Source organism: Nocardioides ungokensis (assembly GCF_013466985.1).
In the GTDB taxonomy this organism is placed as follows: domain Bacteria; phylum Actinomycetota; class Actinomycetes; order Propionibacteriales; family Nocardioidaceae; genus Nocardioides; species Nocardioides ungokensis.
Genome location: NZ_CP059164.1, coordinates 871574 through 1319107, shown reverse-complemented (window position 1 = coordinate 1319107; position 447534 = coordinate 871574). Strand labels below are relative to the sequence as shown.

The following is a 447534-nucleotide window of genomic DNA, read 5'->3' as shown; positions in this document are numbered from 1 at the left end:
CGGCGGTCCTCGGTGAACTTCACCGTGCGGCCCAGGGTGCGGGCCGCCAGCGGCACCAGCAGCTCCTCGGGCCACGGGTGGTTGATCTTCACCCCGAAGCCGCCGCCGACGTCGGGGGTGATCACGTCGACCTGGCCGAGGTCGAGCCCGAGCTTCACCGCGACGGCGGCGCGGACGCCGGTCGAGGTCTGGGTCGAGGTCCACACCTGCATCCGGTTGATGTCGGCGTCCCAGCGCGCGACCGTGCCGCGCCCCTCCATCGGCATGCAGGCGCTGCGCTCGATGGTCAGGTCGAGCTCGAGGCGGTGCGGGGCCTTCTCGATGGCGGTCGGGGCGTCGCCGACGTTCTGCTCGAGACGGGCTCCCACGTTGCCGGGCACGTCGTCGTGGACGAGGTGCGTGGCGGCGCGGGCGTTGTCGATGCCGACCACCGCCGGCAGGAAGTCGTAGGACACCTTGATCCGGCCGACCGCGTCCTCCGCGACGTAGCGGTCGTCGGCCACGACGAAGGCGATCGCCTCGCCGACGTGGTTCACCTCGTCCTTGGCCAGGGCGTACTGCGTGCGACCGTGGCTCAGGGCGGGGTGCGGGATGAGGAGCGGCAGCGGCTCGGCCATCGGGCCGGCCAGGTCGTCGTAGGTCCACACGGCGTGCACGCCCTCGAGGTCGAGCACCTCGTCGACGTCGATGTCGAGGATCCGGGCGTGGGCGTGCGGCGAGCGCAGCACGGCGGCGTGCAGCACGTCCTGACCCGCTGCCACGTCGTCGACGTAGCGGCCCAGGCCGCGCAGGAACCGCTGGTCCTCCACCCGCTGCACGGGCGTGCCCATCAGCTTGGTGGTCATGCGCGCTCCTCGACGCTGGCCGCCTGCTGGATGGCGGCGGCGCGCTCGACCGCCTTCACGATGTTCTGGTAGCCGGTGCAGCGGCACAGGTTGCCGGCGATCATGTCGCGGCACTCGTCGTGGGTGGGCCGCGGGTTCTCCCGCAGGCCGGCGGTGATCGTGGTCAGGAAGCCGGGCGTGCAGAAGCCGCACTGCAGGCCGTGGCACTCGGCGAAGGCCTGCTGCACCGGGCCGAGCGAGCCGTCCGGCTCGGTGAGCCCCTCGACCGTGGTGATCTCGGCGTCCACCGCCGACACCGCGAACATCAGGCAGGACCGCATCGGCCGGCCGTCGACGAGGACCGTGCAGGCACCGCACACCCCGTGTTCGCACCCGACGTGCGTGCCGGTGAGGGCCAGGTCGTGGCGCAGCGCGTCCGACAGCAGGCGCCGCGCGGGCACCTGCACGTCGTGGGCGACGCCGTTCACGGTGAGGCGGACGTCGTGCAGCTCCTCGGTCATGCGGGGTTCTCCTTCGAGCTCGTCGCGGCCATGGCGGCCCGCACGACCCGCTCGGTCAGCACGCGGACCAGCTGGGCACGGTAGGCCGCGGTCGCGTGGATGTCGTCGGCCGGTTCGAGGTGCGCGAGGGCCGCCTCGCCCAGCTCCCCCAGCGGGACGCCGCTGAGGTCGACGACGGTGGGGACGTCGGCCACGGACACGTAGCCGACCCGGACGGAGTCGCCGTCGACGACCGCGCCCCCGCCGCACAGGGCGTAGTCGCCGTGCCGGCGGGCGATCTCCTCGAAGGCCACCCCCGCGCCCGGCGCGAGCGCCGGGAAGAAGGCGGACGTCGCGATCTCGTCGTGGGCGAGCGACGTCTCGAGCGGGCCGACGTAGAGGTCGTCGGCTGCGATCGTGCGGGTGCCCCGGACCGAGGCCACCTCGACCGAGCCGCCGACCAGGCTCAGCACGACGGGCATCTCCGCGGCCGCGTCCGCGTGCACGATCGAGCCGACGGTCGTGCCGCGGTTGCGGATGGTCGCGTGCGCGACGTGGGCCAGCGCCTCGGAGACCAGCGGCTGGACCCGGCGTACGTCGGCCGAGGCGAGCACGTCGGCGTGCCGGGCGAGCGCCCCGATGCGCACGCCCGACGCGTCGACGGTGATGTCGGCCAGGCCCGGGAGCCCGTTGATGTCGACGAGCATCGCGGGAGCCGCGAGCCGCATCGACAGCAACGGGACCAGGCTCTGGCCTCCTGCCAGCACCTTGGCGTTCGGCTCGCCGGCCAGGGCCTCGAGGGCCTCGGGCAGCGACCCCGGGCGGCGGTAGTCGAACGGTGCGGGCTTCACAGCGCGTGCGTGACCTCGTCGGCACCCCGGTGCGTGGGACCGGTGTGGTGGCCACGGTTCACGAGGTGGAAGTAGACGATGACGAGGATCGTGCCGAGCGCGATGCCACCGAGCTGGAAGTTGTCGGAGAACGTCAGGCTCACGCCGCCGATGCCGGCGATCAGGCCGGCGGCGAGGCCGACCATGTTGACGGGGTCACCGAAGTCGACCCGGTTCTCCACCCAGATCTTGGCACCCACGAGACCGATCATCCCGTAGAGGACCACGGTGATGCCGCCGAGGACGCCGCCCGGCGTCGCGTTGACGACGGCACCGAACTTCGGGCACAGGCCCAGCAGGATCGCGACCGCAGCGGCCACGTAGTAGGCCGCCGTGGAGTAGACCTTGGTGGCACCCATGACGCCGATGTTCTCGGCGTACGTCGTGGTCGGCGAGCCGCCGAAGGCGCTGGCGAGCGCGGTGGCGAAGCCGTCGGCACCGATCGCGCGGCCCATGTACGGGTCGAGGTCGTCGCCGGTCATCTCGGCCACCGCCTTGACGTGACCGGTGTTCTCCGCGATCAGGGCGATGACGCCCGGAAGCACCAGCAGGATGAAGGTGAGCGAGAAGCTCGGGCCGTGCACGACCGAGACGCCGTCCTGCAGCGTGCCGCTCGGGAAGCCGATCCAGTCGGCCTTGCCGACGCCGCTCCACGCCCACAGGCGGTCGTGCTCCGTCGCCTTGTCGCCGAGCGCGGGAACGACCGAGTTGATGGTGCCGAAGACCTTGTCGAACACCCACGACATCACGAAGCCGAAGATCAGGGCCAGGAAGACCGCGATCCGCGACCAGAAGCCCGGGAAGAGCACCGCCGCGCAGACCATGAACGTCGCGGTCAGCAGCGCGATCCACTGGTCCTGGGGCCAGTAGATGCCCGCGACGACCGGGGCGAGGTTGAAGCCGATCAGCATGACCACGGCCCCGGTCACGGCCGGGGGCAGGATCTTGTGGATCAGGCCGGCGCCGGCGAAGTGGACGAGCACGCCCACGAGGAGGAGCACGATGCCGGCGATCATGATCGCGCCGGTCACGTCAGCCGAGTCGCCACCCTGGTTGCGGATGGCCGCGACGCTCGCCACGAAGGACGCGCTGGTGCCGAGGTAGCTGGGGACCCGGTTGCTGCAGATCAGCAGGAACAGGATGGTGCAGATTCCCGAGAACATGATCGCCAGGTTGGGGTCCAGGCCCATGACCAGCGGGAACACGAACGTGGCGCCGAACATGGCGACCACGTGCTGGGCGCCGAGGCCCGCAGTGCGGCCCCAGCTGAGTCGCTGTCGCGGCCCGACGGGTTCCCCCGGGGCCGGATCGACCACATCCCACTTGAACATCGACGACATGGGCATTCCTCTCACTTGGATGGCCCCGAGGCTCCACAAACTAGTGATCTACATGACACACCCACGACGGCGACAAATGCCGAAGGAACACCGCTCCCGCTGGCACCTGTTGTGGGCGCGCCACCGCCGCGTGGGAACCGTTACCGGGGCGTGATCAGCCCGCGATCTCCAGGACACGCAGGGCGACCGCGACGTCGAGCCGCAGGTGCGGGTCGGACGACAACGGACCGAGCAGCCGCTCCAGCTTGGAGACCCGGTAGCGCATCGTGTTGTAGTGGAAGAACTGCAGCCGCGCGGCCTCCGCGACGTTGAAGTTCGTGTCCAGCAGCACCTGCAGCGTCTCCCGCAGGTCGGCCGCCTCGGCTGTGGTCTCCGCCAGCGGCCCGAGCACGTCGCGGGTGAAGGCGCGCAGCTCCGCGGTGTCGGGCACCAGGGCGATCAGCCGGTGCAGGCCGAGCTGGTCGAAGAACGTCGTGGAGCCTCCACCGGACACCCGCCGGCCGACCTCGACCGCCCGGCGTGCCTGGGCGTAGGCCTCGGGCAGCTCCTCGAGGGAGTGCGCGACGCGGCTCACCCCGACCGAGAACGGCCGACGGCCGCCGCCCTTGTCGCCGGTCACCGCGGTGACCGCGCGGCGTACGACGCCGTGGCCCGCGACGGGATCCTCGTCGGCACCGTCGGCGAGGGGCAGCAGGGTGACGACCTCGGAGGTGAAGTCCACGCACGGGGCGGCGGGGTCGATGCCCCGGGCGACCTGGCGCCAGGCCGCCGAGAAACGCTCCTGCCACTGGCGGCGCTGGCTGCGCGTGGCCGCCGGCTCGTCCGCGCCGGGCGGGTCGATCTCCGCGGCCACCACGACGACCGGGCGTCGCAGGTCCCAGCCGAAGGTGTCGGCATGCTCGGCGACGTACTCCTCGTCGGCGGTGCGGCGCAGCAGCAGGTCGCGCAGGAAGTCGCCCTGGTACTTGTTCTCGACCGCGGTCACGGCCTCCTCGCGCGTGATCAGCAGGGCGGCCACCGCGGCGGCCCGCTCCAGGGCGTGCACGTCGTCGGAGGAGATCGGCCCGTCGGCCCGCAGGCAGACCAGCCGGGCCAGGTCGACACCGCCGGCGGCGACCCGCAGCCCGCGGGCCTCACCCCCGCCCACCGGGGCGGTCTGCCCGATGCGCTCGGTCCGGAGCCGGCCGGTCGGGTCCATCAGGCCGTGCGTGCGCAGCACCTCGCGCTGCTCGGGCATGAGCGCGGCGGCGCGCTCACGCCCGTCGGTGGAGCTGAAGAGCACGCCGACGCCGAGCACCCGCGCCACCTCCGCGGCGATCCCGTCGAGGTTGCCGCCCTCCAGCACGATCTGGGTCAGGCCCGTGTGCAGCGCGTCGACCCGCGCCAGCGCGGCCGCGGCCTCTCCGTGGTCACCGGTTATCAACGTTTGCACTCCTCTGGCGGGATCGTTGGCACAACCTCACATCGGCAAACCGTAACGGGGGCCGCTAGCGTCGAGAACCGTGAGCCCCTCCCTCCCGGTCAGCGCCCCGCTCCGGGTCCGGGAACGGTTGCGCGCCGCACCCGACGGTGCCCGCGCCGTGGTCCACCGCGGCCGCCACGCGCTCTACCTCGACCTCGACGGCTGGTGCCTCGGCGTCGTCGGCCGCGGTGCCGCCCGGGTCCCGTGCGCACTCGGCCTCGGCACCGACGACCTCGCCGGGCTCGAGACGGCCTCCGCCCGCGTCGAGGCCGGCGTCCTGCACCTCGACGGGCGGCCCCTGGCCGTGGGCCGCATCGTGGACGCCCAGGTCCCGCAGCTCGACCTGCGCCGACCCCGTCCGCGTCCGGTGGAGGTCGACGCGGTCCCGGCCGCGGTCCGCGAGTTCGTCGCCTCGGTCGGGCTGCACCGCAGCCCCGCGCGTCAGCTCGACCCCGCCGATGCAGCCCGGCTGGTCGGCCGCGGCGACGGCCTGACCCCGCTGGGAGACGACGTGCTCTGCGGCTGGCTCGCCCTGCACCGGGCGGCTGGTCGCGCCACGCAGGTCCTCGACGCTGCCGTCCGCTCGCTGCTCCCCCGGACCACGCTGCTCTCGGCCACGCTCCTCGACTGCGCGCTGCACGGCGAGGTGCTGCCCGAGTACGCCGCGTTCGTCGCCGCGATCGGCACCCCCCATGAACCCGACCAGGCCGCGGCGCTCGCCGCGGTCGGGCACACCTCGGGCGCCGGACTGTTGTACGGCGCCCTCCTGGCTCGGGCAGAGCTCGACCACACGAACGGAGTCGCTGCATGACCGACCTGACCCACGTCGAGCTGCGCGCCGGCGCCTACGCCGACTCGGTGACCCTGCTGCAGGTGAGCCGCACCGTGCAGGGCATCGAGGGCGTGGCCGCGGCGCAGGTGGCCATGGCCACCGCGCTGAACATCGAGGTGCTGACCCAGATGGGCTTCGAGGTGCCGGCGGACGCCGACGCCAACGCGATGGTCGTCGCCCTGCGCCTCGACGACGAGTCGGCGCTCGAGCGTGCGCTCGCCGGGGTCGACGAGGCGCTGCGCGACGCCGGCCGGCGCGACGCAGGCCCGGCCGAGACGGCTCCGCCGCGCACCACGGCGACCGCGCTGCGCGGCAGCAGCGACGGGATCGCGCTGGTCTCGGTGCCGGGTGCGAGCGCCCTGGTCGAGGCGATGGACGCCCTCGACGCCGGTCGCGACGTGATGATCTTCAGCGACAACGTGCCCCTGGAGCAGGAGCTGGCGCTCAAGCGCACGGCCGCCGGCCGGGGCCTGCTGGTGATGGGGCCGGACTGCGGGACCGCCGTCGTCGGCGGGCTCGGCCTCGGGTTCGCCAACACCGTGGCCCCCGGACCCGTCGGCATCGTCGCGGCCTCGGGCACCGGGTGCCAGCAGCTGCTCGCGCTCCTGGACCACGCGGGCGTGGGCGTCGGCTCCGCGCTCGGCGTCGGTGGGCGCGACCTCTCCGCCGACGTGCGTGGCCTCTCGACCCGCGAGGCGATGCGGCGCCTCGACGCCGACCCGGCCGTCGAGCTCTTGGTCGTGGTGTCCAAGCCGCCGGCCGAGGACGTCGCCGCCGAGATCCGCGAGTACGCCGCCACGCTCGACACCCCGGTCGAGTTCGCCCTGCTCGGGGCCGGTCAGGCCGACCTGACCACCGCCGCCGAGCGGGTCCTGCAGCGGCTGGGGCGCGGCGTACCGACCTGGCCGGTGGCGGGCGAGGCGGCCCGCGCCACGACGGGCACCGGGCTGCGCGGCCTCTTCGTGGGCGGCACTCTGTGCGACGAGGCGATGCTGATCGCGGCGGCGTCGCTGGGCCCGGTGCACAGCAACATCCCGCTCTCCCCCCCGACCCTCGCGCTGGGCCCGGACCTGGCGGCCCCCGCCGACGGTGCCGGCCACACGATGGTCGACTTCGGCGACGACGCGCTCACCGCGGGCCGCGCGCACCCGATGATCGACCCGACCCTGCGGCTCGAGCACCTCGCCCGGGTCGCCGCCGACGAGCGCACCGCGGTCGTGCTCCTCGACGTCGTCCTGGGCCACGGCTCCGAGACAGACCCGGCCGCCGCGCTGGCGCCCGCGATCGCCGCCGTGCGGCAACCGGTCGTGGTCGCGGTCGTCGGCACCGACGCCGATCCCCAGGGGCTCCGCCGCCAGGTGACCGCGCTCGTCGACGCCGGCGCCGAGGTGCACCTGTCCAACGCCGCCGCCACCCGGCGCGCGATCGACCTCCTCCCCGACACCCGAGAGGGCCACTGATGACGACCCCCACCCACGTCGTGTCCGCCGGCGCCGACCTGTTCGCCGACGCCGTGGCCGAGCAGGCCGTCGCCGTCACCCGGGTCGACTGGCGCCCGCCGATGCCCGGCACCGAGGCCGACCTCGCGGTCGTGGCCGCCGACCCCCTGCGCCGGGACGCGAACCAGCGGGCCCTGGCGGCCATGCTCGGCGTGACCGCCCACCTGGTCGACGTGGCCCCGGCGTCGGAGCTGCTCGGCCTGGAGCCGGGCCAGTTCCTGCACGCGGGCCCGCCGATCGCCTGGGAGCGCGCCTCGGGCCCGCTGCGCGGCGCGCTGATGGGCGGCGCGGCGCTGGAGGGGCTCGTCGAGGACCCCGAGGACGCGGTCGCCCTGTTCGAGAAGGGCTCCGACGTCTCGCTCGAGCCGTGCCACCACCGCGGCACCGTGGGCCCGATGGCCGGCGTGGTGACCCCGAGCATGTGGATGTTCGTGCTGGAGGACCTCGCCACGGGAGCCCGCACCCACTGCTCGCTCAACGAGGGGCTCGGCAAGGTGCTCCGCTACGGCGCGTACGGGCCGGAGGTGCTGACCCGGCTGCGCTGGATGCGCGAGGTGCTCGGCCCGCTGCTCCAGCGCGCGGTTCGCTCGACGGTCGACTCCACGGGGCCCGTCGACGTCACCGGCATCCTCACCCAGATGCTCCAGATGGGCGACGAGGCCCACAACCGCAACCGCGCCGGCACGCTGATGCTGCTGCGCGACCTGGCCCCGGCGATGGTGGCCAGCGGTGCGGATGCCTCCGACGTGGCCGAGTCCCTGCGCTTCATCGGCGGCAACGACCACTTCTTCCTCAACCTCGCCATGCCCGCCTGCAAGCTCGCGCTCGACGCGGCCCGCGGGATCGACGGCTCGACCATGGTGGTCGCCATGGCGCGCAACGGCACGGACTTCGGCATCCAGGTCGCGGGGACGGGCGACGAGTGGTTCACCGGCCCGGCGCAGCTCGCCGACGGCCTCTTCCTCGGCGACTACGGACCCGACGACGCCAACCCCGACATCGGCGACTCCGCCATCACCGAGACCGCCGGCATCGGAGGCTTCGCGATGGCGACGGCGCCCGCGATCGTGCGGCTGGTGGGTGGCTCGGTGCCGGACGCCCTGGCGACCACGCGGCGGATGCACGAGATCACGCTGGGCGAGAACCCCCGCTGGACGGTGCCGGTCCTGGAGTTCCAGGGCGTCCCGAGCGGCATCGACGTCACCCGCGTCTGCCGGACCGGCATCCTGCCCCAGATCAACACCGGCATGGCCGGTAGGCAGGCAGGCGTCGGCCAGGTGGGAGCCGGGCTGGTCACCCCGCCCGCCGAGATCTTCCCGAAGGCGCTGGCCTCGCTCGCCGAGCGCAGTCGGTCGCGCCGCTGAAGGATGAGCACGGGTACTCACCCACCTGAGTAGCCAAACCCTGCACCCGGGGGGCGGCGAACCGCGTTAATGGCCCCATGACGCGCTTCGCCGATCCCTCTGTGTGCCCCGACTGCGGCACACCGCTGCCTGCGGACCCGCTCGCGTGCCCGCACTGCGCCCTGCCGTTGCAGGGACCCCTGGCCGTGTCGCTCTTCCGGACGCTCTCCCTGGCCGACCGGTTGCTCGCCGAACTCCGGGCATCGGCGGACGTCCCGGCACCGGTGGCTCCGGCGCGGGTCACTTCCCCGGCAGCGGCCGAACCGTACCCCCGCCCGACCGGGTGGTCGGACGAACCGCGGCGTACCGGCGTGCGGGGCGCCTCGGTCGCCTCGATCCTGCTCGGGCTCGGGGCGCTATGCCTGCTCGTGGCGGCGGTGATCTTCCTCGCGGTGGCCTGGTCCTGGCTCGGCGTCGGGGGGCGGACGGTGGTCCTGGTGGCGCTGACGATCACGGCCGCGACCCTGGGGACCTGGCTGTCCCGGCGCGGTCTGCGACTGGCGGCGGAGTCACTCACGCTCGTCTCGCTCGGGCTCCTGGCCCTCGACGCCCTCGGCGCCGAGAACGCCGGCTGGCTGGGGCAGCTGTCCACCGCGGGGACGGTGAGCCTCGTGGGCGCCACGCTCCTGGCCGGGGCCCTCGCCCTGCTGCTCGTGTCCCGTCTCGTCACGCCGCAGGTCGTCTCCGTGATCGGGCTCTGGACCCTGGTGGCCGGCGTGTCCGGCCAGACCGCGCACGACCAGGTCGTCCTGGTGCTCGGGGTCCTCGCGTTCGCCTGCCTCGCCGAGGTGGGTCGCCTGCGCGGGGTCACCGCGCTCCCCTGGCTCGCGCTCGTGGGAGCCGGGACCTGGTGGGCGGCGCTGCTGCTGGTCGCCCTGAGCGATGCGGCCGACCATGCGACCGTCCGCGCCATGTGGGCGCAGGGACACGGCGTCGGGCTGCTGGCCGCCTCGGCGCTGCTGCTGCTCCCCATCCCCTTCTCGGCCGCGAGGTCGCGCGTCCGCCGGGCCTGCGCCGCTGCAGCGGCCACCCTTGCGACGGTGGCGCTCGCGCTGCCCGGGATGGACGACGGGGCCACGACGGTCGCCTGGGTGTCGTTGGTCCTCCTGCTGCTCTGGTCCGGCGCGGCCCTGGTCCTGGGCGAGCGCTGGAAGGCGGTCGCCCTGGCGCCGATGGCCCTGAGCGCGGTTCCCGTGACGGTCATCGCGGCCTACCTGCTGGTCGAGGCAGCGGCGAACACCCTCGCGGTGGGTGACCCGTTCACCCGCACAGCCGGGGTGCGGCTGCCCTCCCTGTCGCTCGACGCCGAGCCCGCGTTGTCGGTTCCCTGCGTCGTCGGGCTGCTGGTGGCCGCGGCGGTCGCGACCTCCGTCGCAACCTCCGTGACGACCTCGGCCGGACGTCGCGTCGTCGTGCCGGGCGCCGCGTCGGTGGTCGCGCTGGCCGCGATCGCGACGCTGGCGCTGCACACCGTGCCGCTGTGGACGGTCACCGCGGCGACGAGCCTGGTCGCCGCGGCGCTGGTTGCGGACGCGGTACGACGCACCGACCGGGCGGGCTCGGTCGAGGCGGCCGGCGGCGGGCTGGTCGCGATCCTCGCGATCGCCTTCGCACTCCCGAGCGCCTTGCTGTGCACCGTCGCCACGGCCGTGCTCGTGCTCGCGGCCGCGGCCGTCGCGGTGACGGGGCGCTTCCTCGACGCCCGCGTCGCCGCCTGGACGGTCCTCCCCGCCGCCACGGCCGGGCTGATCTGGTCGGGGGCCGAGGTCGCGGCGGTCGACACGGCGTACCGAGCGGCCCCGATCCTGATCGTGGTGGGGCTGATGGCGATCCTCCGTCCCCGGATCGAGGTCGAGGTGTCAGCAGCGGTTGCCAGCCTGGTCGCCTCCGCGGCGGCGGTGCCCGCCGCGACCGACCCGACCTGGTCGCTGTCCCTCCACCTGACCCTGGCCGGGGCCCTGGTCACCGCGAGCGCGCTGGTCACACCGTCGCGGGCGGTCCCTCGGCTGGCTCGGCGGAGCGTTGCTGGCCGCCGCCACCTGGGTCCGGCTCGCCGAGATCGGTGTCCACGCGCGCGGAGGCCTACACCCTGCCGAGCGCCGTGGCGCTGCTCCTGGTCGGGCTGCACCGCCTCCGGCACGACCCGGACGCCGCCACGATGACGGCCCTCGCGCCGGGCCTCGTGCTGGCGACCGTCCCGTCGCTGCTGTGGGTGGTCGCCGGCGACGCGGTCAGCCTGCGCGCTGCCCTGCTCGGCCTGGGCTGCCTGGCCCTGGTCCTGGTCGGGGCCCGGTTGCGCTGGAACGCGCCGCTGCTCGTCGGCTCGTCGGTCGGCGCACTGCTGGTCCTCCGCGAGCTCGCGCCGTACGCCGGCACACGCCGCAGTGGGTGCTCATCGGGTTCGCCGGGACGGTGCTGACCCTGGTCGGCATCACCTGGGAGAACCGGATGCTCGAGCTCCGCCACGCCGCGGCGTACCTCGGTCGGCTCCGCTAGGGCGGGCTAACCCTTCAAGGACGGCCGCCAGAACGCCCGCTTGATGTCGACGTTCCCGCTCGGGCGCGGGGCGTGCCCTCCTCGAGGTAGCACTGGCGCGCCTCGTCCTGGTGGCTCGGCGGCAACGAGCCGTCGGCGCGCACGACGCGCCACCACGGCACCGGGCCGCCGTAGGACGCCATGATCGACCCGACCTGGCGCGGTCCGCCGCCACCGAGCCGGGCGCCGACCACCTCCGCGATGGCGCCGTACGTCGTGACCCGGCCGCGCGGGACGCGCTCGACGCAGGTCAGCACCATCTCGGCGTACTCCTCGGGGTCGATGTGGCCCATCAGTCGCCGGCCCCGCGGCCCAGGGCAGCCGTGGCCACGACCGTGGCCACCAGCGCAACCGCGAGCCCGACCACCCACACGTCGGGCGTCTCGGCCCGGTCGCGCAGGACCAGCGCGGGCAGCAGCACCGCGGGGGCCAGCAGGAACGCCGCCCCGGCGCGCCGCAGCCACAGCAACAGCGTGGGGACGTCGACCCCCAGCCCGTCGGGGCCGTAGGCCGCCAGCAGGGCCGCCACGTGGGAGGCGAGCAGGGCGGCCGCGGCCGGGAGAGCCCACGCGCTGAGCCGGTCGCCGAGGGCCGCACCCCAGAACAGGACCACGACACCCGGCGCGGCGATGCCGCCCGCGGACTCGGGCCACCGGGCGTGGAGGGCCGCGAGCACGGCGACCAGGACCACCAGCCACCCCAGGGCGCCGCGCCGGCGGGAGCGGCCGCGAACAGCGCCAGCACCGGCCCCAGGACGACGGTCGCGCGCAGGGCCCACTGGCCGCGCGTCCACTCCTGGATCATCGGGCCCGCACCTGCGGCAGCTGGGCCCAGCGGGCCAGCCGGTGGAGGACCTCGTCGAGGGTGCCCGGCCCGCGCCAGGCGACCACCGGGCAGCCGATCGTCGCCAGCCGCGCCAGCGCCTCGCGTCGCTCGATGCGGCGCATCCGCCAGGCCAGGTCGGCGATCCGCGGGTCGGTGCCCTCGACCACGGCGGGGACGACGTCGGTCGGGAGCGTGTCCACGACCAGCACCGGCAGGCCCGCTTGACCAGCGACGCCGTCATCGTGCCCACGACGTCCGAGAGCATCGGGAGAGCACGATCACGACAGTGCCGGCCGTCACGCCGAGCTGGACCTGGTCGCCCGCAGGTCCCGCGGGGTGCCGACCTGCATCGTCGCCAGCCGGGCCTGGATGAGCCGGAGATGGCGCGCACCGGTGCCGTAGCGCACCGTCTCTCCCCCGGTCCCCACCACGCGCAGGGAGACCCGGTCGCCACGCCGGACGTGGTGCTCGGCGATCGCGGCGGCGGCACGCACGGCCACGTCGAGGCTGCTCGAGGCCCCGTCCACGCCCCCCGACCGACCGTGGTCGGCGAGCGCGTCGACCACGACCAGCACGGCGGTGTCCTCCTCGCCGCGGGTGCTGACGACGTGCAGCGCGTCGGTGCGCAGCGAGACCCGCCAGTGGATGCGGCGCAGCCGGTCCCCGGGGTGGAACGGCCGGATCGAGGCGAACTCGGTGCCGTCGCCCGGCCGCCGGGAGCGGTGGGCGCCCACGACGCCGAGGGGCTGGGGCGCCTCGGCGCGCGAGTCGAACGGCGCCCGGACCGGCAGCACCTGCAGCTGGCTGCCCACCATGCTGACCGGACCCAGCGGTAGCCCGCCCAGCGGCCGGTCAGTGCGACGTTCTCCTCACCCAGCAGACGACGACCCCAGCGGCGCGGGCTCGCCTCCACGACGGGAGGCTCGCCGTCCGGCTCGAGCAGGCACCCCATCCGGCCGGCCGCCGGGTGCAGGGCGACGTGGCGGACGGGCGAGGAGAGACGGGTGACGTGCTCGACGTCGGACAGGTCGTCGACGACAGCGGACCCGGGTCCCCTGCCCCTCGTGGAGGACCACGTGGTCGACCTCGGTCTCGACGACCGGGCTCGTGTTCGGTCGGTGCAGCAGGCCCATCGCCGCGAGCAGCAGCAGCGGGGCGGTCAGCACCACCACCACGGGAGCGCCGAAGAGCACCGCCGCCGCCCACGCCCAGGGCCCCCAGGGCCGTGGCCCGGGTCATGGCGGCCGTCGCCCGCCAGGTCGTCATCGGCGTTCCACGGCTCGAGGGTCGAGGGGGTCGCCACGGTGCGCAGCACCTCGTCGACGACCCGTCGGCCGCTGACCTCGGTCATCCAGAGCTCGGGGCGCACGGTGATCCGGTGCGCGAGCACCGGACGGGCCACCGCCTTGACGTCCTCGGGGATCACGTAGTCCGCCCCCGGACCACCGCGAACGCCCGCGCGGTCAGCACGAGCGCGAGCGAGCCGCGGGGGGGACGACCCGGTCAGCACATCGGCGTGGGCGCGGGTCGCCGCCCGCCAGCTCGACGCAGTAGCGGCCGACGCTGGGATCGACCTGGACCGTCTCGGTCGCCGCCTGCATCTCCAGGAGCCCCGCGGCGTCGGTCACCTGGGCGAGCACGACTTCCTCGCGCTGCCGCTCGAGGCGCCGGGCGATCACGTCGTACTCCTCCGCGGAGGACGGGTAGCCGAAGCTGACCCGCATCAGGAAGCGGTCCAGCTGTGCCTCCGGCAGCGGGTAGGTGCCTTCGTACTCGATCGGGTTCGCGGTCGCCAGCACGTGGAACGGCTCCGGCAGCGGGAACGTCTCCCCCTCGACGGTCACCTGGTGCTCCTGCATCGCCTCGAGCAGGGCGGACTGCGTCTTGGGCGGGGTCCGGTTGATCTCGTCGGCCAGCAGCAGGCCGGTGAACACCGGGCCCCTGCGGAACTCGAACTCGCCGCGGCGCTGGTCGTAGAGGAAGGAGCCCGTCAGGTCGGCCGGCAGCAGGTCCGGGGTGAACTGGGCGCGCCGGAAGTCCAGTCCGAGGGCCTGCGCGAAGGACCGTGCCGCGAGGGTCTTGCCGAGCCCCGGGAAGTCCTCGAGCAGGACGTGGCCCTTCGACAGGATCGCGGCCAGCACCAGGGTCAGCGCGTCGCGCTTCCCCACGACCCCACGCTCGACCTCGTCCAGCACGGTCCCGGCCAGCCGGGACGCCTCGGCGACTCGCTCGTTCCTCACCGTTCCTCGATCCTCCTCAGGTAGTCGTCGATCTCGTCCAGGCTCAACCGCCGCGGCGGACCCGCGAGCTCGTCCGCGAGCTGCTGGTCGGAGAGCCGGACGAGCCGGTCGCGCAGCGTCCCGTCAGGGGTGCGCGCGGTCTGCATGCTCTCGATCAGCCGGACGTACGCCGCGAGCCGGGCGTCGGACCCGGGCGGCACGATGGACGGGGCCGGCGGCGGTGCCCACGGGGTGCTCGCATGGTCGAGGCTGTCGCGCAGCAGGCCGGCGCCGGCGACGCAGACCGCCACGAGCAGGGCCAGGCGCAGCGCGTCCGGCGCGAAGTCGGCCAGCGTGAGCCCGATCTCGAGGACGGCGTACACCCCCAGGGCGAGCCCGGCGCGCCGACGCCAGCGCACCTCGTCGTTCATCGCGGAGCCCCCGACCCGTGCCGCGAGAGCTGGGCGTGGATGGCGTCGAGCGCCTCGAGCGCCGCCGACCGGTGTGACTCGTCGAGCGGGTGGTCGGAGAACCGGGCCTCCCGGTAGAGCCCCGCGAGCCGGGTCACCGCCGCCGAGTCGGCGTCGACCAGGTCGAGCACCCGCAGCGTGAACTCCGCCGAGGTCTCCCACTCGTCGCGGACCACGCCGGTCCCGGCGGCCTGCTCCTCGAAGCGGTGCCAGCACTCGACGATGCCGTTGCGCGGGGTGCCCTCCAGCAGCAGCACGCGCTGCTGCGCGGAGTCGCGGACGATCGCCTCGGTGACCCGGCGTGGGGTCTCGACGACGTCGAAGGCGATCTCGGGCGGGGGCGGGGGCGGGCGCTGCCGCTCCACCCAGCGCTGCCACAGCTCCCGGGCGAGCAGCATCGCGCCCGCGATCAGGCCCGCCACCACGACCACGGCGAAGATCGCGGCGAGGGCGGTGAGCAGTCCACCGATGACCTCCGCGGCGTGGCTCTGCTGCTCGTGCCGCGGCGTCGGCGTGGCCGTCGGGGACGCCGACGGACTGGGGGGGACGCTGTGGGTCACCGAGGCGCGGTGCGGGTGCGGACCGTCGCCCGCAAGGACGTCACTTGGGCCGATCGAGGCCGCCCAGGTGACCAGCACGGTCACCAGCAGCACCGTGCCCACGACCGCGGCCACGGCGACCCTCGATGCACGACCGGCCCCCATGGGCAGGAACCTACCGGGGGCAGGGCCCCGGTTCGATCACGCTGAGGTCACGGCAGGGACGAGAACCGCTCGGTGCCCGGAACCAGCCGCAGGCCGGTGAGACCGGAGTGGCTGCGCGCGAAGGCCAGCTCGTGCTGCAGGTCCCCCACCCCGTTGGAACCGGCGAGGGGCGCGATCGCGACGGTGGAGAGCACCCCCAGCGCGCGGCCGTGGGCGTCGAGGAGGCCGCTGCCGGAGTCTCCGGGGATCCCGGGCGTGGCCGTGTAGACCTCCCAGGTCCAGCCGCGACCGCCCCCGCCGAGCGACGCGCCGGTCTTCGGGGACAGCGCCGTCGTGGGGCGCAGGCTCGACTGTCCCCACGAGTGCACCTGCGTCCCTGCGGGGGCGCCGGCCCTGGAGACCCCGGCCGGCCCACCCCAGAACGGGACCGACGGGTTGACCTTGCCGACGTCCGAGGGGTCGACCCTCACCAGGGCCAGGTCGTTCTAGGCGCACGCGTCGGGCGCGGTCGTGCCGGCGCGGTGCATGGCGATCCACGAGCTGTAGACCAGCGTGCCGTGCCCGACGGTGGTGCCGCCGGTCGCGGCCGTCGCGCCCTGGGCGAACCTGACGCGCGTGCCGAGCGGGTGCGACGCCGTCCGGCAGCCGTCGGTGTCGGTCTGCGCGCCCCGGCCGGCGCAGTGCGCGGCGTACCCGACGAACACGGCGCCGGTGCCGTCCGTGTAGACGAAGTTGCCGGTGCACTGGGCGCCGGCGGTGAACATCTGCACGCCGGGCGTGATCGTCGCCCTCCCGGGCGGCGCCCACCGGGACAGGTCACCGGCCTGGGCGGGGGCCGCCAGGGCGGCGAGGACGAGCGTGAGGAGGGTGGCGATCAGGGCCGAGATCCGCAGGGTTCGCATGACGGCCCCAACGAGCAACTGCCCCGTCCGGCTACGCGGACGGGGCAGTCACCTTGTCGGTCTGAGGTTCACCCGAGAGAAACCTCGGACGCTCCCTCGCTGGTCGAGGTCAGCGGCTCCTCCCGGTCAGAGGACGGGTGAGAACGGCTCGGTGCCGTTGACCAGCTGGAGGCCGGAGATGCCCGAGTTCTGCTGGGCGAACGCGAGCTCCTTGGCGAGGTCGCCGATGTTGTTCGACGCCGGCAGCGGAGCCAGGCCGAGCGTGGAGAGGACGCCGATCGCCTTGCCGTCGGCGCTCATGAAGCCCGATCCGGAGTCGCCGGGGATGCCCGGGGTGATCGTGTACAGCGGGTGCGACCAGCCACCGTCGGCCGCGTCGTCGCCGAGGCTCACGCCGGTGTGGGGCGAGAGCGCGGAGACACCGCCGCGCAGGCTGGAGTTGCCGTAGGTGTAGACGCGGTCGCCCGCGGCGGTGCCGTCGGTGTCGATGCCGGTCGGTCCACCCCAGAACGGGACGGACGGGTTGACCTTGCCGACGTCGGCGGCGTCGACCTTCACCAGGGCGAGGTCGTTGTACGCACAGGTGTTGGCGTCGGTGGTGCCGAGCTTGTGCTCGGTGATCCACGACGAGTAGACCAGCGTGCCGTGGCCCACGATCGTGCCCTCCGAGGCGAGGTTGCCGTCATTGGTGAAGTCGACCTTGGTGCCGAGCGGCAGGGAGTCGGTCTTGCAGCCGTCGGTGTCCGGGACGAGCCGGTGCCAGCGCAGTGGGCGGCGTACCCGACGTACACGTTGGCCGACGCGTCGGTGTAGACGAAGTTGGCGGTGCACTGCGCACCGTCGGTGTACATCATCGTCCCCGGGTGGATCTGCGCCGTGTCGGCTGGCGCCCAGGCGGTGGCGCCAACCGCGGTGGCGGGTGCGGCGGTGGCGAGCGCGGTGCCGAGGACGGCGCTGCTGATCGCGGCCAGCGCGCCGGCGCCCCAGCGGACGGTCGGGGACAGTGCGAGCTTCATCGGGTGGTTCCCTCCCTGCATCGAGCGCCGGCCGGCCCGGCATTGACTGTGACGGGATCAACGAGGAACCACCTGACCGGGTTACGACCGACTAGTCAATTGGTACTAGTCCAAGTGGGGTAAGCCGCCGGGACGCACACCGGCCCCGCACCGACGGGGGTCGGGGCGGGGCCGGGTTGCGGGTTGCTCAGTAGGACGGCTGGCTGGGGTCGACCTGGTTCACCCAGGCCACCACGCCGCCGCCGACGTGCACGGAGTCGGCGTACCCCGCTCCCTTGAGCACCGCGAGCGCCTCGGCGGAGCGGACGCCGCTCTTGCAGTGCAGCACGATCTGCTTGTCGCTGGGCAGCTCGCCGAGCGCGTTGCCATTGAGGAACTCGCCCTTCGGGATCAGGACGGAGCCCGGGATCCGGTTGATCTCGTACTCGTTGGGCTCGCGGACGTCGACCAGCACGAAGTCGCGCTCGCCGTTCTCGCGCTCCTTGAGCATGTGCTCGAGCTGGGTGACCGAGATCGTCGAGCCGGCGGCGGCGTCGGCGGCGTCCTCGGAGATCGCGCCGCAGAAGCTTTCGTAGTCGATGAGCTCGGTGACGGTGGGGTTCTCGCCGCAGAGCGCGCAGTTCGGGTCCTTGCGGACCTTGAGCTTGCGGTACTCCATCTCGAGGGCGTCGTAGATCATCAGCTTGCCCACCAACGGCTCCCCGATCCCGGTGAGCAGCTTGATCGCCTCGTTGACCTGGATCGAGCCGATGCTCGCGCACAGCACGCCCAGCACGCCGCCCTCGGCGCAGGAGGGGACCATGCCCGGCGGGGGCGGCTCGGGGTAGAGGCAGCGGTAGCACGGCGCCTCGGCGCTCTCGCCCGACTCGAGCTCCGCGTGCGGCCAGAAGACCGACGCCTGGCCGTCGAAGCGGTAGATCGATCCCCACACGTAGGGGATCTTCAGGAAGTACGCCGCGTCGTTGAACCATGTAGCGGGTCGCGAAGTTGTCCGTGCCGTCGACGATCAGGTCGTAGCCCTCGAAGATGCCCAGCACGTTGTCGTTGTCGAGGCGCTCGTTGTGCACCACCACGTTGACGTACGGGTTGGCCTCCTTGATGGAGTCCCGCGCCGACTCGGCCTTGGGGCGACCGACGTCGGACTGGCCGTGGATGATCTGGCGCTGCAGGTTGGACTCGTCGACCTCGTCGAACTCCGCGATGCCGATGGTGCCGACCCCGGCGGCGGCCAGGTAGAGCAGCGCCGGGCTGCCGAGGCCGCCGGCACCGATCACGAGCACCTTGGCGTTCTTCAGCCGCTTCTGTCCGGTCATCCCGACGTCGGGGATGATCAGGTGCCGGCTGTAGCGGCGCACCTCGTCGATGGTCAGCTCGTCGGCCGGCTCCACGAGTGGGGGAAAGGGCACAGCACGCTCCTCGTAGGTCGTCGGTGGTCTCTCGGTCGCTGCCGGGCACAACATCCGGGAGGCCTTCCATGTTCCCCGCGCGCCCGCCTCGCGCGCCGCGCGTCCCGTCATCCGGACGGAGGTGACCAGCGGGTAGGCTGCGACTTCGCCGGGTGCGAACGCACTGGAGTCGAGGCCGAGGAGCATGAGTTGAGCGCTGGTCAGTACGACACCGCGGCCCCCCGTCCGAGGGGTGGCCGGATGCCGCGCCGCGAGCGCCGGGCACAACTGCTGGAGTCCGCACTCGAGGTGTTCGTCGCGCAGGGCTACCACGCCGCCGCCATGGACGACATCGCCGACCGCGCGGGAGTCTCCAAGCCGGTGCTCTACCAGCACTTCCCCGGCAAGCTCGACCTCTACCTGGCGCTCCTCGACGCCTCGTGCGACCAGATCATCGACGGTTGCCGCGAGGCCCTGGCGTCCACCCAGGACAACAAGCAGCGCGTGGCCGCCACGATGGACGCCTTCTTCGAGTACGTCGCCGGCGACACCGGCGCCTTCCGGCTCGTCTTCGAGTCCGACCTGACCAACGAGCCGGCCGTGCGCGAGCAGGTCGAGCGGGTCACCAGCGAGTGCGCGACCATGATCGCCCACGTCATTCACGACGACACCGGCCTGCCCGACACCGCGTCCCGGCTGCTGGCCGTGTCGCTGGTGGGAATGGCCCAGGTCAGCGCCCGGTTCTGGCTCTCGGAGGCCGGCGGGATAACGAAGGCCGACGCTGCGGCCCTGGTGGCGGGGCTGGCCTGGCGCGGCATCCGCGGCTATCCGCTCACCGACGAGCACTGAAACACCCCGAACCCCTGACTGAGGAGGACCCGTGGAGGTCAAGATCGGCGTCCAGCACGCCCCCCGTGAGCTTGTCGTCGAGACCGACGACACGGCCGAGAGCGTCGAGAAGGTCGTCGCCGAGGCGGTCGCCTCGGACGGCGTCCTGACCCTCACCGACAGCAAGCACCGCAAGATCATGGTGCCCGCGTCGAAGCTCGCCTACGTCGAGATCGGCGGCGGGGTCGCGGGTCAGGTCGGCTTCCGCAGCTGACCCTTACGGAGGAGGATGGTCGACATGGACGTCTCGACCATCCTCTTCTACCTGATCGTCGGCACCATCGTGGGCCTGCTCGGCAAGTTCTTCGCGCCGGGCGACAAGGACAACATCCCGTTCTGGCTGACCATCGTGTGCGGCATCGGCGGAATGCTCCTCGGCGATGTCATCTACCGCGCCTTCGGCGGCAACGGCTCCGCCGGCCTCGACTGGACGCAGGGCATCGTCACCGTGCTGACCGCGATGGTGCTCGTCATGATCGCCTCCGGCCTCACCGGCCGTCGGCGCGCCTGACCTCCCGCGGACCCAGCCTCAGGAGGCAAGCCCGAGCTCGGCCATGCGCTCCGCGTGCCGCTCGGTCAGGCGGGTGAACATCCGTCCGATCGCGGCCAGGTCGAGCCCCGGACGGTCGACGCCACCGGCCAGCAGCGCCGAGAGCGCGTCCCGCTCGGCGGCCACCCGCTGCGCCTGGGTGAGCGCCTCCCCCATCAGCCGGCGTCCCCACAGGGCCAGGCGGCCACCGAGGCGCGGGTCGGCCGCGATCGCGGCCCGCACCCGGTCGATGACGAAGCGGGAGTGCCCGCTGTCCTCCAGGGACGCCAGGATCAGGTCGCGGGTGCCGGTGTCGAGGTACGCCGCGATCTCGCGGTAGAAGTCGTTGGCCAGGCCGTCGCCGACGAAGGCCTTGATCAGGCCTTCGTACCAGTCCGACGGGGCCGTGTGCTCGTGGAAGAGGTCGATCGCGGCGCGGAACGGCGCCATCGCCGCGAACGGGTCGGCGCCGAGCTCGGTCATCCGGTCGAGCAGCGGGCCGACGTGGCCGAACTCCGCCGTCGCCATCGCCCCGATGGCCACCTTGTCCTCGAGGCTGGGGGCCAGCCTCCCGTCCTCGGAGAGCCGCTCGAAGGCCGAGATCTCGCCGTACGCGATCGCACCCAGCAGGTCGACGACCGCCTCGCGGTAGGCAGGGTCCTGGAAGGCCAGCGGACCGTCGATGTCCGCGCCTGGCGCGACACCGGTCCCGGGAACGGCCGCGGTCGTGTCGCCGGGCGATTCAGTCATGGCCGCACCCTACCGATACAGTGAGCGTGATCGAGTGCCGCGCCCGCCCCGTGCGGAGGCGGCCCACGACCGGCGAGACGGACCCGCTCCGACGCCCGATTCGATGCCAGGCCAGACCGATGACACGGCGCCGATGAAGTCGGCCGCGAGCGGCCGCCCCGCCTGCATGTGCGCGGCTGACGCTGTCTGAGCCCCGCCCCCACTGGGCGCAGGTCCGATGAGTCCGCCGCATCCGACCGACTCCATCGGCCTCGCCCGAGGCTGACTCACGAAAGCGACAGACCACTGACCACGTTCCGAGAGCTCGGGGTACTCCCCGAGATTTGTGACGCGCTCGAGCGCGCCGGCATCACCACCCCCTTCGCCATCCAGGAGATGACGCTCTCCGTCGCCCTGCTGGGCACCGACCTGATCGGCCAGGCCCGCACCGGCACCGGCAAGACGCTGGCCTTCGGCATCCCGGTGCTGCAGCGCAGCGTCGCCCCCAAGGACCCCGACTACTCCGAGCTGCCCCAGGGCAAGCCGCAGGCCCTCATCGTGGCACCGACCCGCGAGCTGGCACTGCAGGTCTCCAGCGACCTGGCCCTCGCCAGCAAGGACCGCGGCCTGCGCGTCCTGACCGTGTACGGCGGGGTCGGCTACGACACCCAGCTGGACACGCTCCAGGCCGGCGTGGACATCGTCGTCGGCACCCCCGGCCGCCTGATCGACCTGGCCAACCGCAAGGCACTGGACATCTCCCACGTGCACGCGCTGGTCCTCGACGAGGCCGACGAGATGCTGGACCTGGGCTTCCTGCCCGACGTCGAGCGGATCCTGAAGATGACGCCCGAGACCCGGCAGACGATGCTGTTCTCGGCGACCATGCCGGCCGCGATCGTCGCGCTCGCCCGCACCCACATGCGGCACCCGATGAACATCCGCGCCGAGTCGTCGTACGACACCACGATGGTGCCGGCCACCGCGCAGTTCATCTACCAGGCGCACGACCTCGACAAGCCGGAGATCATCGGCCGGGTGCTCCAGGCCGAGGACGCCGGCAAGATCATCGTCTTCACCCGCACCAAGCGCCAGTCGCAGCGGGTGGCCGACGACCTCGCCGAGCGCGGCTTCTCGGCCAGCCCGTTGCACGGCGACATGGCCCAGGTGGCGCGGGAGAAGGCGCTCACGAAGTTCCGTGAGGACAAGATCCGCGTCCTCGTCGCGACCGACGTCGCGGCCCGCGGCATCGACGTCGCCGGCGTCTCCCACGTCATCAACTACACGTGCCCCGAGGACGACAAGACCTACGTGCACCGGATCGGCCGCACCGGCCGGGCCGGCGCCACCGGCACCGCGATCACGTTCGTCGACTGGGCGGACCTGCACCGCTGGAAGATGATCAACAAGGCTCTCGACCTGCCGTTCGACGAGCCGACCGAGACATACTCCACCTCCGAGCACCTCTTCCACGACCAGGGCATCGCGCCGGGCACCAAGGGCCGCATCGTCGACCCCGCCCCGGCGCCCCCGAGGTCCGAGCGCTCCGACCGGCCCGAGCGTGGCGGCGACCGCCCCGCGCGCAGCCGCAACCGCAACCGCAGCCGGACCCGCAGCCGCAGCGGCGAGCCCGTCACCGCGGACGCAGCGGGCTCGGCCCCGGAGGCCCCGGCCGCCGGCGCCGGCCCGTCCTCGGACGAGTCCTCGGGCGAGGGTCAGCAGCGCTCCCGCAACCGCCGTCGCCGTCGCCGCTCCTCGGGCGACTCCTCCAGCGACTCCTCTGCGGCGGCACCGGCCGAGCAGGCCTGACAGCGGCAGTCTGACACCGGTCTGTCCTGGCGCCGGCCCGTCGTGAGTCCACGACGGGTCGGCGTTCAGACGACGACGACGGTGGTGCCGAGTGGGGCGAACTTCCACAGCGCGATGGCGTCGGTACGCCGTTGACGGATGCAGCCGTGCGACTGGGGCGTCCCGAGCTGGGACACCGACTGCACGAGGTGGCCGTCGTCGATCGGGATGTCGTGGAAGCCGATCGCGGCGTTCTCGCCGTGGGTGAAGCGCACGAAGTACTTCATCGTCCCGGAGTCGTTGATCCCCCACGCCTGCTCCGAGCGTGAGTAGACCTCGTAGGTCCCGGCGTGCAGGTTGTCGGACCGGCTGCCCGAGACCAGGTAGGTCCGCTTGACCTCGTCGTCGGCCGACACCAGCCAGACCCGCTGGCGCCCCTCGCTGAAGACGACACGGCGCCCCGTGCCCGATCGCGCCGGGAGGGCGGTGTCGAGGGTGTTGCGGTCGCGGTACTCCAGCGCGTCCGCGCTGCCCTCACCGCGGACGGGGGTGCGGTCGCGATGCTGGGCGGACCGGTGGGGCTGCGCGGCCTGCGAGGGCGACCTCGACCCGCCCGTGGTGGCCCCCTCCCCCGCGTGTGCGGACGACGAGACCGGCTCGATCGCGGCAGGTGCCCGGTGCCCGGGCTCCGCCGAGGAGGGCAGCACCCCGGCGCCGCCGAGCACGGCGACCACGGTGACCGCCACCGACGACCCCAGCGTCGCGATCCGCCCGTAGCGGGGACGAATGCTCTGCTCGTGGTGTCGGCTCACGGCTCAACCCTTCTTCGGCTTCGGGGTGGACTTCCTGGCCGGCTTCGGTCTCGGACGTCGAGCCCGGACCACGAGGTTGGCCGCGACCTCCCGGTAGGCCTGGGCGCCCTTGTTGGAGCGGCTGGTCGCCAGGATCGACCGGCCGGCGGCCGGGGCCTCGGCGAACTTGATGGTCTTGGGGATCGGCGGCTCCACGACCTCGAGGTCGTAGGTGTCGGAGATCGTCTCCAGCACCGTGCGCGCGTGGTTGGTGCGGCCGTCGTACAGCGTCGGCAGCACGCCCCACACCTCGAGCTTGCGGTTGGTGAAGCGGCGGACGTCATGCACCGTGTCGAGCAGCTGCCCGACGCCGCGGTGCGAGAGCGTCTCGCACTGCAACGGGATGAGGACGCCGTTGGCCGCGGTCAGCGCCGCCACGGTGAGCACCCCGAGCGAGGGCGGGCAGTCCAGGAGCACCCAGTCGTAGTGCTCGTCGCCGAGGTCCTCCTCGAGGGCCTCGATGGCGGACTTGATCACATGCTCACGGCCGGTGCGGGTGAGCAGGTCGGCCTCGGCGCGCGCCAGCTCGATGGTGGCCGGCAACAGGTCGACGCCGTCCTCGGTCTCGATGATCACCTCGGTCGGGTCGAGGCCCTTGGTCAGCACGTGGTGGACCGAGAGGTCGAGGTCCTCGGGATCGATCCCGAGGGAGAACGTCAGGCAGGCCTGGGGATCGAGGTCGACCAGCAGGACGCGGTGGCCGAGCTCGGCGAGGGCCGCGCCCAACGAGGCGACCGTGGTCGTCTTGGCGACGCCACCCTTCTGGTTGGCGATCGCGAGTGTCGTGGTCATCGGTCCATATCATGCCTGACCCGCTTGCCTGAATCGCGGCGACACCTGTTTGCTTGCCGCCATGTCTGAAATCGGTTCCACCCCGGGCACCGCCCTCGTCACCGGTCCGACGGCCGGCATCGGGCACTCAGTCGCCGTCCAGCTCGCCCAGCGCGGCCACGACCTGGTGCTCGTGGCCCGCGACGAGGAGCGGCTCGCGACTCTCGCCGCCGAGCTCCGCGACACGTACGGCGTGCAGGTCGAGGTGCTGCCCGCCGACCTGACCGACCGCGCCGCGCTGGCCCGGGTGGAGGCCCGGGTGGCCGACCCCGACCGGCCGGTGGACCTGCTGGTCAACAACGCCGGCTTCTCCCTCAAGGGCCGCTTCCTCGACAACCCCGTCGACGCCGAGAACGCCATGCTCGACGTGCTGGTGACGGCCGTGATGCGCCTGAGCCACGCCGCCCTGGGCGCGATGGCGCAGCGCGGCCACGGCGGGATCATCAACGTCTCCAGCGTCGCGGCGTTCCTGCCGCGAGGCAGCTACAGCGCCGCGAAGGCCTGGGTGAACAGCTTCGGCGAGTGGGCCGCCACCGAGTACCGGCCGCGCGGCGTGACCGTGACGACGCTGTGTCCCGGGTTCACCCGGACCGAGTTCCACGAGCGGATGGGCGTCGCCCGCGACTCCGCGCCCTCCTTCCTCTGGCTCGACCCCGACGACCTCGTGAGGCAGGCTCTCGAGGACTTCGACAAGGGGCGGACGTTCTCCATCCCCAGCGCCCGTTACAAGGCGATCGCCACGGCCGCGCGCCTGGTTCCCAACGGGCTGCTGCAGCGGTTCCAGACGCTTGGGCGGAAGTAGGGCCCGCTGCAGGTCAGCGGGGCCGGTGGCCGGTGAACTGCACCACCTGCTGGAAGGTCGGCCGGTTCTGCCAGTCGATCCGGCGTACCCCCACGACGCCACCCGCGACCGACACGATGTCGTCGCGCGACTTGTCGTAGGTCAGGTCGTCGACCGAGGAGACGTTCTCCGTCGCCAGGGCCGCCCGCACCGCGGCGTGCAAGGACCGGCGCAGGGCCGCGCGGCAGTGCTCGAGCGACCCGCAGTAGCTGCGCGAGTAGGCGCCGCGCACCGGTCGGCCGAGGACGCTGCGCAGGTCCTTGTCGAGGTAGCCGTACCAGGAGATCCCGTTGAAGGCCGAGCCGATGTGCTCGCGAGGGTGGTCGTCGAGGGGCTCGGGCAGCAGGTCCACGTCGCGCCCGAGCCCGTGCCGCATGGCGTCGCGGGGCAGCGCGAACCCGCAGTCGGGCGAGCACGACGCCCCGATGTCGTCGGGGTTCCACCAGGTGTCGAACAGGTCGATGGCGGCCTGGTGGTCGTAGGCCCCCGTCCGCTGCCGGTCGACCCGATGAGCGCCGTCGGCGACCCACTGGCGCATCAGCCGGACGGCGGCCGCGTCCTGCGGGTCGCTCGGCCGCCCGACGACGTCGAGCACCTTCGGCAGCACGTAGGCGCCCCGGAGGTCCACCGTGCCCGCGTCGATCATGGCGCCGACCAGGTCGGGTCGGGTCACGGGCCGGCCGGACCGCAGCAGGCCCTTGATCCGGTCGCTGAGCGTGAGGCTGCGGTAGACCGAGCCGTCGCCCCAGACCTGGCTGGAGGAGGCGAAGCCGGGCGCCAGCTTGTTGTTCCAGTTGGCGAGGTAGCCCTGGCCGGGGTTCACGACGTGCGGGTGCGCGCCGAACGGCTCGAAGCCGCGCCAGTCGTACCTCGGGCTCCCCCACCGCGGCAGGTCCAGGTCGGTGCCCGGAGCGCGGCGCGGCAGCCGCGCGGAGCTGTAGTAGCCGATGTCGCGGTCGTCGGCGTAGTACCAGTTGAAGGTGTACTGGATGTCGGAGGCCGCCCGCATGAAGTCGTGGGCGTCGCGGATCCGCGACGGGTCGTTGAGGTGGACGAACCCCAGCACCGAGTCGGCCTCGTGCATGTACGTCGACCGCTCCCGCACCACCGCCACCGGCCGCCCCTTGACCGTCGTCCGCAGCCGGACGATCCCGTGGTCCGTGCGCAGCACCAGGAACTTGATCTGCTCGGGCGTGGCCTGCGCGGCCAGCGTCGGGAAGGCGGTCTCGGTGTGCTCGTAGTCGACCATCGGCGTGCAGCGCCCACCGGCGGCGACGTACGCCGTGGAGTCGACGGTCGGCTTGCTGCCGTCGGTGTTGCACAGCGGCTGTACGACGGTGTCGGTGATGTCGGTGTACGGCGAGGTGGCCGACCAGGCGTAGTCGAGGCCACGACCGAGCTCCACGACGAAGTTGGTGCCGGCGAAGGACACCCCGCGGGCCGCGGTGTGCGGGCCGCTCAGCTCCTCCTCCATCAGCAGCTGGGGGGCGTAGTAGCCGGTCTGCGGTCCGAAGACCGCGGTGGGGTGCCCGTGCGCCGAGTGCTTCGCGTCCACCATGAGCGCGTTGCTCATGCCGACGAGCTCACCCTGCATCGCCCGCTGGAGGCTGCCCTGGATCTGCTGGGCCTCGAGCGCCGGGTCGACGCCGTAGCGGGCTGCCGTGGTGCTCGCCTGCCCGGCGGCCGAGCCGTCGCCCTTCGGATCGGTGGTGCTGGCGTTGCCCTGGTTGCCGGCCGCGCCCTGTGGAGGCGGTGAGAGAGATCCGTCGGGGTTGACGATCGCGCCGGTGCCCAGCTGGGTCGCGGTCGGGTGGAGGTCGGGCATGGCGACGCCCGGCCGGCCCGGGTGGACGCGGTTGCCCGACCCGCCGTACGGCGCCCGCACCGGCGAGGTGACCGGCGCCTCCGGGTCGTTCTTCTCCCTCAGGTCCTGGTAGATCCGGCGGCCGGCACGCTTGCCGTGGTCCTGCTGGAGCTGCTGGAGCCAGATGGCGTTGGTGTACTGCCCTCCCCCGCCGGTGCCGAAGATGCCGCCGACCAGCGAGGCGATCGAGACGATGTCAGCGCGGGTGTACGGCGCCGGCGGCCGCTGCAGCGCGGCGTACTCCACCGGGCAGTGCTCGCCGTACCCCATCCCGAGCGAGCCGGGCAGCGGCACGCTCGCGGTGCTGGCCGGACACAGCACGTCCTGCTCTGCGTTCATTCCGTCGATGTAGGCGTCGAAGGCGCCCACGAGCCGGGCCGCCTCGGGCGAGCGGTGGGCGAGGGCGTCGATCTGGCGGTTGATCTGCTTCGGCGTGTACGGCGCGACCGCGAGCTGCGCGGCGTCCTGGGCGACGTCGGCGTCGGTGGGGCCGACGAACTCGGCCATGGTCGCGGCGCCCGTGTGGCGCAGCACGTCGGTGAGGAACATGCGGGTCTCGATGACGGCGACCCCGGCCCCGTAGGCGACGTCGGCGTCGGTCCTGCCGGTGATGTGCGGGACGCCGTCGGTGTCCCACCTGATCGTCACGCCCGGACGCGGCTTCTCGGTGCGGACCACGTCCGACGGGTCGACACCGAGGGAGGCGTCCTTGAAGTAGTCGGGCAGCCGGGCGGAGGTGAGCGTGCCCGGGTCGGCGGTGTTCAGCGCGTCGTACTTCTCGAGCTGGTCGGCGAAGTTGGCCGGCTGGTCGGGGGTCGCGGTGGTGAAGAACGACTGTGGCGACGCGAGGCCGCCGAGCAGCGAGGACGGGTCGTCGGCCGCACGACCGGGCCCGAGCGCGGCCAGCTGCTCGCCGTCGACGTTGCCCGACGAGCCGGGTGGCAGGACGTTGAGCACCGAGCCGTACCGGTGCCGCGGGTCCGCACCCGCGGCACCCGGTCCGGACGTGGCGGCGGAGGTCGACGGCACGGCGAGCGCCGCGGCGGCGAGGGCGGAGCAGAGGAGGACCCAGAACCAGCGCATGGGGTCTGGTTCGCCGGGTGGAGCCGATTTCCTTCCCCGTCCGGGAAGGAAATCCGCGGCCGGGGTCGAAGAAGCCGTCATGGCAGCTCTGCGAACCCGGACCCGGCAGGTCGCGACGGCCCTCGCGACGGCCCTCGCGGCGGCCCTCGCGGTCACGGTCACCCTCGCCCTCCCCGTCGTCGTCGGTGGCGCGTCCGCCGCGGCGCCGACCGCCGCGGCAACCGGCGCGCCCGCCGTGCCGATCCCGCAGGACCCCGGGGCCGACAGCGTGAAGCAGTTCCTGGGCTCGCCCCGCCCCGCCCACCCCATCCGGGCGCACTTCGCACCGCGCCACCCGTTCATGGCGGCCAACGGGCGCAGCAACCTGCACGACGACGCCTACCAGTCCGACGCCGGGGTCACCCCCGGGCCGCTCGGGCGCTCCCCCGAGGTCACCTCCACCCTGTTCGGCCAGGAGTGCGCCTCGGTCACCTTCGACTCGCACGGCCGGCTGCTCACCGTCTGCGTCGGTCTCGCCACCGTCGACCTGCGGCTGATCGACCCCCGGACTCTGGACACGCTCGCTGACTACCCCCTTCCGCCCCGGTCGGCCTCGTCGGCCTCGGGCCCCTTCACCGCGTTCGGTGGCGGCGGCTATTTCTACCTCGACCAGCGGGACCGGGTCGTGGTGCCGACCTCCGACGGCCACATCCGGGTGATCGCCGAGACCGGCACCGCCGACGCTCCGACGCTGACGCTGCACCGGGACTACGACGTCTCCGCGGACGTCGGCAGCTCGGTCATCCTCTCGGCGCTGCCGGACTGGTCAGGCCGGATCTGGTACGTCACCGGCTCCGGCGTGGTGGGCACCGTCGACCCCGGCACCGGCCGGTCGAGGGCCCACCGGCTACCGAAGGGCGAGCACATCGGCAACTCGATGGCAGTCGACGAGACCGGCGGGGTGTTCGTCGTCTCGGACCGGGCGCTCTACCGCTTCGACGCGACCCGGGCCGGGGCGCCTGGGGTGACCTGGCGGCGTGCCTACGACGCGGGGACTCGCCAGAAGCCCGGCCAGAGCCAGACCGGGTCGGGCACCACCCCCACGATCGTGCGCCGCCACGGCCACCACTTCGTCGCGATCACCGACAACGCCGATCCGCGGATGCACGTGCTGGTGTTCCGCGCCGGCCGCCGTGGTCCCGGCGCCGAGCCGGTCTGCCGGGTGCCCGTCTTCCGCCCGGGTCACGGCGCCACCGACAACTCCCTCGTGGCCTACCGGGGGTCCCTGATCGTGGAGAACAACTACGGCTACACCGGCCCGGAGCAGAACCCGCCGTCCGGCGACCCGGCCCGCAACACACCCACCACCGTCCCCGGTGTCACGCGTGTCGCGGTGGACTACGCACACGGCGGCTGCCACCGGGCCTGGACCAACCATCGCGTCCGCGTCCCGACCAGCGTGAGCAAGGTGTCGGCGGCGACCGGCCTGCTCTACGTCTACGAGCACCCGGCGGCCGACCAGGTGCGCTACCCCTCCGGTGAGCCCGCCACCGGTCCGGAGGACCCGTGGTACCTCACCGCGCTCGACGCCCGGAGCGGTCGGCGCGTGTGGTCCGCCCTCACCGGGGTCGGGCTCGGCTACAACAACAACTACGCCCCGATCACCTTCGGACCCGACGGGACGGCGTACGTCGGGGTCCTCGGCGGCCTGCTCTCCGTCCGCGACACCCACTGAAACCTGACACCTCGTCACCTTTTGCGCCGGGGCTCGTTGCACGGGGGTGCCCACCATCTCCAGCACCCCCGCCCGGGAGGCGACCGACGAGGAGCTGGCCGCCCGGGCGCGGGCGGGCGACGAGGAGGCCGTGGAGCTGCTGCTCCTGCGCCACCGCGGGCTGGTACGCGCCCAGGCCCGCGTCCACTTCCTGGTCGGCGCCGACCAGGACGACCTCGCCCAGGAGGCGATGATCGGCCTCTACCTGGCCGTCCGCTCGTACGACGCGGGGCGCGGCACGAGCTTCCGGACCTTCGCGGAGCTGTGCGTGTCCCGGCAGGTCGTGTCCGCGATCCGGAGCGCGACCCGGCGCAAGCACGGCCCGCTCAACGACTACGTCTCCCTCCACCGACCGGTCGGCACCGGCGACGAGGGCGAGCGCACCCTCGCGGAGGTGCTCCCCGCGCCGGCCTGGGCCGACCCCGCCGAGCAGGTCGCCGGCGCCGAGGGCGTCACGGCCCTGCGCGCGCACGTGGATCGCACGCTGTCCGCGCTCGAGGTGGAGGTGCTCCGGCTGCACGAGGACGGCGTGGGCTACCGCGACATCGCCCGGCAGCTCCAGCGCGGGGCGAAGTCGGTCGACAACGCGCTGCAGCGCATCCGGCGCAAGGTGGCCGACCATCTCGTCGAGCGCGAGCTCGAGATCGCCTGACCCGCTCAGCCCTCGCCGGCGATGAACGCACGGACGGCGTCGGCGACGAGCTGGACCGCGATCGCCGAGAGCAGCAGCCCCGCGATGCGGGTGACCAGGAGGACCCCGCTCTCGCGGATGAGCCGCAGGATCGGGAGCGAGAACCGCATCGCGGCCCACAGGCAGAGGTGCACGAGCACCACGCCGAGCGCCACGGCCCCGAAGTCCGGGAAGTCGTGCACGTCGCGCGAGAAGAGCATCGTCGCCACGATCGCGCCCGGGCCGGCCAGGAGCGGCGTGCCCAGCGGCACGAGGGCGACGTTGGTGCCGACCGCGGCGGTCGGCTCCTGCTCGTTGCCGGTCAGCAGCTCCAGGGCGAGCAGGAGCAGCAGGCCACCCGCGCACTGCAGCGCGGGCAGCGAGATGTGCAGGTAGCTGAGGATCTGCTGGCCGAAGAACGCGAACACCGCGATCACACCGAACGACACCGCCACGGCCTGCCAGGCCGCCTTGCGGGCGGTGTGCGCCGAGCGGCCGGCGGTGAGCGAGAGGAAGATCGGGACGGTGCCGACCGGGTCCATGATCACGAACAGCGTGACGAAGACCTCGGTCAGCAGCACCCCGTTGACCAGGGCGCTCACGCCCCCACCACCTCGGGGGTGCTCCGGCCGGACCGGGCCGCGGCCAGCCGGGCCAGGTCGACGAGCCGGGCGAACTCCTCCGGTGCGGTGGTGTTGCAGCCGAGCTCGTGGTCGACCTTGCCGCTGCCGTGGTGGTCGCTCGAACCGGTGACGACGAGGTCGAGGTTACGGGCGATGCCGCGCAGCCGCTCGCGAGCGCTGGCGTCGTGGTCTTGGTGGTCGACCTCGAGCCCGGAGAGCCCGGCCTCGGTCAGCTCCGCCAGGGTGGCCTCGCTCGGCTCCTGCCGGCCGTGCCGTCCCCACGGATGGGCGATCACGCTCACCCCGCCGGCGTCCCCCACGATGCGCAGCATCTTCTCCAGCGGGGCCGCGTAGCGGTTGGCGTACGCCGGCCGGCCGGCGCTCAGGAAGCGCCGGAAGGCCTCGGTCCGGTCCGCCACCACGCCGAGGTCGACCAAGGCGTCGGCCACGTGCGGGCGCCCGGTCGCGACCGCGTCACCGGCGACCCGGCGTACGTCGTCCTCGTCGATGTCGACACCGAGCTCGCGCAGCCGCGCCAGCATCGCCGGCAGCCGGGAGCTCCGTCCCTCCAGGATGCGCTCGAGCTCGGCGAGCAGCGGCGGGTGCGTCGGGTCGGGCAGGTAGGCCAGCAGGTGCACCCCGCGGCCGTCGTGCCGGGTGCTGATCTCCATCCCGCGGACCAGGCCGACGCCGGTCTCCTCCGCGGTCCGGGCCGCCTCGGCCCACCCCTCCGCGGTGTCGTGGTCGGTCAGGGCGACGACGTCCAGCCCCGCCGCGGCCGCGGCGCGCACCAACTCCGCCGGGCTCTGCGTCCCGTCGCTGGCCCGCGAGTGGGTGTGGAGGTCGATGCGCACCAGAGAACTCTAGGACCGCTGTCGGCCACCGCGGGAAACGGCGGGACGTGTGACGCGCCACCTCGGGAGGTGTCGTCGGGCGAGGGATTCGTCCTCGGGTGCCAGACTCGGGCCATGACGGCCGGTTGGGGTCGGGTGGAGCGGCCCGACGCGGAGATCTGGTACTACGACACCGCTGACGACAAGCCGATCATCATCCTCCTGCACGGTCTGGCCGGGTACGCGCGCGAGTGGGGCGCCACGATCGAGGAGCTGCGCGCGGACTGGTGCGTCGTCTCGGTCGAGCAGCGTGGCCACGGCAGCAGCACCCGGCGCCCGGACGACGTCTCCCGGCGGGCGTACGTCGACGACGTGCTGGCCGTCCTCGACGACCTGGACGTGGACCGGGTGCCGGTCGTGGGCCAGTCGATGGGCGCCCACACCGCGATGCTCCTCGCCGCCTGGGCCCCGGACCGGGTGGACCGGCTGGTGATGGTGGAGGGCGGCCTGGGCGGCGACGCCCCGGCGATGACGGGCACGATCGGCGACTGGCTCGCCTCGTGGCCGGCGCCCTTCGCCGACCGGGAGGAGTTCCTGTCCTTCTTCCGGACCACCCGGATGGTCGCCGAGGCCTGGGCCGACGGGCTCGAGGAGCGGCCCGACGGGCTGTGGCCCCAGTGGGACGCCGCGACCCTGACCGACGCGATCGCCCACGTGCACGAGCGCGAGTTCCTCGAGGAGTGGTCGATGGTGCGTGCGCCCACCCTGCTGGTGCACGGCGAGCACGGATCGGTGCCCGACCGGCAGGTCGAGAGCATGTGCGCCCTGCGTCCGGACACCGAGGTCGCCACGGTCGCGGGCACGGGGCACGACGTACACCTCGAGGCGCCGGAGGCGTGGCTGCGGCTGCTGACCCGCTTCCTCGCGCCTGCGACCTGACTCACCCCGGCGGCCTCACCACAGCGGCGTGGGCCCGCCGTAGGAGACCTCCAGCAACGGCGCCCCCAGGCCCGACACGTCGCGCAGCATCCAGTCGTCCCGCAGCAGCAGGACCGCTGAGGCCGGGCGGAGCACGATCCACAGCCATCTCCCCTGCGCCTCGCCGGCCAGGACCGAGCGGTCGAGCTCGCCGCCGAGCGCACTGGTGGACACCGGCCAGAGGGCCACGTCCTGGCTCTCGACGCGGACCTTCACCGTCGGCGGGCCGATGCCGACCTCGTCGCCCGGGTCGTCGTGAGGGGTTCCCGCACACCGCGCCCCGAGGCCGACACCGGCCTCCTCGGCCACCACGACCACGTCGACCGGTCCGTCGAGCTCGCTGGTGCCCGACGAACAGGTCAGGGTGGCGCGGGTCCGCCCCGGCTCGTCCCCCACGGCTGCGAAGTCGGTGACGCTCCAGCCGGGGCTCATCGGCCAGGGCAGGTAGGTCGGGAACCCGGCCGAGCCGACCAGGTGCGCGGCGAACGCGTCGTACGTCGCGTACGGCGGCCTCAGCAGCGGCTCGATCGGTCCGTGCTCGGGGCACGACCAGCCGCCCGAATCGAGCCGGGCGACCGGGGCGGCACAGCGGGGGCAGCCGGCCAGGAGCGACATGCGACCACGGTGTTACCGCTTCCGCGCCGCGTCAAGGGCAGTGCGTCACCGGGAGTCCGGCGCGTCGGCAGGAGTCAGGAGTTCCAGCGCAGCACCACCGGCGACTCGCGCTCGTGGCCGAGCACCGAGACCGTCGCGGTGTCGAGTCGGAAGAGGCGGCCGTCGGTCACCGGCAGGTCGAGCCAGCGCGCGGTCAGCGCCCGCAGCGCGTGCCCGTGGCCGAAGAGCAGGGCCGGCCCGCCGGCGGCGCGCACCCGCTCGACGACCCGGTCGAGGCGGTCGGAGACCTCCGCGGCGCTCTCCCCGCCGGGGCACGGCGCGGACCAGACGGTCCAGCCCGGCACGGTGCGCCGGATCTCCTCGGTGGTGATGCCCTCGTACTCGCCGTAGGTCCACTCGACGAGGTCGTCGTCGACGTCGGCGTCCGGGAAGCCGGCCAGGTCAGCGGTCCGGCGGGCGCGCTGGCGCGGGCTGGTCAGGACGAGCGCGAAGTCCGGCCCGTCCAGCCGGTCCCGCAGGCCGTGCGCGACCTGCTCGCCGTCCGGCAGCAGGGGCAGGTCCGTGGTCGAGGTGTGCCGCCCCGACCGGCTCCACTCGGTCTCCCCGTGCCTGACCAGCCACACCTCGGCGTCGTCGTTCATGGCGCGAGTCTGGCACCTGCGCGGCGGCCGCGTGGCGGCATCGCCCGTGGCGGTGGGGTCCGTGCCACGATCGGCGCATGACCACCTCGCGGGCGAGGGCCGCCGCCGCCGCCGCATTCCTGACCCAGGGGCTGGTGTTCATCAGCCTCACCACCCGGCTGCCGGACTTCTCCGACCGCTGGCACATCTCCGAGCTCGAGCTGTCCCTGCTGCTGCTGATGATGGTGCTGCTGGCGGGCGTCGGGTCGGTGGTGGCCGAGACCCTCGCCAAGGCCAGGTCGAGCGCGACCGTGCTGCGCCTCGGGCTGGCCCTGGTGACCGTCGCCCTCCCGGTCATCACGACCGCACCCGCCGCCTGGGTGTTCGTCGCCGCTCTCGCGGTGTACGGCGTGGGGCTGGGCGTCGTCGATGCCTCGACCAACATGCAGGCGGTGGCGCTCGAGCACGTCTACGGCCGGCCGATCCTGCCGTCCTTCCACGGCGCCTGGACCCTCGGCGGGATCATCGGGGCCGCCATCACGCTGGCCACCGCCCACCTCCCGCTGTCGGCGACCGCGGTCCTCGCGGTGGTGCCGCTGGTCGTGCTCTTCGCGCCGTTCCTGCCACGCGACCACGGTGAAGGTGCGGCCGTGGCCGCGGTGGCGGTGCCGTGGCGGCCGATCCTGCTCGTGGGGCTGGGGATGGTGCTCTTCTACATGGTCGACACAGCCGCGGCCACCTGGGGCCCGACGTACCTCGACAACACCTTCCCCACGCCGTCCGGGCTGGTCGCCCTGGCGACCTTCCCCTACCTCGTCGCCAGCGGCGCGCTCCGGCTCGCCGGCGACGGCCTGGTCGCTCGGCACGGCGCGGTGCGGGTGCTGCGGGTGGGTGCCCTGGTCGCCTCCGCGGCCCTCGCAGTGGTGGTGTTCGCCCCGACCTGGCAGGTCGCCGTCGCCGGCTTCACGCTGCTGGGCGCCGGCGTCGCGGTGATCGCCCCGCTCAGCTTCTCCGCTGCCGCGCGGATCGCCGGCGGGGAGGGCCTCGACCCGGCCGCGCGCCAGGCCCGGGTCGACGCGGTGATCGCCCGCTTCAACCAGTTCAACTACGTCGGCGCGCTGCTGGGAGCCGTGCTGACCGGGCTGGTCGGCTCCGGCTCCCTGCGCGTCGGCTTCGCGGTGCCGATGGTGCTGATCCTCGGCATCATCCCGCTGGCGCGGGCCTTCGCCCCGCCGGCCGGCGGGAGCGGCCTCAGTGGACCCCGGCCATCAGGCGTCGAATCGGCTTCGTGAACGCCGCGAGCACCAGGCCGACGGCCACCGAGATCAGGCCGAGGACGCCGAAGTACGCCGCCTCGTGGTCGGCCGAGTAGAACTTGCCGAGGTAGCCGGCGAGGACGGACCCGAGCGCGACCGAGAGGAAGAACAGCGACACCATCTGGGTCCGGAACGCCTCCGGCGCCAGCTTGGTGGCCAGCGAGAGCCCCACCGGCGAGAGCAGCAGCTCCGCGATCGTGAAGACGAGCAGGATGCCGATCAGGCCGAGCAGCGGGGCGCTGTGGGCGCCACCGCCCGCCATCGGGATGAACAGCAGGAACGCGACGCCCATGATCGCCGTGCCGAGGGCGAACTTCATGGGGGTCGACGGCTGCCTCGGGCCCAGCCTCGTCCAGAGCGCGGCGAAGACGCCGGCGAGCACGATGATGAAGACCGGGTTGACCGACTGCACCCAGGAGACGGGCATCTCCCAGCCGAAGAGGTCGCGGTTCAGGCGGGTGTCGGAGTAGATCGTGACCACGGTGAACTGCTGCTGGTAGAGCGACCAGAACGCCGTGCTGGCCAGGAACATCGGCACGAACGCCCACACGCGGCCGCGCTCGACCGCGCTGACCTTCTTGCTGGTGATGATCCGCAGGAAGAGCGCCACGGCGCCGACGACGGTGGCCCAGATGACCCAGGTGGCGAGGTTCTCGGCGGTGACGAAACCGGCGAGGACGAGCGCGACGATGGCGGCGGCGGCGACCACGGCGAGGGCGACGAACTTGCCGCGCTCGGAGGCCGGGAGCGGGTTGTGGACCTCGTGGGCCGCCTCGGGCAGCTGCTTGCGGCCGATCGTGTACTGCACGAGGCCGAGGAACATGCCGAGGGCCGCGGCCGCGAAGCCGACGTGGAAGCCGACCTCCTGCTGGAGCAGCCCGGTGAGCAGCGGGCCGAAGAGCGCACCGAGGTTGATGCCGAGGTAGAACAGCGAGAAGCCGGCGTCGCGGCGCTCGTCGCCCTCGGCGTACAGGGTGCCGACCAGCGCGGTGGCGTTGGCCTTGAGGCCTCCGGAACCGATGCCGACCATGAGCAGGCCGGCGATCACACCCGTGTAGCCCGGCAGCACGCTCAGCGCGATGTGGCCGACCATGATCAGGCAGGCGCTGTAGAACAGCGTCCGCTCCGAGCCGAGGACCCGGTCGGCCAGCCAGGCGCCCGGGATGGTGGACAGGTAGACCAGCCCGCCGTACGCACCGATCACCGCGCTCGCGGTGCCCTCGTCCATCCCGAGGCCACCCTGGGAGGCGGTGTAGTAGAGGTACAGCAGGACGATGCCCTGCATGCCGTAGAAGCTGAAGCGCTCCCACATCTCGACGCCGAAGAGGTTGGCGAGGACACGGGGCTGCCCGAAGAAGCCCCGGTCCGCCGCCTGCTCGGTGGCCTGCCGCGGAGTGGTCTGTGTCTGGTCGGTCACCGGCGGGACGATGCCAAATGCACGCCGCGCCCGCAAAATCAATGCCCCGTTCGGGGGATGTTCGCTAGTCCTTCTGGTCGGTGGCGGGTCCGGACCAGTTCTTGTCCGGCTGCGGCACCGGCCGGCCGGGCTGCTCGCCACCACGCTCGTCGAGGTAGCTGTCCTTGGGCACCATCACCTTGCGGCGGAAGATGCACACCACCTTGCCGTCCTGGTTGTAGCCGATCGTCTCCACGTGGACGACGCCCCGGTCGTCCTTCGACTTCGACTCCCACTTGTCGAGCACGGTGGTCTCGCCGTACAGGGTGTCGCCGTGGAAGGTCGGCGCCACGTGCCGCAGCGACTCGATCTCCAGGTTGGCGATCGCCTTGCCGGAGATGTCGGGCACGCTCATGCCGAGCAGGATCGAGTAGACGTAGTTGCCGACCACGACGTTCTTGCCGAACTGGGTCGTCTCCTCGGCGTAGTTGGTGTCGAGGTGGAGCGGGTGGTGGTTCATCGTGAGCAGGCAGAACATGTGGTCGTCGAACTCGGTGACCGTCTTGCCCGGCCAGTGCTTGTACGTCGCACCGACCTCGAACTCCTCGTAGCTCCGACCGAACTGCATGCTCACTCCTGATCCTCGATAGGCCTTCGTGGCCATCCTGTCGGAAGGCCCGGGCCGAGAGGGTTACTCGTGGGAAACCTCACGTGCCTCGGACTCGGCGGTCAGTAGATGGGCCATGCTCGACCGCATGGGGACTCTCGAGACCGAACGACCTGCTGACTACCTGGCCCGGTTGGCGGCCTCCGACCTCGGACGCGCTTACAAGGCGCTCGTCGTCGACGAGATGGACGTCGCGGCCGGTCACCACGTCCTCGACCTCGGCTGCGGTCCGGGTGCGGACCTCGCCGCGTTCGCGGCGGCGGTGGGGCCCGAGGGGCGCGTCATGGGGCTCGACTCGGATCCCGACGCGGTCCGGGAGGCCGAGCACCTGGCGACCGCTTGGCCGCAGGTGACGGTCGAGCACGGGGACGTCCACTCCCTCCGCCTCCCCGACCATTCGGTGCACCGCGTGCACACCGACCGGGTCCTCCAGCACGTCGAGGACCCCGACGTGGCGGTCGGCGAGGTCGCCCGGGTCCTCGCGCCGTCCGGGCTCGCCTGCTTCGCCGAACCCGACTGGGACACGCTCGTGATCGACCACCCGAGGCCGCGATCGCCGCGGCCTACCGCAGCTTCGTCACCGACGAGGTGGTGCGCAACGCCCGGATCGGCCGTCGGCTGCCGGCCCTGTGCGAGCGCCACGGGCTGCGTGTCGGGCGGGTCATCCCGATCACGGCCGTCTTCCGCGACGTGACCGAGGCTGATCGGGTCCTCGGCTTCGAGCGCGTCACCGGGCGCGCGGTCGCTGCGGGCTACCTGGACGCCCGGCAGGCGGCAAGGTGGCTCGCGCACCTCCGCACCGGGCCGTTCTTCGCGTCAGTGACCCTCTTCGTGACGATCGCCGCTGCACGACGCCGTGGTGGTCCTGAGTAGCGAGCGTTTCGAAGGAGAGTGTCGAGACCACCGCCGTCGGCGGCTCACGGCACGTGGCTGGTTGCGGTGATGGCAGCTACAGGAAGCGGTACGCCGTGGGTCGCTGCTGCCTCCCGGCTCACCGGTGCGCCGGTGGTCGACGTGCGCCGGAGGTTGAGGTGCGAGCGTCAGCGCTCGTCCTGAGTAGCGAGCGCAGCGAGCGTGTCGAAGGGAGCGTGTCGAGGACGGCGCCGTCGGCGGCTCACGGCTCGTGGGTGGTTGCGGTGATGGCAGCTATGAGGCGCAGTACGCGGTGGGTCGCGACCGCTTCCGGCTTTCCGGTGCGCCGGTGGTTGAGGTGCGAGCATCAGCGAGCCTCGAAGCCCCAGCAGCCGAGGCAGGACGACAACCCAGAACGCCGGCCCGCGGAAGTTTTACCTTCGTTCATCCCCAGAACCCCCGCACCGGCCCGGTTTCGGCGCCTGACTGTCGGTGGTCGATGCGATCATGGACACATGTTCGAAACCGATGCAGCAGGAGAACCCGTCGAGGTCGCCGACCTCGACGCCCCGGCCTGCTCGAGGTGCTCGAGCAGCGCAAGCTGGACGCCCGAGCCGCCGAACGCGGCAAGCTGCGCATCGCCGCGCAGTGGTGCGTGGTCCACCCCGCCACCGCCGACACCGGGATCGCGACGTGGGGCGGCGCCTCACTCCTGGACGAGGACGAGTCCCTCGGCGGCGACGGCACCCCGGCGGTCTCCGCGTTCGCCCCCGAACCCTGGCCGCCGTGCTCGGGGTGGCCACTCAGACCGGGATGAAGCTGATCGCCGACGCCCTCGACCTCCAGCACCGGCTCCCCGCATCTGGCGCTGGTCGAATCGCTCGGGGTGAGCCGTACAAGGCCCGGCACGTCGCCCAGGCCACCCACCGCCTCTCCCGCGACGCCGCCGCCTACGTCGACGAACAGCTCGCCCCCAGGCTCGCCTCCTGCAGCTGGAAGGCGATCGAGACCGCCGTCGCCCACGCCATCGCGAAGGCACCACCCCGAGCTGCTCGAGGAGCGGGAGAAGCAGGGCCGGCAGTCCTGGCACGTGACGCTGCGCCACCCGCCCCAGCGAGTACGCCGGCACCTCCTGGCTCGACATCACCGGCGACACCCTCGACCTGACCGCCTTCCACGACCTCGTCTGCGACCACGCCACCGCCTGAAGGCACTCGGCGACACCGACGAGCTGGAGGTCCGCAAGGCCAAGGCCCTCGGCGTGATCGCCTCCCACCAGGCCCAGCTCGACCTCACCACGCTCATCGACCCCGACGGCGACGAGAGGCCAGCGGTGTCGGAAGGGCCGCGGACACCGAAGACCCCTTGGGTTCGAAGGGTCGTTGCACCACTCGTCGTGAGGAGTGGTGTGGTGACCGTCGATCGTGCGACCCGTCAGGTGTTCTGGGAGGCGATCCGGTCGGGGTCGTGGGTGAGTGATGCGGCCGGTGCCGCGGGCGTGTCTCGCGGCACCGGGCAACGGATGTTCCGCCACTTTGGCGGGGTGATGGAGCCCTGCAGCCGCCCCAGCGGGCGTTTCTTGTCGCCAGCCGAGCGTGAGGAGATCGCGATCCTGCACGCCCAGCAGCACGGCGTGCGCGAGATCGCGCGCCGGATCGGACGCCCACACTCCACGGTGAGCCGGGAGCTGGCCCGCAACCGCAACGTCGACGGCACATACCGGGCCGGGACCGCACAAGCCCGGGCCGAGCGCCGCGCCCGGCGACCCAAGCCGGGCAAGCTCGCCACGCACCCGCGACTGCGGGCCTACGTCGGGGAGAAACTGACCACCCTGCAGTGGTCGCCAGAACAGATCAGTCACGCTCTACGGGTGGAGTTCCCCGACGACCCGGACATGCGCTGCTGCCCCGAAACGATCTACCGCTCCCTGTTCGTCCAGGGCCGCGGCGAGCTGCGCCGGGAACTGGCCGCGCACCTGCGCACCGGCCGCGACCAGCGCAAGCCCCAACGACGCCCCGAACATCGCAAGGGCCGGCTGGTCGACCCGATCCCCATCAGCCAGCGCCCCGCCGAGGCCAACGACCGGGCCGTGCCCGGGCACTGGGAGGGCGACCTGATCCTGGGCCGGTCAGGCGGCTCGGCGATCGGCACCCTGGTCGAACGCTCCACCCGGTTCGTGCTGCTGGTCCACCTGCCCGGCCGGCGTACCGCCGTGGACTTCAAGGACGCCCTGGTCCCGGTCATCGCGACCCTGCCCGAGCAGCTGCGCCGATCCCTGACCTGGGACCAGGGCAAGGAGATGGCCCTGCACAAGCAGATCGCCCTCGAGGCCGACATCCCGATCTACTTCTGCGACCCACGCAGCCCCTGGCAACGCGGCAGCAACGAGAACACCAACGGCCTGCTGCGCCAGTACTTCCCCAAGGACGTCAGCCTGCGCCAGTTCACCCCCACCGACCTCGACGAAGTCGCCCGCAAGCTCAACAGCCGACCCCGCAAGACCCTCGACTGGGCCACCCCCGCCCAACGCCTCGAGGAACTACTCTGCGGGCATCAGATCAGCCGTGGTGCAACGACCGGCTGAAACCGCCCCCGGTTCTACCTCCACCTGAACCTGGCCGACCTCGCCACCCACGGCTGCGGCACCCGGGGGGACCTGAGCGCGGGCACGGTCGAGCGGCTCGGCGCCGCCACTCTCACCCTGATCAAGGAGTGGGTCGGCCACTCCCAGGTCACCGTCCAGCCGGTCCTCGATCTGGGCAGGACCGACGCGGTCGACGGGCACGAGCCTCCCGCGTGGATGCGCGAGCTGGTCATCCTCCGCGACGGGCACTGCGTGTTCCCCTGGTGCCACCACGACGCCCGAACCGCCGACCTCGACCACATCGAGCCGTACATCCCGATGGACGAGGGTGGGCCACCCGGCCAAACGCGGCCCGAGAATCTCGCCCCGTTGTGCCGGCGACATCACCGCGCCAAGACCAGCCGACGATGGCGCTACCGACGCCGACCCGACAGCACCTATCAGTGGCACGGACCCCACGGCCGCAGCTACCTGGTCACACCCCACGGCACCATCCAGATCACCAGCAACTGAACGACCAGGACCCGGCAGTCCCATGGACTGCCGGGCCACTGGCACGCTCGTCGAGCCTCCTGAGGCTCAGGAGCCTCCGCCGCCGGCCTTGCGCCGGTGCATCTTCGGAGCGCCGCCGACGACTTCGGAGCCGTGGGCCTTCTCCTTGGTCGGTCCGTCGTGCGGCACGCCCTGGTCGTTCGACTTCTTGCGGTCCAGGGCCTCCCTCATCTTGGCCTTGAGATCGTCGTTCGCGCCGTTCGATTCGGGCATGTTCTCCTCCTCGGTTCCGTGCCACCACCCTTGCATCCCGGGACAACTCGCGTCGACAGCATTGTGCGAGGATGAGCCGGTCCATGACGGTCGTCAGAGAGGCAGGCACGTGGCTGACCGGCTGGTGCTGCACATCGGTTTGATGAAGTCCGGCACGACGTTCATCCAGCAGCGATGCAACGTGAACCGCGAGACGCTCGCCCAGCAGGGCATCCTCTTCCCCGGGCCCACCTGGGGAAGGCACGCGCGTGCGGTCTCGGACCTGATCGGCAGCAAGCACGCGCAGGAGGGCGCCTGGGCGAGCCTGCGCGACGAGATCAACGCGCACCCGGGGACCGCGATCGTCTCGATGGAGTACCTCGGCCCCATCCGGGCCCCCCGGATCGCGCAGCTCGTCGGCGACTTCCCCGACACCGACCTGCGCATCGTCGTCACCGTCCGCGACCTCGGCCGCACGGTTCCCGCGATGTGGCAGGAGACCGTCAAGAACCGCGGGACGTGGACCTGGGCGGAGTACCTCCAGGCCATCGAGCACGGCGGTGAGGCCGGCAAGCGCTTCTGGCGCCAGCAGTCCGCCGGCCAGATCGTCAACCGCTGGGCGGAAGGGGTCGGCGCCGACCACGTCACGGTCATCACCGTCCCGCCCCCGGGCGCCCCGTCGGAGCTGCTGTGGCAGCGCTTCTGCCAGGTCGCCGGCATCGCCCCGGCCGACTGGACGGAGGCCCCCCGCGCCAACGAGTCGCTCGGCGCACCCTCGGCGCTGCTGATGCGCCGCCTCAACGTCGAGCTCGCCGACCTCGGCCTCCAGGCCTACAAGCGGCGGGTGAAGGCCCTCGGCAAGCACGTGCTGGTCCACCGGCGCCGCGACGAGGACTCCATCGGCTTCACGGTCCCCCGCTGGCTGCGCCGCAAGGCGACGAGGATGAACAAGGCGATCGCGGAGAGCGGCGTCGAGGTCGTCGGCGACCTGACCGAGCTCGAACCGGTCGACACCCGTGGCGTCGACCCCGAGAGCATCCGCCCCGAGCAGGAGCTCGAGGCGGCCGTCGCGGCCCTGTCCACCGTGCTGCGCGACGGGAAGCCCAACTGGGCCCAGAAGGCAGTACGCAAGGCGAAGGCCCGGACCGGGGCCTGAGCCCCGGTCCGGGCCAACGGCCCGGTACGCCGTACGGCGTGACCGATCTGCCTACAGCTTGTAGTCCTCGAGCAGGCGCCGGCCGATGATCATCTTCTGGATGTCCGAGGTGCCCTCACCGATGAGCATGAAGGCCGCCTCGCGGTAGAGGCGCTCGATCTCGTACTCCTTGGAGTAGCCGTAGCCGCCGTGGATGCGGAACGAGTCCTCGACGACCTCGTTGCAGTACTCCGCGGCCAGCATCTTGGCCATGCCCGCCTCGACGTCGTTGCGCTCACCACGGTCCTTCATGCGCGCGGCACGGACCATCATCGCGTGGGCGGTCTCGACCTTGGTCGCCATCTCGGCGAGACGGAACAGGATCGCCTGGTGCTGGGAGATGGGCTTGCCGAAGGTCTCACGCTGCTGGGAGTAGGCGATGCCCAGCTCGAAGGCCCGGTTAGCGATGCCGCAGGCACGGGCGGCCACGTTGACGCGCCCGACCTCGACGCCGTCCATCATCTGGTAGAAGCCCTTGCCCGGCTCCCCACCCAGGATCTGGTCGGCCGAGATCCGGTGGCCCTCGAAGACCGCCTCGGTGGTGTCGACCCCCTTGTAGCCCATCTTGTCGATCTTGCCGGGGATGGTGAGCCCCTGGGCCGTCTCGCCGAAGCCGGGCTCCTTCTCCACCAGGAACGTCGTCATGTTCCGGTAGACCGAGTCCGCCCCCTCGTCGGTCTTGACCAGGGTCGCCACCAGCGTCGAGGTGCCACCGTTCGTCAGCCACATCTTCTGGCCGGTGATCTCGTAGCCCTCATCGGAGCGCGTCGCCTTGGTCTTGATCGCCGACACGTCCGAGCCCAGGCCGGGCTCCGACATCGAGAAGGCACCGCGCACCTCGCCCGTGGCCATCCGGGGCAGGTACTTCCGCTTCTGCTCCTCGGTGCCGTGCTGCATCAGCATGTAGGCCACGATGAAGTGGGTGTTGATGACGCCGGAGACGCTCATCCACCCACGCGCGATCTCCTCGACGCACAACGCGTACGTGAGCAGCGACTCCCCCAGGCCGTCGTACTCCTCAGGGATCATCAGCCCGAAGATGCCGAGCTCCTTGAGGCCCTCCACGATCTGCGTGGGGTACTCGTCGGCGTGCTCCAGCTCCGTCGCGACGGGAAGGATCTCCTTCTCGACGAAGCTGCGCACCGCCTTCAGGATCTCGGTCTGGTCCTCGGACAGCCCCTCGGTTTCACACAGTCGACCCACGGTCGCTCCTTCTCAGGTCACCCGGTTCCCTCGATCGAACCGGGACGATCAGTCGGTCTCCCAGGCGGGGCCGCGGTAGGAGAACGACGGGGCCACGGGACGTCCGTTGACGGTGCGGATCGGACGCGAGCGGTTGTCCCAGATGAACTTCCAGTTGCGCATGTACTGGCCGAGCACGCCGAAGCTGCGAATCTGGAAGATCTCGTCGTCCCCGCGAAGGCCGGCGTCCTGGTAGTTGCTGGAGCCGGTGACCACCAGGCTGGTGGAGCGATCCTTCCCGTAGTTGCCCGAGATGATCAGCTCCTTCTGGTGCGTGTAGAGGTCGACCTCGCCGTCGTCGTTGGTGTCGTAGCCGTTGGTGTGGGCGGGCACGTAGCCGCGCTTGGTGCGCACGCCCAGCGCCTGCCGGACCGAGGCCCCGCCCTTGCCGTACATGACCTTGACGTCGCACCCGGCGGCGTAGAGGTTGCGCAGCTTCTGGGCGATGTAGGTGCCGCGGCGGTCGCTCCACGCGTGCATCGACACGCGGATCACCGTGTGGTGGTAGGCGTTGCCGGTGCCGTCGTTGGCGCCCTGGCAGTGCACCGGGTTCAGGATCGAGATGATCGGGTCGTTCTTCGGCCCGAAGTTCGGGTACGGCGTGGCCTCCAGGACGAACTTGGAGCCGACCTTCCGCACGAACCAGGCCGGGTGTGCGGGCTTGTCCTTGCGCATCTGGTCGAACAGCTGGTTGAAAGCGGTGAACAGCTTGGGCGCGTTGTTCTTGACGAACACGTCGTTGTACTGGTTCTTCACCGCGTTCGTGGTGAAGTTCACCGATCCGGTCATCACCACGTTGCGGGCCTTGCCCGTGTGGGAGAACAGGAAGAACTTGATGTGGTTGTTCTCGCCGGTCGAGCGGCAGCCGTGGCTGCACTCGTAGGAGAAGTTCTTCCGCCAGCGGTTCTTGCCCAGCGCGGCGTGCAGCATCTTCTGCGCGCCCGTGACCTGGTGGTCGTTGAGCAGGATCTGCACCTGGACGCCGCGCTTGTGCGCGTTGATCAGGGCCTGCGCGACCGGCTTGCGGTCGAACGAGAAGAGGGAGATCCGGATGAGGGACCCCTTGTGCGCGTGGTTGATGGCCGACGTGATGGTCCGCTCGACGCGGAACTCCTTGTCAGGCGTCGACCGGGGGATGTTGAACGTCGCCCCTGCGTTGGGCTGGTAGGTCCCGGCGTACGCCGGCGCCATTCCCGCCCCGAGAACAAGAATCATCAGGACACCCATGGCCCTGCCCAGCAGTCTCAACGTCCCCAACCTCTCAACATGCGGATCCACGGCCTGCGCACGCTAACACGCAGTCTCGAGCCGCCCTGGAGACTCGCTATCTCGTGGGACAGACTCTTGCGCTCACGCGTGAGGGACCTCACGTCGGAGACCAGGTTGGCGATGGTGACGGTGGCGGCGTCGAGCAGCTCGGCGTCAGTGACGTCGGACGGATGGCGCAGGCCGTTCAGGTCGGCGGGCTCCAGCAGAGCGAGGTCGCCCACCACGTCGAAGCCCCCGTCGCGAAGCATGGCCATGGCCTCCTCCCCACGCCGGCAGAACCTCTCCAGGCTCTTGTCGTCCGGGCGGAACCGCTCGCGCGAGTCCGGCATGACGTCGCCCTCGCCGAGGTAGCCACGGATCCAGTTGCCGCGATCGGCCGCCGTGCTGAACTCGGTCAGGTGTCGATTGACACGCCTCAGCAGCTCGACCTCGACCAGGCCCAACGATCGGTTGACCTTCTCCTCGGACACCTCGAGGCCCTCGGCTCCCAGCCCCAGCACGGAGAGGAAGCGCAGCCACAGGTCGCGCGGGTTCGCTCCCCCGGAGGCCATGGGCAGGACGTGGACCCGCTCGTGAGGAACCACCGCCCCCCAGCGGGCGAGGATGTCGGCGAGGTCGAAGCTGCCCCAGCCCCACTCGTCCGTGGGGTCGTAGTCCTCCCGCGGCGGGTACGAGTCGATGCCGAGCTGGCCGCCGTTCTTCACCCATTCCTGCCACCGCGACACACCCAGCCCGACCATGGCCCGGGCCGTCACGATCACGTGGAACTCCGCGTCGGGGAACGAGGCGACGGCGCGCTGGATGTGCTCGGGCGCGGCGCTGGCGAAGAACTCGTGGCTGATCACCACGTCGCCCTGCCAGTCGCTCGCCTCGTCCACCAGGTCCTGCCAGGCCGTCTCGACGTCGCCGTCCCGCCGCAGGAGCTTGGGGTCCTCGCGCAGGTCCAGGGACGCCAGCAGGTGGCGCCGGCGGTGGCGACCGGGGAGCAGGACGCCGCGCTGGATGAGCTCCTGCTTGTTGTCCCAGAGGCAGCCCTGCAGGTAGGTCGTGCCCGTCTTGGGCAACCCGACGTGCAGGAAAACCCTCGCGGTCATCGAGGGCCGGGCACCGGCGGGTCGTTGACGCTGTCGCGGTAGTGCTGCAGCAGCTCCGCGACCCGTGCCTCGTCGCGGTCGGCCAGGGGCACGAGCAGCTCCATCACCACGTCGGTGAGCTCGGCCAGGCGCAGGTTCAGCTGGCGGCACTCCTGGACCTCGGCCTCCAGCTCCTCGATCCGGCTCTCCAGGCCGCCGCGGTCGCGGACCCGGCGCGCGATCGTCCTCAGGGATTCCACGTGATCACCAATCTGCAGATGGTCGGTGCCGACGACGAGTCGGGCGCGTCGCCGCCCTCGTCGTCGGCCAGGTCATGACGCTCCAGCACCCGTCCCCCGAGGTCGGCGACCTGGGCGAGCAGGTCATCGACGTCGAGGACCTTGACGCCGCGCTCGCCCTCGCCCGGCGTCCGCGCGATCTGGACCTGGAGGTAGAGGCGCCCCGAGCGGCCGGCCACCATGCGGGCGAGCCGGAGCAGGTGCGCCCGGCCGGTCGCGTCGGTGGCGTCGGCCACGTGGCGGGCGAGCACCACGCGCGGCCCGGGCTGGCGCGCCAGCAGGGCCCCCGTCACCATCACCGAGCGGAGCTCGGTGAGGTTGGCCCACATGAAGGAGGCGGGCAGGCCCTGGCGTTCGGCACGCTTGGCGGGACGCTTGAAGGCGCGGGCGATGAAGTCCAGGCCCCAGGCCTCGACCCCCTGCCGCGCCAGCCACATCACGTCGCGGCCGTAGCCACAACCGACGTCGACGGCGGTGCGCATCTCCGGCTCGCGAGCGCGGACCCAGCGCACGAACGAGCTCGGGCCCTGCGGCCCCTCCTGCGGGCCGGGGCCATAGAACTTGCCCCAGACGTGCTCCTGGCCCACGCGGGTGCCGCGGAACCAGCCGTTGAGGCGACGCACGGTCGACTGCGGCGTCTCGAACTTGTACGCCGGTCCGGCACCCGCCAGGTGGGTCCGTACATCGCCTCGAGCAGGTGCTCGGGGACGGCCGGCGTGGGGAAGGTGCGGCCCTCGAGGGTGGCCCGGCTGCGCGGGCGCACCCACTCCGCCTCGAACGGGTGCCCGACCTCGCCCATCAGGTAGAGCATCCCGTCGCGCAGGAAGCCGCCGAAGACATCCAGGCCGCGCCGGGTGCCGTCGGACTCCTCCACGAGCACCTTGAAGGCGATCCCGCTGTAGCGGGTGACCGCGAAGCCCTGCTCGACCAGGGCGCGCTGGAGGTGGAAGGACTCGAGCATGACGTCGACCGGGTGGTCGTGGGCGCTCACGTAGCCGAGGTCGGCGTCGGAGTCGTGGCCGATGAGGGCACCGTCGCGCACCGCGCCCAGCAGCGTGCCGTAGGCGATGAACGGCTCGACGCCGGCCTTCTCGAGGGCCGCGAGCACGGCCTCCATGGAGTCCAGCAGCGGCTTGACGTGCTCGGCGCTGCGGCTCTCGAAGAGGCGCATCAGGCGCAGGCTCTTGTCGAGGCCGAGCGGATTGCCCTGGGCGTCCTCGATCCGGATCCGCTCCTCGCCGGTGCCGAGGTGCACCTCGGCGGAGAAGAGCTCCTCCTCGCTCACGTGGTCGACCAGCGAGAGTGTGGTCACCCCGTCGAGGAAGCGGCGCAGCGCGTCGGGCCAGGGGTACTTGCGCTCCTCCCCCGCCGCACGCGTGTCGCGCTGCAGCCAGAAGGAGCCGATGCGTCGGCCGTCGAACAGGATGTCGACGGCCCGGTCCTGCTCGGTCCGCACGAAGATCCCACCATCGGTCACCCGAGCGGACCGGAGCATGTCCGTCCCAGTGTCACCGCGTCCCATGGGCGGCGAGCCTACCCGTCCCACGCGTTCGCCTGACGCAGCAGGCGGGTGCCGTCGGCGACGAGGTCGTCGAGCCCCTCGGGGCGACTGCCCTCCGCGACGCCGACCGTGCTCGCTGCGTCGTCCCACACCGCCCGCGCCGCGCGCAGCACCTGCTCGTGCGGAGGCGTGGTGATGGGGGTCGAGTAGCCGGTCAGGTCACCCGGCACCGGCAGGTCGTCCAGGGAACCGTGCAGGCGGTGACCGCCACGGGTGAGGAGGTCGCGGATCTCCGCGTTGCGGGTCCGGGCGTACGTCGCGGCCTTCTGGTCCAGCTGCGGCCGGGTCTCCTCGGCACGCAGCGGGACCAGCACCCGGGACGCCAGGGGGCGCATGCCCTTGCGGTAGCGCCGCGGGGCGACGTCCTGCAGGTGGACGTTGGCGCGCCGCAGGTAGTCACACGACGCGTAGCCGAGCGACTCGTTGTCGCGGACCTCGTCGAGACTGACGTCCGGGCCCGAGATGCCCGCCGCGGCGCAGAACCGGTGCCACAGCTCCTCACGGGGCGCACCCGACGGCGGGACGGTGACGACCTCGACCGACGACACCCCGGGCACGCTGCTCCAGCGCGACAGGATCGTCTCGATGTCCTGCGCGCGGTGGAAGGTCCTGAAGGCCCTGGTGTTCCTGCCCGAGCCCATGCGCGACGGCTGGACGTGGCGCAGGTAGTCCTCCCACCCGTCGGTACCGAAGTTGCGGGTGTAGGTCTGCCACTGGGCCGGGAGCACGCGGAACTGGTCGCGGACGGTGAGCACGACCCGGACGTCCAGCCCGGCGAAGGGCTCCACCAGGCGGGGCACCTGCTCCTCGCCGGCGAAGCTCAGGAACTCCATGGAGAAGATCGCCGTGGCATCCCCCGCGTGCACCTGCTCCGCGAGCTGGCCCCAACGGCGGCGGTTGCGCCGGGGCTGCCTGGGCAGCTTGAGCATGTCGCGCACGGCGCGGGCCTGGACGCCGAACCCGCCGGGGAACACGACCCCGGCCTCCGCCAGGTCCGCCTTGTTGCTGCCGAGCACCGACTGGATGAAGCTGGTCCCGGTCTTCATGGTGCCGATGTGCAGGACGACGCGGCGGTCCATCACGCTCCCAGTCTCGGAGCCCACGCGCATGACCCCGGCGGGGCCCGCTCCTCGGGGCATCTCGTTGTCGCCGGTCGTTCCCTCGACGCCGGGCTCTCCAAAATAGCCGGGTCGGCAGGCAAAGGCGACTCAAGTGGTGACGAAACACCACAAGTCACATTAGCATCAGGGGCACCACTGATTCGCGGAGCGACACGCCGCGCGTCGGAGCCCCGGTTCCGGTGCCTTCGTCGCTCCACAACGAAGGGCAAGCTCCGTGACGAACCGCACCCCCGTGTCCGGGAAGAGCCACACACGACGTCCGCGACGGAAGGCCCTCGTCACCGGCGCTGCCGCCCTGGCCCTGCTGGCCGCCCCGCTCTCCCTCGCCGGCGCCTCCCAGGCCGCCGGTGACGGCGCGAACGCCCTGAAGGAGCAGCCGCCCGGTGCCACGGCGTTCCGGCTCAGCTCGTTCAACCTGCTCGGCGCCGGCCACACCGCCCCCGGCGGCGACCGCAAGGGCTGGGCCTCGGGCTCGACCCGCATGAAGTGGGCCACCCAGATCATCGACCAGAACAGCATCGACGTGGTCGGCTTCCAGGAGATGCAGCAGCCGCAGTTCGACAAGTTCAAGGAGATCGACGGCTCGACGTTCGGGATCTTCCCGGGCGACAAGCTGACCACGGCCGCGATGGCCAACTCCATCGCCTGGCGCAAGGACCAGTTCACCCTGCTGCGCTCCGAGACCATCCAGATCCCTACTTCGACGGCAACCTGATCCGGATGCCCTACGTGCTCCTCCAGAACAAGGCGACCGGGCAGCAGGCGTGGTTCTTCAACTCCCACAACCCGGCCGACGCGCACGGTCCGGCGCAGAAGTGGCGGGACCAGGCGGTGAAGAAGGAGATCGACCTGGTCAACGGGCTGCGCGAGCAGTACCCCGACACCCCCGTCGTCGTCACCGGCGACATGAACGACCGGGAGCCGTTCTTCTGCCCCGTGGTCGCCAACACCGACCTCGAGTCGGCCAACGGCGGCACGTCCGACGCCGACGGGTGCACGCTCACCACGCCGTCCCACGTCGACTGGGTGATGGGCACCTCGGACGTGAACTTCACCGGCTACACCGACCTCCGCGACGCGCTGGTCCAGAAGACAACCGACCACTTCGTGATCATGGGCGACGCGAACATCCCCCCGCCGTCGGTCCAGCAGTCGCCGATCACGCGCGTCCTCCAGCTCTCCGTCGAGGGCCTGCGGCCGAGCGCGATCCGCAAGGCCGGCGTCGCCGGGACGCCCACGATCCACCGGCTGATGAGCGAGGGGGCCTCCACGCTCAACGCCCGCACCGAGGTCGAGCGCACCACCACCCTGCCCAACACCATCGGCATGCTCACCGGGCGACGGGTCAACGCGACCCAGGGCGGCCACGGCGTCACCGCCGACCGCGACACCGGCAGCACGGTCCAGGCCGCCGCGGGCCACTACGTCTCCAGCGTGTTCGACATCGTCCACAACTTCGGCCGCAGCACCGCCCTCCTCTCCAGCCAGCCGCGGATGGCGCTCGTCGACCGCAGCTGGGACGACACCAACGGCGGCACGGACCCGTACGGCGTCGACGACGGCCGCGACAAGATCAACCAGTTCGTCGCCACGACCGACGACCGGGACCTCGTCGACCGGCTGACCACGATGCTCGCCAAGTCGCCCAAGACGTTCACCTACGCCCAGCTGACCATGCTCGACGACGCCGGGCGGGCCAGCGGCTACGCGAGCCCGGCGTACCGGACGACGCTCACCCAGGTCGACGCGATGCTCGGCCGGGTCATGAGCACGATCGCGGCGTCGCCCACCCTGGACGGCCACACGCTGGTGATCCTCACCGCCGGCGCGGGGGGCCGCGGGACCAGCAACGTCGACCGCACCGTGCGCGGCAACTACACGGTCCCCCTGATCGCCTGGGGACCCGACGTGGTCGCCGGCGCCGACCTCTACGACCTCAACCCCGCCTTCCAGGACCCTGGGAAGCTCCAGCCGGGCTACGGCGCCACCCAGCCGATCCGCAACGGCATGACCGCCAACCTGGTCACCGCCGCGTTGCGCCTCCCCCATCCCCGGCAGCACCATGAACGCCGACCAGAGCTTCAACCTCTTCGTCGGGCCCGACCCGACTCAGTGACGGGGGCGCGACCAGCCACCGTGACAATGGAGGCGTGAGCACGAGCGACGGCACCTCCCCCTGCTGCGTCCCTGCGGGGACCGGGTCGGGGCAGGTGCCGGCCCCGGCGCCGCCCGCTCGGGCGACGTCGTACCGGGGTCAGGTCAGGATCGAGGGCGGTGAGTTCGTCCTCGGCGACGCGTTCGCCGAGGGCTACCGGGCCGACGGCGAGTCGCCGGTGCACCGGGTGCGCCTGAGCACCTTCCACGTCGACACCACGACCGTCACGAACGCCGCGTTCGCGGCCTTCGTCAAGGCCACCGGCCACGTCACCACGGCCGAGCGCGAGGGCAGCTCGGCGGTCTTCCACCTCGACTACGCCGGCGACGGCGCCGACGTCCTCGGGCAGCCCGCCGCGACGCCGTGGTGGCTGGCGGTGCGCGGCGCGGACTGGCGCCACCCCGAGGGCGCCGCCTCGGACGTGACCCGCCGCCAGAACCATCCCGTCGTCCACGTCTCCCACGACGACGCCGTCGCCTATGCCTCCTGGGCGGGCAAACGGCTGCCCACCGAGGCCGAGTGGGAGGCGGCGGCCCGCGGCGGGCTGGAGGGGAGCCGCTACCCGTGGGGCGACGAGCTCCTCCCCCGCGGCCGGTGGATGTGCAACATCTTCCAGGGGCAGTTCCCGGTCGAGAACACCTGCGAGGACGGCTGGTCGTCCACGGCACCGGTCAAGACGTTCGCGCCCAACGGTTACGGCCTCCACCAGATGGCCGGCAACGTCTGGGAGTGGTGCGCCGACTGGTTCGACCCCGCGGCCTACGCCACCCGCTCCTCGGTCGACCCCACCGGACCGGAGACCGGGGCCGCCCGGGTGATGCGCGGCGGCTCGTACCTGTGCCACGACTCCTACTGCAACCGCTACCGGGTGGCCGCCCGGTCGTCGTCACCGCCCGACTCGACGGCCTCCAACCTCGGGTTCCGGTGCGCCAACTAGACTTTTCGAGACCATCCCCCGTATCGCCAAGGAGTTCTTCGCATGCCCTTTCGGGGATCCCGTGAGCCGCGCTGGCTCGCCGCCGCGGCGATGGTCACGGTGGCCGGCCTGACTGCTGCCGGATGCAGCGGGGGCTCAGGCCAGGACCACTCCCCGAGCACCGAGCGGCACGTGGTCCCCTCGGGGCCCGCGCCGGTCCCCGGGCCCGGCAACCAGGAGCAGGTCCTCCCGGGCAGCCCGCTCGCCGCGAAGCCCTTCACCCGGCCGAGCACCAAGCCCAACCTGCTGATGATCACGGTGGACGACGCAGCGCAGAAGGACATGCGCTTCCTCCCCCACGTGCAGCACCTGATGGCCGACGAGGGCACCACCCTCACCAACGGCCTGGCGCCGACGCCGATCTGCGTGCCGGCTCGGGCCTCGCTGGTGTCGGGCCAGTACTCCCACAACCACGGCGCGGTGACGATCAACGGCACCGGCGGCGGCTTCAAGGCGTTCAAGGACGACGACACCCTGCCCGTCTGGTTGCAGCGCGCCGGCTACGACACCATGTTCATCGGCAAGTACCTCAACGGGTACGGCGAGGACGGGTCGCAGACCTACGTCCCGCCCGGCTGGAGCGACTGGCGCGCCACGGTCGACCCCTCGACGTACAACTTCGTCCGGCCGACGGTCAACGACAACGGCACCGACCGGACCTACCACGAGTACTCCAGCGACCTGTTCAGCGACCTGACGGTCGACATGCTGACCAACCCCGAGCGGCAGCAGAAGCCGTGGTACCTGTGGGTCAACTACGTCGCCCCGCACACCGGCGGCCCGGACGCCCCCGACGACCCCGACGTCGTCCACCCCGAGGACAAGTCGCCGATCAAGACGACGACGCCCGCGCCGCGCGACAACAACACCTTCGACTGGCTGAACCTGCCGCGCACCGCGGACATGTTCGAGAAGGACGTCTCCGACAAGGCCCTGATCCGCGCCGTGCGCGAGCCGGTCCCCGGCTACCGCCGGCAGGAGATGAAGGAGGCCCGGCAGCAGCGGATCGAGGCGCTGCAGTCCGTGGATCGTGCGGTCGCCCGGACCGTGCGGACGCTGCGGCAGACCGGCCAGCTCGACAACACCTACATCGTCTTCACGTCGGACAACGGCTACGTGCTCGGCGAGCACAACCTCAACGGCAAGCTCTGGTACTTCCGCGAGATCGTCGGCATCCCCATGTACGTCCGGGGGCCCGGCATCGCGAAGGGCGTCACGAGCAAGACCCCGGTCACCAACGCGGACTGGGCGCCCACGCTGGCCGCGCTGGCCGGCGCCCACCCGAAGACGCGCGTCGTCGACGGCACCAACGTGCTGCCGTGGCTGCGCACCGGCGCCTCCCGACGCGTGGTCCCGATCGAGGGCTACCCGGTCCAGGGCGGCACCACGCCGCTCTACACCGGTGTCGTGGTCGGGCCGTGGACCTACGTGCAGAACAAGGCCGGCCGTGCGGAGCTCTACGACCGCACGGTCGACCCCTGGCAGCTGAACAACCTGCGCAAGGACCCCCGCTACCGCCCCCAGCTCAAGGAGCTCAGGAAGCTGACCCGGAAGTACGCCGACTGCGCCGGAACCCAGTGCCCGTCGGACTTCTACCGCTGAGCGGATCCTGCTAGCGCTGAGCGGATCCCGCTAGCGCTGGGCGGCGGTCGTCTCGGCGGGGATCGTCGCGTCCGCCCACACGAAGTGGTGGTCGGTGGTCCGGCGGACCAGCGGGCCGTCGTCGCTGTGGAAGTTCCCGAAGGTCACCGGGGTGTTGCCCATGATCCAGTCGACGTTGGTGACCGGCGGCAGCGCGCACGAGGTGCCCGTGGAGCCGCCGTTCGCGGCGTGCATGTCGGTCTGCGTCGTCATCGGGCAGAAGTACGGCGCGCGATCGTTCATGTCACCGGTGAAGATCACCGGCGTCCCGTCGGCGCCGAGCGTGCGCGCGAGCTGGACCTCCAGCGCGGTCGCCCGGTTGCGGTACTGCTGGGCAGGACCGTAGGCGTCGGCAGGGTTGTGGGTGTTGAAGAACCAGACCGTGCGCTGTGACTCGATGTTGCGCAGCAGCACGTAGGGCATGGCGACGAGCCGGCCGTGGAAGTACGGGATCTTCATGGTCCTGGCCTCGACGAGCTCCCACGCGTCGGAGCGCCACACGATCGAGTTGGCCAGGGAGCCCGGGCCGAGCGCCGGACCCGGGTAGACGCCCCAGCCGGGGGCCACCTGGCGGAAGACGTTGTACTGCGGTCCCTGGAACTCCTGCAGCCCGGCGACGCTGACGCCGGTGCCCTGCAGGAGCTGGACCGCCCAGCGCATCCGGGTCACGCCGGGGGCCCAGCCCTTGCGCTCGCCCGGCGCCGTGTGGGACGCGCCCAGCACGTTGAAGGTGCTCACCCGGAAGCTCGTGGGGAGCGACGCCTCGACCTTCTTCTTCTTGGGCTTGGTCACCTTGATCCGCTCGATGACCTGGTCCCGCTGCACGACCTGCTGCGGCGCCGGCCGCGAGGCTCGCGCTCGCTCACGGTGCCGCGCCTGCGTCACCGTGGGGCTCGCCGTGGGGGTCGAGCTGTTGCTCCCCAACGCGTCGACGAGCTCAGGACCGGTGCCCGGGTCGGCCGAGGCGTCGCTCGCCGGGTCGAGATGACCCCAGGCCAGGAACACCCCGGAGACCACCAGCAGCACCGCGGCGAGGGCCACGGTCCCCACGACCGACGGCTCGAGCCGCCTCCTGGGGCGCTCGGGCGGCCGGGGCCGCTGCAGGTGGCGGGGCATGAAGGCACCTCCGGTGCACGCTGGTCGGGATCGGGCCTCATGCTAACCGACCTCCTCGGCGATGCTGCGAGCGATGGAGAAGGGCCGACCGGTAGCGTCGGGCCCGTGAGCACGACCCCGACCCGCGTGTACGCAGCCCGACTTGTCGGGCTGCCGATCTTCGACCCCCAGGGCGACCAGGTCGGCAAGGTCCGGGACCTCGTGGTGGCCCTGCGGTCGGAGGTCAACCAGCCGCGGGTGCTCGGGGTGGTGGCCGAGGTGTTCGGTCGGCGCCGGATCTTCGTGCCGATGACGCGGGTCACCAACATCGACAGCGGTCAGGTCTACACCACGGGCCTGCTCAACATGCGCCGCTTCGAGCAGCGTTCGACCGAGACCTTGGTGATCGGGCAGCTGCTCGACCGCACGGTCACGATCCGTGAGACCGGCGTGACCGGAACGGTCTACGACGTGGCGATGGAGCAGGCGCGCAACCGCGACTGGGTGCTGTCCCGGGTGGCGGTGCAGGAGCCGGCCAAGGGCCTGCGCCGACGCGGCCAGACCCACGTCGTCGAGTGGCGAGACGTCGAGGGGCTCATCGGTCGGGAGGAGAAGCAGGGCGCGACGCACCTCATCGCGGCCCTCAACGAGATGCGGCCGGCCGACGCGGCCAACATGATCCACGAGCTGCCGGTGGAGCGTCGTGCTGCCGTCGTCGCCGCCCTCGACGACGAGCGGCTCGCCGACGTCCTCGAAGAGCTTCCCGACGAGGACCAGGTCGAGATCCTCGAGCACCTCGACTCCGAGCGCGCGGCCGACATCCTCGAGGAGATGTCCCCCGACGACGCCGCCGACCTGATCGCCGACCTGCCGCCGGACACGGCGGCCCAGCTCCTCGAGCTGATGGCGCCGGACGAGGCCGAGGACGTGCGCCGCCTGATGTCGTACGCCGAGCACACGGCCGGCGCGATGATGACCCGGAGCCGGTGATCCTCGGCCCGGACGCGACGATCGCCGACGCCCTCGCGCACGTGCGCAACCCCGACCTGCCGGTCTCGCTGGCGGCGATGGTCTTCGTGTGCCGCCAGCCGCTCGAGCCGCCGACGGGCAGGTTCCTCGGCGTCGCCCACATCCAGCGGCTGCTGCGCGAGCCGCCCTCCACGCTGGTCGCGGGTGCGCTCGACAACTCCATGGACCCGCTGCGCCCGGCCGCGTCGATCGAGCAGGTGGCGGCCCACCTCGCGACGTACAACCTCGTCGCAGCTCCGGTCGTCGACGACAACGGGCGGCTGCTCGGCGCGGTCACCGTCGACGACCTGCTCGACCACATGCTCCCGGAGAACTGGCGCGACCAGGCCCTGCGGCCCGGTGACGCCCGTCCGGGGGTGAAGTCGTGAGCGAGTCCCGCGCGCCCCGCTACCGCCTCGACACCCCCAAGGAGACGCGCCGACCCCTGGTGCGGCGGCCGACGTACGACTCCGACGCCTTCGGCGTCTTCGCCGAGCAGTTCGCCCGCTTCATGGGGACGGCCCGGTTCCTGATCTACATGACGGCCTTCGTGCTGATCTGGATCGGCTGGAACCTCCTGGCACCGCAGGACCTGCGCTTCGACGACTACCCCTTCATCTTCCTGACGCTGATGCTCAGCCTGCAGGCGTCGTACGCCGCTCCCCTGATCCTGCTCGCGCAGAACCGGCAGGAGACGCGCGACAAGGTCATCGCCGAGCAGGACCGCCAGGCCAACGCGCGGGCCCACGCCGACATGGAGTTCCTGGCGCGCGAGGTGGCGTCGCTGCGCATGTCGGTCGGCGAGGTCGCGACCCGCGACTTCCTGCGCTCCGAGCTCCGCTCGCTGATGAGCGACCTCGAGGAGCTCAACCGAGCCGGCGAGGACGAGGTGGAGCCGAGCGCCTAGCGCCACACCCCACCGCCTAGGATTGGGGATCATGAGCACGCCGAGCCTCGAGCAGGTCAACGCCGCGCTGGCGACCGTCAACGACCCGGAGATCAAGCGACCCATCACCGACCTCGGGATGGTCGACTCCGTCGAGATCGACGACGCGGGTGTCGTGCACCTGACCGTGCTGCTGACCGTGGCGGGCTGTCCACTCAAGGACACGATCAACCGCGACGTGACCGCCGCGGTGACCAAGGTCGCGGGCGTGACCGGCGTCGACCTCGAGCTCGGGGTGATGAGCGCCGAGCAACGCGCCGGCCTGCAGGAGGTCCTGCGGGACGGCCACGCCCAGCGCGAGATCCCCTTCGCGCAGCCCGGCTCCCTGACCAAGGTCTACGCGATCGCCAGCGGCAAGGGCGGCGTCGGCAAGTCCTCGGTCACGGTCAACCTCGCGCTCGCCATGGCCAAGCAGGGCTTCAAGGTCGGCGTCGTCGACGCTGACATCTACGGCCACTCGGTGCCGGCGATGCTGGGCGTCGCGGACTCCCGGCCCACCCAGGTCGAGGACCTGATCATGCCGGTGCCCACACCGAGCGGCGTCTCGGTCATCTCGATCGGGATGCTCAAGCCGCGCCGCGACCAGGTCGTGGCCTGGCGTGGCCCCATGCTGGACCGCGCGCTGGTCCAGATGCTCGCCGACGTCTACTGGGGCGACCTCGACATCCTCCTGCTCGACCTTCCGCCGGGCACCGGCGACGTGGCGATCTCCCTCGGGCAGCACCTGCCCGGCGCCGAGGTCGTGGTCGTGACCACGCCCCAGGAGGCCGCCGCCGAGGTGGCCGAGCGCGCGGGAACGATGGCCTCGATGATGCACCAGCGGGTCGCCGGCGTGGTGGAGAACATGAGCTACCTGGCCTGTCCCCACTGCGTCGAGGTGGGGGACCCCGAGCACCGGATCGAGATCTTCGGCAGCGGCGGCGGCGACCGGGTCGCGGCCACCCTGTCCGAGCGGTTCGGCTACTCCGTGCCCGTCCTGGGCAGGGTCCCGCTCGACACCTCGCTGCGCGAGGGCGGCGACGCCGGCAAGCCGATCGTCGACTCCGACCCCACCGCGCCCGCGGCCACCGTCCTGGTCGAGATCGCAGGGCAGCTCTCGGGTCGCGGCCGCGGCCTGGCCGGCATGCAGCTCGGCCTCACCCCGACCAGTAAGTTCTGAGCCGTGTTCGGGGTCGGCCTGCCCGAGATGGCAGTCATCGCGTTCGTCGCGGTGCTGGTGTTCGGCCCGGACAAGCTCCCCGAGTTCGCCCGCCAGGCCGGGCAGATGGTGCGCAAGGCGCGCGGCTTCGCCAACGCCGCCCGTGACGAGCTGCGATCCGAGCTCGGGCCGGAGTACGCCGATCTCGAGCTCCGCGACCTCGACCCCCGCACGATCGTCCGCAAGCACATCGCCGAGGCGATGGAGGAGGCCGACCGCGAGGAGGCCCTGCCCCGTCGCCGCGGCCTGCGCCCGCTCGAGGACGGCGAGCTCCCGCCGTACGACGCCGACGCGACCTGATCGAGGCTGAGCCTCAGTCCCGGCTCTGGACGGCAACGAGGGCGCTGAACGCGACCAGCTCGAGCCGCCCCGCCCCCACCCGGACCTCGACGAAGTCGGCGCCGACCCGGCGCAGGAGCGCCTCGTGACGGGTGCCGTCCTCCAGGTGCAGGACGCACCGCTCCCCCGCCTCGGCGAGCCGGCGCAATGCCGAGCCCACCCCGAGCCTCGCGACCGGTGACCAGGCGACCTCCGGCACCGAACGTTCGGAGGAGCCGAGCACGCGCAGGACGCAGGGGGTCCTGACCACCCAGTCCTGGGCCGGCCCGCGCACCAGGCACCAGTCCGTCCCGACCCGTTCGAGCACCCCGCCGACCGGACCGGTCGCCCGCAGGTCGAGCACGACCTCGCACCCCACCGAGGCCATCAACCGGCTGGCCAGCGAGACGTGCGTGTACTCCGCGCGGCTGCGGTCGGCCAGCTCGACACCGCGGTCGGCGTCGTACATCGCCTCGGCCTGCTGCTCGAGGTCGTCCAGGAGCGCGAAGAGCTCCTCCTCCCAGGTCATGCGCCGACCTTGCCACAGCGCGACGTCGCATCGACACCCGATCGTTACAGGATCGGAGCCGCGATGATGCCCTCGCGTCCCTAGATTCACAGGAGGGGGCCCGACCACGTTGCCGCAGTCGACGGCGGCAAGCACACATCTCGGACGACAGAGGTGCGATGCCATGACGTTTCAGGGCTCCCGATCCACCCCGGCGGCTGCCGCGCGCAGCCGCCGTCGAACCGAGGGCCGCGCCTCGATCCCCGCAGGCCCCGGCGACGCCTCGTCGCCGCAGGTGGCGAATCTTCCGCCACGTCAGACACGAGGGAGAGGTACATGTTCATGCATCGAAAGCGGTTGATCGCCAGCACAGCGGCGGTGGCGCTGGCAGCCGCCCTCGCCGCCTGCGGCGGCGGCGGAAGCAGCAGCAGCTCGAACCAGACCGCCAAGGCCGGCGGCACCCTGCAGTACTACATCTACCAGCCCTACGACCACACCGACCCGCAGCGCAGCTACCTCGGTGTCCTCATGACGAACTTCAGCCGGACGGTCTACCGCTCGCTGGTCGCCTTCCCGATCTCGACCGACCCCAAGCAGAGCTTCACCCCGGTTCCGGACCTGGCCACGGACACCGGCACCTCGTCCGACGGCGCCAAGGTCTGGAAGTTCACGCTCAAGGACGGCATCAAGTGGCAGGACGGCAAGCCGATCACCTGCGAGGACTTCAAGTACGGCGCCTCACGGATCTTTGCCACCGACGTCATCACCGGCGGCCCGACCTACTTCTTGAGCTACCTGGACATCCCCACCGACACGAAGACCGGCCTGCCGGCCTACGACGGTCCCTACAAGGGCGACGGACAGAAGTACTTCGACAAGGCGGTCACCTGCGACGGCAACACCATCACCTACCACTTCAAGGTGCCGTGGCCGGACTTCCCTCTTGCGATCGCCTCACTGCACATGGCGGATCCGTACCGCCAGGACAAGGACCAGGGCGCGAAGTCGAACTACATGATCTTCTCCAACGGCCCGTACATGATCAAGGGCAGCGACATGTGGGACAAGAACTCGGGTGCCGTCTTCGTCCGCAACCCCAACTACGACCCGAAGACCGACTCCACCGACATCCGCAAGGCGCTGCCGGACGAGATCGACTTCTCGATCGGCCAGACCCCGGAGACGATCTACGACCGCCTGATCGCCGACAGCGGCCAGGACCAGTTCGCCGTGACATCGTCACGCGTGCCGCCGGCGTACTACACCCAGGTCACCGGCCCGGTCGCCGACCGCTCGGACCTCGTGAAGTCGCCGTACGTCGACTACCTGGCACCGAACTTCCCCAACATGCCCGACCTCAAGGTGCGCGAGGCGCTCAACGTCGCGACCAACAAGCAGGCGTGGATCGACGCCGGTGGCGGCTCCAAGGCCTACGCCCCCGCCTATTCGGTCATCGCCTCGAACTTGCCCGGCTACCAGCCGAACCCGGCGTTCCAGGGTCCTCAGCAGGGCGACCCCGCCGCGGCGAAGAAGCTGCTCGAGCAGGCCGGTGTGAAGATCCCCTACCCGATCACCTTCACCTACGAAACGAGCGACACCTTTGACAAGCAGGCGGCGGCGCTGAAGGACTCGTGGGACAAGGCCGGCTTCGACGTGACCCTGGACGGGCTGGGCTCCACCTACTTCGACATCATCGAGAAGCCGGTCAAGACCACCGACGTGATGTGGACCGACTGGGGCGCCGACTGGCCGTCGGCCATCACGGTCACTCCGCAGCTGTTCGACAGCCGCATCGTGACCAAGAGCTCCACCGGTTCGAACTACGGCTCGTACAAGAGCGACAAGTTCGACGCCCTGATCGACCAGGCGCGGAACTCCACCAACCTGGACGAGCAGACCAAGGCGCTGCAGCAGTCCGACCTCGTGCTGGGCAAGGACGTCGCCTACATCCCGTTGGAGCAGCAGAACTTCTACTGGGTCTACGGGTCGAAGGTGGTCGACTTCATGACGACGCCGGCGTCGAACGGCAACCCGGACCTCGGTCCGATCGCCGTCGCGCAGTGATCACTCGCTAGTCCGTACGCCCACGTCGGGCGGCCGCCATCGCGGCCGCCCGACACTCATTTCTCATGCCCTGATCCGCGCACCGTCCCGCTGTGGACGAAGCGTTGACCTCGAAGGTAAAGACGCGTTCACTGAAGCAAACGAACGCAAACCAAAGGTTCTCGGGCATGATCACTTCCACCACCGCCGCACCCTCGCGATGCCTGGCCGTGTGGCTCGCCTCGTCCGGGACCCTCGGAGTGCTTGCCTGGCTCCTGCTTCCCGACCTGGTCGCGGCGCGCGGCGCGGTCACCACGACGGCCCTGGCCGGCCAGTCCTTCGAGCAGCTGATGGAGTGGTGGTGCGCGCTCATCGCCACGGTCGGCGGCGCGTGGCTGTGGGCGGTGACGACGCTGGTGAGCATCCAAGCGGCCCGCGGACGAGCCCATCGACCGATCCGGGGCGTGCCCGCTCCCCTGCGCCGCGCGGTGCTCGCGGCGTGCGGGGTGGCGCTCGTGGCCGGGGTCGGCGCACCGGCCCTCGCCGCCCCGGGACAGCAGCACGCCGATCAGACAGCGGTGACCACTGCCGCGCGGGTCCGGGGTCTCCCCCTCCCCGACCGGGCCACGGGCGGCCTCGCCGGCGCCGAGCGGGTGGGCCGCCCGGATGGGCCGGCTCCGGTGGTCGCACCGGTCACGCCCGTTGTCGTGGTGCGCGCCGGAGACACGTTGTGGGACCTCGCCACCCGCACGCTGCCCGGTTCCGCCCCGGCGAACGAGGTCGCCGAGGCCGCGCGCCGCATCTACGCGCTCAACCGCGCGCAGATCGGTCCGGACCCCGACCTGATCCGCCCCGGCCAGCGCCTGCGACTTCCCCGACCCTGACCCCCGTCCCTGACCCCCGTCCCTGACCATCCGTTGCCCAGTCCGTCCGAGAGGAGCCCCCATGTCCCACCAGAAGGTCGTCCCGCTCCGGGTGCCGGTGCCCGTCGAGAGCATCCAGGGGACGCTCGCGCTCGACCTCCAGCCACGCCACGACCCGCCCGACACCGGGTGGGGCTCCGGCCGGCCCGCCGGGGACGTCATCCCCATCGACCAGGGGGTGCGACGCCAGATCGACCAGTGGTCCCGCCGCTACGCCCAGGCCGTGGTGGAGATCGTCGGCGGGGACCGGCCGGTGTCACAGCTCTTGCGCTGGTCCAGCCGGGACGTGTACGCCGACCTGCAGCGCCGCGCGCTCCTCGTCGCCCGTGCCGGCCACCACCTGCCCGGCCAGGGTCGCGTGCAGCCGGTCCGCCCCCAGGTCCAGAACGTGCGGTCCTGCTTCCTCTCCCGGCAGGTGGTCGAGGTCAGCGTGCACGTCCGCTACGGCCGACGCTCCCGAGCCCTGGCCACCCGCTTCGAGCTGCGAGCCGGACGCTGGCAGTGCACCGCCCTGGAGTTTGCCTGAGCAGGAGCGCGCGAGGAACGAGCGCGGTCCGTGGGCTCAGGCAGGTTGAGCAAGCGACGCGACTGAGGAACGAAGTCGCGCGAGCGCGTCGAAACCCGGTGAGACAAGGCAGGGCGGCGACCACGGAGGTCGCCGCCCTGCCTGAGCTGCGGAGGTTTCGAGGCTCAGGCGCCAGAGCGCCTTCGCACCTCAACCACCAAAGGTCACGAGATCCGCGCGGTCAGGCCGTCGGCCCGCCCGGACGGCCGTGGCACATCTTGAACTTCTTGCCCGAGCCACAGGGGCACTTGTCGTTGCGGCCGACACCGGCGAACTCGTCCTCCGCCTGCGTGGCCGCGGCGCGGACCTCCGCGTCACCGGCCTCACTGGGGGCGGAGTAGGCGAGCGCGGTGGGCTGCTGGGGACGGTCGAGGCCCTTGGCGTGGATGTGCGGGACCTCGTGGCCGGCGCCGGGGAGCGGCTGCCGCATGGGCTCGGCGACCTCCTCGGCCTCCTCGACCTCGGGCTCCGCCTCGACCTGGACCTCGAGGTTGAACAGGAAGCCGACCGACTCCTCCTTGATGCCGTCCATCATGGCGGCGAACATGTCGAAGCCCTCGCGCTGGTACTCGACCAGCGGGTCGCGCTGCGAGTAGGCCCGCAGGTAGATGCCCTCGCGGAGGTAGTCCATCTCGTAGAGGTGCTCGCGCCACTTGCGGTCGAGCACCGAGAGGACGACGCGCCGCTCGAGCTCGCGCATGATCTCCTCGCCCACCTCGAGCTCGCGGCGGTCGTAGGCCTCGTGGGCGTCCTGCTTGAGGACGTCGATGAGATCCTCGACCTCGAGGTTGGCCCGGCCACCTGCCTGCTTCTCCAGCACCTCCGGGTCCACGGAGACGGGGTAGATCTGGCGCAGCGCGGTCCACAGCGCCTCGAGGTCCCACTCCTCCGCGAACTCCTGGGTCGCACCGTTGACGTAACCGGTGACGACGTCGTCGACGAAGGTGCGGATCTGCTCCTGGAGGTCGGCGCCCTCGAGGACCTGCCGGCGCTCGGCGTAGATCACCTTGCGCTGTCGGTCCATGACGTCGTCGTACTTCAGGACGTTCTTGCGGGACTCGAAGTTCTGCGACTCGACCTGGCCCTGGGCGTTGGCGATCGCGTTCGTGACCCGCTTGTTCTCGATCGGCACGTCGTCGGGGATCTTGAGGACCTGCAGCACCCCGGTCGACCCAGTCGGACTTGAAGAGCCGCATCAGCTCGTCCTGGAGCGACAGGTAGAACCGGGACTCGCCCGGGTCACCCTGACGACCGGACCGGCCTCGCAGCTGGTTGTCGATGCGGCGCGACTCGTGGCGCTCGGTGCCGATGACGCACAGGCCACCCAGCGCCTTGACCTCGTCGTGCTCCGCGGCGACCCGGGCCTTGATCTGCTCGACCATGCCGGGCCAGGCGGCTTCGTACTCCTCGGAGGTCTCCACCGGGTCGAGGCCCTGCTTGCGCAGCTCCTCGTCGGCGAGGAAGTCGATCGAGCCACCGAGCATGATGTCGGTACCACGACCGGCCATGTTGGTGGCCACGGTGACGGCGCCCTTGTGGCCGGCGAGCGCCACGATCTTGGCCTCGTTCGCGTGTGCCTTGGCGTTCAGCACGCTGTGCGGGATGCCGCGCTTGCGCAGCAGCTGGGCGAGGTGCTCGGACTTCTCGACCGAGACCGTGCCGACGAGGACGGGCTGGCCCTTGCCGTGGCGCTCGGCGATGTCGTCGGCGACGGCGTCGTACTTCGCCTCCTCGGTCCGGTAGACGAGGTCGGGCTGGTCGATGCGCTGCATCGGCTTGTTGGTCGGGATCGGGACCACGCCGAGCTTGTAGATCTTGTCGAACTCAGAGGCCTCGGTCATGGCCGTACCGGTCATGCCGGAGAGCTTCTCGTAGAGGCGGAAGTAGTTCTGCAGGGTGACGGTCGCGAGGGTCTGGTACTCCTCGCGGACGGTCACGCCCTCCTTGGCCTCGATCGCCTGGTGCAGGCCGTCGTTGTAGCGACGCCCCGCGAGCATGCGGCCGGTGTGCTCGTCGACGATGAGCACCTCGCCGTCCATGACGACGTACTCCTTGTCGTTGCGGAACAGCTCCTTGGCCTTGATGGAGTTGTTGAGGAACGAGATGAGCGGGGTGTTGGCCGACTCGTAGAGGTTCTCGATGCCGAGGTGGTCCTCGACCTTGGTGATGCCCGGCTCGAGCACCGAGATCGTGCGCTTCTTCTCGTCGACCTCGTAGTCGACGTCCTTGACCAGCGTGCGCGCGATCGCCGCGAACTCGCCGTACCAGCGGACCTCGTCCTGGGTCGGGCCGCTGATGATCAGCGGGGTGCGTGCCTCGTCGATCAGGATCGAGTCGACCTCGTCGACGACGGCGAAGTGGTGGCCGCGCTGGACGCACTCCTCGATCGAGCCCGCCATGTTGTCGCGCAGGTAGTCGAAGCCGAGCTCGTTGTTGGTGCCGTAGGTGATGTCGCAGTTGTACGCCGTGCGCCGCTCGTCGGGGCGCATCTCCGGCAGGATCACCCCCACCTCGAGACCGAGGTAGTGGTGGATGCGGCCCATCATCTCGGACTGGTACTTCGCCAGGTAGTCGTTGACCGTGACGACGTGGACGCCCTTGCCGGCCAGCGCGTTGAGGTACGACGGCAGGGTGGCGACCAGGGTCTTGCCCTCACCGGTCTTCATCTCGGCGATGTTGCCGAGGTGCAGGGCGGCGGCACCCATGATCTGGACGTCGAAGGGGCGCATGCCCGTGACGCGCTTGGCAGCCTCACGGACGGTGGCGAACGCCTCCGGCATCAGGTCGTCGAGGGACTCGCCGTTCTCCAGGCGCTGCCTGAACTCCGCGGTCATCCCCTGGAGCTCGGCGTCGGACATCGCGACGAAGTCGTCCTCGATGGCATTGACGGCCTGCGCGACGGCCTCGAGCTGGCGCAGGATCTTCCCCTCGCCGATGCGGAGGATCTTGTCAAGAATGGCAGGCACGACGGCGTTACTCCTGATCAGTTGAGTGCTGCGCCACTCTACCCAGCGCACCGAGCGGACCCTAACCGAACGAGCACCGGAATTTCACGTGAATCCCCATTGACGCCAATATCATTTCGGCGTTCACTGGGACTGACATGAAAACCACGCGCAGCTACACGATGACGAGCCGGGCCCGGTCGGTCGAGGAGACCCGGTCCCGGATCCTCACCGCGGTCGTCGACCTGCACACCGAGAAGCTCGCCGGCGACATCGGGCTCGAGGACGTGGCGCAGCGGGCGGGGGTCAGCGTGCAGACCGTGCTGCGCCACTTCGGCAGCCGCGCCGGCCTGGTCGACGCGGCGTTCGAGCACGCGGCCCGGATGGTGCGCGACGAGCGCCGCTCCCCCGTCGGCGACGTCGCCGAGGCCGTCCGCGTCGTCGTCGCCCACTACGAGGAACGCGGCGACGGCGTGCTGCTGCGGCTCGCCCAGGAGGACCACGAGCCGCTGATGCGGCGCATCACCGATCACGGGCGGGGCCTGCACCGAGCCTGGGTCGAGGAGGTCTTCGCGCCGTACGTCGACCAGGCACCCGACCCCGAGGCGCTGGTCGACCTGCTGGTCGTCGCCACCGACGTCTACACGTGGAAGCTGCTGCGCCGCGATCGCGGCCTGGGCCGCGACCTCACCGAGCAGCGGATGGGCGACCTCGTCGCGGCCCTGCTCCCCCGCCACACCGACTGACCCGGGAGCCACCCATGTCCGACCTCCTCTTCGTCACCTGGCACGGGGGCGGCAACGTCCCGCCCGCGCTGGGCATCGCCCGCGAGCTCACGACCCGCGGCCACCGGGTCCGCTTCCTGGGGCACGAGGCCAACCGGGCCGCGGTCCTGGCGGCCGGGTTCGACTTCGAGCCGTACCGGACCGCTCGACCGTTCTCCTCGCTGGCGCCCGGGTCCCCACTGGCCCAGATGGCGATGTTCGCCGACCGCGGGATGGGGCGGGACCTGACCGACTCGCTGCGACGGGAGCCGGCCGACCTCGTGGTGGTCGACTGCCTGCTGTTCGGAGCGATGGAGGCGCTGCGCGTCGGCCGGACGCCGTACGTCGTGCTGGAGCACCTGTACGACGCCTACCTGCGCGGCCCGTGGCTCCGCGGACCTCTCGGGGTCGGCATGCGAGTGCGACGGCTGCGACCCACTCGCTCCCTCGCGGGCGCCGCGGCGACCCTGGTCGCGACCCTGCCCGAGCTGGATGAGGGCAGTCGCAGCGGCCACGCCCCAACCCTCGACTTCATCGGCCCCGTCGTGCCGCCGCTCCAGGAGACCGCGGCAGCCCCGGAGCCGACCGTCCTCATCAGTCTCAGCACCTACGCGTTCCCCGGCATGTCCGGGCGCCTGCAGGCGCTGCTGGACGCCGCCGGCGACCTCGACGCGCGGGTCGTCGCCACCACCGGACCGGCGATCGACCCAGCCGAGCTGCGGCCGGCGGCCAACACGGAGATCCACCGCTTCGTCCCGCACGCCGAGGTGATGCCGGCCGCGACGCTCGTGGTGGGGCACGGCGGCCACGGCACCACCATGCAGGCCCTCGCGCACGACCTGCCCGTGGTCGTCATGCCGCAGCACCCGTTCCTGGACCAGCCGATGGTCGGCGCCACCGTCGCCGGCGCCGGGGCGGGGGCGGTCGTCAGCCGATCGGCCAAGCCGTCCGAGCTGGCGCCGGTGCTCGCCGCGCTGCTCGCCGACGGGCCCCATCGCGACGCCGCGGCACGGCTCGGGGCCGCGATCCGGGCGCTGCCGGGTGCGACGAACGGAGCGGACCGGCTCGAGGAGGTGCTCAGACGAGAGCGGCGAGCGCCGGCGCCAGGTCGCCCCGCGGCTCCACGGTGACCGGCTCCGGCAGGACCAGCCAGTCGGCGAGCTGACGCAGCTCGGCTGCCAGCTCCTCGGCGGTCTCGGGCGGCGCGCCGGGCTCGGCGTACGCAGCCTGGACCCGCAGGCGACCGGCCTGCCGGTCGGCCTTGAGGTCGACCCGGCCCACGATCCGGTCGCCGAGCAGGAAGGGCAGCACGTAGTAGCCGTGCACCCGCTTGTGGGCGGGCACGTAGATCTCGATCCGGTAGCGGAAGTCGAAGAGCCGCTCGGTGCGCTCCCGCTCCCAGACCAGCGGGTCGAACGGGCTCAGCAGGGCCCGGGCGTGGGTCCGCCGGGGGCGACGGGCGTCGCGATGCAGGTAGGCCGGCCGCTTCCAGCCGTCGATCGTGACCGGCAGCAGCTCGCCCTCCTCCACCAGCTCGGCGATGGCCGGTCCGGCGTCCTTGGCGTCCATCCGGTAGTAGTCGCGCAGGCACTGCGCCGTGGCGACCCCGTGCGACCTGGCCGCCCGCCGCACCAGCTCGCGGTTGGCCTCGGCCGGCGACGGCGTCTCCCTGGCCAGGACGTGCGCGGGGAGCACCCGCTCGGGCAGGTCGTAGAGGACCTCGAACTGGCTGTTGCGACCGGCGATGGCGAGGTCGCCCACCGTGTAGAGGTAGTCGAGCATGCGGCGGGTGCTGGACCAGTTCCACCCCCAGTGCTCCTTGGTGCGGGGCAGCCCGTCGTCGAGGTTCCGAGCGGTGGAGGCGCCACGGGCGCGCACCTCGTCGATGAGGTTCTTCTCGAGCTCCGGGTCCTCCTCGACGATCCCCCACTTGCCGCGCTTGGCGCGGTGGGCCTCCATCCGGTGACGCATCAGCGGCCACAGCTCGACCGGCATGAACGCCTGCACGTGGGCCCAGTACTCCACGACCCGGCGCGGCCGGCGCTCCGCGGCGCGGCGCAGCAGGTCCACGTCGTAGGGACCCATCCGGGAGTAGAGCGGCATGTAGTGCGCGCGCTGGAGGACGTTGACGGAGTCGACCTGGAGCACTCCGGTGCGCTCGAGCGTGCGCTGGAACGTGCGCATCGTGGGGACGGCGTGACGGGTGTCGAGGAAGCCCTGGGCGGCCAGGGCGATGCGGCGAGCCTGCGCGGTGCTCAGCGACTGCATGGCGGGAGGCTATGCCACGCCACCGACAGCCCCGTCGCTCGAGCGCGGTCCTGGAGTGCGTGCCGGCGTCAGGGAAGGTCCAGCAGCTTCTCTCGGACGGCGTACATGACCGCCTCCATGCGCGAGTGCAGCTGGAGCTTCTCCAGGATGTTGCGCACGTGGTTCTTGACGGTGTTCTCGCTGATGTAGAGCTGCTTGGCGATCTCGCGGTTGTTCAGCCCCTTGGCCACCAGGCGCAGCACCTCGAGCTCGCGCTCGGTCAGGCGCAGGCCGGGGACGTGCTCGCGCTCGGGCCGCGACATCTGCTTGAACTCGTCGATGAGCTTGACCGCCATCGAGGGGCTGATCAGCGACTGGCCGTCGGCCACGACGCGGACCGCCTGGGCGACCTCCTCGATCGAGGAGTCCTTGAGCAGGTAGCCGGAGGCCCCGCTCTTGACCGCCTCGTAGAGGTCGGCCTCCTCGTCGGAGACCGTGAGCATGATGATCTTGGCCGACGGCACGGCGTCCTTGATGGCCAGGCAGGCCTCGATCCCGGAGCGCTTGGGCATCCGGATGTCGAGGAGGATGACGTCGGGAGCGGCGCTCGCCGCCAGGCTCTCGCCCTCGATGCCGTCGCCCGCCTCGCCGACGACCTCGATGCCCGGTTCCACCGCGAGCAACATGGTCAAGCCGCGTCGGAACAGCTCCTGGTCATCAACGACGAGGACCCGGATCGGCTCGGGGTCTGCCTCGATCTCGTGCTCGGCCACACGCGCATCATGGCACGTGTGAGGGGTTGGTGGGACCCGTCGGTGCCAGAGAACGTCGAGACGGGGTGGCCCGCAAGGGCCACCCCGTCTCGTTCGGGCCCGTCCCCGGGCCGGATTCCGGTGTCAGTCCTGGGCGCCGAGGTCCAGGGAGATCACTCCGTAGTCGTAGCCACGGCGGCGGTAGACGACCGCCGGACGGTCGTTCTCCTTGTCGACGAACAGGTAGAAGTCGTGGCCCACGAGCTCCATCTCGTAGAGGGCCTGGTCGAGGGTCATGGGGCTGGCCGCATGGGTCTTCTCCCGCACCACGAGCGGACCGTCGCCGGTCACCGCGATGGGCCCGACCCGACGCTCGGTCACGGACTCGTCCTCCTCGGTGGCCATGCCCTCGAGCGGGCTGTCGGCGAGCGCCTGGCCGACCGACAACGGAGCGTGGCGGCCGCGGTGCACCCGGCGCCGATCGGCGGCGCGGCGCATCTGCGCGGCCATCTTGTCGAGGGCGAGGTCCAGGGCTGCCATCTTGTCCTCGGCGGCTGCCTCGGCCCGGATCACTGGTCCCTTCGAGAACGCGGTGAGCTCGAGTCGTACGGCGCGGTCGTGCTGGCGCGGGTTGCGCTCACACTCGACCTCCACCTGGACCCGCATGATGCGGTGGTCGTGCTTCTCGAGTCGCGTCAGCTTCTCGGCGACGTGACTCCGGAACCGATCCGACAGCTCGCAGTGCCGACCCGTGACCACAACTTCCATGTGAACCTCCCGTTACTTGGTTGGTTTCTTCAGACCCCGCTCGCGCCCTGCCCGGGGCAGGCCGAGGCACGGGTCCGGAAGGACCCGCTGCTCGGGGTGGAAGGAGTCCGTCCGGCCGACCTGGTCTTCGACCCCACAATCGCCTGCTGAGGGGTTCGCAGCTTCTCTGCCACTACTGCCCTTCTCCCACCGACCGTCGTGTCTGACGACGGGGACGGGGCAGGACTTACGACTAAGCCGCACCGTGATCGGCTTCCCCCCGCGGGCGAGCCCGTGGGAGACAGCCTTACGTGGACCGTTTCGCCTGCGACTGGCATCGGCTTGTCCTCGTGACGCCCCGGACCGGGGCGTCCTGAAGACGCAACCACGGACCCGGACGGACTCCATGCAAAGACGCTAATGGGTATGACGGCTGGGCGAAACCCTGAGCCCCGAAGATTCGCTGTGTCCTGCGCGACCACCCGGTGGGAGCCGTCTGCGGGTCGCCGCCACGGCCGCCACGGCAGTCACCCGCAGCCCCACCGCCTCCAGTGCTCGCTGGGCCTCGCGCGCCGTCGCCCCCGTCGTCAGCACGTCGTCACACACCACGACCGACGCGACGGCCCGGCCCGCCGCCAACCGGCGCAGGCCGGCCGAGGGGCAGCACATGGAGCCCGCGAGGTTCGCGGCCCGGGCCTGCGCGTCGAGACCGGCCTGGTCGACCACGCCCGGACGGGTGCGCAGCAACCGGTGGACGCAGACGTCGTGGCCCGCCGTCGCCAGCAGCCGTCCCGCACAGCTGGTGAGGGCGTACGTCGGGTCGTAGCCGCGCGCGCGGACGCTGGCGGGCCGGGACGGGACCGGCACCAGGACCACCGGACCGGGCGGGCGCTCCTGCACGAGGGCGGACGCCGCCGCGCGGGCCAGCAGCAGGGCGAGCGGGTCGCGCAGGGCGAGCAGCCGGTGCTCCTTGTGACCGACCACCATCGCCCTGACCACGCCGGCGTACTCCCCGGCGGCCCAGGGTGTCACCAGGCCCGGCGGAACGGGGCTCGGCCACGCGACCCGGGCGGCGGGAGGCAGCCGGTCGGCGCAGCCGCGACAGAGCACCCGGCCGGGCCGGTCGCAGCCGACGCAGCGCCCGCCGAGCAGGAGGTCGGCCAGGGCGTCCAGGAGACCGTCGGGCACGCGCCGATGCCACCAGAGTGCGGCGCGCTGCTCAAGGGGCCGGGCGTGCCCTGTGGACGACGCCGCTCCGGGCTCAGCCCACGTAGCCCAGCGAGGTGACGCCCGGATCGAGCGGGGCGATGCCGCGTTCGGGGCTGGAGAGGTCGATCAGGCTGGACCGCGTCACCGCGTAGAGGCTCTCCGACGCGACCGGCGAGGCCGCCAGGGACAGCACCCGCCCCTGCAACGTCGTCGACAGGCTGTCCAGGCCGGGCGGCGACCCGTCGACCGCGATGGTCCGCACCTGCGAGAGGTCCCCGGTGAGCACGTGCAGGGCCGCGATCGTGGTGGGCGTGTGCCAGCCGATGTCGCGGATGCGGAGCCGGCCCCCGCCCTCCCAGGAGATCCGCTGGGCGCTGCTGGCGCCCAGCACCGCTCCCTGGTCGTCGTGGCGGATCCGGCTGACCATCAGGGCGTCCCCGGCGGGGTGGTGGACCACGGCGACGAACCGTGACCCGTCGCGCGAGACCAGGAAGCCGCGCACCGACGTGCCGGTCACCCGCGGCACCGTCACCGACGTGGGGTGACCGTCCTCGACGTACGACACGCGGGCCCCTCCCGGCGCGCGGTCCACCAGCCAGAGCCGGTCGGCGAAGTCCCAGGCCGGCCGCAACACGTCCGTCGCGCCGGTCATGACCTGTCGTACGTCGCTGGCCGGCCCGCGGACCGGCGCCGTCAGGACCACCCGGCCGTCGTCGGTGACCGCTGCCACCTGGGTGGCGTCGAGGTTGACGCCGACCGAGCGCACCCCGAAGCGCTCCGCCCCCAGCGGCCCGGCCACGGGGTCGAGCTCACCCGACGGGCCGGAGGACAGCAGGCCGCGACGCAGGCCGTAGAGGAGCGAGCTCGACTGGGCTCCGGTGGGGTCGAAGGCCGCGCCCTGGTCCACGCTGACCTCCGTCACCCCGCCGGGCAGCTGGATCTGCTGGCCGCCGATCGAGATCCGCACCGCCTGGATGGAGGGCTCCTGGCGCAGGGTCCAGGTGAACTGCGCCAGCATCAGCTGCATGGCCTGCGTCGTCTGCGGGCCGACGTCGCCCTTCAGTGCGATGTCCGCGACGCCGTTCCCCGAGACGGTCACGGAGACGCCGTAGTCGAGGCCGGGCGGGATGAAGCTCCGCGACACCCGCGCCAGGCTCGGCGGCGGGCCACGCAGCAGGCCCTCGACCAGCGCCGTCGGGAGCTGGTCGCCGAGGGGCACGAAGACCGGCTCGGGGACGAGGATCTGCGCGGTCGGGTCGAAGAAGTACAACGACACCTCGCGGAACCGCTGCTCGAACCACGTCTCCGGCACGATCAGCGCGTTGGGCGCCACGGCGATCCGCTCCTCGCCGTTCTCCTTGGTCATCGGGAACCGGAGGACCTGCTCGGACCTCGGGAGGGGACCACGCCAGGCGCCGCGCGAGTCCAGCTGGTGGGCGCCGCTGAGGGTGACCGCCACCGAGGATCCGTGGCCGGCCCGCGGCGGCGAGGCGTCGGAGTAGGTGATGGTCCGGCGCTCGGGGTTCCACGACGCCTGGGCGTCCTTGGCGAGGAACTGCTTGGCCACGTTGGTCTGGATCGGTGTCGCCGTCATCGCATCGAGGAACCCCTTGACGATGTCGGGGGCCGACGCACCCGCCTGGGGTGGCCGGGGGTCGATGGAGATCCCAGGCTGCTCGTTGACGGCACCGCCCGACTTCGTCTCCACGACCGGGCCGCTCTCGGGCATCCGGACACAGCCGGAGACGGCCAGGGCCAGGGCCACGAGCAGGCCCACGAGCTGCCCCGGGCCGACGGGTCCGCGACGGCGCCTCACGCGACGGGCTCCTCGGCGTCGACGGGCACGAGCGGCAGCGGGCTCTGGCGCAGCGGCACACCGGCGCGCCGCGGCAGCGTCAGGCGGAACTGGGCGCCCCGGCCGGGGCGGCCCCAGGCCTGGAGCCACCCGCCGTGCAGGTGGGTGTCCTCGAGCGAGATCGACAGCCCCAGCCCGGTGCCGCCACTGGTCCGGGCGCGCGCCGGGTCGGCCCGCCAGAACCGGTTGAAGACCATGGCCGCCTCGCCCGGCGCCAGGCCGACGCCGTGGTCGCGGACGGCGATCGCCGCGGAGTGCTCGTCGCCACCCACGTGGATCACGATCTCCGCGTCCCGGCCACCACCGGGCTCGGTGTGGTCGATGGCGTTGGTGACCAGGTTGCGGACGATCCGCTCGACGCGGCGTACGTCGGCCTCGGCCAGGCAGGGGTGTGCCGGGGCGTCCACCACGACCTCCACGCCGCGCTGCACCGCGAGGGCCCGGGTCATGTCGACGACCCGGTGCGCCACGTCGACGAGGTTGACGTCCTCGGCGTCGAGGACGGCGGCGCCCGCGTCGAAGCGGCTGATCTCCAGCAGGTCCACGAGCAGCATCTCGAAGCGGTCCAGCTCGCTCTGCAGGAGCTCGGCGGCGCGGGAGGTGGCGGGGTCGAAGTCGTGGCGGGCGTCGTGCAGGACGTCGCTGGCCATGCGCACCGTCGTCAGCGGCGTGCGCAGCTCGTGGGAGACGTCGGAGACGAAGCGGCGCTGCACCCGGCTGAGCTCCTCGAGCTGGCGGATCTGGCGCTGCAGGTTGCTCGCCATCTGGTTGAACGACGTCGCGAGCCGGGCGAGGTCGTCCTCGCCGAAGACCTGCAGCCGTTCCTGGAGCTGCCCGGCCGCGAGCCGCTCGGCCACCCGGCGGGCCATCCGGATCGGGGTCACGACCTGACGGGTGACCAGCCAGGTCATGCCGGCCACCAGCACCAGCAGCAGGACCGCGGCGGTCAGCAGGGCGCGGGTGACCAGCGCGAGCGTCTCCTGCTCCTCGTCGAGCGGGAAGAGGTAGTACAGCGTGTAGGTCCCCCCGTCCGAGGGCAGCTTGATCTGGGAGCCCACGACGATGCCGGGGTGCGTGTGGGTGCTGCCGTTCTCGTCGGTGGTGCGGATCTGCGTATAGGTCCACGCGGTGGGGGCCGGCTTGTCGAAGTGCTGCTCGAGCGAGACCGGCACGCTCGAGGTGTCCAGGCCCAGCGTGGACTCCGCACCGCCGTCGGCGATCCGGCCGCCCTCGCCGACGGGGCCGGCGAGCACGACGCTGAAGCCGCGGGTGGCACCGCGCTGGATGATCGGCTCGATGAGGTCACGCTGCTGCGAGGCGGAGTCGATGTCGGTGCCGGGAGCCGCGGCGAGGCGGGCTCGGGCGTCGGTGGTCTCGTTGTTGGCCTCGGCCACGACCGCGCCCACGCGATGGTCGAGGAGGCCCTCCCTGGTCTGCTGCAGCAGGAACCAGCCCACGATGCTGACCACGACCGCCGAGAGCACGACGGTGCTCGCGACGACGCGTGCCTGGATCGACCGGCGCCAGAAGGTGAGACCCCGCCGGAGGCCTGCCGGGAGGCCCCGCTGCGCCATGGCACCGGAAGACACGGCTCAGGCGTTTCCGGCCTTGTACCCCACGCCACGCACGGTCACGACGATCTCGGGGTTCTCCGGGTCGTGCTCGACCTTCGACCTCAGGCGCTGCACGTGCACGTTGACCAGCCGGGTGTCGGCCGCGTGCCGGTAGCCCCAGACCTGCTCCAGGAGGACCTCGCGGGTGAACACCTGCCACGGCTTGCGCGCGAGGCAGACCAGCAGGTCGAACTCGAGCGGGGTCAGGCTGATCGGGGCCCCGCCGCGGGTGACCGAGTGACCGGCGACGTCGATGGACAGGTCGCCGATGCTCAGCGACTCCTGGGCCGGCGGGTCGTAACGACGCACCCGGGCCCGGATGCGGGCCACGAGCTCCTTCGGCTTGAACGGCTTGACGACGTAGTCGTCGGCCCCGGACTCCAGCCCCACCACCACGTCGACGGTGTCGCCCTTGGCGGTCAGCATCACGATCGGCACCCCGGACTCGGCGCGGATCTCCTTGCACACGTCGATGCCGTCCTTGCCCGGCAGCATCAGGTCCAGCAGCACCAGATCGGGCTTGTAGTCGCGGAACTCGTCCATGGCGTGGTCGCCACGGGTGCACATCCGGCTGTCGAAGCCCTCCTGGCGCAGCACGATCGTGAGCATCTCCGCGAGGGAGGCGTCGTCGTCCACGACCAGGATCCGCCCCTTCCAGGCGTTGTCCGGCGTCGTGCCAGCGAGCTGGGTCATGTCCCAATCTTGCCAGCCGCACGGGGGCGAACCCCGCAAACCCCCGAACACGACACAACAAGGCCGCCCGGGGGTCTCCTCGGGCGGCCTCGTCGAGCTCCCGGAGCGTGCTCCGGGAGGGGTGGATCAGTAGCGGTACTCGTCGGACTTGTAGGGCCCGGCCACGTCGACGCCGAGGTACGAGGCCTGGTCGTCGGTGAGCGTCGTGAGCTTCACACCGAGCGAGTCGAGGTGGAGGCGGGCGACCTCCTCGTCGAGGTGCTTGGGCAGCACGTAGACGCCGACGGGGTACTCCTCCGGCTTGGTGAAGAGCTCCACCTGCGCCAGCACCTGGTTGGTGAAGGAGTTCGACATGACGAACGACGGGTGGCCGGTGGCGTTGCCGAGGTTCATCAGGCGGCCCTCGGACAGCACGATGATCGAGGTGCCGGTCGGGAAGGTCCAGACGTCGACCTGCGGCTTGACGGTCTTGCGGACCACGCCCTCGTAGGTCTCGAGGCCGGCCATGTCGATCTCGTTGTCGAAGTGACCGATGTTGCCGAGGATCGCCTGGTGCTTCATCCGGGACATCTGGTCGACGGTGACGACGTCCTTGTTGCCCGTGGCGGTGATGATGATGTCCGCCACGCCGAGCACGTCGTCGAGGGTGGCGACCTGGTAGCCGTCCATGGCGGCCTGCAGCGCGCAGATCGGGTCGATCTCGGTGACGATGACGCGAGCACCCTGGCCGCGCAGCGACTCCGCGCAGCCCTTGCCGACGTCGCCGTACCCGCAGACGACCGCGACCTTGCCGCCGATCAGGACGTCGGTGGCGCGGTTGATGCCGTCGATGAGCGAGTGGCGGCAGCCGTACTTGTTGTCGAACTTCGACTTGGTGACCGAGTCGTTGACGTTGATGGCGGGGAAGAGGAGCGACCCCTCCTTCATCATGTCGTAGAGCCGGTGGACACCGGTGGTGGTCTCCTCGGTCACGCCCTTGATCTCGTTGGCGATCTTGGTCCAGCGCTCGCCGCTCTCGGCGAGCGAGGCCTGAAGGACCTCGAAGACGATCCGCTGCTCGTGGCTCTTCGCGGAGGCCGGGTCGGGCGCCTTGCCGGTCTTCTCGGCCTCGACGCCGAGGTGGACGAGCATGGTCGCGTCACCGCCGTCGTCGAGGATCATGTTGGCGAACTGGCCGGCGGGCCACTGCAGGATCTGCTGGGTGCACCACCAGTACTCCTCCAGGCTCTCGCCCTTCCAGGCGAAGACCGGGACGCCGGCGGGCGCCTCGGGGGTGCCGTTCGGACCGACCGCAACGGCCGCGGCCGCGTGGTCCTGGGTGGAGAAGATGTTGCAGGACGCCCAGCGCACCTCGGCACCGAGCGCGACGAGCGTCTCGATGAGGACGGCGGTCTGGATCGTCATGTGCAGCGAGCCGGCGATGCGGGCACCGGCCAGCGGCTTGGAGTCGCCGTAACGGGCGCGCATGGCCATCAGGCCCGGCATCTCGTGCTCGGCGAGCTGGATCTCGGTGCGGCCGTAGTCGGCCAGGCTGAGGTCGGCGACCTTGTAGTCCATCAATTGCCCCCTGCTCTGAGGTCTCGTGGCTGTGGTTCGAGATTAGAACGAGCCGTCGCCGGACGCAGAATCCTCGACGACTCCGGCAGGGGGCCGGTCCGGTCCGGCTGCGGTCAGTGGGCGGCGGGGGCGGGTGGCTCGGGTCGCTCGGCGGGCACGTAGTCGCTGCGGTAGATGTCCGGCTCGAGGTAGATCACCTGGGCGGTCGGCTCGGCCGCCCGTACCGCCCGCTCGGCCCGGTCGATCGCGTCGGCCACCTGCTCGGAGGTGGCCCCGGTCGCCACCCCGATCTTGGCCGCGACCAGCAGCTCCTCCGGCCCCAGGTGCAGGGTCTTCATGTGGATGATCCGCTCGACGCCGGCGGTGCCCTCGAGGGCGTCCGCGATGCGGCGCTGGGCCGGGACGCTGGCCGACTCCCCCAGCAGCAGGCTCTTGGTCTCGAGACCGAGGACGACGGCGACGCAGACCAGCAGCAGGCCGATCAGCGCCGTGCCGACGACGTCGAAGTAGAGGTTCTCCGTGACCAGGGACAGCACGACGGCGATGAACGCGAACGCGAGGCCGATCAGCGCGGCGAAGTCCTCGAGCAGGATCACCGGCAGCTCGGGCTGCTTGGCCCGGCGGATGAACTGCGGGAACGTCGCGCTCCCCTTGATCTTGCTCGTCTCGAGGATGGCGGTGCGGAACGACAGGCCCTCCAGCACGATCGCGACCGCCAGGACGAGCGGCGGCACCCACCACCAGCGACTGTCGAGGATCGAGTCGGCCGGGTGGCCGTGGGCAGCGTGGATCTCGTGGTACTTGTGGTAGGCCTCGTAGAGCGCGAACAGCCCACCCACGCTGAAGAGCACGATCGAGACGATGAACGAGTAGATGTAGCGCTCGCGCCCGTAGCCGAACGGGTGCTCCGGGGTGGCGTCCTTCTGGGCCTTCTTGCCCCCGAGGAGCAGCAGCACCTGGTTGCCGGAGTCGGCCACGGAGTGGATCGCCTCCGCCAGCATCGAGCTGACCCCGGTCAGGAAGAACGCGACGAACTTCGTCACCGCGATCCCCAGATTGGCCGCCAGCGCCGCCACGACGGCCTTGGTCCCACCCTCTGCAGACATGCGCGGAAGGTTATCTGGTCAGCAGGCGTCGCCGAGCGCCACGACCTCCGGAGCGCGACCGGCGACGACCTCGGCGCTCACCGCAGTGAGGCCGACGGCGTGGCGGACCCGGTGCTCGGCGGAGCCGAAGGGGTCGACGACGAGGTCGAGCCGTCGGGCCAACGGGCTCCACGCGAGCAGCAGCGCCAGTCCGACCGCGGCGAGGGTTGTCACCACCAGGGCGAGCCCGGCGTGGTTCGCGGTCCACTCCTGGTAGCCCAGGTAGGTCGCCGACAGGATGAAGAACCCGTGGGACAGGTAGACGCCGAGGGTCCAGGTGCCCATCCGGCTGAACCAGCCACTGACGCGCGGCACCACCGCGAGGAAGGCCAGCGCGGTCACCCCACCCACGACCAGCAGCGCGCTGCGGGTGAGGAAGGCGCGGGTGTCGGAGACGTCGAGCTCGCCGTACGTCGAGCGGTAGTAGAGCCACTCGGTGTTGGCCCAGGTGTCGGTCCAGACACTGAGCACGAAGACCGCGACCAGCACGGCCCCGCCGGCGATCCGGGCCGGCCGGCGACGGAGCAGCTCGAGGCGCTCGGGCGTGGCCTTCAGGCCCAGCACGAAGAACGGCAGCAGCCCGAGCACCCGGGCGAGGTCGAGGGTGTCGCCCGCCCTCATCCCGGCGGCCAGGCTGATCACGACCGCCACCACGACACCGCCGGGCATCGGCCTGAAGACCGGCGTCAGCAGCCGCCACAGGAACAGCGCGGCGAGGTACCACATCGGCCAGTGCGGGTCGGCGAAGAGGCCGTCGAGCGCCTCGCCACCGACGTAGATGCGGAAGAGCGCGAGGAGCAGCTCGAAGACCAGGTAGGGCACGAGGACGCCCTTGAACAGCCCCCACAGGCGCGAGCGGGTCCAGGTGAAGGACCGCGACAGGTAGCCGGTGACGAAGACGAACGCCGGCACGTGCCAGGCGTAGAGGAAGTCGTACAGGTGGTCGTCCAGCGTGTTGTACGGCAGCAGCGTCCACGCGTGACCCACCACGACCAGGGTCACCAACGCCATCTTGGCGTTGTCGAACCACGGGTCACGGAGCGAGGCGGGCCGGCTGGGCATCCGCTCAACCTAGCGAGCGGCGCCCACGCTCAGCACATCGTCAGTCGTCCACCAGGCCGAGCCGGAGGTACTCCGCGGCATAGGTCCCGCTGAGCAGCAGCGAGGCGTAGCGGGCCACCTCGGTGGCCGCCTCCGTGGTCACCGTCTCCACCCGTACGCCGCGATCCGCGGCGGCTGCCTGCAGCCGGCCGCGCAGCTCGCGCACGACCGGGTCCTCGGCCCCGTCGTCGAGCACCAGCAGCATCGGACGCAGCTCCCCGCCCCCGTCGGCCACCGGGTCGTCGAAGACGTCGCGGGCCCGGGTCGCCTCGATCACCGGCAGCAGGTGCTCGGCGTCACCGGCGAGCGCGGTGCGCCCGCTGGCGCGGCGGATCGACTCGGCGACCCGGCGGGCGGCCCGCGCCGCCAGCACGGAGCCTCCCCAGACCAGCGGCGTCGAGTCGGCGAGGGCGATCGCCAGCATCTTGGCCGGGTTGACGGCGAGATCGCGGTGCGGCGAGCAGGCGATCGCCACGGAGTCCAGGGCCTCGGCGACCACCTCGGCGTCCGCCCGCGGACCCAGGCCGACCCGGTCGAGGTACTCCAGCATCACCACGGCCGTGGCGAGCTGGTCGCGGGTGACGGTCGGCAGCAGGGTCACCCACCGGCCGACGGCGTGGTCGGCGACCAGCGAGCCCGGCGGGCACGCGACGACGACCTGGCACCCCCGGCGGACGGCCTCGGCGACCGCGGAGGCGGTGCCGGGGTCGGCGCCGTCCGGCGCGAGCACGACCACCAGGTCCAGGCTCCCGGCCCACCCGGGCAGCATCGTGCCGGGCCAGGCCACGAACGGCACCGGGCACCACGGCTCGAGCACCGCACGCAGCAGCCGCGAGTCCGGGCCGGCGGCGATCACCGCGCGCGGCCGCGCCTGGTCCTGGCTGCGGGCGACTGCCTCGGCCGCAGCGGCCGAGGCGTCGATCGACTCCCGGCGCACCCGGGCGCCGGCCTCGGCCAACGGCCTCAGCACGGCGTCCTGCGCCGCCAACACCGACTCGTCGTCAAGACGGGACTCGTCGAACCAGGTGGACATCGCCGCCTCCAGGGGGCTCAGGCCGGCTTACGGGCCTCGTCGACGAGCAGCACGGGGATGTCGTCGCGCACCGGGTAGGCCAGGCCGCAGCCGGTGCACACGAGCTCCTCCCCCGTCGGCTCGAGCGAGGCACGGCACTGGGGGCAGACGATGATGGCCAGCAGGGCGGGGTCGATGTTCACGGGCGTTCTCTCCTGATGATCGCGAGGACGGCGTCGCGGACCTCCACCATGGTGGAGGCGTCGCGACCTTCTGCGTTGAGCCGGAGCAGGGGTTCGGTGTTGGACGGGCGGACGTTGAACCACCAGTCGTCGTGGGAGACGGTCAGCCCGTCCAGGCGGTCCAGGGTGACCCCGTCCCGGCCGCCGTAGGTCGCCTCGATCTCGGCCACGACGGCCGCCGGGTCGCTCACCGTCGAGTTGATCTCGCCGCTGACGACGTAGCGCTCGTGGTCGGCGAGCAGCTCCGACAGCGTCCGGTCGGACTCGGCGAGCGCGGCGAGGGCGTGGAGGGCGGCGAGCATCCCCGAGTCGGCGCGCCAGAAGTCGCGGAAGTAGAAGTGGCCGCTGTGCTCGCCGCCGAAGATGGCGTCGGTCTCGGCCATCGTGGCCTTGATGAAGGAGTGCCCCACCCGGGTGCGGACCGGAGTCCCGCCGAGCTCGGTCACGGTCTCGGGGACCGCGCGGCTGGTGATCAGGTTGTGGATCACCGTCGCGCCCGGCTCCTTGGCCAGCTCCCGCGAGGCGATCAGCGCGGTGAGCGTGGACGGGGAGACGGCCTCGCCGCGCTCGTCGACGAGGAAGCACCGGTCCGCGTCCCCGTCGAAGGCCAGGCCGATGTCCGCACCCTCGGCGACGACCCGCTTCTGCAGGTCGACCAGGGTGTCGGGGTCGATCGGGTTGGCCTCGTGGTTGGGGAAGGTGCCGTCCAGCTCGAAGTACATCGGCACGACCTCGATGCGGTCCCCGCCCAGGCGGCCGAACACCGCCGGCGCGGTGTGCCCGGCCATGCCGTTGCCCGCGTCGACGACCACCTTGAGCCGGCGGCCGGTGACCGGCGACAGGGCGAGCAGGTGCGCGGCGTACGCCTCGAGGACGTCGTGATTGCTGATCGTGCCCTGGCGAGCCGCCACGGCCCGACCGCCGGCGGCGACCGCGTCGCGGATCTCGGCCAGGCCGGTCTCCATGCCGACCGGAGTCGCACCGGCGCGGCACATCTTGATGCCGTTGTACTGCGCCGGGTTGTGGCTGGCGGTGAACATCACACCCGGGTGCCCGAGGTGGCCGGACGCGAAGTAGAGCTGGTCGGTCGAGGCCAGGCCGATGAGGATGACGTCGGCCCCGGCCTCGGTGGCTCCGTCGGCGAACGCACCCGCCATGCCCGGCGAGCTCGGCCGCATGTCGTGGCCGATGACGACGGTGTCGGCGCCGAGGACCTGCACGAACGCACGGCCGGTGGCACGCGCCAGCTCCTCGTCGATCTGGTCGGGCACCACACCGCGCACGTCGTAGGCCTTGAAGACGGCAGCGAGGTTGGTGGGATCCAGCGTTCCGGGCATGGCCGGAGCCTAACGGTCTCCCGGGGCCAGCCGTGTCAGTCGGTGCTCAGCATGCGCAGGTGCCCGCGTCGTCCGCGCTCACGACCGGTCTCCTCAGCCGGGCTGGGCCGCATCGGCTGCGGCGCCGGCCGGGCCGCCTCGCGCACGGCGTCGGCGAGCGCGAGGAGGTCGTCGCTGGAGGGCCCCTGGGCCGCCGGGTCCGGGGCGAGGCGCAGGACCTCCCAGCCCCGCGGTGCCGAGAGCCGCTCGCTGTGCACGTCGCACAGGTCGTAGGCGTGCGGCTCGGCGTACGTCGCGAGGGGTCCGAGGACCGCCGTCTGGTCGGCGTAGACGTAGGTCAGCGTGTTGACCGCGGTGCGGCCACAGGCGGTACGCGAACAGCGGCGGACAGGACTCACGGCGCAGACGCTACCTGCCGTCAGGTCGCGCCCCCATTAGGCTCGCGGCGTGGAAGACGCCAGCTCTCGCACCACCGCCGTACGCCGGCGACGGGACCGTCGCGGACGCGGCATGCGGGGCCCCGCCGTGGTGCCCCGCGACCCCGGTCGCCCGGAGCTGCGGACCGCCCGGGAGCGCTTCGACGACCTCGCCCTGAGCATCGTGACGGAGATCGACGAACGCTGGCAGGACCGCCTCGGGCTGGTGGAGTACGCCGTCGAGGACGCACCGCAGATCCCCGACGACTGGGACTCGGGGACGGTGCCGCTCTCGTCCCTGGTGCGCGGCACCGGCGGTGACCCGACCCGCCTCGTGCTGTTCCGGCGCCCGATCGAGCACCGCTGCGAGACACGCACCGACCTCGAGGCGATGGTGCTCACCGTCGTCGTCGAGCAGGTCGCAGAGCTGCTCGGCATCGAGGCCGAGCAGGTCGACCCCCGCTACGAGGGCGACGCGGACTGAGGCACTAGGAGAGTCCTGGACGGACGTCCGGGACCAGGCCGCTCATCAGCGACTCCGTCAGCGGCACCACGGCGGCTCCGGCACCCGAGACGATCACGGCCCCGCTGACGCTGGTGCCCTCGGGCACCACCGTGACCAGCGTCGCCCGCGGGGGCACGGGCACGACCGTGCCGCGCCCGGGCCGCAGGTCGGCACGGGTGTGGGCCAGCTCCTCGCCGGTGGCCGAGCGCGCCACCACGGTGGCAGCCCCGACGGCCTGGGCGCCCGCGAGGAGGACCTTCTTGGCGCCCGCCGGGACGATCACCGACGCTCCGGATCGGATCTGCGGGCCTGCCACGGCGTGCGACAGGTCCCCGCCGGCGAAGGTGCGCAGGGTCGCGGTCAGCGGCTGCTCGGAGGTGACCTCCACCCCGACCACGCCCTTGTCGATGGCGGACTGGAGCGCCGCCGAGAGCGCGAGCCGGGCCACGCCCTGGGGCGGCACCCGCACCTCGCCGATGCCCTCGGGCGCGAAGACCGAGTCCTCGCTGACGAAGCGCACGGTGGCCCGCACCTCGCTGTCGGCGTCGTTGGCCAGCGTGAGCAGCCGTCCGCCGGGCCCGGCTCCGAGGCCGAGCAGGAAGTTGTCGGTCGACGGCGCCTGCTGGGCCGGCAGCCAGTCCTGGCTGGCCTGGCCGCGGCCGAGCTCGTCGGAACTGTCCAGCACCGTGGCGGCCAGCCGGCCGCGGGAGGTGACCACGTGGAGCGCCAGCTCGCCGCGGCGGGGCGAGACCTGGCCCAGGTCGAGCCGGATGCTGCTGTGGCCGGGCACGGACACCCCGCGCAGGCGCGGGACGTCGATCTGTCCGGTGCCGGCCGAGACGGTGATGTCGGCAACTGCCGGACCGGCGTCGGGGTTGACCAGCTCGAGGACGGAGTCGTGGCGCGCTCCCGCGCCGACTCCGGTGAACCATTGGTCGGGCGAGGGTGCCGGGCAGGCCACGGCCGCCAGCTGGCTCGCGCCGCCGGAGCGGGCTCCGACCAGGCCGGGGGCCAGCTCGTCCTGACCGGTGACCACGAACGGCCCGGTGCCCGGACGGACGGTGGTCACCGTCCCCTCGGAGAGCGAGGCCTTCGTCGACGTCGACCCCGCGGTCACGTCGACCTTGCCCTTGGCTCCCTTGCTCGTCGTCGAGAGGTAGCCCGCCGGCGATGCCGGCATCGCGGAGGGGCACACGATCGAGGCGCTGGTCAGGGTGGTCCGGGTCGGCGGGCTGCTGAGGTCCGGGGAGTCCCCCGGTCGCACCAGCAGCAGCGACCCGATGGTCAGCAGGGGCAGCACCACCGCGAGCACGGTGGTGGTGTCGAGGCGGACGCGGCGCCTCACGGAGCGGCGTCCGGACGTCGGGTGGCTCACCGGCGACGCCTCCGTTCACTGGTAGGCACGCAGAGGACGGCCACGACCACGATCGCCACGGCCTGGAGGACGAGGAGGCCGATCCGCAGCCACGAGCGCGGGCCGTCGACAGCCGTCGGGTCGGGTTGCCGGGCGACCTTCCAGGCCCGGGTGGAGCGGTCCTCGGCACTGGCCTGCACCAGGCCGCCCGTGGCGTCGAGGGCCGAGGCCACGTTGCCGTCGGCCGGCGAGGGCAGCACGACGTACTCGATGCCCCGGCTGGCCAGCAGGTCGACGACCTCCGGGTGGGTCGTGAGGCCAGGGCCCGCACCGCCCGCGTGAAGCCGGGGTCCTCGGCCGAGAGGTCGATGATCTCGTCCTCGCCGAGGGTCACCCCGTCGCCGCGCCGGACCGTGTAGGTGAGGCCGTGGTCGACGTCGCCGCGGACCACCAGGATCCCGTGGGCGTCACCGGTCATGGAGCTCTGCACCATGTAGGCCGGGATGCCCTCGCCGGCGGTCTCGTCGAGCCGGTCGTGGCCGCCGACCACGAACCAGCCGAGACCCACCAGCGGCACCACGCCCGCGACGACGACCAGCACCGCCCCGATCCCGCGCCGCCACAGGGGGGCGGAGTCCGTGGAGTTCTCGACGACGGCCTGTGCTCCGAGCGAGGCCGCCACGACGAACGTGCCCTGCAGGACCACCACCAGGGAGCCGAGCGCGGCGTGGGTGGAGGTCGTGGCCAGGTCGAGGGTGATGGTGCCGACGACGGCGGCGGTCACCGCCGCGACCGCGGCGACGATCCAGCAGACGATCACCGGCACCCGGGTCGAGCGCGGGATCAGCGCGAGCACGGCGAGCACCGCGAGGACGATGCCGAGCCAGGCGGGGGCACCCAGGTCGCCCACCCGCCCGGTGACCAGGTCGAGGGCGTCGACCATCGCGACCGGGAGCCGACCGGCCTCGAGCAGCATGGCCTCACCGGCCCCGTGCTGGAGGGCGGGCAGCCACCACGGCAGAAGCAGGACGGGCACCGCGCCCAGCGCGGTCGCCGGCGGCCCCCAGGCGGAGCGGTCGCGCACGGCGCCGCGGACGACGACGGCGGCCGCGGCCGTGACGACCAGGCCGAGCAGGAGGGCGAAGAACCACAGGCCCGGCGCGAAGGCAGATCCGAGCGCCAGCAGCAGCGCGCAGCGCCAGGCGGCGCGCCAGCGGCGGTCCGCCTCGGGGTCGGCGAAGCCCAGCGCGGCGTGGGCCAGCCACGGCAGCAGGGCGGCGACGACGACGGTGCCGAAGCGCCCGTCACCCCACGCGCCGCTCACGACCGGCACGAGCGCGTAGGTGGCGGCCCCCCACAGCAGCAGCCAGCGCGGTGCGCCCACCGGCGAGGCGAGCCGGCCGACCACGCGCAGGAAGCGCCAGGCACCCCACAGGCCGAGCGGCACGACGAGGACGAAGATCGCGGTCACCACGGCCGACGGGCTGCCCCCGAACAGCGTGGCGAGGGCGGCGAAGGGCAGGACGTACGCCGGGGCCGGGACCGCCGTGCCCTGGCCGAGCGGATGCCACGACTCGGTCCACAGGCGCCACCAGTCGCCTGCAGCCTGCGGCACGGGTGAGAGCCCGCCGCCGGCGAGGGAGCCGAACGCCGACCGGGCGCCCACCAGGGCGAGCAGCACGAACAGCGCGACCGACAGGGCCACCGGGCTGGTGAGGAAGCGGGCCACTACGCCGGTGTCCTCGCCCAGCATGTCCTCGTCGTCGTGGGCGGGCCGGCGAGCGGCCGCGGCCGCGGGCTGCGCCTCGGCCTTGGCCGCGCGGCGGCGTTCCGCGACGTCCTGGGCCTGGTTGGTCGCCGCGGCCAGCAGGTCGCCGACGAAGTCCAGGCCGTGCCGGTAGGGCAGCCAGGTCGGGGCGAGCAGGGGGCGGACGTCGGCAGGAGCCACGACCTGGCGGCCCTGCCGGGAGCGCCGGGCCGCGAGGATCTCGCGGGGGCTGGAGTACAGCGACACCAGGGCGGCGAGCTCGTCGAGCGCCTCGCCGACGGAGCGGACCAGCAGGAAGCCGATCATCCGCAGGATGGTGCCGAACCCGAGCCGCACGAGCTGGAACGGCAGCGCGCGGGTGCGGGAGTTGGCCAGCAGCGTGTAGAGGGCGGCGCGGCGCTCCTGGTAGTGCGTGTGCCGCCCGGTCAGCGGGGTGCGCCGTACCCCTCGGTGCGCCGCCTCCGCGTGGAAGACCACGGCCTGCGGGACGATGAGGGTCCGGTGGCCGGCGGTCGCGGCGCGCCAGCCGAAGTCGATGTCGTTGCCGAAGATGGGCAGCTGCTGGTCGAAACCGCCGAGCTTCTCCAGCACCCGACGGCGGACCAGCATCCCGGCGGTGTTGACCGCCAGCACGGTGCGGACCTGGTCGTGCTGCCCCTGGTCGTACTCACCACGCTCGAGTCCGGTCTCGCGCCGGCCGGTGCCGGAGATGGTGACGCCCAGCTCGAGCAGCCGCTTCAGCGAGGGCCACTCGCGCAGCTTGGGGCCGAGCACGTCGGCCTCGGGGTCCGCCTCGGCCGCTGCCAGCAGCGCGGCCAGGGCGTCGGGCTCGGGGTTGGCGTCGTCGTGGAGGATCCACACCCACTCGCAGTCGGTGCCGGACGTGGCCAGCCGATCGAGCCCCAGCGCCACCGCGGCGGGGAAGGAGGTGGACCCGGGCGAGCGGAGCACCTCGTCGAACGCCTCTTCGAGCAGGGCGGCGCTGCCGTCCTTGCTGCCGGTGTCGATCGCGACCACGCGATCGACGGGAGAGACCTGACTCTGGAGTCCGGAGATCACCGACGGGAGCCAGCGCTCTCCATCGTGGCTGACCAGCAGCGCGGCGACCGTCGTATGCACGACCAAGAACCCTAACGGGCCGGTCCCCGACCTCCGACCGGGCGGGTCGGACCCCCGCCCTCGCGTGTGTGCCCCGTCACCGGGGCACACAACTACGCGACGGGGTTCGCCCGACTCAGACTGCGCGCTTCTTCAGCTTGCGGCGCTCTCGTTCGGAGAGACCGCCCCAGATGCCGAAGCGCTCGTCGTTCATCAGTGCGGACTCGAGACACTCGTCCCGCACCTCACACGTCAGGCAGACCTTCTTGGCCTCCCTGGTTGATCCTCCCTTTTCGGGGAAGAACGCCTCGGGGTCCGTCTGTGCGCACAACGCACGGTCCTGCCACCCGCTTCTTCGGCGTCCCCGTCGAGGAGAAAGAGTTCTCTCACGGCACTCGCCCTTTCGACCCGGTACTGCCTTGTCCCACTGGCCCCCCGCACCCCCGATCCCCTATCGGAAGAAACCGGATTCTTCTACGAAGAACACTGTGGGAATTACATGCCTGTCGTACACCACAAGTCAAGCGCGGATCTGCTATAGAGCAGAACCACCCGGATGTGCTCCGCAGGAACCACCCGAACGGGCTATTGCGTGGGGGACGTACCCCTCGTGGGGAAAGATAGGCACCATGCGCAACATCACGGTCCTCTCCGGGGGCATGGGCGGAGCCCGCTTCCTGCAGGGGCTCCTCCACGGCATCGGTTCCGGCACCCTCCCGGGGGTCTCCCCCGACGCCTGGGTCACGGTGGTCGCGAACACCGCCGACGACCTCTGGGTGCACGGCCTCAAGGTCTGCCCCGACCTCGACACGGTGATGTACACCCTCGGCGACGGCATCGACCCCGAGCGCGGCTGGGGTCGTCGCGACGAGACCTGGAGCGTGCGCACCGAGCTCGCGGAGTACGGCGTCGAGCCGACCTGGTTCGGCCTCGGCGACCGGGACGTCGCGACCCACCTGGTCCGGACCCAGATGCTCGACGCCGGCTACCCGCTCTCGCAGGTGACCGAGGCACTGTGCCGTCGCTGGCTCGACCCGGTCTGGGGTGCCGGCGTCCGCCTCCTCCCCATGACCGACGACCGGGTCGAGACCCACGTGGCCATCGCCGACCCCGACTCCCCCAGCGGCCGTCGGGTCGTGCACTTCCAGGAGTACTGGGTCCGCCTCCGGGCCCAGGTGCCGGCGGAGACGGTCGTCGTCGTGGGCCTCGAGGAGTCCACGCCAGGCCCCGGCGTCATCGACGCCATCACCGACGCCGACCTCGTGGTGCTGCCGCCGTCGAACCCTGTGGTCTCCGTCGGCACGATCCTCGGCGTGCCGCGCGTCCGCGAGGCCGTCGCCGCGACACGGGCCCCGGTCGTGGGCCTCTCCCCCATCGTCGGCGGGACCCACGTGCGCGGGATGGCCGAGCAGATGCTGACCTCGATCGGGGTCGAGGTGAGCGCGGCCGGCGTCGGACTCCACTACGGCGCCCGCAGCGACGGCGGCGTCCTCGACGGGTGGCTGGTCGACGAGCGCGACGCCGACCAGGTGCCGCGGCTCACCGGGGCCGGGCTCGCCTGCCGCGCCGTCCCGCTGATGATGACCGACCCCGACGCCACGGCCGCGATGGCCGCCGCGGCCGTGCAGCTCGTGGCCGGATGACCACCGACCCGGTCGCTCCCGCGACGGCAGCGCCGCCCGAGGGCGCCATCAACGTCCTGGCCCCCTCCGGGGTGCCCGAGGTGCGCGCCGGTGACGACCTCGCGGCCCTGCTGCTGCCCCTGGTCGAGCTGGAGGACGGCGACGTCGTGGTGGTGACCAGCAAGGTGGTCAGCAAGGCCGAGGGGCGGGTCCGCCCCGGCACCCGGGAGGAGGCCCTCCCCGGCGAGACCGTCCGCGTGGTCGCGCGGCGCGGACCGACCGCGATCGTGCGCACTCGGCACGGGCTGACCATGGCGGCCGCCGGCATCGACGCCTCCAACGTCGAGAGCGGCACGGTGGTGCTGCTGCCGGAGGACCCCGACGCGTCCGCGCGCGCGCTGCGCTCCGACATCCGTCGGCGCACCGGCCGCAACGTGGCCGTGGTCGTCACCGACACCGCGGGCCGGGCGTGGCGCGAGGGCCAGACCGACATCGCGGTCGGCGCCGCGGGCCTGCTGGTCCTCGAGGAGTTCGCCGGGCGCGTGGACGCTCACGGCAACCCCCTGGCGGTGACCGCCCCCGCGGTCGCCGACGAGATCGCCGGCATGAGCGAGCTGGCGCAGGGCAAGCTCGGCGGCCGTCCCTTCGCCGTCGTCCGCGGGCGTGCCGACCTGGTGCTGCCGCCCGGCGAGGACGGTCCCGGCGCCGTCGCGCTGGTCCGTGCCGAGGGCGCCGACATGTTCGGCTACGGCGCCCGCGAGGCGGTGGTCCGCGCCCTCGCCGGGGACCCGGACGACCGCGCGCCGTTCGGGACAGCCGCCCCGGCGGCCGAGCTGGTGGCCGCGCTGCACACGGTGCTCGGCCCGGGCGCCTCGGTCACCGATGACGCCGGCGAGCTCGTCGTCGGCACCGATCCGACCACGTTCACGGTGGTCGCTGCTGTCGCCTTCGCCCACGGCTGGCGGGCAGTGACCGCCCCCGACGGTCCCGAAACCTCCGGTCGCGTCGGATTGCGACCGGTCAGTCCGTAGACTCTGCCGTCGACCGACGTCCAACCAGCACACGCACCGAACGAGGAACCCGACCCGTGGCCAAGAAGCCCGCCAAGTCCGACCGCCAAGCGGTCATCGACGAGATCCGCAAGAAGCAGAAGGGCAGCGAGCGCAATCGCGGCCTGGCCATCGTCGGGGTCTGCGCCCTCATCGCCGTGCTGATCGTCGGAGCCGCAGCGTTCAAGCCGATCAAGGACTGGTGGGACGCCCGCCAGTACAACGGCAAGGACCTCGCCTCGATCGGCGCCCCGGCCTCGGTCTGCGGCAAGGTGACGACCCAGCCCGCGACCGGCAACCAGCAGCACGTCCCCACCGGCACCCCGGTCGACTACTCGACCGCCCCGCCGGCGTTCGGCAAGCACTGGAACGAGGCGGGCGTGGCTCCCGCCCCGATGTCGCGCAAGTTCTACGCCCCCGAGGACCGGCCGCCGCTCGAGGCGCTCGTGCACAACCTCGAGCACGGCTACACGATCCTCTGGTACGACAGCACCATCGCCAACGACAGCGGCGCGGTGACCCAGATGCACGCCATCGCCGACAAGCTCTCCAGCACCACCAACTTCCGCGACAAGTTCATCGCCGCGCCCTGGACGTCGAAGGACGAGGGCGGCAAGAAGTTCCCCTCCGGCCAGCACGTGGCGTTCACGCACTGGTCGGCCGGCGGCACGGGCGGCACGGACCCGAAGAAGCAGGTCGGCGTGTTCCAGTACTGCACGGACGTCTCCGGAGCGGCCCTGAACAGCTTCATGCTGAAGTACCCCTACACCGACTCCCCCGAGCCCAGCGCGATGTGAGCTCCGGCCGGGCCGGCCAGCACCGTCAGGTGAGGTCGGCCCGGTCGGACTCCTTCAGCGCGGCCACGACCTGCTTGACCTCCTGGGCGCGCGCCCGTGTGGTCACCAGCAGCGCGTCAGGCGTGTCGACGACGACCACGTCGTCGAGCCCGACCACCGCCACGACCCGGCCCGACCGCGGCACCACGAGGCCGCTGGCGTCGACGGTCCTCACCAGCGCGCTGTCGCCGAGCACCGTCGTCCCGTCCCCTGTGCGGTCCAGCAGGGCGGCCAGGGAGTCGAAGTCGCCGATGTCGTCCCACCCGAACGACACGGGTACGACGACCACGCGGCCCGCCTCCGCGGCCGGCTCGGCGATGGCGTGGTCGAGCGCGATGCGCGGGAGCGTCGGCCAGAGCTCCTCGAGCCGCTCGGGCTCGGCGGCGATGCTGCGCAGCGCGGCGGCGAACTCCGGTTGCCACGTCGCGAGCAGGTCCAGCAGCACTCCCGGCCGGACCACGAACATGCCCGCGTTCCACCGGTACGAGCCGTCGGCCAGGTAGCCCGCAGCCACCTCCGCGGAGGGCTTCTCCACGAACGCACGCACGGCCCGGACCCCCGGGGACCCCGGCAGGTCGTCGCCCATCGCGATGTACCCGAAGGCCGGGGAGGCGAAGGTCGGCTCGATGCCGAGCGTGACCAGCCAGCCGTCCCGGGCGGCCTCGACCGCGACCCGCACCGCCGCACCGAAGGCCTCGGGGTCGGTGATCACGTGGTCGGCCGCGAACGAGCCCATCACGGCGTCCGGGTCCTCGCGCTCGAGCAGGGCGGCGGCGAGGCCGATGGCGGCCATGGAGTCGCGGGGCGAGGGCTCGGCCATCACCGCGTCCGGCCCGAGGGCGGGCAGCTGCTCGGCGACGGCGCTGCGGTGCACCCGCCCGGTCACGACCAGGAACCGCTCCTCGGCGAGCGGCGCGAGCCGCGCCCAGGTCTCCTGCAGCAGCGACATGCCGCTGCCGGTCAGGTCGTGCAGGAACTTGGGGGCGTGGGAGCGCGAGAGCGGCCAGAGCCGGGTGCCGGCACCTCCCGCGGGGATCACGGCCCAGAAGTTGTCGATGGTCCCGTTGGCTGGCATGGGCGCAGCATAGGTGGCCTCCTAGGGTGGTCCGGTGACCACCTTCACCGACCTGCTCACCGGCCTCCTCCGCGCAGACCCGGGACGTCCGCTCGTCACGTGGTACGACCACGCGAGCGGGGAACGCGTCGAGCTGTCCGTGACGACGTACGCGAACTGGGTGGCCAAGGCAGCCTCGCTGCTCAGCGAGGAGCACGACCTCGAGCGCGGCCAGCGGTTGCACGTCGACCTGCCCACGCACTGGCTGGGACCGGTGTTCCTCGGGGCGGCCTGGACCGTGGGGCTCGTGGTCTCCGGCGACGACCCCGACGCGGTGGTGTGCGGTCCGGACGGCCTTGCGACGTGGGGCGGACGGGCCACGGAGCTGCCGGTGCTCGCCTGCTCGCTGCTGCCGATGGGGGTCCGGTTCGCCGACCCGCTCCCCGCGGGCGTCCACGACGTCGGGATCGAGGTCTGGTCCCAGCCGGACGCCTTCACCGCCTGGGACCCGCCCGGTCCCGACGACCTCGCCCTGCCCGGCGTCACCCACGCCGAGCTGTGGCGAACGGCCGCCGCCGGGAGTCTCCTCACCGACGGCGGCCGTCTCCTCACGGAGGCGAACCCGGCTTCCCCACCGGGGATCGCCTCCTTTGCGGAGCCGCTCGCACGCGGCGGCTCCGTAGTCCTGGTGTCCCACGCCGACCCGGGACGTCTCGACGCGACGTACGACGCCGAGCGCGCCACGGCCCGTCAGCCGGCCAGGTCGTAGGCCTCCATCCCCTCACCGAGGAACCGGCGCTGGCCGAAGCCGGTCGGCGTCCCCGGGATGAGCCAGAGGTAGCCGTTGCTCTTCGCCCGCACGATCAGGTCCGGGTGGCCGCTGCCGGTCTCGTCGCTGATCCCGACGACCCAGTCGTAGGGCGAGAGGTCCAGCTTCAACGGCGTCGGGCTGGTCAGCCCGCCCGGTCCGTTGCCCGGGAAGAGCGTGAGCTGGTTGCCCTGGCGGAACATGCTGTCCGGCGCGCCGTCACCGTCCCAGCGTCCGACCGCGACCTGGGTCCCGGCGTCGATCGGGGCATGGGCCACGTAGCTGGGCTTCAGCCCGTTCAACCCGTTGCCCGGGTAGATCCGGACGGAGCCGCCCGCCGGCTGTCCCATCAGGTCGGGCCAGCCGTCGCCGGTCATGTCGCCCACGGCGGCCAGCAGCTTCACGTCGCCGAAGCCGGTGCGATCGGGACCGCGGCCCCGAAGTGACCCTTGCCGTCGCCGGGCCGCAGGTTCAGCGCGCCGGTGCTCTTGTTGCGCACGATGATGTCTCCGTCACCGTCGCGGTCCCAGTCCCGGCGTTGAACACCAGGTCCGCGGCCGAGAGGTTGATCCCGGTCGGGATCGGGCTCCCGGTCTCGAAGGTGCCCGCGTTCGGCAGTACCTGGAGCCGTCCGCCGACGGTGGCGACGAGGTCCGGCGCGTTGTTGCCGGCCACGTTGGCCGCGGTCACGGCGGTGGCGGCCGTGACCCGCGTGACCTGGCCCACGGGGTGTCCGTAGGTCCCACCGGCCAGACCGGGCCGGATCACCCCGGGAGCGCCCTTCTCGGTCGCGAACAGGTCGGGTCGGCCGTCGCCGGTGAAGTCGCCGTAGCCGGTGATCGAGGAGTAGCGGCCCCACGCGCCGGGCAGCTGCACCGGCTTGCCGAGCGCGCGGGTCCCCGTGCCCGGCACCCGCCACAGGTGCCCGGAGGCGTCGCGGGCGACGAGGTCGTTGTTGCCGTCGCCGTTGACGTCGCCCGCCCCGGCCAGCAGCGTGTACGCGCCCCAGCCGTTCGAGATCGCGATCCGGCTGAAGCCGCCGGTCCCGGTGCCACGCAGGAGCTCCAGGCGCCCGTCGGACTCGCGGCGGGCGACCAGGTCGTTGCGGCCGTCGCCGTTCAGGTCGCCGACGGCCGTGACCAGGTCACGTCCCGCCAGCGCGCTCGTCTCCTTGACTGCGCTGCCGAAGCCGCCGGCCCCGTTGCCGGGGTAGACGCGGGAGGTGCCGTCGGCGCCCCGGACGACGAGGTCCGCCTTGTTGTCGCCGGTGAGGTCCGGGGAGGCGACCACGAGGTCGGCGTCCGGGACGGACACGTCGACCGGGTCCTGGAAGCCGGTAAGGCCACCGGTCGGGATGACGAAGCCCTGCCCGTCGCTGGCGCGGCGCACGATCAGGTCGGGGTTGGGCGTCGAGGCCAGGTCGGACTCGAGCTCACGACCCGCCCACCCGCGCTGCGCGGCCGCGGCCAGGGTCCTGATCTGCGGGATCTTGGCGTAGAGGTAGCGGCCCGGGCACGCGGTCGAGGCGGCGTCGCGGTGGCCGTTGATGGCCTGGAAGTACCGGGAGCCGACCCACTGCTTGGTCGAGGACGCGTCGACGCCGTGCAGGGACAGCTTCCACGCGAAGAGCGCGCCGTAGGCCTGCACCATGGCGTCGGAGGGCTGGTGGATGTCGTAGTTGCCGATGGCCGACATCGCGAAGGCGTAGTCGTTGTAGTTGAGCGTGTGCGCACCGACCACCGGACGGTCGATGCCTCCGTAGCGGCCCTCCCAGATCCGGCCGAACCGGTCGACGAGGTAGTTGTAGCCGATGTCGCTCCAGCCGCGGGACTGCGTGTGGTACGCGTAGATGCTCCGGATGATGCCCGGCACCTCGGCCCGCGTGTAGTCGTTGGCGTTCACCGTGTGGTGCACGAAGCCGGCGTGCACGACGCCGTAGTGCAGGGAGCTGGGGTCTCGCATCTTCTCGTCTGCGCCCCACTGGGCGCGGGAGTAGATCACCGGCTTGGGCGTGTAGACGGCGGCCTGGAGGTCCATCGCGCCGGCGGTCCCGTCGGCCGGGGCCGCGGCCGCCTGGGCCGGGGTCTCCGGCTCGGTGGAGCCGTCCATGGTGCCGGTGTCGAACGCCGGCGACTCCTTGGCGGTGGCCGTGGCCCGGCCCGGGTCGACGACCGCCATCTTCATGTCGGCGGGCACGCCTCCGCGGTCGGTGAGCGCGCGCACCTGGACCTGGTCGACGTCGCCGACGAGCAGCGCGTCGGTGCCGGGGCGGGCGTGGCGGGCCTCGGCGGTGCCCGGGTCGGGCCCGTGCTCGGCGTCGTAGGCGAGCTTCATCCAGTCCGACCAGGTGTCGCCGGTACGGGTGCGGACCTGGAAGTGGATCTGGTCCTCGGGAACCTGGACGCCGTGCTCCCAGGTCACGCCCACGGCGCCGTAGCCGACGACGGCCTCGGGCCGGCTGGTCAGCTCGGTGCTGCCCGGCTCGGCACCGACGCGGGTGCGGGCCTGGAGGTCCGCGGTGCTGACGCGGGCGCCGGGCGGGGCGGTCAGGGAGTACTCCGTGACCTTGGGGTCGACCGTCTGGGTCGGCACGACGGACTGGCGGGCCGAGGCCCGGGTGTACGCCGAGAACGCAGCGGTCGCGGTGGTCCCGCGGCCGCCGGAGCCCGGAGCACCGGACGGCGCCTCGCGCACCACGTCGAGGCTGACGACGCTGGCGGCGGGGGTCAGGGCGGCGAGCACCACGGCCAGGGCCAGGATCTGCTGGCAGGCGGTGATGAATCGGGTCTTGCTCGGGGGCATCGGCGGCAACTTTCGTGCGGGGGAAGAATCACACGTTGCGCAACTTTCACATGAGTCACACCGGCCCCGGAAGAGAATCCGAGTAACTACAACGTTGTAATTTCCACTCGACACGCCGCGAAATCCGAGATTTGTCAAGTCGAGGATGCCTCACCCGCCCGTTCCGTGCGCGCCGACACGCGGAAACGCCCGCGAACCGCTCGTGCGGCTCGCGGGCGTCTGCCTGGTCCAGACCTCGGGTCGGGTCAGATGTCGGCGCCGAGGTCGTCGTCCATGTCCTCGGTGTCGTCCTCGTCCGGCTCGTTCTCGGTGTTGTCGTCGTCGTACTTCAGGTAGCGGATGCCCTCGTCGACGTCGCCGTCGAAGCCGACCCGCCCCTTCTCCAGCACGATCACCCGGTCGCACATCTTGCGCACCGAGCCCGCCGCGTGGCTGACGTAGAGGAGGGTGCGGCCGCTGGTGCGGATCTCCTCCATCTTCTCCATGCACTTGCGCTTGAAGGGCCGGTCCCCCACCGCGAGCACCTCGTCGGCGAGGAAGATGTCGGAGTCGACGTGGATGGCGACCGAGAACCCCAGTCGCGCGAACATGCCCGAGGAGTAGTTGCCGACCGGGGCGTCGAGGTGCCGGCCGATGTCGGCGAAGTCGACGATCTCGTCGAACTTGCGCCGCGTCTCCGCCTCGCTCATGCCGAGGATCGCGGCGTTGAGGTAGACGTTCTCCCGCCCGGTCAGCTGTGGGTGGAAGCCCGCCCCGGTGGCGATCAGGCCGGCGATCCGGCCCCGGGTCAGCACGGTGCCGCCGTCGGGCCGCATGATCCCGTTGATCAGCTTGAGCATGGTGCTCTTGCCCGAGCCGTTGAGCCCCATCAGGCCGATCGACTCGCCCTGCTCGATGGTGAAGGAGACGTCGTCGAGGGCCTTGAAGTCGTCGCTGACGTCGTGACCCTTCACCATGGCCACGGTCATCTGCTTGAAGGTGCGGTGGTAGCGGAGGGTGAACGTCTTGCTGACGTTCTCCGCCACGATCGACGCGGTCACTGGAGACGCTCCGGGATGCGGTTCTGCAGGCGGGTGAAGACCATCTGGCCGATCAGCAGCAGCACGAAGCACGCAACGACGGCGAGGGCGCCGAGCTGGAACAGGTTCGGCGGCAGGTTGGTCCTCGCCATCTCCGCCGGGTGCTGGGTCGTCCCGATCCAGAAGGCCCGCTGCATGAGCAGGACGGCGTCCGCGATCGGGTTGGACAGGTACGCCGTCGTGTGGCCACCGAAGCGCTCGTCGACCAGGCTGTAGGGGTAGATCATCGGCACGCCGAAGCGCACGAAGTGGGTCAGGATGCCCACCGCGCTGCCGAAGTCGCGGAAGAACACGTTGGCCGCGGCGAACAGCAGCGCCAGGGCGGTGCCGAGCAGCATGATGATGCCCAGCGCCAGCAGCACTGCGAGAACGCCGCCGGGGTCCGGCATCCAGCCGTAGAACAGGCAGGCGATCACCAGGATCACCAGCTGCGGGCCGACGTGGTAGAGCGACACCAGCATCGACGCGACCGGGAACATCTCCCGTGGCATCGCCATCTTCTTCACCAGCGCCTTGTTGCGCACGATGGATCTCGTGCCGGCCGCGAAGGTCTCGGTGAAGAAGTGCACCACGATGAGACCGGCGAAGATGTGGACCGCGAAGTTCTCGACGTTCTTGTGCAGGTTGAGGATGTACCCCATCACGAACCAGTAGAGGAAGAACTGGCTCAGCGGGTTGATGTAGGACCACATCAACCCCAGGAAGGAGCCCTGGTAGCGGGCACTGATCTCCCGTCGGACCAGCAGCTTCAGCAGGTAGCGCCTGCGGAAGACCTCCAGCAGTCCCTGGTTCGCCGACGGAGGTGTCAGCTCGCCCGGGGCGACGTGGACCGCGCTCACGGTCTCGCTCATCGACCGTCCTCCGCGACCCCACCCGTGTCGCCGCCCGTCCAGGGGCGGAAGGTCTCGTCCCAGGCCTCGGGCGAGGTGATCTCGGCCAGCTTGGCGCGGTACTCCTCCGCCAGCCGCGGCCACTCGCGGCGGAACCGCTCGTGGATCTCGATCGTCTTGCGCGTGAGCTCGCGGAACTTCTCCGGGTCGCGCTGGTAGAGCGCGGCCGAGGCGCCGTCGTTCATGGAGACGACCGCTGAGTCGTAGCGCGCGAGGCGGTACCACTTGGCGTCCATCGCCTTGATCTCCGCCTCCGGGTACTCCCGGGACAGCTCACGGGCGGCCTTGAGCTGCCTGAGCGGCGCGAGCCCGGCGGTCACCAGGGTGGCGAACCGGCCCGGGATCTCGGAACCGTCCCGACCCTTGCGCGGCGGCTTGCGGCGGCGCACCGGCGCGAACGCGTCGGGGTCGGCCTCGAGGCGGGCGTCGGTGAACTGCTTGCGCTGCGCGTTGACCTCCGCGAGCTTCGTCGGCAGGTCGCGGTGGAGCTGCTCCGGACCGGCCAGCACGTCCTCGAGCGCCTGGTGCCGGATCTCGACGGTGGAGTACTGCATCGAGACCAGGTGCTTGATCTGGTGGTTCAGGCTCTCCCGGATCATCCGTCCGCCCTTGGGGTACGGCGAGTGCAGCAGCGCCGCGACGAAGCGGTTGCGCTGGTGGAAGTAGGCCTGCCAGTCCAGCGCGTCGTTCTTGTCGGTCCACGGGATGTGCCAGACCGCGGCGCCCGGGAAGGTCACCGTCGGGTAGCCGGCCTCCTTGGCGCGCAGGCCGAACTCCGAGTCGTCCCACTTCAGGAACAACGGCAGCGACAGGCCGATCTCGGCGAGGACCTCGCGCGGGATCAGGCACATGAACCAGCCGTTGAAGTCGACGTCGATGCGCTGGTGCAGCCAGCGGGCGGACCGCAGGTTGCGGGCGGAGAAGTCCCAGTCGTTGAACACTCCGGGCGCGGACTGCCACCAGAAGCGCCACGGCTGGACGATCTCGCCGAAGCTGTGCAGGCGCGAGCGCGCGTACAGGCTGAACATGTGGCCGCCGACGATGAGCTTGCGTCGGGCCAGGTCACCGAAGGTGATCGCACGGATCACGCCCTCGGGCTCGCAGACGACGTCGTCGTCCATCATCATCGCGTAGGTCGCGGTGCCCTTGCGGACCGACTCGAGCTGGCCGCGGGCGTAGCCGCCCGAGCCGCCGAGGTTGCCCTGCTCGATCATCCGCAGGGTCGAGCCGAGCAGGCCCTCCGCCTTGGCGAAGTCGGGCGAGTCGACGACCTTCTGGGTGCCCTGCTCCATGACGAGGACGGTGTCGAGGTAGGGCCGCAGCACCTCGTCCTCGCCGAGCTGGCTGAGCAGCTTGGCGCAGAAGTCGGGCCGGTTCATGGTGGTGATCGCGATGTCGACGGTGCCGTGCTGCACCCGGTCCTCGGGGACCTCGGCGCTCCACTCGGCGGACTCGACCAGGACGTCCTCGTCACCGGCGGTGACGTCGTACCAGTACCAGCCGCCGTCGACGAACGGCTTGAGCGAGAGGTCGAACACGAACGTGCCGTCGACCGACTGGCCGGTCGTGGCACCGTCGACGCGCTGCGAGCGTCCGTTGGCCATCGACTTGTAGACGGTGAGCGCGGCGCCGCGGCCCACCAGCTTCACCGTGAGGGTGATCTCGGACACGATGGTCCAGCGCCGCCAGTAGCTGGCGGGGAACGCGTTGAAGTACGTGCCGAACGAGAGCCGCTCCCCCGCCGGGACCCGCATGCAGGTGCGCGACTCGATCTGGTCGGGGTGGATCCTGGTGCCGCTGGAGATGTTCTGCCGCATGGAGGCGGCGTTCATCTCCCGCGCGTTGCGGTTGGTGCCGATCTCGTACTTGTCGGCGTCCAGGACCGCCGGGTCGGGGTCGACGTAGAGCGCGAGGACGTCGTCGTCGCGGTCGAGGGGCAGGATCTGCCGCTGCAGCAGCCGTCGTTCGGTGGTCATTCGTCGATGCCTCCGCTGTGGAGGGCCGCACCCTCGGTGAAGTGCGGCCTCAGCTTGTTGTCGAACATGGACAGGGCCGACCCGATGGCCATGTGCATGTCGAGGTACTTGTAGGTCCCGAGGCGGCCGCCGAACAGCACCATCGGCTCCTTCTTCGCGAGCTCGCGGTACTTCAGGAGCTTCTCCCGGTCCTCGGCGGTGTTGATCGGGTAGTAGGGCTCGTCGTCGTCCTCGGCGAAGCGCGAGTACTCGTGGACGATCACCGTCTTGCCCGTGATGTAGGTGCGCTCCGGGTGGAAGTGCTTGAACTCGTGGATCCGCGTCCAGGGCACGTCCTGGTCGTTGTAGTTCATCACCGCGCAGCCCTGGAAGTCGTCCACGTGCTTGACCTCGGCCTCGAGGTCGACGGTACGCCACGAGAGCCGACCCTCACAGTTCCCGAAGTACTCGTCGACCGGACCGGTGTAGACGATCGGCACCTTGCCCTTGAACTCCTGCGCGACGTCGAAGAAGTCCATCTCGAGGCGGACCTCGATGTTCGGGTGGTCGGCCATCTTGGTCAGCCAGGCGGTGTAGCCGTCGACCGGGAGGCCTTCGTACTTGTCGTTGAACCACCGGTTGTCGAAGTTGTAGCGGACCGGGAGGCGCGTGATGATGTCGGCGCTCAGCTTGGTGGGGTCGGTCTGCCACTGCTTGGCGGTGTAGCCCTTGATGAACGCCTCGTAGAGCGGGCGGCCGATCAGGGAGATCGCCTTCTCCTCGAAGTTCGACGCCTCCGCGGTGTCGAACTCGGCGGCCTGCTCGGCGATCAGCGCTCGCGCCTCGTCGGGGTGTGGCTCTTGCCGAAGAAGGAGTTGATCAGCGCCAGGTCATCGGCAGCGAGTAGACCTGGCCGTCGTACTGGCCGAACACCCGGTGCTGGTAGTTGGTGAACGAGGTGAAGCGGTTGACGTACTCCCAGACCTTCTCGTTGGAGGTGTGGAAGAGGTGCGCGCCGTAGACGTGCATCTCGATCCCGGTCTCGGCGTCCGCCTCGCTGTAGGCGTTGCCGCCCAGGTGGTGGCGGCGCTCGAGCACGAGGACACGCAGGCCCAGCTCGGTGGCGCACCGCTCCGCGATGGTCAGGCCGAAGAAGCCGGACCCGACGACGACGAGGTCAGGCTGGTGGTCGGAAGGCACGAAGCAAACTCCTGAAGTCGGAAGGCGGCCGTCATCCTATCGCTGCGAAGACCCGGGACCCGGCTGCCTGCGCATGCCCCGCGCCGACCCGATGGCCCGGATCACATTGCCCGCCTCGGCTCGACCACCACGCACCGGGCTGAGCCCGACGACTGCGGCGGCGATGGCGTACGGCTTGAGGCGCACCAGCGCGTTCTCGCCGTACCGGAAGTGGACGACGAAGAGGTTACGGAACATGTAGAAGCCCTTCCAACCCGCGAGGTCGTGCTGCTGGTCGAAGTCGAGCTGGCGGACCAGCACGGCGTCCCGGATCCCCCAGATCCGGAAGCCGGCCCGACGGGCCCGGACGGCGAAGTCCACGTCGTCGTAGAAGATGAAGAACGACGCGTCCGGGAGCCCGACCGCGTCCACCACCTCGCGGCGGAACATGAACCCCTCGAAGGCGATGTTGTGCAGCTCGACGCGCTCCGGCATCGCGGACCGGTCGGGGTACGTCGTGTCGACGGTGGCGCGCTTGGGCCGGATCGCCAGCGGGTTGCGCAGGTCGAAGTCGACCGCGGCCTTCTCCACCAGCCGGCCCGCCACGTCCTCGCGCACGGCCGCGACGCACGCCTCGTCCTGGGCGAGCAGCACCGCGAGGCACTCGGGGGTGGGGACGACGTCGTCGTCCATCAGCCAGATCCGGTCGTGCCCGGCCTCGTAGGCCTTCTTGACCCCGAGGTGGAAGCCGCCGGCCCCGCCGAGGTTGTCCTCGGCGTGGGTGACCCGCAGCGGGAGGTCATCGCGGTGGAGCACCTCGCGGGTGTGGTCGGTGCTGGCGTTGTCGACGACGTAGACCGCGTCCGGCGGCCGGGTCTGGGCGGCGAGGCCGTCGAGCATCCGGACGAGCAGGTCGGCCCGGTTGTAGGTGACGATCACCACAGCCACGGACTCGGGGCTTCCCGAGCCGGCGAGGGGCGAGCCGGGTCGAACGGTCATCGCAGGAACCTCTCGTGCCCGGTGAAGTCCCCGCGCAGGCCGGCGACCATGGCGGTCGCGCTGAGCCGCAGGCGAGCGACCGAGCGCCGGGTGATCGTGTAGAACCACAGCGTCTTGGCGACGAACGCGAGCGCATGGGGCCAGCCGCGGTACTCGCGCAGGTTGAGCAGGTTGTTGCGGGCCATGCAGTAGTGCTTGAGGTCGCTGGGGCTGTGGTTGTAGGTGGTGCGACCGAACATCATCGGCGTGCCAAGCTCTCCCACGCTGGGGTGGTGCACCCGGGCACCGACCACGGTCGCCACCCGGCCGCCGGCCCGCTCGGCGCGCAGGCGGTACTCGTGGTCGTCGCCCCAGATGAAGAACTCCGCACGCGGCAGACCGATCCGCTCGACCAGCTCGCGGGTGACGAGCACGCCGTTGAACGGGATCACGACGTCGCGGATCACGCCGTCGGTGGCCGCGGCCGTCACGTCCGACATCCGGTGGACGACCCGCGTGCCGCCCGGGAGGCGGATGGGGAACACCAGCCGGTCCGGGTCGGCCTCGTCCACGACGACCGGGCCCCAGAAGTCGAAGTCCGCACGCCGGGCCAGCAGGGTCTCCAGGCAGTCGGCGTCGGGCAGGCCGTCGTCGTCCATGAGCCAGGCGAGGTCGGCCCCCCGCTCCATCGCCCAGGCGAGACCGTCGTGGAAGCCGCCCGCACCGCCCTGGTTGTGGGTGAGCGTGCGTCCGAGCACGGGCGTGGCCCGTGTCGGACCCGCCTTCTCGAGCTCCGCCAGCCACGCCCCGGTGCCGTCGGTGGAGGCGTTGTCGACGACCAGGACCTCGCTCAGCCCGGGCACCTCGTGCAGCCGCTCGACGAGCCGCTGGAGCAGCTCGAGGCGATTGAACGTGACCACCACGGCGGCGACCCTGGGCGCACTCGTCGTCGGATCGGTCACGGCTCACACCCTAGGACGAGCACCTCGGCCGGACGGAAATGGGGAGGCGTTCGCCCCGGCTCAGCAGGCGTTGTCGAGGTCGTCGGCCTGGTTGGCGGCGTAGCCGCTGCTCAGCGAGCCGACCGAGCCTCCGGTGACCACCCCGTCGCCGCTGCCCGCCTTCTTGTGCGGGGCGGCCGGCTTGGGGGCGGTGCCCTCGGCGCGGTCGATGGCCTGGGTGACCTTCTTCTTGATCAGCGGGATGTCGGGATCGGCGGTGTTGATCATCGGCGGCACCAGCGAGAGCGTGGCGACCTTCTGGCTCTTCGCCTTCAGGGCCAGCGACATGAAGCGCGGGACCTCGCTCGCCGGGATGTCGGTGGAGATCATCGCCGAGCTCGCCTTGGCGATCTGCTCGAAGTGGGTCACGGCGACCTGCGGGCTGATCTGCTGCAGCATGGCGTTCATGACGCACTTCTGGCGCGCCATGCGGGAGTAGTCGTCGGAGCCGTCACGGGCACGGGCGAACCAGAGCGTGTCGTGGCCGTCGAGCTTGCGCACGCCGGGCTGGATGTAGCCCGTGACGTCGTCACCGAGGCCGCCGACCGGGATCGGCGCGCGGACGTTCAGGGTGACGCCCCGACGGCGTCCACCAGGTCCTTGAACCCCTCGAGGTTCACCATCGCCCAGTAGTTGATCTTCAGGCCGGTGATGCCCTCGATGCCCATGATGGTGGCGTCGATGCCGGGGTTCTTGGAGTGCGGGAAGAGGTCGGTGTGGTCACCGGCCCAGGTGCTGACGCCGTTCAGGTAGTCCACGTCGAAGCCGTGCGGGAACTGCTTGCGCATCACCGAGCCCTTGACGAACGGGAAGTTCGACATGTTGCGCGGCAGCGAGATCAGCACGGTGCGACCGGTGTCGGCGTCGATGCTCGCGACGGTCATCGAGTCCGGGCGCAAGCCCCAGCGGCCGGCGCCGGAGTCGCCACCGATCAGCAGCACGTTGTAGCGGCCGTCGTGGGCGCCGGTGGCGGCGCCGTTGCTGAACATGCTGAGCATGAAGTCGCGCTGCACGCCGACGATGTGGGCGCCGAAGAGCAGGCTCCCCGCCACCGAGAGGCACAGGAACCCGTTGACGCCCACGGCCGCGCGCCGGTGGTTCATGGCCAGAGTCAGCGGCTGACCGATCCGCCACGCGTCGACGAAGAGCGCGGCCCAGGCGATCGCGCCGAGCATCAGGCCGATGCGGAGGAGGCCGAGCAGCGACGGGTTGACCGCCATCTTGAAGGCCACCTGGTGCCACACCAGGCTCACGACCACCGTGAGCAGGAAGCCGACGACGAGGACGGCCCACACGCGCAGCGCGATGCGGCCGATCCTGCGGTTGCCGGCCACGAGCTGCGCGGAGCCGGGGAGGACGAGGGTCATGACCATGAGTGCCATGGCGCGCCGGAACCGGACCCGGGCCGCGCGCTCGTCGGTGCTGAAGCGGGCGGCTCTCTGGCGGTCGAGCAACCCGGGGGAAGATGCGGGTGGCATCGAGTGCCTCTCTGCTGGTGCTGCTGGGGAAGTGGTGGTGCTTCCTGCCAGTATCACCAGTCACACGGGTCACAGCCCGGTACGACGCGCCGGGGCCTCCGTCACGGCGTGGAGGCACGTCCCTTCTCGATCTCCTGGCGCTTCGACAGCCGGTGGGCGCGACGGATCTCGGCCTCGCGCATCCGGCGCACCTCGTCGGCCGTCTCGGGCTGCAGCCCGGGCACCGGGCGGGCGCGCCCGTTGGGGTCGACCGCCACGAAGACGAAGTACGCCGAGGCGACGTGCAGCGCGTGCGCGTCCGGGTCGTTCCACGGCTGGGTCTCGACCCGCACCCCGATCTCCATCGAGGAGCGGCCGGCCCAGTTGACCTGGGCGAAGGTGCGCACGATGTCGCCCACGTGCACCGGCTCGAGGAACGCCATCTCGTCCATCGCGGCGGTGACGGCGGGGCCGCCGCTGTGCCGTTGGGCGACCGCCCCCGCGGTGGAGTCGGCGAGCTTCATGATCTCGCCACCGTGGACGTTGCCGAGCAGGTTCGCCTCCCGGCCCGAGGTGATGATCGCGAGCGACACCCGCGCGTAGGAGGGCGGGAGCGCGCCGTGGGATCCGGTGGACATGCCCGCACGCTAGCGCTCCTTGGGCAGCGCCTCCTCGAGCGACCGGCGCAGCCGGTTCCACTGCCGGCTCCACCCCTGGACGGGCACGAGCGACTTCTCGAGCACCTCCAGCTGCTGGTCGAGCGCGGCGAGCTCGGCCTGCATGGCCTGGATGCTCAGCCGCTTCGCGTGCACCTCGTTGACCACGACGTCGAGCTCCGCGGTGATCGACGGCACCTGCTCCGCGAGCCGTCGCATCGAGGTGAGCATCCGGGTCACCGTGTCGGGCACGGGCGCGGGCAGGGCGCCGAGGGCGCCGCTGCCGGCGGAGGCCATCGCGTCGACGACGGCGCGGGTGCTGTCGACGAACGCGTCCACGGCCGAGTGGACCATCCCCTGCGGCGTCCGGCGCGTCACCCGGTCACCCCGCCTTCGCGAGGTGGAGCAGGGCGTCGATCTCGGCCCCGAACGCGTCGAGCAGCTCCTCGGGGTGCCCGATGGTGTCGAGGTCGACCTTGAACCCCACGTGCACGTGCCCGTCGTAGGTGAAGATGCAGGTGCCCAGGGTCTGGTTGCCCGACTCCGGCGCCCACCCCAGCATCGAGGTGATCCGCGACCCGGCGAGGTAGCGCGGTCCCTGCGGACCGGGCACGTTGGTGGTGACCCCGCTGGCCTTGTTGGCGAAGAAGTCCACCAGGTAGCGCTCGACGTCCTTGCCGGTGCGCCCGATCCCCCGGATCAGGCCGAAGGTGAGCATCGCCTCCGGGGAGTCCTTGATCGCGTCCATGCGCCGCTTCGTCTCCGCGAGCCGGGCGAACGGCGTGTCGAGCCCGGATGGCAGGGAGAAGAGCACCAGCGCGAAGCGGTTGCCCAGCTCGCGGGGCAGCGGCTCGTCCAGCGGGCGCACGTTGACCGGCACCATCGTCGGGACGTCCAGGGCGACCCCGTCGTGGGTGCGGAGGTAGGAGGAGACGGCGCCGGCCAGCGCCGCGACCAGCACGTCGTTGACGGTCGTCCCGGTCCGGTGGCCGGCGGCGATGACGTCGCGGAGCGGGATCGGGGGCGCCCAGACCGCCCGCTTGCGCACCCCGGCGGTCCCGGCGACGGCCGTGGCCGGGTTGCGGGTGAAGGTCAGCTTGGTGGCGATGCCCGTCGTCTGCCGCGTCAACGTGAAGGCGTCCTCGGCGAACGACGGCGAGAGGACGTGCGGCAGGTCCAGCAACGCGGAGCGGGCCGTGCCGGCCGCCGACCCGACCAGGTGGGCGGCCGCACCGAGGGGACCCGCGTGGCGGGACTCCCCCAGGTCGTCCTCAGCCGGTACGCCGTCCGGCTCGGCGTCGGTCATCGACAGCAGCACGCGGGTCAGCGCGATCCCGTCAGCCATGGAGTGGTGGAGTCGCGAGTACAGCGCCGAGCCGCCGTCGTACCCGTCGATGAGGTGCATCTCCCACAGCGGGCGGTCGCGCGGGAGCGGCGTGCTGATGAAGCCGTTCACGTGGTCCTGCAGCGCGCCGTCGCCGCCGGGCGGGGGAAGTGTGAACTGCCGCACGTGGGCGCCGGGGTCGAAGTCGGGCACGTCCTCCCAGTGCGGCATCGCCAGCGGCATGCGGGACGACACCGGCCGCTGCGAGAAGACCGGGAAGCGGTCGAGCACACGGGTGCGCAGCACCTCGAGGAACCGCTCCCGGTCGATGGGGTCGGCGCAGGTCATCAGGCTCTCGATCACCATCAGGTTGTTGGCCCGGTCCATGTTCAGCCAGATGGTGTCCACCGGGTCGATCGGTCTGCGCACGGTCCCTCCGTCTAGCCGGACGCGTGGTCCTGGGTCTCGTCCTCGTGCCGCTCCTCCCGCGCCTCCCGGTGCGCACGCAGGGCCTCGGCACTCATGTACTTGTTCAAGCCGGCCCACAGCCGCGCACGGTCGGCGCTGCTCCGGGTCGTGGCGGTCTCCTTGGCCTCCTGCTGCGCCCGCAGGCGCTCCAGGTCGCTCATCGTCTCTCCTCGTACGGTCGATTCCTCCCCACGCCCACCGTCCCGCCCGCGGCCGTCCACCCCACAGGGCCTTTGGGCCCACCCCGCGGTTACGTCCGCCCCGGGCGGCGTCCGGACGGTGGGCGGACGCTGGTGCGGTGGAGCGACTGACGCCGCTGGCCGACGCCTTCCTCGAGGCCGAGGACGCGGACGAGAACGCGTCGCTCGCGATCGGCTCGCTGGCGGTGTTCGAGGGGCCGGCGCCGTCGTTCGACGAGGTCGTCGAGGCCATCGGGGGGCGGCTGCCACTGATCCCGCGCTACCGGCAGAAGCTGCGACCGGTGCCGCTGAGCCTCGCCGCGCCGGCCTGGGTCGACGACCCGGACTTCGACATCCACCACCACCTGACCGAGGTGGCGGTGCCCGCGCCCGGAGGCCGCGAGGAGGTCGCGGAGCTGGTGAGCCGGCTGATGTCGACCCGGATGGACCGGGACCACCCGCTCTGGGACTACTCGTTCTGGACGGGGCTGCCCGAGGGCCGGTGGGCCCTGCTGTCGAAGGTCCACCACAGCGTGGTCGACGGGGTCTCCGGCACCGACCTCTACCAGCTCCTGCTCGACCCATCACCGACGCAGCGTCCCGCCGTCCCCGACACGTGGCAGCCCGAGCCCGAGGAGCCGATGGCCAGCTACACCGTCGAGGCGCTGCGCGAGCTGGCCTCCTCTCCCCTGCACCTCACCGGCGCGCTGGCCCGCGCCGCGCGCAGACCCCTGCGGCTGGTCCGGACGACGACCCGCAACGCCGCCGGCCTGCTGACGCTGTCGTCGGCGCTGCGACCGGTGCACGGCACCTCGCTCGCGGGCCCGCTGGAGGGCGGTCGTCGCTACACGTGGACCACGGTGCCCTTCGAGGACCTGCGCGCGGTGCGTACGGCGTACGGCGCCACCATCAACGACGTGGCGCTGGCCGCCGTCACGGGCGGGTTCCGCCGCCTGCTGCTGGCCCGCGGGGAGCCGACCGACGCCCACGCCCGCGCTCGCTGGTGCCGGTCTCGACCCGCAAGCCGGGCGAGGAGTCGATCCCGGACAACCGCGTGACCCTGATGCTGCCCTTCCTCCCCGTCGACGTCGCCGACCCGGTCGAGCGCCTGGCGTGCATCCAGCGACGGATCCGGGAGCTGCGGGGCCGGCACGAGCCGGAGGCCGGCGAGGAGATCACGACCGTGGCCGAGCTCGGGCCGTTCCCGTCGGTGGCCTGGGGCCTGCGTCTGGGGTGGCGACTGCCGCAGCACGCGATCACCACCGTCACGACCAACGTGCCCGGGCCCCGGCAGCCGCTCTACGGCCTGGGGCGCGAGCTCGTCGAGCTGCTGCCCTACGTGCCGATCGCCAACCGGGTGCGGATCGGGGTCGCGATGTTCTCCTACCGCGACGTCCTCACCTTCGGCATCACCGGCGACTTCGAGACGACAGCCGACCTGGACGTGCTGGCGACCGGCATCGCCGACTCCCTCGCAGAGCTGCTCGCTCGCGCAGCGTGAGCCGCGTGACAGCCGGACTCGGAGGCGCACGGTACCGTCCTCCGCATGGCTGAACGACCCCGCGGCAAGGGTGGCCCCGACGACGGCAGTCCCGGCTACAACTGGCTCTACGGCGGCAAGGGAACCCCGCCGCCGGACGACGCCGACGCCACCCGCGCCGTGCCCCGCCAGCCGCGCCCCGACGAGACCCGCGTCATGTCCACGGTCCCGCGCCCGGGACAGCCCCCGCGGCCCCCGGCCTCGCCACCGCGGGCACCGGCGCCCGCCAAAGGCCCCTCGCGACCGTCGCGACGGCCCCGGTTCCGCGCCCGCTGGCTGCTGATCCTGCTCCTGCTGTGGATCGTCTGGCTCGTCGCCGTGCCCTTCTTCGCCTGGTCGAAGGTCGACAAGGTCGCGTACGAGCCGAGCGGCGCCCGGCCCGCCGACCAACCCGGCACGACCTACCTGATGGTCGGCAGCGACTCGCGCGCGAACCTCTCGCCCGCGGAGCGCAAGGCGCTCCACACCGGCAACGCGTCGGGCCAGCGCACGGACACGATCATGCTGATGCACACCGGCAGCGGCCCGAACCTGCTGATGTCGATCCCGCGTGACTCGCTGGTCGACATCCCGGGTCACGGCAACACCAAGATCAACGCGGCCTACGCGTACGGGTACGCCGACGGCGGTGAGGACGGCGGCGCCCAGCTGCTCACGAAGACCATCGAGCAGAACACCGGCATCAAGATCGACGACTACGTCGAGATCGGCCTCGGCGGTGTCGTGGACATCGTGGACGCCGTCGGCGGGGTCCAGATCTGCCCGACCACCGACATGAAGGACCCGCTGGCGGGCCTCGACGTCAAGAAGGGCTGCCAGCAGGCCGACGGCCCGACGGCCCTCGCGTACGCCCGGTCGCGGCACACGTCGAACCTCGGCGACCTCGACCGCGCCAAGCACCAGCGCGAGGTCGTCTCCGCGGTCGGGCACGAGGTGATGTCGCCGTGGACGTTCATCAACCCGGTCCGGTACTGGAAGGTCGTGATGGCGATGCCGGACTCGTTCGCGTTCGGCGAGGGCGCGAGCCCGGTGCGTGCGGCCATGTGGGCATCGGCGATGACCCACGTGAACGGCGACAGCGGCCTCACCTGTGGGGTCCCGATCTCCGACCTGGCGGTGCACTGGGACCCGCAGCGGTCGAAGCAGATGTTCGACTACATCAAGCAGGACAAGACCGACGAGATCCCGAAGAGCCTGTGCACGCCGAGCGGCCTGCCGAAGAGCGTGACGGGCGGATGACCTACACGACCATCCGCTGGTCGGTCGACCCGGACGGCGTCGCCACGCTCACGCTGGACCGGCCCGACGCGCTCAACGCGTTCGACCTGACGATGGCGCGCGAGCTCGAGCGGTGCTTCCTCACCGATGCGCGCGACGACGCCGTGCGGGCCGTGGTGGTGACCGGGGCGGGGCGCGCGTTCTGCGCGGGCATGGACCTCTCGGCCGAGGGCAACGTGTTCGGGCTGGACGAGTCGGTGCGCCCGACCCCCGAGGAGCTGCGGGCGCACCTCACCGAGCCGCCCTACCAGGACGGTGTGCGGGACACCGGCGGTCGGGTGACGCTGGCGATCCACGCACTGCCCAAGCCCGTGATCGCCGCCATCAACGGCCCGGCCGTCGGGATCGGGGCCACCATGACGCTGGCCATGGACCTGCGGCTGGCCTCGACGCGCGCACGGGTCGGCTTCGTCTTCGGGCGGCTCGGCATCGTCCCGGAGGCCGCGTCGAGCTGGTTCCTGCCGCGCATCGTCGGGATCCAGCAGGCGCTGGAGTGGGTCTACTCCGCGGAGATCCTGGACGCGGAGGCCGCCCTCACCGGGCGCCTGGTGCGCTCGGTGCACGAGCCCGACGACTTGCTGCCGGCGGCGTACGCCCTGGCCCGCTCGTTCGTCGTGGACCGCTCCCCCGTCGCCCTCGGGCTGGCCAAGCGGCTGCTCTACCGGAACTCCGCCGTGGCCGACCCGCTGGAGGCGCACCTGTCGGACTCGCTGGCGATGTACTACACCTCGATCGGCGACGGCAAGGAAGGCGTGTCGGCGTTCCTCGAGAAGAGGAGGCCCGACTTCTCCGGGCGCGCCTCCGAGTTGCCCACGATCTGGTGAGGAATCCACCCGCCGCCGGTCAGGCGGCGGGCACCTGCTCCTCGAGGCGCTTGCGCAGGCGCTCGAGCAGCCGGGTCAGCAGGCGCGAGACCTGCATCTGGGTCACCCCGACCTCGGCGCCGATCTCGGCCTGCGTGCAGCCGCCGAAGAACCGCATCTCCAGGATCCGGCGCTCCCGGCGGGTGAGCCCGCGCATCACGCTCTTGAGCGCCACCCGTGCCTCGGCGCTCGCGAACGCGGGGTCCATGCCGCCGAGCCGGTCGCCGGGACCGCTCTCGCCCTCGGCGACGGGCGTGTCCAGCGACACCGGCGCGAAGCATCCGTTGGCGGCCAGGGAGTCGAGGACCAGCTCCAGGTCCACGCCGAGGTGCTCGGCGACCTCGCTGGGGCGGGGCGAGCGGCCCAGCTTCTGGTAGAGCTCGCCCTCGGCCGCGGTGATCTTGGTCTGGAGCTCCTGCACCGACCGCGGCGGCCGGATGGTCCACCCGAAGTCGCGGAAGTAGCGTCGGATCTCGCCGCGAATGGTGGGCACCGCGAAACTCAGGAAGTCGGTCCCGTGGGAGGGGTCGAACCCCTGCGCGGCCTTCACCAGGCCCAGGTTGGCCACCTGGTCCAGGTCGTCACCGGCGATCCCCCTGCCGTGGTAGCGGCGAGCGATCTCGCCGGCGACCTGCATGTTGATCCGGATGACCTCGTCGAGCAGCGCCGAGCGCTCCTCCGGCGAGTCGGCCCGGAACGCCTCGTCGAGAAGTCGGGCGGTCTCGCTGCGCCGGGTGTTGCGGGCGCTGGAGGTCGTGGTTGCCGAGGGCTCCGTGACCCCGGCTGGGCCACTCGTGTCGGTCGAAGTCGCGACGTGCACCATCAGGCAACACCTCCATTGGAGTGTCTGACGTGGCACGTTGGCTCGACCACTGCCCCGATCGTGGCACGCCGCTGACGGCCCCACAACACCCGCCGGGGTGAGGGAGCGCAGCCCCCCACGACATCGGGACCACCTCGTTGTACCCAGCCGGCGCGCGCCTAACCCTGCGATTCCCGGGATTCTTCAGGACCTCTGGGGGATACCGCCGCCCTGGACGCGGTAGATCACCGCACCGGCCACCTCCGCGAGCCGCACGTTGGCGTCGTTCGACATCTTCCGCAACGACTGGAACGCCTCGTCGGCACTGCACCCGCGCTGGGCCATCAGGATGCCCTTGGCCTGGTCGATGGTCGCCCGCGAGGTCAGGGCCTCGCGCAGCTGGTCGATCTCCTCGGCCATCGCCTCGAGGTCACGGGCAGCGATCAGGAGGGAGGCGACGACCTCGTCGCCCGTCGCGTCCTCGCCGCCCGCCGAGGGGGCTGCTGCGTCCCGTTGCGCCTCGAGCGCCCGCAGCGCCGCGGGGCGCAGGCCCGTCACGTCGTCGACGCGCAGCAGGATGCCGACGACGTCGTCGCCGTCGTGGACGGGGGAACCGACGGCCATCCAGTGGCGGGGCAGGTAGACCGGTGGCTCCCCCTGGTCGAGCACGTCGTACCGCTGGACGCCGAGGTGGTCGGGCCGACGGGTGCGCAGGACACGCTCGAAGCAGGCCGCCAGCACGGGCTGGCCGTTGACCTCGGGGTTGTCGGGGAACGCCTCGAACAGGTTGACCGAGACGAGCTGGTCCTCCGAGCGCTCGGTCACCCGGAGGTACGCCGGGTTGGCGGCGCGGATCACGTAGTCGCTGTCGAGGAGCACCGCGGGCGAGGTCAGCGCCCGGAACGCGTCGCCGCCGGCGAGCATGCGGCTGCGGTCGCTCACTCGGGGAGTCTCCGCGTGGCGATGAGCCGCTCGGCCACCACGTGCAGCTTGAGGTTGCGGTCCTGGGAGTAGCGGCGCATCACCGCGAAGGCCTGGTCGGCGTCGATCGCGAAGCGCTCCATCAAGATCCCCTGTGCCTGCCCGATCAGGCGGCGTGCGTCGATGGCACGCCACAGGTTGTCGTTGACCCGGGCCGAGGACAGGGCGACCGCGGCGTGCCGGGCGAAGATGTGCGCCACGTCGCGGTCCTCCTCGCTGAAGTGTCCCGGCCGCGTGTCGTACAGGTTCAGGCTCCCGATGGTCGTCGAGCTGGTGTACAGCCGGATGCCGAGCATGCTGCGCACCCCGTTGGCCGCCACGGCCTCCGCCCACTTGGGCCAGCGCTCATCGGTGCGGGTGTCCTCGACGAGGACGCTGTGGGCGGGGCTCGAGAGCACGTCGAGATCGGGTCCCTCGCCGAACTCGAGCTGGACGAGGTCCAGCTCGGCGACGATCGGGTCCGTCGCGGCGACCGTCTCCACCTGGCTGCGCTTGTGAACGAAGATGACGCCGGCGTACGCGCAGACGACCGCCTTCATGGCGTACTCCAGCACCCGGTCGACCGTCTCGTCGAGGGTCGGCTCGTCGTGCAGGGACAGCGCCATCGAGGCGAAGTCCTCGGCGTCCCGGCTCGTCACGAGACCCCGTCGGTCGACGACACTGCAGTGAGAAGCACGTTGCGACTATACGCACGGGCAGACGTTGGCCGGGCCAGGAGGCGATGCCGTCTCGCTGGGGACGACTCCGTTCCGGGCCCGTGGCAGTCCGGTACCCGCGGCGATCCGGGTCATGCCCCGAGATCGCAGGATCGTCACAGCGTGCGCGCGAACAGGTCGCGGAGGGCCGCGAAGTGCCGCTCCGTCGCGGCCTCGTCGTACACCGAGGTGTCGGACATGGTGTAGCCGTGCCGGGCGCCGGCGTAGACCTCGTTGGTGTGGGCGAGCCCGGCACTCACCAGCGCGTCGCCGAGCGCCGCGATCGCCTCCGGGGGCATGGAGCGATCGCCGTCCGCGTGCCCGTAGACGAACTCCGCACGGGCGCCGGCGAGACCCAGGTGCGGGCTCGAGGGGTCGTCGGTGACGAGGCCTCCCCCGTGGAACCCGCCCACGGCTGCGACGAGGTCGGGGAACAGCCCGGCGGCCCGGGTCGCGAGGCGGGCACCCATGCAGTAGCCGGTGACCCCGATCGGGCTCCGTGCGTGCTCGAGGAGGGCGGAGACCCAGCGACGGGCGTCCGCGTCGGACCTCTCCGGGGTGAGCGCCGCGACACGGTCCGCCACGCCGCCGGCGAAGAACTTCTCGCGGTTGCCCGGCACCGTCAGGTCCTCGGTCGGCGCGAGGTCGGCGGCGCGGCCGTCACGGTGGAAGACGTTCGGCGCGAGGACGACGTAGCCCCACGAGGCGATGCGGTCCGCCATCTCCTCGATGCGCGGGCGCAAGCCGATCGCGTCGATGTAGAACAGCACACCCGGGTGCTCGGCACCGTCCCCGGGGCGGGTCAGGTAGGCCTCCGCGGGGCCGTCGGCGGTCTGGATCTCGATGATCTGTCCCATGGCCGCGACGTTACCGAGGTCGCTCCCGCCGGCCCGGACTGCGCCCGGCACACCTGATCTGGACCGGCACCGCGGATCTGGGGAGTGCCGAACGGATCTTCCGCGCGACAGGGCTCCCGTGTGCACAATGATCGGCGCGGGTCCGCCGGGGATCGCGCCGGGAGGGTCATACATGCAGCAATTCACCGATGAGCTGCCCCTCCTCGACGCCCTCCGACTCGCCGTGGTGGCGACCGACGAGGACGGGACCATCACGTTCGTCAACGAAGCAGCCACCCGGTCCTACGCCGTGGACACCGACCAGCTGGTCGGGCGCAACGTCCGGGACCTCCTCGCGGCCGACCCGGCCGGGGAGCAGCGCCTCCGGCTGGCGCACGAGGCTGCCCAGCTCGGCAGCTGGCACTGGGACATGGCCACGGGGATCACCGTCTGGGACGAGCAGCTCGAGGCCATCTACGGGATGGCTCCGGGCGGTTTCGACGGCACCTTCGCCGCCTGGGAGGCGACGGTGCACCCCGACGACCACGACCAGGTGATGGCCGTCGTCCAGGACGCGGTCGACGCGCGCTCGTCGTACGTCCTGCGCAACCGCATGTTCTGGCCGGACGGCACGATGCGGTGGATCGAGGCGCACGGCAAGGTCACCACCGACGAGGACGGCAACCCCACCGGCACGATCGGCTGCGTGCGCGACATCACCGACCGGGTGCTGGTCCAGGAGCGCGCCCTGCTGCTGCAGGAGGTCACCGCCGACTTCGTCCGGGCCTCGACGCTCGACCAGGTCGAGGCGGTCCTCGCCGCCGGGCTGAAGCGGGTGGGTGAGATCTTCCACGAGGGCGTCCGGCTCCGGGTGCCCGACGACGTCTCGGCGATCACCAGGGGCGAGACGTTCGTGGTGCACGCCGACCGCCAGCTCTCCGCCGAGGACACGCAGCTGCTCGACACCCTGGCCTCCCAGGCGGCGATCACCGCCCAGCGCGCGCTGCTGCAGCAGCGGACGGCAGACATCGCGGAGCAGCTGCAGTCGAGCCTGGCGGCGAGCCCACTGCCCTACCTGGAGAGGTTCGAGCTCGCCGTGCACTACGCGCCCGGCGGCGACGAGCTCGAGCACGTGGGCGGCGACTGGTACGACGCCGTCCGCACCCCCACCGGCACGCTGGCCCTCGTCATCGGCGACGTGATGGGTCGAGGTGTCCGGGCCGCGACCACGATGATCCGGGTCCGCGCCGGGATCCGTGGCCTGCTCACGGTCGACCCCGCCCCCCGGGCGGTGCTCGCGGCGGCCGACGAGCTCATGGCCCGCGACGCCCCCGACCAGTTCGTCACCGCAGCCGCGGTGCTCGTCGAGCCCGACACCGGGACGCTGACGCTCTGCAACGCCGGTCACATGCCGGTCCTCGTGGTGCATCCCGACGGGAGCACCGAGGCCCTCGGGGCCGGCTCGAGCGTGCCGCTGGGCCTCGTCGGCCGGCAGGAGCGGGCCGTGGCCACGGGCCACCTCGAGCCGGGAGCGCTGCTGGTGCTGGTCACCGACGGCGTGGTCGAGTCGCGCGCCCACGACCTCGACCGGGGCATCGCACGGCTGCGCGAGCGGGCCTCCCAGCTGCGGGACCGGCCGCTGCACGAGCTCGTCGACGGCCTGGCCGAGCTGGCCGACCCGTCCCTGCGCGACGACGTCACCGTCGTCGCGGCCCGGCTCAGGTGAGCTCGGTCAGAGCTCGGACTGCACCCCGGAGAGCAGCTGGCGGGCCATCACGATCCGCTGCACCTGATTGGTGCCCTCGTAGATCTGGGTGATCTTGGCGTCGCGCATCATCCGCTCGACCGGGTACTCGCGGGTGTAGCCGTAGCCACCGAGGACCTGGACGGCGTTGGTGGTGACCTCCATCGCGACGTCGGAGGCGAAGCACTTGGCGGCGGCGCCGAAGAACGTGAGGTCCGCATCGCCGCGCTCCGAGCGGCCGGCCGCGGCGTAGGTCATCTGGCGGGCGGCCTCGACCTTCATCCCCATGTCGGCCAGCAGGAACTGCAGGCCCTGGAAGTCGGCGATCGGCTTGCCGAACTGCTGGCGCTCCTTCGCGTAGCCGAGCGCGTAGTCGAGCGCGCCCTGCGCGACGCCGACGGCCTGGGCGGCGATCGTCACCCGGGTGTGGTCGAGGGTCTTCATCGCGGTCTCGAAGCCGGTGCCCTCCGCACCGATCATCCGGTCGGCGGGGATCCGCACGTTGTCGAGGTAGACCTCGCGGGTCGGGCTGCCCTTGATGCCGAGCTTCTTCTCCGGCGCACCGAAGGAGACGCCCTCGTCGGACTTCTCGACCACGAACGCCGAGATGCCCTTGGCCCGCTTCTCCGCGTCGGTCACCGCCATCACGGTGTAGAACTCCGAGACGCCGGCGTTGGTGATCCACCGCTTGACGCCGTTGAGCACCAGTGGTCGCCGTCGCGGACGGCCCGGGTCTTCATGCCCACCGCGTCGGAGCCGGCATCGGGCTCGGAGAGGCAGTAGGAGAAGCCGCCCTCCCCCGCCGCCAGCTTGCCGAGGTACTTCTTCTTCAGCTCTTCCGAGCCGGAGATCTGCACCGGCAGGCTCCCCAGCTTGTTCACCGCCGGGATCAGGCTGCTGCTCACGCAGGCCCGGGCGACCTCCTCGATCACGATCACGGTCGCCAGCGCGTCGGCGCCCGCCCCGCCGTACTCCTCGGGGACGTGGGGGGCGTGGAAGTCGGCCGCCCGGAGGGCGTCGGCCGCCTCCTGGGGGTAGCGGGCGTTCTCGTCCACGTCGGCGGCGTACGGCGCGACCTTGGCGTCGCAGACGGCACGCACGGCCTCGCGGATGGCCTGGTGCTCCTCCGAGAGGGCGTACATCGAGAAGTCGGAGCTCATGCCCCGGATCCTACTTCTGGGTAACCGGAGGCGGGCAGCCGCCCGGGGTGAAATGCAGCACGCCCGGCCGGTGCGCGAGGCACCGGCCGGGCGTGACAGCCGTGGTCAGGCCGGGGTCACCTGGTGACCTTGATGGTGACCGGGACCTTGTTGGCCGCGGTGAAGCCGTCGCCGGCGTACTTCACGGAGACCTTGTCCTTGCCGACCGGCAGCTTGACGAGCTTCAGGACCGCGCGGCCGTCGGTCAGGGTGCCGGTGCCGACGGTCTTGGTGCCCAGCTTGGCGACCACCTTGCCGGTCGGGACCGGGGTGCCGGCGTTGTTGCTGGCGAGGGTCGTGACCACCTTGGCGGCGGAGCCCTTCTTGATCGACGCCGGGGCCTTGGCCGTCATGGTCGTCGTGTTCTTGTCGATGCGGATGCTCGACATCTTCGTCGGTGCAGCCGAGGTGCACGTGACGGGAACGCCGAGCGGGCCGCTGTCCGTGGTCGGCATGAACGTGAAGGCCGTCGGCAGCGTGATGTCGTAGGTGCCGGCCTTCGGCAGCGAGAACACCTGGTTGACGCCGAGGGTGCTTGCCACGAGCGAGCCGGCATCCGTGCCCGGGGTGAAGCTGGTGAAGGTGAGCGGCGCGGGCGCCGTGCTCGTGCCGACGAGCATGCCGAAGTCGTCGATCGTGCCGCCCGTCACGTGGAAGCTCTGGAGGATGGCGGCAGTTTCGGCCGGGATGCCGACCGTGGTGGTGGCCTGGAGCAGGCCGGCGGGGATCATGGTGCCGGCGTTCGCGCTCCCGGGCAGCAGCGGCACCTCGACGTGCACCGGGAGCTGCGCCGGGTTGCCTGCGACGTCGCAGGTGTAGGTGCCGTCGGCGACGATCGCCGCGTTCGCGGCGGTGGATGCGGCACCGACCAGGGCGCCGGCGGCGATCGCGGTGGCGACGCCCGAGACGGCGATACGCCGCGTCATGCGAGAAACGTTCATCAAAGGTGCTCCCTCAAGCATCTTGTGTGGTGCTACCTCCCAGTAGCAAAGACGAGCAACGCTAACCGTTCGGGTGGCCCGTCGTGCGCCGAACACTCAAAGTCGTCACGTAGTTTTGAGGCGTGGCTGACTGGCAGGACACCGAGTGGATCCGCTTCATGCTCGACGAGTGCGACACGTGGGCGGTGGTGGGGCTTTCCGGCGACCCGAGCCGCACGGCGTACGAGATCGCGCAGCTGCTCCAGCGGCGCGGCAAGCGGATCGTGCCGATCCATCCGTCGGCGCCGACGGTCCTCGGCGAGCAGGGGTACGCCGCCCTCGCGGACGTGCCGTTCCCGATCGACGTCGTCGACGTGTTCCGCCGCTCCGAGGCCGCGGGCGAGTTCGCCGACCAGGCGGTCGCGGTAGGCGCCCGCGCGGTGTGGTTCCAGCTCGGCGTCGTCGACGAGGAGGCGTTCGTCCGGACGACCGAGGCCGGGGTCCCGATGGTCATGGACACCTGTCCGGCCATGTGGAGATGAGCCGCCCGGGCGGTGACCTCCCCGTGCCACCCGGTCCCGGGATCCCCGAGGGCCTGACGATCCCGGCCGGCGAGCTCCTCGAGCGCTTCTCGCGCTCCCCCGGTCCAGGAGGTCAGTCGGTCAACACCAGCGACAGCCGGGTCGAGCTGGTGCTCGACGTGGCCGGCTCGGCCGCCCTCACCGAGGGGCAGCGGCGACGGGCCCTCGGCAGGCTGGCGGGGCAGCTCGTCGACGGCACGGTCGTGGTGGTCGCCTCCGAGCACCGCTCCCAGCACCGCAACCGGGTCGCGGCCCGCGAGCGGCTGGCGGACCTGCTCCGGACGGCGCTCGCGCCGCCACCGCCGCCGCGTCGGGCCACGAAGCCGACCAAGGGTTCCCAGCGACGCCGGCTCGACGCCAAGCGCCAGCGCGGCCAGACCAAGGCCCTGCGCGGCCGGGTGCGCGGCGACTGAGCAGCGCGACCGAGCAGCGTGACTGAGCAGTGCGACTGATCGGGCAGGAGACCGCTGGGTCAGAAGCCGAGCTTGCGGGTCGGCTCGCCGCGGACGGCCTTCCCCTTCTCCTGCGCGGTGGCCTTCAGGTCGGCCTGGAAGTCGACCATCCGCTGCTGCAGGGCCGGGTCCGCGATGCCGAGGATGCGGGCGGCGAGGAGGCCGGCGTTGCGGGCGTTGCCGATCGCCACGGTGGCCACCGGCACGCCCGCGGGCATCTGCACGATCGAGAGCAGGGAGTCCATGCCGTCGAGGTACTTCAGCGGCACCGGGACCCCGATCACCGGCAACGGCGTCACGGCCGCGAGCATCCCCGGCAGGTGGGCGGCACCACCGGCGCCGGCGATGACGACCGAGAGCCCGCGGCCGGCGGCCTCCTTGCCGTAGGCGAGCATCTCCTCGGGCATCCGGTGCGCGGAGACGACGTCGGCCTCCCAGGCCACGCCGAGCTCGGTCAGCGCCTCGCCGGCCGCCTTCATCACCGGCCAGTCGGAGTCGGACCCCATGACGATGCCGACGCGGGGGCTCCCGCCCGGCTCGACCACCGAAGCACTCACCGGATCACTCACTCTCGTTGCCGAGGTCCCCGCGGAACCACGCGGCGGCGTGCCGCGCGCGCTCCAGGCAGTCCTCGAGATCGTCGCCGTAGGCGTTGACGTGGCCGACCTTGCGGCCGGGGCGCAGCTGCTTGCCGTAGAGGTGCACGCGCAGGTGCGGGTCACGGGCCAGCGCGTGCGGGTAGCCGTCGTACAGGCGCCCCACCTCCGGGTGGTCGCCACCGAGGATGTTGACCATCACCGTCCATCGGGCGCGGGCCGCCGGGGCGCCGAGGGGCAGGTCCATCACCGCGCGCAGGTGGTTCTCGAACTGCGAGGTGACCGCGCCGTCCTGGGTCCAGTGCCCGGTGTTGTGCGGGCGCATCGCCAGCTCGTTGACCAGCACCCGGCCGTCAGTGGTCTCGAACATCTCCACCGCCAGGATGCCGGTCACGCCGAGCGCACCGGCGATGCGCAGGGCGATCTCCTGGGCGCGGCCGGCGAGGTCGGGGTCCAGGTCGGGGGCCGGCGCGACGACCTCGCGGCAGATGCCGTCGACCTGCGTCGACTCCACGACGGGGTACGCCGCCGCCTGGCCGCTCGGGGAGCGTGCGACGAGCACGGAGAGCTCGCGGCGGTAGTCGACCAGTTCCTCGGCGAGCAGGCGTACCTCCGCCTCCTCGGCGGCCCGGAACGCCTCCTCGCAGTCGGCGACCGACCGCACGAACCAGACGCCCTTGCCGTCGTACCCGCCCCGAGTGGTCTTCAGCACGCACGGGAACCCGAACGCCTCGACGTCGGCGAGGGACCCGACGACGTCGTTGCGTGGGCACGGCACGTCGAGCTCGGCGAGCCGCGCGCGCATCACGCCCTTGTCCTGCGCGTGGACGAGCGCCGCCGGCCCGGGACGGACGGCGATGCCGGCGTCCTCGAGCGCGTGCAGGTGCTCGGTCGGCACGTGCTCGTGGTCGAAGGTGACCACCGGGCAGCCCTCGGTGACCTCGAGCAGCGTCTCGAGGTCGCGGTAGTCGCCGACGAGGTGGTCGGGGATCACCTGGGCTGCGGACACGCCCTCGCCCTCGGCGAGCAGGCGCAACGGCAACCCGAGGGCGATGGCGGGCTGCGCCATCATCCGGGCGAGCTGTCCGCCGCCGATGACGGCCAGGGTGGGAGCGGGCTCGGACACGGGGTCAGCGTAGTGAAGGAGGGCGCACCCTCGATCAGCGCATCGTGTCCCTGGTCTCGAAGCGCAGGCCCTGGCCGCGGATGGTGGTGATCAGCCGGGGCTGCCTGCTGTCGTCGCCGAGCTTGCGGCGCACCCAGCCGAGGTGGACGTCGATGGTCTTCGAGGACGTCCAGAAGGTCGTGTTCCAGACCTCCCGCATCAGCTCGTCGCGGGTGACGATCTGGCCGGCCCGCCTGATCAGCGCATGCACCAGGTCGAACTCCTTGCGGGACAGCATGATCTCCTCGACCCCGCGCCAGGTCCGCCGGCTGTCGGGGTCGAGTCGCACGTCCTGCACCTCGAACACGAGGGACACCGTAGGAACCAGTCGCCCCGTTGGAGGCGAAATCGCGCAATTGGCCCCGAGCGCGCTGGACCGGTCCGGACCGGTCGCGCGCGGTCAGTGGCGGCGGACCGCCACCGGCTCCACGATGCCGAAGCCGCGCACCGGCCGCGCCGGGAGCCGCCTGGTCTCGAACTGGTCGTCGGGCAGCAGCGCCGCCGTGGCTGCGTCGATGATGATCCGGTTGCGCCGCGCGACCGCCGTGAGCCGCGCCGCCAGGTTGACCGGCGGGCCGAAGACGTCGCCCAACCGCATCACGACCGACCCGCTGGCCAGCCCGACCCGGACGTCGGGCATCCGGGAGTCGCGGCCGATGACGTTGATGATGCCCTCGGCGGTGTCGTAGGCCCGGATCGGGTCGTCGTTCACGAAGAGCACGGCGTCGCCGATGCTCTTGATGACCCGGCCCCGCTGCGAGGCGACCACGTCAGCGCACCGCGACTCGAACAGCTCCACCAGGTCTCCGATGCGAGCCTCGGTGAGCTGGTTGGACAACGCGGTGAAGCTCACGATGTCGGCGAAGCCCACCGTGATCTGGGTGGTGTGGAGGTCCTCCTCGTTGGCGCCGAGCGCCTCCACCCGCGCCACGGCCGCGGCCAGGTGCCGGCGCCAGGCGTAGAGCATCAGCTGCTCGAACGGCGCGTTGAACTCCTCCACGATCCGCATCGCGGAGCCGACCCGGCTGCCGGTGGCCTGGTCGCCGGCCTCGAGCTCCTCGACCCGCTGCACCAGGGAGGCGACCTCCCAGTCGGCCAGCCTCGCCATGGTCTGCCCGACGGCCCTGGTCAGGTTCACGGCGAGGTCGAAGTCGATCAGGCCCGACTCGACGACGTCGACCAGCGTCGAGACGGCCTTGGCGTCGGACTGGGTGAACGCGGTCTCGGTGCCGTGCTCGGGGAAGCCGAGGGCACGCCACAGGCGGCGCGCCTCCTCGATGGACACGCCGGTCTCCGCCGACACCCCCAGGGCGTCGAAGACGGGCTCCTCACCCAGGATGGCCCGCTCGAGGCGGTCCCGGGGAGCCCCGGAGTCAGCTTCCGTCATGCCCGGAGTGGTCGAGCTCGTTGAGCAGCTGGTTGAGCCGGCGCTGGGTGTCCTCGACGTGCGGGATGTCGGGCAGGCGGACCGATCCGTGGGTGCTGGCGTCGCTGATGATCAGCGTGCCGCAGCCGAGCATCCGGTCGACGATCCCGAGCTCGCTGGCCACGTCGCTGATCCGCGTCAGCGGGATGTCGTGGCCGCGTCGGGTGAGGACCCCCGTGCGCGTGATCAGGCGCCGGTTGGTGAAGGTGTACGACGCCGTCGCCCAGACCAGGACGGGCCGGACGACGTACGAGACGACACCGAGGGCGACGAGGACCCACGCGACCAGGGTGACGACGGGCTGGTCGACCAGCACCTGGACGGCGACGCCGAGCGCGAGCAGGACGACCAGCGCGAGGACCGGCAGCAGGAGTGCCTTGGGATGAGTGCGGGTGCTGATGACGACGGACTCGCCGTCGTTGAGCAGCTTCTGCGAGATGGCCACCACCGGATCATGTCACTGTTCGGGTCCGGGTTGACCGAACGCACGTGCACGACGTCGCCGGCCCCGACGGCGACCTCGCCCGCCGGTCCGGCGACCGTGAGCCGGCCCCCCGCATCGACTCCGGTGGCCCGGCCGGCCAGGTGGCCGCCACCCGGCAGCTCGACCCTGACCTCGCGCCCCACCGTCACGCAGGCTCGCTGGTAGGCCGCATGCAGCGCGCTCGCGCCGCCGGCCCGCCAGGCGTCGTACTCCTCGCGCAGCGCGCCGAGGACCCACAGCAGGACCTCGGTCCGGTCGGGCGCCGCCCCGGCCGCGATCGCGAGCGAGGTGGCGGTCTCGATCGGGAGCTCCTCGACGGTGGTGCTGACGTTGATGCCCACGCCCACGATCGCCGCCGGACCGGACGGCGTGTCCACCCGCTCGACCAGGATGCCGCAGACCTTCGCGTCGTCGAGGAGCACGTCGTTGGGCCACTTCAGCCCGGCGCGGAAGCCGGCCTCGCGCAGCGCGGGGACACGGCGTACCCGGTCATCAGCGGCAGCCAGGGCCACTCGTCGGCCCCGACCTGCGGACGCAGCAGCATCGAGAACGTCAGCGCGGCCCGGTCCGGGGTCTCCCAGCTGCGGTCGAGCCGGCCCCGGCCCGACGTCTGGTGCTCGGCCACCACCACCAGACCCTCGCCGGCACCCGCCCGGGCGCGCTCGGCGACCAGCGCGTTGGTCGAGGGAGCCGCGGCGACGACCTCCACCGCGAGACCGGGCGGACCGGCCGCGAGCCGGTCCTTGTCGAGGGGCGGGCGCGCGGGCAGGTCTCCGGTCATGGGCACTACATTGGCCCACGCAGCCGATCAGGTCGACCAGGAGGCCACCAGAGTGAGTGCACAGCCGGGCGAGGGCACCGACGTCCCCGACGACATCGACATCCACACCACGGCGGGCAAGCTCGCCGACCTCGACCGCCGGCTCGACGAGGCGGTGCACGCCGGCTCGGCCAAGGCGGTCGAGAAGCAGCACGCCAAGGGCCGCAAGACGGCGCGCGAGCGGATCGAGCTGCTCTTCGACGAGGGCTCGTTCGTCGAGCTCGACGAGCTGGCCCGGCACCGCTCCACGGCCTTCGGCCTGGAGAAGAAGCGGCCCTACGGCGACGGCGTCATCACCGGCTACGGCACCATCGACGGCCGCCAGGTGTGCGTGTTCTCCCAGGACTTCACCGTCTTCGGCGGCTCGCTGGGCGAGGTCTACGGCGAGAAGATCACCAAGGTCATGGACCTCGCCATCAAGACCGGCTGCCCGATCATCGGCATCAACGAGGGCGCCGGCGCCCGCATCCAGGAGGGCGTGGTCTCGCTCGGCCTCTACGGCGAGATCTTCCGCCGCAACGTGCACGCCTCCGGCGTGATCCCGCAGATCAGCCTGATCATGGGCTCCTGCGCCGGCGGGCACGTCTACTCCCCCGCCGTCACCGACTTCACCGTCATGGTCGACGGCACCTCCAACATGTTCATCACCGGGCCCGACGTGATCAAGACCGTCACCGGCGAGGACGTCTCGATGGAGGAGCTCGGCGGCGCGCGCACCCACAACACCAAGTCCGGCAACGCCCACTACATGGGCTCGGACGAGGAAGACGCGCTCGACTACGTCAAGGCGCTGCTGTCGTTCCTCCCGCAGAACAACCTCGACGAGCCCCCGTCGTACCCGGAAAGTGAGCTGGGCTCCGGCGTCCTCGAATTTTCCGACCTCGACCGGACCCTGGACGCGCTGATCCCGGACTCCCCGAACCAGCCCTACGACATGCACGAGGTGATCGGCGCCGTCGTGGACGACGAGGAGTTCCTCGAGGTCCAGTCGATGTTCGCCCCCAACATCGTGGTCGGCTTCGGCCGGGTCGAGGGCCGCCCGGTGGGTGTGGTCGCCAACCAGCCGATGCAGTTCGCCGGCACCCTCGACATCGACGCCTCGGAGAAGGCCGCCCGCTTCGTCCGCACCTGCGACGCTTTCAACATCCCCGTGCTGACCTTCGTCGACGTGCCCGGCTTCCTGCCCGGCACCGACCAGGAGTGGAACGGCATCATCCGCCGCGGCGCCAAGCTGATCTACGCCTACGCCGAGGCCACCGTCCCGCTGATCACCGTCATCACCCGCAAGGCCTACGGCGGCGCCTACGACGTCATGGGCTCCAAGCACCTCGGCGCCGACATCAACCTGGCCTGGCCCACCGCGCAGATCGCCGTGATGGGCGCCCAGGGCGCGGTGAACATCCTCTACCGCAACGAGCTCAAGCACGCCGAGGACCCCGAGGCCAAGCGCGCGGAGCTGATCACGGAGTACGAGGACACCCTCGCCAACCCCTACGTCGCCGCCGAGCGGGGCTACGTCGACGCCGTCATCTCACCCCACGAGACCCGGGTCGAGGTCGTCCGCGCCCTGCGCCTGCTGCGCTCCAAGCGGGAGACCCTGCCCGCCAAGAAGCACGGGAACATCCCGCTGTGAGCGGGGGCGCGGAGCGTCCCCCGAGCAGCGGGACCTCGCCGAGTCGGCGCGGGTCGACCGGAGGAGCGGAGCGGGGGATGTCGACGTGCGCCGACTCGGCGCACGTCGAGAAGACGGCGAGACGGAAGGCGACGGTGACCACAGATGCCTGAGGACAGTTCCCCACCGGAGTCGGCGGCGCCGCTCCTGCGCATCGTCAGCCCGAACGCCACGCCCGAGGAGGTCGCCGCCCTGGTCGCGGTCCTGACCTCTCTGGGCGGCGGGTCGGCACCGACCCCCCGCCGTACCCCCGAGTGGCAGGCGTCCCACCGCAGGCTGCGGGAGCCCCACCGGCCCGGTCCGGGCGCCTGGCGCGCCAGCAGCCTGCCCCGCTGACGCCTGGGTGGACCGCCCTGCGGGTCAGGCGACCTCGGCCAGCCGGTAGCCGACGCCGGAGACGGCCTCGACGTAGCGAGGCGCCTCCTCGTCGTCGCCCAGCTTGCGGCTCAGGCTGGCGACGTGCTCGTCGACCGACCGCTTGTCGTCCTCGTTGACGAAGTACGAGGTGACGTACTCCTGGCCGCGCATCGCCAGCACCAGGTCGGCCTTGCTGCGCACCCGGCGACCGGTCGCGAGCAGCGAGGCGAGCAGGTCGAACTCGGCGGGGCTGAGCTCCACCTCGGCCCCGTCGACGGTGACGTCCCGGCTCTCGGCGTTCAGGGCGAGCCCGTTGAAGCGCAGCCACGGACCGTCGACGCGCGCCGATCCGGTGGCGGGCGCGACGGCGACGTGCTGCGGCGCCGGCCGCGGCCCGGGCACGGGCTCGGAGCCGGTGTCGGCAACGGACGGGGCTGCGTGCTGCGGCCGCAGCGGCGTCGGCTCCACGGGCGGGTGGGCGGGCGCCGGCCGGGCGGACGGCACCGCGGTGGCCGGTTGCTGCAGCGGGGTCGGCTCGACGGGGAGCTGCAGCGGCGTCGGCTCCACCGGCAGCTGCACCGGAGGCGGGGTGACGTCGCGACCCGGAGGCGCCTCGTTGCGGGCGCGCGGACGTCGCAGCATTGAGTCGGCGCGGGCCCGCAGCTCGCGCGGGCGGAAGGGCTTGACCAGGTAGTCGTCGGCACCGGCCTCGAAGCCCTGGACCACGTCGATCTCGTCGGCGAGCGCGGTGATCATGATCAGGTAGGTGCTGCTGAACTCGCGCAGCCGCTTGGCGACGGCGAACCCGTCCATGCCGGGCATGTTCACGTCCAGGGTCGTGATGAGCGGGTTGTGGGCCCGCACCGCCTCGACGCCCGCGGGGCCGTTCGAGGTGACGACCGTCCGGAAGCCCGACTGCGTCAGCACGATGTCGATCAGGTCGCGCACGTCGGGGTCGTCCTCGATGATCACGGCGACCCATTCATCCCCAGACATGGGCGGCATGCTAACGCGTCGAGGCGTGCTGCAGGCGCGATTGGCCACGCGTCGCCCCGCGGACAAGACCAGCAGGCGGCCTAGGCTCGCCGCATGAGCAACGAGCGCCTCGTCGACACGATCTCGGAGACCTTCGTCGAGGAGTACGCCGCCCTCGACCCGATCACGGCGACCTACGTCGGCATCACGGGCCACGACGACCGGCTCACCGACCTCTCCCCCGACGGCTTCGCCGCCCGCGAGTCGCTGGCCCGCAGCGCACTGACCGCCGCGACCGCCGCCACGCCGTCCGACGAGCGTGAGGCCGTCGCCCGGGACGCTTTCCTCGAGCGGATGGGCCTCGAGGTCGACCGGGTGGATGCCGGCCTCAACCGGGCCGACTTCTCGGTCATCAGCAGCGGCCTGCACGAGATCCGTCAGGTCTTCGACCTGATGCCGACCGAGGGCGAGGAGGCGTGGGCGGCCATCGACGCGCGGCTCGCGGCCGTCCCCGGCTCGGTCCAGGACTACCGCGTGACCCTGGCGGAGGAGGCCGCCCGGGGCAACGTCGCCGCCGCCCGTCAGTACGCCGAGGTCGCCGACCAGGTCCGCAACTGGACCGGCCAGGCCGGCGAGGGCGGCGACTTCTTCGCCGGCCTCGTGGCGCGGAGCGGCGTCGACGGCACGCTGCGCAGCCAGCTGGACCGGCACGCGGCGGACGCCTCGCGAGCCTTCGCCGACTTCGGCCTCTTCCTCGAGGACGAGATGGACCCCCGCGGTCGCGACCGGGAGGCCGTCGGCCGGGACCACTACGCCCTGGCCTCCCGCTACTTCCTGGGCGCCGAGGTGGACCTCGAGCAGACCTACCTGTGGGGGTGGGAGGAGCTCAAGCGGCTCGCCGACGACATGGAGGCCACCGCCGACCGGATCAAGCCCGGTGCCGGCGTCGCCGAGGCGGTGGCGTTCCTCGACGCCGACCCGGCCCGCACCGTGCACGGACGGGAGGCGTTCCGCGCGTGGATGCAGGAGCTCGCCGACCGCACCATCGACGAGCTCGCCGGGGTCCACTTCGACATCCCGGAGCCGATCCGACGGATCGAGTGCCGTCTGGCGCCGACCAACGACGGCGGCATCTACTACACCGGGCCGTCGGAGGACTTCAGCCGCCCGGGCCGGATGTGGTGGTCGGTGCCCGACGGCATCGACGACTTCTTCCCGTGGCGTGAGGTCACCACGGTGTTCCACGAGGGGGTCCCGGGCCACCACCTGCAGGTTGCGCAGACGGCCTACCGCAAGGACCTCCTCAACCGCTGGCAGCGCCTGATGTGCTGGGTGAGCGGTCACGGCGAGGGCTGGGCGCTGTACGCCGAGCGGCTGATGGACGACCTCGGCCACCTGGCCGACCCGGCCGACCGGCTCGGGATGCTCGACGGCCAGAGCTTCCGGGCCGCCCGGGTGATCGTCGACATCGGGATGCACCTGGAGCTGCGGATCCCCGCGGACAACCCGTTCGGCTTCCACCCGGGCGAGACCTGGACCCCGGCGCTCGGCCGCGAGTTCATGGGCCAGCACTGCCAGATGGATCCGGCGTTCATCGACTTCGAGGTCAAGCGCTACCTCGGCTGGCCGGGCCAGGCCCCGTCGTACAAGGTCGGCGAGCGGATCTGGTTGGAGGCCCGCGACGAGGCGCGAGCGCGGCAGGGGGCGGCCTTCGACCTCAAGGCGTTCCACCGTGCCGCGCTCGACCTCGGATCGCTCGGGCTCGACCCGCTGCGCGCCGCGCTGGGCCGGATCTGAACCGGGTCGTCAGGCCCGCGACCGCCCGGGGGCGAAGAGCGCGGCGACCACCGCCACCGCGACCGCGGCGGCCCCGGTGAGCAGCGCGGGGCCGATCGCCCCGTCGTACCCGGTCGGCGTCAGCTGGCCACCGTTGCCCAGGAAGACCGCGGTGAGCAGCGCGATCCCGAGCGCGACGCCGAACTCGCGGACCGTCGAGTTGGCCGAGCTGGCGACCGCGAAGTCGGACTCCGGCAGCCCGTCGAGCACGGCCGTCGCCGAGGGCGCGAAGGTCAGGCCCATGCCGACGCCGGCCATCAGCAGCGGCGGCACGAACGACGAGTAGCCGGAGCCGTTCTCGGTCAGGGCGGCGAACCAGACCAGCGAGGCGGTCTGCAGGACCAGCCCGGTCACCAGGAGCGAGCGCAGGCCGGTGCGGCCGGCGACGGCCCCGGCGATCGGGGCGACGACCATCGGCGCCGCGGTCCAGGGCAGCGTGCGCAGGCCGGCCTCGAGCGGGCTGTAGCCCTGCACGATCTGGAGGTACTGCGCCAGCAGGAAGACCGTGCCGAACATGCCGATGGTGAAGGTCAGCCCGATCACGTTGGCCACCGAGAAGCCGCGCGAGGTGAAGAGCCGCAGCGGCAGCACCGCGTGGGCACGGCCCCGCGACCAGAGCAGGTACGCCGGGACGAGCACCGCGGCGGCGACCAGGCTGCCGAGGACCCCGGCCGAGCTCCAGCCGTCGTCGTTGCCGTGAACGATCCCCCAGATGCCGAGGAAGACCGCGCCGCCGAGCAGGCCGGCGCCGACGAGGTCCAGCCGCTGCCAGGTGCCGCGCGACTCGCGCACCGCGAGCAGCATCAGCGGGACCGCGACGACGGCCACCGGCACGTTGAGCCAGAAGATCGCCTGCCAGCTGACGCCCTCGACGACGGCACCACCGATGACCGGTCCGAGGGCCACGCCCAGGCCGGACACGCCGCCCCAGATGCCGATCGCCACCGCCCGCATCTGCGGTGGGACCGCGGCGGCCAGCAGGGTCAGCGACAGCGGCATGATCGCGGCCGCGCCCAGCCCCTGGACGGCCCGCGCCGCGATCAGCGCCTCCGAGGTGGTGCTCAGCGCGGAGGCGATGGAGGCCAGGGTGAAGACGGTGACGCCGATCAGCATCATCCGCCGGCGACCGATCCGGTCCCCCAGCGTGGCGGCGGTGAGCATGAAGGTCGCGAAGCTCAGCGTGTAGGCGTTCATGAACCAGGACAGCTGGCCGACCGACGACCCGAGGTCGGTCCGGATCACCGGCAGCGCGCTGGTCATCACGAGGTTGTCGAGCGTCGCCATGAACATCGGCAGGGAGGTCGCGACGATCGCGATCCAGAGCGGGACCCGCCGCGTCGCGGCGGAGGTGGTGGCCCGGTCGCCGGCGACGGCGTCGGCGGGGCGGACGACCGGGACCGGGGTCTCGAGAGCGGACATGAGGAGCTCCTGCGGGAAGAAGGCATTGAATGATTACTTACGTCTCACGACCATAAGTAATCAAGTGATAACCTGTCAAGCATGTCCCCGCGAACCGCCCCCACCGCCTCCCGGATGAGCGCCGAGGACCGCCGCCAGCTGGTGCTGGACGCCGCCACCCGCGCCTTCGCCCGCAGCGGCTACGCCGGCACCAGCACCGACGCGGTCGCCAAGGAGGCCGGCGTCTCCCAGCCCTACGTGGTGCGGATCTTCGGCACCAAGCTCGACCTGTTCCTCGAGGTGTTCACCCATGCCACCGGGCGGATCGCGGCCGCCTTCCAGCGGGTGCTCGCCGAGCGGCCGTTCGACCCCGACGACGACGCGGACTGGGCGCGCCTCGGCGACGCCTACACCGAGCTGCTGGCCGACCGCGACTTCCTGCTCGTGATGATGCACGGCTTCACCGCCGGCGGGACCGCGGAGATCGGCGCCGCCGCGCGGGCCGGGATGGCCGGGATCTTCGACGTCATCCGCAGCACCGGCTGCGGCGACGAGCGCGCCCGGGAGTTCATCGCCCAGGGCATGCTGCTCAACGTCATGATCGCGATGCAGGCGCCCGAGCACGCGCAGGAGTCCGCCTCGCTCACCGCCCTGATCACCTGCGCGTTCGGCGACACCCTGCCGGCTGTCGCTGCCGCCTCGACCGCCCGGCAGTCCGGCTAGACCCGTGTCCTAGGGTTCCCGCATGCCGGCCCTGGTCCTCGCCTCCGCCTCTCCCGCCCGCCTCGCCACCCTGCGCAGCGCGGGCCTGGAGCCCCTGGTCATCGTCTCCGGCGTCGACGAGTCCCAGCTCGACGGGCTCCCGCCGGCCGAGCTCGCGCTCCAGCTGGCCGAGCTCAAGTGCGCGACGGTCGCCGTCCGCGACGACCTGCCCGCGCCCGCCCTGGTGCTCGGGTGCGACTCGGTGCTCGAGCTCGACGGCGAGGCGCTCGGCAAGCCCGCCGACGCGGCCGAGGCGGAGCGACGCTGGCGGGCGATGCGCGGCCGCTCAGGGGTGCTGCACACCGGTCACTGCCTGCGGGAGACCTCCGGGCACCGGGTCGCCGCTGCGACGGCCTCCACGACCGTGCACTTCGCCGACGTGACCGACGAGGAGATCGCGGCGTACGTCGCCACCGGCGAGCCGCTGCACGTCGCCGGCGCGTTCACCGTGGACGGCCTCGGCGGCGCCTTCGTGACCGGGATCGAGGGCGACCACCACAACGTGGTGGGCGTCAGCCTGCCGCTGGTCAGGGACCTGGTCGCCGAGCTGGGCCACACGTGGACGAGTCTGTGGGCTCGCTGACCGGTTCGACGACCGGCGGCTGGTAAGGCTCGCTCCCGTGGAGCTGGAGCGCGAGGTGCGGCAGGTGCACCGGCCGGCGGAACACGAAGGTCCGGAACAGGTAGAACCGGGCCACGAGGCCCATGAACAGGCCGATCACGTTCGCGGAGATGTTGTCTGAGTAGGGGTCGTCGAGGCCGAGCATGTTGCGGCTGATCCACAGGCAGCCGATCGGCAGGCTCATGGTCGCCAGGTTGATGGCCACGAAGGCGGCCCGCCCCCCGTCCGCATGGCGGGGCGGGCGGTCCCGGAACGCCCAGTTGCGGCTGCCGCGGTAGCTGACGACCATGCCGACCGTGTTGGCCAGGACGTAGGCGAGGATGACGTGGTCGGCCAGCGGCGCCCGGTGCCCGGTGGTGAAGCCGTGGACCAGGAAGTTGAAGAGGATGAGGGCCACCAGCGTGGCCACTCCCCCGACTGCGAGGAACCGGCCCGCTTCAGCGAAGAGTCGCTGCCACCGGCTACCCATGGACCCAAGGCTAACCAATGGCCCTCCCCATACACCGCAGGTGGCCGCCCCCATGTCGCGGGGTCGTGACCCGAGAGTCACTCGACGGGGAGCCCCAGGCCGCGGGCGATGAGCATCCGCTGCACCTCGCTGGTGCCCTCGCCGATCTCGAGCACCTTGGCATCGCGGTAGAACCGCGCCACGGGGTACTCCTCCATGAAGCCGTAGCCGCCGAAGACCTGGGTGGCGATCCGGGTCGCGGTGACCGCGGACTCGGTGGTGTAGAGCTTGGCGACCGCCGCGGCCTGCTTGAACTCCTTCATCGAGCCGCCGGTGCCACGGTCCATCGCGTCCTTCATGGCCGCCGCGCGGTAGGTCAGCAGGCGGCTGGCGTGGAGCATGACCTCGAGGTCGGAGATCTGGAAGGCCAGACCCTGCTTGCGGCCGATCGGGCCGCCGAACGTCTGGCGCTCGCCGGCGTACTGCAGGCTCATGTCGAGGCAGGCCTGGATGCAGCCGACCGCCAGCGCCGCGATGGCGACGCGACCGTCGTCGAGGGTCGCCAGGAACTGCGCGTAGCCGCGGCCGCGCTCGCCGAGCAGGTTGGCCTCCGGGACGCGGACGTCCTCGAAGCTGAGCGGGTGGGTGTCGGAGGCGTGCCAGCCGAGCTTGTCGTACGCCTTCTCGGCCGTGAAGCCGGGCGTGCCGCTGGGGACGATGATCGTCGAGATCTCGGGGGTGCCGTTCTCGCGCGTGCCGGTGCGGGCGGTGACGGTGACGACACTGGTGATCTCGGAGCCGGAGTTGGTGATGAACTGCTTGGAGCCGTTGACGACCCACTCGCCGTTGTCGAGCTCGGCCTTCGTGCGGGTCGCACCCGCGTCGGACCCGGCGCCGGGCTCGGTCAGGCCGAAGCCGGCCAGCCGGTCTCCAGCGACCAGGTCGGGCAGCCAGGCGGCCTTCTGCTCCTCGGTGCGTAGGTGAGGATCGGGTTGATGCCGAGGCCGACCGCCGCCTCGAGCGTGATGCCCATGGACTGGTCGACGCGGCCGATCTCCTCGATCGCCACGCACAGGCTGGTGAAGTCGCCGTCCTCGCCCATGCCGCGTACTCCTCCGGCGCGGTGAGGCCGAACAGCCCGAGCTTGCCCATCTTCTGCACCACGTCGACCGGAAGTGGTGGTCGCGGTCCACTGCGCCGCGTGCGGCGCGATCTCGGCCTCCGCGAACTCGCGACGCTGCGGCGGAACTCCTCGTGCTCACGGCTCAGCTCGTACGTCATGCCGCCATGCTAGCCCGCGAGGTTAGCGATTGTTAACCACCGGCGTCACGAGGTGTAGGGCACCCGCTGCCAGCTCAGCACCGGCCGGCCCGGGGCGCCGACCGTCACCCGCAGGTAATCGGTGTTGTTCGACGAGCCGTCCACGGTCACCCGCGTCAAGTTGTCCGCGGCGCCGCGCACGCCGTACGTGCCGAGCCAGGGCGAGCCGGTCGCCAACGGGCGGTCGGTGTTGTAGACGTGGCTGTCGCCGTCGAGCAGGTAGACCTGCCCGGCGAACCGCGAGGCCTCGTCGACCAGGGCCTGCACCCACGGCTTGAAGGCACTGATGTCGTTGTCGGTCGGGGTGTAGGTCGGGTCGAACATGTCGGCCTGCTGCATGACCACGACACCGCGGTCGTGGCGCTCGCGCGCGGTGGCGAACGCCGCGTGCAGCTCGTCGATGTCCGCGGCGGTCCGGTCCTGCACGGCCTGCCGCTGCTCGGGGGTCGGCTCGGTGTGGCCGAGGCCGGTCCAGGGCTGGAGGCCGTTGTTGCTCCCGGTCACGTTGGCGGCCACGAAGGTGACGCCGGCACGGCGGTAGGTGACGTTCTCCGGGAAGCCGCGGCCGGCCTGCGAGGCGACCGGGAAGATGCTCTGGCCCAGGGTGCGGCCGGGGTGGTCGAAGAAGACCCTGCGGACCATGGCGAGCCGCTCCAGCGGGTCGTAGGCGCCGTTGTTGGCGCGGTGGCAGTCGGTCCACTCGTTGTCGCCCGGCGTGTAGACCAGCGGGTCCTCGAAGGTGTCGAAGTCGCCGCGGATCATCCGGAAGTAGTCGTCGCTGCACACCGACGACCCGTTCTTGATGTCGCCGAGGTGGACGACCGAGCTGACGGCCGGGTCGCGATTGATCTGCTGGATCCAGCCCGGGAAGGCGGCGATCTGGGCGTCGCCGTACGGCACGTCGCCGATCACCGCGAAGGTGTAGCCCGCGTCGGACGCGTCCCGGTGCGGGGCCCGGGCCTCCGCCGGGGCGGCGGACCCACCGGCGACGGCGGACGCGAGGGCGGTCAGGACGGTGATGGCGCGGACGCGGCGCATGGTGCTCCTCCGAGGGCGGACGACTGGTGCTCGCACCCTTGCCGGTCGGGGTGAATGGCGGATGATCGAGGTGTGAACTTCGCGGCACGGCCCCTGACGCCGCAGACCTGGCCGGACCTGGAGGCGCTGTTCGGACTGCCCGGAGGTTCCATCGTGCGCGGCTGCTGGTGCATGTACTACCGACGCACCGGCAAGGTCTCGGTCAGTGCCGCCGCCGGTGAGGGCAACAAGGAACAGCTGTGCAGCCTGGTCGACGCCGGGGTGGTGCCGGGCCTGGTGGGGTACGTCGACGACCGGCCGGCGGGGTGGATCAGCCTCGGGCCACGCGAGGACTACCTCAAGCTGCGCCGCTCCCCCGTCATGAAGCCGGTCGACGACGCGGAGGTCTGGTCGGTCGTCTGCACCTACGTCGCGAAGGAGCTCCGCGGCCGGGGCCTCCAGCACCGGCTGCTCGCGGCCGGCCTGGACTTCGCACGGGAGCACGGCGTACGCCTCGTCGAGGCCTATCCCGTCGACAAGCCCGTGCGAAGCCACGACGACTTCATGTTCTTCGGGTCCCGCAGCCTCTACGAGCGGGCCGGCTTCACCGAGGTGGTGCGCCGCTCCCCCACGCGCGTCGTGATGCGGAAGGTGCTGCGACCGCGTGGGAGCGGCAACCGTGACTGACACCTCAACGACGGCGGGCCGGGTCGGGCGATACCCTGCGCAGCGGAGTCCCCATCCCCAGAGCAGGAGTGCCAGGTGCCGAAGGTCAATCCGCTGCAGAAGGTCCTGATCGCCAACCGTGGCGAGATCGCGGTGCGGGTGATCCGCGCGTGCAAGGACGCAGGGATCGGGTCCGTGGCCGTCTACGCCGACCCGGACCGGGACGCCCTGTTCGTACGGCTGGCCGACGAGGCCTACTCCCTGGACGGCGCGACGCCGGCGGAGTCCTACCTCGACATCGCCAAGATCATCGCGGTGGCCGAGAGGGCCGGTGCCGACTCGGTGCACCCCGGCTACGGCTTCCTGGCCGAGAACGCCGACTTCGCCCAGGCGGTCATCGACGCCGGGCTGACCTGGATCGGCCCCCCGCCCGCCGCGATCGAGGCCCTGGGCGACAAGGCCAAGGCCAAGCACATCGCGGACAAGGCCAACGCCCCCCTCGCGCCGGGCACCAAGGACCCCGTGGCGGACGCCGACGAGGTCGTCGAGTTCGCCGAGGCCAACGGGCTGCCGGTCGCGATCAAGGCCGTCTTCGGTGGCGGCGGCCGCGGCCTGAAGGTCGCCCGCACCCTGGAGGAGATCCCCGACGCCTACGAGTCCGCGGTCCGCGAGGCCGTCACGGCGTTCGGGCGCGGCGAGTGCCTGGTGGAGAAGTTCCTCGACAAGCCCCGCCACGTCGAGACCCAGTGCCTGGCCGACCAGCACGGCAACGTCGTGGTCGTCTCCACCCGCGACTGCTCCCTGCAGCGCCGCAACCAGAAGCTGGTCGAGGAGGCGCCCGCCCCGTTCCTGACCGACGACCAGCTCGGCGAGCTCTACGAGTCCTCCAAGCGGATCCTGCGCGAGGCCGGCTACTACGGCGCCGGCACGTGTGAGTTCCTGGTCGCCCAGGACGGCACCATCTCCTTCCTCGAGGTCAACACCCGCCTCCAGGTCGAGCACTGCGTTCCGAGGAGGTCACCGGCATCGACCTGGTGCGCGAGATGTTCCGCATCGCCGCCGGCGAGGAGCTCGGCTACGACGACCCCGAGATCCGCGGCCACTCCATCGAGTTCCGCATCAACGCCGAGGACGGCGGCCGCAACTTCATGCCCGCGCCCGGCACCCTCTCGGCCTGGTCCCCGCCCAGCGGCCCCGGCGTCCGCCTCGACGGCGGCTACGAGAACGGCCAGACCATCCCCGGCTCGTTCGACTCCCTGATCGCCAAGCTCATCGTCACCGGCCGCGACCGCACCCAGGCCCTCGAACGCTCCCGCCGCGCGCTGGACGAGTTCGTCGTCGACGGCATGCCGACGGTCATCCCCTTCCACCGCGCGGTCGTCTCCGACCCGGCCTACGTCGGCGCATCCAACCCCACCGGCGAGGGTGAGTTCACCGTCTACACCCAGTGGATCGAGACCGAGTTCGACAACCAGATCCAGCCCTACGACGGCCACACCGCCGAGGCCGACGAGGAGGCCGGCGAGCGGCAGAAGGTCGTCGTCGAGGTCGGCGGCAAGCGCCTCGAGGTCGTCCTCCCCGCCGGACTGGGTGGACTCGGAGGCGGGCTCGCCGCCGGCGGCGCCGGAGCAGGGAAGAAGCCCAAGCGGTCCGGCGGCAAGAAGGCCGGCGCCGCTGTCTCCGGAGACGCGGTGGCCAGCCCCATGCAGGGCACCATCGTCAAGGTCGTCGTCGAGGAGGGCCAGGAGGTCGCCGAGGGCGACACCGTGGTCGTCATCGAGGCCATGAAGATGGAGCAGCCCCTCAAGGCCCACAAGCCCGGCACCGTCACCGGCCTCCAGGTCGAGGCCGGCGCCACCGTCACCAACGGCGCCGTGATCTGCGAGATCAAGGACTGACAGCGCCGTAGTCTCGGGATCATGGAAGGCGCCGCGCTCCGCGAGCCGGCCCAGCGGGTCAGCCCGAGGGCGCGGCTCATGTGGCTGCTGGGCGCCGTCGTGCAGGGCGCCTGGCTGCTGGTCCTGGTGGCCCTGGGCGGATGGCTGTGGCACTGGTTCCCCCTGCCCTGGTGGGTCTTCGCCGCGCTTGCCGCCGTCGTCGCGGCGTACGTCGTGGTGATGCCGACCTGGCGCTACCGCACGCACCGCTGGGAGGTGACCGACACCGCGGTCTACACCCAGACGGGCTGGTGGTCCCGCGAGCGCCGGATCGCGCCGATGTCGAGGATCCAGACCGTCGACCACGCCGAGGGCGCGGTCGCGCGGCTCTTCGGGCTGGCCAGCGTCACGGTCACGACGGCGTCGTCGGCGGGGGCCCTCGAGATCTCGGGACTCGACCGCGACCGCGCGCGGCGGCTCGTGGACGAGCTGACCCTCAAGGCCGACGCGGTGGCCGGCGACGCGACGTGATCGCCCGATGAGCGAGCTGGCGCACGACGAGCAGTGGCAGCGCCTCGACGCCCGGATGCTGCTGGTCCACCCCATCCGTGAGGTCCTCCGCTTCCTGCCCTTCGTCATCGGGCTGCTCTTCGCCGGCACCGCCACGGGGAACGGCGACCTGCCGTGGCAGTTGCTGGGGGTCGGGGTGCCGGTGACGCTGGGCGTGCTGCGCTACGTCACGACGAGCTTCCGGATCGCCGAGGGCCGCATCGAGCTGCGCCGCGGACTGCTCAACCGGCACCTGCTCTCCACGCCGCTGGACCGGGTCCGCACCGTCGACCTGACCTCCTCCGCGATCCACCGGGTCCTCGGGCTGGCGACCGTGCGTGTGGGCACGGCGTCGGCGTCCCAGGAGGACCGGCTCGACCTCGACGCCCTGCAGGTCGGACGCGCGAGGCGGCTGCGCGAGGAGCTGCTGCACGTGGCCCCCTCGGCCGACGACCCGACCGACGACCAGATCGGCGACTCGACCGACGACCGGGACGTCGTCACGCCGGACCGCGCCGAGGTCGTCCTCGCTCTCGACCCGGCCTGGGTCCGGTTCGCCCCGCTCACGAGCTCCGGCCTGGTGATCGCCGCAGGCGTGCTCGGCGCCACCAGCCAGCTGATGAACACCCTCGGTCTCTGGGACCGGATCGGCACGGGCGAGATCGTGCGGGGCACCTCCGGGCTGTCGTGGTGGACCGTCGTGCCGGTCGGCATCGTGGCGCTCGTGGTGCTCGTGTCGCTGCTCTCGGTGGGTGGCTACCTCGTCGCCAACTGGGGATTCGCGCTGCGGCACGTGGGCGGCGCCTGGCACCTGACGCGCGGCCTGCTCACCACCCGGGAGACGAGCCTCGACGACGAGCGGGTCGCCGGGGTCAGCGTCTGCGAGCCGCTGGGACTGCGCGCCGCCGGAGGCGGCCGGGTCGCCGCGATCGTCACCGGCCTGGACCGCCGGCAGCAGGGCAGCGCCGTCCTGGTCCCGCCCGCTCCGCGTGAGGTGGTGCTGAGGGTCGCCCGCGACGTGCTCGGCAGCGCCGGCCCCGTGGACGCCCCGCTGACGGGACACGGCCCCCGGGCCCGGCGTCGCCGCTTCACCCGCGCCCTCGCACCGGCGGCAGCCGTCCTGCTGGCGGCGCTCCTGCTCGTGACCGTGGCCGGAGCACCGACCTGGCTGGTGCCGGTGGCTGCCCTGGGCCTGCCGGTCGGGCTGCTGCTCGCGATCGACCGCACGCGCGGCCTCGGCCACGCGCTGGTCGACGGCCACCTGGTCAGCCGGTCGGGCAGCCTCGACCGCCACCGGCACGCGCTGGACACCGGGCACGTCATCGGGTGGACGTTCCGCTCCACCTGGCCACAGCGACGTGCAGGCCTGACCACGCTGGCCGCCACCACGGCGGGCGGGAAGCAGAAGGTGTCGGTGCTCGACGTACCCGCGGACGAGGCGACCCGGCTCGCCGCGGACGCCGTACCGGGACTCGTCGAGCAGTTCACCGTGTGTCTCGCAGATCGCACGCCCGCGACGCGGGGCAGCCGACGCCGATAGCCTCGACGCCATGTTCTCCAAGGTGCTCGTGGCCAACCGCGGCGAGATCGCGATCCGGGCCTTCCGCGCTGCGTTCGAGGTCGGCGCCCGGACGGTCGCGGTCTTCCCCTACGAGGACCGGTGGTCCGAGCACCGGCTCAAGGCCGACGAGGCCTACGAGATCGGTGAGCGCGGTCACCCCGTGCGGGCCTACCTCGACCCCGACGCCATCGTCGCCGTCGCCCAACGGGCCGGCGCGGACGCGGTCTACCCGGGCTACGGCTTCCTCTCGGAGAACCCCGCGCTCGCCGAGGCGTGCGCCAACGCCGGCATCACGTTCATCGGGCCCACCGCCGAGGTGCTCACGCTGACGGGCAACAAGGCCCGCGCGATCGCTGCGGCCAAGGCCGCCGGTCCCGACGCTGGCCTCGTGGACCCCTCGACCGACGTCGACGCGCTGGTGGAGGCCGCCGCCACCCAGGACGGAGGGCTGCCGTACCCGCTCTTCGTCAAGGCCGTGGCCGGTGGCGGCGGCCGCGGCATGCGCAGGGTCGACGAGCCCGGGGACCTGCGCGAGGCCGTCGAGACCTGCATGCGCGAGGCGGAGGGCGCGTTCGGCGACCCGACCGTCTTCATCGAGCAGGCGGTCGTGGACCCGCGGCACATCGAGGTGCAGATCCTCGCCGACGCCGAGGGCAACGTGATCCACCTCTTCGAGCGGGACTGCTCGGTGCAGCGACGCCACCAGAAGGTCGTCGAGATCGCGCCGGCGCCAAACCTCGACCCGGAGCTGCGGGACCGGATCTGCGCCGACGCGGTGCGCTTCGCCACGGAGATCGGCTACCGCAACGCCGGCACCGTGGAGTTCCTGCTCGACCCCGAGGGCAACTACGTCTTCATCGAGATGAACCCCCGCATCCAGGTCGAGCACACGGTGACCGAGGAGGTCACCGACGTCGACCTCGTGCAGTCCCAGCTGCGCATCGCCTCCGGTGAGACGCTCGCCGACCTCGGCCTCGCGCAGGACGACATCGTGCTGCGCGGCGCGGCGCTGCAGTGCCGGGTGACCACCGAGGACCCGGCCAACAACTTCCGGCCCGACACCGGCAAGATCACCACCTACCGCTCCCCCGGCGGATCCGGGGTCCGGGTCGACGGCGGCACCGTCTACACCGGCGCCGAGGTCTCCGCCCACTTCGACTCGATGCTGGCGAAGCTCACCTGCCGAGGCCGCACCTTCGAGAAGGCCGTCGAGAAGGCCCGGCGCGCGGTGGCGGAGTTCCGCATCCGCGGCGTCTCCACCAACATCGCCTTCCTCCAGGCCGTGCTCGAGGACCCCGACTTCGCCGGCGGCCGTGTCACCACCTCGTTCATCGAGACCCACCCGCAGCTGCTCGCGGCGCGGGGCAAGGGCGACCGCGGCAGCAAGCTGCTGACCTACCTCGCCGACATCACCGTCAACCAGCCGCACGGCCCCGCGCCGGTCAGCATCGACCCGGTCACCAAGCTTCCCGACGTCAACCTGGAGGTGCCCGCCCCCGACGGCTCGCGCCAGCTGCTCCTGGAGGTCGGCCCGGAGGAGTTCGCGCGGCGCCTGCGCGAGCAGACCCGGGTGGCGGTCACCGACACGACGTTCCGCGACGCGCACCAGTCCCTGCTGGCCACCCGGGTCCGCACCCGCGACCTGCTGGCGGTCGCCGGCCACGTCGCACACACCACGCCGGAGCTGTGGTCGCTGGAGGCCTGGGGCGGCGCGACGTACGACGTGGCGCTGCGCTTCCTGGCCGAGGACCCGTGGGAGCGGCTGGCCAAGCTGCGCCAGGCGGTCCCCAACGTCTGCCTGCAGATGCTGCTGCGCGGCCGCAACACGGTCGGCTACACGCCGTACCCCACCGAGGTCACCGACGCCTTCGTCGAGGAGGCGGCGGCCACCGGCATCGACGTCTTCCGGATCTTCGACGCGCTCAACGACGTGGAGCAGATGCGGCCGGCCATCCAGGCGGTCCGGAGCACCGGGACGGCGGTCGCCGAGGTCGCGCTGTGCTACACCGGCGACCTGTCGAACCCGGACGAGCGGCTCTACACGCTCGACTACTACCTCGGACTCGCCGAGCGGATCGTCGACGCGGGCGCCCACGTCCTCGCGATCAAGGACATGGCCGGGCTGCTGCGGGCCCCCGCCGCGCGCACCCTGGTGAGCGCGCTGCGCGACCGGTTCGACCTGCCCGTGCACCTGCACACCCACGACACCCCCGGTGGCCAGCTCGGCACCCTGCTCGCGGCCATCGACGCCGGGGTCGACGCCGTCGACGCGGCGACCGCCTCGATGGCGGGCACCACGTCGCAGCCGCCGCTGTCCGCGCTGGTCTCCGCCACCGACCACAGCGACCGGGAGACCGGGCTGTCGCTCGAGGCCGTCTGCGCGTTGGAGCCCTACTGGGAGGCGACCCGGCGCGTCTACGCGCCCTTCGAGTCCGGGCTGCCGTCGCCGACCGGGCGGGTCTACACCCACGAGATCCCCGGCGGTCAGCTGTCCAACCTGCGCCAGCAGGCGATCGCGCTGGGCCTCGGTGAGAAGTTCGAGCAGATCGAGGACATGTACGCCGCGGCGAACGACATCCTCGGCAACATCGTCAAGGTCACCCCGTCCTCGAAGGTCGTCGGCGACCTGGCCCTGCACCTGGTCGCGGTCGGAGCCGACCCCGAGGAGTTCGCGGAGGACCCGGCGAAGTTCGACATCCCCGACTCGGTCATCGGCTTCCTGAACGGCGAGCTGGGCGACCCGCCCGGCGGCTGGCCGGAGCCGTTCCGCACCAAGGCGCTCGCGGGCCGCAGCTGGAAGGCGCCGGCCGAGAAGCTGACCGAGGAGCAGGCCGAGGGGCTGCGGACGGCGACCCGCCGCACCCTCAACGAGCTGCTCTTCGCCGGCCCGACCCGGGAGTTCACCGAGTCGCGCGAGACCTACGGCGACCTGTCGGTCCTCCCGACGCTGGACTACCTCTACGGCCTGCGCCAGGGCGAGGAACACGAGGTCGAGATCGACGAGGGCAAGACCCTGATCCTGGGGGTCCAGGCGATCAGCGACCCGGACGAGCGCGGCTTCCGCACCGTGATGGCCACGATCAACGGCCAGCTGCGGCCGATCAGCGTGCGCGACCGCAACGTCGCCGCCGAGGTCGCCGCCGCCGAGAAGGCCGACACCTCCAAGCCGGGTCACGTCGCCGCACCCTTCCAGGGCGTGGTCACCCTCGTGGTGGCCGAGGGCGACGAGGTCGCCGCGGGGGACACGGTCGCGACGATCGAGGCGATGAAGATGGAGGCCTCGATCACCGCGCCGGTCGCCGGCACCGTGCAGCGCCTCGCCCTCGGCGGCACCCAGGCCGTCGACGGCGGTGACCTGGTGCTGGTGCTGGGCTGACGGCAGCGCTGCCGAACGCTGGCGCCATCGGGTCACCCGGGGCAGACTGAGGTCTTTCTCGGGGTTCCACGGTGGGCGGGAGCACCCCTATGGCAGTCACGCAGCACATCACCCTGACCGAGTCCGAGCTCGACGAGATCAGGCGCGCGAACGAGAGCGGGAAGACCCCGGTCGTGTTCGTCCACGGGCTCTGGCTGCTCGACAGCAGCTGGGATCGCTGGGCAGAGTTCTTCGAAGAGGCGGGGTTCGCGGCCGTCACCCCGGGCTGGCCGGACGATCCCGGCACCGTGGCAGAGGCACGCGAGCATCCCGAGCAGTTCGCCGGCAAGGGCGTGGGCGACGTCGCGGCCTACCAGCAGGCCGTCATCGAGAGACTCACGGTCAAACCTGTCGTCATCGGCCACTCGTTCGGCGGGCTGCTCGTGCAGATCCTGGCCGGTCGCGGCCTGTCAGCGGCCACGGTCGCGATCGATCCCGCCCCCTTGCGCGGCGTGCTGCCCCTGCCCCCGGCAGCCCTCAAGTCCTCCGCCGCCGTCCTCGGGAACCCGGCCAACAGGCGCAAGGCCGTCACGTTGACCTTCGACCAGTTCCGCTTCGGCTTCGCCAACGCCGTCAGCGAGGAGGAGGCCCACGAGCTCTACGACACCTTCCACGTCGCCGGCTCCGGGGTCCCTGTCTTCCAGGCCGCGTTCGCCAACATCAACCCGGGAACCGAGCTCAAGGCGGACAAGAAGAACCCCGACCGCGGTCCGATGCTGATCATCTCCGGCGAGAAGGACCACCAGGTGCCGCACGCCATCGCCAACGCCACCTTCAAGAAGCAGCGCAAGAACGCGGAGAACGTCACCGAGTTCAAGGAGATCGAGAACCGGGGACACTCGCTCACCATCGACAGCGGCTGGCGGGAGGTCGCCCAGGTCTCGCTCGACTTCGTCTCGCGCTTCGCCAAGTAGGGACTGACGTTCGCCGGCCGAGTCTGCTAGCGCTCCAGGTCGGCGGCCATCAGCGAGTCGTCGGCGCGCTGCGTGGGGGCTGGGGCGCGGCCGGATCGCTGGGCGACCCCGAACGTCACCCAGGTGGACCGCAGGCCCAGCACCGCGCGGAAGGTGTCACCGGAGACGGCGACCTTCTTCTTGCTGCCCACCAGCGTCATCGACCAGATCCGGCCGCCCCAGTCGCCGTTGCCGTCCCGCTTCGTCACCACGATGCGGGTGAGGTCGCCGAGCGCCGGCCAGGCGTTCTCGATGGTGGTGTCGGGGACCGTCACCTTCCAGGAGTGGACCGGGTTGCCGGACCACCCGTCGTAGGGGTCCTTGCGGGCGGGGAGGTAGGTCACCGACCCGGCGGAGGTCCAGCCTCCCGAGCTGGCCCCGAACTGCGTGAAGGCCGGGTCGCCGTTCGCGAGCAGGACCTGCTGGCGGGTGGCGTCGACCGCGTCGTTGGAGGCGGGGTGCTCGGCGTCGTACCCGCCGTAGACCTGGCAGGACGACGTGTCGCAGATCTGGTAGTCCGACCCGAGCGGGTGGTCGCGCTCGTAGGCCGCGTAGGTGCGGGCCGCGACGGCCTGGGCACGGACGGCCTCGGGGCTCCACAGCGCCGGCATCTCCAGGGGCACGACCCCCTTGACGTAGCTCTCCATCGAGACGTCGTTGACGGTGCTCCGGGCCGTCGAGCCGGCCGAGGTCGCGACCGCACGGAGGCGGCCCCGGTAGGCGCGGTTGCCGCTCGGGGTGACGAGGGTGACCGGCTTGGCGTGCGCCGAGAACTCCCCCTCCCCCTTCAGCGTCGTGAAGGGGTGCCAGCTGCCCTCGAGGTAGCCCACCCGCCCCCCACCGTCGGCGGTCGGCACGATCCGCCAGCGGGTGGCGCCGTTGTCGGGGAGCTCGGTCTTCTCGCCGGAGGCGCGGTCGCGCAGCACCAGGCCCTTGCGCGCGAGCACCACCAGGTCGTCGGTGGTGTCGCCGGTGATGAGCACGTCGACCCGGCCCTTGGTGGTGCCCCAGCTCGTGCCGCGGTAGTAGAAGTCCGCGATCTGCTTGTACGTCAGGCCCTGCCGGGCCGCGCCCTCGGCGCCGTACTGCGACATCCCGTGGCCGTGCCCGAACCCGTGGCCTCGGATCGTGATGGTGGCCTGGTGCGGCACGTCCCAGCTGTTCCCGGCGGCGTGCGCGGGGCCGGCGGTGGTGGCCACCAGGGTCGCGGCGAGGAGGATGCCGGCGCGGGCCGTGCGCCGTCGAGTGGTGTTCATTGTCAGGGTCCCCCGGGGCTGCTGTGACTACAGGGATGGGTGTGAAGCACTCATCGCACCATGAGTCACAGCAGCCCCGCAATTCACATGGATGAACTACAGATCTGTAGTTCCTGCGGCCACTCGTCCCGCCGGCTCCGGCCAACCGGCACTACAGGCACACGGGCCCGGGCCGCATCGTGGACCACATGGCCAACAACACCGGCGCCGCCGCGGGCAGTGGCGCGATCTACGGACTCGGCATCTTCGGCGCCTGGGTGTGGTTCTGGCAGCAGGCCGACACCTTCTGGCAGTACGTCCTGGTGTTCTTCGAGGGCATCTTCTGGCCGGCGCTGATGGTCTACCAGGCGTTCCAGGCGCTCAACTGACCTTTCAGTCCGCAGCGACTGAACCTTCCCCGGGCTGTCGGTGGTCGGCACTAGCGTTCCTCTCGAGGGGTCGAACGTTTCTCGGAAGGTGCTGACGATGGACCCTGACCTCGATCTCGGAGCGGTGGACGACCACGACCTGCTGGCCCGTGGGGTGGCCGACGGGGCGGGGTGGCGGAGGCGCGAGCGTCGGCCCCGGCGCTGGGCCCGGCTGGTGGAGTTCCACCGACGGCGCGACGCGGACCACCGGGCGCGGGAGGCGGTCTCACCGCACTTCACCCTGACCCCGCGTCAGGAGACCGTCGTCGAGGTGTCGGCGCTGTGGGGGCTCGGCGAGGGGCGGGTGAGGCACGAGCTGAACGTCGCACTGTTCCTGTCCTCGCACTTCACCCGGGTGTGGGACCTGTGCCTGTCGGGACAGCTGGACACCTACCGCGCCTCGGTCATCGCAGACAACGTCCGGCACGCAGTGAGCGACCCGGTCCAGCTCTTCAAGCTCGCGGCGCGCATCTCGGCGTTCCTGGAGCGGCACCTCAGCGACGCCCACGGCCTGCCCGGAGTGCCTGCCGTGGTGGCGTGCACGCCCAAGCAGCTGCGCAACAAGCTGACCTACGAGATCAACCGGGTCCGCGCCGCAGACGCCGCGGAGCGACACCGCAAGGCACACGCCGGGCGACGGACGCGGGCGAGCGACCTCGAGGACGGCATGGCCCACCTCGGCATCACCTCGACGGTCGACCAGGTGCGGCTGGCCGACCACCGGCTGACCCTGGCCGCCAGGGACCTGCGCCGCCAAGGCGACGGGCGGACGATCGAGCAGCTCAAGTCCGACCTCGCGATGGACCTTCTCGTGGGGCGCGAGGAAGGGGTGCCCACCCCGTCGTACGCGCGCCCGATCATCAACCTGACCGTGCCGGTCCAGACGGTCATGGGGATCGCCGACGAGCCGGGTGAGCTCTCGGGCGGCACCATCGTGCCCGCCGGGCTCGCCCGGGCGATCGCGTCGCAGCCGGATGCCACCTGGCACCGGATGCTGACCGATCCGGCGGGACGGATGGTCGAGCTGTCGACCACGTCGTACAAGCCGACGCCGCCGATCTGGCGGCACGTGGTGGCGGAGTGGGGCTCGTGCTTCGAACCGGCCTGCAGCGCGCCGGCCACCGGAGTGGAGCTCGACCACCGGATCCCCTGGCCCGAGCGCGAGACGTCCACCAGCCAGCTGTGACCCGGCTGCAAGCGCGGCCACAAGGCCAAGCACGCCCCAGGGTTCGGGGTCGAGACCGACGACTCGGGCTCCTTCCGCCTGGTGACGGGTGCTGGCTTCCGCCACCACATCGACCCGCCGGGACACCCGGCAAGCAGCCACTGGCCCGAGGTGCCGGAGATTCAGTTCTCGGCGACTGAACTGCTCGGCGCCCTCGCAGAGCTCCGGGATCGACGCGATCGTGACCGCGCGGAGGCCCGGGAGCTCGAGTGGGAGCACGGGACGCTGCTGGAGCAGCTCAGGGTCTGAGCAAGCCCGGCAAGCCGAGCAGTGTGTCCGGGCGGAAGCACGGTCTCAGACGGCCTCGAGGACGAAGAAGAGAAAGCACATGAACGACCTGCCTGGCTCCAGGCCGGGGGGAAGCACCTCTGGTGGGGTGTCGGGCGCCGGCGGTGGCTCGCTGACGGTGGCGATGCGGAACCCCGCGGCAGCGAAGGCATCCGTCATGGCGTGCAGTGGCCGGTGCCAGAAGGTCAGCCACGTCACGTCTCCGTCGAACGTGTAGTCCTCGGAGTACTCGGTCACCGCGAAGTAGTCGGCCTCGGGGTACACGATCGCGTAGGCGGAGGGGTGGTTGACCGAGACCATCAGTCGACCGCCCGGCTTCAGCACCCGCCGCAGCTCCGAGAGTGGGCCGCCCCAGTCCTCGAAGTAGTGCAGGACGAGGGATGCCACGACGTCATCGAACTCGGCGTCGGGGAACGGCAGGGGGCCACCGAGGTCCGCGACGCGCAGGTCGGCGTCCGCACCGAGCCTCTGGCGGGCCAGGTCGACCATGGCTGCGCTCACGTCGACGCCGGTGACGACGGCACCCTTCGCGCGAAGCATGGCCGACAGCGGACCGGATCCGCACCCCGCGTCGAGCACCCGGCGGCCGGAGACGTCGCCGGCGAGGCGGAGCATCGCGGGTCGCTCGTAGTACGCGTTGAAGAGGTTGGACTCGTTCTCCGCGGAGTAGGCGTCCGCGAAGCTGTCGTAGTCGTTGGCGGTCATCGTGACCTCGCAGGCAGCACGGGTTCGTTCCTACCCGAGGCCACACTGGACCGACGAGCCGCCACGCGGTTCGTGCGCCAGGATCGCGTGATCGTCCCGCCCGTTGCCGTCACTGGCCGAGGACGCAGAACTCGTTGCCCTCGGGGTCCGCCAGCACCACCCACGGCCGATCCCCCTGGCCGATGTCCACCCGCCGCGCACCGTGAGCGACCAGACGAGCCACCTCGGCGGCCTGGTCATCGGGCCGGAAGTCGAGGTGCAGTCGGCTCTTGGCCTTCTTCTCCTCATCGAGCCGGACGAAGTCCAGGCCCGGCGTGCGATCGGGCTCCGGCCGGATCTCGAACTCGTCAGCGGACGAGTGGACGACGACCCAGCCGAGCGCGTCGGCCCACCACTGTCCCAGGCTCACTGGATCCGACGAGTGGACGATCACCTGTTCCCATTCCAAGGCCACCGGGCGAACCTAGACACACCAAGGCCTCAGGACCAGTCATTTTCGCTTGCCGGTCACGCGCTTCGGCTGGGGGTCCTCACAGCCGCCGGACCCGCAGGACGCAGGTCCGCATGGGGAGGACGAACTCGCCCTCGGCGGTCTCCGGCCTGCTCCCGAGGAAGGCCCTGACCCGGCGGAGCCGGGTCAGCCGTTCCCGTTCCGGCATGACCAGCATCCCCGCCCTGGTGGCGAGCGTTGCCACGAGAGAGTCGGCCGTGCGCCGTTGCCCGTGCGGGAACTCCCTCTGCTCCGGTGAACCGAACCGAGCGGCCGCAGCAGCCGTGGGAAGGTGTGCGGTCGCCGTCTCGGCGCGCCACCCGGCTGGCGTGTCACGCGGACCGATGGCCTCGCTCCCGCTGACTCGCGCGAGAGCGGCGACCCAGTCGACCCGATCGTCCATCACGTTCCACAGACCGGAGAGGGTGCCGCCGGGCACCAGGACCCTCGCGATCTCGGGCCCCGCGACATCCATGTCGAACCAGTGCATGGCATTGCCGGCCACCACGGCGTCGACGCACGCGTCCGGCAGCGGTATCGCCTCGGCGCTGCCCGACAGGGCGCGGACCCCCGGAAGCGATCCGCGCAGCTCGGCCAGCATCGCAGCGTCCGGCTCGACCGCCGTGGCCTCGGCGCCCACCGCGACCAGGGTGGCGGTGAGCTTGCCGGTCCCGGCGCCGAGGTCGAGCACCCGCGGACCTGGCGCTGGTTCCAGGGCCCACGCAACTGCGGCTCGTGCGTAGTCAGGGCGATGCTCCGCGTACGCGACCGCAGCCGTGCCGAACGAAGAGGCGTGTCGAGGCCGGTCACCCTGTTCCACGCCTGCAACCTATCGTCGTGGACACGCACCCGGCCCCGACGACCGATGAGTCTCGGGGCGCTGCTCGGTCCGTATGCCACACCCGTCCACAGCGATCGATCCAGGAGGAACAGTGAAGCTTCTCCTCACGTCCGGGGGCGTCACGAACCCCACCATCCGCGAGGCGCTGGTCGATCTGCTCGGCAAGCCGATCGGCGACTCCACCGCACTGTGCATCCCCACCGCCCAGTACGGGCATCCCTGGGTCGGCCCCGGCGAGAAGGTCTGGCAGTTCATCAGCGGTAACTCCGAGAACCCGATGGTCGACCTGGGCTGGAAGTCGGTGGGCGTGCTGGAGCTGACTGCACTGCCCAGCATCGACGAAGAGCGCTGGGTGCCGCTGGTGAAGGAGACGGACGTCTTGCTGGTGGCCGGCGGCGACGTCCTCTATCTCTGCCACTGGATGCGGGAGTCCGGACTCGCGGACCTGCTACCGACGCTGAGCGAGATGGTGTGGGTGGGGCTCAGCGCCGGCAGCATGGTGATGACCCCCGAGGTCGGGGAGGACTTCATCCAATGGAGACCCGCGACCGGTGATGACAGCACGCTGGGCATCGTCGACTTCTCGATCTGTCCGCACCTGGCCCCGGACGGCCTTCCGGGCAACTCCATGGCCGAGGCTGAGCAATGGGCGGCCGGCATCTCCGGCCCGGCGTACGCCATCGACGACCAGACGGCGATCACGGTGGTCGATGGCACCGTCGAGATCGTGTCGGAGGGCCTCTGGAAGCGGTTGTCCTGACGCCGAGGTTCATCCGGGCGCGTGTCGGGCCAGCTCCAGGTTCGACTGGTGGATGCCGGACAGCCAGTCCTGGTCCAGACGCGCGTCGACCGCTTCCCCTCCACGCCGCAGCGCGTCGAGGTAGGCGAGATCGGAGGCGAGGCGGGCCGCCACCTCGGGACCCTCGGCAACGGCGCCGTGGCCGGGGACGAGGACATCGACCTGCCGGGCGACCTCGCCCAGCCGGTCGAGTGCCGTCTGGTACGCGCTCACCTGACCGGGGCGGCCCGGGTCGAGGAGCGGGATCAGGACGTCGGAGAGCATGTCGCCGGCGACCAGCACACCTCGGTCCGCGAGGAGGACCGCGGCGTGGCCGACGGCGTGCGCCTCGTGCTCGACGATCTCGCCGGGCACCGGTCCGCCGCCGACCGGCAGCGGGGTGGTGCGCGCGACCAGCTCGAGAGGGATCCCCGTCGCGCTCTGGGCCGCCATCTCCTGCGCGCGCTCTCGGGCTTCACCGGCAGCACGGGCGCCCGCGGCCGTGGCGTAGCGCGGCACGTCGCCGAACCGGGAGTGCCACAGCAGGTGGTCCCAGTGGGGATGGGTGGAGAACCCGGCAACCACCGGGATGTCGAGCCGGTCCACGTCATCGGCGAGCTGGTCCAGGTCGGCACCGTCGATGCCGGGATCAACCAGGATCAGCCCCGCATCCCCGCGCACCACGACGGCATTGCTCCAGACCCACTCGCTCTGCCGGACCCACACGCCGTCCGCCACCTGCTTCAGCATCGGTTCACCCTGTCAGGTGTCTCCGCCCTGCGCGAGGGACATCCGGGCCCGGGCGGCGCACTGGAGGCGGCGGACCCGAACGGCTCCACAGCCGGGCTCGCCGGTCGGAGGCGGGTCATGGGCGATGGAGAGCGACTTCGCAGGCTGCACGACGCCTACGTGTGGGAGGTCAACGCGGCGGTCGGCGACGGTCGCTCCGACCTCGTCCGGAGCTCGTGGACCAGTTCCTCGACGAGGCGTTGACGCTGTTGACGGATGGTGAGGCGACGACGTGTGGGAGGCCGGACTGTGCGGTGTGCGACAGGTCCCGGCCGGTGACCACCGTGCTTCGTCGGCGCAGGTGGTCTCGTCGTGGACGTGGCCCCGCTGCGCGTTGAGCGCGTCAGAGGGTTGTGCCAGGCCGGGCCGGTCAGACGAGCTCGCCGCGCTTCCTGCTCAGGTAGGCGCGCTCGGCGGAGTTCTGGGTGGAGTCGATCGCGGCGTCGTACGCCTCCTTCGCCTCGGCGCTCCGGCCGAGCCTGCGGAGCAGGTCGGCCCGGACTGCGTGCCACGCGTGGTAGCCCGTCAGGGGCAGCCGGTCGACCAGAGCGAGACCGACCGCGGGACCGTCCAGCTCCGCGACCGCCACCGCCCGGTTGAGGGCGACGATGGGCGACGGGTCGAGCCGGGTCAGCTGGTCGTAGAGCGCGACCACCTGCGCCCAGTCCGTGTCGGCCGCGGTCGGGGCGTCGGTGTGCACGGCGTTGATCGCGGCGAGGATCTGGTAGCGGCCGGGGCGGTTGATCGCGAGGCACTGGCGGACCAGGTCGTGGCCCTCGGCGACCAGCACGCGGTCCCAGCCGGTGCGGTCCTGCTCGTCGAGCCGGACCAGCTGCCCGTTCCGCACCCGGGCGTCGCGCCGGGCCTCGATGAGCACCTCGAGCCCGAGCAGGCCGGTCACTTCCGGCTCCTCGGGCAGCAGCTGCCGCAGGATGCGGGTCAACCGGATGGCCTCGCCCGTGAGCTCGGCGCGGATCGGGTCGCCGTCGCCGGTGGCGAGGTAGCCCTCGTTGAAGACGAGGAAGAGCACCGCCAGCACCCCGCCCAGCCGCTCCGGGAGGTCGGCGGCCTCGGGCACCCGGTAGGGCACCTTGGCCGCCGCGATCTTCTTCTTCGCCCGGGTGATCCGCTGACCCATGGTCGTCTCCGGCACGAGGAACGCCTGGGCGATCTCGGCCACGGTCAGCCCGCCGAGCAGCCGGAGGGTCAGCGCGACCCGCGCCTCGGGCGCGAGCGCCGGGTGGCAGCAGGTGAAGATCAGCCGCAACCGGTCGTCCTCGACCGGCCCGGTGGGCTCGTGGGGTGTGTCGTCGTAGGTCATCAGGGCCGCCTGGTGCTTGGCGTCGCGCTTCTGCTCGCGGCGGATCCGGTCGATCGCGCGGTTGCTCGCGGTGGTGGTGAGCCAGCCGCCGGGGTTGGGAGGCACCCCGGACTCCGGCCACTTCTCCAGGGCTGCGACGAGCGCCTCGCCCGCCGCCTCCTCGGCGATGTCGATGTCACCGAATCGGCGGACGAGCGAGGCGATCAGGCGGCCGTACTCCTCGCGGAAGACCCGCTCGACGGCCGCCGTCCCGTCCTCCATCGCTCTGCTCTGCCGTAGTCGGGGCGCCCGGTCGGGCCGGCTCAGGCCAGGCCTTCGAAGGGACGGACCTCGACCTTGCCCCGGCACGCCTTCGACCCCTCGGCCGCGAGCCTGAGCGCCACGTCGAGGTCGGGGGCGTCGATGACCCAGAAGCCCCCGATGACCTCCTTGGACTCGAGGTAGGGACCGTCGGTCATCACCGGCGTCTCACCGCGACCGTCCACGACGGTCGCCGTCGATGCCGATTGGAGCCCACCGGCGAAGACCCAGTAGCCGTCGGCGCGGAGCTTGTCGTTGAAGGCGCCGGTCGCGGCGAACGCCGCCTCCATCTCCTCCTTGGAGCCGTAGCTGCCGAACTCCTCCATCTCGGCGGGTCCGTGCACGCTCAGCAGGTAGTGCGTCATCACGCTTCTCCTCTGTTCCGGGCGGTCGCTGCGACCGCCTCCTACCCCCACCACGAACGACGATGCACAGATACGACACCCCAGTCACGACACCCAGTCTCACTCGACGCGGTCGATGCTGAACAGCGTCGACCTCATGCCGAACTTGCTGCGGAACTTCTCGCCCGAGACGGTGCCGTCGAAGCCGCCCGAGCTGACCAGCCGCACGGTCTCCACCCGGCCGTCGCGGCTGTCGTCGCGGTCGTTGCCGTCGCGGGTCTCGATGCCGATGGAGGTGAGGTTCTCGAGGTTGAACGCCTTCTCGATGTCGGCGTCGGTCAGCGTGACCGTCCAGCCGTAGTAGTCCTTCGACGTCCCCTCGTACGGGTCCTGCTGCGCCGGCAGGTAGGGGAACTGGCCGGCCACCGTCCACCCGCCGTTGCTGGCCGAGAACTGCGCGAAGGCCGTCGCGCCCTGGTAGGTCACGATCCTCCGGGCCGTGGCCGCCACGGCGTCGTCGGAGCTGGCCGCCTCGCCGGTGTAGCCGCCGTAGGCCTGGCAGGCCGCGGTGTCACAGAGGTCGTAGGCGGTGTTGCTGGTGTGCTCCCGCTCGTAGGCCGCGTAGGTCCGCGACGCCACGGCCTGCGCGCGCAGCGCCTGCTGCGGCCAGGAGGCGTACATCTCGCTGGGCACCACGCCGCGCACGTAGCTCTCCATCGGCACCACGTTGACGGTCACCCGGGTGTCCTTGTGGAACGTCGAGCGCAGCGCCCCGCGGTAGGCGACCGGCCCGTCGGGCGTGCGCAGCGTGAGCGGGCGGCTGCCGGCGGAGAGCTGGACATCACCGCGCACGGTGCGCCCGGAGTGCCAGCCCGAGGTCCGGTAGGAGATCTGGGTGCGGGAGCCGGAGGGCAGGATCCGCCACCGCGAGGCCCGTGGGACGTCGGGCTTCCAGGACCTGCCCGAGGCCAGCGCGCGCACGGTCAGACCGCGGGCGGCATCGACCACCAGGTCCCGGTCGTCGTCGGCGCTGATCAGCACCTTGACCTGGCCGCCCGTCTCGCCCAGCGCGGTGCCGGGGTAGTAGAACGACACGATCTGCTTGAAGGTCAGCCCTTGGCGCGCGGCGCCGTACGCGCCGTACTGCGACATGCCCTTGCCGTGGCCGTAGCCATCGCCCGTGATGGTGATGGTGGCCGGGGTCGGCACGGTGTACGGCGTGTCGGCCGATGCGGGCGAGGAGCCCACGAGTGTGGCGGCGACGGTGGCGGCCAGGGCCAGGACGGTGCTGCTGCGCTTCATCGGTCTCCCCCGAGATCTCCCCCGGCGCGGTCGCCGGGCCCCGATCCGACCACGGCGGAACCCGGGGCCGCAACCAGGACGCGCTGTCGGGGGCCGGTCAGACCCGGTGCAGCCTGCGCGCCGCCTCGGCGATGGACCCGCTCATCGACGGGTAGACGGTGAAGGCCTGCGCGAGCTGGTCGGCGGTCAGCGACTCCGCCACCGCGATCGACACCGGGTGGATGAGCTCGCTGGCCCGCGGGCCGACCACCACGCCCCCGACGACGATGCCGGTGCCGGGGCGGCAGAAGAGCTTCACGAAGCCGTCGTGCACGCCCTGCATCTTGGCGCGCGGATTGCCCGACAGCGGGAGCATCACGACTTCCGCCTGCATCTCGCCGTTGTCGACCGACTTCTGGGACCAGCCGACGGTGGCGATCTCAGGCGCGGTGAAGACGTTGGAGGAGACCTTCTTCAGGTCCAGCGGGTGCACGGTGTCACCGAGGAAGTGCCACATCGCGATCCGGCCCTGCATCGCCGCCACCGAGGCGAGCATCAGGACGCCGGTGCAGTCGCCGGCGGCGTACACGCCTCGGGCGGAGGTGCGCGAGACCCGATCGACCTCGATGAAGCCACCGTCGTCGAGTACGACGCCCGCCTCCTGCAGGCCCATGTCGTCGGTGTTGGGCACCGACCCGAGCGCGAGGATGCAGTGCGAACCCTCGACGGTCCGGCCGTCGGTCAGCGTCACGGTCACGGTGTCGCCGGACCGGGTCACCGACTCCATGCGCGACTTCGACAGCACGTTCATGCCGCGCCGGGTCAGGACCTCCTCGAGCACCGCGGCGGCGTCGGCGTCCTCGCCGGGCAGCACCCGGTCGCGCGAGGAGACCAGCGTGACCGGGATCCCGAGGTTCAGGTAGGCGCTGGCGAACTCCGCGCCGGTCACCCGGAGCCGACCACGATCAGCTCGGACGGCTTCTCGGTGAGGTCGTAGACCTGCTCCCAGGTCAGGATCCGCTCGCCGTCGGGCTGCGCGGTCGGCAGGGTGCGGGGCGCGGCGCCGGTCGCGAGCAGCACCGCGTCGGCCTCGAGCACCTGCTCGCCGCCGTCGGTCCCGGTGACCACCACCCGGCCCGTGCCGTCGAGCCGGCCGCGGCCCTGCACGATCTTGACGCCGTCGCGGATGAGCCGGCGGGCGATGTCGCTGGACTGGTCCGAGGCGAGCTGCTTGACGCGGGCGTTGACGCGCTCCAGGTCGACCCGGATCGTCGTCGCGGCGTCGCCCTCCAGGTCCTGGAAGTTCACCCCGAGCTCAGCCGCACCGGCCAGCTCGCTCATCACCTCGGCCGTCGCGATCAGCGTCTTGCTCGGCACGCAGTCGGTCAGGACCGCCGAGCCGCCGATGCCGTCGGTGTCGACGACGGTGACGTCGGCCCCGAGCTGGGCGGCCACGTGCGCCGCCTCGTAGCCGCCCGGGCCACCGCCGATGATGACGACGTGGTCAGTCATGCAGCCATTCCTCTCGTGTCACCGGGTCTCGACACGTCGGACCCGCGGCTTCGTTCCTCAGCCGCGCCGACTGCTCGACCTGGCCGAGCCCACGCCGCGCGCTCGTTCCTCGCGCACGGCTGCTCGTCTCAGAAGTTGATCATGTGGCCGGCGATGCCGTGGACGGCCTCCTTGACGGCCTCCGACAGCGTCGGGTGGGCGAAGATGTTGCGGGCCACCTCGTCCGCGGTCAGGTCCCACTGCTGGGCCAGGGTCAGCGCCGGCAGCTGCTCGGTGACGTCCGGGCCGATCATGTGGGCGCCGAGGAACTCGTTGTGCTCCGCGTCGGCCACGATCTTGACGAAGCCGACCGCCTCGCCGAGGCCCTGGGCCTTGCCGTTGGCCGAGAACGGGAACGTCGCGGTCTTGACGTCGTACCCCTTCTCCTTCGCCTGCTCCTCGGAGTAGCCGAACGAGCCGATCTGCGGCTGGCAGTAGGTCGCCCGCGGGATCATGTCGAAGTTGATCTCCTGCGTCTCCGCGCCCGCGATGGTCTCGGCGGCGACGATGCCCATCGCCTCGGCGGCGTGGGCGAGCATCATCTTCCCCGTCACGTCGCCGATCGCGTAGACGTTCTCGACGTTGGTGCGACCGCGGCCGTCGACCTTGATCGCGCCACGCTCGGTGACCTCGACGCCGGCCGCGTCCAGGCCGTAGCCCTCGACCCGCGGGGCGAACCCGAAGGCCGCCAGCATCTTGTCGGCCTCGAGGACCTGCGAGTCGCCACCGCCGGCGGGGCTGACGGTCACCTTGACGCCCGAGCCGGTGTCCTCGACCGAGTCGACCTTGGTCGAGAGCAGGACCTTCACGCCGAGCTTCTTGTAGTGCTTGAGCAGCTCCTTGGACACGTCGGCGTCCTCGGTGGGCACCATGCGGTCGAGGAACTCCACGATCGTCACGTCGACGCCGAAGTTCTTCATCACGTAGGCGAACTCGACACCGATCGCACCGGAGCCGCCGATGATCACGGAGCCGGGGAGGTTCTCGTCGAGGATCTGCTCCTCGTAGGTCACGACGTTCTTGCTGGCGCTCATGCCGGGCAGCATGCGGACCTTCGCACCGGCAGCGATGATCAGGTTGTCGCAGGTGTACGACGTGGTGCTGCCGTCCTTGCCCTTGACGTCGACCGACTTGGGGCCGGTCAGGGTGCCCCACCCGTCGATCTCGGTGATCTTGTTCTTCTTCATCAGGAAGTGGACGCCCTTGACGATCCCGGCGGACACCTGGCGGCTGCGCTTGTGCGTCGGGCCGAAGGCCATGGTGGCGTCGCCCTCGATGCCGAACTTGTCCTTCTCGTGCGTCAGCACGTGGGCCAGCTCGGCGTTGCGGAGCAGCGCCTTGGAGGGGATGCAGCCGACGTTGAGGCAGACTCCGCCCCAGTACTTGTCCTCGATGACGGCCACGGACTGGCCGAGCTGGGCTGCGCGAATGGCCGCCACGTAACCACCGGGGCCGGCACCAAGGACGAGAACGTTGAAGTGGGTCACGGCGGCCAGCCTATGAGTTGGTCCCGCGCGCGACCAAGGCAGGGACTAATCTGCCGTTCGTGACGCTGTACGCCGCCTACGGGACGAACCTCGATCCCGCCCGCATGGGCGAGCGCTGCCCACACTCCCCGATGCGCACCACCGGCTGGCTCGAGGGCTGGCGGCTCACCTTCGGCGGTGAGGAGCACGGCTGGGACGGCGCCCTGTCCACGATCGTCCAGGATCCCTTCGACCAGGTCTTCGTGGCGGTCTACGACGTGACCCGCGAGGACGAGTCGGCGCTGGACGGCTGGGAGGCCGCCGACCTGGGGCTCTACCGCAAGACGAAGGTCCGGGTCTCCACGATGACCGGTGAGATCGTGGTCTGGACCTACGTCCTCGACGCCTACGAGGGCGGGCTGCCCTCCGCGTCGTACCTCGGAGTGCTGGCCGACGCCGCCGAGGCCGCCGACGCCCCGGCCGACTACGTCGCGGCGCTGCGCCGGCGTCCCTGCCGGTCGACGGGTCTCTGACCCGCAGCGAGGTGCGGGTCAGTCGCCCTCGGTGACGCTCACCAGGCCGCTCTCGTAGGCGAAGATCACCGCCTGGACCCGGTCCCGGACGTCGAGCTTCGTGAACAGGTGGCCCACGTGGGTCTTCACGGTGGCCTCGCCGACGACGAGCCGATCGGCGATCTCCGCGTTGGTGAGCCCCCGGGCGAGCAGCTGGAGCGTCTCGGTCTCGCGCTGGGTCAGGCCACGCAGGAGCACCCGTGACGCCCGGTTCCTGCCCCCGCGGCGGACCGCCGCGGCGATCACGTTCCGGGTCACGGACGGGTCGAGCAGCGCGTCTCCCCGGGCGACCACCCGGACCGCTTCCACCAGCTTGTCGGGGGGAGCGTCCTTGAGCAGGAAGCCACTGGCGCCCGCGCGCAGCGCGTCCGCGACGTAGTCGTCGGTGCCGAAGGTCGTCAGCACCAGCACGCGCACCCTGCTGTCGTGCGCGGCCACGATCCGTGAGGTGGCGGAGATCCCGTCGAGGACGGGCATCCGGACGTCCATGAGCACCACGTCCGGCAGCAGCCGGCGGGCTTGGTCGACCGCCTCGGCACCATTCGACGCCCCACCCACCACCTCGAACCCGTCGGTGGCCTCGAGGAGCTTCGCGAAGCCCGCGCGCACCAGCGCCTGGTCGTCACACACGAGCACGCGCAGCGGCATCGCCGGCACCTTCCCCTCGGGGCAGGGTCACGTGGACACCGAAGCCGCCCCCGGCCCGCGGGCCGGCCTCGAAGCTCCCTCCGAAGAGCGCGACACGCTCACGCATGCCCAGCAGCCCGAAGCCCCGCGCGTCACCGCTGGGCACGGCTCGGCCGTCGTCGGTGACGACGATGTCGATCGCGTCGGGGAGATAGCGCAGCACGACCGCGGCTCGGGCGTCTCGCGAGTGTCGAAGACTGTTGGTGAGGGCCTCCTGGATGACCCGGTAGGCCGACAGGTCCACGCCCGGAGGCAGCTTCCGGACCTCGCCCTCCACGACGAGCTCGGCCGGGAGACCGGCCGATGTCATCCCTTCCAGCAGTCGCGGCACGTCCCCGAGCCCGGGCTGAGGACCGAGGGCGTTGTCGGTGCGCATCACGACCAGGAGACGACGTACGTCGGACAGGGCGTCGCGAGCGCACCCGCGATGTTGGCCAGCGCCTCGCGGGTCGACTCGGGGGCGTCAGCAGGAAGCGCAGCGCGCTCACCTTCGGCCTGCACGACGATCACGCCCAGCGCGTGGCCCACCACGTCGTGGAGCTCCCGGGCGATCCGGGTCCGCTCCTCCTCCACGGCCCGGTCCGCGTCGTCGCGGCTGAGCTCCTGACGACGCCGGAGCGCCAGCCCCGCGGCCCACGGGGTGAGGACCATGAGCACGAGGTAGAACAGGAAGTTCCCGACCGAGTTCCAGAACCCTTCGTAGCCCTCGAGTGCAGTGACCAGGACTCCGTACGCCGCTCCCGCACCGAGCACGGACCACGCGCCGACGCGTCCCGCGTGCCGGGCCGCGGAGTACATCGCCAGCATGACGACCGCGATGTCCCACCCGCGGCTGTCGGTCAGGGTGACGCTGACACCGGCGAGCAACGCCAGCACCGTCACTGCGGCGGCGGTCGGCCGCACCCGACGGAACGCGAAGCAGAGGGAGACGAGGACGAGCGCCAGGGACTCGACCCAACGCTGCTCGACGGAGAGCCCCAGGGGCGGCGTCAGCCAGACCTCCGCCAGGGCGAGGAGCATGAAGCCGAGGCTCAGCAGCAGGTCGTTGCGGGTGGGAAGCACTCCCATGCCCGCAGGCTAGACCCGCGGCAGCCGCTCGGGACTCCCCTCACAGGTGGATTCCGAGACCCCCTCTGTCCACCACCGGTCTGAGCCCGAGGTTCATCCCACGGCTCGACGACATCGGCCCCGCCCGCTCCTACGTTGCCGACACGGCCACCAGCCGGGTGGCCCGGATCAGGGAGAGGGCCATGAAGACACGCGCCATCACGATCGGACTTGGGGTTGCCACGCTGGGCACAGGGCTGGGTTTCAGCAGCCTCCTCGCCGGTTCCCCCATCGCCGCGACGACCATCGACCACGGGACCGACTCCTCTCCCGCGGCCCAGACCATGATCCTTGCCTTCCCCTGGCAGGGCGGCCACCAGCAGTTCATCGACACGGGTAGCAAGGGCCAGGGACCGGGCGATCTCTTCCTCGGCACCGACCTGCCGATCCTCGACAACGCGACGGGTGAGCGCATCGGCAGCGGCGACGGAGTGGAGATGATCGTGTCCGCCCGCCACGGCGGCACGGTGAGCAGTCAGTCCACGCTCCGCCTGGCAGGTGGGCACATCGACCTCGACGGGAGCATCCGGCACACCGACAGCCCCAACGCCGCCACCGTGACGGTGGCACCGGCCGCTACGTCGGTGTCGGCGGCCAGCTCACGCTGCTGCGCTCGGACAGCAAGCGCAAGGTCGAGGTGATGAGGCTCGAGCTGGTGCGCTGAGGCAGCGCCGCCCGGACCGGCTCAGTCGCCGGGCTGGGCCGTGTGGCAGACGGCTTCCACGTTGTTGCCGTCCGGGTCGCGCACGAAGGCGCCGTAGTAGTGCTCGTGGTACTCCGGCCAGAGCCGTGGCTCGTGCAGGACCTCGGCCCCCAGCGAGGTGGCTGCCTCGAAGAACGCCCGCACGGTCGCGGCGTCGGGAGCGGCGAAGGCGATGTGGACCTCGCGGTTGGGACCCGAGGCCGGGCCCTCGGCAGGCTGCTCGCTGATCCAGAACGCCGGTCCGGCGGTGCCGTAGCCGATGGCCACCCCGAAGTCCATGAGCCGGGAGTGGCCGAGCGTGCCGAGCACCGAGTCGTAGAACGCTGCCGAGCGGGCGAGGTCGGAGCAGTTGATGCCGAAGTGATCGATCATGCGCCGCATCCTGCCCGCGGGCACCGACAACCGGCCACGGCCATTCGGTCCGCAGTTTCTGACCGGTCCGCGCTCGGCACTAGAGTCGCCCACCGTGACCGACACCACGACCGAGCAGACCCCGCAGCAAGAGGCCAAGGCGGCCGCCGACCGTCTCGCCGAGCTCACCGGCGTCCCCCACCACGACGTCGCCCTGGTCCTGGGCTCCGGCTGGCTTCCGGCCGTCGACGCGCTGGGCGAGGCCACCGCCGAGATCGACACCACCGACCTGCCCGGCTTCTCGGCCGCAGCGGTCGCGGGGCACTCCGGGAAGATCCGCTCGGTCCGCGCCGGCGACAGGAACCTCCTGGTCTTCCTCAGCCGCACCCACTACTACGAGGGCAAGGGCGTGCGCGCGGTCGTCCACGGCGTCCGCACCGCAGCCGCGGCCGGCTGCCGCACGATCGTGCTGACCAACGGCTGCGGCGGGCTCAAGGAGACCTGGACGCCCGGCACCCCGGTCCTGATCAGCGACCACATCAACCTCACCGGCAGGAGCCCGATCGAGGGCGCCAACTTCGTCGACCTCACCGACCTCTACTCCAGCCGGCTGCGCACGCTGTGCCGCGAGGTCGACCCGTCCCTCGACGAGGGGGTCTACGTCCAGTTCCCCGGCCCTCACTACGAGACGCCTGCCGAGATCGGCATGGTCCGCGCCATCGGCGGCCACCTCGCGGGCATGAGCACCACGCTCGAGGCCATCGCCGCCCGTGAGGCCGGCATGGAGGTCCTCGGCATCAGCCTGGTCACCAACCTGGCCGCCGGGATCAGCGGCGAGCCGCTCAACCACGCAGAGGTCCTCGAGGCCGGACGCGCCGCGGCCTCGCGCATGGGCGACCTGCTCGGCCGGATCGTGCCGAGGATCTGATGCGCGTCCTGGTCACCGGCGCAGCCGGCAGCATCGGTCGGGTCCTCACCCCCGGCCTCGTCGACCGCGGCCACGAGGTCGTCGGCCTGGACCGGGTGCCCGCCCCGGACGGCAACGACGGTCCCTGGCACCTCGTGGACGCCGCAGACCCCGACGCGGTCGCCGCGGTCTTCGCCGAGGAGCGGCTCGACGCCGTGGTCCACCTCGCCGGGTACCCCGGCGAGGGCAGCCTGCCGGACTCGCTGACCTCCCACGTGGTCACGACCGCGGCGCTGCTCGACGCCATGGTCGAGCACGACGTGCGCCGCCTGGTCTACGCCTCCTCCAACCACGCGGTCGGGCGCACCCCGCGCCCGACCTGCTGACCACGACCACCCGTCCGCGGCCCGACACGTTCTACGGCGTCGGCAAGGTAGCGGCCGAGGCCGTGATGAGCCTGTACGCCGACCGCTACGGCCTCGACGCCGTGGCCTGCCGGATCGGCTCCTTCCTCCCTGAGCCGGAAACCGTCCGCCACCTGAGCACGTGGCTCTCGCACGACGACTGCGTGCGAATGGTCGAGGCGTCACTTACGACCCCGGCGCCCGGCTTCGCCGCGCTCTACGGCATCTCCGCCAACACCCGTGGCTGGTGGGACCTCGAGGCCGGCCGGGCCCTGGGCTACGACCCGCAGGACGACGCGGAGGAGTTCGCCGACCGCATCGACCGACGCGATGCCGACGACGCCGAGGCCGCCCACGTCGGCGGGCCGTTCGCCACCGAGGAGTTCTACCGCTCGGCGCTCGACCGGGCCTGACGCCGTCCCCTCCCCGGGGCCGTGGCGGTCCCGCTAGGTCATCCACGACGGACGACGACGTGCCCGCGGGCGGGTGCCGAGGATGGACGGGTCGTCCATCGGAGGAGCACGTCATGGGAGTGTGGAAGAGCCGCAAGTCGCCCGAGGAGCCTGACCTGGGCCTGATGCCCCGGTTCACGAGGTCGGGCATGGTGGAGGTGCCGCGGCACAAGATCCCCGACCAGGAGATGCTGCCGCAGACGGCGTACCAGATCGTGCTCGACGAGGTCATGCTCGACGGGAACGCGCGCTTCAACCTCGCGACCTTCGTGACCACCTGGATGGACGACGAGGCGGACCGCCTCTACGCGGCGACCTTCGCCAAGAACATGATCGACAAGGACGAGTACCCGCAGACCGCGGAGATCGAGTCCCGCTGCGTGCGCATGCTCGGTGACCTGTGGCACGCGCCGCACGCGGCCGACAGCGTTGGCACGTCGACGACCGGCAGCTCCGAGGGCTGCATGCTCGGCGGGCTCGCGCTCAAGCGCCGCTGGCAGACCGCCCGCCGCGCCGCCGGGCTGCCCGCCGACAAGCCCAACATCGTGATGGGCGGCAACGTCCAGGTGGTCTGGGAGAAGTTCGCCAACTACTGGGAGGTGGAGCCGCGCTACGTCCCGCTGGAGGGCGACGTCTTCCACCTGACCGCCGACCGCCTGCTCGACCACGTGGACGAGAACACCATCGGCGTCGTCGCCGTCCTCGGGTCGACCATGGACGGCACCTACGAGCCGGTGCAGGAGATCTGCGCGGCCCTCGACCGCTACCAGGCGGACTCCGGTGTCAACGTGCCCGTGCACGTGGACGCCGCGTCGGGCGGCTTCATCGCCCCGTTCCTGCAACCGGACCTGCTCTGGGACTTCCGTCTCGAGCGGGTGGTCTCCATCCAGACCTCGGGCCACAAGTTCGGCCTGGTCTACCCCGGGATCGGGTGGGTGCTCTGGCGCGACGCGACGTACCTGCCCGAGGACCTGGTCTTCCACGTGAACTACCTCGGTGGCGACATGCCCACCTTCGCCCTGAACTTCTCCCGCCCCGGTGCCCAGGTCGTGCTGCAGTACTTCCAGTTCCTGCGCCTGGGGCGGGAGGGCTTCCGGCTGGTCCAGCAGACCTGCCAGGACGTGGCCCACCACATCGCCGACACGCTGCGGGCGATGCCGGAGTTCCACGTCATCTCCGACGGGAGCGACCTGCCCGTGGTGACCTTCTCGATGGGCAACGGGGTCACGAAGTACGACGTCTACGACGTCTCCCGCAAGCTGCGCGAGCGCGGCTGGCTGGTCCCGGCGTACACGATGCCGCCCAAGCGCGAGGACCTCGCCGTGCTGAGGATCGTGGTGCGCAACGGCTTCAGCCACGACATGGCCGAGCTCTTCCTCGCCGACCTGCGGACGGCCGTCGACTACCTCGACGACCTCGCCTCGCCGATGCCCCGCGAGGAGCACCCCGACGGCTTCCACCACTGACTCCCGATGACCTTCGACGACGTGGCACGCGCCGTCGGACGAGCGTTCGAGCTCACGGCCATGGCCGTGCTCACGATCGCCTTCGTGATCGCGGTCGTCAGCGCCGTGAGCACCTGGCGAGCCTCCCGGGACAACCAGCTCGCTGCCCGCGCCCTGCGCCAGAACTTCGGCGGCGGCCTGCTGATCGCCGTGGAGATCCTGGTCGCGGCGGACCTGGTGAGCACGGTGGCGGTGGACCCCACGCTCGAGAACGTCGGGGTCCTCGGCCTGATCGTGCTGATCCGGACCTTCCTCAGCTTCTCCCTCGAGACCGAGATCGAGGGAACCTTCCCCTGGCGGCGCCGCGTCCGGCCCGACTGAGCCGCTGCCCCCGGAGCAGGAGCAGCGCGCCGACCAGGAAGCACAGGGCGCCCAGCGCGGTCGTCGTGTTCGCCAGCCGGGCGTCCAGCGCCTCCGACGTCGACGGGACGACGTACGCCGCCGCAGCCGAGACCCCGAACGCCACACAGCCGGCCAGGTTCACCGCGGCGATGCGGCCGTCGTCGGTGCGTGGTGGACGGCGTCGCCAGGAGCCGGCCGCCACGGCGTACGCCAGGAACCCCGAGACCAGGAAGCACGCGGACCCCAACGCGTCCGGCCGCCACACGACCTGGTTGTAGTCGGCGGAGTCCGTGGCCGTGCTGAGGGCCCGGAAGGTGGTGGCGTTGAAGAAGACGGTGCCGACCAGCTGCCAGCTGTTGCTCCACCAGACGGTGGCGCGCGGCTGGTGGACCGGCAGCCACTGGAGGGTCGCCGCCGAGGTGAACAGCAGCGACCCCACGAAGAAGACCCCGGCGTCCGCCTGCTGCCCGACCAGCTCCACGAAGCCCGGGAACGGGGCGACGAGGAAGCAGGTCGAGCCGGCCGCGAAGAGAGCCGCCACCCAGGTCGTGGAAGGCCTCACCTGCGGGTCAGGCCCGGTTGGCCTTCATCTCGCGGCCGTGCACGGTGATCGCCCAGATCACCAGGATGTCGACCGCGATCATGATCAGCGACCAGATCGGGTACGCCGCCAGGAACGCGATGTTGACCACCGAGCTCGCCAGGCACACGAGGACGCCGACGATCCGCGCCCACATCTGTCCGGCCAGCAGCCCGGCTCCCGCACCCGCCACGAGGATGCCGAGGATCAGGTGCACCCAGCCCCAGGTGGTGTAGTCGACGTGCACCGTGAGCCCGTTCTTGCCCACCAGGTAGTACTCGTCCTGGAAGAGCGCCACGAGCCCCTGGATGGCGTGGAAGATGCCGAGCATCAGCATCATGGTGGCCGCGAACAGGATCCAGCCCATCCAGCCGGTCTGCTCCGGCTCGGCGGGCACCCCGTTCCAGCTCTGCGTCGCCGGCTGCGCCTTGTGCGTGGACGCACCCGTGCTCGTTTCTGCCATGAGGAGCTCCTCTTTCGCTCGATGTGAGGACTCCAGCGTCGTCCTGGTTCCGGGCTGGTTGCCTCATCCCCCGCGGGTGATCGCCGGTGCCAGGGCTGCCCCCGCCCTTGAAAAGACTGCTTCGTCGCGTTGACTCGGGGCATGACACTTCAGCAGCGCACCCTCGGGACCACCTCCCCGCTCACCGTCTCCACCCTGGGCCTCGGCTGCATGGGCATGTCCGAGTTCTACGGGACCGGTGACGAGCAGCAGGGCATCGAGACCATCAACCGCGCCCTCGACCTGGGCGTGACGTTCCTCGACACCGCCGACATGTACGGCCCCTTCACCAACGAGCAGCTCGTCGGCAAGGCGATCGCCGGCCGCCGCGACGAGGTCCAGCTCGCGACCAAGTTCGGCAACGAGCGGCGGCCCGACGGGAGCCGGGTCGGCATCAACGGCCGGCCGGAGTACGTGCGCTCCGCCTGCGACGCCTCCCTGCAGCGTCTCGGCGTCGACCACATCGACCTCTACTACCAGCACCGGGTCGACCGGAGCGTGCCGATCGAGGAGACCGTCGGTGCCATGGCCGAGCTCGTCGAGGCGGGCAAGGTCCGCCACCTCGGGCTCTCCGAGGCCTCCGCCGCCAACATCCGCAAGGCGCACGCGACCCACCCGATCACCGCGCTGCAGACGGAGTACTCGCTGTTCACCCGGGACCTCGAGGACGAGATCCTCCCGGTCCTGCGCGAGCTCGGCATCGGCCTGGTTCCCTACTCCCCGCTGGGCCGCGGCATCCTCACCGGCGCGATCACCGACGCGGGGACCCTCGAGGACAACGACTCGCGGCGCTCGCCGTACTTCCCCCGTTTCTCGGGAGACAACCTCGACGCCAACCTGGCGCTGGTCGCCGAGATCCGCGGGATCGCCGAGCAGAAGGGCTGCACGCCCGGCCAGCTGGCGCTGGCGTGGGTGCTCGCCCAGGGGGACGACGTGGCCCCGTTCCCCGGGACCAAGCGGGTGAAGTACCTCGAGGAGAACGTCGGGGCCGCCTCGGTCGATCTGGACGAGGACGACCTGGTGGCCCTGGAGAAGGCGGTCCCCCGCGGCGCCGTCGCGGGCGACCGCTATGGCGACATGAGCTCGATCGACGCCTGACGCGGGTCGTGGCAGGGTGACCCAGGACCCTACGAGGGAGGTCGCAGTGGGCGAGACACGCCAGGAGCAGGACGAGGCCACGCAGTCCGAGGTGGAGGAGATCGAGGCCGAGCGCGAACGCCGGCTGGCTCCGGAGAACCGGCCGGAGAACGCCGAGATCGACAACACCGACGCGGAGCTGCCGACCGTCAAGGAGTTCGAGGAGCTCAACGCCGACGACGACCCTGAAGGCAGCGCCGGCAGTGCCGACCCGAGCGAGGTCTTCCGCGAGATGAAGCCCTCGGAGGAGGAGGTCGCCGAGATCGAGGAGGAGCGCAAGCGCCGCCTCGACCCCGACAACCGGCCCGAGAACGCCGAGGTTGACAACACCGGAGACACTGGCAGCCACGGCGATGCGGGGCCCGAAGTCGCTGACGACGAGCCGTGACCACCTGGCAGCTCACGATCGACTGCGCCGACCCGAGCGTGATGGTGAGGTTCTGGGGCCCCGCGCTCGGGTACGTCGTCCAGCCGCCGCCCGAGGGCCACGCGACCTGGAACGACTGGTATCTCTCCGTCGGGGTCCCTCCCGACGAGCTTGACCTCGACGGCGACGGGTCCGACCGGCTCATGGACCCGGACGGTCACGGGCCGACGATCTGGTTCCAGCCGGTGCCGGAGCCGAAGGCCGTCAAGAACCGCCTGCACCTCGACCTCTACCCGGGCGGCCGCGACCGGTCCCGGCCGATGGAGGAGCGCCGGGCCCTGGTCGACGAGGCGGTCAACCGGCTCCTCGAGGCCGGAGCGAGCATCTTCCACCGCTACCCCGAGGACTTCGACGGCACCGACGTCGAGGGCTACTTCAGGACCCTGCGTGACCCGGAGGGCAACGAGTTCTGCGTGTCGTGAGCACACCCGGGGCCGGGCAGGTGGCTCATCCCCGGCTCTGGGTGCGCTCACAGGAAAGCCGCAGGCACGGCTCCTACCAATGGACGCATGAGTCCCGACCGCACCGTCGCCTACGTGCTGCCCGTCTACGACGAGGCCGAGAACGTCGCCGCCTTCCACCGGGCCCTGGCGGCTGCCACCGACGAGCGCCCCGACCTCCGGTTCGAGTTCGTGTACGTCGACGACGGGAGCGGTGACGACTCCCTGGACCGGCTGCTGGAGCTGCGCCACGACGACCCACGGGTGACCGTGCTGGCGCTCTCGCGCAACTTCGGCCACCAGGTGGCGGTGACCGCCGGGCTCGACGCCGCCACGGGGGCGGACGCGGTGATCGTCATGGACACCGACCTCCAGGACCCGCCCGGCGTCAGCCTCGAGCTGATCCGGGTCTGGGAGAAGGGCGTCGACGTGGTCTACGCCCAGCGCCGGACCCGGCAGGACGGCCCGTTCAAGCGCGCCACGGCGTACCTCTTCTACTGGCTCCTGGCCCGGCTCGCCTCGATCGACATCCCGCGCAACGTGGGCGACTTCCGGCTGATGGACGCCCGGGTCGTCGCCGAGGTGGTCCGCTACCGGGAGCACGACCGGTTCCTGCGCGGGATCGTGGCGAACGTGGGCTTCCGCCAGGAGGCGGTGCTCTTCGACCGCGACGCCCGGCACGCGGGCACCACCGGCTACCCGCTGCGCAAGATGCTGGCCTTCGCGACCAGCGGCATCCTCGGCTTCTCGACGCTGCCCCTGCGGCTGATCTCGCGGCTGGGCCTGGCGATCTCGGCGGCGAGCGTGGCGGCCGCCTGCTACGTGCTGTGGGTCCGCCTCTTCGTCCCCGGCCAGGCGGTGCCGGGTGGGCCTTCCTCGGCGTCGGGATGTTCCTGCTGGGCGGGTTGCAGCTGACCATGATGGGCGTGATCGGCGGCTACCTCGGCCGGGTCTACGTCGAGTCGCAGGACCGCCCGCTCTACTCGCTGGCGCTCACCGCGCGCGGGGGGCTGCCCGGGGACCCGTCCTGAGCGGGCGCACGGCGACGCGCTTCGCCACGGTCGGGGTCGTCAACACCGCGCTGGACCTGACGCTCTTCTGGCTGCTGCACCGGTCGCTGGGGGTGGTCGCCGCCAACGTCGTCTCGACCAGCGCCGGCATGGCCCTCAGCTTCGTCGCCAACGGCCGCTTCACGTTCGGGGACCGGCTGTCCTGGCGGGCGGGAGCGCTCTTCGTGGCCACCACGGATCGACCATGTGGGTGCTCCAGCCGCTGGTGATCGAGCTGCTGCTGTCGCTGTGGGGCGACGACCGGTCGGCCCTGGTGCTGGTGGCGAAGGTGTCGGCGATCGGTCTCGGTCGTCGCGAACTACGCGGCGTACCGCTTCGTGGTGTGGCCCCCTAGGAGCGCCCGGCCGCCTTCAGGTCGCGACGCAGCTCCTTCGGCAGCGCGAAGATGAGCGACTCCTCGGCGCTGTGCACGGCCTGGGCGTCGGGGTAGCCGCGCTCGGCCAGGAACGCCAGGACCCCCTCCACCAGCTCCTCGGGGACGCTGGCGCCGGAGGTGACGCTCACGGTGCTGACCCCTTCGAGCCAGGCCTCGTCGATCTCGCTCGCGTCGTCGACGCGGTACGACGTCCGAGCGCCGGCCTCGAGGGCGACCTCGACCAGGCGGACCGAGTTGGAGGAGTTGCCGGAGCCGACGACGATCACCAGGTCGGCCTCGCGGGCGATCTCCTTGACCGCGAGCTGGCGGTTCTGGGTGGCGTAGCAGATGTCGTCGCTCGGCGGGTCGAGCAGCAGCGGGAAGCGCTCGCGGATCGCGGCGACGGTCTCGAGGGTCTCGTCGACCGACAGGGTCGTCTGGGAGAGCCAGGAGACCCGGGCGGGGTCGCGGACGACGATGCCGGGCACGTCCTCGGGACCCTGCACCAGCTGGATGTGGTCGGGCGCCTCGCCGGCGGTGCCCTCGACCTCCTCGTGCCCCGCGTGGCCGATCAGCAGGATGTCGTAGTCCTCGTTGGCGAACCGCTTCGCCTCGTGGTGGACCTTGGTCACCAGCGGACAGGTGGCATCGATCGTCTTGAGCGAGCGCTCCTCGGCCTGGCGGTGCACCTCCGGCGAGACGCCGTGGGCCGAGAACACCACGGTCTCCCCTCGGGGACCTCGGCCAGCTCCTCGACGAAGATCGCGCCACGCGACTCGAGGTCCGACACGACGTGCTTGTTGTGCACGATCTGCTTGCGCACGTAGACCGGCGCCCCGTAGAGGTCGAGCGCCTTCTCGACCGTGACCACGGCCCGGTCGACGCCCGCGCAGTAGCCGCGGGGGGCCGCCAGCAGCACGGCGCGCTCCGCGTCGTCCGGGGACAGGATCGGCGGGTTGCCCAGGTCGGTGGTCATGGGCCCGAGTCTACGGATCGCCGCTCGTGAGCTCACGTCGGCGCCGGGCTCCCCGTCCGTGCCAGGAATGCTCCCGTGACGGCGGTGAAGTCAGCCGGGGCGTCGAGCCACGGGAAGTGGCCGGCACCGGGCTGGACGACCAGCTCGCCCCGAGGGAAGCACGCCGCGAGCTCGGCAGCACCACTGGGCGGTGTGTTGACGTCGACCTCGCCCGCCAGCACCAGGGTCGCGGTCCCCTCCAGCCCCGCCAGCGCGACCCGGGTCGCCTCCGGGTCGAAGGCCCGGCGGAGCCGAAGACGGCGGCGGCCCGGTCGTTCCTCTGGTGCTCCCCCGCCGCATGGTGTGCGCGCGCGACCGCGTCCCAACGGCCGTAGAAGAACGGGGCGATCGCCGCCCAGTCGTCGTCTGCCCCGGCGCCGGACGTGACCCGCTCCAGCGCCGAGAACGCCGCCGGGAACCACGTCTCGCGAGCACGCAGCCGTGCGACCGCACGCCTGGTGCTGCCGGGTACGTCGACCCCGGCTGCCGCGAGGCCCGGCGCGACCAGGAGCAGTTGGCGCAGCCGCTCCGGGTGTCGCGCGGCGTACAGGACGGCGAGGTTGGCTCCCCCGGAGTGCGCCAGCAGGTCGAGCCGGTCCACTCCCAGGTGCCTGCGCAGCGCCTCGACGTCGTCGACGAGCCGGTCGCAGCGCCAGCTCGTGGGGTCCTGAGGCTCGGCCGACCGTCCGGTGCCGCGCAGGTCGAGCAGGACGAGGCGGCGACGCCCGGACAGACCTCCCAGGTCTCCCAGGTAGGCCGAGTCCTGCATCGGGCCTCCGGGCAGGCAGATCACGGGCTCGCCGGAGCCCACCACCCGGTAGCCGAGCCGGGTGCCGTCCGGTGCCGCGAACGCGTGCCTCTCGCCCAGGGGAGTGCTCGACATCTACGCCTGCCCGAGCTCGAACGAGACCAGCACGAGGCCGTCGTCCGCGCCGAGGAGACGACCCCCGGCCGCGGCCATCTCCGCGGCCGTGCGGGCCAGCTCCTCGTACGCCGAAGCCGCCTGGGGCAAGCTCTCGGCACCATCCGCCGCGTGCCGGAACGTCAGGGCCTCCCGGGTGCGGAGCAGGACTCCGTCACGGACCGCGTGCGCCCGCAGCCCACCTCTGTGAGCCACGAGGTCGAGGTTGGGCCCGACGTGCGCCCTGGCCACGCCCCACAGCCGGTGGGCAGGCCGGTCGGTGTCACCTGGCGCACCGCCTCCGCCACGTCGGTCGCCGGCACGGCCGGGCCGCTGACCTGCTCCAGCGACCGTCCCGTCCACGCGAGCACCGGTGTCAGCGGCGCCGACCCGGAGTCGAACACGGCCAGCCCCGGCACCGGGACCTCGTCGACCGCCCGAAGTCGCCAGGGTCCCGGACGCACGAAGCGCTCCGGGGCGGTCGCCGCGAGCCCGACGGTGCCGCGGCCGCGCTCGCGTCGCGACGCCCGGGCCGCCACCAGTTGCCCGCCCCGCAGCGGTTCCGCCAGCCACCAGCCCGCGTGGTGCGCGTCGGTCAGCTCGGCCGCCAGGTCGGTGAGGACGTCGACCACCTCGGGCAGGCTGACGACGTGGTCGAGCTGCCACCGGTGCTGGGCGATGTGGTGGGATCCCGTCCACGGCGATGGCGGCCGCGGGTGGGATCCGGGGTGAGTTGTCGAAGTCATGAGCGAGCCTCCCGATGCAGGACCACCACCGACCGGCGGGTGAGCGACAGCAGCTGCTGACGCGCCGGCGCCGCGGCGACGACCCTCCACGGAGTCAGGGCCGGCGGGGTTCCCCGGAGCCGAGGTCCAGCGCCAGCGGGCGCGAGTCTCGCACACGACCTGCTGGGGGCGCTCGCCCTTTTCGGCGCGGGCCCGCTGCCTCGAAGGACGTGCCCGTCGAGGCGCGTCGGCGGGACCCTCTAGGGTCACCGCCATGGCCCTGGAGACCTCCGCCCAGTCGCCGGCACCGGTCCGGCAGATCGCGAACGCGATCGCGGGCTGGGTCGACCGGCTGGGCGCGGTGTGGGTCGAGGGGCAGATCGCGCAGGTCAGCAGGCGTCCGGGGTCAACACCGTCTTCATGACCCTGCGCGACGCCGTCGCCGACATCTCGGTGCCGGTGACCTGCTCGCGCACCCTCTTCGACGGGCTGAAACCCCCCGCTCGTCGAGGGCCGCGAGCGTCGTCGTGCACGCCAAGCCCTCCTACTACGCCAACCGGGGCACGCTCTCTCTCTACGCGCGCGAGATCCGGATGTCGGGCTCGGCGAGCTGCTCGCCCGCCTCGAGCGGCGTCGCCAGCTGCTCGCTGCCGAGGGCCTCTTCGCGGCCGAGCTCAAGCGCCCGCTGCCGTTCCTGCCTGGCAAGATCGGGCTGGTCACGGCGCCCAACTCGGCTGCCGAGCGCGACGTCCTCGAGAACGCCCGCCGCCGCTGGCCCGCGGTCGCCTTCGAGGTGGCCTATGCCGCGATGCGGGCAGCGCGCCGCCACCGAGGTGATGGAGGCGCTCGACCGCCTCGACCGGGCGGCCGACGTCGACGTCATCGTGATCGCCCGCGGCGGCGGCTCGGTGGAGGACCTGCTGCCGTTCTCCGATGAGGCGCTGATCCGGGCCGTGCACCGGGCCCGCACCCCCGTCGTGTCCGCGATCGGCCACGAGCCGGACTCCCCGCTGCTCGACCTGGTCGCCGACGTGCGCGCCTCCACCCCCACCGACGCCGCCAAGCTGGTCGTGCCCGACGTTGCCGAGGAGCTGCTGCTGGTGGCGGTCGCCCGCGACCGGATGCGCGCGTCGCTCGCGGGCTGGCTGGCCCGTGAGCAGGCGGGGCTCGACGCGCTGCGGTCGCGCCCGGCCCTCGCCGACCCACGCAGCCTGCTCGACGCTCGCTCCGACGAGGTGCTCCAGCTCCGCGACCGCGCCCGCCGGACGCTCGGGCACGTCCTGGACCGCGCCGCCGACGACATCGACCACCGTCGTGCCCGAGCCCGCGCACTGTCCCCGCTCGCAACGCTGCAGCGTGGCTACTCCGTGCTGCAGGACGCCGACGGCCATGTCGTCACCTCCGTCGAGGCCGTCGCCCCCGACAGTCCGATCAGTGTCCGGGTGGCCGACGGCCGCATCCACGCCACCACCACCGGCATCGACCCCGATCCCATCGGCGAGCCCGCCGACACCACCGAGGAGTCCCATGGCTGACGAGAAGCTCTCCTACGAGGCCGCCCGCGAGGAGCTCGTCGAGGTGGTGCGCCGGCTCGAGCAGGGCGGCACCACCCTCGAGGAGTCCCTGGCGCTGTGGGAGCGCGGGGAGAAGCTGGCTCGCACCTGCCAGGAGTGGCTGGACGGCGCCCGCAAGAGGCTGGACGCCGCCCTGGAGGAGGACGACTGACCGGCCGGAAGCCGGCTCAGCGGCGCGGCGCGGTGGTGAGCTCGCCGGCGAGGGCCTTCAGGTCCTCGGTGCTCGCCGAGCCGTAGACCAGGACGACGTCGCGCCCCAGCTCGGTCGCGTAGGCGTGGTCACCGCCCGAGTCGGAGTAGGACCGCCAGGTCGACGCGACGGGGCTGTCGATGTGGACCTTCGGTCCTTCGCTGGCGTTCTCGTCGACGTAGGTCTTGAGCAGCTCGTCGACCGGGGCGTCCTCCTGCCGGAGGCCCGCGAAGCGCCCGTCCGCGGTCAGCATGCCCATCCCCCACGCGGGCCGGTCCCCCGGCGTCATGTGGATCGAGTCCGCGAACCACCCCGACGGCAGCGTCGGCGGGTAGACGACCTTGAAGCCGCTCTGCTGGGCGGCGTCCACCGCGGACAGGTAGTCGACGCGGGTCGGCTTGATGTCGGGGTTGTCGCGGTTCAGGGCCCGGAACCCGACGAACCCGAGGATCAGGAGCAGCGTGATCAGCAGCGCCCCGACCAGGCCGCCGGTCGACCGCTGGTAGCGCCCCGGGCTGTTGGGGGATCCGCTCTGGGGCACCTCGCTCACGGGTCCATCCTCACAGGTGCCGTAGATTCCCCCCGTGCCGCCCCTCGCCGACTTCGCGGTCGACCTGGTGCCGGTCCTCGCTCTGCTCGCCCTGCTCGTCACGGCCTACCGGCACCCCTCGGGCCGGACCGAGGCGGCGGTCGGGCTGGCCGCCGCGACGGTCACCGTCGCCTCCGGCCTCGTGAGCCGCGGCGAGGTCGAGGCCGCGTTGCGCAACCTGGCGCCGGTGGTCGCCTTCCTCGCCACCATCCTCGTGGTCGCCGACGTGTGCTCCCGCGCGGGCCTGTTCACCGCCGCGGGCCGGCCTGGTGCGCGACGTCAGCCTCGGCCGGCCGGTGAGGCTGCTCGGTGGTGTCTTCGTGCTGGCCGCCGCCGTCACGGCGGTGCTCAGCCTCGACGCGACCGTCGTGCTGCTCACTCCGGTGGTGATCGGCGGGGCCGTGGCCATGGGCACCTCCTCGCGCCCCGGCTCGTACGCCTGCCTGCGGATGGCGAACTCCGCATCGCTGCTGCTGCCGGTCTCCAACCTGACCAACCTGCTCGCGATGCCGCACCTCGACCTGACCTTCGGCGGCTTCGCCGTGGTGATGGCGCCGGTGCTGGCGGTCGTCCTGGTGGTCGAGTACGTCGTGCTGCGACTGCTCTTCCGCGGCGACCTGGCCGAGAGCGACCGGCCGGCGCCGGCACCCCTGGCACCGGCCGTGCCCAGGGTCCCGCTGCTGGCGGTGATCGTGATGCTGGTCGGGTTCGCCGCGCTGTCGCCCTTCGGTGTCGAGCCGTTCTGGGTGTCCGGAGCCGTGGCTGTGGTGCTGGTCGGCTGGGCGCGGCGCCGCCGCTTCCTCACCGTGCGCGACGCGGTGCACGCCGCACACCCGTCCTTCGCCGTCTTCGTGCTCTGCCTCGGGGTCGTGGTCGCGGCCCTGTCCGCCGGGTTCCTGGGCGATGCCGTGGCCGATGTCCTGCCGGACAACACGTCGTACGCCTCGCTGCTGCTGATCGCCGTCGTGGCCACCGTGCTGGCGAACCTGCTGACCAACCTGTCGGCCACCCTGCTGGTGGTGCCGCTGCTGGCGCCGCTCGGGACCGCGGCGATCCTGGCGGCGCTGCTGGGGCTCAACATCGGTTCGGGCCTGAGCTACACCGGGTCCCTGGCCAACCTGCTGTGGCGCCGCAGCCTCGCCCGCCACGGCGAGCCGCCGGGCATGGGCGACTTCCACCGGGTCTCCCTGGTCGCCACTCCCCTGGCCCTGGTGGCCGCGGTGACGGCGCTCTCCCTGGTGACCTGAACCGGCAGATACGGCACTTTCAGTATCAATCCGACCGCATCTGCGACATGATCTGGGCGTGACCACGTACCGAGTTGCGGAAGCCGCCGCCCTCCTCGGCGTCAGCGACGACACGATCCGTCGCGCTGGGTGGAGGCCGGCCGGGTGGCGTCGCGGACCGTCGAGGGCCGCACCGTCATCCCGGCGCCGACCTCGCCGGCCTCGCCGAGTCCCTGGCTGACCACCCGACCGGGAACGGACCCGGGCCTCGGCGGTGAGCGCGCGCAACCGGCTCACCGGCATCGTCACCAAGGTCACCAAGGACAAGGTCATGGCCCAGGTGGAGCTGATCTGCGGCCCCTACCGGATGGTCTCGCTGATGTCCTCCGAGGCCGCCGACGAGCTCGGCCTCGAGCCGGGCGTCACCGCCATCGCCTCCGTCAAGTCCACCAACGTCGTCGTGGAGCGCCCGTGAAGAAGTGCCTGCCCGTCCTCCTGTCCGTGCTCGGCCTGGTGCTGCCGCTGTCCGCCTGCGGGGGCGGCGACGACTCGCAGGCCGGGTCCGACAAGACCCTCACGGTGCTGGCCGCTGCCTCCCTCACCGAGACCTTCACCGACCTCGCCTCGCAGTTCGAGAAGGAACACCCCGGCGTCGACGTGAAGCTGGCCTTCGACTCCTCCGCCACGCTCGCCAGCAGGCGGTGGACGGAGCACCAGCCGACGTGCTCGCCACCGCCGACACCGCGACGATGGACAGCGCGAAGTCCGCGCAGGCGCAGGGGGCGCAGGACTTCGCGACCAACACGATGGTGCTGGTGACCCCGAAGGACAACCCCGCGGGCATCAAGACCTTTGCCGACATCGACAGGAGCGGGGTCGCCTACGTCGCCTGCGTCGACACCGCACCCTGTGGCAAGGTCGCCGCCGCGCTGATGAGCGACAACAAGGTCAGCTCCAGGCCGGCCAGCCTGGAAGTCGACGTGAAGTCCGTCCTCGCCAAGGTGACCAGCGACGAGGCCGACGCGGGCTTCGTCTACACCACCGACGCCGTGGCCGCGGGCGACCAGGTCGACACCGTCGAGATCCCGCACGCCGCCGACGAGATCACGACGTACCCCATCGCGCCGCTGACCCAGTCCGAGAACCCCGACCTCGCCCGGCAGTTCGTCGACCTGGTGCTCTCCGACCAGGGCCAGCAGGTGCTGCGGGACGCCGGCTTCGGGAAGCCGTGACGACCCGGGCCGACGCGCGCCGCGCTCGCGCGAGCACGTTGGGCCGGCCACCCCTGGTGCTGGTGGTCCCGGGAGGCATCGCCGCCGCGCTGCTCGTCCTCCCCCTGGTGTCGCTGGTGCTCGACACCCCCTGGGGCGGCTTCCTCGACCAGCTGCGCACGCAGGCGGTCCGCGACGCGCTGCGCATCACCGCGCTGGCCTCGGCCGTGACTGTCGTGGCCTGCCTGCTGCTCGGCACCCCGCTCGCCTGGCTCCTGGCGCGGGTCGACTTCCGCGGCCGGGCGCTGCTGCGCGCCGCCGTCGCGGTCCCGCTGGTCCTGCCGCCCGTGGTCGCCGGCGTCGCCCTCGTGAGCGCGCTGGGCCGCAACGGCCTGCTCGGGTCGGTGCTGCGTGACACCACCGGGGTGACCCTCCCCTACACCACGACCGCGGTGGTCATCGCGCACACGTTCGTCTCGATGCCGTTCTACGTGCTCAGCGTCGAGGGCGCCCTCCGCGCTTCCGGGGAGCGGTACGACGTGGTGGCCGCGACCCTGGGCGCCGACCGGTGGACCACCTTCCGCCGGGTCACCCTGCCCCTGGCGATGCCCGGAGTCCTGGCCGGGTCGGTGCTCGCCTGGGCGCGGTCCCTGGGCGAGTTCGGCGCCACCATCACCTTCGCCGGCAACTACCCCGGCACCACCCAGACCATGCCGTCGCTGATCTACCAGACCCTGCAGGCCGACCCGGAGGTCGCCCGGACCCTGAGCATGATCCTGCTCGTGGCCTCGGTCGCCATCCTCGCCGCCCTGCGCAACCGATGGCTGACGGCGCCGTGAGCACGGCGAGCACCGCCGGACTGACCGCCCACATCCTCGTGCCCGACCGCCTGGACGCGCACCTCGTCGCCGCGCCGGGCGAGGTGATGGCGGTCATCGGCCCCAACGGGGCCGGCAAGACCACGCTGCTGCGCGCGCTCGCCGGGCTGGTGCCGATGGCAGGCTCGCTCACCGTCGCTGGCAGGTCCTGGACCGACCCGCCGGTGCTGGTGCGCGACCGCAACGTCGGCCTGGTCTTCCAGGACCAGTCGCTCTTCCCGCACCTGAGCGCGCTCGACAACGTGGCGTTCGGACTGCGCGCCCGCGGCGTCCCGCGCGCCGGCGCCGAGGCGACGGCCCGGTCTTGGCTGGCCAGGTTCGGGATCGCGGAGCTGGCCGCACGGAGACCCCGCGAGCTGTCGGGCGGGCAGGCGCAACGGGTCGCCATCGCCCGCGCGCTGGCCCCCGACCCCGCCCTGCTGCTGCTCGACGAACCCTTCGGCGGCCTCGACGTCGGCGTCGCAACCACCCTGCGCGTCGAGCTGGCCCGCCACCTCGCGTCGTACGCCGGGATCGCGCTGCTGGTCACCCACGACGCCCTCGACGCGCTCACCCTCGCCGACCGGGTGCTGGTGCTCGACGAGGGCCGGGTCGCCCAGACGGGCAGCCCCCAGGAGGTGGCCGCCCGTCCGCGGACCGACCACGTGGCACGGCTGGTGGGCCTCAACGTGATCCGCGAGGACGACGTCTTCCGCTCCTTCAGCCCCAGCGCGGTCACGGTCTCGCTGGGACAGCCGGAGGGCTCGGCCCGGCACCGGTGGCGCGGCACGGTGGTGAGCGCGGCGCCGCACGGCGACGCCGTACGCATCCTGGTGGCCGCGGACCGCGAGCTGATCGCGGACGTCACCCCCGCCGCCACCGCCGAGCTCGGACTCGTGCCGGGACGTGAAGTCTGGCTGTCGGTGAAGGAAACTGCCGTTCGGACCTACGCACGGGCCCCGGGGTGACCGTTACCATCGCGCCATGACCCCGCTGAGCGTCGCCCCTGAGTCACCCGACCGCAACCTCGCCCTGGAGCTGGTGCGTGTCACCGAGGCCGCGGCCATGGCCGCCGGACGGTGGGTCGGCCGCGGCGACAAGAACGGCGCGGACGGGGTCGCCGTCAACGCGATGCGCGTGATGATCTCCACCATCGGCATGCGCGGCACCGTCGTGATCGGCGAGGGCGAGAAGGACAACGCGCCGATGCTCTTCAACGGCGAGGAGGTCGGCGACGGCACCGGACCCGAGTGCGACGTCGCGGTCGACCCGATCGACGGCACCACGCTGACCGCCAAGGGGATGACCAACGCCGTCTCGGTGCTCGCCGTGTCGCCGCGCGGCTCGATGTACGACCCCTCCGCGGTGTTCTACATGGAGAAGCTGGTGGCCGGCCCCGAGGCCGCCGACGTCGTCGACATCCGCTACCCCGTGGCCGAGAACATCCACCAGGTGGCCAAGGCCAAGGGGTCGCGCCCCGAGGACGTGACCGTCGTGCTGCTCGACCGGCCGCGCCACGCCGCGCTCGTCGACGAGATCCGCGCGACCGGCGCGATGATCAAGTTCATCACCGACGGCGACGTGGCCGGCGCGATCATGGCCGCCCGGCCCGAGACCGGCATCGACCTGCTGCTCGGCATCGGCGGCACCCCCGAGGGCATCATCACCGCCTGCGCCATGAAGGCGCTCGGCGGCGTCATCCAGGGCCGGCTGTGGCCGCAGGACGACGACGAGCGGCAGAAGGCGCTCGACGCCGGCCACGACCTCGACCCCGACCACGTCCTGCACACCGACGACCTGGTGACCGGTGACGACTGCTTCTTCGTCGCCACGGGGATCACCGACGGTGAGCTGATGCGTGGCGTCCGCTACCGCGCCGGCGGCGCCACGACCCACTCGCTGGTGATGCGCTCGCGCAGCGGCACGATCCGCTCGATCACCTCGGAGCACAAGCTGCAGAAGCTACGCGCTTTCTCCGCGATCGACTTCGAGGGCTGAGTGCTCCGCGTGGCGGCGCAGCGCGCCGACCACGTGGTCCATCACCCGCGGGTCGACGGCCATGCCGACGTGTGACGTGGTGACCTCGACGGGCACCGCCAGCGGGTCCACGCAGGCACGCCAGTCGACGATGCCGTCGCGCCGGGAGTAGATCGCGGTGAACGAGACGCCGTCCGGGACCGGCTGGCGGCTCTCCTCGAAGCTCTGCCGGGCGCAGGACCCGGCCACGCACTCCTCGGCCATCAGCCCGGGCACCCCGGCCCTGCTCAGCCGGACCAGCAGCTCGACGCTCGCGGTCAGGGAGGAGTGATGCGCCGCCGGGGCCAGCATGGGGCTGCCCATCGTGACGATGCCCGAGACCAGGTCGGGACGGCGTACGGCGAGCCCCCGCGCCAGCATCCCGCCCAGGCTGTGCCGACGATCTGCACCCGGGAGCCGCGCCGCAGCGCGATCGACTCCAGGCGGGTCTCCAGCTGCGCGGCGGCGTTCAGGGTGCAGCCGATGTTGGCGTGGATGTGGGAGCGGTAGGTCCGCAGGCCGTGCCGCCGCAGGGTGCGCGCCATGAAGGCGAGGGAGCCGTCGCCGGCGAGGAAGCCCGGCACCAGGATCACCGGGTCGCCGGTGCGGGCCGCGGCACGGGCCGAGTAGGGGGTGCCGGCCCGGACGCGCCGATCGGCCACCGTCCGGGCGGCGAGGCGACCGGCCTCCGAGAGCAGGCTGCCCTCCCGCAGCACCGCAGCGGCCCGAGGTCGTTCGAAGCCCTCGGGTCGCAGGAAGGAGGCCAGCGTGGAACCGGTCACAAGCACCGACGGTACGGCCAAAGGTCCCGAATGTCGCCGGTCGTTGCCCAATTGTGGCCCAGATGGGGGATCGGGTACCGAGATTGTGCGGTGATCTTCATTGAGCGGTGATGTTGACTGTGGCCATGTCGTCCAGCACGCACCCGAAACCCGACGTCGTGGTGTCCGGGGAGCTGTTCGCCCCGGTCTCCCCCGGCATCGAGCTGTGCTACCAGACCTTCGGCGACCCCGACGACGAGCCGCTGCTCCTGGTGATGGGGCTCGGCGGCCCCATGATCTGGTGGGACCCCGACCTGTGCCGGATGCTGGCGGCGAGCGGGTTCTACGTCATCCGCTACGACAACCGCGACACCGGGCGCTCCAGCCGGGCTCCGGGCCGGGTCAAGCGGTCGACCCTCGTCCGGGCCTTCGCGGGCGGCCGGGTGCGCGTGCCGTACCGCATGGCCGACCTCGCCGGTGACGCCTTCGGCCTCCTCGACCACCTCGGCATCGAGTCCGCCCACGTCGTCGGCGTCTCGATGGGCGGCATGATCGTGCAGACGATGGCGATCTCCCGGCCCGCGCGGGTCCGCTCGCTGACCAGCATCATGTCGACGACCGGCAAGCGCACCGTGGGCTGGCAGCACCCCGCCGTGATGCCCGCCATGATCGCCTCGCGCGGCGTCGGGCGCGAGGCGTACGTCAAGGCCAGCACCACCATGTGGCGCCTGATCGGCTCCCCGGCCTACCCCCAGACGCGCGAGGAGGTCGAGCGGGAGGCCGTGGAGACCTACGACCGCGGGGTGAGCGCGTCCGGGGTGATGCGCCAGATGCTGGCGATCCTGACCCAGCCCAACCGCAGCCAGGCGCTGCGCAGCCTGCGGGTCCCGGCCCTGGTGGTCCACGGCCTGGCGGACAAGATGGTGCACGTGTCCGGTGGCCGGGCCACCGCCGCCGCTATCCCCGGCGCCGAGCTGCTGCTGATCGACGGCATGGGCCACGACCTCCCCCGGGAGCTGTACGAGACCTTCACGCTGGCGATCCGGCGGACCGCCGACCGCACCCCCCGTTGAGCTGGGCCGTCTTCGGATGTGAGTCGGGCATGAATCGGGCCCCGCTCCCCCTGACCGGAGGAACGAGGCCCGACTCGAGGCCGAACGAGGCCCAACTCAACGGATGTCAGTCGCTGAGGCGCTCACCCGTGTCGGTGTCGAACACGTGCACGTTGCGCGGGTCCGTCGTCACGTGGATGGTCTCGCCCTTGCGCACCGAGTCGCGGGCGCTGACCCGGACGATGATGTTGTTGGGCGTGCCCTCCACACCGCTCGTGCCGTAGACGAACGCGTCCGCGCCGAGCTCCTCGACGACGGTCACCCGCACGGGGAGGCCGCCGTCGTTCTCGCCGACCATCCGCCAGGCCTCGGGCCGGACGCCGACGGTGATGTTGCCCCGCATCTTCCTCGAGGCGGTCGGGTCGACCGGGACGAGGTAGTCGCCGATCTTGGCCTGGCCGTCGACCGCGGTGGCCTCGAGCAGGTTCATCTGCGGGGAGCCGATGAAGCCGGCGACGAACAGGTTGACCGGCTTGTCGTAGAGGTTCAGCGGGGTGTCGACCTGCTGCAGCTCGCCGAGCTTCATCACCGCGACCCGGTCGCCCATCGTCATCGCCTCGACCTGGTCGTGGGTGACGTAGACGGTGGTGACGCCGAGGTCTGACTGGAGCTTGGCGATGTCGGTGCGGGTCTGCACGCGCATCTTGGCGTCGAGGTTCGACAGCGGCTCGTCCATGCAGAAGACCTGCGGGTTGCGCACGATCGCGCGGCCCATCGCCACGCGCTGCCGCTGGCCACCCGACAGCGCCTTGGGCTTGCGCTCGAGGTACTCCGTCAGGCCGAGGATCTGGGCGGCCTCCTCGACCCGCTTCTGCCGCTCGTCGGCGGGCACCTTGGCCATCTTCAGGGCGAACGCCATGTTCTCGGCCACGCTCATGTGCGGGTAGAGCGCGTAGTTCTGGAAGACCATCGCGATGTCGCGGTCCTTGGGTGCGGTGTGCGTGACCTCGCGGTCGCCGATGTAGATCTTGCCGGCGTTGACCTCCTCCAGGCCCGCGAGCATGCGCAGGGACGTGGACTTGCCGCAGCCGGAGGGTCCCACGAGGACCATGAACTCTCCGTCGCGGATCTCGAGGTCGAGACCCGGCACCGCGGGGACATCGGCCCCGGGATACCAGCGCTGGGCGTTCTCGAAGGTGACTGTTGCCATGGTTGAGCTCCTTCACCGGCAGGTACGTGCCGGACGATCCGTAGTGAAGTGACGGCCGTCACCCTAGCGGCCGCCTCTCCCGTCCGGGACGGCGGTCGAAGCCGGATCGCAACCCTCCACCAGTGGACAAAGGCCCTACCCTCGGACTAGGAGTGACGTAGACCACATACAGGGAGGGCGTATGAAGCATCCGCCGAACACCGGGAGGAGGTCGCGACGGCACCGCCGCCGGGGCCTCGCCGCAGCAGCATGCCTGGTCACGATCTCGGGCCTCCTAGCCGCCTGTTCCAGCAGTGGCTCGGGCAAGACCCAGCTCGTCTGGTACATCAACCCGGACTCCGGCGGCCAGGCCAAGGTCGCCGCCAACTGCAGCACCGACCAGTACACGATCACCACCCAAGTGCTCCCGCAGGACGCCAACGAGCAGCGCATCCAGCTGGCCCGACGGCTAGCCGCGCAGGACTCGGGCATCGACATCATGAGCATCGACCCCCCGTTCACCGCGGAGTTCTCGAACGCCGGCTTCCTGGCTCCACTTCCGCAGAGCCTGCAGGACAAGCTGAGCCAGCAGTCGTTCAAGAGCGCGACGGACGCGGCGACGTGGGACGGCAAGATGGTGGTGGCGCCGTTCTGGTCCAACACCCAGGTGCTCTGGTACCGGAAGTCCTTCGTGCAGAAGGCCGGCATCGACATGAGCAAGCCGGTCACCTGGGACCAGATCATCAACGCCGCGGCGGCAAACGGCGGCAAGGTCGCCGTCCAGTCCAACAAGTACGAGGGCTACGTCGTGTGGATCAACGCGTTGATCTCCGGCGCCGGGGGTGAGATAGCGACCGACACCACCAAGGGCCTCGACATGAAGCTCGAGATCAACTCCCCGGCAGGCGAGAAGGCCGCGGCGGTCATCGAGAAGCTCGCCCACTCCTCCGCCGCGCCCGCGGACATGTCGGTCGCCCAGGAGGGCCAGGCAGGCACCACCTTCGCCACCCCGCAGGGCTCGTTCATGGTCAACTGGACCTACATCTACAACAACTACGAGGCGACCGACCCGGGCTTCAACAAGGACATCGGCTACACGCGCTACCCGGAGACCGTCCAGGGCGAGCCCTCGCGACCGCCGTACGGCGGGATCGGGCTCGGCGTGAGCGCCTACTCCAACCACGTGGACCAGGCCATGAAGGCCGTCGAGTGCCTCACCAGCCCCGAGAACCAGGAGGTCAACGCCGAGATCACCGGCAACATGCCCGCCAGCCAGGCCGGCTATGAGGCCAACGGCAATGCCCTCCAGAAGATCTACCCCGCACCCCTGCTGAAGCTCTTCCAGCAGAGCCTCGACGAGGCAGCGCCCCGCACCAGGACGCCGTACTGGAGCGATATCTCCGGCGGCCTCCAGTCCACGTGGCACCCACCGTCGGGTGTGAGCTCGTCGACACCGGCCACATCACAGACGTTCATCGACAACGTCCTCCACGGAAGGAGCCTGCTGTGACCACCTCGACGGCGACCGTCGCCACGCCCAAGGCAGGCGGGCACACGGGCCGCAAGCCGATGAGCGACCGAAGCTCGGCCGAGAACCGACTGGGCCAGAAGCTCGTCGCTCCTGCAGTCATCGTGATGCTGCTGGTGACCGCCTGGCCGATGCTCCAGGCGCTCTACCTCTCGATGTTCCGGTACCGGCTGACCACGCCGAACGACAAGGAGTTCATCTGGTTCAGCAACTACGGCACGGTGCTGGGTGACAGCCTGTTCTGGAAGGACACCGTCAACACGGTGATCATCATGGTGGTGACCGTGGCTGTGGAGCTGGTCATCGGGTTCGCCTTCGCCATGGTGATGCACCGCATCGTCTTCGCCCGCGGGGCGATCAGGACCTCGATCCTGATCCCCTACGGCATCATCACGGTGGTCTCGGCGTACTCCTGGCAGTTCGCGTTCAGCATCAACAACGGGTACGTCAACTCGTGGTTCTCGTGGCTGCCGTGGGTCTCGGCGGACACCAACTGGTTCGGCTCCCACTGGCCGGCGATGTTCGCGATCATGGTCTCCGAGATCTGGAAGACGACCCCGTTCATGTCGCTCCTGCTCCTCGCCGGTCTCGCGCAGATCTCCGAGGACATGATCGAGGCGGCCCGGGTCGACGGCGCCACCTGGTGGCAGCGCCTGTGGAAGGTGGTCCTGCCGAACATGCGGGCCGCGATCATGGTGGCCGTGCTGTTCCGGGCGCTCGACGCCTTCCGGATCTTCGACAACATCTTCGTGATGACGCGGGGCGCGCAGGACACCGAGTCCTCCTCGTTCCTGACCTACCGGCAGGTCATCAACCAGTTCCAGCTCGGCCTCGGTTCGGCACTCTCGGTGCTGCTGTTCCTGACCGTGCTCCTGCTGGCCTGGCTGATCGTCAAGCTGTTCCGGGTCGACCTGGCCCAGGCGAGGGGTGAGTCCTGATGAACGAGCGTCGGAACAAGATCGCCACCTGGGTGGGCTTCATCATCATCCTGGTCTGGTGCCTGCTCCCGGTGGTGTGGATCATGTCGCTGTCCTTCAAGGGTCCTGGCGAGACTGCCGCCGGCAGTCCGCACTTCCTGCCACAGCACTGGACCATCCAGAACTACCGCGACGTGCTCGGCTTCGGGAGCGTCACCCCGGGCCAGGAGAACACCAACAACGACTTCCTCGCCGCCCTGCGCAACTCCTTCGGGATCGCGGCGATCTCCACCTTCCTGTCGGTGATCTTCGCGACACTGGCCGCCTACGCGATCGCCCGCCTGGACTTCAGGGGCAAGCGATTCGTGCTCTCGCTTGCGCTGGCGATCGCGATGTTCCCGGTGGTGGCGCTGGTCGGGCCGCTGTTCGACCTGTGGCGGACGCTGCACCTGTTCAACACCTGGCCGGGGCTGATCATCCCCTACATGTCGTTCACGCTGCCGCTGGCGATCTGGACGCTCTCGGCCTTCTTCCGCGAGATCCCGTGGGAGATGGAGCAGGCAGCACAGGTGGACGGGGCGACCTCTTGGCAGGCGTTCCGGAAGGTGATCGTGCCGCTGGCCGCGCCCGGAGTGTTCACGGCCGCGATCCTGACCTTCTTCTTCGCGTGGAACGAGTTCGTGCTGGCACTCTCGCTGACGTCCACGACCGCCTCCCGGACGGTGCCTGCGCAGCTGTCGTTCTTCGTGGGACCCGACCCGTTCAACCCGCCGTACGGGCTGCTGGCCACCGCCTCGGTCGTCGTCACTATTCCCATCATCATCATCGTCCTGCTGTTCCAGCGAAAGATCGTCGCCGGCCTCACGTCCGGCGCAGTGAAGGGTTGAGGTCATGGCTGTCATCGACATGCAGAACATCGTCAAGAAGTACGGCGACGGCTTTCCCGCCGTGAACAACGTCAGCATCGACGTGAAGGACGGGGAGTTCATGATCCTCGTCGGGCCGTCCGGCTGTGGGAAGTCCACGCTGCTCCGGATGATCGTCGGACTCGAGGACATCACCTCGGGCGAGATGCTCATCGACGGCAAGCGCGTCAACGACCTGGCCCCACGCGACCGCAACCTCGCGATGGTGTTCCAGAACTACGCGCTCTACCCCCACCTGACCGTCTACGAGAACATCGCGTTCCCGCTGCGGCTGGCCAAGGTGCCCGACAAGGAGGTCGATGAGAAGGTCCGCGCGGCCAGCAAGACGCTGGAGCTGGACGAGCACCTCGAGCGCAAGCCGGGCAACCTGTCGGGCGGCCAGCGCCAGCGGGTGGCCATGGGCCGGGCGATCGTGCGCGACGCTGACGCGTTCCTCTTCGACGAGCCGCTCTCCAACCTCGACGCGAAGCTCCGCGGTCAGATGCGCACCGAGATCGCCCGACTGCAGAAGCGGCTCGGCATCACCACGGTCTACGTCACCCACGACCAGACCGAGGCGATGACGCTGGGCGACCGCGTCGCGGTGCTCAAGAGGGGCCTGCTGCAGCAGCTGGCCACGCCGCGGGAGCTCTACGAGAACCCTGGCAACCTCTTCGTCGCGGGCTTCATCGGCTCCCCTCCGATGAACTTCATGCCGGTGACGGTCGAGGGCACCACGGCCAAGCTGCCCTTCGGCGACGTGCAGATCCCGGCCGACAAGGCCGAGAACGCCGCCGGCCGTGGCCTGCTCATGGCCGGCATCCGCCCGGAGCACTTCGAGGACGCCTCGGTGATGACCGGGGACCGCGGCGGCGACACCTTCCGCGCCAGGGTCGACGTGGTCGAGTGGCTGGGCAACGAGGCCTACGCCTACATCCCGTTCGAGGCCCCGCCGGAGGTCCAGAAGCAGCTCCAGCAGCTGGAACGGGACCTCGACGGCGAGTCGCTGCGGACCCAGCTGGTGGTCTCGCTCGACGGGGCGAGCCGGATCAAGGAGGGCGACGAGGCGGAGATCTGGATCAACGCCGCCAAGATGCACCTCTTCGACCCGGCGACGGGTGAGAACCTCACCATCGACCGCGAGCACGCCGGGCGGGTCCCCGACATCGCGGAGGAGACCGCAGCCGTCTGAGCCACACCCTGCCCGGCGCGAGCCCCCACGGCTCGCGCCGGGCATCGGGCGGACCGCGGCCGTGAGTGTCCCGGTGCTGGACTAATCTGGCGTTCCGTGAGCAACGATCCGCAGTTCCGCTACTCCGACCTCCTCCCGACCGGAACGGACGACACGCCGTACCGCCTGGTCACGACCGAAGGCGTCTCGACCGTCGAGGTCGACGGGCAGACCTTCCTGAAGGTCGCGCCGGAGGCGATCCAGCGGCTGACCGCCGAGGCGATGCACGACATCGCCCACTACCTGCGGCCCGCCCACCTCGCGCAGCTCCGCAGGATCATCGACGACCCGGAGTCGTCGGGCAACGACCGCTTCGTGGCGCTGGACCTGCTCAAGAACGTCAACATCTCCGCCGGCGGCGTGCTGCCGATGTGCCAGGACACCGGCACCGCGATCGTAATGGGGAAGAAGTCCGAGGGGGTCATCACCGGCATCGACGACGGCGAGGCGATCTCGCGCGGGGTCTACGACGCCTACACCAAGCTGAACCTGCGCTACTCCCAGCTGGCGCCGCTGACGACGTACGACGAGAAGAACACCGGCACCAACCTGCCGGCGCAGATCGAGATCTACTCCACGCCGTCGAAGGACGGCAAGCCGGAGTACAAGTTCCTCTTCATGGCCAAGGGCGGCGGCTCGGCCAACAAGTCGTTCCTGTTCCAGGAGACCAAGGCCATCCTCAACCCGACGCGGATGCTGAGCTTCCTCGACGAGAAGATCCGCTCGCTCGGCACGGCCGCCTGCCCGCCGTACCACCTGGCGGTCGTCATCGGCGGCACCTCGGCGGAGTTCGCGCTCAAGACGGCCAAGTACGCGTCGGCGCACTACCTGGACAACCTGCCGACCGAGGGATCGATGTCGGCCCACGGCTTCCGTGACCTCGAGCTCGAGGAGGAGGTCTTCAAGCTGACCCAGTCCTTCGGGATCGGCGCGCAGTTCGGGGGTAAGTACTTCTGCCACGACGTGCGCGTGGTCCGCCTCCCCCGCCACGGCGCCTCGTGCCCGGTCGCGATCGCGGTCTCGTGCTCCGCCGACCGGCAGGCGCTCGGCAAGATCACGCCCGAGGGCATCTTCCTCGAGCAGCTCGAGACCGACCCGGCGAAGTACCTGCCCGACACCACCGACGAGCACCTCGACGACGACGTGGTGAAGATCGACCTGAACCGGCCGATGTCGGAGATCCTGTCGACGCTGTCGTCGTACTCCGTCAAGACGCGGCTCTCGCTCACCGGCCCGCTCGTCGTCGCCCGCGACATCGCGCACGCGAAGATCAAGGAGCGCCTCGACGCGGGTGAGGAGATGCCGCAGTACCTGAAGGACCACGCGGTCTACTACGCCGGCCCGGCCAAGACGCCGGAGGGCTACGCGTCCGGCTCCTTCGGCCCGACGACCGCGGGACGGATGGACTCCTACGTCGAGCAGTTCCAGGCCGCCGGCGGGTCGATGGTGATGCTGGCCAAGGGCAACCGCTCCAAGGTCGTCACCGAGGCCTGCCAGCCACGGCGGCTTCTACCTCGGCTCGATCGGCGGCCCCGCCGCCCGCCTCGCCCAGGACTGCATCAAGTCGGTGTCGGTGCTGGAGTACGAGGAGCTCGGCATGGAGGCGGTCTGGAAGATCGAGGTCGAGGACTTCCCCGCCTTCATCGTCGTCGACGACAAGGGCAACGACTTCTTCACCGACCCCTCCGGCGCCGTCACCGTCCCCATCTCCGGCCTTCGGGTCCGCTCCGCGGAGTAGCCCGGGGGAACGCTCGGCTGCCAACGTCATGCGAATCGTGGCCTCTGGGCCACGATTCGCATGACGTCCCGGACGGTTCAGGCCGCTTCACGGCGGTACCGGCCAGGGCCAGTCCCCGCTCGATCTGCGCGAAGAACTCGTCGGGGCACAGCCGAAGTCCCAGGAGGGGCAGTCGGAGAACCGTGTCGCCGGCGAGGGAGATCGAGTTCTGCCGCAAGGCGTCACCGACGACGTTCTCCGCCCAGGCGTGGTGGATCCCGTCGATCTCCACGACGAGCTTCCAGTGGTGCCAGTACAGGTCGAGGAAGTACCGGTTCTTCGCGTCTCGCCGGAGGACCTGACGGTCAGGGGGCGGCAGCCCACGACGTCTCAGCTCCGCGACGACATCCAGCTCGCCCAGGGAACGGGCACCATCGAGCAGGTCGTTGACCAACGCGTGCAGGAGCCCGCGCCTCTTGTCCCGCCTGATCCGCAGCAGCTCCTGCCCGATTGCCTGCGGGGTGGCGAGTCCCTGCTGGACCGCCATGCTCAGCACGAGCGCCGCCTGCCTGTCCGAGCGAGCCCAGAGCGCAGCCCGAACGGCGGCCACGGCCGGCTTCGTGCGCGGGACACCACCGAGCACCATGTCGTCCTTGCTCCACCGTCTCGTCTGCCGGATGTCGTAGAGCGTGGTGCGTCGGACTCGGGCCCCACGCGGCACCGAGACCCGGATGCGATCCACGGTGAAGCGCTTGAGGCCGCCGGCAGCCAGCGCCGCGGCTCCGTCCAGGCAGGCACTCGGCCCGCCCTGGAAGACGGCAGCCCACCAGTGCCCGTGATCCTCGAGCGGGCCGCAGTGCACGCACACGCTCTGGTCACCCACGGTCTGCCATCGTCGGGCGCGGACGTTCGCCACGACCTGCCACCGGGTCACGCCGGCGGCATACAGCTGTCGGCGCGACACGACACCGCCCTGCTCGGCGGCGAGCTCACTGACCGTCTGCAGCGGTTCGACGGTGTCTCCTGCCATGCGGGCAGCGTGCCGCCACTGCGGATCCCGCGAGCCGACTCCACTGGTGGCTGTGGAGGAGGCGTTCGGGGTGGTTGCCTGTGGACGTTCGACGGGCGCGACCTCCTGCCAACGTCATGCGAATCGTGGCCCCTGGGCCGCGATTCGCATGACGTTGCCCCCGGACCCGAGGATGGGCGCATGGAGTCCACGCAGTACGTCGAGATCGCGCGCGCCGAGTCCGAGCGCGGGGAGCTCGTGCTGCGCGAGCGCCGCGGTGACGGCGCACCGAGCGTGCTCGAGCTCCGGGCCAACGGGGTCTTCGTCATGGACACCCTCGAGACCAGCACCGAGCGCGCGCTCGCCTCGGCCGCTCTCGAGCTGGTGGACGACCCGGCGGCCGTGGTGGTGGCGGGGCTGGGCCTCGGCTACACGATGCACGAGGTGCTGGCCGACTCCCGGGTCCAGAAGTGCGCGGTCGTCGAGATCGAGCAGGCGCTGGTCGACTGGATGCGCGGCGGCACGATCCCGCACGGCCCGGCGCTGCTGGCCGACGAGCGGGTGTCCGTGGTCGTGGCCGACGTGGCCGTCGCGCTGGCCGAGGCGCGGCCCGCGTCGTACGACCTGCTGCTGCTCGACGTCGACAACGGCCCCGGCTACCTCGTCCACACCGAGAACGCCGACCTCTACCGCGCGCCGTTCCTCGCCGGGGCCCGCGAGGCCCTGCGGCCGGGGGGCGTGCTGGTGGTCTGGTCCGCCAACCCGGCGCCCGAGCTCGAGGACGCACTGCGCGAGGTCTTCGACGAGGCCGAGGCGCGCCCGTACGACGTGCTGCTGCAGGACCGCGACGAGCAGTACTGGCTCTACGTCGCCCGGGTGCCTCCGTCGGCGTGAGCGACCGGCGCTGAGGGCGGGACCGGGTCGGCCGGCCGCATCGAGGCGCGGTCCTCGTGGTCGCGGTTCCGGACCGCCTGGCGTATCTGCTCGAGGTTGTTGCGCAGCAGGTCCGAGACCAGCTCGTCGGTCCGCGGGTCGCTGAGCATCTCGACGATGACCCGGAGCACCGTCTCAGAGATCTCGGAGACCGCGGTGTCGTAGCCGGGCAGGCGGGAGACGAGCCGGACGTTCGGGTCGGCCCGCACCTTCTCGGCGACCATCGTCTTCAGCTCGTCGTGGTTCTCCAGCAGCGCATCGGAGATGTTCTTCGTGTAGTGACCGGTGCGGATGACCGCCGAGACCTCGTCCAGCACGATGATCGTCAGCGGCCGCTTGAGCAGCTCGAGCAGCCGCACCGCCAGCAGGCTCGCTTGATGGACCACCCAGGGCCGCCGCATCCCCAGCCTCACCAGCACCGCGCCGATGACCGCGGCCAGCAGCGAGCCACCGATCAGCACGGTGACGATGAGCAGCAACAGCCCGGGCGTGCTCAGATTGTCGTGCCACGGCATGGGCGCATCGTACGGACCAGCGGTGCTCCAGCGGTCGGCCGGACCCGTGGAGGGACTCGGCACGAGCAGTACTGACCGCACTTCGGACGGGTACGTTCAGATGCGTGAGCACTCCTGACGACAGCAGCCACGACGAGGGTGGATACCGCATCGAGCACGACTCGATGGGCGAGGTGCGGGTGCCGAAGGACGCGCTGTGGCGGGCGCAGACCCAGCGGGCGGTGGAGAACTTCCCGATCAGCGGGATGACGCTCGAGTCGCGGCACATCGCCGCGCTGGCGCTGGTCAAGGCGTGCGCGGCCCGGGTCAACAGTGAGCTGGGGGTCCTCGACGAGGAGCGGGCGGAGGCGATCGTGCGGGCTGCCGAGCAGGTGCGCACCGGCGACCTCGACGCGCACTTCCCCCTCGACGTCTTCCAGACGGGCTCCGGCACCAGCTCCAACATGAACATGAACGAGGTGCTCGCCAGCCTGGCCGGGCGCGCCGGGGTCGACGTGCACCCCAACGACCACGTCAACGCCAGCCAGTCGAGCAACGACACCTTCCCGACCTCGATCCACGTGGCGGCCACGCTCGCGGTGGTCGAGGACCTGCTGCCCGCCCTGGCGCGGCTCGAGCGGAGCCTGGCCGCGAAGGCCGAGGAGTTCGCCGGCCTGGTGAAGTCCGGGCGCACCCACCTGATGGACGCCACCCCGGTGATGCTCGGGCAGGAGCTCGGCGGCTACGCCGCGACGATGAGGTACGCCGCCGAGCGGCTGGACGGCGTGCTCCCCCGGGTCCGCGAGCTGCCCCTCGGCGGGACCGCCGTGGGCACCGGCATCAACACCCCGCGCGGGTTCTCCGCCAGGGTCATCGAGGTGCTGGCCGAGACGACCGGCCAGGAGTTCACCGAGGCGCGCGACCACTTCGAGGCGCAGGGCACCCGCGACTCCCTCGTCGAGCTCAGCGGGGTCCTGCGGACCATCGCGGTCGGCCTGACCAAGATCTGCAACGACCTGCGCTGGATGTCCTCGGGCCCCACGACCGGGCTGGCCGAGATCCACCTGCCCGACCTCCAGCCGGGGTCGAGCATCATGCCCGGCAAGGTCAACCCGGTCCTGCCCGAGGCGACCCTGATGGTCTGCACCCAGGTCATCGGCAACGACACCGCCGTGACCGTCGCCGGCGCGAGCGGCAGCTTCGAGCTCAACGTCGCCATGCCGGTCATCGCCCGCAACGTGCTGGAGTCGATCCGGCTGCTCTCCACCTCCTCGACCCTGCTCGCCGAGCGGTGCGTCGACGGGATCACCGCCGACGCCGAGCGGATGCGGCAGTACGCCGCGTCCTCGCCGTCGGTGGTGACCCCGCTCAACAAGTACGTCGGCTACGAGAACGCCGCGAAGATCGCCAAGCAGGCGCTGGCCGACGGGGAGACGATCCGCGAGACGGTGCTGAAGCTCGGGTTCGTGGAGCGCGGCGAGATCACGGAGGAGCAGCTCGACGAGGCGCTGGACCTCGACAGCATGACCCACCCGTGATCTCGCGCGCGGACCTCAGGAACGCGTCAGCTTCCGGCTGGTGAGGACCCAGGTCGAGGTGTTGCCCACCAGGTCCCGGCCGTTCGACTTCACGAGCAGCTGGCCCTTCGCCAGGTGCCGCAGCGGGCTCGACCAGGTGCCGGTCGCGGTCGGCGTCACCGCGGCGGCGCGTGCCTGCCGCCACGCAGCCTTCTTGCTCGCGGCCTTCACCCAGGTCCCGGTGGCCGGCCGGTAGCCGTACCAGCGCGTCCCCCGCTTCTCGACCGCCTTCACCCGGACGCCGGCCACACCGGTCTCGGCGTCCGTCGCACTGCCCTTGAGGGTGCGCGAGGACCGGACCGACCTGGCGTACCGCGGGGCCTTCAGGGTGACGGTGGGCGCCACGCTGTCGAGCGTCACGGTCACCACCGAGGCGTCGTACGTCGCGCTGTTGCCGGCCTCGTCGGTCAGCTCGACCTTCGGGGTGTAGCTGCCGGCCGCGGTGTACACGTGCTCAGCCGCGGTGCCGGTCGCCCACGTCGCGGCGGCGCTGCCGTCGCCCCAGTCGACGGTGCGCTTGATGTCGGCGGCCGCACTGAAGTCGCCGTCGGAGATGGCCTCCTGGGTGAGCGCGACGGTGGAGTACGACGCCCAGGCGCTGCCCGGACCGGCGGTGAAGGCCCCCGTGGGCGGGGCGGTGTCACCCGTGACGGCTGCCCCGAGCGGCAGGACCACCGAGTTGCCGACGGCGTCGGTGAGCGTCACGGTCGGGTGCCACAACCCGGTGAGCGGGTAGGTGTGGCCGATCTGGGTCCCGCCCGAGGGCCAGGTCTCCGCCGGCGTGCCGTCCTTCCAGTCCACGACCCGCGTGATGTTGCTGGCCGGGCTCGCGTCGTCGGACAGCGCCGTCTGGGTGACCGTCACGTTCCGTCCCACCTGCGCCAGGCCGAAGGAGCCCGTCGGCGCGGTCAGGTCCGGCATGACCTTGTCCACCGAGCTGCTCTGGCCGCGGCGGTTGTTGTTGTACGGCGTCACGGTGATGCGCACCGTCCTGCCTGCAGTGCTCACGACGGTGGCCTGCCACGACGTGTCGGTCACCGTGTCACTGTCCAGGACCGAGCCGGTCTGGTCGGTGGCCTTGACGCGGTACGACGTGGCGCCGGTGCCGGCGTTCCATGACGCCGGCAGCAGGTAGGCGGTCGCCGGCTTGGTGACCGCACCGACGGCGAGCTTGCTGACCTTGCCCGGGCGCGCCGGTGGCTTCGCCTCGGCGGAGGGGCCACTGAAGGCGGCCACCGCGGTCAGGATGAGCGCCGCCGACAGGGCGACGCGGCGCGACTGTGCGCGCAGGACGGACGTGGACATGTTCCCCCCAGGGTCATCGATCACGATTCGAGGACCCCGAGCGTCCTGTCAGTGACCGTACGGACCACGGAGCAGCCGTGTGCGTCCTTTGGGGGTTGATGGCTCGTCTGACCGAGATTCGGTACGCCCGGCGGCCTGCCGCCACCCGAACGTGCCACTTGGGATGACCCGTGCGGGCCATGTCGGGAGGTCGGACGGAGGAGGAGCTGCAGACCGGGCCGGCGCGGAGGACCGCCGGCTCAGTACCAGTTGTGGCTCTCCTTGAAGGCCAGCGCGCCGCAGGGCGAGCCGTAGCTGTCGCGGATGTAGCCGAGGCCCCACTTGATCTGGGTGGCGGGGTTCGTCTCCCAGTCCGGCCCGGCGGAGGCCATCTTGGAGCCGGGCAGCGCCTGCGGGATGCCGTACGCGGACGAGGTCGGGTTGTCGGCGTCGACGCGCCAGCCGCTCTCACCGATCCAGAGGCTGTCGAGGCAGCTGAACTGGTCGGAGGAGAACCCGAACTGCGGCAGGAGGGCCCGCGCGATGTCGCGGGGGTCCTGGCTCGCGATGTTCTCGTGACGGGTGATCGCCGGGCTCTCACCGGTGGAGAGGGCGGCCTGCTTGACCGGGTCGGTGGCCTGCCGGCGGTCCGCCGATCGCGAGGTGACCTCGCGGCTGCGGTCCGCGACCTGGCTGGCGGTCAGCGGCTTCGGGGTGGGCGTCACCGTCTTGCCGAGGTCCGCGGCAGCGTTGGTCACGCTGGACGGGGTCGACAGCATGCCGCCGGAGACGGCGACACCGGTGGCGGCAACGGCCACCGAGGAGAAGACGATGCCGTTGCGCAGCGCCTTCTTGGGTGCTTCCTTGACGATCGTGGTCGACGGGGCCTGGCGGTGTTTCGGGACGTACTTCTCACGCTTCGGCACAGGGGATCTCACGGGGGTAGACAACTCGGGGGCGACCCTCTGCGACCGAGCCCTCACGCTGTTTCCCACGCAAGGTCACGAGAAGATCACGAGCCACCTTGCACGACGGGCTACGTGAGGGCAAACCGAACGGCCCAAATTGGGGGGACTTTTGGGGGAAACGTGGTCCAGATCTCGTCACATAAGCCACATGAGTCACACAAACCTCAAAAACCACAGTGGCCCCGCATCAAATCGATGCGGGGCCACCAATTCGTGCCAGCCCGGACGGGCTAGTCCGAACGCGCAGGTCTACAGCGTGACGTGCTCCAGCATCTCGGTCACCAGGGCCGCGATCGGCGACCGCTCGGACCGGGTCAGCGTGACGTGGGCGAAGAGCGGGTGACCCTTGAGCTTCTCGATCACGGCCACCACGCCGTCGTGGCGGCCCACCCGCAGGTTGTCGCGCTGCGCGACGTCGTGGGTGAGCACCACCTTGGAGTTGGCCCCGATCCGCGAGAGCACGGTGAGCAGCACGTTGCGCTCCAGCGACTGGGCCTCGTCGACGATCACGAACGCGTCGTGCAGCGAGCGCCCGCGGATGTGGGTGAGCGGGAGCACCTCGAGCATCCCGCGGTCCAGGATCTCGTCGATGACCTCCTTGGACGTCATCGCACCCAGGGTGTCGAAGACGGCCTGTCCCCAGGGGACATCTTCTCCGACTCCGAGCCGGGCAGGTAGCCGAGCTCCTGGCCGCCGACGGCGAACAGCGGGCGGAAGACGACGACCTTCTTGTGCTGGCGCCGCTCCATCACCGCCTCGAGGCCCGCACACAGGGCCATGGCGCTCTTGCCGGTGCCGGCGCGGCCGCCCAGCGACACGATGCCGACCTCGGGGTCGAGGAGCATCTCGAGGGCGATCCGCTGCTCTGCGGAGCGACCGTGGATGCCGAACGCCTCGCGGTCCCCGCGCACCAGGTGCACCTGCTTGTCCGGGCCCACACGGCCCAGGGCCGTGCCCCGCTCGGAGAGCAGCACCAGCCCCTGGTGGCAGGGCAGGTCGCGCGCCTCCGCCAGGTCGAGCGTGCCGTCGTCGTACAGCTCGTCCAGCTCGGAGGCCGCCACGTCGAGCTCGGCCATCCCGGAGTAGCCGGTGTCGGAGTCGGAGATCGCCTCGGCGCGGTACTCCTCGGCGTCGAGCCCGACCGCCGAGGCCTTGATCCGCAGGGGGAGGTCCTTGGAGACCAGGGTGACGTCGTGTCCCTCGTTGGCGAGGTTGCGGGCGACGGCCAGGATCCGGGTGTCGTTGTCGCCCAGGCGGAAGCCCGAGGGCAGCGACAGCGGATCGGTGTGGTTGAGCTCGACCCGGATCGTGCCGCCCTCGTCCCCCACCGGGACCGGCTCGTCGAGCCGGCCGTGGACGACCCGCAGCTCGTCGAGCATCCGCAGGGCGGTGCGCGCGAAGAACCCCAGCTCGGGGTGGTGCCGCTTGCCCTCCAGCTCGGTGATCACGACCACCGGGAGGACGACCTCGTGCTCGGCGAACCTGCGCAGGGCCCCGGGGTCTGCCAGGAGGACGCTGGTGTCGAGCACGTAGGTGCGGACGGACGGTGCGCTGGAGGTGGCGCGCTGGGTGTTCTGGTTCTTCTTGGCCTGCGACGGCACGATGTCACCCCTCACGGGACGGCGCGCGCACTCCTCGCCCCGGCCCTAGTTCACGCTGGTGGACCGAGGGACCCGAAGGCCGGAGTGCCGGCCTCCGATCGCACGACAGGGGTCTTCCTGTCCTGCGGTGCAGTCGTGAACGCTCACGAGCGGGCCTCCCGATACGGAGAGCTTCCCCACTCCCCGATATGCCGAACGTACGCCTCGTACCCACTCGAGCACGACGACACGCCCGAACGCGCGGGTGAACTCGACGTTGCGGTCCGATGACGCCTGGCGGCCCCGGTCGGGCCTGCGGCCAGGGCGCCGCTAGGAGCCGTAGCGCCGGTCCCGCTGGGCGTAGGCACGGATGGCGCGCAGGAAGTCCACGCGCCGGAAGTCGGGCCAGTAGGCCTCGCAGAAGTAGAACTCGCTGTGGGTGCTCTGCCACAGCAGGAAGCCGCCGAGCCGCTGCTCCCCGGAGGTGCGGATCACCAGGTCGGGGTCGGGCTGGCCCTTGGTGTAGAGGTGCTCGGCGATGTGGTCGACGTCGATGACCTCGGCCAGCTCCTCGAGCGTCATGCCCTTGCCGGCCTGCTCGTGCAGCAGCGAGCGGACCGCGTCGGCGATCTCCCGGCGGCCGCCGTACCCCACGGCGACGTTGACCAGGATCCCCTCGACGTCCCGGGTCGCCTCCTCGGCGGCCTTGAGCCGCTCGGCGGTCGAGGCGGGCAGCAGGTCGAGCGCGCCGACCGGGTGCAGCCGCCAGCGCTGCTCGTCGGCCAGGGAGGCCACTGCCTCCTCGATGATCTGGAGCAGCGGCTGCAGCTCGGCGGCCGGCCGGTTCAGGTTGTCGGTCGAGAGCAGCCACAGGGTGACGTGCTCGATCCCTGCCTCCTCGCACCAGCCGAGCAGCGGCTCGATGTTCGCAGCCCCGGCCCGGTGGCCGTGCGCGGTGTCCGCCCCCACGGCCTTGGCCCAGCGGCGGTTCCCGTCCAGCATGACCCCCACGTGCTTGGGGAGCCGGTCACTGGGCATTCGGCGCAGCATTCGTGCCTCGTACGCCGGGTACAGCACCCTCCTGAGCCCACGCTTCCAGTCCGCCACGCCTCGATGCTACCGGCGCCGAGGCCCCCCGGTGTGCGGCCGTCGCTCACCCATGTGGGGGAGGCATCCCCCGTTCTTCACCCCCCGACCCGCTACGGTCGGACCATGAGCAACACGATGAGCGGGGCTATCCGGCACGGTCTGGACAACCTCGGCGAGACCCTCGAGGAGGTGAAGCCGAGGCTGCGAGGCTGGCTGCACCTGGGCATCGCTCCGCTCACGCTCGCCGCCGGCATCGTGCTGATCGCGCTCTCGCCGGACGACAAGTCGCGGATCGGGTCGATCGCCTTCATCGGCACGGCGTTGATCCTGTTCACGGTCTCCGCGATCTACCACACCGGCACCTGGTCGCCGCGGGTCTGGGCGTTCCTGCGCCGCTTCGACCACGCCAACATCTTCCTGCTCATCGCCGGCTCCTACACGCCGTTCAGCCTGCTGCTGCTCGAGGGCGAGGAGCGGGTGTGGCTGCTCTCCACGGTGTGGGTGGGCGCCGTCCTGGGCGTGCTGTTCCGGGTTTTCTGGACCGACGCCCCGCGCTGGCTCTACGTGCCGATCTACATCGCCATGGGCTGGGCAGCGATCTTCTTCATCCCCTCGTTCCTCGACGGCGCCACCAAGCTCGGCGTCGGCGTCGGCATCGCGATCTTCACGATGATCTGCGTCGGCGGCGCGCTCTACACGATGGGTGGGGTCGTCTACGGCTTCAAGCGGCCCAACCCCTGGCCGCGCTGGTTCGGCTTCCACGAGGTGTTCCACAGCTTCACGATCCTGGCGTTCGTCGCCCACTACGTCGGCGTCTCGCTGGCGGTCTACTCCCTGCGCTCCTGACTGGCCTGCGCTGACCGCAGCCCGCCTACCGGCGGGCCTAGCGCTTGGGGATGGTGGTCCCCCGGCCGTGCAGCATCGTGATCATCTGACCGAGCTGCTGCTCCGCCTTCTCGGTGCGCGTGAACGAGGTGAGGGTCAGCAGCGGCTTGAACCGCTGCCGCGCGATCGCCTTCGGGTAGGTGAACTCCTTCAACCCGTCCGCCCCGTGGATCCGGCCGAACCCGGAGTCGCCGATGCCGCCGAAGGGCAGGCTGGGGATCGCCGCGAACGTGATGACGCCGTTGATGGCGGTCATGCCCGACCGGATCCGCGCCGCGATCTCCATGCCGCGCTCCTTGGCGAACACCGTCGACCCGAGGCCGTAGCGGGTCGCGTTGGTCCGCGCGATCGCCTCCTCCATGTCCCGCACCTTCGCGACCGTGACCGTCGGGCCGAAGGTCTCCTCCTGGACCGCCAGCGAGTCCTCCGGCACGTCGACGAGGATCGTCGGCTGCACGAAGCGCTCCCCCACCGCGTCCACCCCGCCGAGGACGGCGTGGCCGCCCCGGTCGAGCGCGTCCTGGATGTGGCTGCGGATGACGCCGAGCTGCTTGGGCATCGTGATCGGCCCGATCTGGGCGCCTGAGGTCGCGTCCGCACGCAGCCCCCGGGCCTTGTCGAGCAGGGCGGCGAGGAAGTCGTCGTACACGCGCTCGTGGACGTAGACGCGTTCCACGCCGGTGCAGGTCTGTCCGGCGTTGGCGCAGGCGCCCCACAGGGTGGCGTCCGCGGCGGCGTCGACGTCGGCGTCCGCGTCGACAATGACGGCGTCCTTGCCGCCCGCCTCGATGACGACCGGCGTCAGCGTCTCGGCGCAGGCGGCCATCACCCTCTTGCCGGTGGCGGTGGAGCCGGTGAAGGCGACCTTGTCGACGCCTGCCCGGCACAGCGCCGCGCCGGTCTCCCCGAACCCGGTGACGACCTGGAGCACGGGGTGCCCGACGGTCTCGAGGAAGGTCTGGGCCAGCCACTCGCCCACGCCCGGGGTGTACTCGCTCGGCTTGAAGACCACGGCGTTGCCGGCCGCCAGGGCGTAGCCGATCGAGCCCATCGGCGTGAAGACCGGGTAGTTCCAGGGGCCGATCACGCCGATCACGCCGAGCGGGAGGTACTCCACCGTGGCCGCCTGGTTGGACATCACCAGGCCGGAGGACACCCGGCGGCGCTTGAGCACCTTGCCGGCGTGCCCGGCGGCCCAGGCGAGGTGGTCGATCGCGAGCGCGGCCTCGAGCGTCGCGTCGCCGTGCGGCTTGCCGGTCTCGCGGTGCATCAGGTCGGCCAGCTGGGCGACCCGACGGGTGATCACGCCCTTCCACGCCGAGAGGTGCCGGTCGCGCTCGTCGTACGACAGGGCCGACCACCAGGCGCCGGCCTCGCGCGCCCGCGCCACGGCCGCCCGGACCTCCTCCTCCGAGTGCACCGGGTGGGTGCCGACGACGTCGCCGGTGGTGGGGTCGAGCGACTCGAAGGTGGTGACACGGTTCTCGGTCTGGGTCATCGCGACATCCTGATCTCGTCGGCCGCCTTCTCGGCGAGCATGATGGTGGGGGCGTTGGTGTTGCCGCGCGGCACCGCCGGCATCACGGAGGCGTCGACGACCCGCAGGCCGTCCACGCCCCGGACCCGGAGCGAGGCGTCGACGACGGCGTCCTCCCCCGAGCCCATCGCACAGGTGGCGACCGGGTGGTAGAGCGTCTGGGCCCAGGTCCGGACGTGCTCGACGAGCTGCTCGTCCGACGGGTTGTCGGGCAGGTTCCACGGCCGGTCGAGGTAGCGGCTGACCGCGCCCTGCGTGCACATCTCCCACGTACGCCGCGCACCCGCCAGCAGCGCGTCGAGATCGGTCTGGTCCTCGAGGTAGGCCGCGTCGATGGCGGGGTGCCAGGTCGGGTCGGCGGACCGGAGCCGCACCGAGCCGCGGCTGGCGACCGACACCAGCGTGGGTGCGGCGGTGAACATCCGGCTGGTCGGCTCGTGGAGGCCGTTGTCGTAGAAGCCGGACGGGGCCGCGTGGATCTGGATGTCGGGGGCGGCGAGCCCGTCCCGGCTGGAGAAGAACGCACCGGACTCACCCACGTTCGATGCGAGCGGCCCGGTGCCGCGAGCCTTCCAGCGGGCGAAGTTGCGCAGGTTGTTGAGCTGGGCCAGGTCGGTGATGCCGCGGGTGTACCAGAGCAGCGGCACGACCGGGTGGTCCTGGAGGTTGGCGCCCACTCCCGGCACGTCGGCCCTGGTCTCGATCCCGACCTCGGCGAGGTGGTTGCCCGGACCGATGCCCGAGAGCATCAGCAGCTGGGGGCTGTTGATCGCACCGCCGCAGAGCAGCACCTCGCGGGTGGCACGCACCGTGTGCTCGGCGCCGGCCTGCCGGAACGTGAGCCCGGTGGCCCGCTCCCCCTCGAGCTCGACCCGGCAGGCGAGCGCCCCGGTGGCCACGGTGAGGTTGGCCCGGTCCCGGGCAGGCTTGAGGTAGGCCTCGTTGGTCGACCAGCGGCGCCCGCCCTTGCAGGTCACCTGGTAGAGGCCGGCCCCCTCCTGCTCGGCTCCGTTGAAGTCGTCGGTCGGCTTCAGCCCGGCGCTGACCGCGCTGTCGACGAAGGCGTGGCTGAGGTCGTGGGTGTAGCGCCGGTCCTCGACGTGCAGCGGACCGCCCTGGCCGTGGAACGGGCCGCCGAGCCGGGCGTTGTCCTCGGCCTTCCTGAAGTAGGGCAGGCAGTCGTCGTAGCTCCAGCCGGCCGCGCCGTACTGGTCGCGCCAGGAGTCGTAGTCGGCGCGGTTGCCCCGGATGTAGATCATCGCGTTCATCGAGGAGCAGCCGCCGAGGGCCTTCATCCGCGGCCAGTAGGCGCGGCGGTTGTGCAGCTGCTTCTGCTCGGTGGTCGTGTAGTTCCAGTCCCAGCGGGTCTTGAACAGGCTCGGGAACGCCGCCGGGATCATCACCTCGTCGGCGTCGGCCTCGCCGCCGGCCTCGAGCAGCAGCACCCTCGTCCGGGGTCCTCGCTCAGCCGGGCCGCGAGCACCGCACCCGCGCTCCCGGCACCGACGATCACGTAGTCGTAGCTCTCCGCAGGCATGTGACGTCCTTCACTCGAGGGTGATGCCGAACGTACCGCCCGGTAGCCCCCGGTCAAAGGGTCTTGTGTCAGGCCGGGAGCTCGTCGGGGTCGGTGACCGGGCGCTCGCAGACCTGGCCACGACATACGTACGCCGCGGGGCGGCCGTCCACGTCGGTGCGGCCGGAGAGCAGCGGGATGTCCTCGCGCGGCCCGTCGGCCACGACCACCACCGCCCCGGGGACCCCGCGGGCGCGGCGCTCGAGCGCGTCACGATCGGCGCCGGCCGGGCCGACCACCGCGATCTCGAGGGGCCCGTCGAGCATCGCCTCGGCCGCGGCGAGCGACCACCCGGCGAAGCGCGGCGCCCGCTCAGCAAGAACGGCCACCGTCGCAACCGCCTCCTCCGCGGCCTGACGGTGCCGCCCGGACCCGGTCAGGGCGGCGTACTCCACCAGGGCGTGGACGGTCGCCGACAGCCCCGACGGGCTGGCGTTGTCTGACGGGTCCCTGGGCCGGGCGACCAGCGCCTCCGCATCGTCGGCGGTGTCGAAGAAGCCGCCGTCGTCGGCGCGGAACCGCGCCAGCGCGTCGTCGAGCAGGACGCGCGCACGCTCCAGCCACACGGCGTCGCCGGTCGCCTGGAGCAGCGCGAGGTAGCCGGACGCGACGCAGCCGAGGTCCTCCAGGACCGCTGCGTGCCGCCCTGCGGTCCCGTCGCGCGAGACACGCAGCAGCCGGCCGTCCACGGTGTGCACACGGGCGATGAGCTCACCGGCCGCGACCGCCGCGTCGACGTACGACTGCTCCTCGAGGAGCAGGCCGGCTGCGCACAGGCCCGAGATGGCCAACCCGTTCCACGCCGCGACCACCTTGTCGTCGCGCGCGGGCCGGACCCTGGACCCGCGCGCCGCGAGCAGCGTCGAGCGGACGTCGGCGAGGCGCTGCGCACCGGGCCCCTCGGGTTCGAGCAGGAGCTGCAGGGTCGAGGCGCCGTGCTCGAACGTGCCACCCGGCGTCACCTCGAAGGCCTGCGCCGCCCACGCCCCGTCGTCGGGGCCGAGCACCTCGACGAGCTGCTCGGGCGTCCAGGCGTAGAACCTGCCCTCCACACCCTCGCTGTCCGCGTCCAGCGCCGAGGCGAAGCCGCCCTCGTCGGTACGGAGCTCACGCAGCAAGAAGTCGGCGGTCTCGCGAGCGACCCGTTCCCCGAGCGGACCGCCCCACCGCGCGTACACACCCAGCAGCTGGGCGTTGTCGTAGAGCATCTTCTCGAAGTGCGGGACCACCCAGTGCCGGTCGACCGAGTAGCGCGCGAAGCCGCCGCCCAGCTGGTCGTACATCCCCCCGCGGGCCATCGCCTCGCAGGTCGCGTCCAGCATCGCCAGGGCGCGCTCGTCGTCGGTCCGCGCGGCGTGCCGGAGCAGGAACTCCAGCACCATCGACGGTGGGAACTTGGGGGCGTCGCCGAAGCCTCCCTCGCGACCGTCGAACTCCTGCGCGAGGGTCGCGACCGCGGCGTCCAGCACGTCCGCACCGAGCTGGCCCGAGGTGGCCGCCACCTGCTGGTTGAGGTGCTCGCGCAGGTTGGCGGCGACGCGGCGTACGTCGTCGCCGCGGGTCTGCCAGGCGTCCACCAGTGCCTGGAGCAGCTGACCGAACGACGGCTGCCCGTGGCGCGGCTGGTCGGGGAAGTAGGTGCCGGCGAAGAACGGGCTGCCGTCGTGGTCGAGGACGCAGGTCATCGGCCACCCGCCGTGGCCGGTCATCGCGGTGGTGGCCTGCATGTAGACCGCGTCGACGTCCGGCCGCTCCTCGCGGTCGACCTTGATGCTCACGAAGTGCTCGTTGAGGTAGGCCGCGGTGGCCTCGTCCTCGAAGGACTCGTGCGCCATCACGTGGCACCAGTGGCAGGCGGCGTACCCCACCGAGAGGAGCACGGGCACGTTGCGGCGCCGGGCTTCGTCGAACGCGTCGGTGCCCCACTCCCACCAGTCGACCGGGTTGTCGGCGTGCTGGAGCAGGTACGGCGAGGTCGCGTCACGCAGGCGGTTCACCCCTGCCACCCTGCCACCCACCACTGGTCACGCATCGGGCGGACCTGTCTCCACCTCGAGGCGGTAGCCGTGGGTGCGCAGGGTGGTGATCGTCGGCAACCTCGCCGGCGGGTCACGGCGCTCCGCCGCCACGGCCAGCCGGCGGCGCAGCGCCGCCACGTGGACGTCCAGGGTCTTGGTCGACCCGGTCCAGTTGCGGTCCCAGACGTCGTCCATCAGCGCTTCACGCGTCACCGCGCGGCCGGCGTCGGCGGCCAGGCGTGCCAGCAGGTCGAACTCCTTCGGCCGCAGCGGGACCTCCTCGCCACCGACGAGGCAACGGCGGGCAGCGGGGTCGAGGCTCAGGTCGCCGCTCGTGAAGGCCTCGGAGACCAACGCGCCCGCGGCGGCGCGACGCAGGTGGGCGCGGATGCGCGCCAGCAGCTCGGTCATCCGGAACGGCTTGGTGAGGTAGTCGTCGGCCCCCGACTCCAGACCCTCGATCACGTCCATCTCCTCCCGGCGCGCGGTCAGGACGACCACCACGCACAGGGGCTGCTGCCTGCTGAGCAACCGGCAGACGTCGATGCCGTCGATGTCGGGGAGTCCCAGGTCGAGCAGCACCAGCTCGAAGGCGTGGCCGCGGGCGGCAGTCAGCGCGCCGCGGCCGTCGCGGCACCAGGTGACGCGGTACCCGTTGGCCTCGAGCGCGGAGACCAGCAGCGCACCGATCTTCTCCTCGTCCTCGACGACCAGCAGCTCGGCCACGCCCTGAGCCTAGATGGATCGCAGCAGGGTCCGAGCCTGCCGCCTGGTCAGGTCGATCACGAGAACGGCGGTGACGCCCACCGCCAGAACCGTGCACGCGACCAAGAAGGTGAGGTATCCCCAGGGTGCAGCGAGCGACGAGGGCGGCGGGTCGAAGACGCCGGTCAGCACCTTCACGAGCAGGTACGACAAGCCCCACCCCGTGGCGAGCCCGCACCCGACCCCGACGAGCAGGACGAAGGCCGGCTCGGCCGCGCCGAACCGACGGACCTGGCGTCGGCTCGCGCCCAGGGCGGTGGCCACCGCTGTCGCCTGTCGTCGCTCGGCCATCCCCAGCCCGATCACGAGGCCACCCGCGGCCGCGGCGATCACCAGGGCGAAGGCCAGCTCGAGGCGCGTGAGGCTCGAGAGGTCGACCGAGGTCAGGCTCGACCCCACGAGCCCCCGTGCGTCATTGATGGTCCCGATGCTGCCGGAGGTTCCGACGACGCGCCGCACCGCGTCGGCCACCGAGGGCACGTTGGTCCCGCCGGTGTTCACGAGGAACGTCCCCACGGCGTCGCTGCCCGTCTGCCTGGCGACGTACGACGCGTTGGCGACGAGGAAGCTGTCCTTGGGTGCGGTCGGGAACTCGTTGACGATCCCGACGTAGTGGAACGTCACGGACTGGTAGGTGTGCGTCCTCGCGTCCTGGAGCCGGAGCCGTATCAAGTCACCCGGGTTGAGCTGGAAGTCGTTCACCGTCTCCGCACTGACGAGCACCGCATCTGGTCGCGACGCCAGCCGGGCCATCGACTGGGCCGCGGAGGCCCCCTGGAAGTAGGCGTCCTGGAGCGTCGTGGCGCGGCCCAGGGTGCCGGGGTCGATCCCGTAGAGGTCCTGAAGGTCGTTGCCGACGTAGGCGAACCGGTGCTGCAACGGCTCGACGGCCTTGACCCCGCGGACACTCGCCAGCCTCGAGGCGTACGCCGGGCCGGTGCCGGATCCCTGGGACTCCGTGACGGTGACGTCCGCGCCGTTGGTGAGCTGTGCGTCGACCTCGGCCTGCTGGCGGTAGGTGGTGTTGAAGGTGGCGGTGGAGACGGCGAACGCGATCGCGAGCGCGAGCAGGACGGCCGACTGCGACACGAGGCTGCGCTGCCGCATCAGCATGGAGGCGACCGTTCGTGCCAGCGGTCCCACCACCGGCCGGGCCGCGAGGGCGACGAGCCCCCGACCGCGCACCAAAAGGGTGTCGGCGACCCGCCAGCAGAGCAGGCCACACCCGATCCAGGCGAGGCCGGGGCGAGGAACGCCCAGTAGCTGACCGAGATCGTCGGCACACCCTCCGGCGCCAGCACGAGCGTGTACTTGTTGCGGCCCGAGGCCCAGAAGATCGCCAGGCCGACGGCGATCAGGGCGAGGTCCAGCCCGAACCGCAGCCAGACCGGCCTGCTGTCCCGCCCCTCTCGCGCCGCCTGGCCCGCCGCAACCGCCCGCAGGTCACGGATCGCCGGTACGGCGACCACCAGCCCCGCGATGACCAGGCCGGTGACTGCGGCCGCCACGTCCCACGGCCACGACGAGGCGGCACCGGTCGCCGCCGCGGCGGCCAGCCCGATCACAGCCCCGGCCACGCCCACCACCGCGGCCTCGACGAGGACCAGCCGGATCAGCTGGGCCGGCGTGCTCCCCCGTGCACGCAGGAGCGCCTGCTCCCTGCGGCGCCGTGGGGCGCCGGCCCGGGTGACAGCGGCGGTCAACGCCATTGCCAGCAGCGCGCCGGGAGCGCCGAGGAAGAGGAACAGGATTCGCGAGTAGCTCGCGTCCTCGCGAGCAGCGTCCAGGGAGGCGCCGAGGTTGTTCCCGACCACGGCTGCACCGCTGGTGCGCACCCCCAGGTTGTTGGCCGCGCCGGTCTCGGCGACGAAGGCCGAGGAGGGGTCACTCGGCAGCCCGGAATGGTCGCGCGCCGCGTGGATCTGCGTCGACACCTGGTCCGGGCGCGTGCGGGCGAGTGCGGCGTACTCGCTGCGGAAGCGGCCGGCCGGCAGCAGCACCACGTTGTCGGGCGGCGCGACCGGCTGTGACTGGCTCGGTGCGCCCACCATCTGGAAGAGCGAGTCGGCCTGTGGCAGCTCGACCACGCCCGCCACGGTGACCCTGTACGGAGGCAGGCCCACCCGTCTGATCTGGACTCGGTCGCCGGGGGCCACGTGGAGATTCGCAGCTGTCTGCTGGGCGACCAGGACGCCGTGCGCGCTGCCTGTCAGGAGCCGCAGCGCGAGCGGGAAGCTGTCGGCGTACCCCGCGGGCAGTCCCAGGACCTTCGCGGCGCCGGTGTCCTGGGTGGTGCCTCCAGCGGTGGCCCGCAGGCCGGAAGAGTCGGCGAAGCCCACCGGCAGTGCGGCAACGGTGCCCGGGGCCGCCCTGACGGCCCTCAGCACCGCGGCGGCGTTGCGGTGCGGGGCGACCTGCACCTGCCAGTCGACGGCGACCTGAGCGGCCGCGCGCTTCGTCATGGTGGCCTCCGAGGTGACCAGGAAACCGCCGAGTCCGGCAACGAGAGCGACCGCGATCGCGATACCGCCGGCGGCCGCCAGTAGGCGCAGGGGGCTCCTGCGCACAAGTCCGCGAACCCAGAGCAGGATCATGACGTCCCCACCAGCTCTCCGTCGCGCATCCGCCAGGTCTCCTTCATCCGGCTCGCCACCTCCGTGTCGTGCGTCGAAAGCACCAGCCCGGCGCCGAGGTGGTCGGCCGCCTCCAGCAGGACGTCGATCACTCGTTCACCCGAGGCGCGGTCCAGCTGGCCGGTGGGCTCGTCGGCAAAGATCAGCTGCGGTCCGGTGGTGACGACCCGGGCCACCGCCACCCGCTGCGACTGGCCCCCGGAGAGCTCATCGGGGACCTTGTCCGCCAACGATGCGATGCCGAGCCGGTCGAGGGACTCGATCGCCTGCGCCATCGCCTCCTCGTGGACAACCCCCTGCAGGATCAACGGGAAAGCCACGTTCTCGGCCGCCGACAGCGACGGGATGAGGCTGAGGCCCTGGAAGACCATGCCGGCGCGGGTGGGATCCTGGAACGGACCCGACTCCCAGGCCGGCCAGGTGACCGATCCCGACGTGGGGGCGTCGAGACCCGCCATCATCTGGAGCAGGGTGGACTTGCCGGAGCCGGACGGCCCCACCAGCGCGACCCGGCTGCATGCGCCGACCGAGCACGAGACGGAGTGCACGGCGACCACGGCCAGGCTGCCGCGCCCGAAGGTGCGGCCGGCGTCGTCACAGACGACGAGGGTGTCACTCATGCCACGAGCCGGCCGTCCTCGAGCTGCAGGACCCGATCCGCGGCACGGCGTACGGCGCGACTGTGGCTGGCGACCAGGATGGCGCAACCGGCCTCGGCACGCGTCCGGATCAGCTCAAGCAGCCGCGCTTCGGTCGCCTCGTCGAGCTCCCCGGTCGGTTCGTCCGCCAGCAGGACTCCCGGCCCGTTGACCAGGGCGACGGCCAGCGACGCGCGGGCCAGCTCTCCCCCCGAGAGCTGCTGCGGCCACGCCTTCGCGCGGTCGGCTATCCCGAGGTCCTCGAGCAGCTCGTCGACGCGGCCCTTGCCGCCGCCGATCCGGCGGACCAGGCGGAGGTTGTCCCTCAGTGTCAGGTGGGGCATCAGGTTCCCGGACTGGGCCATGGTGCCGATGTGTCGGGCCCGCAGGGCCGAGCGGGCCGCCTCGCTCCGCCCGCTCATCCGGCTGCCGTCAACCCAGACGGTTCCCCCCGAAGGCTCGTCGGTGCCGGCGAGGCAGGCCAGCAGTGTCGACTTCCCGGACCCGGACGGACCTGACACGACCACGACCTCCCCGGACGTGACCTCCAGGGAGACACCCTGCACGGCCAGCGTCTCCTCGTCCCCCGCCCGGTAGAAGCGGTAGATGTTGTCCGCTCGCAGTGACACGGTCCGAGTCACCTCCACTGCAGGGAGTCGCTGACGATCTGCCAGGGGTCGACGTTGTCCGCGTTGACGGGACCCGTGAGGGTGAGGATCGCCTCCTGGCCGGAGTGCCAGAACTCGAAGCGCTCCGCCACATCGCGAACGACCTTGTCCGTCACCGGGTTGGGGGCCGAGTCGAGCTGGTAGGTGATGTGGACGGCAGATCCGTGCTTCCGACTGACCATCGTCACAGCTCCGCCCGAGAAGCTGGGCACCGAGCGCTTCAGCGCGGGCACGTCCTGGCTCCGGGCACTGGCGACAGTGGGAGCACCTGCGCGCTTCCGGACCTCGATGCTGATGCTGTTGTACTTGTCGGTGAACGTCGTGACGCCGCGGGACGACGACCTCGCCCAGCCCTCGGGCACCGAGTAGTGCACCCGGGAGCCGGGGGCGGTGTGGTCGACGAAGACTGCGTTGTCGGGGATGTCGCCCGGCGGGTTGAACTCGGTGGCGTGCGGAGCCGACGGGGTGGCGGACCGCGAGGGCGACCGGTCCGCGTGGGGCGACGCCGGGCGAGACGTGCTCGTGCCGGGACCCGGCGCACTGCTCGTCGACGGGCTCGAGCTGCAGCCCGCGACGAGTGCGGCCAGGGAGACGATCGCGGCTCCAAGTGCGGTGGCGTTGCGCATGCGAGCCACCGTAGGAACCGCGGTGCCAGCCGGCGGCCAGCGTCAGGCAAGCGTTCGGCAAGAACACTCGGCGAGCCCCCTGTGTCGGTGAGAGGGTGACGATGTGCGGCGCCGGATCCTGACCGTGGCCCTGTCGGCGGTGGTGCTGGCGGTGCTCATCCTCGGCCTGCCGCTGGCCTATGCCATCCAGCGCAGCGCCGTGAGCGAGGAGCGTGGGGAGCTCGAGCGCGCCGCCCTCCGGGCCGCTGTCACGGTCTCCCCCAGCTACCGCACCGGCGACCCGGTCGAGCTGCCGCGGGCCTCGCAGCCGATCCGGGTCGGCCTCTACAGCCTGACCGGACGACGAGTGTCGGGCAGCGGCCCGGCGTCGCTGGAACCGGACGTGCTGGCCGCGTCGGCAACGGGAGGGGTGGCCGACGGCAGCACCGACGGCCTGCTGATCGAGGCGGTCCCGGTCAGCGTCGGTGAGCGCGTCATCGGCATCGTGCGCGCGTCATCGAGCCGGTCGACGGTCCGCTCGACCGTGGCCGAGGAGCTGCTCGCACTCGGGGCGCTCATCGTGGCGGCACTGCTCCTCGCGGGAGGGTTCGCCGCTTGGCAGGCGCGCCGCCTGGCCGGACCGCTGCGGTCGCTGGCCGATGCCGCGTCCGAGCTGGGTGCCGGCGACTTCTCGGTGAGGCCGCCCGCGAGCGGAGTGCCCGAGATCGACCGGACCGGCGACGCCCTGGCCGCCACGGCCACACGGTTGTCAGAGCAGATCGAAACGTGAGCGGGCGTTCGCTGCCCACGCCTCGCACCAGCTGCGACGCCGCTCACCCGTCTCCGGCTGGAGCTCGAGGCCGGGCTGACCGGGACCGAGGCCGGGCTGGGCAGCTGCCCGGGACGCGCTCGAGACGGCAGACCACCTGTCCCAGACGATCGATGACGTCTTGGCGCTGGCTCGGGAGCCACACGGCCCGGCGACCGACTTCGACGTCGAGCAGCTGCTCGCCGATTGCGCCACGCAATGGCGTGGCACCTTCGCAACGGCGGATCGGCCGCTGCGAGTGGTCGTCGACAACCGCCGCCGGCATCGGCGTCCCGGGTCGCCGTACGCCAGGTGCTCCAGGTCCTCATCGACAACGCCTACCGGCACGGGGAGGGAACCGTGACCCTGACAGCGCGCGAGAGCGGCGGTGCCGTGGCCATCGACGTGGCCGACCGCGGCTCGGCGGAGGTGGTCTGGCCGGCTCGGATGCGGCCGCGGGCCAGCTCGGTCTGGTGATGGCGCGGACCCTTGCGGCCTCCCAGACGGTCGACTCCTGCTTTCGAGCGATTCGTCGGGAACCCGTTTCACGTTCCTGGTCCCCGCGGCCGAGCCGGATCCGGGTGAACACTGACCGACGGTGTGACACGGCTCACAGACAGGAGGGCGGTCAGGTCGTTGTCAGGACTCGCCGCCAGCATGGTGGCATGACCACTACGACTGTCACGACCACGGGCCGGCGGATGCTCAACAAGGTCCCCGAGGTCACCGTCTACTTCTGGATCATCAAGATCCTGTGCACGACGGTGGGCGAGAGCTTCGCCGACTACATCAACGAGACCCTGGGCTTCGGCCTGACCAACACCACGGTCGTCTTCTCCGTGGCCCTGGTCATCGCGCTCGTCGCGCAGTTCCGGCTCAACCGCTACGTGCCGGGCATCTACTGGCTATCGGTCGTCCTGATCAGCGTCGTGGGCACCCTGCTCACCGACAACCTCACCGACGGCCACAACGTGCCGCTGTGGATCAGCTCCACCGTGTTCGCGGTCCTGCTCGCCGCGGTCTTCGGCATCTGGTACGCCCGCGAGCGGACCCTGTCGATCCACACCATCGTCACCACCCCCCGCGAGAGCTTCTACTGGCTGACCGTGCTCGTCACGTCGCCCTCGGCACCGCCGTCGGCGACTGGACCCTCGAGCTGACCGGCTGGTCCCCGGGCGCGTCGGTGCTGCTGCCGCTGGGCCTGATCCTGGCCGTCCTCACCGCCTGGAAGCTGGGCGCCGGACCGGTGCTGTCCTTCTGGCTGGCCTACATCCTGACCCGGCCGCTGGGCGCCAACATCGGCGACTACCTCGCCTCCGACAAGAGCGAGGGCGGGCTCGGGCTGGGCACCTTCGGGACCAGCATCCTCTTCCTCGGCACGATCCTCGCCGTCGTGGTCTTCCTGACCGTGACCGACAAGGACCGCAACCGAGGCCATCCACCCGGCCCAGGACTGACCGGGTCCGGGACGCCGAGAAGGAGACCGCCATGCCGGAGGAGCGCCCCCTGCGCATCCTGGTCGTGACCGACCACGCCGAGCCCACGCCCGAGCTGCGCGAGGCCATCCGGCACCGGCGGAGACCGGGGACGTCCAGTTCCGCCTCACCGTCCTCAACCCCGCCCCGCCGAGGTGCACCTGCTGCACCCGGAGCGGCACGACAGGGCCGCGGAGGCCGAGCAGACCCTGCGAGCGGCGCTGCCGCAGCTCGAGCAGGCTGCCGGCGGGCCGGTGGTCGGCTCCGTGTCGGTGCGGCACGACCCGATGGACGCCATCGAGGAGACCATCTACAACGAGCCCGTCGACGAGATCATGCTCGCGATCCCCGGGCACCACGTCTCCACCTGGCTCCACCAGGACCTGCCGCACCGGCTCAAGCACTTCAACCTCCCGGTGACGGTCGTCCGGCCCGACCCGGCCGGCTGACCCGGTCGGGACGCCTTCACGTTCGCTTCACGCGACCTGACTAGCGTCCCGACCGGGCACCGGCCACCCGGCCTCGCCCAGGAAGAGGCGCGAACCACCAGGAGGGCACGTGCACACCCTGATCACGGAGTCGGTCGGTCAGCTCCCCTTCGACCGGTCGTGGTTCCTCGACGTGAACTCCTTCGCGCGCGCCACGACGTGGCTGCACACCCCGGCGCGCGACTACGCCAAGTACGGCGTGGTGCTCTTCGCCGCGCTGCTCCTGTGGAGCTGGTGGGCGGCACGGGCCGTCGCGACCTCACCGCGGTCGCGGCCGCCCTGTGGGCGCCGGTCGGCACCCTCGTCGCGGTCGGGCTCAACCAGCCCCTGGGCCGCGCGGTGGGCGAGGCGCGCCCGTACGACGTGCTCCCCCACGTGGAGGTGCTGGTCTCGCGGACCGCCGACTTCTCTTTCCCCAGCGACCATGCGGTGATGTCGGGCGCGGTGGCCGCGGGCGTGCTCCTGGCGAACCGGCGGCTCGGCCTCGTGGCCGTCGTCGCCGCCGTCGCCATGTGCTTCACACGGGTCTACGTCGGGGCGCACTTCCCCGGCGACGTGATGGCGGGCGTACTGCTCGGCGCCGCCGTCACGCTCGCGGGATGGCTGCTGCTCCGCCGGGTCCTGGTCAGGCTGGTCGAGGCCCTGACCCGGACCCCGTTGCGGTTCCTGGTCAGCGCAGGCCCAGCCGCTTCGCGCAGCTCGGCCACGCGCCCCAGCCCTGATGGCGCTTGATCCGCTCCCCCACGACGATCTGCTCGCTCTTCGTGGCCCTGCTGGGCAGGGTGGCGAGCTTGCGCCCGCCGTAGCCGGCCCAGGTGCTGCGGCTGATCTGCAGGCCGCCGTAGTAGCCGTTGCCGGTGTTGATGTGCCAGCGACCGCTGGACTCGCACTGGGCCAGGCGGTCCCAGGTGCGGGTGCTGGCCGCATGGGCCGGCGCGTCCACGGCGGCCACGGTGGTCAGTGCGGCCAGGGCGGCCACGGCGGTCGAGATGAGCATGCGAAAGCGCATGAGAGTCCTCCACACGCCTTCGGGGTTAGCTGTCGGGTTCGGGCTGAGGTGTGCCCGGCCATCGGTGATGGCTTCACCCCGAGGGCCGCTGTCGCGACCCGGTGACACGGGTGGGTTCCCCGCTCCTGCCCTCGGTGCTCAAGGGGCCTCCGGCCGGGCAGGACTCGGCGTGACCGGGAGGCAGCCCCGGTTCACGGGACATGCCACCGTAGGCAGCGATCCGGCCGTCGCCAACCCCTCACCCCCCAGATGGGGGACACGGCCGTGCGAGGGACGGGACCCGCGCAGACCGGTGTCGGTTAGCCTCGAACGGTGAAGGTTCTCCGCCACGCCACCCTCGCCACCGCCGTCGTCGCCAGCGTCCTGACGGCTGGTTGCGCCTCGCACTCCTCCGGCCAGAGCTCGGCCCAGTCCTCCGGGCGGACCACCGGCGCCATCGCGACGGCGGCCCACACCGAGAGCGCGCACCGGGCCACCACGCCGAAGGTCACCAAGCTGCTGGTCGTGGTCGAGGAGAACCACTCGCTCTCCCAGATGAAGGCCGGAATGCCCTACACCTTCGGCCTGGCGAAGAAGTACGGCTACGCCACCCGCTACCGCGCCATCACGCATCCGTCCGAGCCCAACTACATCGCCATCGCCAGCGGCAAGACCTACGGCATCCAGGACGACGCCGACCCGTCGGCACACCGGCTCGGCGGCACGTCGGTCTTCGGGCAGGCGCTCGCCCGCGGCCGCACCGCGGCGGCGTACCTGCAGAGCATGCCCGGCAAGTGCGCCACCACCCCCAGCGGTGACTACGCCGTCAAGCACAACCCGTGGGCCTACTTCGTCAAGGAGCGCCGCGGCTGCCGCGCCCACGACCTGCCGATGACCCGCTTCGCGCCGGCCGTGACCGCGGGATCGCTGCCGCGCGTCGGCATGGTGATCCCCGACCTGCAGCACGACGCCCACGACGGCACGCTGAAGAAGGCCGACACGTGGTTCAAGTCCGTGATGACCAAGGTCTTCGCCGGCCCCGACTGGACGTCGGGCCACCTCGCGGTGGTGCTGACGGCCGACGAGGACGACCGGGCCCACGGCAACCGGGTCCTGACCGTCGTCATCCACCGCAGCCAGCAGCACCACGTCGTGGACACGAGGCTCAACCACTACTCGCTGACCCGGCTCTACGAGGACGTGGCGCACCTGCCCTACCTCAACGGCGCGCGCACCGCCAGGTCGATGTCGAAGGCCTTCGGGCTGCCCGTCGGCTGACCGGCCCCGGAGAGGGGCCTAGGAGGCGAAGACCTCCCGGAGCCGCGCCTCCTGCTCGGGCGTCAGGGGGGTCTCGAACGGCGTCTGGCCGGCGCCCTCGAACGCGTCCCCCACCGCGTCTGCCGCGCTGCCCGCCGACAGCACGAACAGGGCCGAGGTGCCCGGCCGGACGCCGGCCCGCACGGTCCGGACGAAGTCGTCCCCGAGCCCCACGCCCTCGAGCGCGTCGCTCGTCGCCCCGCCGGTCGAGTCGCCGGTCGATGCGTCTGCCGCCCCGCCGTCCGCGAGGGGCACCAGGAAGACCAGCCCCAGCAGCAGCCCCCAGAACGACGGCACCAGGGCGCCGCCGAGGTTCGTCGAGGGCGCCTGCCGCGTCCGTGGCCGAGGAGACCTGGGCGGCCAACCGGCCAGCCCCGCACCCAGGACCCGCACGACACCGCGCCGTTCGAGGTCCACCAGCGACCGGGCGGCCCGTTCGGCCCCGCGCGGCTCGTCGAAGAACCAGACCGTCATGGTCACCGCGCCCGCGGCCCGCTCCAGGACGGCCGCCACGGCACCCGCACGCGTGGCTTCGTCCGCGCGGCCGGCACCCGGCCTGCGGACCTCGCGCCAGGCGTGCCGGGCGAGGGCGACGACCGTCCGAGCGCTCAGCTGCTGTGGTGCGTCCTCCCCCTCGGGCGTCTCGCCCCGGGCCTCGACGACACTGGCCCACGCCCGGTTCACCGTGGTGCCGCCGATGAGGACCCTGGCCAGGAAGTAGGACCAGAGCATCACGGTGGCCGCGCTGCCCAGGGCGCCGTACAGCTGTGAGGCGCTGCTGATCTGGTGGGCCAGGAACAGCGCCGCCACCAGGTGCAGCCCCTCGGCCCCGACCCCGATGAGCAGGGCGCCCGGGATCAGCTCGGCGACCGACACGTGTGCCGGTCTGGGCAGCGCCGCCAGGATGATCCAGCCGAGCAGCGCGTAGGCGACCACGAGCAGGATCGCGACGACGAGCCCCACGGTGTAGCTGATGGTGCGCAGCCAGTTCGCGGCCAGCACCAGGGCCAGGGCCGAGCCCAGGAACCCGATGACCAGCCCCGCCGCCCGGGGCGGGTGGCGCAGCTTCACGACCGGCAGCTGCCAGGCGAGCAGGGTGGCCACCCACAGGGTCCGCGCCAACGTCAGCGAGGTCCTGAACAGTGCGATGAGCCCGGTGACCACCAGCCACCATCGCGCCTCGTGCGCCTGCGCAGTGGCGGTCGCGATCGTGGTCGCGGTGGTGCCGCCGAGGCCGATGTCGGCCGTGGCCCCGCGGGCCGACCCCGGCTCGGCGAAGCCCAGGAGGCCGACCAGGACCAGGCAGGCGGGCAGAAGCCACAGGAACAGCCGGAAGGCGAGCGCACCGGCCAGCAGGGGGCCGCCCGCGATCCGGTCGTGACCCGCCGCGGTGAGCAGGAAGCGAACGGCGGGGTACCGACGCCCCGCCCGGTCGAGGCGCTCCATCGCGTCGTCTCGCCGTCCCCTGGCCCACTCGGCGAGCGCCTCGGTCCGTCGACGCCGGGGCGGGGCGGCGTCGCGGTCGACCTGCACCGCCCCATCGTCTCCGCGGGTCCGGGGGGCCACCTCACTCGCGCCGGGTGAGAGCGGCACCCCGCGACAGTCAGGGCTCGTTCGTGGGGTGCGGCTCCGGCCCCTCGTCCGCGAGCTCGGCCTCCTGCCGGGCGGCACGCCCGTGGTGCCACACGATGACCCCGGCCACGACGAAGGCCAGCAGCAGCGCCCCACCGACCGCGCCGAGGCTCGACTCGACCCGCTGGTAGGACTTGCCCGCCACGAAGCCCAGGATGCAGATCGCCGTGCCCCAGGCGATCCCGCCCAGCGCGTTGTAGAACAGGAACCGCCGGTAAGGCATGTGGCTCATCCCGCACAGTCCCGGTGTGACGGCGCGCAGCAGCGCGGTGAACCGGCCCGCGACGACGGTCACGCCGCCCTTCTCGCGCAGCCGCTTGCGGGCGACCTCGAGCCGCGCCCGGTGTCGCCGCAGCGGCCGCGACTCGAGCATGCGCGGGCCGGCCAGCCGTCCGACCTCGTAGCCGACGCTGTCCCCCACGATCGCCGCGACGATCACGACGGCGAGCAGCGCCGGGAAGGAGAGGTGGCCGGCGGAGGCCAGGGCGCCCCCGAAGAGCACCGCTGTCTCGCCCGGCAGCACGAACCCGACGAAGAGCGCCGCCTCCGAGAACACGAGGGCCCCGATGATGGCGAGGGCCAGCGGCGCCGGGACAGACGTCAGCAGGCCGGTCACGTGTCCGATCAGGTTGCCCATGGTGCTCCCGACGCTACGAGGACCGGATGAAAGGCGCATGAAGGGCGCGCGCCCGGGAGCCGGGGGCCCGCTCCTAGGCTCTGCCCATGACGACCGCGCGCACCGTGCCCGTGACCACCGAGATGGACGGGGACGAGCTGGACGCCGAGGACGCATGGCGGCTGGTCCGCAGGTTCGGCCTGCGCCGGGTCGTCGCCGGGGCGTTCGTGCGGTTCCGCTACGGCGACGGGTTCACCAACAGCCGGGCGCTGGCGCTGCAGGCGTCGCTCGCGGTGGTGCCGTTCCTGCTCGCCCTGACCGGGCTGGCGGCCAACCTCGACCAGGAGCGACCCGCCCGCGTGGTGGCCGAGACGATCCAGAAGGTCTCCCCCGGGCAGGACGGTGGCGACGCGCTCGCCAACGCTGTCGACGGACCCCGGGACGGCGAGGAGGCCGGGGACCTCGCACTCGGCTTCGGCCTGGCCTTCGCGCTGCTCTCGATGACCACCGCGATGGCCCAGGTCGAGCGGGGGTCGAACCGGATCTACGGCATCCGCCGGGACCGGCCCGCACTCGCGAAGTACGGCCGCGCCGCGGTGCTGACGGCCGTGCTCGCCGGCCCGGTCGGCGTGGGCTTCCTGATGCTGGTGGCCGGCGGTTCGTTCGGGAAGGCGATGGTGACCAGCTACGGCTGGTCCGACGGCACGCTGGAAGCCTGGCAGGTGCTGCGCTGGCCGGTGGGCGTGGTGCTGCTGGTCTTCGCCATCGCCGTGCTGCTCGACCACGCACCGCGGCGGCGCCAGCCCGCCCTGAGCTGGCTCGCGCTCGGGGCCGCGGTCGCGGTGCTGCTCACCCTGCTCGCCACCGGGGCGCTCGCGGCCTACGTGCACGTCAGCTCCTCCTTCGGCAGCACCTACGGCCCGCTCGCCGGATTCGTCGCACTGCTGCTCTGGTCGCTGCTCTCGGCGATGGCCTTCTTCTACGGCGTCGCTGTGTGCGCGCAGCTGGAGGCGCTGCGGGCCGGCGACCACAGCCCGGCGTACGACGACCCGGGGCGACCGCACGGGCACGTCGTCAGCGGCTGACCGACCTCAGTCGTCGAACCTGAGCACCTCCTCGACGGGGCGCCTCGGGGTCCGCGGGAGGTCGTCGCGGGTCATCTCCTGCCAGCCCAGCCGCACCAGCAGCTGTGGCCACGCCGTGCCACCGAGCACGTCGCGCAGCTCCTCCCTCGTCTCGGGCACCTCGGCCACCTGGCTGAGCGGCAGCAGCGAGAGACCCTCCCGGACGGTCGCCAGCCACAGCGCGCTGAGGGTCTCCCCGCACCGCAGCCAGGACAGGGCGTCGTCCTCGACCGTGCACAACGCGACCAGGCCGTCCACGAACTCCGTCGGCTCGCCCCGCGGGTCCGGCAGCTCGCCGGACTGGTAGCGCGACGGCATCGCGGGCCGGTTGGGGTTGATCTCCGGGATGCTGCTCGGCGGGATCCCCTCCGGCCCCTCCACGGCGACCCAGCGTGCCGCCTCGGCGGCGTACTCCTCGTCGCCGCGCTGGATCTCGTCGGCCCGGCGCAGGATCCGGTCCACGCGCTGACGGGCGCCGGGGTCGACCAGCGGGATGACGAGCGCTCCCCAGTCCGCGGCCCGCTCGGCGAGCCGGTCCAGGCGCTCGACCGGCAGCGGCCACGAGGTGAACCTGCGGCGGTCGGTGCTGCGGATCTGCAGCGCGTGGAGCTGCTCCTCGGCCGCAGGGACAATGCGCCCCGGGACGAGGTCGAGCGTGGCCAGCAGGACCGGGTCGTCGGCGTCGGGGCAGCGTTGCACGGACACCTGCCACCCCATCCCCTCGGCGGCCACCTGCGCGTGGTGCAGCGCGGCACCACAGCTGAGCACCAGGGTGCGTCCGTCGGGGTCGGCGTGCGGCAGCACGCGGTCTCGGTCGGCGTAGAGGCGCAGGCGCGTCCCCTCGGCGCGCCAGAGCCACGGCTGGGTGTTGTGCACGCTCGGAGCACGGCAGGCGAGCTCGACGATCTCGCGGAACGGGACGGAGGTCTGAGCAGGCCTCGGCGCGGCTGCTGACCCTCTCATCGTCGTCCTCCTCGAGTGCTCGTCCACAGGCCTTCCGTGATCCGCCTCCAGCAGCCTCGCGGCCGGGGGTCCGCAGGGTGCAGGGCACTTGGTCCCGGGGCCCGTGACGAACGGACGTTTCCGGGGTCGGGCGACGCAGTAGCGTGACGGCATGGACGCCGATCAGTGGGACGCGAGGTACGCCGCCACCGACCTGGTCTGGTCGGTGACGCCCAACCAGTTCGTCGCCGCGGAGGTCGCCGACCTGGCTCCGGGCAGCGCCGTGGACCTGGCCGCCGGTGAGGGCCGCAACGCCATCTGGCTCGCCTCGCGGGGCTGGGACGTCGTCGCGGTCGACTACTCGAGCGTCGGGCTGGCCAAGGGTCGACGGCTCGCCGAGGACCAGCAGCTGCCGGGCTCGGTCTCGTGGGTGTGCGCCGACGCCACGACGTGGGAGTCGGCGCCGGTGCACGACCTGGTGGTGATCGCCTACCTGCAGCTGCCGGCCGACGAGCGCCGAGCGGCGGTACGCCGCGGCTTCGCCGCCCTGCGACCCGGCGGCACCCTCCTGGTGGTCGCGCACGACACGACCAACCTGGCCGAGGGCACCGGAGGTCCCCAGGACCCTCGGTGCTCATGACGGCCGACGACGTGCTGGGCGACCTGACCGGCGAGGACCTCGAGGTGGTGCGGGCGGGGCGGGTGGCCCGTACCGTCGACGACGGCCACGGCGAGGAGCCCGCGCGCACCGCGTGGGACTGCCTGGTGCGCGTCGTACGCACCGCCTGACCTGCGTCAGGAGGACTGGCGGCCGTGGTTCTCCGGCTGCTCGCCTCGCTGTCCACCGGGGTGTCCGCCGGGGCCGGCGCATCACTCTGTGCCTGACCTTGGGCAGGGCCCTCGACGGGCCGGCCGGGACGGGCCGCGTCGGGGTCGTCGTACACGCCGGCGTCCTGGGCGGCCTGGGCCTTCTTCAGCTGCCGGACCAGGCTCCAGCCGAGCAGGGCGACCGCGACACCGAGGCCGATGAAGATCGCGAAGGCCGTCCAGCCCGCCTTGACGTCCTCGGGCTGGGGAGGCTCGTCGACGAGGTGCATGACGAGGGGCAGGACCTGGCCCGTGATGAGCGCGTGGAACGGCATGGGAGCAGTCTCTCAGGAGGGGGTCGGGAGGCCTGCGAAGAGGTCGTCCTCCGGGGTGCTGGTCGAGACGTGACTCACCACCAGCTCGTAGTCCTCGGTGGGCCAGACCTTCTCCTGGAGCTCGCGCGGGATGGCGAACCAGAAGCCGTCGGGGTCGATCTGGGTCGCGTGGGCGAGCAGCGCCTGGTCGCGGACCCCGAAGTAGTCCCCGCACGGCACCCGGGTGGTGATCCGGGCGTCCCACTCCGGCTCGGGCTTCCACTCCTTGAGTCGCTCCTCCCACGGTGACTCCAGGCCGTGCGCGAGCATCGCGTCGTGCAGCGCCTGCATCCGCGGCCGGTTGAAGGAGTGGTGGTAGTAGAGCTTCAGCGGCTGCCAGGGCTCCCCCAGGTCGGGGTAGCGCTCGGGGTCGCCGGCCGCCTCGAACGCCGCCACCGAGACCTTGTGGCACATGACGTGGTCGGGGTGCGGGTAGCCGCCGCGCTCGTCGTAGGTCGTCATGACGTGCGGCCGGAACTCGCGGATCAGGCGCACCAGCGGCGCGGCGGCCTCCTCGAGCGGCACGAGCGCGAAGCACCCCTCGGGCAGCGGCGGCTTCGGGTCGCCCTCGGGCCAGCCCGAGTCGACGAAGCCGAGCCAGTCCTGGCGGATGCCGAGGATGTCGCGGGCGCGGTCCATCTCCTCGCGGCGGACCTCGGTGATGTTCTCGAGGATGTCGGGGCGGTCCATCTTGGGGTTGAGGATCGAGCCCCGCTCGCCACCGGTGCAGGTGGCGACGTGCACGTCGACGCCCTCGTCGACGTACTTCGCCGTCGACGCCGCGCCCTTGCTCGACTCGTCGTCGGGGTGCGCGTGGACGTGCATCAGGCGGAGGCCGGCGCGAGGACCGGTGCGGAGGGCGTGCGGCATGGGTCTCATCGTAGGACGGCGACCGCGGCCCCCTCCGCGTCGGCTCCCCCGGGGGTGCGAGCATGAGGGCGTGACCACGCACGACGCGCTCGCCGACCGCTACGGCGCGCCCGCGCCCTGGCGACGTCGGGCCGTGATCGCGGCCAGCGTCGCCGTCTCCCTGGCGTTCCTGGGGTGGCTGACCTGGACCATCTGGGAGAGCTCCACGCCGGCTGTCGACTCCGACATCGTGGGCTACTCGATCGAAGGGCAGCACGCAGCGACGGCCCGGGTCGACGTGCGGCTCAAGGACGACACGGTTCGGGCCCAGTGCCTGCTTCGGGCCTACGCCGAGGACCACTCCGTGGTCGGCGAGCTGTCCTTCACCCCGGTGTACGGCGCGCAGCAGCCGCTCGAGGAGACCGTGCGCACCGAGCGCCGGGCGACGTCGGTGGAGCTCGTCGGCTGCACCGCCCCGGGTGAGCCGCGACCGCGCTGACCTGCGTCGGGAGCGCTTGGACTGTAGACTCGAATCTTCTGGCTGTCCCGCTGGGGTCCAGGCACCGGCCCCGGCGTCGTCCGAGGCACGACCCGTGGTCGCCCGACGGGGACAGCCGCACCGACGTTCGCGGCGGGCCTCCCGCCACCAACCGAGTATTCGCAGGAGTACCCATGACGCAGTCCACCGAGCAGGGCACGATCTGGCTGACCCAGGACGCCTACGACAAGCTCCGCGCCGAGCTGGAGAACCTCAAGGGTCCCGTGCGACAGGAAGTCATCGAGCGGATCAGCGCTGCCCGCGACGAGGGTGACCTCAAGGAGAACGGCGGCTACCACGCCGCCCGTGACGAGCAGGGCAAGGTCGAGGGCCGGATCCGCCAGCTCGAGGACATGCTCCAGCGCGCCCAGGTCGGCGAGACCCCCGCGGACGACGGCACCGTCTCCCCCGGCATGAAGGTGACCTACAAGTTCGTCGGCGATGACGACGACGAGGCCGAGACCTTCCTGCTCGGCGCCCGCGAGATCGAGGACTCCGTCGACGGCCTGAAGGTCTACTCGCCCCAGTCGCCGCTCGGCACCGCCATCATCGGCGCGCGGGTCGGCGAGACCGTGGCGTACGAGGCCCCGAACGGCAAGACGCTCGAGGTCGTGATCGTCGACGCGACGCCGTTCACCGGCTGACCCACCCGTCGAGTCGGCGCCGGCCTCCCTGACAGGGGACGCCGGCGCCGTTTCGCGTCTCCGGCTATGTGAAGACCCGGTAGCCGCGCTCGCGCAGCCGGGCAGTCACCTGCTCGGCGTGCGGCTCGCCGCGCGTCTCGAGCTGCAGGTGCACCTCGACCTCGTCGAGGTGGAGCGAGGGCGAGATGCGCTCGTGCACGACCTCGAGGACGTTCGCCCCCGCGGCGCCGATCTCGGTGAGCAGGGTCGCCAGGCCACCCGGCAGGTCGGGGATGCACACCCGCATGTTGAGGTAGCGGCCTGCCGCGGCCATGCCGTGCCGGATCACCTTGCCGAGCAGCAGCGGGTCGATGTTGCCGCCCGAGAGCAGCGCGACCGTGGGGGTGCGGAACTCCGTGGGGCGGTCGAGCATCGCCGCCACCGCGGCGGCACCGGCCGGCTCGACGACCATCTTGGCCCGCTCGAGCAGCGCCAGCAGGGCGCGGGCGAGCGAGTCCTCCGACACCGTCATGATCTCGTCGACGTGGTCGCGGACCGCCGCGAAGGTGATGTCACCGGACGCCCGACCGCGATGCCGTCGGCCATCGTGGTCATGTGCTCCAGCGGGACCGGGCGGCCCTCGGCCAGCGACCCCGGGTACGCCGCCGCGCCCGCGGCCTGGACGCCGATCACTCGGACGTCGGGCCGCAGCGCCTTCACCGCGATCGCGACGCCCGCCAGCAGGCCGCCGCCCCCGGTGGGGACCAGCACGGTCTCGACGTCGGGCGTCTGCTCGAGGATCTCGAGGCCGACGGTCCCCTGCCCGGCCACGATGTCGACGTGGTCGAAGGGGTGGATCAGCACCGCCCCGGTCTCCGCGGCGAAGGCGTGGGCGGCCTCCAGCGCGTTCTCGAGGTAGCGGCCGTGGAAGATCACGTCGGCGCCGTACCCCCGGGTCGCCTTCTCCTTGGGGATCGGCGCCCCCTCGGGCATGAACACCGTCGACTTGATGCCCAGCAGCTGGGCCGCGAGCGCGACGCCCTGGGCGTGGTTGCCGGCCGAGGCCGCCACGACCCCGTGCGCCCGCTCCTCGGGCGAGAGGCCGTGCGATGCGGACGTAGGCGCCGCGGGCCTTGAACGACCCGGTGCGCTGGAGGTTCTCGCACTTGAGGCTGACCGGGCCCCCGGCGAACGCCGAGAGCCACCGGGACTCCTCCATGGGGGTGTAGACCGACACCCCCTCGAGGGCCTCCCGCGCGGCCCTGATGTCGGCAAGGGTCACTTCCGGCGCGTCACTCATGTTCCAGGGCCTCCTTCGTCGGGGGCTCCTCGCCCAGCTCTCGGTAGTCCTCGTCCAGCTCCTCCTCGGGGTCGTCCCCGGGGGCGGTGTAGTTGGCGAGGTGCTGCACCACGGCGTTGACCGCGGCCGCCAGCGGCACGGCGACCAGGGCACCGGGGATCCCGGCGACCAGGACACCGCAGCCGATCGCGATGATGACACCCAGCGGGTGCACCGACACCCACCGGCCCATCAGGAAGGGCTGGAGCACGTGCCCCTCGATCTGCTGCACGAGGATCACCACGGCCAGCATCAGCAGGGCGGTGATCGGCCCCTGGGCCACCAGGGCGACCAGGATCGCGACGATGCCGGCGACGGTCGCGCCGATCATCGGGATGAACGCGCCGAGGAACACCAGCACACCGATGGCGAGCACGAACGGCACCCCGAGGATCGCGGCGCCGGTCATGATGCCGAGGGCGTCGGTGGCGGCCACGATCACCGTGGCCCGGACGAACTGGGTCAGCGAGATCCAGGCGACCCGGCCCGAGCTGTCCACGTGCTGCCGGCCGGCGCGCGGGGCCAGGCGCACGATCCAGGCCCAGATCCGCTCTCCGTCGGCGAGGAAGAAGTACGTCGAGAACAGCACGATGAAGAACCCGGCCAGCACGTGCCCGATGCCGTGCCGACCTCGGTCACGCGGCCCAGGATCGAGCCACCGTCGGTGGACGCGTGATCGCCTTCTGGGCCCGGCTGATGTACTGGTTGATCTGGGTCGCTGGCGTGCAGCGGCCCGGTCTTGAGCCAGTGCTTGATCTCGTCGAGGCCCTTCACGGTCTGGTCGGCGAGGTCGTTGGCGCCGTTGGCGACCTGCTGGCCGGCGAAGGTCAGCAGCGCGGCCACGAAGCCGATCCCGGCGATCACGACCAGGATCGAGGCGAGCCCGCGCGGCATCCCCATCCGGTGCATGCCGTTGACGACCGGGCTGACCAGGGCGGTGATCAGCAGGGCGATGACGACCGGCAGCACCACGACCGCGAAGAAGCCGACCGCCCAGAACACGACGTACCCGGCCGCGACGATGACCAGGAACCGCCAGCCCCAGGCGGCCGCCAGGTCGAGGCCCCACGGCACCTGGGCGCGGCTGAAGTTCGACCGCCCGGGCGTGATCGGCACGGGCTCGGCCCGGCGCTCGTCGCGCAGCTGAGCCCACTGGTGGGCCAGGCGCTGGGCGAGGCCCTCGTCGTCCTCGGCGCGGGTGCGCAGCCCCATGATCGGCAGCCGGCGGCGGCCCTCGGGTGCCCCGGGCTGCGTGTCGGAGTCCGGTCGTCGACCTGCCTGGTCGGCGGCGTCGTCGACGTCCGGACCGTCAGCCTCGTTGCTCACCGCGACAGGCTATCCACCCGGGGTGTCGATGACGCGCAGCGCCAGCCGGTACGCCGCTTCCGGGTGCGGCCCGGCCAGCAGGCCGGCCGCGGCGAGGACGTAGTCGGTGTCGACGACCACCCGGGCCCGCCGCGGCAGCTGCCAGCCGCCCTCCAGGTCGGTGCCGACGCTTCCGGACAGGACCCGCCCGGCGACGCCGGGGCGTCCGTTGCGCAGCACCCCGCCCGACCCGACCAGCAGGTCGACCTCGCGCAGGTCCTTGCCGGTGCGCTCGACGACCCGGCCCTCGGGGCTGACGACCACCCTGGACCGGCCGGCGTGACGGCGCAGCGCCAGCCCGACCGCCGCCCGGGCGATCGCCTCGTCCACCTCGCACTCGTCGTCGCTGCCCGGCACGTACGACGGGTCGGCCTGCCGGTGGGCCGCCGCGTCGGCCAGCTCGGTCAGGCCCGCCTCGGCCACGGTGGTGGCCGCCGACCAGCGCATCCCGAGGTCGCCCTCGACGGTGCGGGTGACAGGGGTGGTGGCGACGACCTCGCGGGCCAGGCCGTGGGCGTCGACCGCCCCGTCCTCCGGGTCGACCTCGACGACGCTGTGGACGTCGGTGGTGGCGCCGCCGACGTCGACGACCACGACGTCACCGACGCCGGGGTGCGCGTCGTCCAGGCCGCGGGCCAGCAGCTCGACCCCGGTGAGCACGATGTCGGGCGTCGCCCCGCGCACCATGGCGGTGAAGTCGGCACGGGCGCTGAGGCGCTTGCCGCCGATCACGTGCGACAGGAAGATCTCCCGGATCGCGGCCCGCGCCGAGTCAGGCGCCAGCACGCCGATCCGGGGCACGACGTTGTCGGCGAGGACGTGCGGGACCTCGCCGAGGATCGCGGACACCTCGTCGCGGGCGTCGACGTTGCCCGCGACCACCAGCGGCCCCCGCCAGCCCGACGACACCAGGTCCCGGGCCGCCCGGAGCAGCACCTCGGTGTTGCCGCCGTCGGTGCCTCCGGTCAGCAGCACCACGTCCGGCCGCGTCGTGTGGCTCAGGCTGCGGTACGCCGCACTCCCGTCCGCACGACTCGCGGCCGCGATCACGTCGACCACCTTGCCGCCGCTGGACAGGGCGACCCGGCGACCGGCCTCGGCGGTGACCAGCTCCTCGTTGCCCACCACCGCGATGCGCAGGCCGCCGCCCGCGCTCGAGCAGGCCAGCACCTCGGCAGCGCTCGCCCGCGGCTCGGCGGCGACGAGCTCGGCCAGACACGCGTCGTACCCGTCCAGGACGTCGCCGGTCCCGTCCGGCGCGGGGAGCGTCGTCGGGTGGGAGGCCGAGGCCACGATGCGGCCCTCGGTCAGGTCGACCAGCGAGGCCTTGGTGAAGGTGGAGCCGAAGTCGACGCAGACGGCGAGGTCCGCGCGCCCGTCAGCCACCGAGGGCACGGTCGAGGTCCGCGACCAGGTCGTCGGCCGTCTCGATGCCGACGCTGAGCCGGACCAGGTCGGCGGGCACCTCGAGGTCGGTGCCGGCGACGCTGGCGTGGGTCATCCGACCAGGGTGCTCGATCAGCGACTCGACGCCCCCCAGGGACTCACCCAGGGTGAAGACCTCGGCCTTCTCGCACACCGCGAGCGCCGCGGCCTCGCCGCCGGTGACCCGGAAGGAGACCATCCCGCCGAAGCGCTTCATCTGCCGGGCGGCCACCGCGTGTCCGGGGTGCTCCTCGAGGCCGGGGTAGATGACCTGCTCGACCCTCGGGTGGCCGGTCAGGAACTCCACGACCTTCTCGGCGTTGTCGCAGTGACGGTCCATGCGAACCCCCAGCGTCTTCAGACCACGGTGGGTGAGGAACGAGTCGAACGGTCCGGGCACCGCGCCCATGGCGTTCTGGTGGAAGGTGACCCGCTCGGCCAGCTCGAGGTCGCGCACCACGACCGCGCCACCGACGACGTCGGAGTGGCCTCCGCAGTACTTCGTGGTGGAGTGCAGCGCGACGTCCGCGCCGAGGGTCAGCGGCTGCTGGAGGTAGGGCGAGGCGAAGGTGTTGTCGACGACGAGCATCGCCCCCGCCTCGTGGGCGACCGCGGCCAGCGCCTCGATGTCGCCGATGTTGAGCAGCGGGTTGGTCGGCGTCTCGATCCAGACCAGCTTGGTGCGGCCCGGCTGGATCGCTGCGCGCACCGCGTCGACGTCGGAGACCGCGGCCGGGGAGTGGTCGAGGCCCCAGACCTTCTCCACCTTGTCGAAGAGGCGGAAGGTGCCGCCGTAGGCGTCGTCGGGGATGACCGCGTGGTCACCGGGCTTGCAGATCGAGCGGATGACGGTGTCCTCCGCGGCCAGGCCGGAGGCGAACGCGAAGCCGCGCTCCCCCTCCTCCAGCGCCGCGATCGCGCCCTCGAGCGCGGTGCGCGTGGGGTTCGCGGAGCGGCTGTACTCGTAGCCCCCGCGGAGCCCGCCCACGCCGTCCTGCTTGTACGTCGAGGTGGCGTAGATGGGCGGGATCACCGCGCCGGTCATCGGGTCGGGCTCGTAGCCGGCGTGGATCGCACGCGTCTCGAAGCCGGAGCCCTTCCAGCTGTGCTCAGTGCTGTGCTGCTGCTCGGTCATGGACCGAGGCTATCGACCCGCCACCCCTACTGCCCGTCGAGCCCCAGCGCTGCGGCGAGGTCGGCCTCCACGATCACCTGCGGCTGGTCGTCCACGAGCCGGGTGACCTGCCGCCACTCGCCGTCGCGCACCCAGAACACGTGCGGCGAGAGCGGGCCGGGGGCGTCGGCGGAGCCCAGCATTGCGAACCGGAAGAGGTTGTCCAGCGCGATGGCGGCGTCCGGCCCGTCGACGACGCGCCACGCGAACTGGTGCCGGAACGGCACGGCCACCAACACCCCGCGGGAGAGGTCGACCCCCGGCGTGAAGCGCTGCACCACCTCGCCCATGAGCAGCGGCAGGCTGCCGGTGAAGAACGGGTCGCCCATCACCACGTCGAAGTCCCCACCCGAGCCGCCGTGCCCGACCCGCTCGTGCACCACGTCGTCGCTGACGAGGAGCGCGCGCAGGTTCGCCGCACCGATCTCGCGCCAGCCGGCAAGCCCTCCTCGCGCCTCCCAGTCCCGCTCCGGAGGCGTGGTCACGGTCTCCGGGAGGTCGACCGAGAGCACGACGAGGAGGTCCTCGCCGATGCGTCGGGCCGTGGGGTGCCAGGACCGGTCGGGGACGCCCGCGGCCTCGACGAGCCGCAGGTACGTCGAGACCCGGAGCTCCTCGTCGGACATGTCCTCCAGCGACGGCCCCGGGGATGTCACCAGCCGGCGTACGTGGTCGTGGACCAGCTGCGGCCAGTCGGCCGGCGGGTGCTCACGGCACAGGGCGGCGAGGTTCCACAGCCCGAACCTCGCCCCGGCGTCGTCCTCGACGTGGTCGGCGTACACCGTGACCTCGCGACCCGCCTCGGCGAACGCCGTGCGCGCCAGGCTGCGCAGGCGGGCCGCCTGGTCGACCGTCAGCGGCAGCTCTTCGTCGACCTGCGGCTCCTGCGACTCCCGCTTCCTCCTGCGGAACAGTCCCAACGTCGTTCCCCCTTGCTCGCCTCTCGGGAGCGTAGCGGGATCAGGCGGAACGTCCGCTCACCCTCGTTGTTGCAGACTGGTGAATGCCCGTTCGACCGAGGAGTGAGCGTGTCCATCTTCAGCCGTCACAAGTCCGAGCTCGTCCCACGGAGCAGGCCCTGCCCGGCCGCAGCGAGCGCCCGTGGCACCTTGCGGACAGCACCTCGTGCTCGGCACCCCTCTGGTGACCGACGAGGCCCCGGAGGGCTACGAGGTCGCAGTCTTCGGTCTCGGCTGCTTCTGGGGCGCCGAGGAGGTCTTCTGGCAGGTCCCGGGCGTCTGGTCCACCTCCGTCGGGTACGCCGGCGGCCCACCCCGAACCCGTCGTACGACGAGGTCTGCACCGGCCGCACCAACCACACCGAGGCGGTGCGCGTGGTCTTCGACCCGACGAAGGTCTCCTACGCCGAGCTGGTCAAGACGTTCTTCGAGGTCCACGACCCGACCCAGGGCATGCGCCAAGGCAACGACGTCGGCACCCAGTACCGCTCGGCGATCTACTACACGACGCCCGAGCAGGAGCAGGTCGCCCGCGACCTCACCAAGGTGTACGGCGACGAGCTGCGGCGGCGCCGCCTCGGCGAGATCACCACCGAGATCCGCGAGGTGCCGACGTACTACTACGCCGAGGACCTGCACCAGCAGTACCTCGCGAAGACCCGCACGGCTACCGGTGCCACGCGAACACGGGCGTGAAGTTCCCCGCCACAGCCTGAGGTAGGGCCGCGCGGTCGCCGACAGCCGAGCCGGCGACCGTGCAGGAGGACCCTTTCCTTGGAGCGCGGCGTAGCGTTGCATGAAACTGCCCCGGCACTCGTCTAGTCCCGCCCTTGTCCAGGCCCATGATGTCTGAGCGCCGGAGGGTGAGAGATGGTCCCCGTTGTCGGTTGGTCGCACGAGACCGTCCTCGCGTGCGAGCCGATGAGTGCGGCGCTGGCTCGGGACTTCGTGTGCCTGCACCTGGTTGCGCACCACCTGTCGCACCTGGTGGAGGACGTGCGCCTGGTGGCCAGTGAGCTCGCGACCAACGCGGTGACGCATGCCCAGACATCGTTTCGCGTGACCCTGTCGAGCTCGAACGGGTCAGTGCTGCTTGCCATCCAGGATGCGTCGACTGCGGCCCCGGTCATGTCCGCGCCGAGTGTCATGGACATGCGTGGCCGAGGATTGATGATCGTGGAGCTGCTGAGCCAGGAGTGGGGCACCAGGACCGACGGTCACGGGTTCAAGTCGGTGTGGGCGTCCTTCCCGAGCGGACCCTGAGCGACACCGCGGGTTCCAGGTGATGGGGGCACCGGGCTCGCCCGAGAAGAGGAGCAGACATTCCGACGACCGTGGTGCCGAGCTCGGTGGGCGTGAGTCAGCACTGGAGGCCCGTGAGGCAACACTGCAGGCCCGGGAGACGGCACTGGAGGCCCGGGAGGCGGCACTGGCCGAACGCACGAAGGCCGCAGAGGGGATCCTGGCTGCCGCTGACAAGCGTGATGACATCTCTGATGCTCGAGACGTGGCGGCTGAGAAACGCGACAGCGACCACGACCGGGCGGAGTTCATGGAATCTGAGGCCGAGTACGGGCAGCACTGGCCGGAGCGTCGCCATGCCGGCCTCGACCGCGAGCACGCGAAGACGGACCGCGAGGCCTCCCACGAGGACCGGGTCGAGCTGACGGAGGAACACCACGAGCCCCCGGGGAACAGACCCGGGCAGTAGCCGGGCCTCCCCCGCGGGACTGGCGGGACGTTCCCCGCTACGGCCTGACCTGCGGGCTGGCCGGCCTCACCCAGATCGGGCAATCGGTGGCATTCGGGCCATCGCCGGTGCGGCGCGCCCTACCCTCGAGGATCGGGGGCGAGGTTCGCCTGCAGGCGAACCGATCGGGGAAGGGGACGACGTGAGCAGCTCGACGCTCTACACCATCGGACGGTGCTGAACCACGCACGCGACAAGGCTCGAGGTCGACGTCCTCGTGTCCGGCCACTGGCTCAGCGGGGTCGTGGCCGCGGTCGACGGATTCGGTGTCGTCCTGGCCTCGAACGGCGACCAGCACGCCGTGATCCGGATGGAGGCCGTGTCCGCCGTGAAGATCGCCCAGAGCATGCTGCGCCGCACCGAGATCCCTGCCGGTGCACACCCGATGCCCGGCCCCGGCCGGCCGGGGACGCGACCGACTGACTGCTTCTCTCCCGAACGTCGCGGGGTTTCCTGGGTTTCCCGCCGGAGGGTGTCGTATCCGCTGGACGCCGTTCGTAGCGTAGGTGGAGGCGGACAGCGGGTCCGCCCGTGACGAGGGGGCAGCAGACATGACCGAGTACTCATCTACTTCAACCAGCAGTGGGTCGGTGACCACAGCGAGGAATGGTTCCGCGGGCGTGGGCCACTGGCCAGGGCGGTCCTCGACGAGATCAAGGCCGCCGGGGCGTACGTCTTCGCCGGAGGCCTGGAGGAGGAGGACGGCCCGGTCTTCAGCGCCGACGCCACGAGCGGCTCGTTGACGTTCACCGACGGCCCCTACTCGAGACCAAGGAGTGGCTGGGCGGGCTGACCGTGGTGGACGTCGCCGACGAGGAGACGGCCCGGGTGTGGGCCGGCAAGATCGCGGAGGCGTGCGGCTGGCCGCAGGAGGTGCGTCGCTTCAAGCCGCAGTCCGGGAGCAGGTGACGCGGCCTGACGCGGCCGGGCCCTTCGGCGGCCCGGCCGGGCCGTGTGCCCGTGTCCTCACGCGTGGTGCCCGCGGAGAGTGGTGAGCAGGACACCGCGACTTCTCGCGGCGCGACGAGTCGCTCGTAGCCAACAGGGGAAGACATGAACACCACATCCGGCCGCGTCGCCGCGCTCATCGGCGCGATCGCTGCCACCGCCACCATGACGGCCACCGCACCTGCCGAGGCCGCCACGCTCACGCCGAGCCGGATCACCGTCCACGCCACGGACACCACGCCCGCCTCCGGCCAGCTCTTCCGGCTCCAGGGCCAGGTCCTGTCCTCCGACGAGTCGGTCCCGGCAACCGTGCGGGTGAAGGCCTTCCGCAACGGGGCGTGGGTGCAGCTCCAGGGCGCGGTCGTGAAGACGAACAGCGACAACCGCTACGACGTCGGCATCCGCCTGCAGATGAAGGGCGAGAGGCTGCTCCGGGTGATCGGCGACCCGGTGGACCCGGACATCCGCACCGCCCACAAGACCATCACCGTCACCGTGCACTGAACCCGTCCGGGACTCAGGGCGTGACGACCGTGATCCCGGGCGGGCCGGGGTGGTCCATCGCGACCAACGCGGCACCGCCCTCGTCGAGCCCGATGGTGCGGGCGACCAGGGCCCTCGGGTCCAGGACACCGCGCTCCACCAGGTCGAGCATCGCGGGGTAGTCCACGGCGGCCATCCCGTGCGAGCCGATCACCTCCAGCTCGTGGGCGAGGATGCGGTCCATGGGCAGCGCCGTGGCGGCATCCTCACCCAGCAGCAGCCCGACCTGGACGTGGCGGCCCCGCCGTCGCAGCGACCCGACCGAAGCCGCGACGACGCTCGGTGAGCCGATCGCGTCGATGCCCACGTGCACACCGCCACCGGTGACCTCACGCACCTGCTCCACGGCCGTGGCGAGGTCGCCGGCGTCGACCAGGGCCTCCGCCCCGAGCGTCGCCGCCTGCTCGAGAGCGGCCGCGGACACGTCGACGGCGACGACCCGCGCGCCCAGGGCGCGACCGACCATGACCGCCGAGAGGCCGACGCCCCCGCACCCGAACACCGCGAGCCACTGGCCCTGCGAGACCCGGCCGTGCGCCTGTACCGCTCGGAACGCCGTGGCGAAGCGACAGCCGAGCGCCGCGGCCTCCACGAAACCCACCTCGCCGGGAAGTCGCACCACGTTGGTGTCGGCCGCCGGCACCATCACCTGCTCGGCGAACGAGCCCGGGCCGGTGAACCCGGGCTGGTACTGATCGGGGCAGACCTGGGCGTCGCCGTTCCGGCAGAACTCACACGCTCCGCAGCCGCAGACGAAGGGCGCCGTGACGCGATCCCCCACGGCAACCCGGCTCACGCCCTCGCCGATCCGGACGACCTCACCCGCGAACTCGTGCCCGGGCACGTGCGGCAGCGTCACCGGGTCGTGGCCCCTCCAGGCGTGCCAGTCGGACCGGCACACCCCGGTGGCTCGTACGGCGACGACCACGGCACCCGCCGGGCACTCGGGTTCGGGGACCTCACGGACCTCGGGCTCCTGCCCGAGGGCGTCGTAGACGACGGCGCGCACGGCGACTCCTCCTTCAGGATCGGACCGCATGACGTGGAAGGCCGCCCAGTCTGGCGCACCGGACTGAAGCGAGGGAATCACCCGCTCGCTGTCCCCGCACGTCCGTCTGGCGAAGCGGAGGACGGCCCTTCACGCTCAGAACGGGATGCAGAACCGGTACACGTCCCCGGGTGACGCAGCGCCCCAGGCGTAGAGGCAGAGGGCCGGCGCCACGCTCAGCAGGGCGGCCACGCTGACCCACACCCGGTGTCGAAGCCGCCACAGCGCCACCATCCACGGAATCGCCACCACGGCTGCCAGCGCCATCAACTCGCGTTGTGCCGTCGCGATGGCGGCCCGCCGCAACGGCTCGTCGCACACGGCCGCGGCCCGCAGCACGGTCAGCATCCCCACGATCGCTGTGCCCACGAACCCGACGACCATGCAGAGCACGAGCACGACCCAGCCCCACCAGGGCCAGCCTCCCGGCCGGGAGGCCGGCCGGCGGACACCCGCGCTCGCCGCTGGGTTCGCTGTTGGCTGCTCGTCACTCACGAAGTCAGTCTCAGAGCCCTGCCGGCGGAGCACCTGCGTAGCCGTACTCAACTCTGCGCCGAAGTCAGCTCGTCGAACACCGCAACCGGTCGCCGGTGGCGCAGAGCGAGCATCCGCCTGTCGCGTCGTCGGCGTTCTGTCATAGTCACCGCATGGAGCAACTCCTCCGGGCGCTCCGAGAGTTGCCGGCCCCGCTCCGTCATGCCCTCATTGGCGCAGCCGTCCTTGGCGTTCCCGGTGCGATGGTGGGGTTGGTCATCGGCTTGCGGACATACGTGCCGACTGCCTGGGCCGCGACCCTCGAGGTGGGACTACCCGCGGCTCTTCTCGGGGCCCTGCTCGGCCTGGTGGTCGGCTCGCTCGTGACCGCCTGTCGGCACCTTCACGACAACTGAGCAGCGCCTTGGAAAGCCGTTGTCTCGCGACTGAGCACGACTTCAGCTGCCGCGGTCCCCGCGCCGCCAGGACACGCCGTCACCGTCGAAAGCAGGGTGTTGCATCGCGAGAAGCGAGTGCCTGGCTGTGCCAACATCTCCGCTCGTGACGATGTTCAAGACACCACAGGTCGTTCTCTTCAGCAGGGACCTTGCGCACGCCGCGGACTTCTACAGCGCCCTGGGCTTCGAGGAGGTCTTCAGGACCCCGGCGGAAGGCAGCCCGATCCACATCGACCTCGCGCTCGACGGATACCGCATCGGGCTGGCGAGCGAGGATTCGACGCGAGACGACCACGGGCTCGACCCAGTTGTCACCGGTCAACGCGCGGCCGTGATCCTGTGGACCGAGGACACCCCAGCGGCCTACTCACGTCTGCAGGAGCTGGGGGCCAGGCCCGTCAAGGGACCGGAACCGTGGCTGGATCGACTGCTCATCGCCTGGGTGGAGGACCCGGACGGGCACCTGATCCAGGTAGTCCAATCCGCCGAGGTCACTCCTCGCTGAGACGCTCGTCTGCCGCGCTCGAGCCGCCGTTTGACGGCGCAGGAGCCGGCGCGCGTGGAAGGCTGCCCGCATGTCTCGGATCTCCGAAGACCTGGACGCCGCGGTGAAGCAGCCGTCCGGGTCGGCCAGGCGCGTCGATGGCCGATCGCCCCTGGACGTGCTGGTGATCGTCCTCTGTGCCGTTGCCCTCGGCCTGGTGCTGAGCGCGGGTGTCTCGGCGATCACGGCCTCGGACGCCTCCGTGGTCGGGAAGGTCGAGGGCGGTGGCTGGGGAGGCCGCGGCTGCTATCCCACGGTGTCGTACACCGTCGAGGGCCGCGACTACGTGCTGCACGCCGACAAGGACCCCCGGTGTGGTGCGGATTGCACTGGATGGGCCCGGCGACGGTCCACTACGAACCCAGCGATCCGGCCCAGGCTCGGCTGAGCCGGTATGGCGACTCTCCCATGCAGCTGTCGAAGTTCGCCCTGATCGTCGCGGTGATCGCGGGGTTCCTCAGCACCCGCAAACGCCCCGAGGCCACGGCACGGCCTGCACGGTCGGGCCGCACCGGGGTCCTTCGCGGTCGACAGGGCAGGGTGCCGCGCATCCTGGTCCTGCTGTTGATCCTCGGCTGGCTCGCGACAACGGTCGCGGTCGTCATCCAGGGGGAGCGGCGCTCCAGCCTCGACGACCTCCAGGCGGCGATCGACCGTGGCGAGGTGACCCACGTGTGGGAGCGAGGTGCGCTGATGTCCGGAAGCCGGGACCCCTCCCCCGTTCGCCTGGCCTGGCGCTCAGGCGGCCTGCGGCACTTCGCCACCGCAACCCAGTACCGCGGCAGGAACCAGGAACGTCGTGCGCCGGAAGGGGCACCAGACGTCATCATCGGCGACCTCGCCGAACAGCTCACGCGGGCCGGCGCCGACGTACGCGTCGAGCCCGACCTCCGTACGACGGCACCTCACGCCTTCACCTTCACCCCCTGGGGCTGGCACGTCTTCGGCTGGCCCGTGTACGTCGCGCTGGCCTTGCTCCTCCTCACGCTGCGGGTGCTGGTCGTCGCAGAGTGCACCCGGGGAGCCAGCCGGTGGGGCTGGTGCTGGCTCATCACAGCTGCACCGATCCCGTTCTCCCTGGCTTACCTCGCCCTCGGCGAGCCAGCAGGGTGGGGACCGGCAACTCGTCGAGAGGCAAGAAAGCTGGGAGGCGTCTGCGCGTTCCTCGTCGCAACCGCCCTCGTGGCAGTGCAACAGGCCCTGGCGTAGCCGCCGGACCCGACACCTCTCCCTGACGCCGAGTGGCCGCAGCTCTGCCTCGACGGTCAGACGGAGGCGAGGAAGGTCCGGACCCGCTCCATGAGCAACGCGGACGCCTCCGGGTCGTACGCGTCGAGCGAGGAGTCGGCGAAGAGGTGCTGGTCGCCGGGATAGACGAACAGCTCGGCGTCGGCCGCGGAGCTCGCGAGCTCGCGCGCGGCCGGAAGGTCCTCGTCGAAGAACTCGTCGTTCTCCTTGCCGTGGATCTGTACGGGCACCCCCTCCGGCCAGGCCTCCCCGAACTCCGCGACCGGGATGCAGGATTCCATGAGCAGTGCCCCGCGGGCGCCGGGCCGGGTCTGCGCAAGACGCTGGCGATCGTCACGCCGAAGGAGAACCCGGCGTAGACGAGCCCGGGGCGAGCTCGTCGGCGGCGGCACCGCCACGCTCCCGGATCACGTCGAATCCCGTGTCGCGCGCGAACCCGAAACCCTCCTCGATGCTCCCGAACGTGCGGCCCTCGAACAGGTCGGGCGTGTGCACGGTGTGCCCGTCCCGTCGCAGGCCGTCGGCGAAGGCCTTCACTCCGTCGGTCAGCCCCTGGATGTGGTGGTAGAGCAGCACCTCGGCCATGTCAGCGGACTCCCTTTCCCATTGATCGATTCTTTTGGAACATTCCGCGATGCTAGTCTGTTCCGTCATGGCGAACAACCCCCGGACTACGAGCTGGCCGATCGGATGGCGCTCACCAGGCCGGCCCAGGTGAAGGCCATCGGCCACCCGCTGCGCACGACGATCCTGCAGCTGCTCCACGAGCGGGCCGCTTCCGTCACCGAGCTCGCGGCCGCGGTCGAGCGCCCCAAGAGCACGGTCGCGCACCACGTGGACGTGCTCACCCGGAACGGCCTGCTCCGGGTGGTACGCACGCGGAAGGTGCGGGCCATCGAGGAGCGCTTCTACGGGCGCACCGCGCGGATGTTCTACGTGACAGCGGAGCCATCACCCGCCGGCGATGCGATGCCGGGCGACTTCAACGACTTCCAGGTGGCTGCACGCGAGTCCGCACCGGCGTTCGAGCAGGGCAAGCTCTGGGGCTTCATCCGGCATGCGCGCATCTCCGAGGATCAGGCCTCTCAGTTCTGGGACCGGATGGCCGAGCTCGTGGCTGCGTTCGACCAGATGCCGAGGGCCGGCGAAACCACGTACGGGTTCGCGATCGGGATCTACCCCACCGATCACCCGACCCTGCCGACAGCGGAGTGACGCATCCACCGCTCGCGAAGCGCGGACCGCAGCGTGCGCGTCGGCGCGCGGACATGCGACGATCCGCCGCATCGGGCGACCAGTGGCAGGTACGACGCCTAGGGTGTGACCGTGTTCGGTATCGGCATTCCGGAATTGTTGGTCCTCATCGCGCTGATCGCACTCGTGGTGTGGCTGCTCTCCCGACGCAAGGGGAGCTGAGCGGCCCCAGCTGGCGCGATCTGCGCGCCGCCAAGGGCACGCCATGTCGGATTGAGGTCCTGTCGTGAGCAAGCCGTGGAAGACTCCGGTCCGTGGCTGATTCTGCAAGTCCCCGGAGGGCTCCCGACTCGGAACCGCGCTGGGCTCCCGCCTCACCGAGCGCCGCGCTGCTTCCGGGAGTCCTGCTGCTCTTCGTGGGCCTGTGGATGGTCACCGATGGAGGGCCGCGTGCCGTGGGCTGGGCCTCGTTCGCCGTCGGCCTGGGCTTTCTGCTCGTGGGCGCGGTGGCGTGGGGTGTCGCCTGGGGCATGGAGCTGCACGACGACCGTCGGCGATGACGCCGGTCAGGTCGGCATTCCCCTCGTGGCGTTGACCGCGCAGTCCTGCCCATGAGCGTCGAGGAGTCGGGCAGACTTCTGGACCATGTGGAGGCAAGGGGCGGCCGACAAGGAGCTGCGCCGGCTCATGCAGGGCCGGCCAGACTTCACGGTGTCCTTCTCCAAGAGCGCCGTGGCCGCCAGCCTCTGGGACTACGGCGAGGACGCACTCGCCGACCGGGCACTACAGATGACGGATGCCGACTTGATCCGCATCCAGGCAATCGCATCCCACTACGAGGACCCGGCCTGTCCGCTCCCCATGGCTGGCCAGCGGATCACGCACAATCACGTGAGTGCCTTCGCCGCGATCACCTTCTACGAAGGGCAGCTCCGCCCCCTGAGTCGCACTCGGCGTCGACCCCGGGCACAGCGCCCCGCCAGGTACACCCCCTTGCCTCCGGACCCGAGGACGGCGCACTGAGGAGTGCGCGTTCGCCGCTGATCGAAACGATCACGGGGCGAACGGCATTGATCAGGGCCGCCTCCTACACAGGCGGGTAGCCGTCCCTGATACCGGCCTCTCGTCTTTCGACGTGCTCGCGAGCTCTCCGGTCGTCGAGCTCGTTCAGCTGTTGTCTGCGCTGGTAACGGCTGATCTGCGCCTGCGTGATCCACCGACGGATCTGCTGGACGCAACGTCGCCACCAACTTCCTCCAGTGGACTCCATGCCTCGGATACTCCCACCGGCGGATCGGGAAAGATGCCGTTCGAGCAATCCCGTAGCAGCCGCGAGTGAACGTGAGGGTGGCTCGCGCACCCACTGTCAGCCAGCCACCCGGCGTGCTGACGCGGCCCGGCACCTGGCTCGTGGATCGCGGAGATGTGCGCGGATCTGCCGGCACGCGTGGTCACGCCGGGCTGTGACTGACCCGACGGCGTCGGACAAGAGCAGCCACGAGAGCACCCACGAGCAGTGCGCCTGATCCGACGGCCACGAAGACCGTGAGCGCGTCCACCAGGAACGCGTCCAGCGACAGGCCTGTCGGGTGCTCCCAGGGCGACAGCATGCCGACGTGGGTCGGGAACGGCGGGTCGGAGGAGCTCTGGTCCTGGTGGATCCAGACCAAGGGCCAGCCGAGATCAACGCTCTTCAACCCGGCCCTGTCGCTGACAAGGGCCTGATCGTTCATCGCCACCACGAGAGCCATCGTCAGCGAGAACAGCAAGGCTGCAGGCGTTCCGAACGCCACGAGCGCGATCAGCCAGCGGTGCCGCGACCCACGTTCGCTCTCGACGGCATCCTCGATCGTGGTCATGCGCCACATGATGTCAGCCGGGCGCCAGGGTCTGCCCGTCTACGCCCGGGCTGCGTCGTGGCCACGGCTCGGCGGCGACGTCGGAGCTTCCCGATCTCGCCGACTGAAGTGGGCCACTGACCCTGCCCCCAGGGACACGACCGCAGCAAGGCCCGCGAGCACCGACCACTCGCGCTGCTCGTCGCCGCACGCGCGCAGGTAACCGTGCCTGGCGCTGGAGTCGACGACGTTGCCACCCTCGGTGGTCGCGATGATCCCCGGGCACGCCGCCGCTTTCCCGTCGACGTGCACCGTGGGCCCCGACGCCAGGAGAATCGCCGCGCAGAGCCCGGCGGCAACTGCAAGCACGAGGCAGACGGCACGGGTCATACCGTGACGATAGTGCGAGGGGCGACCCGTCGCGCGCGGATCTGCCGCTGAGGGTGCGTACTTGTGGCCGGATGTCACCTCGGGTTGTCGCCCGGCGGACGCTCAACTCCCACTGGGGTGCTGCATGCCCGCCCGCGCGTTTGGGTACCGGCGGAAGATCAGCAGAATCCCGACCACGAGGATGCCCAGCCAGACCGTGAGCTCGACGGTGCCCACACCGGACCCGACCGCCACCAACAGGAGGGTCATGAAGAGCGCGTAGCCCACAAGGCTCAGGGCAAGGTTCCAGCTGCTGGCTCGGTTCGGCACGGCGGGAAGTCTAGGTAGAAACGTCCCCCGTGCGGCGATTCGCTCGTGAGGTGGGTCAGCGTGCCCGCGAGCCGTTGGTGCGGCAGTCGACCGCGACGATCGGCCGCCAGGTCTGGTCGTCGACCGTGACCTCGTGAGCGGCGAACCGGACGGGGACGTCGCCAACGAGCCGGCCGCTCCCTCGAGGCACACGCAGGCAGCTGGGCCACCCCGACTCGTGCCACGAACCGTCCCGGTCGATCCACGCCTCGACCGAGTCGCTCGCCCCGTAGACCCAGCCGTCGTAGTCGATCGAGGCGACGTTCGCTCCGACGTGCGCGACCCCCGTGTGCCATCCCCCGAGGTCGTGGCGACGTTCGGTCACATCGGCACCGGCGACGAACCCCACTGCCGCTACGAGGCCGAGGACCACCGCAGCGCTGAGGATCACCGCCCAACGGTTGAACAGGGGGCCGCCCTGGTGCCGCTCGGTGACAACTGGATCAGGCGAAAAATCGGCCCCCACGTCGAACATCGAAGCAACCTAGTCGGCGATCGCGCGCCGTGGGGTGGGATCCACGAACTCGGTCAGCGGCCGAACTCCTGCACGTGCTCCGGAGCGCTGCACACCTGCCGATGGTCGTCCCCGGTTCTGGTCCGAGTCGGCGTCATCGGAGCCACGCTGCTCGCCTGCCTGCTCGAGGCCGACCCCCCTCGCGACAATTGCCCCGACATCCAGCGGATATCGAGGCGCGCGCTGACGGCTTGATCTAGGTTCCACCCATGGTGGACGAAGACCCGGGGATCAGCGCGCACGGCTTGTGGGGCATCGCGTGGTCGCTGGGACTACTTGCTGGGGTGTCCTGGTTCACCGCAGCGAAGCTGATGGGCGCCCCGCATCCGATCACCCGTGAGCTCGGGCTCTGGCTGGCAGTCGCCGTGACTTCCACGGTCTTCTCCGCCGCGTGCGCCGTGCTCTGCGGCGTCAAGGAGGCCGCACAGCGAGTTCGTTCACCCCAGCCGGCAGACCGGGGGTAGCTCCCGGTCTGGCTCCTCCTGCACGACCCGGGGTTGCGACAGCCGGACGGATCGTCGCGACTCGATAACGTGCATCGCATGCCCATCAAGCTCGAAAATGTCGGGATCGCCGTTCGCGACCTCGAAGCGACGATCGCCTTCTTCACCGACCTGGGACTGACCGTCCTCGGCCGTGACACGGTCAGCGGAGAGTGGACCGACACCGCCGTCGGCCTCGACGGCAACCACGCCAGGATCGCCATGCTCCAGACACCGGACGGCCATGGTCGCCTCGAGCTGTTCGAGTACATCCACCCGGACGCACTCGAGACCGAGCCCACCCGGCCCAACGAGATCGGCATGCACCGCGTCGCCTTCTCGGTCGACGACATCGACGAGGCCCTCCAGATCGCCGCGCGGCACGGCTGCCGCCCGCTGCGCGGCGTGGCGACCTACGAGGACATCTACAAGCTCACCTATGTCCGTGGCCCCAGCGGCATCATCGTGATGTTCGCCGAAGAGCTGAACAAGAGCTGACCGCGCATCGACGTCACGGAGTCGGGATCCGTGGTCTTCAGATGAACGGCCCCTTCATCTCACGGGCGTTGCGCGCTGCGAGCTTCGTGCGGCCGCGGAGGGCGGCCTCGAACTCCTCGGGCGACTGCGGAGTGACGATCGGACTGACCCGGCGTCCGAGGTCGACGACGTAGCCGACCTTCTTCTTCGGTCGCTTCGGGTCGAGGTTGGCCCAGTACCGCGGGTTGCCCGTCCCCCAGAGGCGCCACCTGCCAGACATCACGCCGGTGATCTCGATGCGCTGGAGACCCTGGATCTGCGAGTACGGGACGCTCTTGGTGCCGAACGGGAAGTAGTAGGAGTGGATCTCCAGCCGTTCGGGGCCGCACACGATGGTGCCGTCATCGTAGGTGTCGGTCACGTTCGAACTCTATCTCCGTGCGCGTACCCCGATGCCGTCGATGGCGTGCACCAGGAGCCTGTCTGATACGCACGCCAGGTTGTCCCGGGCTCGCCAACGCCAGCCGTGAGGCCACGATGACCGCTGCCTGGGCATTCACTCCGCGGACCATGGCCAAGGCGGTCCGGGCTGATGCGGTGACGGACGGCCCCTTCCTCGACTCCCGCCAGGTGGTGGCCGGCGTCTACATCCTGGACGCGCCCGACCTCGACGCTGCCCTGGCCACGGCGGCAGCCAATCCGGCCGTCAGGCAAGGCGGTGGCCTCGAGGTCCGCCCCATCCACAGCAGAGGTGTGGCAGACCCGTCGCAGGCTTGACCCGACCCGCGGAGCCACAGCTACGCGCGCAGGTGCACGCTCTTCAGGCCCTGCCGGTCACTCGTCGTCCACCGGCATCGCCCGAGCAGCCGGCAGGTCCACCTCGGCGCGCAGGCCTCCGGTCGGCGACTCGCCGAGTCGTACGTCGCCGCCCCGGCTGCGCGCCAGCTCGCGGACGATCGCCAGGCCCAGGCCGGAGCCGCCGGCATCGCGGGCACGGGCGTCGTCGAGGCGGGTGAACCGCTCGAAGACGCGCTCGCGGTCGTCCGCCGGGATGCCCGGCCCATCGTCGTCGACCAGCACCAGCACGCGCCCGTCGTCCGATCGCGCGGTCACCCGGACCTCCGCGGTCGCGTGGCGCCGTGCGTTGTCGACGAGGTTGTCGAGGATCCGGCGCAGCTCGTCGGGACGCGTCCACGCCACGGGCGCGGGCCCGGGCGAGCTCTCGACTGTGAATCGCGGGCCGGGGCCGACGTGGGACTCGGCCACCTCGGCCAGTGCGCGGCCGACGTCCACCGCCTCGGCCGGGGTGCCCGCGGGTCCGTGCGCGTCCAGCCGCGCGAGCAGCAGCAGGTCGTCGACCAGGCTCGACATCCGCGAGACCTCGGCGTCCACGCCGTCGACCAGCTCGCCGCCCTCCCCCAGCCGCCGGGCCACGTCGGTCTGCAGGCGCATCGAGGCGAGCGGGCTGCGCAGCTCGTGGGCGACGTCGGCGACGAGGTCCTGCTCACGCTCGCGCGCCGCCCCCAGCCGGTCGAGCATCGAGTTCAGCGTCACCGCGAGCGCATGGATCTCGTCGCGCGAGGCCGGCACCGGCAGCCGGTCGTCGCGACCCGAGCCCGAGATCCGCTCGGCCGCCGAGCGCAGCTCCTCGACGGGCCGCAGGGCCGCACCGATGACCCGCCAGGCGATCAGCCCGAGCAGCGCCAGCACCAGCGGGTAGCTGATCAGCAGGGTGCGCAGCAGCGTGTCCTGGCTGCGGGTGAGGTCGGCGATCGGCTCCGCCACGATGACCGTGTGCCGGTCGCCGGTGCCGACCCGGGTCGCAGTGACCCGCAGCTCGGAGGAGACGCCCAGCCGCGAGCCGGGCACCGAGACCGGGTGCGCGAGCGCACCTGCCAGCTCGTGCCGCTCGAGGATCGGCGTCAACCGGTCGGCGCCGGGCGAGGCGCTCACGACCCGGCCCCCGAGTCGACGACCTGGACCATCTCTGTGCCGGTCACCGGGACCGTGGCGGGCAGGCGTCCGGAGCTCACCAGCTCGGCGACCGCGGCGGCGGTGGCGTGCGCGTCGGCGTCGACGGCACGCTGGTTGGCGACTGACAGGGCCGTGTAGAGGGCGACGCTGCCGATCGCCTGCGCCAGCGCGAGCCCGAGCAGCCCGATCAGCAGCAGCCGGGTGCGCAGCGTCCAGCGACGCCACGGCTGCCTCATCGACCGAGGCGGTAGCCCGCGCCGCGCACGGTCTCGATGAGCCCCGTGCCCAGCTTGCGCCGCAGGTAGCCGACGTAGACCTCCACGGCGTTCGGGTCCCCCTGCACGTGCACGTCCCACACCCGGTCGAGAAGCTCGGTCTTGGTCAGCACGCGGTCGGGGTGGCGCAGGAAGCAGTCCAGCAGGGAGTACTCCCTCGGCGTCAGCGCCACCGGCGCGCCGGCCAACGTGACCTCGCGCGTGGCCGGGTCCAGCCGGACGTCGCCGTGGACCAGGACCGGGGGGCGCGACTCGTGGTGGCGGCGGAGCAGCGCGCGCAGCCGGGCCAGCAGCACGACGTACGAGAAGGGCTTGGTCAGGTAGTCGTCGGCGCCGCAGTCCAGGCCGTCCGCCTGGTCGTGCGGGCCGTCCTTGGCCGAGATCATCATGATCGGGACCCAGTTCTCCTCCGCCCGGAGGCTGCGCACCACGTCGTACCCGGACATCCTCGGCAGCATCACGTCGAGGAGCACGGCGTCGTAGTCGGCGTCCCGGGCGGCCTCCAGGCCCGCGGCGCCGTCGCCGGCCACGTCGACGGCGAAGCCCTCGGCCACCAGCCCGCGCCGCAGGGCGTGCGCCAGCCGCGCCTCGTCCTCGACCACCAGCAGCCGCATGACCACATGCTGGCACGCGCGCTGTGAGCGGCCACAGGTTCTCAGCCGTTTCACAGGACCCGCGAGGCACCATGGCCACATGACCGTGTTCGCTCGTCGCCCCGCGCTGCGGTGGCTCGCTCCCCTGGCGGCGGTCGCCCTGCTGACCACCGCCGGGTCGATCGTCAACTCACTCACCGCGACCGCGCGCGAGTCCCTGCCCCCGCGGAGCGCGGCCCAGCTCCTCGTCGACGTCCAGCAGGCCCGGCTCGACGGCCTCTCCGGCACGATCGTCCAGACCAGCGACCTCGGGTTGCCGGCGCTGCCCGGCGTCGCCGGCAACAGCAGCTCGGAGTTCTCCTCCCTGGTGTCCGGGTCCCACACCATGCGGGTCTGGTACGCCGGGCCCCAGCACGTCCGGCTCGCGCTGCTCGGCCAGTTCGGCGAGTCCGACCTGGTCCGCAACGGCACCGACCTGTGGGCGTGGTCGAGCAAGAACAACACCGTCAACCACATGACCCTGCCGGCGGACGCGGGCAGCCACCCCGACACCGGCACCCCGAGCCCGGGGGCGGCGATGACGCCCCAGCAGGCAGCGGACAAGGCGCTCAAGGCGATCGACCCGACAACCGCGGTCAGCACGGACTCCAGCGCCGTGGTGGCGGACGACGGTACCGCGTACAGCTGGTGCTCACGCTCGTGACCAGAACAACCCTCGTCGGCTCCGTGCGGATCGCGATCGACGGAGCCACCCACATCCCGACGCGGGTCCAGGTGTTCGCGAAGGGCGCCTCGTCCCCCCCGCGTTCGAGGTGGGCTTCACCTCGTTCGACCCCAGCACCCCCGCGTCGTCGGTCTTCGGCTTCAACCCGCCGCCCGGCGCCACGGTCACCGAGCACGCCGCGCCCACCGGGAGCGGCCAGGGCAGTGGCGACCAGGGCGCCGGCAGCGCCCCGGCCCAGGGGGGCAGAAGGCCCACGTCGTCGCACCGGCTGGAAGCTCGGTCCTGGTCGCGTCCGTGCCCGGCGACACGTCCGGCTCGTCGTCGCAGAGCGGGTCGCTCGGCACCCTGTCCTCGACCCTGAAGACGCTGCCGAGGGTGTCCGGCTCCTGGGGCAGCGGCCACCTGCTGGAGGGCACGGCGTTTCTCGGCCGTGCTGACCGACGACGGCAGGCTCGCCATCGGGGGCCGTGCCGGCCGCCAGCCTCTACGACGCCCTGTCGGCCCCGTGAGCGGGCTGTGAGCGGGGCTGTGAGCGGCACCGCGGTCCGCCACCCGGGGGCTGACCAAGCGGTTCGGCCACCAGACGGCCGTCGACGCCATCGACCTGGCCGTCCCGCGGGCGCCGTCTACGGGTTCCTCGGGCCGAACGGCTCCGGCAAGACCACCACCATCCGGATGCTGCTCGGCTGGTGACCCCGACCAGCGGCAGCGTCGAGCTGCTCGGCTCCCCGATCCCGGAGCGAGCCGGCGACGCCCTGCCGCGGGTGGGTGCGCTGGTCGAGGGGCCGGCGTTCCACCCCTACCTCTCGGGCCGCGACAACCTGCTCCGGCTGGACGCTGCGGACCGTACGACGCGATCGAGCACGGCGAGGCGACGCGTCGACGAGGCGCTCGACCGGGTCGGGCTGCTGGCCGCAGCCGGGAAGCGCTACCGCGCCTACTCGCTCGGGATGTGCCAGCGGCTGGCCATCGCCGCCGCCCTGCTGACGCCCAAGGACCTGATGGTCCTCGACGAGCCCACCAACGGGCTCGACCCGCAGGGCACTCGCGAGGTGCGCAGCCTCATCGCCTCGCTGGCCGACGACGGCACGACGGTGCTGGTCTCCAGCCACCTGCTCTCCGAGGTCGAGCAGGTCTGCACCCACATCGGGGTCATGCACGTGGGCCGCCTGGTCGCCCAGGGCACGGCTGCCGAGCTGCGCGGGGACCGCGAGAGCGAGGCCCGCATCGACACCGACCAGCCCGCCGAGGCCGCGGCGATCATGCGCGAGCTCGGGCTGCTGGACGTCCACGTGGTCCGCTCCCGTGCCATCGGCCGGCTCGCCGGCGTGGCGCCCGAGAAGGTCGTGTCGGCGTGCGTGCACCGAGGCCTCTCGGTCACCGGCTTCGCGGTGGACTCCCCCACGCTGGAGGACATCTTCGTCTCACTCACCGGGGAGGGCTTCGATGTCAGCGGCTGAGGCGACCGTCCGACCGGAGGCGCGGCCGGGCCGCCGGTGCCAGGACGACCAGGGCCGCGGTTCCTGCTCTCCGAGCTGCGGCTGATGTTCCGTCGCCGGCGCAACCTCGCGGGCCTCGTGGTCCTCGCCGCGGTGCCGGTGTTCATCTCGATCGCGGTCAGGAGCCAGGCCTCCCGGCCGGGCCGCGACGCGCCCGACTTCTTCCGGTCGATCACCGACAACGGCCTCTTCGTGGCCCTGGCGGCGCTGACCATCGAGATGGGCCTCTTCCTGCCGCTGGCCGTCGCGGTGTTCGCGGGTGACGCGGTGGCCGGAGAGGCCAACCTCGGCACGCTGCGCTACCTGCTCACCGTGCCCGTCTCCCGGCTCCGCCTGCTGGCGGTGAAGTACGCCGCCATCACGATCGGGGCGTTCGTCGCCACCTTCACGGTCGCGGTCACCGGCGTCCTGATGGGCCTGCTGCTCTTCGGCGGCGGGAGCATGACCCTGCTGTCGGGCACCCAGGTCGGATTCGCCGAGGGGGTTGCGCGGGTCGCGCTGGCCACGGCGTACCTCGCCTGCGGCATGGCCTCTCTCGGCGCGGTGGGGCTGTTCATCTCCACGCTCACCGAGCAGCCCATCGCCGCCACCATCGCGCTCGTGGTGTTCAGCACCGCCAGCTTCATCCTGGACTCGATCCCCCAGGTGGACTGGATCCACCCCTACCTGATCACCCACAACTGGCCCGCCTTCGGCGACCTGTTCCGAGACCCGATCATCTGGAACGGCGTCGCGCACGGCCTCTACGTCGCCGCGGCATACGCGGTCATCTTCTTCCTCGCCGCGTGGGCACGATTCGCCGGCAAGGACGTGACCAGCTAGCTCGCTCCGGCCGCCTCCGGGCGCCACCCCGGGCGCGATCACCATCCGTAACGGACAATGGGTGGGTGAGCGACCTTCCTCGGAACGCAGCCCGACGCACGGCACGCCTGGCGGCCCTGCCGCTGGGGTACGCCGGGCGCAACGCGCTCGGACTCGGCAAGCGCCTCGGCGGCAAGCCCGCCGAGGCGGTGATGACCGACATCCAGCAGCGGACCGCCGAGCAGCTCTTCCGCACCCTCGGCGAGCTCAAGGGCGGCGCGATGAAGTTCGGCCAGGCGCTCTCGGTGCTCGAGGCGGCGCTGCCCGACGAGGTCGCCGGGCCCTACCGCGACCAGCTGACCCGGCTCCAGGACTCGGCCCCGCCGATGCCGACCCAGACCGTGCGCGACATCCTCGAACGCGACCTGGGGTCCGACTGGCGCGAGCAGCTGGTCTGGCTCGACGGCGGCCCGGCCGCCGCCGCATCGATCGGGCAGGTGCACAAGGGGCGGTGGCACGACGGCCGCGAGGTCGCCGTCAAGGTGCAGTACCCGGGCGCCGGCGAGGCGCTGCGCTCCGACCTGCGCCAGCTCGCCCGGCTGGCCCGGACCATCGGCACCCTGGTGCCGGGGGTCGAGATCAAGCCGCTCGTGGCCGAGCTCCAGGCCCGCGCCGAGGACGAGCTGGACTACCACCTCGAGGCGGAGGCGCAGACGGCCTTCCACGAGGCCTTCGCCGACGACCCCGACATCGTCGTGCCCGCCGTGGTGTCGGTCGGCAAGACGGTGCTGGTCACCGAGTGGCTCGAGAGCCCGGCGTCGCTGGCGACGATCATCGCCGAGGGCACCCAGGAGGAGCGGGACCACTACGGCGAGCTGCTGGTGCGCTTCCTCTTCTCCGGTCCTGCGCGCACCGGGATGCTGCACGCCGACCCGCACCCCGGGAACTTCCGGATCATCCCCGGCCCCTCCGGCGAGCCCGGGCAGCTCGGCGTCCTCGACTTCGGCGCCGTGGCCCGGCTCCCCGCCCAGGGCCTGCCCGAGGCGATGGGCAGGCTGATCCGGATCGCCTCGATCGAGGAGAAGGACGAGCTGGTCGAGGGGCTGCGCCGCGAGGGGTTCATCAAGGACAACATGAAGGTCGACCCCGACCTGCTGCTGGAGTACCTCGGCCCGTTCGTGGAGCCGATGCGCGTCGAGCGCTTCCGGTTCTCCCGGGAGTGGATGCGCGCCCAGTTCGCGCGGATCAACGACCCCCGCGAGCCGTCGTACACGGTGGCGATGAAGCTGAACCTGCCCCCGGCGTACCTGCTCATCCACCGCACCTGGCTCGGCGGCGTCGGGCTGCTCAGCCAGCTCGAGGCGGAGGCGCCGTTCCGGGCGATCCTGGAGGAGTACCTTCCGGGCTTCGCCGACCCTGCACAGCCGGCTGCGGACTGACCGTCACGGGCCTGCGGTCCGGACGACGACCGGAGGCGAGCACGCCGGCGGCAGCGGCCATCGCGGCCACCCCGCACAGCGGCCACAGGAAGCCGGGGGCGGCCGCGTAGACCGCCGTCCCGAGCGGCGCCGCGAGCATGGTGCCGCTGGTGGCCGCGCCCGTGTAGAGGCCCTGGTACTGCCCCACGAGGTGGTCGGGCGCGGCGTCCAGCACGTGCGCGGTCGCGGTCGTCTTGTAGAGGATCTCTCCCGCGGTCAGCACCACCATGGCCAGGACCGCGGTCGCGGCAGAGACGGGCAGCCCGAACATCGCGAAGCCGACGCCGACGAGCGCGTAGCCGGTGGCGATGATCGGGTACGACGAGAAGCTGCGCAGCCGGAGGGCCAGCGGGATCTCCAGCGCCAGGATGAGCCCCGACCCGACCGCGATCAACGCGGTGTAGAGCGCGACCGGCTGGCCCGCGTCGCGCAGGTGGATCGGGACGGTCGTGTAGAGCTGGCGGTAGACGATGTCGACCAGCACCACCGCCGGGAGCAGCGCCATCAGCGCCCGGTCGGCCCGCAGCGCCCGCCACAGGCTCGGCGCCCCCGGGTCGCGCATCACGTGTGGCTCGTCGCGCGGCAGCATCGGCGCGACCGCGAACCGCACCGCCAGCGTCATCAGCCCGTCGACCACGAACAGCGCGTCGTAGCTGTGGGCCACGATCAGGGCGCCCAGCGGCGGGCCGATGACGAAGCCGGCGTTGGACGCGGCCCGGCTGATCGCCACCGACGTCCGCCGGTCGCCGCGCTGGACGGCGAGCGCCGACAGGGCGCCGGTCGAGACGGAGGCTGTGGCGGCGAGGTAGGCCAGCAGCGGGAGCGCTACCGCGAGCACCGGGACGGGCAGCCACGGCACGGCGGCGATCCCCAGGCCGGACACCGTCGAGCAGGCGACCATGGCGCGGCGGTGGCCGAACCGGTCGCCCCAGCGGCCACCGGTGAAGTTGCCGACCAGCATGCCGACGCCGTAGCCGCCCGCGATGACACCGGCCACCGGCACCGACAGGTCCCGCGGGCCGGTGAGGTAGAGGGTCAGGAAGAGCATCAGGAACGAGCTCATCGAGCCGACGAACCGCCCTGCGGCCAGCACCCACACCGGTCGTGGCACGTCCCCGAGGTTCACGAGCGGGATTCCACCACATCCCGGGGACGCCCGGTCAGACCAGCGGCAGGAACATCACGTGCAGCCCGACGTACCCGTGCGTGGGTGAGCGGAAGGCTCCGGGGACCGTGCCGACGATCTCGAAGCCCAGCGACCGCCAGAGCTGGACGGCGGCGGTGTTGGTCTCGACCACCGCGTTGAACTGGATGCCGCGGAAGCCGTGGTCACGGTGCCACTGCACCACGTGCTCGCCCAGCGCTCGCCCCACGCCCCGGCCACGTGCCTCCGGCGCGACCATGAACGACGCGGTGCCGATGTGGTCGCCGTGGGCCGGCCGGTTGGGACCCATCTTGGCGCTGCCGAGGATCCTCGAGCCCTCCTCGGGCAGCTCCTCCTCCAGGACGACGGTCTCGCCGGGTGGGCGCTCCATCCACCAGCCCCGCCCGGTCTCGATGGTGAGGTCCGTGGGAAAGGCGTAGGTCTCGCCGGCCTGCACGGTGGCGTCGAAGAACGGCCAGATCGCGGGCCAGTCCTCGTCACTGGCGACGCGGATGCGCGGGTCGCTCACTCGGGTGTTCACTCGCCGGTCTCCCCGTCGATCGACTCGCGGATCAGGTCGGCGTGGCCGTTGTGGCGGGCGTACTCCTCGACCATGTGGGCCAGGATCCAGCGCAGGCTGAACCGGTCGCCCGTGCGGCCGGCGCGCTGGGACAGCGCACCGAGGTCCGCGGCCCCGGCCACCACCGCGTCGGACGCCGCGCACGCCCGGTCGAGCATGGCCCGAAGCTCCTCCGGAGTGTCGTTCACGGCGCTGTGCCAGTCCCAGTCGGCGTCGGCCTTCCAGTCCACCGAGGCCCACGGCTCGGCGTACTCCCGGCCGAGGAAGACGCACTCGAACCACCAGTGCTCGACGAACGCCAGGTGCTTGAGCATCCCCCCGAGCGTCATGGTCGACGGGGCCAGGGTGGCGGCCAGCTGCTCGGCGTCGAGCCCGGCGGTCTTCGCCCGCAGGGTGTCCCGGTGGTAGTCGAGGAACCCGACGAGGGTGGCCCGCTCGCCGCTCGCCAGGGGCGGGTCGACGCGGTCGGGAGCAGCTGGCACGGTCGTCATGCGGCCACGCTAGGGGTGACTCGCCGCCCCGGGCCACCGAGTTGGTTCACGGCGCGAGGTCGGGACGCCGGTCGGTGATGCAGTACGCCGCACCGGCAGGTGCGGCGAGCACGGTCCAGCCGCGCTCGAAGTCCGCGAGGACCCGGGCGCCGAGCTCCCGGTGGCGAGCCGTCTCGGCGGCCCGGTCGGTCGTGGCGAGGTCGAGGTGCGCGCGCACGCGGCCGTGGTCCTCGTCGAGACGCTGCAGCAGGATCTGGAGGGCGCCACGGTCCTCCCCGGTCAGCCGGGAGAACTCGTCGGTGCGGATCCGGTCGACCCGCGGCAGGCCGGTCAGCGCCTCCCAGAACGAGCACTCCGCCTCGTGCAGCGACGAGGGGATGTCGAGGCAGACCTGGTCGACGTAGGAGCTGTGCCCGCCCGGCCACGTCAACGGCCGGGGGCGGCTCGAGGAGCGCTCTCGGACGAAGCAGAAGGTGAGCCCGCCCGGGGACTCGAGCACGACGTACCCCTGCTCGGGGCGGGCCACGACACGCGCGCCCAACCGCTCCGCGCCGACGGCAGCGCCGGCCGGGTCGTCCACGTGCAGGTCGAGGTGGATCCGGGAGGGGCCGTCGCCGAGGCGCTGAACGCGCAGGAAGTCATCGCCCACCGGCGGCACCAGCGTCGCGAGCTCGTCGTGCTCACCACGCGGGGGCGACAGGTCGTAACCGGTCACTCCCTGCCAGAAGGCCACGGCGCGCTCGTGCTCCTCGGGTGCGAGGTCGAGGAACGCGCTGATCCAGAACCGCGCTGTGGACGCCGTCATCCGTCGATCGAGCGGCAGTCCTGCCCGCAGGCGCCCGCCCCGGCCCGTCGGCGTGGGAGGCGGGCCGGTGCAGGACCGCCGTGGCCGGCGTGATCCGTGCCGTGCCGTCGGGGCCGCCCTCGACGGTGGCCGTGCCGTCGACGAGCAGGGTGAAGCCGTGGTGCTCACGCGGAGGGAAGAGCAGCGTGACGTCGGGGTTGACGGCGATGTTGGCCGTGGACCCCTTGCCGGGTCCGGGCACGACCACCACCCCGTCCTCGACACCAGGCTCGACGGTGACCGCCTTCACCCGGCCCTCGGCCGAGGAGGTCAGCAGGTAGCCCGCGCCGAAGTCGGTCAGCGCCTTCGCCAGGTCGGCCACGTCGACAGGGATGCTCATGGTGCCGAGGCTACGCCCGGATCGTCAGGTCCGGTCGACCCAGCGCTCCCCCGCCGGCACGGCGGTCGCGGTGCCGCCGGTCAGCTCCGCGACCAGGGCGTGGAGGCGGTCGACCTCGGCCGGGGGCGTGCCCAGGAGCAGCGTCACGGTGGCGGCGTACGCCGTGTCGAGGACGGCCACCCCGCGGGCACGCAGCTCGCTCTCGACCCGGCCGGCATCGGCGTGCCCGACCTCGAGGGTCAGCTCGCGCACGAGGTCGCGCCGCAGCGTGCCCGTGGCGTCGAGGCCGGCGCGGACCGCGTCTCCGTAGGCCCGGACCAGCCCGCCGGCGCCGAGCAGCGTGCCCCCGAACCACCGGGTCACCACCGCGACCACGTCGCTCACCTCGCGGCCGCGCAGCACCTCCAGCATCGGGGCCCCGGCGGTCCCGGCGGGCTCGCCGTCGTCGCTGGAGCGCTCCACCGTGCCGTCCGGGCCGAGGACGAACGCAGAGCAGTGGTGCCGCGCGTCCCAGTGCTGCTTGCGCAGCCGGTCCACGACCGCGCGGGCGGCAGCCTCGTCCTCGACCCGGGCGATCGTGCACAGGAACCGGGACCGCTTGACCTCGATCTCGACCTCGCCGTCGCGCGCGACGATCAGGTAGGAGTCCGTCACCAGGTCCTCACCAGGTCCTCACCAGGTCCTCACCAGAGTCCCACCAGGTCGCCGCCGATCCGGACGATGAACGCCGAGACGACCAGGATGAAGAAGATCCGGACGAAGCGGGTGCCGCGGGAGACCGCCGTACGCGCTCCGACGTAGCCGCCGGCGAGGTTGCACAGCCCCATGACCAGGCCGATCTTCCACAGCACCGCTCCCTGCGGGATGAAGACGCACAGGGCCGCGGCGTTGGTGGCCCAGTTGGCGAGGCGGGCCTTGGCCGACGCCTCCAGGAAGCTGTAGCCGAGCAGGCCGACGAGGGTGAACACGAAGAAGCTGCCCGTTCCGGGGCCGAGCGCGCCGTCGTAGAAGCCGACCCCGAGGCCGGTGAGCATCGCCGCCAGCGTGTGCCGGTGCCCCGAGAACCGCAGCGCGGTCGCCTCGCCGAGCGTGGGCCGGAAGAGCACGTAGGCGCCCACGACCACGAGCGCCACCAGCACGATGGGGTCGAACGCCGAGCTCGGGATGTGCGAGGCGACCAGCGCCCCGAGGACCGAGCCGGTGAACGCCAGCAGCATCAGCGGGCCGAACGTCCGCGGGTCCGGACGGACCCGCCGGTAGTACGTCGCGCTGCTCATCGTGGTGCCGCAGATCGACGCCAGCTTGTTGGTCGCCAGCACCTGCACCGGTGACGCGCCGGGCAGGCCGAGCAGGACAGCGGGCAGCTGGATGAGCCCGCCCCCGCCGACGACCGCGTCCACGAACCCGGCCGCCAGAGCCGCCAGCCCGAGCAGCAGGGTCACGCTCAGCGTCGGGTCGGCCACCGCGCGATCCTATGAGGCGTCGTGCGGGTGAGGGTGCGCCCGGGCGCACGCTGGACCGCACGACTCCTAGGGTGAGGGGGTGCGGATCGTCTCCTTGTTGCCCTCGACCACCGAGATCCTGTTCGCGATCGGAGCCGGGCCGGACGTCGTGGGGGTGACGTTCGAGTGCGACCACCCGGCCGAGGCGCGCAGCCGGAGCATCGTGTCGACCTCGGCGATGCCCGAGGGGCTGACGCCGTCGGAGATCGACTCCTTCGTGACCTCGGCGATGGCGCGTGGCGAGGACCTCTACCACCTCGACGAGGGCGCGCTGGCGGGCCTGGACGCCGATCTGGTGGTGACCCAGGACCTGTGCGCCGTCTGCGCCGTCGACGTGTCGGTGGTCGACGACGCGCTGGCCCACCTCGGCTGCACCGCCGAGGTGCTCACCATCGACCCGCACACGATCGACGAGGTGCACGCCTCGATCCGGACCCTCGGCCGGGCGACCGGCCACGAGGCCGAGGCGGCGGCCCTGGTCGACTCGCTGTGCGCCCGGCTGGACGGCGTACGCCGACGCGTCGCCGGCCGGCCCCGCCCGCGGGTGATGCTCCTGGAGTGGACCGACCCGCCGTTCGCGCCCGGTCACTGGGTGCCCGAGATGATCGAGGCCGCGGGGGTGAGCCGCTGCTCGGGAAGGCCGGTGCGAAGTCCGAGCGGGTCACCTGGGAGGCCGTGCACGCGGCGTCGCCCGAGGTCGTCGTCGTGGCGCCGTGCGGCTACAACCTGGCGGGGGCCACGGTCCTGGCCGACGAGCTGGTGGCCTCCGGCGTGCTGCCGCCGGGCGTCCCCGTGCATCCCGTCGACGCCAACGCCGCCTGGGCACGACCCGGCACCCGTCTGGTCGACGGCGTCGAGGAGCTGGCCGCGATCCTGCACCGTTGAGCTGGGCCTGATTCGGTCGTGAGTCGGGCCGGAGTCCGGAACCAGGCCCAACTGGCAGCCGAACGAAGCCCAACTCAACAAGCGGTCAGTCGCCGACCCAGAAGCCGCGGCCGCCGAACCAGTCGTCGTAGCCGCCGCCCAGCCCCGAGCCGCGGGCACGCGAGCCGAGGTAGGAGCCGACCACGGCCGCACCGAGGTCGTCGAGCTCGGGGGCGACGACGCGCCCGTCGACCCGCTTCGCCATGGAGTCGATGAAGCGGGCGAGACCCGGGTCCTCGCCGAGGCGGAAGAACGTCGTCTGCGCGCCGAGACGGCCCGAGTTGTCGAGCTCCTTGACGGCGTAGGCCACCGTCAGCGGGTGCGGCGGGTAGGAGAAGTAGACCTCGCCGTCCGGCTCGAGGTGGGAGGTCGGCTCGCCGTCGGTGACGATCAGCAGCACCGGCTGGGCGTTGGGGTGCTTGCGGAAGTGCCGGTTGGCGAGCAGCAGGGCGTGGTGGAGGTTGGTGCCCTTGTCCCACATCGCGTCCAGCGCGGTGAGCTGCTCGATCTCCATGACCTCCGCGTGCCGGCCGAAGCCGATCAGCTGGAGGTGGTCGCCGCGGAAGCGCGAGCGGATCAGCGTGTGCAGCGCCAGTGCGGTGCGCTTCATCGGCACCCACCGACCGTCCATCGCCATCGAGAACGACGTGTCGACCAGCAGCGCCACCGCGGCCTGGGTGCGGGCCTCGGTCTCGGTGACCTCGACGTCACCGATCTCCAGCCGCACCCCTCCCCGGGCGTCGCGCCCCTCGGCGACGGTACGGCGTACGGCGTTGGTCACCGTCCGGGTGACGTCCCACGGCTCGGTGTCGCCGAACGCCCACTCCCGCGTCGCCCCGGACAGCTCCCCCGCCGCGCCCGCGTGGCGCAGGTCGCGCTGGCCCTGGCGGCCGCTCATGCGCTGTGCCACGTCGCGCAGCAGCGCCTTGCCGAGCTGGCGCATCGCCTTGGGGCTCAGCCGCAGCTGCCCGTCGGAGCCGCGCTTCATGTAACCGGTGTCGCGCAGCGCCTGCTCGAGCTGCTGGAGGGTGCGTGCGTCCACCGCGGCGTCGTCCCCGAGCTGGCGCGCGAGCTTGTCGAGGTCGAGGTCGTCCATCCGGGCACCGCCGTAGGACTGCGAGAGCTGCTCGGAGAGGTCGTCGAGGTCGGCGAGGTCCTGGAAGACGCCGGTCCCGTCGCCGAGGCCCAGCCCCTCCTGCCCGTCCATGCGCTCCGAGCCGCCCCAGTCCTCGCCCGGCCGCAGCGCCTGGAGGTTGGCGTCGAGCTCCCCCAGCGACTGCATCAGCTCGGGCGAGCCGAAGGCCTGGGCCGCGAGCGCGTCGAGCTCGTCGCGCTGCTCCTGGGTCATCGAGTTGCGCATCCGCTGGGCGGCCGCCGCCCGCTGGGCCAGGGAGTCGAGCAGCTCCTCGACGTTGCGGGGGCGCTCGGGGAAGAAGTCCCCGTGCTTGTCCATGAACTGCTCGAAGTCCTCCTGGGTGTCCACGCCGCGGCGGTGCTTGTCCAGGAGCTCGTTGAGGTCGCCCAGCATCTCGTTGATGGCGGCGCGGTCCTCGTCGGTGGCGTTCTCGAGAGCCTGCTTCATGCCGGCGAAGCGCTGGTCGAGCATCTCCCGCCCGAGCAGGTCCTTGATCCGCTCGTAGTCCTCGCGGGCCTGACGCGAGGACCAGTCGTAGTCCGACAGCTCGCTGACGGCGGCCGCGGTCGAGGAGGGGAGGTTCTCCAGCTGCATCTCGCGGAACGCCCGGTCCGCGTCGTCCATGTCGATGTCGCGGGCCAGCTGCTTGCGCTCCTCGAGCAGGGCCCGCTCGAGGAGCTCGCGGACCTCCTCCAGGGTGCCGTCGAGGTTGTGCCGCTGCAGCAGCTCGCGACGCCGCTCCGCCACCCGGCGGGCCAGGTCGTCGAGCCCGGTCTGGTCGCGCCCGCCCCGACGCAGGAACTCCCGCATGGCGCGCTCCGGGGAGTAGCCGGCCATCACGTCCTCACCGATCGCGTCCAGCGCCTCGGCGAGGTCGACCGGCGGCGCGAGCGGGTCCGGCCCGCCGTCGTACCGGCCGTAGCGGGAGCGGTGCACGTGTCTAGCCATAGACCGTCTCCCCGCCTCCGGTCTCCTTGCTGACCTTGCGGGCCAGGTAGAGGCCCTCGAGGGCCAGCTCGATGGCCCCGGCCCGCTGCCCGTCGTTGGTCGCACCGAGGCGGTCGCAGATGTCGTCGTAGAGCTCGGACTCCCCCAGCACCGGCAGCCCGGTGAGGAAGTCCCGCGCCGCGACCTGCTCACCGGTGGTGACCATGGAGCCGTTCTCGATCGCGCTGACGAGCACCGCGAAGTCGAGGCCCCGGAAGTGCCCCCGCACGGTCTCGGCCGTCGCGGTGCGCAGCAGGTGCTCGAGGATCTCCCGCTCGCGGCCCTCCTCGCCCGTCTCGAACTCGATCTTGCCGCCGAGCACCTCCACCGCGGTCTCGAGGTCGACCGGCCGCGCCACGGCCACGTCCTCGCCCTGCGAGGTGGCGCGGTGCAGCGCGGCGGCGGCGATCGTCTCGGCGCCGGCGATCGCGAACCGCGCCGAGACGCCGGAACGCTGGTCGACCGCGCTGGACTCGCGCAGCGCCCGGGTGAAGCGGGCGAGGACCTCCACGAGGTGGTCCGGGACGTCGGCGACCAGGGTCGCCTCCTGCCGGATGACCGCGACCTCGTCGTCGAGCTCGGTCGGGTAGTGGGTGCGGATCTCGGCGCCGAACCGGTCCTTGAGCGGCGTGATGATCCGGCCCCGGTTGGTGTAGTCCTCGGGGTTGGCGCTGGCGACGACCAGGACGTCCAGCGGCAGCCGCAGCACGTAGCCGCGGATCTGGATGTCGCGCTCCTCCATCACGTTGAGCATCGCCACCTGGATCCGCTCCGCGAGGTCGGGCAGCTCGTTGATCGCCACGATGCCGCGGTGGCTGCGTGGGATCAGGCCGAAGTGGATCGTCTCGGGGTCACCCAGCGAGCGCCCCTCGGCCACCTTCATCGGGTCGACGTCGCCGATCAGGTCGGCCACCGAGGTGTCGGGGGTCGCGAGCTTCTCGGCGTACCTCTCGTCGCGGTGCCGCCAGGCGACGGGCAGCGCGTCGCCGAGCTCCCGGGCCCGGCGCTGCGAGGCGTGGGTGACCGGCTCGAAGGGGTGCTCGCCGAGCTCGCTGCCCTCGATGACCGGGGTCCACTCGTCCAGCAGCCCGACGAGGGTGCGCAGCAGCCGGGTCTTGCCCTGGCCGCGCTCGCCGAGCAGCACCACGTCGTGCCCGGCGATGAGTGCACGCTCGAGCTGCGGGATCACGGTGTCCTCGAAGCCGTGCAGGCCCGGCCATGGATCACGCCCCTCCCGCAGTGCTGCCAGGAGGTTGTCGCGGATCTCGTGGCGCAGCGTCTTCTGCTGGTGCCCGGACGCCTTGAGTTCGCCGACGGTGGAGGTCGTGGAGCTGAGGTCACGACATCGACGCTACTCACGCGGACAACAGGGCCACTTCGACAACCACGCGGACAACCACGCGGGTGACACGCGCGTTACGGTGCCCGGGTGCCCCTGCAGCAACCGCTCCAGCAGTCCTGCCCCTGCGGCAGCGGGGAGGCGTACGACGCGTGCTGCGGTCGCCTGCACCGCTGTGCCGAGCAGGCCACGACCGCCGAGGAGCTGATGCGCTCCCGCTACGCGGCCTACGCGCTGGGCCACCTCGACCACGTCTTCCGCACCTGGCACCCCCGCACCCGACCCGACGACCTCACGGGCGACCCCGCCCTGGCCTGGGTCCGGCTGATGGTCCTGCGCACCGAGGCGGGCGGCCCCGGCGACGCGCACGGCACGGTCGAGTTCGAGGCCCACTACGAGACGCCGCGCGGCCCGGGCGTCCTCCACGAGACCAGCACCTTCGAGCGTCGAGCGGGCCGTTGGGTCTACGTCGACGGCCGGGCGGAGGACCTGCCCCCGGGGCGACCTGGCCCGAGGTGACCTTCTCCTCTGCCGGGTGCGCGCCGCGGGGCCACACCCTGTGCCTGTGGTGGAACAGCTGCACCCCTCGGCGGAGCCGGAGCCGCACGCGGAGCCCCGGGAGACCCTCGTCGCCGACATCATGTCGCGCCGGATCGTGGCGATCCGCTCCGACGCCGACCTCTCGGTCGCGCTGGACGCGTTCCTGCGGACCGCGCTGCGCCACCTCCTCGTCGTGGACCCCGACCGGACCTGCCGCGGCCTCCTGTCCGCGGAGCACGTCCTCGCCGCGCTCGGGACCACCGGCTCGCGCCACCACCGCGTCGCCGACCACGTCGCGCACGGGCAGCCCCGCGTCCACCATGCCGCCCCGGTGCGCGAGGCCGCCGCCCTGATGGTGTGCGAGCTCGTCGACGCGCTGCCCGTCGTGGACGACGACGGCCGGGTGATCGGCGTCGTCACCTGGTCCGACATCGTCGCGATGGTGGCCGGGCAGCACCTGCGTGGCGGCGGCCGACCCTGACCCCCGGCGAGTACGCCGGGCAGCGTGGATCAAGGCTCAGGCGGGCTCGCGTGCCCGCTCGGGCTCGGGCACCACGGCCACGACGCAGGAGGCGTGCTCCAGGACGGTCGACGCCACCGAGCCGTAGACCAGGCCCGAGACGGTGCCGGAGTGGTGGAAGCCCACCACCACCAGCTCCATCCTCGCCGAGGCGCGGACCAGGCAGTCGTCGGCGAGGCCGCGGGCCAGCTCGGTGTGCACGTGCACGTCGGGGAACTTCTCGGTCATCCCGCTGACCGACTCGGCCAGCAGCAGCCGCTGGTCGTCGTACCCCTCGGCGGAGTCCGGGATCGTGTGGGCGCCCGACGTCGCCCCCTGGGCGTCCCAGAAGCAGTGCATGACGGTCAGGGGCAGCCGACGCAGCGAGGCCTGGCGGTAGGCGAACTCCAGCGACGCCCGCGACCGCTCGGTGCCGTCGGCCCCCACCAGCACACCTCGACGCACGACCCCCTGGTTGTGCGGGCGCAGGATGACCACCGGGCAGGACGCGTGCCGCGAGACCCCCACGCTGACCGAGCCGAGCACGAGGCTGCGGACCGGGCCGCGACCCCGCGACCCCAGCACGAGTGCGGCCGCCTCGTGCGACAGGTCCAGCAGCGCCTCGCGCGGGTCGACGAGGCGCAGCACCTCGTGGACCTCCACGTCGGGTGCCTTCCGGGCCACCCGGACGCGGGCGGTGTCGAGCAAGGACTGGCCGTCGGCGCGCATCGCGTCGAGGATGTCGCGCTGGTTGACCCCGGCCTGGTCGAGCCAGGCGGTCCCGCTGGTCCCCAGCGGACCGAGCGCGTGCACCAGCGTCAGGGGACGGTGCTCCAGCGACGCCTCTTCGGCCGCCCAGTCGAGGGCCTGGTCGGCGGACCTCGAGCCGTCCACGCCGACGACCACGGTGCCGGCGGGAACCTTGACGTGATGAGCGCCGGCGGCGTGGGTGCTCTCCATGGACGTCACGCTCCGTGCAGTCGTCCCTCCGGACAGGCGCCCGTCCGGGCAGCCGGACACTCCGGCCTTGTCCACCGTGTCCCGCGGCGGGTACGCCGGGGCAGGGCGCAACGGGCCCGGACGTCGGGACCATCGACCCTGACCGCTCCCTCGGCGCCCCCGGACGATGGAGGCCAAGGGGCCACGACCGAAGGGAATCTCGCGGTGCAGGACATCATCGATCTCGACCACGACGAGTGCGAGCGGCTGCTGCGCGCCGGCGTGGCCGGTCGGATCGCCATCGCCACACCCACCGGTCCGCACATCATCCCGGTGAACTACTCGGTGGTCGACGAGGCGATCGTGGTCCGCACCTCGCCGTACAGCCTGCTCGGCAGCTACGGGCGAGACACCACCCTGGCCTTCGAGGTCGACCAGTTCGACTACGAGAACCAGCGGGGCTGGAGCGTCGTGGCGCGCGGACGCGGTGACTTCGTCACCGACATCGACGAGATGGACCACATCCGCGAGGTGTGGCCGCCACGGCCCTGGGCAGGTGGCTCGCGCACGCTCTACCTGAGGCTGCGCTGGACCGAGCTGTCCGGACGCCGGGTCGGAGCCGGCTGGGACCTGCTGAGCACGATGCCGGTGCGCCGGACGGTCTAGCCGCCCGAAGCTCCACCGTGGCCGCGGGACGCGGGCCGCCGCCCGAAGCGGATCCCGACCACGCCCTGCACGGTGCCGACCAGCACGCGGGCCATCTCCTGCTGGTGGGTCTCCTCGGGGCCGTCGAGCACGACGACGCCGTCGACCACCTCGACCGACACGTCGAGCCCGGCCGAGCGCAGCAGCTCGTCGACCTCGCCCTCGATGCGCTGGTCGCTGCGGGCCAGCACCGCCACGATGTCGCGACGGCTGACCATCCCCACCACGACCCCGCGCTCGACGACGGGCAGGCTCTTGACCGCGGTCCCGGTCATCAGCTCGGCGGCGGCGGCCAGGTCGGCGTCGGTGCGGACGCTCAGCGGGAAGTGGCTCATCACGTCGCGCACCCGGGTCCCGTAGGGGCCGTCCGTGAGGTAGACGGGGCGCTCGTGGGCACGCTGGTCGGGCAGCACGGCGTCCCGGATGACGTCGGCCTCGCTGATGACGCCGACGAGGGCACCGGCCCGGTCCACGACCGGCATCGCGGTGATGCCGTGCTCGGTCAGCTGCCGGGCCGCCTCCTTGACGCTGGCATCGGGTCGGACGGTCACAGCGGGAGTGCTCATCAGCTCGCGCACCAACATCGGTCCTCCTCGATCCGTGCCCCACCCGTGCTCCGGTGCTGCCCTTGCTCCAGCACACTCCGCAGCCCCCCGCCCGGGCAGGGCCCGACGGCCTTGCCCCGAGGCACATTGGCCCTGTGGTCGTGGAGCCCGCGACACGGAGGATCACCGCATGGTCGCCCTACCCGCGCCCCCCGGTACGCGCGTGCCGGGCGGCATGCCCGCCGCCGACGTCCTGCTCGCCGACGGCACGGTGGCCGTCATCCGCGAGGTCCGGCCCGCTGACCGGCCCGGCCTCGAGGCGCTGCACGACGAGGCCTCAGCGGCCAGCCTGCGCCTGCGGTTCTTCGCGACCAGCCGTCGCGCCGGGCGCGACTACGTCGCGCACCTCTTCGAGGGCGGCGGTGCTGACACGATGGCGAGCCTCGTCGCGACGGTGCACGACCGCGTGGTCGCCCTCGCGACCGCCGAGCGCGTCCCCGACGCGGCCGAGGTGGCCTTCATGGTCGCCGACTCGCTGCGCGGCCGCGGCGTCGGCAGCCTGCTGCTCGAGCACCTCGCGGCCGCGGCTCGGGACCAGGGCGTACGTCGCTTCGTCGCCGAGGTGCTCGCGGAGAACACCCGGATGCTCAGGGTCTTCCTCGACGCCGGCTTCGAGATCTCACGTGAGACCGAGGAGGGCACCGTCCACGTCGAGATGGGCACCACCGCCTCCGCGCGCGCAGTCGCTGCCGCCGACGAGCGGGAGTTCCTCTCCGAGGCGCGGTCACTGGCCCCCCTGCTCTACCCCGGCAGCGTCGCGGTCACCGGGGTCCGCCGGGACGGAACCGGTGTCGGCGCCGCGGTGCTCGACTCGATCGGCTCCGGGGGGTTCACCGGCCGGCTCTGCGTCGTGCACCCGCAGGCGGAGGCGGTCGACGGGGTCACGGCGTACCCACGCCTGACCGACGTGCCCTTCCACCTCGACCTGGTGGTGGTCGCGGTCCCGGCCGAGCGGGTGCTGGACACCATCCGCGACGCGGCGACCGCCGGCGCCTCGTCGGCCGTGGTGATCTCCTCGGGCTTCGAGGAGCTCGGCGGGGTCGGCAAGGACATCCAGCGCGAGATGCTGCGGATCGCACGCGACCACAGCATGCGACTGGTCGGCCCCAACTGCCTCGGGCTGATGTCCAACCACCCCGACGTGCGGCTCAACGCGACGTTCAGCCCGTTCGTGCCGCCCAGCGGAGGGCTAGCGATCGCCTCGCAGTCCGGCGGGGTGGGCATCGTCCTCATCGACGTGGCCCGCGACCTGGGCCTCGGCGTGGGTTGCTTCGTGTCCCTGGGCAACAAGGCGGACGTCTCGGGCAACGACCTGCTCGCCGCGTGGCGGGACGACCCGCGGGTCGGCGCCGCCGCGCTCTACCTCGAGTCCTTCGGCAACGCCGCCAAGTTCGCCCGCGTCGCCCGCCGCTTCGCCGAGCGCAAGCCGCTCCTGGCGGTCGTGGGCGGCCGCTCGGCCGGCGGCCGGCGGGCCGGCGCGTCGCACACCGCCGCGGCCACCACGCCCGGCGTGGGTGTCGACGCGCTCTTCGCGCAGGCCGGCGTCATCGGGTGCCGCAGTGCCGAGGAGATGGCCGACACCGCCCTGCTGCTGACCGAGCAGGCGCTGCCCGCCGGTCCGCGCGTCGCGATCGTGAGCAACGCCGGCGGCCTCGGTGTCCTCGCGGCGGACGAGGCCGACAGCGGCGGCCTCGTCGTGCCCGAGCTCTCCCCGACGCTGCGCGAGCAGATCGCCCGGCACGTCACCGGCACCGCGGGGACCAGCAACCCCGTCGATGCCGGCGCGGGCGCGGCCGGGTCCGACCTCGCGGCGATCACCGCAGCCCTGCTCGACTCGGGCGAGGTGGACGCGGTGCTCGTGATCCTCGTCCGCACCAACGTGACCGACCCGGCACCGGTGCTCGAGGCGCTGGCCCGGTGCCGCGTGGAGCCCGGGCACCCCCCTGGTCCTGGTCCCGATGGGAGGGCTGGACGCCCGGCGCGAGGACCTGCCGGGGATCACCGTGCTCCGCTCCGCGGCCGCCGCGATCCGCTCGCTCGGCAGGGCCAGTGCGTACGCCGCATGGCTGCGGGTCCCCCACGAGGACCCCCTGCCACCGACGAGGACGTGGCCGCCGAGGCGCGCCGGATCGCCGAGGAGCTGGTGTCCGAGACCGCGGAGGACGGTGGCTGGCTCGACGTCGAGCAGATCACAGACCTCCTGTCCCCCTACGGCCTGGTCCCCGTCGGGGCCCTGGTCCACAGCCCCCTCGCGGCGTCGGCCGCGGCTGCCCACATCGGCTTCCCGGTCGCGGTCAAGGTCGCCGACCAGCACGTGGTCCACAAGACCGACCGCGGGCTGGTCCGGGTCGGCCTGCAGTCCGGGATGGAGGTGCTGAGCTCGGTGCGCGCGTTCGAGGAGGAGCTCGGCCACGACGAGGTGCCCGTGCTCGTGCAGCCGGTGGTCTCCGGTGTCGAGGTGGCGCTCGGGGTCGTCCGGGACCCCGGCTTCGGCCCGATGGTGATGGTCGCCGCCGGTGGTGTCGCGACCGACCTGTGGAACGACCGGGCCTTCCTGGTGCCGCCCATCAGCCGGGCCGACGCGACCCGGGCGCTGCGGTCGCTGCGGATCTGGCCTCTGCTCGAGGGCTACCGGGGCTCGCACCGCGGTGACGTCGACGCCCTCGCCGGGATCGTGGTCTCGCTCGGTGCGCTGGCGCGCTGGCGACCGACGTCCCGCAGGTCGCGGAGCTCGACCTCAACCCGGTCGTGGTCACGCCCGAGGACTGCGTCCTCGTCGACATCAAGGTCCGGGTGGCCTCCGGGCTCCCCGTCAACGCCGGCATCCCGCGACAGCTGCGCAGCCCGCGATGAGAACTTCCAGGGTCAGCGGTCTCCTTCCGGCCGGGATGCAGGAGACTGGGCGGGTGACGCAGGAGCCGGAGCCGGCACTCCCCGGGGCCGCCGAGGCACTTCTCGAGGCGGTCGTGGCGATCTCGTCCGACCTCGACCTGCACGCCGTCCTGAGCCGCATCGTCGAGTCGGCGACCGAGATGACCGGGGCGACGTACGGCGCGCTCGGGGTCATCGCCCCCGACGGCAGGACGCTGGTGGACTTCGTCACCACGGGCATGGACGAGCAGCACCGCCTGCTGATCGGCGACCTGCCGCGCGGCCAGGGGATCCTCGGCCTGCTCATCGAGCACCCCGAACCGATCCGGCTCGACAACCTCAGCGAGCACCCGAGCTCGTTCGGCTTCCCCGCCCACCACCCGCCGATGACCACGTTCCTCGGGGTGCCGATCAAGATCCGGGGCACGGTGTTCGGCAACCTCTACCTCACCGAGAAGGCCGGTGGGACGTCGTTCACGGCGCAGGACGAGCTCCTCGTGCGCGGCCTGGCGACTGCCGCGGGCTTCGTGATCGAGAACGCGCGGGCCTACGGCCTCAGCGAGCGCCGACGCCAGTGGCTCGAGGCCACGGCCGACCTCGCGGAAGAGCTCCAACCCCCCATCGACATCGGGGGCGCTGGCGCTGATCACCAAGACGATGCGCTCGGTGTCCGGAGCGCTCGCGGCGGCGACGCTCTGCTTCGGGCCCGAGAACCTCCGCAGCGTGTCCGTCGCGACCTCCGACGCGGGCCGTGTCTCCCGGGCTCTCGACGAGGTGATGGCGACGATGTCCGCCACTCGCATCGACGAGCCGGTGGAGCTGCGCGCCGCCGACCTGAACGTCGTGGCGGTCCCGATGCGCGCGCACCTGGCCCACCGGGGGCTGCTGGTGGCCGTCTTCGACCGAGGGCCCGGCCCGCGGGACGTCGAGGAGCACCAGCTGCTGGTGTCGTTCACCGACCAGGCGGCGCTCGCGCTGGACCGGGTGGTGGCGTTCGGCGACCGCGAGGAGCTGGCCGTCATCACCGACCGTGAGCGGATCGCCCGCGACCTCCACGACAGCGTCATCCAACGCCTGTTCGCGACCGGCCTCCAGCTGCAGGCCACGGCCATGATCGCGACCGGCCCGGACGTCCTCGATCGCATCGAGCAGGCGGTCTCCGACCTCGACCTGACCATCCGCGACATCCGCGGCACGATCTTCGAGCTCCAGCACCGGCCCGGTGGCTCGCTGCGCTCCGAGGTCCGTGCCCTGGTGCGCGAGTACGAGCCGCTGCTCGGGTTCGCCCCCGACGTGCGCACCAGCGGCCCGGTGGACAACTCGGTGCCCGGCACGCTCCGCGAGAACCTGCTGTCGGTGCTGCGCGAGGCGGTCACCAACGTCGCCCGGCACGCGCAGGCGCGCAGCGCCGCGGTCGAGGTGCAGGCGTCGGTCAGCGAGCTGCGGCTCGTCGTGAGCGACGACGGCGGCGGGATCCCCGCCGACGCCGTCCACAGCGGGCTGCGCAACGCCCGGGAGCGTGCCGAGGCGCTCGGCGGCTCGCTGGAGCTGGGGCCCGACGGGTCGCTGGGCACCCGGCTGGTCTGGCGCGTCCCGCTGGTCTAGCGGCCCGCGGGGCTTGCGGGCTCGGGCGAGGGGCTCGGGCGAGGGCTCGGGTGACGGGGCTCGGGTGACGGGGCTCGGGCGAGGGGCTCGGGTGACGGGGCTCGGGCGAGACGGCCACGAGGTGCTCGGGACAGGCCAACGGCCACCCGCGTCCGCGTGCAGGTGGCCGTGGCGGTCTGTGGTGATCAGGTCACTTCAGGACGGGGTACCTCTGCATCAGGGCCCTCGAGCTCCACCAGCGCCCGAGACCCCAGGCGTTGCCGGCGTTCAGCAGCGCCAGGGTGACGAGGCTGATCGCGCCGAGGATGTGGTCGTCGATGATCGGGTTGTTGTCCGGGGGCAAGACCACGCTCCACATGAGCAGGTACATCACCGCGCCTGCGGCGGCGCCGATGCGCATCCCGACCCCGAGGGTCATCGTGACGCCGACACCGAGCAGGCCCAACATGAACAGCCAGTCGGCCCAGGTGGCGCCGGCGATCGAGTGGTAGAAGCTCTCCAGCGGGCCGTCGGCACCGAAGGCCAGGAAGCCCTGGGTCGGGCTGCCGCCGTGGATCCACGCGGCGTCGCCGAAGCGGTCCACGTGACCCTGGGGGTCCACGCCGGTGGCGTAGCCGAGCGCGAACAGCTTGTCGAAGAAGGCCCACAGGAACGTGAACCCGAAGGCGATGCGCAACGTCGCGACGGCGCGGCGTGCCGCGGCCGCCTGACGTCGACCGGTGACCTCGACGATCGGTGCCTGGGTCTCGACCGAGGGGGCCTCGCCCGCGGCGGCGCGGGTCTCCCGGCGGTGGTGAACGACGCTCATGTGCATGGCCTCCCCGTTGGTGGATGACTTCCACCCCGAGGATCCCGTCCCGGGCACCCTGCGAGGCAGGGCGCTTGGTCACCGGGCGCTCGGCCCATGGTCCCCGTTGCGGGGGACCTCGGACCGAGCGGTCCGCTACCGCGAGTGCGAGTCCGGTGTCGGGTCGAGCAGCTTGGCCGCCAGCACCGCGGCCTGGGTGCGGCGCTCGAGGCCGAGCTTGGCCAGGATGCTGGAGACGTAGTTCTTGACCGTCTTCTCCGCGAGGTACATCCGCTCGCCGATCTGGCGGTTGGTCAGTCCCTCGGCGATGTAGCCGAGCAGCTTGAGCTCCTGGTCGGTCAGCTCGGCCAGCTCCGGCGCGGTGGCGGGCCCGTTGCGCACGCGCTCGAGCACCCGGGAGGTCAATGTCGGGTCGATCAGGAGTGGCCGCCGGCGACGTGGCGCACCGCGCTGATGAGGTCGGAGGCCTTGATCTCCTTCAGGACGTAGCCGGCCGCGCCGGCCATGATGGCCGCGAACAGCGCCTCGTCGTCGTCGTACGACGTCAGGATCAGTGCGTTGATGGAGGGGTCGACCGCTCGGACGGAGCGGCACACCTCGATGCCCGAGCCGTCGGGAAGCCGGGCGTCGAGCACCGCGACGTGGGGGCGCAGGGCGGGGATGCGGTGCGTGGCGTCCTCGGCCGAGCCGGACTCCCCCACCACCTCGATGTCGCCGGCGGCCTCGAGCAGGAAGCGCAGGCCCTGCCGGACGACCTCGTGGTCGTCCAGGAGGTACACGCGGATCGGGCCGGTCTCCGTCATGTCGCCATTGTCTACGCCCATGGGCCACCTGTCCTCTGTGTTCCGGAGAGTGCCGACGGAGATCCGCCGCACTCGGTGATGTCGAGGACCCGGTCGACCAGGTCCAGGCCCACGCTTCCGTGGGTGATCCACAGCACGCTACGCCCATCGGCGTGCGCGCCGAGGAGCTCTCGGGAAAGCTCCTCGGCGGTGGCGTGGTCGAGGTGCGCGGTCGGCTCGTCCAGCACGAGCACGGGCTGGTCGGCGAGCAGCGACCTCGCCACCGCGATCCGGGCCCGTTCGCCTCCTGAGACCAGCGCATTGCCGTCGCCCAGCCAGGTGTCGAGCCCGTCGGGAAGGGTGTCGAGCCAGGCGCCGAGCCGGGCCTGCCGCAGTGCCGCCTCGACCTCGTCGTCACCCGCCGAGGGCCGCGCGAGTCGGACGTTCTCGACGAGCGTGGTGGCGAACACGTGGGGGTCGTCGTCGACGAGGCCGATCAGGCGGCGTACGTCGTCCAGGGCGAGGCTGCGTGCCGGGATCCCGCCCAGCGAGACCCGACCGTGCCAGGGGTCGACGAAGCGCAGCATCAGCGCGGCCAGCGTGGTCTTGCCGGATCCGGACGGCCCGACGACCGCCACGCGCTCGCCCTGCCGGAGCCGCAGCGAGAGACCCCGCAGGGCGGTCACGCCGTCCCAGCCGGCGGTCACGGTCGTCATCTCGACGTCGTGGCCACGCCGGGCGGGGAGCGGCACCGCCGGGTCGGAGACCGCCGGAGGCGCGGACTCCAGCGCGCGCAGCCGCGCCTCGGCGGCACGCGTCCGGGCCGCGAGGGCCCCGGCCTCCGCCAGCGGGAGGGCCACGTCGCCCAGGGCCAGGGGCAGCAGCACCAGCAGCGCCAGCACCGGTCCGGTGACGGAACCGGACGCGGCGGCGGGGGCCGCCACCAGGGCCGTCACGGCGACGCCGAGGCCGACCGTGAGGAGGGTGGTCGCCCGGGCGGTGGCGAGCCACGAGCCGGCCCGCACCGTGAAGCCGTTCAGCCGGTTGCTCTCCCCGACGACCAGCTCCGTGGCGGCCTCCTCGGCCTGCCACATGGCCAGCTCGGGAGCCACCTGGGTGACCTCGACGACGCGTTCGGAGAGCCGGGCCCGGGCCTCGACCGCGGCCCGCTCGGCGCGGGCCGCTCCGGTGCGGGCGAGCAGGTACGCCGCGCCGCCGCCGACCGCACAGGTGGCTGCCACGACCAGCCCGGCGACCGGCAGGAGCGCGGCGGCGGCCACGGATGCGGCAGCCGCCACGAGCAGGAAGCTGCGCACCGGCAGCCGCACCCTCAGCTCCCGGTCCACGACACTGTCCACGTCGTCGACGACGGAGGCGAGCAGGTCGCCGCGGCGCCGCCCCAGGCGTCCGGGAGTGAGCGGGACGAGCGCGTCGTAGACCTGGACGCGACGGTCGGCGAGCACCCTCAGGGCAACGTCGTGGGAGCGCAGCCGCTCGACGTAGCGCAGCGCCGGTCGGGCCAGCCCGAAGGCGCGCACGGCCACGACCGCGACCAGCAGCGTCAGGACCGGCGGGTGTGCCGATGCCTGCACGATCAGCCAGCCTGCCGTGGCGGTGAGCGCCACCCCGGAGGCGGACGCGAGCGCGCCGACGACCGTGCTCGCGAGCAGGCCGGAGCGGGTCGCCGGCTCGACCGGACTGTCCGGCCCGAGCCCAGTCGGACCGGCCGGCGCTGGCCGGCCCGGCACCGGGCGCTCGCGCTCGGCGGGTCGGCGCTCGGCGGGCGTCTCCGTCCGCGGCGCGGCCATCACCAGGACCTGGTCGGCCAGCTCCACCAGGGCCGGTCGATGCGTGACCACGATGACGCCGCTGGTCCGGCCGAGCTCGACCACGGTGTCGGCGATGATCTGCTCGGTCAGGTCGTCGAGGTGGGCCGTCGGCTCGTCCAGGAGCACCCAAGGACGTTCCGCGAGGACGACGCGGGCCAGCGCCAGGCGCGCTCGCTCCCCCGCCGACAGCGTGGCGCCGTCCTCACCCACCGGCTCGGAGAGCCCGCCCGGCAGGGCCCGGACGCGCTCCTCGAGGGCGACCCTGCGCAGGGCGCCCCACAGGCGCTCGTCGTCGGCGTCGGGCGCCGCGATCCGCAGGTTGTCGGCGACGCTGCCGGTGACGAAGACCGGCCGCTGCGGGAGCCAGGCGACCCGGCTCCGCCAGGCCGCGCCTCCCACCGCGTGGCCACCGGCGCGCACGCTGCCCTCGGGGGGTGGCAGCAGCCCGGCCAGGACCGAGAGCAGGGTCGTCTTGCCGCACCCGGACGGTCCGGTCAGCAGGGTCACGCCGCGGTCGGGGAAGCGGGCGCTGAAGCGGGAGAGGGCCGGCGTCACCCTGCCCGGATGGACCACCGTCAGTCCGGTGACCTCGAGCTCGCCCGGCGCTGCCTCGCCACCCGCCTCATGCGCCTGCTCGACCAGGTCGTTGACCGCCTCGAGCGTGGCGACGCCCTCGGCCGAGGCGTGGAACTCCGCGCCCACCCGGCGCAGCGGCCAGTACGCCTCGGGGGCCAGCAGGAGCACCAGGAGGGCGGTGTGAAGCCCGAGGTCTCCCGCGGCGAGGCGTACGCCGACCACGACCGCCACCAAGGCGACCGACAGGGTCGCGACCAGCTCGAGCACCGCGGAGGAGGCGAACGCCAGCCGCAACGTGTCCAGGGTGGCCCGGCGGTAGCGGTCGGTGATCTCCCGGATGGTGCGGGACTGGGCCGTGGCCCGGCGGAAGGCGACCAGCGTCGGCAGCCCGCGCATGACGTCGACGAAGTGCCCCGAGAGCGAGGCCATCGCCCGCCACTGGGACTCCGCGCGGTCGCGGGTCGCGAGCCCGACCAGCGCCCCGAACACTGGGACCAGCGGCAGCGTGCAGGCCACGATCAGCGCGCTCAGCAGGTCCTGCGTGGCGATGGCGACCACCGTGAGCGCCGGCAGGAACGCCGCGAGGACCAGCGCCGGCAGGTAGCGCGTGAGGTACGGCTCGGCGGCGCTGACCCCGCGGGTCGCCAGCACGGCCACCTCCCCCGAGGAGCGGCGCGGCGCGCCGCCCGACAGCACCGCGCGCACCAGCCGGCGGCGCAGGTCCGTGCCGACCACGGCGGCGGCCCGGGCCGCCAGCACGTCGACGCCCCAGCCGGTCACCGCACGGGCCGCCAGCACGGCCACGACGAGACCGGCCCACCGCCCGACGCGGGCGTCGTCGAGCGGGTGGTCCAGGGCGGCCACCACGAGGCCGGTGATCACCCACGCCTGGAGGATCACCAGCACGCTGGCCAGCGCTCCGCCGGCCACGACGCCGCCCAGCTGCCGGCGGGCGGGCCGGAGCTGCCGGCGTACCCGCGGGTCGCCGGGTCTCATCCGAGGGACCTCACGCGGCCGGCAGCCGCGCGGGCTGCTCCGGGATGTGGTGCACCGCGATCCGGCGGCGGAACACCCAGTAGGTCCAGCCCTGGTAGGCCAGCACCAGCGGGGTGAACACGAGGGCCACCACGGTCATGATCTTCAGGGTGTACGACGTCGCCGCGGCGTTGGTGGTCGTCAGGCTGGTGCCGTCGGCCAGGGAGGTCGGCATCACGTCGGGGAACAGCGCGACGAACAGCCCGGCCACGGCCAGGGCGATGGCGACGAAGGTGCCGAGGAAGGCCCAGCCCTCACGGGCCGCTCCGACGGCCACCAGGCCGCCGACGAGCGCGGCGGCGGCCGCCACGAAGAGCAGCGCGGAGCCGAGGTTGCCGGAGTCGACCTGGGTCCAGAACAGGAAGGCGACCGCCACGGCGGCGGCCAGCACCCCGAACCGGGCGGCCAGGCTGCGGGCCTCGTGCCGCACCCGGCCGTCGGTCTTCAGGGCCAGGAACATCGCGCCGTGGGTGAGGAACAGCAGCAGGGTCGTCGCACCACCGAGCAGCGCGTAGGGGTTCAGCAGGTTGAAGAACCCGCCGGTGTACTCGCCGTTCGCGTCGATCGGCACCCCGCGCACGATGTTGGCGAACGCGACGCCCCACAGCACGGCCGGCACGTAGGACCCGATGATGATCGCCAGGTCCCAGCGTGCCTTCCAGCGCAGGTCGTCACGCTTGGCGCGGTACTCGAAGGCGACACCGCGCACGATCAGCGCGACCAGGATCATCAGCAGCGGGAGGTAGAAGCCGCTGAAGAGGGTGGCGTACCACTCCGGGAACGCCGCGAACGTCGCGCCGCCGGCGACCAGCAGCCAGACCTCGTTGCCGTCCCACACCGGGCCGATCGTGTTGATCAGCACCCGGCGCTCGCGGTCGTCGGAGGCCAGGATCGGCAGCAGCATGCCGACCCCGAAGTCGAACCCCTCGAGGCAGAAGTAGCCGATCCACAGCACGGCGATCAGGCAGAACCACACGGTGGTGAGCTCCATCGGGACGTCTCCTCAGTAGGCGAACGCGAGCGGGCGGTCGGGGGTGTCGTTGGGTCCGGTGTCCTCGGGGAGCGGGTCGGCCCCCGCGCGGACGTACTTCAGGACCAGCCCGATCTCCACCACCGCGAGCACGGCGTAGACGAGGGTGAAGGTGAGCAGCGAGGTGAGCACCGTGCCGGCACCGACGCCCGGGGAGACTGCGTGCGCGGTGGTCATCACGCCGAAGACCGCCCACGGCTGGCGGCCCATCTCGGTGAAGATCCAACCGAAGGAGTTGGCCGCGACCGGCAGCAGCGGCATCGCGATCGCCACCCACACCCACACCCGGCCGGTCGGGACCCTGCCCTTGCGGGTCAGCCACAGGATCAGCGCCGCACCTGCCGCGGCGAGCAGGCCGAGGCCGATCATCAGCCGGAAGCTCCAGTAGGTGATCGGGATGATCGGGGTGTAGTCGCCCGGCGAGTAGTACGTCGCGCCCGGGTCGCTGCCGTAGGTCTTCTTGTACTGCGCGAGGAGCTGGTTGATGCCCTCGACGGTGCTGTCGGTGTGCCCGGTGGCGAGGAACGAGAGCAGGCCGGGCACCTTGACGGCGAACTTCTCCTGGTTGCCGCTCAGGCTGCCGATGGTGAAGATCGAGAACCCGGCGGAGCCCTCGGTGTTGTAGAGCGCCTCGGCCGAGGCCATCTTCATCGGCTGGACCTCGGTCATGATCTTGCCCTGGACGTCGCCGGTGACCGCGACGCCGAGGCCCGCGACCAGGGCGATGACCGCGCCGGTGCGGGCCGCGCTGCGGTACATGCCGCGGTCTTCGTCACTGGCGCCGCGACGGACCATCGACCAGAACGCCACGCCCACCACGAACGCGGCGCCCGTGAGGTAGGCGGAGAGCACCACGTGCGGGAAGGTGACCAGCTGCACCTTGTTGAAGAGCACCGCGGCGAAGTCGTGCAGCTCGGCCCGGCCGGTCCTCGGGTTGTACCGGTAGCCGACCGGGTGCTGCATCCAGGAGTTGGCCGCGAGGATGAAGTACGCCGAGAGCAGGGTGCCGACGTGGACGACCCAGATGCACGTCGCGTGCAGCCTCGGCGAGAGCCGGTCCCACCCGAAGATCCACAGCCCCAGGAACGTCGACTCGAGGAAGAAGGCGAGCAGTCCTCGATCGCGAGGGGGCGCCGAAGATGTCACCCACGAAGCGCGAGTAGTCGCTCCAGTTCATCCCGAACTGGAACTCCTGGACGATGCCGGTCACGACCCCGATCGCGAAGTTGATCAGGAAGAGCTTGCCGAAGAACTTGGCCAACCTCAGCCAGTGCGGGTTGCGGGTGCGCACCCACGCCGTCTCGTAGCCCGCCACGATCGCCGAGAGGCCGATCGTGATCGGGACGAAGAGGAAGTGGTAGACGGTGACGATGCCGAACTGCCACCGGGCGAGGTCGAGAGGGTCCACGGATTCTCCTGGGCCGGACGCACGGGTGAGATTGTCTCGACGTTAAGAGAAACCGGCGGCAGCCCGGGACGGTCGGAGGCAACCTCCGCCCGGGACCAAGGTCCCCCGGGGTCGTGCCTGTGACCTGCTCGGTGGGGCCTACTCGATGAAGCCCTCCTGCTGCAGCCAGTCGTGCGCGACGTCGGCCGGCTCCCGGCCGTCGACGTCGATCTGGGCGTTGAGCTTGAGCAGCACCTTGTTGGTGAGCTTCGCCGTCACCGGCGCGAGGAGCTCCTTTATCTGCGGGTGCTGGTCGACGAGGTCCTTGTTGACCACGAACGAGACGTTGAAGTTCGGGAAGTACTGCCTGTCGTCCTCGAGGACCTCGAGGTTCAGCGACACGATCCGGCCGTCGGTGGTGAACACCTCGCCGAAGTTGCACTTGCCCGACGCGGTGGCGTCGTAGACCGCACCGGTCTGGTAGGTCTGGATGTTGCCCTGCGGCACCCCGTCGGACTTGCCCTGCGGCACGTCGTAGGTCTTGAGCATGCCGTTGAGCCCGTCGGGGCGGTTGGCGAACTCGGACTCGACGCAGAAGGTGCGCTCCTTGACCGGGACGTCCTTCAGCTGCGACAGCTTGGTGATGTGGTACTTCTTCGCCACCTGCTGGGTCACCGCGAACCCGTAGGTGTTGTTCATCGGCGCCGGGGGCAGCCACACCAGGTCGTTGGCGCGCAGGTCCTCGTCGCGCACCGCGACGTACTGCTTGTGCGGGTCCTTGATCGGCTTGTCGTGGCCGAGGTAGGTGATCCAGCCGGTGCCGGTGTACTCCCACATGGCGTCGATCTGGCCCTCGAGGTGGGCCTGGCGCGCCGACGCGCTGCCGGGGATGTTGGTCAGGTCGGTGATGTCGGCGCCGTCGGACTTGAGCAGGATGAGCGCCATCTTCCCGAGCAGGATGTTCTCGGAGAAGTTCTTCGAGCCGACCGCGACGCTGACGCCGTCGAGCGGCTTCACGTCGCGCAGCGGGCCTGCAAGCTGGGCCCCGGGCACGTAGCCACCGGCGGTGCCCAGCCCGCAGCCGGACAGGCTCGCCATCAACGAGAGGGACACGGCGGCCGTCAGGGCCGCCAGCGATCGGGTCGAACGTGGTCGCCGGAAGGCCATCCCTCAGATTCCCTTCGGTCGGGTCAGGAGCTCCAGCAGTCGCCCGAGCCACTCGATGAGCAGGGCCAGGAGGGCGATCAGCAGCGCCCCCGACACCATCAGGGAGAAACGGAACAGTGAGATGCCGGTCGTGATCATCTCGCCCAGACCGCCGGCACCGATGAAGGTGGCCAGGCTGGCGGTGCCCACGAGGAGCACCAGCGCGGTGCGCACGCCCGCCATGATCACCGGCACCGCCAGCGGCAGCTCGATGCGCAGCAGCACGGAGGCGGCCGACATCCCCATGCCGCGGCCGGCCTCGACGAGCGTCGGGTCGACGCCCTGCAGGCCGGTGATGGTGTTGCGCAGCACCGGCAGGATCCCGTAGAGCACCAGCGCGAGGACCGCGGTCCAGAAGCCGAAGTCCAGCCACAGCGCGAGGAGCACCACCAGCCCCACGGCCGGGGCAGCCTGGCCGCCGTTGGCGATGCCCACCACGAGGGGGGCGGCCCGGCGCAGCTGTCCGCGGGTCAGCGCGATGCCCAGCGGCACCGCCAGGGCCACGACCAGGAGCGCGGCGACGAAGGTGAGCTCGACGTGCTGGAGGATGAGCCGCCAGATCGTCGGCCACGCCAGCTGGCTGCTCTCGACGGAGTCGAGGTCGGCGGTCTGCCGCCACACGACGAAGCCGGCGAAGACCAGCCCGACCAGCACGGGCGGCAGGACCAGCATCAGGAGGGTCTCCTGGTCCGGGCGCCAGCGCCGGAGCCTGCCCCGGGGCGGTTCCTCCGCAGCGGCTCCCCCGGCGGCCGCCTCCGCGGGCTGCCGCGGCTCCCGGGTGATGGTGTCCTCAGCCACGGGCCTGGCCGTCCGTCGCGGCAGCGGCCTGCTGCTCGAGCGTGCGCATGTGGTCGGTGACGCTGGTGAAGTCGATGACGCCGAGGTACTGGTCGCGGTCGCCGGTCACCACCGCGCCGCCGTGGCTGGAGGTGAGCATCGTGTCCAGCGCGTCGTTGAGCGTCGCGCGGGAGTCCAGGGTGTGCAGCTTCTCGGGGTCGTACGACGGGATGCGGTCCTCGTTGCGCAGCTGGCGCAGCCACGGCCACGCGACCGGGCGCCCGCGGTTGTCGAGGACCACGACCGCGTCGTGGCCGACCGTTTGGGCCTTCCGGATGGCCTCGGCGGCACTGTCGCCCACCGCCGCCGTCGTCCAGTCGGCCAGGTCGATCTCGTTGACCCGGGCCAGGGAGAGCTGCTTGAGGGTCGAGCCCGACCCGACGAAGTCACTGACGAAGTCGTCGGCCGGCGCTGCGAGGATGTTCTCGGGGGTGTCGTACTGCGCGACGTGCGCGCCCTCCTGGAGGATCACGATCCGGTCCCCGAGCTTGATCGCCTCGTCGATGTCGTGGGTGACGCAGACGATCGTCTTGCGCAGCTCGCGCTGGATGCTCAACAGCTCGTCCTGCAGGCGCTGCCGGGTGATCGGGTCGACCGCGCCGAACGGCTCGTCCATCAGGAGCACCGGCGGGTCGGCGGCCAGGCCGCGGGCGACACCGACGCGCTGCTGCTGGCCGCCAGAGAGCTCGCGGGGGTAGCGCTTGCGGTACTTCGCCGGGTCGAGGCCGACGAGGTCGAGCAGGTCGTCGACCCGGTCGGAGATCCGCGACGCGTCCCAGCCGAGCAGCTTCGGCACGATCGCGATGTTCTTCTCCACGGTCATGTGCGGGAAGAGGCTGCCGCCCTGGATGACGTAGCCGACGTGGCGCCGCAGCTCGTCATGGCCCTGCTTGCGCACGTCCTTCCCGTCGATGCTGATGGCCCCCGAGGTGGGCTCGATCAGCCGGTTGATCATCTTCAGGCTGGTGGTCTTGCCACAGCCCGACGGACCGACCAGCATCACGATCTCGCCGGCGGGGATGGTCAGCGACAGCGAGTCGACCGCCGGCGTCTTCTGCCCGGCGTACCGCTTGACCACGCCCTCGAGCCTGATCTCGGCGCCGCTGACCTCGCTGTTGCGGGCCGCGTCCTGGCCCACGGACTGGGTCTCGTTCGTTGCGGTCATGATCAGGCCCTGATTCCCTTCGAGATGGTGAGCCGCCCCAGCAGCAGGAGCAGCAGGTCGGCGAGGAGGGCCACGATGACGATGCCCACGGTCCCGACCACGGCGTAGTTGACGGCGTTGGCGCCCCCGATCTGGGCCAGGCCGGTGAAGATGTAGCCACCGAGCCCGGGGCCGAGCACGTACGCCGCGATGGCCGCGATGCCCATCGACATCTGCATCGAGGTCCGGACCCCGGCGAGGATCACCGGCCAGGCCAGCGGCAGGCGCACCCGCCACAGCGAGGTCAGCTCGCTCATCCCGAGACCGCGCGAGGACTCCAGGAGCGTCTTGTCGACGCCCTGGAGACCGACGACGGCGTTGCGCAGGATCGGCAGCACCGCGTAGAAGGTCACCGCGATGAAGGCGGTGGTCGCACCGATGCCCGCGAGGGGCAGCAGCAGGCCGACCAGCGCGAACGACGGGATCGTCAGGCCGATGGCGCTCAGCGCGTTGGCCAGGCCGCTCAGTCGCGGGACCCGGGTGATCAGGACCGCGAGGGCGACCGCGATGACCGTGGCCAGCGCGACCGCCTGGATCACGAGGTTGGCGTGCTGGAGGGTGTTGTAGACGATCTGGTCACTGCGGTCGGTGATGAATTGCCACACGGTCGAACGCTCGCTCCACGGCTGGTGGAAGGCGCCTCCGGCGCCCGGTCACCCGGCTCTTACCCACGAGCCCGCAAAGTCATGCGGGCGCCTGCAGAGTCATGCGGGACGTGCGGAGCCAGGCGGGACCGTGCGGAGTCGCGCGGGCAGCACCGTGCGGACCGTGGCCCGGAGGCCACGGTCCGCACGCCGCGCGCGGCTCAGCCGCGGGCGAGGAAGGCGAGCAGGTCCTGCCGGGTCAGCACGCCCACGGGCTTGCCGTCCTCGTGGACCAGCACCGCGTCACCGGACTCCAGCAGCTTGACCGCCGCGCTGGCCGGCTCGGTGGAGCCGATCGTCGGCAGCGCCGGCGACATGTGCTCCTCGACGGAGTCCGTCAGGTGCGCGGTGCCCGCGAAGAGCGCGTCGAGCAGCGCCCGCTCCGAGACCGACCCCGCGACCTCGGCGGCCACGATCGGCGGCTCCGCGCGGACGACCGGCATCTGCGAGACGCCGTACTCCTGGAGGATGTGCACCGCCTCGGCGATGGTCTCGGCGGGGTGGGTGTGCACGAGGTCGGGCAGCCGCCCGTCCTTGCCGCGCAGCACGTCGCCGACGGTCTGGGCGTCCTGCTCGCTGCCCTCGACCGGGAAGCCGTACTGGCCCAGCCACTCGTCGTTGAAGATCTTGGTCAGGTAGCCACGGCCGGAGTCGGGCAGCAGCACCACGATGACGGCGTTCTCACCCTCGGGGGTGCCGGCCAGCTCGAGCGCCAGCTGCTTCGCGGCGTACGCCGCCATCCCGGACGACCCACCGACCAGCAGCGCCTCCTCGCGCGCCAGGCGACGCGTGAACGCGAACGAGTCGGCGTCGGAGACCTCGATGATGCGGTCGGCGACGGAGCGGTCGTAGGTCTCGGGCCAGAAGTCCTCGCCGACGCCCTCGACGAGGTAGGGGCGACCGGTGCCGCCGGAGTAGACCGAGCCGGCCGGGTCGGCCCCGATGATCTTGACCTCGGGGTTCTTCTCCTTCAGGTAGCGGCCGATGCCGCTGATGGTGCCGCCGGTGCCGACGCCCGCGACGAAGTGGGTGATCTTCCGGTCGGTCTGCTCCCAGATCTCCGGCCCGGTGGTCTCGTAGTGCGACCGCGGGTTGTTCGGGTTGGAGTACTGGTCGGGCTTCCAGGCGCCCGGCTGCGAGGCGAGCCGGTCGGAGACGTTGTAGTAGGAGTCGGGGTGCTCGGGGGCGACCGCGGTCGGGCACACCACGACCTCCGCGCCGTACGCCTTGAGCACGTTGCGCTTGTCCTCGCTGACCTTGTCGGGGCAGACGAAGACGCACTTGTACCCCTTGGCCTGCGCGACCATGGCCAGGCCCACGCCGGTGTTGCCCGAGGTCGGCTCGACGATCGTGCCGCCGGGCTGCAGTGCGCCCGAGGCCTCGGCAGCCTCGATCATCCGGGTGGCGATGCGGTCCTTCACGGAGCCACCGGGATTGAGGTACTCGACCTTCGCGAGGACCATCGGCGCGGTCTCGGTGGTCAGGTCGGGCCCGTCGGGGGTGGTGAGGGACCGGGAGAGCCTCAGCAGCGGGGTGTTGCCGATGAGGTCGAGGAGAGAGTTCACATACTGCATTCCGCCAATGTAGAGGTCCCTGTGCCCAACCCCACAAACTCGGTGATGTGAGGCTGGTGGAGCCCCGGCCCGGCGGGCGCCTCCGTAGAGTTGGGGCGTGGGGAAAGCCGGTGCCGCTCGCAAGCTCGCGTCCGCCGCCGCCTTCGGCGGCGGCGGCCTCTCTGCGCTGGGCGCCGGGCTGTACGGCGTCCTCACGCTCGAGGCGAAGCTGGCCCGCCGGGCCATCGGGGTGACCCGGGAGGAGCCGCCGCCGGACGCGACGGGGTGGTACGGCCGCGGTCGTCCGGGACCCGCCATCAAGGTCGCCCTGCTCGGTGACTCCAGCGCCGCGGGTTACGGCGTGGACCGGGTCGAGGAGACGCCCGGAGCGCTGCTGGCCAGCGGTCTCGCCGAGCGTGCCGACCGCCGGGTCCACCTGCGCGAGTTCGCCGTCGTGGGCGCCCAGACCTCCGACCTCGCCGCCCAGATCGACCGGGCCTTCCCGACCGGGCCCGACGTGGCGGTGATCCTGATCGGCGCCAACGACGTCACGCACACCGTGCTGCCCTCCCACTCGGTGCGCCAGCTCTCCGAGGGGGTGCGTCGCCTCCGTGAGGCCGGCATCGCCGTGGTCGTCGGCACCTGCCCCGACCTGGGCACCATCAAGCCGATCGCTCCCCCGCTCAAGCAGATCGCCCGCGCCTGGTCGCGGCGGCTCGCGGCCGCCCAGACGATCGCGGTCGTCGAGGAGGGCGGCCGCACGGTCTCGCTCGGCTCGATCCTCGGCCCGGAGTTCGCCGCGGCCCCCGCGATCCTCTTCGGTCCCGACCAGTTCCACCCGTCGGCTGACGGCTACCGCTCGCTGGTCACGGTGCTGCTGCCCTCGACCCTCGCCGCGCTGGACCTGGTCCCCGACGACGAGGCGGTGCCGGAGGCGTTCCGTGGCGAGGGCGTGCTGCCGATCGTGGCGGCCGCTGTGCAGGCCGTGAACAACCCGGGCACCGAGCTCGATGGCACCGAGATCGCCGGCTCGCGCCGCGGCGTGCGCGGCCTGTGGGTGGAGCTGCGGCACCGCCGTCGCCACCCGCACACCGAGGCCGAGGCACCCGACGACCACGACGACGACTCCGGCGGCACCCGCGGCCCCGGCTCGTCCTCCGAGGCGGCCAGCAGGGTCTGAGCTCCTGCCGGGAGCTGTCCGGAACTGTCAGGGCAAGACGAAGGCCCCGGGCAGTGCCCGGGGCCTTCGCCTTTCCGTGGCCGACCCCGAATGGGCCGGAGGGGGTCAGTTGTCGCTGAAGATCGCCAGCAGGCGCAGCAGGTTGGTGTAGATCCAGACCAGACTGACGGTCATGGCGAACGCCGCCCGCCACGACTCGCGCTCCGGGAGCCCGTTGGCGATGCCCTGCTCGACGAAGTCGAAGTCCATCACCAGCATGAACACGCCGAGCACGAGGCCAGCGAGCGCGGTCAGCAGCCCGAGTGTGCCGAACCCGAAGAGGCCGAGGCTGGCGCCGAACAGGCTCAGCACCAGCTCCATCAGGCTCAGGCCGATCATGCCGAAGACGGCGGCCATGACCATCATGCGGAACTTCTGGCCGACCTTGATGTTGAACACCTTGTAGGCGGCCAGGGTGCCGGCGAACGCCGCGAAGGTGCCGATCACCGCACCGGACACGACACCGTCACCGAAGCGGACGTCGAACATCTTGCTGAGGGCTCCGAGCGCGACGCCCTCGAAGGCGCAGAACGCCAGCACCAGGGCCGGGCTGATCACGCGCTTGAACGAGTTGACCATCGACAGCGCGAAGGCGCCCAGGCTGCCCAGCGCGACGGCCGAGATCAGTCCGGAGCTGTACGCGCCGTTCTCGATGGCCGGGGTCAGGATCCAGGTGGCCAGCGCCGTGACGATCACGACGGCGAGCGAGACAGCGGTCTTCTGGACGACCGAGTCGATCGTCATCGGGCCGGTGGAGGCCGGCGCCTGGGTGGGCGAGCCGGGCGTGCCGGTGCCCCACGACGACGGGTCCGAGTAGCCCGGCTGGCCGTAGCCCTGATAGGGCGCCCCGTTGCCGGCGTACGTCTGGTTGCCGTAGGCGTTCGCGGCAGGACGGTTGAACTCCTCCGAGCGCCGGAACACCGGGTTGTTGCTCTGCATGGTCTCCTCCTTGGAGGCCGTGTCGACCGTCTCCCTGACGGCTCGTCTCACAGAACCCAGTCTAGATAGGGTTCACTCGCACCAACGCGCGGGCAAGGTACGTCGTTCCCTCGGACTCGGGACCAACGGCCCTGATCCGCCACCTCCTCCACCGCCACGCTCAGCGTCATGAGCGGTGTCGACTACGTGTTCGTTGCCGTCGTCGGATCCCGCTTCCTGCTCCCGCTGCTCATCCCCCGCTACCCGCTGCCGGCCGTCATCGGCTGCCTGCTGCTCGACGGCGTGGACCAGACGATCTTCCAGGCCTTCGGCTACGACCCCCCGGGCTACCAGAGCTACGACAAGGCGATGGACGTCTACTACCTGGCCATCGCCTACCTGGCGACCATGCGGAACTGGGCCAGCATGCCGGCGTACGACGTGGGCCGCTTCCTGTACTTCTACCGGCTCGTCGGGGTGGTCGTCTTCGAGCTCAGCCAGGTCCGCGCGATGCTGCTGATCTTCCCGAACACCTTCGAGTACTTCTTCATCGGCTACGAGACGGTGCGCACCCGCTGGCGGCCGCTGCGGGTGACGCTCAAGTGGTGGGTGATCACGGCCGCCGCCATCTGGATCTTCGTCAAGCTGCCGCAGGAGTACTGGCTGCACGTCGCCCAGCTCGACCTCACCGACACCCTGCGCGACTACAGCTGGGCGTGGCCCCTGCTCATCTCGCTGCTGCTCCTCCTCGCCGCGGTGCTGTGGTTCGTCGTGCGGCCGCGGCTCCCCGAACCCGACTGGGACCTGCGGCTGCCCGCCGACCCGCTGCCCGAGGCCATCAACACCGCCGCCGAGCAGGCGGCCTGGCGCGCGACCTCGGGTCGGGTGATCTCGTGGGTGACGCTGGAGAAGGTCGTGCTCGTCGGGCTGATCTCGATCATCTACGCCCAGACGCTGCCGGGCATCCACGCGACCAACCTGGAGCTGTTCGTCTTCATCGCCGTCTTCGTCGTGCTCAACACGGCGATCGGCATCGCGTTCGCCCGGCGTGGTCGGTCGATCGAGTCCGCCACCCTCGCCGTGCTCGCGCGACTGCTGGTGGACGTGGTCATCGTCGTCGTGGCGAGGTGGCTCGCGGGCAGCGACAGCAGCTCGTGGAACGTGATCTTCTTCCTGGGACTGATCAGCCTGATCACGACGCTGCACGACCGGTGGCAGCCGGTGCTCGCCTATCGGCGCTCAACGCCGGCCTCGTCCGCTGGTCCGGTTGCCGTCGAGGGTGCTGGGGCCTAGCCGACGGACCGTCACCTGGGCGGGTGCAACAGCCCCGCACCGCGGCCCCTTGGCTGCGGGGGTTTCGAGGCTCGCTGACGCTCGCACCTCAACCGCCGGCTGCCGGACCGGTGCCCCCGCTGGGACTCGAACCCAGACTGCGTCGCTTTTAAGGCGACTTCCTCTGCCGATTGGGATACGGGGGCCTGCTCGGGACGTCATGCGGATCGTGGGCCCTGGGCCACGGTTCGCACGATCTCCCGCTCACGTCACCGGGGGATTCTCGCAGCGTCGGCCGCGCGACCGAGCACCTCGTCCAGCATCGGCTCGGTGAGCCTGCCCGTGAAGGTGTTCTGCTGGCTGGGGTGGTAGCAGCCGAGCAGGGTGATCGGGTGCGGGCCATCGAGCGACGCCGAGGCGCCGTGGCCGAACTTCGGCCGTGGCCGGGGCACCTCCCAGCCGATGCGGCCGAAGGCGCCCAGCGCCGCCGCCCAGCCGTAGGAGCCGAGTGCGACGACGACCCGGACCGAGTCGGCGACCTGGCGCAGCTCTGCGTCCAGCCAGGGTGCGCAGGTGTCGCGCTCCTGCGTGGTGGGCTTGTTCAGCGGTGGCGCGCAGCGCACCGTCGCGACCATGCGGGTGTCGACGAGGCGGAGCCCGTCGGCCGCGTGTGTGCTGGTCGCCTGCGTCGCCAGCCCGACGCGGTGGAGGCCGGCGAAAAGCCAGTCGCCGGACCGGTCGCCGGTGAAGACGCGCCCGGTGCGGTTGCCACCGTGCGCGGCGGGCGCGAGCCCGACGACGAGGACGCGAGGGTCGGGAGCGCCCCAGCCGGCGATCGGACGCCCCCAGTAGGGCTCGTCGGCGTACGACGCCCGCTTCTCACGGGCGACCTGCTCCCGCCACGCGACCAGCCGTGGGCAGGCGGCGCAGACCGACACCCTGGCCTCGAGCTCGTCGAGACCGGTGCCCGCCGCGAGACGGCGGACCTGGACGGCCGTCCGCGCCACCGGCGTGTCGGCGTCCGCCACGTCGCCGGGCCAGCCGGAGCCCGGCGGGACCGGCGACGCGAAGAGCTCTCCGGTGGCGGGGTGAGGGAGGAGGAGTTGGAGGGGGCCCACCGACCCATCGTGCCCCGTCACCGGAGGCTGCTCAGGACATCGGCGGCGCGGCCTGGTCGGCGGGCCATGACTGGTCCGCGCTGTGTGCACCACCGTCGCCGCGGCGTACCTTGTCCGCCGCCGCGGAGGCTGCAGTGGCAGCGGTCTCCTTGGCCTTCTCCACGACCGCGTCCTTGGCGGCGGAAGCCTGCTCGGCGACGAGGCCCTGGGCCTGCTCCCGCGCGGACTGCACCCGCGGGTTGCGCATCACGCGACGCGCACCGCCGGCGATCTGCTCGTAGCGCTCACGTCCGGCGCGGGTGCCGAGGACGTAGCCGGCAGCACCGGCGGCGATGAGGGTCAGCTTGCTCATGGGTGGGGCTCCTGTCGGTGGGGGTTTCAGCGGGTACGACGCCACACCAGGAGGCCGACGACGGCCACGACCGCGGCGGCGCCGGCGATCACCTGGGGACGGGGTCGGCCCGAGTCGGTCGTGGCCCGGTCTCGCAGCACCGCGGCGCGGTGGCGGGCCCTGGCCTTGACGTCCAGCTTGGCCTGCAGCTCGTTGACCGTCGTGGCGAGCTCCTCGCGCTGCCGCTCGATGTCGGCCTCGATCTGCTCCGGTGTCGTGCCGTTGCTGCTGCTCATACGTGCTTCCCCTTCACGGCGGCGACGTCTTCCTTGACGCTCGCAATGGTCATCTCGGGCGCGGGCGGGGTTGCCTGCTGCACTTCCTTCTTGCCGACCAGGGCAGCTCCGCCAGCGGCGGCGAGGACCAGGACGGCGACGACGAGCGCAGCCGCCCAGGCCGGCAGCACCAGGTCGAGGGCGAGGATGGCCGTGGCGATCAGGGTGGCGACACCGAACACCGCCAGCAGCCCGGCGACGCTGAACAGGCCGACACCGACGCCGGCTCGCTTGCCCTTCTCGGTCAGCTCGGCCTGCGCGAGCCGGAGCTCGCTGCGCACCAGCTCGGGGATCTGCTCCGACAAGCGGTGCACGAGGGCACCCAGGGGCTCGTCCGTGGTCCGGGTCATGGGTTCGTCCATGGGGGTCCCGTGCCCACTGGTGTGCGCGACTAACCTCCGACCATCGACCAGGCGATCCCGTCGAGGATGTCGGCCTCGGAGGCGACGAGGCAGTCGACCCGGGCGCGGGCCAGGACCCGCGACAGGATCAGCGCCCCGGCGTCGATGACGTCGGCCCGGCCTGGATGCATGTAGCCGAGGGCCAGCCGCTCGGCCACGCTCATCGCGACCAGCCGGTCCACCACCTCGCGGATCCGGTCCACGGGGACGACCGACTGGTCGATCGCGTCGGCGTCGTACGCCGGGAGGTCGAGCGCCCCGGCCACCACCGTGAGCACGGTCCCCGCCACCCCGACCACGGCCCGCGCGTGGTCCACCTGGACCGGGGACTCGTCGAGGTGGGCGTCGATGTCGGCGACGCAGGCCGCGACCTCCGCCGCGGTCGGCGGGTCGGAGTGGAGGTGCCGCTCGTGCAGCCGGACCGACCCGACGTCCATCGAGTGGGCGGCCTCCGGCGATCCGGACGAGCCCAGGACGAGCTCGGTCGAGCCGCCCCCGATGTCCAGCACCAGGACCGGTTCGGCTGGCGGCACCCGCAGGTTGCGGATCGCACCGTCGAAGGCGAGCGCGGCCTCCTCGGCGCCGGTGATCACCTCCGGCCAGACCCCCAGCCGGTCCCGGACGCCGGCGGCGAAGACCGCGCCGTTGGCGGCGTCCCGGGTGGCCGAGGTGGCGCAGAAGCGGATCCGGGAGACGTCGTGCGCGCCGACCAGCGCGGCGTACTCGTCCAGCGCGGCGAAGGCCCGCTCCAGCGCCGCCTCGGAGAGCCGGCCGGTCCGGTCGACACCCTCGCCGAGCCGCACCATCCGGGTCTCCCGGACGACGATGTCGGTCAGCCCCTGCCCGTCGACCGAGCCGACGAGCAGCTTGATCGTGTTGGTCCCGCAGTCGACCGCGGCGACCCGGGTCACCGGAGGGGTCCCGCCAGGGTCACGGGATCTCGACGGACTCGGGCGGCGACGGCTCCAGGGCCGTGACGCACGGGCCCGAGGACCACCACTCCCCCAACGCGTCGAGCACCTCGTCGCCGAGCGGGTTCACGCCGCGGCCCTGGGCCAGGGCCTGTCCCGCGAGCACGTGCAGGCACTTGACCCGGTCGGGCATGCCGCCGGCCGAGATCCCCTCGATCTCCGGCACCGAGCCCAGCGCGGCGCGGGCCTCGAGGTAGCGCTCGTGCGCCGCGGCGTACGCCGCCGCCAGCTCGGGGTCGGTGCCGAGCCGCGCCTCCATCTCCTTCATCAGGCCGGAGCCCTCGAGGGTCCCGATCCGCGAGGCCGCCCGAGGACAGGTGAGGTAGTAGGTCGTGGGGAACGGCGTCCCGTTGGGCAGCCGCGGCTCGGTGGTCACGACGTCGGGGTTGCCGCAGGGACAGCGGTGCCCGATCTCGTGGATGCCGCGCGGGTCCCGCCCGAGCTGGGCGGCAATCGCCGCCGTGTCGCGCGCGGTGACCGGGTCGCTCACTGCTTCTTCCCTCCAGAGCCGTTGATCGTCGTGGCCGGCGGTGCCTGCGGCTTGGGCGGGTCGCCGGCCAGCTTCACCGACTTCCACTCGGTGGTCCACCATGCGGTGGGTGCGTGTGGGCGATCGTCGCGGGGTCCGTGAGCGAGCTCTGGGTCTCCAGAGGCTTGCCGTCCTCGCCGAGCACGACGTACGACGTCTCGCCGGGCATGAGGTAGCCGAACCTCTGGCGGGCCTGCGCCTGCACGAACGCCGGGTCGTGCCAGCGACGCTTCTCCCGCTCCAGGTCGTTGATGTTGGTCTCGCGCTGCGCGATCTGGGTCTTGAGGTCCTCGATGTGCGCGCGCTGCTGCAGGTAGGCCCGCATCGAAGACGCGTAGGACACCGCGAGCACGGCGACCACCAGCACCAGGATCGCGGCGCGACCCGTCAGCCGCGGCCGGCGGGGACGGTCGCCGCCCTGGGCGGAGGCCCCGCCTGCCGGCGGCAGCGGCGGCCGGCCGCCGCGACCCGAGCCCGTCGTACGCCCGGGTCCGGTGCGGCCCCGGGCGCTGCCGCCCTTGGCGGCAGCGCCCCGGGACGGCGTGCGGCGGTTGTCGGCCATGACGACGATCTTGCCCCGGTCAGCCCTGGAATCGCGGGAATGCGGCCGCGCCGGCGTAGCGCGCGGCGTCGCCCAGCTCGTCCTCGATGCGCAGGAGCTGGTTGTACTTGGCCACGCGGTCGGACCGGGCCGGCGCGCCGGTCTTGATCTGGCCGCAGTTGGTGGCCACCGCCAGGTCGGCGATCGTGGTGTCCTCGGTCTCGCCGGAGCGGTGGCTCATCATGCAGCGGTAGCCGTTGCGGTGGGCGAGCTCGACGGAGTCGAGGGTCTCGGTGAGGGAGCCGATCTGGTTGACCTTCACCAACAGCGCGTTGGCCTGGCCGCCGCTGATGCCGCGCTGGAGCCGCTCGACGTTGGTGACGAAGAGGTCGTCGCCCACGATCTGGGTCCTCGTGCCGAGCTGGTCGGTGATCGCCTTCCAGCCGTCCCAGTCGTCCTCGTCCAGCGGGTCCTCGATGGAGACGATCGGGTACGACGACACGAGGTCGGTGTAGTACGCCGTCATCTCGTCGGCCGACTTCGAGCCGCCCTCGAAGGCGTAGGACCCGTCCTTGAAGAACTCGGAGGCCGCCACGTCCATGGCGAGCGCGATGTCGCGGCCCAGCGTGAGGCCGGCCGCCTCGACGGCCTCGGCGATCAGGTCGAGCGCAGCGCGGTTGGAGTCCAGGTTCGGGGCGAACCCGCCCTCGTCGCCGAGCCCCGTGGAGAGGCCCTTCTTCTTCAGCACCGACTTCAGCGCGTGGTAGACCTCCGCGCCGGAACGCAGCGCCTCGCGAAAGGTGGGCGCGCCGATCGGCGCGATCATGAACTCCTGGATGTCCACGTTGGAATCGGCGTGCGAGCCGCCGTTGAGGATGTTCATCATCGGCACCGGCAGCAGGTGGGCGTTGGGGCCCCCGACGTAGCGGTAGAGCGGCAGGCCGGCGGAGTCGGCCGCGGCGCGGGCGACGGCCAGCGAGACGCCGAGGATCGCGTTGGCGCCCAGGTTGGCCTTGTTGGGCGTGCCGTCCAGCTCCAGCATCGTCTGGTCGAGGAGCCGCTGGTCGTCGGCAGCGAGGCCCTCGACCGCCGGCGCGATCGTCTGGATGACACCGGCCACGGCCTTCTGGACGCCCTTGCCCACGTAGCGGTCGCCGCCATCGCGGAGCTCGACCGCCTCGAACGCACCGGTGGAGGCGCCGCTGGGCACCATCGCACGCGCGAACGCGCCGTCGTCGAGCAGCACCTCGACCTCGACAGTGGGGTTGCCGCGCGAGTCGAGGATCTCGCGGGCTCCGACAGCTTCGATGGATGCCACGGGTCTGCTCCTGGGGTGGGTCGAGGGATTCGGCTGGGCCGCACCTCAGCCTAGCCCCGCGCGGCCGTCGTTCCGGGGAACACCCGCGGCGACGGGACGCGACGAGCGGCATGTCGGCGCATTACTTCTGGGATGACACAGCCGCCGCAGGACCCGGTGGCGCGGACCGCGGCGATGTTCGACGGGATCGCGCCCAGCTACGACCAGTCCGGCGTGCCGTTCTTCGGCACCATCGCGGGCGGGCTGGTGGACCTGCTGGCTCCGCGGCCGGGCGAGCGGGCCCTCGACGTGGGGGCCGGCCGCGGCGCGGTCACCGTGCCGGTGGCCGAGGCGGTCGGTCCGCAGGGGCGGGTGGACGCGATCGACGTCTCCCCGGGATGGTCGGCCTCCTGTCGGCGGCGACCCGCCACCTGCCGCAGGTGCGCGTGGCGGCCGGCGATGCCACGGACCCGCGGCTCGACGGGGTGTCCTACGACCTGGTGGCGGCCTCGCTGGTGCTCTTCTTCCTGCCCGACCCGGTGCGGGCGCTCCGCCGGTGGGCCGGGCTGCTCGAGCCCGGCGGCCGCGTCGGCGCCGCGACGTTCCGGCCGTGGCCGTCGACTGGCAGTCGATCGAGGACATCTTCGACGAGCACGCCGAGCCGACGCCGGGGCCCGGCCCCACCACCATGCCCGAGGTGTACGCCGAGGACGCGGGCGTCGAGGGCCTCTTCCGGTCCGCCGGGCTCACCGACGTGCGGACCGAGTGGCGACCTACGCGATCCCCTTCGCCGACCTCGAGCAGTGGCGGGTCTGGTCGCTGGGGACGGCCATGCGCGGACTGTGGATGCGCACCCCGGAGGAGTCGCACGGGGAGATCCTCACCCGGGTCGGCCAGGTCCTGGAGGAATCGGCGGCGCCATGGACGTCAGCATCCGCTACACGCTCGGGGTCGCGCCGAGCCGGTGAGCCCTCGGCGGGTGCGGCTCAGAGCACGCGACGCACGGCGTCGCGGAGGGCCTGCTCGGGGTCGACGCCCGCCGCGTGGGCCTCGGCGACCAGCGCGAGCAGGCGTCACCGAGGCTGGTCTCGGTGGTCTCGGTGCTGTCAGGGGCCTCGGTCGCCGACGCGACGGGCGTGACGTCGACGGGACGACCCTCCCGAGCCAGCCGGTCTACCACCTTGTCGGCGTACAGCAGGGCGGGCAGCGTCGGGGGAAGCCCGTCGGTCACGGACTCGCGCGCCTTCTCCTCGGCCTTGATCGCCTGCCAGGCGTCGTTGATCGCGGCCGCGTCCCCCGCCGGCGCGCGGGGCGCCCCCTCGGGCGCGAAGACGTGCGGGTTGCGGCGGCGCATCTTCTCGGTGATCCCGCGGGCCACGTCGTCGAGCGTGAAACTGCCGGCCTCCTCGGCGACCACCGCATGGAAGTAGACCTGCAGGAGCAGGTCACCGAGCTCCTCGCACAGGTGCTCGGCGTCGGCCGCGGTCGCCCGATCCGCGTCCTCCCAGGTGTCGAGGGCCTCGAGCGTCTCGTGTAGCTCCTCGACGAGGTAGCGCGCCAGCGAGCGGTGGGTCTGCTCGCGCTTCCAGCCGCACTCCGCCCGGAGCCGCCTCATCACGGCCCGGAACTCCACGAGCGGCTCGTCGGAAGCCATGGCCGACGGCTAGCCGCAGCGGTTCGAGGCGGGGAGCCCCGCCGCGTAGGTCTGGTCGGGGGTGGAGGCTGCGCCGCTCCTGGCCGTGTCGCTGAGGGCGTAGGAGATGCTGGTGTCGGTCGGGACCGTCTGGTCCTGCTCGATCTTCAGCCCGAACTGCGGGTCGATCGAGATGCTCTGGTCGGCGAGCCAGGCGCTGAACGCCTTCTTGCCCGCGGCCGCCTCGTCGGCGGCGCTGGCCTTCGTCGTGCCCTGGGCCTTCAGCTCCTGCTTGCCGACGGCCTGCTCGACGCCGGTGATGTAGTCGGCCGAGGACTCGATGGTGATCACGGCGTCCTGCTGGTCCTGGGGCAGGGACGCGACGGCCCCCTGGAGCTGCGCCACCTTCTGGTCGTACTGCGAACCCGCCGACACGCCCCTGTCCGCCGCGAACTGCTTGGCCGCCGCCACCAGCGTGAGCCGGCCCGCGACGCCGGTGCGCAGGTAGTTCATGGGCAGCACCTGGTTGTTGGACTGGAGCTGGTTGGTGATCGCGGAGCAGTAGCTGCTCGCGACCGAGTCGACCTGGGAGACGGTGATCGACTGGTCGCCGACCTGGGCTGCGACCCCGGGGTGGAAGTCGGCGCCCGCGACCCCGCACCCGGACAGCCCGACGGCGAGGAGCAGGGCCAGGGCGGCAACCCGGGGAGCGGGACGACCGGCCAGCGGGCGGGGCTTGATCACGACGACTTCTCCTCGGTGGAGGGCTCGCTCTAGGCGCTGCCCTGTGACTTGTCCTGCGGCTTGTCCTGGGGCGGATCGATGATGGCGTCGATCACACCGCGAGCCCATTCAAGCAAAGCCACCCCCGTGATCGGATGACCCCCGACCACTGCGGTCTGCGGGCGTGGCACGAGGATCGTGTCGAGCTGGGTCTTCACGATCGACTTGGGGTACATCCGGTTGAGGCGTACGACGCGCGAGTCCGGCAGCGAGACCGGCGCGAACCGCACGTTCCTGCCCGCGATCGTCACCTCCCCGACCCCCGCCTGACGGGCCCGGGCCCGGAACCGCGCGACCAGCAGCAGCGAGGCGACCTCCTGCGGCGGCTCGCCGTAGCGGTCGAGCATCTCCTCGTTGAGCAGGTCCACGTCGTCGTCGGAGCGGACCTCCGCGAGGCGCTTGTACATCTCCAGCCGGAGCCGCTCGCTGGGGATGTAGTCGTGCGGCAGGTGGGCGTCGACCGGCAGCTCGATGCGGACCTCGTTGAGCTCCGGCTCCTTGTCGCCGCGGAACTCGTTGACGGCCTCGCCCACCAGCCGGACGTAGAGGTCGAAGCCCACGTCGGCGATGTGGCCCGACTGCTCGCCACCGAGCAGGTTGCCGGCGCCGCGGATCTCGAGGTCCTTCATCGCGATCGCCATGCCGCCGCCGAGGTCCGAGTGCTGCGCCAGGGTGGCCAGCCGCGCGTGCGCGGTCTCGGTGAGCGGCTTCTCCGCGGGGTAGAGGAAGTAGGCGTACGCGCGCTCGCGCGAGCGGCCCACCCGGCCGCGCAGCTGGTGGAGCTGGGAGAGGCCGAGGGTGTCGGAGCGCTCGATGATCATCGTGTTGGCGTTGGAGACGTCGAGGCCGGACTCGACGAGCGTCGTGCAGACCAGCACGTCGAAGCGCTTCTCCCAGAAGTCCAGCATCACCTGCTCGAGCTGGCGCTCGTTCATCTGGCCGTGCGCGGTGGCGACCCTCGCCTCGGGGACGAGCTCCTTGATCCGGGCCGCGGCCTTCTCGATGGAGCTGACCCGGTTGTGGATGAAGAACACCTGGCCCTCACGCAGCAGCTCCCGGCGGATGGCCGCGACGACCTGGCGGTCCTCGTAGGCGCCGACGTAGGTCAGCACCGGGTGCCGCTCCTCCGGCGGGGTGGTGATCGTCGACATCTCGCGGATCCCGGTGATCGCCATCTCCAGGGTGCGCGGGATCGGCGTGGCGGACATGGACAGCACGTCGACCGACGTGCGCAGCCGCTTCATCTGCTCCTTGTGCTCGACGCCGAAGCGCTGCTCCTCGTCGACGATGATCAGCCCGAGGTCCTTCATCCGGATGTCGGGGTTGAGCAGCCGGTGGGTGCCCACCACGATGTCGATGCTGCCTTCGGCCAGGCCGGCGATGACCTCCCTGGCCTCCTTGTCGGTCTGGAAGCGCGAGAGGCCCTTGAGCACCACCGGGAAGCCGCTCATCCGCTCGGCGAATGTCGAGAGGTGCTGGGTCACCAGCAGCGTCGTCGGCACCAGCACCGCGACCTGCTTGCCCTCCTGCACGGCCTTGAACGCCGCGCGCACCGCGATCTCGGTCTTGCCGTAGCCCACGTCGCCGCAGATCAGCCGGTCCATCGGCACGGTGCGGCGCATGTCGGACTTGACCTCGTCGACGGTGCTGAGCTGGTCGGGCGTCTCCTGGAACGGGAAGGCGTCCTCGAGCTCGCGCTGCCACGGGCTGTCGGGGCCGAAGGCGTAGCCCTGGGTGGCCTGCCGGGCGGCGTACAGCTTGATCAGCTCGGCCGCGATCTCGCGGACCGCCTTGCGGGCCTTGCCCTTGCGCTTGGCCCAGTCCGCGCCGCCGAGGCGGTCCAGCGACGGCTGCTCGCCGCCGACGTAGCGGGTGACCTGGTCCAGCGCGTCGGCCGGCACGTAGAGCCGGTCCGGCGGCCCGCCACGCTTGGAGGCGCCGTACTCGAGCACGAGGTACTCGCGCACCGCGCCGCCGACCTCGCGCTGCTTCATCTCCACGAAGCGCCCCACGCCGTGCTGCTCGTGGACCACGAAGTCCCCGGCCTTGAGCTCGAGCGGGTCGATCTGCCGCTTGCGCCGGGCCGGCATCTTGCGCATGTCGCGGGTGGAGGACTTCTGGCCCGAGAGGTCCTCGCCGGTCAGCAGCACCAGGCGGTTGGTCTCGTCGGCGAAGCCCTGCGAGAGCGCCCCGCAGGTCACCGTGACGACGTGCGGGTCGAGCACCAGGTCGTCGGGCTCGACGAGGCGGGCGGGGACGTCGTGCTCGGCCAGGACCTCGACCATGCGCTGGGCGGGCCCGTGCCCGGGGTGGACCACCGCGATCCGGTGGCCCTCCTCGACCCAGCGCCTCATGTCGCCGAGGGCCCGCTCGACGTCGCCGCGGTAGGCGTCGACCGGGTGGGCGGGCAGCTTCCGGCTCGGCACCGCGCCGGCCAGCACGTCGACGTCGACGCTCACCACGTTGCCGAGGTCGTCACGCAGCGGCGACCCGCCCTCGGTCGGGAGGCCGTCGTCGGCGATGCCGAACGGGCTCATCGTCCACCACGGCTTGTGCTGGTCCAGGGCGTGCTCGCGCACGTCGGCGATGGAGCGGTACGACGCGGCACCGAGGTCGATCGGGGCGGTGCCTCCACCGGCCGCAGCGGCCCAGCTCGCCCCGAGGAACTCCTCGCTGGTGGCGACCAGGTCGTGGGCGCGGCTGCGGGCCCGCTCGGGGTCGAGCACGAGGACGTGGGTGTCGTCGGGCATCAGGTCGACCAGGAGCTCCATGTCGTCGACCAGCACCGGAGCCAGCGACTCCATGCCCTCGACGGCGATGCCGGCGGCGATCTTGTCGGTCAGCTCGACCAGCTGGGGGTGCGCCTCGCCCAGCTCGGCCGCGCGACGGCGTACGTCCTCGGTCAGCAGCAGCTCGCGGCACGGCGGCGCCCAGAGCCGCTCGACCTTGTCGAGGGTGCGCTGGTCTGCGACGGAGAAGCTGCGGATCTCCTCGACGTCGTCACCCCAGAACTCCACGCGCAGCGGGTGCTCCTCGGTCGGCGGGAAGACGTCGACGATGCCGCCCCGCACCGCGAACTCGCCGCGCTTCTCGACCAGGTCGACGCGGGAGTACGCCGCGTCCGCGAGCCGGCGCACGACGTCCTCGAGGGACGCGGAGTCGCCGGGGGTGAGCTCCACCGGCCTCAGCTCGCCCAGGCCCTTGACCTGCGGCTGCAGGATCGAGCGGACCGGAGCCACCACGACCTGCAGCGGCCCGTTGGTCACGTCGGTGCCCGGGTGCCGCAGCCTCCGCAGCACCGCGAGGCGGCGCCCGACCGTGTCGTGCTGGGGGGCTCAGCCGCTCGTGGGGCAGCGTCTCCCAGCTCGGGTAGTAGCCCACCCCGGCGGGGTCGAGCAGTCGCCCAGAGACGTGACCAGGTCCTCGGCCTCGCGGGCGGTGGCCGTCACCGCCAGCACGGTGCGGCCCTCCCGGACCAGGCCGGCCACCAGGAAAGGTCGCAGCGCCTCGGGTCCGGTGAGGTCGAGCGCGCGCAGCGTGCCGCCGCGGGCGTCAGTCAGGGCCTCGGCGAGGACGGGCTCGGCGAGGACGGCGTCGGCGAGGCCGGTGAGCGGCACGGGAGAGCTCCTGGGATCGGGACGGACAACACGACAGCCCCCGGTCACGGGTGACGGGGGGTGCCCGCTCACTGTACCCGCGGGCTCCGACGAGGCGGTCGTCACGAACCCGGGCAGCCCAGCCCGAACAGCCGGCCCGAACAGCCGGGCCGAACCGGCGCCCGAAAGGCCGGCCGAGCTGGTGGGCCGGAGTCGGTCACCTCTCTTGGGTAATCGGGCCCCGATCGCCTGAGGCGCCCGGAGCCGTCTTCCTACTGTCGATAGAACACCGGGTGGTCCCGGTTGCCCGGGACCTGACCCATGAAGAAGGTTCCGCCGTGCCGACCATGCGCATCCTCGCTCTCACGACAGCTGCCGCAGCCGCAGCAATCGGCGCGAGCCTGGTGGCCGGGAGGGCGGTCGGCCCGCGCGGCCAGCTCTCGGCGGCAGAGACGACGCACGGCCCCAGCCGGGCCGTCACGATGAGCCGGGCCGGCGGCGACACCGGGAGCGGCCTGGTGAACGGCTACCCCGGTGCGTGATCCCGGCTGTCCCCGGGAGCACGGGCCTGAGCACCAGCGTCATCCCCAGCGGCCACCAGGTCCAGGCGGCGCTGATCGCACGCCTGGACGGCGACCCGGCCGCGGTCCTCCGCTTCTACCGCACCCGCCTGACCCGGCTGGGGTTCACCGCGCACGAGCGTCCCGCGGCAGTCGGCGCGACGGCACTCGCGTTCACCGCCGGTGACGGGTCGGTCGTCGTGACAGCGACGCCGGGCCACCCGACCAGCTACAGCGTGTTCGCCGTGCTCGCCGTCGGAGGAACTGATCAGCGGCCCGGATGATCACTCGCGCGCTCGAGCAGGCCGGCCCGGCCAGGTCGTTCGCAGCGCTGCACACCTGCCGAAGTCGAGGCCGGCCCGGTCCGCGATGTCCAGCAGCGTGGCACGGCCGTCGCTGTACGCGAGGGTCCAGAGCATCGCCATGACGGTGTCCGAGGCCGACCTGCCGCCGGTCGTCGGGTAGAGCCGCGCTTGCCCAGCTGCGGCTCGCCGTGCGCGGCTGAGGTTGAGGTAGGCGGCGTCGTTCTCCAGGATCTCGACGATGCGCAGCAGCGCGTCGTACGCATCGAGCAGCTTCTCGTCCGCGAGGAAGCCGAGGTTGTCCGCGGACGTGTGGTACTCGGGGTACTCGCCGTGCGGGGTGCGCGTGAGCCGGCCGACCGGCAGGTCGAACCGATCGCGTTGAACTGGCGTTGTCGTAGCCGTACGGCGAGTAGTCCCGGACCTCGCCCTGCCGGCGCCGCACCACGTGCGTCGCCGCGCGGTCGATCGTCGGTCCCGCGTCGGGTCCTCTTGTAGACCAGGGGCCCCGGGCCGCCGAGACCGGTGAGCACCAGCCCGTGCCGGATCCGGTCGAGCAGCGCGCCGTTGCGGCTCAGCCAGGTGATCGACCCGATCGTCCCCGGCGCGAAGACGAACCGGTAGGAGAACCGACGCCTCGCGAGCCCCGCCAGCGTGCGGGCCAGCTCGATGGCGACCACGATGCCGGAGAGGTTGTCGTTGGCGAGCGACGGGTGGCACACGTGGGAGGTGAAGAGGATCTCGTCGGCGGTGTCGCCGGGGATCACGAGCTCGCGTACGTCAGCTCGCCGGGCTCCAGGGTGGTGTCCACCACCACCTCGAAGGGCCCTCCCCCATCGCATCGAGCTGCCGCTGGGTCAGGCAGAAACCCCACGTGCGCTTGTAGTACGTCGTCCGGTACGGGATCCAGTCCGGGTGCTCGGGCAGGGTGTGGAGGGTGCGGTCGCAGCTCGTCCATCGACATCCGTGCGCGCACCGGGACGCTGTAGCTGACCAGGTGGAGGTTGTGCTCCTGGAAGTCCACGACCCGACGGCCGTTCGCGTCCGCGATCCAGGCGTCGCGGACGTTCCACTCGTCGTTGACGGTCCAGTCGTACGCCGCCGTGCCCGACGGGACCGCGCGACGCTCCAGCACCAGCGGGGCGGGCAGCGCCTCGCCGACCAGGTCGAGCGTCCGCCGCACGCCGTCGCCGTGATGCTGCGGCAGATCGGGTAGAGCCGCTCCATGTGCGACCGCATGCGCGCGGCCCGGGTCCCGTCGTCGACCGCCACCATCCCGTCAGCGTCCCGGGTCAGGACTTCATGAACAGCAGGTCGTCGAGCAGCCCCTGGCTCCGCAGCTGGTTGATCCGCTCCAGGCGCACGAACCGCGCACCTCGAAGTCGGCGGCCTCCAGGCCGTTGCGCTCCATGTCCGCACCCAGCTCGTCGATCCCGGCAGGGGACCGTCCAGCTGGGACGGAACCCGGGCAGCAGCGAGGTCACCTTGCCGAAGTCGACCCGGTAGTCCCGCTTGTCGGGGGCCGCCCCCTCGGCGAACGTCACCGGCACGTCGAACCGCTCGGCGACGGCGTTCGCGATGTCGCGGATCTGCACCACGTCCTCGTCACGGCCGATGTTGAAGGCCTGGTCGTGCACGAGGTCGCGATCGGCCTCGAGCACCGCCAGGAACGCGTTCGAGAGTCCCGCACGTGCACCAGCGGGCGCCAGGGCGACCCGTCGCTCTGCAACCGCACCTCGCCACGGGTGAAGGCCGTGCCGGTGAGGTTGTTGACGACGATGTCGGCGCGCAGCCGCGGCGACGAGCCGTAGGCGGTGGCGTTGCGAAGGTAGGTCGGGCTGAAGTCGTCGTCGGCCAGCCGGGAGATGAGCTGCTCGGCCATCACCTTGCTCTCGCCGTAGGGGGTGACCGGGTTGAAGTCGCTCTCCTCGGTGACCGGAGCGTCGCCGGCGGCGCCGTAGAGCGAGCACGAGGACGAGAACAGGAACCGCCGCACTCCGGCGGCCTTCGCCACCTCCGCCATGTGTGCCGCCCCGTGGGCGTTCACGGAGTACGTCGCCTCCGGGTTCAGGTGCCCGACGGGATCGTTGGAGATAGCCGCGAGGTGCACCACGGCGTCGAAGCCCGCGAGGTCCTCGGGCTTCTGGTCCCGGATGTCTCCCGTCCGCGACTCGTAGTCGGTGGCCGGCGACCCGAAGTCACAGCCGTCGTACCACCCGGCGTCGAGGCCGACGACCTCGTGGCCCGCCTCCCGCAGCACGGGCACGAGCACGGCACCGATGTACCCCCGGTCACCGTTGACGAGCACCTTCATGGATTTCTCCTCATCCTGTGTAGACGGCGTAGGCGAGCAGCTCCTCCGGCACACCCGCGTCGTACGGCTCGATCACCGCGTCGGGCAGCCGCTCCAGGTCGGACACCCGCAGGTAGTCGCGGAGGGTGGTGCCGGTGCAGTGCGAGTCCACGTTCGGCGATCCGTGCCCCGCCTCGACGTCGGCACGGTGCACGGTCCGGAAGTCGACGCTGATCCGGGTCCGGCCCGAGGTGTTCGGCACGGAGGAGTGCAGCTGGGCCCCGGAGAACACCATCATCCCGCCGACCGGCGGGACGGGACGGATCTGCGGGTCGAGGTGGATCTCCTGCTCCGGCTTGGGCTGCTCGCGCGTGTCCACGCCGATCTGCGACGCAGCCTGGGCCCTGCTGTCGCGGTTCCACTCGTAGTAGTTGTAGCGATGGCTGCCGTTCTCCACCGGCTGGTCGAAGTAGTCCGGGTGGAAGGCGACCACATTGTCCGGCGACACGTCGTAGACGGGCAGCCACCAGTTCACCTGCATCATCGGCGCCGAGTACCACGTGTCGCGGTGCGGGTGGAACGCGTAGGCGATGCCGGTCGTGAGGTAGTCGTCGGAGGTGGAGGTCCGCAGCCTCGGCACGTCGAAGTAGGTCAGCTCCGGGTCGCAGCCGTGCTCGCTCAGGATCGCCCGCAGGTGTCGCTTGGACTCGGGATGGTGGATGAACGCCGGCTTCAGCCCGGCGAGCACCCCGGCGTACGTCTCCACGTCCAGGTCGTACTGCGCGGTCTCGGGGTCGAGCCCGTCGAAGGCCTCCTCGACCATCCCCTTGGTGAACGCCACGAAGTCCCGGACCGACGCAGAGGCGGTGTGGACGAAGATGTCCCCCGTGAAGAGAGCCGTGCGGCGTTCGTCGTCACTGACTCCCGGGTCGATGATGATGCTGGTCATTGCTTTCCCCGTTCTCCTTCCGAAGAGGACCGCCGAGCGCGGTCCAGCTCTCGTGGGGCGGCGTACTCCCGCAGGGCCGGCGCGACCGGCCTCCCGAGGAAGGAGCCGGTGGCGTCGCCGCGCTCGAGTGCCTCCCGGTAGGCCGGCAGTGCCCCTCGTACGGCGTCGACCGTGAGCCGGAGGTCGTCGTCGGTGTGGGCCGCGGAGACGACGAAGGACTGGCCGAGCACGCCGCGGCGCAGCAGCTCCTGCAGGAACAGGGTGCGGTACGCCTGGGACGGCTCGCCGTCCGGGCCACGGTTGGTGAAGACCAGGCAGGAGGGTCTGCCGATCACAGCGATGTGGTCCTCGAGACCGGCGTCCCTGATGGCGGCGTTCGCCGCGTCGGCCAGCTTCCTGCCCTGGCGCTCCATGACGCCCACCACGTCCCGTTCCCGGTACGACCGCTCTACGGCCAGGTAGGCCGCCAGTGCCGCCGTCTCGGCACCGTGCGTGGTAGACAGCAGGAAGACGCGGGACGCGTCGGTACGCAGCCCGCCGAGCTCCATCAGCTCTCGGCGGCCGGCGAGCGCGGAGATCGGGAACCCGTTGCCGAGGGCCTTGCCCCACGTCGACAGGTCCGGCGTCACGCCGTACACGTGCTGGGCGCCGTGCAGGGACCACCGCATCCCGGTGATCATCTCGTCGAAGACCAGCACGAAGCCGTCCTGGTCGGCCAGCTCGCGCAGCCCTTCGAGGAAGCCGGGCGCGGGCTCCGCCAAGGCTGTCGCGGGCTCGAGGATCAGGCAGGCGATCTCTCCCGGGTACCTCGCCAGCAACGATCGGACCGAGTCGAGGTCGTTGTAGTCGAAGCCGACGGTGAAGCGGCGCTCCTCGTCCAGGATGCCGGCCCGCATGGGCGTGGTGCCGATGAACCAGTCGTCGCTGGAGAAGAAGGGATGGCTCCGGCAGATCGCCACCCGGCTCCGGCCCGTGGCCGCCCGGGCCAGCTTGACGGCCGCGGTGGTGACGTCCGATCCGTTCTTGGCGAACTTCACCATGTCCGCCCCGGGCACCTGCCCGAGAAAGGTCTCCGCCGCCCGGAGCTCGATCCCGCTGGGCCGGGTGAAGCCGGTCCCGTCGATGATCGCTCGTGCCACCGCCGAGGTCACCGGCTCGTAGCCGTGCCCGAGGGTCACCGCTCGCAGACCCATGCCGTACTCGACGAAGGTGTTGCCGTCCAGGTCCTCGACCCGTGCGCCGAACCCCCGCGCGATCACCGGGGCCATGCCTTCGGGGTACTGGTCCGAGCCCCGTGCGTAGGTGTGGGCGCCGCCGGGGACCAGGTCGTGCAGCCGCGCCTGGGCCGCCCGCGACCTCTCGAACACGGGATCCGGGGGCGTTTCACCGGCCACGACGACATCCCCGACGGCCGGGGCCGTGCGCAGGAGCGCCGGCAGCGCGAGCGCAGCGTCCGCGAGGGCGCGCGCAGCGTCGGCGAAGATGCGGGGCCCGGTCACCGCGCACTACCTGGGCCGGTGACATCCAGCACGACCTTCGATGAGAAGAAGCCCTCCGCATGGGTCTCCCGGCACTCGACGCCACGGATCCGCATCAACCCGAGGAAGAGCTCGTCGTCCCACCAGTCGCGGCCGGCCTGCGTGGGGAAGCAGTCGTTCAGGAGCGCGACCTTGCGCCGTGCCTGCTCGTCGGTGAGTGGGACGAAGTGCGTGGGAGCGCCGAGGTCTCCGTCCCACTTGGGGATCTCGTAATGGAGGATCAGGGCGTCGCGCCAGACCGTGCTCGCCAGCGTTCCCACCAGCCGGTGATCCTGGTGGGCGTCGTCGACCCGGGGCGCGAACACGACGTCGGGCTGGCACCGCGTGGCCACGTCCTCGAGGGCCTGCTTCGCCTGCCCCCAGTGCTCCGGCAGCCTGCCGTCGGGCAGTCCAGCGGTCTCGACCTTCGCGCCGGGGAAGAAGCGGTCCAGCGAGACCGCCGCCTCGTCCGCTCGCTCACCCGAACCCGTCAGCACGACGCCGGTCGCACGCACGTCGGAGCGTTCGCCGAGCCGGAGCAACGTCCCCCCGCACCCGATCTCGACGTCATCGGGGTGTGCGCCGAGGCACAGAACATCCAGCGGCTTGTCGCCGAGTGACAATCCGATCACGCCGTCCTCCCCACTTCTCATTCGCCACACGTCAGCGAACGTGACGATCTTTTCGAGGAGTGGGAGCGGTCTGTGACGACACCGGGACCGAGTCACCAAGTTTGGGGGGAGGTCCCGTCCCCAGGATCGGGGACGCCACGCGTGGACGCCCCGAGCGGCGGCCGCCCATACAGGCGATATGCCGGTCAGGACCTTGCTGCGGTGGTCTGCGCGGCCTAGGTTCGCGATGAGGCCACGACGTGTCCGGCGTCATCGTCCAGGCCCCCACCCGGGGTGAGGAGCAGCATGACACTCCCACCAGCTCTCGGCTCCCATCAGTCACCTCGCCCGACCCGGCTGCCGCTACGACGTCCTCGTCGCGCTTCTGCGGCTCGCGGTGGAGCGGTGCCGGCGGCCGTCGTCCTGGCGGTCGTCCTCGGGGGGTGCGTCGCCGGCAACGACACCGGGCCGTCGAACCGGTCGCCCACGGGCGGCACCCACGCCGTCCACACCCCGGCCGCGCCCACGGAACCGCCGGCACGGATCTGTGGCTCGCCCGGGCTGCGCGGACCCGCGACCCAGCCGGCAGGCACGATCCGTGTCTCCCCCTCGCAGCCCCTGGACCGGGTGGTCAGCAGCGCGCCGCAGGGAGCCACCTTCTGGCTCACCACCGGGGTGCACCACCTCGGGAGGGGCAGGTTCGACCAGATCGAGCCCAAGGACGGTCAGTCCTTCATCGGAGCCCCTGGCGCGGTCATCGACGGCCGGCACGCCAACCTGTACGCCTTCACCGGCAAGGCCACCGGGGTCACGGTCGAGCACCTCACGATCCAGAACTTCGGGGCGCCCGGGGACAACAACAACGAGGGTGTCGTCAACCACGATGCCGGGCACGACTGGCGGATCCGGCACAACACCGTGCGCGGCAACGCCGGCGCCGGCGTCTTCGTGGGCAGTGGCGACGTCGTCGCCGACAACTGTCTGGTCGACAACGGCCAGTACGGCTTCAGCGTCTACGAGGACCAGGGCGTCCACGACGTGGTGCTGGAGCACAACGAGATCGCAGGCAACAACACCGACGACTGGGAGTCCCGGATCCCCGACTGCGGCTGCACCGGCGGCGGCAAGTTCTGGCAGACCCGCGACGCCCGGATCCTCGACAACTGGATCCACGACAACCACAGCGTCGGACTGTGGGCGGACACCAACAACACGGGGTTCCTGGTCCGGGGCAACTACATCTCCGACAACCGCAGCGAGGGCTTCATCTACGAGACCAGCTACAACGCCGCGATCGTGGCCAACACGTTCGCCCGCAACGGGTTGGTCGACGGGCCGAAGAACCCCGGCTTCCCACTGCCGGCGTTGTACCTCTCGGAGTCCGGCAGCGACACCCGGGCGGGAGAGGCCTACGGCGAGACGTTCCAGGTGACCCGCAACAGGTTCATCGACAACTGGAGCGGAATGATCGCGTGGGAGAACGCCGACCGCTTCGCGGGATCCCCCGCCAACACGAGCTCGGGCTACACCACGCTGGTCAACCCGCACGTGGCGACCCTCGCTGCCTGCAGCGACCCCGGCACGGTCAGGACGAAGCCCTACGTCGACGACTGCCGGTGGAAGACCCAGCACCTGCGCGTGCACGAGAACACCTTCCGGTTCACGCCGTCCCACGTCGGAAGCGCATGCACCGCGGCGGCCGGCTGTGGCTTCGTCGGCCTGATCTCCAACTACGGCACCTACCCCCGCTGGTCGCCGTACAAGGGCGAGACGGTGGAGGACGACATCACGTCCGGGCAGGACAACCGGTGGTACGAGAACCAGTACATCGGCCCCTGGCGCTTCCAGCTCCACGAGCTGGGCAACTCGGTGTCGTGGCAGACCTGGCGTGCACCCGGCTACGGACAGGACAGCGGCAGCGTGCTGCGGTGAGCCCGGGGCCGGTGACCCAGCGGCCCGGCCGGCCGGGCGCCTACCCCGCGTTGTACGAGGGCTGTGGCTCGTCCACCGAGGTGACCGGCCTCCCGAGCTCGACGGGCCGGTCGCGCCACAGCGCCCACGGGCTGATCCCGTGCCGGTACAGACCCTCCAGGTGGGTGCGCTCCTTCAGCGTGTCCATGGGCGCCCAGAACCCGTCGTACCTCGCGGCCAGCATCTTCCCGTCACGCGCGGCCCGCACACAGCCGTCCATGACCAGGTCGTCGCCCTCGTCGAGGTAGTCGAAGATCCCCTGCCGGAGCACGAAGTACCCGCCGTTGATGCACATCGCCATGTCGGCGACCGCGGTCAACCCCGTGACCTTGCCGTCGTCGGCCATGTCCACGACGTGGAAGGAGTCCTGGGGCTTCACGGCGAGGAACTGGGCGACGGCGTCGGTGTCCAGGAAGTCGTCGATGAGGTCGTTCATCGGCGCGTCGGTCAGCACGTCCCCGTAGTTGGCGAGGAACACCGAGTCGTCCTCGAGGTAGGGGCGGACCCGGCGCAGCCGCTCGCCGATCGCGGTGTCGATCCCGGTGTCGATGAACGTGATCGTCCAGTCGCTGATGTCGGTGCCGAGCATCTCGACGTGGTCACCGCCCTTGGTCAGGACGAAGTCGTTGGACGCGGTCTCGCGGTAGTCCAGGAAGTAGTCCTTGACCGCCTGCGCCCCGTGGCCGAGGCACAGGATGAACTCCGTGTGCCCGAAGTGGGCGTAGTAGCGCATGACGTGCCAGAGCACCGGGCGGCTCCCGATCGGCATCATCGGCTTGGGCAGCGACTGGTTGTCCGCACGCATCCGCATGCCCAGTCCACCGCAGAAAAGCACCACCTTCATCGTCAAACCTCCGTGTCGGCTCAGAAGATCTCGAGCTCGGGCAGGGCGACGACGAGGCGTGCCCCCCACTCGCGGACGTACTCCAGCTGGGCACTGATCTCCTTGCGGAGGTTCCAGGGCATGACCAGCACGTAGTCGGGTCTCGCCTCGGCCAGCGCCTCGACCGGATGGATCGGGATGTGCGTCCCCGGCAGGAACTTCCCGTGCTTGTGCGGGTTGCGGTCGACGCTGAACTCGACCAGGTCGCTGCGGATCCCGCAGTGGTTGAGCAGCGTGTTGCCCTTGCCGGGCGCACCGTAGGCGACGACCTTCTTGCCGTCGCGCGCACAGGCGATGAGGAACTCCAGGAGGTCGTTGCGCACCTTCGCCACCGCGGTCGCGAACCCGTCGTGGCCCTCGACCGTGTGGAGGCCGGCGCCGGCCTCGGCGGCGAGCACGGCGGCGACCGAGAGCGTGGCCGGGCGGGCGGACTCGGTCGGCATCGACCAGGTCCGCAGCGATCCCCCGTGCGTCGGGAGCTCCTCGACGTCGACCACGGTCAACCCGGCTGCAGCCAGCACCCGCTGCGTCGTCAGCAAGGACAGGTACGAGAAGTGCTCGTGGTAGATCGTGTCGTACTCGTTGCCGTCGATGAGCCGGAGCAGGTGCGGGATCTCGATGCTGACGTAGCCGTCGTCGGCGACCAGCGCGCGCAGGCCCTTGCTGAAGTCGACGATGTCCGGCACGTGGGCGAACACGTTGTTCGCGACCACCAGGTCGGCCTTGCCGTGCCTCTCGGCGACCTTGGACCCCGACTCCTCCCCGAGGAACATCACCTCGGTCGGCACGCCCTTCGCGACCGCGGCCTCGGCGACGTTGGCGGCGGGCTCGATCCCCAGCGACCGGATCCCGCGGGCCACGCTGTGCTGGAGGAGGTAGCCGTCGTTGCTGGCGACCTCCACGACGAACGAGTCGCCGTCCAGGCCCAGGCGCGCAGCGGCCTGGTCGACGAACTTCTCCGCGTGCCGCACCCACGAGTCGGAGTACGACGAGAAGTAGGCGTAGTCGGTGAAGATGTCCTCCGCCGGGATGTAGGCCGGCAGCTGGACGAGCAGGCACTGGGAGCAGACCCGCACATGGAGGGGGTAGAACGTCTCCCCCTGGTCGAGCTGGTCCGCCGACAGGTAGCTCTCGCAGGGCGGCGACATTCCGAGGTCGACGAACGTGTGCGTGAGCTCGGCCCAGCACAACCGGCAACGAGGACTGCTCATAGAGGGTATTTCCTTTGTCCAGACGCGGTCACACGCCCGTCGCGTGTGATAGTCGAGTCTCGAATTCGACCGCGGAGGATGTGCCGATGGAGTTCGCAAATACCGCAATCCGGGGACTGGTCCACTTCAGCGCACCGGTGCACCGGGACGCGCGTGGCTTCTTCAGCCGCACGTTCGATTCGGCGACGGCCCGGGAGGCGGGGATCGACCCCGACGCGTTCGTCCAGGACAGCCTGTCGCGTTCCGAGCGGGGGGTCATCCGAGGCCTGCACCTGCGGGTGGGGCTCGGCGAGGGCAAGCTGGTCCGGTGCTCGAGCGGGGCGGTCTTCGACGTCGTCGTCGACCTGCGTCCGACCTCGCCGACGTACCGCACCTGGGTCTGCTTCGACCTGAACGGCGACAACCAGAGCTCGATCTACATCCCGCCCGGGTGCGCCCACGGCTTCCAGGCCCTCACCCAGCCGGCCGACACGTCGTACCGCATCAACCGCCCGCACGACCCGTCGGAGGACCTGACGATCGCGCACGACGACCCCGAGCTCGCCATCCCCTGGCCGCTTCCGGTGACCGTCATGTCGGACGCGGACCGCAATGCCCGTCCCCTGTCGGACCTCGGCGACCGGTTGCGCGAGGTCCTGGCGACGCCGTGACCCCGTCCCGACCCGACCGCTCACGTGGTCTGTTCGTGCTGGCGGCCGTCGCGGCCGCTGCGTTCGTCGTCCTCGCCTTCCTGGTGGCCGCGCACGCCACGCAGGACCTGGACGTCGCGATCCGCAACCGGTTCCGGCCGCACGACGTGTGGGGCACGACCCAGATGCGGGTCGACGTCATCGTGGAGGGCCTGAAGCCGAGCAAGATGGTGCCGCTGCTCGCGCTGGTCGCGGTGGTCGTGTGCGTGCGGCACCGCTCGTGGCGACCGGCGGTGTACGCCGCCCTGCTCGCCGGCGTCGCGGGCACCCTGACCATCGTCACCAAGGTGATCGTCGGGCGCCCCGACCCCCACCAGGACATGACCGCGGTGGGTGGCAGCTTCCCGTCGGGCCACACGGTCACCGTGCTGGTCTGCCTGGGGTGCGCGATCCTGCTCCTGCAGGAACGCCCCCGGTGGTGGGAGTGGGTCGTCGTCGGTCTCGTCGGCGTGGCGATGGGGTTGTCGCTGCTCCTCCAGGCAGCGCACTGGTTCACCGACGTGGTGGGCGCGCTCCTGCTCGGCCTGGCCGTGCTGGCGGCGGCAGTCGGGCTCCGGCTCCGAGGCACCGACCGCCCGCTCCGGGGCAGCGGGTCCCGTCCTCAGGCGCTCGTCGGGACCTCTGGAAGCACCACCGGCGAGGCACCGAACAGCGTGCCGGGAGCCGCCAGAACTGGCGCCGCAGCTCGTCGTCGTAGCGCTGATTGGCCTCCTCCATGGCGGCGCCCGAGGCGCGCTGCCGCACCTCCCGGACCTGCTCGACCAGCCGGTCGACGTCGAAGGAGTCCATCGGCTGGTCGAACCCCTCGAGACCGAACTCCGCGAGCAGCCGGGCGTTCTTCCCGGCGTACCCCAGCGAGACGGTCGGCCGGCGCGCCTTCAGGGCACAGATGACGTTGTGGAAGCGGGAGGCGACCACGACCTCGGCCGTGGCCATCTCCGTCATCAGGTCCGCCAGGCTCTCCGCCCTGCTCACCAGCAGCTGGCTCCCGTCGATGCCGGGGCGCAGGGAGCGCGCCCGGTCCTCGATCTCCTCGGCCAAGCCGAAGTCGGCCACGTCCCCGATCACCAGGCTGACCGTCCCGCCGTCGTCGAGCAGCCTGACCACCAGCTGTGCCATGTGCTCGACGTACGCCCGCAGGACCGCCGGTCCGCGGTCGGGGTCGTTCGGGGCACCCTGGTAGGCCATCACCCCGATCACGACGTGACCCGGCCGCACCGACGCCACGGGCACCGGAAGGGAGAAGGCGAGGTCGGGGAAGACCTCGCCCGGCGCCCTGGTGACGCCGATCGACCGCACCGCCTCGCGCGATCCCTCGTCCCGGTAGCTGCGGTAGTGGGCCAGGCGCACGGTCGACCGATGCAGCCAGCGCGTGACCGGATGGTCCGCGTGCTCGACACCCACACTGACGAGGGCCACCTTCCTGCCGCGCAGCCGGCACGAGAGCGCAGCGAGGAAGAGCCAGTAGGGCAACCCCCACGGCTGGGCGACGAGCTGGGTCTCGAGGACACCGGTCCCGGGCACCACGAGGACGTCGACGTCGCGCATCAGCCGGAACGTGCGCGGCACGTCGACCAACCGGCTGGCCGCCTTCGCCGCGCGGACCCGGAGGCCACTGCTGCCCGGCGCGGCCCGGTAGGCCATCAGCCTGGTCGCGGGGACCCCGTGCTCACGTCGGACCGCCTCGGCATCGGCCGCGAAGCAGTGCACGGTCGCGTCCGGGTGGGCCTCGCGCAGGTAGGCCAGGAACGCCGCGAGGGAGCCCTCGTTCCCGACGTTGCCCATGCCGAAGTAGCCGTACGTCGCCACCCGCAAGGTCGCTCCTCGCATCGCCCTAGCTCCGTCCCGGGACCCGCGACGCGTCCGCGTCATCGGGGTCCTGCGGGCCATCCACCGGCCCGACGGACGCCGGCCGGCTCGAGCGACCCGGCGGCAGGCAGCTCCAGAACCACCGGGCGACCTCCACCAGGCACCGGTTCCGCTCGGCCGAGGTCAACGGCGCTCGCCGGATCGCCTGCACGTAGCCGTTGACGTACTCGACGTACATGCGCGCCATCGGGTGGCGCCACCGGTCCCGGCGCTCCGGGGCGAGGGCCGCGGCCACGGCCCGGTGGTCCCCGGCGCGCGAGGCCCGGTGCTCGTGCTCGCGGCGCCAGTAGAGCACCTCGGGCACCTGGACGAACGGCCCCTGCAGGCACAGCGACGAGACGATCGTCCGGTCGGCGTTGTAGTAGGTGCCGTGCGGCCCGATCCGACGGAGGACGTCGGTGCGGATGACCCCGTAGAAGTCGTTGCCACCGGGTGTGTAGAGCAGGCTCCGCAGCCGGGCCGACGGGCTCGGGTTCGCGGTGTCCAACGCGTAGGGATGTGCCTGCAGGACCTTGCCGTCCTCGTCGATGATGGCGTCCCAGCAGTGCGCCAGGACCACGTCCGGCCGGGCCTCGAGCACCCCCACGCACTTCTCGAGCAGCTCGGGCGCGTAGAGGTCGTCGTGCGACGCCCACTTGAAGTACCTGCCGCGGGCCTGGCCGACCAGGAAGTTGTGGTTGGGCGCGGCACCGATGTTGACGGGCTGGCGGACGTACCTGATCCGCTCGTCCCGCTCGGCGTAGTCGCCGCAGATCTCCGCGGTCTCGTCGCTCGACGCGTTGTCGGAGATGACGAGCTCGAAGTCCTTGTAGGTCTGCGCCAGCAGCGCGTCCAGCGACTGGGAGAGGTACTCCGCACCGTTGTAGACGGGCAGGCCGATCGTCAGGGTCGGCACCACGCCACCGCTCGCGGCTCCGGATGCAGTACTCATGACGGGATCCTTTCTGGCTGCCCCGAGAGGCTGGCAACGACTGGTGTTTCGTTCAGGTACTCGGCGAGCCCTCGCCTGAGCTGGTACCACCACACGAACGTGGCCAGGACGGTCGCAACGGCGACGCCCCAGCAGGAGCCCCGAGCCCCGTCGAGGTACGCGCCCACGCAGCCGCCGACGAGGTACATGCCTGCGGTGGAGAGCTGGGCGACGAGGCTGCGGGGGGCCGCTCCCAGCGCGCGAACGCCGGCGGCGGCGCCGATCTCGAGTCCGCCCGCCGCCATCCCGATCATGACCACGGGCACCAGGGTGCTGGCGGGCTTCCAGATCGGACCCAGGAGTGCGCTGCCGAGCCCGGTCGGGAGGAGCAGCGTGATCGTCACGCCCCACAGGGCGGCCGATGCGGCGACCACGAGCCCGAGGAGGAAGCAGAAGCGGCCGAGGCGGCGGGGAGCCTTGCTCAGCACGTGCGAGGCCTCGGGCACGGCGAGCTGGCTCACCCCCATCAGCATGACGAGGAAAGGTCCCATCAGGATCTCGGCAGCCCGGACCTGGCCCACAGCGGCGAGCCCTGCGACCGCACCCAGGGTCACCATCCGGACCTGACGGGCACCGGCACTGCTGATGTTCTCGATGAGGTAGCGGCCACCCAGCGCCTTGTGGTCGACGACCCACGACCTGATCCACCGGGGCCGAGGCAGGATCCGGCACTGGAGCAGCCCGACGCCGGCCGCGAGCGTCGCGGTGCCGCCGAAGGCGAGGAAGCAGGTCACCTCGGTCGCGCGGCCTGTCATCACGAGCGCGACGAGCGTCGTGAACTGCAGCACGGTCCACACGACGTCGTTGACCAACGCCCGCTGGGGCTCCCCCACCGAGAAGAACGCGAACCGCAGGCTGTCCTGAAGCATCAGGCCAGGGAGGCCGACCCCGAGGGCGATGAAGCCCCCGCCGACCTGGGGCGGCAGCGCCAGGCCGACAAGGATGCAGACGACTCCCGTCACGATCCCGCACAGCGTCGCCGTCGCGCTCGAGGCAGCCACCGCCCTGCGCCAGGCAGGCGTCCTGGCGCCGCTGAACCGCACCAGGAGCGGGTCGGTGGCGAGCCCACGGGTGGCGCTGATGGCCAGCCCGAAGGTCACGTACGCCAGGCCGAACGCTCCGAAGCTCGCGGCGTCGAGGGACCGGGCGACCACGACCCCGAGGACGAAGTTGCTGATGCTGGAGACGCCCTGGTCGGCCACGCCCCACCCGAGCCGGCGCGCCACGGCGAGCGGGCTACGAGACGACGACACGGTCACCGCCGATCGGGTTGGCCACGGCGAACCGGTAGATGCCGAGGAGCTGCTCCACGTTGCCGTGGGGGCGGAACCGCTCCTCGTAGGTGCGCAGCCCGCACGCCCCCAGCTCGGCGTACCGCCCGGGGTGCAGGTCGACGTCGTGCAGGACCCGGGCCAGTGCACCGGGATCGTCCGGCTCGAACAGGGCCCCGTCGACCCCGTCGGTGACGAGCTCGGAGAACGACCCGCGCGCCGGCGCGAGGGGCGCCACCCCGGCAGCCATCGCCTCGATCGCCACGAGCCCGAAGGTCTCCTCCCACTGGGAGGGCACCACGGTGACCAGTGCGCGCCGGAGCAGGCGCTGGGCCTCGTCTGGAGGCAGCAGCCCGGTCACGTCGACCGAGGGGTGGCGGCTCCCCCAGGCCCTGACGTCGCCCTCGAGCGGTCCTCCGCCGGCCACGACGAGCCGGAGCGGGGACTCCGGGTGACGGACCCGGAAGACGTCCCAGGCCCGCATCAGGAAGGGGACACCCTTGGCCGCGTCGAGCCGGCCGAGGTAGACCGCGAGGTGCTCGGGCCCGGAACGTGCCGTGGTGTCCGCATCCACGAAGTTGTGCTTGACGAACACCCTGTCCGCCGGCAACCGCAGGTCGTGCATCAGGTCGCGCTGGGAGGCCGAGATGAAGATGTAGGCGGACACCAGCTCCCGCCAGGCCGACCGGTGCAGGGCCAGCCCGGCGACGACGGGGGCTGTCGCCAGTCGCGAACCTCGGTAGCAGCCGTGCTGCAGGGCGGGTGCGGCGGACCCGTTGGCGCAGTCGTGGCAGGGCGCTCCGTCCCGGAAGAAGTCCCCGCTCGCGCAGAGCAGCTTGTAGTTGTGGAGGGTGACCACCACCGGGACCCCGGCGTCGCGGCAGGCATACAGCACCGACGGGCTGATCAAGGGGAACGTGTTGTGCACGTGCACCACGTCCGGACGGCTTGCCTCGAGCCGTCGGGCCAGGTCCTTGCGCGCCTCGACGTTCCAGAAGCTGCGCACCGGCAGGGCCGCCTTACGAGCCAGGACCAGCCGCCGATGTCGTCGCTGTGCCGCTGGAAGAGCTCGACCCGGTGGCCCGCCGCGGACAGGGCTGCGGCTTCCTGGTCGACGACGCGGTTCTCGCCACTGGGAGCCGTCGAGCGGTAGCGACCGTGCACGAGGAGGACCTTCACGAGTGGCTCACCTGCCCCTCGCGGACGAGCAGGGACGCCGCCACCGTGAGGTCGAGGAGGTACGGCGACGCGGTGCCGAGCCCGGTCTCGGTGAAGGACGCGACCAGGCAGTAGACGATGATGAACAGCGCGACGGCGCGCTGGGGGCCCCGCTCCCGGGTGGCCGCCAGCAGCAGCAGGATGATGATCACCGTCGCCTGGATGACGATGCCGAACCAGCCCTGGTCCAGGTAGCTGGCCACCCAGTTGCTGTCGATCGGCAGGCCGTTGAACGACATGTTGGACAGGCCCGACCCGAACAGCTCCTGGAGCTTCGGACGCGGCATGTCGAAGACCTGGGACCAGACCTTGGTCCGCCCCGTGAGCTGGCCTGCCTCCTGGGTGGTCTGTCCGCGCAGGGCCCACTTCGTGATCTCGGATGCGAACATGGTGGCCACGCCCACCGCGAGCACCGCACCGAGGGCGGACGTGCGCCGGACTCGGGCATGGCCCAGGAACAGGCTGGCTCCGGCAACGACCAGCCCCACCACCAACGCGATCAGCGCGGTTCGGGTGTGGGTGCCCACCAGGACGGCGCCGCCCAGTGCCAGCGAGACGAGCATGTGGCGGCCGGTGATCACCCGACACATCCACAGCACCGCCGACGTACCGAGCAGCACGGCCGCGTAGTGGGCGACCTGGGTGGGCGGGATCGGCCAGAGGATCCCCGAGAGCCGGCCCTCGAAGGCGAACGCCAGCCCCGGCGAGATCGCCGCTCCGGCCACCACGGTGCCGAGGATGATCCACAGGCAGCGGCGGTGACAGCGCAGCAACAGCATGTCCTGGCGCCCCCACCAGGGCGTGAGCAGCCAGAGGACCAGGACGAATCCGACGAGACGGCAGGCGCGGAAGGTCGAGCCGAGGAGGAACACGTTGTGGATGCTGGTCATCATCGCGACGACGCCGAGCATCGTGAGCAGCACCAGGATCACGTTGGACCGCACGACGACCCGCGGGTTCACCGCGAGCGCAAGGAGTACCGCGAGCATCAGGGCGCCCTGGGTCAGCAGCTGGCCGACCGGCCGAGGGATCGGCACCAGGGTCGGGTTGGCCGAGAAGGCCAGGACGTTGAAGAACAGCGCACCCCAGACGGCCAGCATGCGCCGCGGCACGCCCCGGATCCGGAGGTCGTCCGCGCGGTGCCGCCCCCCGACGACGGGGACGGCGGCCAGCGTGGCGCTCACGGCGCACCGTTTCCGGTCCCGGCCCAGCCGGGGTCCTCCGGGTCGCGCAGGCCCGAGCTCTCGTCGGTCCGGTCCGCTCCGACCATCATCGCGAAGTCCAGCTCCAGACCGGCCGACCTGACCAGCTCCCCGGTGGTGCGCAGTCGCTCGGCGCTCGAGCGTCCCGCGGCCACCAGGAGGACGACCCGGTCCACCCAGGACGTGAGGTGGTCGACGCCCACGCCGGGGCTGACCTCGGCCAGCACCAGGACGACCTCGGCACGGTTCCAGGCTGGACGCATGGAATCACCCTTGGACAGCTCGGTGGTGGCGCCGGGAGCTGCCCCGAGCGGCCCGCGCGCGAGGAACGGCTGGCTGTCGGGACGGAGGACCTCCGGCTCGACGCGGGGACCAGGACCCGGCTGCCGGGCGAGCGCCTTCTTCAGCGCGGCCTCCAGGCGTCCGGAGTCGGTGAGGTCCACGAGGAAGACCGCCTTGCCTTCGACGGCCATCTGGGCACCGAGCGTCGCGGTGACCAGGGCAGCCGCATCGGTGTCGTCGACCGCCACGACGGCCAGCCGGGCCGGCCGGGCCTTGGACGGCGTGGAGACCGCCGTCCCGAGCCCGTGGACCAGCACCTCCAGCGACCGCTGCCGCGACGACCTCCTCGTGAGGCGCCGCAACCGCGTGCCACGACCGGTCAGCGGTCCGCCGCTGAAGCGCACCGGAGCCGCGAGGGCGACCGCGACCTCGTCGCGACGGCGCAGACGACCGGAGGTGAGTGCCTGGAACAGCACCAGTCCCATGCCCAGAGCCAGGCCCCCGATGAGGCCGGCCATCGTGTTCAGCACGATGCGCTTCTTGGCCGACTGCGGGACGACGCTGGGGGGGTCCAGGACGTGGCTCGCCTTGTCGATGGAGCCGGCCTGCAGACTGGCGTCCTCCATCTGCTGCTGGATCTGGCTGACCTGGCCGTAGATCTGGGCTCGCTGCGTGAGCAGGTCGGAGGCGTCGCCCTGGCCGGAGGCACCCCCGGCGTTGAGCGCGTTGTACTTGCTGGTGAGATCGTCCGCCTGCTTGGTCAGGTTGGTCACTTGTGCCTGGTATCCGGCGATGAGCGCAGTCGACTGCGAGTCCATCTGCTGGCGGCGGAAGGCGAGGTAGGCGTCGGAGAGCGCCTTGGCCCGTGCCAACGCGCTCGTGCTGTCGGGCGCGGCGACGTCGATGACGAGCACGGTGGGCGTCACGGGTGTCACGATGGTCGACGCCTGGAAGCCCTCGGTCGTGAGAGGCAGGTCCAGCTCGTCGATGACCCTCTGGGCAACGGTCCTCGTCCGCAGCAGGCTCACGTCGGTGGACATGGCCGTGGCCGGGTCGACCCCCGGGTCGTGCGCCAGCAGGAGCGTCACGGTGCCCTGGCTCTTGCTCGGGACCATGACGGTCCAGGCGATGCCGAGCATCATGCCCACCAGGGCTGCGGCCACCCACACCGGCCAGCGCCGCCGCAGCGCGGAGCGCAGGAAGTGCAGGCTCACGATCCCCGTCGAGGGGCCGCCGACGGAGACCTCGTCGGGGTCCGGGTCCTCGATGCGCCACGAGGTGTCGATCATCGCGGCCTCCGGCGTAGGCCCGCAACGTTGGTGCCGGTGGGCCCGGTGCTCGGCACGCCCGTGAGCCGCGTGGGCAGCGCGATCTGCTGTGAGCGCTCGTGCTGCAGCAGCCGACCGGTCGTGCGGTCCAGGTCGTCCGGGTCCGCCACGATGATCCCGGCGATCCGGCTGCCGACGTCGTCCGCGGTCACTGCCGTGAGGGCGAGCTCCTCCGCGGTGGCGGAGCCGGAGGAGACCGCCAGGATCGCGACCGAGGACTCCGGCAGCTCGGTCAGCTCCGGCTTGCGCCGGTCGACGACGGCCAGCACGACGGTCAGGTCCACGTCGTGACCGTCGCGGTCGTGGCCGTCGCGCGGTGAGCGTCGACGAGGAGCCCTGGCCGGACCTCAGAGCGCCCCTGCGAGAAGGCAGCCCAGAGCGAGGCCGCGGACTCGTGCCGCTGGCCGGCCACGAGGGCGGTGGGGATCCCGACGACGCCGCGTAGGCGGCCAGCTGCGGACCCATGGCGAGCCCGCGGGGGTCGTCGGACAGCGTGATGACCGTGATGGACATGGCGGTGTGCTCCGCCCCGTCCCCCCTGTCTCCGTGAGGGCGGCCGACCGGGGAACCGTCGAGGACGAGCTGGTGCAGCGCCTGCCTCAGCGCCCAGGCGTCGACCGTCCCCGGGGTGTAGTCCTCCAGCAACGAGGCCCACCCGGCGGCCGCCCGCGGCACCCGGCTGCGGACCGAGGCGATCACGGGACTTCCCAGCGCGTCGGCGATCTCGTCGCGGTAGCGGAGCTTGCGGTCCCGTCTGCTGCGCAGGGTCAGGATCATCGCGGCGAGGCCGACGGCGACGAGCACACCGAACAGCGAGAAGCCGATCGACCTGCTGACCAGGCCGGGGCGCTTCGCCGGCGAGGCGTGCGACAAGATCGAGGCGGTGCTGTCGGGCTGGCCGGACGCCTCTTTGGTCTTCAGCGTGTCGATCTCGATCGCCAGGCTGGCCTGCTGGGCGGTCAGCTGGGCGAGCACCGCGGCGTCCTTCTGCCCCTGGGCGGACGTCGGGGACTCGCCGTCGATGCGGCCCTGGGTCTTCTTGATCTCGTCGCCCACCGTTGCTTGGGTGTCCTCCAGGCCCTGCCGACGCTGCGCCAGCGCAGCGGTCTCCGCGCCGCTCAAGGAGCTCGCTGCCTTCGTGACGTAGTCGACCTCGGCGTTCGCGACAGCTTCCGCCAGGGCCTTGGCGAGCTCCGGGGTGGAGGCGCGCGCCTGGATGGCGATGACGTCGGACGCGGGCGCGCTGACGTGCACGTGGCGGGCCATGGCCTGCACCGACAGGGGCGGCTTGACGGTCTGGCCTGCGGGGCCGAAAACCCCGTCGCTGGTGGCAATCCGGATCTCTGTCTGGACGTCCCGGACGGGCGTCTGGCCGTCCGTGCTCTTCAACTGCGGAAGCAGGACCTGGCTGTAGCTCGCGTACTGGGGCGGACGGAGCACCACGAACGACACACCGGCCGCGATCCCGATCAACGCGGCGATCGCCAGCACGAGACGGTGCCGACGAAGGACCGACAGGGTCGACCGCAGGTCCACGGACTGCTCAGCCATGAGCGGTACCTCCGAGCTCGGTGGTGCGGGGTCCGGGCTCCCGGTCGGGAGCAAAGTCCGCGGTGGTGAGCAGCTCGAGCGAGCCGTCGAGGGTGCCGGCCCCGAGCAAGGTCGTCGTCGGGACCCGCTCGCCGAACGCCGGCGAGTACCAGCCCAGGATCGGGTGGGTGCTGCCGCGGTGCGCGGACCAGCGCAGCTGGCGAGGCAGGTGCAGTGTCGCCGTGCAGGTCCCGGCATCGCCGGGCCAGCGCAGCTCGGCGGCGCCCTCCACCAGCTCCGCCGCGACCTCGGGCCCGAGGTGGAACGCGAGCCGCACGTCGTGCGTCGCCGTGCCGGTCACGACGTCGAGGACGGAGAGCCTGCGCGTGCTGCTCTCCAGGGTGACGGTGCGCGTGTGCCGGAGACCCCGGTCGAGCCGGGCATAGCCGGTGTGGTGAGCCGTCCAGGTCTGGGTGGGCAGGTCACCCACCTCGGCGCGCGTCACGTGCGCGGGCGTGTGCGTGCGCCACAGGAACGGTCCGGCCTCGGCGGACTGGCTGGTCCCGTCGACCTCGAGCGTGTTGTGGGCCAGGGTGGACCGGAAGTAGCTCCGCCAGTCGGGATCCCCGTGGTAGCAGTACGTGCCCGGGTCCACCAGCACGTCGACCCCGCCGTACCTCACCTCGACGGCGAGGGCGTCGGCGTGGGCGTGGGCGGCGATCGAGAGGAACCCGTGCGGTCCCCCGTCGCACCGGCACCAGATCTCCGGGCCGTCCTCGGGGGACGTCCGCAGCAGGTACATCCCTGCGTCGGGAAAGAGCCGCGGAGCAGTCGGGGGTCGCCGGTCGACCTGCGGCCGGCTCGGCAGCAGCGACGACACCGCGACAGCGGCGGCACCGACCGGGCTCGCCGACCACCACGGGAGGGCACCGACCAGGGCGGCGCCCAGGCCCAGCAGCGAGGACCAGGGGTCCAGGTCGGGGTCGTCCAGGACCAGCGCGCGACCCTCGTCCCCGTCGCCCTGCCTCGGTGGGCGTCCGGTCTCATCGACCATGGCGGCGGCGGCGTCGAGGGACGCCGCGAGCAGGCCCCACGTGTCAGCCGGGAGTGGATGGCCGGCGGCGGTGCTCTCGACGGCGGCAACCAGGCCGAGCTCGGTGACGAAGCGGTGGTAGTCCGTCGCGAGCTCGCGGTTCACGCCGCTGTCGAAGGTGTTGGCGCGGAGCTCTCGCTGGAGCTGCCGCGACGCGTCCTCGCGCCAGGCGTCGCTCTCGGCGTACCAGGGGAAGGCGGAGGCGGCCGCGAGGCGACCGGCGGCCTCGGCCACGACGTGGTTGTTCGCCGACGAGCCGCGGCTGCGGAAGGCCGCGAGGTAGTGCTGGTGCCACCAGATCTGGCGCAGCGCGTCCTCGTTGGTGTCGAAGAGGTCCTCGACCTTGGCCCAGTCGTCGAGGAGCCGGCGCACCCAGACCCAGCTCGTGAGCCGCACCCCGAGCTCGATGCCGCTGGTCCAGTGCACGCCGGACAGGAACGGGTTCTCCGACCACCAGGAACGCAGCTGGTCGTCGACCACCTGGGCGTAGGTGTCGTCGGAGGTCAGCCACCACGCGGTCGCCAGCACGGTCAGGTGGTGGTGGCGCGAGAGCTCCCACACCGACTTGACGTTGCCGGTCTCGTGCTCGTTCCGGTGGTCGATGCGGAAGGCGAGACGGTCCTGCGGGGCTCGCCGCCCGGTCACCGGGTCCAGGAACCAGTCCGGACGGGCGATGTCCTCGCGTGGCGTCCCGAGCAGGGACCAGCTGCCGGCCACGAGCCGGTCAGCAGCGGCGATGACGGCCCGGCGCGCCTCCGCAGGCACCTGCTCGCGGGTGCCGACGGGCAGCGGCGTCGGGAACCGGCGGCAGTCGCGCAGGCCGTTGGGCAGCCCGGTGGCCGCCCCCGGAAGCACCTGGCGGCGGGCCCACGCGATCTGGCGGGCCTGGTCCGCCGAGCGGCCCGCGACCTCGGCGACGGACATCTGACGAAGACGCTGCGCGTACCAACCCAGCTGCCGGCTCACAGCATCACCCGCTCCCCGGACAGGAGGCTCTGCTCCACGGCGATGGTCGCCCGGGTGGTGGCCACCAGGGACCCGGCATCGATCGGCATCGGCGACCCGGTGCGGACAGCCTCGACGAACGCAGCCAGCTGGGCGCGCTGGCCCTTGTCCTGCCCACCGATGGCACGCTTGGCGTCCTTGCCGTCGCGGCTCCACACGGTGGCACGCGTGAAGTTGTCCAGGCGGGCGTTGCGGCCGCCCCCGGTGACGTCGAAGGTCTCCTTGGGGAAGCGGCGGTCGCCACCCGTGACGTAGGAGATGGTCCCGAGGGAACCGTCCGCGAAGCGCAGGTTCACCTGGAGGTCGGCTCCCTCGGGCGTCTGTCGGGCCTCCACCTCGACCGGCGAGTGGCCGATCCAGGCACTCAGGCTGTCGATGAAGTGGCCGCCCTCACCGAGGAACCTCGATCCCTCGAGCCCCTGGTCGAGGTACCAGCTGCCGGCGTCGAGACGCCCGGCGTTGACGAGGTACCGCGCGCTCACCGGCCCGTCGACCGGGCCGAAGCGGCGCTGCATCTGGGTGAAGAGGGGGGCGAAGCGGCGGTTGAACCCCACCATCAGCCGGTCGTTCCCCGTGCGCTCGACCGTCTCGACGACCCGGTCGAGCTCGGCGTCCGACAGGGCGAGCGGCTTCTCGACGAAGACCGCCTTGCCGCGCTCGAGCACCCGGCAGACGAAGTCGGCGTGGGAGTGGTGGCGGGTCGCCACGACCACCGCGTCGATAGACGGGTCGTCGAGGACCACCGCGGCGTCGGTCGTCACCGTGTCGAAGCCGAACTTCCGCTGGGCGTTGACCGCGGACAGCGCACGGGTCGTCGCCACGCTGGCCAGCGTGACTCCGGTGTCCTTCGCCAGGTGGGGCAGCAACATGGACGAGGCGTAGTTGCCGGCGCCGATGACGCCCAGGCGAACGGTGGGACCGCTCACCGAGCGGGGTCGGGCCCCAGTGCCCGGGGCGCGGGAGAGCGTCCGGGTCACGGGTGCGTCCTCCGCTCCGGACTGGGCGGGCACGGGGTACTCGAGCAGGAACCCGACCCCGCGCAGGGCGCCGGTCCGCAGCTGCTCGTAGACCTCGGTTGCCTCGGTGACCGGGTTGACCCCCGACACGAGGGCCGAGACGTCGAGCGACTCGCCGGCGATCAGGTCGAGGAAGCACTCGAGGTTGCGTCGCTCGGTCCACCGCACGTACCCCGCCGGGTAGTCGATCCCGTCGAGCTCGTAGCGGTCGTCGTACCGCCCCGGCCCGTAGGACCTGGAGAAGCGGACGTCGAGCTCCTTCTCGTAGTAGTCATTCCACGGCAGGTCGAGGCGCGTCTTGCCGATGTCCACGACCCGGGCCCGGTCCCTGGCGACCCGCGCCGCCAGCTCGACCGGCCCGTTCGAGCTGCCACCTGCAGCGAGGAAGACGTGGTCGGCGCCCCGACCGCCGGTCGTGGAGCTGAGGACCTGCTCGATGAGGGCCTCGCCCTCGGCATCGGGTCCGGCAGCGGCGATGGCTCCGGCCTTCACGGCCATCTGGCAGCGGTCCTCCACGGTGTCCACACCGACGACCCGCACCCCGGCTGCGACCAGCAGCCGGACGACCAGCTGGCCGACCAGCCCGAGACCCACGACGCACGCGGTCTCTCCCAGCTGCACCTCGGCGCGCCGCACACCCTGCATGGCGATGGCCCCGACCGTGGCGAACGCCGCGTGCTGCGGGTCGACGCCGTCGGGCACTCGGACGCACAGGTTGGTCGGCACCCAGTTCACCTCGGCGTGCAGCGCGAACTCGTTCCCGGCAGCCGCGACCACGTCCCCGACCGAGAACTCCTCGGCGCCGGCACCGACCTCCACCACGATGCCGCACAGCGAGTAGCCGAGTGGGGTGTAGCTGTCCAGGCGGTTCAGGGCCTTCTTGTACGCCGCGGCCGGACCCTGCTGCGCGACGGACTCCATCAGCTTGCGCACCTGGTCGGGCCGCGCCCGCGCTTTGCCGAGGAGGGACATCCGGGCCTCGCTCACCTTCATCAGCTCGGTGCCGGTGGAGATGAGCGAGTACGACGTGCGCACGAGCACGCCGCCCGGCCGGCAGGCCGGTGCGGGTGCGTCGAGCACCAGGAGCTCACCCGAGCGATAGTTCTGGGCCACCTGCTTCATGTCACCTTCTGTCTCTTCGAAGTTCTGGGTCGTCCGCGGCTCAGGCCGCGCCGACGCCGGCGGTGCGCGCGTTGCGGTACCACAGCTCGAGGCTGAGGAGCTGCCAGATCTGCTTGGACTGGTCGCGACGGCCGCTGCGCTGCTCGGCGATGAGCCGCAGCAGCGGTTCGCGGCGCAGGAAGCCGGTGGACACCAGCTCGCCACCCACGAGCGCGTCGTCGACGAGCTCACGCAGGTCGTTGGTCACCCAGGCGCGCAACGGCGCGCCGAAGGACGCCTTCGGGCGGTCGATGATCTCGTCGGGGATCCACGCTCGCGCGGCCTCCTTGAGCGCCGCCTTCTGGACCCGGCCGTGGATCTTCGCCGTCCCGGGCAACGAGAACGCCGCGCCGAACACCACCGGGTCGACGAACGGCACCCGGACCTCCGTCGATGCCGCCATGCTCGCGCGGTCGGTGTAGGTGAGGTTGAGGCCCGGCATGAACAGCCTCGAGTCCGCGAGGCACATGCGGCTGGTCTGGTCGTGGAGGTCGTTGTCGTCGTAGAGGACACGGTGGCCCTCCATCACGGCGTCGACGTGCACCGCCAGGTCGGGGTCGAGCAGGTCTGTCAGCTCGTCGCGCCCGTAGAGGGTGTAGCTGCGGCGGAACGCCTCCTCCTCACCGAGCTCGGCGAAGGTCAGGAAGCGCTGGGCCCACCGCACCGACCGGATGCCGCGTCCCCCGGCAACGACAGGGAGACGCCCGACGAGCGGCTCGATCACCCCGGTTCGCAGCGGCCGCGGGATGCGCCGGTAGCGCTCGCCCAGCAGGCAGGCCAGGTGCTTGCGGTAGCCGCCGAAGAGCTCGTCGGCGCCCATCCCGGACAGCAGGACCTTGACCCCGGCGTCGCGCGCGGCGTCACACATGAGCAGCGTGTTGATGGCCGCCGGATCACCGATGGGCTCGTCGAGGATGTCGACCATCCGCGGCAGCAGGTCCACGACGTCCGGCTGGATCTCGATCTCGTGCAGGTGGATGCCCAGGTGCGCCGCCATCTTGCGGGCGTAGTGCGCGTCGTCGGGCATCGCCTCCATGCGCTGGTCCTCGGCCCGGAAGGCGATCGAGTAGGCCTCGATCGACGGGTCGTGCCGGTGCGCCAGGGCGGTGATGATGCTGGAGTCGAGGCCGCCGCTGAGGAACGCGGCGACAGGTACGTCGGCCACCAGGTGGGCCGCCACCGACGACTCGATGGTCTCGCGCAGGTCCACCTGCGGTCCGTTCGCGGCTCGCGTGGCCACCTCGGAGGGGTTCCAGTACTCCCCCGAGACGCACGAGCCGTCCCGGCGGTACTCGGTCCACGACCCCGCGGGGAGCTTCTGCACGCCGCGGACCGCGTCGTACTGCGGCGGCACCCAGTAGTAGAGCGCCGAGGCGACCATGGCCGCGGGGTCGACGCTGAGCTCGGTGCCCAGCGCCGAGACGATCGCCTTCAGCTCCGAGGCGAACACGACCCCCTTGCCCCGTCGCATCGTGTACAGCGGCTTGATGCCGAGCGGGTCGCGCGCCAGGGTGAGGCTGCCCGTGCCGGCGTCGTGGACCGCGAACGCGAACATGCCCCGGAAGCGCGGGAGCGCCGCCCTCCCCCACGCACGCCACGCCTCGAGCACGACCTCCGTGTCGGAGCTGGTCCTGAAGACCACACCCCTGCCCTCGAGCTCACGCCTGATCTCGCGGTAGTTGTAGAGCTCGCCGTTGTAGGAGAGCGCCAGCCCGCCCTTGACCAGCGGCTGGTCCGCCGCCGTGGACAGGTCGATGATGGAGAGGCGCCGGTGCGCCAGGACGACCGCAGTCTCGGGGTCCACCAGCTCGAGGACGCCGCACGCGTCCGGGCCGCGGTGGCCGAGGCGGTCGATCATCATGTTCACGATGACCTTGCCGTCCGACTGCTGGTAGCTGCCCGCCACTCCGCACATGGTCAGGCCCCCGTCCCCGACTCGACGTCCTGCCGTGCCTGCGCAGGGGTCGGCTCGGCGGCGTCGGGGGCGTCGGCGGGCGTGAGGGCTCGGTGGGTGAGCTCGTCGAAATCACCGCCACGAGCCACGTAGCCCCCGCACTGGTGGCTCCACGCCAGGACCTGCTCCACCCGATCGCGTCCTCGACGCCCCATCTCGGCCCGCCGCTCGGGGTTGTCGACCAGGTCGACGATCGCGTCGGCATAGTCGTCGACCCGGTTGGGCTTCACGTAGACCGCGGCGTCCTGTGCGGACACCCGGGTCTCTCGCAGGTCGTAGGCGACCACGGGCAGCCCGAAGGCCATGTACTCCATGGTCTTGTTCATCGTGGAGACGTCGTTGAGCGGGTTCCTGGGATCCGGGCACAGCCCGATGTCAGCGGTCGAGAGGACCGCTGCGACGGTCTCGTCCGGCACCCGGCCGGGCATCTCGACGTAGTCCTGGAGATCGAGCTCGTCGCGCTTGGCGACCAGGTCGTCGTAGGAGTCCCCGGCGCCCATCAGCGTGAACGAGATGTCCGTGCGGCCCAGGCCGTGCACGACCCGGTCGGCGGCGGCCAGGGCCAGGTCGACGCCGTCCTGGGGCCCCATCACGCCGAGGTAGGCGACGAGGTGCTGCCGCCCCCGACGCCGCGCCGGATCGGCGGGGCCTCGCTTCAGCCGCTCGGGATCGGGGCCGGTCCGCACGACCGTGACGTGCTCGGGCAGCTTGTCGCCACGCTCGACCGCGACCCGCGCGTAGGACTCGTTCGTCGACGTCACCCGGTCCGCGGTGCGGAAGGTGGCCCGCTCGAGGGCGAGGAGTCCGCGCAGCGGCAGCCGGGCTCCGCCCGGGAATCGCGACTCGTACAGCTCCGGGCAGAGGTCGTGGTGGTCGAACACGAACCGGCTCCCGTCACGCCTCCGCAACCAGCGGGCGAGCGGCCAGAAGATGTCGGGCGGGTTGCAGGCCTGGACGACGTCGAAGGGTCCACGGCGACGACGGGCCCTCAGTGCCAGGCGAGCGGTCGCCAGGAACGACCAGGCGTACTCCACGACGAACCCGACGGCGCTGCCTCCCGGGGCGTACGGCGGATAGGTGTGGATCGCGACCCGGTCGATGACCTCGTACTTCTTCGAGGTCTTTCCGCGCGGACAGATCACCGTGACGTCGTAGCCGGCGCCGACGAGGGACTGGCACTCGAGCCACACGCGCCGGTCGAAGGGGACGTGCAGGTTCTGCACGATGATGAGCACTCGGGGTGCCGCAGACACTGGGTCGCGGCGGCGCCACGTCTTCACCAGCCGAGCCCCTCGTACCCGGCGAGCTGCTCGACGTCGCTGCCGAGGCGGCCGTGGAGGTCGAGGACCAGGGCCGGCGACGCAGCGACCAGGGCGGAGCGTACGGCGGGTTCGGACGACGAGACGACCGCGACCGCCGCGCCGGCCAACGCCTCCTCGGGGGAGCAGGCGAGCAGTCGGTTCAGGTGCGGCAGCTTCGCCTCGACGTGCCGGCGGTTGGCCCCCACGAGCCGGTCGGGGTTGATGATCGGGTCGTAGATGCGGACGTCGAACCCCTTGCCCACGAGGCGCTCGGCGAGCTCGACGTTGGGGCTCTCCCGCAGGTCGTCGGTGTCCATCTTGAAGCTGAGCCCGAGCAGGCAGACCTTCCTGCTGTTCGAGGCGATGATCCGCTCGACGGCGTCGCGCACCACGAGCTCGTTGGTCAGCGTGGTCCCGGCCAGCAGGGGTGCGTCGACACCGCTCATCCGGGCCATGTGCTGCAGGGCGCGCAGGTCCTTCGGAAGGCACGACCCCCCGAAGGCGAATCCCGGCCGCAGGTAGGTGGGGGCGACGTTGAGCTTGTGGTCCTCGCAGAAGATGCGCATCACGTCGCGGGAGTCGACGCCGTGGAACCGGAAGATCCGGGCCATTTCGTTCGCGAAGGACACCTTCGTCGCGTGGAAGGCGTTGCACGCGTACTTGAGCGCCTCCGCGGTTCCGACGCCGACGTCGTGGATCTCCAGGTCGAGGAACGCGAAGAGCTCGGCCATGCCCTGACGGGTGCACTCGTGCGCAGTCCCGACCACTACGAACGGAGGGGCGAAGAAGTCCTCGACGCCACAGCCCTCGCGCAGGAACTCCGGGCACATGGCCGTGCCCACGGACCAACCGGGCGGGAGCTCGGAGTCGGCGAAGACGGGTGCCACGACCATCTCACCAGTGCCCGGGGGCACGGTGCTCCTGATCACGACGGAGTGGAAGCCCGACGACGGCGGCGAGACCACCGACATGGCCTCGCGGAGGTCGGCGAGGGCGCGAACGATGTAGGAGAGGTCGGTCTCCCCGTGGGGGCCCGACGGAGTGCCGACGCAGACCAGCGAGACATCGGCGCACGCCACGGCGACCTTCATGTCCGTGGTGGCGCGCAACCTGCCGGACGCCACGCCCTCGGCCACCAGCTCGTCGATCCCGGGCTCGACCACCGGGCTCCGGCCGTGACTGATCGCGTCGACCTTCGCCTCGTCGACGTCGACGCCGACGACCTCGTGCCCACGCGACGCCAAGCCTGCCGCTGTGACGGTTCCGACGTAGCCCAGCCCTAGGACGGCGACCTTCATGTGATCCCCCAATGCAACCTCGGAGTCCGACCGGGCTCGATCCCGAGGTCGCCCGGCATCCGCAGACTGCGGATACGGAGTCGAAGTTCCCCCAGGCGGGGAGGCGCTGGGGGCTCTCGCCGCCTCATTCACCCAAATTAGGAACGGTCCGGAGCGTCACGTCACCGGTCTGCGACGGTCGTCTCCCCCAGTCTGGGGATGTGCCGACCGGCGGCCGTTCTTGCCCTGCTCGTCCGGCCTCAGCGGGCCCGCGCGGCGTACGACGACGCCGCGGCGTAGACGTCGTCGACGTACTCGGTGGAGTGGTTGTAGCTCAGCACCGCCTTCTCCCAGCCGACCGCGGTCCGTAGGTCCCCACCGCCCGCGCACAGGTAGCGGGCGGTGCCGGCCGCGGCGTCGTCGAGGTCGAGCGGGTCGTCCTGCCCGTCGCCGTCGCCGTCCATGGCGTAGCGGCTCCAGGTCTCCGGCAGGAACTGCATGGGGCCGACCGCGTGCTCCCAGGTCGCGTCCCCGTGCAGGCCGCGAGAGGCCGGCGTCGAACGGATCGCCGCGAAGTCACCGCTGCCGTCGAGAGCCGGCCCGATGATCGGCGAGGAGCTGCGGCCGTCGACCCCGAGGGTCCGGTTGCCCAAGGTGCCGTGCCGCGACTCGACGTACCCGATCCCTGCGAGCGTGGACCACCCGACGTGGCACGCCTTCGGGGCCGACCGGGCTGCGCGCGCGTAGGCACGAACGGCCGGCGCGGGGATGTCGAGCACCCCGGCGAGGTGCCGGATCCTCGGTCCGTGGACCCGGGCGAGCGAGGGCGCGTCGAGCCGGGCGAGGACGTACCGCTGGGCGGTCAGGTCGACTCCGTGGACCCGGTCGTCGCGGTCGTGCGCCTGCAGCGCGAAGGCTCCCGCGGTGAGCAGCCCGAGGGCGCCCGCCAGCGAACCGATCAGGCGCACGGAGGACGGGAGCACGGGGAGCAGTATCCCCGGTGCGTCCCATCAGCCCCAACTGCACCAGGTTCAGTGCCAGTGCTCAGTGTCCCAGCGGCTGTGCGTGGTCGCCGGCCGGCATGACCGTACGCCGCAGCAGGGCCCCGACCATGGCCACCCGCCGGACCGACCGGCTGGCCCGGTGACCACCCCGGAGGCCGGCGAACCGGACGTACCGGTGCGACCACGGCTCCAGGCCGCAGCCCGCTCGCTGCCAGCCCTCCTCCTCGATCCGGTGCTTGAGGTGCACCAGGCTCAGCTCCCAGCCCGGGGTCCAGGCGTCGTCGGGGGCGAGCTCGTCGGGATCGAGGAACCTCGGAAAGGCCTCCCCGCGGATCACCTCCGTCTCGCGACCGTCCGGCCCCCAGACCCGCCCGACGAACCTCAGGTAGGCGTTGCCTTCCTTCGGGTCGACGGGGGCCAGCAGGCTCGACCACCAGGAACAGTCCCCCGCCTCCTCGAGCTCGATCTCGAGGGTCTCCCACTTCTCGCGGCTGCGCATCGTTCCTCCCCGTTCGTGCCGGGTACGCCTTCCCGGCGCGTGTGCCATCCAGCCTCCGCGGAGGAGGTCGGCCGGCGGCAGGGTCGAACGTCGGCGGCGGCCAGGGACATCTGACCCTTGCCTGCCCCGCGGGTCAGGACAACGCCAGTCCGTGACCGGCCAGACGCTCGTGCAGGACTGCGATTCCGTCCTCGATCTGCCAGTGCTCGGCGGCGAGACCGCACTCCCGGGCGGCCACCACGTTGCGCTCCGAGTCGTCGACGAAGAGCACCTCCGGGGCCGCCGACCCGAGCCGGTCGAGGACGGCCGCGAAGAACTCGGCGTCCGGCTTGGCGGCCCCGAGCTCGCACGAGTAGAAGGACTCGTCGAAGAGCTCGTCGTACCCCAGCTCGGTGCGCATGTACGCCGCGCGGTGGGTCTCCTGGTTGGTGCCCAGGTGGACGGCGAGGCCGGCGTCCCGCAGCGCGTGGACCAGCGCCACCGAGGACGGCTCGACCTGGACCGAGCGCCACACGGCGCGGTGCAGGTCCTCGGCGGTCACCGACGCACCGAGGGCCCGCAGGTGCCCGGAGAGCACCTCGAGGAAGTCCCCGTCACCCCGCAGGCAGGCCATCTCGTCGCGGGTGGCGAGCTCCCAGAACTCCTCGGCGTCGACGTCGAGCTGCCGCTCGACGGCCGCGACCCAGCCGCCGGGCATGTGCTGCACGACCCCGTCGGCGTCGAGCAGCACGTGCCGGATCATCGGCGGCCCTCAGTCGGTGCCGTGCTGCTTGACGAACGCGACGATCCGCTCGGCCAGCTCGGGTCGGCACACGATCAGGTCGGGCAGGTAGACGTCGTCCTGGTTGTAGAGCAGGGGCGTGCCGTCGACGCGGGACGTGAACAGGCCCGCGGCCGCGGCGACCGCGACCGGTGCGGCCGAGTCCCACTCGTACTGGCCGCCGGCGTGGACGTAGGCGTCGGTGATGTCGCGGGCGACCGAGAGGACCTTGACGCCAGCCGAGCCCATCGGGACGAGCTCGGCGTCGAGCTCCTCGGCCAGCGCGTTCACGAAGGCCGGCGGGCGGCTGCGGGAGACCGCGATCCGGGGACGGCTCGAGGTGCTCGGCGGGACCACGGGCGGGTGGCCGGTGTTGAAGGTCTCCCCCAGCGCCGGCTGCGCGACGGCGCCGGCGACCAGCTCGCCGTCCTGCCAGAGCGCAACGTGCACGGCCCAGTCGTCGCGCGGCGGCTCGGAGAACTCGCGGGTGCCGTCGAGCGGGTCGACGATCCAGACCCGGCTGGCCGACAGTCGATCGACCTTGTCGGCTCCCTCGTCGGGCCGCTCCTCCGACAGCACGGCGTCGTCGGGGCGGTGCTCCGCGATCAGGGCCATCAGCAGGTCGTGGGCCGCCACGTCCCCGGCGTCCTTGAGCTCCTTGCCCTCCAGGCCCTCGCCGCGGACCTCCAGCAGGCGCTCACCGGCGACGGTGGCGAGCCAGGTGGCGAGGACGTGGTCGTCGGTGGCTGCTTCAGCGGGCGGAGTGCCGGGTTCGAAAGTCACCCGGACACCCTAGCGACGGCCCGAGCGAGTGGTGAATCGCTAGGAGTTGAATCGCTGCTGGGTGCGCTCGAGGCCCTCGGTGATGAGGGTCTCAACGGCGTCCGCGGCGTTGTCGACCTGGAACGGCAGCTCCTTGCGCTCGACCGAGGAGTAGTCGGAGAGCACGAAGTCGGCCACGTCCTGACGGCCCCGCGGCCGGCCGATGCCGGCCCGCACCCGGTAGAAGTCCCCGGTGCCGAGCGACGCGCGCATGGACCGCAGCCCGTTGTGCCCGTTGTCGCCGCCGCCGAGCTTGGTCCGCAGCGTGCCGAACGCGATGTCCAGCTCGTCGTGGATCGCGATGACGTGGTCGGGTGCGACCTTGTAGAAGGTGGCCAGCGCCTTGACCGGCCCGCCGATCTCGTTCATGTAGCACCGCGGACGGGCGAGCACGACGCGGGGCCCGGGCGTGCCCGGCGTACCGAGCCGGCCCTCGACCACATCGGCGCGACCGGACTTGTGCGACCTGAAGGTCGAGCCCATCCGGCGCGCCAGCTCCTCGGTCACCAGGTAGCCGACGTTGTGCCGGTGGCCGGCATAGGAAGGGCCGGGATTCCCCCCCGACGACGAGCCACAGATCGTTGTCGGTCATGGCTGTGTCATCGCGGGGGGATTCCCGGCCCTTCTCTCAGGAGGAAACGGTGAGGATCACTCCTCGGTGGACGCCTCGGTGTCGCCCTCGGCCTCGGCCTCGGCGGCTGCAGCCTCCTCGTCGGACTCCTCGCGCTCGATGCCGGCCTCGGCCTCGGCCTCCTCCAGCTCGGCCTCGAGCTGCTCGGCGGTCGGCGCGCTGGTGATGTTGACGATCAGCGCCTCCGGGTCGGTCAGCAGCGTCGAGCCCGACGGCAGCTTCAGGTCCGAGGCGTGGATCTGGGTGCCGACCTCGGCGCCCTCGATGTCGACCTCGACCGACTCGGGGATGTGGGTGGCCTCGGCCTCGAGCGAGACGGTCGAGTTCTCGGTGACGACCAGGCTGTCGCGCACGGCCTCGCCCACGAGGTGGATGACCACGTCGACGGTGACCTTCTCGCCGCGGCGGACGGCGACGAAGTCGACGTGCTCGAGGTGGCGGGTGATCGGGTCGATCTGGACCTGCTTGGTCAGCGCCAGGTGGGTCTTGCCCTCCAGGTCGAGCTCGAGCAGCGCGTTGGCGCCGCCGTGCTTGAGGGCCATCATCGTGTCGTGGCCCGGGAGGGTGATGTGGATGGGGTCGTTGCCGTGGCCGTAGACGACGGCGGGGATCTTGTCCTCGCGGCGGATGCGGCGGGCGGCGCCCTTGCCGAACTCGGTGCGCGACTCGGCGGTGATCTTCTCGGCAGACATGCGACTACTCCTCGTGACCTTCGACGTCGGGTGGATCTGAAGCTGTGTGGATCTCAAGCTGTGTGGTCGCCCCGCGCGACGTGGCGGATCATGCAAAACGCCGCGCACTCGGTCTCGAGCAGCGCGGCGCACCAGTGGTCCTGCCGGCCCTGTCGATCACGGAACACCCGCTGCGGGCGTTCCCTCGCCGAGGCAACCTGACGATCCTAGCCACCGGGGAGCCGTGAGGCGAATCGTCGCCGACACCCCCTAGCCTCCACCGTGTGTCCCTGACTCTCGCCGAAGCCCGTGCCCGCGCCAGCCTCGTCTCCGACGTCTCCTACGAGATCGACCTCGACCTCACCGGGGACGCTCCGACCTTCGGGTGCCGGACCACGGTCCGCTTCGACGCGGCAGGCCCGGAGACGTTCCTGGAGCTGACCGACGCCTCCGACCTGCGGGTGACGCTGGACGGCGCCGTCGTCGACCGGCCGCAGTACGACGGTCGCCGGATCGCGCTCTCCGGCCTGGCCGGGGCGACCGAGGTCGTGGTCGAGGCGCGGGTGCCCTACGTCACCGACGGCGACGGCATGCACACCACGACCGACCCCGCGGACGGCGAGCGTTACGTCTCGGCGTACCTCTCCCTCGACATCGCCCAGCGGGTCTTCCCCTGCTTCGACCAGCCCGATCTGAAGGCGACGCTCACGCTCGCGGTGAGCGCCGACCCGCGGTGGACCGTGATCGGGAACGGCCGGGTGACCTCTCGCGACGGCGGTCGGTGGACGTTCGCGACGACGCCCCGCATCTGCCCCTCGCTGTTCGTGGTCTGCGCGGGACCGTGGCACTCGGTGACGTGGGAGCACACCCTGGGCGACCGCAGCCTGCCGTTCGGCTGGCACGCCCGGAAGTCCCTCGCGGCGGAGCTCGAGCGTGACATCGAGGAGCTCAAGCGCACCACGGACGACTGCTTCGACCACTACGCGCGGCTCTTCGACGAGCCCTACCCGTTCGACTCCTACGACCAGCTGTTCGGGCCCGGGCACAACTGGGGCGCGATGGAGACGCCCGGGTGCGTGACCTACCGCGACGAGATGCTGCCGCGCGGCCGGGTCACCGACGACCAGCGCATGAAGCGGGCCACGGTGATCGCCCACGAGATGGCGCACATGTGGTTCGGCAACCTCGTCACGATGCGCTGGTGGGAGGACACCTGGCTCAACGAGAGCTTCGCCGACTACATGGGCTACCGGGTCGCCGAGGCCGGTGCCGGCTTCGCGGGCACCCTCGTGGCGCACGAGTCGCAGCGCAAGCCCGCGGCGTACGTCGCCGACGAGCGCCGCTCCACCCACCCGGTGGCGCCGCGCCCGGAGGACGTGCCCGACGTCGACAGCGCCTTCACGAACTTCGACTCCATCTCCTACGCCAAGGGCAACTCCTGCCTGCGCCAGCTGGTGACCTGGCTCGGCGACGAGGACTTCCTGGCCGGTGTGAACGCCCACCTGACGGCGCACCGCTTCGGCAACGCCACCCTCGACGACCTCGTGGGCGCGCTCGACGCCGCGTCCGACCGTGACGTGCGCGAGTGGGCGGACCTGTGGCTGCGCCGCTCCGGCTTCGACACGGTCACCGTCGAGCGCGGCGACGACGGGGTGCCGGTGCTGGTCCGGGAGGGCGTGCGTCCGCACCGGTTCCGCGTCACGGCCTTCCACGCCGACGGGACCGAGGCCGGCAGTGCCCTGGTCGACCTCGAGGGCGACCCGGTGCCCCTGGCGGACTGGGCGGGGCTGGCCGTGGTGCCGAACAGCGGCGGCGAGACCTTCGCCCGGCTGCGGCTCGACGAGCACACGGCGGCGTTCGTGCGCGAGCACCTGTCCGCGCTCGACGACGACCTCGTGCGCACGGTGCTGTGGGCCCAGGCGTTCGACGACGTGCGCACCGGAGCGCTGCCGCTCCCCGCCTACGTCGAGCTGGTGGCGCGGCACCTGCCCGCCGAGCGGCACCCGACGCTGGTCGCGGCGGTGCTCGACCGGACCCTGGGGCCGGTGCTGAGCCGCTCGGCCCCGGCGTCGGCGGTGCCGGGCGTGGTGGACGCGGTGGCCACGGCCTGCGCGGCCGGGCTGGCCGCCGGCGAGGACGACCAGCTGTCGATCGCGCTGACCCGCGGGCTGGCCGCGACCTCCCGCGACGCCGACCTGCTGGCCTCCTGGCTCACCTCGGGGCGCACCGACACCGGCGTGGACCTCGACCCGGGGCTGCGCTGGGCGGTCGTCGCCCGGCTCTGCGCACTCGGCGCGATGGACGCCGGGCAGGTCGAGACCGAGCGGCTCGACGACGGGTCGCTGGCCGGCGACCTCGGCGCCGCCTGCGCCCTGGCCTCACGACCGACCGCGGAGGCCAAGGCCGCGGCCTGGGCGGCCATGACCGAGCCGGACGTGTCCAACCGGATGTTCGAGGCACGGGCCCGCGGGCTGTGGGACCCCGAGCAGGTGGACCTCTGCGCGCCGTACGTCGATGCCTACCTCGCCGAGGCCCCGGGCGTGGCCGAGCGCCGCGGCCAGGGCTTCTCCCTGGTCGTGGGCCGGGCGTTCCCGGCCCTCGAGGTCTCCCCGGCCCAGCGGGACGGGCTCGCCGAGGTGCTCACGTCGGGCTCGGTGCCCACCGTGCTCGCCCGGCTCTGGAGCGACCACCTGGACGACCTGGCCTGACCTCGAGTCGGCGCTCGTTGACGCGGCGGGCTCGCCGAGTCGGCGTTCCTTGACGCCTCAGTTGAGGTGGGCGCTCGGGTGCGGGCCGCTCAGGGATCGCCGAGTCGGCGCTCACGCATGACTTCGTCAGGCGTGCCCGTCGAACATGGAGGTGACGGAGCCGTCCTCGAAGACCTCGCGGATGGCGCGGGAGACCAGCGGGGCGATCGAGAGCGTCGTGAGCTTGTCGAACTCCCGCTCGGCGGGGATCGGGAGCGTGTTGGTCACCACGACCTCGCTGGCCGGGCTGTTCTTGAGCCGGTCGACGGCGGGGTCGGAGAGGATCGCGTGGGTCGCGGCGATGATGACGCCCGCGGCCCCGTCGGCCATCAGGGCCTCGGCGGCCTTCACGATGGTGCCGCCGGTGTCGATCATGTCGTCGACGAGCACGCAGATGCGGCCCTCGACCTGGCCGACCACGCGGTTCGCGACGGTCTCGTTGGGCCGGTCGGTACGACGGGTCTTGTGGATGAAGGCCAGCGGGGCGCCGCCGAGGCGGGCCGACCAGCGCTCGGCGACCTTGATCCGGCCGGCGTCCGGCGAGACCACGGCGAGCCGCTGGTCGCCGTACTTCTCCCTGACGTAGTCGGCGAGGATCGGCAGCGCCATCAGGTGGTCGACCGGGCCGTCGAAGAAGCCCTGGATCTGGTCGGCGTGCAGGTCGACGGTGATCAGCCGGTCGGCGCCGGCGGTCTTGAACAGGTCGGCCATCAGACGGGCCGAGATCGGCTCGCGGCCGCGGTGCTTCTTGTCCTGGCGGGCGTAGCCGTAGAACGGCATGACCACGGTGATCCGCTTCGCGCTCGCCCGCTTGAGGGCGTCGACCATGATCAGGTGCTCCATGATCCACTCGTTGATCGGAGCCGTGTGGCTCTGGATCACGAAGGCGTCACACCCGCGGACGGACTCCTCGTAGCGGACGTAGATCTCGGAGTTGGCGAACTCGTAGGCCGACTGGGGGACCAGGTCGGTCCCCAGCAGCGACGCCACCTCCTGTGCGAGCCCGGGGTGAGCCCGTCCGCTGAAGACCATCAGGTTCTTCTCGGTGGTCCGCTTCATTCCGGTCACGGGGGCAGCTCCTGGTTCGCCGGACAGTGCGTATCAGGATTGTTCCTCACCGGAGCCGGTCTGCCCAACTCCGGAGGGTCCCCCGTGAGACACGTCTCGTTCACCCTGCGGTTCGCCCGCCGTGGCCGCTGCGGCGGCCTCCGCCTGGGCCGTCCCGGGCCGCTTCTTCTGTGCCCAGCCCTCGATGTTGCGCTGGGGTCCGCTCGACACCGCCAGGGCGCCCGGCGGGACGTCACGGCGTACGACGGTGCCGCCCGCCGTCCCCGCGCCGTCGCCGATCTCCACGGGGGCGACGAAGGTGTTGTTGGACCCCGTCTTCGCGTGCCGACCGACCTTGGTCCGGTGCTTCTTGATGCCGTCGTAGTTGGCGACGATCGTGCCTGCGCCGATGTTGGCGCCCTCACCGATCTCCGCGTCGCCGACGTAGGACAGGTGGGGCACCTTCGCCCCCTCGCCGATCACGGAGTTCTTGGTCTCGACGAAGGCACCGATCTTGCCGCGCGCGCGGACCTCGCTGCCGGGCCGCAGGTAGGAGAACGGACCGACGTTCGCGCCCTCGCCGATGACCGCCAGCTCGGCGTGCGCGCGCACCACGCGGGCACCCGACCCGATCTCGCAGTCCTTGAGCGTGCAGTCGGGCCCGACCATGGCGTCCTCGGCGACCACGGTCGCGCCGAGGAGCTGGGTGCCCGGCAGGAGCGTGACGTCGGGCGCGAGCACCACGTCGGCGTCGATCCACGTGGTCGCGGGGTCCATGATCGTCACCCCGTCCCGCATCCAGCGGGTCAGGATGCGCTGGTTCAGCTCCCGGCCGAGGTCGGCGAGCTGGGCGCGGTCGTTGGCGCCCTCGGTCTGGCGTACGTCGTCGATCGCCCAGGCCCCCACCGTCAGGCCGGCGTCGCGCGCGAGCTGGACGGTGTCGGTCAGGTAGTACTCACCCTTGGCGTTGTCGTTGCCGATCTTCGGCAGCGCCTCGACGAGGAACTCCGCGTCGAACGCCAGGATCCCGGAGTTGATCTCGCGGATCTCCCGCTGGTCCCGGTTTGCGTCCTTCTCCTCGACGATCGCCTCGACGTCACCCTCGTGATTGCGCACGATCCGGCCGTAGCCGAACGGGTTGTCGACGATCCCGGACAGGATGCTCACGGCACGCTGGGCCGCCTCGTGGTCCGCGGCGAAGGCAGCCAGGCTCTCCCCGGTCAGCAGGGGCGTGTCGCCGTACGCCACCAGCACGGTGCCGTCGATCGCCCCCGACTCGAGCACCGCCTCGACCGCGACGCGCACCGCATGGCCGGTGCCGTCCTGGGTCTCCTGGACCGCGAGGACCGCCTCGGGGAGCATCTCGTGGATGTGCGGCCCGACCTGCTCGCGCTGGTGGCCGACCACCGCCACGACGTGCTGCGGCTCGATCGACGCCACTGCCTTGAGGACGTGACCGATCATGCTGCGCCCGCCGATGGGGTGGAGCACCTTCATGGTCTTCGACTTCATGCGGGTGCCCCCGCCGGCCGCAAGCACGATGACGGTCAGGTTGTTCGGCACGAAAGCTCCCTCGTCGGTCGAGTGTTCGTTCTTCGTCGGTCGAGACCACTCGCTCCCCGGGTAGGAGTCGAACCTACGTCGCTAGTCCTGATTCAAAGTCAGGCGGGCCCTGCCGGCAGACCAACCGGGGATAGGCGCCCAAGCCTAGGGCCCGAGGGCGGGGCAGCACCCAGGACCCGGCAGACCAACCGGGGACAGGCCCTCACCCTACGGCCCGTCCACGGACGTCATGCGGATCGAGCGCCCTGCACCACGATTCGCATGACGTCCGTCCACGGCGCTCACCGCTCCCGACGCTCAGAGGTCGACGCGGTAGCGCTCGACGGCCTCGCGGGTCCACTCCTCGTCCCGGTGGGCCAGCGGGACCAGCAGCTCGGCGACCACGTCGGTGAGCTCGGCCAGGCGCCGGTTGAGCTGCCGCTGCTCCTGCACCTCCTCCTCGAGCGCGTTGAGCCGGGCGAAGACGCCGATCGGGCGGCGCCGGACGCGCTGGACGCGGTCCTGCAGGAAGCGGGCCCGGGCACGGGCCCGGGACAGGGGTGCGGACGTCATCGAGGGTTCCTCTCGCGGTGGGTGGGGCGGGGCCAGGCCACCCGGAGGCGGCAGACGATCGGGTCGGGGTCGCCGAGCATGTCGACGCCCGGGCCGAGCTCCTCGAGGTCGATCCGCCCGCCGGCGGCCTCGATCTCGCGGCGTACGAGCTCCGGGTCGAGCCGCTGCACCAGCCCGGCCGGTCCCGGGTCGGCGACCGGCTCGGGTCCGGCCACCGGGCCCAGGGCACTGAACTCCAGGAACAGCCGGCCGCCGCCTCGCAGCGCCATCCGGCACAGCAGCCACAGGTTGGCGCGTGCGGCGTCGTCGAGGCAGCCCAGCAGCTGACGGGCGTAGAGGTGGTGGGGGTCGCGGGACAGCTCCGCGCCGGCGGCCAGGACCGTGCGCAGCTCGTTGAGGAGCAGCATGCGGACGTCGACCGGCAGGTCCTGGTGGGCCACCCGGCGCCGGATGGTGCCGCGCGCGGCCCGGGAGAACTCGTACGCCAGCACCGGCCGGCCGTGGCGGGCGAAGTGCACCGCGTCGCGGCCGGTGCCGGCCCCGAGGTCGGCGATGGCGGCGCCCCGCGGCAGCTGCCGGTGGACCCACCGGGCGAACGCCGACCCGGGGCGCCCCACCCGCCCGGCCTCGGCCCAGCGGTAGAACTCCGTCCACCGCCCCATGTCGGTGCGGAAGCCGCGCAGCCAGCCGTCGAGGCGTCGTACGCCGGCGACCGGGTCGGCGTACGCGAAGGACGGGTCGGGCACCCGCCAGCCCGGGCCGTAGACGAACGCGAGCATCGCCTCGGGGTCTGCGGGCGCCGGGAACTCGTGCCCGTGCAGCGTGATCGTGGAGAACGGCACGATCGCCGACTCCGGCAGCCGCCCGCTGCGGTTGCCGAGCTGGTAGAAGGTGCCGTCGACGTGGAAGGCGACGAAGACGTCGATGTGGCACTGGCGGCCGTCGCTCAGCGGCAGCAGCAGCTTGACGTCTCCCCCGGACATCCGCAGGACGTTCCAGCCGCGGCCGCGCAGCCCGCGCTCGATCCGGTAGGACTCGAGCATCAGCTCGGCCGGCGAGGCCTGCCGGGACAGGTAGCAGATGTCGGTGTCGGAGTCGTGGGCGATCATCGCGCCGTCGCGGACCGCTCCGAGCAGGGCGCCGTAGTTGAGGTATGCCTCGACCCCGCAGGCCTCGCGCAGGTCGTCGATCGCGCGCCGGGTGCCGGCCAGGATCTCGTCACGGATGCCCTCGTCGGTGGCCGAGAAGGCGCGACAGAGGTGGCCGACCTTGTCCACGGCGAGGGGCAGCCCCTGGGGGTCGACGATCTCGATCGTGCCGCGGCCGTCCCCGAGGACGACCTCCTCGTCCACGAGCACCCGCTCCCCCACCACGTCCGAGACGCGCACCCGGGCGCTGCCGTGCAGGAAGCGGCGCAGCACGGACGGCCACTCGACGAGGGTGCCGGCCCGGGTGGGACGGCCGTCGCGGACCGGGGAGAACGACCAGACGTAGCGGCCGTCCACGCTCAGCACCAGCGGCCCGTCGATCGACCCGAGCAGGGTGATCCCGGCGTCGGAGACCACCGCGCCGACGGCGCGGGGTGAGGTCAGGCTGCTCACGAGGCCCGGTCGCCGGCCAGCTCGATCGCCCGGCGCAGGGCGGTGCTCGAGGTGTGCATCGTGTAGGGGAAGTAGACGACCTCGACCCCCACCGGCGCCAGGTCCTCCTCCAGGCGCAGGCCCTTGGGGGTGTCGCGCCAGTCGTCGCCCTTGAAGAGCCGGCGGAAGCCCACCTGCCGCCAGGCGTCGAGCTTGTCCGGCGTGGTCTCGGCGTACGTCGCGTCGACCAGGCGCAGCGAGTCGACGATCGCGATCCGCTCCTCCAGCGGCACGAACGGTCGGATCCCCTTGGCCGCCTCGCACATGTCGTCGGAGACGACACCGGCGACCAGCACGTCGCAGAGCTCGCGTGCCTGCGACAGGGCGTTGAGGTGGCCCACGTGGAAGAGGTCGAACACTCCGGGCACGTAGCCGATCCTTGGTCCCACCGACGTCACGCTGCCTTTCAACGTTTCTATACTGATTTACTCTAGTTTAGGGCACGAGGGCCGGTCCGTGTCGAGTCGCCACGCAGATGCGGGTCGATGGCTACGGTGGGCCCGTGGACCTGCCCGTGATGCCGCCCGTGCAGCCGATGCTCGCCAAGTCGGTGAAGGGCATCCCCGACCCCGCGAAGGTCGGGGCGCTCAGCTTCGAGCCCAAGTGGGACGGCTTCCGGTGCCTCCTCTTCAAGGACGGCGACGAGGTCGAGCTGACCAGCCGCAACACCAAGCCGCTGACCCGCTACTTCCCCGAGGTCGTCGCGGCCGCCCGCGCGCAGCTGCCCGACCGCTGCGTCCTCGACGGCGAGCTGTTCGTCGCGCTGCCGACCGGCGACGGCGGTGAGCGGCTGGAGTTCGAGACCCTGCAGGAGCGCATCCACCCGGCGAAGTCGCGCGTCGACCTGCTGGCGGAGAGGACCCCCGCCGGGTTCGTGGCCTTCGACCTGCTCGCACTGGGCGACACGGCGTACGTCGACCGGCCGTTCGCCGAGCGCCGTGCGGCCATGGAGGAGGCCCTGGCCGGCCTCACCGGGCCCTGCTACCTGACCCGCACCACGACCGACGCCGCCGCCGAGGCGGAGGACTGGTTCACCCACTTCGAGGGTGCCGGCCTCGACGGCGTCGTCGCCAAGCCGCTGGACGCGACGTACCAGCAGAACGCCCGCACCATGCTGAAGATCAAGCACGAGCGGACGGCCGACGTGGTCGTCGCGGGCTACCGCGAGCACAAGACGTCGACGGCCGAACGGCCGCTGCTCGGCAGCCTGCTGCTCGGGTTGTACGACGACGGCAAGCTGCAGCACGTGGGCGTAAGTGCGAGCTTCACCGAGAAGCGTCGCGCCGAGCTGATCGAGGAGCTGCAGCCGCTGGTCTGCCCCATCTCCGAGCACCCCTGGGGCGAGTGGCAGGAATGGGCGATCGCCAACCCCGACCGCGTGCCCGGCACCCAGAGCCGCTGGAGCGCCGGCAAGGACCTGTCTTTCACGCCGCTGCGTCCCGACCTGGTCCTCGAGGTGAAGTACGACCACATGGAGGGTCGTCGCTTCCGCCACACCGCCCAGTTCAAGCGCTGGCGCACCGACCGCGACCCGGAATCCTGCGGCTACGAGCAACTGGAGGAGCCGGTGAGCTACGACCTCGGTAAGATTTTGGGTGTCAACGAGATGCCGGGAGGCAATGGCGATGAGTGAGAGCAACACCGAGACGTACCACGTCGTGCTGCTCGTCGAGCAGCCCCTCTCGGCCGCCGACGCGGCCCAGGTGCGGTCACTGCACGAGGGCCTCGACGAGTCCGTCGTCTACCACGTGATCCTCCCGCTGGAGGACGCCGCGGCTCGCATCGAGTCGGCGATGGGCTCCCTCTCGGCCGGCGAGGTGCTGACCTCCCCCGCCATGGCCATGAACGACGTCGACCTCGAGGCCGTCCGCAAGGACTGCCAGGAGCGGTCCGACGCCGACCTCGCCGAGACCCTGTCCGCGCTCCGCACGAGCGGGGCCACGGCCGAGGGCTGCGTGGTGGGCGACCCGCCGATCGACGCGCTGGCGAAAATGGTCAAGGCGGTCGACGGCCGCGAGGCGATCATCCTGACCCGGCCGCACGTGGTCGCGGAGTTCTTCCACGTCGACTGGACCTCCAAGGCCCGGCGCAAGATCGGCGTACCGGTGCTGCACCTGCTGGAGCACGAGAACTTCGACGAGCAGGCCGAGGGCTACGGCTCCGAGGGCATCACCGGCCTCTGAGGAGCGAGCTCACTCCCCGGTCGGTCCGCCCTCGAGCTCGACGACGATGTCGAGGTGACCGGCGTGCCGCGCGTACTCCTGCAGCACGTGGAAGCAGATCCACCGCAGGTCCGGCGGCTCTTCGCCGGAGAACCGTCCACCCGTCGCGGCCACGGTCTCCGGCTCGTGACCGCTGAGGACCTCCCGGGTGCGCGCGGCGCCGGCCTCCAGGAGCGCGACGACGTCGTCGAGACCGACGTCGGGCGCGACCTGCCACCGGTTGTCGGGCGCGCCACCCGAGTCGCCCCACGGTTCGTCGACCTGCTCCCCGAGGAAGCCCCACACGAACCAGCGGCGCTCCATGTGGGCGAGGTGCCAGAGCAGCTCCAGCGGCGTCCATCCCGACGGGAGCAGGGGGCGCCGCAGCTCCTGCTCCGGCAGCGACCGGCACTTGGCCAGGCAGGTGTCCCGGTAGAAGTCGAGGTACGCCGAGACGTGCTCGAGCTCCCCACCCAGCCCCGGCCGCGGCTCGGCGCTCATGGCTCGACCCGGTTGCCGTCGGCGTCCCAGTGCGCCTCGACCTTCTTGCTGGGCTGCACGCGGGGCGGCTCACCGGGCATCTTGGGGTAGTCGGGCGGGTAGTTCATCTCGCCGCCGTCCGAGCGCTCCCACAGCTCCAGCAGTGGGGTCAGGTCGTGGTGGACGTCGTCGATCGTCGACCACGGGTCGCCGTCACCGGCCAGCCGGTCCGGCACCGTGAACAGGTTGAACTCGGCGGGGTCGGTGACCGACGCGAGCTCCTCCCAGGTCATCGGCGTCGACACCGGCGCCCCCGGGATCGGGCGAAGCGAGTACGCCGAGGCGATGGTGCGGTCGCGGCAGTTCTGGTTGAAGTCGACGAAGACGCGCTCGCCCCGCTCCTCCTTCCACCAGGCGGTGGTGACGCCGGCATCGCGCTTCTCCAGCTCACGGCCGAACCCGATCGCGGCGTGCCGGACGTCGCTGAACCCCCACCGCGGCTCGATGCGCACGAAGACATGGACCCCGCGGTTGCCCGACGTCTTGGGGTAGCCCCGGATGCCGAGCTCCTCGAGCAGCTCCCGCGCCACGCCGGCCACCCGCACGGCGTCGACGAACGACGTGCCGGGTTGCGGGTCGAGGTCGATGCGCAGCTCGTCGGGGCGGTCGACGTCGCTGCGCCGCACCGGCCAGGGGTGGAAGGTCAGCGTGCCCATCTGGGCGGCCCACACCGGCACCGCGACCTCGGTCGGGCAGATCTCGTCGGCAGTCCGGCCCGAGGGGAAGGTCACCTCGACGCTCTCGAGGTAGTCGGGCGCGCCCTTCGGCACCCGCTTCTGGTAGAACGCGTCCGCCTTCTCACCGGGGCGGCCGGTCGCGAGCTTGATGCCGGGGAGCACCCCGGCCGGCCAGCGCTCGAGGGCGGTCGGCCGGTCGCGCAGGGCCCGCATCAGCCCGTCGTCGACGCGGGCGAAGTACTCCGCCACCATCAGCTTGGTGACCTCGGGAGTGCGGTCGGTGGCGGGATAGATCACCCGGTCCGGGCTCGAGACACGTACGGCGCGTCCCCCGGCGTCGACCTCGGCAGCAGCGGGCTTGGGCATGCGCTCACGCTAGCCCGACGTACCCGGGTCGTGTGCCCCAGGAACGCGCCGTGGCGCGTCCTGGGGCACACGACCGTCAGATCAGTACGCGGCAGCCTGCTTCGGCGAGGCGCCGAAGCGGTTGGGGCCGGGCGTGCCCTCGAGGACCATGAAGACCAGGAGCACGATGGCGCCGACGATCGGGATGATGCCGATCAGGATCCACCAGCCGGACCGCTCGGTGTCGTGCAGCCGGCGCACGGTCACCGCCAGGCTCGGCAGCAGCAGGGCCAGGGCCACGATCACGCTGATGACGCCGCTTCCCGAGCCGAAGTCGGTGCCGATGACGGCGTCGAGGATCGCGGCCACGATGCTGACCAGGAGGTTGAACAGCGCGAACCACCAGTACTCGGAGCGGCGGGCCCGCCCGCTGAAGGTGGCGTACTGACTGAGGACCGAACGAACGGCGTCGGCGAACGACATGTGGGGCTCCCCCGTGGATCAGGCGCGCGGATCGCGCCGGGTTGAGCGGCACCCTAGTGCCCGCCACGCGGTCGTGTGCCTGAGAACGCACCCTGGCGCGTCGTCAGGCACACGACCCTCAGGCCGGCCCCTCAGGCCGGCCCCTCAGGCCAGCAGGGAGTTCGGCTGGAACGTCGGCCGCCGGTCCTCGTCGTCCCGAGCCGGCCGGACGAACTCGAACCCGGCGGTCAGGACGATCTCCGTCCCCCCCACCCGGCCCAGCAGCGTGTGGGCGCACGCGACGTGCATCGGCGGGTTGTGGAAGGCGTTGCGGCCGACCTCCCGCTGGGTCCCGAGGAACGCGATCGGTCGCCCGAGCGTCTCCCCGCACACTCCGCAGATCCGGCTGAGCGCGCACTGGGTGACCCGCTTGCCGACGGGTCGGCCGAGCTCGCCCTCGAGCGAGTCACCCCAGGCGAAGGGCACGGTCGCGATCATCCGCGCGCCTCCGCCCCGTTGCGGGACCAGCCGCCGAGCTCGGTACGCCGGGGCGGCCGCTCGGCGTCCGACTTGCGCTTGTGGTCGCCCTGGGGGGACGGCGGCTCCGGCTGGTCGCTGCTGGTCCAGCTGTTGGGCACGGAGAGCTTCATGATCGTGCGCAGCGCCTGGCCGTACTGACGGTGGAGCGGTCCGGTCGTGTAGGGGATGTCGTACTTGTCGCACAGCGCCCGCACCTTGACCGCGATCTCGGGGTACCTGTTGCTCGGCAGGTCCGGGAACAGGTGGTGCTCGATCTGGTAGCCCAGGCTGCCGCTGACGATGTGCAGCGTCCGGCCGCCCTCGAAGTTCGCAGAGCCGAGCATCTGGCGCAGGTACCACTCCGCGCGGGTCTCGTCCTCGAGCTCCTCCTCGGTGAAGTGCAGCGCACCGTCGGGGAAGTGCCCGCAGAAGATGATCATGTAGGACCACAGGTTGCGGGCGAGGTTCGCCGTCATGTTGGCCGTCAGGGTCGTCTTCCACTGCTTGCCCGACAGGGCCGGGTAGACGACGTAGTCCTTGAGGATCTGGTTGCGGCCCTTGCGCGCGATCTGGCGCAGCTGCCGCTTCATCTCCTTCGGGTCCTTCTCCCCCTTGCGGATCCGCTCGAGGTCGAGGTCGTGCAGGGCCACACCCCACTGGAAGAGCGAGGCGAGCATCGCGTTGTAGACCGGCTGGCCGAGGTTGGCCGGGTGCCACTTCTGCTCGCGCGCCATCCGCAGGATGCCGTAGCCGATGTCGTTGTCGTGGCCGAGCACGTTGGTGAACTGGTGGTGGATGTAGTTGTGGGAGTGCTTCCACTGCTCGGCCGGCTGGGCGGTGTCCCACTCCCAGTTGCTGGAGTGGATCTCCGGGTCGTTCATCCAGTCCCACTGGCCGTGCATGACGTTGTGGCCGATCTCCATGTTCTCGAGGATCTTGGCCAGGCCGAGGAGGGACGCCCCGGCGACCCACGCGGTCTTGCGCGTGCGCTTCGACTGGGTGCCGGCCATCAGCGCCACGCGCCCGGCCGCCGCGAGTCCGCGCTGCACCTTGATGATCCGGTTGATGTACGCCGCGTCCGCGGCGCCTCGGGACTCCTCGATGTCGGCGCGGATCGCGTCGAGCTCGCGCCCGATCTGCTCCACCTCCTCCACGGTGAGGTGGGTGTACTCCTTGACGTCCGAGATGGCCATGGGTTCCTCCGTTGGTTGAGGTGAGATCAGATGTCGAGCGTGCAGTCACCGACAGCGGCGGTGACGCACGTCTGCACTTGTTCGTTGGGCTGGCCGAACTCGTCGCCGTTGCGCAGGTCGCGCACCGTGCCGGAGACCAGCGTGAGCGTGCAGGTGTGGCAGATCCCCATCCGGCAGCCGTAGGGCATGCCCACCCCGGCCTGCTCGCCGGCCTCGAGGATCGTGGTGGCTCCGTCGACGTCGGTCTTCTTGCCGGAGTTCTGGAACGTGATGGTGCCGCCCTCGCCCCCGTCACCGCCGAGCTCGAGCGAGAACCGCTCGAGGTGCAGGCGCTCCTCGAGCCCGGCCCGCTCGAAGTGCTCGGCGATGGCGTCGAGCATCGGGCCGGGACCGCAGGCCCAGGTCTCCCGCTCCCGCCAGTCCGGGGCGATCGTGTCGAGGTCGGCGAGGTCGAGCATGCCGTCGACGTCGGTGTGCAGGCGGTGGATGCTCAACCCGTCGTGGCGCTCCTCCAGCGCCGAGAGCTCGTCGCGGAAGATCATCCGGTCCGCGGTCGGCGAGGAGTAGTGCAGGACGACGTCCGGCATCGTGCCGCGGCGGTCGAGCGTGCGCAGCATGGCCATCACCGGGGTGATGCCGCTGCCGCCGACCAGGAAGAGCATCGCCTTCGGCGGCGGATCGGGGAGCACGAAGTCTCCCTCGGGCAGCGCCAGCCGCACGATGGTGCCCGGCGCCAGGCCCTTGACCAGGTGGGCCGAGAGCAGCCCCTCGGGCATCGCCCGGACCGTGATCGAGATGGTCCGGCCCTTCCGAAGCGGCGGGGAGCTGACGGAGTACGAGCGCCACTGGAACCTGCCGTCCACCTGGACCCCGATGCCGACGTACTGCCCGGGGCGGTGGTCGTAGCGCCAGCCCCAGCCCGGCCGGATCACCAGCGTGGCGGCGTCCTCGGTCTCGGGGATGACCTCCTCGACCCGGCCGCGCAGCTCACGAGCGCTCCACAGCGGGTTGAGCAGCCGGAGGTAGTCGTCGGGGTGGAGCGGTGTCGTGAGCTTGGACCCGGCCTCGCGGACCCGGTCCCACGAGACTGTGCTGCCTGATGCCATGCATCCCCCTCGGTGCGGGCTGGATCGGTGTGGATCTCGAGCAATTCAGTGAACAGTTGTTCTCTGAGTACGTCAACCGTCTCCGCAGCCGTGGAGTCACGGTGGCCTACCTCACACTTCTTGCCCCTACGCCTACTTTTGTATGCATGGGTTACCAGGTGGAGAAGACCGACGAGCAGTGGCGCGAGGAGCTCTCGCCCGAGGAGTACGCCGTGCTGCGCAAGGCCGGCACCGAGCCGGCGTTCCGGGGTGAGTACACCGACACCGAGACCACGGGCGTCTACCGCTGCAAGGCATGCCAGGCCAAGCTCTTCGAGTCCGACACCAAGTTCCACTCCGGCTGCGGGTGGCCGTCGTTCTACCAGCCGATCACCGACACGATCGAGTACCTCGAGGACAGCTCGCACGGCATGAAGCGGGTCGAGGTCCGCTGCGCGAACTGCGGGTCGCACCTCGGCCACGTCTTCCCCGACGGCTACGGCACGCCCACCGGCGACCGCTACTGCATCAACTCGATCAGCCTGACCCTCGAGCCCGTCGACAGCCGGGTCGACAGCCCGGCCGACACCGCCGGCGACTGACCAGGAGCTGAAACAGCCCGACGGCCCGGGCTGATCCCTCCGCGCCCTTCCCGGCCCGGCCGAACTCCCCCGCATCGGGGATGCTGGCCCGGGGCGCGGAACGGCAGCGTTCTCGTCATGACGAGAACGTCCTCCCGCCGGTCCCGCTGACGGGCCACGGCCCCTACGACGAGTACGGCCGGGTGCTCCACTGCGGCGACCTCACCGCCCAGCTGGGCCTCGCCGTGGTGCGGCTCGAGCAGGCACTGGCCGAGGCCGGCCTGGCGCCCGCCGACCTGGTCCGGATCACGGTTCGTGCGACGGGGCCGGTGCCGGTCGAGGACGTGGCTGGACCGTGTCGTCGAGAGGCTCGAGGCCATCGGTGCCGACCCGCTCGTCGGCGTCGAGCGGGTCGACCGGCTGCCCGACGCCGGGATGCTCGTCGCCATCGACGCGGTCGCCGACCCCGACCCCGGCAGCCCCACCCTGATGGTGGTCGTCGCCCACCCCGACGACGAGGCCTTCGGCTGCGGCTCGGTGCTGGCGCACGCCACCGCGCACGGGTGGCGCAGCGTGGTCGTGTGCGCCACCCGTGGCGAGCTCGGTGAGCCGGCTCCGGCCAGCGGACTGCGGCCCGAGCAGCTGCCCGCGGCCCGCGAGGCGGAGCTGCGGGCGGCCTGCCGGGTGCTCGGCGTCGGCCGGGTGGTGCTGCTCGGCCACCTGGACTCGGGCACGACCGGGCCGCCGGCCGCCGGTGCGCTGGTGGCCGTCCGCCCGGCCCGGTTGCAGGACCAGGTCGCGGCCCTCGTCGACGAGGTGCGCCCAGACGTCGTGGTGACCCTCGACGGAGGGGACGGCCACCGCGACCATGCCGCGATCCGCGACGCCACCCTCGCCGCGCTCGACCGGGTCGACCACCGCCCGTTGCGCACCTACCTGCACTGCCTGCCCGGGTCGCTGATGACCGAGCTGACCGGCCTGCCCCTCGGGACGCACGACGAGGAGATCACCACGGTGGTCGACGTCGCGTCCCTGCTCGACCGCCGCTGGCACGCGATCCGGGCCCACGAGTCGCAGGTGCCCCCCTTCGACGCCATGGACGCCCGGCTCCAGCACGCCTTCCTCGCCACCGACCACCTCCGCCGCGTCGACCCGCCCTGGGCCGGCGGACCGGTCGAGACCACGTGGCGTCCCGTCCCCGTCACCACCCTCTGGCCCCGCCTACCGGCGGACGATCACCCCCTCACCACAGCGAAGGAGAACCGATGACCCTCGAGTCCGTGCTCGACAGCTCCGCCGACTCCCCCGCCGAGGCCCTGCGCGGTCTCTGCGGTGGGCGGGTCCACCTGCCCGGGGACCCGGCGTACGACGCGGTGCGGGTGCCGTGGAACGTCGCCGTCGACCAGCGACCGGCCGCCGTGGCGATCCCGCACGACGCGCCGAGGTCGCCGAGGTCGTCCGGGCCGCGGCCGCCGCCGGGCTGCGCGTCGCGCCGCAGAGCACCGGCCACAACGCGGCGCCGCTGGCCGAGCAGGGTCTCCGCGACGTCGTCCTGGTCCGGCTCTCGGAGCTGACCGGCGTGACCATCGATGAGGAGGCACGGACCGCCCGCGTGCTGGGTGGGACGCTCTGGTGCGACGTGGTCGCGGCGGCCGCCGAGCACGGGCTGGCCGCCATGCACGGCAGCTCCCCCGACGTCGCCGTGGCCGGGTACGCACTCGGCGGCGGCCTGTCGTGGTACGCCCGCCGGCACGGCCTGGCCACCAACAGCCTGGTCGCGGTCGAGCTCGTCGCCGCCGACGGCAGCCTCGTACGGGCCACCGCGGAGGACGAGCCCGAGCTGTTCTGGGCGCTGCGCGGCGGTGGCGGCAACTTCGGTGTCGTGACCGCCCTCGAGCTGCGCCTGCTGCCGATCGCCGACGTCTGTGCCGGCATGCTGTTGTGGGACCGGGAACGCGCGCCCGAGGTCGTCCCCGCCTGGACGGCGTGGACCCGCGACCTGCCGGAGTCGGTGACCAGCTCGATGCGCGTGATGAGCTTCCCGCCGATGCCCGAGCTGCCGCCGTTCCTCAGCGGCCGCCGGCTCGTGGTGGTCGACGGCGCGCTCCTCGAGGACGACGGCCGCGCCGCCGAGCTGCTCGCACCGTTGCGTGCCCTGGCCCCCGAGATGGACACCTTCGGCCGATTTCGGCAGCGCGACTGCCGGAGATGCACATGGACCCGCCCGGCCCCACTCCTGCGGTCTCCGGCCACGCCGTGCTCGGCGACCTCGACGACGACGCGGTAGCCGCCCTCCTCGCCGAGGTCGGTCCGGGCACCGCCAGCTCGCTGCTCTTCGCCGAGCTGCGCCACCTGGGTGGAGCGCTGGGCCGGCCGGCCCCTGACGGCGGGCGCTGGACCACCTGCCCGGGTCCTACGCGCTGTTCTGCGTCGCCGTGGCGCCGACACCGGAGGCCGCCACCGCGGGCATCATCGACGCCGACCGGGTCGTCTCGGCCCTCGGCCGCTGGTCGCTCGCGAGCCGGGTGCTCAACTTCACCGAGGAGCCGGTCGACGCCAGCAGCGGCTACGACGCCGACGCGTGGCCCGGCTCTGCGCGATCCGCGACGGCGTCGACCCGGACGGCCTGTTCCGCGCCAACCATCCCCTCACCTGACCGGTCGTGCGGCCCAGGGTGCAGCCGGGCGCACCCCGGGCCACACGACTCAGCGGTTGACCGGGACCAGCATCGAGATGACCTTGACCACCCCGGCGCCGTACCCCGCGTCCACGCGCTCCTGCAGGGAGCCGTCGTCGTGGACCACCTGGACCAGCACGCCTTCCGGGGTCGGGGAGACGCTGAGCGTGCCGGGCAGCGGTCGGCCGCGAGCTTCTGGCGGACCTGCCGCAGGTCGACGGCCCCGGAGCCGGCGTCGCCCGGTCGGAGCCCGTCGGTGGTCGCCGGGTCGTAGGCGGCCGCGGGGATCGCGCCGGTCACGGTCATCGTGGTGCCGTCGAAGGTGCCCGTGACGGCGTACTGACCCCAGCGGACATCGCCCGAGGTGTCGTAGGTCCCGTGCCTCGCGGACCAGTCCCACCCCTCCAGCGGGATGCCGTGGCACTGCGGCGGGTAGGACTCCGCGACCGGGCCGAGGCACAGCTCGGGGCGCCCGGTGTCCATGACCGTGGCCAGGTTGCGCGTGGTCACCTCACCCGGCGCCGCCGGGATCCTTCCCGTGGCCGGGCTCGACGTCGGGGACTGGCTGGTGGTCGGGGCGGGGTCCTCGGCGGAGCCGCCGCCGTCGGTGCCGCAGGCGGTCACCAGCAGCAGCAGCGCGGCCAGGACGGGTGCGAGCTTCATGCCGGTGGGACGCACGGGGACTGCCGCCGGTTCCCGGGAGGTTGTCGGCCAGATCTGGTGGTTGTCGGCCGTTGCACCGGCCGACAAGCACCGGACTCCCCGGTCAGCCGGGGAGTCCTGCACGTCACGGCAAGCGCTCCACCAGGTCCGGGACGGCCACGCGGGAGCCGGTGTAGAACGGCACCTCCTCGCGCACGTGCCGGCGCGCGTCCGAGGCGCGCAGGTGGCGCATCAGGTCGACGATCCGGTGGAGGTCGTCGGCCTCGAAGGCGAGGATCCACTCGTAGTCACCCAGCGCGAACGACGCCACGGTGTTGGCGCGCACGTCGGGTAGCCGCGCGCCATCTTGCCGTGCTCGGCGAGCATCCGGCGGCGCTCGGCGTCCTCGAGGAGGTACCACTCGTAGGACCGCACGAACGGGTAGACGCACAGGTGCGCCTTGGGCTCCTCGTCGTCCATGAACGCCGGGATGTGGCTCTTGTTGAACTCCGCCGGCCGGTGCAGCGCCATCTGCGACCAGACGGGCTCGAGGCGGCGCCCGAACGCCGTACGACGGAAGCGGTGGTAGGCCGCCTGGAGCGCCTCGGAGTGGCGGCGTGCCACCAGACCATGACGTCGGCGTCGGCCCGTAGGCCGCTGACGTCGTAGACGCCCCGGACGACCACGTCGGCCTCGGCGAGCTCAGCGAAGAGCTTCTCGACCTCGGCGCCCTCCGCGGTGCGGTCGGCGTCGTCGCCGAGGACGTCGGCGAGCCGGAAGACCGACCACATAGTGTACGGATGGAGTCGTTGATCTCGCGGGCCCGGGAAGCCTTGGTCGTGGGCTTGGTGCTCATGCCCCCATTGTGACGCGCCCTCAGGAACGCCCGAGCCCCGCCTCCCGTGCCTTGATGATCGCCGCCGCCCGGTCGGGGCGTGGAGCTTGGCGTAGATCGAGGAGACGGTGTTGCGCACGGTCTTGCCCGACACGTGGATCTCCCGCGCGATCGCGTCGTTGGAGCGGAGCAGCGCCCGCGCCAGCAGTCGAGCACGCTGCGCTCGAGCGGTCGGTGAGCTCCGGAAAGGCCACCGGCGCCCGCCGCCGCGCGGAGAACAGGCCGGCCACCCGGGCCGCGAGGGTGGCGCCGAAGACCATGCCGCCGGCGTGCGCCGCCCGGACCGCGTTGAGCACCTCCTCGGCACCCGACCCCTTGAGCAGGTAGCCCGAGGCGCCCGCGCGGATCGCGCTGAGGACGGTGTCGTCGTCCTCGTTCATGGTCAGCATCACCACGCGTACGCCGGGCTGCCGCGCGGCGATCCTCCGGGTGGCCTCGATCCCGTCGAGGTGCGGCATCTGGATGTCCATCACCACCACGTCGGGACGGGTCTCGTCGACCACGTGCAGGGCGTCGCGACCGTCGGCAGCGGTGCCGACCACCTCGACCCCGTCCGGGCGCCCAGCAGGGCGACCAGCCCGTCGCGGACGATCTGGTGGTCGTCCGCGACGACCACGCGGATGCTGTCCTCGCTCATGGCGTCTCCCCTGCCGGCACCGGGGCCGGCGTCCTCGTCGGCAGCCAGGCGCGCACCACCGTGCCGCCCCCGGCGGACAGGTCACCTCGACCCCGCCGCCGAGCTCGGCGGCCCGCTCCCGCAGCGACAGCAGGCCCACCCCGGCCTGGGCCTCGGCGGCGATGCCCCGGCCGTCGTCGGTGACCTCCACGACGAGCCCCCGGCGGTCGTGCTCCAGCCGCACCCCACAGCTGCTCGCGCCGGCGTGGCGGGCGACGTTGGTGAGCGCCTCGGCCGCGATCCGGTACGCCGCCACCTCGACGGCGGCCGGCAGGGTGCCGAGGTCGTCCGCCTCGACGTGCACCGCGAGCCCGGGTCCCGACAGCTGCTCGGCCTGCTGCCGCAGCGCCCCGACCAGGCCGAGGTCGTCCAGCGCGGGCGGGCGCAGGTCGTGGACCAGCCGGCGGACGTCGGCCACCACCTCCTGCACGTGCTCGCGCGTGGCCGTGAGGTGTCCCTTGGCGGCCTCCGGGTCGCGGTCGACCAGCAGGCGCGCCGAGTCGAGGCGGAACACCACGCCGCTCAGGGCGGGTCCGAGCCCGTCGTGGAGGTCGCGACGGATCCGCCGGCGCTCCTCCTCGCGGGCGACCACGAGCCGCTCGCGGCTCTCCTGGAGCTCGTCGGCCATCCGGCTGGCGCGGGCCGCGGTGGCCGCCTGGCGGACCAGGTCGCCGAGCAGCCGCTCGTCGCGGGCACTGAGCCGGCTGCGCAGGCCCCGGGCCGGCAGGACGAGTCGCCCGACCTCGGCGTCCCGGTAGGTGATCGGCAGGGTGCGGGTCTCGGCCGGCCGCTCGCCGTACGTCGCGACCACGCGCTCGCCGCCCGTGCGGTCGACCTCGACGCTGACGAAGCCCACCCCGAACGCCGACCCGACCGCCCGGGCGACCGCCGCGAGCTGCTCGGGCCCCTCGTCGGCGGTCTCGAGGCTGGAGGCCAGCCCGGCCACGGCGTCGTAGGGCACCGCGCGGTCGCCCAGCACCCACCGCCGCACCACGAGCGAGAGCCGCTGGCGCAGCGGCCCGTACAGGACCGCGGTGAGCAGCAGGACCGTGACGACGACCTGGCGCTGGTCGAGGCTGTCGCCGAGCGCGGTGGTGAGCGCGGCGAGGGCCACGAGGTCGACCAGGACGAGGAGCAGCGACAGCACGCCGTAGACGACGGTGCGGCCGACGAGGTCCTCGACGGGGACGACGGTCGGGTCCACGATGCCGATCGTCATGGCGATCGGCGGGAGCACGGCGACCACGAACACGACCACGTCGTTGACCGCCGGGACGTCGACGAGGAGGCCCAGTGCGATCACGACCGCCATGGCGACCACCGACCAGAGCAGCCAGCGCATCCGCTCGCGCTCCAGCCCGCGGGACCGGCGGTAGCGGACGACCACGGAGGCCATGGACAGCAGCACACCGCCGATCGAGAGCGCGACGGCCACGGGGGTCGCGCGGTCCGCGAGGCCCTGCGGGACGGGCAACGTGAACGCGTCCAGGTCGACGCCGGGCGGGAGGGCCACGTCCGGCGCGGACGAGCCGGTCGGGGCGAGGACCGCGCCCGCGACCGCGATGACCATCAGGGCCAGCCCCAGCTGGCAGGCGCGGCCCCACCGACCCTCGAGGAACCGGCCGGTCGGGAAGATCATCAGCAGGACCGCCACTGTCACCGGCAGGAAGGCGCCGAGCCGGTTGAGGTTCCACAGCGCCAGGTTCTCCCCCGGCCAGACGTGGTCGGGGCGGATGCCGAAGCGGACGTAGGACTGGGCGAGTCCGTCGGTGGCCCAGAAGACGCCGAGCCAGGCCAGCGCCCAGCCCCAGCCCTGGCGCACGTCGCGCAGGAGGATCACGGTGGCGAGGCCGCACAGCAGCGGCCCGAGGAGCGCGTACGACCACCCGTAGCCCGGAGCCAGCTCGACGCCGGGACCCGAGGCCGGCGTCGCCAGGTCCAGCGCGACGGTGGCGGCGAAGCAGGCGGTCGTGAGCAGGGGAAGGGCGAGCACGGTCCAGGAGCCGCGTGCTCCGGTCTGGGTCCCCTGTGTGGTCACCGCAACATTGTGCGGCCGGCCCGACCCCGAGGGGGCCGGACCGGCCGGAGTCGCCCGAGTCGTGTCGACCATGCCGATGGCTGCCGGGGGCTGCCGGTCAGCGGGTCGCGGTGCGGTACCGACGGTCACCCAGGGTGAACCCGACGGCGGTGGCCAGCAGCCAGAGCACGCCGGTCACGCCCGACATGTACTCCAGCGGCGAGACGCCCAGCAGGACGGTGAGGCCGCCGAGGACCAGGCCCACCCGTCCGATCCAGCGGGGCACGGCACCCTGGCGGGCCGCGGAGTGCAGGGCCAGCCCGGCGAGGCCGGCGAGCACCCAGAGCCACGGGATGGTGCCGATCCAGTGGTTGTACATGGCCGCGCTGGCGTCGTCCACGAGGCCGTCGCCCTGGCCGAAGGGCATCATGAACTCGGTGTCGAGCCCGGCGCCGAGCACGGAGACGACCGCGGTGCCCGCCAGCCCGGCGAAGGCGACGGTCGGGGCGATGCTGTCCGGCATCGCCGTGCGCAGCCTGCGGAAGAGGCCGGCGGCGAAGACGACCATCAGGACCGCGCCCAGCATCGTGATGGAGTGGAAGACGAACATCACCGGCGCCTTGTCCTGCAGGTCGGCGGCGATGCCGGTCGTGGTGCCCTGGTACTTCTCCAGGTAGACGGTGTCGACCATCGACGACGTGACGATGGTGGCGGCGCCCAGCAGAGCGGAGCCGATGCCGGCGAGCGCCCAGGCTCGCGAGGTGCGGCCGGAGGGACGGACCGCGGCCGGACGCCTCGTGGTGTCGAGCACGTCCGAGCGGACCGGGTTGTGAGTGGTGACGTGGGTCGTCATCGGGGTTCTCCCATCGGGTCGGTTCAACGAGGGTTTCTCGATGACCCCACCGTGCTGGGCCGGTTGTCCCGACCGACAGGGACAACGCGGCAAACGTGCCGGGAACGCGCCGGGTCCCCGGCCGATCGGCGCGGGGGTCGGTTCAGGCCGGCCCGGCGACGGCCTCGACGGCCTCGGCGGCGCGGTGGGCGGAGGCGATGACGGCCGGGATGCCGACCCCGTCGTACGACGCCCCGCAGACCGCGAGGCCGGGGACCAGGGCGACGTCGGCGCGGATCCGGCGACCCGGTCGAGGTGGCCCAGGGCGTACTGCGGCAAACCGCCACCCCAGCGCTGGACGTGCGTGTCGACCGGACGTGCGGCCAGTCCGACAGCGGCGGCCAGGTCGGCCAGCGACGAGGCGACCAGCTCCTCGTCGGTGGCCTGGAGGGCGATCTCCTCGCGGTGCCGCCCCAACGACGTGCGCAGGTGGACGACGTCCTCGCCGTCGAGCGCCCCGCGCCCGGCGGAGCGGACCCAGTCCCACTTGGCGAAGGAGAAGGTCGACGCCTTGATCCGGCGCCCCTCGCTCGGCGGCACCAGGAATCCCGAGCTGTCGCCGGGGACGACCTGGGCGAGGTCGGCCGCCCGGAAGGCGAGCGTCACCACCGCGACCGACGCGGACTCGATCGCCGCGAGCTCGGCCGCGGCTGCGGGCGCGACGTCCGCGAGCAGCCGGGCGGTGGGAGCGGCCGGGGTCGCGAGCACGACGGCGTCGGCCTCGACCAGCTCCTCGGCGTTGGTGGGACCCACGACGAGCTCGAAGCCCGAGCCGCCCGCGGCCCGTCGCAGGACGCGAACGGTGGCCCCCGTCCGGACCTCGGGACCGCTCGACCCGAGCGCCTCGGCGAGCCGGCCCATGCCGCCGGGGATGCCGGCGAAGACCGGCAGGTCGTAGCTCGGCGGGATCGCGGCGCCCTGCTCGAGGAGCGAGCCGCGCTCGGCGTACGCGACCAGCTGCGGCACCGCTGCGCGCGCGGAGATCTCCCGCGCCCGGCCGGCGTACACGCCACCGAGCAACGGCTCGACCAGGATGTCGGTGACCTCGTCGCCGAAGCGGCGCGCCACCAGGTCGCCCACCGACACGTCGCCGTCGATCACCTCGGGCGGCAGCCCCGGCTCGCGCCGGGCGCGCTCCAGTCCCTCCGCGGACAGCACCCCGGAGGCGGCCAGCTGGTCGAGGTCGAGCGGCACCCCCATCAGCGAGCGGGGCAGCGGGCGCAGCGCGCCGCGCGTCCAGATCCGTGAGGAGACCACCGCCGGGTGCTCGATCTCCAGCCCGGCCGCGACGGCCAGGTCGACGCCCTCGGGGCGGCGGTTGAGCATCGCCTCGGCCCCGACGTCGACCAGGATCCCCGCCACCGGGTGGCGTCGCAGCTTGCCGCCGACCTGCGACGACGCCTCCAGGAGGAGTACGTCGGCCCCCGCGGCGGCCAGGTCCCGAGCGGCGGTCAGCCCTGCGATGCCACCTCCGACCACGACCACACGGCGACGCGACTGACTCACCCGGTCAGGGTAGGGCGTGCCTCTCCGACTCAGTCCTCACGGGCACGTCAGAGCACCCAGGACACGCCGGTCCGTCGCAGCGCCGTCACCGGGGCCGTCACCGGGCCGACCCGCCAGGCGGCGTCCATCTGCCGGTGCCTCGCGGCCAGCAGGGACTCGAGGTCCCTGTCCTGCGTGGTGGACTGCCCCGCCGGGGCCGTGCGGACGCCGTCCGACGCCGCGTACATCGCGGTCGCCGGTGGACCCGTGGCGGCCAGGGCGAGGGCAACCAGGAAGGCCGCCGCAATGAGGGTGCTGTGTGTCGACTTCATGACCTTGCTCCTCCTACGTGGCACGGCCGGATGGTCGTGCCGGTGGAGCGAGGCTAGGAATCGTGCGGTTCGCGGAGGGTTCGCGAACCGTCGGGCGGGAGACCGGGGTGCGTTCGCCGAGCCGACGGCCCTCCCGCCGGCCGAACGGTGGTGCTCGCGTCAGTGCACCGCGAGGGCGTGCCTCCCGGACTCCGTCCCTTGCCGTGGAGTCGGGAGCCCGAGAGACACGCCCGTGGAGACCCGGCCCACGCCGAGGGTGCGCACGGCGGGGCCGGGAGATCAGGCGGCGAGCGACTCGCTCTCGCGGCGCGCCGTGGGCGCGGCGCCGAGTCGGTCGAGGTCCCGGCCGCGGGTCTCGGGGAGGAAGCGGGCGCACGTCAGGCTGATCCCGGCGACCACCACGTTGTAGCCCGCGACCCACCACAGCGTCCCGCCACCGATCGTCACCAACCACGCGGCGATCAGTGGCGTCAGCCCGGAGGCCACGACGCCGGAGACCTGGTAGAGCGAGCTCAGCGCCGTGTAGCGGAAGCGGGTCTCGAACAGCTCGGACCAGAAGGCCGCCAGCGGTCCGTAGACCGTGCCGTAGACCAGGCCCAGCCCGGCGACCAGCGCGACGAAGATCGCCGCGCGACCCCCGCTCTGCACCAGCGCCGCCACCGGGAAGGCCAGCAGCAGCCCGGCCCAGGCCCCGGCCCGGAAGACCGGCTTGCGGCCGACCCGGTCGGAGACCGCCCCCGCCACGGGGACGAGGACAACACCGAGCGCTGCGCCGACGAGGATCCCGTTGAGCGCCCAGGATTTCGGCAGCCCGAGGTCGGTGACGACGTACGCGAGCAGGAACACCGAGAAGAAGTTGAAGGTGAACCCCTCGATGAACCGGGTGCCCATGCCCAGCAGGAGCGCACGCGGCTGCTGCCGGACCAGGTCTCGCAGCGGGATCGCGGAGACCTGCTTCCGCTCCTGGACCCGGGCGAACGACGGCGTCTCCATCACGGAGAGCCGGATGTAGGCGCCGATGGCGAGCAGCACGACACTGAGCAGGAAGCAGGCCCGCCAGCCCCAGGCCAGGAACGCAGCGTCCGGCAGCAGGCTGGCCACCGAGAACGCCGCGGACGCGAGCAGCAGGCCGCCCGGGACACCGATGTGGGCGAAGCTGCCGAGGAAGCCTCGTCGGGAGGCCGGGGCGTACTCCACCGCCAGCAGCACGGCACCGCCGTACTCGCCACCGACGCCGATCCCCTGCAGCACGCGCAGGACGACGAGGGAGACCGGGGCCCACAGGCCGATCTGGTCGTAGGTCGGCAGCAGGCCGATCGCGGCGGTGCCCACGCCCATGATCACCAGCGTCATCAGCAACATCTGCTTGCGGCCGACCCGGTCGCCGAAGTGGCCGAAGATCAGCCCGCCCACCGGGCGGGCCAGGAAGCCGACCGCGAACGTGGCGAACGCCGCGAACTGGGCGGCCGGACCGTCCAGCCCGTTGAAGTAGAGCTTGTCGAAGACCAGCCCTGCAGCCGTGCCGTAGAGGAAGAAGTCGTACCACTCGATGGTCGCGCCGACCGCCGAGGCCAGCGCCACCCGGCGCGGGCTCGGCGGCGTCGCAGGCCCGTCGGCCACCCCCGCCATCAGGCGACGCGTCCGTCGTCGATGCGGGCGAAGGCGCTGCGGTGGAAGACCAGGGGCAGCGAGGTGTCGGCGTGCTCGACGGCGTGCAGCTGGAGCAGCACGACCGTGTGGTCGCCGGCCACGACCTCCCGATGGATGGAGCAGTCGAAGCGGGCGAGCCCGTCGTCGAGCGTGACGGCCCCGTCGTCGGTGGTCGTGATCGCCAGCCCGTCGAACCGCTGCTCCACGGGCCCGGCCAGCTGTCGGCACACGCCGTCGTGGTGGTCGGCCAGAACGGTCAGGCCGAGCCGCGACGAGGTGCGCAGCGTCGGCCACGTCTTCGAGGTGTTGGCGACCGAGAAGGAGACGAGCGCCGGCTCGAGGCTGACGGAGGTGAAGGAGCTCGCGGCGAGGCCGGTCAGCTGCCCGTCCACCTCGGCGGCCACGGCGACCACGCCGCTGGGGAACACCCCGAACGCCTCACGGAGACGCTTCGGGTCGAGATCCTGGTTGGTCGTGAGCGCGGTGACGGTCATGCGGGGACTCCTGTCGAGACGTTGAGCACGGAGGCGACGACGGGGCGGACAGCGGCGAGCCAGCCGGCGTACGCCGCGAGGTCGTCGTGGGCGCTGTCGAGCACGTAGTGGCCGCGCAGCGTGGTGCCGCCGATCTCGGCGAGCACGGGCCGCAGCGTGAGCTCCGGGCCAGCGCGTGCGCGGGCCCGGCACCGAGCATCAGGGGCACGGCGAGCCCGCGCAGCCCGTCGGTGGCGAAGCGGTCGAGGAAGAGCTTGAGCAGCCCGGTGTAGGTCGCCTTGTAGGTCGGCGAGGCCACCACGACCAGGTCGGCCTCCCCCACCGCCGCGACCAGCGCGGCGACCGTCGGGTCCTGCCAGTCGAGCAGCGCCGGCCCGAGGTCGGCCAGGTCGACGACCAGGTCCGGCTCCGTGCCCGCCAGCTCGCGGGCCACGTGCAGGGCGGCGGTCAGGGTGCGTGAGGCCGGCTTGGGGTTGCCGACGACGACGGCGACGCGGGCGGTCACGAGGCGACCTTCCGGGCCTCGGCCGCGAACGGCACCTGGGCGCTGACTGCCGTGGGGTGGGGGTGCTCCCACAGGCCGCGCTGCGCGAGGATCGGCAGCACGCCCTCGCCGAACCAGTAGGCGCCCTCGAGGTGTGGGTACGCCGAGAGCACGAACTCGTCGATGCCGACGGAGTGGTACTCCTCGATCCGGTCCGCGACCTCCTGGTGGCTGCCCACGAGCGCGGTGCCGGCACCGCCCCGGACCAGGCCGACCCCGGCCCAGACGTTGGGGTGGATCTCGAGGTTGCCCTTGCTCCCGCCGTTGAGGTCGAGCATCCGGCGCTGGCCCTCGGACTCCGAGCGGCGCAGGCCGGCCTGGACCTTGGCGATGGTCTCGTCGTCGATGCCGGCGATGAGCCGGTCGGCCTCGGCCCACGCCTCCTCGGCGGTGTCCCGGGTGATCGTGTGCATCCGGATGCCGAACCTGATCTCGCGGCCCTGCTGCTCGGCGAGGCGTCGGATCCACTTCACCTTCTCGGCGACGGCCTCCGGGGGCTCGCCCCAGGTGAGGTAGACGTCGGCGTGCTTCGCGGCCACGTCGCCGGCGGCCGGCGACGAGCCCCCGAAGTAGAGCTCGGGGACCGGGTCGGGGATCTGGCCCAGCGAGGCGTTCTCCACCTGCAGGTGCCGGCCCTGGAAGCTGACCGTCTCGCCGCGCCACAGGGCGCGCACGATGGTGAGGAACTCGTCGCAGCGCTGGTAGCGCTCCTCCTTGTCGAGGAAGTCGCCGAACATCCGCTGCTCGTGGCTCTCGCCACCGGTCACGACGTTGAGCAGGAGCCGGCCGCCGGTGAGGTTCTGGAAGGTGCCGGCCATCTGGGCGGCCAGGAACGGGGAGACCAGCCCGGGCCGGAAGGCGACCAGGAACTTCAGCCGCTCCGAGACCTGGCTGAGCATCGCGGTGGAGAGCCAGGCGTCCTCGCACCAGGCGCCCGCCGGGGTGAGCGCGGCGTCGAAGCCCATGTCCTCCGCGCCGCGGGCGACCTGGCCGAGGTAGGCCACGGAGGCCGGACGGCCGGACGGGATGGCGTCGACGCCGTGCCCGCCGCCGACGACCTGGCGGCCGTCACCGCCGTTGGTCGGCAGGAACCAGTGGAACTTCAGGGGGGAGGTCATGCGGATCCTTTCCTCAGAGCTGACCGTGGTTGGGCGGCAGGGTGCCGTCGACCGCGAAGCGGCCGAGGTGCTGCACCTTCCACGCGGCAGGGTCGTGCAGGGTGTGGGTGCGGGCGTTGCGCCAGTGCCGGTCGAGGTCGAGGCTGGCGAGCGCCGAACGGGTGCCGGCGACCTCGAAGAGCCGGCTGCTGACGTCGACCGAGGCCTGGGTGGAGGACGCGCGGGCGGCCGCGACGGCGAGGCTGGCGAGCGCTGCGCTCTGCTCCGTGAGGTCCGCGTCAGCGGCGTCGACGGCGCGGCCCGGCCTCGACCAGCAGGGCCTCCGCCGCCCGGACCTGGAGCTCCATCTCGCCGAAGGCGTGCACGACGAGCGGGTCGTCGATCGCCCGCTCGACCCCGGCGTCCGGGTAGGGACGGCTCTTGGTCGAGACGAAGGCCGCCGCCTCCGCCAGCGCCGCGCGGGCGATGCCGGCGTCGATCGCGGCGTGCAGCAGCTGGGCGAAGGCCCCGTAGGTCTGCGGTCCCTCGAAGGTGAGGTGGTAGGGCGTGATCCGCGCGGCCTGCACGGCCACGTCCTGGAGGACGACCGTGCCGCTGGCCGTCGTCCGCTGGCCGAGACCGTCCCAGTCGTCGACGACGGTGACCCCGGGCGCGGTCCGCTCGACCCAGGCCACGTGGAGCGGGCCCTGCCCCGGATCGGACTCGGTGTCGAGGTGGGCGAGCACCGGGATCCAGTCGGCGAAGAGCGCGCCCGTGCTGTAGCCCTTGGTGCCGTTGAGCAGCCAGCCCGCCCCGGACGGTGTCAGCGTCGTACGAATGTCGCGGACGTGCCTGGTGCCGACCTCCGACTGGGCGTTGCCGAACCGCTTGCCGGCGAGCACCTCGCCGAAGAAGAACTCCTGCTGGGCCGTGGTGCCCTGGTGGCGCAGCGCGTTGACGTAGACGAAGTGGCTGTGCGGGATCTGCGCCACGCTGGGGTCGCCGGAGGCGATCAGCCGGAAGACCTCGGCCACCGTCTCCGCCGGCAGGTCCGCCCCGCCGTGCTCGGCCGGCACGGTGATCGCCAGCAGTCCCGAGGCCGTCAGTGACTCCAGCTCGGTGGCAGGCAGGACCCGGTGGGCGTCGCGGTGGGCCGCCTCGACCGACAGCGCGTCGGCGAGGAGACCGGCGATGCGCACCGCCTGCGCGGCGGTCAGCACCGGGACCCGGGACCCGACGGTCTCGAGCTCCGTGGTCGACCAGGTGGTTCCTGCGCTCATGACGTCGTGCCCTCCAGTCCTTAGATCGCTTATGTCGAGCATGTTGCTGTACTTTCAGATCCAGTTCAAGCCGAACCGCCCCGCCACGCGGGCGGAGTCGTCGATGGGGTGACAGGCGTTGCCTGTCACCCCGCGGAAGGAGACCGTCGTGCGGATCGAGCAGCTCGAGTACGTCGCCGCCGTCACCCAGCACGGGTCGCTGCGGCGCGCGAGCGAGCACCTGCACCTGTCGCAGCCGGCCCTGAGCGAGGCGGTGAGCAAGCTCGAGCGCGAGCTCGGCGTGACGCTCCTGGACCGGCACCGGTCGGGCGCCCGGATCAGCCGGCGCGGCCGCGAGCTGCAGCAGAACATGGTCGAGGTGCTCGAGGCCGTGGCGCGGCTGCGCACCGCCGCCGGCGACCAGGCCACCAACACGCGGGTGATCCGGATGGGCACCGTCAGCACCGCGACGTCGACGCTGCTGGCGCCGGCGCTGACCGACTTCCGCACGGCCCACCCGACCACCACGGTCGAGGTGATCAACACCCAGCAGTCCGAGATCAACCAGGCGCTGCTCGACGGCAGCCTCGACCTCGGCCTGGTCAACGTGCTGGAGGGCGACGACGCACCGCCCGACCTGGTCAGCCAGGCCCTCGTCCACGGCCGGCCGGTCGTGGTCTGCCGCGCCGACCACGACCTGGCGACCCAGGACCAGGTGACGATCGAGCGGCTGCGTGCCGAGCCGTTCGTGGCGATGCGCGCGGGCTACCTGATGCACCGCTTCGCGCACCGGCTGTTCGGCACCGAGATGCCTCCGGTGAGCTGGACGACCGACGGTGCGGAGCTGGGCAAGGTGATGGTGGCGGAGGGCCTCGGTGTGACGGTGCTGCCCGACTACAGCGTGGTGGGCGACCCGCTCGAGCGGGCCGGCCTGATCACCCACCGCCCGATCTCCGGGGACCGCACCGCCATCACCCTGGTCCTGCGGCAGCGCCGCGGCGAGCGCATCCCCCACCCGGTGCGGGACCTGCAGGCGGCGCTGGTCGCGCACGCCCGGGACTACCGGCAGGGAACCTCGGAGCGGGGGCCGTCGTCCCATCCCGCATGACCTCCCGACTCCTCCCGCCGCGACGGCTCGCCCTCGCGACCCTGGCCGTCCTCGCCCTGGTCGTCGGTCCGGCTGCCACCCTGAGCGCCTGCTCCTCGGGCTCGGGCGGCTCCACGAGCGACACCGCCTCCTCCGTCTCCGGCGACCGGGCGGGCGTCGCCGCCGGCGCGCCGGCCGCAGGCAGGGCCGCCCCTGTCGCCCAGCAGGCCGGCGTGCCGGACCAGTCGCTGGCTCCCCGCAAGGAGATCTCCCAGGGCGAGGTGTCGCTGCGCGCGGCCGACGTCGCGGCCGCGCGCAGCGACGTACGCCGCGTCGCGCAGCGGTACGGCGGCGAGGTGACCTCCGACCGCACCGAGTCCGACGACGCCGGCCACGCCGTGAGCGCACACCTGGTGCTGCGGATCCCCTCCGGCCACTTCGACCGGGCCATGCAGGCGCTGCGCGGCGTCGGGGAGCTCACGTGGGCCCAGGCCGACACCAAGGACGTGACGACCCAGGTCATCGACACCCGCGCCCGGCTGCAGGCCCAGCGGCGCAGTGTCCACCGCGTCGAGACCCTGCTCGGCAGGGCCGAGAACCTGCGCGACATCGTGCTGATCGAGTCCGAGCTCTCCCAGCGCCAGGCCGCACTCGACTCGCTCGAGCAGCGGTCCGCCTACCTGGCCGACCAGACGTCGCGCAGCACGATCACCGTCGAGGTCGACCACCTGCACCGTCCCGTGGCCGCGCACCACGAGGACCGCACCGGCTTCCTCGCCGGCCTCTCCGGCGGCTGGCACGGGCTGACGGCGGTCGCCGTGGTGCTCGCCACCGTGATGGGCGCCGTCCTGCCGTTCGCGGTGGTGCTCCTGGTGCTCGGACTCATCGCCCTCCCCCTGCTGCGGGTGGTCCGACGGCGCAGGCACGTCCCGCCGGCGCCGGCGGCCTGACCTGCGCGTACCCGTGCGCCCGGCGAGGTGGCCGTGCGAGGCTGTCCGCGTGCCAGCCTCCAGCCGACTCGCGGTCCTGATCGACGCCGACAACACCTCGGCCACCAGCCTGAGCGCGCTGCTCGAGGAGCTGGCCAAGTACGGCGTACCGACCGTCAAGCGCGCCTACGGCGACTGGACCACCCAGCAGCTGGCCCCGTGGAAGGAGGAGCTGCACCGCCACGCGGTCCAGCCGATCCAGCAGTTCTCCTACACGAAGGGCAAGAACTCCACCGACTCGGCGCTGATCATCGACGCGATGGACCTGCTCTACTCCGGCAACCTCGACGGCTTCGCGATCGTCTCCAGCGACAGCGACTTCACCCGGCTCGCGACCCGGCTGCGTGAGTCGGGCCAGACCGTGATCGGGCTCGGCCGGCGGCGTACCCCCGAGTCGCTCGTGGCGGCCTGCGACCGGTTCATCTACCTCGAGGTCCTCGACAGCCGGGAGAGCGCCGGCGAACCCGACGAGCCCGACGAGGAGGCCGCCCCGCTGCCGGACCTGCGCCGGATCCTGGTGGCCGCGATCGACTCCACCTCCCACGACGACGGCTGGACGACGCTGTCCGCGGTGGGCAGCCACATCAGCCGGAACAACCCGTCCTTCGACTCGCGCAACTACGGCTGGCCCAAGCTCGTGGAGCTCGCTCGCGCCCAGGACTACGTGGAGGTCGCGCAGTCCCAGGGCGAGCCGGTGCGGGTCCGGCTCCGCCCCAGCGGTCCCGCGAAGGGCGCCACGAAGAAGACGGCCAGGAAGTCCCCGGCCCGACGGGCACAGGCCGCCAAGAAGTCCTAGGCCACCGGGTAGGACTGCACGAACTCCGTCAGCCGCTTGAGCTGGTCGGGGTCGGTCGAGGGGATGACCCCGTGGCCGAGGTTGAAGATGTGGCCGCGCGCGGCGCGACCGGCCTCGATCACCTCGGCGGCGCGCGCCGTCATCACGTCCGTGGGTGCGAACACCAGCGTCGGGTCGAGGTTGCCCTGCACCGCGCGGTCGCCGACCAGCGGGATCGCGTCGGCGAGCGGCATCCGCCAGTCGACACCGACGATGTCGGCTCCGGCCTCGCCCATGAGGGAGAGCAGGTTGGAGGTGCCCACCCGAAGTGGATGCGCGGCACGCCCAGCGCGCCCGCTCGCTCGAGCACGGCCGCCGAGTGCGGCATCACCTGCGCGCGGTAGTCGCCGGGGTGAGAGCACCGGCCCAGGAGTCGAAGAGCTGCACGGCGCTGGCGCCGGCGGCCACCTGCACCTCGAGGTAGGCGGCCGCGATGCCGGCGATCTTGCGCATCAGCGCGTCCCAGACCTCCGGGGCGCCGAACATCATCGCCTTGGTGCGCGCGTGCTCCTTGGAGGGACCGCCCTCGACGAGGTACGACGCGACCGTGAACGGGGCACCGGCGAACCCGATGAGCGGGGTGCCGCCGAGCTCCCCGACAAGGCCGCGGACCGCCTCGGTGATGAAGGGAACGTGCTCGGGCGTCAGGTCGGGGATGGCCTCGACGTCGGCGAGCGTGCGGACGGCTCGGCCACCACGGGACCGATGCCCGGCTTGATGTCGAGGTCGACCCCGACCGCCTTGAGCGGCAGCACGATGTCGGAGAAGAAGATGGCCGCGTCGACGCCGTACCGGCGCACGGGCTGCATGGTGATCTCGACGACGAGCTCGGGTCCATGCAGGACTCGAGCATCCCCACGCCCTCGCGGACGCGCAGGTACTCCGGCAGCGATCGACCGGCCTGCCGCATGTACCAGACCGGCGTGTGGGGCACGGGCTCGCCGCGCGCGGCCTTGAGGAACGCGCTCTCGGAGAGTTCGGGTCGGCTGCTCACCCGGCGAATCCTCGCAGGTCAGTCGGCGTGTTCGCACATCGACAGCGGGCGACCGACCTACTGTGAACACATGGTCGTCCGTCAGGAGACGCACCCGGGAACGGGTGCGGGCGCTGTCCCCCCGGAGTTCCGGGAGGCTGTGAACAGCATGCATGCGGCACGTCTGCGCCCCGAGGTCTTCTGCGAGGAGATGCCGGCGCCGCAGCGGATCGCCCCGTACGCCTCGGCACTGTCGGCCGACGTGACGGTCGACGACATCGACGTCGGCACCGGCCGGATCATCCTGCTGCACGACCCGGCGGGCAACGACGCCTGGGAGGGCACGTTCCGCCTGGTGGCCTACACCCGCGCGGAGATCGACCCCGAGCTGATCACCGACCCGCTGCTCGCCGCCGTCGGCTGGTCGTGGCTGACCGAGGCGCTCGACGCGCACGGCGCGACGTTCGCCGCCGCGTCCGGCACCGTGACCCGGGTCGCGACCGAGAGCTTCGGCGGCATGTCCGACGAGGGCGGCACCGCCCAGCTCGAGATCCGGGCCTCGTGGTCGCCGCAACCCGACCCGAAGGCCGCCCCCGGAGTCCCGCTCGACCTGGCCCCGCACGTCGAGGCGTGGGGCGAGCTGCTGTGCACCGCGGTGGGCCTCCCGCCGGTCCCCGAGGGCGTGACGGTGATGCCCAGCCGCCGCGGCCAGCGGGGTTCGGCACACTGACCTCCATGGCCCCCCTCGCTGCACCCTCCGACGACCAGCCTCCCGAGGACCCGTCCTCCGTCGAGCAGGCGCCCGTCGAGCAGCCCCGCGACGAGCAGGGGGACCAGCAGCCGACGGAGGCAGTGGACAAGCCGCTGCTGACCCTGCGCGACGGCCTGCCACCCGTCATCGAGACCGAGCCGGCGCTGCGCGACTACTGCGCCGCGCTCGCCGCCGGGTCCGGCCCGGTGGCGATCGACGCGGAGCGCGCCTCGGGCTACCGCTACTCCTCGCGGGCCTACCTGATCCAGCTGCGCCGCGAGGGCGCCGGGACCGCGCTCGTCGACCCGATCGCCTTCGTCTCCCTCGCCCCCCTCCAGGAGGCCCTCGAGGGCACCGAGTGGATCCTGCACGCCGCCACCCAGGACCTGCCGTGCCTGGCCGAGGTGGGGCTGCGCCCGACCATCCTGTTCGACACCGAGCTCGCCGGCCGGCTGCTGGGCTACCCCCGCGTCGGCCTGGCGACACTGGTCGAGACGCTGCTCGGCTTCCGGCTCGCCAAGGAGCACTCCGCCGTCGACTGGTCCACCCGCCCGCTGCCCGAGCCGTGGCTCGACTACGCCGCGCTGGACGTCGAGGTGCTCGTGGAGCTGCGTGACGCCCTGGCCGCGGAGCTGGTCGCCGCCGGCAAGGACGACTGGGCCCGCCAGGAGTTCGACGCACTGCGCGGGTTCGAACCCGCCGCCCGGGTCGATGCCTGGCGACGCACCTCGGGTCTGCACCGGGTCCGCGGGCGTCGCGCCCTCGGCGCGGTCCGCGCGCTGTGGGAGACCCGTGACCAGATCGCGGAGCAGCGCGACGTGACCCCGGGCCGGATCATCCCCGACTCGGCCATCGTGGCGGCGGCCCAGGCGATGCCGGCCGACCGAGGGGCCCTGCTCAAGACCCGGGGCTTCCACGGCCGCGGCGCCGAGCGGTACGCGAGCCGCTGGGTGGCCGCCCTGCGCGACGTGCAGGAGATGGCCGAGGACGACCTCCCCACCCGCTCACCCCGGGGCGACGGTCCCCCGCTCCCCCGCGCCTGGGCCGAGAAGGACCCGGTGGCCGCGAAGCGCCTGCAGCTCGCCCGCGCGCAGATGGGCGTGATCGCCGAGCAGCACGGCATGCCGGTGGAGAACCTGCTGACCCCCGACTACCTGCGCCGCACGCTGTGGACGCCCCCGCGGACCCGCGAGCCGGGGACCCTGCTCGACGAGATCGCGGCCCAGCTGGCGGCGTACGGCGCACGCAGCTGGCAGATCGGGCTCGCCGCGCCGGTCCTGACCAGCGCCGTCCTCGAGGCCGATGCCGCTCCGGTCCACCCGCAGGCGGACGGGTCGCCGGACGACCCGTCGCCGGAGGCCTGATCCCGCTCTAGCCGCCGCTCGGGGTCGGGCTGTCGGAGGCGCCCCCCGGCGCCAGCACGCTGCGCGACTCGGCGTCGATCTGCTCGCCGAGGGCGGGGAGGTCGAGCACGGGCACGTTCAGGAGGTCCTGGAGGCTGCCCGAGACCGCCTGCTCGAGCTGCGGGCCCGAGTCGATCAGCGGGTTCAGGTGGAGCGTTCGGACGCTGCTGTTGAACACCGCCGCGTGCTCCGGCAGCCGCCCGGGCTGCAGGAAGTCGTCGGAGGAGGCGGCCTCGAGGTTGGCCGGCACCAGGTAGCCGGACCGGACGACCCGCCCGACCGACTTCGCGCTCGAGGCCTGGACCAGGAAGTCCGCGGCCTCCGGGGTGCTGGCCGCCCGGGCCGACAGGCACAGCCCGCTGATGTCACCGACGGTGGACCAGCTGTCCAGGGTGGGCATCGGCATCACGTCGAAGCTCAGCCCCGGCACCTGCCGGAGCGCGGGCACCATCGACCGGTAGCCGGCGATCATGCCGAGCCGCCCGCGCTCGAACCACTGCATCGGCGAGGCCTTCGCCAGCTGGTCCTGGGTCAGGGTGACGTGCGGATCGCGCAGCAGCGGCAGGGTGCGCTGCAGCGCGCCCTGCGTGCTGTCGTCGGAGAAGGCGAGGGTGGTGGGCGCGGACTCGTCGTCGAAGATCTTGCCGCCGCCGGAGTAGATGAACGGCGCCAGCCCGGTCAGCGTCGGCGCGATGTAGACACCTCGGGTGCCCTTCCGCGGCCGGGTGGCGAACTGCGCCGCGGCGGTGAACTGGTCGAAGGTCCAGCGCGGGCTGGAGCTCGCCGGGTCCGGGGCGGAGAGGCCCGCGCGCCCTCATCTTCGCGAAGTCGACCAGCCTGGTGTTGTAGTAGATGACCATCGGCGAGATCGAGTACGGCATGCACTGCAGCGGTTGTCGGCGCTGAACGCCTCGAGGGCGTCACGCGAGTAGCCGTCACCGAAGTCGATGCCACGCTCGTCGAGCAGCTCGTCGACCGGCTGGGTGAGGTGCTTGCCCTGCAGCCACCTGAGGTCGCTGCGCGAGGCCATGAAGATGTCGGGCAGGTGTGACGCCGGACCACCGCCGGAGCGGAGGTCCGCCATCATGGCGCCGTGGCTGGACCACGTGTGCAGCCGGACCCGGCTCTCCGCGGACTGGGCGTTGAAGCTGTCGACCACGCCCTGGAACTCGCTGGTCTCGTCCTTCGGCCCGTAGACGCCGAACGTGAGCTGGGCCTTCGGGGCGCTCGGCTCCGTGCTGCCGCTGCGCAGGGTCGGCCCGGGCTGTGCGCCGCCGTCGTCGCAGCCCGTCAACGCCCCGCACAACAGCGGCAGGCTCATGATGATCGCGGTCGCAGCGACCACCCCTGACCTGCGACGCACCCTCACCTGCACCCCTTCACACCCTCGTCCGACTCGCTGGTCACGTGTCGCCTGAGGCGCCTCCCGCGGGGGAGCGCCACGGGGCACTACCTTACCGACCGGCAAGTAACCCGCGGGGGGCATGTCGCACCGCCGTCGGCGGCCTCCCGATCCCTACGATCAGTGCGTGATCCGGCCCACGCGCTCGCTCCGTCCCCTGCTGCCCCTAGTGGCACTGGCCCTGGTCGCCGGCGGGTGCGGCACCTCCGGGTCCGCGGACCAGCCCTCGACCGCGTCGGCACGCCTGCAGCGGCAGGGGGATGCCCCCTCCGGGCAGTCCCGGGACGCCTCCCCGACCCCACAGTCGGGCGTCGAGTCGTCCCCCTCGTCCGCCCCGACACGGACCGCCCCGACACGGACCGCGACGGCGCGCCCGTCGCGGAGCGGGCGCCAGGCGATCGCACCAAGCGGGAATGCCCGGCCGGCGGCGCTGGAGGCGCACCTGCTCGCCGCCGAGGACATGCCGGACATGACACCGGGCACCGAGGGCGGCTGGACCGTCGGCGACACCGGCCCGGAGACCTCCGGAGGCGTGGGCGCCTGCCAGAAGACCTCGCTGCAGACCATCGGGGCGGTGAGCGCCGTGCGCCGTACCTACGTGGACCCCCAGGACGAGAACGGTCGCGCGGCGACCCAGGTGGTGGCCCGGTTCGCCGACGCCAAGTCCGCGTGGCGGGCCCGCGAGGTGCTCCGGTCGTGGCGCGAGGACTGCGAGGCCGAGGTCGGGCCGATGCGTGACGTGGACGTCGTGTCCGGTGCCGGCGAGCACTACCGCGCGACGTACGGCGCCACCCCGCGCCGGGCGCGCACCGCCGACCTCGGGATCGTCGCCCACGGCGCCTACCTGTGCCTGGTCGAGATCACCGCGCCCTCGGCGGACTACCCCGACCACCGCGCCCCGGCGCGGGCGGCGGTGCGCCGGATCTCCCGCACCTTCGCCTGAGGGGTCGCTCGGCCCCGGTGCCCGCTGCTCAGCCGAGCGCGTGCAGCGCGCTCGCGGCCCTGACCACCTCGTCGAACGTCGCCCGGTCCAGCGCGGCCCCCTCGCGGCGGACCGCGTCGGGCTCCAGCACGATGAGCCGGTCGAGCCGCACCTCGCTGGGCCGGCGCTCGCGGTCCCAGTCCCCGGTCCCGACGTCCATCCACTGCCGACCCCAGCGCGCCTCGTCGGCAGCGTCACGGTCGTGGTCCTTGCTGGTCAGCATCAGGCCGAGCCACTGGAACCCGCGCGCCGACCGTCGCTGCCCGACCAGCAGCACCGGGCGGTCCTTGCCGCGCCCGTCGTTCTCCTCGTAGGGCACCCAGGCCCAGACGACCTCGCCGACGTCGGCACGGCCGTCAGCCCGTGGGGCGTAGCCGAGCGTGTCCCGGCGCCCCGGGGCCCGGCCGGCCCGCCTCGGACGGAGGAGCGAACGGAGGTCCCGGAGTCTCACCATGACGAGGAGCCTAGGAGACCGGCTGAGGTGGAGAAGGAGGAGTACGCCGGACCGGGAGCGCCTCACGGCGCGTGGCCGCTCGTAGCGGCTTATGTTGGGACCCGGGGCTGCCGCGGCCCGACGTACTCCGAAGAACCACCATACGACGCCGGGCGAGCCACTCAAGGCATTCTCGCCATGACGCGGCGCACACACCGGTTGGTCGCGGCGGACCGGACCCGTCGGAGGAGCCTCAGGCGAGGCCGTGCCGCAGCTCCACGTGGCCGGCGGCCTCGAGCTGCTCGGCGAGCACCAGCATCCGGCGCACCTCCACCTCGGTCGGTCCGGGGAGCGCCGCCCGGCCGGTGGCGACCACCCGGGCGAAGGCAGCGGCCCGGAGCAGCACGTCGGCGAAGTCGCTGCCGGCGATCCCCCGCAGCACCTGGTCGACCATCGCCTTGAGCTCGTCCGGCCCGGGCGGGTCGGCGACGCCCGCGACCACCCGGGCGACCTGGGCACGGGCCCGGCCGGCCTCGAACTCGGCGGCGACCGCGGCCGGATCGGCGTACACCCACGAGCGGAGCAGGTAGAGGCGCCACAGGCAGCCGGCCAGGGAGTCGGCCGGCGAGCCTGACCAGACCTCGGCGATGGCCTCGATGCCCTCGGTGTCGGCGAGGTGCAGCAGCCGCTCCGCGATCTGGTCGTCGTCGGCCTCGCGGGCTCCGCGCACCAGCAGGGTGGCGGCGCGGTCGGCCGCCTCGCTCACCAGCGCCGGGTCGACGCCACCGGTGATGGACTCGAAGAAGCCCGCTCCCGGAGTCATCGGACGGTGGTGCGGTCGGCTGGTCACCGGTTCAGGCTACGACGCGGCCCGGTCCCCCGCGTGCAAAGCCTTCCGGATCCGCTGGTCGCTGACGGAGTACGGCGTGCCGAGGTGCTGGGCCCACAGCGAGATGCGGTACTCCTCGAGCATCCAGCGGACCTGCCGCAGATGGGCGCCCGGGGGGCGGCCCTCGGGCAGCGCCTCGACCTGGTGCAACCAGGCGTCCTGCAGATCGCCGATCTGGTCCATCAGCTGACGGTCCCGGTTGACCTGCTCGGGCAGCCGCTCGCGGCGGTGCCGCAGGGCCGTGAGGTAGGCCGGGTAGCGGCGCAGCTGGGTGGCGCCGGCCTCGCCCACGAAGCCGCGGTGGACGAGCCGGGCGAGCTGGGCCTTCATGTCCGACAGGGCCGGCAGCATCGTCATGTCCGCCCGGCCGCTGAGCGCCTTCTCCGCCTGCCGCCAGGCATCCAGCACGGCGATCACGTCTGCGAGCACCGCCCGCAGGTGGGCCTCCTGCTCCTGGCCGGCGGCGGCCCGCAGGGCCGCGAACGACGCCTCGTCGCGCACCGGGGGCCGCGCGTCGACGAGGCTGCCGAGGACGGCCGCGCGGCAGTCGTCGAGCAGCTCCGCGACGGAGGGGTACGGCGACCCGGCCAGCCCGAGCTTCTGGGCGTTGTCGAGCCCGTCGAGCACCGCCTTGACCGGCGACGGGGTGGTCAGCAGGAGCAGGCGCCGGACCCCGAGCCGGTGCTGCGCCTCCTGCTCGGACTCCGAGCCGAGCACCCGCAGGCCGACGGTCGCGCCCTCGTCGACCAGCCCGGGGTAGCCGCGGACCTCGTGGCCGGCCCGTTTCTGGATGAAGGAGGACTCGATGGTGCCGAAGACCCAGTCGGTCTCGCCGGTCCGCGCGATCCCGCTGTCGGCGGCCACCTCGGCGATGGCCTGCGCGAACGTCGGGCGCAGCGGCTCCTTGAGCGCCTCGAGGTCCTTGCCGCGCGCCTGCTCGGCCCCGGCGTCGTCGACGACCCGGTAGGTCGGGCGCAGGTGGTCGGGGACCTTGCTCCAGTCCCACGCGTCGCGGGGCACGACGACGCCGGTGGTCGACCGGAAGTAGCGCTCGAGGGCGTCGAGCAGCGGCTCCTCCCCCGGCGGCACGGCCGCGAGGAACTCGCGCGCCCGGTTGGGGGCGGGGACGAAGTTGACCCGCAGGTTCTTCGGCAGGCTGCGGATCAGGCTGGTGACCAGCTCCTCGCGCAGGCCCGGCACGTTCCAGGAGAAGTCGTCGGCGGCGACCCGGTTGAGCGTGGCGACGGGCACCTCGATGGTGAGCCCGTCGTCGGCCGCCCCGGGCTCGAAGTGGTAGCTGATCGGGAAGGTCAGCCCCTCCCCGGCCCAGGTCTCCGGGTAGTCCGCCGCCCGGACCTCCGCGGCGGTGTCGTGGGTCAGCATCGCCGGTTCGAAGGTGAGCAGCTCCGGCTGCTCCCGCCTGGCCCGCTTCCACCACTGGTCGAAGTGTGCTCCGCTGACCACGTCGGCGCCCACCCGGGCGTCGTAGAAGTCGAAGAGGGTGTGCTCGTCGACGACGATGTCGCGGCGGCGGGCCCGGTGCTCGAGCTCCTCCGCCTCCTCCAGCAGGGCGAGGTTCTTCTCGTAGAACTTGTGGCGGCCAGACGAGAGCTCACCCCACTCGCCGTACACGAGCGCGTGGCGGATGAACAGCTCGCGAGCAAGGTCCGGGTCGACCTTGCCGTAGCTCACCAACCGGTCGGCGACCAGCGGGACGCCGTACAGGGTGACCCGCTCGTGGGCCATCACCGAGGCCCGCTTCCTGCTCCAGTGCGGCTCGCTGTAGCTGCGCTTGACCAGGTGCTCGCCGAGGTGCTCGGCCCACTCGGGCTTGATCGCGGCGTTCTGGCGGGCCCACAGCCGGCTGGTCTCGACGAGCTCGCCGGCCATCAGGAACTGCGGGTTCTTCCGGGCCAGCCCGCTGCCCGGGAAGATCGCGAACCGGGCGCCGCGGGCGCCGAGGTACTCCCGCATCGGGCGCCGGCCGCTGCCCGACCTCTCCTTCTCGCGCTCCTCGAGGAGCCCGATGTGGGACAGCAGCCCGGAGAGCAGCGCCTGGTGGATGCCGTCGGCGTCAGGATTGTCGGCCGGGTGACCGACGTCGATGTCCATCTCCTTGCAGACCTGCCGGAGCTGGGACTCGAAGTCCTGCCACTCCCGCACTCGCAGGTAGTTGAGGAACTCCCGCTTGCACATCCGCCGGAACGCCGAGGAGGACAGCTCGCGCTGCTGCTGCTTGAGGTAGCGCCACAGGTTCAGCCAGGTCAGGAAGTCGCTGTCCTCGGCCTTGAACCGGGCGTGCTGCTGGTCGGCCTGCGCCTGCATCTCCGCGGGGCGCTCGCGCGGGTCCTGCAGGGAGAGCGCCGCCGCGATCACGACGACCTCGCGCACGCAGCCGAGCCGCTCGGCCTCGATGATCATCCGGGCCAGCCGCGGGTCGATCGGCAACCGGGCCAGGCGGCGGCCGACCCGGGTCAGCTGCGGGGCCTCCTTGCCGGCGCCGAGGGCGCCGAGCTCCTCGAGCAGCTGCACGCCGGCGCTGACGTTGCGCTTGTCCGGCGGCTCCACGAACGGGAACCGCCCGATCTCGCCGAGCCCGAGCGAGGTCATCTGCAGGATCACCGAGGCGAGGTTGGTCCGCAGGATCTCGGGGTCGGTGAACTCCGGCCGGGACTCGAAGTCCTCCTCGGAGTAGAGCCGGATCGCGATGCCCGCCTCGACGCGGCCACACCGGCCGGAGCGCTGGTTGGCGGACGCCTGGCTGATCGGCTCGATGGGCAGCCGCTGGACCTTGGTGCGTGCGGAGTAGCGGCTGATCCGCGCGACGCCGCTGTCGACGACGTACCGGATGCCGGGGACGGTGAGCGAGGTCTCGGCGACGTTGGTGGCGAGCACGACCCGGCGGCTGGTGTGGCGCTGGAAGACCTTGTGTTGCTCGGCCGCGGAGAGCCGGGAGTAGAGCGGCACGATCTCGGTCCCGCCGCCGCGGGTCGACGTGGTCAGGTCCGAGAGGGCGTCGGCGGTGTCTCGGATCTCGCGCTCGCCGGGCAGGAACACCAGGATGTCGCCCGGCCCCTCGGCCGAGAGCTCCTTGACGGCGTCGACGATCGCCTCGGTCTGGTCGCGGACGACCGCCTCGCCCTCCTCGTCGGCCTCCGCCAGCTCCATGAGCGGCCGGTAGCGGACCTCGACGGGATAGGTGCGCCCCGAGACCTCGATGATCGGCGCGGGGTTGCCGCGCCGGTCGGCGAAGTGGCGGGCGAACCGCTCGGGGTCGATGGTGGCCGAGGTGATGATCAGCTTCAGGTCGGGCCGCTTCGGCAGCAGCCGGCGCAGGTAGCCGAGCAGGAAGTCGATGTTGAGGCTGCGCTCGTGGGCCTCGTCGATGATGATCGTGTCGTACCTGCGCAGCATCCGGTCGCGCTGGAGCTCGGCGAGCAGGATGCCGTCGGTCATCAGCTTCACGCGGCTGGCGCGCGAGGTGCGGTCGGTGAAGCGGACCTGGTAGCCCACCAGGTCGCCGAGCTCGGTCCCGAGCTCCTCGGCGATCCGCTCCGCCACCGAGCGAGCGGCGATCCGGCGCGGCTGGGTGTGCCCGATCAGGCCGCCGCTCCAGCGGGGCTTGCCGCCCCTGCCCTGCCCGGTCTGGGTACGACGGCCGCGGCCGAGCTCGAGGCAGATCTTGGGGATCTGGGTGGTCTTGCCCGAGCCGGTCTCGCCGGCGACGATCACGACCTGGTGGTCGCGGATCGCGGCGGCGATGTCCTCACGGCGCTGGGTGACCGGCAGCTCGGGCGGGTAGGTGATCGCAAGATCTGCGGGTGCCGGGCCGGACATGATGTCGGCCATTGTGCCCGCGTGCCGGTGGCCGTGGCGAACGGGTTACCCCGGTCAGCTGTTCTGCTCCTCCTGCTGGGGAGCGGTGCTGGGCGGGAGCTGGCCGGGCGTCCCCGTCGGCGGCGTCTGGCCCTGGTTGCCGGGCAGGCCGTCCGGCAGCTGCTGGTTCTGCTGGTTCTGGGAGCTTTGCATCATCCCCGGTCCGCGGAAGCCACCGAAGCCGCCCGGTCCCCCGCTGTCGCCACCGTTGCTGACGGCACCGAGGACGGCGCCGCCGGCACCGCCGAGGATCACCGCTGGCCAGGGCGACGCCGGTGACGCCGCGCCAGCCGAGCACCCGGTCCCGCAGGGCGGGTCGGCTGCCCGGGGCACCGGCGGCGGTCGGGGCGGTGGGGATCGGGTCGGGTGAGGTCTGCTCGTCCATGGCGGCGACTCTCACCGCGTCGTCTGTGCGAAGCCTGTGGTGCCGCGATGAGCCGGCTACCGCCCCGCCCGGCACCTCGGCGTCACAGGTTTCGCACAGCGAGTGCACAGTTGTTCCCGGCCCCGGTGCGGGCACGATGGTCCCCATGGAGCTGACCAGGGCCGACGGGTCCCCCCTGCGCGTGCTCGTCGTCGACGACGAGGTGAACATCGCCGAGCTGATCTCGATGGCACTGCGGTACGAGGGCTGGGAGGTGGCGACGGCGTTCACCGGCTCCAAGGCGGTGTCCCTCGCCAAGGACTTCCGCCCGGACGCGGTGGTGCTGGACATGATGTTGCCGGACTTCGACGGCCTCGAGGTCCTGCGCCGGATGCGCAGCACCGACCCCGACGTACCGGTCGTGTTCCTCACCGCGCGGGACGCGGTCGAGGACCGGGTGGCGGGGCTGACCGCCGGGGGCGACGACTACGTGACCAAGCCGTTCTCCCTGGAGGAGGTCGTGGCGCGGCTGCGCGGCCTGATGCGCCGGGCCGGCGCCCGCCAGGCCGCGACGTCCTCGGTGCTGGTGGTGGGCGACCTCGAGCTGGACGAGGACAGCCACGAGGTCTTCCGCAACGGTGAGGAGATCTCGCTGACCGCGACGGAGTTCGAGCTGCTGCGCTTCCTGATGCGCAACCCGCGCCGGGTGCTGTCGAAGGCGCAGATCCTGGACCGCGTGTGGAACTACGACTTCGGCGGACAGGCGAACGTCGTCGAGCTCTACATCTCCTACCTGCGCAAGAAGATCGACGCCGGCCGCGACCCGATGATCCACACCATGCGTGGCGCGGGCTACGTGCTGAAGCCGGCGTGATGAACCGCCTGAGGTCGGCGTTCGCCTCCCTCACCGCCCGCCTGGTCCTCACCGCGGTCCTGCTGGTGGCGATCGTCGCCGCGCTCATCGCCGGTGCGGCGACGCTGGGCCTGCACTCCTACCTCTCCGGGCGGCTCGACCGCGACGTGCAGGCGTCTCTCGGCCAGTCGGTGGCTGCCGCCGCCCACCAGAGCCCCGGTGGCGGGGCGGTGCAGCCCCCGGGTGACAACGACCGCGACAACCGGCCGTTCGACGGCCCCCGCCTGGACATCATGGCCGGGGTGATCGCCCCGGGCGGGTCCGGCGTGCAGATCCAGACCGAGGACGGCACCCACTACCTCGACGCGTCGACGATCGCGATGCTCGGCCGCGTGCCCGCCGACGGGAACGGTCACGACACCGTCGTACCCGGGTACGGCGAGTACCGCGTCGCCAGCCAGCAGACGCCCCAGGGTCGGATCATCGTGGGGCTACCCACCTCCGCGGTCGACGGCCCGGTCTCGCAGCTGGGCTGTGGGAGGCCCTCTTCGGAGCGCTCGGCATCGCCGCGGCCGCCGGCGCCGGCCTGGTCGTCGTACGCCGCCAGCTGCGGCCGCTGCGGGAGGTCGCGCAGACCGCGCACACCGTGGCCGAGCTGCCGCTGGCCTCGGGCGAGATCGACCTGACCGAGCGGGTGCCCGACCACCTCACCGACGAGCGCACCGAGGTCGGCCAGGTCGGCTCGGCGCTGAACAAGCTGCTCGCGCACGTGGAGTCGTCGCTGGAGGCCCGGCACCGCAGCGAGCAGCAGGTGCGGCAGTTCGTCGCCGACGCCTCCCACGAGCTGCGCACGCCGCTGACGACGATCGCGGGCTACACCGAGCTGGCCCGCCGCCGGCCCGACGACACCGGCACGATCGGTGCCGCCCTCGGCAAGGTCGAGGAGGAGTCCGGCCGGATGACGGCGCTGGTCGAGGACCTGCTGCTGCTCGCCCGGCTCGACGCCGGTCGTCCGCTGGAGCACGAGCCCGTCGACCTGACCAGGCTGCTGCTCGAGGCGGTCTCGGACGCCCGGGTCGTCGCCCCCGACCACCACTGGCGGCTCGAGCTGCCCGAGGACGAGGTCAACGTCACCGGCGACGACCGGCGGCTGCACCAGGTCGTGACCAACCTGCTGACCAACGCCCGCAAGTACACCCCGGCCGGCACCACCGTCACCGTGTCCGCCCGGTCCACCCCCGACGGGGGCAGCTTCGCGGTGCACGACGACGGACCGGGCTTCCCGCCCGACCTCGTGGACCACGCCTTCGAGCGCTTCGCCCGCGGCGACGCGGCGCGCACCCGCGCGACGGGCAACGGCGACGAGCCCGCCGCCGGCGCGGGCCTCGGCCTGGCGCTGGTCTCCGCGATCGTGCACGCCCACGGCGGCCAGGTCTCGCTGACCTCCCACCCGGGCAACACGACCCTCACGGTCACGCTGCCGCGATAGTCCGTGACGCTCCTGCTGTGGAGAACGCCGTTTCCACAACGGAAGCGTCACGGACTACCCCGCCGATCTGCACAGCCACCCCACAGGACGGTCCGACCGGCGTGCCAGACCGGCGGGACAGGCTGCTCGCCATGACGACCCAGACCCTGCCGCCGGCGGTGCCGGCCGCCCCGCCGACACCGCCCGCCCCCACCCCCGCGCGCTCCCCCTGGCCGAGGGAGCGCGTCGCGCTCGCCGGGCTGCTGGCCGGGACGGCGGTGCTCTACCTGTGGGGCCTCGGCAGCTCCGGGTGGGCCAACTCCTTCTACGCCGCGGCGGTCCAGGCCGGGTCGGAGTCCTGGAAGGCCTTCTTCTTCGGCTCCTCCGACGCCGCGAGCTCGATCACCGTCGACAAGACCCCGCTCTCGCTGTGGCCGATGGCGCTCTCGGTGCGGGTCTTCGGCCTGTCGTCGTGGAGCCTGCTGGTCCCCCAGGCCCTCGAGGGTGTCGCCGCGGTCGCCCTGCTGCACGCGGCGGTGCGTCGTACGACGGGATCGGCGGCGGCCGGCCTGCTCGCTGGGGCCGTGCTCGCGCTGACGCCGGTGGCGGTGCTGATGTTCCGCTTCGACAACCCCGACGCGCTCCTCGTGCTGCTGCTGATCGGGGCGGCCTACGCCACCCAGCGGGCCGTCGAGGCGACCGCACCCGGTGGGACCGGGCGCGCGGTGCGCTGGCTGGCGCTCGGCGGCGCCCTCGTCGGGCTGGCCTTCCTGACCAAGATGCTGCAGGCGTTCCTGGTCCTGCCGGCCCTCGCCTTGGCGTACGCCCTGTTCGCCGCCGTCCCGTGGCGCCGCCGGATCGGGCACCTCCTGGTCGCCTTCGGCGCGATGCTCGTGGCCGGCGGCTGGTGGGTCGCGATCGTGCAGCTGTGGCCGGCGTCCTCGCGGCCCTACATCGGCGGCAGCCAGGACAACTCGATCCTCGAGCTCACCCTCGGCTACAACGGGTTCGGCCGGCTCACCGGCGACGAGAGCGGCTCGGTGGGCGGCAACGGCGGCTGGGGCGCGACCGGCATCCTGCGCCTGTTCGACAGCGAGATCGGCGGCCAGATCGCGTGGCTGCTCCCCGCGGCGCTGGTCCTCGGCGTGGCCGGGCTGTGGTTCGCCCGCGGCCGCGGCATGGACGGCCGACGGGTGCAGGCCGGGCTGACGATCTGGCTCGGCTGGCTCCTGGTCACCGGGCTCACCTTCAGCTTCATGGCCGGCATCTTCCACGCCTACTACACCGTCGCCCTGGCTCCCGCCGTGGCCGCGCTGGTCGCGATCGGCGCCCACACGCTGTGGCGGCACCGCGAATCCCTGGTCGCCTCGGGGTTGCTGGCGTTCGCCACCGCGCTCACCGCCGCGCTCGCGTTCGTCCTGCTCGACCGGGCCGGTGACTGGCACCCCTGGCTGAAGTACGTCGTCGCCACGCTCGGCTTCGCCGCCGCCCTGATGCTGGCCGGGGTCCGGCACCTGCCGCGCCGCGCCGGCCGGGCGGTGGCGGTCTCCGCACTGGTGGCCGCGCTGGCCGGCCCCACGGCGTACTCCCTCGCGACCGCAGCCACCCCGCACACCGGCTCGATCCCGACCGCGGGGCCGAGCTCCCAGGGCGGCACGGGGGCACCCGGCGGGATGCCCGGGGGAATGCCGGGTGGCACGACCGCCCCCGGAGGGACGACCGCCCCCGGCGGCGCCACCCAGGACGGCACCGGGGCGGCGGGCGGCTCGAGCGCCGGCGGACTGCTCGACGGCAGCACCCCCACCGCCGCCCTGGCCTCGCTGCTGAGCACCGACGCCGACGCCTACACCTGGGTGGCCGCGGCGGTGGGCTCCAACTCGGCGGCCGGCTACCAGCTGGCGACCGAGGAGCCGGTGATGGCCATCGGCGGCTTCAACGGCAGCGACCCCAGCCCGACGCTCGCGCAGTTCAAGGCCTACGTCGCCGACGGCGAGATCCACTACTTCATCGCCGGCGGGACCGGTGGCGGCATGGGCGGACCGAGCGCCGGTGGCAGCTCCTCGAGCGCCATCGCCGCGTGGGTCCAGGCCAGCTTCGAGGCGAAGACGGTCGACGGGGTGACGGTCTACGACCTGTCGACCGGGACCCGGTAACCGCCGCCTGCCCGCGGCCCCAGCGGTGAGCCAGCCACCGTTTCCGGCCGGCCAACGGTGGCCAGCTCACCGCCCACCCGGGACGCCCCGCCCCAGCGGTGAGTCAGCCACCCTTTCCAGCCGGCCAACGGTGGCCAGCTCACCGCCCACCCGGGACCAGCCAAACCTCAGTAGCCGCGGCCCCGGCCACTGACCACCGGGTGCGGCCAGTGGCCGTCGCCCACCCGGCGGCCGGTCAGCTCGCGCCAGGGCAGCCGCAGCCACAGCGGGCGGACGCCCCCGGCCCACGGCTCGGGCCGGGGGGCGTCGGCGGGCCGGTCGCTGGTCCAGCTCCCCGAGCCCGGCTGCTCGAGCCGCTCGCACACGCCGTGCGCGACGACGCTCCAGCCACGCCGGTGCACCCCGTCGAGCTGGTCGATCTCGAAGGCGATCTCGTGGCCGGGGGCGTACACGCCGAGCTCGCTGTACGCCGTGGTGCGCAGCTCGATCGCGTCCTCGTGCAGGGCGTAGTTCACCGGCACGATCCGCGGGCCGGCCGGTGTCACGAAGGCGACCCGGCCGACGGTGTCGGTCTCCAGCAGGTCGCGGCACTCGGCCACCGAGAGCTCGACGATGTCGTCCATGCCCCCAGTGTGCCGCGGGTCGGGCGCCTGTCGAGGCAGACGGCTGTCGGGGGCGGGCGGCTCAGGCGGGCGAGGCCTCCACCAGCGTCGGCAGCGAGGCGGCGATCACCGCCAGCAGGTCCGCGCGGGTCACGCCCGCCGGGTCCTGCACCCACGTGATCACGAGCTCCTCGGTCATCGCGGCCCAGCCGCGCACGATCAGCCGCGAGAGCGCCGTGTCCGGGATGATCTCGCCCTGGGCGTCCTCGCGGAAGATCCGGTCGGTCAGCGCCGACCGCGCCTCCTCGTAGATCTGCCGCAGGGTGTCGTTCCCACCGGCCGCACCCTTGACCAGCGAGAGGTAGCCCTCGTAGTTGGCCTCGACGTAGTCGAGGTAGGCCGTCACCGAGATCAGCAGCCGCTCCAGCGGCTCACCGTCGACCGGCGGCGCGGTCTGCGCGATCAGGTCGTCGGCCGCGCGGCGTACGACCGCCTCGTGGAAGGCGTGCTTGTTGCCGAAGTAGTGGTAGAGCAGTCCCCGGGAGATCCCCGCCTCCTCGGCCAGCAGGTCGATCGAGAGCTCGTCGAGCGAGCGGGTGGCGAGCAGCCGCACCCCGAGGTCGAGCAGCTGGGAGCGGCGCTGGTCGGGGCTGAGCCGGGTGCGCGCGCCGGCCTCGCGCGACGGGGCCGGCTGGTCCGGTGATGTGTCGGGCGTCACGGAAGACATTCTATTGACACTTGTTCAATAACGCCAATACGGTCGGGGGCATGGCCACTCACGTCAAGCACCTCATCGTCGGCGCCGGGTTCGCCGGCCTCTGCGCGGCGGTCAAGCTGCAGGAGGACGGGGAGACCGACTTCCTGGTCATCGAGAAGGGCGCCGACGTCGGCGGCACCTGGCGCGACAACACCTACCCCGGCGCGGCGTGCGACGTCCCGAGCCAGCTCTACTCCTTCTCCTTCGCGCCCAACCCCGACTGGTCGATGTCCTTCTCCCCCCAGCCGGAGATCCAGGCCTACATCCGCCGGGTCGCGGAGGAGTCCGGGACCCTGGACCGGTTCCGCTTCCACACCACGCTCGAGTCGGCCACCTGGGAGGACGAGGCGCTGCGGTGGCGCGTGGAGGTGTCCGGTCCGTCCGGGCGCACCACGCTGGTCTCGACGACGCTGGTGCTCGGCGCCGGCGGCCTGTCCGAGCCGAAGCTGCCCGAGATCGACGGGATCGAGGGCTTCCAGGGCGAGCTCTTCCACTCCGCCCGCTGGGACCACGACGTCGACCTGGCCGGCAAGCGGGTCGCGGTCATCGGCACCGGCGCCTCGGCGATCCAGATCGTGCCCGAGGTGCAGAAGGTCGCGAGCCACCTCGACGTCTACCAGCGCACGGCGCCGTACGTTCTGCCCCGCAACGACCGCACCTACGGCCGCCTCGAGCGGCTCGCCCTGCGCCACGTCCCGGGGCTGCAGAAGCTCTACCGGACCGCGATCTACTGGGGCCGGGAGGCCTACGTCCCCGGCTTCACGCTGCAGCCGAAGCTGGCCCTGCCCGCGAAGAAGATGGCGCTGGCCAACCTCGCCAAGGGCGTCGCCGACCCGGAGCTTCGTGAGCGGCTGACGCCGGACTTCGAGATCGGCTGCAAGCGGATCCTGATCTCCAACACCTACTACCCCGCGCTGGACTCCGACAACGTCGAGGTCGTCACCGACCGGGTCGCGAAGGTGACCGGCAACGCCGTGGTCACCGAGGACGGCGTCGAGCGGCCGATCGACGTGCTGATCGTGGCCACCGGCTTCTTCACCACCGAGCTGCCGATCACCGAGCACATCACCGGGCGCGAGGGCCGGACGCTGGCCGACCAGTGGCGCGAGAGCGGGATGGCCGCCTACAAGGGCACCACCGTGCCGGGCTTCCCCAACCTGTTCATGCTGGTCGGCCCCAACACCGGCCTCGGCCACTCGAGCATGGTCTTCATCATCGAGTCGCAGGTGGCCTACCTCCGCGAGGCGGTCCGCACCATGGGCCTGCACCGCTACGGGTCGGTCGAGCCCACCCGGGCCGCGACGCAGGAGTGGAACGCCGACCTCCAGCGCCGCCTGCGTCGCACCGTGTGGAGCACGGGTGGATGCTCGAGCTGGTACCTCGACGACCACGGCCGCAACACCACCCTGTGGCCGCGCTCGACGTTCGCCTTCCGCGGGCTGCTCTCGCAGTTCGACGTGGCGGCCTACGACGTGCGGGCCGCCCGACCGACCTCCCGACTCCCCCACGCAGAGGAAGTGACCGCATGAAGGCCCTCGACGACAAGGTGGTCGTGATCACCGGCGCCGGCTCCGGCATCGGTCGCGCGCTGGCCGTCAACCTGGCCCGCCGAGGCTCGCTGCTCGCCCTGTCCGACGTCGACGAGGCAGGGCTCGCCGAGACCGTGGAGCTGGCCGCGACGGCGGGCGCGCGCGAGGTGCGCAGCGACCGCCTCGACGTCGCGGACCGCGCCGGGTTCGCGGCGTACGCCGCCTCCGTGGCCGAGCAGTTCGGCCGGGTCAACGTGGTCGTCAACAACGCCGGCGTCGCGCTCGCAGGGGACCTGGTCGACCTGACCTACGAGGACATGGACTGGATCGTCGGCATCAACTTCTGGGGCGTCGTGCACGGCACCAAGGAGTTCCTGCCGCACCTGATCGCCTCCGGCGACGGGCACGTCGTGAACCTCTCCTCGCTGTTCGGGCTGATCTCGATGCCCGGCCAGAGCGCCTACAACGCGACCAAGTACGCCGTGCGCGGCCTGACCGAGGCGCTGCGCGAGGAGATGCTGATCGCCGGGCACCCCGTCGGGGTCACCGCGGTGCACCCCGGCGGCATCAAGACCGCGATCGCGCGCAACGCCCGGGTCTCCGCCAAGGAGGACAAGGAGGCGACCGCGCGGCTCTTCGACGAGAAGCTCGCGAAGATGACGCCCGAGAAGGCCGCCGAGATCATCGTCAAGGGGATCCTCGGCAACAAGGCCCGGGTGCTGGTGGGCCTCGACGCGCACGCGCTGCACCACCTCGCCAAGCTGACCGGGTCGCGCTACCAGGACATCGTCGCCGCCGCGAGCAAGAAGGTCGTGCCGCCCAAGGCCACCGTCGTCTGAGTGGTAAACAGGCGGCGTGACCGCTGCCGAACGTCCGGCCCGGGAGCCGAGGTCCGGATGGTGATGACCAAGTGGGGCGACCGGCCGCACTGGGAGTTCGACGCCGTGCTGCTCGGCTCCGACGCGCACGGCGACTGGATCGGGATCCCGCGCGGGACCTTCATGTCGCGGCCGGGGGCCGAGTACGTCGCCCCGGTCGACCAGGTCGGCCTGGTGCCGGCACCGGGGCCGGACGAGCAGCGCGGCTGGCTGGCGACCTTCCACGCGGTCGGGGGGCCGGTGCAGGTCTATGTCGACATGACCACTCCCCCGTCTGGGACGGGCCGGTGCTGCGCGCGGTCGACCTCGACCTCGACGTGGTGCGCGGGCGGACCGGGCGGGTGTGGATCGACGACGAGGACGAGTTCGCCGAGCACCGGGTGCGGTTCGGCTACCCGACGACGTGAGCCGGCTGGCGATGACCTCCTGCGACCGGGTCCGGGCCGCGGTGGCCGGCCGCCACGCGCCGTACGACGGCAGCAGCGCGGCCTGGCTGGAGCTGCTGGCCTCCCGCTGAGCCGTCACTCCTCGACGGCCAGCGACGGCCGCCCGGCGAGGTCGCCCTGCTTGTCCGTGGGCTGGTCGGTGGACTGGTCGGTGTGCTGGTCGGCGTGCTGGTCGCCAGCCTCGCGGCGCGCCTCGCGGCGGGCCATCCGGCCGGTGCGCACCTTGAGCGGACCCACCAGCCGCGGACCTGCGAGCCGGCTCTCGAGCTTCTGGGCCTCGCGCTTGAGCGGCTGGGCGACGTACTCACCGAGGATCACCCCGGAGGCCAGCGCGGTCGCCACCGAGGCCGCGGTGATGAGGGCGAGCAGCCCCTCCGAGGTGGCGGGGCCGCCCTCGCCCAGCAGGGACAGGCCCCGGTAGATCAAGAGGCCGGGCAGCATCGGGACCACCGCGGACACCACGACGACCAGGGGCGGCACCCGCAGCCGGCCCGCGACCGTGTAGCTGACCAGACCGACGAAGAACGCCGCCAGCCCGGTCGGCCAGGTCCGGCCGGCGTCGGCCGAGGTGAGGGTCTGCGAGATGCCCATCGAGACCGGGCGATCGCCGCGATCGGCAGGATGATGCGCGGGGGCGCGTACGACGAGAAGGCGAACGCACCGGCACAGATCGCCCCGCCGAGCGCCATCATCGAGAGCTCCTCGAACCCGGCCGCCCCCGGGTCGAGCCGGCCCACCTCGACCCCCAGCTTGGCGAGCGTCAGGCCGCCGCTGACGCCGGCGATGATGCCCGAGGTCGCGAGCAGCGCCTCGGTCAGCCGGGCCCCGCCGGTGACGTAGAAGCCGGACAGGGCGTCCTGGAGCGCACCCATGAAGCCGATGCCGGCGAGCAGCATGATGATGTTGGCGGTCACGACCAGCGAGGGATCGTCCACGAGGCCGAGCGCCGCGGCCACGGTGGCCAGGATCGTGGCGACCGCGCCGCCGGCGACCTGCTGGTAGAAGAACGGCAGCCGCCGCCGCGACATCATCAGCTGGAGCCGGTCGATGCAGACCGCGGCGGCGAACGCGATTGCCACCACGGTCGAGGTGCCGCCGAGCTGGAGACCCACGCCGGCGCACATCAGACCCCAGCCGAGCGTGATCACCCAGCGAGGGGTGCTGTGGCCCGAGGAGACGATCCGGGCCAGCGTCGAGCGCGCCTCCATCAGGTCGACCCGGTCCGAGAGCACGTCGCGGACGAGGTGGTCGACCAGGGTCAGGTCCTCGTAGTCGATCTCGCGCTGCTTGACCTGCCGGATCTGGATGAGCGCGTGGTCCTCCGGGCTGGGCTGGTAGCTCATCGACAGCGAGGTGAACGTGACGTCGATGTCGGGGTGACGCACGCCGAAGTGCCACGACAGCGACTTCATGGTCGCCGTGACGTCGGCGGCGCCGGCACCGGACGAGAGCAGCAGCTCACCGACCCTGAGGCAGAAGTCAAGCGTCAGGTTCAGCGCACGTGCCTCCAGCATGGAGACCATGCTGACAGGGCGGGAATGTGCTTCGCTGTCGGGGCGCATCGACTTCCGGGGCTCCCCCGAGCCCACGATCGGCGTCGAGTGGGAGCTCGCGCTGGTCGACAAGTCGAGCCGTGACCTGGCCAACACTGCCGCCGATCTGTTCGCGGCGGCCGGACCTCGGCTGCCCGAGCCGGGCCGGCTGCACAAGGAGCTGCTCCGCAACACCGTCGAGGTCGTGACCGGCGTCTGCCACACCGTCGGCGAGGCCGTCGCCGACCTGCGCCGGACGCTGGAGGTGGTGGTCCCGGTCGCCGACGGGCTCGGGGTCGACCTGTACGGCGGCGGCACGCACCCGTTCGCCTCCTGGACCCGGCAGCAGCTGACCGAGGGCCACCGCTACGAGGAGCTGATCAACCGCACCCAGTGGTGGGGACGCCAGATGCTGATCTGGGGCGTCCACGTGCACGTCGGGCTCCCCTCGCAGGAGCGGGTGATGCCGGTGCTGTCCTCGCTGCTCAACCACTACCCCCACCTGCTCGCGCTCTCGGCCTCCTCCCCGATCTGGGCCGGGGTGGACACCGGCTACGCCTCCAACCGGGCCTTGATGTTCCAGCAGCTGCCGACCGCAGGGCTGCCGTTCCAGTTCGAGCGGTGGTCGGAGTTCGAGGCGTTCGCGTCGGACCAGCTGGTCACCGGGGTGATCGACGAGCTCTCCGAGATCCGGTGGGACGTGCGCCCGGCGACCCACCTCGGCACGCTCGAGAACCGGATCTGCGACGGCGTCTCCGACTTCGACGACCTCGCCTCCCTGGTGGCGCTGATGCAGTGCCTGGTCGTCGACCTCGACACCCGGGCCGCCGCCGGGGAGGCGCTGCCCACGATGCCGCCGTGGCACGTACAGGAGAACAAGTGGCGCGCGGCCCGCTACGGCCTCGACGCCATCGTGGTCCTCGACGACCGGTCCCACGAGCGGCTGGTGACCGAGGACCTCGCCGACCTGCTCGAGCGCCTGGCCCCGGTCGCCGACCGGCTGGGCTGCGCCGCGGAGCTGGCCGCGGTCGCCGAGATCCCGCGCCGGGGCGCGTCGTACCAGCGGCAGCGCGCGGTCGCCGAGCGCACCGACGGAGACCTGGTGGCCGTCGTCGACTCGGTGGTCCGGGAGCTGCGCGCCGGGCTGGGCTGCTGAGCGGGGTCGATCCAGCGGGGCTGACCCGGTCGGGTCAGTAGCCGCCCTCGGGCTCGGTCATCTCCAGGCGCACCCCGAGCAGCCGCACCGGCCGGTCGCGCTCGACCCGGTCCAGCAGCGAGACCGCGGCGTCGGCCAGCACGTCGGGGTCGTCGGTCGGCTCCGGCAGCGTGAGGCTCCGCGTCACCGTGATGAACGGCTTGAAGCGCACCTTGATCGCCACCCGGGCCGCCGGGCGGCCCTCGCGGTCGATGTCGGCCACGACCCGACGGGTGAGGGCGCGCACCTCCCCAGCGATCCGCTCCCAGTCCTCGAGGTCGACCTGGTAGGTCTCCTCCCGCCCGTGCGCCCGCGCCACCCACGGCGTGGCGTCGACGGGGCTGGTGTCCGCGCCCCGGCCGAGCCGGTGGTACCACGGCCCCATCGTCGGCCCCAGCTCCGCCGCGAGCACCCGGGCGTCCGAGCCGGCCAGCTGCGCGACGGTGTCGATGCCGAGGGCGGCGAGCTTGCGCGCGGTCTTGCGGCCGATCCCCCACAGCGCGTCGGTCGGCCGGTCCCCCATCACCGCGAACCAGGTCTCCTCGGTCAGCATGCCCACCCCGCGCGGCTTGCCGAACTCGGTGGCGATCTTGGCCCGCAGCTTGTTGTCCCCGATCCCGACCGAGCAGTGCAGCCCGGTCGCCTCCAGCACCCGGGCCCGGATCTCCTGGGCGAAGTCGCGGGGGTCGCCATGCTCGGGGGACCCACCCCCCTCCCCCTCCCCTGCCGGGACCCCGGCCGCGACGAACGCCTCGTCCCAGCCGAGCACCTCCACGACGACCGGCACGCCACCCCACTCCAGGGACCGCAGCGTCGCCATCACCTCCGCCGAGGCGGCGTCGTACGCCGCGCGGTCGGCCGGCAGGAACACCGCGTCCGGGCACTTGCGAGCGGCCACCCGCAACGGCATGCCCGACCCGACGCCGTACTCCCGGGCCTCGTAGGACGCCGTGGCGACCACCCCGCGCTCGGTGGGGTCGCCCCGGCCGCCGACGACGACCGGGCGGCCGGCCAGCTCGGGGCGGCGCAGCACCTCGACGGCGGCGATGAACTGATCGAGGTCGACGTGCAGCACCCACCGCTGCACCACGTCCCCGCCGGCGCCCGGGCCGGCCTCCGGCTCGCTCATCGCGGCGGCGGCGGCAGGGCGTCGGTCGACTCCATCTGGCCCATGCCGGTGAGCATCAGCAGGTCCACCACGACCGAGCGCAGCTGCGCGAGCACCACCTCGGCGGAGAGCTCGTCGGTCCGCTCGACCTGCCCCGTGGCGTGCCCGACGGTGAGCAGCGCCGGCTGCGCACTGACCGCCATCCGGTCGACGCTCAGCTCGTCGGCCACCAGGTCGGCGGCGTCGGCGAGGTCGAGCGCGAGCAGCGAGTAGGAGCTCGGCACCGGGCGGCGGTGGTAGGCGGCCACCGCCGTCTGGCGCACCAGCACCCGGGTGCTGCGCAGCGCGCGGTCCAGCGGGTCGACGAGGTCGACCATCCGGCGCATCTGGCCCCGGTGACGCACGCGGAACGGGGAGGACGCCACCACCGAGAGGCCCTCGTCGGCGGCGGCCTGGAGCTCCTGGATCAGGTGGTCGGTCGACCGGGCGTGGGCCAGCAGGGCCAGCGCCCGCTCGACCTCGCCGTCCACCATCACCTCGCCCGCCGCCCGCAGCAGCCCGGAGATCTTGCGCATCACCACCGCGGCCTGCTCACGGGGACGCCGCAACGGCGCCGCGGGCACCGCCGTGGCAGCGACCAGGGCCACCGCACCACCGACCAGCGCGTCGGTCCAGCGGGTCAGGGCGGCGCCCGGGTCGGGGATCAGCGTGCTCACCACGATCGACTGCACCGCGGCCTGCGTGACGAAGAGCTGCCCCCCGTCGAGCAGGAACGCCGTGGACATGGCGAGCGCCACGATCAGGCTCAGCTGCCACCAGCCGGACCCGAGCCACTCCACCAACAGGTCGCCGAGGAAGACCCCGATCGCGACCCCGAGGGTCACCTCGACCACCCGCCGGAGCCGCTGCCCGTAGGAGGTGCCGAGGCTGACGACGGCCGCGATCGGCGCGAAGAACGGCGTCTGGTGGTGCAGCACGTCCGCGGCGAACAGCCAGGCCGCGCCGGCGGCGAGCGAGCACTGGGCGATCTGCCAGCGCTTCGACTCCCACCGCCGGACCCGTGCCCGCACGGAGGTGCGGCCCTTGCTCCACATGGTGTCGAGCGGGGCGGCCTCCATGCCGGTGATCCTAGTGAGCCTCCCGCCGGCGCGAGGTCACCCCCGGCGCGGCGGTGTCACCCGGCGTTCGCGTAGTCCAGCGACACCTTCATCCGCTGCAGGTCGCGGTACCAGATGATGACCTCCGTGCGGCAGCGCACCCGGTTGACCCGGTTGCCGTACTCGTCGCACTCCGCCTTGGCCTCGGAGATCTTGGGCGGGTAGCGCACCGTGCCGTCGTAGTGCTCGACGGTGAAGCCGTTGCGCTTGTCGCCGCTCACGTCGGTGATGGTGCCGTCCGGCGGCGGGTTGCCCGCGGCGGCCCAGGCCGCGGTCCCTCCCGCGGTCGAGAGGATGCCGACGGTGGCGACGACGGCGATGGCCTTCTTCATGTTCTGCTCCTGCATGTCGGACGCCGGCGAGTTCCGGCGTACGAGGGACGTTAGAAGCGGGGACGGACCGTCCGCGGGCGTCACGGAGCGGCCTGGGGACGACGCCGTAAGCGCCCCTCCTGTGCACGAGAAGTGGGCCGTCGGTGATGTTCGCCGGCCGTTCGCGACCTCCGGTCGGACCCCGCCCTTGTGGCGACCGCCCCCACCCGCAAGGATCGACGTCACGACAGAAACGGGGTCAGCGTGGTCTCACCGATCGATCCGACATCAGCAGCCTTCCTGCTGGCGGAGAACCGCAGCCAGCCCATGCACGTGGGCGGGCTCCAGCTGTTCGAGAAGCCCGAGGGGGCAGGGCGCAACTACGTCCGCGAGATGTACGAGGAGATGCGCGACGGCAAGGACATCGCGCCGCTGTTCCTCAAGCACCCGCACCGCTCCCTGGGCACCGCCGGCCGGCTGGTGTGGGAGAACGACACCCAGTTCGACATCGAGCACCACCTGCGGCACAGCGCCCTGCCCCGGCCGGGCCGGGTCCGTGAGCTGCTCGAGCTCTGCGGCCGTCTGCACGGCACCCGGCTGGCGTGGGAGCGACCGCTGTGGGAGGCGCACGTCATCGAGGGGCTGCGCGACGGCCGGGTCGCCATGTACACCAAGACCCACCATGCGCTCGTGGACGGCATCTCGGCGATGCGGCTCATCCAGAGCGTGCTCAGCACCGACCCCGACCGGCGCGGCATGCCCGCGCCCTGGGGGTTCCTCCCGAGCTCCGCCAAGGCCGCCAAGCCCGCCGACAAGGCCGAGCACGACCTGGCGCAGGTGCCGATCCACGCGCTGCGCACGGCGTTCGGGATCACCGCCGAGGCCGCGGGCCTGCCGGCCGCCCTGCTCCGCACCCTCAACAAGGGGCTGCGCAACGAGACGTCCGCGCTCTCGCTCTACGCCCCCGCACGATGTTCAACCACAGCATCACCGGGTCGCGCCGGTTCGCGGCGCAGGACTGGCCGATCGAGCGGCTCCGCGCCATCGGCAAGGCCTCCGGGACGACGCTGAACGACGTGGTGCTGGCGATGTGCAGCGGCGCGGTGCGGGCCTACCTGCTCGAGCTGGCGGCCCTCCCCGAGACCTCACTGGTCGCGATGGTGCCGGTGGGGCTCAACGCGAAGCAGTCCCAGGTCGCGTCGGCCGAGGGCGGCAACGCCGTCGGGGCGGTGATGTGCAAGCTCGGCACCGACCTCGCCGACCCGGGAGACCGGCTGGCGGCCATCCACCTCTCGATGGTCGACGGCAAGCGGGCCCTCTCGAGCATGACGCCGATGCAGATCCTGGCGATGAGCGCGCTCGGCCAGGCGCCGGCGATCCTGCCGCCCCTGCTCAGGATGCAGGGCATCGTGCGGCCGCCGTACAACCTGATCATCAGCAACGTGCCCGGGCCGCGCACCACGCACTACTGGAACGGCGCGAAGCTCGTCGGGCAGTACCCGCTCTCGATCCCGATCAACGGCATGGCGCTCAACATCACCTGCACGTCCTACGACGGCAATGGGCTTCGGCCTGACCGGCTGCCGGCGCACCGTGCCGCACCTGCAGCGGCTGCTCACCCATCTCGACGACGATGAACGCGCTGGAGAAGGCCGCCGGGGTCTGACCCGGCGCGCCCTACGGCAGGTACATCCGCTTCACGACCGCGTCGAGGCGCGGTCGGGCAGCAGCCGGCGGGCACGCAGGATCGTGCCGGCGTTGCGACCCACCGGGTAGCGGGCCCGCGGGTTGCTGGCGGTGGCGGCCTTGACGATCTTCATGGCGACCACGTCGGGCGGGCTGGACATGAGCTTGCTGGTGTCGGCGCGCTCGAGGACCTGGCGGACGTTGCCGGCCATCTCCTCGAAGGCGCCACCCCGGCTGGTCTCGGTCAGGCTCTCCCGGGAGATCTCGTTCCACTCGGTGCGGATCGGCCCCGGCTCGATGATGACCACGTCGATCCCGAACGGCGCGAGCTCGATGCGCAGGCTGTCGCTGAAGCCCTCCACCGCGAACTTCGTGGCGTGGTACCACGCACCGAGCGGCTCGTAGAACTTTGCCGCCGATCGAGGAGATGTTGATGATCCGGCCGCTCCCCTGCTCCCGCATGTGGGGGTGACCAGCTGGGTGAGCCGTGCCAGGCCGAAGCGTTGACCTCGAACTGGCGACGCGCCTCGTCGATCGGCACGTCCTCCACGGCGCCGTAGGACCCGTAGCCGGCGTTGTTGACGAGTACGTCGAGCCGCCCGCGCTCGGCGACGATCCCGCTTCACCCCCGAGACCATCGAGTCGTCGTCGGTGACGTCCATGGCGAACGTCGTGACGCCCCGCCTGCTCGAGGGCGCTCATGCGGTCCACGCGGCGGGCCACGGCGTACACCTCGAAGCCGGCCTTGCGGAGGCGCAGCGCGGTCTTCTCGCCGATGCCGCTGGATCCGCCGGTGACCAGCGCGACGCGCGCGCTGCTGTGCTGCTGCTCGGGGGGCTGGGTCATGGGGTCAGTGTGGCGGGTCCTCCACGAGTCCACCACCGACCGTCTCGGCGACGGCGCGGAGCCGGGCCCGAGTGATGTCCGCGACGGTGAGCAGCCCGGCGTTGCGGGCGTTGGACCCCACCCGGGTGGGCTCGGCGGAGTTGATGCTCAGGCAGCGGCGGGTGCCGCCGTCCTCGGCGTTCTGGAGCGCCACCGCGTGGCCCGTCGTACCGCTGCCGGCGAAAGAAGTCGAGCACCACGACGTCGTCGGGCATCGTCGCGAGGATGCGCCGGATCAGCCCGGTGGGCTTGGGTGACTCGAAGACGTGGCCGACGACCGCCTTGAGCTCGGCGACCGCGGTGTCGGTCGAGCCGATCTCCTCGGCCAGCCAGATGGGTGCGCAGCTTCTTGCGGCGCCCGGCGTGCAACCAGTCCTTCTGGAAGACGTCGACCCGATCGCCGTTCCTGCCGCGCACCGTGCGGCACACGAGGTCATCGGGACGTCGATCGATCAGGGGGCGGCTCCACCGCCAGACCGCCGGTCGGCCGTCCCCCGAAGACGGGGCCGATCTCTTGGCCGCCGTCGAACGGCGCGGTGCTCACCCGTCCCGTCACCGGGTCGCCCCAGACCGTGAAGTGCAGGGTCCGCGCTCACCGGGTTTGAACTTCTTGTTGGTGTTGCGCAGTGGCAGGTGCCTAGCGGCGGCCGTCCGCCGCGGTCAGTGGGAAGTCGCGCTCGTCCACCGCCTCGGTGCTGCTCGCGTCCAGCACCGTGCACCGGGCGTCGCGGGCGTAGACGAGGAGGTACTCGTGGCTGGTGGCGAACCCCTTGCCCAGCTGGCGGCCCTTGGCGTTGAGGTTGACCACGACCTGCGCGAGGAGTTGGCCTCGCCGAACACCTCGTCCATGAGCAGCCGCAGGTAGGGCGATCTCGTTGTCGTCGATGCTCACGAAGATCGCGCCGTGGTCCCTCAGCAGCCGCCGCGCCAGCTCGAGCCGCGGTCGCATCATCGCCACCCACGCCTGTGCCGGTGCTGCGGGCGTCGCCGTGCCGGAAGTCGTCCCGGTAGGCGAAGTCGTTGCCGGTGTTGTACGGCGGGTCGATGTAGACGAGGTCAACCTGCTCGCCCAGGCGTCCGACACCTCGAGGTTGTCCCCCTCGATGAAGGTGTTCCAGGGGGCGTCCGCTGGCTGGTCCACGTGCCGCACCCTAGTGCCGTCACCTTTCCCGGTCCGGGACCTCGCGCCCGGCGGGCTCGGTCGCGGTGGCAGACCGGGTTCAGGCGTTCGGCGCCCAGGGGTCGCGGACCTCCTGCAGGATGTGCGCGTGTTGCATGGACTCTCGGCTCGCGCGGCCCGTCGTCGGGCGGCCCGGAGATGCACCGACCGCCTGGCCGAGCTCGACCGGCTCGACCGGCGCTACGGGCTCGGCACGCTCCCGACGGCCGGGAACAGGCGCCGTCGGGGCAGGAACACGGCGCGTTCTGGCCGTCACTGCTGGTGACCGTGGTGGTCCTGGTCGGTGTGCTCGCGTTCACGCCGGGTGGTCGGCTGCCCGCATCCGGTCGCTGGTCGGCCTCGGCGACCAACGACTCCACCACGTGGTGGCCGCACCGGACGGGCGGGGTGGGTTCCGCTTCGCCACGACCCAGCCCGGCAGCACCGAGCCGGTGAGCTACAACCCGTGCCGTCCGATCCGCTACGTCGTGAACCCGTCCGGGGCTCCCACGGACTACCTCGACCTCGTGCAGCAATCGGTCGCGGAGGTCGCCCGCGCGACAGGTTTCGAGTTCGAGTACGACGGCACCACCGACGACCGTGACTTCGAACATCGTGGCGGGCCGTCTGCTCGCAGCACTCCCGTGCTCATCGGCTGGGCGACACCTGAGGAGGTTCCCGAGCTCGCTGGGGACGTGGCCGGCCTCGGGGGCAGTGCCGCGGTGGAGCGCACGCCGAACCACTTCACCTACGTCACCGGCATGGTGGCACTCGATCGAGACGTCTTCGCTCGCCTCGACCAGGAGCCCGGAGGCTTCGAGCACCTACGCGCCATCGTGATGCACGAGCTCGGCCACGTCGTCGGTCTGGCTCACGTCGACGACCCCGCGCAGCTCATGTTCGCCGACAACATCGGGCAAACCTCCTTCGGGCCCGGGGACTTGAGGGGACTCGCGCAGCTCGGCGCCGTCGACTGCCTGTGATCCCCTACCGGTCTCGGCCACTCCCCCTGGCAGGGCGGTGATCTCCGGTCACCCGGTTACTGCGGATCACCGCTGTCCCTGGTAGCCCACCAGCACGGGCGTCGCCGTCCGCACCTGCAGGTCCACCGGTGCCCCGGGGATCGTCACCGTCCCGTCCACGTCCCGCCACGCCCCACCGTTGACCCGGAACCGGGCTGAGTACGTCGTGTCCACCCGCGGGCGGACCCCGCCCTTGCTCCGGTAGTCGTGGGTGATCTGCAGGTCCGGGTACGGCGCCCCCGCACTCTGCGACGCCAGCGACCCCCCGTCCCCGAACACCCACCGGTACTGGCTCGGCCAGATCCTCAGCTCCACCCGCTGCCCGAGCAACGTCACCGTGCGCGTGAACTCCCCCTGACGGGTGAAGAAGTTCGTGTCGAAGTTGACCAGCGTCTCACCGTCGGGTGGCTGGACCTGGAGCTCCGACGCTGGAAGTGGGAGTCGCCGAAAGGCATTCGCAACCGCCCCGGGAGTGAGTGTTACCGGTTGTGGAGGCGGGGCTGGGGTCGACGTCTGCGGCACGCAACCAGTGGTCCAATTGACGCCGGCACAGAATTGATCGTGAAGAGTTGTATCGATCACAACGTCGACTACTCCACTGTTCGGTGTCGGCTGATCACTCAACACGGGTGCATTCTCGCCCGCCCCTCCCGGTGAATGCTGTGTAACACCAGCCCAGAGACCGCCCTGAGTGGTGCTTACATGGACCGGCGGATGCTGGTCATCCGCCCACGAGGGGCTGACCAATAGGGCCAGACAGATGCCGCTAAGCGCGAAAAGTAACCGGATCACGTGTTGAGCCTCAGTTCTCGCACCTGCCAATTTGGCCCCCGAGACACCAGCGCGAGCCCGACTACGAGGGAACTTGGGCGAACTACCTTCACAAGCCGATCGCTCGAGTTGTACCAACGCTCTTTCGACGTGTGGAGCCTGACGTTCCAGACCATTCCAAGCGGGGCCCTGCGTTGAAACTCGACCGCGTTGACAGACCAGTGGCCACCTTCGATGTGACCGCCCTTGGCATACGCCGCCTTGAGATTGTCTGCGAGCACCCGACAGTTCTGACACTGATTGGACGAGGCCGCCAAGAAGCCTGACGGATCGCCCGTGGATATCGCTTCAGAAATCGCTGCGAAGTAGTCCCTTAGCGCTGCTTCCTGCGCTGCACGTGCCGACACCGGGCTTTCAGGGGACGCCGACTCACTCGCGGACGCCGACTCACTCGCCGGGGCGACCTTGGGCACGGGGTCGTCGGTGCACCCACCAAGCAGGAGTGCCGCTGCGAGCAGTCCGGGAGCGAACGCCAGCCGAGAGCGGTTCACGCGCAGATCCTTCCCCCTGAGCCGGGGCCCGATAACCCGACACCCCCGGCACGCTACCCAAGGTCCAACGACTCGGAAACCCTCTCGTCACGCCCTGTGGACGACCCCGCACCGACCACCCTGGCGAGGACGTCATCAGGGTCGGCTGCCCCGGCGACGAGCTCGGATGACGTCTCGCGGGAGGTCATCCGGAGCGGTTGTCGGGGCGACCAGCTCGTATGACGCAGACCCCGGCCGACCGAGACCACCCCGCCCCACCCGCCCGTGACCCTCGAGCGCGGGCGGAGTTAGCACCTGCGACACCAACCCTGCGAGGTACGCATGAAGCGCATCACCCTGGCGCTCGGCGCCGCCCTGACGGCCGCCACGATGTCCGCTCTCCCCGCCCCGGGAGCCGCCGAGGCATCCCCGGCAATCCAGGCATCCCCAGCATCCCCGGCCACCCACACTGCCCAGCGGGCCGGAGCGGACAGGGTCCAGGTCACCAACGGCTGCCTGCGCAGCGTGCCGGATCCGGGCACCACCGCGAAGGTCAAGATCTGCTACACGATCTTCAAGCCGGCCACCGCGAGCCGGCACCACCGGGTGCCGTTCCTGATGCACAGCCACGGCTGGGGCGGCTCGCGGACGACGGACCCGCAGGGGTTCCGCCACTTCCTCGACGCCGGCTACGGCGTGCTGTCCTTCGACCAGCGCGGCTTCGGCGCCAGCGGTGGTCACGCGTACGTCGAGAACCCGGACGTCGAGGGCCACGACGTCCGCAGGCTCGTCCACCTCATCAGCACCCTGAAGTGGGTGGAGCAGGACGGCCCGGGTGACCCGAGGCTGGGTGCGATCGGCGGCAGCTACGGCGGCGGCTACCAGTTCCTCGGCGCGTTCGAGGAGCTGCGGGTGAAGGGCACGCCGGTCTTCGACGCACTCGCCCCCGAGATCACGTGGTACGACCTCGACCAGAGCCTCGCCCCCGAGAAGGTCGTCCGCACCGCCTGGGCCAGCGCGCTCTCGGCGGCCTCGGTGCCGACCGACGCCCTGCCGCCCAACGTGTACGCCGCGCTGGTCGAGGGCGCCGCCACCGGGATGTGGCCGGACGGGTCGGTGCCCGGCGAGGAGGACATGCCGGCGTTCTTCCGCAAGAACGGCCCGAAGTGGCACGTCGACCACGGCCGTCGTCTCGACATCCCCATGCTCTTCGGGCAGGGCACCACCGACTCGCTCTTCCCGCTCCAGCAGGGCTGGCCAACTGGAAGCACTCGATCACCGCGGGAGCCCGCCGGCGCAGCATCTTCGTCGCCTACAACGGCGGCCACGTCCTGCCGGCCGTGCTGCCGCAGGGCGTGAGCGTGACCTCCGACCCGTGCAGCAAGGCGCTCGCCGGCGGCGACTTCGAGCACCTGTCGATCCGCTTCTTCGACGAGCAGCTCAAGGGCCGGGACACCGGGCTCCACGGCTACGGGCGCTACCACCTCGCCACGCCGGACAGCACCTGCACGACCGTCGACTCGGTCAAGGCGGACGCGGCGTACGACGTCGGCACCGTCGCCACCACCGAGACCGGCGGCGCACCCCTCTCGTACAAGGTCGCCGACGGCCCGATCCGGGTCGCCGGGGCGCCGTACCTCACCGGGGACCTGACCGCGCTCGGCGCGAACAACCGGGCGTTCTACGGCCTCGCGGTCGGGACGTCGCCCGCGGACGCCCACCTGGTCCAGGACAACGTGCTGCCGCTGAACGAGCTGGCCCCGGTGACCGGCGAGAAGCGCCGGATCGCGCTGCCGTCTGTGGCCGTCGACGTGCCGGCGGGGCAGTCGCTGTTCGTGCTCGCGAGCCCGGTCAGCGACACGTTCGTCGGCATGGGAAGCCGTACGCCGGGTGCGGTCGTGCTCGACAACACGGTGGTCCACCTCCCCGTCGTGGGCCGTTGATCTGCTTAACCTGTCGGGCGTGTCAGCCCGATTCTCGGTAGCAGCTGTCGTCCTCGCGTGCGCCCTCGCGGGCACCGCCCCCGCCCTCGCCGGCGCTCCCCCGCACCAGCCCTCCCGCCAGGTCGGGGTCGGACAGGGCGAGCGACCACCCCGCGTCTCCCAGGAGGTCAACGCCCGCCAGCACCGCCCGTGGATCAGCAGTGACGGGGACGCGCGGGCCAGGTGGCCCCGTCGTACCCGTCCTTCCTGCGCGCGGACACCACCACCAGCCGGATCATCCGGCGCCAGGTCGCCCCCGGCGTGCAGTTCACGCGGTGGGACCAGCGCGACGCCCGCGGACCGATCCGCGCCTACCTGCTGACGGTCGACCCGACCCGGCCCGGCGTGCACATCGACGTCGCCGCCGAGAGCCGGGTCAGCGAGACCGCACCGGTCAAGAAGCTGCTCGGGCGCGACCACGCGGTCGCCGGGGTCAACGGCGACTTCTACGACATCGGGGACACCGGCGCCCCGCTCGGAGTCGCCCGGGACCGCCAGCGCGGGTTGCTCAACGCTCGCCAGACCGGCTGGAACTCCGCCTTCTACCTGGACCGGCCGGTCGGCCCGAGCTGGGCACCCTCGCGCTCCGGGCCCGGGTGGCCGAGCACCCCGACCTGCCCGTCACCAACCTCAACTCGCCGTTCGTCAAGCCCGACGGCATCGGTCTACACCCCCGTCTGGGGACGTACGGCGGGCTACCGCGTCACCGACGGGCAGACCAGGCACGTGCGCGTGGTCACCGTGCGCGACGGCCGGGTCCGCTCCTCGGGGACCCGGCTGCGCGCCGGGAAGACGATCGACGGCACCCTGCTCATCGGCCGGGGCGACGGTGCCGACGCCCTGCGCCAGCTGAAGGTCGGCTCGCGCGCCAGCATCGGCTACAGCCTTCCCGAGCGGCCCCAGGTCGCCATCACCGGCAGCAGGTTCCTGGTCAAGGACGGGCTGATCAACGTCGTGGACGACCGGACGATGGCGCCACGGGACCGCGGTGGGCATCGACCACGACACCGGCGAGGTGCTGATCCTGGCCATCGACGGCCGGCAGTCCTTCAGCCGGGGCTACACGATGGTCGAGCTGGCGAACATGATGATCGACCTCGGCGCCGACGACGCCCTCAACCTCGACGGAGGTGGGTCCACGACGATGGTGGCCCGCAAGTCCAACGGCAGCACCGGCGTGGTCAACAGCCCCTCCGACGGCTTCGAGCGGTCCGTCGCCAACGCCCTCGAGGTCACCTACACCAGGCCCTGATCCGGCGACACCGGCCCGTCAGGGCCGGTCGCCTCAGACCGCGTCGGACGGCACCGACACCAGCGCGATCGTGGTGACGGCGACCAGGCACTCCGGCTTGGGGCTCGCCACCTCCATCGGGGTGATGGTGAGCGCCTCGCCCGTCCGTGGACCGTCACGCCGGGCGGCACGTCGCACCCGAGCGGACGACCGCACCCACGACCGTCCGGTCGGAGGGTACGTCGGCCTTGCTGATCGCGGTCTCGATCCGGTGCTGGGCAGACGCGTTGCGGAACTGGCGCGAGAACGCCGCCACCGCCGCGTCGCTGTCGAGGATCGTCGCGTGCTGGTCGACCCGGCCGCCGGCGCCCGACTGGCCGATCAGCGCGATCTTGGTGAACTCGACCGTCCCGTCGCCGGCCGGCGTGCTGCTGCCGACCGGCCGCTCGCGCCGGTGGAGTCGGTTGCCGTGCCGTCGTCACCACAGCCGGTGGCGAGCCCGCAGGTCAGGAGCGCGGTCAGGAGCAGGGGTCCGAGAGTTCGTCGCATGTCGATGGGACGCTACCGCCTCCCCTCCGGTTCCACCGGTGGCGTTCCCGAGGTGCCGGCGTGGCAGCATGCCGACGTGCCCCGCTTCAGCCGCGCCGAGCTCGAGTCCTTCCGCGACGCCGAGGTGCCCGACCTGCTCGGGCCCGACGTCCGGCTGCTCTTCGTCGGGATCAACCCCGGCCTGTGGACCGCCGCGACGCAGACCCACTTCGCGCACCCGGTCAACCGCTTCTACCCCGCGCTGCTGCGCGCCGGCATCCTCGAGCACCCGATCGACCCGTCGGCGGGGATGACCGACGCCGACCGCGACCTGCTGCGGGCCCGGGGCCTCGGCATCACCAACCTGGTGCACCGCGCCACCGCGCGCGCCGACGAGCTCGGTCGCGAGGAGCTGCGCGAGGGCGGCCGCCGTCTCGAGGAGCTGGTCCGCCGCACCGCGCCGCGCGTCGTCGCGGTCGCCGGCATCACGGCGTACCGCCAGGCCTTCGGCCACCCGAAGGCCACGCTCGGCCGCCAGCCGGAGCCGTTCGGCGGAGCCGAGCTGTGGGTCGTCCCCAACCCCAGCGGGCTGAACGCCCACGAGACGGTGGAGACCCTGGCGGCGGCGTACGCCGAGCCGGCCCGGGCCGCCGGCATCCTCTGACCTACTCCCCGAAAACCTGGTCCTTGCCCAGCACGGTCAGCCCTTCCTCGAGCACGAACCCACGCGCCAGGTCGGCCTCGGGGTCGACGCCGATCTGCGCGCCGGGGGCGACCACGACGTTCTTGTCGAGGATCGCGTTGCGGACCACCGCGCCGGCGCCGATGCGCACGCCGTTCATCAGCACCGAGTCGGTGACGACCGCCCCCGCCCCGACGAACGCCGCCGGCGAGAGCACCGACCGGCTGATCGCGCCGCCGCTGACCACCACACCCGGCGAGAGCAGGGACTCCAGCGTCTGCGAGGGCTGGCCCTGCTCCCCCGGCGTGATCTTGACCGGCGGCTGCGGGCCGTAGGAGGTGTAGATCGGCCAGTCGAAGTTGTAGAGGTTGAAGACCGGCAGCGGCGAGACCAGGTCCATGTGCGCGGCGTAGTAGGACCCGATGGTCCCCACGTCGCGCCAGTAGCCGCGGTCCCGGTCGGTGGCTCCCGGCACGGCGTTGTCCTTGAAGTCGTAGACGCCGGCCTGGTTGCGGCGCACGAACGCCGGCACGATGTCGCCGCCCATGTCGTGCTTGGAGCCGGTCATGCTCGCGTCCCTGGTCACCGCCTCGACCAGCGCGTCGGCGTCGAAGACGTAGTTGCCCATCGAGGCCAGCACCTCGCCCGGGCTGTCGGGGAGCCCGACCGGGTCGGTCGGCTTCTCGAGGAAGTCACGGATCCGGGACGGGTCGTCGGGCTGCACGTCGATCACGCCGAACTGGTCGGCCATCTCGATCGGCTGGCGGATCGCGGCCACCGTGCAGGCGGCCCCGCTCTCGATGTGCTGCTCGACCATCTGGGAGAAGTCCATGCGGTAGACGTGGTCGGCACCCACCACGACGATGATGTCGGGCTTCTCGTCGCGCACCAGGTTGAGCGACTGGTAGATCGCGTCGGCGCTGCCGAGGTACCAGTGCTTGCCGAGCCGCTGCTGCGCGGGCACCGGGGTGACGTAGTTGCCGAGCATCGTCGACATCCGCCAGGTCTGGGTGACGTGGCGGTCCAGGCTGTGCGACTTGTACTGCGTCAGCACCACGACCTGCAGGTAGCCGGAGTTGACGACGTTCGACAGCGCGAAGTCGATGAGGCGGTAGATGCCCCCGAACGGGACGGCCGGCTTGGCGCGGTCCGCCGTCAGCGGCATGAGGCGCTTCCCCTCCCCGCCGGCGAGGACGATGGCCAGGACGCGCTTGCGGTGAGACGAAGGCATGCCGACACGCTAGCCCTGTCGGGGTGTCCCCGGCAGGGGTAGTTTCTCGACATGCGCGTAGACGTCCTCAGCAAGGAGTACCCACCGGAGATCTACGGCGGGGCGGGGGTGCACGTGGCCGAGCTCGTCCGGGCGCTGCGGCAGCGACCTGACCTCGAGACCAGGGTGCACGCCTTCGGTGCTCCGCGCGACGAGGCGCTGACGGCGTCGTACCCCGACCACGCCGAGCTCGCGAGTGCGAACGGCGCGCTCAGGACCCTCGGCGTCGACCTGTCCATCGCCGACGGGTGCGCCGGCACCGACCTCGTGCACTCGCACACCTGGTACGCCAACTTCGCCGGCCACCTGTCCTCGCTGCTGTACGGCGTGCCGCACGTCGTCAGCGCGCACTCGCTCGAGCCGCTGCGTCCCTGGAAGGCCGAGCAGCTCGGTGGCGGCTACGCCGTCTCGTCGTGGGTGGAGAAGACGTCCTACGAGGCCGCCGCGGCGGTGATCGCGGTGTCCGCGGCGATGCGCGACGACGTGCTCGCGTCGTACCCCTCGATCGACCCGGCCCGCGTCCACGTGGTCCACAACGGCATCGACACCGACGACTGGCGGCCGACGGCCGCCCCCGACCGGGTCCGTGAGCTCGGCGTCGACCCGGACCGGCCGTCGGTGGTGTTCGTCGGTCGGATCACCCGCCAGAAGGGGCTCCCGCTCTTCCTGCGCGCGGTCGCCCAGCTGCCGCCGGAGGTGCAGATCGTGCTGTGCGCCGGAGCCCCGGACACCCCCGAGATCCAGGCCGAGGTGGTCGCCCTCGTCGACGACCTCCGCCGCCATCGTGACGGCATCGTGTGGATCGCCGAGATGCTGCCCCGCCGCGACGTGATCGCGCTGCTGACGTCCGCTACGGCGTTCGCCTGCCCCTCGATCTACGAGCCACTGGGCATCGTCAACCTGGAGGCCATGGCCTGCGAGACCGCGGTGGTGGCCACCGCCACCGGCGGCATCCCGGAGGTCGTGGTCGACGGGGAGACCGGGGGGCTGGTGCCCATCGAGCAGGCGACCGACGGCACCGGCACCCCGCTGGACCCGGACCGCTACGTCGCCGACTTCGCCGCGGCACTCAACGAGGTCGTGGCCGACCCGGAGCGCGCGGCGGCGATGGGCAAGGCCGGGCGGCAGCGGGCGATCGACGCCTTCAGCTGGGGAGCGATCGCCGAGCGGACCGTGGAGCTCTACCGCTCGGTGGTCTGAGCACGAGCCCCGCACGGGGCTGTGGACAGCGGGTCGCGCGCAGCCGTGGACCCGGGTTGGCTGGACGCATGGACCAGCCCTACGCACCCGTCATCCGCAGCCAGGCCGACCTCGAGCAGGTCTGGCGAGAGCTCATGGAGCCGCTCGGCTTCTCGGCGCACAGCCTCTGGATGATGTTCCTGCGCGCCGACGGCACGCCGCTGCCCCAGCTCTCCGAGGTCGAGGACTGCGTCGATCCGCCGACCGAGCACGAGGAGGCGGGCCTGGTGCGGCTGCTGACCTCCCTGCACGGCGAGATGCGGCGCGGCGAGCGCGTCGTCTTCCTGCGCTCCCGGCCCGGCCGGGCGGCCCCGGCCCCGGCGACCTGGCCTGGGCGCGCACCCTGTACGCCGCGTGCCGGGCCGCCGAGGTCGAGACCGACGTCGTGCACCTCGCCACCGACGACCTGCTCGTGCCGCTGCCGATGGACGAGGTGCTCGCTCAGAGCGCCTGAGCCGTCTGTGTCCCGCGCGGCAGCATCCGCACCGAGCGCGCCGACGCCACCAGCACCGACACCCCGACCCCGAGCACGGTCATGCCGAGCAGCGTGGCGTGCAGCCCGAAGGCAGCACTGGCCAGGCCGGCCAGCAGGTTGCCCAGCGGGATCACCCCGGCCGTGGAGAGGTAGTCGTAGCTCGACACCCGGGAGAGCGACCGCTCGGGGACGTGCTCGCCCAGGGAGGTCTCCCACAGGGTGAAGGCGCCCGTCACGCACACGCCCGCGAGGAGCTCGAGCGCGCCGATGCCCCAGGTGCCGAGCCCGCTGCCGATGAAGGCCGCCTGGCAGGAGGCGCCGACGAGCATCAGGCTGGCCACCCGCAGCGCGAACCGCGGCCGCCAGCGCAGGAACAGCAGGTCGCCCAGCACGCAGCCGATCCCGAAGCACGCCGTGATCGCCGCCCAGGACCGCGCGCCGTCGAGCTCGCGCTCCATCAGCACCGGGCCGATCACGAAGATCGAGGGCAGCACCACCGCGTGGTAGACGCTCATCCCGGTCAGGAACGCGACCACCCACCGGCGGCCGCGCACCTCGCCCCAGCCCTCACGCAGGCTGGTCCAGAAGTGGTCGGTGGTGGCGGCCAGGTCCTCCTCGTGCATCGCCCGCTGGACCACCCGCGGGCGCATCGGCAGCAGCAGCGCCACCGAGACGACGAACGTCGCGGCGTCGAAGAGCAGCGCGCCGCCCGGTCCGCCGGCGTAGGCGATCAGGACGCCGGCGACGACCGGACCCACCACGTTGGCGACCGAGAACGACAGGCCGCGCAGGGCGTTCGCCGGCTGCAGGTTGACCGGGCTCACCGTGGACGGGAGCAGCCCGGTGAACGCCGGCGCGAAGAACGCGTCGGCCGCGCCGAACACCGCCGCCAGCACCGCCAGCGACGTGACCGAGGCCGTGCCGGCGAGCAACAGGACGGCGGCCACCAGCTGGCTGGCCATCCGCACCAGGTCGGAGGTGATCAGGATCCGCTTGCGATCGAGCCTGTCGGCCCAGACCCCGGCGGGCAGCGCCAGCAGCACGAACGGGAGGAACTGTGCCGCGGAGACCAGCGCCACGTCGGCGACCCCGCCGCCGGTGGCGAGGACCGCGAACGGCAGTGCCACGGAGGTCACCCGGTCGCCGAGGATCGAGAGCACCTGGCTGCCGAAGAGCAGGCGGTACTGCGGCTCGTCGCGCAGCACCGCGGGGACCCGCAGCCGCCCTTGGGTCAGCACCGGCACAGGATGACAGCGCCGGGTCCCTTGCCGCGACCGCATTGACGTCCCCGGACGCAGGTCGACCCGCCCGACGAGGGGTCGGGCGGGTCGACGAGTCAGACAGGACCGATCAGACGACCGCGCCCAGCACCAGGACGAAGAACAGCCCGCTCACCGAGAGCACGGTCTCCATCAGCGACCAGGTCTTGAAGGTCTGGCCGACGCTCATCCCGAAGTACTCCTTGACCAGCCAGAAGCCGGCGTCGTTGACGTGGGAGAAGAACACCGAGCCCGCGCCGACCGCGAGGACGACCAGGGAGGTGTCGGTCGACGACATGCCCGTGACCAGCGGGATCATCAGCGTCGACGCAGTGATCGTCGCGATGGTCGCCGAGCCGGTCGCCAGGCGGATCAGCACCGCCAGGACCCAGGCCAGGAGCAGCACCGAGATGTTGGCGCCGCGGGCCCAGTCACCGAGCAGGGTGCCGACACCGGTGTCGACGAGGACCTGCTTGAAGCCGCCGCCGGCGGAAACGATCAGGATGATGCCGGCGATGGCCGGCAGCGACTCGGTCAGCGTGGTCGAGATGCGGTTCTTGTCCATGCCCGAGGCGCGGCCGAGCGTGAACATCGCGACGATGACCGTGATGAGCAGCGCGAGGATCGGCTCGCCGACGAAGTCGAAGACCTGGCGCGTGGCGGCGGTGGTGTCGTCGACGAGCACGTCGACGAGCGCCTTGCCGAGCATCAGGCCGACCGGCAGCAGGACGCTGAACATCGTCAGGCCGAAGGACGGGGCGCGGACGGCGGTGGTGGCACCAGGGCCCTCGCGACGGCCGACGTACTCGGGCGCGTCGTGGTCGTAGGTGGCCGGGGCCGGGATGTCGACCCAGCGGCCGGCGAGCCGGCCGAACAGCGGACCGGAGACGACGATCGTCGGGACGGCCACGAGGAGGCCCAGCGCCAGGGTCAGGCCGAGGTTGGCGCCGAGGTAGCCGATGGCGGTGACCGGGCCGGGGTGCGGCGGCACGAAGCCGTGCATCGCCGAGAGACCCGCGAGCGCCGGGATGCCGACGGTGATCAGGGAGACCTGGGCGCGCCGCGACACCAGGTAGATGACCGGCATCAGCATGACCAGGCCGATCTCGAAGAACATCGGCAGGCCGATGATCGCGCCGACCAGGGCCATCGCCCACGGAAGCGTCCGCGGGGTCGCCCTCCTGACGATGGTATCGACGATCTGGTCGGCCCCGCCGGAGTCGGCGAGCAGCTTGGCGAACATCGCGCCGAGCGCGATCAGGGTGCCGACGCCCGCGGCGGTGGCACCGAAGCCCGTGAGGAACGACGGCAGGACCCCCAGGCCGTCGGCGTCCTTGAGGATGTTCTGACCGGCCACGGCACCCACCGTGAGCGCCCCCAGGGTCAGGGACAGGAACGGGTGGACCTTGAAGACGGTGATCAGCACGACGATCAGGCCGATGCCGAGCAGGGTGGCCAGGATGAGCTGCCAGCCGGGAGCCACGGGCTCCACGAGCGGCGCCGCGGCCAGCGGCAAGAGTGCGGTCAGGGCGGACATCTCACGACTCCTTGTCGAGGGTGGGAGCGACGCCGGCAGGGTGCCGGTCGACGTACTGCTGGACGATCTGGTCGACGCTCTGGTCGACGTCGATGACGACGCCGTCCTCGTCGGGCTGGAGGGGCTCGAGGGTGGCGAACTGCGAGGTGAGCAGCGAGGCGGGCATGAAGTGGCCGGGGGGCTGGCCTGGCGGCGGGCGATCACGTCGCGGCCGCCCTGGAGGTGCAGGAACTCCAGCCGGTGCACGTGGTGGCGCAGCTGGTCGCGGTAGGCGCGCTTCAGCGCCGAGCAGCTCACGACGCCGCCGCCGGGGTGGGCCTCGAGCCAGCCCCCGATGGTCTCGAGCCACGGGTGGCGGTCGTGGTCGTCGAGGGCCTCGCCGCGCGACATCTTCGCGATGTTGGCGGCCGGGTGCAGGTCGTCGGCGTCGACGAACGGAACGCCGAGGCGCTGCGCGAGCGCGGCACCGACCGTGGACTTGCCCGATCCGGACACGCCCATGACGACGACGAGCGGTGGGTGGGTCATGCGGCGTACTCCCTTGCACCGGCGGCTGGTGACTGTGGCTCTGCTGTGGTTGCGGTCACATGGTGACCTCATTCGTCATACTTTTGCAAGACCCAAGAGCATATTTACCCGTTCATTCCGCATTTCGAGTCGGGGTGACATGATGAATGGGTGATGACGACCCCGCCCGCCGGCCAGCACGCCAGCGTCCTGAGCGCCCTCGGCGGCCGGATCGCGTCCGGGCGGCTCGACGTCGGGCAGGTGCTGACGCTCGACGGCATCTGCCACGAGTACGCCGTGTCGCGCAGCGTGGCCCGCGAGGCGATCCGGGTGCTGGAGTCGATGGGGCTGGTGGCCTCGCGCCGCCGGGTCGGGATCACGATCCAGCCCCGGCACCGGTGGAACGTCTTCGACCCCCGGGTCATCCGGTGGCGTCTCGACGAGGGAGACCGCACCGAGCAGCTGCTCTCGCTCTCCGAGCTGCGCCGCGGCATCGAGCCGGTGGCGGCCTCCCTGGCCGCCCAGCGGGCCAACGGCCACCAGTGCCGGATCCTCGCGGCGGCGGTCTCGGACATGGTCGTGCACGGCCGCGACGGGGACCTCGACTCCTACCTGCTCGCCGACATGATCTTCCACCGCACCCTGCTCGAGGCGAGCGGCAACGAGATGCTGCGGGCCCTCGACGGCGTCGTGGAGGAGGTGCTCAGCGGCCGCACCCACCACGGGATGATGCCCGCTCGCCCCAACCCCGAGGCGATCGCCCTGCACGACGAGGTCGCCCGGGCGGTCCGCCTCGGCGACAGCGCGGCCGCGGAACGGGCGATGCGCGCCATCATCGACGAGGCGGCCACCGCGCTGCGTGACGAGCAGGGCCCGGACGAGCAGGGCCCTGGGCAGCAGGTGGGGCAGCAGGTGGGGCAGGACTCCTGACGGGTCGCCTCAGAGGGCGGCGCGCAGGTACTGCGCGGGCCAGTCGACGCCCTGGCCGACCTCGACCCCCAGGTCGTGCGCGGCGCGCAGCGCCCAGTGGGGGTCGCGCAGGAGCGCGCGGGCGAGCAGGACGACGTCCGCCGAGCCGTCGGCGACGATCTCCTCGGCCTGCTTGGGCTCGGTGATCATCCCGACCGCGCCAGTGGCCAGCCCGGTCTCGCTGCGGATCCGCCGGGCGAAGGGGACCTGGTAGCCCGGCTCGACCGGGATGTCAGCGAGCGCGTTGCCCCCGCTGGAGACGTCGACGAGGTCGACGCCCGCCTCGGCCAGCAGGGGTGCGAGGCGGACCGTCTCGTCGGGGGTCCAGCCGCCCTCGACCCAGTCGGTCGCGGAGACGCGCACCACGACGGGCACGCCCGACGCGACGCGTCCGCGCACCTCGGACACGACCTCCATCAGCAGCCGGACCCGGTTGTCGAAGGAGCCGCCGTACCGGTCCTCGCGCTGGTTGGACAGCGGGGAGAGGAACTCGTGGAGCAGGTAGCCGTGTGCGGCGTGGATCTCGAGCACGTCGAAGCCGGCGGCGACCGCACGCTCGGCGGCGTCCCCGAACGCGGTCACGACCCGCCCGATCCCGGCCTCGTCGAGCGCGCGCGGGTCGCGCAGCCCGGGGAACGCGACCGGCGACGGGCCGACCGGCTCCCAGCCGCCGTCCCGGTCGGCGACCGCACCGCGACCGAGCCACGGCGCCTGCGACGATGCCTTGCGGCCGGCGTGCGCGAGCTGGATGCCGGCCGTGGCGCCCTGCGCGTGGACGAACGACACGATCCGCGCCCAGGCCTGCTGCTGCTCGTCGTTCCAGATCCCCGTGTCGGCCGGGGAGATCCGTCCCTCCGGCACCACAGCGGTGGCCTCGGTGAAGACCAGCCCGGCGCCCCCGCGGGCGAAGGACCCGAGGTGCACCAGGTGCCAGTCGTCGGGCAGCCCGTCGACGGCGGAGTACTGGCACATCGGCGAGACCCAGACGCGGTTGCGGACGGTCACCTCACGCAGGGTGATGGGGGTGAACAGCTGGCTCACGGCGGGTCGCTCCTCGTGGGTCTGCGGGGGTGTTCGGCGGCTGGTTCCTCTGGCCCCAACAGCACCCGTGGCGGCGATGTTCCGCACGGTCGACGTCGGCACGCGACGGCGGTGATCAGGCGCAGCGCACGCAGGTCCGCGCCGACGGCCGCGCCTCGAGCCGCTCCTCCGCGATGCGTCCTCCACACGACTCGCAGACGCCGTACCTGCCGGCCGCCAGCCGCTCGCGGGCCGCGTCGATCTCGGCCAGGTGCGCCTCGGCCTGCCGGATCAGCGCGTCGACCTGGGACCGTTCGAAGGCGATGGTCGCCCCCTCGGGTCGTGCTCGTCGTCGGCGTTGGAGTCGCGGGAGGCGTCGACCACGCCCAGGAAGTCGCGGCGCAGCCGGGCGAGGCGCTCACCGGTGCGTGCGCGCTCGCGGTCGAGCCGGGCACCCGGGTCGGTCACCGGTTGCGACGCCAGATCGAGGCGTTCAACGCGGTGGCGAAGCCGGTCCACGCGACGTACGGCGCCAGCGCGGCCGCCGCGGTCCGGTCCCGCCGGGAGGCCTCCCGCAGCAGCGCCAGGTTGAGCCCGTTGAGCAGGGCGATCGCGGCCAGGCCCGCGCGCGGCGACTCACGGTCGAAGAACGCCCAGCACCACCGGCGTTGACGGCCAGGTCGGCGGTCGTCAGCGCCACCACCCGGGCCCGGTCCTCGGGGTCCGCCGACTCCACGAGCCGGCCGGTGCCCCAGGCGATCAGCCCGTAGAGCGGGGTCCACACCAGGGGGAACGCCACCCCGGGCGGCTGCCAGGCGGGCTTGTCCAGCGAGCGGTACCACGGGCTGTCGGGCTTGGTGCCGAGGCTGCCGACCGCCGCGGCGGTCGCGGTCAGGGCCGAGGTGAGGACATGGGCGCGCATGGCCTCACTCTCGCTCACCGGACCAAGCGGCGCCCGCCGCGTGGGCTACTGCTGCTTCGGTGCGAAGACCTGCGTCGGCGACTGGCCCGCCAGTGTGCCGTCGCCCGCGGGGACGCTGACGAAGTAGCGCCACCGCCCCGGCTGGTCCGCAGGCGCGGGGATCCGGTAGCTGCCGTCGGCGGCGGTGAGGTCCGAGCCGACCGCCACGGGTCCCTTCGGGCCGAGCCGCCACAGGGTGGCGCGCAGTCCACCGTGCGACGGGGCGGTCTCTCCGACGATGGCGGGTGCGTCCGCGGCTGCCGAGGGGTCGGGTGCCGCGGTGACCCGGGCCGCGACGTCGACGGCGAACAACGGCGACACGCTGCCGTCGGCGGAGGCCGAGCCACCGAACCGCCAGCGGTAGACCGTGTGCGTCGTGGGGGTCAGCGTCGTGGTGACCTGGCCGTCGGAGACGTCCAGGGCGGCCCCGGCGACCGGGCTGAAGCCGGACTGGCCGAACTGCTGGGCCTCGAGCACGAGCATCCCCTGCGCCAGCGGACCGATCATGTCGCTGGAGAGGGTGCCGTGCAGGGTCACGGGCTCACCGGCCGTGACCCGCACCGCCGACCCGCTGATGCCGGTCGCGGTGGTGTAGCCCTCGAGGTCGTAGGTCGTCACGTCACCGGGGCTGCCGGTGCGCAGTGCGTCGACCTTGAAGGCATGGCCGTCACAGCCGAAGCCGACCGCGTAGAACCCGGGGCCGTCACCGCCGTGCCGGGCCACGAAGGCCGGCACCGCCGCGCTGCCGCCGTCCTCGCCGACCGGCCGCTGGGTGGCGAAGTCGTACCTGGCCCAGGTGTAGGTCAGGTCGGGGGCGTTGACCTGCTGCCAGGCGCCGGCGTCGACGTCGAACGACGCCCGACCGATCCAGGCGAGCGTCGTGCCGGCGTCCTCCGGCGACTGGATCGCGGCGTACGCGACGCCGCTGGTGCCGTCGGGGGCGAGCACCGAGGCCCGGCGACGGTGGTGCCGGTCATCGACGCCACGCGGTGCTGGGAGCCGACGGCCGTGCCGCCGTCGAGGTCGTACTTCAGCGCGCGGGTGCCGGCCGGGCCGCCCGGGCTCGGCGACAGGTACGTCGCCACCGCCGCGCCGGGGCTGTCGTACATCGCGTCGCAGCCCATGATCGCGAGGCTGGTCGAGCTGCCCGCGGCGAAGCCGATCCCCCGGACGACGACGGTGGAGTCCGCGCTGGCCGCGGAGAGCGGGAGCACGGCCATGACGACCGCGCCCGCGAGGACCAAGAACACCCGGCGCACAGGCCGCCTCCCGAAGAGCTCCCTGACTGTGCGCATGACCCTACGTCGCGAGGTCGTGTTCCGTCTGCCCCCTGGGGGACTTCGTCATCCGGCGGTCACCCACTGCTCGCCCGCCAGCACACGGGGACACCGGATCCGAGGCCGGTCCGGGGTGCGGGGCGTCCAGCAGCGTGGCCCGGGTGAAGCCCGCGGCTGCCCGCTCGAAGACCGAGCCGTGGCGCAGCATCGCGTGCCGGGCACCGGGGACGGAGACGTAGCCGACGTCCGCGGTCCGCGCGAGGCTGCGCGCCACCGCGGCCGACCGGCGCGGGTCGGCGACCCGGTCCTCGGTGCCGTGCACCACGAGGACCCGGCGGCCCGTCAGGTCCGCGTCATCGGTCCGGTGGACCCAGGGGTTGAGCGCCACCACGGTGCGCACGCCGTGCTCCACGCCTCCGAGCAGCGCGGCGCGGCCGCCCAGGGAGTGCCCGACCAGGGAGGTCGGCAGGTCGCCGTGCAGCTCGCGGAGCCTCCGCATCGCCCAGGCCACGTCGTCGACCGGCGTGTGATGGTCCTCCCAGCCACGGAAGGAGTTCAGCAGGCGGTAGACCGCGAGCCGCCCCCCGCGCGCGATGCGGTGGGCGATCGGGACCATCCGGACCACCGACAGCTGGGCCGGGCTCACCTCGGGCCGCCCGGGCCGCTGCGCTCCCCCGTGCAGGACGAGGACCGCCGCCTCGGGACGGTCGGGGACGCGGGTCGCCACGAGGCGGGGCTGGGTGGGCACGGAGCCAGTCTTGCCGACCGGCACAACGGCCCACCGGCACCGGGACCTTGTCCTCTGCGGTCGTCCGGCAGGCGGGGATGACGCTGCTAGGAGACCGGTCACGACGGGGGTCAACACGAAGGAGTCACCGACCATGTCCACCGTTGCTGTACGCGCGTCGAGCCGGCTGGCCGACATGCTGGACTGGCTCGAGTCCGGCGCGGGCCTGTCCTCCGGGAGGGCGGCCACTTCATCCGGGTCGAGAACTTCACCGAGGGCGGCCGTGGCGTCATCCGCGCCGAGCTGCCCGGGGTCGACCCCAACAAGGACATCGAGCTCAGCGTCCACGACGACCAGCTCACCATCAAGGGTGAGCGTCGCGAGGAGGAGCACGACACCCAGCACAGCGAGTTCCACTACGGCGCCTTCGCCCGCAGCGTGCGGCTCCCCCGGGGCACCGACCCGTCGGCCGTGACCGCGACCTACCGCGACGGCATCCTCGAGGTCAGCTTCCCCACCACGACCGCCTCCGCCGAGCCGACGCCGATCCCGGTGCAGCGGCCCGAGGGCTAGCGCCCTCACCCAGACGCGCTGAGGGGAGGGGCCATGAACTCGCACGGGTACCCGGTCCGGGTGGACGCGTCGCTCGACAGCGACCTCAGCCGCTGGCTGTGGCTGGTCAAGTGGTTGCTGGCGCTCCCGCACTACCTGGTCCTGGTGTTCCTGTGGGCGGCGTTCATGGTTCTCAGCGTGGTGGCGTGGGTGGCGATCCTGGTCACGGGTCGCTACCCACGCGCCATCTTCGACTTCAACGTGGGCGTGCTCCGCTGGAGCTGGCGGGTCGCCTACTACGCGTACGGCGGCCTCGGCACCGACCGCTACCCGCCGTTCACCCTCGAGGACCGGCCGGACTACCCGGCCCACCTCGAGATCGAGTACCCGGAGCAGCTGTCCCGGGGCCTGGCGCTGGTGAAGTGGTGGCTGCTGGCGATCCCGCACTACCTCGTGCTCGGGATCTTCCTCGGCACCGGCTGGTACGTCGCCACCGGCGGGGCCGACAACTCCGCCCGGGCCTGGAGCAGCGGGCTGATCGGGCTGCTGGTGTTCGTCGCGGCGGTCGTGCTGCTGTTCACCGGCCGCTACCCGCGCGGCATCTTCGACCTGGTGCTGGGCCTGAACCGCTGGGTGCTGCGGGTGGCGGCGTACGCCGGCCTGATGACGGACGACTACCCGCCGTTCCGGCTCGACCTGGGCGGGACCGACCCGGGGACCGGCGTCCTGACCCTCGGCACCTCGAACGCGCCACCACCCGCGACTCCGCCACCCGCGACTCCGCCACCCGCGACCCCGCCGCCCGCGGTTCCGCCGGCCGCTCCGCCCTCCGCCCCGGCACCCCCGGCAGCGGGTGGGCCGCCCGCGTCCCACTGGGGTGCGGGACGGATCATCGCGGTCATCGTCGGCGCCGTGCTGGCGTTCGGATCGCTCGGCCTGCTCCTCGGCGGAGGCGTGCTGCGGCTGGCCGACGACGGCCTGCGCGACAGCCAGGGCTACCTGATGAGCTCGGCGGTGGAGTTCACCTCTCCCGGCTACGCCGCCACCAGTGGCGACGTCCAGCTGCGCAGCGGCACGCCGGTGGTCGACCTGCCCGAGCGGTGGCTCGGCACCGTGAAGGTCGAGGCCGACGCGCGGACCTCCAACGGCGTCTTCATCGGCATCGCCCGGACCAGTGACGTCGAGGCCTACCTGGCCGGCGTCGCGCACTCGACCGTCTCGGACCCCTTCGGCAGCGACCGGACACCGCCCTCGGACTACACCGACGGCACCGCACCCAGGCAGGCCCCGCAGGACGAGTCGTTCTGGGTGGCCTCGGCGCGCGGTCCCGGCCAGCAGACGCTGACCTGGAAGGCGCAGGCGGGCAACTGGACCCTGGTCGTGATGAACGGCGAGGGCACCACCCCGGTCGCGGCCGACGTCTCGGCCGGGGCCACGGTCCCGGTGCTGGACGACATCGCGATCGGGCTGCTGCTCGCCGGCCTCCTGGGCGTCGTGATCTCGGCGGTCGTCCTGGTCCTCGCGCTCAGGCGGCGTGGCTCCGGAACGTGAACAGCTCCCCCGGCGCGACCGTGTAGGAGAGGTCCGTCCGGCCCTTGATCGCGATGCGCACGGTCTGCGTGCTTCCTGTGGCGTTGTGGCCGAAGACCCCGATGCTCCCGTCGGGATCGAGGAATGCCGCGGCGGTGAGCCCGGAGGTGGCGCTGGAGCCGATCACCCGGGCGCCGGGCGCGGCGGCCCGGGACAGGTGGGCCAGGACGTAGAACTCGGGCTCGGCGCGCACGCCGTTCGCGCTGACGGTCAGCAGGCCCCGACAGTCCTTGCAGCCCCAGCGTGACCCGGAGTCGACGGGTCCGTGCGACTCGTCGAGGGCGAGGTTCCACATCATCAGCCCCGACGACCCGCCCGCCACCGGGCTCGCCACCAGGTTGCGCGCGTCCCAGCCGAAGGTGCTCGACCAGCCGTCGGTGGTGCCCGTGCACTCGCTGACCAGGCCCGGGACCGGCAGCCCGGCCATCTGGTCGGGGCTGCCGCCGTAGCAGTGGAAGGCCGCACCGTCGAAGGCGTCGGGGGCCGCTCCGAGCACGGTGTCCAGGCGCGACCGGTCCGACCAGTTGTGGTCGAGCGCCCACAGGCGCACGCCGCTCGCGCCCAGGCGCGGTCCGACCGCGTTGCCGAGCGCGGCCATCTGGTCGTCGGTCATCGTCATGGACGGGTAGTCGCTGGAGTATCCCGGCTCGTTGCCGAGCGTCATCGCGAACAGCGGCACGCCGTGCCGGGTCAGCCAGTCGGCCTGCGCGAGGAGCATCTGCCCGTAGCCGGGGACGGCGGCCGCCGCCAGCCCTCCTCCGCGCAGCGTGCCGGAGTCCTTCATCGACGCCGGAGCGGTCCACGGCGTCCCGACCACCCGCAGGTCCGGGACGATCCGGCCGATGGTGCCGGTGACCATCCGCACCGCGCGGAGCTGCTGGATCGGCGGGCTGGCGGTGGATCCGTCCCACCCCCAGGCCCACGGCTGCGGGCTGAAGTCGGTGGCGGTGAGGGGCAGGCGCAGCATGTTCAGCTGCGCCCCGTCGGCGCGGCCGGGCGCGTACAGGCGCTTGACGGCGTCCGAGTTGTTGCGGAGCAGCTGCTCGGAGGCGTCGGTGAGGGCGGCACCGGTCCCCCACCAGCGCTGGCGCACAGCGGCCGGGTCCACGTCGATCTCCGCGGTGGCCGGGCCCGGGCCCGCCACCGGGTCGAGCCGGGTCAGGCGGACCCCGGGATCCGTCGGCGAGGAGACCCAGAGCCGGTCGCTCGTCGCCGCGACGGGGCGGGCCGAGGGCGCGCCGGTCTGGGGTGCTCCACCGGAGAGCGCCGCGAAGCCGGCGAGGGCCGTCGCAGCGAGGCCGGCGCGCAGGCGGAGATAGGCGTCAGGCCTCGGCAGGGCTCGAAAGCGGAGGCGGGAGTGGGACATGGGGATTCCGGGGGCAGGTCCGAGTGGAGGCTCCGGTCGTCTCCAGTGTGGACGAGGTCGAAGCAGGGTCCAAAGTCGCGATGTCTGCGCTAGGTCTGCGCTACGCCTGCGCTATGCCTGGCTCCGGCTGGATTCCGGCCCCTCGTCGGCGGGCGCGGCGACGCGGTCCATCTCGAAGATCATCTGCCGCAGCTCCCGGATGATCTCGTCGGCCTCGTCGATCAGCGCGTTGAGGGTGCCCGCGAGCTCGGTCCGCTGCGACGCCAGGGCGCTGAGCTTCAGGCCGAGTCCGAAGAGCCGCTGGATGGTCGTGTCGTGCAGGTCCGATGCGACGCGCTGGCGTTCGCTCTGCACGCTCAGCTCGTGCTGCGCCGAGACGAGCTCGGCCGAACGGTCCACGATGCTCACCCGCATGGTCTCGGCAGCCGCGGCGATGCGTCGCACCTCCTCGGGGCCCGAGGCGTGGATGCGGCGGTCGTAGTCGCCTCGCGAGACGGCGGTCAGCTGGTCCACCAGGCGACCCAGGGGGCGGGTCAGCGCGAAGTGCAGCAGCGCGACGGTCATGACGAGAGCCAGGCCGGCCAGGACCATCGCCACCACCATGGCGACCTCGACGTCGTGCTGTGCGGAGCTGAGTCGGTCGAGCTGGGTGCCCACCATGCTCTCGACCTCGAGGTTGAGGGCGTCGAGGCGGTCGCGCAGGGAATCGAAGAGCCTCTTGTCGAGGCGCTGCCGGGCCACGTCGTCGACCGCGGCGGTGCCGTGGGCGCGCACCTTGATGATGTCCCGGGCTGCGTGGCGCAACCAGACCTTCGCCGCGGCGTCGATCTGGTCGAGGATGGCGAGCGCCTGCGGCTTCTCCCGGAGCATGACCGCGAGCTGGTCCTCGATGACGGCCGCACGCTTGACCCCTTCGTGGTACGGCTGGAGGAAGCTCTCCTCACCGGTCAGCACGAAGCCGCGCTGACCGGTCTCCTCGTCGACGTACGCCGTGAGCAGCCGCTGGGCCGCGCTCTGCGCCGGACGCAGGTGGTCGTTGAGCTCGCTGGTCGTGTCGGCGACGTGGCCCCGGGTCGTGACCGTGGCCAGCGCTCCGGTGCCGACTGCGAGCAGGGCGAGCAGGGCGGCGGCGATCAGCCAGAATCGCAGGGACCGCTCCGGGCGGAACGGCCCGGCGAACCAGGGCTTCTCGGGGGTGGCACCCTCCACGGTCAGTTCCCCTCACGGCAGCCTCGGCTCAGGTCGACAGAGGCGGTGGCAACCGCAACGGTAGCCGCACGAGGCCGCCGGGTCAGCCGGATCGCATCAGCCGGCGCGAGGCGCGGGGATGCTGCTCTCGAGGCCCGGCAGCGCGTGGGCCCCGGGGTCGACCCGCAGCGGCAGGCCGCCGTGGGGCCGCGGCGAGATGCGCAGGTCGGCGAAGCCGCGCCACTCCCCGTCGCCCGCGACGCAGGAGAGCTCGAACGTCTCCGTGCCGCACTGGCGGGCGCCCAAGGAGAGCATCCCGCCGGCCACACCGGCGACGACGTACGGCGTGGGGGTGGTCAGCAGCGTGTCCCGGCCACCGCGCCGCACGGCGGGCGCGGCCCTGCGGTCGCGCGACGGGGCACGCAGCAACAGGTCGCCGACCGAGCCGTCGGGGTTCTCGAAGCGCAGGGCGAGGGTCGCCACCGAGGTGGCCTGGCCGGTGAGCGAGACGGCGTAGGTCAGCCGGACCTGCGCGTCGACCGTGCCGGACTCGTCGATCCAGGCAACGCCGGTCCCGGGCTCCAGCCCGCGGCGGAAGAGCCGCGCCCGCAGTGTCTCGCCCGCCGGCAACCACGGTCGTGCGGTGCCGAGCCCGACGGTCCGGGAGACCGAGTGAAGACCTGCTTGGCGCGCGTGGGCGAGGATCGACATGACTGGAAGGTGCCCATCTGGAGAGACTTCAACCGTGCGGATTGCGATCCCGCGCAGGTCCGGACCGGCATCGCCGTCGAGGCACCGTGCGGACACCGTGCTGACACAGGGCATGAAGACAGGCACTTCTGGGCATGGTGCACCGGGGTCCTGTCCTGATGTGCAGGGCACTGGCTTGAACGGGCACGGCTTGAACGGGCATTGGCAGGAACGGGGTACGTGAACAGGAGTGGACGTGACGGGCGAGACGGTGCTGGCGGAGAGGTACGACCTCGAGGAGGTCCTGGGCCGCGGCGGCATGGCCGACGTGCACCGCGCGACCGACCGTGTGCTGCACCGCGCCGTGGCCGTGAAGATGCTGCGCGACACCACCGACGACGAGTCCGACCGGCTGCGCTTCACCGCCGAGGCCCGGACCCTGGCCCGGCTCAGCCACCCCGGCCTGGTGATGGTGCTCGACGCGGGCACCAACGCCGAGCGGCCCTACCTGGTGATGGAGCTGGTCGACGGCCAGACCCTCGCGCAGTGCTGCTCGGGGCGGCGCCTCGATGCCTCCCGGGTCGCCGCGATCGGCGCCCAGCTGGCAGACGCGCTGGCCTACGCCCACGGCGAGGGGGTCGTCCACCGCGACGTGAAGCCCGGCAACGTCCTGCTGGGCGCGGGTGACCGGGTCAAGCTCGCCGACTTCGGCATCGCCCGGCTCATCGGTGACACGGTCCGCCACACCCGGACCGGCCACGCGATCGGCACGGCGGCCTACCTCGCGCCCGAGCAGGTGCAGGGCGGGGAGATCACCACGGCCGTCGACGTCTACTCGCTCGGCCTGGTCCTGCTCGAGGCGCTGACCGGCGAGCGCGCCTTCCCCGGCTCCCCCACCGAGTCGGCCCTGGCACGCCTGCAGCGTCAGCCCGGCGTACCGGACTGGCTGCCCGCGGACTGGCGCCGAGTACTCACCGCCATGACGGCCCTCGCCCCCGAGCAGCGACCCGGTGCCCGCGAGGTCGCCCGCGAGCTGGAGCGGCTGGCCGGCGGGACCGCCACTGCGGAGGCACCCGTGGCGGCGCAGGTGGCGGCACCCTCGGAGGACGCGGGCTCGACGATGGTGCTCTCGCAGCCGGTCGCCCAGGCGCCGGCGACCACGCCCGTGGCTGCGCCTGTCACGTCCCGGCGCGCGACGCGTCGCAACTGGGACGCGGAGGGTCGGGCGGCCGCGTCACGGGTCCCCCAGCACCTGTGGGGCGTGATCGGTGCCGTCGTGGCCCTGCTCCTGCTGGTGGTGGTCGTCGGCCTCGCCGCAGGCGGATCCGGATCCAGCGGGTCAGGTTCCGGGGGCTCGGGTTCCGGGGCCTCGGGCGGCTCGGGCGGGGTGCCGGCGAACACACCGGCCCAGCTCCGGCAGCCGCTGCAGGACCTGCACGACGCGGTGGACGGAGCACAGCAGTGACCCGGCGGACCCGCTCCCGAGTGGCGCTGGCCGGCCTCCTCGTGCCCCTGCTTCTCGCCGCGGGCTGCGGCGGTGACGACGCGTCGCCCGCCGCACAGGTGCCCGGGCTGACCCAGCGGCTGGACGCGGTCGACGAGGCGGTGGCCGCCCACGACGACGCCGCGACCCGCACCGCGGTCGACCGGCTCGAGCACACCGTCCACGACGCCCGGCAGAGCGGCGACCTGGACCAGACGCGCGCCGACGAGATCCTGTCCGCCGCCGAGACGCTGCTGCAGGCTCTCCCCGGTGCGGACACCACGCCCTCGGGCACCAAGACCCCGTCGCCCTCGTCCGAGCCGACGCAGACCCCGCCGCCGACCCACACCCCTCCCCCGCCGCCCGAGCACGAGAAGAAGGACAAGCCTCCGAAGCCGGACAAGCACGACGAGCACGGGCCCGACCACAAGCACTGACCCACGAGGGCGGACGCGGCCACAAGTGCTGACGCGGGCCGCGGAGGCGCCTAGCGTGCCGGGTCGTCGTCGGACGGCTGCGAGATCTCCTCGAGGCGCTCGTGCAGGCGCTCGCGCACCTCGTCGGGTGTCAGGTGCGCCCGGCGGCGCTGGTCACGCGCGATGATGGCTCCGGTGGCCGCGACGCCGGCCAGGCCAGCGACCCCGAGCACTCTCCACAGCTTCACGGAACGGACTCCCTCCTTGACCGACCTGACCCTGGACGAGGCCGTCGACCTCACCCGCACCGGCGACCTGTGGCTCTTCCGCGGCCGATCGGCTGCCGACCACGCTATCCGCGTCCTGACCAACGCGCCCGTCAACCACGTCGGCATGGCGATCGTCCTCGACGACATGCCACCGCTGATGTGGCACGCCGAGCTCGGCAAGGGGCTGCTGGACGTGTGGACCGGCAAGCACCACCGCGGGGTCCAGCTGCACGACCTGCGCGAGGCGGTCGACCAGTGGACGGGCCGCTACGAGCAGCGCGCCTGGCTGCGCCAGCTGGAGGGCGAGGTCACTCCCGCCATGGAGGGCGCCGTGCTGCAGACGGTGGCCCGGCTGGACGGGACGCCGTTCCCGCCGACGGCCGCACTCGTCGGCCGCTGGGCCCGCGGGCGGGTCCGACGGCGGGCCGGGGCGGAGGTGACGTACTGCGCCGAGGTGGTCGCTGCGACGTACGCCGCGATGGGGCTGCTCGACGACCGGATGCCCACGAACTACTACGACCCCGGGATGTTCTGGTCCGGCGACGACCTGCACCTGCTGCAGGGCGCCCGGCTCGGCGAGGAGATCCGGGTCCTGGTGTGAGGCTCAGCGCCCGACGTGGAGCATCCGCAGCTCGAGCTCGATCTGGTGCTGCTGCCGGTGACGGAGCGCGGCGAGCCGCTGCTGCTTCTCCTCGACGGTGAGGCCGTCCCACCCGGATCGCGGTCGGGTGCGTCGCTGCGGTGTGCGGTGGTGGTCCATGTCGGTCTCCAGGTCGTGATGCCTCGCCACCGTGGCGGGCGCGACCATCGTGCGAGCCGGCCCTTGCTGCCGGCTTGGCGTCGGCTTGGAGTGGGTTGTCAGGCCAGCGAGCTGGCGTCACCCGGGACGTCGACCGAGTGCTCCCGCAGCAGCTCGATCGGGATGATCTCGAGGGCCCGCTGGTTGGTCGAGGCGAGCACGACGGGGGCGGCCGCGCCGGCGTCGTACGCCTGGAGCCAGCGCGCCGCCACCACGCACCACCGGTCGCCCGGCGTCAGTCCCGGGAAGAACCACTCGGGCCGCGGCGTCGACAGGTCATTGCCGACGGAGCGCTGCTGCTCGAGGAACTCAGTCGTCATCACGGCGCAGACCGCGTGCAGCCCGGCGTCCTCGGGACCGCAGCGACACGATCCGTCCCGCATGAAGCCCGTGACCGGGTCGTTCCCGCAGGGTTCGAGCGGTCCGCCGAGCACGTTGCGTTCGTCCACGGGACGAGCCTCGCACGACCGGTGGCCCGACGTCAGGGGGTCGGGGCCGGCGCCGCGGGCGTGCTCGGCGTCGAGCCCACCGTCTGCGACGGGGTCGGGCTCGGAACTCCTGTCGTCGAGGCCCCGAACGGCGTGGCCCCGGAGGACGTGGCGTCGGAAGGAGTGGCGCCGTACACCGTGGTCCCGGTCGTCGGCTCGCCGGGCGAGGGGGACTCCGTGGTGGTGGTCGAGGGCGACGTGGGTTGCTGGTCGGGAGCCCGCCCGGAGCCGCCACCGCCGCCGAGGTGGGTGATGGTGGTGCCGCCCGAACCACCGCCGCCTCCGGTGAAGGAGGCCACGCTGCGGCCGGCGGCCAGCTCGAAGGCGGTGAGGGCGACGACGGTCGCCGCGAACAGCGCGGCCGCGACCAGGGCGAGGTGCTTCCAGGGCAGCTGCGCCAGGCGCTGGCGCCAGCCGCTCCGGTCCGGTGACGCGGCCTCGGCAGGGACCGGCGCCCTGCCGGTCTGGGCGGTCCCCGCTCTCCGGACGGCGGCGACCTGGGCCTGGGTGAGCCGGCGGCTGCGGTCCAGGCCCTGGCTGTACAACGCGCTGCCGACCGTGACGACGACGCTGCCGAGCGCCGCCCCGATGATGGTCCCGGCCGCACCGAGGGTGGAGAGGAGGACCGCGGAAGAGACCGCCGCCAAGGCACTCGCGAGCGTCTTGAGCCAGTCGATCTCGACGCGTGCGTGGGAGTCGTCGGAAGCCATCACTCCCCAGTATGCAGAGCCGTCTTCGGCCCGCCCCGGGGTGCAGAGCCCTGCTCCGGCACGGGTGTGGACGGTGTGGTGCGAGGGACCGCTGGGCGGCTGCCGCGCTACTCCGTCGCGCTGCGCCCCAGGTCGGTGAGCTCCCAGACGCCGGGCTCGCGGGGCGGGGCCACCAGGCCGTCGTCGAGCATGGCCTTGCGCTCCAGCCGCGCGGCGTACCGCCACCGGACCTCGCCCTGGTTCACGGTCTCGTGGTCCGCCGGGCGGAGCACACCCTCCATGCTGCGGGCGATCTCCACCATCACGTCCTCCATGTCGGCGCGGCCTCCGCTGGCCTGCAGCGCGGCGAGGATGTGGGGGCGGAACTCCCGCTGGGGCGTACGACGCGGAGGCGTGCTGCTCACGCTCACACGCCGGCGCAGCCTTCGCGGTGCTCCTCGACGCGGTGGCTCGCGGGCGGCCTTCTTCGCCGGCGCCTTCCGCGCCGTCGTCCGCTCCGGCGGAGGCGACGGCGGGTTCCCGTGCACGCACTGGCTCAGGGGGAGTTCACACAGTTCGCAGTAGTCCGCCGGGGGTGTCATCGGGATCCACTCTGCCGCTGCCGCGTGGGCGGCTGCAAGCCGGGTCCCGGAAACCGGGGACCACGCCGGTCGACACGCCGCAATTGCGACATCGCCAACGCGTATCGTCACGGTTCGAGCCGGCCACCAGGCCGGAACCGAGGAGGACCCCGTGACCGAGGACCGGATCGCCCTGGTCGTCGTCGACGCCCAGACCGGGTTCGACGACCCGTGGTGGGGTCCGCGGAACAACCCCGGCTGCGACGACAACATCGCCGCGCTCGCCGACGCCTTCGCCGCGGCCGGGCAGCCGGTGGTGCACGTGCGCCACGAGTCCGAGGAGCCCGACAGCCCCCTGAACCCCGCCCGGCCCGGGAACGCCCTGAAGCCCTACCTCTCCCGGCACGCCCCGGACCTGCTGGTGACCAAGACGGTGAACTCGGGCTTCCACGGCTCCCCCGACCTGCACGCCTGGCTCACCGGCGAGGGCATCGGCCGGATCGTGGTCTGCGGGATCACCACCAACCACTGCTGCGAGACCACGGCGCGGGTGGGCGGCAACCTCGGGTACGACGTGCTGTTCGCCCTCGACGCCACCCACACCTTCGACCGGGTCGGACCGGACGGCACCACGATGACCGCCGACGAGCTGGCGCGAGCCACCGCGACGAACCTGCACGACGAGTTCGCCACCGTGGTCACGACCGCCGAGGTGCTGCGCACGCTCAACGGCGACTGAACCCCGGCGCCCGGGCTTGAACGGCCCGGGAGACTCGACGGACGTGCCGGTTGCCGCCGCGCCCCTCTCCGATCAACCCCTCACCGACCAGCCGCTCACCTGGACCTCGTCGTCCGCCCAGGAGGAATGACCTGCCGTGCCACACCGCTCCACCCCCTTCGGCTCCGTCACCCGCCGCAACCTCCTCCTGGGCGCCGGCGGCGCGCTGGGCCTCGGCCTCGCCGCCGCGTGCACCGGCGGGGCCGGCGCCAGCGCGGCGGCCCGGCGGGCGGCGCGACGGCGTACCGCACGGCAGCGAGTGGCGCAGCGGTCCGACCCGCGCCCCAACGTGCTGTGGGTCATCACCGACGACGCGACGCGGCGCAGCCTGCCGACGATGCCCTACGTGATGGACCAGCTCGTGGGTCAGGGCGTCAACTTCACCAACGGCTACGCCGCGGTCCCGTGGTGCGGCCCGGCGCGCGCCTCGATGCTGACCGGGATGTACCTGCACAACCACCACTGCGACACCAACACGACGCTGCCTGCCTTCGTCCACAAGGGACTCGACCAGGACACGGTGGCCACCCGGATGGCCGACGCGGGATACGTCAACGGCTACTTCGGCAAGTACCTCAACGGCCACGCCAGGCACCCGGAGTACGTCGCGCCGGGCTGGCACCGGTGGGTCGCCCTCGTCGACGCGGAGTCGCAGTTCAACGTCGACGGAAAGGTGTCCGAGATCGACACCCACGTCGAGCTCGCCGACCGGTACTCGGTCAACACTGCAAGGAGTTCGTGCTCGACCAGGCCCACACCCCCTGGTTCGCGGTCTTCGCGCCGAGCGCCCCGCACGACCCGTACCACCCGAGCGCCGAGCACGCCCACGACTTCGACGACGTGTCGTGGCACCCGCCGGCGTTCAACGAGAAGGACATGAGCGACAAGGCGGCGTTCCTGCGCTCGCACTCCCCGCAGGACCAGCACAAGATGCGCCGGATCTGGGAGGGCAAGCTCGAGGAGCTGCGTGACGTCGACGACGAGCTCCGCGACCTGATGGGCCTGCTGGCCGACACCGGTCAGCTGGACAACACGGTGATCATGATGGTCTCCGACAACGGCTACCTGCTCGGTGAGCACCGGCTCTTCCAGAAGAAGCAGCCCTACGAGGAGTCGACGGGCATCCCGTTCGTGGTCCGCGGTCCCGGGTTCGCCGCCGGCACCTCGCCGAAGGCGCTGGTGAGCCAGGTGGACCTGATGCCGACCACGCTGGCGGCCGCCGGGCTCGACCCGGACGCGCACCGTGCGCTGGACGGCCGGTCGATGCTCGAGAACCTCCGCAGCGGCGACTGGAGCAACTGGCGCCGGCGGCTGCTCTCCGAGGACCCGAAGGCGGGCTGGGCGCAGCTCCGTGAGGGAGACCTCGCCTACATCGACTACTACTCCCCCACGCCACCGAGCTCTACGACCTGAGCCGTGACCCCTACGAGATGCGTGCCCTGCCGGCCTCCGGACCGGGTCGGGACGCCACGGAACGGGCGCGCGCCCAGCGCCGTCTCGACGCGCTGCGCCGCGCGGGCGGCCTGAAGCTGCGGGCCCTCGAGACGTGAGCCGAGTCGGCGCTGGTTGACCACGTCTCCTGTCAACCAGCGCCGTCTCGGCGTTCCTCAGCGGACGTGCACCACGAACGGCGCGGTCACGACCGTCCCGTCGCCCAGCCGGAACTGCGCCCACAACCGGTAGGCCCGGAGATCTCGAACCGCACGTGCAGGTCGAGGTCGGGCCCGAACTGCGTGCCGGGCAGCGCCGGCACCGGGCGGCCGCTGCCGTCGTACGTCTCGGCGTGCCGGTGGCCGAACATCGAGCCGTCCGAGCGCATCACGACCACATGCCCGGCCGCCCCGAGGTAGGGCTGCAGGTCGTCGACGGGCGCACCCGTCGTCGCGTCGGCGAAGCGCAGCGTGAAGTCGCTGGTCTCCCCCACGCGCGACCGGCCGTCCAGCGAGATCCGGACCCCGTCGACCACCTGCTGCCGGACGTCGTACGACGGCACGGGCGTGCGGGCCGGCGTCTGACCGGCGACGGTCACCTCGTGGGTGTCCAGCACGTCGGCCATCTGCCCCTGCTGCCGGAACTCCGTGTGGATCGCGTAGCGACCCGCGGTCGGGAACTCCGCGGTCACCCGGAGCACCCCGTCCTCGCCCGTCGGCTCGGGGTGGATGTGGGCGAAGGTGCCCAGGTCGCTGCGGGTGATGATCATGTGCATCCACACCTGGTGGGTGCGGGTCAGGTCGGTGACGGGCTCCCCGGTCTTCGCGTCCCGCACGGTCACCGTGATCGTCGTCGGCTCGCCGGGACGCACGTCGGCGGGCATCCCGAGCGACACCTCCAGGCCGGCGTCGTGAGGGCTGACCGGCGGCACGTCGGTCTCCTCCATCACGCTCATCAGCGGCCGCATCGGCATGCCCATGCCCTCGGACCACGCGAGCACGCCGTTCATGCCGCGCTCGGCCTGGTCGGTCCGGCTCAGCCAGGTGAAGGTGGCGCCCAGGGCGAGGGCGAGGGCCGCCACCCCGAGGAGGTACGCCGACTGGCCGATGCGGGCGCGCAGGGGGCGGTGCAGCACCTCGTGCGCGCTGGCCGGCGGCCGGAACCGCCGCAGCCGCAGGGCGTTGGTGACGACGCTGACCGAGCTCATCGCCATCGCCGCGCTGGCCAGCACCGGGTCGAGCAGCAGCCCGCCCCACCAGTGCAGCGCACCGGCGGCGACCGGGATGAGCAGCACGTTGTAGGCGAAGGCCCAGGCGAGCCCCTGCTTGATGGTGGTGACGGTGCGCCGGGACAGGGCGATCGCCGAGACGATGCCGCGCAGGTCACCGCCGACCAGCGTGATGTCGGAGGCCGCGATGGCGACGTCGGTGCCGGTGCCGATGGCGATGCCGAGGTCGGCGCGCGCGAGGGCGGGCGCGTCGTTGATGCCGTCGCCGACCATCGCGACGACATGACCGGCCGCCTGGAGCCCGGCGACGCGCTCGGACTTGTCGGCGGGCAGCACCTCGGCCATGACGTGGTCGATGCCGACCTGGGCAGCCACCGCACGGGCGGTGCCGCCGTGGTCGCCGGTGACCATCCACACCTCCAGGCCCAGCGCCTTGAGCTGCGCCACCGCCTCGGCGGACTCGGGCTTGATGGTGTCGGCGACGCAGACCAGCCCAGCGAGGCGGTCGTCGACCGCGACGTACATCGGGGTCTGGCCGGCCGCAGCCCGCGGTCCGGGGAGTCGCCGAGCGCAGCGACGTCGACGCCGTGGCGCTGCATCAGGGCCAGGTTGCCGACACGGACGGTCCGGCCGTCGACGCCGGCCGTGATCCCGTGCCCGGCGACGGCCTCGAAGCCGGTGGCGGGGCGCAGCGCCAGGCCGCGCTCGCGGGCCGCGACGACGATCGCCTCGCCGACCGGGTGCTCGCTGCCGACCTCGGCGGCGGCCACGACCGCGAGCAGGTCGTCGTCGGTCCAGCCGTCGGCGGTGGCCAGGCCGACCAGGCCCGGCCGGCCCCGGGTGATGGTGCCGGTCTTGTCGAGCACCACCGCGGTCAGCCGCCGGGCGGTCTCGAGGGCCTCGCCGTTGCCGATCAGGATGCCCAGCTCGGCAGCCTTGCCGGTGCCGACCATCACCGCGGTGGGCGTGGCCAGGCCCAGGGCGCACGGGCAGGCGATGATCAGGACGGCGACGGTCGTGCCGATCGCGAGGACCAGCCGGTCGCTGTCCGGCCCGAACGTCATCCAGGCGACGAACGTCGCCAGCGCCGCGAGGAGCACCGCGGGCACGAACCACGCCGAGACGCGGTCGGCCAGCCGCTGCATGGGCGCCTTGGAGCCCTGCGCGTCCTCGACCAGCCGGACGATCTGGGACAGCGTGCTGTCGGCGCCCACGGCGGTGGCGCGCACGACGAGCGTGCCGGTGCGGTTCAGGGTGGCGCCGATGGCGGTGTCGCCGGGGCCCTTGTCGACCGGGACGCTCTCACCGGTGAGCATCGACTCGTCGACGCTCGAGGCACCCTCGGTGACGATGCCGTCGACGGGCAGCTGCTCGCCGGGGCGCACCCGCACCAGGTCGCCGACGACGACCTGCTCGACGGGTACGTCGTGCTCCTCTCCGCCGCGGAGCACCCGCGCGGTGGCCGGTGCCAGGCCGACGAGGGCCTTGACGGAGGCCGCGGTGCGCTTCTTGGCGCGCAGCTCCAGCCAGCGTCCCATCAGCACCAGCGCGACCACGACCAGCGCGGTCTCGAAGTAGAGGTGCAGCGGCAGGCCCCACGCCTGGGCCTGGCCCGGCCACAGCGTGACGAAGGCGCTGTAGCCGTAGGCGACCCCGGTGCCGAGCGCCACCAGCGTGTTCATCGTGGTGGCACGGTTCTTCGCAGCCGCCCAGGCCAGCCGGTAGATGTCGGTGCCGGCCCACAGCTGCACGGTCGTGGCGATGACCAGGATGAGTGGCATCAGCCAGTCCATCGTGTCCAGGCTCAGCGGCAGGTACATCACGCCCATCAGCCCGAGCCCGGCCGTCAGCGCGACCTGCCACTTGCGCTGGAGGCGTCCGATCTCGTGGTCCCGGCGGGCGTCGAGGTCGTCCTCGGCCGACGGCGGGGGTGTCCGGTCGCCGGCGGGATCGGCCGCCGGCAACCGGAGGGTGCCGGAGTAGCCGGCCTTCTCGACCGCGTGGGTCAGGTCGGCCGGCGTGAGCGCGCTCGCGTCGTACTCCACGTGCGCGGTCTCGTTGGCGAGGTTCACCGACGCCGTGACCACCCCGTCCATGGGGACAGGGCCTTCTCGACCCGGCCGACGCAGGAGGCGCAGGTCATGCCGCCGATCTCGAGGGTGCACTCGCTCGCTGTGTCGGTGCGGTGCGGGGTGGTCACGGTCATCTCGGTGCTCCTGCGTGGTTGATGCGGGCTGGGTGACGGGTCGGGCTCAGCCGGCGAGCTCGTAGCCGGCCTCGTCGAGGGCGGCGGTCAGCTCGTCGTGGGTCAGCGGACGGGTGCTGGTGACGGTCACGTCACCGGTCGCGAGCTCGACGTGGACGTCGGTGACGCCGGGGATGGCGCCGACCTCCTTCTCGACTGCGCTCACGCAGTGGCCGCACGTCATGCCGGAGACCTGGTGGATGGCGGTGGTGGACATTTCTGCTCCTTCTCTGGGTACCCCTTGGGGGTATCTGACTTCCTGACAAGATACATACCCCTATGGGGTATGTCTAGGACATGTTCAGTGATGCCCGTGACCGTGGCCGTGCCCGGCCCCGTGCGCGACCTTCTTCGGGGTGAGCGCGGCCGGGACCAGCAGGCCGAGCAGGATGGCGGCGACCGCGACGAAGGCCTCGCCGTGGCCGGCGACCAGGCCGGCGCGCGTGGTGAGGTCACCGGCGACCGCGGTCAGCACCGCGACGCCGAGGGCGGCGCCGACCTCGTGGCCGGTCATCATCACTCCGGAGGCGAGCCCCGCCTCGTCGTGCTTGACGTCGCCCATCGCCGCGACCGAGATGGCCACGAACATCGGGCCGACGCCCAGTCCCAGGACGAGGAACCCGGGCAGGACGTCCGCGGCGTACGACGCGTCGGCGCCGGCCGTGGCGAGCAGCAGCGCGCCGGCGGCGGAGACGACGAGGCCGACCATGATCAGGGTGCGGGGGCCGACGTGCGGGAGCAGGTGGGAGGCGACGGCCGCCGCAGCAGTGATGGCCGCGGCCAGCGGCAGGAACTCCAGGCCGGTGACGATGGCCGAGGAGCCCAGCACCTGCTGGAGGTAGAGCGAGCTGAGGAAGATCGACCCGACCACGGCGCCGGTGACACCGGCCATCACGACCGAGGCCGAGACCAGCGAGCGCACCCGCCACACCTGCGGGGGCACCAGCGGCTCCGCGACCCGGCCCTCGAGGACGGCGAAGGCGGTGAGCAGGACCGCGGCCCCGGCCGCGCAGGCCAGCGTGGTGACGTCGGTCCAGCCCCGGCTGTTGATGCTCTCGATGGCGTTGACCAGCAGGAGCAGGCCGCCCACGAGGGTGACCGCACCGGGCACGTCGAGGCGGCGTCGGCCGGCACCGGTCCGCACCCCGGCGGGGACGACACGGAGCGTGGCGACCAGGGTCACGACGCCGATCGGCACGTTGATGAAGAAGACCGCGCGCCAGTCGAAGATGCTGGTGAGCAGGCCGCCGAAGAGCACGCCGGCGGCGATGCCCATGCTCGCGATGGTGCCCCAGACGGCGAGAGCGGCGGCGCGCTGCTTGCCGGCGTACGTCGTCATCACGATCGACATCGCGGCCGGGGTGAGCATCGCCGCGCCGGCGCCCTGGGCACCCCGCGAGAGCACCAGCGTGAGCGCCGAGTCGGCGAGGCCGCTGACCAGGGAGGCGCCGGTGAACAGCGTGAGCCCGGCCAGGAACATCCGGCGGCGGTCGAAGAGGTCGGCCATCCGGCCGCCGAGCAGCAGCAGGCCGCCGCTGAGCAGGACGTAGGCGCTGACGGCCCACTGGTAGTCGGCGGAGCTGAAGTGCAGGTCGGCGCCGATGCTGGGCAGGGCGACGTTCACGACGCTGACGTCGAGCACGACCATGAACTGGGCGGCGAGCATGAGGCCGAGCACCGTCCAGGGGCGGCGCACCTCCTCCTCGGCCGGGTGCGCGTGCCCGCCGTGGGGGGCGGCGTGGGCTGTGGTGGACATGGGATCTCCTGAGGTTCTCGACGGTGGTCCGTGGTGCCGGACCCATGCATCGAGACTCGCCCTGCAGGGCACCTGGTCGCGCCGGTGGAATCACCGGGTTGCGGCCTTGCAGGTTTCACCGGCTGGCCGGGGAAACCTGTAGTTGTCAGCCGTTGCAACGGCCGACAAGCACCAGTCCTGCCTGACAACCCCTGGCTCGCGGGCCCCCGGTCGCGCCTTATCCCGGTGATTTCACCGGCGCGGCCCGGCGTCGGTGCCGGGGATCGTCGTGGCATGACCACTACCCAGAACCGCCAGAAGAGCCCGGACGCCCGACACGCCCAGGACGCCCGCGACGCGCTGGACGTCATCGTCATTGGCGCCGGCCAGGCCGGCCTCGCCACGGCCCACCACCTCGCGCGCCACGGCCTGCGCTTCCTGGTCGTCGACGCCGCGCCCACGATCGGCCACGCCTGGCGCAGCCGCTGGGACTCGCTGCGCCTGTTCACCCCCGCCCGGTACGACGGGCTGCCCGGCCTCGCGTTCCCCGCCCCGGCGGGCACCTACCCGACCAAGGACGAGGTCGCCGACTACCTGGAGGCCTACGCCACGACGTTCGACCTGCCGGTGCTGCTCGAGTGCGCGGTGACCCGGCTCGAGCACAGCGACGGGCTGTTCGCGGTCCACACGACGCGGGGGCCGCTGCTGGCCCACCGGGTCGTGGTCGCCACCGGCCCGTTCCAGATCCCGGTACGCCCCGCCGTCTCCGCCGACCTGCCGGGCTCCGTGACCCAGCTGCACAGCGCGTCGTACCGCTCTCCGGCGGACGTCGCCCCCGGACCGGTGCTGGTCGTCGGCGCCGGCAACTCCGGCCGCCAGATCGCCCTCGAGCTCGCCGGCAGCCACGGTGCCGCCGGACACGAGGTCACCCTCGCGGTCGGCACCGAGTCGCTCCAGCTGCCCCAGCGGGTGCTGGGCCGTGACCTCTTCTGGTGGCTGACCCGCCTGGGCGTCATCACCAAGACCACCGACTCGCTGCTGGCCCGCCGGATGCGCGCCCGCGGCGACCTGGTGATCGGCAGCCCCCTGCGCGACCTCCGACGGGCAGGCGTCCACATCCGGCCACGACTGACCGGCACCGTCCCGGGCGGGGTGCGCTTCGCGGACGGCTCCGTCGGCCGCCCCGCCACGGTGGTGTGGGCGACCGGCTTCCGCCGTGACTACTCCTGGATCGACATCCCGGGCGTGATCGACGACGGGGTCGTCCGGCACACGCGCGGGCTCAGCGACGTGCCCGGGCTGGCGTTCGTCGGCCTGCCCTGGCAGCACACCCGCGGGTCGGCGCTGCTCGGCTTCGTCGGCGACGACGCCGGCTGGGTGGCCGACCGGCTCGCCCTCCAGACCCCCGGCCGGGTCCGACCTACGAGCGGGTAACGTGCGAGAGACCGGGCCTGTGACGGGCCCGTCGTCGACCCAGGAGAGACGCCGATGCAGCTGGAGCTGTCCCCGAGGACGCCGCGTTCCGCGACGAGATGCGGACCTTCTTCACCACCGAGGTCCCGCAGGAGATCCGCGACACCGTGGCCGAGCGCCGCGAGCTGACCAAGGAGCAGATCGTCGAGAGCCAGCGCGTGCTCAACGCACACGGGCTCGCCGTGCCGCACTGGCCGACCGAGTGGGGCGGCCAGGACTGGTCACCGCTGCGCCGCCACATCTGGCACGAGGAGATGCAGCGCGCCTGCGTGCCGACGCCGCTGGCCTTCAACGCCTCGATGGTCGGCCCGGTGATCGCGACGTTCGGCTCGCAGGAGCTCAAGGAGCGCTTCCTGCCCAAGACCGCCAACCTCGACATCTGGTGGTCGCAGGGATTCTCCGAGCCCGACGCCGGCTCCGACCTGGCCTCGCTGCGCACGACCGCCGTCCGCGACGGCGACGAGTTCGTCGTCAACGGGCAGAAGACGTGGACCACGCTGGGCCAGTACGGCGACTGGATCTTCTGCCTGGTCCGCACCGATCCCGAGGCCAAGAAGCAGCGCGGCATCTCGTTCCTGCTCATCGACATGACCTCCCCCGGCGTCACGGTCCGCCCGATCGAGCTGATCGACGGCGGCCACGAGGTCAACGAGGTGTGGTTCGAGGACGTGCGCGTCCCGGCCGACAACTCGTGGGCGAGCTCAACGCCGGCTGGGACTACGCGAAGTTCCTGCTCGGCAACGAGCGGGTCGGCGTCGCCCCGGTGGGCGCGACGAAGCGGGTGCTCGCCCGGGCCAAGGAGTACGCCGGCGACCAGCTCGCCGATCCGCTCACCGCCGCCCGGTTCGCCGAGCTGGAGAACGAGCTGCTCGCCCTCGAGCTCACCGCGCTGCGGGTCGTGGCCCACTCCTCCGACGGCAAGCCGCACCCGGCCTCGTCGGTGCTCAAGCTCAAGGGCTCCGAGCTGCAGCAGGCGGTCAGCGAGCTGCTGGTCGACCTCGCCGGGCCGGACTCACTGGCCTCGGGGGCCGGCGAGGGGTCGGACGTCCCGGGCTGGGCGCGCCGCGCCACCCCGGCGTACCTCAACCTGCGCAAGGCGTCGATCTACGGCGGGTCCAACGAGATCCAGCGGCAGATCATCGCGAAGACGATCCTCGGGCTCTGATCCGCACCCTGACTCGGACTTTTTGGGAAGAGGACTGACATGGACTTCACCTACGACGAGGAGCAGCAGGCCCTCGGCGAGGCCGTGCGCGGGCTGGTCGGCAAGGCGTACGCCGACTTCGAGAACCGTCGCCGGGTGACCGCCGAGGACCCGGGCTTCGACGAGAAGCTGTGGGCCCGCCTGGCCGAGATGGGCATCCTCGGGCTGCCGTTCCGCGGGGAGGACGGCGGCTCGGGCGCCGGCCCGGTCGAGGTCGGGATCGTCGCCCACGAGATGGGCAGGGTGCTGGCCCCGGAGCCCTACCTCACCTCGGTGGTGCTCGCTGGCGGCGTCGTCGCGGCGGCGGCTCCGCCGAGCAGCGGGCCGAGGTGCTCGGGGCGCTCTCCGCGGGTGAGCTCGTGCTCGCCCTCGCCCACGCCGAGCCGGGCTCCCGGTGGACCGCCTCCGCCTCGGCGGTGACGGCCACCGCCGCCTCCGGCGACGGCTGGACGCTCTCCGGCGTCAAGGAGCCGGTGCCCCAGGGCGCCCGCGCCGACCGGCTCGTCGTCAGCGCGGCGCTGCCCGACGGTGGCACCGGCCTCTTCCTCGTCGACCCCGACGCCTCGGGCGTCGGCCGCGACGGCTACGCCACCCACGACGGCGGCCGCGCCGCCCGGATCTCGCTCGACTCCACCCCGGCCGAGCCGCTCGGCGAGGCAGGCGTCGACCTCACCCCGACCATCGCCGCGGTGCGCGACATCGCGCGCGTGATGGCCTGCAACGAGGCGATCGGCGCGATGGAGGTCGCCCTCGACGCCACGACGTCGTACCTCACCAGCCGCAAGCAGTTCGGCGTCACCCTCAACACCTTCCAGGCGCTCAACTTCCGGGCGGCGGACATGTACGTCTCCCTCGAGCTCGCCAAGAGCGTGACGCTGTGGGCCACCATGGTGATCGCGGCGGGCAAGCCGGAGGCGATGGCCGAGGCCGCGTCCCGCGCGGCGCTCCAGGTCAGCCGCGCCGGCCGCCACATCGGCCAGGAGGCGATCCAGCTGCACGGCGGCATCGGCATGACCGCGGAGTACAGCATCGGCAGCTACACCAGCCGCCTGACAGCCCTCGACCACCTGCTCGGCGACGGCGACCACCACCTGCGCCGGCTCTCCGCCACGGTGGGCGACCACGAGGAGGTCGACCCGCTCCCCTGACACGCTGCGTCGTGTGGCTGGGAGTGCGCTCCGGCGCACTCCGGGCCGCACGACTCGTGTCAGCAGCGCTCGAGGAGCACGATCACCTCGTAGTGCCCGGTTGTTCGGGAACATGTCGAGCAGCCGACCCCGCGTGGGCCGCAGCGAGGGCATCGCGGCGAGGTCGCGGGCCAGGGACTCCGCGTTGCAGCTGGAGTAGACGACGTGGCCGACGCCCGAGTCCTCCAGCCAGCCGCTCAGCTCCGGCCCGACGCCACGCCGGGGCGGGTTGACCACGACGAGGTCCGGCGCGTCCTCGGCACCGAGGGCGTACGCCGTGGCGTCCCCCGCTGCGAACTCCACCCCCGCCAGGCCCCGCTCGTCCCGGCCCAGCTCATCCCGACTCAGCTCGGCGCTCGCGACGGCCTCCGCACTGACCTCGATCCCGGTGACCGTTCGGCCGGGCGCGGCCACGTGCAGGGCGAAGCCGCCGACGCCGCAGTAGAGGTCCCACACCGACGCCGGTGCGACCTCCCTCACCCACGCGCGCCCCTGCCGGTAGAGCTCCGCGGCCATCTCGGTGTTGGTCTGGAAGAAGCTCTGCGGGCGCAGGTGCAGGTCGACGTCGTTGACCCGCATCCGCAACGTCTCACGGTCGGTGAGCAGGATCTCCCGCTCCCCCTCGAGCACGGCCTTGTGCTCGGGCTGCAGGTTGACCGAGACGACCGCCAGTCCGGGCAGGTCGTCCACCAGCCCCGGCAGGTGCTTGCGGATCCGGGCGACCGGCTCCTGCGAGCGGAGCACGAAGCGCAGCATCAGCTCACCGTCCGGCGACTCGGTGAGCAGGAGGTACTTCAGCTCCCCGCGGCGCCGCGGCACGTCGTACGGCGTCAGGCCGGCGCGGCTCACGAACGCCGCGAGCACCGGCAGCGCCGCCTGGATCCCGGGCGTGTGCAGCGGGCACTCACGCAGATCGACGCCCTCGAGGTGCGGGCCCAGGATCCCCAGCGCAGGGTGGTCCGCGGTGCCGGTGACGACCATCTTCGCCTTGTTGCGGAAGCCGAACTGCCGGCTCGCGACCGGCGGCGACCAGGCCAGGTCACCATGTCCGGCCAGCAGCTCCTGCACGTGTTGCTGCTTGCCCGTCAGCTGTCGGGAGTACGGCTGCTCGATGATGCTGCAGGACCGGCAGCGGCCGGCCGCGAAGTAGGCGCACTCCATGACCCGCCAAGGCTACTCAGCCGCCGAGCGCCTCCCGTCGCAGCCGCCTCGGTCACAGCTGCCAGTGCAGGGTCACGAACGTCTTCGTGCCGTCACCCACCTGCCTGCCGGTGATCGTGCCGCTGATGCCCGAGAAGGCCCCGGAGCCCTGGGTGATCGGCCCGTGGAAGCGCTTGACGCCCTCGTGCAGCGTGACGTTGCCGACGACGATCCCGCCCTTGAGCGCCAGGGCCACCTGGATGAATGCGTCGTGGGTCTTGCGGTTGAACGTCCCCGTGATGGCATCGAACCCGACGATCTTGCCGGTTTCGCGCGACATGGCGCGATCCGTCCCGGCGAAGCTGTTCCGTCCGATCCGGTGGTCACCGGTCTGGTGCAGCACCAGCCTGGTGGTGTGCGTCGTGCTCCGGGCCGCCGCCGAGTCCGCCGAGACCGTTGCCCCCGTGAGCGCCGTAGCCGAGATCAATGCTGTCGCTGCCGCCACTGCCGCTTTCCTGTTCATCTCATCCTCGATCCGTCGTAGGCACGCTCGTCCCCCTCCGATCAGGACACGTGGCGTCGGCCCCGGGCCACATCGCTGATTTCGGTGATCCGGGCCGGGTTCTCGCACCAGCGGGGCTGAGATCGGGTATGGGCCAGCCCGCCACCAGGTGTGTCACGCTCCTCGGGTGAGGGTCACCAGCCTCGGCTTCGCCCCGGTCAAGGGCACCCGGCACGCGTCGTACGACGCGGTCACGCTGGACGCCCACGGGCCTGTCGGCGACCGGGCCTTCTGCCTCGTCGACGTGCCCCGCCGACACGTGCTGCGCACTGTGCAGAACCCGTCGCTGCTGGCCGTTCGCTCCCGCTGGGACGGCGGCTCCCTGCAGCTGGTGCTCCCGTCCGGCGACGACGCGACCGGCGCTCCGGTGCGCACCGGCGAGCAGGTCACCTGCGACTACTGGGGTCGCGAGGTGGCGCTCGACCTCCTCGACGGCCCCCACGCCGCCCTGGCGTCCTCCTACCTCGGGGTCCCGGTCCGGCTGGCCGCCTCGCCGCCCGGCGGGGTCGTGTACGGCGCCGCGGTGAGCCTGGTCTCGTGGGCCTCGATCCGGTGGCTGGCCGATCGGCTGGGACGCCCGGCGATGCTCGACGAGGCCGCCCGGTTCCGAGCCACGCTGGTCGTGGACGCCGGTGACGAGCCGTTCGTCGAGGAGACCTGGCTGGGTCGGGAGGTCCGGGTGGGATCCGCCCGGATCCGGGTCCACGAGTCGATCCCCCGCTGCGCCGTCGTCGACCTCGACCCCGCCACCGGCGTGCCCTCGGCCCGCGTCCTCCGGGCGTTGGCATCCCGCACCGGCGCCCCGTCGGCCGAGCTGCCGTTCGGCGTGGACGCCCACGTCGTGGAGCCCGGCGAGGTGCGCCCGAGCGACGCCGTACAGCCCTCCTGAACGACTCCGTCGAGCTGGGGTGAGGCGCGACACCCCGGCCGCAGGAATGCCCGGCCCCGGTCCGAGGTTCTGCTCAGCACCCGGGCTCTTCTGACTGGTTCGGCGATCTCACAGCAGGAGAGGCATCTTCCATGAGCACCAAGACGGCGGCGACCGACCGCAGGACCGACTACCGGGTGACCTTCCTGGTCCTCTGTCTCGGGGTCTCGTCGTTCTCCCTGCTGCAGTCGATGGTCAACCCCGTCCTGCCGACCATCGAGGCCGCGCTCGACACCGACCAGGCCACCGTCACGTGGGTGCTCACCGCCTACCTGCTCTCGGCGTCGGTGTTCACGCCGATCATCGGCCGGGTCGGGGACAAGGTCGGCAAGGAGCGGATGCTCGTCTTCGCGCTCGCCGCCCTCACCGTGGGCTCGCTGATGGCGGCCCTGGCGCCCACCATCGGGGTGCTCATCGTGGCGCGCGCGGTCCAGGGCATCGGCGGCGGCGTGCTCCCGCTGACCTTCGGGATCATCCGCGACGAGTTCCCGCGCGACAAGGTTGCTGGCGCGGTCGGCACGTCGGCCGCGCTGCTCGCCGTCGGTGGTGGCTTCGGGCTGGTGCTGGCCGGCCCGGTCGTGAACGCGCTCAGCTACCACTGGCTCTTCTGGCTGCCGATGGTCATGACCCTCGTGGCGGCCGTCGCCGCCGCGGTGTGGGTGCCCGAGTCGCCGGAGCGCACCCCCGGCCGGATCAACGTCGGCAGCGCCCTGCTGCTCTCGGCCTGGCTGGTCGCCCTGCTGCTGGGCGTGAGCCAGGGTCACAGCTGGGGCTGGACGTCCGGACGCGTGCTGGGTCTCTTCGTCGTGGCCGCGGCCCTCCTTCCCGTCTGGGTCGTCGCCGAGTCCCGCAGCGAGCAGCCGCTCGTCGACATGCGGATGATGCGGATCCCCACGGTGTGGACCGTCAATCTCGTGGCGCTGCTCTTCGGCATGGGGATGTACTCCATGTTCGCCTTCCTCCCGCAGTTCCTGCAGACCCCGTCGTTCACCGGCTACGGCTTCGGCGTCTCGGTGACCGAGTCCGGGCTGCTGCTCCTCCCCCAGACCGCGGCGACCTTCATCGCCGGCGTCTTCTCGGGTCGGCTCGCAGCGCGCTTCGGGTCCAAGGCGATCCTGGTCGCCGGTGCCACCCTGACCTCGCTCGGCACGCTCGGCCTGACGCTGGCGCACGACCAGCTCTGGCAGGTCGTCGTCGAGACCACGGTCCTCGGCCTCGCCTTCGGCCTCGCGTTCGCCGCGATGTCGAACCTCGTCGTCGACGCCGTCCCGCAGACCCAGACCGGTGTCGCCAGCGGCATGAATGCCAACATCCGGACCGTCGGCGGCGCCCTCGGTGGCGCCCTCCTGGCCAGCGTCGTGACCGCGACCCTGCGCCCCGACGGCCTCCCGGTGGAGTCCGGCTACACCCACGGCTTCGGCGTCCTCGTGGTCACCTCGGCGCTGGCGGCCGTGGTGGCCGTCTTCGTCCCGGTCATCCGTGCCCGCACCCACGTGGTCCCGGGTCCGCAGGCGGAGTACGAGGCCGAGCACCCGGCGCCTGTCGACAGCGCCGCTCGCTGACCGACCGCCGCTGGTCGCCGGCATCCGCCAGGCAGTCAGGGCGTCACCGACTCGCGGGCGGCGGCCTGGGCTCGCGTCCCGAGCCGCGGCGCCGGGTCAGGTCGACCACCTCACCCGCCGGTCGGCGCGAGCTCGCCACCGCCTGGGCGCAGCAGGCACCATGGCACGGCAGCCAGCCGTCGATGCGGCGGGACTGGCGGTACTCACCGAGCGAGACGACCCGGTCGGCGAGCACCCGATTCTCGGGCTGCCGGTCATCGAGCTGGTGGTCGGCGTTGCGGCCCATGCGATCTCCCCACGTCGCGGTCTGGTGGACCACGCCACTCTCCGCCGGGCCGCCGACAACGCCGGCCGTCGTGCGGCGTACCTGTGGACGTCCCGGGCGAGAACCCGGGCTGTGGACTCCCGGTGGCCCGAGAGCGACTACGCGGGCTGGCCGAAGTAGTCGCACCGCCCCCACAGCCCCACGCCGCTCGCCCGCGCTCCTGCTTCGGCGCGTCGCATGACGTCGATGTAGCGGTCGTTCGGCTCGTAGAGCACCGCCTCGGCGGCGCCGGACCGCACCAGCTGGAGGTTGACGAAGTCGCCGCGCGCGTTCCAGACGTAGAGCAGGGTGCGGCCGTAGGGGTCGAGCAGGTCCAGGTCCGGGAGGACCGAGACCTCGGACCCGGGCGGGGCCAGCCGGGCCAGCTCCGCGGTGGCCCGGTGCGCGTAGCACTCGACCGGCGCACCGGACTCGACGCTCTCGGGGGTGTCGACCTCCAGCAGCCGCACGCGGGTCTCGCCCGCGGCCAGCACACCCGGGACCGCGACGCGTGACCGGACGATCAGCGTGTCGCCGTCGACCAGCCGTACGACGGTGACCCGGACCGCCCGCCGCGGCACCCCCACGCCGCCCCGCTCTCCCGCGTCGTTCGGGGCGTCATGGGTCGCCGTGTCATGGGTCGCCTTGTCATGGGTCGGTGGGCGGATCGGCCGCACGGGATGGGCCCGGTCCCCGACCGGAGCCCCCGACCCGTGGGACGACAGCGCCGCGGGCAGGCCGAGCCACCATGCGAAGGCAGCCACCAGTCCGATGCTCAGCAGTGCGATGCCTCGCTCCAGCATGTCGACCTCCCCCGTCCCCACGAGGATGGCGGCCACCGCCGACGGCGCCGTCCGAAGTCGTGCCAGGTCCCCCGGATGAGGGAGGTCCCCCTGGATGAGGGAGGTGCTCAGCGCCCCAGCAGCGCCCCGCCGTCAGCTCTGTCCGATCGCGGCCACCCCATTCGGGTCATGACGCCGACCCACATGAGGGCGACACTGGAACCGGGCGACGTTCCGGCAACCCGTGCCGCCCCGTCGCCGACGAGGTGCGTCATGATCGATCGACTTCGCAAGCCCGGGGGGCGCCTGGGCGCCCTGAGCCTCACCAGCGCGGCCATTCTCGCGATCGTCGGGGCGCTTGGCGTCCTGTCCTTGCTGGTGGCCCTCATCGCCGGGTCGGGCTTCTGGTCCAACAGCGACAGCGACAAGGTCGTCGGCATGATCTTCTTCGCGATCGTGTTCCTCGGCGCGGTCGGGTTCCTGATCGAGGACCAGTACCCCTGGGCCGGAGCCGCACTGGCAGTCGTCGGCGGCGTGGCGCTTGCCTTGGTGCTGTTCTGGACGGCCCTGGCGATCGTGCTCGGCCTGGGGGCGGCGGTCGTGGCGGTGCTGCGAGCCCGGGCGATGCACCACGGCTCCACGACAGCCGCGCATCCCGCCTGAGTCGCAAGCCCCAGCGCCCACCCCCTTTACGGGTGGCTCAGCGCCCCAGGAGCGTCAGCGCCGCATCGGCGATCGAGCCGGTGTCGATCCCGTGCAGCGCGTACGCGTCCTCCAGTCCCGAGGACTGCCCGAACTCCGTGACGCCCAGGCAGCGGGTCCGGTCGCCGCGCACGCCGGCCAGGAACGACAGCGTGTGCGGGTGCCCGTCGAGCACGGTGACCAGCGGCGCGGGGTGCGAGGACGGGAAGAGGTCCTCCACGATGCCGCCGCCGGCGCCGGGCGCGCGGCTCGAGCGCTGCTGCCACGAACGGAACACGAGGTCCGGGCTGGTCAGGCACACGACACCCGCGGTGACGCCCTCCGACTCCAGCAGCTCGGCGGCCGCCAGCACCTCGGGCATCATCGCGCCGACGCCGACCAACGTGACCTGCTCGGACGCGAGGTCGTGCGAGGTCACCCGGTAGCCACCGGCGATGGCCTGGCGCCGGCGCCGCTCGAGCAGGGTGGGCTCCTCGGGCAGGCGGGCCAGGGCCGGGTCGATGGGCCGCGTCGAGAGCCGGAAGTACGCCGACGTCCCGCTCGGCACGCCCACCTGGGACATCGCGTGCAGGAAGCACCACTCCAGGTCCTGCCCGAACGCCGGTTCCCACGCCACGCAACCCGGCTGCTCGAGCCCGATCGACGGCGTGGTGATCGACTGGTGCGCGCCGCCCTCGGGCGCGAGGGTGACGCCGGACGGCGTACCGACCAGGATCGACTGTCCGCCGGAATAGATGCCGTAGGACCACGGCTCGAGCGCCCGCGACACGAACGGGTCGTAGAGCGTCGCGATCGGGATCAGCCGCTCGCCCCACCGCGACCAGGTCGCACCCAGCTCGCCGAGCAGCCCGACCAGGTTGACCTCGGCGATGCCGAGCTCGATGTGCTGGCCGTTGCTGACCTCCGACCACTTCAGGACCCGCTCGCGGTCGTCGGCGAACCAGTCCCGCCGGTCCTGCACCGACCACACGCCGGTCTTGTTGATCCAGCCGCCGAGGTTGGTCGAGGACGCCACGTCGGGGCTGCAGGTCACCACCCGCGCCGCCGCCTCAGGGGCGTCGTGCTTGAGGTCCGCGAGCAGGCGGCCCAGTGCGGCCTGCGTGGACGCGGGCTTGCGGTGCGGGTGCCCCAGCGACGTGGGCACGGCCACCGCGGCGGGCGAGGCGACGGGCGTACGACGCAGCGCGGCGCCGCGGTCGCGGCACAGCTCGCCCTCGGCGGTGCCGGGCTCGAACGCCAGCCACGGCTCCTCGAGCGAGGTGCCGGAGGCGTCGGCCAGCGCCTGCATCTGGGCCTCGGTGAGCAGCGCGGAGGGTTGTTGGGGTGGCCCTCGGTGGGGAGGCCGCGGCCCTTGACGGTGTAGGCGAAGACGACGGTCGGCCGTGTCGTGTCGAGGGCCCGGAAGGTGTCGACCAGCAGTCCGAGGTCGTGCCCGCCGAGGTCGCGCACGGCCGCGGCGAGCTGGACCGAGGGGACCTCCTCGAGCAGCGCGCGAAGCTGCGCACTGCCCCCCTCCCCCATGATCCGGCCCGCGACCTCGGAGGAGTCGACGCGGAGCATCCGCTGGTACTCCTCGTTGGGCATGTCCTCCAGCCGGCGGCGCAGCTCGGCACCACCCGGTCGGTCGAACAGCTCGGAGATCAGCCGGCCCCACTTGAGGGTCACGACCTGCCAGCCGGCCGCCTCGAACATGCCCTGCAGGCGTGCGATCTGGATGTCGGGCACCACCCGGTCCAGCGACTGCCGGTTGAGGTCGACGACCCAGAGCAGCTCGCCGAGGTGGGCGACCTGCGGGTCGGCGACGGCCTCCCAGATGGCCCCCTCGTCGAGCTCGGCGTCACCGAGCAGGCTGATGAACCGGCCCGCCGGAGGTGCGTCCGCGAACTGCGAGCGCACGTAGCGGTGCGAGATCGCCGCCCACAGCGCCGCGGTCGCCCCGATGCCGACCGAGCCGGTGGAGAAGTCGACGGTGTCGGGGTCCTTCAGCCGCGAGGGGTAGGACTGCAGCCCGCCCTTGGCGCGCAGCGTCGGGAGGTACTTCTCGTCGAGGTCGCCGAGCAGGTAGTTGATCGCGTGCAGCACCGGCGAGGCGTGCGGCTTGACCGAGACCCGGTCCTCACTGGTCAGCTCGTGGAACCACAGCGCGACCATGATGTCGACCATCGACGCCGACGACGACTGGTGCCCACCGACCTTGACGCCGCTGGTGTTGGGCCGGCCGCGGTTGGCGGCGTCCACGATCGCGGCCGAGAGCCACAGCACCCGCTGCGAGATCTCGCGGAGCGTCGTCGTCGCCTCGTCGCTCAAGGCGCTGCCACTCAACGCGCTGCGACTCAATGCGTGGCCGCTCAGGGCGGGGCTGCCCAAGGCGGGGCCGGTGGTGTCGAGCTCGCTCATCAGTGTCCTTCCCGGTCGCACCTCGTCGTGCGCACCGTTCTGCCCGGAGATCCTCGCGCACCTCGGGTGTCTTCGTCACACCGGCGGTGGCGCCCCCGGGTCTACCCTCGATGACGTGGGTCGTCCCGACGACGGGGTGCGGATCGCGGAGCTGGTCGCGACGCTGTCGTACGCCGCCGACCTGGGGCTCGGCCAGCCGATGGACCACTGCCTGCGGCAGACCGCGATCGCCCTGCGGCTCGCCGACCTGGTCGGGGCGGACCAGCCGCAGCGCGAGGCGACGTACTACCTCGGCCTGATGATCAGCGCCTACTGTCACGCGGACGCGGCGGAGCAGGCCAGCTGGTTCGGCGACGACATCGACTTCAAGGCCACCGGCTTCGAGCTGCTCGACATGGACACGGCGCAGGTCGTGGCGACCGTCCTGCGACACCTCTCCTCGCACGGCACCGGCCTCGAGCGTGTCCGCCGGATCGCCGCTCTCCCCGTCACCGCCCGCGGCCAGCTCGGCCACTTCCTGGAGACCCACGCGACCATCGGCGCGCAGATGGCCGGCCGGCTGGGCCTCGCGCCGGCCGTGCAGGTGGCCATCGGGCAGGCCTACGAGCAGTGGGACGGCAAGGGCTTCCCACGTGGGCTGCGCGGAGAGGACATCTGCCTCGCCACCCGGCTGGTGCCCGTGGCGGGCGCAGTCGAGATCTTCGGTCGTCGCCGGGGACCGACGGGGGCGGTCGAGGTGGTGCGCCGGCACCGGGGCGGACAGTTCGACCCCCGGGTGGTCGACGCCTTCTGCGACCACGCCGAGACGGTGCTCGACGGGCTGGACGAGGCGGCCGCGTGGGACGCCGTACTGGATCTCGAGCCGTGGCCCCGCAGGTGTGTGGACGGGCCGGAGCTCGACGCCGCCCTGGAGGCGATCGCCGACGGGGTCGACCTCAAGTCGCCGCACCTGGCCGGCCACTCGCGCGGCGTCGCGCTGCTCGCCGCGGAGGCCGCCCGGGTCTGGGGGCTGGGCGAGGCCGAGGTCACGACGGTACGACGGGCCGGGCTGGTCCACGACCTGGGCCGTCTCGGGGTCTCCAACGCGGTGTGGGACAAGCCCGGGCCGCTGACCGAGGCCGAGCGCGAGCGGGTCCGCCTGCATCCCCACCTGACCAACCGGATGCTGGCGCGCGTGACGGCGCTGGCCGAGGCGCGGGTGATCGCGTCGCGGCACCACGAGCGGCTCGACGGCTCGGGCTACCCGCAGGGCCTCACCGCCGGCTCGCTGTCGCCCGGGGACCGGCTGCTCGCGGCGGCGGACAGCTATCACGCCATGACCGAGCCGCGCCCGTTCCGTAGCGCCTGTCCGGAGGACGTCGCAAGCAGGCTGCTCCTCGACGAGGTGGCCGCCGGGCGGCTCGACGCGGACGCGGTCAGCGCCGTGCTCCGCGCCGCCGGGCACCGCGCTCCGATCCACCATCCCCGCCCGGCGGGGCTGACCGTCCGCGAGGTCGAGGTGCTGCAGCTGATCGCGCGCGGGCACACCAACAAGGAGATCGCACGTCTGCTGCACGTGACGCCGAAGACGGCCTCCAACCACGTCGAGCACATCTACACCAAGCTCGGCGTCACGAGTCGCGCTGCGGCGACGTTGTGCGCGATCCAGCACCACCTGGTCGGCAGCTTCGAGCCGGCCTGACCCCTGGGGTGAATGCCTCATGTGCCCGGCCCCGGCGGTGCCTAGCGTCGGGAGCGTCAACATCCGTTGGCACCATCCCAGGAAGGAGAAGCTGATGGGCTTCTACGCCGAGCACATCGTGCCCCGGATCCTCGACAAGGCCTGCGGCCTCGAGGCGGCCACACCGTTCCGCGAGCGGGCCGCCTGCCGGCCTGGCCGGCGAGGTCGTCGAGATCGGGTTCGGGTCTGGCCTGAACCTCCCCCACTACCCCGCCGAGGTCGTCTCCGTGGCCGCCGTCGACCCGTCCGACGTCGGCTGGAAGCTGGCGGCCCAGCGGCTGGCGAAGGCAACCGTGCCCGTACGCCGCGCCGGCCTCGACGGCCAGCGGCTGCCCTTCGACGACGACACCTTCGACGCCGCGCTCTCGACCTGGACGATGTGCACGATCCCCGACCTCGTGGCCGCCCTGCAGGAGCTGCGACGGGTGCTGCGCCCGGGCGGCACGCTGCACTTCGTCGAGCACGGCCTCGCACCCGACGAGAAGGTCCGTCGCATGCAGCGTCGGATGGAGCCGCTGAACAAGCGCATCTTCGGCGGCTGCCACCTGACCCGGCCGATCACCGACCTGATCACCGGTGCCGGGTTCGAGATCAAGGAGCTCGACCAGTACTACGAGCCGGGCGCCCCGAAGTTCGCCGGCGCCGACTCGCTGGGTCGCGGTGAGTGCCTGAGGCCAGGCCGGCACCGCGACCGCTCCCCTCACCGCCGCCTGGTGAACCTGACGTCGCCGTTGGTCATTCGGCTGCCGGCGTACCTGGTGTCGTGGGCACGGTGGTGGTGCCAGGAGCAGAGCAGGACGCCGTCCTCCAGGTCGGTCCGGCCGCCCTTGCTCCAGGGTCGTTCGTGGTGGGCCTCGCACCACGCCGCCGGGATCGAACACCCCTCGGCGCGGCAGCGCCGGTCGCGGATCACCATCGCCTTGCGCTGCGCGGGACTGAAGAGCCTCCTGCTGCGGCCGAGGTCCAGGACCTCCGAGTCGCCACCCAGGACGACCGGGACGATGCCGGCGTTGCACGCCAGCCGGCGGGCCTCCTCGGCGGTGATCCGCTCACCGGTGCCGAGCTCGGCGGCCCCGAGGCCGTCTCGGAGCTGCTGGAACGGGATGGTGACCATCACGGTCGTGGCGGTCCCGCCGTGCTGGGGCAGCACGTTGGACGGCAGCCTCTCGACCAGGGCGCAGAACGCCTCGCCGAGCCGGCGGGGATACGGCAGCCGCGGCACCTCGTCATCACTCCCGTGGCCGCCGTGCTCCCGCCGGGGCGCGGACAACGACTCGAGGTAGACCTTCACCCGAGCCGCGACGTGGTCGGGCACGCGGATCCTGATGTCGGTGGCACCGTCTCCCCTGGCCTGCATGGTCAGGGACGTCGCTCGCCGGGCGGCGCGCTCCTCCGCCTCCAGCTTGCGGCGCTCCTCCTCCTCGGCGATCTCGGGCGCGAGCACGTCCAGGATCCGCCGGCCGAGCCGCTTCAGGTCCCGTGGGCCGAAGTGCGCGGCCTGCTCGACCAGGTGCGCCTCGGCCTTCGCCTTCAGGTCAGGACCGAGGCGGTCCGGCAGCTCGTCGAGGCACCGGGCGATGACGTCCGCCTGGGCCTCGTTGACCCTGCCGTCGGCGAAGGCGGTGGCGAGGACGTGCCAGCGACGGTCCAGCGCCTCACCCAGTCGCAGGGCCCGCGCCGACTCGGCGTACCCCGCTCGCAGCGCGTGCTCCAGCCACGCCGCCACGGACCGCGCGCCCGTGTCGACGGCCACGTCGTCGGCGTTCGCCATGACGGACAGCTGCACCGCGCGCAGCTGCTCGATCGCACCGCTCAACGTCACCAGCACCGCACGCTTCTCGCCCGACGACAGGTAGGTGGGATCGAGCCCCTTGGCCTCCTCCGCCGCGTCGAGCACCGACCGCGCACATCCCAGCAGCGGGTGCGTCAGCGGGATCGTGGCCATGAGCCCATTCTAGAACAGAGAGGGACGATAATCGAGCACAGTTTCGAACCTGTGGACGACGCCGAGCAGCCCCGGCTCACCCATCGCGGGTGAGGCGGCGGGGGCCGGGACGAACCGATGGTGGAGGGGACCGACCACCCCGGAGGTACGACGTGCCCAACCGCCTGCTCTCCCTCGCGATCGCCCTGGGCATCAACGCCCTGGCCGTCGCCGTACTCGTCGCCGGGTGCGGCTCGGACGACAACAGCACGAGCTCGTCGTCGACCAGTCCGACTCCGTCGTCTTCCACCACGGGAGGCGGGTCGGCGGTCTGCACGGCCATCGATCAGCTCGCGACGGATACGAAGGCGATGACGGACGACACCACCGTCCAGCAGTTCCAGGCCTCGCTCACGGCCGTCGGCAACGACCTCAAGGACGTCAAGACACAGGCACAGGCCGAGTTCGCCGGGCCTGTCGACGACGTCCAGAAGGCGCTGACCGCCTTCGGTGACGAGCTGAAGTCCGTCGGCAACGGCCAGGGCGCCATGAAGACGCTCGAGGCGCTCGGCAAGGCCGCAGGAAACGTGAGCGACTCCGTCCAGGCGCTGGCGTCGCAGGCCTCCTGCCCGTCGAGCTGACCCACGCCGGGGTTGTCCACAGATCCGTCCCGCGCTCTCCCGCCGCGCCCGGATCGCGGGAAGTCTTGCCGGTGACGACGTAAGCCTCACTCGGGAGACTCCATGACGATCACCGTCGACAACCCCGCGTTCCGCGCCGCTCTGGCCGAGCTCGACCGGGCGGCGGACCGGCTGCACACCACGCGACGTCAAGCCGGCCGCCACGTGGACGGCCTGCTCGACGGCGACTGGTCCGGGCTGGCGGCCGAGGCATTCGGCGAGGGCTGGGCGGGCTGGTGCCGCGGCTCTCAGGAGGTGCTCGACGGCCTGCTCGCTCTGCGGCGGCTGGTCGAGGAGGTCCGCCTGGGCCTGATGCAGCAGGACGCGGGCACCCAGGCCCGGATGGGCAGCATCGCGCAGGACGTGGCCGCGGGCCCCGCCCGATGAGCGCTGGCGTGTCGGCGTTCGTCGCGGACGTCGACGGGCTGCTGCGGTTGGTCGGTCGGCTGACGCGCTGCGGGGACGAGCTCGGCGAACTGCTCGACGAGCTCGACCGTTCCGTCGGCGCCCTGCACGACACGTGGTCCGGGGAGGCGGCGGAGGCCCACCGGGTGGCCCACCGGACCTGGGCGGCGGGCTTCCGCGAGATGCAGGAGGCGCTCGGCCTGATGCGGCTCGCTGCCGACGTCGCCCGCGACAACTACGCGACCGCGGCCGAGGCCAACGCGCGGATGTGGAGCCAGGTCCGGTGAGGCTCGAGGTGCTCGGCTGTGGCTACCAGACCGCCGCGGGGGCCTTCGTCGACGCCAACCAGCTGTCCGCACTCTGCTTCACCCGGCTGGCGGGGCGGCTGTCGTCGTACGCCGGGATGGCGGGCGACGACAGCACCTCGCAGGAGTTCGCCGCGGCGTACGACGACGGGGCGCGCGAGGCACTCTCCTCGCTGGCCGACCTGGTGGACTCCTGCTCCGGTCTCGGGCGCCTCACCACCACCTCGCTGGCCAACCACACCCGCGCCAACGTCAGGTCGATCGCGGTCGGCGCCACCGTCTACGAGGGCGGCGACCTGCCCGAGATGGGCGACCACAGTGCGTACGTCTCCGTCCTCCCGACGACTCCACCGACCTCGCTCGGCGCCGACACCCCGCTGCTGCCCGACCAGGTGCGCTGGATCCTCGACCACATCGAGGGGTTCGTGTGGCCCGGCGCCGACGTCGACCGTCTCCGCGACGCCGCGGGCGCGTGGCGTGCCGCGGCGACCGGCCTCGACGGCCTCGTCCCGTGTTGCGACTCGGCGATCCGGGCCTTTTGGCGCGAGCGCTCCCCCGAGATCCCCCTCGCCATCGACGCCACCCACGAGCTGCGCACCTCGATCGCCGGCCTCGCCGACCAGTTCGCCTCGCTCGCCGCCGCCTGCGACTCCTACGCCGATGCCGTGGAGGCCAAGCGCGCCGAGATCCTCCACCTCGCCGAATGGCTCCTCGAGCAGGTCGTAGAGGGCGTGGTCATCAGTGTCGCCCTCGGCGCGATCACCGGAGGCGCCGGCACCGCCGCCGGTCTCTCCGCCGTCGTCGCCCGCGTGGCCGCCGAGTCCCCGCGCTTCGCCGCCATCCTCGAGGCCCTCCGCGCCCTCGCCGCCGGTGTCGCCGCGTCCGTCCGCGCCGCGCGCGAAGCTCTTCAAACTGTCCGGATCACCCTGACCAAGTTCCACGACGCCACCGTCGCGCGGTCCTTGGCGCGGGGTGAGGCCGGGACGCTGAAGCTGTGGTGGGAGCGGGAGCCGGGGTGGTTGGTGAAGCACGAGCACTCGGGCAGCCACACCCTGAAGAAGCATGTGGGCAAGACGAATGAGGAACTCTTGCAGCGTCTCCGAGATCAGCCAGGGCTGAGCAAGTCCTCCACCTTCACCAGCCAAGAAGTCGCAGAATCCGAGATGTCACGTCTGCTTGCCTCCCGAGACGCGGAAGTGTCTCAATGGCTGGCAGACGGGAGGAGACCCCTTGAGCTCGACACGACTGCATCTCAAGTGGTCGGACGGTGTGCCTTCCGGAGCGGCACTATCGTCGACAGCAGTTCGTTTCGCGTCGTTCTTGTTCGCGACGCATCCATGCCGGAGGGGTACCGAATCCTCACTGCGTTTCCCACGCCATGAGTAGTAGAGAGGAGAGAACCTTGGAAGCCGAGTTGTTGCGCCAGTTGATGGCCGCCTACTTCCACGAGGACTTCCAGGACGTCTACGGCGGTGTATGGGAGACGATCGACGCGTTCGTGGCCGACGACCCAGCCGAGTCCGTCCTGTTGCCCGACGAGATCGCGGCGGTTTTGGCCGAGTTCCCGACGGAGGAGGCAACGGCGGGTTATGTGATCTCCCTTGGCTGCTGCTACCAACCGCAGCCAAACGACGGCGGATATAGGGGATGGCTCGCTGAGATCGCTCGTCGAGTCTCGTCTGCGGTTGGTGGAGCGCGCCCGGTCTGACATGCCGCCGACACCCGAGAAGACTCCAGCACTGTGCCAGTTCCTCGGCGCTTACCTTCACCAGGACTGGCCCATCGAGTTCGATGACGAATGGGCGGCACTTGACCGATTCATCGAGGAATCGGCCGAGCTTGCCAGCCATCTCCCGATCGAGATCGAGAGCGCTCTGGGCGAACACCATGCCGAGTCGGACTTACGAGCGTTCCTCGTGGCGCAGGGCTGCAACTACGTCCCGGACCCCGATAAGGGCGGCTACCGCGGCTGGCTCACCGAGATCGCACGCCGCGTCGAGGCGACGCTCGCGCGGGACAACCGGAGCTGACCCGAAGAAGACCGCTCCCGCGTGACCAAAGTTTGTGATGGACACGCATGGTGCGGGCGCGACAATGGTGACGAGACGCGTGCTCGAGCAACGTCGCGCGCCAGCCGGCGTTGCTCAGGGACGAGCCTCACGATCCATCGAAATCGGGGCGGTGGTCGCGCGGTGACACGGCGCCAGTCCTGGCCGGCTCCGCGCAGCAACTCGACCACGGGGGACGTGCGACCATCCAGGAGGGTGACATGTCCGAGCCCGCTCGCCCCGAGGGCCTCAACGACGACGACCGGCTCGAGAGCCTGGGGTATCACCCGCAGCTCAACCGGGTGCTGGGACAGTTCGCCAACTTCTCGGTCGCGTTCACCTACCTCTCCCCGATGGTGGGCATCTACTCGCTGTTCGCGCTCGGCGTCGCGGCCGGCGGCCCGGCGTACGTCTGGCTGACCTGGATCCCGGTCGCCGGGATGCTCTTCGTGGCACTGGTCTTCGGGGAGCTCGCGAGCCACTACCCCGTGGCCGGCGCGCTCTACCAGTACAGCAAGTTCTCCGTGGGACCGTCGTACGGCTGGTTCGTCGGCTGGTTCTACGGCATGGCGCTGCTGATCACGGTCGCGGCCGTCGATACCGGCGTGGTCAGCTACACGACCGCGCTGTCGCACAACTGGTTCGGCTGGAACTTCGACCCGACCAACCACCTGACGATCCTCGTCATCACCGCTGGCCTGGTCGTCATCCAGACCGTCCTCAACATCACCGGCGCCCGCGTGATGGGGCGCGTCGCGCAGTTCGGTGTGTACGTCGAGATCGTCGGCACGCTCGGCATCGCGATCATCCTGGCCATCGACGGTTTCCACCACGGGCTCGGGTTCCTCTTCTCGACCCAGGGCGCGGAGAACAAGGCGACCAACGCGCTCGGGCTCGACTTCGGCGGCCACTGGCTCACCGGTGCCGCGCTGATCGCGGTGCTGGCACCCGTCTACATCTTCTACGGCTTCGAGTCGGCCGGGGACATCTCGGAGGAGACCAAGGACGCCGGTGTGAAGGTGCCGCGCTCGATGCGCCAGGCCCTGATCTGGGGCGGCGTCTCGTCGTTCGTGCTCGTCGCCGCGCTGCTGCTGGCCATGCCGTCCGGCAGCGACCCGGTGGGCAAGACGGTGGACGGCGGCGGCGTGCCGTTCATCCTCGGCGAGCTGCCGAGCGGGCTGCAGGACTTCCTGCTGCTGCTGATCATCTTCGCGTTCTTCTCGTGCGGCACCTCCGTGCAGGGCGCTGGAAGCCGGCTCGCGTTCTCCTTCGCGCGCGACGGCGCCCTCCCCGGCTCCGGGTGGGTCTCGCGGGTGAACCCGCGGTTCAAGACGCCCACCAACGCGCTGCTGGCCGGCGCCGTGGTCACCATGCTGTTCGTGCTCCTGGTGTTCTACTCACCCTCCAAGAACGTCGAGATCGGGTTCATCACCTACCCGGCCAACATCAACGCCCTGGTCTCCCTGGTGTCCTTCGGCGTGAGCGGCATCTACCTGTCGTTCCTGCTGACGGTGATCGGCGCGATGGTCGCCCGGTCTCGCGGGTGGGTACCTGAGGGCAGGTTCCGTCTGGGGCGTTGGGGGTGGCCGGTCTGCATCATCGCCGCCGCCTACCTCGGGCTGATGCTCCTGAACGTCGTCGCGCCCACCGGACTGACCAGCCCGCGCGGCTACTTCAACCTCGACTGGATCACCCTGGTCGTGATGGTGATCGTGGCGGTCGTCGGCGTCATCGTCTTCCTGCTCGGCCGGCCCGACCGCGAGATCGGCACGCACGTGCACGACGAAGCCGAGCCCACCGGCGCGGAGCGGCACACCTGACCCGGGTCGGGTCGCGTGCTTGGTCCTGAGCGGGGCACACCTTGACGCGGCTGGTCAGACGGGCTGCACCATCGAGAACGGCACCGTCATCACCGAGCTCCCGACGCGCAGGTGGTAGCGGGTGCGGCCCCGCTTGACCAGGGTGCCGGTGACCCCGTCGTACTTGCTGCCCGGGATGACGATCCGCACCGGGTCCCCCGGCCGGACCGGCGAGCGGACCACCGGGCGAGACGCCGCTGCGGTGAGGCGCTCGAGCTCGGCGCGGTAGCCGGGAAGCATGGGTGCCGGCTGCCCCCGGAAGGTCCAGCTCAGCAGGTTGGCGACGTCGAACGACGGTGAGCAGGTACGGCACGCCGCCGGCCGTTCGGGACGTCGATGACGGGTCAGCCGGTGCCCCGCAGGGCAGGTGCCGACCCAGTCGCCCTCGATGCTCGGGGCGTCCTGGCTGGTGCACCGGGCGCCGCTGCAGCCGATCCGGAGCGCAGTCGCCCGCCAGGCCGCGTCGTGACCGTGATGCGCGCCGACCAGGGCGTGGGCGATCTCGTGGAGGATGGTGTCGCGCACCTCCGCCTCCGGGTGGATCGAGGTGAGCGGTGCGCTCAACCCGATCTGCTTGCGGCCGGGCCGGCAGATGCCGGCACGCCGCTTGGCCCGGTCGAACACGATGCTCCAGTCCCGGAGTCCGTGCCGGTCCAGCAGCCGCCGCCCCAGCCCCGCCGCCTCGTCCAGGTCCATGCACCCTCCCTCGATCAGTCGGCCGCACCTGCTGCCGCGGACCACACCGTAGGGGCCGCCACCGACGGCTTCGGACAGGCCTGTGGATGAGCGCCGACGGCCGGGACCGGATGTGCGCAGAATCGGTGACCTCGACCTCGGAGGAACCCATGACGTCATCGACCTGGCTCGACAAGCTCGATCTCCACGACGTGCTCGAGGAGCTCACCCACGAGCACGGCCCGCAGAACATGGAGTGGCTGGCGGACCGGGCACGGCGGCGGATCCGGGATCCGCGCATCACTCGGGACCGGGTGGAACAGCTCGCGGACGAGGCCACGACCCTGGTGGTGCGGCCCGACGGTCGGGTGGCCAACCTCGCGCACGTCCTGGACGGGATCGTCCTCACCCACCGGGTCCGAGGCTCCCTGCGCGATCGGAGCGACCTGTGGCTCGGGGAGGGCGTCCACCCCTTCCTGCTGATGGCCTGCGCGCGACCTCTGCCGCTGGCCGGCGGCGGCCGGGTCCGGGCGTCACAGTCCGCCGAGCCGGCCCTCGTCGGCCCTCGCGGCTGGCTGCCGGACGCGGAGCGCGGTGACCTGATCGCCCTGCGGTGGCGGTCGGGCGAGCTCGAGGTCAGCACCGTCGACCGGGCTGACCTGGCCGGCGCGGCCGAGGAGCTGCACGTGCGCGAGCTCGTCGCCGAACGCCGCAACACCGCGAGCTGGAACGCCGCCACCGACCGGGTCGACCGCGCCGCCCGGGTCGTCCACGCCCTGGCCCTCGCCCGCCTCGAGGACCCGGACCTCCTGTCCTCGCCGCACGCACCGCTCGACGAGCTGCTCTACGACCCGCTCGAGACCCGCGAGTCCGAGCACTGGCGTGCGATGGCAGCCTCCCGGCAGGAGGACAGCGTCACGTTCTGCATCGACGGCATGCCCATCGCCCTGCACTCGGAGCTGATGGCCCGTGCGCGGCAGTACGGCATGACCACCGACCAGTTCGTGATCGCCCTGCTCGGCCACCTGGCGTGGCGTACGCCGTTCGCCGAGGACATCGAGCCGTGGGAGGACTGGCTGCCCGAGAAGAGCCCCGGGGCCAAGCTCGTCGTGCTTCCCGGTGTGCGTCAGTCGTCGGAGCCGGACCCGGCGTGATGCGTGGAGGAGAGGTTCACCTGGCCTGCCAGTCGGGGGCGCCCGCGAAGATCCCCTGGAGCAGCAGCCGCGCGTCGGTGCCGTCCGGACGCACGGTCCACAGGCCCGAGTGCCGCCGCCAGCCCGGCGTGCCCGCCTTCTGGTTGCTGTAGAGGACGATCCGTGCGCCGTTCGGCGCCCAGCTCGGCTCGGAGTCGTCGCAGCCACGGTCGAGCACCCTTCGCGACGTGCCGCCGCTCGCCGCGATGACGAAGACGTCCGAGCGGCAGGGCTGCTCCTGCCACGACCGGGTGTAGGCGATGCGCGAGCCGTCCGGGGACCACGCGGGGTCGAACTCCGAGAACGCCGAGCGGGTCAGCCGGTGCAGCCCGCTGCCGTCGGTGCGGATGGTGAAGAGATCGGGGCGGCTGCGGCGGTTGTACCTGATGAAGGCGATCCGGTCGCCGCGTGGCGACCAGGCGGGCTGGTCGGCGGACCAGTGCCGCCGACCGGGACTCGTCAGCCGCGACACCGTGCCCGTGCGCAGGCGGTACACGAACAGCTGGCGGGTCTCTCGTGCGGCGTCTGCGGCGAACACGATGCTCGATCCGGTGGGTGACCACGACGGGAACCGGCCGCCTTGCAGCCCCGAGAGCAGCAGGCGCTTGTGGTGCCCGCGAGGACCCATGAGCCAGAACTGCGTGCCGGCACCGAGCCGGTTCCGCTCGAACACGATCCTTCGCCCGTCGGGAGACCAGGCCGGGGAGAACGCGTCGCCCGCGGCGGTGAGCCGGCGGACACCTCCGCCGCGCGGGCGCACCGTGAAGACGTCGAACGACGAGGTGTTGTCGCCGACGTCGACGTAGGCGATCCGCCCGTTGGCGGCGGGACCCGCCGGCGCGGCGGCCGAGTCCGACGCGGCCCGGACGGGCGCGGTGAGTGCCGCGCCGGCGACGCAGGCGGCGACGAGCAGCCCGGTCGTGGTTCGGATGCGGCGCATGGTGTCCTCCCGAGTCCGTCCTTCTCAGTACGCACCCGCACGGCGCCGGACGCATCGCCTGTTCTTGGGGTGCGCGCCGCCCGTGGCCGGCAATCAATCACCGGCCGATGAGCGATGAGTACGACGAAGCAGGCGTTCGCCTTTGCGGCTCTCCCCCGACCTTCCCCGAACGCTGTGAGAACTGCGTCGGAGACACGGTGGTCGCGGCACGAGGGAAGGCCGCGGGAAGGTGCCCGGTCCACGCTCGAGTGCCTTACCGAAACTCACTGGAGGAAGCATGCACACCAACCTGTCCCTCGAGGCCGCTCGGGCGTTCGAGAACGAGGTCGGCCGCCGGCTCAGGCAGCCCGGCAAGCTCCAGGCGCTCGAGCTCGAGCGGGAGCGCCGCCGGCGGCGCGGCCGCCGATCGCTGTGACCGAGCGCCTGGCCCCCGAAGCCCTGGGGCGAGCGGGGTCCCCGGGAGCCGGACAGCTGCACGCCGGCATCCGGGCGATGGCGCCGATTCTCCTTGCGTACGCGCCGTTCGCCCTAGTGGTCGGCGCCTCGGTCGCCGCGAGCACCGAGCCGTGGGCCGCCTGGGCCGGCACCTGGCTGGTCTACGGCGGCGCCGCCCACCTCGCCCTGCTCGACGTGCTCGCCCACGGCGGTGGCTGGATGGCCGCTGCCGCGGTCGGCCTCCTCGTCAACGCCAGGCTCACGGCGTACGCCGCGGCGATGGCGCCGGCGTGGCGGTCGGAGCCGATGTGGCGTCGGATCGCGGCGGCAGTGATGCTCACCGACGCGCCCTGGGCACTGGCCCGGGACCGCGCGCGCAACGCTCCGTCGTACTACTTCGGCGCGGCCATCACGCTGTTCGTCGCCTGGCCGGCCATGGTCACGGCAGGGGCGCTCATCGGGAGTCACATCTCCGCCACTCCGGTCACGGACCTCGTCACGCCGCTCACGCTGGGCGCCGTCGTCGTACCTCAGCTGCGACAACGTCCCGTCGCCGCCGCGATGGCCGCGGGCGGGGTCACGGCAGCGGTGACGTGGCAGGCGGACACCGGGACGGCCTTGCTGCTGGCCGGCTCGGTCGGCGCCGCCTGCGGAGTGCTCGCGGAGCGTGCGCGATGAACGTCCTGCTCGCCGTCCTGGTGGTCGGCCTCGGCAGCCTGCTGTTCCGAGCGGTGCCGCTGGTCGGCGCCCACCGCCTGCCTGTGCGGCTTGCGGAGGCGGCCGGGTTCGCGGGGCTCGCGGTCATCGCGGCCGTCACCGTCCGGTCCGTGCTCCACCACCAGGACGGCAGCATCGCCGCCGCCCCGCTCGTCGGCGCGCTCGCGGTGGGAGTCGGGCTGCTGATCGCGTTCCGCGGACGCTCCGTCCCGGTCGCGGTCGGCGTCGGCCTGGCGTCGTACCTCCTCGTGGTTGCCGCCCTGTCGTCCCTCCGCTGAGCGGCCCCAGCCCCGGTCCTCCACGATCAGGCCGCAGCCTCGGCACTCAGCGCCGCCAGCAGGGCGAGCCGGCCCTGGGCCGGCGGCGGGACCAGCCCCGCCCAGTGCTCCCAGGCCCCGCGATGGCCGGCCGCCACCAGCTGTGCTTGGGCCTCCGCGAACCCGTGCGGGTTCAGCACCGCGGCCGCGACGTACGACGCGTCCGCCTCGGGCCCGAACGACCCCTCGGCGACAGCCCGCAGGACGCGGTACGCCGCGCGCCCGATCTCGTCACGCCCGCGGGCGAGCTGCTCCCTGGCGCTGGCCACGCGGCCGGCGGTGTGGCGCGCTCGAGCAGGATGAGGCCTGGCACGTCGGTGACCAGCTCGCGGTCCTCCGACCGCAACATCGAGCGTTCGAGGCGTCCCTCGGCGAATGCCCGCTCTAGGGCCGTGATCCACGCACCACGACGGTCTCCGGTCGCAGCCGCGACAGCGGTCTGCTCGTCCACCGGCAGTGGGCGGGTGTCGAACATCAGCGCCGGGGTGGTCCCGCTGGGCACCAGTCGCCCGATCACAAAGCCGCCCACGTCGAGCAGCAGTCCCGCTCCCAGGTCCAGGACCTCGCTCGAGCGGTCCTCCCCGCCGAGGTCTCGGACGACCAGTCGCCCTCCGCCGACCGACTCGAGCCGGAAGCCGCTCATCGTGGCCCCGACCCACTGGCGCGCCAGGGAGCACCCCTCCGCGAGCCGTCCGGTGGCGAGCGTTTCCAGGAAGAGCTCGAGACCGCGGAGCTCGAAGGTGCAGATCTGGTGGTAGGCCCAGTCCTCCCCCACGGTCCTGGACATGAGCTGGATCGGGTCGGCACCCTCGTCGTACGCGCGCTCGAGATCCTCGGCATGGAACATCCGCACCGTGTAGTCCAGCGCGATGCGGGACGACTCCCGCGACAGCGAGCCGGGGTCCTCGGCGCGAGTG

The 447534-nt window shown here is 72.0% G+C and carries 458 protein-coding genes, 2 tRNA genes, 35 pseudogenes and 1 riboswitch (2 of these 496 only partly in view); of the genes and pseudogenes, 196 read left to right on the top strand and 299 right to left on the bottom strand.

Annotated elements, in window-relative coordinates:
* From cutA to H0S67_RS06600, 5 genes are all read right to left on the bottom strand, one after another.
* Positions 1–845, bottom strand: partial view of an aerobic carbon-monoxide dehydrogenase large subunit gene (gene cutA, locus H0S67_RS06620; RefSeq protein WP_180935933.1) — the start only. 1543 nt of this gene lie to the left of the window's left edge; the window shows 845 of its 2388 coding nt (coding positions 1–845); the start codon lies at positions 843–845; its stop codon lies off the left edge, out of view.
* Entirely contained in the window at positions 842–1345 is a 504-nt protein-coding gene (locus tag H0S67_RS06615; RefSeq protein ID WP_180935932.1) for a (2Fe-2S)-binding protein, read from the bottom strand. The genes cutA and H0S67_RS06615 overlap by 4 nt, the downstream gene beginning before the upstream one ends.
* The gene (locus H0S67_RS06610) at positions 1342–2175 is read right to left on the bottom strand and encodes an FAD binding domain-containing protein (protein WP_180935931.1); all 834 of its coding nucleotides are present in this window, start codon (positions 2173–2175) and stop codon (positions 1342–1344) included. The genes H0S67_RS06615 and H0S67_RS06610 overlap by 4 nt, the downstream gene beginning before the upstream one ends.
* Positions 2172–3554 carry a uracil-xanthine permease family protein gene (locus H0S67_RS06605; RefSeq protein WP_425489887.1) on the bottom strand — a complete coding sequence of 461 codons (1383 nt, stop codon included), beginning with the start codon at positions 3552–3554 and terminating at the stop codon, positions 2172–2174. The genes H0S67_RS06610 and H0S67_RS06605 overlap by 4 nt, the downstream gene beginning before the upstream one ends.
* Positions 3555–3708: 154 nt before the next feature.
* A complete protein-coding gene (locus tag H0S67_RS06600; RefSeq protein ID WP_219635526.1) occupies positions 3709–4977 on the bottom strand; it encodes a PucR family transcriptional regulator in 1269 nt (422 codons plus the stop codon).
* A 79-nt stretch (positions 4978–5056) separates the two neighbouring features.
* Here H0S67_RS06600 and H0S67_RS06595 point away from each other — a divergent pair, with 79 nt between their 5' ends.
* The 5 genes from H0S67_RS06595 (at position 5057) to H0S67_RS06575 (ending at position 11169) form a co-directional block, all read left to right on the top strand.
* A complete protein-coding gene (locus tag H0S67_RS06595; protein WP_180935929.1) occupies positions 5057–5827 on the top strand; it encodes an oxamate carbamoyltransferase subunit AllH family protein in 771 nt (256 codons plus the stop codon).
* The gene (locus H0S67_RS06590; RefSeq protein WP_180935928.1) at positions 5824–7308 is read left to right on the top strand and encodes an AllF/FdrA family protein; all 1485 of its coding nucleotides are present in this window, start codon (positions 5824–5826) and stop codon (positions 7306–7308) included. The genes H0S67_RS06595 and H0S67_RS06590 overlap by 4 nt, the downstream gene beginning before the upstream one ends.
* A complete protein-coding gene (locus H0S67_RS06585; protein WP_180935927.1) occupies positions 7308–8711 on the top strand; it encodes a YlbE family protein in 1404 nt (467 codons plus the stop codon). The genes H0S67_RS06590 and H0S67_RS06585 overlap by 1 nt, the downstream gene beginning before the upstream one ends.
* Positions 8712–9061: 350 nt before the next feature.
* Positions 9062–10912: a hypothetical protein gene (locus H0S67_RS06580; protein ID WP_180935926.1), complete on the top strand. Its 1851-nt coding sequence runs from the start codon at positions 9062–9064 to the stop codon at positions 10910–10912.
* Positions 10852–11169, top strand: coding sequence for an SCO7613 C-terminal domain-containing membrane protein (locus tag H0S67_RS06575; protein ID WP_180935925.1), 318 nt, complete (start codon positions 10852–10854; stop codon positions 11167–11169). Before H0S67_RS06580 ends, H0S67_RS06575 begins: the two co-directional genes overlap by 61 nt.
* Before the next feature lie 91 nt (positions 11170–11260).
* Here H0S67_RS06575 and H0S67_RS06570 read toward each other — a convergent pair whose 3' ends face one another.
* From H0S67_RS06570 to moeZ, 12 genes and pseudogenes are all read right to left on the bottom strand, one after another.
* Positions 11261–11578: an MGMT family protein gene (locus tag H0S67_RS06570; RefSeq protein WP_180935924.1), complete on the bottom strand. Its 318-nt coding sequence runs from the start codon at positions 11576–11578 to the stop codon at positions 11261–11263.
* On the bottom strand, positions 11578–11976 hold the full coding sequence (locus tag H0S67_RS06565; RefSeq protein WP_180935923.1) for a hypothetical protein: 399 nt from the start codon (positions 11974–11976) through the stop codon (positions 11578–11580). The genes H0S67_RS06570 and H0S67_RS06565 overlap by 1 nt, the downstream gene beginning before the upstream one ends.
* A gap of 109 nt (positions 11977–12085) precedes the next feature.
* Positions 12086–12310 (bottom strand): hypothetical protein, encoded by a 225-nt coding sequence (locus H0S67_RS06560; RefSeq protein WP_180935922.1) that lies wholly within the window; start codon positions 12308–12310, stop codon positions 12086–12088.
* 96 nt (positions 12311–12406) lie between these two features.
* Positions 12407–12925 carry a DUF58 domain-containing protein gene (locus H0S67_RS06555; protein ID WP_180935921.1) on the bottom strand — a complete coding sequence of 173 codons (519 nt, stop codon included), beginning with the start codon at positions 12923–12925 and terminating at the stop codon, positions 12407–12409.
* Between the two features lie 344 nt (positions 12926–13269).
* The gene (locus H0S67_RS24630; RefSeq protein WP_343050382.1) at positions 13270–13620 is read right to left on the bottom strand and encodes a hypothetical protein; all 351 of its coding nucleotides are present in this window, start codon (positions 13618–13620) and stop codon (positions 13270–13272) included.
* Positions 13574–14350: an AAA family ATPase gene (locus H0S67_RS06550; protein WP_246355186.1), complete on the bottom strand. Its 777-nt coding sequence runs from the start codon at positions 14348–14350 to the stop codon at positions 13574–13576. The genes H0S67_RS24630 and H0S67_RS06550 overlap by 47 nt, the downstream gene beginning before the upstream one ends.
* On the bottom strand, positions 14347–14760 hold the full coding sequence (locus tag H0S67_RS06545) for a hypothetical protein (RefSeq protein ID WP_180935920.1): 414 nt from the start codon (positions 14758–14760) through the stop codon (positions 14347–14349). Before H0S67_RS06545 ends, H0S67_RS06550 begins: the two co-directional genes overlap by 4 nt.
* Positions 14757–15503 carry a DUF4129 domain-containing protein gene (locus H0S67_RS06540; protein ID WP_180935919.1) on the bottom strand — a complete coding sequence of 249 codons (747 nt, stop codon included), beginning with the start codon at positions 15501–15503 and terminating at the stop codon, positions 14757–14759. The genes H0S67_RS06545 and H0S67_RS06540 overlap by 4 nt, the downstream gene beginning before the upstream one ends.
* Positions 15504–15550: 47 nt before the next feature.
* Positions 15551–15973, bottom strand: a complete 423-nt coding sequence (locus H0S67_RS24620; protein WP_246355185.1) for a hypothetical protein — start codon at positions 15971–15973, stop codon at positions 15551–15553.
* A gap of 15 nt (positions 15974–15988) precedes the next feature.
* Positions 15989–16405 (bottom strand): hypothetical protein, encoded by a 417-nt coding sequence (locus H0S67_RS24615; protein WP_246355184.1) that lies wholly within the window; start codon positions 16403–16405, stop codon positions 15989–15991.
* A gap of 126 nt (positions 16406–16531) precedes the next feature.
* Positions 16532–17236 carry a serine protease gene (locus H0S67_RS06530; RefSeq protein ID WP_246355183.1) on the bottom strand — a complete coding sequence of 235 codons (705 nt, stop codon included), beginning with the start codon at positions 17234–17236 and terminating at the stop codon, positions 16532–16534.
* A 372-nt stretch (positions 17237–17608) separates the two neighbouring features.
* A pseudogene (gene moeZ, locus H0S67_RS06525) lies at positions 17609–18827 on the bottom strand (adenylyltransferase/sulfurtransferase MoeZ).
* 240 nt (positions 18828–19067) lie between these two features.
* Between moeZ and H0S67_RS06520 the strand changes: the two are divergent.
* From H0S67_RS06520 to H0S67_RS06510, 3 genes are read left to right on the top strand one after another with little or no spacing between them, the layout of a single operon-like run.
* Complete coding sequence (locus tag H0S67_RS06520) at positions 19068–19655, top strand: TetR/AcrR family transcriptional regulator (RefSeq protein ID WP_180936802.1); 588 nt, start codon at positions 19068–19070, stop codon at positions 19653–19655.
* A 31-nt stretch (positions 19656–19686) separates the two neighbouring features.
* The gene (locus H0S67_RS06515) at positions 19687–19908 is read left to right on the top strand and encodes a DUF3107 domain-containing protein (RefSeq protein ID WP_180935918.1); all 222 of its coding nucleotides are present in this window, start codon (positions 19687–19689) and stop codon (positions 19906–19908) included.
* A gap of 24 nt (positions 19909–19932) precedes the next feature.
* Positions 19933–20205 carry a GlsB/YeaQ/YmgE family stress response membrane protein gene (locus H0S67_RS06510; protein ID WP_180935917.1) on the top strand — a complete coding sequence of 91 codons (273 nt, stop codon included), beginning with the start codon at positions 19933–19935 and terminating at the stop codon, positions 20203–20205.
* Positions 20206–20223: 18 nt separating this feature from the next.
* Here the strand turns inward: H0S67_RS06510 and H0S67_RS06505 are convergent, their stop codons facing one another.
* Entirely contained in the window at positions 20224–20973 is a 750-nt protein-coding gene (locus H0S67_RS06505) for a ferritin-like fold-containing protein (RefSeq protein ID WP_180935916.1), read from the bottom strand.
* Between the two features lie 375 nt (positions 20974–21348).
* On the opposite strand from H0S67_RS06505, the gene H0S67_RS06500 reads away from it, so the two are divergent.
* Positions 21349–22761 carry a DEAD/DEAH box helicase gene (locus H0S67_RS06500; protein WP_246355182.1) on the top strand — a complete coding sequence of 471 codons (1413 nt, stop codon included), beginning with the start codon at positions 21349–21351 and terminating at the stop codon, positions 22759–22761.
* 65 nt (positions 22762–22826) lie between these two features.
* Here the strand turns inward: H0S67_RS06500 and H0S67_RS06495 are convergent, their stop codons facing one another.
* Positions 22827–23552 (bottom strand): L,D-transpeptidase, encoded by a 726-nt coding sequence (locus H0S67_RS06495; protein WP_180935915.1) that lies wholly within the window; start codon positions 23550–23552, stop codon positions 22827–22829.
* Positions 23553–23555: 3 nt separating this feature from the next.
* A complete protein-coding gene (locus H0S67_RS06490; protein ID WP_180935914.1) occupies positions 23556–24383 on the bottom strand; it encodes a ParA family protein in 828 nt (275 codons plus the stop codon).
* A 61-nt stretch (positions 24384–24444) separates the two neighbouring features.
* Between H0S67_RS06490 and H0S67_RS06485 the strand changes: the two genes are divergently transcribed.
* On the top strand, positions 24445–25224 hold the full coding sequence (locus H0S67_RS06485; RefSeq protein WP_180935913.1) for an SDR family NAD(P)-dependent oxidoreductase: 780 nt from the start codon (positions 24445–24447) through the stop codon (positions 25222–25224).
* Positions 25225–25237: 13 nt separating this feature from the next.
* Here H0S67_RS06485 and H0S67_RS06480 read toward each other — a convergent pair whose 3' ends face one another.
* Positions 25238–28210, bottom strand: coding sequence for a penicillin acylase family protein (locus H0S67_RS06480; protein ID WP_180935912.1), 2973 nt, complete (start codon positions 28208–28210; stop codon positions 25238–25240).
* A gap of 79 nt (positions 28211–28289) precedes the next feature.
* Here H0S67_RS06480 and H0S67_RS06475 point away from each other — a divergent pair, with 79 nt between their 5' ends.
* Complete coding sequence (locus tag H0S67_RS06475; RefSeq protein ID WP_180935911.1) at positions 28290–29924, top strand: hypothetical protein; 1635 nt, start codon at positions 28290–28292, stop codon at positions 29922–29924.
* Between the two features lie 46 nt (positions 29925–29970).
* The gene (sigH, locus tag H0S67_RS06470) at positions 29971–30615 is read left to right on the top strand and encodes an RNA polymerase sporulation sigma factor SigH (protein ID WP_180935910.1); all 645 of its coding nucleotides are present in this window, start codon (positions 29971–29973) and stop codon (positions 30613–30615) included.
* A 5-nt stretch (positions 30616–30620) separates the two neighbouring features.
* Here the strand turns inward: sigH and H0S67_RS06465 are convergent, their stop codons facing one another.
* Together H0S67_RS06465 and H0S67_RS06460 are read right to left on the bottom strand one after the other, a co-directional pair.
* Positions 30621–31235 carry a MarC family protein gene (locus H0S67_RS06465; RefSeq protein WP_180935909.1) on the bottom strand — a complete coding sequence of 205 codons (615 nt, stop codon included), beginning with the start codon at positions 31233–31235 and terminating at the stop codon, positions 30621–30623.
* Positions 31232–32110, bottom strand: coding sequence for a PHP domain-containing protein (locus H0S67_RS06460; protein ID WP_180935908.1), 879 nt, complete (start codon positions 32108–32110; stop codon positions 31232–31234). The genes H0S67_RS06465 and H0S67_RS06460 overlap by 4 nt, the downstream gene beginning before the upstream one ends.
* Before the next feature lie 114 nt (positions 32111–32224).
* On the opposite strand from H0S67_RS06460, the gene H0S67_RS06455 reads away from it, so the two are divergent.
* A complete protein-coding gene (locus tag H0S67_RS06455; RefSeq protein ID WP_180935907.1) occupies positions 32225–33028 on the top strand; it encodes an alpha/beta fold hydrolase in 804 nt (267 codons plus the stop codon).
* Between the two features lie 15 nt (positions 33029–33043).
* Here H0S67_RS06455 and H0S67_RS06450 read toward each other — a convergent pair whose 3' ends face one another.
* Positions 33044–33682 (bottom strand): DUF6758 family protein, encoded by a 639-nt coding sequence (locus H0S67_RS06450; RefSeq protein ID WP_180935906.1) that lies wholly within the window; start codon positions 33680–33682, stop codon positions 33044–33046.
* A gap of 74 nt (positions 33683–33756) precedes the next feature.
* Complete coding sequence (locus tag H0S67_RS06445; RefSeq protein WP_180935905.1) at positions 33757–34323, bottom strand: histidine phosphatase family protein; 567 nt, start codon at positions 34321–34323, stop codon at positions 33757–33759.
* A gap of 77 nt (positions 34324–34400) precedes the next feature.
* Between H0S67_RS06445 and H0S67_RS06440 the strand changes: the two genes are divergently transcribed.
* A complete protein-coding gene (locus H0S67_RS06440; RefSeq protein ID WP_180935904.1) occupies positions 34401–35594 on the top strand; it encodes an MFS transporter in 1194 nt (397 codons plus the stop codon).
* On the opposite strand, the gene H0S67_RS06435 is transcribed toward H0S67_RS06440, so the two are convergent.
* The gene (locus H0S67_RS06435) at positions 35554–37035 is read right to left on the bottom strand and encodes a peptide MFS transporter (RefSeq protein WP_180935903.1); all 1482 of its coding nucleotides are present in this window, start codon (positions 37033–37035) and stop codon (positions 35554–35556) included. The genes H0S67_RS06440 and H0S67_RS06435 overlap by 41 nt on opposite strands.
* A 64-nt stretch (positions 37036–37099) precedes the next feature.
* Positions 37100–37642, bottom strand: coding sequence for a MaoC family dehydratase (locus H0S67_RS06430; protein WP_180936800.1), 543 nt, complete (start codon positions 37640–37642; stop codon positions 37100–37102).
* A gap of 127 nt (positions 37643–37769) precedes the next feature.
* Here H0S67_RS06430 and H0S67_RS06425 point away from each other — a divergent pair, with 127 nt between their 5' ends.
* From H0S67_RS06425 to H0S67_RS06405, 6 genes are all read left to right on the top strand, one after another.
* Positions 37770–38375, top strand: coding sequence for a methyltransferase domain-containing protein (locus H0S67_RS06425; protein ID WP_219635524.1), 606 nt, complete (start codon positions 37770–37772; stop codon positions 38373–38375).
* A complete protein-coding gene (locus H0S67_RS23215; RefSeq protein ID WP_219635522.1) occupies positions 38372–38554 on the top strand; it encodes a hypothetical protein in 183 nt (60 codons plus the stop codon). The genes H0S67_RS06425 and H0S67_RS23215 overlap by 4 nt, the downstream gene beginning before the upstream one ends.
* Positions 38555–39116: 562 nt before the next feature.
* Positions 39117–39350: a hypothetical protein gene (locus tag H0S67_RS06420; protein ID WP_180935902.1), complete on the top strand. Its 234-nt coding sequence runs from the start codon at positions 39117–39119 to the stop codon at positions 39348–39350.
* On the top strand, positions 39329–39700 hold the full coding sequence (locus tag H0S67_RS06415) for a hypothetical protein (protein WP_180935901.1): 372 nt from the start codon (positions 39329–39331) through the stop codon (positions 39698–39700). Before H0S67_RS06420 ends, H0S67_RS06415 begins: the two co-directional genes overlap by 22 nt.
* A gap of 229 nt (positions 39701–39929) precedes the next feature.
* A complete protein-coding gene (locus H0S67_RS06410; RefSeq protein ID WP_425489836.1) occupies positions 39930–41117 on the top strand; it encodes an IS30 family transposase in 1188 nt (395 codons plus the stop codon).
* A gap of 216 nt (positions 41118–41333) precedes the next feature.
* Entirely contained in the window at positions 41334–41630 is a 297-nt protein-coding gene (locus H0S67_RS06405) for an HNH endonuclease (RefSeq protein WP_180935900.1), read from the top strand.
* A 66-nt stretch (positions 41631–41696) separates the two neighbouring features.
* On the opposite strand, the gene H0S67_RS06400 is transcribed toward H0S67_RS06405, so the two are convergent.
* A complete protein-coding gene (locus tag H0S67_RS06400; protein ID WP_180935899.1) occupies positions 41697–41882 on the bottom strand; it encodes a DUF5302 domain-containing protein in 186 nt (61 codons plus the stop codon).
* Between the two features lie 109 nt (positions 41883–41991).
* Here H0S67_RS06400 and H0S67_RS06395 point away from each other — a divergent pair, with 109 nt between their 5' ends.
* Positions 41992–43017 carry a hypothetical protein gene (locus tag H0S67_RS06395; protein WP_180935898.1) on the top strand — a complete coding sequence of 342 codons (1026 nt, stop codon included), beginning with the start codon at positions 41992–41994 and terminating at the stop codon, positions 43015–43017.
* A 51-nt stretch (positions 43018–43068) separates the two neighbouring features.
* Here H0S67_RS06395 and H0S67_RS06390 read toward each other — a convergent pair whose 3' ends face one another.
* Genes H0S67_RS06390 through H0S67_RS06360 form a run of 7 tightly spaced genes read right to left on the bottom strand, consistent with a single transcriptional unit; the run spans position 43069 to position 49582 of the window.
* The gene (locus H0S67_RS06390; RefSeq protein WP_180935897.1) at positions 43069–44259 is read right to left on the bottom strand and encodes an acyl-CoA dehydrogenase family protein; all 1191 of its coding nucleotides are present in this window, start codon (positions 44257–44259) and stop codon (positions 43069–43071) included.
* A gap of 48 nt (positions 44260–44307) precedes the next feature.
* Complete coding sequence (locus H0S67_RS06385) at positions 44308–45513, bottom strand: phospholipase D-like domain-containing protein (protein WP_180935896.1); 1206 nt, start codon at positions 45511–45513, stop codon at positions 44308–44310.
* Between the two features lie 29 nt (positions 45514–45542).
* On the bottom strand, positions 45543–46661 hold the full coding sequence (locus H0S67_RS06380; RefSeq protein ID WP_180935895.1) for a hypothetical protein: 1119 nt from the start codon (positions 46659–46661) through the stop codon (positions 45543–45545).
* Positions 46658–46900, bottom strand: coding sequence for a DUF6752 domain-containing protein (locus tag H0S67_RS06375; protein WP_180935894.1), 243 nt, complete (start codon positions 46898–46900; stop codon positions 46658–46660). The genes H0S67_RS06380 and H0S67_RS06375 overlap by 4 nt, the downstream gene beginning before the upstream one ends.
* Positions 46888–47421, bottom strand: a complete 534-nt coding sequence (locus tag H0S67_RS06370; RefSeq protein WP_180935893.1) for a class I SAM-dependent methyltransferase — start codon at positions 47419–47421, stop codon at positions 46888–46890. The genes H0S67_RS06375 and H0S67_RS06370 overlap by 13 nt, the downstream gene beginning before the upstream one ends.
* Entirely contained in the window at positions 47376–48434 is a 1059-nt protein-coding gene (locus H0S67_RS06365; RefSeq protein WP_180935892.1) for a hypothetical protein, read from the bottom strand. The genes H0S67_RS06370 and H0S67_RS06365 overlap by 46 nt, the downstream gene beginning before the upstream one ends.
* Positions 48435–48472: 38 nt before the next feature.
* Positions 48473–49582 carry a hypothetical protein gene (locus tag H0S67_RS06360; protein ID WP_180935891.1) on the bottom strand — a complete coding sequence of 370 codons (1110 nt, stop codon included), beginning with the start codon at positions 49580–49582 and terminating at the stop codon, positions 48473–48475.
* A 253-nt stretch (positions 49583–49835) separates the two neighbouring features.
* Between H0S67_RS06360 and H0S67_RS06355 the strand changes: the two genes are divergently transcribed.
* Genes H0S67_RS06355 through H0S67_RS06340 form a run of 4 tightly spaced genes read left to right on the top strand, consistent with a single transcriptional unit; the run spans position 49836 to position 54354 of the window.
* On the top strand, positions 49836–50336 hold the full coding sequence (locus H0S67_RS06355; RefSeq protein ID WP_180935890.1) for an exonuclease/endonuclease/phosphatase family protein: 501 nt from the start codon (positions 49836–49838) through the stop codon (positions 50334–50336).
* A 5-nt stretch (positions 50337–50341) separates the two neighbouring features.
* Positions 50342–51775 carry an alkaline phosphatase family protein gene (locus H0S67_RS06350; protein ID WP_180935889.1) on the top strand — a complete coding sequence of 478 codons (1434 nt, stop codon included), beginning with the start codon at positions 50342–50344 and terminating at the stop codon, positions 51773–51775.
* On the top strand, positions 51772–52713 hold the full coding sequence (locus H0S67_RS06345) for a formylglycine-generating enzyme family protein (RefSeq protein WP_180935888.1): 942 nt from the start codon (positions 51772–51774) through the stop codon (positions 52711–52713). Before H0S67_RS06350 ends, H0S67_RS06345 begins: the two co-directional genes overlap by 4 nt.
* A gap of 42 nt (positions 52714–52755) precedes the next feature.
* Entirely contained in the window at positions 52756–54354 is a 1599-nt protein-coding gene (locus tag H0S67_RS06340; RefSeq protein ID WP_180935887.1) for a sulfatase family protein, read from the top strand.
* Between the two features lie 30 nt (positions 54355–54384).
* Here the strand turns inward: H0S67_RS06340 and H0S67_RS06335 are convergent, their stop codons facing one another.
* Positions 54385–55509, bottom strand: a complete 1125-nt coding sequence (locus tag H0S67_RS06335) for an endonuclease/exonuclease/phosphatase family protein (RefSeq protein WP_180935886.1) — start codon at positions 55507–55509, stop codon at positions 54385–54387.
* 105 nt (positions 55510–55614) lie between these two features.
* Here H0S67_RS06335 and H0S67_RS06330 point away from each other — a divergent pair.
* From H0S67_RS06330 to H0S67_RS06315, 4 genes and pseudogenes are all read left to right on the top strand, one after another.
* Positions 55615–56885: pseudogene (locus H0S67_RS06330) on the top strand (magnesium transporter MgtE N-terminal domain-containing protein).
* Entirely contained in the window at positions 56882–57403 is a 522-nt protein-coding gene (locus tag H0S67_RS06325) for a DUF1003 domain-containing protein (RefSeq protein WP_180935885.1), read from the top strand. The pseudogene H0S67_RS06330 and the gene H0S67_RS06325 overlap by 4 nt, the downstream one beginning before the upstream one ends.
* Positions 57404–57434: 31 nt before the next feature.
* On the top strand, positions 57435–58601 hold the full coding sequence (locus tag H0S67_RS06320) for an Mrp/NBP35 family ATP-binding protein (RefSeq protein ID WP_180935884.1): 1167 nt from the start codon (positions 57435–57437) through the stop codon (positions 58599–58601).
* A gap of 3 nt (positions 58602–58604) precedes the next feature.
* Complete coding sequence (locus tag H0S67_RS06315; protein WP_180935883.1) at positions 58605–58940, top strand: sec-independent translocase; 336 nt, start codon at positions 58605–58607, stop codon at positions 58938–58940.
* 13 nt (positions 58941–58953) lie between these two features.
* On the opposite strand, the gene H0S67_RS06310 is transcribed toward H0S67_RS06315, so the two are convergent.
* Positions 58954–59487, bottom strand: a complete 534-nt coding sequence (locus H0S67_RS06310) for a hypothetical protein (protein ID WP_180935882.1) — start codon at positions 59485–59487, stop codon at positions 58954–58956.
* Between the two features lie 315 nt (positions 59488–59802).
* Here H0S67_RS06310 and H0S67_RS06305 point away from each other — a divergent pair, with 315 nt between their 5' ends.
* From H0S67_RS06305 to H0S67_RS06295, 3 genes are all read left to right on the top strand, one after another.
* Entirely contained in the window at positions 59803–61530 is a 1728-nt protein-coding gene (locus tag H0S67_RS06305) for an ABC transporter substrate-binding protein (RefSeq protein WP_180935881.1), read from the top strand.
* A gap of 167 nt (positions 61531–61697) precedes the next feature.
* Positions 61698–62393 (top strand): LysM peptidoglycan-binding domain-containing protein, encoded by a 696-nt coding sequence (locus H0S67_RS06300; protein ID WP_180935880.1) that lies wholly within the window; start codon positions 61698–61700, stop codon positions 62391–62393.
* A 61-nt stretch (positions 62394–62454) separates the two neighbouring features.
* Positions 62455–62958 carry an Rv3235 family protein gene (locus H0S67_RS06295; protein WP_180935879.1) on the top strand — a complete coding sequence of 168 codons (504 nt, stop codon included), beginning with the start codon at positions 62455–62457 and terminating at the stop codon, positions 62956–62958.
* 220 nt (positions 62959–63178) lie between these two features.
* Here the strand turns inward: H0S67_RS06295 and secA are convergent.
* Positions 63179–65963 (bottom strand): annotated as a pseudogene (secA, locus tag H0S67_RS06290) (preprotein translocase subunit SecA).
* A gap of 137 nt (positions 65964–66100) precedes the next feature.
* Here secA and H0S67_RS06285 point away from each other — a divergent pair.
* Positions 66101–66688 carry a TetR/AcrR family transcriptional regulator gene (locus H0S67_RS06285; protein ID WP_180935878.1) on the top strand — a complete coding sequence of 196 codons (588 nt, stop codon included), beginning with the start codon at positions 66101–66103 and terminating at the stop codon, positions 66686–66688.
* 14 nt (positions 66689–66702) lie between these two features.
* Complete coding sequence (locus H0S67_RS06280; RefSeq protein ID WP_180935877.1) at positions 66703–67836, top strand: glycosyltransferase; 1134 nt, start codon at positions 66703–66705, stop codon at positions 67834–67836.
* Here the strand turns inward: H0S67_RS06280 and H0S67_RS06275 are convergent.
* From H0S67_RS06275 to H0S67_RS06210, 14 genes are all read right to left on the bottom strand, one after another.
* Positions 67784–68974 carry a winged helix-turn-helix domain-containing protein gene (locus H0S67_RS06275; RefSeq protein WP_180935876.1) on the bottom strand — a complete coding sequence of 397 codons (1191 nt, stop codon included), beginning with the start codon at positions 68972–68974 and terminating at the stop codon, positions 67784–67786. The genes H0S67_RS06280 and H0S67_RS06275 overlap by 53 nt on opposite strands.
* Before the next feature lie 68 nt (positions 68975–69042).
* Positions 69043–69726, bottom strand: coding sequence for a response regulator (locus H0S67_RS06270; RefSeq protein WP_180935875.1), 684 nt, complete (start codon positions 69724–69726; stop codon positions 69043–69045).
* A gap of 123 nt (positions 69727–69849) precedes the next feature.
* On the bottom strand, positions 69850–70473 hold the full coding sequence (gene hpf / locus H0S67_RS06265) for a ribosome hibernation-promoting factor, HPF/YfiA family (protein WP_180935874.1): 624 nt from the start codon (positions 70471–70473) through the stop codon (positions 69850–69852).
* Positions 70474–70869: 396 nt separating this feature from the next.
* On the bottom strand, positions 70870–71640 hold the full coding sequence (locus H0S67_RS06260; protein ID WP_180935873.1) for a ComF family protein: 771 nt from the start codon (positions 71638–71640) through the stop codon (positions 70870–70872).
* Positions 71641–71713: 73 nt separating this feature from the next.
* Positions 71714–73477, bottom strand: coding sequence for an LpqB family beta-propeller domain-containing protein (locus H0S67_RS06255; RefSeq protein WP_180935872.1), 1764 nt, complete (start codon positions 73475–73477; stop codon positions 71714–71716).
* On the bottom strand, positions 73474–75105 hold the full coding sequence (mtrB, locus tag H0S67_RS06250) for an MtrAB system histidine kinase MtrB (RefSeq protein WP_246355181.1): 1632 nt from the start codon (positions 75103–75105) through the stop codon (positions 73474–73476). The genes H0S67_RS06255 and mtrB overlap by 4 nt, the downstream gene beginning before the upstream one ends.
* 3 nt (positions 75106–75108) lie before the next feature.
* Positions 75109–75822 carry an MtrAB system response regulator MtrA gene (gene mtrA, locus H0S67_RS06245; protein WP_180935871.1) on the bottom strand — a complete coding sequence of 238 codons (714 nt, stop codon included), beginning with the start codon at positions 75820–75822 and terminating at the stop codon, positions 75109–75111.
* A 126-nt stretch (positions 75823–75948) separates the two neighbouring features.
* A complete protein-coding gene (ahcY, locus tag H0S67_RS06240) occupies positions 75949–77379 on the bottom strand; it encodes an adenosylhomocysteinase (protein WP_180935870.1) in 1431 nt (476 codons plus the stop codon).
* 113 nt (positions 77380–77492) lie between these two features.
* Positions 77493–78485, bottom strand: coding sequence for a cation diffusion facilitator family transporter (locus tag H0S67_RS06235; protein ID WP_180935869.1), 993 nt, complete (start codon positions 78483–78485; stop codon positions 77493–77495).
* An 18-nt stretch (positions 78486–78503) separates the two neighbouring features.
* Entirely contained in the window at positions 78504–79586 is a 1083-nt protein-coding gene (locus H0S67_RS06230; protein WP_180935868.1) for an acyltransferase family protein, read from the bottom strand.
* Positions 79587–79626: 40 nt separating this feature from the next.
* On the bottom strand, positions 79627–80658 hold the full coding sequence (locus H0S67_RS06225) for an SIS domain-containing protein (RefSeq protein WP_180935867.1): 1032 nt from the start codon (positions 80656–80658) through the stop codon (positions 79627–79629).
* Between the two features lie 17 nt (positions 80659–80675).
* The gene (locus tag H0S67_RS06220; protein WP_180935866.1) at positions 80676–80840 is read right to left on the bottom strand and encodes a Trm112 family protein; all 165 of its coding nucleotides are present in this window, start codon (positions 80838–80840) and stop codon (positions 80676–80678) included.
* Positions 80837–82216, bottom strand: coding sequence for a phosphomannomutase/phosphoglucomutase (locus H0S67_RS06215; protein WP_180935865.1), 1380 nt, complete (start codon positions 82214–82216; stop codon positions 80837–80839). The genes H0S67_RS06220 and H0S67_RS06215 overlap by 4 nt, the downstream gene beginning before the upstream one ends.
* A 35-nt stretch (positions 82217–82251) precedes the next feature.
* Positions 82252–82614 (bottom strand): DUF3499 domain-containing protein, encoded by a 363-nt coding sequence (locus H0S67_RS06210; protein WP_180935864.1) that lies wholly within the window; start codon positions 82612–82614, stop codon positions 82252–82254.
* Between the two features lie 49 nt (positions 82615–82663).
* Here H0S67_RS06210 and H0S67_RS06205 point away from each other — a divergent pair, with 49 nt between their 5' ends.
* Positions 82664–83116, top strand: coding sequence for a metallopeptidase family protein (locus H0S67_RS06205; RefSeq protein WP_246355180.1), 453 nt, complete (start codon positions 82664–82666; stop codon positions 83114–83116).
* A gap of 4 nt (positions 83117–83120) precedes the next feature.
* On the opposite strand, the gene H0S67_RS23210 is transcribed toward H0S67_RS06205, so the two are convergent.
* Entirely contained in the window at positions 83121–84512 is a 1392-nt protein-coding gene (locus tag H0S67_RS23210) for a DUF5719 family protein (protein ID WP_219635521.1), read from the bottom strand.
* Positions 84509–84751, bottom strand: coding sequence for a hypothetical protein (locus H0S67_RS23205; RefSeq protein ID WP_219635519.1), 243 nt, complete (start codon positions 84749–84751; stop codon positions 84509–84511). The genes H0S67_RS23210 and H0S67_RS23205 overlap by 4 nt, the downstream gene beginning before the upstream one ends.
* Before the next feature lie 167 nt (positions 84752–84918).
* Between H0S67_RS23205 and H0S67_RS23200 the strand changes: the two genes are divergently transcribed.
* The gene (locus H0S67_RS23200) at positions 84919–86112 is read left to right on the top strand and encodes a hypothetical protein (RefSeq protein ID WP_219635518.1); all 1194 of its coding nucleotides are present in this window, start codon (positions 84919–84921) and stop codon (positions 86110–86112) included.
* Between the two features lie 663 nt (positions 86113–86775).
* Here the strand turns inward: H0S67_RS23200 and H0S67_RS27850 are convergent.
* Both H0S67_RS27850 and H0S67_RS06195 read right to left on the bottom strand, forming a co-directional pair.
* A pseudogene (locus H0S67_RS27850) lies at positions 86776–87318 on the bottom strand (glycosyltransferase family 2 protein); the annotation flags it as partial.
* Between the two features lie 175 nt (positions 87319–87493).
* Positions 87494–87688 carry a WhiB family transcriptional regulator gene (locus tag H0S67_RS06195; RefSeq protein WP_180935862.1) on the bottom strand — a complete coding sequence of 65 codons (195 nt, stop codon included), beginning with the start codon at positions 87686–87688 and terminating at the stop codon, positions 87494–87496.
* A gap of 298 nt (positions 87689–87986) precedes the next feature.
* Between H0S67_RS06195 and cofD the strand changes: the two genes are divergently transcribed.
* From cofD to H0S67_RS06180, 3 genes are read left to right on the top strand one after another with little or no spacing between them, the layout of a single operon-like run.
* Positions 87987–89000 carry a 2-phospho-L-lactate transferase gene (cofD, locus tag H0S67_RS06190; RefSeq protein WP_180935861.1) on the top strand — a complete coding sequence of 338 codons (1014 nt, stop codon included), beginning with the start codon at positions 87987–87989 and terminating at the stop codon, positions 88998–89000.
* Complete coding sequence (locus tag H0S67_RS06185) at positions 88997–90010, top strand: coenzyme F420-0:L-glutamate ligase (RefSeq protein WP_180935860.1); 1014 nt, start codon at positions 88997–88999, stop codon at positions 90008–90010. Before cofD ends, H0S67_RS06185 begins: the two co-directional genes overlap by 4 nt.
* A 56-nt stretch (positions 90011–90066) precedes the next feature.
* Positions 90067–90825 carry a DUF3105 domain-containing protein gene (locus tag H0S67_RS06180; RefSeq protein ID WP_180935859.1) on the top strand — a complete coding sequence of 253 codons (759 nt, stop codon included), beginning with the start codon at positions 90067–90069 and terminating at the stop codon, positions 90823–90825.
* 25 nt (positions 90826–90850) lie between these two features.
* On the opposite strand, the gene H0S67_RS06175 is transcribed toward H0S67_RS06180, so the two are convergent.
* Positions 90851–91939, bottom strand: a complete 1089-nt coding sequence (locus tag H0S67_RS06175; RefSeq protein ID WP_180935858.1) for a mannose-1-phosphate guanylyltransferase — start codon at positions 91937–91939, stop codon at positions 90851–90853.
* 34 nt (positions 91940–91973) lie between these two features.
* Between H0S67_RS06175 and H0S67_RS06170 the strand changes: the two genes are divergently transcribed.
* Positions 91974–92687 carry a TIGR03089 family protein gene (locus H0S67_RS06170; protein WP_180935857.1) on the top strand — a complete coding sequence of 238 codons (714 nt, stop codon included), beginning with the start codon at positions 91974–91976 and terminating at the stop codon, positions 92685–92687.
* Here the strand turns inward: H0S67_RS06170 and H0S67_RS06165 are convergent.
* The 15 genes from H0S67_RS06165 to H0S67_RS06105 all read right to left on the bottom strand — a co-directional run bounded on the left by H0S67_RS06165 (position 92669) and on the right by H0S67_RS06105 (position 106676).
* Positions 92669–93130 (bottom strand): FG-GAP repeat domain-containing protein, encoded by a 462-nt coding sequence (locus H0S67_RS06165; protein WP_180935856.1) that lies wholly within the window; start codon positions 93128–93130, stop codon positions 92669–92671. The two genes, H0S67_RS06170 and H0S67_RS06165, sit on opposite strands and share 19 nt — an antisense overlap.
* Positions 93131–93197: 67 nt before the next feature.
* Complete coding sequence (locus H0S67_RS06160) at positions 93198–95528, bottom strand: FG-GAP-like repeat-containing protein (RefSeq protein ID WP_180935855.1); 2331 nt, start codon at positions 95526–95528, stop codon at positions 93198–93200.
* A gap of 245 nt (positions 95529–95773) precedes the next feature.
* On the bottom strand, positions 95774–96568 hold the full coding sequence (locus H0S67_RS06155; protein ID WP_219635516.1) for an ABC transporter ATP-binding protein: 795 nt from the start codon (positions 96566–96568) through the stop codon (positions 95774–95776).
* On the bottom strand, positions 96565–97458 hold the full coding sequence (locus tag H0S67_RS06150; protein ID WP_180935854.1) for an ABC transporter permease: 894 nt from the start codon (positions 97456–97458) through the stop codon (positions 96565–96567). Before H0S67_RS06150 ends, H0S67_RS06155 begins: the two co-directional genes overlap by 4 nt.
* Positions 97455–99473, bottom strand: coding sequence for a glycosyltransferase (locus H0S67_RS06145; RefSeq protein ID WP_180935853.1), 2019 nt, complete (start codon positions 99471–99473; stop codon positions 97455–97457). Before H0S67_RS06145 ends, H0S67_RS06150 begins: the two co-directional genes overlap by 4 nt.
* The gene (locus tag H0S67_RS24605; protein ID WP_246355335.1) at positions 99470–100141 is read right to left on the bottom strand and encodes a UDP-galactopyranose mutase; all 672 of its coding nucleotides are present in this window, start codon (positions 100139–100141) and stop codon (positions 99470–99472) included. Before H0S67_RS24605 ends, H0S67_RS06145 begins: the two co-directional genes overlap by 4 nt.
* 190 nt (positions 100142–100331) lie before the next feature.
* Complete coding sequence (locus H0S67_RS24600) at positions 100332–100652, bottom strand: FAD-dependent oxidoreductase (protein WP_246355178.1); 321 nt, start codon at positions 100650–100652, stop codon at positions 100332–100334.
* Positions 100653–100688: 36 nt separating this feature from the next.
* The gene (locus H0S67_RS06135; protein WP_180935852.1) at positions 100689–101630 is read right to left on the bottom strand and encodes a glycosyltransferase family 2 protein; all 942 of its coding nucleotides are present in this window, start codon (positions 101628–101630) and stop codon (positions 100689–100691) included.
* On the bottom strand, positions 101627–102571 hold the full coding sequence (locus H0S67_RS06130) for a glycosyltransferase family 2 protein (protein ID WP_180935851.1): 945 nt from the start codon (positions 102569–102571) through the stop codon (positions 101627–101629). The genes H0S67_RS06135 and H0S67_RS06130 overlap by 4 nt, the downstream gene beginning before the upstream one ends.
* A gap of 60 nt (positions 102572–102631) precedes the next feature.
* Positions 102632–103111, bottom strand: coding sequence for an LCP family protein (locus H0S67_RS26485; protein WP_281368966.1), 480 nt, complete (start codon positions 103109–103111; stop codon positions 102632–102634).
* 65 nt (positions 103112–103176) lie between these two features.
* On the bottom strand, positions 103177–104088 hold the full coding sequence (locus H0S67_RS26480) for an LCP family protein (RefSeq protein WP_281368965.1): 912 nt from the start codon (positions 104086–104088) through the stop codon (positions 103177–103179).
* 101 nt (positions 104089–104189) lie between these two features.
* Positions 104190–104705 (bottom strand): acyl-CoA thioesterase, encoded by a 516-nt coding sequence (locus H0S67_RS06120; RefSeq protein ID WP_180935850.1) that lies wholly within the window; start codon positions 104703–104705, stop codon positions 104190–104192.
* A 9-nt stretch (positions 104706–104714) separates the two neighbouring features.
* Complete coding sequence (locus tag H0S67_RS06115) at positions 104715–105101, bottom strand: hypothetical protein (RefSeq protein ID WP_219635512.1); 387 nt, start codon at positions 105099–105101, stop codon at positions 104715–104717.
* 4 nt (positions 105102–105105) lie between these two features.
* On the bottom strand, positions 105106–106476 hold the full coding sequence (locus H0S67_RS06110) for a wax ester/triacylglycerol synthase family O-acyltransferase (protein ID WP_219635510.1): 1371 nt from the start codon (positions 106474–106476) through the stop codon (positions 105106–105108).
* 11 nt (positions 106477–106487) lie between these two features.
* On the bottom strand, positions 106488–106676 hold the full coding sequence (locus H0S67_RS06105; protein ID WP_180935849.1) for a hypothetical protein: 189 nt from the start codon (positions 106674–106676) through the stop codon (positions 106488–106490).
* 137 nt (positions 106677–106813) lie between these two features.
* Here H0S67_RS06105 and H0S67_RS06100 point away from each other — a divergent pair, with 137 nt between their 5' ends.
* The 4 genes from H0S67_RS06100 to H0S67_RS06085 are packed head-to-tail and all read left to right on the top strand — an operon-like array spanning position 106814 to position 110336.
* Positions 106814–107752, top strand: coding sequence for a wax ester/triacylglycerol synthase domain-containing protein (locus H0S67_RS06100; protein ID WP_180935848.1), 939 nt, complete (start codon positions 106814–106816; stop codon positions 107750–107752).
* Positions 107698–108195, top strand: a complete 498-nt coding sequence (locus tag H0S67_RS06095; RefSeq protein WP_180935847.1) for a WS/DGAT domain-containing protein — start codon at positions 107698–107700, stop codon at positions 108193–108195. Before H0S67_RS06100 ends, H0S67_RS06095 begins: the two co-directional genes overlap by 55 nt.
* 45 nt (positions 108196–108240) lie before the next feature.
* Complete coding sequence (locus H0S67_RS06090) at positions 108241–109473, top strand: LCP family protein (protein WP_180935846.1); 1233 nt, start codon at positions 108241–108243, stop codon at positions 109471–109473.
* Positions 109470–110336 (top strand): crotonase/enoyl-CoA hydratase family protein, encoded by an 867-nt coding sequence (locus H0S67_RS06085; protein WP_180935845.1) that lies wholly within the window; start codon positions 109470–109472, stop codon positions 110334–110336. The genes H0S67_RS06090 and H0S67_RS06085 overlap by 4 nt, the downstream gene beginning before the upstream one ends.
* 19 nt (positions 110337–110355) lie before the next feature.
* Here H0S67_RS06085 and H0S67_RS06080 read toward each other — a convergent pair whose 3' ends face one another.
* The 4 genes from H0S67_RS06080 to H0S67_RS06065 all read right to left on the bottom strand — a co-directional run bounded on the left by H0S67_RS06080 (position 110356) and on the right by H0S67_RS06065 (position 113710).
* Positions 110356–111198, bottom strand: a complete 843-nt coding sequence (locus H0S67_RS06080; RefSeq protein ID WP_180935844.1) for a sigma-70 family RNA polymerase sigma factor — start codon at positions 111196–111198, stop codon at positions 110356–110358.
* Positions 111199–111381: 183 nt separating this feature from the next.
* A complete protein-coding gene (locus H0S67_RS06075; protein WP_180935843.1) occupies positions 111382–112119 on the bottom strand; it encodes an ANTAR domain-containing protein in 738 nt (245 codons plus the stop codon).
* Complete coding sequence (locus H0S67_RS06070; protein WP_246355177.1) at positions 112116–112796, bottom strand: GAF and ANTAR domain-containing protein; 681 nt, start codon at positions 112794–112796, stop codon at positions 112116–112118. The genes H0S67_RS06075 and H0S67_RS06070 overlap by 4 nt, the downstream gene beginning before the upstream one ends.
* 173 nt (positions 112797–112969) lie before the next feature.
* A complete protein-coding gene (locus H0S67_RS06065; protein ID WP_180935842.1) occupies positions 112970–113710 on the bottom strand; it encodes a dienelactone hydrolase family protein in 741 nt (246 codons plus the stop codon).
* A 172-nt stretch (positions 113711–113882) separates the two neighbouring features.
* On the opposite strand from H0S67_RS06065, the gene H0S67_RS06060 reads away from it, so the two are divergent.
* Positions 113883–115415, top strand: a complete 1533-nt coding sequence (locus H0S67_RS06060) for a PP2C family protein-serine/threonine phosphatase (RefSeq protein WP_180935841.1) — start codon at positions 113883–113885, stop codon at positions 115413–115415.
* 6 nt (positions 115416–115421) lie between these two features.
* Here H0S67_RS06060 and H0S67_RS06055 read toward each other — a convergent pair.
* Together H0S67_RS06055 and H0S67_RS06050 are read right to left on the bottom strand one after the other, a co-directional pair.
* Positions 115422–116593, bottom strand: a pseudogene (locus H0S67_RS06055) (acyl-CoA dehydrogenase family protein).
* 116 nt (positions 116594–116709) lie between these two features.
* Positions 116710–117558, bottom strand: coding sequence for an Ig-like domain repeat protein (locus H0S67_RS06050; protein WP_180935840.1), 849 nt, complete (start codon positions 117556–117558; stop codon positions 116710–116712).
* Between the two features lie 137 nt (positions 117559–117695).
* Here H0S67_RS06050 and H0S67_RS06045 point away from each other — a divergent pair, with 137 nt between their 5' ends.
* Together H0S67_RS06045 and arfB are read left to right on the top strand one after the other, a co-directional pair.
* Positions 117696–118094 (top strand): CoA-binding protein, encoded by a 399-nt coding sequence (locus tag H0S67_RS06045; protein WP_246355176.1) that lies wholly within the window; start codon positions 117696–117698, stop codon positions 118092–118094.
* Positions 118091–118546, top strand: coding sequence for an alternative ribosome rescue aminoacyl-tRNA hydrolase ArfB (gene arfB, locus H0S67_RS06040; RefSeq protein ID WP_180935839.1), 456 nt, complete (start codon positions 118091–118093; stop codon positions 118544–118546). Before H0S67_RS06045 ends, arfB begins: the two co-directional genes overlap by 4 nt.
* A 59-nt stretch (positions 118547–118605) precedes the next feature.
* Here the strand turns inward: arfB and purE are convergent, their stop codons facing one another.
* The 7 genes and pseudogenes from purE to H0S67_RS24585 form a co-directional block, all read right to left on the bottom strand.
* The gene (gene purE / locus H0S67_RS06035) at positions 118606–119142 is read right to left on the bottom strand and encodes a 5-(carboxyamino)imidazole ribonucleotide mutase (RefSeq protein ID WP_281368964.1); all 537 of its coding nucleotides are present in this window, start codon (positions 119140–119142) and stop codon (positions 118606–118608) included.
* 4 nt (positions 119143–119146) lie between these two features.
* Positions 119147–120307 carry a 5-(carboxyamino)imidazole ribonucleotide synthase gene (locus tag H0S67_RS06030; protein ID WP_180935838.1) on the bottom strand — a complete coding sequence of 387 codons (1161 nt, stop codon included), beginning with the start codon at positions 120305–120307 and terminating at the stop codon, positions 119147–119149.
* Positions 120308–120341: 34 nt separating this feature from the next.
* Positions 120342–120653, bottom strand: coding sequence for a winged helix-turn-helix domain-containing protein (locus H0S67_RS06025; protein WP_180935837.1), 312 nt, complete (start codon positions 120651–120653; stop codon positions 120342–120344).
* A gap of 93 nt (positions 120654–120746) precedes the next feature.
* A complete protein-coding gene (locus H0S67_RS06020; RefSeq protein ID WP_180935836.1) occupies positions 120747–121733 on the bottom strand; it encodes an adenylate/guanylate cyclase domain-containing protein in 987 nt (328 codons plus the stop codon).
* Entirely contained in the window at positions 121720–122217 is a 498-nt protein-coding gene (locus H0S67_RS06015) for a PH domain-containing protein (protein WP_180935835.1), read from the bottom strand. The genes H0S67_RS06020 and H0S67_RS06015 overlap by 14 nt, the downstream gene beginning before the upstream one ends.
* Before the next feature lie 104 nt (positions 122218–122321).
* Positions 122322–122678: pseudogene (locus tag H0S67_RS24590) on the bottom strand (biotin--[acetyl-CoA-carboxylase] ligase); the annotation flags it as partial.
* 14 nt (positions 122679–122692) lie between these two features.
* The gene (locus H0S67_RS24585) at positions 122693–123037 is read right to left on the bottom strand and encodes a biotin--[acetyl-CoA-carboxylase] ligase (RefSeq protein WP_246355175.1); all 345 of its coding nucleotides are present in this window, start codon (positions 123035–123037) and stop codon (positions 122693–122695) included.
* 52 nt (positions 123038–123089) lie between these two features.
* On the opposite strand from H0S67_RS24585, the gene H0S67_RS06005 reads away from it, so the two are divergent.
* Positions 123090–124709, top strand: coding sequence for an acyl-CoA carboxylase subunit beta (locus tag H0S67_RS06005; protein WP_246355174.1), 1620 nt, complete (start codon positions 123090–123092; stop codon positions 124707–124709).
* Positions 124710–124853: 144 nt separating this feature from the next.
* A complete protein-coding gene (locus H0S67_RS06000) occupies positions 124854–125084 on the top strand; it encodes an acyl-CoA carboxylase subunit epsilon (RefSeq protein ID WP_180935833.1) in 231 nt (76 codons plus the stop codon).
* A gap of 24 nt (positions 125085–125108) precedes the next feature.
* On the opposite strand, the gene H0S67_RS05995 is transcribed toward H0S67_RS06000, so the two are convergent.
* Complete coding sequence (locus tag H0S67_RS05995) at positions 125109–126101, bottom strand: response regulator transcription factor (RefSeq protein ID WP_219635508.1); 993 nt, start codon at positions 126099–126101, stop codon at positions 125109–125111.
* A 93-nt stretch (positions 126102–126194) separates the two neighbouring features.
* On the opposite strand from H0S67_RS05995, the gene H0S67_RS05990 reads away from it, so the two are divergent.
* Positions 126195–127877, top strand: coding sequence for a DUF885 domain-containing protein (locus H0S67_RS05990; RefSeq protein WP_180935831.1), 1683 nt, complete (start codon positions 126195–126197; stop codon positions 127875–127877).
* Positions 127878–127886: 9 nt separating this feature from the next.
* Here the strand turns inward: H0S67_RS05990 and H0S67_RS05985 are convergent, their stop codons facing one another.
* Complete coding sequence (locus H0S67_RS05985) at positions 127887–129335, bottom strand: DHA2 family efflux MFS transporter permease subunit (protein ID WP_180935830.1); 1449 nt, start codon at positions 129333–129335, stop codon at positions 127887–127889.
* An 81-nt stretch (positions 129336–129416) separates the two neighbouring features.
* On the opposite strand from H0S67_RS05985, the gene H0S67_RS05980 reads away from it, so the two are divergent.
* Positions 129417–130037, top strand: coding sequence for a TetR/AcrR family transcriptional regulator (locus tag H0S67_RS05980; protein WP_246355173.1), 621 nt, complete (start codon positions 129417–129419; stop codon positions 130035–130037).
* 22 nt (positions 130038–130059) lie between these two features.
* Positions 130060–130659, top strand: coding sequence for a Maf family protein (locus tag H0S67_RS05975; RefSeq protein WP_180935829.1), 600 nt, complete (start codon positions 130060–130062; stop codon positions 130657–130659).
* Here H0S67_RS05975 and H0S67_RS05970 read toward each other — a convergent pair.
* The 4 genes from H0S67_RS05970 to H0S67_RS05960 all read right to left on the bottom strand — a co-directional run bounded on the left by H0S67_RS05970 (position 130604) and on the right by H0S67_RS05960 (position 133504).
* Positions 130604–131167 carry a GtrA family protein gene (locus H0S67_RS05970; protein ID WP_180935828.1) on the bottom strand — a complete coding sequence of 188 codons (564 nt, stop codon included), beginning with the start codon at positions 131165–131167 and terminating at the stop codon, positions 130604–130606. The two genes, H0S67_RS05975 and H0S67_RS05970, sit on opposite strands and share 56 nt — an antisense overlap.
* Positions 131168–131244: 77 nt before the next feature.
* Positions 131245–132054 carry an acyl-CoA dehydrogenase family protein gene (locus H0S67_RS05965; RefSeq protein WP_425489923.1) on the bottom strand — a complete coding sequence of 270 codons (810 nt, stop codon included), beginning with the start codon at positions 132052–132054 and terminating at the stop codon, positions 131245–131247.
* Positions 132051–132359: an acyl-CoA dehydrogenase family protein gene (locus H0S67_RS27845; RefSeq protein WP_425489922.1), complete on the bottom strand. Its 309-nt coding sequence runs from the start codon at positions 132357–132359 to the stop codon at positions 132051–132053. The genes H0S67_RS05965 and H0S67_RS27845 overlap by 4 nt, the downstream gene beginning before the upstream one ends.
* Positions 132360–132472: 113 nt before the next feature.
* Positions 132473–133504, bottom strand: a complete 1032-nt coding sequence (locus H0S67_RS05960) for a metallophosphoesterase (RefSeq protein ID WP_180935827.1) — start codon at positions 133502–133504, stop codon at positions 132473–132475.
* 72 nt (positions 133505–133576) lie between these two features.
* Between H0S67_RS05960 and H0S67_RS05955 the strand changes: the two genes are divergently transcribed.
* From H0S67_RS05955 to H0S67_RS05930, 6 genes and pseudogenes are all read left to right on the top strand, one after another.
* Entirely contained in the window at positions 133577–134170 is a 594-nt protein-coding gene (locus H0S67_RS05955; protein WP_219635506.1) for a GNAT family N-acetyltransferase, read from the top strand.
* A 75-nt stretch (positions 134171–134245) separates the two neighbouring features.
* Positions 134246–136047: pseudogene (locus H0S67_RS05950) on the top strand (acetyl/propionyl/methylcrotonyl-CoA carboxylase subunit alpha).
* A gap of 21 nt (positions 136048–136068) precedes the next feature.
* Entirely contained in the window at positions 136069–136557 is a 489-nt protein-coding gene (locus H0S67_RS05945; protein WP_180935825.1) for a PH domain-containing protein, read from the top strand.
* A 7-nt stretch (positions 136558–136564) separates the two neighbouring features.
* A complete protein-coding gene (locus H0S67_RS05940; RefSeq protein WP_180935824.1) occupies positions 136565–138115 on the top strand; it encodes a PH domain-containing protein in 1551 nt (516 codons plus the stop codon).
* Between the two features lie 10 nt (positions 138116–138125).
* Positions 138126–141512: a pyruvate carboxylase gene (locus tag H0S67_RS05935; protein WP_180935823.1), complete on the top strand. Its 3387-nt coding sequence runs from the start codon at positions 138126–138128 to the stop codon at positions 141510–141512.
* 89 nt (positions 141513–141601) lie between these two features.
* Entirely contained in the window at positions 141602–142465 is an 864-nt protein-coding gene (locus H0S67_RS05930; protein WP_180935822.1) for an alpha/beta hydrolase, read from the top strand.
* A 26-nt stretch (positions 142466–142491) separates the two neighbouring features.
* On the opposite strand, the gene H0S67_RS05925 is transcribed toward H0S67_RS05930, so the two are convergent.
* On the bottom strand, positions 142492–143760 hold the full coding sequence (locus H0S67_RS05925; protein ID WP_180935821.1) for a SpoIID/LytB domain-containing protein: 1269 nt from the start codon (positions 143758–143760) through the stop codon (positions 142492–142494).
* Between the two features lie 188 nt (positions 143761–143948).
* Between H0S67_RS05925 and H0S67_RS05920 the strand changes: the two genes are divergently transcribed.
* The 3 genes from H0S67_RS05920 (at position 143949) to H0S67_RS05910 (ending at position 145641) form a co-directional block, all read left to right on the top strand.
* Positions 143949–144128 carry a hypothetical protein gene (locus H0S67_RS05920; protein WP_180935820.1) on the top strand — a complete coding sequence of 60 codons (180 nt, stop codon included), beginning with the start codon at positions 143949–143951 and terminating at the stop codon, positions 144126–144128.
* Positions 144129–144225: 97 nt separating this feature from the next.
* Positions 144226–145353: a 13E12 repeat family protein gene (locus H0S67_RS05915; protein ID WP_180935819.1), complete on the top strand. Its 1128-nt coding sequence runs from the start codon at positions 144226–144228 to the stop codon at positions 145351–145353.
* A gap of 150 nt (positions 145354–145503) precedes the next feature.
* Positions 145504–145641 (top strand): hypothetical protein, encoded by a 138-nt coding sequence (locus tag H0S67_RS05910; protein WP_180935818.1) that lies wholly within the window; start codon positions 145504–145506, stop codon positions 145639–145641.
* A 45-nt stretch (positions 145642–145686) separates the two neighbouring features.
* Here H0S67_RS05910 and H0S67_RS05905 read toward each other — a convergent pair whose 3' ends face one another.
* The 3 genes from H0S67_RS05905 to H0S67_RS05895 all read right to left on the bottom strand — a co-directional run bounded on the left by H0S67_RS05905 (position 145687) and on the right by H0S67_RS05895 (position 147566).
* Positions 145687–146385 (bottom strand): class I SAM-dependent methyltransferase, encoded by a 699-nt coding sequence (locus H0S67_RS05905; protein WP_180935817.1) that lies wholly within the window; start codon positions 146383–146385, stop codon positions 145687–145689.
* Between the two features lie 109 nt (positions 146386–146494).
* Positions 146495–146818: a VOC family protein gene (locus tag H0S67_RS05900; protein ID WP_281369028.1), complete on the bottom strand. Its 324-nt coding sequence runs from the start codon at positions 146816–146818 to the stop codon at positions 146495–146497.
* Between the two features lie 97 nt (positions 146819–146915).
* On the bottom strand, positions 146916–147566 hold the full coding sequence (locus tag H0S67_RS05895; RefSeq protein WP_246355170.1) for a class I SAM-dependent methyltransferase: 651 nt from the start codon (positions 147564–147566) through the stop codon (positions 146916–146918).
* Positions 147567–147807: 241 nt separating this feature from the next.
* Here H0S67_RS05895 and H0S67_RS05890 point away from each other — a divergent pair, with 241 nt between their 5' ends.
* Positions 147808–148476 (top strand): Type 1 glutamine amidotransferase-like domain-containing protein, encoded by a 669-nt coding sequence (locus H0S67_RS05890; RefSeq protein ID WP_180935814.1) that lies wholly within the window; start codon positions 147808–147810, stop codon positions 148474–148476.
* A gap of 9 nt (positions 148477–148485) precedes the next feature.
* On the opposite strand, the gene H0S67_RS05885 is transcribed toward H0S67_RS05890, so the two are convergent.
* The 6 genes and pseudogenes from H0S67_RS05885 to lpdA all read right to left on the bottom strand — a co-directional run bounded on the left by H0S67_RS05885 (position 148486) and on the right by lpdA (position 155567).
* Complete coding sequence (locus tag H0S67_RS05885; protein WP_180935813.1) at positions 148486–149244, bottom strand: MBL fold metallo-hydrolase; 759 nt, start codon at positions 149242–149244, stop codon at positions 148486–148488.
* Positions 149245–149653: 409 nt separating this feature from the next.
* The gene (locus H0S67_RS05880; RefSeq protein ID WP_180935812.1) at positions 149654–150865 is read right to left on the bottom strand and encodes an RNA polymerase sigma factor; all 1212 of its coding nucleotides are present in this window, start codon (positions 150863–150865) and stop codon (positions 149654–149656) included.
* A 41-nt stretch (positions 150866–150906) separates the two neighbouring features.
* On the bottom strand, positions 150907–151269 hold the full coding sequence (locus tag H0S67_RS05875) for a YciI family protein (protein WP_180935811.1): 363 nt from the start codon (positions 151267–151269) through the stop codon (positions 150907–150909).
* Between the two features lie 99 nt (positions 151270–151368).
* Positions 151369–152550 (bottom strand): SpoIID/LytB domain-containing protein, encoded by a 1182-nt coding sequence (locus H0S67_RS05870; protein ID WP_180935810.1) that lies wholly within the window; start codon positions 152548–152550, stop codon positions 151369–151371.
* A 97-nt stretch (positions 152551–152647) separates the two neighbouring features.
* Positions 152648–154041, bottom strand: a pseudogene (locus H0S67_RS05865) (NAD(P)H-quinone dehydrogenase).
* A gap of 128 nt (positions 154042–154169) precedes the next feature.
* Positions 154170–155567: a dihydrolipoyl dehydrogenase gene (gene lpdA, locus H0S67_RS05860; protein ID WP_180935809.1), complete on the bottom strand. Its 1398-nt coding sequence runs from the start codon at positions 155565–155567 to the stop codon at positions 154170–154172.
* Between the two features lie 59 nt (positions 155568–155626).
* Between lpdA and H0S67_RS05855 the strand changes: the two genes are divergently transcribed.
* Positions 155627–156079, top strand: a complete 453-nt coding sequence (locus tag H0S67_RS05855) for a gamma-glutamylcyclotransferase (protein WP_180935808.1) — start codon at positions 155627–155629, stop codon at positions 156077–156079.
* Positions 156080–156097: 18 nt separating this feature from the next.
* Here H0S67_RS05855 and H0S67_RS05850 read toward each other — a convergent pair whose 3' ends face one another.
* Genes H0S67_RS05850 through H0S67_RS05840 form a run of 3 tightly spaced genes read right to left on the bottom strand, consistent with a single transcriptional unit; the run spans position 156098 to position 157873 of the window.
* Positions 156098–156766, bottom strand: coding sequence for a response regulator (locus H0S67_RS05850; RefSeq protein ID WP_180935807.1), 669 nt, complete (start codon positions 156764–156766; stop codon positions 156098–156100).
* Positions 156741–157181: a sensor histidine kinase gene (locus H0S67_RS05845; protein ID WP_180935806.1), complete on the bottom strand. Its 441-nt coding sequence runs from the start codon at positions 157179–157181 to the stop codon at positions 156741–156743. Before H0S67_RS05845 ends, H0S67_RS05850 begins: the two co-directional genes overlap by 26 nt.
* Positions 157181–157873: a histidine kinase gene (locus H0S67_RS05840; RefSeq protein ID WP_180935805.1), complete on the bottom strand. Its 693-nt coding sequence runs from the start codon at positions 157871–157873 to the stop codon at positions 157181–157183. The genes H0S67_RS05845 and H0S67_RS05840 overlap by 1 nt, the downstream gene beginning before the upstream one ends.
* Before the next feature lie 182 nt (positions 157874–158055).
* Here H0S67_RS05840 and H0S67_RS05835 point away from each other — a divergent pair, with 182 nt between their 5' ends.
* Positions 158056–158553, top strand: coding sequence for a hypothetical protein (locus H0S67_RS05835; RefSeq protein WP_180935804.1), 498 nt, complete (start codon positions 158056–158058; stop codon positions 158551–158553).
* A gap of 44 nt (positions 158554–158597) precedes the next feature.
* Here the strand turns inward: H0S67_RS05835 and H0S67_RS05830 are convergent, their stop codons facing one another.
* Positions 158598–158987, bottom strand: a complete 390-nt coding sequence (locus H0S67_RS05830; RefSeq protein ID WP_180935803.1) for a VOC family protein — start codon at positions 158985–158987, stop codon at positions 158598–158600.
* A 94-nt stretch (positions 158988–159081) separates the two neighbouring features.
* Between H0S67_RS05830 and H0S67_RS05825 the strand changes: the two genes are divergently transcribed.
* The 5 genes from H0S67_RS05825 to H0S67_RS05810 all read left to right on the top strand — a co-directional run bounded on the left by H0S67_RS05825 (position 159082) and on the right by H0S67_RS05810 (position 162555).
* Positions 159082–159894, top strand: coding sequence for a purine-nucleoside phosphorylase (locus H0S67_RS05825; RefSeq protein WP_180935802.1), 813 nt, complete (start codon positions 159082–159084; stop codon positions 159892–159894).
* Positions 159894–160259, top strand: coding sequence for an NAD-dependent epimerase/dehydratase family protein (locus H0S67_RS24580; RefSeq protein ID WP_246355169.1), 366 nt, complete (start codon positions 159894–159896; stop codon positions 160257–160259). The genes H0S67_RS05825 and H0S67_RS24580 overlap by 1 nt, the downstream gene beginning before the upstream one ends.
* A gap of 65 nt (positions 160260–160324) precedes the next feature.
* Positions 160325–160690: a hypothetical protein gene (locus H0S67_RS24575; RefSeq protein ID WP_246355168.1), complete on the top strand. Its 366-nt coding sequence runs from the start codon at positions 160325–160327 to the stop codon at positions 160688–160690.
* Positions 160691–160803: 113 nt separating this feature from the next.
* Positions 160804–162195 (top strand): glutamate decarboxylase, encoded by a 1392-nt coding sequence (gene gad, locus H0S67_RS05815; protein WP_180935801.1) that lies wholly within the window; start codon positions 160804–160806, stop codon positions 162193–162195.
* A gap of 6 nt (positions 162196–162201) precedes the next feature.
* Positions 162202–162555 carry a DUF1622 domain-containing protein gene (locus tag H0S67_RS05810; RefSeq protein WP_219635505.1) on the top strand — a complete coding sequence of 118 codons (354 nt, stop codon included), beginning with the start codon at positions 162202–162204 and terminating at the stop codon, positions 162553–162555.
* Here the strand turns inward: H0S67_RS05810 and H0S67_RS05805 are convergent.
* Positions 162488–163117: a YrhK family protein gene (locus H0S67_RS05805; RefSeq protein WP_219635504.1), complete on the bottom strand. Its 630-nt coding sequence runs from the start codon at positions 163115–163117 to the stop codon at positions 162488–162490. The genes H0S67_RS05810 and H0S67_RS05805 overlap by 68 nt on opposite strands.
* 28 nt (positions 163118–163145) lie before the next feature.
* The gene (locus tag H0S67_RS05800) at positions 163146–163619 is read right to left on the bottom strand and encodes a DUF7144 family membrane protein (protein WP_219635503.1); all 474 of its coding nucleotides are present in this window, start codon (positions 163617–163619) and stop codon (positions 163146–163148) included.
* A gap of 141 nt (positions 163620–163760) precedes the next feature.
* Here H0S67_RS05800 and H0S67_RS05795 point away from each other — a divergent pair, with 141 nt between their 5' ends.
* From H0S67_RS05795 to H0S67_RS05775, 7 genes are all read left to right on the top strand, one after another.
* Positions 163761–164756, top strand: a complete 996-nt coding sequence (locus H0S67_RS05795) for an aldo/keto reductase (protein WP_180935799.1) — start codon at positions 163761–163763, stop codon at positions 164754–164756.
* A 46-nt stretch (positions 164757–164802) separates the two neighbouring features.
* The gene (locus H0S67_RS05790; protein WP_180935798.1) at positions 164803–165183 is read left to right on the top strand and encodes a hypothetical protein; all 381 of its coding nucleotides are present in this window, start codon (positions 164803–164805) and stop codon (positions 165181–165183) included.
* Positions 165180–165644: a VOC family protein gene (locus tag H0S67_RS05785; RefSeq protein ID WP_219635502.1), complete on the top strand. Its 465-nt coding sequence runs from the start codon at positions 165180–165182 to the stop codon at positions 165642–165644. Before H0S67_RS05790 ends, H0S67_RS05785 begins: the two co-directional genes overlap by 4 nt.
* A gap of 87 nt (positions 165645–165731) precedes the next feature.
* Positions 165732–166577, top strand: a complete 846-nt coding sequence (locus H0S67_RS05780; RefSeq protein ID WP_219635501.1) for a glycosyltransferase family 2 protein — start codon at positions 165732–165734, stop codon at positions 166575–166577.
* A complete protein-coding gene (locus H0S67_RS24570) occupies positions 166550–166693 on the top strand; it encodes a hypothetical protein (RefSeq protein ID WP_246355167.1) in 144 nt (47 codons plus the stop codon). Before H0S67_RS05780 ends, H0S67_RS24570 begins: the two co-directional genes overlap by 28 nt.
* Positions 166690–166941: a GtrA family protein gene (locus H0S67_RS26475; protein WP_281369026.1), complete on the top strand. Its 252-nt coding sequence runs from the start codon at positions 166690–166692 to the stop codon at positions 166939–166941. Before H0S67_RS24570 ends, H0S67_RS26475 begins: the two co-directional genes overlap by 4 nt.
* Positions 166917–167066 (top strand): hypothetical protein, encoded by a 150-nt coding sequence (locus H0S67_RS05775; protein WP_180935797.1) that lies wholly within the window; start codon positions 166917–166919, stop codon positions 167064–167066. The genes H0S67_RS26475 and H0S67_RS05775 overlap by 25 nt, the downstream gene beginning before the upstream one ends.
* Here the strand turns inward: H0S67_RS05775 and H0S67_RS05770 are convergent.
* The 5 genes and pseudogenes from H0S67_RS05770 to H0S67_RS05760 all read right to left on the bottom strand — a co-directional run bounded on the left by H0S67_RS05770 (position 167063) and on the right by H0S67_RS05760 (position 169749).
* Positions 167063–168063 (bottom strand): annotated as a pseudogene (locus H0S67_RS05770) (4-hydroxy-3-methylbut-2-enyl diphosphate reductase). The gene H0S67_RS05775 and the pseudogene H0S67_RS05770 sit on opposite strands and share 4 nt — an antisense overlap.
* Before the next feature lie 32 nt (positions 168064–168095).
* A complete protein-coding gene (locus H0S67_RS24565) occupies positions 168096–168284 on the bottom strand; it encodes an alpha/beta fold hydrolase (protein ID WP_246355333.1) in 189 nt (62 codons plus the stop codon).
* A gap of 311 nt (positions 168285–168595) precedes the next feature.
* Positions 168596–168871, bottom strand: a pseudogene (locus H0S67_RS24560) (alpha/beta fold hydrolase); the annotation flags it as partial.
* A gap of 114 nt (positions 168872–168985) precedes the next feature.
* Entirely contained in the window at positions 168986–169114 is a 129-nt protein-coding gene (locus tag H0S67_RS26470) for a hypothetical protein (RefSeq protein ID WP_281368963.1), read from the bottom strand.
* Positions 169115–169146: 32 nt separating this feature from the next.
* Positions 169147–169749 (bottom strand): hypothetical protein, encoded by a 603-nt coding sequence (locus H0S67_RS05760; RefSeq protein WP_180935796.1) that lies wholly within the window; start codon positions 169747–169749, stop codon positions 169147–169149.
* Between the two features lie 253 nt (positions 169750–170002).
* On the opposite strand from H0S67_RS05760, the gene H0S67_RS27840 reads away from it, so the two are divergent.
* The 3 genes and pseudogenes from H0S67_RS27840 to H0S67_RS05750 all read left to right on the top strand — a co-directional run bounded on the left by H0S67_RS27840 (position 170003) and on the right by H0S67_RS05750 (position 171453).
* Entirely contained in the window at positions 170003–170152 is a 150-nt protein-coding gene (locus tag H0S67_RS27840) for a hypothetical protein (RefSeq protein WP_425489884.1), read from the top strand.
* Positions 170153–170338: 186 nt separating this feature from the next.
* Positions 170339–171263, top strand: a pseudogene (xseA, locus tag H0S67_RS05755) (exodeoxyribonuclease VII large subunit).
* Positions 171256–171453 (top strand): exodeoxyribonuclease VII small subunit, encoded by a 198-nt coding sequence (locus tag H0S67_RS05750; RefSeq protein ID WP_180935795.1) that lies wholly within the window; start codon positions 171256–171258, stop codon positions 171451–171453. The pseudogene xseA and the gene H0S67_RS05750 overlap by 8 nt, the downstream one beginning before the upstream one ends.
* Before the next feature lie 16 nt (positions 171454–171469).
* Here the strand turns inward: H0S67_RS05750 and H0S67_RS05745 are convergent, their stop codons facing one another.
* Positions 171470–172042: a DUF4245 family protein gene (locus tag H0S67_RS05745; protein ID WP_180935794.1), complete on the bottom strand. Its 573-nt coding sequence runs from the start codon at positions 172040–172042 to the stop codon at positions 171470–171472.
* A gap of 308 nt (positions 172043–172350) precedes the next feature.
* Between H0S67_RS05745 and H0S67_RS05740 the strand changes: the two genes are divergently transcribed.
* The 7 genes from H0S67_RS05740 (at position 172351) to glpX (ending at position 177373) form a co-directional block, all read left to right on the top strand.
* Positions 172351–173328 (top strand): SLC13 family permease, encoded by a 978-nt coding sequence (locus H0S67_RS05740; RefSeq protein WP_343050364.1) that lies wholly within the window; start codon positions 172351–172353, stop codon positions 173326–173328.
* Positions 173329–173581: 253 nt separating this feature from the next.
* Positions 173582–173782 (top strand): TOBE domain-containing protein, encoded by a 201-nt coding sequence (locus H0S67_RS24555; protein ID WP_246355166.1) that lies wholly within the window; start codon positions 173582–173584, stop codon positions 173780–173782.
* On the top strand, positions 173779–174126 hold the full coding sequence (locus tag H0S67_RS23180) for a molybdate ABC transporter substrate-binding protein (protein WP_219635499.1): 348 nt from the start codon (positions 173779–173781) through the stop codon (positions 174124–174126). The genes H0S67_RS24555 and H0S67_RS23180 overlap by 4 nt, the downstream gene beginning before the upstream one ends.
* Complete coding sequence (locus H0S67_RS05730; RefSeq protein ID WP_246355165.1) at positions 174057–174539, top strand: extracellular solute-binding protein; 483 nt, start codon at positions 174057–174059, stop codon at positions 174537–174539. The genes H0S67_RS23180 and H0S67_RS05730 overlap by 70 nt, the downstream gene beginning before the upstream one ends.
* Positions 174536–175357 carry an ABC transporter permease gene (locus H0S67_RS05725; protein WP_180935792.1) on the top strand — a complete coding sequence of 274 codons (822 nt, stop codon included), beginning with the start codon at positions 174536–174538 and terminating at the stop codon, positions 175355–175357. The genes H0S67_RS05730 and H0S67_RS05725 overlap by 4 nt, the downstream gene beginning before the upstream one ends.
* Positions 175339–176343, top strand: a complete 1005-nt coding sequence (locus tag H0S67_RS05720; RefSeq protein ID WP_180935791.1) for an ABC transporter ATP-binding protein — start codon at positions 175339–175341, stop codon at positions 176341–176343. The genes H0S67_RS05725 and H0S67_RS05720 overlap by 19 nt, the downstream gene beginning before the upstream one ends.
* A 16-nt stretch (positions 176344–176359) precedes the next feature.
* Entirely contained in the window at positions 176360–177373 is a 1014-nt protein-coding gene (gene glpX, locus H0S67_RS05715; RefSeq protein WP_180935790.1) for a class II fructose-bisphosphatase, read from the top strand.
* Here glpX and H0S67_RS05710 read toward each other — a convergent pair.
* Both H0S67_RS05710 and H0S67_RS05705 read right to left on the bottom strand, forming a co-directional pair.
* Positions 177338–177703 (bottom strand): hypothetical protein, encoded by a 366-nt coding sequence (locus H0S67_RS05710; RefSeq protein WP_180935789.1) that lies wholly within the window; start codon positions 177701–177703, stop codon positions 177338–177340. The genes glpX and H0S67_RS05710 overlap by 36 nt on opposite strands.
* Complete coding sequence (locus H0S67_RS05705; RefSeq protein ID WP_180935788.1) at positions 177670–178173, bottom strand: esterase/lipase family protein; 504 nt, start codon at positions 178171–178173, stop codon at positions 177670–177672. Before H0S67_RS05705 ends, H0S67_RS05710 begins: the two co-directional genes overlap by 34 nt.
* Positions 178174–178298: 125 nt before the next feature.
* Between H0S67_RS05705 and H0S67_RS05700 the strand changes: the two genes are divergently transcribed.
* Positions 178299–179225 carry an alpha/beta fold hydrolase gene (locus H0S67_RS05700; protein WP_180935787.1) on the top strand — a complete coding sequence of 309 codons (927 nt, stop codon included), beginning with the start codon at positions 178299–178301 and terminating at the stop codon, positions 179223–179225.
* Positions 179226–179331: 106 nt separating this feature from the next.
* On the opposite strand, the gene H0S67_RS05695 is transcribed toward H0S67_RS05700, so the two are convergent.
* Entirely contained in the window at positions 179332–180414 is a 1083-nt protein-coding gene (locus H0S67_RS05695) for an ABC transporter ATP-binding protein (protein ID WP_180935786.1), read from the bottom strand.
* Positions 180415–180595: 181 nt separating this feature from the next.
* Between H0S67_RS05695 and H0S67_RS05690 the strand changes: the two genes are divergently transcribed.
* The 5 genes and pseudogenes from H0S67_RS05690 to H0S67_RS05670 form a co-directional block, all read left to right on the top strand.
* Positions 180596–181903, top strand: coding sequence for an extracellular solute-binding protein (locus H0S67_RS05690; RefSeq protein WP_180935785.1), 1308 nt, complete (start codon positions 180596–180598; stop codon positions 181901–181903).
* Positions 181900–182859 (top strand): carbohydrate ABC transporter permease, encoded by a 960-nt coding sequence (locus tag H0S67_RS05685; protein WP_246355164.1) that lies wholly within the window; start codon positions 181900–181902, stop codon positions 182857–182859. The genes H0S67_RS05690 and H0S67_RS05685 overlap by 4 nt, the downstream gene beginning before the upstream one ends.
* Positions 182859–183725, top strand: a complete 867-nt coding sequence (locus H0S67_RS05680; protein ID WP_180935784.1) for a carbohydrate ABC transporter permease — start codon at positions 182859–182861, stop codon at positions 183723–183725. The genes H0S67_RS05685 and H0S67_RS05680 overlap by 1 nt, the downstream gene beginning before the upstream one ends.
* A gap of 4 nt (positions 183726–183729) precedes the next feature.
* Positions 183730–184935, top strand: a complete 1206-nt coding sequence (locus H0S67_RS05675; protein WP_180935783.1) for an ABC transporter ATP-binding protein — start codon at positions 183730–183732, stop codon at positions 184933–184935.
* A gap of 261 nt (positions 184936–185196) precedes the next feature.
* A pseudogene (locus H0S67_RS05670) lies at positions 185197–186411 on the top strand (fumarate hydratase); the annotation flags it as partial.
* 257 nt (positions 186412–186668) lie between these two features.
* On the opposite strand, the gene H0S67_RS27835 reads toward H0S67_RS05670, so the two are convergent.
* Positions 186669–187238: a DUF559 domain-containing protein gene (locus tag H0S67_RS27835; protein WP_425489921.1), complete on the bottom strand. Its 570-nt coding sequence runs from the start codon at positions 187236–187238 to the stop codon at positions 186669–186671.
* A 663-nt stretch (positions 187239–187901) separates the two neighbouring features.
* On the opposite strand from H0S67_RS27835, the gene H0S67_RS05660 reads away from it, so the two are divergent.
* Positions 187902–188594, top strand: coding sequence for a spermine/spermidine synthase domain-containing protein (locus tag H0S67_RS05660; RefSeq protein WP_180935781.1), 693 nt, complete (start codon positions 187902–187904; stop codon positions 188592–188594).
* Here H0S67_RS05660 and H0S67_RS05655 read toward each other — a convergent pair.
* Complete coding sequence (locus H0S67_RS05655; RefSeq protein WP_180935780.1) at positions 188564–189148, bottom strand: hypothetical protein; 585 nt, start codon at positions 189146–189148, stop codon at positions 188564–188566. The two genes, H0S67_RS05660 and H0S67_RS05655, sit on opposite strands and share 31 nt — an antisense overlap.
* A 104-nt stretch (positions 189149–189252) precedes the next feature.
* Here H0S67_RS05655 and H0S67_RS05650 point away from each other — a divergent pair, with 104 nt between their 5' ends.
* Entirely contained in the window at positions 189253–190665 is a 1413-nt protein-coding gene (locus H0S67_RS05650) for a class II fumarate hydratase (RefSeq protein WP_281368962.1), read from the top strand.
* A 15-nt stretch (positions 190666–190680) separates the two neighbouring features.
* Here H0S67_RS05650 and H0S67_RS05645 read toward each other — a convergent pair whose 3' ends face one another.
* The 4 genes and pseudogenes from H0S67_RS05645 to H0S67_RS05630 form a co-directional block, all read right to left on the bottom strand.
* A complete protein-coding gene (locus tag H0S67_RS05645) occupies positions 190681–192009 on the bottom strand; it encodes a PKD domain-containing protein (protein WP_180935779.1) in 1329 nt (442 codons plus the stop codon).
* 239 nt (positions 192010–192248) lie between these two features.
* Entirely contained in the window at positions 192249–192926 is a 678-nt protein-coding gene (locus H0S67_RS05640; protein ID WP_246355163.1) for an aggregation-promoting factor C-terminal-like domain-containing protein, read from the bottom strand.
* Between the two features lie 279 nt (positions 192927–193205).
* Positions 193206–194557 (bottom strand): annotated as a pseudogene (gene phoH2, locus H0S67_RS05635) (RNA 5'-3' helicase PhoH2).
* A 309-nt stretch (positions 194558–194866) separates the two neighbouring features.
* Positions 194867–195643, bottom strand: a complete 777-nt coding sequence (locus H0S67_RS05630; protein WP_180935778.1) for an isoprenyl transferase — start codon at positions 195641–195643, stop codon at positions 194867–194869.
* Positions 195644–195748: 105 nt separating this feature from the next.
* Between H0S67_RS05630 and trhA the strand changes: the two genes are divergently transcribed.
* A complete protein-coding gene (trhA, locus tag H0S67_RS05625) occupies positions 195749–196471 on the top strand; it encodes a PAQR family membrane homeostasis protein TrhA (protein ID WP_180935777.1) in 723 nt (240 codons plus the stop codon).
* A 37-nt stretch (positions 196472–196508) separates the two neighbouring features.
* Here trhA and H0S67_RS05620 read toward each other — a convergent pair whose 3' ends face one another.
* The 9 genes from H0S67_RS05620 to H0S67_RS05585 all read right to left on the bottom strand — a co-directional run bounded on the left by H0S67_RS05620 (position 196509) and on the right by H0S67_RS05585 (position 206971).
* The gene (locus H0S67_RS05620; RefSeq protein WP_180935776.1) at positions 196509–198008 is read right to left on the bottom strand and encodes an aldehyde dehydrogenase family protein; all 1500 of its coding nucleotides are present in this window, start codon (positions 198006–198008) and stop codon (positions 196509–196511) included.
* Positions 198005–199492 (bottom strand): GMC family oxidoreductase, encoded by a 1488-nt coding sequence (locus H0S67_RS05615; protein WP_246355162.1) that lies wholly within the window; start codon positions 199490–199492, stop codon positions 198005–198007. The genes H0S67_RS05620 and H0S67_RS05615 overlap by 4 nt, the downstream gene beginning before the upstream one ends.
* Before the next feature lie 160 nt (positions 199493–199652).
* Positions 199653–201620 carry a DUF255 domain-containing protein gene (locus tag H0S67_RS05610; RefSeq protein ID WP_180935775.1) on the bottom strand — a complete coding sequence of 656 codons (1968 nt, stop codon included), beginning with the start codon at positions 201618–201620 and terminating at the stop codon, positions 199653–199655.
* A 27-nt stretch (positions 201621–201647) separates the two neighbouring features.
* Entirely contained in the window at positions 201648–202367 is a 720-nt protein-coding gene (locus H0S67_RS05605; RefSeq protein ID WP_180935774.1) for a response regulator transcription factor, read from the bottom strand.
* Between the two features lie 9 nt (positions 202368–202376).
* The gene (locus H0S67_RS23175; protein ID WP_219635496.1) at positions 202377–203519 is read right to left on the bottom strand and encodes an FtsX-like permease family protein; all 1143 of its coding nucleotides are present in this window, start codon (positions 203517–203519) and stop codon (positions 202377–202379) included.
* Positions 203513–205000: an FtsX-like permease family protein gene (locus H0S67_RS23170; RefSeq protein ID WP_425489883.1), complete on the bottom strand. Its 1488-nt coding sequence runs from the start codon at positions 204998–205000 to the stop codon at positions 203513–203515. The genes H0S67_RS23175 and H0S67_RS23170 overlap by 7 nt, the downstream gene beginning before the upstream one ends.
* Positions 204997–205659 (bottom strand): ABC transporter ATP-binding protein, encoded by a 663-nt coding sequence (locus H0S67_RS05595; RefSeq protein ID WP_180935773.1) that lies wholly within the window; start codon positions 205657–205659, stop codon positions 204997–204999. Before H0S67_RS05595 ends, H0S67_RS23170 begins: the two co-directional genes overlap by 4 nt.
* Positions 205656–206306 carry an ABC transporter ATP-binding protein gene (locus H0S67_RS05590; protein ID WP_246355161.1) on the bottom strand — a complete coding sequence of 217 codons (651 nt, stop codon included), beginning with the start codon at positions 206304–206306 and terminating at the stop codon, positions 205656–205658. Before H0S67_RS05590 ends, H0S67_RS05595 begins: the two co-directional genes overlap by 4 nt.
* Positions 206307–206314: 8 nt before the next feature.
* Positions 206315–206971 carry a hypothetical protein gene (locus tag H0S67_RS05585; protein ID WP_180935771.1) on the bottom strand — a complete coding sequence of 219 codons (657 nt, stop codon included), beginning with the start codon at positions 206969–206971 and terminating at the stop codon, positions 206315–206317.
* A gap of 103 nt (positions 206972–207074) precedes the next feature.
* Between H0S67_RS05585 and H0S67_RS05580 the strand changes: the two genes are divergently transcribed.
* From H0S67_RS05580 to H0S67_RS05560, 6 genes are all read left to right on the top strand, one after another.
* Positions 207075–207740 (top strand): HAMP domain-containing protein, encoded by a 666-nt coding sequence (locus H0S67_RS05580; RefSeq protein WP_180935770.1) that lies wholly within the window; start codon positions 207075–207077, stop codon positions 207738–207740.
* Between the two features lie 330 nt (positions 207741–208070).
* A complete protein-coding gene (locus H0S67_RS05575) occupies positions 208071–208235 on the top strand; it encodes a sensor histidine kinase (protein WP_180935769.1) in 165 nt (54 codons plus the stop codon).
* 188 nt (positions 208236–208423) lie between these two features.
* Positions 208424–208918, top strand: a complete 495-nt coding sequence (locus H0S67_RS24550) for a COG4705 family protein (protein WP_246355160.1) — start codon at positions 208424–208426, stop codon at positions 208916–208918.
* Between the two features lie 23 nt (positions 208919–208941).
* Positions 208942–209283 (top strand): COG4705 family protein, encoded by a 342-nt coding sequence (locus tag H0S67_RS24545; protein ID WP_246355159.1) that lies wholly within the window; start codon positions 208942–208944, stop codon positions 209281–209283.
* A gap of 105 nt (positions 209284–209388) precedes the next feature.
* A complete protein-coding gene (locus H0S67_RS05565; protein ID WP_180935768.1) occupies positions 209389–209682 on the top strand; it encodes a hypothetical protein in 294 nt (97 codons plus the stop codon).
* A gap of 264 nt (positions 209683–209946) precedes the next feature.
* Positions 209947–210453, top strand: a complete 507-nt coding sequence (locus tag H0S67_RS05560; protein ID WP_246355158.1) for a phosphatase PAP2 family protein — start codon at positions 209947–209949, stop codon at positions 210451–210453.
* Here H0S67_RS05560 and H0S67_RS05555 read toward each other — a convergent pair.
* Positions 210392–210718, bottom strand: coding sequence for a transglycosylase family protein (locus tag H0S67_RS05555; protein ID WP_246355157.1), 327 nt, complete (start codon positions 210716–210718; stop codon positions 210392–210394). The two genes, H0S67_RS05560 and H0S67_RS05555, sit on opposite strands and share 62 nt — an antisense overlap.
* Before the next feature lie 11 nt (positions 210719–210729).
* Positions 210730–210877: riboswitch (cyclic di-AMP (ydaO/yuaA leader) on the bottom strand.
* Positions 210878–211042: 165 nt separating this feature from the next.
* Between H0S67_RS05555 and H0S67_RS05550 the strand changes: the two genes are divergently transcribed.
* On the top strand, positions 211043–211987 hold the full coding sequence (locus H0S67_RS05550) for an alkaline phosphatase family protein (RefSeq protein ID WP_246355156.1): 945 nt from the start codon (positions 211043–211045) through the stop codon (positions 211985–211987).
* Positions 211988–212005: 18 nt separating this feature from the next.
* Here H0S67_RS05550 and H0S67_RS05545 read toward each other — a convergent pair whose 3' ends face one another.
* Complete coding sequence (locus H0S67_RS05545; RefSeq protein ID WP_180935766.1) at positions 212006–213559, bottom strand: YhjD/YihY/BrkB family envelope integrity protein; 1554 nt, start codon at positions 213557–213559, stop codon at positions 212006–212008.
* A 70-nt stretch (positions 213560–213629) separates the two neighbouring features.
* Complete coding sequence (locus H0S67_RS05540) at positions 213630–214295, bottom strand: DedA family protein (protein WP_180935765.1); 666 nt, start codon at positions 214293–214295, stop codon at positions 213630–213632.
* A gap of 86 nt (positions 214296–214381) precedes the next feature.
* Here H0S67_RS05540 and H0S67_RS05535 point away from each other — a divergent pair, with 86 nt between their 5' ends.
* On the top strand, positions 214382–215359 hold the full coding sequence (locus H0S67_RS05535) for a YihY/virulence factor BrkB family protein (RefSeq protein WP_180935764.1): 978 nt from the start codon (positions 214382–214384) through the stop codon (positions 215357–215359).
* A gap of 6 nt (positions 215360–215365) precedes the next feature.
* Here the strand turns inward: H0S67_RS05535 and H0S67_RS05530 are convergent, their stop codons facing one another.
* The gene (locus H0S67_RS05530) at positions 215366–216361 is read right to left on the bottom strand and encodes an Acg family FMN-binding oxidoreductase (RefSeq protein WP_180935763.1); all 996 of its coding nucleotides are present in this window, start codon (positions 216359–216361) and stop codon (positions 215366–215368) included.
* Positions 216362–216512: 151 nt separating this feature from the next.
* Here H0S67_RS05530 and H0S67_RS05525 point away from each other — a divergent pair, with 151 nt between their 5' ends.
* Both H0S67_RS05525 and H0S67_RS23165 read left to right on the top strand, forming a co-directional pair.
* Positions 216513–216980: a class I SAM-dependent methyltransferase gene (locus H0S67_RS05525; protein ID WP_219635494.1), complete on the top strand. Its 468-nt coding sequence runs from the start codon at positions 216513–216515 to the stop codon at positions 216978–216980.
* Positions 216977–217129 carry a hypothetical protein gene (locus H0S67_RS23165; RefSeq protein ID WP_219635493.1) on the top strand — a complete coding sequence of 51 codons (153 nt, stop codon included), beginning with the start codon at positions 216977–216979 and terminating at the stop codon, positions 217127–217129. The genes H0S67_RS05525 and H0S67_RS23165 overlap by 4 nt, the downstream gene beginning before the upstream one ends.
* Positions 217130–217494: 365 nt before the next feature.
* Here H0S67_RS23165 and mca read toward each other — a convergent pair whose 3' ends face one another.
* Positions 217495–218391, bottom strand: coding sequence for a mycothiol conjugate amidase Mca (gene mca / locus H0S67_RS05520; protein WP_180935762.1), 897 nt, complete (start codon positions 218389–218391; stop codon positions 217495–217497).
* Between the two features lie 70 nt (positions 218392–218461).
* On the opposite strand from mca, the gene H0S67_RS05515 reads away from it, so the two are divergent.
* Positions 218462–218869, top strand: a complete 408-nt coding sequence (locus H0S67_RS05515) for a DUF4307 domain-containing protein (protein WP_180935761.1) — start codon at positions 218462–218464, stop codon at positions 218867–218869.
* A 173-nt stretch (positions 218870–219042) separates the two neighbouring features.
* The gene (greA, locus tag H0S67_RS05510) at positions 219043–219552 is read left to right on the top strand and encodes a transcription elongation factor GreA (protein WP_180935760.1); all 510 of its coding nucleotides are present in this window, start codon (positions 219043–219045) and stop codon (positions 219550–219552) included.
* Between the two features lie 64 nt (positions 219553–219616).
* Here greA and ilvA read toward each other — a convergent pair.
* The 6 genes and pseudogenes from ilvA to H0S67_RS05485 form a co-directional block, all read right to left on the bottom strand.
* Positions 219617–220750: pseudogene (gene ilvA, locus H0S67_RS05505) on the bottom strand (threonine ammonia-lyase).
* Positions 220751–220823: 73 nt separating this feature from the next.
* Complete coding sequence (locus H0S67_RS26465) at positions 220824–221417, bottom strand: AI-2E family transporter (protein WP_343050492.1); 594 nt, start codon at positions 221415–221417, stop codon at positions 220824–220826.
* Positions 221333–222196 carry an AI-2E family transporter gene (locus H0S67_RS27250; RefSeq protein ID WP_343050359.1) on the bottom strand — a complete coding sequence of 288 codons (864 nt, stop codon included), beginning with the start codon at positions 222194–222196 and terminating at the stop codon, positions 221333–221335. The genes H0S67_RS26465 and H0S67_RS27250 overlap by 85 nt, the downstream gene beginning before the upstream one ends.
* Before the next feature lie 9 nt (positions 222197–222205).
* A complete protein-coding gene (locus H0S67_RS05495) occupies positions 222206–223621 on the bottom strand; it encodes a glutamate mutase L (protein WP_180935759.1) in 1416 nt (471 codons plus the stop codon).
* The gene (locus H0S67_RS05490; RefSeq protein WP_180935758.1) at positions 223614–224795 is read right to left on the bottom strand and encodes a cystathionine gamma-synthase; all 1182 of its coding nucleotides are present in this window, start codon (positions 224793–224795) and stop codon (positions 223614–223616) included. The genes H0S67_RS05495 and H0S67_RS05490 overlap by 8 nt, the downstream gene beginning before the upstream one ends.
* A 26-nt stretch (positions 224796–224821) precedes the next feature.
* A complete protein-coding gene (locus tag H0S67_RS05485) occupies positions 224822–225754 on the bottom strand; it encodes a hypothetical protein (RefSeq protein ID WP_180935757.1) in 933 nt (310 codons plus the stop codon).
* 181 nt (positions 225755–225935) lie between these two features.
* Between H0S67_RS05485 and msrA the strand changes: the two are divergent.
* The 4 genes and pseudogenes from msrA to H0S67_RS05460 all read left to right on the top strand — a co-directional run bounded on the left by msrA (position 225936) and on the right by H0S67_RS05460 (position 228995).
* Positions 225936–226489 (top strand): annotated as a pseudogene (msrA, locus tag H0S67_RS05480) (peptide-methionine (S)-S-oxide reductase MsrA).
* A gap of 225 nt (positions 226490–226714) precedes the next feature.
* Positions 226715–227056: an ATP-binding protein gene (locus tag H0S67_RS05475; RefSeq protein ID WP_180935756.1), complete on the top strand. Its 342-nt coding sequence runs from the start codon at positions 226715–226717 to the stop codon at positions 227054–227056.
* A 22-nt stretch (positions 227057–227078) separates the two neighbouring features.
* Positions 227079–227504 carry a hypothetical protein gene (locus H0S67_RS05470; RefSeq protein WP_180935755.1) on the top strand — a complete coding sequence of 142 codons (426 nt, stop codon included), beginning with the start codon at positions 227079–227081 and terminating at the stop codon, positions 227502–227504.
* Between the two features lie 1092 nt (positions 227505–228596).
* A complete protein-coding gene (locus H0S67_RS05460) occupies positions 228597–228995 on the top strand; it encodes a hypothetical protein (RefSeq protein WP_180935754.1) in 399 nt (132 codons plus the stop codon).
* Positions 228996–229008: 13 nt separating this feature from the next.
* Here the strand turns inward: H0S67_RS05460 and H0S67_RS05455 are convergent, their stop codons facing one another.
* Entirely contained in the window at positions 229009–230043 is a 1035-nt protein-coding gene (locus H0S67_RS05455) for an alcohol dehydrogenase catalytic domain-containing protein (RefSeq protein ID WP_180935753.1), read from the bottom strand.
* Positions 230044–230178: 135 nt separating this feature from the next.
* Positions 230179–230577: a hypothetical protein gene (locus H0S67_RS05450; protein ID WP_180935752.1), complete on the bottom strand. Its 399-nt coding sequence runs from the start codon at positions 230575–230577 to the stop codon at positions 230179–230181.
* Between the two features lie 546 nt (positions 230578–231123).
* Between H0S67_RS05450 and H0S67_RS05445 the strand changes: the two genes are divergently transcribed.
* From H0S67_RS05445 to H0S67_RS05435, 3 genes are all read left to right on the top strand, one after another.
* Positions 231124–231519 (top strand): VOC family protein, encoded by a 396-nt coding sequence (locus H0S67_RS05445; RefSeq protein ID WP_219635491.1) that lies wholly within the window; start codon positions 231124–231126, stop codon positions 231517–231519.
* Between the two features lie 70 nt (positions 231520–231589).
* The gene (locus H0S67_RS05440) at positions 231590–231946 is read left to right on the top strand and encodes a hypothetical protein (RefSeq protein ID WP_180935750.1); all 357 of its coding nucleotides are present in this window, start codon (positions 231590–231592) and stop codon (positions 231944–231946) included.
* A 20-nt stretch (positions 231947–231966) separates the two neighbouring features.
* Entirely contained in the window at positions 231967–232767 is an 801-nt protein-coding gene (locus tag H0S67_RS05435; protein WP_180935749.1) for a hypothetical protein, read from the top strand.
* Between the two features lie 56 nt (positions 232768–232823).
* Here H0S67_RS05435 and H0S67_RS24540 read toward each other — a convergent pair whose 3' ends face one another.
* The gene (locus tag H0S67_RS24540) at positions 232824–233087 is read right to left on the bottom strand and encodes a dienelactone hydrolase family protein (RefSeq protein ID WP_246355155.1); all 264 of its coding nucleotides are present in this window, start codon (positions 233085–233087) and stop codon (positions 232824–232826) included.
* 52 nt (positions 233088–233139) lie between these two features.
* A complete protein-coding gene (locus H0S67_RS24535) occupies positions 233140–233382 on the bottom strand; it encodes a dienelactone hydrolase family protein (protein WP_246355154.1) in 243 nt (80 codons plus the stop codon).
* On the opposite strand from H0S67_RS24535, the gene H0S67_RS05425 reads away from it, so the two are divergent.
* Positions 233365–234021, top strand: a complete 657-nt coding sequence (locus tag H0S67_RS05425) for a winged helix-turn-helix domain-containing protein (protein WP_246355153.1) — start codon at positions 233365–233367, stop codon at positions 234019–234021. The two genes, H0S67_RS24535 and H0S67_RS05425, sit on opposite strands and share 18 nt — an antisense overlap.
* A gap of 293 nt (positions 234022–234314) precedes the next feature.
* Positions 234315–234560, top strand: coding sequence for a hypothetical protein (locus H0S67_RS05420; RefSeq protein WP_180935748.1), 246 nt, complete (start codon positions 234315–234317; stop codon positions 234558–234560).
* Positions 234561–235451: 891 nt separating this feature from the next.
* Here H0S67_RS05420 and H0S67_RS05415 read toward each other — a convergent pair.
* From H0S67_RS05415 to H0S67_RS05405, 3 genes are all read right to left on the bottom strand, one after another.
* Entirely contained in the window at positions 235452–235859 is a 408-nt protein-coding gene (locus tag H0S67_RS05415) for a hypothetical protein (protein WP_180935747.1), read from the bottom strand.
* Positions 235860–236330: 471 nt separating this feature from the next.
* Complete coding sequence (locus H0S67_RS05410) at positions 236331–236537, bottom strand: hypothetical protein (protein ID WP_180935746.1); 207 nt, start codon at positions 236535–236537, stop codon at positions 236331–236333.
* Positions 236538–236592: 55 nt separating this feature from the next.
* On the bottom strand, positions 236593–237051 hold the full coding sequence (locus tag H0S67_RS05405) for a hypothetical protein (RefSeq protein WP_180935745.1): 459 nt from the start codon (positions 237049–237051) through the stop codon (positions 236593–236595).
* Positions 237052–237299: 248 nt separating this feature from the next.
* On the opposite strand from H0S67_RS05405, the gene H0S67_RS05400 reads away from it, so the two are divergent.
* Positions 237300–237554, top strand: a complete 255-nt coding sequence (locus H0S67_RS05400; protein WP_180935744.1) for a hypothetical protein — start codon at positions 237300–237302, stop codon at positions 237552–237554.
* 78 nt (positions 237555–237632) lie between these two features.
* Positions 237633–238070, top strand: coding sequence for a VOC family protein (locus tag H0S67_RS05395; RefSeq protein WP_180935743.1), 438 nt, complete (start codon positions 237633–237635; stop codon positions 238068–238070).
* Positions 238071–238107: 37 nt separating this feature from the next.
* On the opposite strand, the gene H0S67_RS05390 is transcribed toward H0S67_RS05395, so the two are convergent.
* Positions 238108–238470 (bottom strand): PH domain-containing protein, encoded by a 363-nt coding sequence (locus H0S67_RS05390; RefSeq protein WP_180935742.1) that lies wholly within the window; start codon positions 238468–238470, stop codon positions 238108–238110.
* Positions 238471–238586: 116 nt separating this feature from the next.
* Between H0S67_RS05390 and H0S67_RS05385 the strand changes: the two genes are divergently transcribed.
* Entirely contained in the window at positions 238587–238826 is a 240-nt protein-coding gene (locus H0S67_RS05385) for a YciI family protein (RefSeq protein ID WP_180935741.1), read from the top strand.
* 57 nt (positions 238827–238883) lie between these two features.
* On the opposite strand, the gene H0S67_RS05380 is transcribed toward H0S67_RS05385, so the two are convergent.
* Genes H0S67_RS05380 through H0S67_RS05375 form a run of 3 tightly spaced genes read right to left on the bottom strand, consistent with a single transcriptional unit; the run spans position 238884 to position 240912 of the window.
* Positions 238884–240002 (bottom strand): sensor histidine kinase, encoded by a 1119-nt coding sequence (locus tag H0S67_RS05380; protein ID WP_219635490.1) that lies wholly within the window; start codon positions 240000–240002, stop codon positions 238884–238886.
* Entirely contained in the window at positions 239999–240259 is a 261-nt protein-coding gene (locus H0S67_RS23160) for a hypothetical protein (protein ID WP_219635489.1), read from the bottom strand. Before H0S67_RS23160 ends, H0S67_RS05380 begins: the two co-directional genes overlap by 4 nt.
* Positions 240256–240912 (bottom strand): response regulator transcription factor, encoded by a 657-nt coding sequence (locus H0S67_RS05375; RefSeq protein ID WP_180935740.1) that lies wholly within the window; start codon positions 240910–240912, stop codon positions 240256–240258. Before H0S67_RS05375 ends, H0S67_RS23160 begins: the two co-directional genes overlap by 4 nt.
* A 79-nt stretch (positions 240913–240991) precedes the next feature.
* On the opposite strand from H0S67_RS05375, the gene H0S67_RS05370 reads away from it, so the two are divergent.
* From H0S67_RS05370 to H0S67_RS05355, 4 genes are all read left to right on the top strand, one after another.
* On the top strand, positions 240992–241594 hold the full coding sequence (locus tag H0S67_RS05370) for a hypothetical protein (RefSeq protein WP_180935739.1): 603 nt from the start codon (positions 240992–240994) through the stop codon (positions 241592–241594).
* A gap of 710 nt (positions 241595–242304) precedes the next feature.
* Positions 242305–243075 (top strand): ABC transporter ATP-binding protein, encoded by a 771-nt coding sequence (locus H0S67_RS05365; RefSeq protein WP_246355151.1) that lies wholly within the window; start codon positions 242305–242307, stop codon positions 243073–243075.
* 36 nt (positions 243076–243111) lie between these two features.
* Positions 243112–243936, top strand: a complete 825-nt coding sequence (locus H0S67_RS05360) for an ABC transporter permease (protein ID WP_246355150.1) — start codon at positions 243112–243114, stop codon at positions 243934–243936.
* A 65-nt stretch (positions 243937–244001) separates the two neighbouring features.
* Complete coding sequence (locus tag H0S67_RS05355; protein WP_180935738.1) at positions 244002–245354, top strand: ABC1 kinase family protein; 1353 nt, start codon at positions 244002–244004, stop codon at positions 245352–245354.
* Here H0S67_RS05355 and H0S67_RS05350 read toward each other — a convergent pair.
* The 7 genes from H0S67_RS05350 to H0S67_RS05325 are packed head-to-tail and all read right to left on the bottom strand — an operon-like array spanning position 245263 to position 250255.
* Positions 245263–246519, bottom strand: a complete 1257-nt coding sequence (locus H0S67_RS05350; RefSeq protein WP_219635488.1) for an MFS transporter — start codon at positions 246517–246519, stop codon at positions 245263–245265. The genes H0S67_RS05355 and H0S67_RS05350 overlap by 92 nt on opposite strands.
* A 34-nt stretch (positions 246520–246553) precedes the next feature.
* Entirely contained in the window at positions 246554–247066 is a 513-nt protein-coding gene (locus H0S67_RS05345) for a GNAT family N-acetyltransferase (protein ID WP_180935737.1), read from the bottom strand.
* Between the two features lie 8 nt (positions 247067–247074).
* On the bottom strand, positions 247075–247608 hold the full coding sequence (locus tag H0S67_RS05340) for a DinB family protein (protein WP_180935736.1): 534 nt from the start codon (positions 247606–247608) through the stop codon (positions 247075–247077).
* 46 nt (positions 247609–247654) lie between these two features.
* Positions 247655–248323, bottom strand: coding sequence for a VOC family protein (locus H0S67_RS05335; protein WP_246355331.1), 669 nt, complete (start codon positions 248321–248323; stop codon positions 247655–247657).
* The gene (locus H0S67_RS24530) at positions 248289–248792 is read right to left on the bottom strand and encodes a pyridoxamine 5'-phosphate oxidase family protein (protein ID WP_246355149.1); all 504 of its coding nucleotides are present in this window, start codon (positions 248790–248792) and stop codon (positions 248289–248291) included. The genes H0S67_RS05335 and H0S67_RS24530 overlap by 35 nt, the downstream gene beginning before the upstream one ends.
* 24 nt (positions 248793–248816) lie before the next feature.
* Positions 248817–249446, bottom strand: a complete 630-nt coding sequence (locus H0S67_RS05330) for a YigZ family protein (RefSeq protein WP_180935734.1) — start codon at positions 249444–249446, stop codon at positions 248817–248819.
* Positions 249447–249475: 29 nt separating this feature from the next.
* Complete coding sequence (locus H0S67_RS05325) at positions 249476–250255, bottom strand: sulfite exporter TauE/SafE family protein (protein ID WP_180935733.1); 780 nt, start codon at positions 250253–250255, stop codon at positions 249476–249478.
* A gap of 79 nt (positions 250256–250334) precedes the next feature.
* Here H0S67_RS05325 and H0S67_RS05320 point away from each other — a divergent pair, with 79 nt between their 5' ends.
* Positions 250335–251201 (top strand): ABC transporter substrate-binding protein, encoded by an 867-nt coding sequence (locus H0S67_RS05320; RefSeq protein WP_246355148.1) that lies wholly within the window; start codon positions 250335–250337, stop codon positions 251199–251201.
* Between the two features lie 63 nt (positions 251202–251264).
* Here the strand turns inward: H0S67_RS05320 and H0S67_RS05315 are convergent, their stop codons facing one another.
* Together H0S67_RS05315 and H0S67_RS05310 are read right to left on the bottom strand one after the other, a co-directional pair.
* Complete coding sequence (locus tag H0S67_RS05315; protein ID WP_180935732.1) at positions 251265–253301, bottom strand: vWA domain-containing protein; 2037 nt, start codon at positions 253299–253301, stop codon at positions 251265–251267.
* Positions 253294–254616, bottom strand: a complete 1323-nt coding sequence (locus H0S67_RS05310) for a magnesium chelatase ATPase subunit I (RefSeq protein ID WP_180936774.1) — start codon at positions 254614–254616, stop codon at positions 253294–253296. Before H0S67_RS05310 ends, H0S67_RS05315 begins: the two co-directional genes overlap by 8 nt.
* Positions 254617–254769: 153 nt before the next feature.
* Between H0S67_RS05310 and H0S67_RS05305 the strand changes: the two genes are divergently transcribed.
* Both H0S67_RS05305 and H0S67_RS05300 read left to right on the top strand, forming a co-directional pair.
* On the top strand, positions 254770–255198 hold the full coding sequence (locus H0S67_RS05305) for a YchJ family protein (RefSeq protein WP_246355147.1): 429 nt from the start codon (positions 254770–254772) through the stop codon (positions 255196–255198).
* A gap of 46 nt (positions 255199–255244) precedes the next feature.
* The gene (locus tag H0S67_RS05300; RefSeq protein WP_180935731.1) at positions 255245–255700 is read left to right on the top strand and encodes a CBS domain-containing protein; all 456 of its coding nucleotides are present in this window, start codon (positions 255245–255247) and stop codon (positions 255698–255700) included.
* Between the two features lie 36 nt (positions 255701–255736).
* Here the strand turns inward: H0S67_RS05300 and H0S67_RS05295 are convergent, their stop codons facing one another.
* Positions 255737–256678 (bottom strand): universal stress protein, encoded by a 942-nt coding sequence (locus tag H0S67_RS05295; RefSeq protein WP_180935730.1) that lies wholly within the window; start codon positions 256676–256678, stop codon positions 255737–255739.
* Positions 256679–256882: 204 nt separating this feature from the next.
* Here H0S67_RS05295 and H0S67_RS05290 point away from each other — a divergent pair, with 204 nt between their 5' ends.
* Positions 256883–257323, top strand: a complete 441-nt coding sequence (locus tag H0S67_RS05290; RefSeq protein WP_180935729.1) for a pyridoxamine 5'-phosphate oxidase family protein — start codon at positions 256883–256885, stop codon at positions 257321–257323.
* Here the strand turns inward: H0S67_RS05290 and H0S67_RS05285 are convergent.
* Positions 257320–257946: a CBS domain-containing protein gene (locus H0S67_RS05285; protein ID WP_180935728.1), complete on the bottom strand. Its 627-nt coding sequence runs from the start codon at positions 257944–257946 to the stop codon at positions 257320–257322. The two genes, H0S67_RS05290 and H0S67_RS05285, sit on opposite strands and share 4 nt — an antisense overlap.
* Here H0S67_RS05285 and H0S67_RS05280 point away from each other — a divergent pair.
* From H0S67_RS05280 to H0S67_RS05275, 3 genes and pseudogenes are all read left to right on the top strand, one after another.
* Positions 257852–260653 (top strand): annotated as a pseudogene (locus H0S67_RS05280) (bifunctional acetate--CoA ligase family protein/GNAT family N-acetyltransferase); the annotation flags it as partial. The gene H0S67_RS05285 and the pseudogene H0S67_RS05280 overlap by 95 nt on opposite strands.
* Before the next feature lie 163 nt (positions 260654–260816).
* Positions 260817–261314 (top strand): annotated as a pseudogene (locus H0S67_RS27830) (GAF domain-containing protein); the annotation flags it as partial.
* A 190-nt stretch (positions 261315–261504) separates the two neighbouring features.
* Positions 261505–262443 carry a sensor histidine kinase gene (locus tag H0S67_RS05275; protein WP_180935726.1) on the top strand — a complete coding sequence of 313 codons (939 nt, stop codon included), beginning with the start codon at positions 261505–261507 and terminating at the stop codon, positions 262441–262443.
* 190 nt (positions 262444–262633) lie between these two features.
* On the opposite strand, the gene H0S67_RS05270 is transcribed toward H0S67_RS05275, so the two are convergent.
* From H0S67_RS05270 to H0S67_RS05225, 11 genes and pseudogenes are all read right to left on the bottom strand, one after another.
* Complete coding sequence (locus H0S67_RS05270; RefSeq protein WP_180935725.1) at positions 262634–263251, bottom strand: DoxX family membrane protein; 618 nt, start codon at positions 263249–263251, stop codon at positions 262634–262636.
* Between the two features lie 135 nt (positions 263252–263386).
* Positions 263387–263644 (bottom strand): response regulator transcription factor, encoded by a 258-nt coding sequence (locus tag H0S67_RS27245; RefSeq protein WP_343050355.1) that lies wholly within the window; start codon positions 263642–263644, stop codon positions 263387–263389.
* Between the two features lie 23 nt (positions 263645–263667).
* Positions 263668–264054 carry a response regulator gene (locus H0S67_RS27240; protein WP_343050354.1) on the bottom strand — a complete coding sequence of 129 codons (387 nt, stop codon included), beginning with the start codon at positions 264052–264054 and terminating at the stop codon, positions 263668–263670.
* A gap of 11 nt (positions 264055–264065) precedes the next feature.
* Entirely contained in the window at positions 264066–267434 is a 3369-nt protein-coding gene (gene cydD, locus H0S67_RS05260) for a thiol reductant ABC exporter subunit CydD (protein WP_180935724.1), read from the bottom strand.
* A gap of 10 nt (positions 267435–267444) precedes the next feature.
* Positions 267445–268464 carry a cytochrome d ubiquinol oxidase subunit II gene (gene cydB, locus H0S67_RS05255; RefSeq protein ID WP_180935723.1) on the bottom strand — a complete coding sequence of 340 codons (1020 nt, stop codon included), beginning with the start codon at positions 268462–268464 and terminating at the stop codon, positions 267445–267447.
* Positions 268465–268476: 12 nt separating this feature from the next.
* Positions 268477–269911, bottom strand: a pseudogene (locus tag H0S67_RS05250) (cytochrome ubiquinol oxidase subunit I).
* Between the two features lie 138 nt (positions 269912–270049).
* Positions 270050–270988, bottom strand: a complete 939-nt coding sequence (locus H0S67_RS05245) for a glycine betaine ABC transporter substrate-binding protein (protein ID WP_246355146.1) — start codon at positions 270986–270988, stop codon at positions 270050–270052.
* 72 nt (positions 270989–271060) lie between these two features.
* Complete coding sequence (locus H0S67_RS05240) at positions 271061–271894, bottom strand: ABC transporter permease (protein WP_246355145.1); 834 nt, start codon at positions 271892–271894, stop codon at positions 271061–271063.
* Entirely contained in the window at positions 271887–273098 is a 1212-nt protein-coding gene (locus tag H0S67_RS05235) for an ABC transporter ATP-binding protein (RefSeq protein WP_180935721.1), read from the bottom strand. The genes H0S67_RS05240 and H0S67_RS05235 overlap by 8 nt, the downstream gene beginning before the upstream one ends.
* Positions 273099–273100: 2 nt before the next feature.
* Entirely contained in the window at positions 273101–273742 is a 642-nt protein-coding gene (locus H0S67_RS05230; protein WP_180935720.1) for an ABC transporter permease, read from the bottom strand.
* 200 nt (positions 273743–273942) lie between these two features.
* On the bottom strand, positions 273943–275355 hold the full coding sequence (locus tag H0S67_RS05225; protein ID WP_180935719.1) for a cystathionine beta-synthase: 1413 nt from the start codon (positions 275353–275355) through the stop codon (positions 273943–273945).
* Positions 275356–275452: 97 nt separating this feature from the next.
* Here H0S67_RS05225 and H0S67_RS05220 point away from each other — a divergent pair, with 97 nt between their 5' ends.
* Positions 275453–276514, top strand: coding sequence for an SGNH/GDSL hydrolase family protein (locus tag H0S67_RS05220; protein ID WP_180935718.1), 1062 nt, complete (start codon positions 275453–275455; stop codon positions 276512–276514).
* A 105-nt stretch (positions 276515–276619) separates the two neighbouring features.
* Here H0S67_RS05220 and H0S67_RS05215 read toward each other — a convergent pair whose 3' ends face one another.
* A complete protein-coding gene (locus H0S67_RS05215) occupies positions 276620–277492 on the bottom strand; it encodes a Bax inhibitor-1/YccA family protein (RefSeq protein WP_180936771.1) in 873 nt (290 codons plus the stop codon).
* A 168-nt stretch (positions 277493–277660) separates the two neighbouring features.
* On the opposite strand from H0S67_RS05215, the gene H0S67_RS05210 reads away from it, so the two are divergent.
* Positions 277661–278764 (top strand): hypothetical protein, encoded by a 1104-nt coding sequence (locus H0S67_RS05210; protein ID WP_180935717.1) that lies wholly within the window; start codon positions 277661–277663, stop codon positions 278762–278764.
* A 111-nt stretch (positions 278765–278875) separates the two neighbouring features.
* Here the strand turns inward: H0S67_RS05210 and H0S67_RS05205 are convergent.
* The 9 genes from H0S67_RS05205 to eno form a co-directional block, all read right to left on the bottom strand.
* Positions 278876–278949 (bottom strand) — tRNA-Leu (locus tag H0S67_RS05205).
* Between the two features lie 63 nt (positions 278950–279012).
* Entirely contained in the window at positions 279013–279861 is an 849-nt protein-coding gene (locus tag H0S67_RS05200) for a uracil-DNA glycosylase (RefSeq protein ID WP_180935716.1), read from the bottom strand.
* A gap of 31 nt (positions 279862–279892) precedes the next feature.
* Positions 279893–280213 carry a hypothetical protein gene (locus H0S67_RS05195; RefSeq protein WP_180935715.1) on the bottom strand — a complete coding sequence of 107 codons (321 nt, stop codon included), beginning with the start codon at positions 280211–280213 and terminating at the stop codon, positions 279893–279895.
* A gap of 26 nt (positions 280214–280239) precedes the next feature.
* Positions 280240–280488: a DUF3618 domain-containing protein gene (locus H0S67_RS05190; protein WP_180935714.1), complete on the bottom strand. Its 249-nt coding sequence runs from the start codon at positions 280486–280488 to the stop codon at positions 280240–280242.
* On the bottom strand, positions 280485–280877 hold the full coding sequence (locus H0S67_RS05185) for a phage holin family protein (protein ID WP_246355143.1): 393 nt from the start codon (positions 280875–280877) through the stop codon (positions 280485–280487). Before H0S67_RS05185 ends, H0S67_RS05190 begins: the two co-directional genes overlap by 4 nt.
* A gap of 41 nt (positions 280878–280918) precedes the next feature.
* The gene (locus H0S67_RS05180) at positions 280919–281839 is read right to left on the bottom strand and encodes a Ppx/GppA phosphatase family protein (RefSeq protein ID WP_180935712.1); all 921 of its coding nucleotides are present in this window, start codon (positions 281837–281839) and stop codon (positions 280919–280921) included.
* A 19-nt stretch (positions 281840–281858) separates the two neighbouring features.
* A complete protein-coding gene (locus tag H0S67_RS05175; RefSeq protein ID WP_246355142.1) occupies positions 281859–282389 on the bottom strand; it encodes a DUF501 domain-containing protein in 531 nt (176 codons plus the stop codon).
* 73 nt (positions 282390–282462) lie between these two features.
* Positions 282463–282990 carry an FtsB family cell division protein gene (locus tag H0S67_RS05170; protein WP_246355141.1) on the bottom strand — a complete coding sequence of 176 codons (528 nt, stop codon included), beginning with the start codon at positions 282988–282990 and terminating at the stop codon, positions 282463–282465.
* A 19-nt stretch (positions 282991–283009) separates the two neighbouring features.
* Positions 283010–284287, bottom strand: coding sequence for a phosphopyruvate hydratase (eno, locus tag H0S67_RS05165; RefSeq protein WP_180935710.1), 1278 nt, complete (start codon positions 284285–284287; stop codon positions 283010–283012).
* Between eno and H0S67_RS27825 the strand changes: the two genes are divergently transcribed.
* Positions 284281–285234 (top strand): class I SAM-dependent methyltransferase, encoded by a 954-nt coding sequence (locus tag H0S67_RS27825; RefSeq protein WP_425489880.1) that lies wholly within the window; start codon positions 284281–284283, stop codon positions 285232–285234. The two genes, eno and H0S67_RS27825, sit on opposite strands and share 7 nt — an antisense overlap.
* Here H0S67_RS27825 and H0S67_RS05155 read toward each other — a convergent pair.
* The 3 genes and pseudogenes from H0S67_RS05155 to mfd form a co-directional block, all read right to left on the bottom strand.
* Positions 285204–285920: a MazG nucleotide pyrophosphohydrolase domain-containing protein gene (locus H0S67_RS05155; RefSeq protein WP_180935708.1), complete on the bottom strand. Its 717-nt coding sequence runs from the start codon at positions 285918–285920 to the stop codon at positions 285204–285206. The two genes, H0S67_RS27825 and H0S67_RS05155, sit on opposite strands and share 31 nt — an antisense overlap.
* A gap of 9 nt (positions 285921–285929) precedes the next feature.
* Positions 285930–286643 carry a hypothetical protein gene (locus H0S67_RS05150; protein WP_180935707.1) on the bottom strand — a complete coding sequence of 238 codons (714 nt, stop codon included), beginning with the start codon at positions 286641–286643 and terminating at the stop codon, positions 285930–285932.
* A gap of 29 nt (positions 286644–286672) precedes the next feature.
* Positions 286673–290299 (bottom strand): annotated as a pseudogene (gene mfd / locus H0S67_RS05145) (transcription-repair coupling factor).
* Between the two features lie 326 nt (positions 290300–290625).
* On the opposite strand from mfd, the gene H0S67_RS05140 reads away from it, so the two are divergent.
* Entirely contained in the window at positions 290626–290820 is a 195-nt protein-coding gene (locus H0S67_RS05140; protein WP_180935706.1) for a hypothetical protein, read from the top strand.
* Positions 290817–291122 (top strand): hypothetical protein, encoded by a 306-nt coding sequence (locus H0S67_RS05135; RefSeq protein ID WP_180935705.1) that lies wholly within the window; start codon positions 290817–290819, stop codon positions 291120–291122. Before H0S67_RS05140 ends, H0S67_RS05135 begins: the two co-directional genes overlap by 4 nt.
* On the opposite strand, the gene H0S67_RS26455 is transcribed toward H0S67_RS05135, so the two are convergent.
* The 7 genes from H0S67_RS26455 to H0S67_RS05110 form a co-directional block, all read right to left on the bottom strand.
* Positions 291123–291860, bottom strand: a complete 738-nt coding sequence (locus H0S67_RS26455) for a DUF4910 domain-containing protein (RefSeq protein ID WP_281368960.1) — start codon at positions 291858–291860, stop codon at positions 291123–291125.
* Between the two features lie 60 nt (positions 291861–291920).
* Complete coding sequence (locus H0S67_RS27820; protein ID WP_425489920.1) at positions 291921–292046, bottom strand: DUF2172 domain-containing protein; 126 nt, start codon at positions 292044–292046, stop codon at positions 291921–291923.
* Between the two features lie 386 nt (positions 292047–292432).
* Entirely contained in the window at positions 292433–292735 is a 303-nt protein-coding gene (locus H0S67_RS23145; RefSeq protein ID WP_219635485.1) for a hypothetical protein, read from the bottom strand.
* On the bottom strand, positions 292681–293454 hold the full coding sequence (locus tag H0S67_RS05125; RefSeq protein ID WP_219635484.1) for an SDR family oxidoreductase: 774 nt from the start codon (positions 293452–293454) through the stop codon (positions 292681–292683). The genes H0S67_RS23145 and H0S67_RS05125 overlap by 55 nt, the downstream gene beginning before the upstream one ends.
* Before the next feature lie 10 nt (positions 293455–293464).
* Positions 293465–294382, bottom strand: coding sequence for a phytanoyl-CoA dioxygenase family protein (locus H0S67_RS05120; protein WP_180935704.1), 918 nt, complete (start codon positions 294380–294382; stop codon positions 293465–293467).
* A complete protein-coding gene (locus tag H0S67_RS05115) occupies positions 294379–295881 on the bottom strand; it encodes a glutamate-1-semialdehyde 2,1-aminomutase (RefSeq protein ID WP_219635483.1) in 1503 nt (500 codons plus the stop codon). Before H0S67_RS05115 ends, H0S67_RS05120 begins: the two co-directional genes overlap by 4 nt.
* The gene (locus H0S67_RS05110) at positions 295878–296531 is read right to left on the bottom strand and encodes a PIG-L deacetylase family protein (protein WP_219635482.1); all 654 of its coding nucleotides are present in this window, start codon (positions 296529–296531) and stop codon (positions 295878–295880) included. The genes H0S67_RS05115 and H0S67_RS05110 overlap by 4 nt, the downstream gene beginning before the upstream one ends.
* A gap of 384 nt (positions 296532–296915) precedes the next feature.
* On the opposite strand from H0S67_RS05110, the gene H0S67_RS05105 reads away from it, so the two are divergent.
* On the top strand, positions 296916–298442 hold the full coding sequence (locus H0S67_RS05105) for a right-handed parallel beta-helix repeat-containing protein (protein WP_180935702.1): 1527 nt from the start codon (positions 296916–296918) through the stop codon (positions 298440–298442).
* Between the two features lie 40 nt (positions 298443–298482).
* Here the strand turns inward: H0S67_RS05105 and H0S67_RS05100 are convergent, their stop codons facing one another.
* Together H0S67_RS05100 and H0S67_RS05095 are read right to left on the bottom strand one after the other, a co-directional pair.
* Positions 298483–299325, bottom strand: coding sequence for a sugar phosphate nucleotidyltransferase (locus H0S67_RS05100; protein ID WP_219635481.1), 843 nt, complete (start codon positions 299323–299325; stop codon positions 298483–298485).
* Between the two features lie 20 nt (positions 299326–299345).
* Positions 299346–300575 carry a class I SAM-dependent methyltransferase gene (locus H0S67_RS05095; RefSeq protein ID WP_180935701.1) on the bottom strand — a complete coding sequence of 410 codons (1230 nt, stop codon included), beginning with the start codon at positions 300573–300575 and terminating at the stop codon, positions 299346–299348.
* Between the two features lie 86 nt (positions 300576–300661).
* On the opposite strand from H0S67_RS05095, the gene rfbC reads away from it, so the two are divergent.
* Positions 300662–301225, top strand: coding sequence for a dTDP-4-dehydrorhamnose 3,5-epimerase (rfbC, locus tag H0S67_RS05090; RefSeq protein ID WP_180935700.1), 564 nt, complete (start codon positions 300662–300664; stop codon positions 301223–301225).
* Positions 301226–301245: 20 nt separating this feature from the next.
* Here rfbC and H0S67_RS05085 read toward each other — a convergent pair whose 3' ends face one another.
* Positions 301246–301578, bottom strand: coding sequence for a hypothetical protein (locus H0S67_RS05085; protein ID WP_180935699.1), 333 nt, complete (start codon positions 301576–301578; stop codon positions 301246–301248).
* On the opposite strand from H0S67_RS05085, the pseudogene H0S67_RS27815 reads away from it, so the two are divergent.
* Positions 301459–301752: pseudogene (locus H0S67_RS27815) on the top strand (phosphatase PAP2 family protein); the annotation flags it as partial. The gene H0S67_RS05085 and the pseudogene H0S67_RS27815 sit on opposite strands and share 120 nt — an antisense overlap.
* Before the next feature lie 4 nt (positions 301753–301756).
* Here H0S67_RS27815 and H0S67_RS05080 read toward each other — a convergent pair.
* From H0S67_RS05080 to H0S67_RS05000, 18 genes and pseudogenes are all read right to left on the bottom strand, one after another.
* Entirely contained in the window at positions 301757–303094 is a 1338-nt protein-coding gene (locus tag H0S67_RS05080) for a polysaccharide pyruvyl transferase family protein (protein ID WP_180935698.1), read from the bottom strand.
* A 4-nt stretch (positions 303095–303098) separates the two neighbouring features.
* The gene (locus tag H0S67_RS05075; RefSeq protein ID WP_180935697.1) at positions 303099–304064 is read right to left on the bottom strand and encodes a glycosyltransferase family 2 protein; all 966 of its coding nucleotides are present in this window, start codon (positions 304062–304064) and stop codon (positions 303099–303101) included.
* Positions 304061–305329 carry an MATE family efflux transporter gene (locus tag H0S67_RS05070; protein WP_219635480.1) on the bottom strand — a complete coding sequence of 423 codons (1269 nt, stop codon included), beginning with the start codon at positions 305327–305329 and terminating at the stop codon, positions 304061–304063. The genes H0S67_RS05075 and H0S67_RS05070 overlap by 4 nt, the downstream gene beginning before the upstream one ends.
* A gap of 10 nt (positions 305330–305339) precedes the next feature.
* Positions 305340–305948, bottom strand: coding sequence for a glycosyltransferase (locus tag H0S67_RS26450; RefSeq protein ID WP_281369024.1), 609 nt, complete (start codon positions 305946–305948; stop codon positions 305340–305342).
* Positions 305949–306449, bottom strand: a pseudogene (locus tag H0S67_RS26445) (glycosyltransferase); the annotation flags it as partial.
* A 100-nt stretch (positions 306450–306549) separates the two neighbouring features.
* Entirely contained in the window at positions 306550–307776 is a 1227-nt protein-coding gene (locus H0S67_RS05060) for an O-antigen ligase family protein (RefSeq protein WP_180935695.1), read from the bottom strand.
* Positions 307773–310955, bottom strand: coding sequence for a Wzz/FepE/Etk N-terminal domain-containing protein (locus tag H0S67_RS05055; RefSeq protein WP_180935694.1), 3183 nt, complete (start codon positions 310953–310955; stop codon positions 307773–307775). Before H0S67_RS05055 ends, H0S67_RS05060 begins: the two co-directional genes overlap by 4 nt.
* On the bottom strand, positions 310948–312951 hold the full coding sequence (locus H0S67_RS05050) for an alginate lyase family protein (RefSeq protein WP_180935693.1): 2004 nt from the start codon (positions 312949–312951) through the stop codon (positions 310948–310950). The genes H0S67_RS05055 and H0S67_RS05050 overlap by 8 nt, the downstream gene beginning before the upstream one ends.
* A gap of 38 nt (positions 312952–312989) precedes the next feature.
* Complete coding sequence (locus H0S67_RS05045; protein ID WP_180935692.1) at positions 312990–315170, bottom strand: bi-domain-containing oxidoreductase; 2181 nt, start codon at positions 315168–315170, stop codon at positions 312990–312992.
* A gap of 40 nt (positions 315171–315210) precedes the next feature.
* Entirely contained in the window at positions 315211–317124 is a 1914-nt protein-coding gene (asnB, locus tag H0S67_RS05040; protein ID WP_180935691.1) for an asparagine synthase (glutamine-hydrolyzing), read from the bottom strand.
* A gap of 2 nt (positions 317125–317126) precedes the next feature.
* Positions 317127–318398 (bottom strand): glycosyltransferase family 4 protein, encoded by a 1272-nt coding sequence (locus H0S67_RS05035; RefSeq protein WP_219635478.1) that lies wholly within the window; start codon positions 318396–318398, stop codon positions 317127–317129.
* Positions 318399–318439: 41 nt separating this feature from the next.
* A complete protein-coding gene (locus tag H0S67_RS05030; RefSeq protein WP_180935690.1) occupies positions 318440–319762 on the bottom strand; it encodes a nucleotide sugar dehydrogenase in 1323 nt (440 codons plus the stop codon).
* A gap of 239 nt (positions 319763–320001) precedes the next feature.
* Positions 320002–320724 carry a lytic murein transglycosylase gene (locus H0S67_RS05025; RefSeq protein ID WP_246355139.1) on the bottom strand — a complete coding sequence of 241 codons (723 nt, stop codon included), beginning with the start codon at positions 320722–320724 and terminating at the stop codon, positions 320002–320004.
* Positions 320725–320785: 61 nt separating this feature from the next.
* Positions 320786–321244: a hypothetical protein gene (locus tag H0S67_RS05020; protein WP_180935689.1), complete on the bottom strand. Its 459-nt coding sequence runs from the start codon at positions 321242–321244 to the stop codon at positions 320786–320788.
* Positions 321245–321377: 133 nt separating this feature from the next.
* Positions 321378–321986: an HAD family hydrolase gene (locus H0S67_RS05015; protein WP_180935688.1), complete on the bottom strand. Its 609-nt coding sequence runs from the start codon at positions 321984–321986 to the stop codon at positions 321378–321380.
* A gap of 9 nt (positions 321987–321995) precedes the next feature.
* Entirely contained in the window at positions 321996–322787 is a 792-nt protein-coding gene (locus H0S67_RS05010) for a 3'(2'),5'-bisphosphate nucleotidase CysQ (RefSeq protein WP_180935687.1), read from the bottom strand.
* A gap of 39 nt (positions 322788–322826) precedes the next feature.
* Positions 322827–323418 (bottom strand): annotated as a pseudogene (pth, locus tag H0S67_RS05005) (aminoacyl-tRNA hydrolase).
* Positions 323419–323474: 56 nt separating this feature from the next.
* On the bottom strand, positions 323475–324149 hold the full coding sequence (locus H0S67_RS05000; RefSeq protein WP_180935686.1) for a 50S ribosomal protein L25/general stress protein Ctc: 675 nt from the start codon (positions 324147–324149) through the stop codon (positions 323475–323477).
* 263 nt (positions 324150–324412) lie between these two features.
* Here H0S67_RS05000 and pepN point away from each other — a divergent pair, with 263 nt between their 5' ends.
* Positions 324413–326836, top strand: coding sequence for an aminopeptidase N (gene pepN / locus H0S67_RS04995; RefSeq protein ID WP_180935685.1), 2424 nt, complete (start codon positions 324413–324415; stop codon positions 326834–326836).
* A 126-nt stretch (positions 326837–326962) separates the two neighbouring features.
* Here the strand turns inward: pepN and H0S67_RS04990 are convergent, their stop codons facing one another.
* From H0S67_RS04990 to H0S67_RS04965, 6 genes are all read right to left on the bottom strand, one after another.
* A complete protein-coding gene (locus tag H0S67_RS04990) occupies positions 326963–327943 on the bottom strand; it encodes a ribose-phosphate diphosphokinase (RefSeq protein WP_281368959.1) in 981 nt (326 codons plus the stop codon).
* Between the two features lie 33 nt (positions 327944–327976).
* A complete protein-coding gene (gene glmU, locus H0S67_RS04985) occupies positions 327977–329485 on the bottom strand; it encodes a bifunctional UDP-N-acetylglucosamine diphosphorylase/glucosamine-1-phosphate N-acetyltransferase GlmU (RefSeq protein WP_246355137.1) in 1509 nt (502 codons plus the stop codon).
* 52 nt (positions 329486–329537) lie between these two features.
* A tRNA-Gln gene (locus H0S67_RS04980) sits at positions 329538–329616 on the bottom strand.
* Positions 329617–329782: 166 nt separating this feature from the next.
* On the bottom strand, positions 329783–330037 hold the full coding sequence (locus tag H0S67_RS04975; protein WP_180935684.1) for a DUF6752 domain-containing protein: 255 nt from the start codon (positions 330035–330037) through the stop codon (positions 329783–329785).
* Complete coding sequence (locus tag H0S67_RS04970) at positions 330034–331638, bottom strand: class I SAM-dependent methyltransferase (RefSeq protein ID WP_180935683.1); 1605 nt, start codon at positions 331636–331638, stop codon at positions 330034–330036. Before H0S67_RS04970 ends, H0S67_RS04975 begins: the two co-directional genes overlap by 4 nt.
* Positions 331635–332045, bottom strand: a complete 411-nt coding sequence (locus tag H0S67_RS04965) for an FAD synthase family protein (protein ID WP_246355136.1) — start codon at positions 332043–332045, stop codon at positions 331635–331637. The genes H0S67_RS04970 and H0S67_RS04965 overlap by 4 nt, the downstream gene beginning before the upstream one ends.
* A 134-nt stretch (positions 332046–332179) precedes the next feature.
* On the opposite strand from H0S67_RS04965, the gene H0S67_RS04960 reads away from it, so the two are divergent.
* Both H0S67_RS04960 and H0S67_RS04955 read left to right on the top strand, forming a co-directional pair.
* Positions 332180–333310: an ATP-dependent DNA ligase gene (locus H0S67_RS04960; RefSeq protein WP_180935681.1), complete on the top strand. Its 1131-nt coding sequence runs from the start codon at positions 332180–332182 to the stop codon at positions 333308–333310.
* A complete protein-coding gene (locus H0S67_RS04955; protein ID WP_180935680.1) occupies positions 333303–333860 on the top strand; it encodes a hypothetical protein in 558 nt (185 codons plus the stop codon). Before H0S67_RS04960 ends, H0S67_RS04955 begins: the two co-directional genes overlap by 8 nt.
* Before the next feature lie 9 nt (positions 333861–333869).
* On the opposite strand, the gene H0S67_RS04950 is transcribed toward H0S67_RS04955, so the two are convergent.
* From H0S67_RS04950 to H0S67_RS04925, 6 genes are all read right to left on the bottom strand, one after another.
* Positions 333870–334379 carry a DinB family protein gene (locus H0S67_RS04950; protein ID WP_180935679.1) on the bottom strand — a complete coding sequence of 170 codons (510 nt, stop codon included), beginning with the start codon at positions 334377–334379 and terminating at the stop codon, positions 333870–333872.
* Entirely contained in the window at positions 334376–335461 is a 1086-nt protein-coding gene (locus tag H0S67_RS04945) for a DNA polymerase domain-containing protein (protein ID WP_180935678.1), read from the bottom strand. The genes H0S67_RS04950 and H0S67_RS04945 overlap by 4 nt, the downstream gene beginning before the upstream one ends.
* Before the next feature lie 81 nt (positions 335462–335542).
* Complete coding sequence (locus H0S67_RS04940) at positions 335543–335923, bottom strand: DUF805 domain-containing protein (protein WP_180935677.1); 381 nt, start codon at positions 335921–335923, stop codon at positions 335543–335545.
* Between the two features lie 144 nt (positions 335924–336067).
* Positions 336068–336400, bottom strand: coding sequence for a hypothetical protein (locus H0S67_RS04935; protein WP_180935676.1), 333 nt, complete (start codon positions 336398–336400; stop codon positions 336068–336070).
* Positions 336397–337614 carry a fatty acid desaturase family protein gene (locus H0S67_RS04930; RefSeq protein WP_180935675.1) on the bottom strand — a complete coding sequence of 406 codons (1218 nt, stop codon included), beginning with the start codon at positions 337612–337614 and terminating at the stop codon, positions 336397–336399. Before H0S67_RS04930 ends, H0S67_RS04935 begins: the two co-directional genes overlap by 4 nt.
* Before the next feature lie 26 nt (positions 337615–337640).
* On the bottom strand, positions 337641–338720 hold the full coding sequence (locus H0S67_RS04925; protein ID WP_180935674.1) for a ferredoxin reductase: 1080 nt from the start codon (positions 338718–338720) through the stop codon (positions 337641–337643).
* Between the two features lie 146 nt (positions 338721–338866).
* Here H0S67_RS04925 and msrB point away from each other — a divergent pair, with 146 nt between their 5' ends.
* The 3 genes from msrB (at position 338867) to H0S67_RS24520 (ending at position 341567) form a co-directional block, all read left to right on the top strand.
* The gene (msrB, locus tag H0S67_RS04920) at positions 338867–339301 is read left to right on the top strand and encodes a peptide-methionine (R)-S-oxide reductase MsrB (protein WP_180935673.1); all 435 of its coding nucleotides are present in this window, start codon (positions 338867–338869) and stop codon (positions 339299–339301) included.
* 294 nt (positions 339302–339595) lie between these two features.
* The gene (locus tag H0S67_RS04915) at positions 339596–340549 is read left to right on the top strand and encodes a PIG-L deacetylase family protein (protein WP_180935672.1); all 954 of its coding nucleotides are present in this window, start codon (positions 339596–339598) and stop codon (positions 340547–340549) included.
* A 115-nt stretch (positions 340550–340664) separates the two neighbouring features.
* Entirely contained in the window at positions 340665–341567 is a 903-nt protein-coding gene (locus H0S67_RS24520) for an FAD-binding oxidoreductase (protein ID WP_246355135.1), read from the top strand.
* Between the two features lie 279 nt (positions 341568–341846).
* On the opposite strand, the gene H0S67_RS24515 is transcribed toward H0S67_RS24520, so the two are convergent.
* The 11 genes and pseudogenes from H0S67_RS24515 to H0S67_RS04860 all read right to left on the bottom strand — a co-directional run bounded on the left by H0S67_RS24515 (position 341847) and on the right by H0S67_RS04860 (position 353961).
* Positions 341847–342620, bottom strand: a complete 774-nt coding sequence (locus tag H0S67_RS24515) for a hypothetical protein (protein WP_246355134.1) — start codon at positions 342618–342620, stop codon at positions 341847–341849.
* 124 nt (positions 342621–342744) lie between these two features.
* Positions 342745–343455 (bottom strand): annotated as a pseudogene (hemQ, locus tag H0S67_RS04905) (hydrogen peroxide-dependent heme synthase).
* A 20-nt stretch (positions 343456–343475) separates the two neighbouring features.
* Positions 343476–346208: an ATP-binding response regulator gene (locus H0S67_RS24510; RefSeq protein ID WP_180935671.1), complete on the bottom strand. Its 2733-nt coding sequence runs from the start codon at positions 346206–346208 to the stop codon at positions 343476–343478.
* Between the two features lie 97 nt (positions 346209–346305).
* On the bottom strand, positions 346306–348585 hold the full coding sequence (gene hemG / locus H0S67_RS27235; RefSeq protein WP_246355133.1) for a protoporphyrinogen oxidase: 2280 nt from the start codon (positions 348583–348585) through the stop codon (positions 346306–346308).
* Between the two features lie 47 nt (positions 348586–348632).
* Positions 348633–348896 carry a hypothetical protein gene (locus H0S67_RS04885; RefSeq protein ID WP_180935669.1) on the bottom strand — a complete coding sequence of 88 codons (264 nt, stop codon included), beginning with the start codon at positions 348894–348896 and terminating at the stop codon, positions 348633–348635.
* 279 nt (positions 348897–349175) lie between these two features.
* Positions 349176–350525 carry an MFS transporter gene (locus H0S67_RS04880; protein WP_180935668.1) on the bottom strand — a complete coding sequence of 450 codons (1350 nt, stop codon included), beginning with the start codon at positions 350523–350525 and terminating at the stop codon, positions 349176–349178.
* Complete coding sequence (locus tag H0S67_RS04875; protein WP_180935667.1) at positions 350525–351040, bottom strand: flavin reductase family protein; 516 nt, start codon at positions 351038–351040, stop codon at positions 350525–350527. The genes H0S67_RS04880 and H0S67_RS04875 overlap by 1 nt, the downstream gene beginning before the upstream one ends.
* The gene (locus H0S67_RS04870; RefSeq protein WP_219635477.1) at positions 350985–351545 is read right to left on the bottom strand and encodes an NADPH-dependent FMN reductase; all 561 of its coding nucleotides are present in this window, start codon (positions 351543–351545) and stop codon (positions 350985–350987) included. The genes H0S67_RS04875 and H0S67_RS04870 overlap by 56 nt, the downstream gene beginning before the upstream one ends.
* Positions 351542–352702, bottom strand: coding sequence for an LLM class flavin-dependent oxidoreductase (locus H0S67_RS04865; protein WP_180935666.1), 1161 nt, complete (start codon positions 352700–352702; stop codon positions 351542–351544). The genes H0S67_RS04870 and H0S67_RS04865 overlap by 4 nt, the downstream gene beginning before the upstream one ends.
* Positions 352703–352715: 13 nt before the next feature.
* Positions 352716–352922 (bottom strand): annotated as a pseudogene (locus H0S67_RS27810) (SfnB family sulfur acquisition oxidoreductase); the annotation flags it as partial.
* Between the two features lie 58 nt (positions 352923–352980).
* Complete coding sequence (locus tag H0S67_RS04860) at positions 352981–353961, bottom strand: acyl-CoA dehydrogenase family protein (RefSeq protein ID WP_219635476.1); 981 nt, start codon at positions 353959–353961, stop codon at positions 352981–352983.
* Between the two features lie 148 nt (positions 353962–354109).
* On the opposite strand from H0S67_RS04860, the gene H0S67_RS04855 reads away from it, so the two are divergent.
* Genes H0S67_RS04855 through H0S67_RS04845 form a run of 3 tightly spaced genes read left to right on the top strand, consistent with a single transcriptional unit; the run spans position 354110 to position 356812 of the window.
* The gene (locus tag H0S67_RS04855; RefSeq protein WP_180935665.1) at positions 354110–355048 is read left to right on the top strand and encodes a LysR family transcriptional regulator; all 939 of its coding nucleotides are present in this window, start codon (positions 354110–354112) and stop codon (positions 355046–355048) included.
* Complete coding sequence (locus H0S67_RS04850) at positions 355045–355977, top strand: DUF4349 domain-containing protein (protein ID WP_180935664.1); 933 nt, start codon at positions 355045–355047, stop codon at positions 355975–355977. Before H0S67_RS04855 ends, H0S67_RS04850 begins: the two co-directional genes overlap by 4 nt.
* A gap of 49 nt (positions 355978–356026) precedes the next feature.
* A complete protein-coding gene (locus H0S67_RS04845) occupies positions 356027–356812 on the top strand; it encodes an NYN domain-containing protein (protein WP_246355132.1) in 786 nt (261 codons plus the stop codon).
* On the opposite strand, the pseudogene hemE reads toward H0S67_RS04845, so the two are convergent.
* Positions 356809–357845: pseudogene (gene hemE, locus H0S67_RS27230) on the bottom strand (uroporphyrinogen decarboxylase). The gene H0S67_RS04845 and the pseudogene hemE sit on opposite strands and share 4 nt — an antisense overlap.
* Positions 357846–357915: 70 nt before the next feature.
* Here hemE and H0S67_RS04835 point away from each other — a divergent pair.
* Together H0S67_RS04835 and H0S67_RS04830 are read left to right on the top strand one after the other, a co-directional pair.
* Positions 357916–358554, top strand: a complete 639-nt coding sequence (locus tag H0S67_RS04835; RefSeq protein WP_180935662.1) for a DUF3000 domain-containing protein — start codon at positions 357916–357918, stop codon at positions 358552–358554.
* Positions 358555–358559: 5 nt separating this feature from the next.
* Complete coding sequence (locus H0S67_RS04830) at positions 358560–359939, top strand: ribonuclease D (RefSeq protein ID WP_180935661.1); 1380 nt, start codon at positions 358560–358562, stop codon at positions 359937–359939.
* 7 nt (positions 359940–359946) lie between these two features.
* Here H0S67_RS04830 and H0S67_RS04825 read toward each other — a convergent pair whose 3' ends face one another.
* A complete protein-coding gene (locus tag H0S67_RS04825) occupies positions 359947–360480 on the bottom strand; it encodes a type 2 periplasmic-binding domain-containing protein (RefSeq protein WP_180935660.1) in 534 nt (177 codons plus the stop codon).
* A gap of 312 nt (positions 360481–360792) precedes the next feature.
* Positions 360793–361347 (bottom strand): type 2 periplasmic-binding domain-containing protein, encoded by a 555-nt coding sequence (locus tag H0S67_RS04820; protein ID WP_180935659.1) that lies wholly within the window; start codon positions 361345–361347, stop codon positions 360793–360795.
* A 160-nt stretch (positions 361348–361507) separates the two neighbouring features.
* Here H0S67_RS04820 and H0S67_RS04815 point away from each other — a divergent pair, with 160 nt between their 5' ends.
* Positions 361508–362323, top strand: coding sequence for a hypothetical protein (locus H0S67_RS04815; protein ID WP_180935658.1), 816 nt, complete (start codon positions 361508–361510; stop codon positions 362321–362323).
* A 28-nt stretch (positions 362324–362351) separates the two neighbouring features.
* Here H0S67_RS04815 and H0S67_RS04810 read toward each other — a convergent pair whose 3' ends face one another.
* The 4 genes from H0S67_RS04810 to H0S67_RS04795 all read right to left on the bottom strand — a co-directional run bounded on the left by H0S67_RS04810 (position 362352) and on the right by H0S67_RS04795 (position 367815).
* Positions 362352–362816, bottom strand: coding sequence for a type II toxin-antitoxin system PemK/MazF family toxin (locus H0S67_RS04810; protein WP_180935657.1), 465 nt, complete (start codon positions 362814–362816; stop codon positions 362352–362354).
* 232 nt (positions 362817–363048) lie between these two features.
* A complete protein-coding gene (locus H0S67_RS04805) occupies positions 363049–363645 on the bottom strand; it encodes a hypothetical protein (RefSeq protein ID WP_246355130.1) in 597 nt (198 codons plus the stop codon).
* Between the two features lie 9 nt (positions 363646–363654).
* Complete coding sequence (gene hrpA / locus H0S67_RS04800; RefSeq protein ID WP_180935656.1) at positions 363655–367521, bottom strand: ATP-dependent RNA helicase HrpA; 3867 nt, start codon at positions 367519–367521, stop codon at positions 363655–363657.
* 54 nt (positions 367522–367575) lie between these two features.
* Positions 367576–367815: a hypothetical protein gene (locus H0S67_RS04795; protein ID WP_180935655.1), complete on the bottom strand. Its 240-nt coding sequence runs from the start codon at positions 367813–367815 to the stop codon at positions 367576–367578.
* A gap of 266 nt (positions 367816–368081) precedes the next feature.
* On the opposite strand from H0S67_RS04795, the gene H0S67_RS04790 reads away from it, so the two are divergent.
* The 4 genes from H0S67_RS04790 (at position 368082) to H0S67_RS04780 (ending at position 372398) form a co-directional block, all read left to right on the top strand.
* Positions 368082–368798, top strand: a complete 717-nt coding sequence (locus H0S67_RS04790) for a response regulator transcription factor (RefSeq protein WP_484549375.1) — start codon at positions 368082–368084, stop codon at positions 368796–368798.
* On the top strand, positions 368798–369463 hold the full coding sequence (locus H0S67_RS24500) for a hypothetical protein (RefSeq protein ID WP_246355129.1): 666 nt from the start codon (positions 368798–368800) through the stop codon (positions 369461–369463). The genes H0S67_RS04790 and H0S67_RS24500 overlap by 1 nt, the downstream gene beginning before the upstream one ends.
* On the top strand, positions 369424–370266 hold the full coding sequence (locus tag H0S67_RS24495; RefSeq protein WP_246355128.1) for a sensor histidine kinase: 843 nt from the start codon (positions 369424–369426) through the stop codon (positions 370264–370266). Before H0S67_RS24500 ends, H0S67_RS24495 begins: the two co-directional genes overlap by 40 nt.
* Before the next feature lie 131 nt (positions 370267–370397).
* Complete coding sequence (locus tag H0S67_RS04780; RefSeq protein WP_180935654.1) at positions 370398–372398, top strand: ArnT family glycosyltransferase; 2001 nt, start codon at positions 370398–370400, stop codon at positions 372396–372398.
* Positions 372399–372565: 167 nt separating this feature from the next.
* Here H0S67_RS04780 and H0S67_RS04775 read toward each other — a convergent pair whose 3' ends face one another.
* Both H0S67_RS04775 and H0S67_RS04770 read right to left on the bottom strand, forming a co-directional pair.
* Positions 372566–373021 carry a pyridoxamine 5'-phosphate oxidase family protein gene (locus H0S67_RS04775; protein ID WP_180935653.1) on the bottom strand — a complete coding sequence of 152 codons (456 nt, stop codon included), beginning with the start codon at positions 373019–373021 and terminating at the stop codon, positions 372566–372568.
* Positions 373022–373082: 61 nt separating this feature from the next.
* Positions 373083–373718 (bottom strand): TetR/AcrR family transcriptional regulator, encoded by a 636-nt coding sequence (locus tag H0S67_RS04770; protein ID WP_246355127.1) that lies wholly within the window; start codon positions 373716–373718, stop codon positions 373083–373085.
* Positions 373719–373768: 50 nt separating this feature from the next.
* Here H0S67_RS04770 and H0S67_RS04765 point away from each other — a divergent pair, with 50 nt between their 5' ends.
* From H0S67_RS04765 to H0S67_RS28570, 3 genes are all read left to right on the top strand, one after another.
* Entirely contained in the window at positions 373769–375286 is a 1518-nt protein-coding gene (locus H0S67_RS04765) for a flavin-containing monooxygenase (RefSeq protein WP_180935651.1), read from the top strand.
* Positions 375283–376125: an SDR family NAD(P)-dependent oxidoreductase gene (locus H0S67_RS04760; protein WP_180935650.1), complete on the top strand. Its 843-nt coding sequence runs from the start codon at positions 375283–375285 to the stop codon at positions 376123–376125. Before H0S67_RS04765 ends, H0S67_RS04760 begins: the two co-directional genes overlap by 4 nt.
* A 71-nt stretch (positions 376126–376196) precedes the next feature.
* Positions 376197–376571 carry a DUF402 domain-containing protein gene (locus H0S67_RS28570; protein ID WP_484549374.1) on the top strand — a complete coding sequence of 125 codons (375 nt, stop codon included), beginning with the start codon at positions 376197–376199 and terminating at the stop codon, positions 376569–376571.
* A 114-nt stretch (positions 376572–376685) separates the two neighbouring features.
* Here H0S67_RS28570 and H0S67_RS24490 read toward each other — a convergent pair whose 3' ends face one another.
* Both H0S67_RS24490 and H0S67_RS04750 read right to left on the bottom strand, forming a co-directional pair.
* Positions 376686–377144 (bottom strand): threonine/serine exporter family protein, encoded by a 459-nt coding sequence (locus H0S67_RS24490; protein WP_246355328.1) that lies wholly within the window; start codon positions 377142–377144, stop codon positions 376686–376688.
* The gene (locus H0S67_RS04750; protein ID WP_246355126.1) at positions 377033–378124 is read right to left on the bottom strand and encodes a threonine/serine exporter family protein; all 1092 of its coding nucleotides are present in this window, start codon (positions 378122–378124) and stop codon (positions 377033–377035) included. Before H0S67_RS04750 ends, H0S67_RS24490 begins: the two co-directional genes overlap by 112 nt.
* Positions 378125–378131: 7 nt before the next feature.
* Here H0S67_RS04750 and H0S67_RS04745 point away from each other — a divergent pair, with 7 nt between their 5' ends.
* A complete protein-coding gene (locus tag H0S67_RS04745) occupies positions 378132–379298 on the top strand; it encodes a glutamate--cysteine ligase (protein ID WP_180935648.1) in 1167 nt (388 codons plus the stop codon).
* Positions 379299–379332: 34 nt separating this feature from the next.
* Here the strand turns inward: H0S67_RS04745 and H0S67_RS04740 are convergent, their stop codons facing one another.
* From H0S67_RS04740 to H0S67_RS04730, 3 genes are read right to left on the bottom strand one after another with little or no spacing between them, the layout of a single operon-like run.
* On the bottom strand, positions 379333–380466 hold the full coding sequence (locus tag H0S67_RS04740; RefSeq protein ID WP_180935647.1) for a DNA polymerase IV: 1134 nt from the start codon (positions 380464–380466) through the stop codon (positions 379333–379335).
* Positions 380463–381563, bottom strand: coding sequence for an FUSC family protein (locus H0S67_RS04735; protein ID WP_180935646.1), 1101 nt, complete (start codon positions 381561–381563; stop codon positions 380463–380465). The genes H0S67_RS04740 and H0S67_RS04735 overlap by 4 nt, the downstream gene beginning before the upstream one ends.
* 56 nt (positions 381564–381619) lie before the next feature.
* Positions 381620–381934: a hypothetical protein gene (locus tag H0S67_RS04730; RefSeq protein WP_180935645.1), complete on the bottom strand. Its 315-nt coding sequence runs from the start codon at positions 381932–381934 to the stop codon at positions 381620–381622.
* 243 nt (positions 381935–382177) lie between these two features.
* Here H0S67_RS04730 and H0S67_RS24485 point away from each other — a divergent pair, with 243 nt between their 5' ends.
* Entirely contained in the window at positions 382178–382984 is an 807-nt protein-coding gene (locus tag H0S67_RS24485) for a wax ester/triacylglycerol synthase family O-acyltransferase (RefSeq protein ID WP_246355125.1), read from the top strand.
* The gene (locus tag H0S67_RS04725) at positions 382885–383550 is read left to right on the top strand and encodes a WS/DGAT domain-containing protein (RefSeq protein WP_246355124.1); all 666 of its coding nucleotides are present in this window, start codon (positions 382885–382887) and stop codon (positions 383548–383550) included. Before H0S67_RS24485 ends, H0S67_RS04725 begins: the two co-directional genes overlap by 100 nt.
* A gap of 60 nt (positions 383551–383610) precedes the next feature.
* Here the strand turns inward: H0S67_RS04725 and H0S67_RS04720 are convergent, their stop codons facing one another.
* The 4 genes and pseudogenes from H0S67_RS04720 to H0S67_RS04710 form a co-directional block, all read right to left on the bottom strand.
* Complete coding sequence (locus tag H0S67_RS04720; RefSeq protein WP_219635474.1) at positions 383611–384261, bottom strand: SDR family NAD(P)-dependent oxidoreductase; 651 nt, start codon at positions 384259–384261, stop codon at positions 383611–383613.
* Positions 384262–384295: 34 nt separating this feature from the next.
* Positions 384296–384445, bottom strand: a pseudogene (locus H0S67_RS24480) (SDR family NAD(P)-dependent oxidoreductase); the annotation flags it as partial.
* A gap of 4 nt (positions 384446–384449) precedes the next feature.
* The gene (locus tag H0S67_RS04715; RefSeq protein ID WP_180935644.1) at positions 384450–384638 is read right to left on the bottom strand and encodes a hypothetical protein; all 189 of its coding nucleotides are present in this window, start codon (positions 384636–384638) and stop codon (positions 384450–384452) included.
* Between the two features lie 483 nt (positions 384639–385121).
* Positions 385122–385625: a DNA methyltransferase gene (locus tag H0S67_RS04710; RefSeq protein ID WP_180935643.1), complete on the bottom strand. Its 504-nt coding sequence runs from the start codon at positions 385623–385625 to the stop codon at positions 385122–385124.
* A gap of 401 nt (positions 385626–386026) precedes the next feature.
* On the opposite strand from H0S67_RS04710, the gene H0S67_RS04705 reads away from it, so the two are divergent.
* Positions 386027–386626, top strand: a complete 600-nt coding sequence (locus H0S67_RS04705; protein WP_180935642.1) for a matrixin family metalloprotease — start codon at positions 386027–386029, stop codon at positions 386624–386626.
* 66 nt (positions 386627–386692) lie between these two features.
* On the opposite strand, the gene H0S67_RS24475 is transcribed toward H0S67_RS04705, so the two are convergent.
* Positions 386693–387001 (bottom strand): hypothetical protein, encoded by a 309-nt coding sequence (locus H0S67_RS24475; protein WP_246355123.1) that lies wholly within the window; start codon positions 386999–387001, stop codon positions 386693–386695.
* Between the two features lie 452 nt (positions 387002–387453).
* Positions 387454–387909 carry a DUF6318 family protein gene (locus H0S67_RS27805; RefSeq protein WP_425489919.1) on the bottom strand — a complete coding sequence of 152 codons (456 nt, stop codon included), beginning with the start codon at positions 387907–387909 and terminating at the stop codon, positions 387454–387456.
* 399 nt (positions 387910–388308) lie between these two features.
* Between H0S67_RS27805 and H0S67_RS04695 the strand changes: the two genes are divergently transcribed.
* A complete protein-coding gene (locus H0S67_RS04695) occupies positions 388309–389325 on the top strand; it encodes a CocE/NonD family hydrolase (protein WP_180935640.1) in 1017 nt (338 codons plus the stop codon).
* Positions 389326–389327: 2 nt separating this feature from the next.
* Complete coding sequence (locus tag H0S67_RS04690; RefSeq protein WP_180935639.1) at positions 389328–389909, top strand: hypothetical protein; 582 nt, start codon at positions 389328–389330, stop codon at positions 389907–389909.
* A gap of 22 nt (positions 389910–389931) precedes the next feature.
* On the opposite strand, the gene H0S67_RS04685 is transcribed toward H0S67_RS04690, so the two are convergent.
* Positions 389932–390093, bottom strand: a complete 162-nt coding sequence (locus H0S67_RS04685) for a hypothetical protein (protein WP_180935638.1) — start codon at positions 390091–390093, stop codon at positions 389932–389934.
* Positions 390094–390643: 550 nt separating this feature from the next.
* The gene (locus H0S67_RS04680; RefSeq protein WP_180935637.1) at positions 390644–390823 is read right to left on the bottom strand and encodes a hypothetical protein; all 180 of its coding nucleotides are present in this window, start codon (positions 390821–390823) and stop codon (positions 390644–390646) included.
* 104 nt (positions 390824–390927) lie between these two features.
* On the opposite strand from H0S67_RS04680, the pseudogene H0S67_RS04675 reads away from it, so the two are divergent.
* Positions 390928–391200, top strand: a pseudogene (locus tag H0S67_RS04675) (phosphodiester glycosidase family protein); the annotation flags it as partial.
* A 33-nt stretch (positions 391201–391233) separates the two neighbouring features.
* Here the strand turns inward: H0S67_RS04675 and H0S67_RS04670 are convergent.
* Both H0S67_RS04670 and H0S67_RS04665 read right to left on the bottom strand, forming a co-directional pair.
* A complete protein-coding gene (locus tag H0S67_RS04670) occupies positions 391234–391377 on the bottom strand; it encodes a hypothetical protein (RefSeq protein ID WP_180935635.1) in 144 nt (47 codons plus the stop codon).
* On the bottom strand, positions 391355–391495 hold the full coding sequence (locus H0S67_RS04665; RefSeq protein WP_180935634.1) for a hypothetical protein: 141 nt from the start codon (positions 391493–391495) through the stop codon (positions 391355–391357). Before H0S67_RS04665 ends, H0S67_RS04670 begins: the two co-directional genes overlap by 23 nt.
* A gap of 231 nt (positions 391496–391726) precedes the next feature.
* On the opposite strand from H0S67_RS04665, the gene H0S67_RS04660 reads away from it, so the two are divergent.
* A complete protein-coding gene (locus tag H0S67_RS04660) occupies positions 391727–392371 on the top strand; it encodes a mismatch-specific DNA-glycosylase (RefSeq protein ID WP_246355122.1) in 645 nt (214 codons plus the stop codon).
* 1 nt (position 392372) lies between these two features.
* Here the strand turns inward: H0S67_RS04660 and glgC are convergent, their stop codons facing one another.
* The gene (glgC, locus tag H0S67_RS04655; protein WP_180935633.1) at positions 392373–393620 is read right to left on the bottom strand and encodes a glucose-1-phosphate adenylyltransferase; all 1248 of its coding nucleotides are present in this window, start codon (positions 393618–393620) and stop codon (positions 392373–392375) included.
* Between the two features lie 51 nt (positions 393621–393671).
* On the opposite strand from glgC, the gene glgA reads away from it, so the two are divergent.
* A complete protein-coding gene (gene glgA, locus H0S67_RS04650) occupies positions 393672–394859 on the top strand; it encodes a glycogen synthase (RefSeq protein ID WP_180935632.1) in 1188 nt (395 codons plus the stop codon).
* A gap of 79 nt (positions 394860–394938) precedes the next feature.
* Here glgA and H0S67_RS04645 read toward each other — a convergent pair whose 3' ends face one another.
* The 4 genes and pseudogenes from H0S67_RS04645 to H0S67_RS27225 all read right to left on the bottom strand — a co-directional run.
* On the bottom strand, positions 394939–395289 hold the full coding sequence (locus H0S67_RS04645; RefSeq protein ID WP_180935631.1) for a hypothetical protein: 351 nt from the start codon (positions 395287–395289) through the stop codon (positions 394939–394941).
* Between the two features lie 50 nt (positions 395290–395339).
* A complete protein-coding gene (locus H0S67_RS04640; RefSeq protein WP_219635472.1) occupies positions 395340–396611 on the bottom strand; it encodes an MFS transporter in 1272 nt (423 codons plus the stop codon).
* A gap of 112 nt (positions 396612–396723) precedes the next feature.
* Positions 396724–398169 carry a GntP family permease gene (locus tag H0S67_RS04635; protein WP_180935629.1) on the bottom strand — a complete coding sequence of 482 codons (1446 nt, stop codon included), beginning with the start codon at positions 398167–398169 and terminating at the stop codon, positions 396724–396726.
* Between the two features lie 243 nt (positions 398170–398412).
* Positions 398413–398670 (bottom strand): annotated as a pseudogene (locus tag H0S67_RS27225) (gluconokinase); the annotation flags it as partial.
* 180 nt (positions 398671–398850) lie between these two features.
* On the opposite strand from H0S67_RS27225, the gene H0S67_RS04625 reads away from it, so the two are divergent.
* Positions 398851–399606, top strand: a complete 756-nt coding sequence (locus H0S67_RS04625; RefSeq protein WP_180935628.1) for a FadR/GntR family transcriptional regulator — start codon at positions 398851–398853, stop codon at positions 399604–399606.
* Between the two features lie 9 nt (positions 399607–399615).
* On the opposite strand, the gene H0S67_RS04620 is transcribed toward H0S67_RS04625, so the two are convergent.
* From H0S67_RS04620 to H0S67_RS04600, 7 genes and pseudogenes are all read right to left on the bottom strand, one after another.
* Complete coding sequence (locus H0S67_RS04620; protein ID WP_180935627.1) at positions 399616–400686, bottom strand: NADH:flavin oxidoreductase/NADH oxidase; 1071 nt, start codon at positions 400684–400686, stop codon at positions 399616–399618.
* Positions 400687–400801: 115 nt separating this feature from the next.
* Complete coding sequence (locus H0S67_RS24470; RefSeq protein ID WP_246355327.1) at positions 400802–400861, bottom strand: hypothetical protein; 60 nt, start codon at positions 400859–400861, stop codon at positions 400802–400804.
* A gap of 95 nt (positions 400862–400956) precedes the next feature.
* Positions 400957–401133 carry a hypothetical protein gene (locus tag H0S67_RS24465; RefSeq protein ID WP_246355121.1) on the bottom strand — a complete coding sequence of 59 codons (177 nt, stop codon included), beginning with the start codon at positions 401131–401133 and terminating at the stop codon, positions 400957–400959.
* Complete coding sequence (locus H0S67_RS27800) at positions 401130–401447, bottom strand: tryptophan-rich sensory protein (RefSeq protein WP_425489918.1); 318 nt, start codon at positions 401445–401447, stop codon at positions 401130–401132. Before H0S67_RS27800 ends, H0S67_RS24465 begins: the two co-directional genes overlap by 4 nt.
* Positions 401342–401587 (bottom strand): annotated as a pseudogene (locus H0S67_RS27795) (TspO/MBR family protein); the annotation flags it as partial. The gene H0S67_RS27800 and the pseudogene H0S67_RS27795, both read right to left, overlap by 106 nt.
* Positions 401588–401632: 45 nt before the next feature.
* Entirely contained in the window at positions 401633–402574 is a 942-nt protein-coding gene (locus H0S67_RS04605) for a hypothetical protein (RefSeq protein WP_180935626.1), read from the bottom strand.
* 351 nt (positions 402575–402925) lie between these two features.
* On the bottom strand, positions 402926–403651 hold the full coding sequence (locus tag H0S67_RS04600; RefSeq protein ID WP_180935625.1) for an alpha/beta hydrolase: 726 nt from the start codon (positions 403649–403651) through the stop codon (positions 402926–402928).
* 183 nt (positions 403652–403834) lie between these two features.
* Between H0S67_RS04600 and H0S67_RS04595 the strand changes: the two genes are divergently transcribed.
* Together H0S67_RS04595 and H0S67_RS04590 are read left to right on the top strand one after the other, a co-directional pair.
* Complete coding sequence (locus H0S67_RS04595; protein WP_180936756.1) at positions 403835–404203, top strand: Hsp20 family protein; 369 nt, start codon at positions 403835–403837, stop codon at positions 404201–404203.
* Between the two features lie 33 nt (positions 404204–404236).
* Entirely contained in the window at positions 404237–405733 is a 1497-nt protein-coding gene (locus tag H0S67_RS04590; RefSeq protein WP_180935624.1) for a DUF4389 domain-containing protein, read from the top strand.
* Here the strand turns inward: H0S67_RS04590 and H0S67_RS04585 are convergent.
* The 3 genes from H0S67_RS04585 to H0S67_RS04575 form a co-directional block, all read right to left on the bottom strand.
* Positions 405708–407138 (bottom strand): glycoside hydrolase family 30 protein, encoded by a 1431-nt coding sequence (locus H0S67_RS04585; RefSeq protein ID WP_180935623.1) that lies wholly within the window; start codon positions 407136–407138, stop codon positions 405708–405710. The genes H0S67_RS04590 and H0S67_RS04585 overlap by 26 nt on opposite strands.
* Positions 407139–407249: 111 nt before the next feature.
* Positions 407250–408347 (bottom strand): CHASE3 domain-containing protein, encoded by a 1098-nt coding sequence (locus H0S67_RS04580; RefSeq protein ID WP_180935622.1) that lies wholly within the window; start codon positions 408345–408347, stop codon positions 407250–407252.
* 96 nt (positions 408348–408443) lie between these two features.
* Positions 408444–409037, bottom strand: coding sequence for a hypothetical protein (locus H0S67_RS04575; protein WP_180935621.1), 594 nt, complete (start codon positions 409035–409037; stop codon positions 408444–408446).
* A gap of 235 nt (positions 409038–409272) precedes the next feature.
* Between H0S67_RS04575 and H0S67_RS04570 the strand changes: the two genes are divergently transcribed.
* Together H0S67_RS04570 and H0S67_RS04565 are read left to right on the top strand one after the other, a co-directional pair.
* Positions 409273–410481 carry a serine/threonine-protein kinase gene (locus tag H0S67_RS04570; RefSeq protein WP_180935620.1) on the top strand — a complete coding sequence of 403 codons (1209 nt, stop codon included), beginning with the start codon at positions 409273–409275 and terminating at the stop codon, positions 410479–410481.
* Entirely contained in the window at positions 410478–410936 is a 459-nt protein-coding gene (locus tag H0S67_RS04565; protein WP_180935619.1) for a hypothetical protein, read from the top strand. Before H0S67_RS04570 ends, H0S67_RS04565 begins: the two co-directional genes overlap by 4 nt.
* 50 nt (positions 410937–410986) lie before the next feature.
* Here H0S67_RS04565 and H0S67_RS04560 read toward each other — a convergent pair whose 3' ends face one another.
* Positions 410987–411163, bottom strand: coding sequence for a hypothetical protein (locus tag H0S67_RS04560; RefSeq protein WP_180935618.1), 177 nt, complete (start codon positions 411161–411163; stop codon positions 410987–410989).
* Positions 411164–411179: 16 nt separating this feature from the next.
* On the opposite strand from H0S67_RS04560, the gene H0S67_RS04555 reads away from it, so the two are divergent.
* Positions 411180–411785 carry a hypothetical protein gene (locus H0S67_RS04555; protein ID WP_180935617.1) on the top strand — a complete coding sequence of 202 codons (606 nt, stop codon included), beginning with the start codon at positions 411180–411182 and terminating at the stop codon, positions 411783–411785.
* Positions 411786–411788: 3 nt separating this feature from the next.
* On the opposite strand, the gene H0S67_RS04550 is transcribed toward H0S67_RS04555, so the two are convergent.
* The 4 genes from H0S67_RS04550 to H0S67_RS04535 form a co-directional block, all read right to left on the bottom strand.
* Positions 411789–411992, bottom strand: coding sequence for a hypothetical protein (locus H0S67_RS04550; protein WP_180935616.1), 204 nt, complete (start codon positions 411990–411992; stop codon positions 411789–411791).
* A 50-nt stretch (positions 411993–412042) separates the two neighbouring features.
* Positions 412043–412432, bottom strand: coding sequence for a DUF2237 family protein (locus tag H0S67_RS04545; RefSeq protein ID WP_180935615.1), 390 nt, complete (start codon positions 412430–412432; stop codon positions 412043–412045).
* A gap of 32 nt (positions 412433–412464) precedes the next feature.
* Positions 412465–413181: a hypothetical protein gene (locus H0S67_RS04540; protein WP_180935614.1), complete on the bottom strand. Its 717-nt coding sequence runs from the start codon at positions 413179–413181 to the stop codon at positions 412465–412467.
* A gap of 107 nt (positions 413182–413288) precedes the next feature.
* Positions 413289–413585, bottom strand: coding sequence for a hypothetical protein (locus H0S67_RS04535; protein WP_180935613.1), 297 nt, complete (start codon positions 413583–413585; stop codon positions 413289–413291).
* A gap of 328 nt (positions 413586–413913) precedes the next feature.
* Between H0S67_RS04535 and H0S67_RS04530 the strand changes: the two genes are divergently transcribed.
* The 3 genes and pseudogenes from H0S67_RS04530 (at position 413914) to H0S67_RS24460 (ending at position 415932) form a co-directional block, all read left to right on the top strand.
* The gene (locus H0S67_RS04530; RefSeq protein WP_180935612.1) at positions 413914–414480 is read left to right on the top strand and encodes a cysteine hydrolase family protein; all 567 of its coding nucleotides are present in this window, start codon (positions 413914–413916) and stop codon (positions 414478–414480) included.
* Between the two features lie 136 nt (positions 414481–414616).
* Positions 414617–415099 (top strand): annotated as a pseudogene (locus H0S67_RS27220) (sulfatase-like hydrolase/transferase); the annotation flags it as partial.
* Between the two features lie 44 nt (positions 415100–415143).
* Positions 415144–415932, top strand: a complete 789-nt coding sequence (locus tag H0S67_RS24460; RefSeq protein ID WP_281368956.1) for a sulfatase-like hydrolase/transferase — start codon at positions 415144–415146, stop codon at positions 415930–415932.
* Positions 415933–416155: 223 nt separating this feature from the next.
* Here the strand turns inward: H0S67_RS24460 and H0S67_RS24455 are convergent, their stop codons facing one another.
* From H0S67_RS24455 to H0S67_RS04505, 5 genes and pseudogenes are all read right to left on the bottom strand, one after another.
* On the bottom strand, positions 416156–417244 hold the full coding sequence (locus tag H0S67_RS24455) for a FixH family protein (RefSeq protein ID WP_246355120.1): 1089 nt from the start codon (positions 417242–417244) through the stop codon (positions 416156–416158).
* 30 nt (positions 417245–417274) lie between these two features.
* Positions 417275–417703, bottom strand: a pseudogene (locus H0S67_RS26415) (HAD-IC family P-type ATPase); the annotation flags it as partial.
* A gap of 122 nt (positions 417704–417825) precedes the next feature.
* Positions 417826–419321, bottom strand: a pseudogene (locus tag H0S67_RS24450) (heavy metal translocating P-type ATPase); the annotation flags it as partial.
* 109 nt (positions 419322–419430) lie between these two features.
* Positions 419431–419640: a heavy-metal-associated domain-containing protein gene (locus H0S67_RS04510; protein WP_180935610.1), complete on the bottom strand. Its 210-nt coding sequence runs from the start codon at positions 419638–419640 to the stop codon at positions 419431–419433.
* Positions 419641–419724: 84 nt separating this feature from the next.
* On the bottom strand, positions 419725–421179 hold the full coding sequence (locus H0S67_RS04505) for an MFS transporter (protein ID WP_180935609.1): 1455 nt from the start codon (positions 421177–421179) through the stop codon (positions 419725–419727).
* Positions 421180–421452: 273 nt separating this feature from the next.
* Here H0S67_RS04505 and H0S67_RS04500 point away from each other — a divergent pair, with 273 nt between their 5' ends.
* From H0S67_RS04500 to H0S67_RS04490, 5 genes and pseudogenes are all read left to right on the top strand, one after another.
* On the top strand, positions 421453–422592 hold the full coding sequence (locus tag H0S67_RS04500; RefSeq protein ID WP_180935608.1) for a flavin-containing monooxygenase: 1140 nt from the start codon (positions 421453–421455) through the stop codon (positions 422590–422592).
* 98 nt (positions 422593–422690) lie between these two features.
* Positions 422691–423242, top strand: a pseudogene (locus tag H0S67_RS24440) (acyl-CoA dehydrogenase family protein); the annotation flags it as partial.
* Positions 423243–423322: 80 nt separating this feature from the next.
* Positions 423323–423796, top strand: a complete 474-nt coding sequence (locus H0S67_RS24435; RefSeq protein WP_246355118.1) for an acyl-CoA dehydrogenase family protein — start codon at positions 423323–423325, stop codon at positions 423794–423796.
* Between the two features lie 39 nt (positions 423797–423835).
* Positions 423836–424255, top strand: coding sequence for an acyl-CoA dehydrogenase family protein (locus H0S67_RS24430; protein WP_246355117.1), 420 nt, complete (start codon positions 423836–423838; stop codon positions 424253–424255).
* Positions 424165–424983 carry an acyl-CoA dehydrogenase family protein gene (locus H0S67_RS04490; protein ID WP_246355116.1) on the top strand — a complete coding sequence of 273 codons (819 nt, stop codon included), beginning with the start codon at positions 424165–424167 and terminating at the stop codon, positions 424981–424983. Before H0S67_RS24430 ends, H0S67_RS04490 begins: the two co-directional genes overlap by 91 nt.
* 159 nt (positions 424984–425142) lie before the next feature.
* Here H0S67_RS04490 and rlmC read toward each other — a convergent pair.
* Together rlmC and H0S67_RS04480 are read right to left on the bottom strand one after the other, a co-directional pair.
* Positions 425143–426183: pseudogene (gene rlmC / locus H0S67_RS04485) on the bottom strand (23S rRNA (uracil(747)-C(5))-methyltransferase RlmC); the annotation flags it as partial.
* 52 nt (positions 426184–426235) lie between these two features.
* Entirely contained in the window at positions 426236–426565 is a 330-nt protein-coding gene (locus tag H0S67_RS04480; protein WP_180935607.1) for a hypothetical protein, read from the bottom strand.
* A gap of 286 nt (positions 426566–426851) precedes the next feature.
* Between H0S67_RS04480 and H0S67_RS04475 the strand changes: the two genes are divergently transcribed.
* Both H0S67_RS04475 and H0S67_RS04470 read left to right on the top strand, forming a co-directional pair.
* The gene (locus H0S67_RS04475) at positions 426852–427613 is read left to right on the top strand and encodes an MOSC domain-containing protein (RefSeq protein WP_180935606.1); all 762 of its coding nucleotides are present in this window, start codon (positions 426852–426854) and stop codon (positions 427611–427613) included.
* Positions 427614–427744: 131 nt separating this feature from the next.
* Positions 427745–429214, top strand: a complete 1470-nt coding sequence (locus H0S67_RS04470) for an MFS transporter (protein WP_180935605.1) — start codon at positions 427745–427747, stop codon at positions 429212–429214.
* Positions 429215–429257: 43 nt separating this feature from the next.
* Here H0S67_RS04470 and H0S67_RS04465 read toward each other — a convergent pair whose 3' ends face one another.
* Both H0S67_RS04465 and H0S67_RS04460 read right to left on the bottom strand, forming a co-directional pair.
* Positions 429258–429533 (bottom strand): hypothetical protein, encoded by a 276-nt coding sequence (locus H0S67_RS04465; protein ID WP_180935604.1) that lies wholly within the window; start codon positions 429531–429533, stop codon positions 429258–429260.
* A gap of 104 nt (positions 429534–429637) precedes the next feature.
* A complete protein-coding gene (locus H0S67_RS04460) occupies positions 429638–430321 on the bottom strand; it encodes a thermonuclease family protein (protein ID WP_180935603.1) in 684 nt (227 codons plus the stop codon).
* A 252-nt stretch (positions 430322–430573) separates the two neighbouring features.
* On the opposite strand from H0S67_RS04460, the gene H0S67_RS04455 reads away from it, so the two are divergent.
* Positions 430574–430963, top strand: coding sequence for a hypothetical protein (locus tag H0S67_RS04455; protein WP_180935602.1), 390 nt, complete (start codon positions 430574–430576; stop codon positions 430961–430963).
* Positions 430964–431000: 37 nt separating this feature from the next.
* Here H0S67_RS04455 and H0S67_RS23115 read toward each other — a convergent pair whose 3' ends face one another.
* Both H0S67_RS23115 and H0S67_RS23110 read right to left on the bottom strand, forming a co-directional pair.
* Entirely contained in the window at positions 431001–432146 is a 1146-nt protein-coding gene (locus H0S67_RS23115) for a transketolase-like TK C-terminal-containing protein (protein WP_219635470.1), read from the bottom strand.
* Positions 432032–433399 carry a thiamine pyrophosphate-dependent enzyme gene (locus H0S67_RS23110; RefSeq protein WP_219635469.1) on the bottom strand — a complete coding sequence of 456 codons (1368 nt, stop codon included), beginning with the start codon at positions 433397–433399 and terminating at the stop codon, positions 432032–432034. The genes H0S67_RS23115 and H0S67_RS23110 overlap by 115 nt, the downstream gene beginning before the upstream one ends.
* Before the next feature lie 115 nt (positions 433400–433514).
* Here H0S67_RS23110 and H0S67_RS26410 point away from each other — a divergent pair, with 115 nt between their 5' ends.
* The gene (locus H0S67_RS26410; protein WP_219635468.1) at positions 433515–435080 is read left to right on the top strand and encodes an HD domain-containing phosphohydrolase; all 1566 of its coding nucleotides are present in this window, start codon (positions 433515–433517) and stop codon (positions 435078–435080) included.
* 191 nt (positions 435081–435271) lie between these two features.
* Positions 435272–435652: pseudogene (locus tag H0S67_RS24415) on the top strand (class I SAM-dependent methyltransferase); the annotation flags it as partial.
* Positions 435653–435819: 167 nt separating this feature from the next.
* Here H0S67_RS24415 and H0S67_RS04435 read toward each other — a convergent pair.
* Positions 435820–437064, bottom strand: coding sequence for an HNH endonuclease signature motif containing protein (locus H0S67_RS04435; protein ID WP_180935601.1), 1245 nt, complete (start codon positions 437062–437064; stop codon positions 435820–435822).
* A gap of 152 nt (positions 437065–437216) precedes the next feature.
* On the opposite strand from H0S67_RS04435, the gene H0S67_RS04430 reads away from it, so the two are divergent.
* From H0S67_RS04430 to H0S67_RS04400, 7 genes are all read left to right on the top strand, one after another.
* The gene (locus H0S67_RS04430) at positions 437217–437684 is read left to right on the top strand and encodes a hypothetical protein (RefSeq protein ID WP_180935600.1); all 468 of its coding nucleotides are present in this window, start codon (positions 437217–437219) and stop codon (positions 437682–437684) included.
* A gap of 102 nt (positions 437685–437786) precedes the next feature.
* Positions 437787–438110: a WXG100 family type VII secretion target gene (locus H0S67_RS04425; RefSeq protein WP_180935599.1), complete on the top strand. Its 324-nt coding sequence runs from the start codon at positions 437787–437789 to the stop codon at positions 438108–438110.
* An 8-nt stretch (positions 438111–438118) separates the two neighbouring features.
* A complete protein-coding gene (locus H0S67_RS04420) occupies positions 438119–438415 on the top strand; it encodes a WXG100 family type VII secretion target (RefSeq protein WP_180935598.1) in 297 nt (98 codons plus the stop codon).
* Complete coding sequence (locus tag H0S67_RS04415; RefSeq protein ID WP_180935597.1) at positions 438412–439815, top strand: RNase A-like domain-containing protein; 1404 nt, start codon at positions 438412–438414, stop codon at positions 439813–439815. Before H0S67_RS04420 ends, H0S67_RS04415 begins: the two co-directional genes overlap by 4 nt.
* A gap of 20 nt (positions 439816–439835) precedes the next feature.
* The gene (locus tag H0S67_RS04410; RefSeq protein WP_180935596.1) at positions 439836–440141 is read left to right on the top strand and encodes a contact-dependent growth inhibition system immunity protein; all 306 of its coding nucleotides are present in this window, start codon (positions 439836–439838) and stop codon (positions 440139–440141) included.
* On the top strand, positions 440122–440463 hold the full coding sequence (locus H0S67_RS04405; RefSeq protein WP_180935595.1) for a contact-dependent growth inhibition system immunity protein: 342 nt from the start codon (positions 440122–440124) through the stop codon (positions 440461–440463). The genes H0S67_RS04410 and H0S67_RS04405 overlap by 20 nt, the downstream gene beginning before the upstream one ends.
* Positions 440464–440702: 239 nt before the next feature.
* A complete protein-coding gene (locus H0S67_RS04400; protein WP_180935594.1) occupies positions 440703–442301 on the top strand; it encodes an APC family permease in 1599 nt (532 codons plus the stop codon).
* A gap of 54 nt (positions 442302–442355) precedes the next feature.
* Here H0S67_RS04400 and H0S67_RS04395 read toward each other — a convergent pair whose 3' ends face one another.
* Entirely contained in the window at positions 442356–443036 is a 681-nt protein-coding gene (locus H0S67_RS04395) for a SprT-like domain-containing protein (protein ID WP_180935593.1), read from the bottom strand.
* Between the two features lie 149 nt (positions 443037–443185).
* On the opposite strand from H0S67_RS04395, the gene H0S67_RS04390 reads away from it, so the two are divergent.
* Positions 443186–444169 carry a hypothetical protein gene (locus H0S67_RS04390; protein ID WP_180935592.1) on the top strand — a complete coding sequence of 328 codons (984 nt, stop codon included), beginning with the start codon at positions 443186–443188 and terminating at the stop codon, positions 444167–444169.
* Between the two features lie 16 nt (positions 444170–444185).
* On the opposite strand, the gene H0S67_RS04385 is transcribed toward H0S67_RS04390, so the two are convergent.
* Positions 444186–445148, bottom strand: a complete 963-nt coding sequence (locus H0S67_RS04385; RefSeq protein ID WP_180935591.1) for a PD40 domain-containing protein — start codon at positions 445146–445148, stop codon at positions 444186–444188.
* A gap of 277 nt (positions 445149–445425) precedes the next feature.
* Between H0S67_RS04385 and H0S67_RS04380 the strand changes: the two genes are divergently transcribed.
* The 3 genes from H0S67_RS04380 (at position 445426) to H0S67_RS04370 (ending at position 446578) form a co-directional block, all read left to right on the top strand.
* Positions 445426–445563 carry a hypothetical protein gene (locus tag H0S67_RS04380; protein ID WP_180935590.1) on the top strand — a complete coding sequence of 46 codons (138 nt, stop codon included), beginning with the start codon at positions 445426–445428 and terminating at the stop codon, positions 445561–445563.
* 77 nt (positions 445564–445640) lie between these two features.
* Positions 445641–446261, top strand: a complete 621-nt coding sequence (locus tag H0S67_RS04375; RefSeq protein ID WP_180935589.1) for an AzlC family ABC transporter permease — start codon at positions 445641–445643, stop codon at positions 446259–446261.
* Entirely contained in the window at positions 446258–446578 is a 321-nt protein-coding gene (locus H0S67_RS04370; RefSeq protein ID WP_180935588.1) for an AzlD domain-containing protein, read from the top strand. Before H0S67_RS04375 ends, H0S67_RS04370 begins: the two co-directional genes overlap by 4 nt.
* Before the next feature lie 26 nt (positions 446579–446604).
* On the opposite strand, the gene H0S67_RS04365 is transcribed toward H0S67_RS04370, so the two are convergent.
* The gene (locus H0S67_RS04365; protein WP_180935587.1) at positions 446605–446757 is read right to left on the bottom strand and encodes a hypothetical protein; all 153 of its coding nucleotides are present in this window, start codon (positions 446755–446757) and stop codon (positions 446605–446607) included.
* Positions 446751–447534, bottom strand: the 3' portion of a protein-coding gene (locus H0S67_RS04360) for a hypothetical protein (protein WP_180935586.1). It continues 281 nt past the right edge of the window; only the last 784 of its 1065 coding nucleotides appear in the window; its start codon lies off the right edge, out of view; it ends in the stop codon at positions 446751–446753. The genes H0S67_RS04365 and H0S67_RS04360 overlap by 7 nt, the downstream gene beginning before the upstream one ends.

Excerpts from the sequence above, each read along its gene's own strand:
- H0S67_RS05655 (WP_180935780.1), bottom strand. The coding sequence starts at position 189,148 with ATGCCGTGGCACGACAATCTGAGCACGCCCGGGCTGTTGCTGCTCATC.
- H0S67_RS04830 (WP_180935661.1), top strand. The coding sequence starts at position 358,560 with ATGGCCCCCCTCGCTGCACCCTCCGACGACCAGCCTCCCGAGGACCCG.
- H0S67_RS24575 (WP_246355168.1), top strand. The coding sequence starts at position 160,325 with ATGAGCCTGTACGCCGACCGCTACGGCCTCGACGCCGTGGCCTGCCGG.
- H0S67_RS06350 (WP_180935889.1), top strand. The coding sequence starts at position 50,342 with ATGCCCTACGTGCTCCTCCAGAACAAGGCGACCGGGCAGCAGGCGTGG.
- H0S67_RS04400 (WP_180935594.1), top strand. The coding sequence starts at position 440,703 with ATGTCCGAGCCCGCTCGCCCCGAGGGCCTCAACGACGACGACCGGCTC.
- H0S67_RS04875 (WP_180935667.1), bottom strand. The coding sequence starts at position 351,040 with ATGACCGTCACCGCGCTCACGACCAACCAGGATCTCGACCCGAAGCGT.
- H0S67_RS06275 (WP_180935876.1), bottom strand. The coding sequence starts at position 68,974 with ATGCAGTCGCTGAGCACCGCGCAGGCTCGCCGCATCGCCCTGGCCGCC.
- H0S67_RS05960 (WP_180935827.1), bottom strand. The coding sequence starts at position 133,504 with ATGCGCCGCGTCCGCGCCATCACCGTCCTGACCGCCCTCGCGTCCGCC.
- H0S67_RS06570 (WP_180935924.1), bottom strand. The coding sequence starts at position 11,578 with ATGGGCCACATCGACCCCGAGGAGTACGCCGAGATGGTGCTGACCTGC.
- H0S67_RS04425 (WP_180935599.1), top strand. The coding sequence starts at position 437,787 with ATGACGATCACCGTCGACAACCCCGCGTTCCGCGCCGCTCTGGCCGAG.
- H0S67_RS05020 (WP_180935689.1), bottom strand. The coding sequence starts at position 321,244 with ATGCGCAGCCGCGAGAAGTGGGAGACCCTCGAGATCGAGCTCGAGGAG.
- rfbC (WP_180935700.1), top strand. The coding sequence starts at position 300,662 with ATGGAGTTCGCAAATACCGCAATCCGGGGACTGGTCCACTTCAGCGCA.
- H0S67_RS23175 (WP_219635496.1), bottom strand. The coding sequence starts at position 203,519 with ATGCTGATGCGGCAGCGCAGCCTCGTGTCGCAGTCGGCCGTCCTGCTC.
- glpX (WP_180935790.1), top strand. The coding sequence starts at position 176,360 with ATGACCCCGCTGAGCGTCGCCCCTGAGTCACCCGACCGCAACCTCGCC.
- H0S67_RS05535 (WP_180935764.1), top strand. The coding sequence starts at position 214,382 with ATGACGACCGCGCGCACCGTGCCCGTGACCACCGAGATGGACGGGGAC.
- H0S67_RS06145 (WP_180935853.1), bottom strand. The coding sequence starts at position 99,473 with ATGACCACCGAACGACGGCTGCTGCAGCGGCAGATCCTGCCCCTCGAC.
- H0S67_RS04850 (WP_180935664.1), top strand. The coding sequence starts at position 355,045 with ATGACCTCCCGACTCCTCCCGCCGCGACGGCTCGCCCTCGCGACCCTG.
- H0S67_RS04635 (WP_180935629.1), bottom strand. The coding sequence starts at position 398,169 with ATGTCCGCCCTGACCGCACTCTTGCCGCTGGCCGCGGCGCCGCTCGTG.
- H0S67_RS06065 (WP_180935842.1), bottom strand. The coding sequence starts at position 113,710 with ATGGGACAGATCATCGAGATCCAGACCGCCGACGGCCCCGCGGAGGCC.
- H0S67_RS05720 (WP_180935791.1), top strand. The coding sequence starts at position 175,339 with ATGGCTGACGGCGCCGTGAGCACGGCGAGCACCGCCGGACTGACCGCC.
- H0S67_RS05695 (WP_180935786.1), bottom strand. The coding sequence starts at position 180,414 with ATGGCAACAGTCACCTTCGAGAACGCCCAGCGCTGGTATCCCGGGGCC.
- H0S67_RS05195 (WP_180935715.1), bottom strand. The coding sequence starts at position 280,213 with ATGAGCAAGCTGACCCTCATCGCCGCCGGTGCTGCCGGCTACGTCCTC.
- H0S67_RS05800 (WP_219635503.1), bottom strand. The coding sequence starts at position 163,619 with ATGGCAGAAACGAGCACGGGTGCGTCCACGCACAAGGCGCAGCCGGCG.
- H0S67_RS05435 (WP_180935749.1), top strand. The coding sequence starts at position 231,967 with ATGCAGCTGTCGAAGTTCGCCCTGATCGTCGCGGTGATCGCGGGGTTC.
- H0S67_RS23165 (WP_219635493.1), top strand. The coding sequence starts at position 216,977 with ATGACGGCCGACGACGTGCTGGGCGACCTGACCGGCGAGGACCTCGAG.
- H0S67_RS04780 (WP_180935654.1), top strand. The coding sequence starts at position 370,398 with ATGACGACCCAGACCCTGCCGCCGGCGGTGCCGGCCGCCCCGCCGACA.
- H0S67_RS06425 (WP_219635524.1), top strand. The coding sequence starts at position 37,770 with ATGGGGACTCTCGAGACCGAACGACCTGCTGACTACCTGGCCCGGTTG.
- H0S67_RS04735 (WP_180935646.1), bottom strand. The coding sequence starts at position 381,563 with ATGGAGGCCGCCCCGCTCGACACCATGTGGAGCAAGGGCCGCACCTCC.
- H0S67_RS05245 (WP_246355146.1), bottom strand. The coding sequence starts at position 270,988 with ATGGCGAGCCTGTCCGGCTGCGGGCTGGGCACCGCCGGTGGCTACGTG.
- H0S67_RS04950 (WP_180935679.1), bottom strand. The coding sequence starts at position 334,379 with ATGAGCGCCGAGCCGCGGCCGGGGCTGGGTGGGGAGCTCGAGCACGTC.
- H0S67_RS05690 (WP_180935785.1), top strand. The coding sequence starts at position 180,596 with ATGAAGCATCCGCCGAACACCGGGAGGAGGTCGCGACGGCACCGCCGC.
- gad (WP_180935801.1), top strand. The coding sequence starts at position 160,804 with ATGGGAGTGTGGAAGAGCCGCAAGTCGCCCGAGGAGCCTGACCTGGGC.
- H0S67_RS27825 (WP_425489880.1), top strand. The coding sequence starts at position 284,281 with ATGCCACGGGTCTGCTCCTGGGGTGGGTCGAGGGATTCGGCTGGGCCG.
- H0S67_RS06365 (WP_180935892.1), bottom strand. The coding sequence starts at position 48,434 with ATGCTCCGGTCCGCTCGGGTGACCGATGGTGGGATCTTCGTGCGGACC.
- H0S67_RS06215 (WP_180935865.1), bottom strand. The coding sequence starts at position 82,216 with ATGCCCGGAACGCTGGATCCCACCAACCTCGCTGCCGTCTTCAAGGCC.
- H0S67_RS04730 (WP_180935645.1), bottom strand. The coding sequence starts at position 381,934 with ATGAAGAAGGCCATCGCCGTCGTCGCCACCGTCGGCATCCTCTCGACC.
- H0S67_RS04725 (WP_246355124.1), top strand. The coding sequence starts at position 382,885 with ATGTTCAACCACAGCATCACCGGGTCGCGCCGGTTCGCGGCGCAGGAC.
- H0S67_RS06440 (WP_180935904.1), top strand. The coding sequence starts at position 34,401 with ATGACCACCTCGCGGGCGAGGGCCGCCGCCGCCGCCGCATTCCTGACC.
- H0S67_RS06500 (WP_246355182.1), top strand. The coding sequence starts at position 21,349 with ATGACGCTCTCCGTCGCCCTGCTGGGCACCGACCTGATCGGCCAGGCC.
- mtrA (WP_180935871.1), bottom strand. The coding sequence starts at position 75,822 with ATGACCCAGCTCGCTGGCACGACGCCGGACAACGCCTGGAAGGGGCGG.
- H0S67_RS05460 (WP_180935754.1), top strand. The coding sequence starts at position 228,597 with ATGAACACCACATCCGGCCGCGTCGCCGCGCTCATCGGCGCGATCGCT.
- H0S67_RS06400 (WP_180935899.1), bottom strand. The coding sequence starts at position 41,882 with ATGCCCGAATCGAACGGCGCGAACGACGATCTCAAGGCCAAGATGAGG.
- H0S67_RS04860 (WP_219635476.1), bottom strand. The coding sequence starts at position 353,961 with ATGAGCGCAGGAACCACCTGGTCGACCACGGAGCTCGAGACCGTCGGG.
- H0S67_RS05870 (WP_180935810.1), bottom strand. The coding sequence starts at position 152,550 with ATGAAGCGCAGCAGCACCGTCCTGGCCCTGGCCGCCACCGTCGCCGCC.
- H0S67_RS24430 (WP_246355117.1), top strand. The coding sequence starts at position 423,836 with ATGGACTTCACCTACGACGAGGAGCAGCAGGCCCTCGGCGAGGCCGTG.
- H0S67_RS04460 (WP_180935603.1), bottom strand. The coding sequence starts at position 430,321 with ATGCTGGAGCGAGGCATCGCACTGCTGAGCATCGGACTGGTGGCTGCC.
- H0S67_RS06105 (WP_180935849.1), bottom strand. The coding sequence starts at position 106,676 with ATGAGCGACCTGGAGCGCCTGCGGGCGCAGCAGGAGGCCAAGGAGACC.
- H0S67_RS06305 (WP_180935881.1), top strand. The coding sequence starts at position 59,803 with ATGTTCATGCATCGAAAGCGGTTGATCGCCAGCACAGCGGCGGTGGCG.
- trhA (WP_180935777.1), top strand. The coding sequence starts at position 195,749 with ATGAGCAACACGATGAGCGGGGCTATCCGGCACGGTCTGGACAACCTC.
- H0S67_RS06230 (WP_180935868.1), bottom strand. The coding sequence starts at position 79,586 with ATGCCCAGCCGGCCCGCCTCGCTCCGTGACCCGTGGTTCGACAACGCC.
- H0S67_RS05140 (WP_180935706.1), top strand. The coding sequence starts at position 290,626 with ATGCGCATCCTCGCTCTCACGACAGCTGCCGCAGCCGCAGCAATCGGC.
- H0S67_RS23110 (WP_219635469.1), bottom strand. The coding sequence starts at position 433,399 with ATGAGCGAGCTCGACACCACCGGCCCCGCCTTGGGCAGCCCCGCCCTG.
- H0S67_RS05995 (WP_219635508.1), bottom strand. The coding sequence starts at position 126,101 with ATGTCTGGGGATGAATGGGTCGCCGTGATCATCGAGGACGACCCCGAC.
- H0S67_RS04930 (WP_180935675.1), bottom strand. The coding sequence starts at position 337,614 with ATGGCCATCTCGGACGTCAAGGAGTACACCCACCTCACCGTGGAGGAG.
- H0S67_RS06555 (WP_180935921.1), bottom strand. The coding sequence starts at position 12,925 with ATGGTGGGCAGCCAGCTGCAGGTGCTGCCGGTCCGGGCGCCGTTCGAC.
- H0S67_RS06405 (WP_180935900.1), top strand. The coding sequence starts at position 41,334 with ATGCGCGAGCTGGTCATCCTCCGCGACGGGCACTGCGTGTTCCCCTGG.
- H0S67_RS05645 (WP_180935779.1), bottom strand. The coding sequence starts at position 192,009 with ATGTCCACGTCCGTCCTGCGCGCACAGTCGCGCCGCGTCGCCCTGTCG.
- H0S67_RS05370 (WP_180935739.1), top strand. The coding sequence starts at position 240,992 with ATGACCGTGTTCGCTCGTCGCCCCGCGCTGCGGTGGCTCGCTCCCCTG.
- H0S67_RS05555 (WP_246355157.1), bottom strand. The coding sequence starts at position 210,718 with ATGCTCATCTCGACCGCCGTGGCCGCCCTGGCCGCACTGACCACCGTG.
- H0S67_RS04540 (WP_180935614.1), bottom strand. The coding sequence starts at position 413,181 with ATGGCTTCCGACGACTCCCACGCACGCGTCGAGATCGACTGGCTCAAG.
- H0S67_RS05400 (WP_180935744.1), top strand. The coding sequence starts at position 237,300 with ATGGTGGACGAAGACCCGGGGATCAGCGCGCACGGCTTGTGGGGCATC.
- H0S67_RS05190 (WP_180935714.1), bottom strand. The coding sequence starts at position 280,488 with ATGAGCAGCAGCAACGGCACGACACCGGAGCAGATCGAGGCCGACATC.
- H0S67_RS04885 (WP_180935669.1), bottom strand. The coding sequence starts at position 348,896 with ATGAAGTCGACACACAGCACCCTCATTGCGGCGGCCTTCCTGGTTGCC.
- H0S67_RS05185 (WP_246355143.1), bottom strand. The coding sequence starts at position 280,877 with ATGACCCGGACCACGGACGAGCCCCTGGGTGCCCTCGTGCACCGCTTG.
- H0S67_RS05935 (WP_180935823.1), top strand. The coding sequence starts at position 138,126 with ATGTTCTCCAAGGTGCTCGTGGCCAACCGCGGCGAGATCGCGATCCGG.
- H0S67_RS06280 (WP_180935877.1), top strand. The coding sequence starts at position 66,703 with ATGTCCGACCTCCTCTTCGTCACCTGGCACGGGGGCGGCAACGTCCCG.
- H0S67_RS05125 (WP_219635484.1), bottom strand. The coding sequence starts at position 293,454 with ATGAAGGTGCTCGTCAACGGTGACCGGGGGTACATCGGTGCCGTGCTC.
- H0S67_RS05810 (WP_219635505.1), top strand. The coding sequence starts at position 162,202 with ATGACCTTCGACGACGTGGCACGCGCCGTCGGACGAGCGTTCGAGCTC.
- H0S67_RS06020 (WP_180935836.1), bottom strand. The coding sequence starts at position 121,733 with ATGACGGAAGCTGACTCCGGGGCTCCCCGGGACCGCCTCGAGCGGGCC.
- H0S67_RS06080 (WP_180935844.1), bottom strand. The coding sequence starts at position 111,198 with ATGGTGCACGTCGCGACTTCGACCGACACGAGTGGCCCAGCCGGGGTC.
- H0S67_RS05215 (WP_180936771.1), bottom strand. The coding sequence starts at position 277,492 with ATGCAGAGCAACAACCCGGTGTTCCGGCGCTCGGAGGAGTTCAACCGT.
- H0S67_RS05730 (WP_246355165.1), top strand. The coding sequence starts at position 174,057 with ATGGACAGCGCGAAGTCCGCGCAGGCGCAGGGGGCGCAGGACTTCGCG.
- mca (WP_180935762.1), bottom strand. The coding sequence starts at position 218,391 with ATGCCGCACGCCCTCCGCACCGGTCCTCGCGCCGGCCTCCGCCTGATG.
- H0S67_RS06320 (WP_180935884.1), top strand. The coding sequence starts at position 57,435 with ATGAGCACGCCGAGCCTCGAGCAGGTCAACGCCGCGCTGGCGACCGTC.
- H0S67_RS06090 (WP_180935846.1), top strand. The coding sequence starts at position 108,241 with ATGGCTGAACGACCCCGCGGCAAGGGTGGCCCCGACGACGGCAGTCCC.
- H0S67_RS05990 (WP_180935831.1), top strand. The coding sequence starts at position 126,195 with ATGAGCAACGAGCGCCTCGTCGACACGATCTCGGAGACCTTCGTCGAG.
- H0S67_RS05925 (WP_180935821.1), bottom strand. The coding sequence starts at position 143,760 with ATGAACACCACTCGACGGCGCACGGCCCGCGCCGGCATCCTCCTCGCC.
- H0S67_RS06295 (WP_180935879.1), top strand. The coding sequence starts at position 62,455 with ATGTCCCACCAGAAGGTCGTCCCGCTCCGGGTGCCGGTGCCCGTCGAG.
- H0S67_RS05920 (WP_180935820.1), top strand. The coding sequence starts at position 143,949 with ATGGCCAACAACACCGGCGCCGCCGCGGGCAGTGGCGCGATCTACGGA.
- H0S67_RS04550 (WP_180935616.1), bottom strand. The coding sequence starts at position 411,992 with ATGGTCGCGCCCGCCACGGTGGCGAGGCATCACGACCTGGAGACCGAC.
- H0S67_RS04455 (WP_180935602.1), top strand. The coding sequence starts at position 430,574 with ATGATCGATCGACTTCGCAAGCCCGGGGGGCGCCTGGGCGCCCTGAGC.
- H0S67_RS06520 (WP_180936802.1), top strand. The coding sequence starts at position 19,068 with ATGCCGCGCCGCGAGCGCCGGGCACAACTGCTGGAGTCCGCACTCGAG.
- H0S67_RS06085 (WP_180935845.1), top strand. The coding sequence starts at position 109,470 with ATGACCTACACGACCATCCGCTGGTCGGTCGACCCGGACGGCGTCGCC.
- H0S67_RS04470 (WP_180935605.1), top strand. The coding sequence starts at position 427,745 with ATGAGCACCAAGACGGCGGCGACCGACCGCAGGACCGACTACCGGGTG.
- H0S67_RS05845 (WP_180935806.1), bottom strand. The coding sequence starts at position 157,181 with ATGCGCACCGACAACGCCCTCGGTCCTCAGCCCGGGCTCGGGGACGTG.
- H0S67_RS05840 (WP_180935805.1), bottom strand. The coding sequence starts at position 157,873 with ATGGGAGTGCTTCCCACCCGCAACGACCTGCTGCTGAGCCTCGGCTTC.
- H0S67_RS06225 (WP_180935867.1), bottom strand. The coding sequence starts at position 80,658 with ATGTCCACCTGGTTCGACGAGTCCCGTCTTGACGACGAGTCGGTGTTG.
- H0S67_RS05315 (WP_180935732.1), bottom strand. The coding sequence starts at position 253,301 with ATGGCTAGACACGTGCACCGCTCCCGCTACGGCCGGTACGACGGCGGG.
- H0S67_RS06455 (WP_180935907.1), top strand. The coding sequence starts at position 32,225 with ATGACGGCCGGTTGGGGTCGGGTGGAGCGGCCCGACGCGGAGATCTGG.
- H0S67_RS05415 (WP_180935747.1), bottom strand. The coding sequence starts at position 235,859 with ATGACCACGATCGAGGATGCCGTCGAGAGCGAACGTGGGTCGCGGCAC.
- H0S67_RS05525 (WP_219635494.1), top strand. The coding sequence starts at position 216,513 with ATGGACGCCGATCAGTGGGACGCGAGGTACGCCGCCACCGACCTGGTC.
- H0S67_RS04740 (WP_180935647.1), bottom strand. The coding sequence starts at position 380,466 with ATGAGCGAGCCGGAGGCCGGCCCGGGCGCCGGCGGGGACGTGGTGCAG.
- H0S67_RS06060 (WP_180935841.1), top strand. The coding sequence starts at position 113,883 with ATGCAGCAATTCACCGATGAGCTGCCCCTCCTCGACGCCCTCCGACTC.
- H0S67_RS06605 (WP_425489887.1), bottom strand. The coding sequence starts at position 3,554 with ATGTCGTCGATGTTCAAGTGGGATGTGGTCGATCCGGCCCCGGGGGAA.
- H0S67_RS04435 (WP_180935601.1), bottom strand. The coding sequence starts at position 437,064 with ATGGCCACGATCCCGCTGACGCACCCGCTGCTGGGATGTGCGCGGTCG.
- H0S67_RS24530 (WP_246355149.1), bottom strand. The coding sequence starts at position 248,792 with ATGAGCATCCCTGTCGACGTGGCCGACCTGGCGAAGGCGCTGACCGAC.
- H0S67_RS04745 (WP_180935648.1), top strand. The coding sequence starts at position 378,132 with ATGCTGACAGGGCGGGAATGTGCTTCGCTGTCGGGGCGCATCGACTTC.
- cydB (WP_180935723.1), bottom strand. The coding sequence starts at position 268,464 with ATGGAGCTCACCACCGTGTGGTTCTGCCTGATCGCCGTGCTGTGGATC.
- H0S67_RS04380 (WP_180935590.1), top strand. The coding sequence starts at position 445,426 with ATGCACACCAACCTGTCCCTCGAGGCCGCTCGGGCGTTCGAGAACGAG.
- H0S67_RS05095 (WP_180935701.1), bottom strand. The coding sequence starts at position 300,575 with ATGAGCAGTCCTCGTTGCCGGTTGTGCTGGGCCGAGCTCACGCACACG.
- H0S67_RS06490 (WP_180935914.1), bottom strand. The coding sequence starts at position 24,383 with ATGACCACGACACTCGCGATCGCCAACCAGAAGGGTGGCGTCGCCAAG.
- H0S67_RS06300 (WP_180935880.1), top strand. The coding sequence starts at position 61,698 with ATGATCACTTCCACCACCGCCGCACCCTCGCGATGCCTGGCCGTGTGG.
- H0S67_RS06050 (WP_180935840.1), bottom strand. The coding sequence starts at position 117,558 with ATGACGCGGCGTATCGCCGTCTCGGGCGTCGCCACCGCGATCGCCGCC.
- H0S67_RS04825 (WP_180935660.1), bottom strand. The coding sequence starts at position 360,480 with ATGCAGTGGTTCGAGCGCGGGCGGCTCGGCATGATCGCCGGCTACCGG.
- H0S67_RS06505 (WP_180935916.1), bottom strand. The coding sequence starts at position 20,973 with ATGACTGAATCGCCCGGCGACACGACCGCGGCCGTTCCCGGGACCGGT.
- H0S67_RS04590 (WP_180935624.1), top strand. The coding sequence starts at position 404,237 with ATGAACTCGCACGGGTACCCGGTCCGGGTGGACGCGTCGCTCGACAGC.
- ahcY (WP_180935870.1), bottom strand. The coding sequence starts at position 77,379 with ATGGACTACAAGGTCGCCGACCTCAGCCTGGCCGACTACGGCCGCACC.
- H0S67_RS05985 (WP_180935830.1), bottom strand. The coding sequence starts at position 129,335 with ATGTCCGCTCTCGAGACCCCGGTCCCGGTCGTCCGCCCCGCCGACGCC.
- H0S67_RS04760 (WP_180935650.1), top strand. The coding sequence starts at position 375,283 with ATGAAGGCCCTCGACGACAAGGTGGTCGTGATCACCGGCGCCGGCTCC.
- H0S67_RS06380 (WP_180935895.1), bottom strand. The coding sequence starts at position 46,661 with ATGACCGCGAGGGTTTTCCTGCACGTCGGGTTGCCCAAGACGGGCACG.
- H0S67_RS06310 (WP_180935882.1), bottom strand. The coding sequence starts at position 59,487 with ATGACCTGGGAGGAGGAGCTCTTCGCGCTCCTGGACGACCTCGAGCAG.
- H0S67_RS06335 (WP_180935886.1), bottom strand. The coding sequence starts at position 55,509 with ATGCCCCGCCACCTGCAGCGGCCCCGGCCGCCCGAGCGCCCCAGGAGG.
- arfB (WP_180935839.1), top strand. The coding sequence starts at position 118,091 with ATGAGCCGCCCGGGCGGTGACCTCCCCGTGCCACCCGGTCCCGGGATC.
- H0S67_RS04940 (WP_180935677.1), bottom strand. The coding sequence starts at position 335,923 with ATGTCGTTCGCCGACGCCGTTCGTTCGGTCCTCAGTCAGTACGCCACC.
- H0S67_RS04720 (WP_219635474.1), bottom strand. The coding sequence starts at position 384,261 with ATGGACGTCACCGACGACGACTCGATGGTCTCGGGGGTGAAGCGGGAT.
- H0S67_RS24500 (WP_246355129.1), top strand. The coding sequence starts at position 368,798 with ATGAACCGCCTGAGGTCGGCGTTCGCCTCCCTCACCGCCCGCCTGGTC.
- H0S67_RS05395 (WP_180935743.1), top strand. The coding sequence starts at position 237,633 with ATGCCCATCAAGCTCGAAAATGTCGGGATCGCCGTTCGCGACCTCGAA.
- H0S67_RS05980 (WP_246355173.1), top strand. The coding sequence starts at position 129,417 with ATGTCCCCGCGAACCGCCCCCACCGCCTCCCGGATGAGCGCCGAGGAC.
- H0S67_RS05945 (WP_180935825.1), top strand. The coding sequence starts at position 136,069 with ATGGAAGGCGCCGCGCTCCGCGAGCCGGCCCAGCGGGTCAGCCCGAGG.
- H0S67_RS04575 (WP_180935621.1), bottom strand. The coding sequence starts at position 409,037 with ATGTCGATCCTCGCCCACGCGCGCCAAGCAGGTCTTCACTCGGTCTCC.
- hrpA (WP_180935656.1), bottom strand. The coding sequence starts at position 367,521 with ATGTCCGGCCCGGCACCCGCAGATCTTGCGATCACCTACCCGCCCGAG.
- H0S67_RS04500 (WP_180935608.1), top strand. The coding sequence starts at position 421,453 with ATGACCACTACCCAGAACCGCCAGAAGAGCCCGGACGCCCGACACGCC.
- H0S67_RS06545 (WP_180935920.1), bottom strand. The coding sequence starts at position 14,760 with ATGAACGACGAGGTGCGCTGGCGTCGGCGCGCCGGGCTCGCCCTGGGG.
- H0S67_RS05050 (WP_180935693.1), bottom strand. The coding sequence starts at position 312,951 with ATGTCCGTCGCCGAGGTCGCGGGCCGCTCGGCGGACCAGGCCCGCCAG.
- H0S67_RS24540 (WP_246355155.1), bottom strand. The coding sequence starts at position 233,087 with ATGGAATCCTGCATCCCGGTCGCGGAGTTCGGGGAGGCCTGGCCGGAG.
- H0S67_RS04395 (WP_180935593.1), bottom strand. The coding sequence starts at position 443,036 with ATGGACCTGGACGAGGCGGCGGGGCTGGGGCGGCGGCTGCTGGACCGG.
- H0S67_RS05080 (WP_180935698.1), bottom strand. The coding sequence starts at position 303,094 with ATGCGAGGAGCGACCTTGCGGGTGGCGACGTACGGCTACTTCGGCATG.
- H0S67_RS05880 (WP_180935812.1), bottom strand. The coding sequence starts at position 150,865 with ATGGAGGACGGGACGGCGGCCGTCGAGCGGGTCTTCCGCGAGGAGTAC.
- H0S67_RS05015 (WP_180935688.1), bottom strand. The coding sequence starts at position 321,986 with ATGATCCGGCACGTGCTGCTCGACGCCGACGGGGTCGTGCAGCACATG.
- H0S67_RS05680 (WP_180935784.1), top strand. The coding sequence starts at position 182,859 with ATGAACGAGCGTCGGAACAAGATCGCCACCTGGGTGGGCTTCATCATC.
- H0S67_RS05915 (WP_180935819.1), top strand. The coding sequence starts at position 144,226 with ATGGACCCTGACCTCGATCTCGGAGCGGTGGACGACCACGACCTGCTG.
- H0S67_RS04955 (WP_180935680.1), top strand. The coding sequence starts at position 333,303 with ATGAGTGAGAGCAACACCGAGACGTACCACGTCGTGCTGCTCGTCGAG.
- H0S67_RS05235 (WP_180935721.1), bottom strand. The coding sequence starts at position 273,098 with ATGACCGCAACGAACGAGACCCAGTCCGTGGGCCAGGACGCGGCCCGC.
- H0S67_RS04375 (WP_180935589.1), top strand. The coding sequence starts at position 445,641 with ATGGCGCCGATTCTCCTTGCGTACGCGCCGTTCGCCCTAGTGGTCGGC.
- H0S67_RS05055 (WP_180935694.1), bottom strand. The coding sequence starts at position 310,955 with ATGGCTGAGCAGTCCGTGGACCTGCGGTCGACCCTGTCGGTCCTTCGT.
- H0S67_RS04945 (WP_180935678.1), bottom strand. The coding sequence starts at position 335,461 with ATGCCCAAGCCCGCTGCTGCCGAGGTCGACGCCGGGGGACGCGCCGTA.
- H0S67_RS06485 (WP_180935913.1), top strand. The coding sequence starts at position 24,445 with ATGTCTGAAATCGGTTCCACCCCGGGCACCGCCCTCGTCACCGGTCCG.
- H0S67_RS05225 (WP_180935719.1), bottom strand. The coding sequence starts at position 275,355 with ATGCAGTATGTGAACTCTCTCCTCGACCTCATCGGCAACACCCCGCTG.
- H0S67_RS05075 (WP_180935697.1), bottom strand. The coding sequence starts at position 304,064 with ATGAGTACTGCATCCGGAGCCGCGAGCGGTGGCGTGGTGCCGACCCTG.
- H0S67_RS06445 (WP_180935905.1), bottom strand. The coding sequence starts at position 34,323 with ATGAACGACGACGCCGAGGTGTGGCTGGTCAGGCACGGGGAGACCGAG.
- H0S67_RS06185 (WP_180935860.1), top strand. The coding sequence starts at position 88,997 with ATGACCACCGACCCGGTCGCTCCCGCGACGGCAGCGCCGCCCGAGGGC.
- H0S67_RS04935 (WP_180935676.1), bottom strand. The coding sequence starts at position 336,400 with ATGATCGCGACCGTGCCCTTCGCCTGGGGTGACTCGCTCGAGGGCGAG.
- H0S67_RS05975 (WP_180935829.1), top strand. The coding sequence starts at position 130,060 with ATGCCGGCCCTGGTCCTCGCCTCCGCCTCTCCCGCCCGCCTCGCCACC.
- H0S67_RS05030 (WP_180935690.1), bottom strand. The coding sequence starts at position 319,762 with ATGAAGGTCGCCGTCCTAGGGCTGGGCTACGTCGGAACCGTCACAGCG.
- H0S67_RS04370 (WP_180935588.1), top strand. The coding sequence starts at position 446,258 with ATGAACGTCCTGCTCGCCGTCCTGGTGGTCGGCCTCGGCAGCCTGCTG.
- H0S67_RS05970 (WP_180935828.1), bottom strand. The coding sequence starts at position 131,167 with ATGGGTAGCCGGTGGCAGCGACTCTTCGCTGAAGCGGGCCGGTTCCTC.
- H0S67_RS06160 (WP_180935855.1), bottom strand. The coding sequence starts at position 95,528 with ATGCCCCCGAGCAAGACCCGATTCATCACCGCCTGCCAGCAGATCCTG.
- H0S67_RS23160 (WP_219635489.1), bottom strand. The coding sequence starts at position 240,259 with ATGAGGCAGCCGTGGCGTCGCTGGACGCTGCGCACCCGGCTGCTGCTG.
- H0S67_RS05675 (WP_180935783.1), top strand. The coding sequence starts at position 183,730 with ATGGCTGTCATCGACATGCAGAACATCGTCAAGAAGTACGGCGACGGC.
- H0S67_RS06135 (WP_180935852.1), bottom strand. The coding sequence starts at position 101,630 with ATGACCGTTCGACCCGGCTCGCCCCTCGCCGGCTCGGGAAGCCCCGAG.
- H0S67_RS04660 (WP_246355122.1), top strand. The coding sequence starts at position 391,727 with ATGTCGATGGGACGCTACCGCCTCCCCTCCGGTTCCACCGGTGGCGTT.
- H0S67_RS06475 (WP_180935911.1), top strand. The coding sequence starts at position 28,290 with ATGGCAGCTCTGCGAACCCGGACCCGGCAGGTCGCGACGGCCCTCGCG.
- H0S67_RS06340 (WP_180935887.1), top strand. The coding sequence starts at position 52,756 with ATGCCCTTTCGGGGATCCCGTGAGCCGCGCTGGCTCGCCGCCGCGGCG.
- H0S67_RS06385 (WP_180935896.1), bottom strand. The coding sequence starts at position 45,513 with ATGATTCTTGTTCTCGGGGCGGGAATGGCGCCGGCGTACGCCGGGACC.
- H0S67_RS04925 (WP_180935674.1), bottom strand. The coding sequence starts at position 338,720 with ATGGCATCAGGCAGCACAGTCTCGTGGGACCGGGTCCGCGAGGCCGGG.
- H0S67_RS05835 (WP_180935804.1), top strand. The coding sequence starts at position 158,056 with ATGAAGACACGCGCCATCACGATCGGACTTGGGGTTGCCACGCTGGGC.
- H0S67_RS06615 (WP_180935932.1), bottom strand. The coding sequence starts at position 1,345 with ATGACCGAGGAGCTGCACGACGTCCGCCTCACCGTGAACGGCGTCGCC.
- H0S67_RS05340 (WP_180935736.1), bottom strand. The coding sequence starts at position 247,608 with ATGACGACCGTGCCAGCTGCTCCCGACCGCGTCGACCCGCCCCTGGCG.
- hpf (WP_180935874.1), bottom strand. The coding sequence starts at position 70,473 with ATGGAAGTTGTGGTCACGGGTCGGCACTGCGAGCTGTCGGATCGGTTC.
- H0S67_RS06000 (WP_180935833.1), top strand. The coding sequence starts at position 124,854 with ATGCCTGAGGACAGTTCCCCACCGGAGTCGGCGGCGCCGCTCCTGCGC.
- H0S67_RS06585 (WP_180935927.1), top strand. The coding sequence starts at position 7,308 with ATGACGACCCCCACCCACGTCGTGTCCGCCGGCGCCGACCTGTTCGCC.
- H0S67_RS27840 (WP_425489884.1), top strand. The coding sequence starts at position 170,003 with ATGGCCCTGGAGACCTCCGCCCAGTCGCCGGCACCGGTCCGGCAGATC.
- H0S67_RS24580 (WP_246355169.1), top strand. The coding sequence starts at position 159,894 with ATGCGCGTCCTGGTCACCGGCGCAGCCGGCAGCATCGGTCGGGTCCTC.
- H0S67_RS05405 (WP_180935745.1), bottom strand. The coding sequence starts at position 237,051 with ATGTTCGACGTGGGGGCCGATTTTTCGCCTGATCCAGTTGTCACCGAG.
- H0S67_RS04505 (WP_180935609.1), bottom strand. The coding sequence starts at position 421,179 with ATGTCCACCACAGCCCACGCCGCCCCCCACGGCGGGCACGCGCACCCG.
- H0S67_RS06480 (WP_180935912.1), bottom strand. The coding sequence starts at position 28,210 with ATGCGCTGGTTCTGGGTCCTCCTCTGCTCCGCCCTCGCCGCCGCGGCG.
- H0S67_RS06540 (WP_180935919.1), bottom strand. The coding sequence starts at position 15,503 with ATGGGGGCCGGTCGTGCATCGAGGGTCGCCGTGGCCGCGGTCGTGGGC.
- H0S67_RS04385 (WP_180935591.1), bottom strand. The coding sequence starts at position 445,148 with ATGCGCCGCATCCGAACCACGACCGGGCTGCTCGTCGCCGCCTGCGTC.
- H0S67_RS04750 (WP_246355126.1), bottom strand. The coding sequence starts at position 378,124 with ATGCTGGAGGCACGTGCGCTGAACCTGACGCTTGACTTCTGCCTCAGG.
- msrB (WP_180935673.1), top strand. The coding sequence starts at position 338,867 with ATGGGTTACCAGGTGGAGAAGACCGACGAGCAGTGGCGCGAGGAGCTC.
- H0S67_RS05270 (WP_180935725.1), bottom strand. The coding sequence starts at position 263,251 with ATGAGCGTCGTTCACCACCGCCGGGAGACCCGCGCCGCCGCGGGCGAG.
- H0S67_RS06175 (WP_180935858.1), bottom strand. The coding sequence starts at position 91,939 with ATGCCAGCCAACGGGACCATCGACAACTTCTGGGCCGTGATCCCCGCG.
- H0S67_RS04625 (WP_180935628.1), top strand. The coding sequence starts at position 398,851 with ATGACGACCCCGCCCGCCGGCCAGCACGCCAGCGTCCTGAGCGCCCTC.
- H0S67_RS05795 (WP_180935799.1), top strand. The coding sequence starts at position 163,761 with ATGACACTTCAGCAGCGCACCCTCGGGACCACCTCCCCGCTCACCGTC.
- H0S67_RS05045 (WP_180935692.1), bottom strand. The coding sequence starts at position 315,170 with ATGAAGCAGGTGGCCCAGAACTATCGCTCGGGTGAGCTCCTGGTGCTC.
- H0S67_RS05595 (WP_180935773.1), bottom strand. The coding sequence starts at position 205,659 with ATGAGTGACACCCTCGTCGTCTGTGACGACGCCGGCCGCACCTTCGGG.
- H0S67_RS06590 (WP_180935928.1), top strand. The coding sequence starts at position 5,824 with ATGACCGACCTGACCCACGTCGAGCTGCGCGCCGGCGCCTACGCCGAC.
- H0S67_RS06235 (WP_180935869.1), bottom strand. The coding sequence starts at position 78,485 with ATGTCTGCAGAGGGTGGGACCAAGGCCGTCGTGGCGGCGCTGGCGGCC.
- H0S67_RS05875 (WP_180935811.1), bottom strand. The coding sequence starts at position 151,269 with ATGACGCACTACCTGCTGAGCGTGCACGGACCCGCCGAGATGGAGGAG.
- H0S67_RS05530 (WP_180935763.1), bottom strand. The coding sequence starts at position 216,361 with ATGAGAGGGTCAGCAGCCGCGCCGAGGCCTGCTCAGACCTCCGTCCCG.
- H0S67_RS06450 (WP_180935906.1), bottom strand. The coding sequence starts at position 33,682 with ATGTCGCTCCTGGCCGGCTGCCCCCGCTGTGCCGCCCCGGTCGCCCGG.
- H0S67_RS05170 (WP_246355141.1), bottom strand. The coding sequence starts at position 282,990 with ATGGCCGACAACCGCCGCACGCCGTCCCGGGGCGCTGCCGCCAAGGGC.
- H0S67_RS05440 (WP_180935750.1), top strand. The coding sequence starts at position 231,590 with ATGTCTCGGATCTCCGAAGACCTGGACGCCGCGGTGAAGCAGCCGTCC.
- H0S67_RS26480 (WP_281368965.1), bottom strand. The coding sequence starts at position 104,088 with ATGCCACCCGCATCTTCCCCCGGGTTGCTCGACCGCCAGAGAGCCGCC.
- H0S67_RS05905 (WP_180935817.1), bottom strand. The coding sequence starts at position 146,385 with ATGACCGCCAACGACTACGACAGCTTCGCGGACGCCTACTCCGCGGAG.
- H0S67_RS05155 (WP_180935708.1), bottom strand. The coding sequence starts at position 285,920 with ATGGCTTCCGACGAGCCGCTCGTGGAGTTCCGGGCCGTGATGAGGCGG.
- H0S67_RS04765 (WP_180935651.1), top strand. The coding sequence starts at position 373,769 with ATGGCCACTCACGTCAAGCACCTCATCGTCGGCGCCGGGTTCGCCGGC.
- H0S67_RS05620 (WP_180935776.1), bottom strand. The coding sequence starts at position 198,008 with ATGACCCAGACCGAGAACCGTGTCACCACCTTCGAGTCGCTCGACCCC.
- H0S67_RS06285 (WP_180935878.1), top strand. The coding sequence starts at position 66,101 with ATGAAAACCACGCGCAGCTACACGATGACGAGCCGGGCCCGGTCGGTC.
- H0S67_RS04695 (WP_180935640.1), top strand. The coding sequence starts at position 388,309 with ATGAAGCGCATCACCCTGGCGCTCGGCGCCGCCCTGACGGCCGCCACG.
- H0S67_RS24570 (WP_246355167.1), top strand. The coding sequence starts at position 166,550 with ATGTTCCTGCTGGGCGGGTTGCAGCTGACCATGATGGGCGTGATCGGC.
- H0S67_RS06430 (WP_180936800.1), bottom strand. The coding sequence starts at position 37,642 with ATGCAGTTCGGTCGGAGCTACGAGGAGTTCGAGGTCGGTGCGACGTAC.
- H0S67_RS05930 (WP_180935822.1), top strand. The coding sequence starts at position 141,602 with ATGGCAGTCACGCAGCACATCACCCTGACCGAGTCCGAGCTCGACGAG.
- H0S67_RS05885 (WP_180935813.1), bottom strand. The coding sequence starts at position 149,244 with ATGCTGAAGCAGGTGGCGGACGGCGTGTGGGTCCGGCAGAGCGAGTGG.
- glgA (WP_180935632.1), top strand. The coding sequence starts at position 393,672 with ATGCGCGTAGACGTCCTCAGCAAGGAGTACCCACCGGAGATCTACGGC.
- H0S67_RS06370 (WP_180935893.1), bottom strand. The coding sequence starts at position 47,421 with ATGCGCACCGCCGTCGACGTCGGTTGTGGCTACGGCCGCGACGTGATG.
- H0S67_RS06510 (WP_180935917.1), top strand. The coding sequence starts at position 19,933 with ATGGACGTCTCGACCATCCTCTTCTACCTGATCGTCGGCACCATCGTG.
- H0S67_RS05775 (WP_180935797.1), top strand. The coding sequence starts at position 166,917 with ATGTGGGTGCTCCAGCCGCTGGTGATCGAGCTGCTGCTGTCGCTGTGG.
- H0S67_RS24615 (WP_246355184.1), bottom strand. The coding sequence starts at position 16,405 with ATGCGAACCCTGCGGATCTCGGCCCTGATCGCCACCCTCCTCACGCTC.
- H0S67_RS05660 (WP_180935781.1), top strand. The coding sequence starts at position 187,902 with ATGGAGTCCACGCAGTACGTCGAGATCGCGCGCGCCGAGTCCGAGCGC.
- H0S67_RS04510 (WP_180935610.1), bottom strand. The coding sequence starts at position 419,640 with ATGTCCACCACCGCCATCCACCAGGTCTCCGGCATGACGTGCGGCCAC.
- H0S67_RS05540 (WP_180935765.1), bottom strand. The coding sequence starts at position 214,295 with ATGGGCAACCTGATCGGACACGTGACCGGCCTGCTGACGTCTGTCCCG.
- H0S67_RS04790 (WP_484549375.1), top strand. The coding sequence starts at position 368,082 with ATGGTCCCCATGGAGCTGACCAGGGCCGACGGGTCCCCCCTGCGCGTG.
- cofD (WP_180935861.1), top strand. The coding sequence starts at position 87,987 with ATGCGCAACATCACGGTCCTCTCCGGGGGCATGGGCGGAGCCCGCTTC.
- H0S67_RS05375 (WP_180935740.1), bottom strand. The coding sequence starts at position 240,912 with ATGCGGCTGCTGGTGGTCGAGGACGAGGCGCGGCTGGCGCACGCCCTG.
- H0S67_RS04775 (WP_180935653.1), bottom strand. The coding sequence starts at position 373,021 with ATGGACGACATCGTCGAGCTCTCGGTGGCCGAGTGCCGCGACCTGCTG.
- H0S67_RS05585 (WP_180935771.1), bottom strand. The coding sequence starts at position 206,971 with ATGCGCAACGCCACCGCACTTGGAGCCGCGATCGTCTCCCTGGCCGCA.
- H0S67_RS05830 (WP_180935803.1), bottom strand. The coding sequence starts at position 158,987 with ATGATCGATCACTTCGGCATCAACTGCTCCGACCTCGCCCGCTCGGCA.
- H0S67_RS05760 (WP_180935796.1), bottom strand. The coding sequence starts at position 169,749 with ATGACTTCGACAACTCACCCCGGATCCCACCCGCGGCCGCCATCGCCG.
- H0S67_RS05940 (WP_180935824.1), top strand. The coding sequence starts at position 136,565 with ATGAGCGAGCTGGCGCACGACGAGCAGTGGCAGCGCCTCGACGCCCGG.
- H0S67_RS05210 (WP_180935717.1), top strand. The coding sequence starts at position 277,661 with ATGAGCGGTGTCGACTACGTGTTCGTTGCCGTCGTCGGATCCCGCTTC.
- H0S67_RS24585 (WP_246355175.1), bottom strand. The coding sequence starts at position 123,037 with ATGACCGGAGACCTGCCCGCGCGCCCGCCCCTCGACAAGGACCGGCTC.
- H0S67_RS04390 (WP_180935592.1), top strand. The coding sequence starts at position 443,186 with ATGACGTCATCGACCTGGCTCGACAAGCTCGATCTCCACGACGTGCTC.
- cydD (WP_180935724.1), bottom strand. The coding sequence starts at position 267,434 with ATGAGACCCGGCGACCCGCGGGTACGCCGGCAGCTCCGGCCCGCCCGC.
- H0S67_RS05850 (WP_180935807.1), bottom strand. The coding sequence starts at position 156,766 with ATGCCGCTGCGCGTGCTCGTGTGTGACGACCAGGCGCTGGTGCGCGCG.
- H0S67_RS05385 (WP_180935741.1), top strand. The coding sequence starts at position 238,587 with ATGACCGCTGCCTGGGCATTCACTCCGCGGACCATGGCCAAGGCGGTC.
- H0S67_RS05490 (WP_180935758.1), bottom strand. The coding sequence starts at position 224,795 with ATGACCGAGCAGCAGCACAGCACTGAGCACAGCTGGAAGGGCTCCGGC.
- H0S67_RS06120 (WP_180935850.1), bottom strand. The coding sequence starts at position 104,705 with ATGTCCACCGGATCCCACGGCGCGCTCCCGCCCTCCTACGCGCGGGTG.
- glgC (WP_180935633.1), bottom strand. The coding sequence starts at position 393,620 with ATGCCTTCGTCTCACCGCAAGCGCGTCCTGGCCATCGTCCTCGCCGGC.
- H0S67_RS05470 (WP_180935755.1), top strand. The coding sequence starts at position 227,079 with ATGGGGGCACCGGGCTCGCCCGAGAAGAGGAGCAGACATTCCGACGAC.
- H0S67_RS05710 (WP_180935789.1), bottom strand. The coding sequence starts at position 177,703 with ATGCTGGCCCCGGCGGCGCATCACTCCTCCCTGACCGCGAGCGTCGAG.
- H0S67_RS05100 (WP_219635481.1), bottom strand. The coding sequence starts at position 299,325 with ATGAAGGTGGTGCTTTTCTGCGGTGGACTGGGCATGCGGATGCGTGCG.
- H0S67_RS05475 (WP_180935756.1), top strand. The coding sequence starts at position 226,715 with ATGAGTGCGGCGCTGGCTCGGGACTTCGTGTGCCTGCACCTGGTTGCG.
- H0S67_RS27240 (WP_343050354.1), bottom strand. The coding sequence starts at position 264,054 with ATGACGGAGACCGGCCCGATCCGCGTGTACCTCCTGGACGACCACGAG.
- H0S67_RS24550 (WP_246355160.1), top strand. The coding sequence starts at position 208,424 with ATGACCACTACGACTGTCACGACCACGGGCCGGCGGATGCTCAACAAG.
- H0S67_RS05750 (WP_180935795.1), top strand. The coding sequence starts at position 171,256 with ATGGCTGACGAGAAGCTCTCCTACGAGGCCGCCCGCGAGGAGCTCGTC.
- H0S67_RS06150 (WP_180935854.1), bottom strand. The coding sequence starts at position 97,458 with ATGAGCGAGACCGTGAGCGCGGTCCACGTCGCCCCGGGCGAGCTGACA.
- H0S67_RS05780 (WP_219635501.1), top strand. The coding sequence starts at position 165,732 with ATGAGTCCCGACCGCACCGTCGCCTACGTGCTGCCCGTCTACGACGAG.
- H0S67_RS05120 (WP_180935704.1), bottom strand. The coding sequence starts at position 294,382 with ATGACCAGCATCATCATCGACCCGGGAGTCAGTGACGACGAACGCCGC.
- H0S67_RS04835 (WP_180935662.1), top strand. The coding sequence starts at position 357,916 with ATGGTCGTCCGTCAGGAGACGCACCCGGGAACGGGTGCGGGCGCTGTC.
- H0S67_RS05285 (WP_180935728.1), bottom strand. The coding sequence starts at position 257,946 with ATGTTGGTGCGCGAGCTGATGAGCACTCCCGCTGTGACCGTCCGACCC.
- H0S67_RS04680 (WP_180935637.1), bottom strand. The coding sequence starts at position 390,823 with ATGCTGGCGCGCGAGCCGACCTTCAGCTGGCGCAGGGCGTCGGCACCG.
- H0S67_RS05700 (WP_180935787.1), top strand. The coding sequence starts at position 178,299 with ATGTCGTCCAGCACGCACCCGAAACCCGACGTCGTGGTGTCCGGGGAG.
- H0S67_RS05445 (WP_219635491.1), top strand. The coding sequence starts at position 231,124 with ATGTTCAAGACACCACAGGTCGTTCTCTTCAGCAGGGACCTTGCGCAC.
- H0S67_RS23170 (WP_425489883.1), bottom strand. The coding sequence starts at position 205,000 with ATGATCCTGCTCTGGGTTCGCGGACTTGTGCGCAGGAGCCCCCTGCGC.
- H0S67_RS04585 (WP_180935623.1), bottom strand. The coding sequence starts at position 407,138 with ATGTCCCACTCCCGCCTCCGCTTTCGAGCCCTGCCGAGGCCTGACGCC.
- H0S67_RS04975 (WP_180935684.1), bottom strand. The coding sequence starts at position 330,037 with ATGACGTCCGCACCCCTGTCCCGGGCCCGTGCCCGGGCCCGCTTCCTG.
- asnB (WP_180935691.1), bottom strand. The coding sequence starts at position 317,124 with ATGTGCGGAGTGGCGGGCAGCTACCAGCAGTCGGACGGCAAGGTCATC.
- H0S67_RS05000 (WP_180935686.1), bottom strand. The coding sequence starts at position 324,149 with ATGTCTGCCGAGAAGATCACCGCCGAGTCGCGCACCGAGTTCGGCAAG.
- H0S67_RS27835 (WP_425489921.1), bottom strand. The coding sequence starts at position 187,238 with ATGGCGGTCCAGCAGGGACTCGCCACCCCGCAGGCAATCGGGCAGGAG.
- H0S67_RS04865 (WP_180935666.1), bottom strand. The coding sequence starts at position 352,702 with ATGACCTCCCCCCTGAAGTTCCACTGGTTCCTGCCGACCAACGGCGGT.
- greA (WP_180935760.1), top strand. The coding sequence starts at position 219,043 with ATGACGCAGTCCACCGAGCAGGGCACGATCTGGCTGACCCAGGACGCC.
- H0S67_RS05295 (WP_180935730.1), bottom strand. The coding sequence starts at position 256,678 with ATGGAGAGCACCCACGCCGCCGGCGCTCATCACGTCAAGGTTCCCGCC.
- H0S67_RS04810 (WP_180935657.1), bottom strand. The coding sequence starts at position 362,816 with ATGGTGAGACTCCGGGACCTCCGTTCGCTCCTCCGTCCGAGGCGGGCC.
- H0S67_RS04880 (WP_180935668.1), bottom strand. The coding sequence starts at position 350,525 with ATGGCGGGGGTGGCCGACGGGCCTGCGACGCCGCCGAGCCCGCGCCGG.
- H0S67_RS24515 (WP_246355134.1), bottom strand. The coding sequence starts at position 342,620 with ATGAAGCTCGCACCCGTCCTGGCCGCGCTGCTGCTGCTGGTGACCGCC.